General features: G+C 71.4%; 329 protein-coding genes, 2 tRNA genes and 6 pseudogenes (2 of these 337 running past the window's edge). 163 read left to right on the forward strand and 174 right to left on the reverse strand.

Features of this window, described 5'->3' with window-relative positions; genetic code table 11:
* Positions 1 to 317, reverse strand: partial view of a hypothetical protein gene (locus tag WME82_RS22405; protein ID WP_438044455.1) — the 5' portion only. 499 nt of this gene lie to the left of the window's left edge; 317 of the gene's 816 nt are visible here — the first part of the coding sequence; it begins with the start codon at positions 315 to 317; the stop codon falls past the left edge of the window.
* Between the two features lie 259 nt (positions 318 to 576).
* Between WME82_RS22405 and WME82_RS22410 the strand changes: the two genes are divergently transcribed.
* The gene (locus WME82_RS22410) at positions 577 to 963 is read left to right on the forward strand and encodes a PAAR domain-containing protein (protein ID WP_438044456.1); all 387 of its coding nucleotides are present in this window, start codon (positions 577 to 579) and stop codon (positions 961 to 963) included.
* 30 nt (positions 964 to 993) lie between these two features.
* Positions 994 to 2,631: a peptidoglycan-binding protein gene (locus WME82_RS22415; RefSeq protein ID WP_438044457.1), complete on the forward strand. Its 1,638-nt coding sequence runs from the start codon at positions 994 to 996 to the stop codon at positions 2,629 to 2,631.
* A 12-nt stretch (positions 2,632 to 2,643) separates the two neighbouring features.
* Here the strand turns inward: WME82_RS22415 and WME82_RS22420 are convergent, their stop codons facing one another.
* The 6 genes from WME82_RS22420 to WME82_RS22445 all read right to left on the reverse strand — a co-directional run bounded on the left by WME82_RS22420 (position 2,644) and on the right by WME82_RS22445 (position 12,511).
* Positions 2,644 to 4,836 carry a type VI secretion system Vgr family protein gene (locus WME82_RS22420; RefSeq protein ID WP_438044458.1) on the reverse strand — a complete coding sequence of 731 codons (2,193 nt, stop codon included), beginning with the start codon at positions 4,834 to 4,836 and terminating at the stop codon, positions 2,644 to 2,646.
* Between the two features lie 39 nt (positions 4,837 to 4,875).
* Complete coding sequence (locus WME82_RS22425) at positions 4,876 to 6,246, reverse strand: T6SS phospholipase effector Tle1-like catalytic domain-containing protein (RefSeq protein WP_438044459.1); 1,371 nt, start codon at positions 6,244 to 6,246, stop codon at positions 4,876 to 4,878.
* A 15-nt stretch (positions 6,247 to 6,261) separates the two neighbouring features.
* Complete coding sequence (locus WME82_RS22430; protein ID WP_438044460.1) at positions 6,262 to 6,675, reverse strand: hypothetical protein; 414 nt, start codon at positions 6,673 to 6,675, stop codon at positions 6,262 to 6,264.
* On the reverse strand, positions 6,669 to 7,595 hold the full coding sequence (locus tag WME82_RS22435; protein WP_438044461.1) for a DUF4123 domain-containing protein: 927 nt from the start codon (positions 7,593 to 7,595) through the stop codon (positions 6,669 to 6,671). The genes WME82_RS22430 and WME82_RS22435 overlap by 7 nt, the downstream gene beginning before the upstream one ends.
* A gap of 8 nt (positions 7,596 to 7,603) precedes the next feature.
* Positions 7,604 to 9,832: a type VI secretion system Vgr family protein gene (locus WME82_RS22440; protein ID WP_438044462.1), complete on the reverse strand. Its 2,229-nt coding sequence runs from the start codon at positions 9,830 to 9,832 to the stop codon at positions 7,604 to 7,606.
* Between the two features lie 219 nt (positions 9,833 to 10,051).
* Positions 10,052 to 12,511 carry a DUF2169 family type VI secretion system accessory protein gene (locus WME82_RS22445; RefSeq protein WP_438044921.1) on the reverse strand — a complete coding sequence of 820 codons (2,460 nt, stop codon included), beginning with the start codon at positions 12,509 to 12,511 and terminating at the stop codon, positions 10,052 to 10,054.
* 199 nt (positions 12,512 to 12,710) lie between these two features.
* On the opposite strand from WME82_RS22445, the gene WME82_RS22450 reads away from it, so the two are divergent.
* On the forward strand, positions 12,711 to 13,349 hold the full coding sequence (locus WME82_RS22450; protein ID WP_438044463.1) for a winged helix DNA-binding protein: 639 nt from the start codon (positions 12,711 to 12,713) through the stop codon (positions 13,347 to 13,349).
* 92 nt (positions 13,350 to 13,441) lie between these two features.
* Positions 13,442 to 17,098, forward strand: a complete 3,657-nt coding sequence (locus WME82_RS22455) for a hydantoinase B/oxoprolinase family protein (RefSeq protein ID WP_438044464.1) — start codon at positions 13,442 to 13,444, stop codon at positions 17,096 to 17,098.
* Between the two features lie 186 nt (positions 17,099 to 17,284).
* Here the strand turns inward: WME82_RS22455 and uxuA are convergent, their stop codons facing one another.
* Positions 17,285 to 18,358 (reverse strand): mannonate dehydratase, encoded by a 1,074-nt coding sequence (gene uxuA, locus WME82_RS22460; protein ID WP_438044465.1) that lies wholly within the window; start codon positions 18,356 to 18,358, stop codon positions 17,285 to 17,287.
* Between the two features lie 70 nt (positions 18,359 to 18,428).
* Positions 18,429 to 20,015 (reverse strand): pectinesterase family protein, encoded by a 1,587-nt coding sequence (locus WME82_RS22465; protein ID WP_438044466.1) that lies wholly within the window; start codon positions 20,013 to 20,015, stop codon positions 18,429 to 18,431.
* Positions 20,016 to 20,200: 185 nt separating this feature from the next.
* Between WME82_RS22465 and WME82_RS22470 the strand changes: the two genes are divergently transcribed.
* Both WME82_RS22470 and WME82_RS22475 read left to right on the forward strand, forming a co-directional pair.
* Positions 20,201 to 22,945: a bifunctional acetate--CoA ligase family protein/GNAT family N-acetyltransferase gene (locus tag WME82_RS22470; RefSeq protein ID WP_438044467.1), complete on the forward strand. Its 2,745-nt coding sequence runs from the start codon at positions 20,201 to 20,203 to the stop codon at positions 22,943 to 22,945.
* A 128-nt stretch (positions 22,946 to 23,073) separates the two neighbouring features.
* A complete protein-coding gene (locus WME82_RS22475; RefSeq protein ID WP_438044468.1) occupies positions 23,074 to 24,450 on the forward strand; it encodes a DUF5939 domain-containing protein in 1,377 nt (458 codons plus the stop codon).
* A gap of 174 nt (positions 24,451 to 24,624) precedes the next feature.
* On the opposite strand, the gene WME82_RS22480 is transcribed toward WME82_RS22475, so the two are convergent.
* From WME82_RS22480 to WME82_RS22500, 5 genes are all read right to left on the reverse strand, one after another.
* Complete coding sequence (locus WME82_RS22480) at positions 24,625 to 25,053, reverse strand: hypothetical protein (protein WP_438044469.1); 429 nt, start codon at positions 25,051 to 25,053, stop codon at positions 24,625 to 24,627.
* Between the two features lie 22 nt (positions 25,054 to 25,075).
* The gene (locus WME82_RS22485) at positions 25,076 to 26,116 is read right to left on the reverse strand and encodes a DUF4419 domain-containing protein (protein ID WP_438044470.1); all 1,041 of its coding nucleotides are present in this window, start codon (positions 26,114 to 26,116) and stop codon (positions 25,076 to 25,078) included.
* A gap of 132 nt (positions 26,117 to 26,248) precedes the next feature.
* Complete coding sequence (locus WME82_RS22490) at positions 26,249 to 26,779, reverse strand: HD domain-containing protein (protein WP_438044471.1); 531 nt, start codon at positions 26,777 to 26,779, stop codon at positions 26,249 to 26,251.
* A 60-nt stretch (positions 26,780 to 26,839) separates the two neighbouring features.
* Entirely contained in the window at positions 26,840 to 27,376 is a 537-nt protein-coding gene (locus WME82_RS22495; RefSeq protein ID WP_437917063.1) for a hypothetical protein, read from the reverse strand.
* 53 nt (positions 27,377 to 27,429) lie between these two features.
* Positions 27,430 to 27,789, reverse strand: a complete 360-nt coding sequence (locus WME82_RS22500) for an SLOG family protein (RefSeq protein ID WP_438044472.1) — start codon at positions 27,787 to 27,789, stop codon at positions 27,430 to 27,432.
* A gap of 166 nt (positions 27,790 to 27,955) precedes the next feature.
* On the opposite strand from WME82_RS22500, the gene WME82_RS22505 reads away from it, so the two are divergent.
* A complete protein-coding gene (locus tag WME82_RS22505; RefSeq protein WP_438044473.1) occupies positions 27,956 to 28,915 on the forward strand; it encodes a helix-turn-helix domain-containing protein in 960 nt (319 codons plus the stop codon).
* Between the two features lie 54 nt (positions 28,916 to 28,969).
* On the opposite strand, the gene WME82_RS22510 is transcribed toward WME82_RS22505, so the two are convergent.
* Positions 28,970 to 29,953 carry an MBL fold metallo-hydrolase gene (locus tag WME82_RS22510; protein WP_438044474.1) on the reverse strand — a complete coding sequence of 328 codons (984 nt, stop codon included), beginning with the start codon at positions 29,951 to 29,953 and terminating at the stop codon, positions 28,970 to 28,972.
* 493 nt (positions 29,954 to 30,446) lie between these two features.
* Between WME82_RS22510 and WME82_RS22515 the strand changes: the two genes are divergently transcribed.
* From WME82_RS22515 to WME82_RS22525, 3 genes are all read left to right on the forward strand, one after another.
* Positions 30,447 to 30,836, forward strand: a complete 390-nt coding sequence (locus WME82_RS22515; protein ID WP_437747529.1) for a hypothetical protein — start codon at positions 30,447 to 30,449, stop codon at positions 30,834 to 30,836.
* A gap of 257 nt (positions 30,837 to 31,093) precedes the next feature.
* A complete protein-coding gene (locus tag WME82_RS22520) occupies positions 31,094 to 31,558 on the forward strand; it encodes a hypothetical protein (RefSeq protein ID WP_438044475.1) in 465 nt (154 codons plus the stop codon).
* Positions 31,559 to 31,685: 127 nt separating this feature from the next.
* Positions 31,686 to 33,077: an MATE family efflux transporter gene (locus WME82_RS22525; protein ID WP_438044476.1), complete on the forward strand. Its 1,392-nt coding sequence runs from the start codon at positions 31,686 to 31,688 to the stop codon at positions 33,075 to 33,077.
* A gap of 36 nt (positions 33,078 to 33,113) precedes the next feature.
* Here WME82_RS22525 and WME82_RS22530 read toward each other — a convergent pair.
* A pseudogene (locus WME82_RS22530) lies at positions 33,114 to 33,251 on the reverse strand (serpin family protein); the annotation flags it as partial.
* Between the two features lie 98 nt (positions 33,252 to 33,349).
* On the opposite strand from WME82_RS22530, the gene WME82_RS22535 reads away from it, so the two are divergent.
* The gene (locus WME82_RS22535) at positions 33,350 to 33,532 is read left to right on the forward strand and encodes a hypothetical protein (protein WP_438044477.1); all 183 of its coding nucleotides are present in this window, start codon (positions 33,350 to 33,352) and stop codon (positions 33,530 to 33,532) included.
* A gap of 33 nt (positions 33,533 to 33,565) precedes the next feature.
* On the opposite strand, the gene WME82_RS22540 is transcribed toward WME82_RS22535, so the two are convergent.
* From WME82_RS22540 to WME82_RS22555, 4 genes are all read right to left on the reverse strand, one after another.
* The gene (locus WME82_RS22540; RefSeq protein WP_438044478.1) at positions 33,566 to 35,344 is read right to left on the reverse strand and encodes a CotH kinase family protein; all 1,779 of its coding nucleotides are present in this window, start codon (positions 35,342 to 35,344) and stop codon (positions 33,566 to 33,568) included.
* Between the two features lie 383 nt (positions 35,345 to 35,727).
* Complete coding sequence (locus tag WME82_RS22545) at positions 35,728 to 36,135, reverse strand: Kazal-type serine protease inhibitor family protein (protein WP_438044479.1); 408 nt, start codon at positions 36,133 to 36,135, stop codon at positions 35,728 to 35,730.
* A 549-nt stretch (positions 36,136 to 36,684) separates the two neighbouring features.
* Positions 36,685 to 37,455, reverse strand: a complete 771-nt coding sequence (locus WME82_RS22550) for a response regulator transcription factor (protein WP_438044480.1) — start codon at positions 37,453 to 37,455, stop codon at positions 36,685 to 36,687.
* Between the two features lie 410 nt (positions 37,456 to 37,865).
* Positions 37,866 to 38,996 carry an alpha/beta hydrolase family esterase gene (locus WME82_RS22555; protein WP_438044481.1) on the reverse strand — a complete coding sequence of 377 codons (1,131 nt, stop codon included), beginning with the start codon at positions 38,994 to 38,996 and terminating at the stop codon, positions 37,866 to 37,868.
* 367 nt (positions 38,997 to 39,363) lie between these two features.
* On the opposite strand from WME82_RS22555, the gene WME82_RS22560 reads away from it, so the two are divergent.
* Both WME82_RS22560 and WME82_RS22565 read left to right on the forward strand, forming a co-directional pair.
* On the forward strand, positions 39,364 to 40,185 hold the full coding sequence (locus WME82_RS22560; RefSeq protein WP_438044482.1) for a polysaccharide deacetylase family protein: 822 nt from the start codon (positions 39,364 to 39,366) through the stop codon (positions 40,183 to 40,185).
* 531 nt (positions 40,186 to 40,716) lie between these two features.
* Positions 40,717 to 41,763, forward strand: a complete 1,047-nt coding sequence (locus WME82_RS22565; RefSeq protein ID WP_438044483.1) for an ABC transporter substrate-binding protein — start codon at positions 40,717 to 40,719, stop codon at positions 41,761 to 41,763.
* 27 nt (positions 41,764 to 41,790) lie between these two features.
* On the opposite strand, the gene WME82_RS22570 is transcribed toward WME82_RS22565, so the two are convergent.
* Positions 41,791 to 42,867 carry an ABC transporter substrate-binding protein gene (locus WME82_RS22570; RefSeq protein WP_438044484.1) on the reverse strand — a complete coding sequence of 359 codons (1,077 nt, stop codon included), beginning with the start codon at positions 42,865 to 42,867 and terminating at the stop codon, positions 41,791 to 41,793.
* Between the two features lie 200 nt (positions 42,868 to 43,067).
* Between WME82_RS22570 and WME82_RS22575 the strand changes: the two genes are divergently transcribed.
* Positions 43,068 to 44,135, forward strand: a complete 1,068-nt coding sequence (locus WME82_RS22575; RefSeq protein ID WP_438044485.1) for a hypothetical protein — start codon at positions 43,068 to 43,070, stop codon at positions 44,133 to 44,135.
* A gap of 89 nt (positions 44,136 to 44,224) precedes the next feature.
* On the opposite strand, the gene WME82_RS22580 is transcribed toward WME82_RS22575, so the two are convergent.
* The 3 genes from WME82_RS22580 to WME82_RS22590 form a co-directional block, all read right to left on the reverse strand.
* A complete protein-coding gene (locus WME82_RS22580) occupies positions 44,225 to 44,518 on the reverse strand; it encodes a hypothetical protein (protein WP_438044486.1) in 294 nt (97 codons plus the stop codon).
* A gap of 204 nt (positions 44,519 to 44,722) precedes the next feature.
* Positions 44,723 to 45,214: a nucleoside deaminase gene (locus tag WME82_RS22585; RefSeq protein ID WP_438044487.1), complete on the reverse strand. Its 492-nt coding sequence runs from the start codon at positions 45,212 to 45,214 to the stop codon at positions 44,723 to 44,725.
* Positions 45,211 to 46,716 carry a cytochrome P450 gene (locus WME82_RS22590; protein WP_438044488.1) on the reverse strand — a complete coding sequence of 502 codons (1,506 nt, stop codon included), beginning with the start codon at positions 46,714 to 46,716 and terminating at the stop codon, positions 45,211 to 45,213. The genes WME82_RS22585 and WME82_RS22590 overlap by 4 nt, the downstream gene beginning before the upstream one ends.
* Positions 46,717 to 47,213: 497 nt before the next feature.
* On the opposite strand from WME82_RS22590, the gene WME82_RS22595 reads away from it, so the two are divergent.
* Positions 47,214 to 47,696: a hypothetical protein gene (locus tag WME82_RS22595; protein ID WP_438044489.1), complete on the forward strand. Its 483-nt coding sequence runs from the start codon at positions 47,214 to 47,216 to the stop codon at positions 47,694 to 47,696.
* A gap of 501 nt (positions 47,697 to 48,197) precedes the next feature.
* Here WME82_RS22595 and WME82_RS22600 read toward each other — a convergent pair.
* A complete protein-coding gene (locus WME82_RS22600; RefSeq protein ID WP_438044490.1) occupies positions 48,198 to 48,593 on the reverse strand; it encodes a hypothetical protein in 396 nt (131 codons plus the stop codon).
* Between the two features lie 10 nt (positions 48,594 to 48,603).
* Between WME82_RS22600 and WME82_RS22605 the strand changes: the two genes are divergently transcribed.
* Both WME82_RS22605 and WME82_RS22610 read left to right on the forward strand, forming a co-directional pair.
* Positions 48,604 to 48,906, forward strand: coding sequence for a helix-turn-helix domain-containing protein (locus WME82_RS22605; RefSeq protein WP_438044491.1), 303 nt, complete (start codon positions 48,604 to 48,606; stop codon positions 48,904 to 48,906).
* A 369-nt stretch (positions 48,907 to 49,275) separates the two neighbouring features.
* The gene (locus tag WME82_RS22610; RefSeq protein ID WP_437747545.1) at positions 49,276 to 49,560 is read left to right on the forward strand and encodes a Uma2 family endonuclease; all 285 of its coding nucleotides are present in this window, start codon (positions 49,276 to 49,278) and stop codon (positions 49,558 to 49,560) included.
* 125 nt (positions 49,561 to 49,685) lie between these two features.
* On the opposite strand, the gene WME82_RS22615 is transcribed toward WME82_RS22610, so the two are convergent.
* Positions 49,686 to 49,760 (reverse strand) — tRNA-Glu (locus tag WME82_RS22615).
* Positions 49,761 to 50,476: 716 nt separating this feature from the next.
* Between WME82_RS22615 and WME82_RS22620 the strand changes: the two genes are divergently transcribed.
* From WME82_RS22620 to WME82_RS22630, 3 genes are all read left to right on the forward strand, one after another.
* Complete coding sequence (locus WME82_RS22620; RefSeq protein WP_438044492.1) at positions 50,477 to 52,375, forward strand: TonB-dependent receptor plug domain-containing protein; 1,899 nt, start codon at positions 50,477 to 50,479, stop codon at positions 52,373 to 52,375.
* Entirely contained in the window at positions 52,372 to 53,439 is a 1,068-nt protein-coding gene (locus WME82_RS22625) for an HmuY family protein (RefSeq protein ID WP_438044493.1), read from the forward strand. The genes WME82_RS22620 and WME82_RS22625 overlap by 4 nt, the downstream gene beginning before the upstream one ends.
* A 126-nt stretch (positions 53,440 to 53,565) precedes the next feature.
* Positions 53,566 to 55,377: a hypothetical protein gene (locus WME82_RS22630; protein ID WP_438044494.1), complete on the forward strand. Its 1,812-nt coding sequence runs from the start codon at positions 53,566 to 53,568 to the stop codon at positions 55,375 to 55,377.
* Positions 55,378 to 55,400: 23 nt separating this feature from the next.
* Here the strand turns inward: WME82_RS22630 and WME82_RS22635 are convergent, their stop codons facing one another.
* From WME82_RS22635 to WME82_RS22645, 3 genes are all read right to left on the reverse strand, one after another.
* On the reverse strand, positions 55,401 to 56,225 hold the full coding sequence (locus tag WME82_RS22635; RefSeq protein ID WP_437873448.1) for a CBS domain-containing protein: 825 nt from the start codon (positions 56,223 to 56,225) through the stop codon (positions 55,401 to 55,403).
* 476 nt (positions 56,226 to 56,701) lie between these two features.
* Positions 56,702 to 57,154 carry a hypothetical protein gene (locus tag WME82_RS22640; protein ID WP_438044495.1) on the reverse strand — a complete coding sequence of 151 codons (453 nt, stop codon included), beginning with the start codon at positions 57,152 to 57,154 and terminating at the stop codon, positions 56,702 to 56,704.
* 579 nt (positions 57,155 to 57,733) lie between these two features.
* Positions 57,734 to 58,687, reverse strand: coding sequence for an alpha/beta hydrolase (locus WME82_RS22645; RefSeq protein ID WP_438044496.1), 954 nt, complete (start codon positions 58,685 to 58,687; stop codon positions 57,734 to 57,736).
* Between the two features lie 173 nt (positions 58,688 to 58,860).
* On the opposite strand from WME82_RS22645, the gene WME82_RS22650 reads away from it, so the two are divergent.
* From WME82_RS22650 to WME82_RS22660, 3 genes are all read left to right on the forward strand, one after another.
* Positions 58,861 to 60,267 carry an FAD-binding oxidoreductase gene (locus WME82_RS22650; RefSeq protein ID WP_438044497.1) on the forward strand — a complete coding sequence of 469 codons (1,407 nt, stop codon included), beginning with the start codon at positions 58,861 to 58,863 and terminating at the stop codon, positions 60,265 to 60,267.
* Positions 60,268 to 60,399: 132 nt separating this feature from the next.
* A complete protein-coding gene (locus tag WME82_RS22655) occupies positions 60,400 to 61,272 on the forward strand; it encodes an alpha/beta fold hydrolase (RefSeq protein WP_437917090.1) in 873 nt (290 codons plus the stop codon).
* Between the two features lie 128 nt (positions 61,273 to 61,400).
* Complete coding sequence (locus tag WME82_RS22660) at positions 61,401 to 62,636, forward strand: MFS transporter (protein ID WP_438044498.1); 1,236 nt, start codon at positions 61,401 to 61,403, stop codon at positions 62,634 to 62,636.
* A 111-nt stretch (positions 62,637 to 62,747) separates the two neighbouring features.
* On the opposite strand, the gene WME82_RS22665 is transcribed toward WME82_RS22660, so the two are convergent.
* Both WME82_RS22665 and serA read right to left on the reverse strand, forming a co-directional pair.
* The gene (locus WME82_RS22665; RefSeq protein WP_437747555.1) at positions 62,748 to 63,773 is read right to left on the reverse strand and encodes a LacI family DNA-binding transcriptional regulator; all 1,026 of its coding nucleotides are present in this window, start codon (positions 63,771 to 63,773) and stop codon (positions 62,748 to 62,750) included.
* A 66-nt stretch (positions 63,774 to 63,839) separates the two neighbouring features.
* Positions 63,840 to 65,099: a phosphoglycerate dehydrogenase gene (gene serA, locus WME82_RS22670; protein WP_437747556.1), complete on the reverse strand. Its 1,260-nt coding sequence runs from the start codon at positions 65,097 to 65,099 to the stop codon at positions 63,840 to 63,842.
* A gap of 242 nt (positions 65,100 to 65,341) precedes the next feature.
* Here serA and WME82_RS22675 point away from each other — a divergent pair, with 242 nt between their 5' ends.
* Complete coding sequence (locus tag WME82_RS22675; RefSeq protein WP_438044499.1) at positions 65,342 to 66,508, forward strand: S1C family serine protease; 1,167 nt, start codon at positions 65,342 to 65,344, stop codon at positions 66,506 to 66,508.
* Positions 66,509 to 66,583: 75 nt separating this feature from the next.
* Here WME82_RS22675 and WME82_RS22680 read toward each other — a convergent pair whose 3' ends face one another.
* Both WME82_RS22680 and WME82_RS22685 read right to left on the reverse strand, forming a co-directional pair.
* A complete protein-coding gene (locus tag WME82_RS22680; RefSeq protein ID WP_438044500.1) occupies positions 66,584 to 67,960 on the reverse strand; it encodes a DUF1552 domain-containing protein in 1,377 nt (458 codons plus the stop codon).
* The gene (locus WME82_RS22685; protein ID WP_438044501.1) at positions 67,957 to 69,657 is read right to left on the reverse strand and encodes a DUF1592 domain-containing protein; all 1,701 of its coding nucleotides are present in this window, start codon (positions 69,655 to 69,657) and stop codon (positions 67,957 to 67,959) included. Before WME82_RS22685 ends, WME82_RS22680 begins: the two co-directional genes overlap by 4 nt.
* 537 nt (positions 69,658 to 70,194) lie before the next feature.
* Between WME82_RS22685 and WME82_RS22690 the strand changes: the two genes are divergently transcribed.
* Positions 70,195 to 71,007 (forward strand): alpha/beta hydrolase, encoded by an 813-nt coding sequence (locus WME82_RS22690; RefSeq protein WP_438044502.1) that lies wholly within the window; start codon positions 70,195 to 70,197, stop codon positions 71,005 to 71,007.
* 367 nt (positions 71,008 to 71,374) lie between these two features.
* Here the strand turns inward: WME82_RS22690 and WME82_RS22695 are convergent, their stop codons facing one another.
* The 6 genes and pseudogenes from WME82_RS22695 to WME82_RS22720 all read right to left on the reverse strand — a co-directional run.
* Positions 71,375 to 72,466 (reverse strand): hypothetical protein, encoded by a 1,092-nt coding sequence (locus WME82_RS22695; RefSeq protein WP_438044503.1) that lies wholly within the window; start codon positions 72,464 to 72,466, stop codon positions 71,375 to 71,377.
* 199 nt (positions 72,467 to 72,665) lie between these two features.
* Positions 72,666 to 73,400: a hypothetical protein gene (locus WME82_RS22700; protein ID WP_438044504.1), complete on the reverse strand. Its 735-nt coding sequence runs from the start codon at positions 73,398 to 73,400 to the stop codon at positions 72,666 to 72,668.
* A 4-nt stretch (positions 73,401 to 73,404) separates the two neighbouring features.
* On the reverse strand, positions 73,405 to 75,195 hold the full coding sequence (locus WME82_RS22705) for a hypothetical protein (protein WP_438044505.1): 1,791 nt from the start codon (positions 75,193 to 75,195) through the stop codon (positions 73,405 to 73,407).
* Positions 75,196 to 75,222: 27 nt separating this feature from the next.
* On the reverse strand, positions 75,223 to 76,479 hold the full coding sequence (locus WME82_RS22710; RefSeq protein WP_438044506.1) for a hypothetical protein: 1,257 nt from the start codon (positions 76,477 to 76,479) through the stop codon (positions 75,223 to 75,225).
* A gap of 120 nt (positions 76,480 to 76,599) precedes the next feature.
* Positions 76,600 to 78,174 carry a polysaccharide deacetylase family protein gene (locus WME82_RS22715; protein ID WP_438044507.1) on the reverse strand — a complete coding sequence of 525 codons (1,575 nt, stop codon included), beginning with the start codon at positions 78,172 to 78,174 and terminating at the stop codon, positions 76,600 to 76,602.
* Positions 78,175 to 79,198: 1,024 nt separating this feature from the next.
* Positions 79,199 to 79,336: pseudogene (locus tag WME82_RS22720) on the reverse strand (IS5/IS1182 family transposase); the annotation flags it as partial.
* Positions 79,337 to 80,318: 982 nt separating this feature from the next.
* Between WME82_RS22720 and WME82_RS22725 the strand changes: the two are divergent.
* A complete protein-coding gene (locus WME82_RS22725) occupies positions 80,319 to 82,106 on the forward strand; it encodes a hypothetical protein (RefSeq protein WP_438044508.1) in 1,788 nt (595 codons plus the stop codon).
* A gap of 157 nt (positions 82,107 to 82,263) precedes the next feature.
* Here the strand turns inward: WME82_RS22725 and WME82_RS22730 are convergent, their stop codons facing one another.
* The 3 genes from WME82_RS22730 to WME82_RS22740 all read right to left on the reverse strand — a co-directional run bounded on the left by WME82_RS22730 (position 82,264) and on the right by WME82_RS22740 (position 84,992).
* Complete coding sequence (locus WME82_RS22730; protein ID WP_438037969.1) at positions 82,264 to 83,649, reverse strand: IS4 family transposase; 1,386 nt, start codon at positions 83,647 to 83,649, stop codon at positions 82,264 to 82,266.
* Positions 83,650 to 83,771: 122 nt separating this feature from the next.
* Positions 83,772 to 84,431 (reverse strand): hypothetical protein, encoded by a 660-nt coding sequence (locus WME82_RS22735; protein ID WP_438044509.1) that lies wholly within the window; start codon positions 84,429 to 84,431, stop codon positions 83,772 to 83,774.
* A 78-nt stretch (positions 84,432 to 84,509) separates the two neighbouring features.
* Positions 84,510 to 84,992, reverse strand: a complete 483-nt coding sequence (locus tag WME82_RS22740) for a hypothetical protein (protein ID WP_438044510.1) — start codon at positions 84,990 to 84,992, stop codon at positions 84,510 to 84,512.
* A gap of 291 nt (positions 84,993 to 85,283) precedes the next feature.
* On the opposite strand from WME82_RS22740, the gene WME82_RS22745 reads away from it, so the two are divergent.
* Positions 85,284 to 86,654, forward strand: a complete 1,371-nt coding sequence (locus WME82_RS22745) for a sigma 54-interacting transcriptional regulator (protein ID WP_437873469.1) — start codon at positions 85,284 to 85,286, stop codon at positions 86,652 to 86,654.
* Between the two features lie 93 nt (positions 86,655 to 86,747).
* Entirely contained in the window at positions 86,748 to 87,980 is a 1,233-nt protein-coding gene (locus WME82_RS22750) for a GNAT family N-acetyltransferase (protein WP_438044511.1), read from the forward strand.
* A gap of 99 nt (positions 87,981 to 88,079) precedes the next feature.
* On the opposite strand, the gene WME82_RS22755 is transcribed toward WME82_RS22750, so the two are convergent.
* Positions 88,080 to 88,943 (reverse strand): LysR family transcriptional regulator, encoded by an 864-nt coding sequence (locus WME82_RS22755; RefSeq protein WP_437873471.1) that lies wholly within the window; start codon positions 88,941 to 88,943, stop codon positions 88,080 to 88,082.
* A 329-nt stretch (positions 88,944 to 89,272) separates the two neighbouring features.
* On the opposite strand from WME82_RS22755, the gene WME82_RS22760 reads away from it, so the two are divergent.
* Both WME82_RS22760 and WME82_RS22765 read left to right on the forward strand, forming a co-directional pair.
* Positions 89,273 to 89,749 (forward strand): SRPBCC family protein, encoded by a 477-nt coding sequence (locus WME82_RS22760; protein WP_437747572.1) that lies wholly within the window; start codon positions 89,273 to 89,275, stop codon positions 89,747 to 89,749.
* A 210-nt stretch (positions 89,750 to 89,959) separates the two neighbouring features.
* Positions 89,960 to 91,177: an acyl-CoA dehydrogenase family protein gene (locus tag WME82_RS22765; protein ID WP_438044512.1), complete on the forward strand. Its 1,218-nt coding sequence runs from the start codon at positions 89,960 to 89,962 to the stop codon at positions 91,175 to 91,177.
* A gap of 81 nt (positions 91,178 to 91,258) precedes the next feature.
* Here the strand turns inward: WME82_RS22765 and WME82_RS22770 are convergent, their stop codons facing one another.
* Complete coding sequence (locus WME82_RS22770) at positions 91,259 to 91,936, reverse strand: hypothetical protein (RefSeq protein WP_438044513.1); 678 nt, start codon at positions 91,934 to 91,936, stop codon at positions 91,259 to 91,261.
* Between the two features lie 44 nt (positions 91,937 to 91,980).
* On the opposite strand from WME82_RS22770, the gene WME82_RS22775 reads away from it, so the two are divergent.
* The 3 genes from WME82_RS22775 (at position 91,981) to WME82_RS22785 (ending at position 93,983) form a co-directional block, all read left to right on the forward strand.
* Positions 91,981 to 92,262, forward strand: coding sequence for a hypothetical protein (locus tag WME82_RS22775; protein WP_438044514.1), 282 nt, complete (start codon positions 91,981 to 91,983; stop codon positions 92,260 to 92,262).
* 59 nt (positions 92,263 to 92,321) lie between these two features.
* A complete protein-coding gene (locus WME82_RS22780; protein WP_437873474.1) occupies positions 92,322 to 92,900 on the forward strand; it encodes a superoxide dismutase in 579 nt (192 codons plus the stop codon).
* Positions 92,901 to 93,170: 270 nt separating this feature from the next.
* The gene (locus WME82_RS22785) at positions 93,171 to 93,983 is read left to right on the forward strand and encodes a phytanoyl-CoA dioxygenase family protein (protein ID WP_438044515.1); all 813 of its coding nucleotides are present in this window, start codon (positions 93,171 to 93,173) and stop codon (positions 93,981 to 93,983) included.
* 33 nt (positions 93,984 to 94,016) lie between these two features.
* Here the strand turns inward: WME82_RS22785 and WME82_RS22790 are convergent, their stop codons facing one another.
* From WME82_RS22790 to WME82_RS22800, 3 genes are all read right to left on the reverse strand, one after another.
* Positions 94,017 to 94,514 carry an SRPBCC family protein gene (locus tag WME82_RS22790; RefSeq protein ID WP_438044516.1) on the reverse strand — a complete coding sequence of 166 codons (498 nt, stop codon included), beginning with the start codon at positions 94,512 to 94,514 and terminating at the stop codon, positions 94,017 to 94,019.
* Positions 94,511 to 94,876, reverse strand: coding sequence for an ArsR/SmtB family transcription factor (locus tag WME82_RS22795; protein WP_438044517.1), 366 nt, complete (start codon positions 94,874 to 94,876; stop codon positions 94,511 to 94,513). Before WME82_RS22795 ends, WME82_RS22790 begins: the two co-directional genes overlap by 4 nt.
* A 167-nt stretch (positions 94,877 to 95,043) precedes the next feature.
* A complete protein-coding gene (locus WME82_RS22800) occupies positions 95,044 to 96,342 on the reverse strand; it encodes a hypothetical protein (RefSeq protein WP_438044518.1) in 1,299 nt (432 codons plus the stop codon).
* Between the two features lie 219 nt (positions 96,343 to 96,561).
* Between WME82_RS22800 and WME82_RS22805 the strand changes: the two genes are divergently transcribed.
* The 3 genes from WME82_RS22805 (at position 96,562) to WME82_RS22815 (ending at position 97,943) form a co-directional block, all read left to right on the forward strand.
* Positions 96,562 to 96,690 (forward strand): hypothetical protein, encoded by a 129-nt coding sequence (locus WME82_RS22805; RefSeq protein WP_438044922.1) that lies wholly within the window; start codon positions 96,562 to 96,564, stop codon positions 96,688 to 96,690.
* A gap of 128 nt (positions 96,691 to 96,818) precedes the next feature.
* On the forward strand, positions 96,819 to 97,484 hold the full coding sequence (locus WME82_RS22810; RefSeq protein ID WP_438044519.1) for a dihydrofolate reductase family protein: 666 nt from the start codon (positions 96,819 to 96,821) through the stop codon (positions 97,482 to 97,484).
* A 24-nt stretch (positions 97,485 to 97,508) separates the two neighbouring features.
* Entirely contained in the window at positions 97,509 to 97,943 is a 435-nt protein-coding gene (locus WME82_RS22815; RefSeq protein ID WP_438044520.1) for a YciI family protein, read from the forward strand.
* Positions 97,944 to 97,947: 4 nt separating this feature from the next.
* On the opposite strand, the gene WME82_RS22820 is transcribed toward WME82_RS22815, so the two are convergent.
* From WME82_RS22820 to WME82_RS22830, 3 genes are all read right to left on the reverse strand, one after another.
* Positions 97,948 to 99,327, reverse strand: coding sequence for a serine/threonine-protein kinase (locus WME82_RS22820; RefSeq protein WP_438044521.1), 1,380 nt, complete (start codon positions 99,325 to 99,327; stop codon positions 97,948 to 97,950).
* A gap of 116 nt (positions 99,328 to 99,443) precedes the next feature.
* The gene (locus tag WME82_RS22825; protein ID WP_438044522.1) at positions 99,444 to 100,778 is read right to left on the reverse strand and encodes a hypothetical protein; all 1,335 of its coding nucleotides are present in this window, start codon (positions 100,776 to 100,778) and stop codon (positions 99,444 to 99,446) included.
* A gap of 248 nt (positions 100,779 to 101,026) precedes the next feature.
* Complete coding sequence (locus WME82_RS22830; RefSeq protein ID WP_438044523.1) at positions 101,027 to 105,154, reverse strand: protein kinase domain-containing protein; 4,128 nt, start codon at positions 105,152 to 105,154, stop codon at positions 101,027 to 101,029.
* Positions 105,155 to 105,362: 208 nt separating this feature from the next.
* On the opposite strand from WME82_RS22830, the gene rph reads away from it, so the two are divergent.
* The 5 genes from rph to WME82_RS22855 all read left to right on the forward strand — a co-directional run bounded on the left by rph (position 105,363) and on the right by WME82_RS22855 (position 114,140).
* A complete protein-coding gene (rph, locus tag WME82_RS22835) occupies positions 105,363 to 107,975 on the forward strand; it encodes a rifamycin-inactivating phosphotransferase (RefSeq protein ID WP_438044524.1) in 2,613 nt (870 codons plus the stop codon).
* A gap of 261 nt (positions 107,976 to 108,236) precedes the next feature.
* The gene (locus tag WME82_RS22840; protein ID WP_438044525.1) at positions 108,237 to 108,809 is read left to right on the forward strand and encodes an RNA polymerase sigma factor; all 573 of its coding nucleotides are present in this window, start codon (positions 108,237 to 108,239) and stop codon (positions 108,807 to 108,809) included.
* Positions 108,806 to 109,801, forward strand: a complete 996-nt coding sequence (locus WME82_RS22845; RefSeq protein ID WP_438044526.1) for a hypothetical protein — start codon at positions 108,806 to 108,808, stop codon at positions 109,799 to 109,801. Before WME82_RS22840 ends, WME82_RS22845 begins: the two co-directional genes overlap by 4 nt.
* A 59-nt stretch (positions 109,802 to 109,860) precedes the next feature.
* Entirely contained in the window at positions 109,861 to 111,648 is a 1,788-nt protein-coding gene (locus WME82_RS22850; RefSeq protein WP_438044527.1) for a hypothetical protein, read from the forward strand.
* A gap of 1,415 nt (positions 111,649 to 113,063) precedes the next feature.
* Positions 113,064 to 114,140, forward strand: a complete 1,077-nt coding sequence (locus tag WME82_RS22855; RefSeq protein ID WP_438044528.1) for an alpha/beta hydrolase — start codon at positions 113,064 to 113,066, stop codon at positions 114,138 to 114,140.
* Positions 114,141 to 114,908: 768 nt separating this feature from the next.
* On the opposite strand, the pseudogene WME82_RS22860 reads toward WME82_RS22855, so the two are convergent.
* Positions 114,909 to 115,787, reverse strand: a pseudogene (locus WME82_RS22860) (transposase); the annotation flags it as partial.
* A 431-nt stretch (positions 115,788 to 116,218) separates the two neighbouring features.
* On the opposite strand from WME82_RS22860, the gene WME82_RS22865 reads away from it, so the two are divergent.
* On the forward strand, positions 116,219 to 116,698 hold the full coding sequence (locus tag WME82_RS22865) for a hypothetical protein (RefSeq protein WP_438044529.1): 480 nt from the start codon (positions 116,219 to 116,221) through the stop codon (positions 116,696 to 116,698).
* A gap of 382 nt (positions 116,699 to 117,080) precedes the next feature.
* Here the strand turns inward: WME82_RS22865 and WME82_RS22870 are convergent, their stop codons facing one another.
* The 3 genes and pseudogenes from WME82_RS22870 to WME82_RS22880 all read right to left on the reverse strand — a co-directional run bounded on the left by WME82_RS22870 (position 117,081) and on the right by WME82_RS22880 (position 120,480).
* On the reverse strand, positions 117,081 to 118,670 hold the full coding sequence (locus tag WME82_RS22870) for an IS1182 family transposase (protein WP_438044530.1): 1,590 nt from the start codon (positions 118,668 to 118,670) through the stop codon (positions 117,081 to 117,083).
* 582 nt (positions 118,671 to 119,252) lie between these two features.
* Positions 119,253 to 119,489, reverse strand: a pseudogene (locus WME82_RS22875) (ATP-binding protein); the annotation flags it as partial.
* Between the two features lie 127 nt (positions 119,490 to 119,616).
* On the reverse strand, positions 119,617 to 120,480 hold the full coding sequence (locus WME82_RS22880; RefSeq protein ID WP_438044531.1) for a transposase: 864 nt from the start codon (positions 120,478 to 120,480) through the stop codon (positions 119,617 to 119,619).
* A gap of 106 nt (positions 120,481 to 120,586) precedes the next feature.
* On the opposite strand from WME82_RS22880, the gene WME82_RS22885 reads away from it, so the two are divergent.
* The 3 genes from WME82_RS22885 (at position 120,587) to WME82_RS22895 (ending at position 124,515) form a co-directional block, all read left to right on the forward strand.
* Complete coding sequence (locus WME82_RS22885) at positions 120,587 to 120,760, forward strand: hypothetical protein (RefSeq protein WP_438044532.1); 174 nt, start codon at positions 120,587 to 120,589, stop codon at positions 120,758 to 120,760.
* 376 nt (positions 120,761 to 121,136) lie between these two features.
* Positions 121,137 to 122,927 (forward strand): trypsin-like serine peptidase, encoded by a 1,791-nt coding sequence (locus WME82_RS22890; protein ID WP_438044533.1) that lies wholly within the window; start codon positions 121,137 to 121,139, stop codon positions 122,925 to 122,927.
* 448 nt (positions 122,928 to 123,375) lie between these two features.
* Positions 123,376 to 124,515, forward strand: a complete 1,140-nt coding sequence (locus tag WME82_RS22895) for a hypothetical protein (RefSeq protein ID WP_438044534.1) — start codon at positions 123,376 to 123,378, stop codon at positions 124,513 to 124,515.
* A 117-nt stretch (positions 124,516 to 124,632) separates the two neighbouring features.
* On the opposite strand, the gene WME82_RS22900 is transcribed toward WME82_RS22895, so the two are convergent.
* The 3 genes from WME82_RS22900 to WME82_RS22910 are packed head-to-tail and all read right to left on the reverse strand — an operon-like array spanning position 124,633 to position 127,899.
* On the reverse strand, positions 124,633 to 125,424 hold the full coding sequence (locus tag WME82_RS22900; protein WP_438044535.1) for a hypothetical protein: 792 nt from the start codon (positions 125,422 to 125,424) through the stop codon (positions 124,633 to 124,635).
* Positions 125,424 to 126,416 (reverse strand): hypothetical protein, encoded by a 993-nt coding sequence (locus WME82_RS22905; RefSeq protein ID WP_438044536.1) that lies wholly within the window; start codon positions 126,414 to 126,416, stop codon positions 125,424 to 125,426. Before WME82_RS22905 ends, WME82_RS22900 begins: the two co-directional genes overlap by 1 nt.
* Positions 126,406 to 127,899, reverse strand: coding sequence for a protein kinase domain-containing protein (locus WME82_RS22910; RefSeq protein ID WP_438044537.1), 1,494 nt, complete (start codon positions 127,897 to 127,899; stop codon positions 126,406 to 126,408). Before WME82_RS22910 ends, WME82_RS22905 begins: the two co-directional genes overlap by 11 nt.
* Before the next feature lie 474 nt (positions 127,900 to 128,373).
* Between WME82_RS22910 and WME82_RS22915 the strand changes: the two genes are divergently transcribed.
* On the forward strand, positions 128,374 to 129,696 hold the full coding sequence (locus tag WME82_RS22915) for an extracellular catalytic domain type 1 short-chain-length polyhydroxyalkanoate depolymerase (protein WP_438044538.1): 1,323 nt from the start codon (positions 128,374 to 128,376) through the stop codon (positions 129,694 to 129,696).
* 183 nt (positions 129,697 to 129,879) lie between these two features.
* On the opposite strand, the gene WME82_RS22920 is transcribed toward WME82_RS22915, so the two are convergent.
* The gene (locus tag WME82_RS22920) at positions 129,880 to 130,224 is read right to left on the reverse strand and encodes a hypothetical protein (protein WP_438044539.1); all 345 of its coding nucleotides are present in this window, start codon (positions 130,222 to 130,224) and stop codon (positions 129,880 to 129,882) included.
* A 145-nt stretch (positions 130,225 to 130,369) separates the two neighbouring features.
* Here WME82_RS22920 and WME82_RS22925 point away from each other — a divergent pair, with 145 nt between their 5' ends.
* Positions 130,370 to 131,134 (forward strand): CAP domain-containing protein, encoded by a 765-nt coding sequence (locus tag WME82_RS22925; protein ID WP_437917114.1) that lies wholly within the window; start codon positions 130,370 to 130,372, stop codon positions 131,132 to 131,134.
* A gap of 35 nt (positions 131,135 to 131,169) precedes the next feature.
* Here the strand turns inward: WME82_RS22925 and WME82_RS22930 are convergent, their stop codons facing one another.
* Positions 131,170 to 131,730 carry a hypothetical protein gene (locus WME82_RS22930; RefSeq protein WP_438044540.1) on the reverse strand — a complete coding sequence of 187 codons (561 nt, stop codon included), beginning with the start codon at positions 131,728 to 131,730 and terminating at the stop codon, positions 131,170 to 131,172.
* Positions 131,731 to 132,005: 275 nt separating this feature from the next.
* Between WME82_RS22930 and WME82_RS22935 the strand changes: the two genes are divergently transcribed.
* The gene (locus WME82_RS22935; RefSeq protein WP_438044541.1) at positions 132,006 to 133,025 is read left to right on the forward strand and encodes a lactonase family protein; all 1,020 of its coding nucleotides are present in this window, start codon (positions 132,006 to 132,008) and stop codon (positions 133,023 to 133,025) included.
* Between the two features lie 254 nt (positions 133,026 to 133,279).
* Positions 133,280 to 133,834, forward strand: coding sequence for a hypothetical protein (locus WME82_RS22940; protein WP_438044542.1), 555 nt, complete (start codon positions 133,280 to 133,282; stop codon positions 133,832 to 133,834).
* A gap of 118 nt (positions 133,835 to 133,952) precedes the next feature.
* Here WME82_RS22940 and WME82_RS22945 read toward each other — a convergent pair whose 3' ends face one another.
* Both WME82_RS22945 and WME82_RS22950 read right to left on the reverse strand, forming a co-directional pair.
* Positions 133,953 to 137,960: a chemotaxis protein CheB gene (locus WME82_RS22945; protein ID WP_438044543.1), complete on the reverse strand. Its 4,008-nt coding sequence runs from the start codon at positions 137,958 to 137,960 to the stop codon at positions 133,953 to 133,955.
* Between the two features lie 240 nt (positions 137,961 to 138,200).
* Positions 138,201 to 139,373 carry a lysylphosphatidylglycerol synthase domain-containing protein gene (locus tag WME82_RS22950; RefSeq protein ID WP_438044544.1) on the reverse strand — a complete coding sequence of 391 codons (1,173 nt, stop codon included), beginning with the start codon at positions 139,371 to 139,373 and terminating at the stop codon, positions 138,201 to 138,203.
* 319 nt (positions 139,374 to 139,692) lie between these two features.
* Between WME82_RS22950 and WME82_RS22955 the strand changes: the two genes are divergently transcribed.
* The gene (locus WME82_RS22955) at positions 139,693 to 140,982 is read left to right on the forward strand and encodes a PAS domain S-box protein (protein ID WP_438044545.1); all 1,290 of its coding nucleotides are present in this window, start codon (positions 139,693 to 139,695) and stop codon (positions 140,980 to 140,982) included.
* Between the two features lie 53 nt (positions 140,983 to 141,035).
* Here the strand turns inward: WME82_RS22955 and WME82_RS22960 are convergent, their stop codons facing one another.
* From WME82_RS22960 to WME82_RS22975, 4 genes are all read right to left on the reverse strand, one after another.
* Entirely contained in the window at positions 141,036 to 141,980 is a 945-nt protein-coding gene (locus tag WME82_RS22960) for a hypothetical protein (RefSeq protein ID WP_438044546.1), read from the reverse strand.
* 156 nt (positions 141,981 to 142,136) lie between these two features.
* Positions 142,137 to 142,955 carry a HugZ family protein gene (locus tag WME82_RS22965; protein WP_438044547.1) on the reverse strand — a complete coding sequence of 273 codons (819 nt, stop codon included), beginning with the start codon at positions 142,953 to 142,955 and terminating at the stop codon, positions 142,137 to 142,139.
* A gap of 59 nt (positions 142,956 to 143,014) precedes the next feature.
* Positions 143,015 to 144,844, reverse strand: a complete 1,830-nt coding sequence (locus tag WME82_RS22970; protein WP_438044548.1) for a radical SAM protein — start codon at positions 144,842 to 144,844, stop codon at positions 143,015 to 143,017.
* 26 nt (positions 144,845 to 144,870) lie between these two features.
* The gene (locus WME82_RS22975; RefSeq protein ID WP_438044549.1) at positions 144,871 to 146,154 is read right to left on the reverse strand and encodes a glycoside hydrolase family 1 protein; all 1,284 of its coding nucleotides are present in this window, start codon (positions 146,152 to 146,154) and stop codon (positions 144,871 to 144,873) included.
* A gap of 58 nt (positions 146,155 to 146,212) precedes the next feature.
* Between WME82_RS22975 and WME82_RS22980 the strand changes: the two genes are divergently transcribed.
* Positions 146,213 to 146,977: a tetratricopeptide repeat protein gene (locus WME82_RS22980; protein WP_438044550.1), complete on the forward strand. Its 765-nt coding sequence runs from the start codon at positions 146,213 to 146,215 to the stop codon at positions 146,975 to 146,977.
* 418 nt (positions 146,978 to 147,395) lie between these two features.
* Entirely contained in the window at positions 147,396 to 148,646 is a 1,251-nt protein-coding gene (locus tag WME82_RS22985) for a zinc-dependent alcohol dehydrogenase (protein ID WP_437554912.1), read from the forward strand.
* A gap of 53 nt (positions 148,647 to 148,699) precedes the next feature.
* Here WME82_RS22985 and WME82_RS22990 read toward each other — a convergent pair whose 3' ends face one another.
* From WME82_RS22990 to WME82_RS23000, 3 genes are all read right to left on the reverse strand, one after another.
* Complete coding sequence (locus tag WME82_RS22990) at positions 148,700 to 154,393, reverse strand: sensor histidine kinase (RefSeq protein ID WP_438044551.1); 5,694 nt, start codon at positions 154,391 to 154,393, stop codon at positions 148,700 to 148,702.
* Between the two features lie 308 nt (positions 154,394 to 154,701).
* The gene (locus WME82_RS22995; protein WP_438044552.1) at positions 154,702 to 155,601 is read right to left on the reverse strand and encodes an STAS domain-containing protein; all 900 of its coding nucleotides are present in this window, start codon (positions 155,599 to 155,601) and stop codon (positions 154,702 to 154,704) included.
* 28 nt (positions 155,602 to 155,629) lie between these two features.
* Entirely contained in the window at positions 155,630 to 156,139 is a 510-nt protein-coding gene (locus WME82_RS23000) for a hypothetical protein (protein WP_438044553.1), read from the reverse strand.
* Positions 156,140 to 156,637: 498 nt separating this feature from the next.
* On the opposite strand from WME82_RS23000, the gene WME82_RS23005 reads away from it, so the two are divergent.
* On the forward strand, positions 156,638 to 157,657 hold the full coding sequence (locus WME82_RS23005) for a cation diffusion facilitator family transporter (RefSeq protein WP_438044554.1): 1,020 nt from the start codon (positions 156,638 to 156,640) through the stop codon (positions 157,655 to 157,657).
* Positions 157,658 to 157,676: 19 nt separating this feature from the next.
* On the opposite strand, the gene WME82_RS23010 is transcribed toward WME82_RS23005, so the two are convergent.
* The 5 genes from WME82_RS23010 to WME82_RS23030 all read right to left on the reverse strand — a co-directional run bounded on the left by WME82_RS23010 (position 157,677) and on the right by WME82_RS23030 (position 178,621).
* Positions 157,677 to 163,379: a sensor histidine kinase gene (locus WME82_RS23010; protein ID WP_438044555.1), complete on the reverse strand. Its 5,703-nt coding sequence runs from the start codon at positions 163,377 to 163,379 to the stop codon at positions 157,677 to 157,679.
* Positions 163,380 to 163,621: 242 nt separating this feature from the next.
* Positions 163,622 to 169,324: a sensor histidine kinase gene (locus WME82_RS23015; protein ID WP_438044556.1), complete on the reverse strand. Its 5,703-nt coding sequence runs from the start codon at positions 169,322 to 169,324 to the stop codon at positions 163,622 to 163,624.
* Between the two features lie 460 nt (positions 169,325 to 169,784).
* Positions 169,785 to 175,478: a sensor histidine kinase gene (locus WME82_RS23020; protein WP_438044557.1), complete on the reverse strand. Its 5,694-nt coding sequence runs from the start codon at positions 175,476 to 175,478 to the stop codon at positions 169,785 to 169,787.
* 353 nt (positions 175,479 to 175,831) lie between these two features.
* Entirely contained in the window at positions 175,832 to 177,721 is a 1,890-nt protein-coding gene (locus WME82_RS23025) for a phosphoenolpyruvate carboxykinase (GTP) (RefSeq protein WP_437748015.1), read from the reverse strand.
* Between the two features lie 345 nt (positions 177,722 to 178,066).
* Complete coding sequence (locus WME82_RS23030; protein WP_438044558.1) at positions 178,067 to 178,621, reverse strand: hypothetical protein; 555 nt, start codon at positions 178,619 to 178,621, stop codon at positions 178,067 to 178,069.
* Positions 178,622 to 179,000: 379 nt separating this feature from the next.
* On the opposite strand from WME82_RS23030, the gene WME82_RS23035 reads away from it, so the two are divergent.
* On the forward strand, positions 179,001 to 181,733 hold the full coding sequence (locus WME82_RS23035; protein WP_438044559.1) for a protein kinase domain-containing protein: 2,733 nt from the start codon (positions 179,001 to 179,003) through the stop codon (positions 181,731 to 181,733).
* A gap of 162 nt (positions 181,734 to 181,895) precedes the next feature.
* On the opposite strand, the gene WME82_RS23040 is transcribed toward WME82_RS23035, so the two are convergent.
* Positions 181,896 to 183,866, reverse strand: a complete 1,971-nt coding sequence (locus WME82_RS23040; protein WP_438044560.1) for a DUF6345 domain-containing protein — start codon at positions 183,864 to 183,866, stop codon at positions 181,896 to 181,898.
* Between the two features lie 221 nt (positions 183,867 to 184,087).
* Between WME82_RS23040 and WME82_RS23045 the strand changes: the two genes are divergently transcribed.
* The 6 genes from WME82_RS23045 to WME82_RS23070 all read left to right on the forward strand — a co-directional run bounded on the left by WME82_RS23045 (position 184,088) and on the right by WME82_RS23070 (position 193,874).
* Entirely contained in the window at positions 184,088 to 185,200 is a 1,113-nt protein-coding gene (locus WME82_RS23045) for a polyprenyl synthetase family protein (protein ID WP_438044561.1), read from the forward strand.
* The gene (gene mvk / locus WME82_RS23050; protein WP_438044562.1) at positions 185,197 to 186,207 is read left to right on the forward strand and encodes a mevalonate kinase; all 1,011 of its coding nucleotides are present in this window, start codon (positions 185,197 to 185,199) and stop codon (positions 186,205 to 186,207) included. Before WME82_RS23045 ends, mvk begins: the two co-directional genes overlap by 4 nt.
* The gene (mvaD, locus tag WME82_RS23055) at positions 186,204 to 187,211 is read left to right on the forward strand and encodes a diphosphomevalonate decarboxylase (RefSeq protein ID WP_437873546.1); all 1,008 of its coding nucleotides are present in this window, start codon (positions 186,204 to 186,206) and stop codon (positions 187,209 to 187,211) included. The genes mvk and mvaD overlap by 4 nt, the downstream gene beginning before the upstream one ends.
* Positions 187,208 to 188,200 carry a hypothetical protein gene (locus tag WME82_RS23060; protein ID WP_438044563.1) on the forward strand — a complete coding sequence of 331 codons (993 nt, stop codon included), beginning with the start codon at positions 187,208 to 187,210 and terminating at the stop codon, positions 188,198 to 188,200. The genes mvaD and WME82_RS23060 overlap by 4 nt, the downstream gene beginning before the upstream one ends.
* 512 nt (positions 188,201 to 188,712) lie before the next feature.
* On the forward strand, positions 188,713 to 189,618 hold the full coding sequence (locus WME82_RS23065) for a hypothetical protein (protein WP_438044564.1): 906 nt from the start codon (positions 188,713 to 188,715) through the stop codon (positions 189,616 to 189,618).
* 104 nt (positions 189,619 to 189,722) lie between these two features.
* A complete protein-coding gene (locus WME82_RS23070) occupies positions 189,723 to 193,874 on the forward strand; it encodes a PAAR-like domain-containing protein (protein ID WP_438044565.1) in 4,152 nt (1,383 codons plus the stop codon).
* Between the two features lie 15 nt (positions 193,875 to 193,889).
* On the opposite strand, the gene WME82_RS23075 is transcribed toward WME82_RS23070, so the two are convergent.
* Positions 193,890 to 194,828, reverse strand: coding sequence for a hypothetical protein (locus tag WME82_RS23075; protein ID WP_438044566.1), 939 nt, complete (start codon positions 194,826 to 194,828; stop codon positions 193,890 to 193,892).
* A gap of 289 nt (positions 194,829 to 195,117) precedes the next feature.
* Between WME82_RS23075 and hisC the strand changes: the two genes are divergently transcribed.
* Together hisC and WME82_RS23085 are read left to right on the forward strand one after the other, a co-directional pair.
* A complete protein-coding gene (gene hisC / locus WME82_RS23080) occupies positions 195,118 to 196,209 on the forward strand; it encodes a histidinol-phosphate transaminase (protein ID WP_438044567.1) in 1,092 nt (363 codons plus the stop codon).
* The gene (locus WME82_RS23085) at positions 196,200 to 197,417 is read left to right on the forward strand and encodes a tetratricopeptide repeat protein (RefSeq protein WP_438044568.1); all 1,218 of its coding nucleotides are present in this window, start codon (positions 196,200 to 196,202) and stop codon (positions 197,415 to 197,417) included. Before hisC ends, WME82_RS23085 begins: the two co-directional genes overlap by 10 nt.
* A gap of 36 nt (positions 197,418 to 197,453) precedes the next feature.
* Here the strand turns inward: WME82_RS23085 and WME82_RS23090 are convergent, their stop codons facing one another.
* The 8 genes from WME82_RS23090 to nuoE form a co-directional block, all read right to left on the reverse strand.
* Entirely contained in the window at positions 197,454 to 198,422 is a 969-nt protein-coding gene (locus WME82_RS23090) for a hypothetical protein (RefSeq protein ID WP_438044569.1), read from the reverse strand.
* A gap of 300 nt (positions 198,423 to 198,722) precedes the next feature.
* The gene (locus tag WME82_RS23095) at positions 198,723 to 200,249 is read right to left on the reverse strand and encodes an NADH-quinone oxidoreductase subunit N (protein WP_437747644.1); all 1,527 of its coding nucleotides are present in this window, start codon (positions 200,247 to 200,249) and stop codon (positions 198,723 to 198,725) included.
* Complete coding sequence (locus WME82_RS23100; protein ID WP_438044570.1) at positions 200,246 to 202,237, reverse strand: complex I subunit 4 family protein; 1,992 nt, start codon at positions 202,235 to 202,237, stop codon at positions 200,246 to 200,248. The genes WME82_RS23095 and WME82_RS23100 overlap by 4 nt, the downstream gene beginning before the upstream one ends.
* Positions 202,234 to 204,798, reverse strand: a complete 2,565-nt coding sequence (nuoL, locus tag WME82_RS23105; protein WP_438044571.1) for an NADH-quinone oxidoreductase subunit L — start codon at positions 204,796 to 204,798, stop codon at positions 202,234 to 202,236. Before nuoL ends, WME82_RS23100 begins: the two co-directional genes overlap by 4 nt.
* A 1-nt stretch (position 204,799) precedes the next feature.
* Complete coding sequence (nuoK, locus tag WME82_RS23110; protein ID WP_272093012.1) at positions 204,800 to 205,111, reverse strand: NADH-quinone oxidoreductase subunit NuoK; 312 nt, start codon at positions 205,109 to 205,111, stop codon at positions 204,800 to 204,802.
* Positions 205,108 to 205,749: an NADH-quinone oxidoreductase subunit J family protein gene (locus tag WME82_RS23115; protein ID WP_438044572.1), complete on the reverse strand. Its 642-nt coding sequence runs from the start codon at positions 205,747 to 205,749 to the stop codon at positions 205,108 to 205,110. The genes nuoK and WME82_RS23115 overlap by 4 nt, the downstream gene beginning before the upstream one ends.
* Positions 205,746 to 207,098, reverse strand: a complete 1,353-nt coding sequence (gene nuoF / locus WME82_RS23120) for an NADH-quinone oxidoreductase subunit NuoF (protein WP_437747648.1) — start codon at positions 207,096 to 207,098, stop codon at positions 205,746 to 205,748. The genes WME82_RS23115 and nuoF overlap by 4 nt, the downstream gene beginning before the upstream one ends.
* 4 nt (positions 207,099 to 207,102) lie before the next feature.
* Positions 207,103 to 207,585: an NADH-quinone oxidoreductase subunit NuoE gene (nuoE, locus tag WME82_RS23125; RefSeq protein ID WP_044965469.1), complete on the reverse strand. Its 483-nt coding sequence runs from the start codon at positions 207,583 to 207,585 to the stop codon at positions 207,103 to 207,105.
* Between the two features lie 602 nt (positions 207,586 to 208,187).
* Here nuoE and WME82_RS23130 point away from each other — a divergent pair.
* A complete protein-coding gene (locus WME82_RS23130; protein ID WP_438044573.1) occupies positions 208,188 to 209,624 on the forward strand; it encodes a zinc ribbon domain-containing protein in 1,437 nt (478 codons plus the stop codon).
* Between the two features lie 123 nt (positions 209,625 to 209,747).
* Positions 209,748 to 210,101 (forward strand): DUF2752 domain-containing protein, encoded by a 354-nt coding sequence (locus WME82_RS23135; protein ID WP_438044574.1) that lies wholly within the window; start codon positions 209,748 to 209,750, stop codon positions 210,099 to 210,101.
* Between the two features lie 148 nt (positions 210,102 to 210,249).
* On the opposite strand, the gene WME82_RS23140 is transcribed toward WME82_RS23135, so the two are convergent.
* Entirely contained in the window at positions 210,250 to 210,816 is a 567-nt protein-coding gene (locus tag WME82_RS23140) for a hemerythrin domain-containing protein (protein WP_438044575.1), read from the reverse strand.
* Positions 210,817 to 210,969: 153 nt separating this feature from the next.
* Entirely contained in the window at positions 210,970 to 212,037 is a 1,068-nt protein-coding gene (locus WME82_RS23145; protein ID WP_438044576.1) for a serine/threonine-protein kinase, read from the reverse strand.
* A gap of 308 nt (positions 212,038 to 212,345) precedes the next feature.
* Between WME82_RS23145 and WME82_RS23150 the strand changes: the two genes are divergently transcribed.
* Positions 212,346 to 212,900 (forward strand): 3'-5' exonuclease, encoded by a 555-nt coding sequence (locus tag WME82_RS23150; RefSeq protein ID WP_012236862.1) that lies wholly within the window; start codon positions 212,346 to 212,348, stop codon positions 212,898 to 212,900.
* Positions 212,901 to 212,919: 19 nt separating this feature from the next.
* Here the strand turns inward: WME82_RS23150 and WME82_RS23155 are convergent, their stop codons facing one another.
* Positions 212,920 to 215,394 (reverse strand): hypothetical protein, encoded by a 2,475-nt coding sequence (locus WME82_RS23155; RefSeq protein WP_438044577.1) that lies wholly within the window; start codon positions 215,392 to 215,394, stop codon positions 212,920 to 212,922.
* A 33-nt stretch (positions 215,395 to 215,427) separates the two neighbouring features.
* Positions 215,428 to 217,371 carry a hypothetical protein gene (locus tag WME82_RS23160; protein WP_438044578.1) on the reverse strand — a complete coding sequence of 648 codons (1,944 nt, stop codon included), beginning with the start codon at positions 217,369 to 217,371 and terminating at the stop codon, positions 215,428 to 215,430.
* A 136-nt stretch (positions 217,372 to 217,507) separates the two neighbouring features.
* On the opposite strand from WME82_RS23160, the gene WME82_RS23165 reads away from it, so the two are divergent.
* Entirely contained in the window at positions 217,508 to 218,200 is a 693-nt protein-coding gene (locus WME82_RS23165; protein WP_438044579.1) for an HAD family hydrolase, read from the forward strand.
* 16 nt (positions 218,201 to 218,216) lie between these two features.
* Here WME82_RS23165 and WME82_RS23170 read toward each other — a convergent pair whose 3' ends face one another.
* Together WME82_RS23170 and WME82_RS23175 are read right to left on the reverse strand one after the other, a co-directional pair.
* A complete protein-coding gene (locus tag WME82_RS23170; protein WP_438044580.1) occupies positions 218,217 to 219,479 on the reverse strand; it encodes an AAA family ATPase in 1,263 nt (420 codons plus the stop codon).
* Between the two features lie 261 nt (positions 219,480 to 219,740).
* Positions 219,741 to 220,589 carry a helix-turn-helix domain-containing protein gene (locus WME82_RS23175; RefSeq protein WP_438044581.1) on the reverse strand — a complete coding sequence of 283 codons (849 nt, stop codon included), beginning with the start codon at positions 220,587 to 220,589 and terminating at the stop codon, positions 219,741 to 219,743.
* Positions 220,590 to 220,722: 133 nt separating this feature from the next.
* Between WME82_RS23175 and WME82_RS23180 the strand changes: the two genes are divergently transcribed.
* Positions 220,723 to 221,808, forward strand: coding sequence for an aldo/keto reductase (locus WME82_RS23180; protein WP_438044582.1), 1,086 nt, complete (start codon positions 220,723 to 220,725; stop codon positions 221,806 to 221,808).
* A 69-nt stretch (positions 221,809 to 221,877) separates the two neighbouring features.
* Here the strand turns inward: WME82_RS23180 and ileS are convergent, their stop codons facing one another.
* On the reverse strand, positions 221,878 to 225,741 hold the full coding sequence (ileS, locus tag WME82_RS23185) for an isoleucine--tRNA ligase (protein WP_438044583.1): 3,864 nt from the start codon (positions 225,739 to 225,741) through the stop codon (positions 221,878 to 221,880).
* 98 nt (positions 225,742 to 225,839) lie between these two features.
* Here ileS and WME82_RS23190 point away from each other — a divergent pair, with 98 nt between their 5' ends.
* Positions 225,840 to 226,433: a Uma2 family endonuclease gene (locus WME82_RS23190; RefSeq protein WP_438044584.1), complete on the forward strand. Its 594-nt coding sequence runs from the start codon at positions 225,840 to 225,842 to the stop codon at positions 226,431 to 226,433.
* A 34-nt stretch (positions 226,434 to 226,467) separates the two neighbouring features.
* Here WME82_RS23190 and WME82_RS23195 read toward each other — a convergent pair whose 3' ends face one another.
* The 5 genes from WME82_RS23195 to WME82_RS23215 all read right to left on the reverse strand — a co-directional run bounded on the left by WME82_RS23195 (position 226,468) and on the right by WME82_RS23215 (position 231,423).
* Positions 226,468 to 227,085, reverse strand: a complete 618-nt coding sequence (locus WME82_RS23195; RefSeq protein ID WP_438044585.1) for a thiamine phosphate synthase — start codon at positions 227,083 to 227,085, stop codon at positions 226,468 to 226,470.
* A gap of 31 nt (positions 227,086 to 227,116) precedes the next feature.
* Entirely contained in the window at positions 227,117 to 227,434 is a 318-nt protein-coding gene (locus WME82_RS23200; protein ID WP_438044586.1) for a tetratricopeptide repeat protein, read from the reverse strand.
* Positions 227,435 to 227,540: 106 nt separating this feature from the next.
* Positions 227,541 to 228,812, reverse strand: coding sequence for a glycosyltransferase family 4 protein (locus WME82_RS23205; RefSeq protein ID WP_438044587.1), 1,272 nt, complete (start codon positions 228,810 to 228,812; stop codon positions 227,541 to 227,543).
* Positions 228,813 to 229,074: 262 nt separating this feature from the next.
* A complete protein-coding gene (locus tag WME82_RS23210) occupies positions 229,075 to 230,340 on the reverse strand; it encodes a glycosyltransferase (protein WP_438044588.1) in 1,266 nt (421 codons plus the stop codon).
* Positions 230,341 to 230,640: 300 nt separating this feature from the next.
* Positions 230,641 to 231,423, reverse strand: a complete 783-nt coding sequence (locus WME82_RS23215) for a thiazole synthase (RefSeq protein WP_437747667.1) — start codon at positions 231,421 to 231,423, stop codon at positions 230,641 to 230,643.
* Between the two features lie 123 nt (positions 231,424 to 231,546).
* On the opposite strand from WME82_RS23215, the gene WME82_RS23220 reads away from it, so the two are divergent.
* The 4 genes from WME82_RS23220 (at position 231,547) to WME82_RS23235 (ending at position 236,376) form a co-directional block, all read left to right on the forward strand.
* Complete coding sequence (locus tag WME82_RS23220; RefSeq protein ID WP_438044589.1) at positions 231,547 to 232,245, forward strand: hypothetical protein; 699 nt, start codon at positions 231,547 to 231,549, stop codon at positions 232,243 to 232,245.
* The gene (locus WME82_RS23225) at positions 232,232 to 233,227 is read left to right on the forward strand and encodes a matrixin family metalloprotease (RefSeq protein ID WP_438044590.1); all 996 of its coding nucleotides are present in this window, start codon (positions 232,232 to 232,234) and stop codon (positions 233,225 to 233,227) included. The genes WME82_RS23220 and WME82_RS23225 overlap by 14 nt, the downstream gene beginning before the upstream one ends.
* 17 nt (positions 233,228 to 233,244) lie before the next feature.
* Complete coding sequence (locus WME82_RS23230) at positions 233,245 to 234,435, forward strand: HRDC domain-containing protein (protein ID WP_438044923.1); 1,191 nt, start codon at positions 233,245 to 233,247, stop codon at positions 234,433 to 234,435.
* A gap of 183 nt (positions 234,436 to 234,618) precedes the next feature.
* Positions 234,619 to 236,376, forward strand: a complete 1,758-nt coding sequence (locus tag WME82_RS23235) for a mechanosensitive ion channel family protein (RefSeq protein WP_438044591.1) — start codon at positions 234,619 to 234,621, stop codon at positions 236,374 to 236,376.
* On the opposite strand, the gene bioB is transcribed toward WME82_RS23235, so the two are convergent.
* The 8 genes from bioB to WME82_RS23275 form a co-directional block, all read right to left on the reverse strand.
* On the reverse strand, positions 236,318 to 237,367 hold the full coding sequence (gene bioB / locus WME82_RS23240; protein ID WP_437747671.1) for a biotin synthase BioB: 1,050 nt from the start codon (positions 237,365 to 237,367) through the stop codon (positions 236,318 to 236,320). The genes WME82_RS23235 and bioB overlap by 59 nt on opposite strands.
* A 134-nt stretch (positions 237,368 to 237,501) precedes the next feature.
* Positions 237,502 to 238,554, reverse strand: coding sequence for a type IV pilus twitching motility protein PilT (locus WME82_RS23245; protein ID WP_438044592.1), 1,053 nt, complete (start codon positions 238,552 to 238,554; stop codon positions 237,502 to 237,504).
* 121 nt (positions 238,555 to 238,675) lie between these two features.
* A complete protein-coding gene (locus WME82_RS23250; RefSeq protein WP_438044593.1) occupies positions 238,676 to 239,365 on the reverse strand; it encodes a thiamine biosynthesis protein in 690 nt (229 codons plus the stop codon).
* A complete protein-coding gene (thiC, locus tag WME82_RS23255) occupies positions 239,362 to 240,747 on the reverse strand; it encodes a phosphomethylpyrimidine synthase ThiC (protein ID WP_437301596.1) in 1,386 nt (461 codons plus the stop codon). Before thiC ends, WME82_RS23250 begins: the two co-directional genes overlap by 4 nt.
* Positions 240,748 to 240,921: 174 nt before the next feature.
* The gene (locus WME82_RS23260; RefSeq protein ID WP_437873578.1) at positions 240,922 to 241,368 is read right to left on the reverse strand and encodes an ExbD/TolR family protein; all 447 of its coding nucleotides are present in this window, start codon (positions 241,366 to 241,368) and stop codon (positions 240,922 to 240,924) included.
* A 5-nt stretch (positions 241,369 to 241,373) separates the two neighbouring features.
* Positions 241,374 to 241,790, reverse strand: a complete 417-nt coding sequence (locus WME82_RS23265; RefSeq protein ID WP_438044594.1) for an ExbD/TolR family protein — start codon at positions 241,788 to 241,790, stop codon at positions 241,374 to 241,376.
* 111 nt (positions 241,791 to 241,901) lie between these two features.
* Positions 241,902 to 242,618, reverse strand: coding sequence for a MotA/TolQ/ExbB proton channel family protein (locus tag WME82_RS23270; protein WP_437747677.1), 717 nt, complete (start codon positions 242,616 to 242,618; stop codon positions 241,902 to 241,904).
* A 168-nt stretch (positions 242,619 to 242,786) separates the two neighbouring features.
* Entirely contained in the window at positions 242,787 to 243,578 is a 792-nt protein-coding gene (locus WME82_RS23275; protein ID WP_438044595.1) for an energy transducer TonB, read from the reverse strand.
* 266 nt (positions 243,579 to 243,844) lie between these two features.
* Here WME82_RS23275 and WME82_RS23280 point away from each other — a divergent pair, with 266 nt between their 5' ends.
* Positions 243,845 to 247,039, forward strand: coding sequence for a TonB-dependent receptor (locus tag WME82_RS23280; RefSeq protein WP_438044596.1), 3,195 nt, complete (start codon positions 243,845 to 243,847; stop codon positions 247,037 to 247,039).
* A gap of 30 nt (positions 247,040 to 247,069) precedes the next feature.
* A complete protein-coding gene (locus WME82_RS23285; RefSeq protein ID WP_438044597.1) occupies positions 247,070 to 248,074 on the forward strand; it encodes a hypothetical protein in 1,005 nt (334 codons plus the stop codon).
* 255 nt (positions 248,075 to 248,329) lie between these two features.
* On the opposite strand, the gene WME82_RS23290 is transcribed toward WME82_RS23285, so the two are convergent.
* The 3 genes from WME82_RS23290 to WME82_RS23300 all read right to left on the reverse strand — a co-directional run bounded on the left by WME82_RS23290 (position 248,330) and on the right by WME82_RS23300 (position 251,357).
* Complete coding sequence (locus tag WME82_RS23290; protein ID WP_438044598.1) at positions 248,330 to 249,631, reverse strand: hypothetical protein; 1,302 nt, start codon at positions 249,629 to 249,631, stop codon at positions 248,330 to 248,332.
* A gap of 86 nt (positions 249,632 to 249,717) precedes the next feature.
* Positions 249,718 to 250,383, reverse strand: a complete 666-nt coding sequence (locus WME82_RS23295; RefSeq protein ID WP_438044599.1) for a class I SAM-dependent DNA methyltransferase — start codon at positions 250,381 to 250,383, stop codon at positions 249,718 to 249,720.
* A gap of 8 nt (positions 250,384 to 250,391) precedes the next feature.
* Positions 250,392 to 251,357, reverse strand: coding sequence for an NAD-dependent epimerase/dehydratase family protein (locus WME82_RS23300; protein WP_012236892.1), 966 nt, complete (start codon positions 251,355 to 251,357; stop codon positions 250,392 to 250,394).
* 99 nt (positions 251,358 to 251,456) lie between these two features.
* Here WME82_RS23300 and WME82_RS23305 point away from each other — a divergent pair, with 99 nt between their 5' ends.
* Positions 251,457 to 252,383 carry a lysophospholipid acyltransferase family protein gene (locus tag WME82_RS23305; RefSeq protein WP_012236893.1) on the forward strand — a complete coding sequence of 309 codons (927 nt, stop codon included), beginning with the start codon at positions 251,457 to 251,459 and terminating at the stop codon, positions 252,381 to 252,383.
* Positions 252,384 to 252,403: 20 nt separating this feature from the next.
* Here the strand turns inward: WME82_RS23305 and WME82_RS23310 are convergent, their stop codons facing one another.
* From WME82_RS23310 to WME82_RS23350, 9 genes are all read right to left on the reverse strand, one after another.
* A complete protein-coding gene (locus WME82_RS23310) occupies positions 252,404 to 253,390 on the reverse strand; it encodes a S66 peptidase family protein (protein WP_438044600.1) in 987 nt (328 codons plus the stop codon).
* The gene (locus tag WME82_RS23315) at positions 253,380 to 258,758 is read right to left on the reverse strand and encodes a hypothetical protein (RefSeq protein ID WP_438044601.1); all 5,379 of its coding nucleotides are present in this window, start codon (positions 258,756 to 258,758) and stop codon (positions 253,380 to 253,382) included. Before WME82_RS23315 ends, WME82_RS23310 begins: the two co-directional genes overlap by 11 nt.
* A gap of 178 nt (positions 258,759 to 258,936) precedes the next feature.
* Positions 258,937 to 260,592, reverse strand: a complete 1,656-nt coding sequence (locus WME82_RS23320) for a serine/threonine-protein kinase (RefSeq protein WP_438044602.1) — start codon at positions 260,590 to 260,592, stop codon at positions 258,937 to 258,939.
* Between the two features lie 93 nt (positions 260,593 to 260,685).
* Positions 260,686 to 261,702 carry a hypothetical protein gene (locus tag WME82_RS23325; RefSeq protein WP_438044603.1) on the reverse strand — a complete coding sequence of 339 codons (1,017 nt, stop codon included), beginning with the start codon at positions 261,700 to 261,702 and terminating at the stop codon, positions 260,686 to 260,688.
* The gene (locus WME82_RS23330) at positions 261,702 to 262,763 is read right to left on the reverse strand and encodes a tetratricopeptide repeat protein (protein ID WP_438044604.1); all 1,062 of its coding nucleotides are present in this window, start codon (positions 262,761 to 262,763) and stop codon (positions 261,702 to 261,704) included. Before WME82_RS23330 ends, WME82_RS23325 begins: the two co-directional genes overlap by 1 nt.
* Positions 262,764 to 262,841: 78 nt before the next feature.
* Entirely contained in the window at positions 262,842 to 263,150 is a 309-nt protein-coding gene (locus WME82_RS23335) for a hypothetical protein (protein ID WP_437747689.1), read from the reverse strand.
* Positions 263,151 to 263,206: 56 nt separating this feature from the next.
* The gene (locus tag WME82_RS23340; protein ID WP_438044605.1) at positions 263,207 to 264,283 is read right to left on the reverse strand and encodes a DUF4190 domain-containing protein; all 1,077 of its coding nucleotides are present in this window, start codon (positions 264,281 to 264,283) and stop codon (positions 263,207 to 263,209) included.
* Positions 264,284 to 264,349: 66 nt separating this feature from the next.
* Positions 264,350 to 265,528, reverse strand: a complete 1,179-nt coding sequence (locus WME82_RS23345) for a hypothetical protein (RefSeq protein WP_438044606.1) — start codon at positions 265,526 to 265,528, stop codon at positions 264,350 to 264,352.
* A gap of 200 nt (positions 265,529 to 265,728) precedes the next feature.
* Positions 265,729 to 265,815, reverse strand: a tRNA-Leu gene (locus WME82_RS23350).
* Positions 265,816 to 266,131: 316 nt separating this feature from the next.
* Between WME82_RS23350 and WME82_RS23355 the strand changes: the two genes are divergently transcribed.
* The 9 genes from WME82_RS23355 (at position 266,132) to WME82_RS23395 (ending at position 274,803) form a co-directional block, all read left to right on the forward strand.
* Positions 266,132 to 267,463 carry a dihydroorotase gene (locus WME82_RS23355; RefSeq protein WP_437873590.1) on the forward strand — a complete coding sequence of 444 codons (1,332 nt, stop codon included), beginning with the start codon at positions 266,132 to 266,134 and terminating at the stop codon, positions 267,461 to 267,463.
* The gene (gene rimO, locus WME82_RS23360) at positions 267,460 to 268,926 is read left to right on the forward strand and encodes a 30S ribosomal protein S12 methylthiotransferase RimO (RefSeq protein WP_438044607.1); all 1,467 of its coding nucleotides are present in this window, start codon (positions 267,460 to 267,462) and stop codon (positions 268,924 to 268,926) included. Before WME82_RS23355 ends, rimO begins: the two co-directional genes overlap by 4 nt.
* 108 nt (positions 268,927 to 269,034) lie before the next feature.
* The gene (locus tag WME82_RS23365; RefSeq protein ID WP_437873885.1) at positions 269,035 to 269,427 is read left to right on the forward strand and encodes a hypothetical protein; all 393 of its coding nucleotides are present in this window, start codon (positions 269,035 to 269,037) and stop codon (positions 269,425 to 269,427) included.
* Between the two features lie 145 nt (positions 269,428 to 269,572).
* Positions 269,573 to 271,054, forward strand: coding sequence for a sigma-54-dependent transcriptional regulator (locus WME82_RS23370; RefSeq protein ID WP_438044924.1), 1,482 nt, complete (start codon positions 269,573 to 269,575; stop codon positions 271,052 to 271,054).
* 85 nt (positions 271,055 to 271,139) lie between these two features.
* Positions 271,140 to 271,796 carry a type IV pilin protein gene (locus tag WME82_RS23375; protein WP_438044608.1) on the forward strand — a complete coding sequence of 219 codons (657 nt, stop codon included), beginning with the start codon at positions 271,140 to 271,142 and terminating at the stop codon, positions 271,794 to 271,796.
* Between the two features lie 149 nt (positions 271,797 to 271,945).
* The gene (locus WME82_RS23380; RefSeq protein WP_438044609.1) at positions 271,946 to 272,560 is read left to right on the forward strand and encodes a type IV pilin protein; all 615 of its coding nucleotides are present in this window, start codon (positions 271,946 to 271,948) and stop codon (positions 272,558 to 272,560) included.
* Between the two features lie 78 nt (positions 272,561 to 272,638).
* Positions 272,639 to 273,250 (forward strand): type IV pilin protein, encoded by a 612-nt coding sequence (locus WME82_RS23385; RefSeq protein WP_438044610.1) that lies wholly within the window; start codon positions 272,639 to 272,641, stop codon positions 273,248 to 273,250.
* Between the two features lie 60 nt (positions 273,251 to 273,310).
* On the forward strand, positions 273,311 to 273,808 hold the full coding sequence (locus WME82_RS23390) for a hypothetical protein (protein ID WP_437917175.1): 498 nt from the start codon (positions 273,311 to 273,313) through the stop codon (positions 273,806 to 273,808).
* Positions 273,808 to 274,803, forward strand: a complete 996-nt coding sequence (locus tag WME82_RS23395; protein WP_438044611.1) for a hypothetical protein — start codon at positions 273,808 to 273,810, stop codon at positions 274,801 to 274,803. Before WME82_RS23390 ends, WME82_RS23395 begins: the two co-directional genes overlap by 1 nt.
* Positions 274,804 to 274,856: 53 nt before the next feature.
* On the opposite strand, the gene WME82_RS23400 is transcribed toward WME82_RS23395, so the two are convergent.
* Together WME82_RS23400 and WME82_RS23405 are read right to left on the reverse strand one after the other, a co-directional pair.
* Entirely contained in the window at positions 274,857 to 277,226 is a 2,370-nt protein-coding gene (locus tag WME82_RS23400; RefSeq protein ID WP_438044612.1) for a PEGA domain-containing protein, read from the reverse strand.
* Positions 277,227 to 277,546: 320 nt separating this feature from the next.
* Entirely contained in the window at positions 277,547 to 280,357 is a 2,811-nt protein-coding gene (locus WME82_RS23405; protein WP_438044613.1) for a hypothetical protein, read from the reverse strand.
* Positions 280,358 to 280,517: 160 nt separating this feature from the next.
* Here WME82_RS23405 and gatC point away from each other — a divergent pair, with 160 nt between their 5' ends.
* From gatC to WME82_RS23440, 7 genes are all read left to right on the forward strand, one after another.
* Entirely contained in the window at positions 280,518 to 280,829 is a 312-nt protein-coding gene (gatC, locus tag WME82_RS23410; RefSeq protein WP_012236913.1) for an Asp-tRNA(Asn)/Glu-tRNA(Gln) amidotransferase subunit GatC, read from the forward strand.
* Positions 280,830 to 280,834: 5 nt separating this feature from the next.
* Complete coding sequence (gene gatA / locus WME82_RS23415; RefSeq protein WP_438044614.1) at positions 280,835 to 282,388, forward strand: Asp-tRNA(Asn)/Glu-tRNA(Gln) amidotransferase subunit GatA; 1,554 nt, start codon at positions 280,835 to 280,837, stop codon at positions 282,386 to 282,388.
* A 16-nt stretch (positions 282,389 to 282,404) separates the two neighbouring features.
* The gene (locus WME82_RS23420) at positions 282,405 to 283,001 is read left to right on the forward strand and encodes a GNAT family N-acetyltransferase (RefSeq protein ID WP_437747702.1); all 597 of its coding nucleotides are present in this window, start codon (positions 282,405 to 282,407) and stop codon (positions 282,999 to 283,001) included.
* A gap of 78 nt (positions 283,002 to 283,079) precedes the next feature.
* Entirely contained in the window at positions 283,080 to 284,249 is a 1,170-nt protein-coding gene (locus tag WME82_RS23425; protein WP_438044615.1) for an NAD-dependent epimerase/dehydratase family protein, read from the forward strand.
* A gap of 20 nt (positions 284,250 to 284,269) precedes the next feature.
* A complete protein-coding gene (locus tag WME82_RS23430) occupies positions 284,270 to 285,535 on the forward strand; it encodes a lysophospholipid acyltransferase family protein (protein WP_438044616.1) in 1,266 nt (421 codons plus the stop codon).
* Between the two features lie 29 nt (positions 285,536 to 285,564).
* Positions 285,565 to 286,683, forward strand: a complete 1,119-nt coding sequence (locus tag WME82_RS23435; RefSeq protein ID WP_438044617.1) for a tRNA pseudouridine synthase B — start codon at positions 285,565 to 285,567, stop codon at positions 286,681 to 286,683.
* A 164-nt stretch (positions 286,684 to 286,847) separates the two neighbouring features.
* Positions 286,848 to 288,191 (forward strand): hemolysin family protein, encoded by a 1,344-nt coding sequence (locus WME82_RS23440; RefSeq protein WP_437873603.1) that lies wholly within the window; start codon positions 286,848 to 286,850, stop codon positions 288,189 to 288,191.
* Between the two features lie 239 nt (positions 288,192 to 288,430).
* On the opposite strand, the gene WME82_RS23445 is transcribed toward WME82_RS23440, so the two are convergent.
* The gene (locus WME82_RS23445) at positions 288,431 to 289,480 is read right to left on the reverse strand and encodes a formin (RefSeq protein WP_438044618.1); all 1,050 of its coding nucleotides are present in this window, start codon (positions 289,478 to 289,480) and stop codon (positions 288,431 to 288,433) included.
* Between the two features lie 817 nt (positions 289,481 to 290,297).
* Here WME82_RS23445 and WME82_RS23450 point away from each other — a divergent pair.
* Entirely contained in the window at positions 290,298 to 291,173 is an 876-nt protein-coding gene (locus tag WME82_RS23450) for an alpha/beta fold hydrolase (protein ID WP_438044619.1), read from the forward strand.
* Positions 291,174 to 291,211: 38 nt separating this feature from the next.
* Here the strand turns inward: WME82_RS23450 and WME82_RS23455 are convergent, their stop codons facing one another.
* From WME82_RS23455 to WME82_RS23475, 5 genes are all read right to left on the reverse strand, one after another.
* Positions 291,212 to 293,578 carry a Tex family protein gene (locus WME82_RS23455; protein ID WP_437747708.1) on the reverse strand — a complete coding sequence of 789 codons (2,367 nt, stop codon included), beginning with the start codon at positions 293,576 to 293,578 and terminating at the stop codon, positions 291,212 to 291,214.
* A 55-nt stretch (positions 293,579 to 293,633) separates the two neighbouring features.
* The gene (gene hutI, locus WME82_RS23460; RefSeq protein WP_438044620.1) at positions 293,634 to 294,917 is read right to left on the reverse strand and encodes an imidazolonepropionase; all 1,284 of its coding nucleotides are present in this window, start codon (positions 294,915 to 294,917) and stop codon (positions 293,634 to 293,636) included.
* Entirely contained in the window at positions 294,914 to 296,020 is a 1,107-nt protein-coding gene (gene nagZ, locus WME82_RS23465; protein ID WP_438044621.1) for a beta-N-acetylhexosaminidase, read from the reverse strand. Before nagZ ends, hutI begins: the two co-directional genes overlap by 4 nt.
* 164 nt (positions 296,021 to 296,184) lie before the next feature.
* Positions 296,185 to 297,198, reverse strand: a complete 1,014-nt coding sequence (locus tag WME82_RS23470; RefSeq protein ID WP_438044622.1) for a zinc-dependent alcohol dehydrogenase family protein — start codon at positions 297,196 to 297,198, stop codon at positions 296,185 to 296,187.
* A 51-nt stretch (positions 297,199 to 297,249) separates the two neighbouring features.
* Entirely contained in the window at positions 297,250 to 298,245 is a 996-nt protein-coding gene (locus tag WME82_RS23475) for a DMT family transporter (protein ID WP_437747712.1), read from the reverse strand.
* Positions 298,246 to 298,391: 146 nt separating this feature from the next.
* Between WME82_RS23475 and WME82_RS23480 the strand changes: the two genes are divergently transcribed.
* Both WME82_RS23480 and WME82_RS23485 read left to right on the forward strand, forming a co-directional pair.
* Positions 298,392 to 299,465, forward strand: coding sequence for a CAP domain-containing protein (locus WME82_RS23480; RefSeq protein WP_437747713.1), 1,074 nt, complete (start codon positions 298,392 to 298,394; stop codon positions 299,463 to 299,465).
* The gene (locus WME82_RS23485) at positions 299,462 to 300,646 is read left to right on the forward strand and encodes a GspE/PulE family protein (protein WP_438044623.1); all 1,185 of its coding nucleotides are present in this window, start codon (positions 299,462 to 299,464) and stop codon (positions 300,644 to 300,646) included. The genes WME82_RS23480 and WME82_RS23485 overlap by 4 nt, the downstream gene beginning before the upstream one ends.
* Positions 300,647 to 300,730: 84 nt before the next feature.
* On the opposite strand, the gene WME82_RS23490 is transcribed toward WME82_RS23485, so the two are convergent.
* From WME82_RS23490 to WME82_RS23520, 7 genes are all read right to left on the reverse strand, one after another.
* Positions 300,731 to 302,122, reverse strand: coding sequence for a GH1 family beta-glucosidase (locus tag WME82_RS23490; protein ID WP_437873610.1), 1,392 nt, complete (start codon positions 302,120 to 302,122; stop codon positions 300,731 to 300,733).
* An 18-nt stretch (positions 302,123 to 302,140) separates the two neighbouring features.
* Positions 302,141 to 303,199: an ABC transporter ATP-binding protein gene (locus WME82_RS23495; RefSeq protein WP_437747716.1), complete on the reverse strand. Its 1,059-nt coding sequence runs from the start codon at positions 303,197 to 303,199 to the stop codon at positions 302,141 to 302,143.
* A gap of 2 nt (positions 303,200 to 303,201) precedes the next feature.
* Positions 303,202 to 304,161, reverse strand: a complete 960-nt coding sequence (locus WME82_RS23500) for an ABC transporter ATP-binding protein (RefSeq protein ID WP_437747717.1) — start codon at positions 304,159 to 304,161, stop codon at positions 303,202 to 303,204.
* On the reverse strand, positions 304,151 to 305,107 hold the full coding sequence (locus tag WME82_RS23505) for an ABC transporter permease (RefSeq protein ID WP_437873613.1): 957 nt from the start codon (positions 305,105 to 305,107) through the stop codon (positions 304,151 to 304,153). The genes WME82_RS23500 and WME82_RS23505 overlap by 11 nt, the downstream gene beginning before the upstream one ends.
* 21 nt (positions 305,108 to 305,128) lie before the next feature.
* Positions 305,129 to 306,106, reverse strand: coding sequence for an ABC transporter permease (locus WME82_RS23510; protein ID WP_437873614.1), 978 nt, complete (start codon positions 306,104 to 306,106; stop codon positions 305,129 to 305,131).
* A gap of 48 nt (positions 306,107 to 306,154) precedes the next feature.
* On the reverse strand, positions 306,155 to 307,876 hold the full coding sequence (locus WME82_RS23515; RefSeq protein ID WP_438044624.1) for an ABC transporter substrate-binding protein: 1,722 nt from the start codon (positions 307,874 to 307,876) through the stop codon (positions 306,155 to 306,157).
* Between the two features lie 749 nt (positions 307,877 to 308,625).
* Positions 308,626 to 311,034: a right-handed parallel beta-helix repeat-containing protein gene (locus WME82_RS23520; RefSeq protein ID WP_438044625.1), complete on the reverse strand. Its 2,409-nt coding sequence runs from the start codon at positions 311,032 to 311,034 to the stop codon at positions 308,626 to 308,628.
* A 1,091-nt stretch (positions 311,035 to 312,125) separates the two neighbouring features.
* Here WME82_RS23520 and WME82_RS23525 point away from each other — a divergent pair.
* A complete protein-coding gene (locus WME82_RS23525) occupies positions 312,126 to 313,013 on the forward strand; it encodes a hypothetical protein (protein ID WP_438044626.1) in 888 nt (295 codons plus the stop codon).
* Between the two features lie 213 nt (positions 313,014 to 313,226).
* Positions 313,227 to 314,768, forward strand: coding sequence for a Glu/Leu/Phe/Val family dehydrogenase (locus WME82_RS23530; protein WP_438044627.1), 1,542 nt, complete (start codon positions 313,227 to 313,229; stop codon positions 314,766 to 314,768).
* Positions 314,769 to 314,844: 76 nt separating this feature from the next.
* On the opposite strand, the gene WME82_RS23535 is transcribed toward WME82_RS23530, so the two are convergent.
* Positions 314,845 to 316,833, reverse strand: coding sequence for a sigma 54-interacting transcriptional regulator (locus WME82_RS23535; RefSeq protein WP_437917192.1), 1,989 nt, complete (start codon positions 316,831 to 316,833; stop codon positions 314,845 to 314,847).
* Positions 316,834 to 316,962: 129 nt separating this feature from the next.
* Between WME82_RS23535 and WME82_RS23540 the strand changes: the two genes are divergently transcribed.
* Together WME82_RS23540 and WME82_RS23545 are read left to right on the forward strand one after the other, a co-directional pair.
* Entirely contained in the window at positions 316,963 to 317,277 is a 315-nt protein-coding gene (locus WME82_RS23540) for an Mpo1-like protein (RefSeq protein WP_012236939.1), read from the forward strand.
* Positions 317,278 to 317,620: 343 nt separating this feature from the next.
* On the forward strand, positions 317,621 to 318,439 hold the full coding sequence (locus WME82_RS23545) for an SDR family NAD(P)-dependent oxidoreductase (RefSeq protein ID WP_437873619.1): 819 nt from the start codon (positions 317,621 to 317,623) through the stop codon (positions 318,437 to 318,439).
* Between the two features lie 18 nt (positions 318,440 to 318,457).
* Here WME82_RS23545 and WME82_RS23550 read toward each other — a convergent pair whose 3' ends face one another.
* Positions 318,458 to 320,317 (reverse strand): response regulator, encoded by a 1,860-nt coding sequence (locus WME82_RS23550; RefSeq protein WP_438044628.1) that lies wholly within the window; start codon positions 320,315 to 320,317, stop codon positions 318,458 to 318,460.
* 202 nt (positions 320,318 to 320,519) lie between these two features.
* Positions 320,520 to 321,446 carry a ferritin-like domain-containing protein gene (locus WME82_RS23555; protein ID WP_438044629.1) on the reverse strand — a complete coding sequence of 309 codons (927 nt, stop codon included), beginning with the start codon at positions 321,444 to 321,446 and terminating at the stop codon, positions 320,520 to 320,522.
* A gap of 370 nt (positions 321,447 to 321,816) precedes the next feature.
* Between WME82_RS23555 and WME82_RS23560 the strand changes: the two genes are divergently transcribed.
* Both WME82_RS23560 and WME82_RS23565 read left to right on the forward strand, forming a co-directional pair.
* Positions 321,817 to 323,376 carry an HAD-IG family 5'-nucleotidase gene (locus tag WME82_RS23560; protein WP_437330962.1) on the forward strand — a complete coding sequence of 520 codons (1,560 nt, stop codon included), beginning with the start codon at positions 321,817 to 321,819 and terminating at the stop codon, positions 323,374 to 323,376.
* A 49-nt stretch (positions 323,377 to 323,425) separates the two neighbouring features.
* A complete protein-coding gene (locus WME82_RS23565) occupies positions 323,426 to 323,752 on the forward strand; it encodes a hypothetical protein (protein ID WP_437747729.1) in 327 nt (108 codons plus the stop codon).
* 43 nt (positions 323,753 to 323,795) lie between these two features.
* On the opposite strand, the gene WME82_RS23570 is transcribed toward WME82_RS23565, so the two are convergent.
* Positions 323,796 to 324,650, reverse strand: coding sequence for a formylglycine-generating enzyme family protein (locus WME82_RS23570; RefSeq protein ID WP_438044630.1), 855 nt, complete (start codon positions 324,648 to 324,650; stop codon positions 323,796 to 323,798).
* An 85-nt stretch (positions 324,651 to 324,735) separates the two neighbouring features.
* Here WME82_RS23570 and truD point away from each other — a divergent pair, with 85 nt between their 5' ends.
* From truD to WME82_RS23610, 8 genes are all read left to right on the forward strand, one after another.
* Positions 324,736 to 325,998 carry a tRNA pseudouridine(13) synthase TruD gene (gene truD / locus WME82_RS23575; protein ID WP_438044631.1) on the forward strand — a complete coding sequence of 421 codons (1,263 nt, stop codon included), beginning with the start codon at positions 324,736 to 324,738 and terminating at the stop codon, positions 325,996 to 325,998.
* A gap of 58 nt (positions 325,999 to 326,056) precedes the next feature.
* On the forward strand, positions 326,057 to 326,824 hold the full coding sequence (locus WME82_RS23580) for a MotA/TolQ/ExbB proton channel family protein (RefSeq protein WP_438044632.1): 768 nt from the start codon (positions 326,057 to 326,059) through the stop codon (positions 326,822 to 326,824).
* Entirely contained in the window at positions 326,824 to 327,327 is a 504-nt protein-coding gene (locus tag WME82_RS23585) for an ExbD/TolR family protein (RefSeq protein ID WP_437747733.1), read from the forward strand. The genes WME82_RS23580 and WME82_RS23585 overlap by 1 nt, the downstream gene beginning before the upstream one ends.
* Positions 327,328 to 327,346: 19 nt before the next feature.
* Positions 327,347 to 328,363, forward strand: a complete 1,017-nt coding sequence (locus WME82_RS23590; RefSeq protein ID WP_437747734.1) for an energy transducer TonB — start codon at positions 327,347 to 327,349, stop codon at positions 328,361 to 328,363.
* A 68-nt stretch (positions 328,364 to 328,431) separates the two neighbouring features.
* Positions 328,432 to 328,905, forward strand: a complete 474-nt coding sequence (locus tag WME82_RS23595) for a cyclic nucleotide-binding domain-containing protein (protein ID WP_012236950.1) — start codon at positions 328,432 to 328,434, stop codon at positions 328,903 to 328,905.
* 117 nt (positions 328,906 to 329,022) lie between these two features.
* Positions 329,023 to 329,709, forward strand: a complete 687-nt coding sequence (locus WME82_RS23600; protein ID WP_438044633.1) for a hypothetical protein — start codon at positions 329,023 to 329,025, stop codon at positions 329,707 to 329,709.
* Between the two features lie 257 nt (positions 329,710 to 329,966).
* Positions 329,967 to 331,406, forward strand: a complete 1,440-nt coding sequence (gene purF, locus WME82_RS23605; protein WP_438044634.1) for an amidophosphoribosyltransferase — start codon at positions 329,967 to 329,969, stop codon at positions 331,404 to 331,406.
* A gap of 32 nt (positions 331,407 to 331,438) precedes the next feature.
* A complete protein-coding gene (locus tag WME82_RS23610; RefSeq protein WP_437747737.1) occupies positions 331,439 to 332,425 on the forward strand; it encodes a hydroxymethylglutaryl-CoA lyase in 987 nt (328 codons plus the stop codon).
* 84 nt (positions 332,426 to 332,509) lie between these two features.
* On the opposite strand, the gene WME82_RS23615 is transcribed toward WME82_RS23610, so the two are convergent.
* Together WME82_RS23615 and WME82_RS23620 are read right to left on the reverse strand one after the other, a co-directional pair.
* Positions 332,510 to 334,177 carry a putative metal-binding motif-containing protein gene (locus WME82_RS23615; protein WP_438044635.1) on the reverse strand — a complete coding sequence of 556 codons (1,668 nt, stop codon included), beginning with the start codon at positions 334,175 to 334,177 and terminating at the stop codon, positions 332,510 to 332,512.
* Positions 334,168 to 334,716 carry a hypothetical protein gene (locus WME82_RS23620; RefSeq protein ID WP_438044636.1) on the reverse strand — a complete coding sequence of 183 codons (549 nt, stop codon included), beginning with the start codon at positions 334,714 to 334,716 and terminating at the stop codon, positions 334,168 to 334,170. The genes WME82_RS23615 and WME82_RS23620 overlap by 10 nt, the downstream gene beginning before the upstream one ends.
* Positions 334,717 to 334,861: 145 nt before the next feature.
* Between WME82_RS23620 and WME82_RS23625 the strand changes: the two genes are divergently transcribed.
* A complete protein-coding gene (locus tag WME82_RS23625) occupies positions 334,862 to 335,842 on the forward strand; it encodes a lamin tail domain-containing protein (RefSeq protein ID WP_438044637.1) in 981 nt (326 codons plus the stop codon).
* Between the two features lie 76 nt (positions 335,843 to 335,918).
* Here WME82_RS23625 and WME82_RS23630 read toward each other — a convergent pair whose 3' ends face one another.
* Positions 335,919 to 336,716: a peptidylprolyl isomerase gene (locus WME82_RS23630; protein ID WP_437873631.1), complete on the reverse strand. Its 798-nt coding sequence runs from the start codon at positions 336,714 to 336,716 to the stop codon at positions 335,919 to 335,921.
* A 66-nt stretch (positions 336,717 to 336,782) separates the two neighbouring features.
* Between WME82_RS23630 and WME82_RS23635 the strand changes: the two genes are divergently transcribed.
* Entirely contained in the window at positions 336,783 to 337,502 is a 720-nt protein-coding gene (locus WME82_RS23635; protein WP_438044638.1) for a DUF192 domain-containing protein, read from the forward strand.
* Between the two features lie 39 nt (positions 337,503 to 337,541).
* Here the strand turns inward: WME82_RS23635 and WME82_RS23640 are convergent, their stop codons facing one another.
* Positions 337,542 to 338,393 (reverse strand): MBL fold metallo-hydrolase, encoded by an 852-nt coding sequence (locus WME82_RS23640; protein WP_438044639.1) that lies wholly within the window; start codon positions 338,391 to 338,393, stop codon positions 337,542 to 337,544.
* Between the two features lie 130 nt (positions 338,394 to 338,523).
* Between WME82_RS23640 and WME82_RS23645 the strand changes: the two genes are divergently transcribed.
* The 6 genes from WME82_RS23645 (at position 338,524) to WME82_RS23670 (ending at position 345,974) form a co-directional block, all read left to right on the forward strand.
* Positions 338,524 to 339,912 carry a hypothetical protein gene (locus tag WME82_RS23645; RefSeq protein ID WP_438044640.1) on the forward strand — a complete coding sequence of 463 codons (1,389 nt, stop codon included), beginning with the start codon at positions 338,524 to 338,526 and terminating at the stop codon, positions 339,910 to 339,912.
* A 381-nt stretch (positions 339,913 to 340,293) separates the two neighbouring features.
* Positions 340,294 to 341,142 carry a formylglycine-generating enzyme family protein gene (locus WME82_RS23650; protein ID WP_438044641.1) on the forward strand — a complete coding sequence of 283 codons (849 nt, stop codon included), beginning with the start codon at positions 340,294 to 340,296 and terminating at the stop codon, positions 341,140 to 341,142.
* Positions 341,143 to 341,380: 238 nt separating this feature from the next.
* Positions 341,381 to 342,238, forward strand: coding sequence for a 1-acyl-sn-glycerol-3-phosphate acyltransferase (locus WME82_RS23655; RefSeq protein ID WP_438044642.1), 858 nt, complete (start codon positions 341,381 to 341,383; stop codon positions 342,236 to 342,238).
* 240 nt (positions 342,239 to 342,478) lie between these two features.
* Positions 342,479 to 343,909 (forward strand): serine/threonine-protein kinase, encoded by a 1,431-nt coding sequence (locus tag WME82_RS23660; RefSeq protein ID WP_438044643.1) that lies wholly within the window; start codon positions 342,479 to 342,481, stop codon positions 343,907 to 343,909.
* Entirely contained in the window at positions 343,906 to 344,937 is a 1,032-nt protein-coding gene (locus WME82_RS23665) for a hypothetical protein (protein WP_438044644.1), read from the forward strand. The genes WME82_RS23660 and WME82_RS23665 overlap by 4 nt, the downstream gene beginning before the upstream one ends.
* Positions 344,937 to 345,974 (forward strand): hypothetical protein, encoded by a 1,038-nt coding sequence (locus tag WME82_RS23670; RefSeq protein WP_438044645.1) that lies wholly within the window; start codon positions 344,937 to 344,939, stop codon positions 345,972 to 345,974. Before WME82_RS23665 ends, WME82_RS23670 begins: the two co-directional genes overlap by 1 nt.
* Before the next feature lie 55 nt (positions 345,975 to 346,029).
* On the opposite strand, the gene WME82_RS23675 is transcribed toward WME82_RS23670, so the two are convergent.
* The 4 genes from WME82_RS23675 to WME82_RS23690 form a co-directional block, all read right to left on the reverse strand.
* Positions 346,030 to 346,818 (reverse strand): hypothetical protein, encoded by a 789-nt coding sequence (locus tag WME82_RS23675; RefSeq protein ID WP_437873886.1) that lies wholly within the window; start codon positions 346,816 to 346,818, stop codon positions 346,030 to 346,032.
* Positions 346,819 to 346,836: 18 nt separating this feature from the next.
* Positions 346,837 to 347,559 carry a DUF2914 domain-containing protein gene (locus WME82_RS23680; RefSeq protein ID WP_438044646.1) on the reverse strand — a complete coding sequence of 241 codons (723 nt, stop codon included), beginning with the start codon at positions 347,557 to 347,559 and terminating at the stop codon, positions 346,837 to 346,839.
* An 803-nt stretch (positions 347,560 to 348,362) separates the two neighbouring features.
* Positions 348,363 to 348,596 carry a hypothetical protein gene (locus WME82_RS23685; protein WP_437555038.1) on the reverse strand — a complete coding sequence of 78 codons (234 nt, stop codon included), beginning with the start codon at positions 348,594 to 348,596 and terminating at the stop codon, positions 348,363 to 348,365.
* Positions 348,597 to 348,668: 72 nt separating this feature from the next.
* Positions 348,669 to 349,262 carry a hypothetical protein gene (locus WME82_RS23690; RefSeq protein WP_438044647.1) on the reverse strand — a complete coding sequence of 198 codons (594 nt, stop codon included), beginning with the start codon at positions 349,260 to 349,262 and terminating at the stop codon, positions 348,669 to 348,671.
* Between the two features lie 228 nt (positions 349,263 to 349,490).
* On the opposite strand from WME82_RS23690, the gene WME82_RS23695 reads away from it, so the two are divergent.
* Positions 349,491 to 350,789 (forward strand): serine/threonine protein kinase, encoded by a 1,299-nt coding sequence (locus tag WME82_RS23695; RefSeq protein WP_438044648.1) that lies wholly within the window; start codon positions 349,491 to 349,493, stop codon positions 350,787 to 350,789.
* On the forward strand, positions 350,786 to 354,019 hold the full coding sequence (locus WME82_RS23700) for a serine/threonine protein kinase (protein WP_438044649.1): 3,234 nt from the start codon (positions 350,786 to 350,788) through the stop codon (positions 354,017 to 354,019). Before WME82_RS23695 ends, WME82_RS23700 begins: the two co-directional genes overlap by 4 nt.
* A gap of 180 nt (positions 354,020 to 354,199) precedes the next feature.
* On the opposite strand, the gene WME82_RS23705 is transcribed toward WME82_RS23700, so the two are convergent.
* The gene (locus tag WME82_RS23705; RefSeq protein ID WP_438044650.1) at positions 354,200 to 355,039 is read right to left on the reverse strand and encodes a hypothetical protein; all 840 of its coding nucleotides are present in this window, start codon (positions 355,037 to 355,039) and stop codon (positions 354,200 to 354,202) included.
* A gap of 513 nt (positions 355,040 to 355,552) precedes the next feature.
* Here WME82_RS23705 and WME82_RS23710 point away from each other — a divergent pair.
* From WME82_RS23710 to WME82_RS23750, 9 genes are all read left to right on the forward strand, one after another.
* Positions 355,553 to 357,850, forward strand: coding sequence for a cyclic nucleotide-binding domain-containing protein (locus WME82_RS23710; RefSeq protein WP_438044651.1), 2,298 nt, complete (start codon positions 355,553 to 355,555; stop codon positions 357,848 to 357,850).
* A 304-nt stretch (positions 357,851 to 358,154) separates the two neighbouring features.
* Positions 358,155 to 361,226 (forward strand): vWA domain-containing protein, encoded by a 3,072-nt coding sequence (locus tag WME82_RS23715; protein WP_438044652.1) that lies wholly within the window; start codon positions 358,155 to 358,157, stop codon positions 361,224 to 361,226.
* Positions 361,223 to 362,944 carry a DUF4215 domain-containing protein gene (locus WME82_RS23720; RefSeq protein WP_438044653.1) on the forward strand — a complete coding sequence of 574 codons (1,722 nt, stop codon included), beginning with the start codon at positions 361,223 to 361,225 and terminating at the stop codon, positions 362,942 to 362,944. The genes WME82_RS23715 and WME82_RS23720 overlap by 4 nt, the downstream gene beginning before the upstream one ends.
* Positions 362,928 to 365,456, forward strand: coding sequence for an NAD(P)-binding domain-containing protein (locus WME82_RS23725; protein ID WP_438044654.1), 2,529 nt, complete (start codon positions 362,928 to 362,930; stop codon positions 365,454 to 365,456). The genes WME82_RS23720 and WME82_RS23725 overlap by 17 nt, the downstream gene beginning before the upstream one ends.
* A gap of 45 nt (positions 365,457 to 365,501) precedes the next feature.
* Positions 365,502 to 367,079, forward strand: a complete 1,578-nt coding sequence (locus WME82_RS23730; protein ID WP_438044655.1) for a vWA domain-containing protein — start codon at positions 365,502 to 365,504, stop codon at positions 367,077 to 367,079.
* A gap of 106 nt (positions 367,080 to 367,185) precedes the next feature.
* Positions 367,186 to 368,454, forward strand: a complete 1,269-nt coding sequence (gene mltG, locus WME82_RS23735) for an endolytic transglycosylase MltG (protein WP_438044656.1) — start codon at positions 367,186 to 367,188, stop codon at positions 368,452 to 368,454.
* Between the two features lie 211 nt (positions 368,455 to 368,665).
* A complete protein-coding gene (locus WME82_RS23740) occupies positions 368,666 to 369,646 on the forward strand; it encodes a quinone oxidoreductase family protein (protein ID WP_438044657.1) in 981 nt (326 codons plus the stop codon).
* A 57-nt stretch (positions 369,647 to 369,703) separates the two neighbouring features.
* Positions 369,704 to 370,609 (forward strand): TauD/TfdA dioxygenase family protein, encoded by a 906-nt coding sequence (locus WME82_RS23745; RefSeq protein WP_438044658.1) that lies wholly within the window; start codon positions 369,704 to 369,706, stop codon positions 370,607 to 370,609.
* 117 nt (positions 370,610 to 370,726) lie between these two features.
* Positions 370,727 to 371,377, forward strand: a complete 651-nt coding sequence (locus tag WME82_RS23750; protein WP_438044659.1) for a hypothetical protein — start codon at positions 370,727 to 370,729, stop codon at positions 371,375 to 371,377.
* Positions 371,378 to 371,389: 12 nt separating this feature from the next.
* On the opposite strand, the gene WME82_RS23755 is transcribed toward WME82_RS23750, so the two are convergent.
* From WME82_RS23755 to WME82_RS23765, 3 genes are read right to left on the reverse strand one after another with little or no spacing between them, the layout of a single operon-like run.
* Positions 371,390 to 372,853 carry a cation:proton antiporter gene (locus tag WME82_RS23755; protein WP_438044660.1) on the reverse strand — a complete coding sequence of 488 codons (1,464 nt, stop codon included), beginning with the start codon at positions 372,851 to 372,853 and terminating at the stop codon, positions 371,390 to 371,392.
* A complete protein-coding gene (locus WME82_RS23760) occupies positions 372,850 to 374,178 on the reverse strand; it encodes a cation:proton antiporter (RefSeq protein ID WP_438044661.1) in 1,329 nt (442 codons plus the stop codon). Before WME82_RS23760 ends, WME82_RS23755 begins: the two co-directional genes overlap by 4 nt.
* Entirely contained in the window at positions 374,175 to 376,232 is a 2,058-nt protein-coding gene (locus WME82_RS23765; RefSeq protein WP_438044662.1) for a mechanosensitive ion channel domain-containing protein, read from the reverse strand. The genes WME82_RS23760 and WME82_RS23765 overlap by 4 nt, the downstream gene beginning before the upstream one ends.
* A 220-nt stretch (positions 376,233 to 376,452) precedes the next feature.
* Here WME82_RS23765 and WME82_RS23770 point away from each other — a divergent pair, with 220 nt between their 5' ends.
* Together WME82_RS23770 and thrS are read left to right on the forward strand one after the other, a co-directional pair.
* Positions 376,453 to 377,475 carry a glucokinase gene (locus WME82_RS23770; RefSeq protein WP_438044663.1) on the forward strand — a complete coding sequence of 341 codons (1,023 nt, stop codon included), beginning with the start codon at positions 376,453 to 376,455 and terminating at the stop codon, positions 377,473 to 377,475.
* A gap of 346 nt (positions 377,476 to 377,821) precedes the next feature.
* The gene (gene thrS / locus WME82_RS23775; RefSeq protein ID WP_438044664.1) at positions 377,822 to 380,086 is read left to right on the forward strand and encodes a threonine--tRNA ligase; all 2,265 of its coding nucleotides are present in this window, start codon (positions 377,822 to 377,824) and stop codon (positions 380,084 to 380,086) included.
* A 3-nt stretch (positions 380,087 to 380,089) separates the two neighbouring features.
* Here the strand turns inward: thrS and pgl are convergent, their stop codons facing one another.
* Genes pgl through zwf form a run of 3 tightly spaced genes read right to left on the reverse strand, consistent with a single transcriptional unit; the run spans position 380,090 to position 383,501 of the window.
* The gene (gene pgl, locus WME82_RS23780; RefSeq protein WP_438044665.1) at positions 380,090 to 380,815 is read right to left on the reverse strand and encodes a 6-phosphogluconolactonase; all 726 of its coding nucleotides are present in this window, start codon (positions 380,813 to 380,815) and stop codon (positions 380,090 to 380,092) included.
* Positions 380,816 to 380,838: 23 nt separating this feature from the next.
* The gene (locus WME82_RS23785) at positions 380,839 to 381,906 is read right to left on the reverse strand and encodes a glucose-6-phosphate dehydrogenase assembly protein OpcA (protein ID WP_438044666.1); all 1,068 of its coding nucleotides are present in this window, start codon (positions 381,904 to 381,906) and stop codon (positions 380,839 to 380,841) included.
* On the reverse strand, positions 381,903 to 383,501 hold the full coding sequence (gene zwf / locus WME82_RS23790; RefSeq protein ID WP_438044667.1) for a glucose-6-phosphate dehydrogenase: 1,599 nt from the start codon (positions 383,499 to 383,501) through the stop codon (positions 381,903 to 381,905). The genes WME82_RS23785 and zwf overlap by 4 nt, the downstream gene beginning before the upstream one ends.
* A gap of 213 nt (positions 383,502 to 383,714) precedes the next feature.
* Between zwf and WME82_RS23795 the strand changes: the two genes are divergently transcribed.
* From WME82_RS23795 to WME82_RS23835, 9 genes and pseudogenes are all read left to right on the forward strand, one after another.
* On the forward strand, positions 383,715 to 384,152 hold the full coding sequence (locus WME82_RS23795; protein WP_438044668.1) for a DUF433 domain-containing protein: 438 nt from the start codon (positions 383,715 to 383,717) through the stop codon (positions 384,150 to 384,152).
* Between the two features lie 373 nt (positions 384,153 to 384,525).
* A complete protein-coding gene (locus WME82_RS23800; RefSeq protein ID WP_437917233.1) occupies positions 384,526 to 385,824 on the forward strand; it encodes a hypothetical protein in 1,299 nt (432 codons plus the stop codon).
* A 338-nt stretch (positions 385,825 to 386,162) separates the two neighbouring features.
* A complete protein-coding gene (locus tag WME82_RS23805; RefSeq protein WP_438044669.1) occupies positions 386,163 to 389,960 on the forward strand; it encodes a serine/threonine-protein kinase in 3,798 nt (1,265 codons plus the stop codon).
* On the forward strand, positions 389,957 to 390,859 hold the full coding sequence (locus WME82_RS23810; RefSeq protein WP_438044670.1) for a lysophospholipid acyltransferase family protein: 903 nt from the start codon (positions 389,957 to 389,959) through the stop codon (positions 390,857 to 390,859). The genes WME82_RS23805 and WME82_RS23810 overlap by 4 nt, the downstream gene beginning before the upstream one ends.
* Positions 390,860 to 390,973: 114 nt before the next feature.
* On the forward strand, positions 390,974 to 391,486 hold the full coding sequence (locus WME82_RS23815; RefSeq protein ID WP_438044671.1) for a sensor histidine kinase: 513 nt from the start codon (positions 390,974 to 390,976) through the stop codon (positions 391,484 to 391,486).
* An 86-nt stretch (positions 391,487 to 391,572) separates the two neighbouring features.
* Entirely contained in the window at positions 391,573 to 391,941 is a 369-nt protein-coding gene (locus WME82_RS23820) for a response regulator (protein WP_438044672.1), read from the forward strand.
* 158 nt (positions 391,942 to 392,099) lie between these two features.
* A complete protein-coding gene (locus WME82_RS23825) occupies positions 392,100 to 392,408 on the forward strand; it encodes a chemotaxis protein CheB (protein ID WP_438044673.1) in 309 nt (102 codons plus the stop codon).
* On the forward strand, positions 392,357 to 392,749 hold the full coding sequence (locus WME82_RS23830; protein ID WP_438044674.1) for a hypothetical protein: 393 nt from the start codon (positions 392,357 to 392,359) through the stop codon (positions 392,747 to 392,749). Before WME82_RS23825 ends, WME82_RS23830 begins: the two co-directional genes overlap by 52 nt.
* Before the next feature lie 100 nt (positions 392,750 to 392,849).
* Positions 392,850 to 393,524: pseudogene (locus tag WME82_RS23835) on the forward strand (DNA alkylation repair protein); the annotation flags it as partial.
* A 172-nt stretch (positions 393,525 to 393,696) separates the two neighbouring features.
* Here the strand turns inward: WME82_RS23835 and WME82_RS23840 are convergent.
* The 3 genes from WME82_RS23840 to WME82_RS23850 form a co-directional block, all read right to left on the reverse strand.
* Entirely contained in the window at positions 393,697 to 394,242 is a 546-nt protein-coding gene (locus tag WME82_RS23840) for a DUF892 family protein (protein WP_437747792.1), read from the reverse strand.
* Positions 394,243 to 394,337: 95 nt separating this feature from the next.
* Entirely contained in the window at positions 394,338 to 396,662 is a 2,325-nt protein-coding gene (locus WME82_RS23845) for an alpha/beta fold hydrolase (protein WP_438044675.1), read from the reverse strand.
* Positions 396,663 to 396,957: 295 nt separating this feature from the next.
* Positions 396,958 to 399,537 carry a DEAD/DEAH box helicase gene (locus WME82_RS23850; protein ID WP_438044676.1) on the reverse strand — a complete coding sequence of 860 codons (2,580 nt, stop codon included), beginning with the start codon at positions 399,535 to 399,537 and terminating at the stop codon, positions 396,958 to 396,960.
* A gap of 372 nt (positions 399,538 to 399,909) precedes the next feature.
* Between WME82_RS23850 and WME82_RS23855 the strand changes: the two genes are divergently transcribed.
* A complete protein-coding gene (locus WME82_RS23855) occupies positions 399,910 to 402,786 on the forward strand; it encodes a PAS domain S-box protein (protein WP_438044677.1) in 2,877 nt (958 codons plus the stop codon).
* A gap of 99 nt (positions 402,787 to 402,885) precedes the next feature.
* Positions 402,886 to 403,194, forward strand: coding sequence for a rhodanese-like domain-containing protein (locus WME82_RS23860; protein ID WP_231865002.1), 309 nt, complete (start codon positions 402,886 to 402,888; stop codon positions 403,192 to 403,194).
* A gap of 16 nt (positions 403,195 to 403,210) precedes the next feature.
* Here the strand turns inward: WME82_RS23860 and WME82_RS23865 are convergent, their stop codons facing one another.
* From WME82_RS23865 to WME82_RS23880, 4 genes are all read right to left on the reverse strand, one after another.
* Entirely contained in the window at positions 403,211 to 403,534 is a 324-nt protein-coding gene (locus WME82_RS23865; RefSeq protein WP_012236999.1) for a hypothetical protein, read from the reverse strand.
* A gap of 64 nt (positions 403,535 to 403,598) precedes the next feature.
* On the reverse strand, positions 403,599 to 405,917 hold the full coding sequence (locus WME82_RS23870; RefSeq protein WP_438044678.1) for a protein kinase domain-containing protein: 2,319 nt from the start codon (positions 405,915 to 405,917) through the stop codon (positions 403,599 to 403,601).
* 361 nt (positions 405,918 to 406,278) lie between these two features.
* Positions 406,279 to 406,896, reverse strand: a complete 618-nt coding sequence (locus tag WME82_RS23875) for a nucleotidyl transferase AbiEii/AbiGii toxin family protein (RefSeq protein WP_438044679.1) — start codon at positions 406,894 to 406,896, stop codon at positions 406,279 to 406,281.
* Complete coding sequence (locus tag WME82_RS23880; protein WP_438044680.1) at positions 406,896 to 407,114, reverse strand: hypothetical protein; 219 nt, start codon at positions 407,112 to 407,114, stop codon at positions 406,896 to 406,898. The genes WME82_RS23875 and WME82_RS23880 overlap by 1 nt, the downstream gene beginning before the upstream one ends.
* Positions 407,115 to 407,339: 225 nt before the next feature.
* Between WME82_RS23880 and WME82_RS23885 the strand changes: the two genes are divergently transcribed.
* From WME82_RS23885 to nudC, 3 genes and pseudogenes are all read left to right on the forward strand, one after another.
* Positions 407,340 to 410,045 (forward strand): helicase HerA-like domain-containing protein, encoded by a 2,706-nt coding sequence (locus WME82_RS23885; protein WP_438044681.1) that lies wholly within the window; start codon positions 407,340 to 407,342, stop codon positions 410,043 to 410,045.
* Between the two features lie 43 nt (positions 410,046 to 410,088).
* Positions 410,089 to 410,259: pseudogene (locus WME82_RS23890) on the forward strand (hypothetical protein); the annotation flags it as partial.
* A 174-nt stretch (positions 410,260 to 410,433) separates the two neighbouring features.
* On the forward strand, positions 410,434 to 411,270 hold the full coding sequence (nudC, locus tag WME82_RS23895) for an NAD(+) diphosphatase (protein WP_438044682.1): 837 nt from the start codon (positions 410,434 to 410,436) through the stop codon (positions 411,268 to 411,270).
* Between the two features lie 7 nt (positions 411,271 to 411,277).
* Here nudC and WME82_RS23900 read toward each other — a convergent pair whose 3' ends face one another.
* The 4 genes from WME82_RS23900 to WME82_RS23915 form a co-directional block, all read right to left on the reverse strand.
* Positions 411,278 to 412,738 carry an MATE family efflux transporter gene (locus tag WME82_RS23900; RefSeq protein ID WP_438044683.1) on the reverse strand — a complete coding sequence of 487 codons (1,461 nt, stop codon included), beginning with the start codon at positions 412,736 to 412,738 and terminating at the stop codon, positions 411,278 to 411,280.
* Positions 412,739 to 412,973: 235 nt separating this feature from the next.
* Entirely contained in the window at positions 412,974 to 413,243 is a 270-nt protein-coding gene (locus WME82_RS23905) for a hypothetical protein (RefSeq protein WP_437747803.1), read from the reverse strand.
* Between the two features lie 198 nt (positions 413,244 to 413,441).
* Positions 413,442 to 413,813, reverse strand: a complete 372-nt coding sequence (locus WME82_RS23910) for a hypothetical protein (RefSeq protein WP_437747804.1) — start codon at positions 413,811 to 413,813, stop codon at positions 413,442 to 413,444.
* A 132-nt stretch (positions 413,814 to 413,945) separates the two neighbouring features.
* Positions 413,946 to 415,043: a Nif3-like dinuclear metal center hexameric protein gene (locus WME82_RS23915; RefSeq protein ID WP_438044684.1), complete on the reverse strand. Its 1,098-nt coding sequence runs from the start codon at positions 415,041 to 415,043 to the stop codon at positions 413,946 to 413,948.
* On the opposite strand from WME82_RS23915, the gene WME82_RS23920 reads away from it, so the two are divergent.
* From WME82_RS23920 to WME82_RS23930, 3 genes are all read left to right on the forward strand, one after another.
* Complete coding sequence (locus WME82_RS23920; protein WP_438044685.1) at positions 415,042 to 415,563, forward strand: hypothetical protein; 522 nt, start codon at positions 415,042 to 415,044, stop codon at positions 415,561 to 415,563. The genes WME82_RS23915 and WME82_RS23920 overlap by 2 nt on opposite strands.
* A 126-nt stretch (positions 415,564 to 415,689) precedes the next feature.
* A complete protein-coding gene (locus WME82_RS23925) occupies positions 415,690 to 416,154 on the forward strand; it encodes a DUF3565 domain-containing protein (protein WP_438044686.1) in 465 nt (154 codons plus the stop codon).
* 46 nt (positions 416,155 to 416,200) lie between these two features.
* Positions 416,201 to 416,950 (forward strand): hypothetical protein, encoded by a 750-nt coding sequence (locus tag WME82_RS23930; RefSeq protein ID WP_438044687.1) that lies wholly within the window; start codon positions 416,201 to 416,203, stop codon positions 416,948 to 416,950.
* Between the two features lie 159 nt (positions 416,951 to 417,109).
* Here WME82_RS23930 and lspA read toward each other — a convergent pair whose 3' ends face one another.
* The 5 genes from lspA to WME82_RS23955 form a co-directional block, all read right to left on the reverse strand.
* Entirely contained in the window at positions 417,110 to 417,586 is a 477-nt protein-coding gene (gene lspA / locus WME82_RS23935; protein WP_438044688.1) for a signal peptidase II, read from the reverse strand.
* Positions 417,587 to 417,691: 105 nt separating this feature from the next.
* A complete protein-coding gene (locus tag WME82_RS23940) occupies positions 417,692 to 419,077 on the reverse strand; it encodes a DUF1552 domain-containing protein (RefSeq protein ID WP_437873680.1) in 1,386 nt (461 codons plus the stop codon).
* A gap of 22 nt (positions 419,078 to 419,099) precedes the next feature.
* Positions 419,100 to 420,749: a DUF1588 domain-containing protein gene (locus tag WME82_RS23945; RefSeq protein ID WP_438044689.1), complete on the reverse strand. Its 1,650-nt coding sequence runs from the start codon at positions 420,747 to 420,749 to the stop codon at positions 419,100 to 419,102.
* 397 nt (positions 420,750 to 421,146) lie between these two features.
* Complete coding sequence (locus tag WME82_RS23950; RefSeq protein ID WP_438044690.1) at positions 421,147 to 421,800, reverse strand: Vgb family protein; 654 nt, start codon at positions 421,798 to 421,800, stop codon at positions 421,147 to 421,149.
* Positions 421,801 to 421,827: 27 nt separating this feature from the next.
* Positions 421,828 to 423,141: a helix-turn-helix domain-containing protein gene (locus WME82_RS23955; protein ID WP_438044691.1), complete on the reverse strand. Its 1,314-nt coding sequence runs from the start codon at positions 423,139 to 423,141 to the stop codon at positions 421,828 to 421,830.
* 99 nt (positions 423,142 to 423,240) lie between these two features.
* On the opposite strand from WME82_RS23955, the gene WME82_RS23960 reads away from it, so the two are divergent.
* The 6 genes from WME82_RS23960 to clpA all read left to right on the forward strand — a co-directional run bounded on the left by WME82_RS23960 (position 423,241) and on the right by clpA (position 430,395).
* Positions 423,241 to 423,393, forward strand: coding sequence for a hypothetical protein (locus tag WME82_RS23960; protein ID WP_437331036.1), 153 nt, complete (start codon positions 423,241 to 423,243; stop codon positions 423,391 to 423,393).
* Entirely contained in the window at positions 423,390 to 424,172 is a 783-nt protein-coding gene (locus WME82_RS23965) for a DUF899 domain-containing protein (protein ID WP_438044692.1), read from the forward strand. The genes WME82_RS23960 and WME82_RS23965 overlap by 4 nt, the downstream gene beginning before the upstream one ends.
* A gap of 118 nt (positions 424,173 to 424,290) precedes the next feature.
* Positions 424,291 to 424,605: a hypothetical protein gene (locus WME82_RS23970; RefSeq protein WP_437555088.1), complete on the forward strand. Its 315-nt coding sequence runs from the start codon at positions 424,291 to 424,293 to the stop codon at positions 424,603 to 424,605.
* Between the two features lie 305 nt (positions 424,606 to 424,910).
* The gene (locus WME82_RS23975; protein WP_438044693.1) at positions 424,911 to 427,487 is read left to right on the forward strand and encodes a glycogen/starch/alpha-glucan phosphorylase; all 2,577 of its coding nucleotides are present in this window, start codon (positions 424,911 to 424,913) and stop codon (positions 427,485 to 427,487) included.
* Between the two features lie 272 nt (positions 427,488 to 427,759).
* Positions 427,760 to 428,083 (forward strand): ATP-dependent Clp protease adapter ClpS, encoded by a 324-nt coding sequence (gene clpS, locus WME82_RS23980; RefSeq protein WP_272093285.1) that lies wholly within the window; start codon positions 427,760 to 427,762, stop codon positions 428,081 to 428,083.
* The gene (clpA, locus tag WME82_RS23985; protein WP_438044694.1) at positions 428,080 to 430,395 is read left to right on the forward strand and encodes an ATP-dependent Clp protease ATP-binding subunit ClpA; all 2,316 of its coding nucleotides are present in this window, start codon (positions 428,080 to 428,082) and stop codon (positions 430,393 to 430,395) included. Before clpS ends, clpA begins: the two co-directional genes overlap by 4 nt.
* A 244-nt stretch (positions 430,396 to 430,639) precedes the next feature.
* Here clpA and apaG read toward each other — a convergent pair whose 3' ends face one another.
* Complete coding sequence (gene apaG / locus WME82_RS23990) at positions 430,640 to 431,023, reverse strand: Co2+/Mg2+ efflux protein ApaG (RefSeq protein WP_044965505.1); 384 nt, start codon at positions 431,021 to 431,023, stop codon at positions 430,640 to 430,642.
* Positions 431,024 to 431,251: 228 nt separating this feature from the next.
* Between apaG and WME82_RS23995 the strand changes: the two genes are divergently transcribed.
* On the forward strand, positions 431,252 to 432,304 hold the full coding sequence (locus tag WME82_RS23995) for a rhomboid family intramembrane serine protease (RefSeq protein ID WP_437873688.1): 1,053 nt from the start codon (positions 431,252 to 431,254) through the stop codon (positions 432,302 to 432,304).
* A gap of 63 nt (positions 432,305 to 432,367) precedes the next feature.
* Here the strand turns inward: WME82_RS23995 and WME82_RS24000 are convergent, their stop codons facing one another.
* Entirely contained in the window at positions 432,368 to 433,579 is a 1,212-nt protein-coding gene (locus WME82_RS24000; RefSeq protein ID WP_438044695.1) for a hypothetical protein, read from the reverse strand.
* A gap of 158 nt (positions 433,580 to 433,737) precedes the next feature.
* Between WME82_RS24000 and WME82_RS24005 the strand changes: the two genes are divergently transcribed.
* Positions 433,738 to 434,370, forward strand: a complete 633-nt coding sequence (locus tag WME82_RS24005; RefSeq protein WP_438044696.1) for a hypothetical protein — start codon at positions 433,738 to 433,740, stop codon at positions 434,368 to 434,370.
* A 36-nt stretch (positions 434,371 to 434,406) separates the two neighbouring features.
* Here the strand turns inward: WME82_RS24005 and WME82_RS24010 are convergent, their stop codons facing one another.
* Positions 434,407 to 435,573, reverse strand: a complete 1,167-nt coding sequence (locus tag WME82_RS24010; RefSeq protein ID WP_438044697.1) for a 1-aminocyclopropane-1-carboxylate deaminase/D-cysteine desulfhydrase — start codon at positions 435,571 to 435,573, stop codon at positions 434,407 to 434,409.
* 14 nt (positions 435,574 to 435,587) lie between these two features.
* Entirely contained in the window at positions 435,588 to 436,574 is a 987-nt protein-coding gene (locus tag WME82_RS24015) for a ferritin-like domain-containing protein (protein WP_438044698.1), read from the reverse strand.
* A gap of 193 nt (positions 436,575 to 436,767) precedes the next feature.
* Between WME82_RS24015 and serC the strand changes: the two genes are divergently transcribed.
* On the forward strand, positions 436,768 to 437,853 hold the full coding sequence (gene serC / locus WME82_RS24020; RefSeq protein ID WP_438044699.1) for a 3-phosphoserine/phosphohydroxythreonine transaminase: 1,086 nt from the start codon (positions 436,768 to 436,770) through the stop codon (positions 437,851 to 437,853).
* A gap of 546 nt (positions 437,854 to 438,399) precedes the next feature.
* Positions 438,400 to 438,720 (forward strand): KGG domain-containing protein, encoded by a 321-nt coding sequence (locus WME82_RS24025; protein WP_044965509.1) that lies wholly within the window; start codon positions 438,400 to 438,402, stop codon positions 438,718 to 438,720.
* A 242-nt stretch (positions 438,721 to 438,962) separates the two neighbouring features.
* On the opposite strand, the gene WME82_RS24030 is transcribed toward WME82_RS24025, so the two are convergent.
* Positions 438,963 to 439,907: a fatty acid desaturase family protein gene (locus WME82_RS24030; RefSeq protein ID WP_437747825.1), complete on the reverse strand. Its 945-nt coding sequence runs from the start codon at positions 439,905 to 439,907 to the stop codon at positions 438,963 to 438,965.
* Between the two features lie 469 nt (positions 439,908 to 440,376).
* On the opposite strand from WME82_RS24030, the gene WME82_RS24035 reads away from it, so the two are divergent.
* Entirely contained in the window at positions 440,377 to 441,429 is a 1,053-nt protein-coding gene (locus WME82_RS24035; RefSeq protein WP_438044700.1) for an agmatinase family protein, read from the forward strand.
* Between the two features lie 190 nt (positions 441,430 to 441,619).
* Here the strand turns inward: WME82_RS24035 and WME82_RS24040 are convergent, their stop codons facing one another.
* Positions 441,620 to 442,912 (reverse strand): M18 family aminopeptidase, encoded by a 1,293-nt coding sequence (locus WME82_RS24040; protein ID WP_438044925.1) that lies wholly within the window; start codon positions 442,910 to 442,912, stop codon positions 441,620 to 441,622.
* A 285-nt stretch (positions 442,913 to 443,197) separates the two neighbouring features.
* On the opposite strand from WME82_RS24040, the gene WME82_RS24045 reads away from it, so the two are divergent.
* From WME82_RS24045 to WME82_RS24055, 3 genes are all read left to right on the forward strand, one after another.
* Positions 443,198 to 444,334 (forward strand): quinone-dependent dihydroorotate dehydrogenase, encoded by a 1,137-nt coding sequence (locus WME82_RS24045; protein ID WP_437747827.1) that lies wholly within the window; start codon positions 443,198 to 443,200, stop codon positions 444,332 to 444,334.
* Positions 444,324 to 445,472, forward strand: coding sequence for a GNAT family N-acetyltransferase (locus WME82_RS24050; protein WP_437917274.1), 1,149 nt, complete (start codon positions 444,324 to 444,326; stop codon positions 445,470 to 445,472). The genes WME82_RS24045 and WME82_RS24050 overlap by 11 nt, the downstream gene beginning before the upstream one ends.
* Before the next feature lie 68 nt (positions 445,473 to 445,540).
* Positions 445,541 to 446,224, forward strand: coding sequence for a hypothetical protein (locus tag WME82_RS24055; RefSeq protein ID WP_438044701.1), 684 nt, complete (start codon positions 445,541 to 445,543; stop codon positions 446,222 to 446,224).
* 48 nt (positions 446,225 to 446,272) lie between these two features.
* On the opposite strand, the gene WME82_RS24060 is transcribed toward WME82_RS24055, so the two are convergent.
* Positions 446,273 to 447,574, reverse strand: a complete 1,302-nt coding sequence (locus tag WME82_RS24060) for a sigma 54-interacting transcriptional regulator (protein WP_437747830.1) — start codon at positions 447,572 to 447,574, stop codon at positions 446,273 to 446,275.
* A 448-nt stretch (positions 447,575 to 448,022) separates the two neighbouring features.
* On the opposite strand from WME82_RS24060, the gene WME82_RS24065 reads away from it, so the two are divergent.
* Positions 448,023 to 450,365, forward strand: a complete 2,343-nt coding sequence (locus tag WME82_RS24065; RefSeq protein WP_438044702.1) for a DUF1588 domain-containing protein — start codon at positions 448,023 to 448,025, stop codon at positions 450,363 to 450,365.
* An 8-nt stretch (positions 450,366 to 450,373) separates the two neighbouring features.
* Positions 450,374 to 451,648 carry a DUF1501 domain-containing protein gene (locus tag WME82_RS24070; RefSeq protein ID WP_438044703.1) on the forward strand — a complete coding sequence of 425 codons (1,275 nt, stop codon included), beginning with the start codon at positions 450,374 to 450,376 and terminating at the stop codon, positions 451,646 to 451,648.
* Positions 451,649 to 451,758: 110 nt separating this feature from the next.
* On the opposite strand, the gene pbpC is transcribed toward WME82_RS24070, so the two are convergent.
* Both pbpC and WME82_RS24080 read right to left on the reverse strand, forming a co-directional pair.
* Complete coding sequence (gene pbpC / locus WME82_RS24075) at positions 451,759 to 454,341, reverse strand: penicillin-binding protein 1C (protein ID WP_438044704.1); 2,583 nt, start codon at positions 454,339 to 454,341, stop codon at positions 451,759 to 451,761.
* Between the two features lie 3 nt (positions 454,342 to 454,344).
* Positions 454,345 to 460,101 (reverse strand): MG2 domain-containing protein, encoded by a 5,757-nt coding sequence (locus WME82_RS24080; RefSeq protein ID WP_438044705.1) that lies wholly within the window; start codon positions 460,099 to 460,101, stop codon positions 454,345 to 454,347.
* 925 nt (positions 460,102 to 461,026) lie between these two features.
* Here WME82_RS24080 and WME82_RS24085 point away from each other — a divergent pair.
* A protein-coding gene (locus tag WME82_RS24085; protein ID WP_438044706.1) for an ATP-binding protein crosses the window boundary here: on the forward strand, positions 461,027 to 461,373 show its start. It continues 1,870 nt past the right edge of the window; only the first 347 of its 2,217 coding nucleotides appear in the window; the start codon lies at positions 461,027 to 461,029; its stop codon lies off the right edge, out of view.

Here is a 461,373-nt window from a genome sequence, read left to right on the forward strand (position 1 = left end):
TTCGCCGGCACGAGCGCTTGGCCTTCCGTGCCGAGCTCGCTCAGAAACGCGTTCAGCACCGGCGAGCGTGTCGGCGCGGCGTTCACGTACTCCCGCGCGCCGCCCGCCTTCGACGGGCCACCCGGCGGGTGCGGGCCAGCGGCGGGCTTCGCACGCGGACTGGGTTGCGCCGGCCGCCCCCGCCGTGCCCGCTCGAAGTGCCGCTCCGCCCTCCCCGCGCGCTCGTTCTCCGCGGCAGCGTCCGTCGCGCCGAGCAGCGCGGCCAGGCCTGCCGCCTGGGCGGCGGTGACGTGCGGAGGAGGTTGCTTGCTGGACATTCGAGCAGATCCTCTCGTTCGAGAGCTGCTCGAGCGCTTATCACGCCGCACGAACGGTTGTACAGCGCTGAACGCCGGTTCCGGACGGACGCACGCGGCCATGGGGCCGCGGCGAGGCAGCAGGCCGCGCGGGGCCGCGGGGGCCGCGGCGCAGCGGGCCACCGCGACCGGCGACGCGCACGAATGGATCCGTACTAGTATCGCCCCGGACGGACGCGCGACGAGGACGCCGCGCCGGACGCGACGGAGACGAGACGCCATGCCCCCTGCCGCGCGCATCACCGACATGCACACCTGTCCCAAGGTCGAACCGGGCCCCGTGCCGCACGTCGGCGGTCCCGTCCTGCTCGGGGAGCCGACGGTCCTGATCGGGTTTCAGCCGGCGGCCCGCGAGGGCGACACGCTCACCTGCGTCGGGCCGCCGGACTCCGTGAAGCAGGGGGAGAGCACGGTGCTCATCGGCAACAAGCCCGCCGCGCGCATGGGGGATCCGACCGGCCACGGGGGGGTGATCGTGGCGGGGTGTCCGACCGTGATGATCGGGTCGTCGGCCCAGGCCGAGACCCTGAAGACCGATGAGCCGTTCTGCGAAGAGTGCGAGCGCAAGCGCAAGGAGCGCGAGGCGCGGCAGCAGCGGCGAGGATGACGAGAGAGCGCGAGGACCCCCGGGAGCGCCATGCCCAGCCACACCGTACATCAGGGAGAGTGCCTGTCCTCGATCGCGAAGCGATACGGCTTCTCCGATCCCATGGTCATCTGGACCGACGCGGCCAACAAGGAGCTCCGCGACAGGCGCGACGGCGACGCCAACGTGCTCTACCCGGGTGATGTGCTCTTCATCCCCGAAGGCGGGGCAAGGCCGGTGAAGAAGCGCGGCCTCCCGCTCGCGGCGGAGGCCGCCGCGCCGGCGAGGAAGCTCCACCTCCTCCTGCGCGATCCGCGGGGTCAGCCGCTCGCGGAGCAGGCGTTCACCCTGGAGGTCGGGGGCGAGACGCTCACGGGGACCACCGACGCCGCGGGCGCGATCGTCCGAGAGATCCCGGTCGAGGCCGCGAAGGCGAGGCTCGACGTCGGCAGGTACCGCTGGCACCTCGACATCGCTCACCTGAACCCGATCGCGAGCACGCCGGACGAGGGAACCTCGGGCATCGTCGAGCGGCTCAGGAACCTCGGCTACGCGGTCGAGGCGGCGGCCGGGTTGCCGCTGGAAGCCGCGGTGCGCGCGCTCAGGCGGTTCCAGCAGGACTTCGGCCTCCCGGCGACCGGCCACGCCGACGAGGAGACGACGAGGCGGCTCGAGGCCGCGCACAAGGGCGAGGCCGCGCCGGTCAGGGAGGCGCCTTCCCAGGCCGAGGGCGCCCGCGCGGTCAGGCTCGTGGAGGCGCTCCCCGCGACGCCCGCGCTCTGCGCCACGCTCGCCAGGAAGGAGGGGCGGACCCGCGCGAACGCCGTCTCCCCGGCGACCCCCAACGTGCTCAGGCCCCCGCGCAAAGGGACATGCGCCCTGTGCGCGCAGCACGAGGACTGCCTCGACAACGACCACAACTTCCTCCTCGCCACGAGCGAGATGGCCCGCCGCCTCGGCGGCGACGCGGGGGCGTTCGTGGGCGTCATCCACCTCGTGACGGGCCACACCTGCTCTCCCGGCGTCAAGGATCCCGGCTCGAACGCCGTGGGCCTCCTGCAGATCGCGCCGGGCACGGCCGCCGAGCTCGGCACGTCCACCGCGTCGCTCGCGGGCATGTGCCGGATAGCGCAGCTCGAGGTCGCCGAGGCCTATTTCGAGGCGCGGAAGCAGGCCTGTCCCGCGGCCGATTTCAGCGAGATCCGGGACGTCGCGCTCGCCGTCCTGGAGCCGGACGGCCTGGATCCGGCCCACGACATCCTCGGTGTCTCCGCCTCGATCTGCCGCGGCCCGTTCTTCGACGATCCGGGCGCGGGACGCGTCGAGATCTCCGACGACATCACGGCCTATCACAAGGCACACCGGAGGGAGGCAGGCGGACGCAGCGTCATCTCTCAGGACGGCGAGATCCTCGGCGTCGACGAGAAGGCGACGTATTACACCGCGACGAAGGACGGCCAGGAGCTCCGCGTCACGAGGCGCCAGCGCGCCGTCTACAAGCGCAGCTCGGGCCTGGACAGGGACGGCGACGGGTTCGTGACGCGCGACGACTACCGGGCTGTCGTGGAGGACCTCCTCGCCGGCTGCGCGAAGGAGGCCTGTGAGAGGGCGCGCGCGCTGCAGGCGGCGCCCCCGGGCGAGTACGAGATCACGGCGCCGGGCGCGGCCGGCGCTGCGAAGGAGCCCTGACGCGCGCGCGCCCTACCCTACCCCGGGCGGCACCGGCACCACGGCCTCCACGGCTTCCTCCGGCGCCTCGGCCTTCGGGCCCTCGCCCTTGCCGGCCGACCCGCCCGCGTTGATCTTCACCAGCGTCCCCTTGATGGTCACCCCGGCGCTGTCGATCTGCAGGAACCCCCCGGGCCCCTTCACCGTCACGGCCTTGTCGCCCTCGCCGACCAGGTCCTCGCCCGCGACCAGAGAGACCGCCTTCCCCGCCGCCAGCGCGTGGGTGCCGGCGACCTTCTCGTGCCGATCCTCGAGGACCGTGAGCGATTGCGTCCCGTCGATCTGCTGCCGGCGATCCTTCTTCACGCGGGTGTGCAGCGCCTCCTCCACCCGCTCCCGCCGCTTCCCCTTCACGACCTCGTCCAGGTCCTTGCCGACGAGCCGCGCGTGGAGCCCCTCGATCCGCTCGGTCGACGTCTTCCGCACGCGCTGCGCCCGCCTGGCGCCGACCACGAGCGCCCGGTCGGCTCCGGTCACCTCGACGCGATTCAGCCCCGTCACCTCGGTCCGGTTCACCCCCGTGGTGTCGGTCTCGCTCGCCATCACCTGCTTCTTGCGATCTCGGCCCACCGTGATCGTCTCATCGTTCTTGACGAGCGATCGCAGGTTCTTCTCCGCCTGGAGAGTGAACAGCTCCTCACCGCCCGCGTCGTCGAGCTTGATCTCGTTGAATCCTCCCCCGCCCGGCGAGGACTCGCTCTTCCACGCGCTGATCGCCTTGCTCCCCGGCAAACCGTAGGGCGCGGGCTCGATCGCGTTGTGCGCCCGGCCCAGGACGACCGGCTGATCCGGGTCCCCCTCCAGGAACGTGACGAGCACCTCCTGGCCGACGCGCGGCAGCGCGAGCAAACCATGGCCGGCCCCGGCCCAGCCGTGGCTCACGCGGATCCACATCGAGGCCTCGGGGTCGCGCGTCCCCGCGCGATCCCACGGGAAATGCACCCGCACCCGGCCGAGCTCGTCGGTATGGATCTCCTGCCCCGGCGGGCCGACCACCCGCGCGCTCTGCACGCCGTGGATCCTCGGCTTCGGCGCCCGGAGCGGCGGCGCATAGGGCGCCTCGGCCAGCACCGCCCGGCCGGTCGTCTGCCAGACCTCGTCGTGCGTCCCCTCCAGGGAGAGCGCGGTCACGAGCAGCCGCGGCGCGCCGGCGAGGTCCGGGTGCGGGTGACCGCTCATCGAGAACACCGTGCCCGGCCGCAGATCCGCCGCGTTCGTCGAGAAGCCGATCGCGCGCCGGCCCGCGCGCTCGCCCTCGAGCGCACGCGCGGCGCGGCCCTGCGCATACGCGGCGTCGCCGCGCGCGACCCCCTTCGCGTCGGCCACCGGCGTCCCCCCGGGCCGGCCCGTCTCCGCCAGCGCGCCGCCCGGCTGGTAGCGGTACACCTCGTACCTGTCCTCCGGCGCGCTCGCCCGCGGCGCCTCCCCCGTGACCGCGACGGCGGGGCTCCTGAAATCGACGTCCCGCAGCGTGTACGCCCCCGGGCGCACCTCGTGGGCCAGCGAGGCGCGCGTCACGCGCTCCACCTCTCCTTCTGGCTCTGGCACGCTCAGGCTGCTCGCGTATGGGATCGGCGCCTGCCGCGCCGCCTGCTCGGTCAGCCGATCGCTCAGGAGCAGCCGCGAGCCGCCGCCGTCCTCCGGGAACACATAAGCGACGCCCGCCTCCTCGAGCAGCCGGCTGAAGAAATCGAAGTCGGTCTCTCCATACTGCACCTTGTACTCGAGCCTCGGATAGCGCCCGCGGTCGATCTCCCACGCGTGCTCAAGCCCCCACTCGCTTAGCAGCGCGCCGAGGATGTCGGGGATCGCGAGGTGCTGGAAGACGCGGTTGTTCCTGCGCTGCGTGAGCAGCCAGAGCGCGGGGACCAGGTGGATCTCGTAGAGCGACAGCCCCCTCGGCTCGACCTCCGCGAGCTCCATGTGGCGCACCAGGCCCGAGAAGCGCCGCGCCCCGCCCTCGCTCGAGAGCGCGTGATCAGGGTCCACCGCAAACGCGGCAAACGTCGCGGGCGCGCCCACGAGCGCCGACAGGTCGAGCGACGGGTCGGGGCTCCGCGCCCAGACGGTCACGCTGAAGAGCGTCGATATCGCCTCCCGGACGGCGAAGCGGCGCACCGAGAGCGACGGGTCGAGGCGTTCGAACGTGAGCTCGAGGACGGGCATCAGCGGGTCTCCCTGGTGGTTCGGGGGCGGCGCGCAACGTCACTTGCTGCGGGAGGCATTGAAGTACACGCTCCGCTGGCGCACGGGAGGCCTCGGCCTGTCCTTGTACCAGTCGACGAGGTTGTCGATCGGGTTGTTCAGCCAGTCGTTCACCTTGCTGAGCTTGTCGGAAGGCCAGTCGAGGAACGTCGTCGGCCCGAACTCGTCGAGCTGATCGTGGATGTACTTCGTCTTGAGGTAACTCCACGACTTCATCATGGCCCGCGCCACCGAGATCTCCTTGTACTCGTCGTTGTCGAGCGCCTGGAGGTACCGCTGGCCGAGCAGGGGCGCGCGGTCGGCGCGGTACCTGTTGTACGCGACCAGCAGATCGCCCGGGATGACGTGGAACTCCGCGGGCAGGCTCGTGAGCGGCAAGAGCGGGACCTTCTTCTGCTTGCTCCGAGCGTGCATGTCCCTGAGCGGGATATGCGCGAGGTGGACCAGCCTGCCCTGCTCCCCCGGCTTGTAACCGCCGCCGACGTCCGCGTGCGCCCCCGGATACGGCGTCTCCTCCATGTTCGCCGGCAGCGGCTCCTCGCCTCCTACGCTGTTGAAGAGCCGCCGCCACGCGCTCTTGCCGTGGATCGACTGGAGCGAGAAGAAGCTCCGCCGCTCGTCCTCGGCGATGTAGTGCGTCGTCCACGCGACCCAGTCCGCGTCGACGTTGAAGTCGTACTCGACGTCCAGGTCCTTGCCCGCCACCGTGAAGGAGCCGACCGAGTCGAAGACGCCGAGGAAAGCCACCTTGAGCCCGCCGAGCGGCGGATAGACCTTCACGGGCACGCGCGTGACGACCCCCATCGTGGCGCCCACCACCACGTAATCGGTGCGGGGCGTCGCGTGCGTGTTGTCCACACGGAACTTCTTGATATTGTTTACAAAATCACGCGCCAGCGCGGCCCCGCGGCTGAAGCCGTAGACGTCGATGATCTTCTCGACGGCGAGGTGGTTCTTGCCGCGGTTGAAGAACTCGTTGAGCTGCTCTCGGCCCCAGTCGATGCGCTTGCGGCCGCCGAGGCCGGCGGCGCCGCCGAGGATGTCCTCCACCTTCTGGCCGGCGCCGCTCGACATCACCTGGGAGCCGACGCCGATGTGGTACGCGGACGTCTGCACCGTGCCCTCGCGCTTGTAGAGCTTGAAGAGCTTGGCGACGTTCGACGGGTTCTTCCTGGCCCAGTCCACGAACATGTTGTTGCCCGTGCCGTCGAAGAACACGCCGATCCGGATGCGCCCCGCGGGGCAGCGCTCGGTGCCGGACGGCGGCTCGTTCGGGAGCGCGCTCGCCGACTGCTGGTTGAAGCTCGCCTTGACGTGCGCCGGGGTGCCGCCGTCGAGCGGCTCGTTGGCGTCGATGCTCTTGCCCTTCATGCGACCTCCAGAAGCTCAGACTCGCCCTTCGCCGTCTTCTTCCTCCGCGTGGACGCGCGCCCAGTACGCGGCGGGATCACCCATGCGCGCGGCCTCCTCCCACTCGTCCTCGCTGAGATGCGCAAGGAGGGCCTCGACCCGCTCGTCCGCCGGGATCGCCTCGTCCGCGAGCACGCGCGCCGCGGCCGGGTGCTCGTCGAACGCCGGGCAGATCTCGATCATGTGCGCCACGAAGACCGTGAGGCTCGACTCCCACGTGAGCCCGTGGGCGCGCCCGCGCTCGATCCCGTGCCGGATGCGGAAGCGCAGCTCGTCGTCCGACAGGGCCGCCGTCGCGTCCCCGTGAAACCGCCGGAAGTGCGCCGCCGTCCGGTCCACGAACGCGGGATCGCCGGCCTGGCTCCGCTGGTGGCGCTTCACCCTCAGCATGGCCTCCCCCTCGGGCGCGCGTAGCGGAGGACGTCGAGATCCTCGCTCTCCATGTACATCTCCCGGATCTCGCCGAAGAGATCGCCCTTCTGGAGCGGCGTGCACGTGGGCACGAACGCGCGGAGGACGCCGGGGTCGTAGAAGCGGAAATAGAGGCGCTCCCCGGTCTCGTCCTCCTCGACCATCAGGAAGCGGCGCAGGTGGCGCCGCACGTCGCGGAACGGCAGCGGACAGGTTAGGAATATCCCCCACCGCTTGCCCCAGCCCTCGTCCACCAGCCGCTCGAGGAGGCCCCCGCCGTCGCCATCGCCGCCGTCGCCAGCGTCGATCGACAGCCGGACGAGGTACGGCGCCACGTCCGCGAGCGCCTCGCCCTCGATGCCCTCGTACAGCGACCGGTACGGAGCCACGGACTCGCGCAGGAGCACCAGGATCCGCGGGCTCCTCGCCGCGTCGAGCACCGCGTACAGGGGGGCGGGCGCGCGGCGCAGCCGGTCCTTCGCGACCCGCCGGCAGTACGCGCGGCGCTCCGCGGCCATCGCCGCGAGCCGCCGCCGGAACGGCGCGTCCGGCGCGTCCGGGTCGATCCCGTCGTCGCCCTCGTCGTCCGGCGGCGTCGCCGCCTCGAGGTACACCATGAAATCGGTCTCGCCCGCCCGGATCCAGGCGCCGTTCGCCAGCTCCGCCTCGGTCACCGGCTCCCCGCCGACCAGCGTCCCGCGGGCGCTGCCGAGATCCCGGACACGGCACCTCGCGCCGTCCCAGCGCACCTCGAAGTGGAGCGCGGACATCTGCGCATCCCCCGGGATCGCGAGATCGGCCCGGTCGACGCGGCCGACGCGCAGGCGGCCGCCCGGCGCGATCGCGGTCTTCTGCCCCTTCATGGGCCCGTGAGGCACCTCGACGATCGCGCGCTGCACGGGCGCGCTCACTGCCCGAGCCCCGTGAGCGCCACGTTCTCCGGCTCGGGCTTCACCGGCTCGATCACCTCTGCCTCCTTCGCCTCCTCCGGCGCCTCGGGCTCCGCCCCCACGCCGGACCCCGCCGATCCGCCGCTGTTGATCTTCACCAGATCCCCCTGGATCGTCACCCCCTGGGCGTCGATCCGGATGAAGCCGCCCGGCCCCTTGAGCGTGAGATCCTTCACCGCCTCGATCACGAGCGCCGTGCCGGCCTTGAGGTGGATCTGCTTGCCGGCCTCGAGCGCGTGGCTCTTCGCGATCTTCTCGTGCCGGTCTTTCCCGACGGTCAGCGACTCCTTGCCGTCGATCTGCTCGTTCCGCTTGCCCTTCACGCGCAGGTGGGCGTCGCCCTCGACGCGCTCGCGCTTCACCTGCCGCACCACGAGGTCCTGATCCTCCCCGACGAAGAGCGCGACGCCGCCGTCCGTCCGCTCGCTCTCGTCGCCGATCACCAGCTTGCCGTGCGCCCCGCCGACCACGGTGAGCCGGTTCGCGCCCGTGATCTCGGTGCGGTTCACGCCGGTGACCTCGGTGAGGTTGCCGCCGGTGGTCTCGAGCTCGTTGCGCACGACGAGCTTCTGCCGGTCGTGGCCCACCGTGATCGCCTCGTCGTTCTTGACGAGCTTGCGCAGGTCCCGCTGGGCCTGCAGATAGACGAGCTCCTTGCCCTTCAGGTCCTCGAACATGATCTCGTTGGAGCCGTTCGAGCCAGGCGAGGAGTCGCTCTTCCAGGTGCTCCTGGTCTTGTGATCGGGCAGCTTGTACGGCACCTTCTGCGCGGCGTTGAAGACGCGGCCGACGATGACGGGCTGGTCGGGATCGCCGTCGAGGAACGCGACGAGGACCTCCTGGCCGACGCGCGGGATCACGATCATGCCGTATCCGGTGCCCGCCCAGCCCTGGCTGACGCGGACCCAGGAAGAGCTGTTGTCGTCGAGGCGGCCCTCGCGGTCCCACGGGAACTGGACGCGGACGCGGCCGAGCTCGTCGACGTGGATCTCCTGGCCCGCGGGGCCCACCACGGTCGCGCTCTGGACGCCCTCCACGCGCGGCTTCGGCGTCCGCTGCGGGGGGTGATAGGGCACGTCGGTGAACACGGCCTCCGCCGACGTCCTCCACTCGACCGTGGGAGAGCCCTCCACCGTGCACGCGCTGACGAGCAGGCTCGCCGCCTCGCCGAGCTCGGCGTGCGGGTGGTGCTCGATCGAGCAGATCGACCCCGGCATGAGGTCCATCGCGTTCGTCTCGAACGACACGAGCCGCTTGCCGGCGCGGGCGCCCGAGAGGAGCCGCTCGGCGCGCGCCTTGCCGTAGGCCTCGTCGTACCGCGCGACCCCCTTGTCGTCCGCGACCGGGGTGCCGCCGCCCTTGCCCGTCTCGACGAGGAACGCCCCGGGCTCGTACAGGTACTGCTCCAGCCTGTCTTCAGGCTCGGGCGCCCTCGGGGCCTCGCCGAAGAGCGGATAGGCGGGGTTGCGATGGTCGTAGTCGCGGATCGTGAAGGCGCCGGGCCGGACCTCGTGGGCGAGGCGCACGCGGGCGACGAACTCCGTCTCGCCGACCTGGTTCGCGCTGTTCACGAAGCGCAGCGGGCCGCCTGTGCGCGGCTCCCCGGCGTGGGGCCGGTCGACGAGCGTGAGCGCGGAGCCGCCCGCCTCGTCGTTCGCGAACACGAACGCGATGCCCGCCTCCTCGAGCAGGCGGCTCAGGAACGCGTAGTCGGTCTCGCCGTACTGCGCCTTGTACTCGAGCTTCGGGTACTGGCCCCGGTTGATCTTCCAGACGGGCGCGATGGACCACTCGCCGAGGAGCCTGTCGACGATGTCGGGTATCGCGAGGTGCTGGTAGATACGGTAGTTGCGGCGCTGGCCGAGCAGCCAGAGCGTGGGCACGATGCGCAGGTGATAGGTCGACACCTCGAGGGCGCTCGGGGACGTCTCGACGGCCTCGACCTGCTCGATGTTGCTGACGATGCCCGCCCAGAGGCGCGCGCCGTCGCCGCGCACGGCGCGGACGCCGCTCGCGGCGCGCAGCGACGCGGGCAGCCCGACGATGGCCTGGAGATCGATCGAGCTGCTCTCCGACCGGGCGACGACCGAGACGGTGAACGGCGTCGATATCGCCTCGTGGACGCTGAAGTGATGGACGGAGAGCGAGGCCTCTCCGCATTCGAACGAAAGCTCCAGGTGCGGCATGCGCGGATCCTCAGGTGCCCTCTACGCGCGGAGTCGGGCGCTCACCGAGCGAGGGCCGGAGAGCCACGACTATCCGAGGCACGTCGACATGGGAAGAGACAGCACGGGGAGAGTCATCACAGGAAGAGGTCATAAGGAAGAGACGATGAGGGAAGAGGCGATGAAGGTCGTTCACGTTCACACAGGTCACACCTCGCGCGCGCGTCTCCGTCAGAGGCGTCAGCGGCGCGCGGGGAGCGGCGCCACGCGGGCCAGCGCGAGGACGCGCAGCGCGACGGCGTGCGACTCGCTCTGGTCGACCTGGAGGTGCAGCTCGGCGACGAGCCGTGACCGGAAGCGCTGGTACAGGGGGAGCTGCTGCGCGAGGGCCTCGGGGAGGTAGGCCGGGATCTGCTGCGACGAGCCCGAGGGCTGGAGCAGCGCGCGCAGGTGGGGGCCGCCGAGGACCGGGCGCTTCTGGTAGTGCCGCTGGTCGAGCAGCACGCGCTCGGTCTGCGCCTTGAGGTAGCCCGGCGGGGCGCCTCGCTTGCCGTCGAGCGCCTCCTTGATGCGCGTCGTCAGGCCCTCGGCGACCGACGGGGCGCAGCGGAGGTCCGGCAGCTTCAGGAAGTCCTGCGCGGCCGCGACCGCCGCCTTGAGCTGCTCGTCGTTGCCAGCGAGCGGCGCCGCCGCGGTGACCGTCGCCTTCAGGGTCTCCAGCTCGTCGAAGTGGAAGATCAGCTCGCCTGCGAGGAGGCAGACCGGCGGGACGAACTTGCCGCCCTCGCGCACGGCGTCGACGACGGCTTCCTGCGTGCCCTCGGCGTCCGTCGCGCTGGCGCGGGTGATGATCTCGAAGACCTCGCGGTGATCCTCGACCGCCATCGGATCCTTCGCGAGCGCCGGCCCGTCCGCCTCGCGGTCGATCGGCCGCTCGTCGAGCTCCTCGAGCAGCGGACGGAAGGCGGGCTGGCGGCGGACACGCGGGACGCTCTCCGGGTCGTACCAGAGGAGGTGGACGATCTCGGGGGCGCTCGAGCGGGCTCCGGCCGGCGCCTTCGCGGAGGACGGCCGGGCCGGGGCCGGCGCGCCGTCGGGTCGCGGCGGGACGACCGACGGCGCAGGAGAGGCCTGGGCCTGGACCGCGGCGGAGCCGACCGTGGGCGCGGGCGCGCCGTGGGCGCGCGAGGCGCCAGCCGCCCAGGGGCTCTCGGCGGCCGACGGGACCACGGCGGCCGGCGGGACGACCGCGGGCGGGGTGATCGCAGCCGGGGCGACCACAGCCGGAGCCGACGTTGGCGCGACCGCAGGCAGGGCGACCGCCCCCGGGGTGACCGACGTTGGCGCGACCGCGGGCGGGGCGACCGACGCTGGAGCGATCGCCAGCGAGGCCGCCGCAGCGGAGGCGACCGACGTTGGCGCGCCCGACGCTGGCGCGACCGGGGGCGGGGCGACCGCTGGCGAAGCGACGAACGGCATGCCGGCGAAGCGCTGGAACGCGGACTTCGCCGCCGGCGACGGCTGCGGGGCGCCGGCGGGCGTGACGAACGGGAGCGCCACACCCCCTGCCCCGGTGGTCGGCACCGTCTCGCCGAGCGAGCTCGCGGCGAGCTCCACGCGCACCGCCCCGCGCGCGGCCCGCGCGCCAGGGTCGCTCGATCGTGGCGAAGAAGGCACCTCGCGCGCCTCGCCCGGCTCGCTCTCGCGCCGCGCGGACGAGATCGGCGCGCTCGCCGGCGCGCTCACCAGGCCGATCCGCACCACGCCCGCGTCGTGCGGGTGCGCGAGCGGGATCTGCCCGCGCCACGTCATCGCGCACACGGCGCGATCCGTGTGGATCCACAGCAGATCCGCGCGCATCGCGACCGGCTGAGGGGCCTGGCCCGGGCGCTCCACGAAGGCCTGAGGGCGCTCGCCCGCGAGGCGCGTGGCGAGGTGCGGGTGCTCCGGGTGCAGGTTCTCGAGCACGAGGCGCTCGTCCCCGCGGAGCGCGGCGAGCTGCTGATCGGGCGGGGCCGCGTTGAAATACGACGCGTCGATGTCGGCCGGTAGCGGGCTCCGCTGCCACTCGCCCGACGCGAAGGCCGCGGCGTGGCGCCCGAGCTTGCTCCGGCGCGCGGGCCAGGACGGGGCGACGGGGCCGAAGCCGATCGGCTCGACGACGTCATCGGGGCCCGAGACGACCGTGCCCGGCGGCACGAGGTTCGGGAGGCGGCGCCCGCCGTACGCGTCGCGCGCGCCGGCCGCGACGCCGACCGCGTTCACCGTGTCCGCGCCCCCGGCGGCGCGCTCCCACAGGAGCGGCATCCGCGCGAAGGGCTGCCCCCCGCGCGGCGCGCCGTCCTTCATGAAGGTCCTGTCGCACACGACCTCGATCGACTTGTCGATCTCGGCGATGGCGAGCCGGGCGACCAGCGAGCGGACCGGCGCCTGGCCCGGCGCGAAGGCGTGGCCCACGAGCACGACGTCCACGCGCGGGCGGATCGGGACGATGTCCGTCGAGGCGAAGAGGCTGAACGCCGGATCGTCGCGCCAGTGCGCGTCGGCCTCGAGCAGCGCCTCCTGCTCCGGCGCGAGCGGCGACTCGCCGGGCCGCAGCGCGAACGTGGCCTTGCAGACGAACGTGAACATCCACGCGCCCGGACGCGGTTGCCAGAGGAGCGAGGCCACGGGGAGCGGGCCGACGGCAAGGACCTCCATCAAGCCGAGATATCACTTTTACGTCCAGGACAGCAATTCCCGGAACCCTGCGAGCTTGCAGTGGCATGGGCGACGGCCGCCTCTCTGGGGGATCTGACGTCGCCACGCGCAGGGGTGGCGCCGGTCTGCGCGATCAATACACAAACAAATTGTCGACATTTTGTTTGTAAATTATTTATACCAACCTCATACTTCAGACATGGAGAAACCCCGAGGGCGCGCCTCGAAGCGCCGCGGCGCCGCGTCGCAGGGCCCGGCGCAGCACCTGGAGCAGACGCCTCAGCCGGGGAGCGACGCGCGCGATCGCTCCGATCCGGAGGCCCCGGAGGGCCAGGCGGCGGCGCCGCACATCGTGTCGTCGGCGCACCTCGTCTCGCCGCGCAGCCCGGAGCTGAGCGAGCTCGAGTTCGGCCTGATCGTCGCGAACAGCGCGTTCTCGCGCTGGATGGTCCACTGCATGGCCGCGGCCGGGCTGCCCGATCTGACGCCGCTCGACGTGCGGGTGCTGCACCACGTGAACCACCGCGAGCGCGACAAGCGGCTGTCGGACATCTGCTTCGTCATGAACGAGGACACGCACGTCATCAGCTACGCGCTGAAGAAGCTGCAGGCCCTCGGCGTGGTGGAGGCGAGCCGCAAGGGCAAGGACGTGACCTACGCGACCTCCGCGCAGGGCCGCGAGCACGTGCGGCGCTATACCGAGCACCGCGAGGCGTTCCTCGTCGCCGCGCTCGATCCGGACGAGGCGCAGAACCAGAAGCTCGGCGAGCTCGCGCGGCTCCTGCGCAGGCTGTCCGGCGTCTACGACCAGGCGGCCCGCGCCGCCGCCTCGCTGTGAGCCGAAGGGCGCGGCCGCCCGCGATGCCGTGACCCGTGACGCGCCCGCCCCTCCCGCGACCCGTGAAGAGACCTCAACAAGGAGTGGAGTCCATGACCTCGACCTCGCACAAGTGGCAGTTCTGGATCGATCGCGGAGGCACGTTCACGGACGTCGTGGCCCGGCGGCCCGACGGCTCGCTCACCACCGCCAAGCTCCTGTCGGAGAACCCCGAGCAGTACGCCGACGCGGCGGTCGAGGGGATCCGCCGCCTGCTCGGCCTCGCGCCCGGTCAGGTCATCTCTGCCGCCGAGGTCGAGTGCGTGAAGATGGGCACCACGGTCGCCACGAACGCGCTGCTCGAGCGCAAGGGGGACCGCACCGTGCTGGTCACCACGCGCGGCTTCCGCGACGCGCTGCGCATCGGCTACCAGAACCGCCCTCGCCTGTTCGATCGCCATATCGCGCTGCACGATCTGCTCTACGAGCGCGTGGTCGAGGCCCGCGAGCGCGTCGGCGCGCGCGGCGAGGTGGCCGAGCCGCTCGACGGCGAGGCGCTGCGCGGCCCGCTCTCGGAGGCGTTCGAGGCCGGGATCCGCGCCTGCGCGATCGTCTTCATGCACGGCTACCGGTTCACCGCGCACGAGCGGCGGGCGGCCGAGATCGCGCGCGAGGTCGGGTTCACCCAGGTCTCCGCGTCACACGAGGTGAGCCCGCTGATGAAGCTCGTCTCGCGCGGCGACACCACGGTGGTCGACGCGTACCTGTCGCCCATCCTGCGCCGCTACGTCGAGCAGGTGGCCAGCCAGATGCCCGGCGTGCCGCTCTACTTCATGCAGTCGAGCGGCGGGCTGACGCTGGCCGGCCGCTTCCAGGGCAAGGACGCGATCCTGAGCGGCCCGGCAGGCGGCATCGTCGGCATGGTGCGCACCGCGCTCGCGGGCGGGCACGAGAAGGTGATCGGCTTCGACATGGGCGGCACCTCGACCGACGTGTCGCACTACGCGGGCGAGCTCGAGCGCGCCTTCGAGACGCAGGTGGCCGGCGTCCGGATGCGCGCGCCGATGATGAGCATCCACACCGTGGCCGCGGGGGGCGGCTCGCTCCTCGGCTTCGACGGCGCGCGGCTGCGCGTGGGGCCGGAGTCGGCCGGCGCGAACCCGGGGCCGGCGTGCTACCGCCGCGGCGGGCGGCTGGCCGTCACCGACGCGAACGTGATGCTCGGCAAGATCCAGCCGGAGTTCTTCCCGCACGTGTTCGGCCCGGGCGCCGACGCGCCCCTCGACCGCGAGGTCGTCGAGCAGCGCTTCCGGGCCATGGCGGCCGACGTGCAGCGCGACACGTCGCGCCCGATCACGCCCGAGCAGCTGGCCGAGGGCTTCCTGCAGATCGCCGTCGCGAACATGGCCAACGCGGTGAAGAAGATCTCGGTGGCCCGCGGGCACGACGTCACCCAGTACACCCTGCAATGCTTCGGCGGCGCCGGCGGCCAGCACGCGTGCGCGGTGGCCGACGCGCTCGGCATGCGCCGCGTCTTCGTCCACCCGCTCGCGGGGGTCCTGTCGGCCTACGGCATGGGCCTCTCGGACCAGAGCGCGATCCGCGAGGCGGCCGTGGAGCGGCGCCTCGACGAGGCGGGGCTCTGCGCGGCGCGCGAGGCGCTCGCGCGCATCGGCGGCGACGCGGAGGCCGAGCTCGTGGCGCAAGGGTTCTCGCCGGAGCGGGTGCGGCTCGTCCGGCGCGTCCACGTGCGCTACGAGGGCACCGACACCGCCCTCGTCGTGCCCGACGGCAGCGCGGAGGCGATCCGCGCCGCCTTCGACGCGGCCTACCGCAGGCGGTTCGCGTTCCTGATGCCGGACAAGGCGCTCGTCCTGGAGAGCGTCTCCGTGGAGGCGATCGGGCCGGGCGAGGCCGCCGAGGAGCGGCCCGCGGAGGCGCGCTCGCACCGCCCCGAGGCCGACGCCCGGGTGCGGATGTACGCCGAGGGGGCGTTCCACGACGCGGCGCTGTACCGGCGCGAGCGGCTCGGGCGCGGCGCGGTGATCGACGGGCCGGCCATCGTGGCCGAGGCCAACGCGACGACCGTTGTCGAGCCGGGCTGGCGTGCCGAGATCACCGCGCTCGGTCACATGGTGCTCACCCGGGTGGCGCCGCGCCCGGAGCGGCGCGCGGTGGGCACCGAGGTCGACCCGGTGATGCTCGAGGTGTTCAACAACCTGTTCATGAACATCGCCGAGCAGATGGGCCTGCGGCTCCAGAACACCGCCCACTCGGTCAACATCAAGGAGCGGCTCGATTTCTCGTGCGCGCTGTTCGACGCGGAGGGCAGCCTGATCGCGAACGCGCCGCACATGCCGGTGCACCTCGGCTCGATGGGTGAGTCGATCAAGACCGTGATCGCGCGGAACCCGGGGATGAAGCCGGGGGACGTCTACGCGCTCAACGATCCGTACCGCGGCGGCACCCACCTGCCGGACGTGACGGTGGTCACGCCGGTGTGGGACGAGGCGGGCGCTCGCGTGCTGTTCTACGTGGCGTCGCGCGGCCATCACGCGGACATCGGCGGCATCACGCCGGGCTCGATGCCGCCGTTCTCCAGGACGATCGAGGAGGAGGGCGTCCTCCTCGACAACGTGAAGCTGGTCGAGGCCGGGCGGCTCCGCGAGGCGGAGATCCTTGCGTTGCTCGGCGCGGGGCCGTACCCGGCGCGCAACCCGCAGCAGAACCTGGCCGACCTGCGCGCGCAGATCGCGGCGAACGAGAAGGGCGCGCAGGAGCTCGCCGCGATGGTGGCGCAGTTCGGCCTCCCGACGGTGCAGGCCTACATGAAGCACGTGCAGGACAACGCCGAGGAGAGCGTGCGCCTCGCGATCGCGCGGCTCGACCCGGCGCTCCTCCACGACGGGCGCTTCTCGCTGCCGCTCGACAACGGCGCGACGATCGAGGTGGCCATCCGGATCGACCGGGAGCGCCGCGCCGCGGTCGTGGACTTCACCGGCACGTCCGGGCAGATGGAGAACAACTTCAACGCGCCCCGCGCTGTGACGATGGCCGCGGTGCTCTACGTCTTCCGCACGCTCGTGGACGACGACATCCCGCTCAACGCGGGCTGCCTGAAGCCCATCGAGGTCGTCATCCCCGAGGGCTCGATGCTGAGCCCGCGCCCGCCGGCCGCGGTGGTGGCGGGCAACGTCGAGGTGTCGACCTGCGTCACGAACGCGCTGTACGGGGCGCTCGGCGTGCTGGCGAGCAGCCAGCCGACGATGAACAACTTCACGTTCGGCAACGAGCGGCTCCAGTACTACGAGACGATCTCGGGCGGCTCGGGGGCGGGCGTCGAGATCGGCGCGAGCGGAGCGGGGGCTGAGCGCGGCTTCGCGGGCACGAGCGTCGTGCAGACCCACATGACGAACTCGCGCCTGACGGATCCGGAGGTGCTGGAGCACCGGTTCCCGGTGAGGCTGGATCGCTACGAGATCCGCGAGGGCTCGGGCGGGGCCGGGCGCTTTCCGGGCGGGAACGGCGGCACGCGCGCCGTGCGCTTCCTGGAGCCGATGACGGCGTCGATCCTGTCGAACGGGCGCTCGACGGCCGCGTTCGGCCTGGCGGGCGGGCGGGCGGGCGCGCCCGGGCGCAACCTGGTGGTGCGCGCGGACGGCTCGGTCGAGGTGCTGGAGCACATCGGATCGGTCGAGATGGGGAGCGGCGACGTGTTCGTGATCGAGACGCCGGGGGGCGGCGGGTACGGAGCGCCGGTGCCCGCGTGAGGGCGCGTTCCTGAAGCATTCCCTCGAATTTTTCGGGAAGATTCACAGGGAGGCGGGGAGACGGGGAGTAAAACCCCACATCTTCCCGTGAATCTTCCCAGTTAAAAATGCCAATAGAATGAGGGGAGTTGTCAGGCGCATTCCGCTGATAAAGCAGGCGTCCTGCTCCCCTACCCGCTCGCCCGCTCATCCAGGAGTCGGCGCCTTGGCAGCGGGTCCGGGCGAGAGCTTGCACGTGGCCTCCCACAGACCGTTGAGGTACACGAGGCCCAGCGCGCGGTCGTACAGGCCATATCCAGGCTTGCCCGTCTCACCCCAGATCATGCGGCCGTGATCCGGGCGCACGTAGCCGTCGAACCCGACGTCATGGTACGCCTTCACGATGGCGGCCATGTCGAGCGACCCTTCACAGGACAGATGGGCGGATTCGAAGAAGGTGCCGTCCTCCTGGACCGCCACGTTGCGCAGGTGACCGAAGGGAATGCGGCCCATGCCGCCGAACTCGCGCACGAGCGATACGATGTTGTTGCACAGATCGGCGCCCAGCGAGCCGGAGCACAGCGTGATGCCGTTGGCCGGAGAATCGACTGTCTTCACGAGGCGCATCAGGTCGTCGCGGTTCTTGACGATGCGCGGCAGGCCGAAGATCGGCCGGGGCGGGTCGTCCGGGTGCATGGCCATGCGGACGCCGACCTCCTCGGCGACCGGGATGATGCGCCGGAGGAAGTGTTCCAGGTGCTCCCATAGCGCCTCTTCGCCTACGCTCTTGTACTCGTCGAGGACGGCGCGCAGCTGCTCCGGCTTGTAGCTCGAGTCCCAGCCGGGCAGCGAGATGCCCTGTTCCGGGTCGATCTCGGCCACCGCCTCGGCGTCGAAGGCCAGGGTCAGCGAGCCGTCGGGCAGCTCTCTGGCCATCTCGGTGCGGGTCCAGTCGAAGACCGGCATGAAGTTGTAGCAGATCACCTTCACGCCGGCGGCCGCGCAGTTGCGGATGTTCTGGCAGAAATTGTCGATCAGCCGCTCGCGGGCCGGCTTGCCGAGCTTGATGTCCTCGTGCACCGGCACGCTCTCCACCACCTCGAACCGGAGGCCGACGCCCTCGATGCGCGCCCTGAGCGCCTGCAGCCGCTCGACCGGCCACACCTCGCCCACCGGCACATCGTAAATAGCCGAGACGATGCCGTAGATGCCCGGGATCTGACGGATGTACTCGAGCTTCACAGGGTCGTTCTCGCCGTACCAGCGAAAGGTCATCTTCATCGTTTCGGTCCTTCCAGCGTCACGGGTCATCCCGTGCAGAGCTCAGGGTTCGAGGCGCCGCGCGGCCGCCTCAGCGCGGAGGGGCCCAGCCGCCGAGCACGATCGCCGGATCGCGCATCATCGCCGCTTGCTCGGCGGAGATCTGCGTCGATCCGGCGGCACGCCCGCTGGTGTCGATGAGGCGTCCATCCGCGTCCCGGCTCTGGTACTCCCAGAAGCGGAGGGAGCGCGGAGGAGACCCGCCCGTGATCGTCCACCCCGCCCGCGAGATGTGGTTGCCGAGCGTGCAGTTGACGTACGCGACGTGGCTCGCCGGATACTGGCTCACGTCGATCCTCGCCAGGGTGTTCCCCGTGATGCCCGCGTCGCTGGTGATGCGCGAGTCGACGAAGACATAGCCGTAGCCAGAATCGCCGTTTCGCGCCTGCACGATGTAGCCGGATCGACCGACCGTCTTGATCTCGCACCGGTTGAAATACGCCGCGCCCGTGCCCCAGACGAAGTCCACGTTCCCCGCGATCGTGCAGTTGTCCGCGTAGAGGCGCCCGGACCAGAGCAGCGTGTCCTGGAGGCTCAGGATGTCGGCGTCGCGCACGACGCACCTGTCGCAGTCCTGGAGCCGCAGCGCCTCCGCCTGGGAGCCGCCCTGCGGCGTGAGGTTGTGGATGGTGAGGTTCTCGATGATCAGGTCGCTCACCTTATCGGCGCCGACGAGCGCGCGCCCCCTGGTGCTCGGGTTCAGGTTGTTGTTGTTCGTACCCGAGAGGACCGTGCCTTTGCGATCGGCCCCGCGCAGCGTGATGTTGTGCTTGTTCTCGAAGTAGACGACCCCGTGGTGGACGCCGCGCTGAACGGTGATGACCACGCTGTCCCGGTTGTTCGCGGGGACCGCGTCGAGCGCGCCTTGCACGGAGCAGAAGTCGCCGGAGCCGTCGAGCGCCACATCGAGCGACGAGACGCTCGATGGGCCTGCGCCCGCCGTGTCGAAGCGCCACGCCGTCGCGTCCGCGATCGCGAACGAGCCGCCCCCCGGGGGGACGATGGCGCCGGGGTCGACCGTGACGTAATAGGACTGGCCGTAGTCGAGCGCGCGCGACGGCAAGGACACGACAGCATCGTTGCCGTCCACGTACACCGGGCGAGGTACGTTGAACGTCCTGCCGCCGATCGTGGCGCTCACGGTCATCGAGGCCATGTCGACCGTCGCGACCGCCGCGCCCGGCCGGGCGGCGTTGTACACGCGAACGGCGCCCGCGCTGCCCAGCGTCGGAGCGCCGGGGAACGTGATGCGGAGCGGCGGATCCGGGCACAGCCCCCGGGCGCCCGGCGCGGGGAACAGCGCGCTCACGCCGGCAGGGAGGTCGACCGGATCCGCGCCGCCGTCGCCTTGGCTCGCGCCCGTGCCCTCACCGCCGCCGGCCGCACCTGCACCGCCCGCTCCCGCGCCGCCCGATGCGGCGCTGCTGGTCGACCCGCCGCCGCCCGACGCCGCGCTGCTGGTCGACCCGCCGCCGGTCGATCCGCCGCTCGTCGAGGCGCCGGCGGTCGAGGCGCCGCTGGACGCCTCGGCGCTCGTGTCGTCCGCCGTCCCGGCGCCCTCGCAGGCGATCGAACACAGACCGAGGAGCCCGAAGAGAAAAAGTCGAGAGCGGATCATGGCGCCGGCGCAGGGTATCAAGGCGCTGCGCGGCCTGGCAATCTGCGCTCAGGGCACGGAACGTGCTTGTGCTCTGATTCCAGAGACGCCCCATGCTCCCGGCCCGTTCGCGTGGCACGACGGCCATCGTCGTTCCCGCGCAACGGCCCCTGGTGCGTTCGCCCCATCCCCCCTCGAGGAGCTTCATGGCTGACTCCGTACCCATGACCGACCGTGCCCACGACGTCCTTCGTCAGGAGCCTCAGAGCCTCGACCCCATCTTCAGGCCGCGGAACGTGGCGGTCATCGGCGCGACCGAGAACACCGGCGCCGTCGGCCGCACGCTCCTCTGGAACCTGATCAGCAACCCGTTCGGCGGCACCGTCTTTCCGGTGAACCCGAAGCGGCAGAGCGTCCTCGGCATCAAGGCCTATCCGAGCATCGCGGCCGTGCCGGCGAAGGTGGATCTCGCGGTCCTCGTCACGCCCGCCGCGAGCGTGCCGGGCCTCATCGGCGAGTGCGTGGACGCCGGCGTCCCCGGCGCGATCATCATCTCGGCGGGATTCAAGGAGATGGGGCCCCCTGGCGTCCAGCTCGAGCGGCAGATCATGGAGCGCGCCCGCGGGAAGATGCGCATCATCGGCCCGAACTGCCTGGGCGTCATGAACCCGATCGGCGGACTCAACGCGACGTTCGCGAAGGGGCAGGCGCGGCCGGGCAAGGTCGCGTTCATCAGCCAGTCCGGCGCGCTCTGCACGGCGGTGCTCGACTGGAGCCTCAAGGAGCAGGTCGGCTTCAGCGCGTTCGTCAGCGTCGGCTCGATGCTCGACGTCGGCTGGGGCGACCTGATCGACCACCTCGGCAACGACCCCAAGACGAGCAGCATCCTCATCTACATGGAGTCGATCGGCGACCCGCGCGACGCGCGATCGTTCCTGTCGGCCGCCCGCGAGGTGGCGCTCACCAAGCCGATCATCGTGATCAAGCCAGGCCGCAGCGAGGCGGCGGCGAAGGCGGCCGCCTCGCACACCGGCTCGCTCACCGGCTCGGACGAGGTGCTCGACGCGGCGTTCCGGCGCGTGGGCGTGCTGCGCGTGAACGACATCGCGGACCTGTTCTCCATGGCCGAGACGCTGGCCAAGCAGCCCCGGCCCCGCGGCAACCGGCTGTGCATCGTCACCAACGCCGGCGGCCCGGGCGTGCTGGCGGCGGACGCGCTCGTCGCGAACGGCGGCGAGCTGGCGCCGCTCTCGCCGGAGATCCTTGGCGAGCTGAGCGGCTTCCTCCCCGCCGCGTGGAGCCGCAACAACCCGGTCGACGTGCTCGGCGACGCCGGCGAAGGCCGCTACGCGAAGGCCCTGGAGATCTGCGCGAAGGACCCGAACAACGACGGCGTGCTCGTCATCCTCACGCCGCAGGACATGACCGAGCCGACCCAGACCGCCGAGGCGCTGCGCAAGCACGCGCACGTCGAGGGCAAGCCGGTCCTCGCCAGCTGGATGGGCGGCGTGGAGGTGGAGGCGGGCAAAGCCATCTTGAACCGCGCCGGGGTCCCGACGTTCGAGTACCCCGACACCGCCGCTCGCGCGTTCTGCTCGATGTTCCGTTACGCGTACGCCCTCCGCGCCCTGTACGAGACGCCGAGCACGGACGAGCGGGCGTTGAACGTCGATCGCGAGAGGGCCAGGGAGCTCATCGCCGGCGTGCGCGCGTCGGGGCGGACGCTCCTGGATGAGGTGGAGTCGAAGCAGCTCATGGCGGCGTACGGCATCCCGACGGTGCCGACCGCCGTCGCGAGGAGCGCGGACGAGGCCGTGGCCACGGCCGGGGAGATGGGATATCCGGCCGTCCTCAAGCTGTACAGCGCGACGATCACCCACAAGACCGACGTGGGCGGCGTGAAGCTCGACCTGCGCGACGACGACGCCGTGCGCAGGGCGTTCGAGGAGATCCAGGAGAGCGTCTCTCGGCGGGCCGGCGCGCAGCACTTCCAGGGCGTGACGGTCCAGCCGATGATCTCGCTGAAGGACGCCTACGAGATCATCCTCGGCAGCTCGATCGATCCGCAGTTCGGCCCGGTGCTCCTGTTCGGGGCCGGCGGGCAGCTCGTCGAGATCTTCAAGGACCGCTCGCTCGGCCTGCCGCCGCTCAACGCGACGCTGGCGCGGCGCATGATGGAGCAGACGAGGATCTACCGCGCGCTCAAGGGCGTGCGCGGCCGCAAGCCGGTGGACCTCACGATGCTCGAGCACCTGCTCGTGAGGTTCTCGCAGCTCGTGATCGAGCAGCGATGGATAAGCGAGATCGACATCAACCCGCTCTCCGTGAGCGCGGAGGGGGCCATCGCCCTCGACGCCCGCGTCGTCCTGCACCCGCCGGACACGCCGGAGTCCGCGCTCCCCAGGTCGGCGATCCGCGAGTATCCCACGCAGTATGTGACGGAGCTCGAGAGCAAGGACGGGCAGGCGTTCACGATCCGGCCCATCCGCCCCGAGGACGAGCCGCAGATGGTCGAGTTTCACCAGAAGCTGTCCGAGCGGACCGTGCGGCTCCGGTATTTCTACCCGATGCAGCTCGATCTGCGCACCGCGCACGAGCGGCTGACGCGCGTCTGCTTCGCGGACTACGACCGCGAGATGGCGCTCGTCGTCGAGAAGCCGCCCGCGGGCGGCGCGCAGAGGAAGATCATCGGCGTCGGCCGGCTGAGCAAGCTGCCAGGCACGCGCGACGCGGAGTTCGCCCTGCTGATCAGCGACGAGCACCAGAGGCAGGGGCTCGGTTCCCGGCTGCTCGGCCTCCTCGTCCAGATCGGCCGCGACGAGGGGCTCTCCCGCATCAGCGCGGACATCCTGGCCGAGAACGTGGAGATGCAACGCGTGGCGCAGAAGCTCGGCTTCCGGGTGACGCGCGAGATCGGGGACTCGACCGCGAGGGCGGAGCTGACGCTGTAGGCGCGATAGGTCCTGTGCGACAGCCGCGCTGCTGGAGCACCCGTGGGAACGTTGGGGGGCGGCGCGGCCGGGCACGCACGTGGCGCTTCCCGCCGCCTGCGAGACATGCGCATGCTCGGGGAGCAGCCATGGATATCCACCGTCTGAAGACCCTGTTCGAGCGGCTCAGGCAGCAGCACCCCGCGAACGCAGGCGAGATCGATGCGGTCGAGCGATGGCTCCACGACGCGCCGCTCATCCGTCGCTACCGTATCAACCCCCACGTGGTCGCGGCGGACACCGCGCTCGACGCGCACGCGGTCATCCGCGTCCTGCTGCACGGCACCCAGACTGGCCTCTTCGACATGCACTGGGACGTCCACTGCGGCCATTGCAACATGCTGGCCGAGGCGATCGATGACCTCGCCACGGCCGCCGCCGTCTCGTTCTGCCCGATGTGCGAGTACTCCTTCGACGTCGACATCTCGGCGCGCGTCGAGGTGACGTTCTCGCTCGGCCGGTCCATCGAGGACCTCGGCTTCCCTCCGGTTTGCCAGCCGCCGTCGGCGCTCCACCCCCGCTATGGCATGACCGCCGCGCTCGGCGAGACCGCGGCGGCGACCGAGGTGCTCACCGCGGGCCGCTACCGCTACTTCTGCCCGTTGACCCGCGCCAAGGGCATCCTTCGCGTCGAGGGTGAGCCCACGGACGAGGTGCAAGCCGCCGCGATCTCGCAGCTCGCGGGACCCCACTACGACGTGACGGAGCTCGTGGTGCGGCCCGGCCCGATCAAGATCGCGCTCACCAACGTCGGCTGGCCGCAGTGCGGCTTCATCGTTCATCGCGATGACCTGAGGGACGAGCTCGATCCGGCCAGCCTGCCGCGGCGGCTCAGCGGGCTCGAGCTGCTCCACGTGCCGGAGTACCGGCGCTACTTCGGCGGCATGGTGCTGTCGGCGCGGGAGCGGCTGACGGTCCGATCGGTCCTCGTCGTCTTCACCGATCTGTGCGGCTCCACGCGGCTGTACGAGCGGATCGGCGACGCCCCCGCGTACAACCTGGTGCGCGATCACTTCGACATCGTGATTGGCGCCGTCGAAGCTCAGGGCGGCGCGGTGGTCAAGACGATCGGCGACGCGGTCATGGCCACTTTCCTGGACGAGCGGTCCGCGGTGACGGCGCTGAGCGCAGCCATGCGCGGCATGCTCGGCCGCAACGCCGGCCGGCCCGAGGGCGAGCGCCTCGTGCTCCGGGCGGGCATGCACCGCGGCCCGGCGTTGCTCGTCAACCTGAACCAGCGACTCGACTACTTCGGTCGCACCGTGAACACGGCGGCGCGCCTGCTCGGCGTCTCGTCAGGCGGCGAGCTCACCGTCTCTGCGCCGCTCGCCGCCGACGCCGAGCTCGTCGGCCTGCTCACCGATGAGGGCTGGACGCCGCCGCGCGCCTCGCACGTCGATCTGAAGGGGATCGAGGGGACCCGCACCGTGCATTCGGCGGGCTTTCCCGGCATGGCTGCGCGCTGACGCGCGCGCCTCTCCGACGCACCGGATCCGCTGACGAGCGCACGGCCAGCGGCGCGCTCCGCGCATCCCGCCGATCGCGTCAGCGAACCACGCACGCCTTGCGCGGCGTCGCACATCTTGCACGTGATGAGGGCAAACCGCTCCGCCCACCAGTTGGGCGGTCAACGAACGAAGTCATTCCGCCGGTTCTCCCGGCGCAAGCATTGTCGATCCGTCTTCGAACGTGACACGCACCGTGCCGTCCTGGAGGATGCTCTCGGCTACCCACCGCGGCCGATGTCCCCGAAGAGCATCGCAGATGCGCTCATGCAGCACGTCGAAGGACGTCGAGAGGTACTCCCGTGCGGACAGGACGAGCAGAGGGTCGCGGTAGCGCTGGCCGTCTTTCGGGGAGTCCTGACGGACGACGACGAGCGCGCGGATACCGCTGTGTACGCTGGATGCGAACTCGGGCAGAAAATCGTACGGGTCGGCGCCGCCCGGAGCGACAGGGCCGCAATGCTCAGGAACGGCTTGCCCATAAACATCGATCCAACCGCATCCGGCATGAGCGTCACCGTGGCGAGGGAACCGCAGGATCCAGCGTGTGATGTAGATGCTCATGGTGCCAGGCCATCACCCATCGTCATCGCTCGCCGATCGCCCAGCCGATCGCCGGCCTGACGGCCCCCGTGGTCGCGTCCTGCGAGACGCCCGTGAAGCCGCCCATGAAGACCATGGGAATCTTGGCTCCCAGGTATTCCCACGTGAAAGGGGCGGAAGATAGCCCCTTCGGAAAGTCGTGCATGGCCGGGCCACCGCCGAACTCGGCGCTCAGACCATCTTCCCAGCGCATGGCATACAGGTTCGGAGACGGTTCGCGCCTATTTGTCACAGCACCCTGCCCCTCGACATAGGGGAAGAGAACGTTGATCCAGCCGTTCACATAGGGTCCACCAGACTGGTTTTTTTGCTTGTAGAAGGACTGCCAGAAGGCGCGATCCACGTCGCCGCGCGCGGTCCGCACGATCCGGTCCAGCACGGGCAACAGCGTCGCCGTCCAGCCGGTCAGATCGAACTCGCTGAACATGTCGGCTCTTCTCCGGATCGACAGCCAGTCGTCCACCGTCCCGAGGAGCGTGATCTCTGGGATGCCGCTGAGCGAGACGAGCAAGTAATCGAAATACCGCTGCATGGCGTCGAAGAGCACGACCTCGGACGCGGCTCGTTCGATGGCACCGGTCGTCGAGAAGTCGGCCACGACGAGATCCCTCTTCTTGCCGACATGCTCCCCGATGCGACCAGACAGCTCGGAGAACATTGCCGGCCAGTCATTCGAGGGAGAGCCCTTGACGAAATCGTCGCGACGTACGGAGATGGTGAGCCTGTCGTCGTGGCTCACGAACCGGCGGCGCAGCGCCTCGGCGTGGAGCTTGACATGCGTCGCGAATCCCTGCGCGAGACAGAGCCAGACATCGTCCGGCGACAAGACGAGCGGGTAGTGCCAGTAGAAGGCCAGGTAAACTGCCTCGACGAACCCGTGAGCTCTCGACTGAATCAGACCGGGCAGGTTGCACGCGGCGGCTTCGAAACCCCGCTCCGACCGGACCTGAAGCGACTCTTCGAGCGTGATGGAGGGTCGTCCGCTTTCGCAACGCTTTACGTCCGAGACAGCAAATGTGATCATGACGTCATCCTTCTTCCTCCTGAATCGCCAGCGGCATCTCTGATGTCTGCCGTCATGGTCGCCCCAGGTCGCGGTGCCCTCCGAACGCTTGGCTGAGCCGCGGCGAGAGGCGCCGGCGGATCTATCCTGGAGTTAGCGCGTGTGTCGACTACGTTCCAGTCGCACGTGCCCTCGTTCAGCGATCCTCTCGAAGCAAGAGTCGAAGGGGATGAACAGGCCCCAGCGATCACGGCCGCCGCGCGCCGCGGCGTCCAGAAGCGCTCGCTCCTCCAGGTCCGGCGCGCGCACTCCCTTCCAGAGCTTGTCGGCCAGGGCGATGATGAGCTCCTCCAGTGTAGAGGCCATCTGCAGCCAGCGCGCGTGCGACAGGCACACTCTCGCGAGCGCCGGCGTGACCGAAGCCGCGAGGAGCATTCGCTCGCCTGCGGCTTCGTGCTCGTTGCCCGGCCCCGTGAGCTCTCGAGGGTGCTCGATCTTGCCGGCGTCATGGAGCACCACGCCAACCCGGACAAAGTCCTCGTCGATCGGAATGCCCTGCTCGCGGAAGAGGACGATGAGCAGATCGGCCGCTTCCCCGACGAGCTCGACGTGCCGCAGCAAGTGAGGCGGAGCGCCCAGGGTAGCGAGCAGCGATCTGGCGTCATCGCGGGAGGCGGGAAACATGAGACATCTTGCCCTTCACGCGTCTGGATGACCTCTCGCGATGGCCATTCATCCAATGGTTCACTTCCAGAATTGCCACCACTTTTTGCCCGGAGACGGCTGTTCCGTTTGCTCGCCCGGCCCCTCGTCCTCTCTGAAGTCCTTGTGCTGGACCACCTGGACACCGCCACAGGCACCGCAGAAGGCGCTGAACGCGTCCATGGTTGCGCCAGCAGGAATATTCGGGAAGACTTTCGAGATCAGCTGGGAAGGCGCGTCGAACAGCTCGTCCAGGCCGCACTTGCTACACGGGCCAATGGTCCAGTCTGCGCGCTCTCGCAGGTACTGCTCGCGGACCTGCAGCAGGTTCTCGCCGCCGGTCGGCGCGATGAACCGAACCTCTGCGCCTTCGCTGACGGTCTTCAACTGGTGCGGTTGGTTCAGGACCCGGGCGGTGAAGACATCGCCGTGGCATGCGGTGACGCGCACCCAGACGAGCTCCGGACGGCGATCGGTGAGCCGCGGCCCACCGTCGTGAACCAGGACTTGCAGGTCGTCCGGGTGGTCGACGTGGAAGCGGCCCTCGAGCCTCGGGTGCTGGCGCCAAGCTGCCGTCATGTCCCATAACCTCGCGTCAGTTGCGCTCGTGCCATGCGCGCCTTCCGTGCCCCTCACTCCACGAACACGCTCACCTCGACACCAGCCGCCTTTGCCAGCCCGGCGAGGTGTCCCGACCCGCGGCTCTTTTCGAACGCCGGATGAAACACCAGCACCCGCGCTACCCCGCTCGCCAGCATCCGCTCGTTGAGCCCCTTCCAGGCACCACGCTTGTACTTGGCATAGTCCGCCTTGTTCTTCGCCATCGGCTCCACCTCGAGCCCGAGCTCGGCTGCGACGCGCCCGGCGAGTGCGTCCGCGCCCGGCGAGTCGCCGTGGATCACGGTCGCCCCCGCCGGAAGCTTCGCCAGCTCGCGCCGGATCGCGCCCACGTCGGTCCACGCCACAGCGCCGGCGACGATCACGCGCGTCATTCCGCCATCCTACCCTCGAAGCGCGCGGAGCGGGAACATCCGGACGTACACACACCCCGCCTGTCCCTCCCGGCGCAGCACCCGCCCGCCGAACCATCCCGCTCTGTGGGGCGACCGCCTCGTCGAGCGTCCTCGCGGCGAATTTCGCCCTATCATCTCGGCGAGCATGGGACCGAGGAGTGCGACCCGCCGTGCCGAGGGGCTGGCCGCGCGCCGGGTGAGCGCGACGCCCCCTCCGGCCGGGAGCGTCTTGAAGGCGTCCGCCCCGCTCCTCGCCGGCTCGCCTGCGCCGGAAGCGTCGCGCGCGCAGGTCGACGTCGATGCGGTCGACCTGCCCGCGTTCGGCCTCGCCGACGATGTGCTGCCGTTCAGCGGCGACGTGCACGCGCACCGCAAGCACCAGCTGCTCTACGCGAGCGCGGGTGTCCTGCACCTCGAGGTCGGCAGCGCCCACTGGATCCTGCCGCCGCAGCGCGCGGCGTTCATCGCCGCCCACGTCATGCACCGCGCGCACGCCGCGGGGCCTGTCGCGCTGCGGACGGTGTACCTGTCGCCGCGGCTCACCCAGGTGCCGCTGCCTTCCGGCGACCCGCCAGGCGAGGAGCGCGTCGACTGCCGCGTCTTCGCGGTGACGCCGCTCGCGCGAGAGATGGTCCTCCACGCCATGCGCTGGGGGCCAGACCACGGCGGGCGCGATGCGACCGCCTCGCTCTTCTTCAAGACGCTCGGCGCGCTGTGCCGGGAATGGGTCGCCGAGCCGCTCCCGTTCAAGCTGCCGGTCGCTCGCTCGCCCGAGCTCGCCCGGGCGATGCGGTTCGCGCGCGAGCACCTCGGCGAGCGCCCGACCCTCGACGACGCTGCGCGCGCGGCGCGCACCTCGACGCGCACGCTGTCGCGGCGGTTCGTGGAGGAGGCGCGGACGACGTGGACCGAGTACCTGAGCACCGCCCGGATGCTGCGCGCGATGGATCTGCTGGCCGTGAGCGGCGCCCGCGTCACCGACGTCGCGATCGCGGTCGGGTTCGACAGCCTGGGGGCGTTCACCCGCGCGTTCGCCGCCTTCACGGGCGAGCGGCCGAAAGATTTCCGGGCCCGCGCGCAGGCGAACGAAGCGCCCACCGGGTGAAGCGGCGCGGCGCGCGCGAGCGAGCAGCGCGCCGGGGCGGCCGCGCCGAGGCCCTCACTTGCTCGCGATCGCGTTCACCAGCCCGTAGACGCCGTACTCGATCATGTAGGCGAGAGCGTAGTCAGGGAACTCGGCGCTCGCGAGGGCCGCAATCTTCTTGTGGTGGCTCGACGCCTCGGCCCCCGAGAGCTCGCTCTTCTTCGCGCCGAGCGAGGCAACGTAGCGCTCGACGAGGGACTCCATCCCGGTGAGGTACGCCTTCTGCTCATCCACCGCGGCGCGCACCGGGGCGGTCTGCCCCCGGCCGCCGTAAACCGTTAGCCCGTCGAACTCCAGCAGCTCGTCGAGCGCCGCGCGCCACGAGGCGAGGTCCGGCGACGGCTTGCCGTTGCGGATGCCGCCCTCGAGCCACGCGTGCGCCTTGTGGTGCACGAGATCGCCGACGACGAGCGCCCTGGCCGAGGGGACGATCGCGACGGTCTGCGTCGTCGAGATGCCGGCGTGCTCGAGCTCGCGCAGCTCGACCGCGCCGGCCTGCAGCGGGAGCGAGGTCGTGCCCTCGAACGTCACGTCGACGACGGCCTTCGGCGGGTACGTCTCCTCGGTGAACATGCCTGCGCCGATGAAGTACGCCTTTTTATAGGCGTGGACCTCGTCGATCGCGCCCGCGGTGGCGCGGCTCGCGACGACCTTCGCGCCGATCTTCTGGAACTCGGAGGTGCCGTTGAACTTGTCCGGATTCGGGTGCGTCACCACGACGTACGTGATCGGGCTCTGCGTCTCCCGGCGGATCTGCTCGATGGCGCTCCGGGCGTGCGCTCCGGTGAACTGGGCGTCGAACACGACGACCTCGCGCCCGGTGTCGTAGTAATACGAGCGCGTATCGAAGCCGGCGGCGTCCGACGTGAACGCGGCGAGCCGCGCGGCCGGCGCGCCGGTGGGGCCCTCCGCGGGCGCGCCCGGGCCCGCGGCCTCCGAGGCGCAGGCGGCGAGGGCGGTGAACGAGGCGAAAGCGGCGGCGCGGATGAGCTTCGACATGGGGGGTTCCTCTCTCGATGGCATCGCGGGGCGTCCTGCCCCGGAGACGGGGGAGAAGATGCGGAGATCGGCGCTGGCGCGCTTCCTTCCAGAAGCCAATGTTTTGCTCCTGCGCGCCAGCGTCGATCAGACCGTCGTACGCAGCCGCTATAGGCCGCCTCGGCGCCAGTCGGACCGGCCTCGGCTGCGCCCGGCCGACACGAAGATCGCCCTTACAGAAGTCGCATCGCCCTGTAGTATCGTCCACATGGGGGCAGCTCATGGGGCTGGGGCGCGGCGCGCGGGCGGCGCACTCGACAGCCCAGCGGCGACGGCGCTGGACGGGGCCACCCTGAACGCCATTTCATTGGGCGACGGGCTCATGTCTCTCCACGGCCCGAGACCCACCGCACACATCTCCATCGGAATCTCAACGACCTCGTCACCGAGGCTCTCCCTGGCCCCGTACCGCCTGAACGTCGAGGGGGAGCCCTCTCCCAGGAAGGGAACGTTGATGGCAGACTCGTTCAACCCGTACCAGGATTTTGCCGCCTGCCACCCGAACCTGCGGAAAGCGGTGTCTGAGGTCGTCGCCGACTGGGAGCCCGATTCGGCGCCCGCGACGGTCGTCTTCGGCCACATCGGTCGTGCGCTTGTCCAGCTTGAGTCCGACCTCGATGACACCACGCTTGATGAGGTTTCGCGGCTCGTGGAGCGTTCGCTGTCAGGAAGTGGCCCAGAGGCAGATGCGGTCGCGACGGGGCTCCTGGAGGCCATCTGCGCCCGCAGCGTTGCTGCCCCTGCCGCCGTTGCGCGCGTCGTCTCTCATCTGGGACCCGATGCGCGCGCATACATTCGGGCCTGGGATGCATTCACTGGAACGACGACTCCGGGCGTCACCTAATCGTGCTGGTGGCCATGAATGGCGGGGCACCGCGCTGCGCCGCCAGCGTCACCGCTTCACACCACGAGCTCGCCTGTCGACGGCGGTCGTGGTAACGCTGCTCCGCATGGCGAAGGCCGCGCGAACGGCGACGAAGAGCGGCACGCGATCCCCGCAGGGGCGCCGTTGCGTCCGCGTCTACACGGCGTGGCACCCGGTGCACGGTGCCGGCGGCCGCTCGCGAGGGCGACCATCTGCTGTACACTGTGACGCCTGGGATGGTCGCCGACCCCGGCGGGATCCCGGCGCTCTCCCCGGCGGAGATCGCGGTGTTCTGGGCGCTCCTCGAGCATGTCGAGCAGCTTCGACGTCCGCTCCCGGGGCGGAGGAAGCGGCACATGAAGGACGAAAAGCGGGTGGTCGAGGGCTTCGAGAAGGTGCTCACGCGCCTCGTCGCGCGGGTGCCGCCCAAGCAGCGGCTCGCCGGGCTCGCCCCAGAGCAGCGGCTCGCCGGGCTCGCCCCAGAGCAGCGGCTCGCCGGGCTCGCCCCAGAGCAGCGGCTTGCTGGGCTCACCGAGGCGCAGGCGGTGCTCGCCCTGCCGGACGCGATGCTCCGCGCGTTGTCCGCGGAGTACATCGCGACGCTGCCTCGCGAGACGCAGGCGGCGATCCGGAAGCGCCTCGGGGCGGCCTCGCGGCGGCGGCCGGCGCGTCGGCGAAAGGCGCGCAGCCCTTCGAGATGACACCTCGAAGCCGGAATCGGCGACGGCCGAGACGTGATTCGTTCTTTCCGACCGGGCGCCGAACGAGCCCATTCTGCCGCCCTGGCCGCGTGGAGTCGATGCGGCCGGATCAACGGACACCTGTGCCATGAGCGATAGAGACGCCCACAAGCAGTTCATCCTCGAAGGCGACCTGAAGGCCGTGATGTGGCGGCTCTCGTGGCCGGCCGTGCTGGCCATGGTCCTGTACGGGCTCAACTCGTTCCTGGACGCCGTGTTCGTGGGCCAGCTGATGAACGAGAGCGCCCTGGCCGGCGTGGGGCTCGCCTATCCCCTGTCGCAGATCACGCTGGGGCTGGGCAGCCTGATCGGGACCGGCGCCGGCACGGCGCTGAGCATCTACCTGGGCGCGGACGACCGGGGCAAGCTCCACGGCCTCCTGGGGAGCGTGAACGGTCTGTCGCTCCTCGTCAGCTTGCCGTACACCGTGCTCGCTTATTGGTTCGCAGAGCCGCTCGTGCGCGCGATGGGCGGCAGCGGGGAGATCCTCGCGCACGGCACCGCGTACTTCCAGGCGACGGCCCTCGGCGCGCTGTTCTGGGTGCACGGCCTCGCGGTGAACATGACCGTTCGCGGCGAAGGCAAGATGAAGACGGCGGCCTGGATGATCTCCCTCGGATTGGGGGTGGACGTCGCCTTGAAGCCGCTGTTCATCCACACGTTCGGCTGGGGCGTGCAGGGCGCGGCCTGGGCCACCAACGCGGCCATGTTGGTCTACTCGGCCATCGGGCTCCTGTACTACGCGAGGGGCCGCGCCTCGTTCGACACCGCCTGGCGCACGATCCGCATCGACCCGTCGATCCGGCGGCAGATCGTGTCTCTGGGCATGCCGGCGATGATCGTTTGCATCATGGGCGTCGTCCAGAACCTCGTGGTCTACGGGGCGGTGTCGACCCATGGCACGGAGCAGGACGTCGCCTTCTTCGCCGCCTGCAACCGCATCTCCATGTTCATGATGACGCCGCTGTTCGGCCTGATGCGGGCCTTGCAGCCCGTGGAGGGGCTCAGCTACGGGGCGGGGCGCTACGGAAGGGTGAAGCAGGCCTTCAGCCAGTTCTCGATCGCCGGGCTCGTGCTGCTCCTGCCGTTCTGGTTCTCGATGATGCTGGCCCCGGAGGCCGTCCTCGGCTCCATGCTGCCGGGGTTCGACTTCGCCGCGCAGCAGCTGCTCGACTTCCGGATCTCCGTCCTCGCCTTGCCCGTCATGCCGTGGGTCTTCATGGCGCTGGCGTTCTTCCCCTCCGTGGAGCGGGCAAAGCTCGCGAGCGCGCTCGCCCTTCTGAGACAGCTGGTGTTCTATCTCCCCCTGATGTGGCTCTTGCCCAAGATCGCCGGGGTGAGCGGGGTGTTCTGGGCGAACGCCGCGATCGACATCGCGATCTTCGTGCTCGTGATCCCCCTGGTCGGCCGGGAGTTCCGGAGGCTCGACGGGCGCGGCGAGGAGGCGGGCGCCCCGCTGCGCGAGGCGACCGCCGGCTGAGCCGCGCCCGCGCGCCGGACGCACGGCCTCGCGGCGCTACGCCGACGGGTCGGCCACGCGGCCCACGAACAGGATCGCGCTCGTCGCGTTGTCCCGGATGAAGAAGAAGAACGGGCGATCGAAGCGGATGGCCGCGGGCTCGGGCGGCCCGCTCTCGTCGAAGATCACCGCCGTCGCCGCGGCGGCCTACGTGCCCACCTCGTCCACGGAGACGAACGCCTTGTGGACAACGCCGGAGATGAACAGGCCGCCCTGCCCGTCGATCCCCGAGGATGGCGTCCTGTCCCGGCCCGAACCGCTCCGCGGGCGGTGGCAGCTCGTCCGGCGCAACGGTCGACTATCGCTGGGACGCTGGCGGCCAGGCGAGTTATTTCCTTGGCTTCAGCGAGCTCAGGGGCGCGACCGCCACATCGCCAGGGACCGTCGTCCTGCACGTCAAGGCGGTCGCGGAGTGACGTCGATCCTCGTGTGAGGTGACGGCTCGACCCTCACTGCTCGAGGTAGAGGGCCACCTCCGCTGTCCGTCCCTTGGCGTGGGCGATCAGCGTGGCGAGTCCGTTGTCGAAGTCCTCGGGCGTCGTGAGGTGCGTGTGCCCCTCGATCTCGCCCTCCGGCCCGACGACGTACGGCGCGATCAGGTCGTGCGCCGCCTTGAACCACGCCTCGGAAGCGGCCGCCTCGTACTCCTTGGCGGCGGCCTGCGCCACGTAGCCGCGGTAGACCTCGAGATAGACCGGATCGTCGAGCAGGAACCGGACGAGCGGCCATTGCTCGGTCACGTCGGCCATCGAGAGGGGCAGCGCCGTCAGCCCGATGTTCACGCCCGCGTCGGCGTCCGAGAAAGCGAAGGTGTGATCCCAGGGGATCCACGTGAACTGCCCGCCCTTGTTCGGGTCCGCGTAGAGATAGTAGTTGTGCGGCAGGCGGCCGTACACGTCCCAGTCCTCGACCACCGCGTTCAGCGCGAACCAGTGCAGGAAGCCGTCGACGTCGAGGCGCGCCTCGAGCCCCGCGCGCCAGGCGGCGGCGTCGGTCCGATCGGCGTGCAGCGCGTCGAACAGCGCCCGCGCGTCCGAGAGATCGGTGTCGTCCTCGTTGTTCTCCTTGACGATGGTGTCGGGGTCCCACGTCTCCCACCGCGCGCCGGTGCCATCGGGCTTGTAGAGGTTGCCCTTGTGGCCGCCGAAATGGGTGTCGAGGAACGACTCGTCCGACGGGAGCTCGATGCCGGTGTACAGCCCGAAATAGACGGGCCCTTCCCCGTGATCGATGAAGACCCGGTAGAACGCGGTCGCCGGCGCGGGGATCCCCGCCTTGGCGAAGATGTCGGTGCCGATCTTCTCGCGCAGGAGCGAGGGATCCAGGTACCCGCTCGCGAACGACATCGAGTCGAACCCGTAGAAGCGCTGATTCTTGGTCTCGGGATACTCGTCCTCGTATCGGTCGAAGTTGAGGCGCAGCGGCAGCTTCCAGTTGCCCGCGTTCCAGGGCAAGAGCAGGCTCGAGTTGCCCTTGAAGCGGATGCCGACGTGCTTCCACTGCCGATCCTCGGTGGCGACGTCGCACTCGACGTAGACAGGCGTGCGCGGGAGCAGCTCGACGCTGCTGATGAGCCCCGGATCGCCGCCCCCAGGGCCGGGCGGCATGCAGGCCAGCTCGCCCTCGACGTCGGTGCACGTCCCCTCGGTCTCGGTTCCGAAGATGTCGATCGTGCAGTCGGCGTCCGCCGCGAGCCCCTCGCAGGCGTCGATCCAGTCCTGCGGCGGCGTGAATTCATCGGGGTCCTGCGGGTTCGGCTGGCAGGTCAGGCCGCCGGGGAGCTCCGTGCACGTCCCCGCGGCGTCGGTCCCGAAGAGGTCGATGGTGCAGGCGTCGCCGGCCACGAGAGCATCGCAGGCCGCGACCCACTCCGGAGGCGGCGCGAATGGACCGGCCTGCGAGCCGAACTCGCCGGCCATGTCCGTCATGTCGTCCACCATCTGCTGCCACTGCTCGGGCGTGATGGTGATGTCGACGCGCGGAACCCGGTCCTGCGGGAACGCGGCGGCGTAATCCGGTGGCTCCGTGGGGACGCCGCCCGCCTCGCCGTCGCCGCCTGCGCCGTCGCCGCCTGCGCCGTCTCCGCCCGCGCCCTGCCCTCCGGTGCTGCTGCTCGCGCCGGGGCCCGCCCCGGTCGCGCCGGGGTCGTCGGACGAGCCGCAGCCCACGAGAGGCGCGGCCGCCAGCGTGGCGAAAGGCAACAGGCAACGCAGAATTCTTAAGTTCATCGATCGCTCCTCAGCTCGCGTTTCGGGGCAATCTTATGTCAATTGTGCATCGATTGCGTGACGAAACCACGCGCCAGAAGCGTGCGGCGTGCCGTCATCGGCCAGATCGGCCCGAGGCGCAGGGCCGGGGTGTGGTGGAATTTTCCACATCAATCACAGAAGAATTTTCCACTGATGAGGCCGTGGAGATCAGGAGGCAGTGGAGATCTCCACATGGAAGGAGGGCGGCGCAGGCGCGCCGCGCGCCCTCCCGCGACGACCGCGCATGCCTCTCCGCTCCCCGAGGAGAGCAAGGCAGGTCGACATCGACGCGGGAGGGCGGCGAGAGCTATCGAGTCGACGCCGCGGGGGACGCGGGGCAGCGGGCCCCCCGCGGCGCGCGCTCACGAGGGCGCGCCGCACTTGCCGCGCGACGCGACCGACACGCCCGCCGCGTTCGCGGCGCATGCATTGCTGTACGTCCTGCCGTCGCAGCCGCAAACGGGATCGTACACCTGGGTGCACGCCTGCGGGATGGGCGCGCAGACGCCCGTCTGATCGGCCGCGCCGCACTGCGCCTTGATGTCGTAGTCACAGAAGAAGCCGCGCTCGCACGCGATCCCGGCGAGGCCGCCACAGACGCTACCCTGCTGCCCGCCGCCTCCCCTCACCTCACTCGACTCGGAGACGATCGATTCGGGCGCATCGTCGGCCACCTCCACCTGACAGCCCGCGGCGAGCGGGGCCATGGCGAGCGCGAGCCAGACGACGGATGCCATGCGACTGCCCTTGAACCAAGCCTGAACGTTCATGATGTTTCCTCCAATGTCGCCTCGCCGCTCCCGGCAAAGCGATGACCGTGCGTGAGCCCCTCTCCTGGCGAGAAAGGGCACCTTGCGCCGGGCGCGAGCGCGGCGCGTGATCCATGTCATCCCCCTGCCGATCGGTCGGCGAGCATGAGAGCCAACTCGACGCGACCTACGTGCGATGAGACCTCGATCCGACGGTCGCAGCGCCGCGGGGGCACGGTCTCCTTGGCAGGAGTCAGGCCACGCGTCGCGCGGCGCGGTTTCCACGGCGTGCGCGCCCGGCTGCGGCGTCAGAACCGCCCGGATCGGGCGAAAGCTGCGCAACGTGAGCGCGGGCCTGCGCAACCGGCCCCCGCAGCGTGGCCTGCGCGGCCCTCTCACGATCACCGACGGCGAGGCGAGCCACGAGCCAATCCAGCGCTGACGGAGAGCGCGTCCATCGCCGATGTGACCGTCGCGCCGCCGTATGCCAGGCGACCGTGAGGCTCGCGCTCTCCCGGCGAGCGCTCGTCGCTCTGCGGGCCGGCCAGCGGCGCGCGCTCGCGTCGCCCCTCAGCCCAGGAGCCCCCGCTCGCCCAGCCACAGCGTCGCGCCGGCGCGGCTATAGATGCCGAGCTTGTCGTAGGCGTGGGCGATGTGATGCTGCACGGTCTTCTGGGAGATGTGAAGGACGACCGCGATCTCGCGGTTGGTCTTGCCGACCCCGACGAGCCGCAGCACCTCCAGCTCGCGCGCCGTGAGCGCCCTTCGTGTCCGGACGAGCCGAGCGCACCCGCCGCTTCCGCGCTCTCCGCTCGGAGGAGCGCTCGGAACGGGATCGGTGGCGAGCAGATAGTTGTACGTCGTCCCGCGCCCCCCGGCGAGGCGATGGGTCCAGATCGGGTTGGCGCAATAGAGCTCCAGCATCTCCTTCGTGTACCCGATCACGAAGTGCTCGAAATACGGGTGCCAGGCCGGGAGGTCGTGAACTCGAAATTCGACGCCGGCGTCCCGCAGCGCCGCTTCGGAGCGGCTGTCGGTCTCGGAAAAATAACGATGCCAGAGGGTGGGAATGGCCGTGACCAGCGAGGACATCCCCGGATCTCGGACGAAGCGCTTCAGCGGGCCATCGACGAGCGCCCAGCGCGCCGACTCGGCCCCGAGCTCGAAGAGGGCGTCCTTGCGGTCCGGATAGAAGCGCCGAACGAGCTCGTCGTGGAACGTGAGGAACTCGGGCAGCGGAACCAGGCTGCTGGCCGTGATCGGCTGCCTGAACCACGGGTGGCTCAGCGCCATGTCTCGAAAGAGGCCGCGCCACGCTTCCGAGCCGAATCTCCGGCTCACCAAGGTTTTCCGCGTCAGAATTGTGGTTCCGCTGACCTTCATGGGAAGCTCGTTGAAGCCTCCCGCGGGACGACGAAGCCGCTCGGGAGGCAGGCTCCCAAAGTATCACTCGCCACGTCGAACGATCAAGGCGTCGGCCACCAACGCGCGAGTTCGCGTGTCACGCCGCAGCTACGATCACGCGGTATTCACACACCAACAGCAGATTCTTCTGATGGCGCTGCAGGCCGACAGACCGCGCTGTGGATGCATAGCGTCATTGCATCCCACGGCGGGTCGTATCTCGATGTCAGCGGAGTCGCTCGAACGTGGAGGCGGGTGTGGGCAGGACGGCGAGGATCGAGGGACGCCGTGCACGGGAATGGTGGGACGCGCCGCGTCGAGCGCGCAGAGGGCGCGTCAGGAAGAGGCTACGGCAGGGTGTGCCGCTTCAGGACCGGCCAGCCGACCGCGGCGTTGCCGTAGTCGTGACCCCCTCCCTGCTTCGTGCAGAGGGCCACTTCGACGCCGCCCTCGCAGTTCGAGAAGGTCGAGCAGCCCTTGCTGTCTTCAGCCGATGGCGCGCCCGTGCACTTGTTGATCTGGCCCCACTTCTCGAGGGTCGATTTCGCCCCGAGGAACGTGATGGGCATGCCGCTCACCACCGCGGAGTATCCACCGGCGTAAGGCACGATCGGATCCCCGGTGCTGCGGAACGAGATCACGGTGATCGGGCGCGACGGCTTGCAATCGGCGATGTTCTCCTGCAGGAGATCGAAGGCGGCGGGCGCCACGGCGGCGAACGTATCGGCCGCGTGGCAAGCGAGGTAGTGGGACATGCCGCCTCCCATCGAGAAGCCGACCGCGTAGATGCGCTTCGTGTCGATGCAGGCGGTCTCCTGGATCTCGGCCACCATCGCCTTGACGAACGCCACGTCGTCGGTGTTCTTCACGCAGCAGGGCCCCACGTTCCAGGCGCCGCCCGACGGGCCGGCCAGCCCTGACGGGAAGGCCATGATGACCCCCTCCGGGTCGGTCTGCGCCGGATACGGCGAGCCCGATCGCTCCGACGGGCCAGAGCCGCCGAGGGGGTGGAGGTCCACCACGAGAGGCACCGGCTTGCTGCCGTCGTACGCCGCGGGGACATGCAAGACATAGCTGCGGTTCGAGGAGCCGATCGTGATCGTCTTGTTCGTGTCGCCGGCCCTCAGCGCGGGCGACGGGCAGGTGATGGGCTCGCCGCCCCCGGCGCCGCTCGTGCTGGCGCCGCCACCCGCGCCGCTCGTGCTGGCGCCGCCACCCGCGCCGCTCGTGCTGGCGCCGCCACCCGCGCCGCTCGCGCTGGCGTCGCCACCCGCGCCGCTCGTGCTGGCGCCATCGCTGCCGGTGCTGGTGCCGCTGGCCGAGCCCGTCGTGCCCGCCGACACGCTCCCGCTGCCGCTGCCCGAGGTGCTGCTCGTGCTGGCGCCGGCGGCGGGGCCGCCGCCGTCGCCGCCGGCGCTGGTGGTCCCATCGCTGTCACCACCGCAGCCCCAGAGGGAGATGCCGAGCGCTCCCAGCACCAGAATCAGCTTCGGTAAACTCGTTCGTCCGTACGTCATTGGTCAGCACCTCTGTCCGGTGGGTTCAAGACCGCCATCCGGTGCTCGGGCCACGTCCTCGGAAGCGCGAGACAGCGCCGCCCCTCGTCTTCCCGGCTCGCCGTCCGTCGTCCCATCACCCGATGCACGTGGCTGTCATATCCGAGGTCGCTGGCTCGAGGCATGGGCATACTGGCCTATGCCTCGACGCCGCAGCCGCTCGCCGCCGCTCGCGGTCCCGGGAGCATCTCCAGGCGTTCCTGGAAGGCGCAGAGCGCGCTGGTCTTCCCGGAAGGGCGCCGGAGGCCCGGGCACGGTCGATGATACGGCGGCGTGTTCCGTGGAGATCGTGCCCACGGAGAGGGGCTGTGCGCGGCGCCCCGCGACGCGCGGACAGCAGGCGGCGCTGGCGTTCGTCGTGGCGTGCCTCGCCGCCGTCCTCCTCTCCCCGGTCCACGTGACTCGGCGTGACCCGGGCGCCCTTGTCGTGTCCATCGAATTCGACGACACGCTGGCGGATCAGCTCTCCGTGCGCTCCATCCTCGCCGAGCACGGGATGCATGCCACGTTCTTCGTGAACAGCGGTGTACTCGACCGCCCCGGCTACCTGACGGTCGCAGAGCTCCGCGCGCTCGCGTCCGACGGCCATGAGGTCGGCGGCCACACCGTCAATCACGTGCGGCTGCCCGGGCTCAGCGCCAGCGAGCAGCGCCGGCAGATCTGCGATGATCGCCGCGCCCTCCTCGCGCTGGGCTTCGCCGTGAGCGACTTCGCCTACCCCTGGGGCGCTCACGACAGCGTCAGCACCGCGCTGGTGCGCGCCTGCGGTTACGACAGCGGAAGGCGCGCGGGCGGGCTCGCGTTCGCCTCATGCATCTCGTGCCCATGGACGGAGTCCATCCCTCCGCGCGACCCCACCGCCACCCGCGCGCCCGGCTCCCTCACCCGCAGCCAAGGCGTCCCCACGATCCAGGCTCTCATCCGCCGCGCGCAGCGGGACGGCGGATGGATCCAGCTCATCTTCCACCACGTCTGTGACGCCTGCGGCAAGTACAGCATCTCCAGACAGGACTTCTCCACCCTCCTCGACTGGCTCGCGGAGGAGCGCGACGCGGGCCGCGTCGTCGTCCTGACCGTGCGGCAGGTGATCCGCGGCGAGGTGCCTCGCTAGGCGGCCTGTGCGCGTTCCGCCATCCCGCCCGCGCGCGCCGCCGCGAGGCAGGCCGGTTGCCGCCATCGCGCGCGGGAAGGTAAGGAAAGCGCCATGAGGCGGAGAGCCGCGTGTCGGGCTCAACCTGGAGCGGCTTGCATGACGTGCTCGCGCGGCAAAGAGGGAGGTTGTGGCGGGAGTTCCTGGATCGACAGGACAGGAGGCGGCTTGTCCGGGCATGGTCGTGAGAGCAATCCAGGTGCCGCGACGCGGATCGCCTGTCTTCCGCCGTGGAGCGTGGTCCTGGGGCCGCTGGAGCGGCCTTCTTTTGTCGCGCCGCTGCACGGATTCGAGCAGCTCTTCACCCCCCTGTTGCTCCAGCAGCAGCTCCTCCGCAGCTCGAGCAGCAGATCGTCGCCCCCGGCCATCACGCTCCCCAGATCAGAGCGTCATCGCGCAATCCCCGCTTTCGCTCGGCCAGCTCATCCGTTATAGTGGACACATCGTCCGTTCGATAGTTCGCGACGGACGCCCAACGGAAGGAAGCTTTGCATGAAACAGCTGTTCAAGCTGCTCGCCCTGGTGCTCGCGCCGCTCGCCATCGCGCTGAGCGCCCAGGCGGCAGAAAAACCGAGCGAGATCCGCGTCGCCAACCCGGGCGTGGGCGTCGGCAATCGCCCGGTGGTGGGGGGCTCGGCCTGGTCGCTGCTCAACCTGAACAGCGCGCTCGAGAGCGAATTCAAGAGCGATGGCGTGCCGGTGCGCTGGAACTTCCTGCGCGGCGCCGGGCCGGCCGTGAACGAGACGTACGCCAACGGGCTGACCGATTTCTCTCTGCTCGGCGATCTGCCGTCGATCATCGGCCGCGCCGGCGGCCTGAAGACGCGCATCCTCGCGAGCGGGCCGAAGAGCAACCTGTACATCGCCGTGCCCGCGGACTCGCCGATCCAGAGCATCAAGGATCTCAAGGGCAAGCGCTTCGCCGTGTTCAAGGGCACCTGCTTGCAGCTCTCGGCGGCGCGCATCCTGGAGGCCAACGGGCTCAGCGAGCGCGACACGCGCGCCATCAACATGGACAACGCGACCACCAAGGCAGCGCTGGCGACCAAGGACGTCGACGCGGCCATCGGCGGCCCTGACCTGCTCGCCCAGCGCGATCAAGGCATCGTGCGCATCATCTATTCGACCAAGGGCGACCCCCGCTACACCTGCAACAGCACCATCATCGGCTCGGACGACTTCATCCGAAAGTACCCCGACATCACGAAGCGCGTGGTGCGGCAGTACGTCCTGGCAGCGAAGTGGCTCGCGGATCAGGAGAAGGACCTGAGCGCGGCATACCGCGTCTGGTCGCGCTCCGGCGTCCCGTTCGCGGCCTTCAAGGAGGACTGGGCCGGCGAGTCGGTGCGCGACAGGGACAGCCCGCTCGTGGACGCGTACGTGGTCGCTCGTTACAAGACGAGCATCGCCGACGCCAGGCGCCTGGGCCTGATCCGCACGACGTTCGACTTCGAGCCCTGGGTCGATCGCAGCTTCCTCGATCAAGTCCTGAGAGAGGAGAAGCTTGAAGGTTTCTGGAAGCCCCGCACGCTGCCCTGACGCATCGAGGGGGGCGACCGACCCCGACTACTTCGCGGCCTGGTCGTTCGCGTAGGGGTTGAGCTCGTTCGTGTAGACGCGGCTCAGGGCGATCTCGCCCGGCTTGAGCTCGCCGCTCTTGACCATCCAGTCGATCCAGACCTGGAAATCGCGCTCCGCGATCAGGCCGCCCTTGCCGGCGACGCCGTAGCTGCGCCAGAACTTGATGGCCGAGTCCTCCTCGTTCCGGCCGCGCTTCTTCATCAGCGCGATGCAGCGCGCCACCACCGTCTCGCGCGGCGTGTCCCGGGCCCACTCGATGGCCTTGGCCGTCGCCTCGACGAAGCGCCGCGCGGTCTTGGGGTTTTGCTTGATGAAGCTCGTCTTCATCACGTAGCTGCCGGCGGTGAACTTGCCGTAGAGCTCGTAGTCCGAGAACAGCGAACGAATGCCGCCGCGCTCGAGCGCGCGATCGCGGTAGATGTCGCCGAGCGTCGCCACGTCGACCTGCTTCTCGCGGAGCAGCTGCTCGCCGTTCACCGGGGGAACGACGAGCAGCGTGACGCGCCGGGCCTCCTCCGGCGCGAGCTGGCCTCGCGACAGAAACTCCTTGACCATGAACTCGCTGTGGGCGCCGAGCGTGTTCATGGAGATCGTCTTGTCCAGCAGATCGCGCGCGGTGCGCAGCGGGCTGTCGTTCAGCACGTAGAAGCCGCTCTGGCGTTGCTCGTCGACACCGTAGTAGCCCGCGACGGCGATGATGGGCGCCTTGGCCGCGATCAGCTTGACGATGGCGCCGTTGAAGGCGCCGCCGAAGTCGGTGTCGCCGGTGACCACGGCCTGTACGCTCTGGGGGCCGCTCACCGTGCTGCCGATGAAATTCAGGCGGATCGGCGCGAGGTAACCGAGATCTTCCGCGAGCTCGATCGGCGACACCGTGCCGTTGTTGCCCTGATAGCGGAGCTCGAGCGTCTCGAACTCGCCCTCCGCTCCGGCGGCGGAGGCACGCGAAGCGTCGTCGCGCGAGCAGGCCGCCGCGCCGCACGACACCAGCAGGGCGAAAAGGAGGACGGCACGCAGCGCGGCGCGGAGCAGCTGAGCAGGGATGGGACGCGGAGCAGTCATATCCGTTATATTAGACGATCATCCGCTAAAGTACAAGCCTCTCCATCTTGCCGAAGAACTCGCGCATGCGTCAGAACGCGTGGCCCTCGACGTGCCTGGCACAGGTTTTTCTTGAACGCCTGTCTTGCATCAAACCGCGCGTCTTTCTCGGGATTTTTCCACGCGCGGCCCTGGCACTCTTTGGCACAGGAGCGAATCCAATGACAGACCTTCGACCTACCTGGCTTCATTTCGGCCCCGTGTTCTCGCTCGCGCTCGCCCTTTCCGGCGCGCTCGCGGGCTGCGGACCGCTCGGCTCGACGACCTGTGAGTACGACGGCGTCGACTACAGCCCCGGCGACGAATTTCGTGACAAGGACGGGTGCAACAGCTGCTCCTGCACGGAGGACGGGAACGTCGCCTGCACCGATATGGCGTGCACCTCCGACTGCACGTGGGGAGGGGTCACGCACGCGCCCGGCGAGTCGTTCCCTGCCGGGGACGGGTGCAACAGCTGCTTCTGCATGGAGGACGGGGACGTCGCCTGCACGCTGATCGAGTGCACCGACGGCTGCATCTACGAGGGGCTCGCCTACCCGCCCGGTGAGTCCTTCCCGGCGTCCGACGGGTGCAACACCTGCACCTGCGATCCCTCGGGCTCCGGGAACGTCGGCTGTACCAAGATCGCGTGTCACGGCTGTGAGCGAGACGGCATCGGTTACGCGGCGGGGGCGCCGGTCCCACCGGGCGACGGCTGCAACAGCTGCACGTGCAACGCGGACGGCGAAATCGTGTGCACGGACGTGGCTTGCCCGGAGGGCTGCACGTATGGAGGCGTGGAGTACAGGCCGGGCGACAGCTTCCCTGCCCTCGACGGCTGCAACACCTGCTCGTGCGGCGAGGATGGCAGCGTCGCATGCACGGAGAAGGGCTGTCTGGAGGCCTGCACCTACGGAGGTGTGGGATACGGGCAGGGCGACAGCTTCCCCTCCCTCGACGGCTGCAACACCTGCACCTGCACCGCCGGCGGGGGCGTGGCCTGCACCGAGCGTTACTGCGGATGCGACGCGTCGAGCGAGTGGTGGCGCCAGTACGTGAGCACCAGCCCGGAGGAGTGCGCGCTCATCGACTTCGCCTGCACCGGAGGCCTGACCTACGTCTCCAACGAGTGCGGCTGCGGCTGCGAGCAGGACCCGAGCTGCTCGCCCTCGTTCAACTGCATGCCACCTCAGGCGTGCGATGTGGACGAGATCAAGAAGCGCTGCCCGTACTCCGCGATCGTATTCTGAGCGGATACGTCGCGCTCACCCCGCGAGGACCCGCGCGCCGCGTGACGGCCGAGCCGGCGGGGGCCGCCGTGAACGAGCCGCGGCGCGGCTCATGGCGCGAGGCCGAGCGCGCGGCGGCCGAGATCGTGCGCGCCCTGCGTCGCCGCCAGCGCCTCGGCGCCCGCGAGCTCCGCGAAGGCGCGCGCGTGGAAGCGCTCCTCGGGCAGGATGCGCTCGAACACCGCGCGCACGTCGGGGGGCGCCGCCGGGTCGGCGGCGATGACCTCGATGCGCTCGAGGCGCATGCGCTCGGAGTGCGCGCCCACCGCGCGCCCGGTCTCGAGATCGCGGACGACATCGAGGGTCTCCTTGCAGTAGCGCTCGCGCTTCGAGCTCCGCCTCACCGAACGCGGCCTGCGCGTGGCCGCGCACGCCCGCCACGCGGTCGCGCGGGCCGAGGCGTTCGCGCGGGATCTGCGCGGCGAGCCGCGGCGCGAGTCGGTCACGCTCGCCGGTGGCGAGGCTGCCTTCCTCTACCTGCTCGGCCCGGCCCTGGCGCGCTTCTCCGCCGAGGAGGCGAGCCTCCGCCTTGTCGGGCGCGGAGCGGGCTACGACCGCTCCACGGCGCTCCGCAGCAGCGCCACGGCAGCCTCTCGCAGGATCGGCCCGTCCACGCGCACGGCGGGCGAGGCGTTCGCCAGCACCTCGTGGCAGCGCACCGGCAGAGCTCGCCCGCCGAGCACCGCGATGATGTCCGGCGTGCTGGCAGCGTAGACGATGCGGCTCACCCCCGCCCAGAACAACGCCCCCGAGCACATGGCGCAAGGCTCCCCGCTGGCGTACACGGTACCGCCCGCGAGCGCTTCCGGGCCGTGCGCCGCCGTCGCTGCGCGGATCAACACCACCTCGGCGTGAGCGGTGCAGTCGCCCTGCCCTGCGTTGGCCGTTCGCCGCTGGTTGCCGCTCACCTGGAGCACCTGGCCGCCTTGCACGAGCACGGCGCCGAACGGCATGTTGCCGGCGCGCAGGGCGTCGCTCGAGGCGTCCACGGCGAGCTGCATGAAGCCAGCGTCCAGGGGGTCGTCTACTTGATGGGTCATGGTAAACCGACCTCGCCGTTCACCGAGCTCGCGCGCGAGATCACGCCTGCGGGCGCGCGGCGCGCAGGCGTCACACGGAGACGGAGCTGACCGACCGGGCGTGCCATGCCGCCCATCATGAGGTCGAGCCACGCGCGCGGCCGGCGAAGCACCTCGATCCGGAAGTCGCGCAGGAGCACGGTGAGCGCAATTCCCAACATCGTGTAGGCGAGCGTCCGGCCAGGGCAGAGGTGATGGCCGAGCCCGAACGCGCCAAACCGCCGCTCCTTGACTGCCGGGCTCTGGAAGGCGTCCGTCTTCATGTCGCAATACCGATCGGGCTCGTAGCGAGACGGATCGTGGTAGAACGACGAATCGCCGTTGACGAGCCCCATCGACATCCCGATGAGGCTGCCGGCCGGGATCAGGTGGCCGCCCAGCTCCACCGGCCTCCGCGAGAGCCGCCAGAGGCCACCGTTGCCATGGAGGCGCAGCGACTCGTTGATCGAGCGGAGCAACACCGGCATGCGGCAGAGCGCGCCGAGATCGAGGGCTTGCCCATCCTGGAGGACGCGAGCTTGCTCCTCGAGCACCGCGGCGAGCGCCCGCGGGTGCTCCAGCAGCTCCGACAGGCTCGCGGCGAGGCTCATGGCCGTGTTCGTGTGCGCGCCGAGGACCGCGCCCATCACGGCGAGCGCAGCATTGCGGAGCTGCTCGGGCGTCGCGGCCGTGGGCTCGTCCCCGAGGGAACTCTTGATCACCGCATGGAGATAACCTTCCGGGTCGGCGCTGCCCTCGGCCGCCACGCGCCGCACCTCGCTCATGAAGATCGAGATGATGCGCTCCCGCGCCTGCTTGCGGCGCTTCGCCGAGGGCGTCTCGATGGGCAGGAAGAAGCCCGTGAGGTTCAGCTCGCTCTCGAGGATGTGAAACTGGCGCGCGAGCTCGTCGCACAGCGGCTCGGAGATGGTGTCGCCGCACACGAACCGGCAAGCCATGTGCAGCACGAGGTCGTTGGCGAGCGCGAGCGCGTCGATCTCGCCGCCGGCGAGCCGCGCGCGCAGGAACCGCGCCGTGAAATCCGCGAGAGGGCCGCTCTGGCGACGCACGGACGCGCCGGAGAGCGCGCGGAGCACGTGGGGCTGGACCTCGACGAAGAGGTCTTCGCCGAGCATCCTGCCGGCGAGCCGCCGGTACGCGTCCACGAGGTTCAGCTCTTCACCCGCGTCGATGAAGCGCTGTGTGGCGTCCTTGCCGCCGACGAACGTGAGCGGCAGCCCGAACAGCGATAGGGTAAATACATCACCAAGCGCCTCGTGGCCTGCGCGCTGGAGCTCGGTCGGGTCGGCCAGCAGCGCGATCGCCGTACCGATGCCGGGCACGATCGCCCCAAGCCGCGGCGGCCCCGCCCCGTTGGACCGGGACTCGGCACGGACGAGCGCCCGCACGATCTTCCGCCGCGTGCTGCCGGTGTTCGGCTGGGGAGCGCTGCTATCCACCTGCGATCGAGATGTATTTTGCATGGGCTGGTGACTCCAACGCTCGCACAGGAGAGAGCGTTACGACCGCTGTCAAGGGAAGAGCCGAATGCCACGCTCACCGACGGGCACCATCTGTGTGCTGCCCCTTGGTGGTCCTCCACCATGTCGTGCCGCCCGCCCCCGCACGGCACCGCGTCTGTCTTCTTCCGATTTATCCGCCGTCAACGTTCGAGCAGGGCGAGACGGTGAGGCAGCGACTGGGCTTGTGTGATGCCTCATGGTCGCTGCTTCAGCTCATCCTCCCGCACTGCGCATGCGGTGTCAACGGCAGAGGTCGATCGCCTGCGGCGTCCTGCAGGGTAGCTCCCTGACCGCGCCAGACGCCGGTGTCGCGCCACGAGCCCCCACGGCGACGCTCAAGGCTCTGTCATTGCCCAGACAACCCGCGATCCGCGCCGACGAGCCCTAACCAACGTGCTACCTGCCAGCACTCAACTTCTGAGCGAGCTCGGCCGGGCGGTTATGATAAGAGGCGATCCATGAGATTGCTCGAAACGGCGCTGCTTGCCTCGAGTGCCTTCTTGCTGTTCACCATCACCCCCGCGAGCGGATCGCCTTCGGCCGGCGGCAGGTCTGCCGAGGACGGACGGAGCGATGCCAGCGGGGTTCGCGACGGCGCTACCCGGACGCGCGAACCGAGCTTCACCGATTGCCGTGGGGCAAACACCTATACGTTCAACACAGCATTGTCGGACACGCGCTGCGCGGGCCCGGGGCTCGTGATCTTCGCGGACTCGGAAGTGGAGGCGCTGGGATGCGCCGCCGCGAGGGCCGCGCTCCAGGGGATTCAGCTCGCCCCGGCGGGGGTGGCGCGAACGCACGCGATATGCGTCACCAGTCCCTTCGGGAGGTCGACCCAGCACGTCGTGGCGTACTCTCAGGATGACGCCAAGACGTGCGCGCGCTCCTATGTGTGCGCGGCACTCGGCAACTGCACCGCCGCCCCGAACGCGTGTCAGTGACGTCGCCTCGCTGGATCGCCGCAGCGGGGAGCGAGCCTCCGGGGGAGAAGACACCAGGTCCGCTGAACGGCGGCCGAGGCGAAGAGGCGCATCGGTGGCCTGCGCTCGATGCTGACCGCCACCCCGAGGATGCCCGGAAGGCCCTCCCCGCTCCCTTCGCCTGCATGGCGTGAGCGGGCGTCGGGAGGCGCGCGGCAGCGGCATTCGACCGGACGCTTGTTCCCACGCGCCTGGCGAGTCCGCTCGGCGGGGCCTGACCCGAGAGCGCGCTCGACGTTGCCGAAGACATGCCGGCGCGGCGTGCGCGGATGGTCTTCGGGATCCGGCTCCTCGCGCATGTAGTCGACGCCACCCGGTTGCCCGGACCGGCCCAGCTTGCTTGCAAGCTCTCGACTGTCGGAGCGTTCGTGCTACTACGGCGCTCCCCATGAACGCCTCGGACGCGATCAAGGAGCGGGTGGACCGCTTTGTAAAGGACATCCTGAGCCTGGTCGAACGAGTTCAGGACGAGCACCGCGCCGCAGCGCACCGGACTGTGACGACGATGCTGGCCGATCTGGGACGGCCAGCGGCGAACGCCTCCTCGGAGCGCCGTCCGAAGCCCCGGAAGGGGCCCGCGCACGCCCAAAGGAGCGTGGCGAGGCCTACGAGGAGCGGGAAGCAGGGCGCGCTCTCGGGAGCGTCAAGCTCCACGAGGACCGCACCGTCCACGAGGACCGCACCGTCCACGAGGACCGCACCGTCCACGAGGACCGCACCGTCCACGAGGACCGCACCGTCCACGAGGACCACACCGTCCACGAGGACCGCACCGTCCACGAGGACCGCACCGTCCACGAGGACCGCACCGTCCACGAGGAGGACCTCGGCTCCGGCATCCGGCGCGGACCGAACCACGGCTGGCACGATGACCGCGACGGGAGCCTCCACGAGCGATCGGGAGGCTGTGGTGCTCGAAACCGTTCGATCCCTCGTGCGAGGAACGGCGACGGAGATCGCCGCGCGCAGCGGGCTACCGAACGGGAGCGTGTACGTCACGCTTCGCGCGCTCGTGGCTCGCGGCCGCGTGGCGAGAGCCGGGACAGCGAGGGGCGCCGAGTACAGCCTCGTCTCGTCCGGCGGGATCCGGCCCTTCAAGCGCGTGAAAGCTGCGAGGCCCACCAGCCCTGCGGAGATGGAACGGACCGCCGACGCCGCGCTCGCGAAGTAGAAGATTCCACTCACGCACGAGATCGTCGCGGCGCGTTGAATCGAGCCCGGAACCTCTTCCTGTCGAGGCAGAGGGGGCATACTCGCCTGCATCGACGGGATGAGGGCGAAAGTTCCGTGGGTGCTGTCGCTCCTTCGGCAGGCCTGACGGAATGCCGTTTCTCCGCGCCCCGCATCACCGAGCCTGTTCCGCTCGTGTACGAGCGCGCATCGCAAGAGAAAAAATAGCGCCCATCCGACGGCGGGGGGAAGCCGTCACGGGCGCTCTGACCTGTATGCCTGGAATATCGATCAGGTTGAGAGCCAGAGAGAATCAACATGAAGGCGGGAAGGCGGGAAGAGAAGCCCACAAATTCTTCCTAACCTCCTCATGCCCTTTGGTCCGGAGGCGCACCGCGTTTTCAGCTCGGCGCCCGTGGACGCGCGACGCGACCGTGTCGAGAAGCTCCACGAGTACGCGTCTTTCGGGGTGCGGTGGTATTGGATCATCGACCCGCAGGAAAGGACGCTCGAGCTCCTCGAGCTAGGAACCGACCGCCGCTACGTGCACGCGCGCTCGGCGGCCGACGGGATCGTCGGCAGTATTCCCCGGCCTGGAGGGACCCTCGCTCGATCTCGACGCGCTCTGGAGCGAGGTAGAGCTGCTCGGTCCTGAATCCGGAGAAGGAGCGCTCGGAGACCCGGAGGCCCAGTAGCGTTGCCGCACTTCGTGCGGCATCTACCTGAACCTCCAGCCGACGCTCAGCGCGTCGCCAAGCTCTTGAAATTATGAATGAATTGCGTCCCCAGCGGGATTCGAACCCGCGTAGCAGCCTTGAAAGGGCTGAGTCCTGGGCCGGGCTAGACGATGGGGACCGGCGATTCGGCGCGGGACCCTACCGTCCGTCGTCGAGCAATGCAAGCCCAACTCGCGTCGCTCGTTGGGGTTTCCGCCGTCGGGCCCGCTCCCGCCCCGCGACCGCGGCCGCGGCGCTCCGACCGCGCGGCCTCTCGTGGCGCGCCGCAGGCCACCCGCCGAGGCGTCGGTCGCTCGGCGTCGGCGCTAGCCGCTCCCCCGCCACGGACCTCCGTCCCGACGCGAGCTCCCCCCTGTTCCCGCTCCGCTGCACGCCATCTACCCCGCCCACGGCGCCCGCCGCCCCCGAACCGCTGGACGACCGCCCTGAATCGGGCGACCATCCCCCACCCCACCTCACCCCATCGACCGAACGCCGCACAGGCCGAGCTCTCCCCATGCCGCCGTCCCCGCGCCTCGAGCCTGCCGTTCCGATGTCCCAGGGAGGACCGTGCCCCGGCGTCGGCGCCTGACGCGCGCCGCGTTGCTCGCCTTCTGCCCGCTCCCGGCGCTCGTCCCAGCCGCGTTCTCGCGCCCTGCGCTCGCGCAGCTCCCTTCCGCACGGCCCTCCGCCGCGCCTCCTTCCCCTTCGCCTCTTCCCGCTCCCGCTTCTTCGCCTTCCTCTCTCGCTTCGCCTCCTCCCTCTCCAGCGCCTCCCCCCTCGCCCGCCGCGCCGCCTCCCCTCGAGGTCGTCGTCACCGGCACCCGCACCCCCGAGAGCAGCCAGCGCGCCACGGTGCGCACGCGCGTCGTCACCCGCGACGAGGCCGAGCGCCGCGGCGCCACCAACGTCGGTGAGGCGCTCGACGGCGAGCTCGGCGTCCAGGTCAACCCGAGCGCCTACGGCGCGCTCGGCAACCCGAGCGCCATCCAGATCCAGGGCTTCGACCTCGACCGCGTCCTCGTCCTCGAGGACGGCGAGCGCGTCATCGGCGACGCCGGCGGCGCCATCGACCTCTCGTCCCTCCCGCTCGGCGACGTCTCCCGCATCGAGCTCGTCACCGGGCCGACGAGCTCGCTCTACGGCACCAGCGCCATCGGCGGCGTCGTCAACGTGCTCTCCGCGCCCCCCGAGCACCCGGGCTTCAGCGGCCGCGCCCGCCTCGAAGGCCGGAGCCGCGCCGGGCTCCTCTTCCATGGATCGGGCGCCTACCGAGGCGAGCGCGCCTGGGTCAGCGCCGACGCCTCGTTCCAGCGGGAGGACAGCCTCTCCCTCGTCGAGCCCGCCGAGAACCTCGCCCATCCCGAGGCCGGCGCCGACGCCCCCACCGCCCTGCCCGAGCGCTCCCAGACCCTCCTCGGCCTGCGCGCCGGCGCCGCGCTCGGCAGGGGCATCGATCTGCGGCTCCGCGCGCGCTGGATCCACGACGAGCAGGACGGCGTCGAGCAGAAGGAGCGGCCCGTCCTGGGGGTCTACCTCTACGACCTCCCCGAGGTGACCGACCGCATCACCCTGCACCTCGCCGAGACGCTCGACCTCGGCGGCGGCTCCAGCCTGCGCCTCGCCGCAGGCCAACAATGGGCGTTCCGGTCGAGCGGCCGCGACCAGCGCGGCTCGCCCTACGAGGAGCTGCGCGAGCGCGCGGGCACGCTCCAGAGCTACGAGGCGATCGCCACCGTCGCCGACGGGCAGCGCACCTGGGTCGCCGGGGCGCGCGCCGAGGTGGAGACGCTCGACCAGGTGCTCAAGATCACGACCGTGACCACCTCCGGCACCGAGGAGATCCCGCCGAACGACGAGGTGCCCAGCACCCGGCTCGGCAGCGCCGCGCTCTACGGCCAGCTCGGATGGAAGCTCACCGACGAGCTCACCCTCATGCCCGGCATTCGCGGCGAGCTCCGCGTCCGCTACGGCGGCGTCGTCGCCCCACGCCTCGCCCTCGCGTACCGGCCCTCGCCGTCGCTCACGCTGCGCGTCTCCGGCGGGCGCGGATTCCGCGCCCCCAGCGCGAAGGAGCTCGGCTTCTCGTTCGACCACTCGAGCCTCGGCTACATCCTCGAGGGCAACCCGGAGCTCGCCCCCGAGACGTCCTGGGGCGTGAACGGCGATGTCACATGGATCCCCCGAGAGGGGATCACGGCGCGGGCGGGCGCCTTCTCGAACTGGGTCGACAACCTGATCGACGTCGACCCGAAGCCCGTCAGCTCCTCCGACGGCGTCGATACGTACACCTACACGAACATCGCCGAGGCCCGCACCGCTGGCATCGATCTCTCGGCCACGCTCCAGGCCACACCGTGGCTCCGCGTCGAGGCCGGCTACGCCTACCTCTGGACACGCGACGACACCGCCGATCCCGGACAGCCGCTCTCCGGCAAACCGCCGCACACGGCGCAGGCGTCGCTCCGCGCCGATCTGCCGCTCCGGATCGAGCTCGTCACCCGCCTCCGGACCCTCAGCGGCGCGTTCGTCGAGAGAGACCCGCGCGCCGAGGAAGACGTGTACGCCCCCGGGTTCACGACGCTCGACGCGCGGCTCGCGCGGCCGCTCTGGCCTTCATCGCAAGCGTACCTCGGCGTCAGGAACCTGCTTGGCGCGCAAAAGGACCCCGATCGCCGCGGCGATCACCGGCCCCTCGAGGGGCGCACCTTTTACGTCGGCGTCCGCGCCGATCTACCGTGGGAGGACTCATGACAAGAGGATCGGTTGCGGCAGCGCTTCTCCTGATCACCCCGGCCTGCGGTGACGACCCCGGGAGGACCACGGACGACGGCGCGCTCCTCGAGGTCGACGTGCCGGCCACCGGCCGCGTCTTCCTCCGCCTCGCCACGCCGGAGATCGCGCTCGTGGAAGGCGACGGCGCGGCGTCCACCGACTGGGATCTCGCGCTTTCCGGCTACGACGTCTTCACCAACAGCGGCCTCAGCGGTCCCGGCGAAGGCGGGGCGCTGCCGATCGGCCTCGAGGACTACAGGGCGGGTGAGCTGCCGAGCACCCCCTTCCTGCTCACGGACGACTCCGGCGGCGCCTTCTCGCGCTGGTACGCCTACGACGGCGAGGAGCACGTCGCCTTCAGCCGCTACCACGTCCACGCGATCGAGCACGAGGGCAGGTACTGGAAGCTCCAGATCTTCTCCTTTTACGGGGAAGTGGACGGGGCGCCGGTCACGGCGCTCTATCAGCTCCGCTACGCCGAGGTGCTCCCCGACGGCTCCGGCCCGACCGTCGACATCCAGGATCTCGACGCGACCGCGGGCGGCATCGACGCGCTCGAGACCGAGCCGAGCGCTTGCCTCGACCTCGCGGGCAACCGGCAGCTGATGCTCACGCCCGAAGAGGCGCGCGCGTCGACGGATTGGAACCTCTGCTTCCGAAGGTCGCTCGTCAGCGTCAACGGCGAGCTCGGCGGCCCCGGGACCACGCGCGCCGTCGACCTCCAGGCAGATGCGTCGGACTCCGAGGAGCTCGCCGAGGTCAAGGCGCGCACCGCCGCGTCGGAGCAGGCGCGGTTCGACGCGGCCGACCACGCGGCCCTCTCCGATCCCGCCCTCCCGTACCGTGGCGACCACATCGCGACCGCCTTCACGGGGCGGTGGCTCGAGCCCGGCGCGACGCCCCCCGCGCCGGCCAAGGACGCCGCGTGGCTCGTCCAGGGCGCGGACGGCGTATCGCGCTTCGTGATCGTCATCGAGCGCTTCGAGGGCGCGACGGAAGCATCTCCAGGTCGGGTGAGAATGCGCGTCAAGCAAGTGGAATGAGCGCCGCTCACGCCATCGCACACCCCGCCGAGGTCACGAGCGTGCGCAGCGCGTGACACCGCGCGAGGGCCCGCGCATACTGCGCGCGCGGTGAGGGAGGGCCCTTACCGACGCAGGAGCATGCTTATGTCAACGTCGCTTGCACCGGCATCGAGCGCCATCGATCCGTCTCGCGTGGACGGGAAGCCGGGCGGTGAGCGCCGGGCAACGCAGGTTCGCGGAGGCGCTCTCCTCGCCGCGGGCGCGCTCGCGGCCCTCGTCGCGGGCGCCTGCGGCGGCAGGGTGGTGGTCGACGGGTTCGAGCCGCCGCCCGACGGCTCCGGCAGCTCCGGCGGCTCCTGGAGCTCCGGAGACACCGCGAGCTCCGTGCCGCAAGGCTCCTCCGGGGCCGGTGAAGGCGGGAGCATCGGCGAGGGGGGGGCGCCACCGATTCCGCCCCTCGTCAAGGAAGAGCACGACGACGTCGGCATCGACGGGGCCATCCCGGTGACCGTCCAGCCGGGCACCCTGGGCTTCACGGCCGTCGCCGAGATCATGGCGTCATCGCCGAGCTTCGATCCGATCGGGATCGAGAGCATCCTCGGCCCCGACGGCAGGCTGCTGGCGGCCGACTACACCATCCCAGGCACGATGGCCGCCTTCTTCAACCAGGGCATCGGCGCGGCGGCCGTCCCCCAGACTGGCGCGGACGCATCCGCGCCGCTCGCGCCGGGCGTCTACTGGATCAAGCTCGGCAACGGCGGAGTCGGCCCCCTGGAAGAGCCGGTGCGCCTCTCGGTGTGGCACCGCCGGACGCTCGACGGGCGCTTTCACGGCGGGAAGATCGACATCAATGCCTTCATCGCCGGCGACGCGGTCTCCGAGCAGTACATGCGGCGCGCGCTGCTCTCTGCGTACGAGGGGTACGTGGGCCTCGGCGTGGGCAGCATCAATGTCCACCACATCGGCTCGGAGTGGGAGTTCGTCGACGAAGAGGTCCTCCCCGGCGTGCTCGAGCAGACGGCCGGCGCGCCCGGCCGTCCGGCCCTCAACGTGATCGCGGTGACGGCGTTCGGGGGGAGCATTGCGCAGGCGTCCGGCGTGACGCCCGCCGTGCCCTCGGTCGCGGTCGAGCACGGCACCCACCTGAGCGGCATCGTGGTCACGCTCTACGAGGAGCCTTCGGTGGACACCGTCATCCTGCGCCATGAGCTCGGCCACCTGGCCGGGCTGTTCCACACCACCGAGTTCGACGCTGACTTCGGCGACCCGCTGGACGACACCTCGCAGTGCGGCGACGTGAACTCGCTGATGGAGCGCTGCCCGGATTTCGGGAATCTCATGTTCCCGACGGGGGGCGACTTCTCGGGCGCGATGACGCCGCAACAGGCGGCGATCGTGCGGGCGAGCGCGCTCTACCGCGGGATCGTCGAGCAGGGCGGCGGGGCGGCCGTCCCGCTCCCGGCCGACGCGGACACGCCGGCGAGCGGAGCGCCCATCGCGCCGCCGGCTCCGGGCGAGGGGGCTCGCTCGTTTGCGCCGGACCGCCTCGCCTCCACCGCCGCGCTCCCGCCGCACGCAGCGGCGCTGCTCGCGGGGCACTTCTGCGGCCAGAGCGCGGCCCGAGGCGCGGATTTCGACGAGCTGCTCCGCGCGGCGGGCGCCGACGTCGATCGGCTGCTCGCGGTCGGCCGCGATCCCGGCGCGCCGGCGTACGTGAGGGCGCGCGCCCTCACCGCGGCGGGCCGCGCCGCCACGCGTTCCTCCGCCTCGGCGCGCGTGATCGCGGAGCTCCAGGCCCTCGCCGCGGACCCGCGCCTCCCGCGCCGCGCGCGGCTCGGCGCTGTCGAGGGGGTCGCGTCCGCCTCGCCCGCCGCCGCCCGCGCGCTCGCCGCGCGCCTGACCGCCGACGCCGACGGGGTCGTCGAGCGGATGGCGGCCCGCGCCGCCGCGCGGTGAGGCCGCGTTCGCCGCGGCCGGCGTTATCCCGCCCTGGACCTCGCGGCCATGGAGATCACGCCCGTCCCTGCGACGGCGCGCGCGAAGTCCAGCCCCGTCAGCACGCCGCGGAGCCGCCGCCCGTGCACCACGAGCACGCGCCGCGCCTGCGCCGCGTGCGCGGCGGCCGCGGCGCGGTGGAGCGGCGTCCGGACGTCGAGGCAGACCATGGCCGGGCTCATCACGTCCTCGACCGGTGAATCGGACAGCACGCCGTGCGCGAGCAGCGCCTCGGTCTGGGTGAACATTCCCACCGGCCACCCGCCGGGATCCACCACCACGAGCCCGCTCACCTGCGCCGTCGTCAGCCGGTCGGCGGCGAGCGCGAGCGGCGCGTCGAGCGGGATCGTGTACGCGGGCGCCGACATGAGCCCGGCGATCGGCGTCGGGTCCCGCGCCTCGACCAGGGAGAGCAGGAGATCCTTGGTGCTGAACACGCCGGTCAAGGCTTCGTCCTCGCGGACGAACACGCGATGGATACGGTGCTTCAGCAGCACGCTCGCCGCCTGCACGACCAGCGTCGCGCGCCCGACGGTGATGATGCCCGGGCGCAGCACGGCCCGCGCAGGGACATCGGGCAAGGTGAGCAGCATTCCTCGGCTGTTCGTCTTCGTCTCGAACCTGCCGAGCCGGAGCAGGTCGGTGCGCGACAGCACGCCGATCGCGCGCGACGCCGCATCCAGGATCGGAACGCAGGAGATCGCGCGCTCGCCCAGCGTGCGGTGCACCTCTGGCAGCGGCGTCATGTCGGACGCCGCGATGACTTCACAGGTCATGTAACGCGAGACGGGTGTCGCAAAAGACATCATGGCGAGCATTCCTCGAGGACGCCGGCGCATCGGCGCGCTCCGGAGGGAGCAAGAAGCGATCCGCCATGGGACGAGGGCTGCCGGGCCTGGCGCAAGCGCAGGCACCGCGCCTCGGCGCGCGATCTGCGCCGAGGTGTGTAACGGGCTGGGCAGCGGCTGAGCCGCCAGACCCAGGTGCGCCTGCCAGGCGGCGATGTCCTAAAATGCGACAGGTGGGGGGCCCCAGAACGTGGCCGTCAGCTGCACGGCCGTCGCCGATCCGGAGCCCCCCGGGGCGCCGGGCCTCCAGGAGCTTCGCGCTTGCCGCGAGCTCCGGAGGCCAGGGTCCCGGTGACTCTCCCCGGGCGACCCGTCAGACGACCCTCGGCTCGGGCGCCGGGCGCGCAGGGGGTTCCTCGTGTTCCGAGGGCCTGTCGCGCGCCGGTCCAGGGCCCGCGCTCGCTGTCGTCGCCGCGGATGGACTCCGGGCCAGCGGGCTAGAACCTGCCGCAGCCGCCGCCCCAGCCGGAGCCGCCGCACGGCGGCTTCCAGCCGCCCCAAGGGTTCCCGCCGCAAGGCCTGAAGTTCCCGACGTTGTTCCAGCCGGGAGAGCCGAAGTTGCCCCAGTTGTTCCAGCCCTGGTTGCCCCAGGGGCTCCAGCCGCCGCCTGTGAAGCCCCCGTTGCCGCAGTTCGGGACGCCGAAGTTCGCGCCGCCCCAGTTCAAGCCGCCCCAGCCCGGGCTCCCCCCCGTGAAGCCCCCGGGGACCCCGCCGCAGCTCCGCCAGCCGGCGTTGCCGCACAGCGCCTGGGAGGCCTCTTCCACCATCACGGCCTCGTCCGCATCGCTCTCGTCGACGTCCGCCTCGCCCGCGCCCACCGCGCACCCGGTGGTCAGCGCCGCCATTGCCATCGCGACGCACATCAACCTGGTATTCAACAGCTCAACCATTTCTCCTCCTTGCCCGGCCCGCGACGTCTGCAAGACCGTCGCGCCAGTCGGGTTGCGGAGAGAGCAGCGCTCATGCCCGAGAGCTGGTGTGCAGAGCCTGCCGCCCGAGGGCGCGCGCTGCGGGCGCGAGGCAGCGACAAACCGACATTCCTAAACAGCGCACGACCCCGCGGTGATCCTGCGCGTCCCTCGGCGCCGGATCACTGCGCAGAGAAGGCGCTTCCAGGCGCGCTCGGCGCCCGCCGGGAGCGCCTCGCGCAACGCGGCGGCTCCGGCAATAACCCGCCTTTCGCGCGCTGCGGATTTCTCGGCGCAGCGCGCGTCGACGAGGCGTCTCCGACGATGTCGAGCCTCCGCGCCGACAACGTGAGACAAGGAGCGATAACACCGCAGATGCATTCGCCGTCCTCAGGCGATCAGCGCCGCCCCGCTCGGCGCGCTCAGCCCATCTCCTCTGCGCTCGTGTACGCAAGGGTGCTCAAAAAGGACGCTCCGGGCATCCCGCGTTGCGAGCGTCAGGGGTCCTGTCGAGTCGGCCCCATCCGCCGCCGGGCGAGCGCGGCGGCGGCGCGGGGCCGCTCAGGGCGCGGCGATCCAGGTCTCCCAGGCTCGAGAGAAGTCGTCGGCGTGGATCTCGTGGCCGCGCCCCGGGTGCACCACGAGCTCGTGCTCCCAGCCGTGCTGGGTCAGCACGTCGGCGAGGTTCTCGGCGCTCGCGATGGTGGAGGCGAGCTCGAGCTCGCCGACGGCGATGAAGATCGGCGGCCTCTCCTCGGAGAACAGGTGCTCCTCGATGACCATGCGCCCCGCGCCGACGAGCGCCGCGCCGTCGACGGCGACGAGGCCTTCGAGCGCCACGTAGCTCGCGAAATAACCGCCGTTGGAGAAGCCCATGACATAACGCCCGCCGAACGTCCCGCCGAGGATCCGCGCCATCAGCGCCTCTGCGCGCATCCACTCTTCGAGCAGGGCGGGCGCCGCGGCGTCGACGGTCTCGCGGCGCGTCGGCCAGCAGGAGTAGGTCTCCACGGACGGATCCCAGGTGCAGAGTCCTGGTCTCCCGCGCGGGAACACGGCGACGGCGCCGAGCGCCTCGGCGGCCTCCGCGGCGGTGGCCTGGAGGTCCACGGGCAGCGAGTCGGGCGCCATGGCCCCGTGCAGCACATAAAGGATCGGCGCGCCTCGCTGCGCAGTCTCCGGCACACGGAAGCAGGTGTGTTCGTCCAGGCCGATCCACCCTGCCGAGCACCAGTCCGTCTCGACCGGCTCCCAGCTCAGCGCGCCGCTCGCGCCGCCGCCGCCGCCGCCCTGCCCGCCCGCGTTCCCTTGCTCGCTCGCGCCCGACGCGCCGCTGCTCGCCGCGAGCGGATCCGGGGCGGCGCCGCCCCCGCCGCCCTCGGCCGCGCCGACCTCGCCGCCCTCGGCGGCGCCCGCGGAGCCGGCGCCACGCGGCGCCTCGCTGGCGCGCTCGCACGCGGCCAGCGCCAGCGCCGCCATGCTCGCCACGATTGCCGCGCGATCCGCCCTGTCCATGCGCGCTCCTCGATCAAGATGCCCTGTCGGTCGTGGCGCCGCAACGCCCGCGCGGCGCTGCGCCGCGAGGACTCCCGCTGGCGAAGCGACCCGCTCGGCGCGCCGGCCTCGGGGTGGGGTGCGAAGACCGCCTGCCCTTGCCCTCGCCACCGCTCCGCAGTACCGAGCCGAACATGAGCCCACTTACCGGCCTCCCCGGCCCCTTCCTCGAGGCCGTCCAGCGCGAGTTCCCCGCGGATTTCCTCTCGACGGACACCGCCGATCTCGCGACGTTCGGCCGCGACTGGACCAAGGTCCACGAGCCCAGGCCCTCGGCCCTCGCGCTGCCGCGGTCGACCGACGAGGTCTCGCGGCTGCTCCGCCTCTGCTCCGAGCACCGCGTCCCGATCGTGCCCTCCGGCGGCCGCACGGGGCTCGCCGCCGGCGCCGTGGCGGCCAGGGGCGAGCTCGTCGTGTCGCTGGATCGGATGCGCAAGATGGGCCCGGTCGACGTCCTCGGCGCGACCGTGCGGGTCGAGGCGGGCGCGGTCACCGAGGCGGTGCACCAGCACGTCGCGCCGCACGGCCTCACCTGGCCTGTCGACTTCGCCTCGAAGGGGTCGAGCCAGGTCGGCGGCAACATCGCGACGAACGCCGGCGGCGTGAAGGTCATCCGCTATGGCCTGACGCGCCAGTGGGTCCTCGGGCTCACCGTCGTCACCGCGAGCGGCGCCGTGCTCGAGCTGAACGGCGCGCTCGAGAAGAACAACACGGGGATCGACCTGCGCCAGCTGTTCATCGGCAGCGAGGGCACGCTCGGCATCATCACCGAGGCGACGCTCAAGCTCACGCGGGTGCCCGAGGCGCTCAACGTGTTCCTGTTCGCGGTGCCCGACCTCGCCGGCGTGCTCGCGCTGTTCCGCGAGGCCCGGACGGGGCCGTTCGTGGTGATGGCCTACGAGTTCTTCACCGAGAAGTGCCAGGCGCGCCTGCGCCGCCACCGGAACGTGCGTGTGCCGCTCTCCGCGCCGTCGGACTACTACGTGCTCATCGAGGTCGAGCGCGGCGAGCCCGAGGCGCTCGAGGCGTGGATCACCTCGCTGTTCGAGCGCGGGCTGGTCACCGACGGCACGCTCGCGCAGCACGGCGCGCAGGCCGCCGAGCTCTGGGCGCTCCGCGAAGGGATCAGCGAGAGCCTGTCGGCGACCGGGCTGCCGCACAAGAACGACGTGTCCCTCCCCATCCAGGAGCTCGAGGGCTTCTGCTCCGAGCTCGAGAGCCTCTTCGAGGCCCGCTATCCAGGGTGGGAGATCGCGCTCTTCGGCCACATCGGCGACGGCAACCTCCACATCAACGTGATGAAGCCCGACGACCTCACGCGCGAGGAGTTCCTGAAGCGCACCCACGAGGCGGATCACGCCATCTTCTCGCTCGTGAAGAAGTACCACGGCAGCATCTCCGCCGAGCACGGCATCGGCCTGCTCAAGAAGGATTACCTGCCCTACTCGCGCACGGCCGAGGAGCTCGCGATCATGCGGTCGATCAAGCGGGTGCTCGATCCGCTGAACCTCATGAACCCGGGCAAGATCATCGACGTTTGAGCGCCTTCCGCGCGCCCCCTCGCTTCGCTCGCCGCGCCCCCGGACCACCATGTAGCAACCAGCGATTCACCCCGTGACCGCACGGCAGAGCGCCGGCGGCCGTTCGACGGAATCAGCGCAAAAGGAGAGACGATGACCCTCGACGAATCCAAGCTCTCGCACCGGTTCACCGAGCACGGCGGCGTGCGCCTCCACTACGTCGAGGCGGGCGACGGGCCGCTCGTCGTGCTCCTCCACGGCTTTCCCGAGATCTGGTACTCGTGGCGCCACCAGATACCCGCGCTGGTCGAGGCGGGTTACCGCGTGATCGCGCCCGACATGCGCGGCTACAACCTCTCGGACAAGCCCGAGGGCGTCGCCGCGTACGCGATCGCCGAGCTCACCGCGGACGTGGCCGCGCTGATCCAGGCTTCTGGGGCGGAGCGCGCCGCCGCGGTGGTCGGCCACGACTGGGGCGGCGGCGTCGCCTGGGGGTTCGCGGCGCGGTATCCGGCGCTCCTCGAGCGGCTGGTCGTCCTCAACTGCCCGCACCCCGAGCGGCTGTTCGCCGGGTTCCGCACCGCGCGGCAGCTCCGCAGGAGCTGGTACATGTTCTTCTTCCAGCTCCCGAAGCTCCCGGAGCTCGCCGCGCGGAAGGACGATTTTGCGTGGCTCCGCGCGTCGGTGAAGGACGACCCGCGGCGCCCGGGCGCGGTGAGCGACGAGGATCTCGCCCATTACATCCAGGCGTGGTCGCAGCCGGGCGCGCTCACGGCGATGATCAACTACTACCGGGCCCTCTTCCGCCCGGGCAGCCTTGGCGAGCTCGGCAGGCCGCCCCGCATCGACCTCCCGGTGCAGGTGATCTGGGGCGAGCACGATCGCTATCTCGGCTCCGAGCTCGCCGCGCCGGATCCGGCGCTGGTCCCGAACGCCCGAGTCGCCCGCATCCCCGACGCGAGCCACTTCGTGCATTACGACAGGCCGGAGAAGGTCAATCAGCTCCTCCTCGAGTTCCTGCGCTGACGCCCTCGCTGCAGCGCGGCCGCGCGGCGCTCGCGGGCGTGCGCGGCGCGACGGCCGGCGAGGCGCGTTTCCTGACGCACGTACCCGTTTGACACGGCGGAGCGACCGATCGAACCTGGCGGGCGCTTATGCTCCGCCGCATCCCTGATCGCAACATCTGGCTCGTCTTTGGCGCGATCTTCCTCCTCGGTCTCGCGTACGGCATCGCCATCTCGCTCACGGCGGTCTTCCTCGATGCGCGCGGGTTCACCAAGACCGACATCGGCCTGCTCGCGTCGTGCTTCGCGCTCGGCATCGTCCTGCTCTCGCTGCCGATGGACACGCTCATCCGCCGGTTCTCGGCGAAGGCCACGCTGGTGCTCGCGCTGGTCGGGTACGCGGCGGCGGTCGGCGCCTTCCCCTTCCTGCCGAGCTTCGCCGCCATCGCCGCGGTGCGTTTCCTCGACGGGGCCTGCTCGGTCGGCATCTGGGTGAGCTGCGAGACGATCCTGCTCGCCCGGTCGGACAAGGACAACAAGGCGTTCGTCACGAGCCTCTACGCCGTCTCGATGGCGCTCGGCTACGTCCTCGGGCCGCTCTGCGCGCCGCACATCGTCGCGCTCTCCTCGATGCCCGCGGCGTTCCTCCTCTCGTGCGTGATCTCGCTGCTCTCGGCTGTCCTCGTGCTCGCGCGCCTCGACCGCCACCTGCCGGGCATGTCCGAGGCCCACGGGAAGGCCGGCGCGGCGAGCGGGGCGGAGCCCTCGGCGTCCTCCGCCTCGATCCTCTCGCGCATCAAGACCGCGTGCTTCGCGACCTTCGCCTACGGCTATTTCCAGGCGTCGGTCGTGCTGTTCCTCCCGCTCTACCTGATGGCGGAAAAGGGGGTCACGCGCGATCAGACGATCCAGATCCCCGCCTACTTCGCGGTGGGCATGCTCCTCTTCACCAACGTCTTTGGCCGGATCGGCGACCGCCGCGGCCACCTCCTGCTCATGCGCGCGCTCGGCACGGTCGGCACGCTGATGATCCTCGGCTTCGTGTACCTCGATCGTTACGACGCGATGTGCGTGGCCGTGTTCGTCGCGGGGGCGACGCTCGCGTCGATATCGCCGCTCAGCCTGGCGCTCCAGGGCGTCGTCACCGCGCCGCGCGACTACAGCCGCGCGAACTCGCTCTACAACGTCTTCTACGCCGCCGGGATGCTCCTCGGCCCTCCGGCGTCGAGCGCCATTTACCAGGCCGCGGGCGGCGTCGCGATGATCTACCACCTCGCGGCGCTGTGGGCCGCGTTCGTCGTGTTCACCGTCGTCTTCGCGGGCGACGACCCGGCCGCGCGGCGCAGCGCCGGAGAGCGCGTCAGCGTCCCGGTCTGGAATGAATAGCGCTCTCCCCGTCGCGCGACGATCGACGTAGAAACAGCCCCGCTCGCCGCGCAGACTCGCCAGCTCGCGGCGGCATACGACGAGGCGCGAGATCGCGGATCCTCGCCGGGTTCAGAGATCGCAGCCGCACGACCGCCGGACGATCAGCTCCGTCGGCAGCTCGATCCTCCGCTCGGCCTTGCCCGTCTGGATGAGGTCCACCAGCGCCTGCACGGCGCGGTAGCCCACCCCGTCCGTCGGCGCGCGCACCGTCGTGAGCGCGGGCTCGAGGTGGCGCGCCGACGGCGCGTCGTCGAAGCCGACGACGGAGACCTCCACGGGCACGCGCTTGCCCGCGGCGCGCAGCGCCTCCATCGCGCCCGCCGCGGCGTGGTCGCACCACGCGAAGATCGCGTCGAAGTCGGCCCCCTCGCGCACCCACGCGAGCGTCGCGGCCCGCGCCTCCCGCGCATCGAAGCCGCGGCGCATCAGGCGCGGATCCACGGCGATGCCGTGCTCGGCCAGCGCCTCCCGGTACCCCTCCGCGCGCGTCGTCGAGTCCTCGCTCTCGGAGACACCGTGGAGGAAGGCGATCCGGCGCCGGGCGTGCGCCTCGATCAGGTGCCCCACGATGGCGCGCGCGCCGGAGGCGTTCTTGATGATCACGCTGGGCAGCGGGACGTCCGCGGGCGACGACTGGTACATGAGCACCGCCGGGCACTTCTGGTGGACCAGCTGCTGGAGATCGGCCTCGTGGACGTAGTGGCCGAAGATCAGCACCCCGTCCGTGTTGTGCCGCCCGACGAGGCGCCGCGCCGGCGCCTCCGGCCTCACGGAGAGCAGCACGTCGTAGCCGGCCTCGGCCGCCGAGGCGGCGATGGCCCGCACGAGGCTGGAGATGAACTCGGTGCTGATGTTCGGCAGGAGCAGGCCGAGGACGCCCGTCTTCCCCTGCGCGAGGCTCCTGGCGGCGGTGTTCGGCACGTAGCCGAGCTCGTCGATCACGGCCAGCACGCGCTCCCGGGTCTCCGCGCTGTACTTGCCCCTGCCGTTCACCACGCGGCTGACGGTCGCGGGCGAGACGCGAGCGCGCTTGGCGACCTCCTCGATCCGGATCTGCGGCCGCGGCCCCGGCTGGATCGTGAACGGTGGCGACAAGGCGGGGCACCTCTCGGGGCCGGGGACTCGGGCCGGGGCGCGGCGGCGCCCCGGCCCGACGCACGTTCAGTAGAGCACGCGGGTGCGGAGGCTCGTCTCCAGCGCCCCGATGCGCCGGCTCACCTCGGCGGACACGTCCTGCGACAGGTCCATGATCAGGTAACCGATGTTGGCGTCCGTCGACAGGACCTGGCTGTCGATGTTGGCGTTCACGTCCGAAACGATGCGGTTCACGTCGCGGAGCACGCCAGGCACGTTGCGGTGGACGTTGAGGATGCGGTGCGTGGCCTTGAGCGGCGGGAGCTCGACGTTCGGGAAGTTCACCGCGCCCGTCGTCGCCCCGGTGGTCACGAGCTGCGTCAGCGCGCGCGACACCTCGCGGCCGATCGCCTCCTGCGCCTCCTCGGTCGAGCCGCCGATGTGCGGCGTCAGGATCACGTTCGGGAGCTTCTGCAGCTCGGTCAGGAAGCCGTCAGAGTTCGACTCCGGCTCCTCCGGGTAGACGTCGATCGCCGCACCCGCGAGGTGGCCGCTCTTCAGCGCCTCGGCCAGCGCCGGGATCACGACGACCGAGCCGCGGCTCGCGTTGAGCAGGTACGCGCCCTTGCGCATGTGCGCGAGCTCGGCGGCGCCGATCATGTTGTGCGTCTCCGGCGTGGCCGGCACGTGGAGCGAGACGAAATCCGACTCGGCGAGCAGCGCCTCCAGCGTCGGCAGCGCGCGGTTGTTGCCCATCGGGAGCTTCTGGGCGATGTCGTAGTAGACCACGCGCATCCCCATCGCCTCGGCGAGCACGCCGAGCTGCTGGCCGATGTGGCCGTAGCCGATGAGGCCGATGGTCTTGCCGCGGATCTCGTAGCAGGCCTTCGAGACCTTCTTCCAGGTGCCGGCGTGCACCTCGCGCGACCTGTCCCCGAGCTGCCGGGCCAGCATGATGGACTCGCCGATGATCATCTCGGCGACGCTGCGCGTGTTGCTGAACGGCGCGTTGAACACCGGCACCCCGCGCCGGTTCGCCGCATCGAGGTCGACCTGGTTCGTGCCGATGCAGAAGCACCCGATGGAGAGCAGCTTGTCCGCCTTCTCCAGCACGCGCGCGGTGACGTGCGTCTTGCTCCGGATGCCGAGCATGTCCACGCCCGCGAGCGCGGCGATGAGCTCGTCTTCCTTCAGCGCGGAGCTCCGCGTCTCGATCTCGAACGATCGCGACCGGAACAGCTCGTGCGCGCTCTGGTGGATGTTCTCGAGCAGGAGCACCTTGACGGGCTCCTTCGCGACAGGGGGGGTCGTCTGAAATTTCGTTGCTGAGGGCGTCATGGGCTTCATCCGTCAAGGCCACCTCTACCGCAACTTCGCCCTTTTGCATCCCAGGATCCGATCCGACGCCGACGTGCGCCGATGCCGGAGCGCGACCGTCCTGCGCATCGGTTCCGCGCGTCGGTTCGCGCGTCGGTTCCGCGCATCGGTTCCGCGCATTCGTTGCGCGCGGCAGACTGCCGCGCCGCCGCGCAGGCCGACGGCGCGCCGCAGGGGAGACGCCTTGCCGATAGCAAGCTAGATTGCGCCGCATGCGCCACCGCAGACACGCTCGACTCCCTGCCGTCCTCGTCGTCGCCGCGCTCGCCGCCTCCGCCGGATGCAAGGGGAAGTCCGGCCCCAGCGGCCCGTCGCCCGACGCGACCAAGGTCCCCGACGCGCCGGCAACGTCGGCGACGATCGACACGACGCCGCCGCCCGTCCCGCCCTCGAAGGGCGCGCTCATCGAGGACGAGCGCAATTCGATCGCCGTGTTCCGCGACGTCGCGCCCTCGACGGTGTTCGTGACGCAGCAGCGGCTCGTGGTGGACCGCTTCTGGGGGACGGCCGTCGAGGTGCCCGCGGGCTCGGGCTCGGGCTTCGTCTGGGACGCCGACGGGCACGTCGTCACGAACTACCACGTCGTGGCCGGCGCGCAGTCGCTCGTCGTCCGGCTCCAGGGCGAGAAGACGTTCCCGGCGAAGCTCGTCGGGTCCGAGCCGCGCAAGGACATCGCGGTCATCAAGATCGACGCCCCCAAGGAGATGCTGAAGCCGATCCAGGTCGCGCCGCTGCGCGAGCCGCTCGAGGTCGGGCAGAAGGCGATCGCGATCGGCAACCCGTTCGGCCTCGATCACACGCTGACGACCGGCATCATCAGCGCGCTCGGCCGCCAGGTCCAGGGCGTGGGCGAGGTGACCATCCGCGACATGATCCAGACGGACGCCGCGATCAACCCCGGCAACTCCGGCGGCCCGCTGCTCGACTCGAGCGGGCACCTCATCGGGATGAACACGATGATCTTCTCGAAGAGCGGCAGCTCCGCCGGCATCGGCTTCGCCGTGCCGTCGACGACGATCGCGCGGATCGTCCCGCAGATCATCCGGACCGGGAAGGCCGAGCAGGTCGGCCTCGGCATCCAGCTCGATCAGTCCCGCCGCCTCGAGCGGCGCAACGGCATCCGCGGCCTCATCATCATGACCGTCGTCCCGGGCGGCCCCGCCGACAAGGCGGGCATGCGCGGCCTCTCCGAGGGCGACCGCGGGCTCGTCCTGGGCGACGTGATCGTCGGGATCGACGGCACGCCCGTCACGGACTACGACGGGCTGTACCAGGCGCTCGACGGCAAGAAGCCGGGCGACAAGGTGAAGGTCGACGTGCTCCGCGGCCCCAACGGAGAGAAGGCCACCATCGAGGTCGCGGTCGAGCTCCTCGGCTGACCCGCCCCGTCTCCGCGCCCCGACCCGACACCCCGAGCGTTGGCGGAGCTCGCCCGCAGCGGGCGAGCTCCTCTCTCAGGCCACGATCGTATCCATCAGCCCGCCTTCGAGGCTCTCGTCGCCGAAGTCGTCGAGCGGGCCGCCCTGGCCGTTGGTGCAGCCGACGGCCGCGCCGATCGTGTTGAGCAGCTTGTTGTTGGTGACCCGCTGGTCGATGAACTGGCCGGTCTTCAGGTAACCCGCGGCGCCGCCGGCGAGGATGTACGGGACCCTGGAGTAGGAGTGGTACTTGTCGGCATTGTCGTTGAGCCACACGGCCACGCCGCGGTCGAGGAGCGTCCCCGAGCCGATCTCGTACGACGCGAGCCTGTCGAGCAGGTGCTTGAAGATCCGCGCGTGGATGCGGTCGATCTGGTGGTGCAGCTCCTGCGCGCCCTCGATCGGCGGGCCGACCTCGCCGTCGCCGTCGATGCGGTGAGAGATCTTGTGGTAGCTCTTCTGCCGCACGCCGTGGATCGTGTACTCGGTCCCGTCGTTGCCGTCGCCGACCTGCAGGGTCGCCGCGCGCGTCGCGCCGCACGCCATCGCGAGCGCGATGATGTCCATCTGCATGCGGGCGACGGTCTCCACGTTGTCGTAGCTGCCGACGTCCGGGGAGATCGCCTCCATCTCCGCGACCCGCTCCGGCGGGAGCGCGCAGGCGAGCCCGACCTCGAGATCGCGGATGCTGTCGAAGTGGAGCTCCAGCCGCTCGCGATCGCCCTGGCTGAGGTCCTTCCGGCGCATGAGCGCCTGCATCTGCTCCCGGACCAGGTCGTTCACGCTGGCGCGGCGCGCGGCCAGCGCCTTCGCGGCAGCGGCGTCCACCTCGGCGAGCCCGAAGAGCTTCTGGTACGCCTTGTACGGGTCGCGCTCGGCGGCGCGCAGCTGCTTCGGCCCGCGGTACGAGAGCACCTCGTTGATGTAACCGGCCTTCCTGCCCGCGTAGAGCGTCAGCGGCTCGACGCCCGCCGGGTTGAGCTCGGTCGCGATGCGGTTGTCGATCGACTCGCCCATCGCCAGCGACTCGTTGCCCGCCGGATCCTCCGACACCTGCGCGGCCGTCAGGCACTGGTTGCCGCCGCCGGAGTGGCCGCACCCGTTGCCCGGGAACGCGAAGCGGACGCCGCGCACCAGGATCAGCTGGCTCGCGTAGTCCTTGAGCTCGCTGACCGCCCGATCGGCGTCCGCGGCCATCGACTCGGCGGTCAGCGGGCCCGGCGCGCTGGGCCAGAACATCTCCGGCTCATCGCCTACCTGCTGCGCGACGCCGTTGGCCTGGCGCATGAAGATCGCGAAGGGCGGCACGTCCCCCGTGCCGGCCGCGGCGCGGCGCGGCGCGAACGTCTCCAGGAACGGGAGCGCCACCGTGACGCCGAACAGGCCTCGAAGCACACGTCGTCGGGTGATCATGGCGCCTCCGCGGGAACGCGAGCGAGGAAGGGAGTGGAGGAGACGATCCGGACGATGAGCTCCTTGGTCGAGGCGCCGCCGCGCGACGCTTCGCCGAGCTCCTCGACGAGCGCCCGGTCCTCCGCGCGCGCGCCGCGGCCGTGGGTGAACTCGAGCCAGCGCTCCGCGTAGCACCCGTGCGCCTCGCTGCTCTCGGCGAGGAGCTGGCTGAACTCGACCGCATCCGCGTAGCTCCTCGGCTGGCCGCCGAACGTGTAGGCGTCCGCGGAGTTGACGGGCGCGCCGTTGTCGGTCGCGCGGTACTTGCCGATCGCGTCGTAGTGCTCGAAGGCGAACCCGGCGGGGTTGATGAGCAGCCCGTGGCACGACGCGCCGCACGTCCCCTTGCCCGTGTGCGCCTCGACGCGCTCGCGGTTGGTCGCGAGCTCGCCCGGCGGCAGCGAGGTCGCGTCGTCGGGCGGCGGCGGCAGCGTGGCGCAGAGGATCCTGAGGTTCACGAAGACGCCGCGGTGGATCGAGTCCGGCTGCCGCGCCGTCGCCTTCGCCGCGAGGAAGCCGAGGCGCGTGAGCAGCCCCGAGCGCTCCCCTTCGTCGAGCTCCACCCGCTTGAACTCGCCCGAGAAGTCACCCTCGACGCCGTAGACCGCGGCGAGGTGATCGTTCACGAACGCGGTGCGCGCGGTGAGCAGGTCGGTGAGCCCGCCCTCCTCGTCGAAGACGACGTGATCCACGAAGAGCTCCGCCTCGCGCTGCATGTCGTCGCCCATCTCGGGGACGAACTCGGGGTAGAGCGCCTGATCCTTGTTGAGGTCGTGGTACTGCTCGTAATCGTAGAGCTGCCGGTGGAACGCGCCGACGACCTCGCGGGCGCGCAGGTCGTCGAGCATCCCCCCGGCGTAGGCGCGGACGGCCTCGCGGGTCGAGAGCTCGCCCGCCTTCGCCGCCTCGAGGAGCGCGTCGGAGGGCATCGTGTTCCACAGGGTATAGGCGAGCCTGGTCGCGATCTCGTGTCCGCCGAGCGGGATGAGCCCGCCCTCCGCCGGCCCGGCGCCGATCTCGACGCGGTAGATGAAATGAGGGGACTGCAGAAACGCCTCGAGCGCCGCGCGGACGCCCGCGGCGAACGGGTCTTCGCCCTCGAAGAGCTCCTCGCCGCGGTGGAACAGCGCGACGTATGCGTCCCGCTCCTCGTCCGTGAGCGGGCGCCGGAACGCCCGCTCGCCGAACCGCTCGACGAACGCCTGCGCCCGCGCCTCCGGCGCGTCCGGCAGGTCCGCGGGCGCGATCCGACCGAGCTTGCCCTGGTCGGCGGTCACCATCGCCGCGAGCTCCTCGGCGGCGCGCTGGTAATCGCCCCAGAGGCCCGGCGTCACCAGCAGCGCAGCCTCGTTGTTGTCGAACACGCCGCCGAGCGGGTCGCTCGTGAACGACGCCGAGAGGCCAGGGCGGTCGTCGAGGCGCAGGAGGTCGCGCACCGTGTTCTCCCACTGCGCGTGGGTCAGCCGCGGAAACATGCTGCGCTCGGCGACCTCTGGCCCAGTCGGCCCGCCGGGAATGACACCATCCCCGTCTCCCCCTCCCGGATCGCCCGCGGTGCCCGTACACCCCGAGATCAGGAGCGCGGCGACGCTCAGCTGCGCGCCGAGCAGCCGCCGCCATCGCGAGGAGGTAGTCAATCGATAGGCCGGTGAGATCATCGAGCTCTCCTGACAAGCAGATCGACTGTGTATACAGGAGACACACCTTGGCCGCCGCCACCGCGAGGAGGTGGTCAATCGATAAGCCAGTGAGGTGGCCGAGCTCTCCTGAAGCAAGGCTCCGAACCAATCCGGACCTCGCCAGGCAGCCGAGGGTGGGCGCAGCGACAGGTGCGACGAGGCGCCCTGCGGAAGCAGGGCGACACGGAGCAACGACGCGACGCGCCGACCATCGGCTGCCTGGCGACAAGAGGTTTCGTCGCTCTAAGCCAAGCAGCTAGATCCAGTTATGTAGGAAATACACTTTACTAACAACCCAAAAAAATCTTGGTCGGTGGGCAGACGCGCGGCGATCGTCCTGGAGCAGACAAATACAACGGCACCCAAACCCTCGCTCTCGTGTGTGTGATCTCCCATGCATGCCGGCCATGGCAGGAGATCTCGACGGCTGGCCACTCCTGACGAGGCGGTGCGGTGTCGCCGCCGCGGGAAGTTCGCTGTTGCCGCCGAGCAGCGGGTTCAGCAAGCATCTGCTCGATGCGCCCCTCTCGCCTCCGCCGCTGCCACGCCTGGTCTGCGCTGGCGCTCGCGTCGCTCGTCTCGCTCGCCGCGTGCGAGCGACGGGCAGCCCCGCCCGGGGGCGGCGCTGCGGGCACCGAGCAGCAGGCGCCTCCCGCCGCGCCAGCCGCGAGCGCGGCGGTCCCCGCCGCCGCGGTCGAGTACCGCGAAGAGATCACGGGCGGCGCGGACCGGAACGAGGCGCTCCCCCTCGTCGTCGCGATTCACGGGCTCGGCGACAGGCCCGAGTCGTTCGCGGGTCTGCTGTCGGGCGCCGACGTCAAGGTGCGCCTCATCGTGCCGCGCGGGCTCACGCCGTACGGGGGCGGCTACTCGTGGTTTCCGCTCCAGCAGGCGCTCGCGAGCGAGGAGGTGGGACATGGCATCTTGCGCGCGGCCGCCGCGCTCGCGGCGACGATCGAGCGGATCGCCGCCGAGCGGCCGACGCGGGGAAAGGCCATCGTGACCGGCTTTTCCCAGGGCGGCGCGCTCACGTTTGCGCTCGCTCTTCACCACCCGCGCGTTGTCGGCGCCGCCTTCCCCATGGGCGGCTGGGTCCCCCCGGCGGTGCTGCACGGCGCAGGCGCGGCGGCTCCGGCGCTCGTCGCGCTGCACGGCGAGGACGACCGGCGCGTCCCGATCGGCCCGACGCGCGACGCGATCGCGGCGCTCGAGGGGCGCGGCGTCAAGGTGAGGCTGGCGAGCTACCCTGGCGTCGGCCACACGGTGAGCGGCGAGATGCGGCGCGACCTCCTGCAGCTCATCCGCGGCGCCACCGCCGAGGTGCGCTGACGAGCGTCCGGACACAGCCGCGGACCTCGCCCTCGCCCGCCCGGGTGCGCTGTTCTCCAGGGGCGGGTGTGCTGCCCGCACCGGCAGGAGCGCGGCCGTACCGCCGGCCGCGAGGAGCGGGGCTCCAGGAGTTGCCGCGCCGAGCCGAGCCGGCTCGGCGACTGGGAGTGCAAGAGCGGCGAGAGGATGGAGGGCAGGAATCTGTCTTGACGCTACGTTCCAGAGACGGAAGTCCAAACGTTTCGGAGACGTCAACCCCCAGCTGCGGGACCTTCCCTGGGTCGACAGAACATTGTTCAATGCGATCCGGCCTTCCGGAAAAACGACGCAACAACAACACCTCTTCCATGCATCGAAGAGGCCGCCTTCACTCCACAGCCTGCGGACGGTCCTCGGTGTAAGTCGAGAGCGCCTCTATCAGCGCGCGTAGAAACACGCGCTCGGCATCCACCGACAGCTGCTGGAGTGCGAGCGTGTCGCGGGTGTGCGCGATGCCTCGAGCGTCCGAGCTCTCGAGGACGCTCCGCACCTTCACGATGAAAGAAATCTCGCGCTCGACGGCTTCAACTTCGTTGCGCGCCTGCTCGATCGCCGCGCGGGTCTGATCACGGAACCGCCGCAGTCGCTGGTTGACCTCGTAGGAGGCATGCTGCAGCTCTTCGGCCCTCGACCCGAGGTGCCGGTCCTCGTGAATGGATTGCGCGATCCCGCCGATATTGAAGCTCACCTCCGCGAGCCCATACCAGTCAGACCTGGGGAACGGTATGACTCCACTGACGACGCGGACGCGCCACGCGTCGAGCGACCGAACGTACGACGCTTCCCGTGCGACTCGGTTGGCGCTCCGTACGTAGGCCGCCGCCTGCGCGCTGAGCGATCCGCGCGGCTTGCCGAGCCTCTGCGCGGCAAGCTGAGCCACTTCGCCGCGCACGTGAGCCAGCTTGCGCTCGAGCGCGTCAGCGTGATTCCGCACCTCATTGAGATCGATGAGCGTGATGACTCGCTCGGAGAACCGCTCCTCGGCCTTCTTCATGAGCGCGCGCCACTCCTGACCGTGTGCGTCCAGATAGGCCTCTTGCTCGCGCAGCGCGACGAGGCGGGCGGCGTCAGCCCCGTGATCGAGGGTCTCCTCAATGCTCATCGACGATTCGTGCAGGTCGCACTCCGCGTCGCCGAGGCGCATCACGCGTAGCCCCTTGTAGAAATCGAGCGGAGAGAACGACAACGCCGTCCGCACCTGGTAGCCGTCTCCTGCCGTCGCGCCGATCTCGATCGCGTTGCTCGAGGGATGTCGGATCCCTTGAACAACAACCTGGGGTGCCATCAGCAAGGCCGCATCGCTCGCAGCCAGCGCGTGCACTTTACGGCAGTAGGCCGGCTGCTCTGCCAATGCGTCGGCTCGCCCAAGCAACAGGAAGGCAGCAACGGCGGTCACAGGGACACGGATCAATTGTCGCATTGCAGGTTGCCTCATATACCATCCATGGTTTGTTACCAAAACGTGTTCCCGACCCAGCGCTCTGCTGGGGCTCGATATCTCCGACAAGGCTCCGTCATGGGCATGCGCGCGCTCCGTCCGCGTGCGACGCGGCGCACGGTAAATCACGCAGTCCGGCAACCCCGCCGGACACGGAGAGGTCTTCAAGACACGCCTGCCATCAGGGCTTCTGATCCGGCAAGACTGGACGCGACGCTCGCAGCTCGACCTCGAGGCTCGCATTGTCAGCCCGAATCCCAGCCGGCCCCCTTAGCTTCAGTGCCGATTCTGGCAATTTCCCTATCCATACGACCGCATGGTCTACTTCCACATGAAGTGTGTTCGCGTCGAGATCGAGCCGAGCGAGCAACGTATGGCTCGTACCGGCGCGGATCACAGGGATATCCGCGCGCGACCAGGTCGGCAAAAGCCTCGTATAGCCTCGGTCACGGCACTGCGCATGCGCATTCTGTCCAGGATTCACCTTCAAAGAGACCTGGATTCCATCGTCGGGCTCGATGTGCCACATCACGTAGAGCACGTTGCATGTGTCCTGGGCAAGGAGCTTTATGCCGACCTGCCGTCGCATTTCGCCCGAAGCGAGCGGCGCACTGTAAAGCGTGGGGCCGAGATAGGCGAAGTTCATCTGGACCGTGGACCGAAAATCACCACCGATGAGCGCGCGCAGCGCGGGTGAGCGCAGCGCCGAGTGAGAGCTGTCAAGGGCTTCGATCGTGCCGCTCGTAGCTCGCAGTTGAGCCACGCTGATCGACTCGAGTGAAGCACTGTCCATCCAATCACCATAGATCGGCGTGCTGCCTTGCCCCCTACGACCGGCAGCCACCACAGTCACCATACCGAGCGATAGGGAGGCGGCTGCCAAGATCAACACCGAGGCGCTGGCTCTGGCTTTCACGAGCCTATCCCCGCTCCGCGTCCTGATGACGGTCTCGACGGATCAAAACCGGGTCGAGGTTGGTACCAAACTGAAAAAAGCCCGGCTTCTTGCCCGTGGTCCAGCCCTCGTAACCGTTGGGAGTCCAGGGAGTCTCTCGCCACCCGAACCAGAATGCCCCAAACGGGACATCTCCACGAAGGATCGCACGCAACGAGAGTTGCAAGGCACGCCGGACACGGAACAGCAGGGCTATGCGCGACGAGCCGCCACGGACGAGCGTCGACTCCGGCGCAAACCCGGTGACATTGCCGAACAACAACACATCGTGGACCGCCCCCACGAACGAGGAAACGAAAGCGAAGACGAACGCATGCAACGGAGAAAACGGAATTGCCAGCAACAATCTCCAGTAACGAAGATCACCATTGATAATGAGAGCAAAGGCGATAAGAAGACTATTGAGGACGATCTGACATGTACAAAGTCCGATGACGAAGATCGTCAGCCCACTCGGGTTGAAGAAAGATGCCGGGAGATACAGGTAGAACAACCCGGTCAAGAACCAATATCTGAATCGCAAGAACAGAATTACAATCGCGGGGAGGCCCAAGGTCCAGTAAAACGGCAACGCGCGCCAGAATCGCCCCGTCACCTCGATGCGTGCGGTGTTCCACCGGCGGCGCTGCCGGAACAGGCTCTTGATCGTGGTCGGCGAAGAGGTATACACGCGAGCCTCGGGCTCATACTTCAATGCCCGGTCGATCCACAGAGCGCGAAGCATGGCCCACAAGGCATGAAGCGGTGTTCTAGGGGGCTCGAAGTGAAACCGGCCGTTCTTGAACGTCGCAAGGATGGCCATGAACGCCATCACCGTATCATCGGTGTCGCCGGCGATCAGCTCTGGAATCTCGGACACCGTGCTCGCGGAGAAGCTTGGGAGCGGGAAGCCGAGCCACCAGAGGACCCAATGCCGCAATCGCAACGTGCGGATGTACGCCAGAAACTTCGGAGCGGCTGCGAAAATGTCATACCATGTGCAGTAGAAGACCCCCGGCACGCCGCAGAGTGGAATCGGCCGCAGGTTGTGTCGTGCCACGTTGGCGATCATGTACTCGCGCGCAATCTGAATCGTGAGCTGGCCCTCGACCGTGAAAAAGTGCCTCCATCCTTGCCAGAAGCGATTGCCACGAAGGTAAAAATTGCCAGCCACAGCACGAGCAGGCCAGCCGGTCAAAGGATGCCGTCTCACCAAACGCTGGACCAGCTTCCGGAGAGCGTCGGGGCCAAGATCAGCATCGGCATCAGTGCTGATGTAGACCTCGGGAAAGCGCGGGTGGTACCCCTTCGAGACCCTTTCGCGCAAAAACTTCACCCCATGCTCGATCGCCATTGGCTTTCCGCGCCTCCCGGGGGTTCCGGTCACATACAACCAGATGCCGGGTCGGCGCTCTCGGGATTCTGCCCAGCTGCGAAGCTCGGCGTAAAGCTCGGGTGCATCATCATAGCCATCGATGCTGATCACGATGAACAATTCGGACGGATAACTGTTCATCAGCGCGCTCTCGACGGTGCAGAGCATGCTGGCGAGCTCGTCCCATTTGCGGAGCAACGACGGGATCACGAGGACCGCGGAAGGAAGCGTGTCCTGTTGTTCGCAGCGATCCATCCGGCCAAACGCCAGAGTCCACATGTGGCGGGGTAGAAGGTAGAAGTGATCCCAGGCGAATATCGAGAACAGAAAGAGACAGTGCACGAGCGGCGCGGATAGGAGGAGCCCGTCCCACGCGTGGAGGCTCCACAGCAGTGATTCCATAACTGAACCTCCCTTGGTCCGGATCGTTCAATTGTTCGACCGGGAGTGGTCTTCCAGGTGCGCTGCCGGCATCGCAGGCTCGTCCTGGCTTGCCTCCACTTGTAGCGAGGCGGGTGGCGTCTCGTCTCCGGAGGCGACATCCGGCGGCTGCGTGTCCGTCGCATTGTAATGCTGGCCGCGGCCAACGTTGCCTTCAAGACGAACTCGCAAGCTCTTCGCCTTGGCAGAATCACGGTCCCGCAGGTTGAGCACTGCGTATTGCCCACGCGCCTGATGTCCCCAGGGGTCCGGGAGCGTGACCTCACCAGGGACGATCTCGGCGACCGTGCCCACCGCCTCGCAGAAGAACAGGCCCCAGACGCACGAGTAAATTTGCGCGCCTCGCTCGACCCCCTCGATTTGGGTATAGGGAACGAACGCTACGTCCAGACTCTGCTCGGTTGCCCGAAACGTCGGCCGGTTCCGCAGATCTGCTGCGATCTGGTCGATGTTCGCGACACGTTCGGTAAGGGCGCGCTCGTATGCCTGCTTGGCGCGCTTCTCGGACTCGAGCCGCAGCAGCTCCATTTCGATACGGGCCAATTGCTCATCGCGGAGGATGGCCTCGGGCGTGGCCGGCGCTCCATCGTGCCCCGAGAGCGCCTTCTGCACCAGAAGCTTCTCGTACATCAGGCCGTCGCTCTGTATCCTCTCGCGCTCGTTCCCGAAGAGCGCGAGGTTCATCTGATTGAGGGTCTGCATTTCTTTTGCATAGTCTGTCCGCGAGATGATGCCGGCTTCCATGTCGGCCTTTGCCTTGCCTGTAAGCGCCGTTTGCTTTTCTATCATCGCGGCGAGGAAGCGCTTCTGGTTTTGCAGTGTCTTGATCTCGCCTTCAACCATCTGTGCTTGGCGGGAATTCAGCTTGGTAATCCAATCGCGCCCGCTGGCTACGGTCGGTCGGAGTTGCTCCAGGCGTTCGATCGCTGCCTCAGCGGCCAGGAGGTCCTCGCCGCAGCTCTCGAGCTCAGCGACCGCACGGGTGCGCTCGACATGCAGCTCGTTCATCTTGAGCTTGTTGGCGAGGACGATGTCATTATCGGGCGACAAGATGAGCGGCGCAATAACCGAATCGCGCGCTGCTTGGTAGACAGCGTGACCGATCGATCCAATGCCTCCCACGACGCCGCACAGCGTGATAAACGCAAAGATACGCGTGTGGACGCCTGACTTCGACTTGCATGGACCAGCGTTGGGCTCCGGAGCGGCACCTGCGTCCAGCTCGGGCTTCTTTTGCGCGCTCATACCATGAACCATGACGCTCCTCCGAGTATTCCGAGTAGGCATAGAACGAAGCAACCAATGGGAGTCGTGCGGCTAATACACTCAGTCGCGACAACGATCATTCTTGTGATGAGATAGCTTCTAGTGCCCGACGGCGGCAAAATCATCCACCGTGAGCGAGCCAATGGACTCAAGCGCCAAGCCGAAGCTCAAGCGACGGGCTGCCGCCGGCGCTACCGGTGTCGTGAACGAAGCCTGCGTCCAGGTGGAGGTTGCAGCGAGCGCAGAGCCCTCGGTCCAGTAGTTCCACTCACCCGCCGTATCCTGATAAAACACCACCATGCGGGCTGTACCCGAACCCTTGTACCAACCTGAAACGGTGTAGGTGCGCCCCGGTTGCGCCGGAGGAGCGCAAGGGCCCGAGTCTTGCCTCGTGACCAGCTTGCGGTCGCCGTTCTTGTAGCGCGAGATGGTTACGTTCTCGGCGCTTGCCCCCGTATGGGCGTCGCTCGTGCGCGCCCATGTAGCGGTGTTTGCGCCATAGCGCCCGCGCTCCCAGCAGTCCGCCACGCCGTTCTCAGGGTTAACATCATCCTCCAGTGAGGCATTGGAGATAGGAATAGAATCCGTGGGCGGCGTGCTCCCGCCCCCGTCTCCGCCATTGCCACCGTCTCCGCCGCCGCCACCGTCTCCGCCGCCGTCACCGCCGCCGCCCCCGTCTCCGCCACCTCCCCCATCTCCGCCACCGCCGCCCCCGTCTCCGCCACCTCCCCCATCTCCGCCACCGCCGCCCCCGTCTCCGCCACCTCCCCCATCTCCGCCACCGCCGCCGCCACCGCCGCCGCCGCCGCCACCGCCGCCGCCGCCGCCACCGCCACCGCCACCGTCTCCGCCACCGCCCCCGTTGATGACTTGATCGACCGTCTTGACTTGAATGTTCATGGTCGATCTATTGCGCTGAATCCAGTTCAGAACGGCGTCAAAGTCGGCGACCGCGAAGCCGTATTGTTCATTGCAATCCGTACAGATGTGATGAAAAATCAACGGCACCCACCCGCCACCGTTGCGGTGCGCATTTTCGATCCAGCCCGTAACCGCGCCCACCGACGTCGTTGACTGGATAGAGCCATAGCCGCGAATCAGCTGAGCGTTCTGCGGAGGAATCGTCTCGGCGGCATTCGTCGAGCAGCTTCCACAAAGACCACTGACACCGCGCGCGCTGGTGAAGCCGCAGTCGCGGGAGATGCCCTGAAGCGCGACGTTCGACTCTCCGAATGGGTAGGCGAACGATGTCACCGAGAATCCGGGATTCTCCGGAGCAAATAGATCCATCAACGCCCTGCGGTCGTCGCACATCTGCCGCACCTGCTCGCTTTCGCTGAGCGTAGTGAGGTGCGGATGGGTCAGCGTGTGGCTGGCAATCTCATTACCATCATTCAGCAGATCTTGGATCTGCTGCTGGGTCATGTAACCACTCCGGCCGATGCGTGGACTGTTGAGGTAGAAGGTACCGTGCATGCCGTACTCTTTGAGAATGTCGCGGGCCACATACTGATCCGCAATGGTATCGTCGAACGTCAACGACACCACGACCGATCCAGGATCCCCAATCGCAGCAATGGATTTCCCGACATTCTCTCGACTCTCCGACGATCTTTCGTCCTCCTCGCCCGACTCAGCGCTGCATCTGGACTGAAAGACCAGAACCAAGGCCATTCCGAGCACATAGGACGTGGTCCTTATCGAAGCAGCGCCCACCTGTTTCTTATCAAAGACTCGACAAGAGAGCATGTTTCACCTGTAGTTTGGAGCGAGACACGAGGTAATGGATTGCGCTCCTAACGCGCATGTCACGCATTCGAAAATCATTTACCTTGGACCTCTTCCGCGTGGCTTGCAGGCCATGGAAGGGGTATCGCCTTTGGACTCAAGGGATTGGCGACCTTCGGCTGCCCCCGGCAAAACCGCTGGCTTTGATGTCACCCAGGTTCCGCCGTTACTCCAACAGAACGGACGTTCGAGGTGCAAGAGCTTCAGCTATCGAAGGCGACCGGGGGGGGGATTGTCGCTACAATCGGATCTACGATATCGCATCGCGATAGTCTAGAGAATAGTAGCGCCGCTGCAATCCGATGCATATCGGGATGCGAGTACAACGCTGGCAGATGTCCCCGTCGCTCGGGGCTCAGCTACCATGCTGTCCGAAGCCAGTCTGCCCTAGGCGGCCATGGCACCTGCGCAAAGCCGCCTCCGGAGCGAGCATCTCGGAGCTTCCTCGCAACACCCCTCTTGGCTACGGAGCTCGTCCGCGCCGATGCGCGGGAGTCCTGCGGCAGAGGAGGATGGCGTTGGCGCCGCGGGACGTTGACGACGGTGTTCTCCCGCTGGACGAACCCTGCATGCCCCGCACACCTCGATCTCACAGTCGGCTCCGAGCCGCGTTGACGATGGTGCTCACCGTCGTCAACGTGCTCGTTGACCGCGACTCGCTCCGCCAGCTTTGTGGCATCGTACATCGCGAGCCCAGCTCGTCGCCGTGAACGCCCTGCGCGGGTAGGAATCGCAAACGCCATCCGAAGATCATGGGAAGGAAGTCGGAGCGTTTAAGAGACGTCAAGCCCCGACTGCGGGACCTGTTCTGGGTTGACAGAACGTAGGCGTTCACCGCCCGGATCTGCGATGGACGCCGTCCTACCCCCCGTGTCAGAGAGGTTGTCGCGCTGGCTGATCCGCTTGGAGCCTATCCCAACAGGCCAGCCGCGCGCCAGGTGATGATCCCGCAAGCGAAGTGCAGAAGGGTGAGGTAGGTGTCGGCGCGCTTCGATCAGCGGACGAGGTTCCCCCGAAATCGAGTCATCCAGCGGTGGTTCCACCTCTGCCCAGATGGCGTCGGGGATCCTCCAGCCGTCGTCCTCGTGCTGCTTCATCTGCCGGCGGCTGCCGCGTCACACGCCGATGTCAAATGTGCTCACCGAAGCCGGTCCCCTGTGGAAAGGTCTCGCCAAATAGGAGAAACCATGTTCAAGAGCGCGAATCTCTTCACTTGCTCTCCATTTCCGGATTTTGTCTTTCTGCCAAGTCCGTAGTCCGATGTCGCACGTCTCGAGGGCCGCCGGCCCATGACCATCGTTCCTCTGGCGAATCGCAGAGCTCTCCGTCAGCGGGCGGCGGGACGGCAAGCAGTCGCCCGCGAAGCCCAGCGCGGCTCAAGAAAATGCACCGGTTCACACGGAGACATGTCCCGAGCCCGAGCGTGGTGCCCCGGGCGGAGCCCCCGGCGCCAGCGCGGGCAAGGCGGTGTGTCACAGGCGAACTTGTCCAGTTCACATGGGCAGACACGCTATCTCCCGCGACGTGGGCCAGAGGGATAGGACGGACCGGAGCGCCGGTTCTTGACCGGCAGGTGCTGACCGGCACGCGCCCCCGCCGCCCCCCCGACCCGTCCTCATCGCCCTCGCGCCGGTGGTGACGCCGTCAAACAGGAGTTGGGACGGGCTGACCCATGATTCCGAGCCTCATTGGGTCGGTTCGAGTTTGGCCGGAACATCGGCAGAGACGCGCGCTCGATCTATCGCGCTCGCCGCGAGCGCAGCGTGGATGTCACCGACCTGCGCGATCTGAACGTCTTGCGCGCGTAGCGGATAGAGCACGTGTCCGGGTCACCCCGCGCTCCTCGGCGACAGGGCTCGAACAGCGCAACTCCCCGGGAGACCTCGCCAATCGCACAAACGTGATCAATGTCACATTTTTCCCGCGGCCCATGCCCCAGAGCGGAGTGAGCCGCAGGTAGGGCGGCGCCGCGCGAGGCGCACCGGTCCATCTACACGGCGCGCGCGAGCTACCCTACGTTGTGGTCACGAATGAAACCGGATCCTTTTGATCGCTTCGCGCGGTGGCTCAACCACCCTCGCTTCGTCCAGGCCGTCTCGCTGCTCGCGCTCGCCCTGGCGCTGCCCACGGTGGCGATCGCCTTTTATGCCGATGACTACATCCTGTTCTGCTACCTCGCGAAGCTGATCCCTGGCTCGCCTCCCTGGTACGATCTCTACAACTTCTTCCCCGGCGTTCCGGAGGAGACACGGGCTGCCGTCTCCATCTCCGGGCTGCCGTGGTGGACCGATCCGGAGCTCAGGATCCACCTTGTCCGCCCCCTGGCGAGCGCGCTGTTCACGCTGGAGCGCGCGGTCTTCGGCGACACCTCGCTCGGGTACCACCTTGTCTCGATCGCGCTCTATGTCGCCCTGGTCGCGGCCGCCGGCAGGCTGTTCCTGCGGGTTCTCCCGGGCGCGACCGCGGCGCTCGCGCTGCTGATCTTCGCGGTCAGCGGGAACCACGTTCACCCGGTCGGGTGGATCGCGTGCCAGCACATGCTGCTCGCGGCGCTCCCGGTGGTGCTCGGGCTCGTTGGATACCTCCGCTACCGCGAGGATGGGTGGCGCCCCGGGCGGTACCTGGGCCCGCTCGGGCTCGGGATCGGGCTCCTCGGCGGCGAGGCGGCGCTCGGCGGGGCTGCGTACTGGATCGCCTATCAGCTCGCCGGTCCCGTGCCGCCGGGCCGCGCGGACGGCTGGCGCGCGCGGGCGGCCGGCGTGCTCCCGGTGCTCGGCCTCCTCGGGTACTTCGCCGCGTACAAGGCGTTCGGCGGCGGCGCCGCGCACACCGGCGGGTATATCGACCCGCTCAACAGCCCGCTCGCCTTCGTGGCCGCCGCGGCGGAGCGGCTGCCCATCCTGATCGGCGGCGCCCTCGTGGCCGTGCCCGCGGATCTCTCCGTCCCGCTCCCCAAGCTCCCCTTCATCGCGGTCGGGCTCGCGGCGGCCGCCGGCGTCGCCCTCCTCTACCGCGCTTGCCTCCCCGCGGTCCCCGAGCGCGAGCGGGCCGCCTTGCGCTGGCTCGTCCCCGGGGCGCTCCTCGCGTTCTTCACGAGCCTCGGGGGCTTCCCCGGCTCGCGCCTGCTGCTGATGCCGGGCCTCGGGATCGCGCCGCTCCTCGCCGTCGTCGTGCTGCGCGGGCTGCGCCGCGCCCCCTCGCCTGGGGTCGCGTCATGGCCCCGCCGCGCCGGCGCCGGGTTCCTCGCCGCCGTGCACCTCGGGATCGCACCGCTCCTTTTCCTCGCCGCCACCGCATCGAGCATCGATATCGCGCGCAAGCTCGAGGACATCGCCCGCACCGCGGAGATCGACGCGCCGCCCCGCAAGCGGGTCTTCATCGCGGCCGCCTCGGATCCCATGGCAGCCATGTACCCTCAGGCGATCCGCGCCCTGGAGTCGCCCGATTCGTTCTCCTGCTGGTCGATCCTCTCGATGAACAAGGGCACGCACCGCCTCACGCGCACAGGCCCGTCCTCGTTCTCCCTGGGGCGCATCGGCGGGACGATGCTGACCGGGGCGTTCGAGACCCTCTATCGCGCGCCGTCCTCGCCGATCGCGGCGGGCTACGAGGTCGGCCAGTGCGGCGCCACGATCCGGGTCGCCGAGGTCGCGGACGGGAGGCCCGTGCGGCTCGAGGTCGACCTGGGCGCGCCGCTCGAGGATCCGGGGCTCGTCATCCTGGCGTGGCGCGACGGGAGGCTCCGCCGCGTCGCGCCGCCCGCGGTCGGCGAGGCGGTGGAGTTCCCGTGGTCGCCGGGGCCGATCGGGTTCTTCTGAGCTCTTCCGGGGGCCGCCAAGGACGCCAAGAACAGCAGTCTCCGCCCCCCTCTGCACCACCCAGAGCAGAGCCGCAGCAGAGCGGCGGTCACCCGCACAGGAGACGGGCCCAGATCGGCGTTTTCGGCGCGCAAGCGCACTCCGGTCTCAGGATTGATCATATTTTCCCCACCTCCCTCGCGGCGCTCCAGCCTTGGACGAGGGTGAGGAGTTGCTCGTAGCCACGGCCCAAGGTCTGCCAGCCGGGCTCGCCGTTTCGCCGGAGGTGTCCGCCGAGCCCGGCGATTGCCAGGAAGGCATCGCGGGCCGTGGCGTTCTCGGGCAGGGGCTTGCGCGCGAAGACCCGCAGCACCTCGATCTGGGTGGGCGTGAGCACGGCGGTCGCGGGCTGCTCCGGAGCGCGCCGAGCCTCGCTGCGCAGCAGCAATAGCTGCCAGGCGATGGGCGCGAAGAGCGCCAGCACGTTGCGCAAGCCGTGCAGGTCCTCGATCTGGCGCTTCTCGTAGGCGCATCCGGTCTTCAGGGCCTTGAAGAACTCCTCCACCATCCAGCGCGCCCGGTACCAGTCGACCAGCTGCGTCAGCTGCTCGACGGACTCGACCGGCTCGCTCGTGAGCAGCACCCACTCGACCGGCGCTTCGCCCGGCGGCGGCTCGATCTCCCAGACGCGTACGACCCACAGCGACAGCGTCGCAGGCAGCTCGCGCGGCTGGGATCTCGGTCGCCGCAGGGTCACGCGCGTGCTTCCAAGGGCGAGCTTGGCCAAGCGTCCTGCGCGCGGAGGATGCAGCCGTTTCTGTTGAGGGCTGCGATTGCCCGCCGGCCGCGGCGAAAGCTCTACCTCGCGTACGGCCACCGCTTGAACATGCGCGAGCGCCTGCTCGAGCTTGGCCTGCTCTCCGAGGGCGTCAGCCTCGACGAGGCGATTGTGCGCGAGCCGAATCACGAACCGATGCCCTGCGCTCAAAAGCTGCGCGAACAGGCCGTAGTCGTCGCCTTCGCGGTCCATGACGTGCACCACGTCGTGCGCAGTAGCGCCCAAGGCCGCGACTCGCTCCACCTGCTCTCCCCAGCGGTCGTGCTCGTTGTCCGTCCTGCCGTCGTCGCGCACGTGCGTGCTCAGATCGAGCACGCCGAGCGGGCGGCGCGTTCCATCGCCGCTGACCGCCAGCGTGAAGTGGGCGAAGAACGTCTGCCCCGAGGAGCGCAGCCGTCCGAGCCCCTGCCGCTGGCCGTCCGAGCGGAAGGACAGGGTCGTGGTGTCATGGATGGCGAGCACGACCGGCTCGGCCTCCATGCGCGCGAGGGTGGCGCGCACATGCGGAGCCAGAATCGCCGCGGGCGTGACGGCGTCGTTGCCGAAGAAACGGTACGCCGCCTCCAGCTCGCTGTCGGACAGCAGCGAGGGGAAGCTCTTGTCCGGCGCCTGCGCCAGCTTCTGCACCAGCTTGCTCTGGCGCTTCGAAAGCCGCGCATCGCCGAAGTGCGCGTCGCTCATCTCCTCGGCGAGCGCCGCTGCGTGCTCTGCTGCAGGTGAACCCATCCGCAGCTTTGATCACGTCGCTCAGCACACATCAAGCGAGATGTGTAGGATCCTGAGACTCCGGTGCGCTGAGCACCGAAAACGCCGAGGTGGGCCCGTATCCGAAGCGGGTGACCGCCGCTCTAGAGGGACATCGGCAGCGGCGCGCCTTCGCGACCGACGTAGGCCACGGTCACGAGCTCGCCTTCCCGTGGGTCGTTGACAGGCAGGGTGAAGAATCCTCCTCTCCAGAGCGTCTCCTGCGGGCTCATGAAGGCGCTCCGGACGAACTGCTCGTATTGCTCGAAGTCCTGGTGCACCGTCTCGACACGGCACATCGAGCTCCGGCACTCGATCGAGCGGAGCGACGAGGTGTCCGGGAGCGCCGCGCTCAGCTTTTCCCGGGCCGCCTCGCGCGCCTCGGCGCTCCACCGGGTGTCGGTCCCCTGCTGCGTGAACGTGTCCTCCAGGCGCTCGCGCACCGCGGCCAGCGCGGCCGCGCGCTGCTCGACCGTCGGGGCGCTCTCGCTCGCGTCGCCCGGGGGCTCCGGCGCGGGTGCCGCGGGCGCTTCCGCCGGCGGAGCCACGGGGGCCGGCGCGGCGGCCTCGATCCGCCGCTCGGGCCGGGGCGCGGCGCCGGCGAGGGCCGGGCCGCTCTTCGTCGCCTCGATGGCGCGCGAGAGCGCGCCCATGTCCTCGCGCATGCGCGCCATCTCCGCCTCGTCCCGCCGCCGGTCGACGGCGAGCGTCGCGACCGCGCCGGCCGCCGCGAGCACGATCAGAACCTGCCAGATCCTCTTCATGACTCCCTCCGTCGAATGGCGCGCCGGGCCGGAGCCGTGAGAGCGCGCGCCGCGCTCCCACGGCGGCCGCGGCCCCTCTCAGTAAACGAGCTGGACCACCTGCGCGCCCGGACCGACCGCGCAGGCGGCAAACGGCGAGGTGTCGGGATAATAAGGGGTGTCCGGCAGCTTGATGTTCTCGAACCACCCCGTCGTCGCAAGGTCGACCCCGCCGCCGGACCAGCCGCCCCCCGTGGCCTTGTCGAAGACGAACGTGGCGCAGTTCATCGTGGTGGTCCAAGTCGGCTTCTTCGCGGTCACGGTGACCCTCGCCCAGTTGTTGAAGGGGCCGGGATCCATCACGAGGGGGAGGATGATGACCGAGTCGCCGCAGCGGTGCCCGCCGACGAAGCCGTCGTTGATGAGGCTCCCGAAGCTCTCGCTGAAGCAGCTGGCCTCGGCGGCGTCCCTGGTGCGGCCGATGAATGCGGCGGTGTTCCTGGCCGAGGCGTCCGGCGCCACGCCGACCGTCGCGAGGGCGGAGGCGACGGCGAGCATCGAGAGCTTGAGGATGGGCTTCATGGGATTCTCCATTCGGGCGCTTGTTGGTAGACGCGCTGCCGGCGATGCGCCCCATCGCCGTGCGTTCGAGGTGTTGTCGTCCATGGACCGTTGACCGTTGACCGTTGTCTGCGGACCGCTGGTCCGCTGACGTTTCACCGTTGAGCATCGAGCGTGCCAGCCGCGTCCCGCGCGGATCGCCCGGTGGCGGAGCGCCCTTGTCGCGCGCCCGTCGCACTCCCCTGCGCCGGCGTGGCCTGGGCGGCGACAGCGCCACCGCGGGGCGCGACGCCGCCGTGGTATCGTGGCGCCATGGCGAGCGGACCCCCGAAGAGAGCAGCCCAGAGCGGCGGCGATACGCTGACCCACCCGGGCGCCCGCCCGGACGACAGCGCGGGCATGGTCCGCCGGTTCCGCATCGAGCTCGTGGAGGGCCCGGCCAAGGGTGCTGTCTGGGACTCCTCCGCCGATCGGTGCTCGATCGGGTCGAGCGAGGGCAACGACCTCGTGGTCGCCGACGCCACGGTCTCCCGGTTTCACTGCGAGATCCGCATCGACGACGCCGGGGCGCGCGTCCGCGATCTCCGCAGCCACAACGGCACGGTCGTCGACGGGGTGCACGTGATCGAGGCGTTGCTGCGCACCGGCAGCCTCATCCGGCTCGGGAAGACTGTCGCCCGCTTCGAGTTCGGCACGGAGCACAACCGCCTGCCGCTCTGGGAGGAGGCGCGGTTCGGCGCGCTCTCGGGCGCGTCGGCGGCGATGCGGGCGGTGTTCGCGCTCCTCTCGCGGTCCGCCGAGCGCGATGTCACCGTGCTGCTCGAGGGCGAGACCGGCACCGGCAAGAGCCAGGCGGCCCGCTCGATCCACGAGCGGAGCGCGCGGCGGGACAGGCCGTTCGTGGTCGTCGACTGCGGCGCGATCCATGGGAACCTCATCGAGAGCGAGCTCTTCGGCCACGCGAAGGGCGCGTTCACCGGCGCGGGCGAGCAGCGGATCGGCGCCTTCGAGGAGGCGTCGGGCGGGACCATCTTCCTCGACGAGATCGGCGAGCTGCCGCTCGACCTCCAGCCGAAGCTCCTGCGGGCGCTCGAGGCGCGCGAGATCCGCCGCCTCGGGACGAACACGCCGAGGTCGGTCGACGTGCGCGTCATCGCGGCCACGCACCGGGACCTGCGCGCCGAGGTGAACGCGGGCCGCTTCCGCGCCGATCTCTATTTCCGGATCGCGGTCGTGCGGATCCCGATGCCGCCCCTCCGGCAGCGCCCCGAGGACATCCCGGCGCTGCTCGACGATCTCCTCGCCTCGCTCCACGCGACGCCGGACGAGGCGGCGACGCTGCGGGACCCGAGGGTGATCGCCCGCATGACGCGCGCCGCGTGGCCGGGCAACGTGCGCGAGCTCAGGAACTACGTGGAGCAGTACCTCGTGTTCCGCGCGCCGCCGCCCGTGAGCGAGCTCGCGCCGGTGAGCGCGCCGCCGCCGGTCGACGCGAGCGTGCCGTACGCCGAGGCGCGCGACCGGGTCCTCTCGGACTTCGAGCGCCGCTACTTCGAGGCGCTGCTCCGCGCCCACGACGGCAAGGTCTCGCGGGCCGCGGCCGCCGCGGGGCTGGATCGGCGGTACCTGTACCGCCTGCTCCACCGGCACGGGCTGGGGCCGGAGCGCGAGCCGGAGGGGTAGCGCCGCGGCGTCAGAAACTTGGACAGGGTTGGCGGGGTCCGGATACGAGGGACGCATGCTCGATCCCACGCCGTGGGCGAACCGCTCCTACCGATGGCGGGTACGCTCCTGAAGACTCCGTCCCTCACCGTCCGCTCCCCCGCTCCGGTCGCCGACGCGACGGCGGTGATCGAGATCGCGGCGCGCACCTTTGGCAGTTACGCGAGCTTCCGCGCCGACTGCGCCGCCTGGTACGTGAACCACAGCCACTACGACTGGGACGCCTCGGTCATCGGATTCCTCGGTGATGCGATGGTCACCCACTGGGGCGTGTGGGGTTACCGGATGCGGATCGGTCGGGCGGAGGTGCGCTGCGGCGGCATCGGCGCTGTGGCCACCGAGGCGGCCCACCGCGGGAAAGGGCTCATGGCCCGCACGGCTCCGCACAGCCTCGACCGCATGCGCGCCCGCGGCTATCACCTCTCGATCCTGTTCGGCATCGACGACTTCTACCACCGGTTCGGCTATGTGCCGGCCTGGCCCGAGTCGCGGTGGCGCGTGAAGCTCGCCGACCTCCCGGCCACGCTGCCTCGGCTGCGCGGCCTGCGCCGGATCCCGGCGGCGCCCACGCAGGCGCTGGTGCGGCTGCACAACCGGTGGAACGCCGGCCTCACCGGCACGGCGGTGCGGCCGACCTTTCTGCGCTCGTGGAGCGGCATGCGCAAGGACGTCGAGGCCTGGTGCTGGGGCGCCGATCGAGAGCGCCCGGAAGGGCATGTCGTCATCCAGGCGAGCGGCATCCGGCTCGTGTGCGCCGAGGCGACCGGCGCACCGGACGCGGCGCTCTCGGCGCTCGGGGCCCTCTGCCGGAGGAAGGCGCTCCCCGGGCTCCGCTTCGACACGCTCCCCTACCGCTCGGCGCTCGCCGCGCGGCTCCGGACGCTGAACAGCCGCTACGAGCAGCGGTATGCCGCCAACGGCGCCGCGATGGTCCGGGTCGTCGACCTCCCGGGATGCCTCGCGGCGATGGCGCCGGAGCTCTCGGCCCGGCTCGCCGCGTCCGAGCTCGCGGGCTACCGCGGCGCGCTCACCCTCGCCAGCCCCGAGGAGACGGCGACGCTCCGCCTCGATCGCGGCCGCGTCGAGGTCGTCCGCGGGCGGAGCGCCGCGGGGGCGCGCAGCGCGGTCGGCGGCGGCTGGGCGGTGGCGCGGCTCCTCCTCGGCTCGGACGCGCCGCTGGAGGTGTGCGACGCGGGGAAGCTCCGGCTTGCCGGAGACGCCGCCCGGCTCGTCCCGGTGCTCTTCCCGGCGCAGCACCCGCAGCTCACGCTGGCAGATAGGTTCTGAGGCCGCCGGCTCGCTCATCTTCACCCCGCCTGATACAAGGCCGGTGTACCGACATCGCATGTCGCAGCAGAGGGGGATTCCACGCGCGCCCGGGCAGGGTCACGACGGCGCGGCGTCGACCTCGATGGGTCGGCTGGCCAGGAGGTCGTCGAGCAAGGTGCGCAGCGCCACCGATTGGCTGGCGGCGCGGGTGTACAGCGCGGTCGCTTGAATCACCGGCAGCTCGACGTCGGGGAGCAGGCGTACCAGCGTTCCTCGTTCCAGGTCACGCAACACAAGGAATTCGGGCACGAAAGCGATGCCCAGCCCGGCCCTCGCGGCGTCCCGCGTGACGATCATGTTGCCGGTGCTCATGCGCCAGGGGACGCGCACGGTCTCCCCGCCGACCCTCCACTGGACGATATCGGGCCGCGTGACGACGGCGTCATGCTGGGCGAGCTCGGCGGGCCTTTGGGGCATACCGTGCTGCTCCAGCCAGGCCGGCGAGGCGACGATGACCATGCTGACGTCGGCCAGCTTGTGGCTGATCAGCTCGCTGTCCTCGATCGCCCCCATCCGGATGGCCAGGTCGTAGCCGCCGTTGACCAGGTTGACGCGCCCGTCATGGAGGTGCAGGTCGATGCGAACCGCCGGATAACGCCTCATGAACGAGAGCAAGCGGGGCGCGATCGCCGCGTGGCCATAGGCGACGGGCGCGGTGATGCGCAGCAGCCCGGAGGGAGCCGCGTGGAGGCTCTTGACCTCGGCGGTCGCCTGCTGCGCCTCTCGGACGATGGGCTGGACCTTGTCGAAGAAGCGCCTGCCCGTATCCGTCAGGCTGAGCGCGCGCGTGGAGCGGATCAGCAGCGGCGCGCCGAGCCGCTGCTCCAGCAGCGCGAGGTTGCGGCTGAGGGTCGCCTTGGGCAGGCCGAGCGCACGGCCGGCCGCGCTGAGCGAGCCTTCCTCGACGATGCGCACGAACATCGACAGACCGGTCAGATCATCGGGCTCCCTCAACGTTCCACTCCTCGAACGCGGCCGTTCCAGGGCGCCCTCTGGCGCCGTCCCGGGCATCTTCGCATACTCCGGACGTGATCCTAAGCGTGGCGGCGCCGGCGCGGCGTCCCGCCTCGCGGCGATCCGCGCCGAGGCGCGGCCGCCACCGGCGATGCCGGTCTCCCCGAGGCCCCTGAAGGCGCAGCGCACGCCATCGGCCCCGCCGCACCTCGGACCAAGCGCGGCTGTAGTAGTACAGAGGTGCCTCGCGGCCCCCGGCGCATGGCCACCTGGGGGAAGATCGATCAGGAGACAGCATGATCTACGTGTTCAGAGAGGTCGCCGTGAACCTGGATCTCGCCCCGACCCAGCCGACGCTCAGCAGAGGCGAAATCTGGAGAGGCCTCGTCATGAAGGCCGAGAACGCCTTGCCCTTCGTCCCCGGCCTGGCGAAGTGTGAGGTCGTCGAGCGCTCGCCCGGGAGCCTTGTTCGCGATATCGTCTTCCGAGGCGAGGAGGCGAGAGAGAAGGTCACCTTCCACCCGGAGGAGAAGGTCGTGTTCGTTCGCCTGTCGGGAAATATGGATGGCTTCATCGTCAACGAGATCCTCGGCGAAGACGGCGACCTGCGCCTGCGGTTCAGCTTCGCTCTGCAGCTCCTGGGCGCGCCGTCCGACAGCGCCAGGGAGCGGGAATTCCGTGAGGTGGTGGAGCGGGATTATGTGAAGGCGGTGGATGCCACGCTGGACGCCATCCGGAAGATGGTGTCGAGCGAGCAGCGGTCCGCGCGGTAGGGAGCAGCAGGCAGCCATCCCTGCAGCCGCTTGCGTGGCTGCAGGGACAAGGTCGTCAGCGCGCTTCGCAGTCGCTTCCATGTCGGCGCAATTCGCTGGACCGACGCGCGTACCGCCGGCCGCGCCGATCGGGTCGCGCCAGCCAGCGAATTTTCGCCACGCGAGGGATGGTCTATGAGTCTCGAACGTTCGTCGATCAGAACTGTGGTCATGAAGGCCCCCGGTCGGATCAGCCCCGCCGCCGACGCGCCGTCGCTCGAGAGTCTGGTCTCCACTGCGCGCGAGCTCATCCCTCGCCTCCGCGAGCAAGCCCAGCAAACGGAGATCGAGCGCCGCGTCTCGGAGGAAACGAACCAGCTCTTCCATCGCGCCGGCTTCTTCCGGCTGATGCAGCCGGGCCGCTACGGCGGCTACGAGTACGGCTTCACCGCGCTCCTCGACGTGATCAGCGAGATCGGGCGAGGCTGCACCTCATCCGCCTGGGCATGCTCGCTCGGGGCGATTCACCAGTGGCTGCTCGGATTGTTCCCGGCGCAGGCGCAGGACGACGTGTGGAGGGAAAATCCCCGGGCCATCATGTGCGGCTCCTACTCGCCCATCACCGCAGCGCATGCGGTGGATGGCGGGTACCTGATCCAGGGCAAGTGGCGCTTCGCGTCCAACGTCGACAACTCGCAATGGGCCGTGCTGGGCGTCCAGTTTCCGAAGGAGAACGACGCCACCTCCAACGCTGGCTTCTTGCTCGTGCCCCGCTCCGACTGGTCGATCGAGGACGACTGGCACGTCGCGGGCCAAGCTGGCACCGGGTCCAAGACCGTGGTGCTCAACAAGCCGACCTTCGTCCCGGGTCACCGGAAGCTCACCTTCGCGGAGGCCGCGTCCGGTGCGCCTCCCGGGGCCACGGTGAACCCCAACCGCATCTACAGCATCTCCTTCCTCTCGGCGATCCCCGTCTGCCTCGTGGCCCCGCTCCTGGGCACCGCCCAGGGCGCCATCGATGCCTTCCTCGATCTCTGTGAGAGCCGCGTCACGCGCGGCGGCATCGGCGGCGCGGGAGCGCGCCTCTGCCAGTTCGCTCACGTCCAGTCGCGCCTGGCCGACGCGGCGGCCGCCGTGGACGCGGCGAGGCTCGTCCTCGACCGCGACATCACCGAGGTGGAGCTGACAGCAGCCCAGGGGAGGTCCGTGAGCGTCGAGAAGCGCATCCGCAACCGGCGAGGCCACGCCTACGCGGCGAAGCTGTCGCACTCCGCCATCGAGGCGCTGTTCTCGTGCGTCGGTGGCAGCAGCTTGGCGCTCGGTCAACCCATCCAGCGCATGTGGCGGGACGGCAACGCGATCGCCCAGCACATCACCCTCAACTGGGACGCCGTGTCCACCATGGTAGGCCAGCACATGCTGGGCCTCGAGCCGAAGGGGGCCTACTGAGCAAGGACCGCGAGAGAGCGCCGTTTTCGCCTCGCGCGGCCAGCGCGGGGAGAGCGCGGCGCGCGACGCCCGCGCTCGCTCCTACAAGCGCTCGATGATGAAGCTTCGGATCTTGTTGTCGAAGTTGAGGGGAGCGAGGTTCGCGTCTGCCGTGAGGACGCGCGTCGTCGTGGGATACCCGATCCACCCGTCGGAGACCGTCACCTTGAAGCCGGGGGGGACGCGGACGGAGCTGATCCGCAAGTCCCATGCGGTCCAGGGGCTGGCGAACAAGAGGGCGGCGCCGACACCGTATGCGAACGAGTCGCCCGAGAAGCTGGCGTTCTCGTAGAAGGTGACGGCGTCCAGCTGCGGGTCCGAGGCGTGCGCGACGACGAGGCTCGAGATGGTGTCGTCGAAGCCCGCGGCCACGAGGTCCGTGTCCGAGGTGAAGACGCGCACATCCCACCCGAAGTTGTCTCCGAAGAAGGCCGTCGCCCGGAGCCCGGCGGGGACCCTGATCGCGCTCGCGCTGTTGTCGCCGATGATCGCCATGTCCGCGAGCGTGTAGCGGCCGATCCCGAACCCCTGCGAGACGCCGGAGAAGTTCGAGCTATCGTAGAGCACCACCTCGTTGACGATGAGCTCGGACGACGCCGACCCGAGCTCCTCGAGCGGCTCGTCCGACACATCGGCGCCCGAGCACGCCGTGGAGAGGCCGAGCGCGGCGCCGGCGCAGACCACGAGACCCAGCGTATGACCAAGTTCTTTCTTCTTCATCCTGTCCCCACATCGTCCTTCTGCTCAAGGATCACGTCCAAAGTATGCGGCGTTACCCGGAGCGGGACCAGACGGCGATCTGGAACGGCGGCGTTCGAGGCATGGAACAAGGCGCCATCCGTCGGCTCGGCAGATTTTTTGAACCGCTGGCCGGGAGGCCGTCTCTCCAAATGGATGGAAAACTGCCAACTCATTGGCAAGGCGCCACGCGCGCGCACCGAGTCTGCTACGCTGCCGCCGGACCCGGCGACGTGGAGCGGCTGTCTGGCCGCGAAGCGCGGACGTTCGATCCGTGGCTCGAGCGCCATCCGAAGGTCTTCGCCTAGCTACTCACAACGGGCTGCGACGAGCGCGTAGCCGTCGACGCAACACGAGGAACAGAACCATGACCTTCACTCTTCCCGAGCTCCCCTACTCCAGAGACGCGCTGGTCCCCCACATCTCGGCCGAGACGCTCGACTTCCACCACGGCAAGCACCACAACGCGTACGTCACGAAGCTGAACGAGCTCGTGGCAGCGGACGCGGCGCTCGCGGGCAAGAGCCTCGAGGATCTCGTCCGCACGACGTCCGGCGCGGTCTTCAACCAGGCAGCTCAGGTGTGGAATCACACGTTCTACTGGCACAGCATGAAGCCGCAGGGCGGCGGTGAGCCTCCCGCCGCGCTCCGTGCGGCGATCGACGAGGCGTTCGGAAGCGTGTCGTCGTTCAAGGAGAAGTTCAGCGCCGCGGCCATCGGTCAGTTCGGCTCGGGCTGGGCTTGGCTGGTGAAGAATGGCTCAGGCAAGCTGGAAATCGTGCAGACGGGCAACGCCGGGAGCCCGCTCACGGAGGGCAAGACGCCGCTGCTCACGTGCGACGTGTGGGAGCACGCGTATTACATCGACTACCGCAATGCCCGGGCGAAGTACGTCGAGGCATGGTGGAACCTGGTGAACTGGGACCACGCCGCCTCGAAGCTGTGACCCGCGCGCTCCCGCGAAGGCGGCGTCGAGGCCGCTCTGTGTCCGGCAGGAGAGCGACCAGCCTGAGCTGATGCAGAGCGGGGCCGCGCGGGCGTCGGCCTCGTGAGGCTGAGATCACTTGCCCGTCCCGCGCGCGTGGGCCGGGCGCCTGGAGCGCCGCATTCTCCTCCGACGACGGTGATTCCGGCAGTGGTGGGATGGGGATGAACCGGCGGAGAGCGAGCGCTGAGCTTGACGACTCCGCTCGATCCACCAAGCTCGGCCCGAGCCATGAGCCACGCCCGCCACACCAGCGCCGAGATGGATGAGCTTGCCCGCGCAGCGCAGCGCGATGGGTTCTGCCTGATAAAGAACCTCATTCCGAAGAGCCTGCTGCGCTCGTGGCGTGAGGCCTTCGCGCCGCTCCTCGACGCCCACATCGCGCGTGAGGGGCACCTCAAGAACCGGGGGCCGGGTCGTTATTACGTGACGCTCCCGTTCAAGGCCCCCTTCGCGGAGCCGCGCATCTACGAGGACGAGACGATCCTGGGCGTGGTGGAGCGCCTCGTCGGGGCCGACATGACCATGGTCCAGCTCGCGACCGATACCCCGCTCCTCGGGTCCGACTACCAGGACGTCCACCGCGACACGCCGCCGCTCTTCCCCGAGACCGGGAGAGAGACACCCGCGTTCCAGCTCGCCGTCAACTTCCCCCTGGTCGACGTCACCGCCGAGAACGGCCCGATCGAGATCGCCCGCGGCACGCACATGCTCTCCAAGGCCGAGGGGATGCGGCGCCTCGAGCAGGGCGAGGTCGCGCTCGAGCCGATCGCCATGGAGCTCGGCGACGTCATGGTCCGCGACGTTCGCGGCCTCCACCGCGGGACCCCGAACCGCTCGCGCGAGCCGCGGCCCATGGTCGTCATCGGCTACAGCCGCCGCTGGCTCTTCCGCCCGGAGGTCTCGATCCGGGTGCCCCGCGAGGGCCTTTCCCACCTGTCGGAGCGAGCGAAGCGCATGCTCCGCTTCAATCCCGTCGTCGAATCGCTCGACGCGCGCGAGGCGACGGAGGAGACCGAGGTCTACCAGGCCTTCGCCTACTGACGCGCGACGCCGCTCGCCCAGGCGCGGCAGCCCTCACCCCGCCCCGAACTTCTCGTCCAGCTTGCTGAGCTGGCTGGTGAAGCCTTCCTTCTGCATCTCGGTGAACTCGGGGCTATGCAGGGTGTCGAGCAGCACCACCATCTTCACGCGGTCGCCGAGCTCCGTGAGCTCGACCTCGATGTCGTTCTCGTAGGGCGGCACGCCGGGCAGGAAGTCGATCACATTGCGGAGCACGAGCCGTGTCATGGGCGTGAGCTCGGCAAAGGTGGAGGTGACGCCGTGCGAGGGTGGCCGGCCGACCTCCGCCATGGCGCGGACCATCTCGGGCGTGGCGGCGATCATCTCGTAACGCAGGGCGCCGCCCGGCCTCGCGTCGAGCTCCGCCACGGCGGCCCGGAAGTTTCGCGGCCCCCACCAGGACTCGAATCCCTCTCGCGTGGTCCAGAGGTCCCAGACCTCCTGCAACGTGGCGCGATAGGTGCGCTCGACTCTGACCTTGGATCGGGCCTGGGCTTTGACTGCGGTGTTCATGATCGCTTCCTCGTGGTTGGGCCGCCTTGAACGGCCGGGTTGTTCTGAGCTAACGCGCGCTTCTTCTCGAGCGCGGCACCGAACCGATCGAGGCGCTCCTCCCAGAGCTGCCGGTAGCGGCCGAGCCAGTCCTCGAGCTCGCGGAAAGGCTCGGAACGAAGGGAGTAGAGGCGCCGCTGCCCATCGGGTCGCATCGAGACGAAACCTGACTCCGAGAGGATGCGCAGGTGCCGCGACACGCCCGACTGGTGGATACCGGCCTTCTCCACGACCTCGGCCACCTGTTGCTCGCCAGAAAGGAGAGCCTCGACGATGCGGCGGCGCGTGGGATCGGCCAGGACCTCGAAGACGTCCAGTTGCATGGATATGCATATACACCACGGTGCATACGTCGGTCAAGCGCTACGGCACGCGGGGCTGCACGCCCGGCCGGATCTTGCCGGCCCGCGTGGAGCGCGGCTGAGCACGGCGCAGCTCCGCGGCGGCTCACCTGTGTGTCAGGCGCGGGGGCTCGCGCAGGGCGCCCCGGTCAGGGCACGAGGCCTCCCTCGACCCGCGCTTCGCGCGGCGCCCGCAGCATGCGCTTCAGGCGCGCCCGCGCGGTCCGCTCGGCGCGGCGCCGCAGGGGCTTCTGCTCGTCGACAGGCACCGCTCCGTGGCGAGCCGCCGGCACGATCGGCAGCCCCAGAACATCCGTGAGCGGGGCGGCTGCCGCATCGAGCTCCGGCTCCGCCAGCGCAGCGTCGAGCGCGGCGCGGACGCGCGCGGGGTCGAGCGTCAGGCACCACGCGACGATGCTCCAGGCGAGCGCGGCATGCCGCGCTTCATCCTTCGCGATGCGCGCGAGCGCCCGCGCGACGGCCGGATCGGTCGCGTGGCGCTGCGCTCGTCGCGCGAGCGCCGCGGCGAACGTCTCGCCGACGCAGCCGTCCGTGAAGCTCAGGTACGCGACGGCGGCGGCGTCGCCCGAGAGCGCGGTGGCCGGCAACGGCAACGTGCCCGGCCCGAGCGGGAGCCCCGCGTACGTGCTCGCGAGACCGAACGAGAGGCGTGTGTGTTCGATCTCGTCCTGCGCCGCCTGCTGGCAAGCCGCGAGCAGGTCTGCGGGTGCGCCGAGCGCCAGGAGCTCCAGCGCGAGCGCGGCGAACGTCGCGATCGAGGCGTGCTCGGCGAGCGCGGCCTCGAGCCACAGGGCGGCGAGCTCTTCGCGCTCCCGGGGCGAAAGGTGAGCGACCAGCGCGGGGTCGCTGATGTCCGCCCAGCCGCTCGCTTCGCGCGCCGCGGCCGTGATGGGGCCCTGTTCGTCTCGCAGCGGCCGGCCGAACGAGTTGAAGACCCTGCCGCTGTAGATCGGAATCTTGAGGGTCAGGACCCACGACACTTCGACGCCGTGAGCCGGGAGGCCGTGATCGGCGCCGCTCATCGGGATCGTCACGCGCAGCCCCGTTCCCAGCACGGCGGCCGAGGCGAAGACGCCCGTGTGCAATGCGAACGTCGACGTGTGGAGATTGCTGCGGGTCAGACCCGCGATGCCGAGCTCTCCACCGACGACGTTTCCGAGCTGAAACCCGAACGCCAGGCGCGCATAGTCGCCGGCATAGGTCTGCGCCTGGAAGAAACCACCGTAACCGATCGAGCCCGGGTCTCCCTTCGGGAAAACCATGCCGCTGATCTCCGTGCCGACCCCCACCGGGCATTCGCCGCTGCCGGCGGACAGCAAGAAGCCGGGGTTGAACGACCCCTCGGACCGCGCCAGGGCCTGCGCCGGCACCAGGAACGCGACCGCACCGACGACCTCGATCGCCACGAGCTTGTTCCTGCGTCTCATGTGCGTTGAACCTAGCAGAACGAGAGCCAGGGGGAGTTTGTCACGAGCTTGATCGAAGCATCGAGCGGTACGAAGCCGTCGCATCCCCTCCCCCACCGGAGAGCTCGATCCGTGCGTTGCTAGGGCTCCAACGGCTGGGGCGAGGTCGGCAACAGCGCGTTCAGCGGCGAGCCGGCGCCGACCCCCACGCTCGTCAGCGGGATCGACCATCCGCTGCAGATCGCGGCCGGCCAGCAGTTCTCCTGTGCCCTGCTCCAGAGCCGTCGCGTCGCGTGCCGGAGCGACAATCGGAACGGTCAGCTCGGCGACGGATCCGCCCGCCCGGAACCTCCTAAATCATTGAATTGACAGCGCTTGCATGTGACAACCGGCCAGCAAAAAAAAGTTCGGCGGCGTGTCGATCCGGCCCCGGCTCGTTCGTCGTCACTTCAGAAGAACGGTCGCAGGCGATGCCTGCGCCGGAAGGAGTTCCGCTCATGTCGAGGCTTCGGGTAAACGCATTTGGGATCTCGATCGACGGTCATGGCGCCGGTCCCGGCCAAGATCTGGCCAATCCGATGGGCGTCGGAGGGATGGCGCTGCACCAGTGGGTCCTCGGCACGAAGACGTTCCAGAAAATGTCGGCCGACTACGCTGCCTCGCTGATCGGAGACACGGTCGGCCGAGCGGGCGTCGACGACGACTTCGCCGCGCGCGGCTTCGAGAACCTCGGCGCCTGGATCATGGGCCGCAACATGTTCGGGCCGCAGCGGGGCCCCTGGCCCGACGACGGCTGGCAGGGATGGTGGGGCAAGAACCCGCCCTACCACGTGCCCGTCTTCGTGCTCACGCACCACGCTCGTGAGTCCTTCACCATGGAGGGCGGAACGACCTTCCACTTCGTGACCGACGGCATCCATGCCGCGCTGGAGCGCGCGAAGGAGGCGGCCCAGGGCAAGGATATCCGGCTCGGCGGCGGCGTCGCCGCCGTTCGGCAGTACCTCACCGCGGGGCTCATCGACGAGCTCCACCTCGTGATCTCCCCCGTGCTCCTCGGCCGGGGCGAGCACCTCCTCGCCGGCATCGATACGGTGAGCCTCGGCTACCGATGCACGGAGCACGCCTCCACGGGCCACGCCACCCATGTCGTCCTGACGAAGTAGCTCGATACCAGGGAGAAGAGCTCCGTGAAAGTCATGGTGTTCGTCAAGGCCACGAAGGAGTCCGAGGCGGGGATGATGCCGGACGAGAAGGTCATCGCCGAGATGGGCAGGTTCAAAGAGGAGCTCGTCAAAGCCGGCGTCATGCTCGGCGGAGAGGGGCTGCACCCGAGCAGCAAAGGCAAGCGCCTGCGCATCTCGGACGGCAAGACGACGCTCATCGACGGCCCCTTCGCCGAAGCCAAGGAGCTCGTCGGCGGATACTGGCTCTGGCAGGTGAGGTCGCTGGACGACGCGGTAGCGTGGGCCAGGCGCTGCGCCGACTACATGCCCAGCGGGGAATGGGAGCTCGAGGTTCGACCGCTCTTCGATGCGGAGGACTTCGGCGAGGAGTTCACGCCGGCGCTGCGGGAGCAGGACGAACGCCTGCGCGCCGAGATCGAGCGGCAGCGGAGATCCTGAACGGCTAGCCCTCGTCGATCCCCGCGCGCGCCGCGGGCGTGATCACGAGGCCGCCCCGGGAATGCCCCGTCGTCCACTCGTCGAGGCGCAGGAGCGCGCCGCCCGCGAACCGCTGCTGGCCCGGCGCGCCCTCGACCCGCGCGGGCGCGGCGTGCAGCACCAGCACGACCTGGACCGCGGGGCTCGGCCCCGGCCTCGCCGCGATCGTCGTCTCCAGCCCGCGCACGACGTCGACAAGCCGGGCCCGGGCGGCGCGGCTGCCCTCCGGATCGGCCGGGAGCGCCGTCGCCCCGACCAGCACCCCGCCGCCGTCGACGACCGTGACGAGCCCCGCCTCCGCGGCGGCTCGCCGGACCGTCGCGAGGACCTCCTCGGCGTCGTCGAACGCCGCCTCGTCGATCTCGCCCTCCCCCTCGATCTGCACGCTGGCGTGCAGCGCCGCCGCCGGGCGGACGCGCGCCTCGTCCCTCGACGCGAGCGGCGCCGCGCGGAGATCCGCGAGCAGCTCGGAGACGCTCGGGTAGCGCGCGTCCGGCGACTTCTCGAGGCAGCGCGCGATCGCGGCGTCGAAGGCCGGCGGCACGGCCACGAGATCGCCCGCCCGCGGCGGCGGCGCGAAGAGCTGGAGCTCCTCGAGCTCGACGAGGTTGTCGGCGTGGAACGCGGGCTGCCCCGTGAGCAGCTCGTACAGGAGCAGGCCGAGCGCGTACACGTCGGTGCGCGCGTCGACGGGGCGGCCGGCGATCTGCTCGGGCGCCATGCTGCCCGGCGTCCCGAGCACGCTGGCCTGCGTGAAGATGGGCCCGCGGCCGAGCCGCTCGGGCTCGAGCAGCTTGGCGATCCCGAAGTCGAGCAGGCGCGTCGTGAACCACCCGCCACGCGGGATCGCCATGATGTTCTGCGCCTTGACGTCGCGGTGGACGATCCCGAGCGCGTGCGCGGCAGAGAGCGCGCCGCCGACCTCCTCGACGACGGCGAGCGCCTCCGCGGCCGAGAGCGCGCCGCGGGCGCGGAGCTCTTGCCGGAGCGTCCGGCCCTCGATCCACTCCATGACGAGGTAGGGCCGGCCGTCGGGCAGGTCCCCCGCGCCGAGGATCTCGACGATGTGCGGGTGGGCGAGGCGCCGGAGGGCCGCGGCCTCTTGCTGGAATCTCTCGAGGATCCGCGTACTTGCAGCCAGCCGGCGCCGGAGGACCTTGAGCGCCGCCGCGCGCCCCGTCCCGAGCTGCGTGGCCAGGTAGACCACGGCGAAGCCGCCGTGGCTGCGCGCCTCCTCGATCAGGTACTCCCCGGCCAGGGTGCCGGGGGCGAGGTCGTCGGCGGCGTCCAGCGCGTCGTCGACCAGGGTGCCAGTCGGGTCGTGAGGCCTCGTGGTCGCCGCCATGATGCAGTGAGATCGCCCGAGCGGGCGCCGGAATGCAAGCGCGCCATGGAGCGGGCGGGCCCCGCGATCCGGCGCCTCGATCGCTTCAGCCCCGGGCAGGCGCCGGGCCAGGCCGGTTAGAAGGAACCGGGGGCAGACGAGACGTCGGCGGTGATCGGCTGCGTGAACGGGGAGAGCTTCGAGAACGGCCTGTTCACGATCGAGCACGACGCCGGAAAGAGGGCGCATTGGTCCTGGCTGGACAGGCCAGAGAGGGGCAGGTCCCCCACCTCCGGGACCCAATCTTCCACGTACTCACAGGCGGCCGGGGTGAGCACGCACTCCTCCGCCAGGAACACGGTGATGGGGTTCTCCCAGATGCGGCCGCCAGCGAAGCAGTAGTCGTAGACCGGCCGGCCCGTCACAGGGTTGCTCGTCTCCGGCCCGCACAAGTACGACGCCCCCATGAGGGCTTCCTCGCCCCGCGCGTATCCACGGCACGCGCCGACGTGCTGGGCCAGGCAGCCGCTCACGGTCGTGCCCTTGGGCGGGACACAGACGCGGTCGCTCGCCAGAAGGGCGGACAGCACGGAGCGTTCTTCGGGGTGGCAGACAAAGGCGCTCTCGTAGATCAGCTCCCCTTCGCCGAGCGACGGCCGCACGATCGAGAACGCAGACTTGCTCTTCTTGAGAACCACCTCCGCCAGCTCATTCAGCGCATCGGGGTCCAGCAGGTTGCCGAAGAACGCCCCCTCCCGCACCGGAAAGCGCTCGACGTCGGCCAGCGCCGCCGACAGCGCCTCCGGGCTCAACGCGGCGGCGTCCGAGGGCTCAGCCGGCGTGAGGTCCCCCCATTCCATCGAGATGTCGACGGTCACGCCGAACGCGTTGTTCCTCGCGAACAGGCAGGCAGAGACGAGCTCCTGGCACGCCGCGGACGGCGCGCCGGTGTGCCAGTCGGGGCAGAGCCCCGCGCGCCCGTGCCACACGGAGACGTCCTTGCTCGGCTTGACCAACCCCTCGATCGGCGTCCACGAGAATCCGTCCTTGAAGACCGCCGAGGCGCCGCTTCCGCCGGCGAGGGCCGCGCGCTCCTCCGGCGTCGGAGTCCACGAGACGCTCTGGTCGCTCGCGAGCGCGCACTCCACCAGGGCCTGCATCACCTCCTGCGCGTTCGGATCGAGCAGCGCCTCGTGGAGCGTGCCGTACGCGAACGCCTTGGTCGACAGCGGGCTCGTGGTGAGCGCCCTGAGGCTCTCCCGGTTCGTGGTGAGCAGGTTGCTGCCCAGGACCTCGAGCTGAAAGTGGTTGCCGATCACGATGGTCCGCCGCGTCGCCGGGCTGCTCACGAGCGACCCACCGGCGAGGCCGAGGTCGGAGGCGCTGGCGTCGTAGCCCGCGTTCGCGAGGCTCGCCGCGAGGGACAGGGCGGAGAAGGCGGAGAGGGCGAGACCAGCAGTTCGTCGGTTCATGATGGGCCTTTCACAAGGAGGAGCTGGGGGCGGTGCACGCGTCCCGGAGTTGGCGGTCGGCAGTTGGCCGTCGGTGCTTGGCTGCTGGCGGTGAGTTGCACGCGTCGCGCCAGCCTCATCCGGCCGCGATCGCGCGCCATCCCGCGCCATCCCGGGCCCCGCCGCGGCGCGCTGTCACCTCGGCGGCGACAGCGGGAGGGGCGCTGTCGCTCCGGAGACCTCAAGACGCCCGGCCCACGGCGCGGCGCTCAGGGCGGCGCGGCGTCGACCTGCGCCGAGAGGTGGGCGAGGCGGCACTTCCAGAAGCGCTTGCCCCAGGGGATCTGCGCCGCCTCGGCGAGCCACCGGCGGGCCTCCTCGCGCCTGCCTCGCTGGAGCGCGTCGGCCGCCGCGAAGCAGAGGATCTCGATGAGCTCGCTGTTCAGCGCCGCGCTCCGCGCCCCGGCGACGAGCGCCTCCCACGCCTCGCCCTCCGCTCCCCCGCCCTGCGTCAGCTGCGCGCAGAGCCGGAGCAGCACCCGCGTGACCGGCGGCGCCGCGCCGAGATCGCACTGCGCCCGCGCCCAGCCGAGGTGGCGCGCGGCCTCCGCGAGGTCGCCGCGGGCGGCGTGGATCCGCGCCACGAGCAGCGCGTAGTCGGGCACCGGGGTCGCCTGGAAGAACCGCCGCTGGAGCTCGAAGGCGCGGACCGCGAGGGGCAGCGCCTCGGAGAGCTCGCCGCTCCAGTAGAGCATCTCGGCCAGGTTGTGGGCCGGACCGCGCTCCAGGTAGGCGTTGCCGACCTCGCGGGCCAGGGCGACGGCGGTCCGCAGGTCGCTCTGCGCGCCCTCCGGATCCTCGCGCGCCAGGCCGAGCGTCACGCGGTTCATGAGGGCGATGCCGAGGTGCAGCCGGTCGCCCACGCGCTCGCAGCGCGAGACGACCTCGTGGAACCGCGCCTCCGCCTCGTCGAGGCGGCCGGCGTAGACCAGCGCGGGGGCGAGCAGGAGCAGGGCGATGACGTGGCCCTCGTGATCCCCCAGCGCGCCGGCGTCCCGGGCCGCGGGCCCGAGGCGCGCGATGGCGTCCTCGAGCCGCTGGCAACGGAAGTGCGCGCGCCCCACCGCGACCTCGCAGCGCGCCCGCTGCGCGGCGTCCCCGAGCCGCTCCACGAGCGGCGCCGCCCGGTCGACGAGCGTCTGCGAGCCCGCGTAGTCGTCGCACCAGTCGAGGACCGTGGCCTCCTCGAGGAGCAGGTCCGCGACGGCCGGGAGATCCCCCTCCGCCTCGGCGATCGCCCGCGCAGCCCGGAGGTCGGCGGCGGCGTCGTCGAAGCGCTGGATCCGGTAGCGGACCTTGCCGCGGCCCGCCAGCACGGCGCGGCGGCTCACCGCGATGCCCGTCGCGGGGGCCGCCGCCGCGGGCGCAGCCGCCGCGAGCGCCGCAAGCGCCGCGGAGTAGTGCCGCTCCGCATCGACGTAGAGGTGCCGCCGCCGCGCCTCCTCCGCGAGCTCGAAGCAGGCCGCGGCCGCCTCGGCGTGCGCGCCCGCCGCGGCCGCGTGGCGCGCGATCCGCCCGAGGTGGGCGCCCCGCTCCGCGGGCGCCGCGAGCAGGCGGCGGAGCTCGATCCCGTGCAGCCGCCGCAGCAGCGCCGGCGGCGCCTCCGCCTCGATCGCCGCGCGAAGGAGCGGGTGCGCGAACGCGAGGCGGCCCGCGCCGGCGGCGTCCACGACGCGCAGCAGGCCCCGGCGCACGAGGCGCGACAGGCCGACGCCGGGATCCAGGTCCCGGCACGCGCTGACGGCCTGCGCGCGCGCCGCCTCGTCGAGCAGGCTGCCGAGGTCGTCGATCGCGAGCTCGTCGCCCGCCACGGCGCACACCTGCGCGAGCTCGGCGAGCGGCGGCGGCAGGCCGGCGAGGGCGCGGCGCGCGAGCCGGTCCATGACCTGTGCCGCCTCGCCCCGCGCGCTCTCGTCGGCGGCGAGGTACCACCCTGGCCCGCCGCGGACCTTCCGGATGGCGCCCGCCTGCCAGAGCGCGGCCGCGAGCTCGACAAGGAAGAGCGGGACCCCCTGCGCCGCCTCGAGCAGGCCCGCGACGACCGGCTCGGGCACGAACTCGACCGGGCGCAGCCGATCGAGGAGCGCCGCGCGCGCGGCGCCCGGGTCGAGCGGCGGGAGCGCCCGCTGGGCGGAGCGCGCCGCCCGCTCGCCGTGGAGCGGGCGCACCGCGGCCAGCGTGGGGTGCGCCGCCACGAGGATGGCGAGCGGCGCGCGGGCCCCCGAGAGGGTCGCGCTCTCGATCGCGTCGAGGCCGGCCTGATCGCCCCACTGCGCGTCGTCGACGACCAGCGCGAGCGGGCGTCCCTCCAGCGCGCACGCGCGCCGGAGCGCCTCTCCGGCGGCCCGGGCCAGCGTCTGGCGGAGCGCGCCGGGCGCGGCGAGCACCGCGGCGACCGCGGGCTCGGTCTCCGGCAGGGCGTCGAGCGCGAACGCGACCGCCGGCCACGACGCGAGGCCGAGCTCGGGGCCGAGCCGGGCGACGCACGCCGCGCGGATCGCGTCGGCGCGCGCGCCGTCGCCGAGGGCCAGGGCGGCGCGGAGCAGCGCGCGGACGAGCCCGGCCGGCTCTGCGACGTCGGGCGGCCTCGCCGCGAGCGCGATCACCCGCGCGCCGGGCTCGGCCGAGAGCGCCGCGGCGACCGCCTCCCAGAGGCGCGTCTTGCCGTACCCCACCTCGCCGAGCAGCGTGAGCAGGAGCGGCGTGCTGTCGCGCCACGCGGCGCGCACCTGCGCGACGATCTCGCCGAGCAGCTCGTCTCGCCCGCGGAGCGGCAGCTCGGACGACGGGGCCGCCGCCGGGGCGGCGCCTGCGCTCGCGCCGTCATCGCCTGCCGGTCCGCTCGGCTCCTCGATGAGCGCGGCCGGTCCGGTCGGCTCCTCGAGGAAGGCAGCCGCCTCCGGGGTGATCGCGACCGGCGCGGGCGCGCCGGGGCGCCAGAAGCTCGCGGGCTGCGCGAGCGCGGGCCCTGCGAAGGCCATCCCGGCGGCGCCCTCGCGCACCTGGAGCTCGGCGACGTGCACCGCCGCCGAGGTGGCGTGCCCCGGCGCGCGCACGAGCCGCCGGGCCGCCTGGAGGGCCGCGCGAGCGCCCTGGCGGGCCGCGCCGGGAAAGGCGATGACGTAGAGCCCGTCCTGCACCCTGGCGAGCCGCCCGCCGAGCGAGGCCGCGATGCCGGCGACCTGGTCCACCGGCGCGCCGCCGCGGACCGCGAGGAGCGCCACGGGGCTTCGCCGGGGCGGGCCCGGCGCGGCGTCCAGGGTCGACCGGCCGGCCAACGGGGGCACCTGGCCGGCCCGCTGAGACGGTTCGCCGGCCGCCTTGGCTGGTTCGCCAGTTACCCTGGATGGCCTATCGCGCAATTGATGTGATTCAGTGACATCGTGGGCTGGTTCATCGCCTTGGAGCGCCGCCCGCAGCGCCTCGGAGAAGGCGCGCGCTGATCCGAATCGCTCCTCCCGCGCCTTGGCCAGGGCGCGGAGCAGGACCTCGTCCGCGCCGCGGGGGACCGGCGCGATCTCCGACGGCCGCGGAGGGCGCCGGGAGACGTGCGCGCGGACGACGGCCGAGGGCTCTCCGACGAAGGGTGGCCGCCCGGTGAGCAGCTCGAAGGCGACGACCCCGAGCGCATACAGGTCCGCGCGGCCGTCGACGTCGCGCGCGTCGAGGCACTGCTCCGGGGCCATGTACAGCGCGCTGCCGAGCCGGAGCCCCGTGTGCGTGACCTCGCTCCCCTCCTCCGCCACGCCGCTCCCCTCCCCCGGCCGCGCGAGCCCGAGATCGAGGAGGGCGACCTCCGGCGCCGGGCCCCCCATCCGCCGCAGCATCACGTTCTCCGGCTTCAGATCCCGATGCACGACGCCGGCCGCGTGCACCCTGTCGACCGCGGCGCCGATCGCATCGACGAGCCGCATGGCTTCCGCCGGCGCCGCGGCGCCCGCCCCGGGGAGCGCCTCCATCCATCGCGCCAGCGTCTCGCCGTCGAGGAGCTCGAGGACGAGGTAAGGAAAGCGTCCTTCCATCTCGCCCTCGCCGAGCAGCCGTGGCACCGCGGGCGGACCGATCCGGCGAAGCGCCGCCGCCTCGCGCGAGAACCGCCGATCGCCTCGGTGGCGCGCGATCTTGAGCGCCACCGCGAGGCCGTCCTCGCGCCGCGAGGCCGCGAACACGCGGGCGAAGCCGCCCTCGTCGAGGAGGCGGAGCCCGTCGAACCCTGGGACCCGGGGCGCGACCTCCACCGCCCCGGCCTCTTCCTTCGCGGCGCTCGCGGCCGTGCCGCCGTGCAGCGGGCAACCCGTGACGACACCGATCCTGCGGTGACAGAGGGTGCAGCGCATCTGCGGGGCTCGCCTCCGGGGCGATGCTACTGCGCGCGTCGAGCCACCGGAAGCGTGGATGCCTTCCGTCGGCCTGATGAGGTCGCCATGCTCGGATTTCGCTCGGTAGAGCCCCTCCTGGTTCGCGTTATAGTGGCGCCCTTCGACGAGGGGGCGTGACGATCCGTCGACGCGAACGAGCTGCCGACGCCCTGATGGAGGTGAACGGATGCGGACCTATGTGCTTGCGCTCCAGGAGGTCGATCGAACGAAGGCCAACGTGGTCGGGGGGAAGGGCGCGAACCTGGGGGAGCTCTCCAGGATCGATGGGATCCGCGTGCCCGCTGGCTTCTGCGTCACGACCGAGGCCTTCCAGCGGATCATGGGAGAAGCGCCGTCGATCGGCGGGTTGCTCGATCGGTTGTCGTTGCTCGCGGTGGAGGACCGGGACGGGATCCGGGAGCTCAGCGCCGAGCTGCGCCGGATCATCGAAGGGACGGCCATCCCCGAGGACGTACAAGGGGCGCTCACCCAGGTTCTTTCCAGGCTTGGCGCGGGCGACGCCTACGCCGTACGGTCCAGCGCGACGGCGGAGGATCTGCCGGGGGCTTCCTTCGCTGGCCAGCAGGATACGTACCTGAACGTCCTCGGGACGCAGGTGATCCTGCAGCACGTCCGCCGGTGCTGGGCATCGCTCTTCACCGAGCGGGCGGTGACCTACCGGATCGAGCACAGCTTCGATCACCGCAAGGTCCACATGGCGGTGGTGGTGCAGAAGATGGTCTTCCCGCAGGCCGCCGGGATCGTCTTCACGGCCGATCCCGTCACGTCGAACCGGAAGGTGTCGTCGATCGAGGCTGGCTTCGGCCTGGGGGAGGCCCTTGTCGCCGGCCTGGCGAGCGCCGATCGCTACAAGGTGCGGAACGGCCAGGTCGTCGAGAAGGTGATCGCCAGAAAGACGCTGGCCACGCGTGCCCTGACGGAGGGCGGCACCGAAGAGCGGGCGATCGAGCCTGAGCGACAGGACGAGCCGGCGCTGACGGATGCGCAGATCCTGCGGCTCGAGCGCCTGGGCCGGCAGATCGAAGGGCATTTCGGCCACCCCCAGGACATCGAATGGTGCCTGGTCGGGGAGGAGCTCCACGTCGTCCAGAGCCGGCCGATCACGACCCTGTACCCCATCCCCGAAGCCGGTGATCGAGGCAACCACGTCTACATCTCCGTCGGCCATCAACAGATGATGACCGACGCGATGAAGCCCCTTGGGCTGTCGTTGTTCCAGCTGACCTCTGGCGGCCGCATGGTCGCGGCGGGCGGCAGGTTGTTCGTCGATCCCACGAAGCAGCTGGCCTCACCGGCCAGCCGGGACGCCCTCCTGGAACTCCTTGGGCGCTCCCATCCGCTCTTCAAGGACGCCCTCTCGACGATCATCGAGCGGGGAGACTTCATCGAGCCGTTGCCCGACGATCCGACGGCCCCGCGCCCCGGCCAGGGCAAGCAGGCGCCCGGGCGCTTCGACGCGCAGGTCGAGGACGACCCGGCGATCGTCGCGGAGCTGATCGAGCGCACCCAGGCCTCGCTCGCGGAGCTGAAGCGCGACATCCGGACCAGGACCGGAACGGCGTTGCTCGACTTCATTCAGGAGGACATCCAGGGACTGAGCAAGTCCATGTTCAGTCCGCGCAGCATGGGCGTGATCATGGCGGGCATGAACGCCTCATCGTGGATCAACGAGAAGATGATGGCGTGGCTCGGCGAGAGGAGCGTCGCGGATACGCTCTCCCAGTCCGTGTCGAACAACATCACGTCGGAGATGGGCCTGGAGCTGCTGGACGTCGCCGACGTGATCCGTCCTTATCCGGACGTGGTCGCTTATTTGCAGAGCGTGAAGCACGATGGCTTCCTGGATGAGCTTGTCGCGCTCGACGGTGGCAAGGAAGCCCGGGACGCCATCCGGGCTTACCTCGACAAATACGGTATGCGATGTGCGGGGGAGATCGACATCACGAGGGCCCGCTGGAGCGAGAAGCCAGCGACCCTGGTCCCCTTGATCCTGAGCAACATCAAGAACTTCGAGCCTCGCGCCGGAGAGCGGAGGTTCGAGCAGGGGCGGCAGGAGGCCTCGCAGCGGGCGCGAGCGCTGCTCGACCGGTTGAGGCAGCTGCCGGACGGGGAGCAGAAGGCCAGCGAGGCCCAGCGGATGATCGACCGGCTCCGGAGCTTCATCGGCTATCGCGAGTATCCGAAGTACGGCCTCGTCAATCGCTACTTCGTTTACAAGCAGGCCTTGCTGCGGGAAGCCGAGCGGCTCGTGCAGGCCGGCGTGATCCACGACGCCGAAGACATCTACTACCTCACGTTCGACGAGCTTCGCGAGGTCGTGCGCACCCATCGGCTGGACGACCGGATCGTCCGCCAGCGGAGAGCGGAGCACGAGCTCCACAAGAAGCTGTCGCCGCCGCTCGTCATCACGTCCGACGGGGAAATCGTGGCAGGCGCGCACAGACGAGCCGATCTCCCCGCCGGAGCCCTCGTCGGCCTGGCGGTCTCTTCCGGCGTTGTCGAGGGACGAGCCCGCGTCCTCCTGGACATGGCCGACGCGGAGCTGGAGGCGGGGGACATCCTGGTCACCACCTTCACCGATCCCAGCTGGACGCCCTTGTTCGTGTCCATCAAGGGCCTTGTGACCGAGGTGGGGGGCCTGATGACCCATGGCGCGGTGATCGCCCGGGAATACGGCTTGCCGGCGGTCGTCGGCGTGGACAACGCGACAAGGCGGATCCGGGATGGGCAACGCATCCGCGTGCATGGAACGGACGGGTATGTCGAGATCCTGACCTGAGATCCGCGGCGCTCGCGCTCCTCGTCGGGGCCGCGCTGGGCACCGCTTCGTGGGGCCGCTGTCTCGGGGCCGTCGGGCTCGGGCTCGCGGTGCCGGACCGTGCAAGACGTCCATTTTTACACCGACGCGGCAGCGGCGCGGCACGGTACCTTCCAGGGGTCGCCGGTATCGGCGATCCTGGACCTCGGCCTCGCGCTGCCGTGACAGGGCCGCGTCGATTCTTTCAAAACGCGTCCGCCGCGCGTCCACTCACCCCAGCGCATGTCCCTGCTCGCCACCGCGCCCGAAGGCCGGCCGCGCGCGATCTCCGCGCCGGGAGGCCCGGTCCCGTCCTTCGAGCAGCTCTTCTTCGAACACGCGCCGTTCGTCTGGCGCGCGCTGCGGCGGCTCGGCGTCCATGAAGCCGACGCGGAGGACGTCTGCCAGGAGGTCTTCATGATCGTCCACCGGCGCCTCGCGGGCTTCGAGGGGCGATCCTCGGTCCAGACCTGGATCTACGGCATCTGCATCCGGGTCGCGGCCGACTACCGCAAGCGCGCCCACCGGCGCCGCGAGTCCACGCGCGCCGAGCTGCCCGACCAGGAAGCGCACGAGGACCAGCACGGGGCGCTCGAGGACCGTCAGGCGCGCGCGCTCCTCGACGCGTGCGTCCAGACGCTGGACGACGACAAACGCGCGGTGTTCGTGCTTTTCGAGCTGGAGGAGCTGCCGATGACGGAGGTCGCCGAGGCGGTGGGCTGCCCGCTCCAGACGGCGTACGCGCGGCTCTACGCGGCGCGCCGTGCGGTCGAGGCCGCCCTGCGGCGCGCCACGGCCGGGAGGAGGATGCCTTGAGCAAACCGAAGGATCCGCCGCGGCTCTTCGATGCGTCCTCGGACACGACCGACGCCGTGCGCGCCGTCCTGCGCGCGGGTCGGCGCGAGCTCCCCGGGCCTTCCGACCTCGCCCGCCTCGCCGCGCGCCTGCCGCTCGGGCCGCTCCCGCCCTCGGGGGCCTCGCCGCCGGCCGGGGCGCCCCAGGTCGCGTCGCCCCCGGCCGGGACGCCCCAGGTCGCCTCGCCCCCGGCCGGGACGCCCCAGGTCGCGTCGCCGCCCCCGTCGCCTCCACCCGCGCCTGGGCACCTCACCGCGGCCGCCGCAGGGCCTTCCGTGGCCGCCAGCGCGCTCCTCGGCGCGGTCCTCGGCCTCGGCGTCGTGGGCGGCGTGTGGTGGCGCGACGCCGCCACGGCGCCGCGCGACGCCGCGCCCAGGTCGCGCGACGCCGCGCCCAGCGCCATCGCGAGCGCCTCTGGGCCGAGCGCCGCCGCGCCCACGAAAGCCCCCCCGCGGCCCGCGGAGCCCGGCGTCGACGGCGCCGGACACGCCGGATCGGAGGCCGCTCGCGGCGCGGCGCGTGAGCCCTCGAGCGCGACCGCGCCGCACGACGAGCTCCTCCCGCGCGCGCGCCCCGCCGCGCCGCGGGCCGACGAGGCGGCGATCCCCTCGCCGGGCGCGCCGAGCGGCGGGGCCCCCCCGAGCGCGAGCCCTCCATCCGCCGGCGCCGCCGAGGGGGCCGAGACCGAGGTCCAGCTGCTCCATCGAGCGCAGGACGCGCTCGCCACCGACGCTGCTTCGTCCCTCGCGCTCACGGTCGAGCACGCGCGGCGCTTCCCCACCGGCGCGCTCGGTCAAGAGCGCGAGATCATCGCCATCCGCGCCCTGCTCGCCCTCGGCCGCGCGGCCGAGGCGCGCGCCCGCGCCGCGAGTCTGCTCGAGCGGTTCCCCGGCTCGGCGTACCGGGGCAGGCTCGAATCGCTCGGTCTCGAGGGATCCTTTCCAAAAAACTGAGCCGATCGCTCCACGCACCAGGTGACCGCACGATGCGGTCCTTTCGGCGGAGAACACCCATGTCGAATCGCTTTTCCTCGCGCGCCTCGTTCCCGCGGCGCGCCGCGAACCTCTTCCTTCTCGCTTCGCTTGCGGCGACCTCGCCGCTCCTCGGCGGCTGCGGGATCGAGCTCCAGATTGGCGAAGAGCCCAGAGACGGTGATGGTCCCGGCACCGCGACGGGCACGGGCGGGTCCCCGCCGGGTACCGCCGCCGCGACGGGCGCGGGCGGCGGGGCCACCACCGCGACAGGCACCGGCGGCGGAGTCACCACCGCGACAGGCACCGGCGGCGGAGTCACCACCGCGACGGGCGCGGGCGGAGCTGGCGCCAACGATGGAGGCGGCGGTATGCCGCCCACCGGCGGCGGTGGCGCAGGAGGCGCAGGAGATAGCCTCCCAGGCAAGCCGACCGACCCGGAGTGCGCGGACTCCGTCGCCCATCTCGCTCCGATCCAGGTGAAGACCCAGGCGCAGCTCGACGCGCTGCCGCTCATTCACAGCGCGGGCAACGTCGCGCTCGCCGGCAGCGTCGAGGACCTCCAGCACCTCAAGTGCCTGACCGGGGCGGACATCGTCGAAATCACGAGCGACGCGCTCGAGGATCTGAGCGGGCTCGAACGGCTGGAGGTGGTCACGAACGACCTCACCGTCATGAACACCGGCGCCTTGCGCTCCCTTTCAGGCCTCGAAGGGCTTCGTCACGTGGGCCGCTACTTCAGCATCCTCGACAACGTCGCCCTGCTCGATCTCCACGGCCTCGAGCTCTACGTCGAGAGATCGAACTACCTCGACATCAACGGGAATCTGAGCCTGGAGAGCCTGGACGGCCTTGGTATCACGGACGCGGAGCACCTCTCCGTCAGCCACAACCCGGCGCTCGAACGTCTCGACGGTCTCCGGGTGGAGCGAGTCGAAAACTTCCTGATCGCCAGCAATGACTCGCTCACGAACCTCGACGCCCTGTCGTCGCTGACCGAGGTCCGCGATCAGCTCTACGTCGGCCAAAATCGCGAGCTGCTGAGCATCGCCGGCCTCCACGGCCTCACTCGCGGATTGCAGGTGGTCATCGACAACAACGACAAGCTCCGCGATCTCGCCGGCCTGCACAACATGAGCGAGATAAGCCATCTTCACGTGAACGAGAACGACGCGCTCGAGAACATCGACGCGCTCGCGGGCGTCGAGCTCGGTGAGCTCCGTTTGGAGGGGAACGCCGCGCTCACGAACATCGATGGCCTACAGGGCCTCACGCGCATCGGATCCATCATGTTCTTCCGCGCGCCGGGCATCACGTCCCTCCGAGCCCTGAGCAATTTGACGCGTGCAGACCTCGTCGCGATCCATGCGACGGGCGTGACGAACCTCGAGGGCCTCGAGAACGCCAAGATCGACGAGGATCTCTCCGTCGCCGACAACGCCGATCTCGAGAGCCTCACCGGCCTCAACCCCGACAATCACGTCCTCAGGGCCCTGTGGGTCGCCGGAAACCGGAGGCTGAGCGACCTCACCGGGCTCGAGATGCTCGAAGCCGCGACCAGCTACATCTACATCCTCGACAACGATCGACTCGTCTCCCTTTCTGGGCTCGACAACCTGACCTCGGTCCCCTCGCTCCTGATCAGGCAAAACCCGAGGCTCACGAACATCGCTGCGCTCGGCTCACTCGAGACCGTGGTGCAAGAGCTCTCGATCAGGGACAATGAGTCGCTTCCGACTTGCCAGGCCCAGGCCATCGCCGATCAGATCGAACCCGGCACGCCCACCATCGAGGTGACCGGCAACTACGCGGGCGGCACCTGCGACTGATCCATTCCAGACTGCAAACGTCAGCCCAGAATCCAACCCTGTCGGGTCCTCAGAGGACGGTTGGGTCAAGGCGTTTCCCGAGGGAATGGGAGGCGAGCGGCGGCCGGTCAGCCGTCAGGGGCAGGCCATGCCCTTGGGCCAGCAAAAGGCGCCGCAATGACAGTCTTTCGATGCCGCGCAGGGTCCACAGCTCTTGACGACGAGCGGAACACACTGTCCGTAGGACCCGCCATAAGGGCCAACCTGGCAGCGTTCGTTGCTCTGACACGGACCAGCGTCGCTTCGCTCCGAGGGCGATCACGATGCGCGATCGCGGTGATCACGATGGCGTGATCTGCGTAATCACGATGGGCGGTCTCCGCAGTTACACCTCTCAGCTGTGCGTCGGGAACCCGGAGCTGCGCTCCGCGAGCTCGAGTCGCCCCCAGTGCAAGACCGAGATCAGGGTCGGCTCAACTCGCACCGTGGGGTCGGCATGCACGAGCGACCTCGCTGAGAGCGCCGGAGGAGCGCACGGCGACGCGGGCAGAGGCGCGTGCCCCGCGCACGGCTCAGACTTCGCGGCGCGGGCCGGTGGTTTTACGCCCATCGGGCAGGAGCTCGATTCGATCGAGTGCGAGGGCCGGGCGGGTGCAGTACCGCACGAGCCTCTCGCGCCCCTGATCATCATCCGCTGCGATGCGCACCGCGCAATGACGGCGTGCTCGCGCCTCACGCCGAGTGGCGCAGCGCGGTGGTGCCCAAGCCGCCGGGCGTCGTGCACGCTCACGACCTTCCGGCGAGCGGGAGCGGGACTGTGAAGCGCGATGCGGCAACGCCAGCCTCGATGCAGCCGCTGACGCCGAAGCGCGCCTCGCCTGGCCCCGCGCCACCTCGCGCGGAGCGGACCTCCGCGCCGGGGGGCGCCGCCGCACCCTTCGGCCCGCAAACGTTCTCCTCACCGCCGCTCGCAGCAGCACCTGCCGGGCCCGCCGTGATGCCCGCGGCTTGCTGCGCGGTGGCCGCTGCTGCCGGCGGCGTCGCGATCACGGACTTCGGCATCTCCGTCCGAGCCACGTCCGCCGTACGGCCCGGAGCGCCGCTGCATCTCACGAGGCCGGCCGCCGCTGCGCACCCATCGGATCATCGAGGATCGCCGCGCGGCGGTTTTTGATTGACGCCGGCAATGTGAACGTTCACATTATCTTTCTGGATACTCTTCCGCTTTACCCTGGATAGACCGTCATGCGCATCGGGCCCTTCTTCTTCATGCGCGTTGACCCTGACGGTCGGCTCTCACTCGAGATGAGCAGCATGCAGGGGAGCGTTGCAACGGTTCCAAGGCGGAACGCCTGGCAACCACCTGTCTGCCAACTTCGTCATCGTCGGCCTGAAGCAGGCGCTTGACGCTGGCGTGACGTAACCAGAGAGGCCTCATGTACAACAAAAAGAAAGCCGTCAGGCGCTTCAATGTCTTCTGCTTGCTCTCGAGCGTCGCGCTGCTGGCGTGCGGCGAAGACAACGGCGGCGCGGCACAAGCTGCCGGTGCGGGCAGTTCGAGCGTGTCAGCCACCACCAGCGGGGCGTCGACCGGCGGAACCGCTGGGTCGGGTGGCGCGGCCAGTAGCGGTGCCGACACCAGCGCCGGTGGAATGGGCGGAGCAGGCGCGGGCGCGGGCGGAGCAGGTGACGGCGGCGCAGGAGCCGGCGCGGGCGCGGGCGGAGCAGGTGACGGCGGCGCAGGAGCCGGCGGAGCCGGTGGTTCGGCGCTCCCGCCCATCACGGATTACTCTGCCGAGGGTCCGTTCGCGACGACCGTGGAGCGGAACGTGGGACCGAACGGAGCCTATACGGTGTTTAGGCCCGAACCCTTGGGTGTGGACGGCTTCTTGCATGCTCCGATCGTTTTCGGCCCCGGCATCGGCCAGCAGGTGGCGGTGCACACGACCATGCTGACGAACTTTGCTTCTCACGGTTTCGTGGTCGTCGGGTGCCCCGTCCTCAGTGGCGGCCCCGGCGACGCAGGCAATCTCAGGAAGATGGAGGATGGTCTCAATTGGATCCTGGAGCAGAACGACGCGCCAGGCAAATACCAGGGCAAGCTCTACGTCGATCACGCGGTCTCGATGGGCTTCTCGGTCGGCGGCACCTCGGCCGTGCAACTCGGCGGTCACGAGGCGGTGGCCACTGTCGTCTCGATCCACGGCCACAGGGCCTCGGCCGACCTCCACGGCACGATGCTGCAGACGACTGGCACCCGGGATACTGTCGGCATGCCCCTCCAGCAGGACACCTACGACATGTCCGAAGTGCCCACATTCCTGGCAACGCTGACGGGCGCGCCTCATGCATACATCGAGAGCGACGGCGGCGGCGAAGAGCGGCCCGCGATCGTCGCATGGATGCGCTACTGGATCTACAACGACATGGGCGCGCGGGACCATTTCTTCGGCGATGATTGCGTGTTGTGCAAGGCGCCTTGGGAGAATCCCCAGCGCAAGAACTGGGAATAACCTCGCGTCGAGGGTGCTGGAGCGCCCGCTCCCGCTCCCCTCCGCGCTCCCGACCCCCTCCCGGTCCGACCTTCAATCTGGGCTGCGACCTCGCTCACGCTGGCGCTGGCAACGTCGGCTCCGCCAACACCCGAGGGCATCAAGCGTCCGCTGCCCGCGTGCTCACTCTGGAGGCGCGTACAGTAGAGCGGTAACCGCTGAGCCCAACGGGACACGCTTACCCGCTAAAATTACTAGGGTATTCTGGATGGCACGACCACGTCGTGGTTGTGCGATGATGTCAACCGAACGTTGGGGCGAGTGGGCACTTGCCTTCGCAAACGCGTTTGGACCCCCTACCCACCAACCTGGCCTCCAGTGGTCAGCTGCCTCGCGGCGCACTCGTCGGATTGCTCGTGGCAGGGCTCGGCGCGCTGGTCCGCCGCCGTCGCCGATCTGCCGCGTAAGCGGGGGTTGCCTCTACGGGGCGCCAACACGCCATGAGGTGAGCGTGGGCACCCTGCTGCTGCTCCGCATCGCCACCACCAGGTCCCCCGCGCCAATTGGGGCTTGACGTCTCCGAGACGTTTGGATTTCCTTTCTCCACCATGAAGACGGCTTTCCCTCGCTTTCGACTCGTCGCATCGACGGCGCTCCTCGTCGCGGCCGCCGCGGCCTGCAGCAGCGAAGATGCCGATCCTGGCACGCCAGGTTCGTCGGGCGGCTCGCCGCCAGCCGGCGGATCGGGAGGGACGGGGCGGATAGGAAACCATAGAACTCTCGCCCGTATCAAGCCCCGCGGGAACGGCGCCGGGCAAGCCGTCTTTCGCGCATCAGACACCCGCTCGCCCCGTCGCAGGGCCCGCGCGCCGTGCATTGGGTGCAGCTCTGGCTCGACGACCGCGACGTGCGTTCGCCATGACGGGCTCGGGCCGGGTGCCCACCTGCGCCGCGTCGAACCCGAACGCCATCGGTTCCCACGTTGGATCGCGCGCGGGTGCTGCCGTTCGGGGCTGCGAGGGCAAGTTCAGATGATCGAGGATGCGGCGCTCCACCGCTGAGTCGGTGATCGTGGAAAGCACGCGCATCCTCCGTTCGCATCTCGGGCATCGGAGCGCATCGAACCCGAAACGAGCGCTTCATGAGCACGGCCCACTCGACGTAGCGCGACGTAGCGAACAACTCCCCTTCGAGCAGTCGCCCCCAGTGCAAGACCGAGATCAGGGTCGGCTCAACTCGCACCGTGGGGTCGGCATGCACGAGCGACCTCGCTGAGAGCGCCGGGGGAGCGCACGGCGACGCGGGCGCGGGCGACGCGGGCACAGGCGCGTGCCCCGCGCACGGCTCAGACTTCGCGGCGCGGGCCGGTGGTTTGGGTGTCACGAGAGAGCGCCACGACGAGCGAGGCGCGAACACGCCATGGTATCTCACAAGCGGGATCTTCGGCGGAGGAATCAAAGCCGCGAGCCGGGCCCTGAACTCCAGTGGATTCATGACGCGGTGAGTGCGTCCCCGCCGAGGTATCTTCATCAAGTACGCTATACGCCCATCGGGCAGGAGCTCGATTCGATCGAGTGCGAAGGCCGGGCGGGTGCAGTACCGCACGAGCCTCTCGCGCCCCTGATCATCATCCGCTGCGATGCGCACCGCGCAATGCACGTCGAACCCGTCGCACGCCGCGGAGAAGCGTCGCTCTCGACGCTCGAAAGCCGCGTCGGGACTGTCCTTGTCTACACCACGCTGGTGGGATGGGGGAGAACGTGCTGGTGGCGAAGCTTTTCGCCGTGAGGACGAGCGCCGCTCGCCGCCTGCGGCGAACGCAGCCGCGTGCGACCGTCGCGCCCTTTTCTGTCGCGCGTGCGCCCTGACGGGTGCTCACCCGTCGCGGACACGCCACGCACGCAGATTGAACCCCATGCCCATGAATCGCTCCCCGCCTGACTTGATCGGGTAGGACCCAGCGGCTATACCCCCTCCACATAGCACGGTGAGGGAGCACGCGATATCGCGTGCGCACCGGAGGACCGGCCATCTCGGCGGAGCTATGAAAACGCCCGTCGAACGGCGGGCGACAGTGCCGTGCAGGAAAGGAGAATGCGATGAAGACGTTTCTCGGGCGCAAGCCTGCCCATCTCGTGTCCGCGTTGGTGATAGCGGCGGCCGCGTGCATCACAGTGACGGGGATCGGCGCGCAGAGCGCACAAGCGCGTGACCAGAAGGTGACACTCACCCGGACCAATCGAGACTGCAACGGCGACATCGTACCTCCGTCGCTGCCCACGCCTTTCGGCTTCGCGATCATCCACCCGACCGGCTCGCGCAAGCTGATCGCGAACGTGGTGCTCCAGGGCGGAACGGCCAACGCCACCTACAACATCCGGCTGATCCAGACGCAGAACGGGGCGGCAATCGTCCCCGAGTGCACCGAGATCGACGCCACGCTCACCACCGACGCCGCCGGAAACGGGAGCACGAACGTGCAGGAAGCGCTACTGTCCGGCGCGAACGACGCCTTCGTGGTCCTAAACAACCAGGCCAATCTCTTCGACTTCTTCACGACCGAGGAGGTCTTCTTCTGACTTCCCTCTCCCACCCACGCCGGAATTGATAGGCGGTCTCTCAGGAGGCGCCTAACACCACTGCATCACGCAGATCTGCAAGCGCTCAAAATGACTCGGATTTCCGAATCCGTGACGCAGTAAGAATCTTGAATGATTCCCCTCTGGCGATGCGGACACCGCGATATCATCGAGCGGCGCGTTGTTGCCGAGTTGATGCTCTTCTTTCTTCAATTGAGGTGCCAAGGGAAGTGCATCCTTGTTTATGCGCTAATTCATTCCGCCTGAATCTTGCGGCTCGCAGCAGTCGTGTCACGCATCGCGCTGTGCGCGAGATCGCGAGTGCTCGTCCAAGTCACCGCTAGAACGCCGAACATGTTGAAAATCGTCTAATTTCGATATGTTATGCAGCCTCCTGGATCAGCCGCTGGGCCGCCTCAAGATTCTGGATGGCTGCGGTGCGCCGGAGGTCGAACAGATTTCTCCTGGCGCCGATGTAGCGCGCGCAGTGTCCTTTCCGCGCCGCGATATGGGCGAGCGCATGCTCCACAGCTGTCCGCTGCCGGAGCACGGCGCGTCCTGCTCCGGTCTGCTGCAACTTCCGGAACTTGCCCTGCAGAGCTTCATCCTCGGCGATGGACACGGTCCGCCCTCGCCCCGAGGCAGCTTGCGTGCACTTGGCTCGGAGGGGGCACGCGCCACACTCCTCAGGATCAAACTCGACCGTATCGCCCGGTTCGAACACCTCGATCTGCCCCGCTGGACACGTGATTGTCTTGGCGCGCAGGTTGATCTTGAAGTCGCGCTTGCTGAATAGCTCCGGGCTGCGAGCCCGCTGCCCCCAAGGCTTCGAGAACACCTGGCCGCCCGCTCGGATCACGTCATCGACGACGGGACTGTTCACGTAGGCTCGATCGATGTGCAGCTCACCCAGGCGCAGCCCCTGATGCTGGATGTCCTTGGCGATCGGCGCGGCCCCCTCCTCTTCGGGCCGATTCGCCGGCGTGATCGCGCAGGCGACGATGACCGGAAGGTCAAAGTCGCGCGCGATATGTTCCTTGTAGCCGTCGAAGCGCTTCGAGCGGCTCTTGCGACCGTGGCGCATCTCGGCGTCTTCAATGGAGACACGGCGGTCAGGCGCAACGCCTTGCCGGATGCGAACGGTCCCATCCTCGGCTGTTTCCAGGTCCTGGTCTCGAACCTGTGTGACCGCGTCCAGATAGGTGCGAAGCGGCTGCTCGACGACGTCGTCCAGGTGGCGGTCGACCCACTGCTGCAGCGACGAGACCTGCCGCTCCAGGATCTGAATCGCTGCCGCCTTCTGTTTCGGGTCGCTCCAGTCCAGGTCGAGCCCGGCCTTGATACTGGGAGCCAGAAGCAGCGGGATGCCCGCCTTGCGGCAGATCTCCTCGGGCGGACGCTCCGTGATCTTCGACACGACGCGGACGATGCTGCGTGCAGCGTGGCCGAGCAGGTTGATCGTGTCCTCAACCCGCCCGGCCCCCGCTAAAGGGCGGCTATCGATGGCCACGCGCAGCGCCTTGGACACCGCACGCCTCTCGCCCTCCGTCATCGCGCCGGACCGAACAAGCGCTACGGTCCGCTCCAGCAGCATCCGGTCCATCTCGTGCGCGACCATCCGCTCTCGGAACGCCTGCAGCGCGCCCTGCGAGAACGGCGGCGTCGCCGCACCCAGGCAGCCGAGCACCATCTGCCAGCGCAGGTCGACAACGCACAACTCCACCGCCTCGGCATCCGATGCGCCGACGTAGCCTTGAAGCAGCGTGACCATGCACATCAGCGCCGGTGGATGCGGCGCCTCGCCTGCCCCCGTCGTCCGGTACATGCCCTCCAGCTGCTCCTGGAACGTCTCATCGAACAGCTCGTGCCGGTGCTGCCTGAGAAAGCCGAACAGTGCTCTCACGCGCGTCAGCCGCTTCATCAGCGCCTGCTCCTGCCGCGACAGCTCCACCGGCGGCGACCATCGTTCCATCCGTGCACCTCCGGACGCGGACGAGATCATGGCCCGACGAGACCGTCGAGCCTTGCATCGAAGCGACCAGAATTATCGCAAAATCAACCTGATCGGTCCTCTAGAGCTTGCGGGATACTGCGACCGCCAGTCCAGCGAGCGCCGGTGATGCTGTGACGAGAAATTAGATTCCGAGGAAAGCTCGGATGTCGTCGATCTCGCGCCAGAAGCTCGCCACCCGTCGAAGGCACGTACCGACGGATGCCACGTCGCAGGGTCATGGGGCCACCCCGTCGCAGGGTCATGGGACCAGGGGGAGACGACGTGATCGGTCTCGACCATGCCCGAGACCGCGGAGCGTGTCGAGGCCCCCGGAGCCGGGCGCGCAGCGACCGACGACGTCTCTCTTTTCGCAGGGTCATGGGGCCACCCAGGCCCCGGGTAGATCCCAAGCAGGGGCCGCGACGTTCAGGAGTAGGAGGGTCCACCCCGCCCCCCCGGCGACACCCGCGGTCCCGTCGACGAGGGGGCAAGGCACACCGATCGGAGCGAGGGGTCAGAGGCGCGGCCCCGGGCTCGACGTCCTCGCCGGGGCCGCAGCGGTCATCGCCGCCTGCCGCGTGGGTGGGTGGGCGGCTTGCTGCGCGCGGGCACCGGCGCGGCGGTGTTGCTCTCGTCGAGCTTCGGCTTGAGCCGCGGTCTGTACGACTCCCCCTCGATGATGAAGTCGAACGCCGCGTTCTTGAACCGATCGACGGCGCTCTGCGCGAGCAGCACGTCGTCGAACATCGCGAGCCACTCGGCCGTGTCGCGATTGCTCGTGACGATCATCGAAGCGTTGCCTGTGCGTTCGAGGAAGAGCTAGTACACGTCGCGGCTCTCCTCCTTGTTCATCGCCTCGAGGGCGAAGTCGTCGAGGATCAGCACGGAGAATGCCAACGGGTTTGAGACAGGCCGGACGAGAATCCTATGAGGGGATGGCGCTGAGGGGCGCGTTCCGGCTCTGGGCCCCAACCGGTCGAGATCGGGGTGGCCGCGGCACGGCCGTGGGCGCAGCGATGGGCTCGGGCGCGGCGCTGGTCGTGTCCGTGTGCGGCGGCGCCGCGTCCTCGCATGCGGCGGCGTCGACGGACAGCGGGTTGATCACTACCGAAGCGGGCGGCCTGCGCACGACGGGCGGACCGTTCGGGAAGCGTTCAGGATGCGCGGCGTAGGCCGTGCCGAGGGCGACCTGGCGCCGAGCCGCGATATCTTCGACGCGGCCATAGAATACATCAGCAGGTGTGAAGAGCGCAAGGCCAGAATGCTGATGAAGGTCGTTATACCAGCTGAAGAACTCCTGGCACCACGCTCGTGCATGAGCCAGCGAGGCAAAGCGTTCCGGATAGTCGGGCTGGTATTTGAGCGTCTTGAACTGCGACTCGGAGAAGGCGTTGTCCTCACTGACGTGAGGCCGGCTGAAGCTACGAACAACGCCGAGCGAGCCGAAGAGCTGAGCGAGCCCCTCCGACCTCATCGCGGAGCCGCGGTCGGCGTGCACCGTGAGCGAGCCGGGCTCGACGCTGTGGCGGGCGACGGTCTCTGCGAACAGGTGCTCGGCGAGCTCTGCGCTCTCGCGCTCGGCGAGCAGCCAGCCGACGGTCATGCGACTGAACAGGTCGAGGACGACGTACAGGCAGTAGAAGACGCCGGGCAGCGGCCCGCGCAGCTTGGTGATGTCACACGTCCAGATCTGGTTGGGGGCCGTGGCGGTGAGCGTCGCGGGGAATTCAGCGAGACAAAAGCCGGCGGGACCTGGCGGCGCCATGGCGGAGAGGTAGGGCGCGACCACGACCGCTGCTGCGGCGAGCGGCGGCTCTCAGCCCGGCAAGAGGCGGCTCTCGGATGTCTGATCCCATGATGCGCGACCAGGCACCGCCCAACACAGGCAAAACCCGATGCTCACGAACGTCGCTGCGCTCGGCTCACTCGAGACCGTGGTGCAAGAGCGCTCGATCAGGGACAATGAGTCGCTTCCGACTTGCCAGGCCCAGGCCATCGCCGCTCAAATCGAACCCGGCACGCCCACCGTCGAGGTGACCGGTAACTACGCGGGCGCCATCTGCGATTGATCTGTTTCAACCTGCAAACGTCGGGCTCTGCCGCCCGAGCGCAGGCCTGGGTAGCCGCGTCGCTGGGCTCCGGCGGCTCGCGCCGGTTCGGCACCGCAAGCGCGTCCTCGGCGACGCGGCACGAGGACCCTGCGACCGCCAACGGACGTCGAGACGGGGCGCCGCCGCCCTGTGGTCGCGCAGGCCACACCCGCGCGGCGCGGTGCGACGGCCGCGCGACAAACTCGCCGACAGCAACGCGGACTCCACGGTTCGCTGACGGCATATCGGTTGCTTGGCCGGGCGTCGAACGCACAGCGATCCAGGCGCGTCGCTGCGTGTCAGCCAGCCAGCGCCGCGGCGCCGCGCGAGCGCGCAGGAGCCCACGGAGACGACCATGTCGAAGCACTTCTTCCGCACCGCACCGTTCCTCGGAATCCTTGTCACCACCGGCTGCGCCGCGACGGCCGGCGTCGATGAGCTCGACGACGAGCCGGTCGGAGAGGCCGAGAGCGCGCTCGCCGCCGAGATGACGCTCAGCCCGAACCAGCGGATCGTCAACGCCGCCAGCCTTTACTATGCGAACCCGGACGTCGCGGTGAGCCAGTTCGCCGAGGCGTCGCTGGGCGGCTACTGCAACGGCGTGATGATCGGGCCGAACGTCTTCTTCAGCGCGGCCCACTGCGGGGGCGGGCCGACGACCATCACCTTCCGCACGTACCGGAACGGCAGCACGGCCGCGTCGGACACGGAGGCCTTCACGTGCGACGCGATGGAGCAGACGTTCAACGACACGGACGGCGTGCTCTTCTTCTGCTGGCCGAACGCCGCCGGCGAGAACCCGGGCGACAAGTACGGCTACGTCGATTTCGACGTGTCGCCGCCCGTCGTCGGACAGCAGATCTACAGCATCTCGGCGAACAACCAGCAGAACGGCAGCCTCCCCTTCGACACGCGCATGTACGCGAACGGCCAGGTCACGAGCGTCACCGGCGCGGGGCACTGGTTCACCCCGGCCTCGGCGCCGAACACCGGCGTCGAGATGAACGTCTGGGGGGAAGGTGGCATGAGCGGCTCGCCCCATTTCAACGCGGCGAACGGCAAGATGATCATCGCCCCGCTGTCCACGGCGTGCTCCGGCGGGTGCTGGGGCCGCAACGCCCTCTCGATGCGCGATCTGCTCTTCTGGGGTTACGTCAACCCGAGCTTCGACCCCGCGGCCCAGGGCCCCACGGTCAACGTCTCGCTCGTCACGAGCCTCGGCCTCACCCCGGCCAACTACTACGGCTGGGCGGACAAGGAGCTCGACTGGGAGTTCGACATCCAGCGCGACCTCGAGCGGCTGCGCGGCGAGGCGCGGCGCGACTGGTACAACCTCGGCTTCGACAGCGTGCGCCGCAACGCGCTCTGGGACCTCACCGCGCTCGCGACCCTCGACGTGACGAACCGGTGGGCGCGCATCAACCGCACGACCGGCGCGGGCTACGCCGACGCGCTCTCGCACGGCAAGCTGAACCTGGCCGCGGGCAGCTACCGGATCACGCTCATGACCAACACGCAGGCGAGCCAGTACACGAGCTCGCTGTGGGTGGGGCTGAAGAGCGGCACGACATGGCTCGGGGGCGAATACGTGGCGAACACCGTGGGATCGGGCTGGCAGATGCACACGTTCGAGGTGAACGCCCCGTCCGACGGGCTCACGCTCGGGCTCGGCGTATTCGGGACCGCGGACATCCTCGTGTCCGCGCCGAGCGTCGTGAAGAGCACCGCCGTCATGAACTTCGACACCTTCGACAAGCGCACGAACTGGCGCAACGACGTCGACGGGAGCCGGGCGCAGGTGGTCCCGGACGGGCGGGTGACGGGCACGCCCAACTGGGCGGTCCGCGTGACGCAGAGCGCGACGGGCTACCCGGTGCGCAACCGCCAGCTCGCGCTGGCCGCGGGGCGGCCGTACCAGATCTGCTTCGACGCGCGCAGGACCACCGCGAGCGGGTCTTCCCAGGCCGAGCTCCGCGTCGTGAGCGGCGGCGCCCAGGTGATGTGGACGAGCTTCTCGCCCTCGAGCGCGTGGAGCACCACCTGCTCGGCGACGTTCACCCCGCCGTCGGACGACAACAACCTGCAGATCCGCGCCTCGACCGGCGATCCGGTCCTCGTCGACAACATCGCGATCACCGCGATGTGAGCCGGCGCCGTCGCGCCGCCCGCCTGCACCTCCTCGGCGCGCGTTTCCCGGGGCGAGCCGCCGGCACGATGGGCGGCCCCTGGACGTCCGCGAGCGGGGCGGGCCCGTCGAGCTCCGGCGCTGCCAGCGCAGCGCCGAGCGCGGCGCGGACGCGCACGCGGTCGGGCTTCAGGCACCACGGCGCCCTCTCGAGCGTTCGATATCGTGACATGTCATGTGACATGTCACGTGACATGTCACGGATCCGGCAGGCGCTCTCGATGCGCACGGATGCCAGAGCCGCGAACGCGAGGACGATGCGCTAGCGGCCCGTCGGGAGGCCCCCTTCGTGCTTGGATGTCGAGAGAGGCTCGCTTCTCTGGCATGCAGCTTGCCAATGCCCCGTGTCGACGGGGCGGCGCTCCGTCTGGCTTTCTTGCACCGTGATGCAATGGGAGGTTGACGGGTCATGCTCAGAGGAATTCGGTTCACGATGGCGGCGGCCGTCTTGCTGGTGGGCTCCGAGGCGATGGCGTGGTCCACGGGGCCGATCCCCGGCACCAGCGCGGTCGGACACACGGCGCAGGGCTATGCGTGGAAAGACTGGGGAGGGGGCGCCTGGAGCAAGTGGCACAGCGTCGCCTACAGCGATACCACCGGCGACGTCGTCATGGTCGCCCGCCGGGAGGCCAACGTCGGCTTCCCCTTCGGATGGATGCCCTGGGTGATAGAGACGGTCGATGAATCCGTGAACTTCCTCAACGGCCTCTCGATGGCCATCGGCAAGGAGGACGGCACCGAGTTCATCGCGTACGTCGACGTCGACACGTATCGTCTGAAGGTCGCAAGGCGGGTCGGCGGAAACGCCGGCAACTGCGGCGTCCTCAGCCAGTGGGACTGCGAGACGGTCGACTCCGTCGATGTGGTTCGTACCCCCTCGATCGAGGTCAGGTACGACTCGGGGATCCAGGATTACATCGTCTATGTCGTCTACACCACGGAGACGAGCGCTGGCGTCCGGAGCCTGAAACACGCGCGGAAGACCGGCGGAAATCCGTGGTTCACCGGGACGATCAAGGCGAACACGAACCAGATCAGGCTGGCCTCCGACGCGATCGCCCTCGATGGCGGGACGCCGCTCGTCGCCTTCGCCGAGAGCTCGGTCGGGGTGCAGGTGAGCCGGTTCGTCGGGCCCTCTCTCGGCACCTGGACGACCACCCTGATCGACGCGAACGGCGGGGGCTACGCGTCGATGGACGCCAGGTCGCTCCGTCGCGAGATCGTGTACACGAGCAACAATGATTTGAAGTCCGCCTCGTGGAGCTTCTTGACCGGGAACTGGACGGTGAGCACCGTCGACACGGCGGTTCAGGGGTCCTATCTATCCCTGGTGATCGATGACGCCTTCAACCCGCAGATCGCCTACAGAAAGGGCTCAGCGCCCTGGCTGGCCAGGCGGGGGACGAGCGGGTGGAGCACCACGGGCACGGTCACGCCCACCGCCGCGGGCTATAACCCGTCCCTTCAACTGGACACCCATCCCGCGACCGACACCGCCATCCTCATCCACATGAACAGCAACCGCGTCATGCACGTCACCGACGAATAGGCAGCCGCCTGCTCGAGGGCATCGGGGTTCACCAAGCTCGTTCGGTCGCGCTCAGACCACGCCCACCACCATGGCTCACGAACGTGGTCGTGACCGATGGTGGGGGGGCGGGCTTCGTCACGGGACGAACGCGATGTCGTCCACGAGCATGTCGAACACGGTCGACTTCGCCGTGTGGAACTCGATCGAGTAAGCGTGCGCAGCGTCGAACGCCGGGGGCGCAGGCACGCCCCAGCCGTCCGTGCTGAGGATATCGAACATGACCGTGTACTGCGCCCACTCGGTCGTGATGTCGATCCCCTCGCCGAAGTGATCGCCGCAGCCGGAGCCTTCACACACGCCGCCCTCGCGATCGGTGTTGCGGTCGGGGAAGTTCACGTAGATGTGCGTCGGCGCCGCCGCCTTGGCCCAGAAGGTCAGGCCCGAGTAGGCAGACGCGTCGTGGGTGAGCTTCGCGCCCCCTGGGGCGAAGTTCAGGTCGAACCCCATGCCGGCCCCCCTCGAGAGGAAGCCGCTCCCCGCGACGTGAGCGGCGTACTCGCTCGGATCGTGCCCGGGCGAGACCGGTACGAACGGGCGGCCGGGCAGAGGGGTCTGCGCGCCGCCCCGGGTGCCGTCGTTGTACGTGTACCAGCTGCCGACACGGTCCTTGCACCGGAGGATCGCGCCGTCGCCGTCCTCCAGATCGTCGAGGAGCGCGGTGCAGGCAGGGAGCTCGGGCTCCGCGTCCGAGCCGCCCGATCCGCCGGCGCCGCCCGCCCCCTCGTCCGAGCCGCCGGCTCCCCCGGCGCCGTCATCGATGCCGAACGGATCCGGGTCGTATTCGCCGGGCGAGATGCCAAGGACGAGGCCGCATCCGCTCAGCGACACCGACGCGCAGAGGGCGACCGTGAGCACCTGGAAGCGCATCAGAAGCTGCCTTGCACGAGCGCGCCGCCCAGCGCGGGCGAAAGCCCGAGCGACGCGCCCTGGGTCGAGCCCTTCGCGGTGAGCCACAGCACGCCGCCGCCGGCGATGGCCGCGAGGCCGACGCCGAAGACCACGGTCGCGACGTTCGCGCGCGCCACGGCGCTGCCGCGGATGTCCATGCCGCGCCGATCGCAGCGGTCGCCGTTGCAGAACGGGCGCGACTCGTCGAACCTCGACTTCGCCGCGAAGCCGAGCCCCGCCCCGACGCCGACGGCGACGACCCCCGCGCCTGCCGTGACGAGCGCGATCGTGCGGCGCCCATCCCCCGCGCCGCCCGCGTCGCTCGACGCGGGATCGTCCTCCAGCGCGCGCACGACGAGGGTCGAGGTCACGCCGCCCGGCTTCACCTCGACCTGCGCCGTCCACGCCCGCTTGCCCGGCGCGCTCGCCTGGATCACGTGGGTCCCCGCGTCGACCGGCATGGGCACGCCCCACTGGCCGGGGCCGACCGGCGTGCCGTCGCGCTTCACCTCGAGGCCCGGCGTGCTCGCGGCCTCGACGACCACCGAGAGGCGCGAGACCTTCGGCTGGACGGCCGCCGCGCGCTCGCGCGCCTTCGCCTCCTTCTCCCGGTCGCCGCTCGCGTGCACCCGCGCGGCGACCTCGAGGAAGTGCGCCCACGCGGAGGCCATCTTGCCGATGCGCTCGTAGCAATCGGCGAGGAAATAGCGGGTGTTGACGCTGTCGTAGAGGCGCAGGCTCTCCTCGTACTTGGGGCAGGCGCGCGACGCCTGGCCAGCGTCGACGAGCGCTCCCGCCTCCCGGAACAGCGCCACGGCGCCCGCCTTGTCCTCGGCCCTCGCCGCGCGCCCGCCAGCGATCGCCGCGGCCAGGCCGATGCCGATCGCGCAGAGGCGCGCGGCGCACCCGCGCTTCGGTCGGCCTTTCGTCTGCGGCGGCGTCATCGTGTCGGCGAAGGTATCAGAAGACATCGCGCGAGAACGGGTCGGCGCTGGAGGGCCGCTTCCCCTGCGGCGCGCCGCGCTTCGCCGGCTGCGCCGAGCCGCCCGGCCTCGCGGGCCTCTGCGCGGCGGGGGCGCCGGGGGCGGCGGCGCGCGCCTCGGGCGGCGGCCCCTCGGCCGACGCGCCGGGAGCGGCGCTGGGCGGCGGCACGGCGCTGGCGGCCGGCTCGACGGCCGCGTCCGGCCCGGCGCTCGGCTGCGCGGGGACCGGCTCCGGCCCGGCGCTCGGCTGCGCGGGGCGCGGCTCCGGGACCGCGCCCTGAGGGCCCGCCGACGACGCCGTCTCGCGCTCGATGTCGCGCGGGGCCCGGTCCGACATGCGCCAGAAGAGCAGGCCGCCGCTCACGAGCGCAAGGCCGAGCCCGATCGCGGCGGCGCGCTTCTCGCGCGACGCTGGCCTGCGGTTCGTCGTACCGAGCGGCGCGATGGTGAGCGCTCCCCCGCCGAGGGGCACGGTCGACGCGGGGAGCGTCGCCCCGGCCGCAGTGACCGCCGTGGCGGTGCGAGCAGCGCCGGGCGGCAGGGCCCCGGCCGGGAGCGCGCCGCGCAGCGCGCCGAAGAGGCGCTCGGCCGCCGCGCGCGCGTGCGGCGGAGCGAACGGCACCAGCGCGAGCGCGAGATCCGCGACGGTCGGGAACCGGCGATCGCGATCGCGCGCGATCGCCGCGAGGATCACGTGCTCCAGCGGCTCCGGGAGGTCCGGGCGGAGGGCGCGCGGCCGCTGCGGCTCCCCCTGCGTGACCAGGTAGACCAGCTGCGCGAGCTCGTGCGCGAAGAACGGCGTTCGCCCCGTGAGCAGCTCGAAGAGGACGACGCCCAGCGAATAGATGTCCGCGCGGCCGTCGACGTCGCTCGAGGAGCGGAGCTGCTCGGGGGACATGTAGAGGGGCGAGCCGAGCACTCCCCCCACCCGCGTCAACGCGTGGTCCTCCGCGTGCGTCATCTTGGAGATCCCGAAGTCGAGCACCTTGACGCACGGCGAGCCGTCCGCGTTCCGCGTGACGAACAGGTTGCTCGGCTTCACGTCCCGGTGAACGATGCCTTGCGCGTGCGCCTCCGCGAGCGCCTCGCAGACCTGGAGCACCAGCTCGACGGCCACGGGCACCGCGAGGCGCCCGCTCTCCGCGAGCACGGCGGCGAGGTCCCTCCCCTCGAGGTGATCCATCACCATGTACGGCGCGCCGCTCTCGAGCGTGCCGACGTCGGCGACGCGCACGACGTGCTGGCTGCGGACGCGCACGGCGGCGCGCCCCTCCCTCAGGAAGCGCTGGAGGATCTCCGGATCCCGCACGTACTTCGGCAACAGCACCTTGATCGCGACGCGCTCGTCGAGGGCCAGGTGGCGCGCGGCGACGACGAGCCCCATGGCGCCCCGCCCGAGGACGCTCTCCACGCGATACTTGCCGAGGAGGACATCCCCAGGGGCAATCGTGGTCTCGTCGGGGCTCGACATGGCAGGCCAGGGCGGAAGAAGGGCATCCACTATGCCACGTCACGGTCAGAGGCTCATGCAATTTTCCACCGGGCCGGCCTCAGCCGGGCAGCGCTGCCATGGATTGGCCTCTCCTGTCCTGTCGCGGCCGCTCCACCCTGACTCGTCGCAACCCGCCGGGACCAGAGCGACGACGACCCAATCTTCAGCGATGGCCGCGGCGCTGACGGGCCCTTCCATTCCTTTCACCGATTGTTACGAAACGACACACCGACGGATCGTTACGAAACGACACACCTCCTCGCCCAGCGATCGGGATTGCCTCGACTACGCGCCTCGGCTTGCCTGCAAAAATATGATACAAATGCTCTCACACATGGAAGCCGCATCGCGGCAATTCACATCAAGATCAGAAGCGACCGATGGGACGTCGGCGAGTCGCGATTTCTGTTCTACTCGTCGACTGTTATTGATATAGCGATAGCGAGGTAGCCAATGACCACCACCCTTCGATTCGTCGCGCCCGCCGCCGCTTCCCTCGCAACCGTGTTGCTCGCGATCTCGCCGTCATTGGCGGCTTCGTGGCAGACCCGGGTCAACTACGGCGGGAACACGCCCATGGACCTCTACGTCCCGGACAAGGTCGACGCTTCGCCGGGGGTCGTGGTCTCGCTGCACTACTGCAGCGGGAACGCCGGAAACGCTCACGGCTGGTTCCAGAGTCTGGCGGATCAGCACGGCTTCCTCATCATCACTCCGCAAGCAGGCGGCAACTGCTTTGACGCGACGCCCGCGCGCAGCGGTGAGCGAGAGGCCATCACCAAGATGGTCCAGTACGCCATCACACAGCACCACGCCGATCCGACCCGAGTCTTCGCTGCGGGGGCCTCCTCCGGCGCTTGCATGACGAATGCGCTCCTCGCTGCCTACCCCGACGTGTTCGCCGGGGGTTCGGTGCTGGCTGGTGTTCCCGCCGGCGCCTGGACGGGAGGCAACGCCTATGGCTGGACGACCCCTGCCAACAGGACCGCTGCCCAGTGGGGTGACATCGTGCGCAAGGCGAGCCCGAACTTCACCGGCGCACGGCCTCGGCTTCAGCTCTGGCACGGAACGGGTGACACCACGCTCAACTACGACCCGAACTTTCCTGCCGAGATCGCGCAGTGGACGAACGTCCTGGGTCTGAATCAGTCCGACGGCAAGACGAGCAGCTTCAGGGGTTCCTCGGATACCTGGAATCGGTCCTCTTACACGAATGCTGCGGGGAAGCTCGTCCTGGAGACGAACTCCGCGCAAGGCGCCCCGCACGATCTCTCGGGGCGAGGCTTGTGGGGCGACGCCGTGCGCTTCTTCGGGCTGGATATGGACCCTCCGTCCACCGGCGAAGGCGCGGGCGGCGGTGATGGAACCGGAGGCAGCGACGCATCGGGCGGAGGTGGCGCCGCAAACGGCAGCGCTTCAGGCGCAGGCGGCAGCGCGACCAGCGGCGCTGGCGGCGAAGGTGGCAGCGTGACCAGCGGCGCTGGCGGCGAAGGTGGCAGCGCGACCAGCGGCGCCGGTAACGGAGCGACCACCGGAGGCGCGGCGGAAGGCGCCGGCGGAGCCACCACGGGCGGGTCGACGGGCAACGGGGGTGGAAGCACCTCTTCCGGAGACAGCGATCCGGCCACGACAGGCGGCGACGGCACGTCGGACGACGCGGGTGGGTGCAGCTTCAACGTGGCCTCCAGGGGTCAGCTGCCTCGCGGCGCGCTCGTCGGATTGCTCGTGGCAGGGCTCGGCGCGGTGGTCCGCCGCCGTCGCCGCTCTGCTGCGTGAGCGTGCAGCGCCGGCGAGGAGCTCGGTCCAAGGTGCCAGCGGCAGCCAGAGCTGGCGGTAGTCGTTATCCCCCCCGCAGTACACCTTTCGATCCATCTTCAGCCCGCAGTTGAAGCTGGCACTCACGCTGATCGCGGCGAAGGTGCCCTCGGGATCCGTAGATTTTCCGAATTCGAGCTTCCCTTAGCAATTTACCGTGCCATCCGTGCTCAGTCCGCAGGTGTGATCCGTGCCTGCGCCGATCTGGAGGAACGTGCCTTCGGGGCTTGACGTTTCCGAGACGTTTGGATTTCCTTCCATCATGAAGACGGCTTTCCCTCGCTTTCGACTCGTCGCATCGGCGGCGCTCCTCGTCGCGGCCGCCGCGTCCTGCAGCAGCGAAGATGCCGATCCTGGCACGTCAGGTTCGTCGGGCGGCTCACCGCCGGCCTCCGGGTCGGGCGGGACGGGTGGAACAGCCGCGAGCAGCGGCGGTGCGGGTTCAGGCTCGGGCGCCTCGAGCACCGGAGGATCCGGCGGCAGCTCCACGGGAGGTTCGTCCGCGGTCGGCACAGGAGCAGGCGGCGGCGGCTCGGCAGGCACGGCATCGGGGGGTTCGGGAGGGTCGACACCCGAGACGGGCGATCGCTCGCCGGAAGGCACCTGCGCGCGCTTCAACGCCGACACCGCCGACATGAGCGAAGGCACGTGGAGCGGCTCGCTGGATCCCGAGTGCGACCCGGGAGACATCTCTGCCGACGGTCGAGCGAACGCGCTCCGGCTCTTCAACCTGTACCGCTGGCTGGCGGACTTGCCCCCGGTCGTGACCGAGCCCACCCGCGACGTGCAGGCCCAGGCCTGCGCGCTCATGATGGACGCGAACAATGACCTCTCGCACGAGCCGCCGGAGAGCTGGAAGTGCTACTCGAAAGCAGGCGCGGACGGCGCGAGGACGAGCAACATCTCGAGTGGCCCCGGCGTCGCGAGCGTTCAGGGCTATTTGATCGACCCCGGGAACGAGACGACCTTCGGCCACCGGCGCATCATCCTTGCGAACGATCTCGGCCCGATCGGCCTCGGCTCGACCGGCAAGAACGGCGCCTCCTGCATGCAGAACATCGGAGGGACGGGGCGCGCCGGCAAGGAGTGGACGGCCTGGCCTCCGCCCGGGGTGTTCCCGATGCAGGCGTACGGCGACCGCTGGAGCTCACTCAGCGACACCGGCTGGTCGATTCAGAGCGAGGACATCGAGCTCGAGAACGCCGAGGTCACGATCACGAGCGGCGGAGCCCCGCTGGCCGTCGACGTGGAGCCGCTCCAGGGGCGCTACGGCTCCACGAACGCCATCCGCATCGTGCCGAACGGCTGGGACCCTGAAGCCGGCAACACCTACTCCGTGAGCGTCTCCGGAATCTCGGCGAGCATCGCCTACGATGTCGTGTTCGTCGACTGCGAATAGAGGATTCTCGTTCCCCTTCAGCTCCGGCAAGAACATCATTTCGGGACCTTGACGTCGAGCTTGCCGAGGCGCGCGAGCAGCGGCCCCCGATCCTCCATGGCCACGCCGACGAGCCTCCGCGCAGACGCGTCGTCGAGCTTCGGGACGGATTGCGCTGCGAATCGCGCCTCGTCCGCGGCGGGGACCTGGAAGATCAGGTGGTAGACGCCGCTGTTCGAGATCGCGAGCACGCGCTGCGTCTCCCCCAGGCCGAGCAATCGACAGAGCGCCGCGGCAAGGAATCCCGCGGCGGCGCGAGCGAGAGCGCCGCCGCGAAGCGAGAGCGAGACGTGGTGCTCTCGTCCGGTCTCGCCGGCCTCGGCGACGGTATACACCACGGCGATGTCGGCGGACGTGATGAACGCATTGCCCTCGGCGAACGGGTCCGCGGGCGGGCCCCCTCCGGGGCGCTTGAGCGCGGTGTCCTTGGCGCGGCCGAGCCCGCGCGAGAGCTCGATCAGGTGGTCCGGCGAGAACAGCCGATCGTAACGCGGCCGCTTCATCGCGAACCGGTAGACCAGGAACACAACGAGCCCGACGAGCAGCCATTTCAGCATCGGACCTTGCACCTCCGCGCCCATGCGCCGAGACAGACCATCACGCCCGCGGGGAGCGGCTCATCGCCGCAGCATGCGCCTTCTTTCGTCCCATGGCGAGGCATCGTGCAGGTCCTCGCGCGATTCGTCCATGGTGTTTCCGCTGTGAGGTCGGGGGCCTGCCCGATGGCGCGCGTTGCCGCGACGCCGGGAGGTGCGCCGCCCGTCGCGGGATCTGTGGCGCGAGGCCGGCCGGATGGTGGATACTGGCGCTGGCCTCCAGCCTCTTCGCCGCGATGATCCAAGCCGCCACCTACGTCTACGTCTCCAACGCCGAGAGCTGCGAGATCTCGGTGCTGCGCCTGGACCCCGCCGACGGGTCGCTGGCGCTGGTACAGGCCGTCGGCATCGAAGGCCAGGCCGGCCCGCTGGCGGTGTCGCCGGACCGACGCTTCCTCTACGTCGCGCTGCGCACCGAGCCCCACGCGGTGCAGAGCTTCGCGCTCGACGCGGCGAGCGGGCGGCTCGCGCCGCTGTCGGCGGCGCCGCTGCCCGACAGGATGTCGCACCTCATCACCGATCGCAGCGGGCGCCATCTCTTCGGCGCCTCCTACGGCGGCCACAAGACCAGCATCAGCCCGATCGGCAGCGACGGCACGGTGGGCGAGCCTGCCGCGGTGTTGCTCACCGGCCGCCATGCGCATGCCACGCTGGTGGATCCGTCGAACCGCTACGTCTTCGTCAGCGCCCTCGGCTCGGATGTGGTGGTGCAGTGGCGCTTCGACGCGGCCACTGGCCAGCTCACACCGAACGATCCGCCGGCGCTGCCTGTGCGTCCGCAGGCCGGCCCGCGCCACCTCGCGTTCGCTCCCGACGGGCGCTTCGTCTACCTGCTCAACGAGCTGGACGCGCGCGTCGACGTCCTGGCCTTCGACGCCGAGCGCGGGACGCTGGCGCCGGTGCAGAGCCTCTCCACGCTGCCCGAGGGCTTCTCCGGCAAGCCCTGGGCGGCGGACCTGCACCTCACGCCCGACGGCCGCTTCCTCTACACGTCGGAGCGCACCTCCAGCACGCTGGCCGGGTTCAGCGTCGATGCGCAGACCGGCCGTCTGAGCCTGGTCTCACACGCGGCCACGGAACAGCAGCCGCGCGGCTTCCAGATCGACCCCGGCGGCCGCTGGCTCGTCGCCGCCGGGCAGCTCTCGCATGCGGTGCGTGTGCACGCGATCGACCGCGAGAGCGGCCGGCTCACCTCCTCGACGTCGTACCCGGTGGGCCGAGGTCCGCACTGGGTGGAGATCCTGAGCTTCCCCTGATCTGAACGCCGCGCGCGCGATGACCCCGAGCTGGCGAAACTGGCGGCGCGGGTGGCGGCCGCCAGGTCCCGGAGCGCGGAGAGGGTCAAAAGATCCGGCAAAAAGGCGCGGCACACCGCTCGCACTACGTGCCCACCAGAACGCCGTGAGGTCCGACCTCGCGCTGGTCCCCGCCGTTGCGGGACAGCGCGAAGCCCGGAAGCGGCGTGCTGGCCCGAGCCGGCGCCACGCGCCGCGCTCGGATGGAGGCACCCATGTCGGTTCGTCATGCCATGTCCATGCTTCTCCCTGTCCTCGCGCTCGCCTGCTCCACCGCGCAAGGCGCCACCCCGGAGCCACCGGAGAGCCCCCCTCCGCAGCACGACGACGCAGCGGCGCCGGCCGGCTCGACGAGCGCGAAGAGCTTCGTCGACGCCGCGTCGTACTTCACCAGCTCGGAGGAGATCGACGCCTGGTACGGGCTGCTTCGCGAGCTGAACGACGACTTCGACGTCGTGTGCGGCGACACCTTCTGCGAGGGCGATTTCAGCAACTACGAGCCGCTTCGATTCCGTTGCTCCGTCGAGGAGCACGCCGGGACGATAGGCCGCTGTGTGTGGGTCCTCGCCGCGAGCAACGAGGAGATCGTGCCTTCCACGGGCGATGTCGAGGTCGACGCGAGGATCTTCCTCTGCGAGATGCCCATCGCCCCGGACACGGCCGTGACCGACCTCGTCGAGGCGCTCTCGGCGGCGGCAGGTCGGGCGATCGACGCGGAGCTCCCCGGAACGGACCGCTCGCTCTACGACGGCCTCGTCGAATGCCTCTGACGGCCCGCCGGCGCCGGCCAGCTCGGTCGTCGAGCCGCGCCGGCGCCGCCTGACGCCCAGCGCAGACCGAAGCGCGCAGACGAAACGAGCTGGTTCGCTGGGCGAGGAGGCGTGACGCTCAGGAAGGGCCCGTCGGGCGAGCGCTTCCGGCGCCGCTCTCGCCCGTCACCGGCTCGCCTTCGGCGAGCAGCCGCTTGAGCGTGGCGAGATCGACGGGCTTCACGAGGTGCTCGTTAAACCCGGCTTCACGCGCCCTCTCGCGGTCGCCCTGCTGCCCGTAGCCGGTGAGCGCGATCAGATAGACGCTCTTGTGCTGGGGTTTCTCTCGGACGCGGCGCGCGAACTCGAGGCCGTCGATCCCCGGCAGCCCGATGTCCACGATGGCCACGTGCGGGAGCACCTCGTCCATGAGCTCGATCCCCGAGATCCCGTGTGACGCCGAATGACACTCGAACCCGGCGCGCGCCAGGAGCGCGCAGAGCGCCTCGCGGCCGTCGTTGTTGTCCTCCACGACGACGATCCGCGATCTCCTGGGGAACTCCGCGAGGAGCGAGCCGCGCGTCGCCTCCTGCTCGGATGACGGCTCGGAGATCGGCAGCTGCACCTCGAACTCGCACCCTTTGCCCTCCCCGTCGCTCCGCGCGCTCACGGTGCCGCCGTGCTTTTCGACGAGGCCCCGGACGAGGGTGAGCCCCACGCCGAGCCCTCCCGCCGATCGGTCCAGGGTGCGGCTCGATTGCACGAAGAGCTCGAACACCGTGTCGAGCATCTCCTTCGGGATCCCGACGCCGTCGTCCTTCACGCGGACCACCGCGTGTCCGTCCAGGCGCTTGGCCTCCAGGGTGACATGCCCCCCTCGCGACGTGTACTTCGCGGCGTTGTTGAGCAGGTTCACGTGAACCTGCTGGAGCCGCGCAGGGTCGCCCTCGACCCAGATCGGCTCTGGATCGACCACGACCGAGAAGTCGACGCCGCGCGTGTCCATGAGGTTCCTGACCGCGTCGGCGGCGTCCTTCACCACCGAGCCGAGGTCGAGCACGCGCTTTCGAAGCTCGATCTTGTTCTGCGTGACGCGGCTCGCCTCCAGCAGATCGTCGAGCAGGCGCGCCATCTGCGCGGACTGACGCTCGAGGATCTGGACGACCTTCTCGTCGAGCCCGTACGCGCCGTCCGACGCGGAGCAGTCTTCCTTGAGCAGCGCCGTGGCGTGGACGATCGCGCCGAGAGGGTTGCGGAGCTCGTGCGACAGCATGGCGAGGAACTCGTCGCGCCTGCGCACGGCGTCCTTGATCTGCTCCTCCGATCGCTTTTGCGCGGTGACGCTCCGGAAGATGCCGATGATACCCACGATGTGGCGCGCAGCATCGATGAGCGGGAGCCGCGTGACGAGGTCCCACTCCACGACGCCATCCTGCAGCACGCGCTTCTCCAGCTTGTAATGCTGCGCCTCGCCGGTCCGCAGCACCACCTCGTCCTGCCGGTGAACGGCGAGCGCCGCCTCGTACCCGGGCAGCTCGAAGCCGGTCTTGCCCGCCGCTTCGCCTGGATCGGAGAGGCCGAGGCGCTCCGCCATGGCGTGGTTCGTGCGAATGAACCGGCCGCGCGCGTCCTTGAAGTAGATCGCGTCGGGCACGCTGCGGAGCAGGCTATTCAGGAGATAGCGCTCGTGGAAGAGCGCGTCCTCCGCCGCCTTCAGGCCGCTCACGTCGATGAGCGTGAGCACGACCCCCGCGATGGTGCCCTTGGCACGGTAGGGGAGGATGCGAAGAAAGAACGAGCGGCCATGCCGGTCGCGCAGCTCGCGCTCCACGCGCTCCCCCGTCGCGAGCACGCGCTTGAGATCCGCGGTGAGCTCCGGGTGGTCGACCGCATACGTGAACGTCTCGATCGGCCTGCCGACGTCCTGCAAGAGCAGGTTGAAGCTCTCCGCGATCTGCGGCGTGAATTTCCTGATCTTGAGCTCCCTGTCGAGGAAGATCGTGCCAATGTCCGTGCTCGACAGGAGGTTCTCCATGTCGTTTCCGAGCTCGGTGAGATCGGCGATCTTCCGCTGGTACTCCGCGTTCACCGAGTAGAGCTCCTCGTTGACGCTCTGGAGCTCCTCGTTCGTGCTCTGCAGCTCCTCGTTGGAAGCGAGGAGCTCTTCGTTCGCCGCCTGCAGCTCCTCGTTGCTCGCCTCGAGCTGCTCGGTCATCGCCTGCAAGGTCTGCTTCGTGTAACCGAGCTCCGCCTCGAGCGCGCCGAGCTGCTCGCGCGATACGTCGTCGAGGTCAATCTCCATCTCCGGCATCGCCGCCCGCCGCGGCGCCCCGTCGATCGCGTCGAAGGTGATGAGGACGTGGGGCAAGGTCCCTCGTCGGCTCTCGACGCGGCGCATCGTGATCTTGTAGATGCCGCCCTCCGCTTGCACCCCCTTGAACACGATCGCCGTGCGCTCCTTGATGACGCGCTGCAGGCCCCCCATCAGCACCATCTTGAGGTCGCAGTCCAGCATCTCGAAGGCGTCGAGCCCCTGTCTGCCATCCTTGACCTTCAGGAATCGGCTCGCGCCGCCGAACGCGTGGACGAGCTCCCCTGTGTCATTGACGAGGAGGCTCGGAGGCATGAACTCGTCGAGCAGCGCGTCGTAGGTCCCGAGCAAGTGCGACGCCGGGTGGCGCGCGACGGGCGCGGTGATGCCCGAGCGCGGGGCGCTCTGGCCCTTCGGCGACGCCGGCTGAAAGCGGGGCTCGACCTGCATCCGCCGGTCGCTGTACTTCCGGTAGATCCGCCATTGCTTGTCGACGATCTCGAAGTCGTGCGCGAGGTGCCCCGGGGTCTCGCTGGGCCCGAGGAGCACCACGCCCCCGCGTTTGAGCGCGAAGTGAAAGAGGCTCAGGACCTTCTGCTGCACCGCCGGCTGGAGGTAGATGAGCATGTTGCGGCAGCTGATGAAGTCGACGCGCGTGAACGGCGCGTCCTTGATCACGTTGTGGTGCGCGAAGACGACCGCCTGGCGGAGATCGGGGACAATCTGGTAGCTGCGTCCGCGCCGGATGAAATGCCGCTCGAGACGCTGGGGCGAGACGTTCACCACCGCCTCTTCCTCGTAGATCCCGCGCGTCGCGACCTCGAGCGATCCGTGGTGCACGTCGGTCGCGAAGATCTTGAACGGGCGGTGGCCGCCCCCGGACGTGAGCTCGTGGAGGAGGATGGCGAGCGAATAGACCTCTTCGCCCGTCGCGCAGCCGGCGACCCACACGCGGAACGGGGCGTCGCGCGGTCCCGCTCGCAGGAGCTCGGGGAGCACCGAGCGCTCGAGGATGCCGAACGCTTCCTCGTTCCGGAAGAAGCGCGTCACGCCGATGAGGAGGTCACGGTAGAGCACGTCGAGCTCGCTCGACTTGCTCTTCAAGCGCTCGACGTACTGTTCGATATCGTCCGTATGCGCGAGCTGGATCCGTCGCTCGATGCGCCGGGTGACCGTGCTCGGTTTGTAGTGCGTGAAGTCGATGCCGAACTGCTCCTCGAGCATCCTGTAGACCACGCTCATTCCCTGATCGACGCTGGCCGCGTCCCGCTCCGGCCGGCGCCCCTGGGACCTCACGTGCTCGAGGAGGACGCGCGGCATGTCCTGGGGAGGCAGGACGCAGTCGGCCACACCGGCGTCTCGCGCGGTCTTCGGCATCCCATCGAACTGCGCGCTGTCGACGTCCTGCACGACGACCAGCCCGCCGGCCTCGTGGACCGCGCGGATCCCCCGTGAGCCATCGCTCCCACCCCCGGAGAGGATCACGGCGATCGCCCGCGGGCCGCAGTCCTGCGCGAGGGATCGAAAGAACACGTCGATGGGCAGCGTGAGCTCCTGGTCGCGGTCTCGCTCGCTGAGGAGGAGGCGGTCGCCGGAGATGATCATCTCCTTCTTCGGCGGGATCAGATAGATGTGGTCGGGCTCGACCGGCATGCCGTTCTCGACGAGGTGAATGGGCAGCTCGGTGCGGCGCCCGAGGATCTCGTCCATCAGGCTCTTGAAGTCCGGCGACAGGTGCTGGACCACGACGAAGGCCATCCCGCTCTCCTTCGGGATGTTCGCGAAGAAGTGCTCGAGCGCCTCGAGCCCCCCCGCCGAAGCGCCGATTCCTACCACGTAGGGCGCCACCTCTGGCCGGACTGTGCGTGTTCTTGTCTTTGTGGCATCGCGCACCTCGCGCTCGGTCGACATGACCGACCTCGACGGCAGCAAGCGTGCCCAGGCTGTGGCCGCTGGCGAGCGCCTTCACCTGGGCCAAAATCCCCGGAATTCACGCGGAGGGCGGACGTCGGACGTGTGACAAATTGCCTCGCTGCGCGCCACATGTGGTGGTCTTGCGGCGGCGCGACGGCCTCGTCATCTCGTCACCACACCGTCTCGTCCTCTCGTCGCCTCGCTTCCCGCCGTGGGTGCGGGCGCCGGGCGGAAGGCCGCCCGGCCGCCGAAGAACACGAGCAGGCCGAGCGCTATCCACACGAGCTCCTTGGCGCGCTTGATGAGGACGAAGGCGGCGCCCACCGTGGCGGCGGCGGGCACGCCGAGCGCGGTCAGGAAGGCGACATAGCCGGCGTCCTGCACGCCGAGCCCGGCAGGCACCATGAAGGCGGCGGCGCGGAGGAGCGCGAGGACGACCTCGAACGAGAGGACCTCGGAGAGCGAGACGTCGACCCCGAGCAGCCGGAGGAAGAAGTACGTCTCCGCCCCCTCGGCGAGCCACATCCCGAGCAGCAGCAGCTCCGCCGCGGCGAGCGCAGCGCGACGCTCCCCGAGCGCGGCCGCGTGCCTGTCGGTCGCGGAGAAGGCCGCGGCCCTCGCGTCGATATAGGCCTTCACGCGCTGGCCGGGCAGGCGCTTCAGCCACGCGAAGACCCGCGACGCGACCGTGCCCGAGAGGAGCGCGCCCCCGAGCGCGAGCGCCACGGCGAGCAGGCCGAGCCCCGAGAGGACCACGAGCCACGGGAGCCACGGCCCGCCGATCAGGGGGCGCGAGGCGCGCTCCAGGTGGTTGAAGCCGAGCGCGAGGGCGATCGCCACGTACGCCGCGTTCGCGAGGACGATCAGCGCCCTGCGCGCCGCGATGCCGGCGACGCCCTGCGGTCCCGGGATCCCGCACCACCGGCGCAGCAGATAGAACGTGACCGACTCGGAGAGGGCAGCGCCGGCGGGGACGCTCATGGTGAGCGCCTCGGTCGACAGCGTGAGCGCGAGATACCGGGAGAACGGCGCGTGGCGGCCGGACGCGGGGTTGCGCGTGCGCGTGTCGAAGATGCGCCGGCTCGCTTCGGCCTGGAAGAGCCGCGCGACGAGGTTGGGGACGAGGGCGAGCGCCATCATCGGCGCTCCCACCGAGGCGATGAGCGCCGCGACGCTCGGGAGATCCGCGCCGCGCAGCGTGCTCCAGAGCGCCGCCCCCGCGACGGCGACCCCGAGCCACCTCAGCGCGACGGCGCCCGCGCCCGGGCGGGATCGCGCCCCGCGGAGAGGCTCATCGTGGGCGTCACGGGCAGCGTCAGGGGCAAGGAGAGTCATCGCACGTTCGCGCTCCGGCGCCGGCCGAGGGCCTGAGGTCGAGGGCGAGCGCTCGTATCGCGCAGGCGCGTCGCGCGCTGATGTCATGGGCGCAACGCCGCGGCGACACGCCGCGGCACGCCGCGGCACGCCGCGACAAGCGCGGCGGTGCGCCGAGCTCGTCCGCTCCGGTCGAGCGCGCCTGACGCGCCCGGGCAGCCGACGAGCGCGCGGCTTGACGCCGGGATCGGCTATCTTCCTTGTTCGTTTGAGACGCGCGGGAGGGGCGAGCGGCTCCTCGGTGGGAGGGGCGGCCGGAAGGATGGAAGGAAGAGCGAACGTGGAGACAGATCAGGAAAGCATCGAGCGGCTCCGGGTGGAGAACGCTGGATTGCGCAAGGAGATCGACAGGCTCCATGAGCAGCTGGGGCGCCGGGAGGAGCGGACGCGGCTGATCCTGCAGGCGGCCGGCGAGGGGTTCCACGTCGTCGGGATGAACGGCGAGATCCTCGACTGCAATCCATCCTTCGCCGGCATCGTGGGTTACGACCGGAGCGAGCTCCTGACGATGAACATCGGCCAGATCGACCCGCGGCCGCCGCGCGAGGTCGCCATGGTCATCGAGGAGATCAAGGCCAGGGGGTCGCTCCGCTTCCTCGCGAGGCACCGCCACAAGGACGGCCACCTGATCGACGTCGAGGTGAGCTCTCACCTCGTCCAGAGCGGTGACGAGCAGTTCTTCTCGGCCTTCTCGCGCCCCCTCACGGAGCAGCTGAAGCGCGAGCAGGCGCTGCGCGAGAGCGAGCAGAAGTTCCGGGCGATCTTCGACGAGACCTCGATGTTCATCGGCCTGCTCACCCCGCACGGGGACCTGATCGAGTGCAACCGGACGATGGCCGATTTCACCGGGGCGCGGCCGGGCGAAGCGCGCGGCGGGCCGCTCTGGCAGGCGCCGTTCTGGGTCGGCGGAGCGAGCGCAGGGGAGCGGATCAGGGAGTGCGTCCGCCGGGCGGCGGCGGGCGAGCCGTCGTCGTGCGAGGTGAAGCTCCACGGGCCCGGCGGGCGCGTGGCGACGCTCGACCTCAAGATGAAGCCGATCCTCGACACGCTGGGCCAGAGCGTCCTCCTGATCGCCGAGGGCTACGACGTGACCGAGCTCCGGCGGGCCGAGGCGGAGCGCGCGGCGCTTCAAGCGCAGATGATCGACGCGCAGGAGGCGACCATCCGGGAGCTCTCGACGCCGCTCATCCCGCTCGACGCGGGGATCCTGGTGATGCCCCTCGTCGGGCGGCTCGACCGGGTGCGCATCGAGCAGCTGCTGGAGCGCTTGCTGGAGGGGGTGGTGGCGCAGCGCGCGGCCACGGTCATCCTCGACGTCACCGGCGTGCCGGTGGTGGACGCCGAGATCGCGGACTCGCTGATCAGAGCGGCCCAGGCGGTCAAGCTGCTCGGCGCGGAGGTCATCCTCACCGGCGTCGGCCCCGAGGTGGCGCAGACGATGGTGGGTATCGGCATCGACCTCCGGGAGATCGTCACGCTGAGCTCGCTCCAGAGCGGGCTCCACCACGCGCTGGGGCGCTCGCGCCGCGGCGGGAGGAGGTCGGGCAGCCCGCGGCGCCGCGACGGGTGACGGGCTGCGGAGCTCCTGCCCGGCGGGGCGTCGCCGCCAGGAGCGCGCTCGGGTCAGCGGCGGATCGGCTCGGCGAGCCAGCGGACCAGCGCATCGGTGTCGAGATCGAGCAGGGCGTCCTCGACCTCGCCCGGCCCGATGGCCTCTGCGCGCTCGAGGATCGAGCGCTCCTCCTCGGCGGTCGGCTGGCGCCCGACTCGCCGCGCGAAGAGGCGGCCGAGGAGCTCGGCGATGGCCTTCTGCGCCCCCGCCTGCGCGGCCTCCTGCGCGCCCTCCTGTTCGGCCTCGGCGAGCATTTCTTCGATGATCGGTATGGTCCGGAGCAGCTTCTTCTCCGTCTCCCTGTCCTCCATCAGCATGACGAGCTCCTTCCGCAAGTTGTGCCCCCATGGGTCGATGGCGGCCATGACCAGGAGCGCTGTATATAGCTCGATCCGTTCCTCGACGGTCGCCGCCCGCGCGGAGATCTCCGCGACGACCTCACGCATCGCCGCGGCGGTGGCGTCCCTGGTAAGCGGGGCGAACACGAGCCAGAACACGCTGCCTCGCGCCCGGAGCTCGGCCATCGTGCGCTGGTAGACCGCGTCGACACGAAAGTGCGTGCCGCTGAACCGCCGCCCCCGCCAGGACGTACGGCGCTTCCCTGTCGCGGGCAAACGCCGCCTGCGACCCGAGAGGACCACGGCGACGCTCTCGATCGGCGGTACCGGCGCTCCGGGAGCCTCGCGCCGGAGCGCGGAGAAGAGGAAGCCGAGGTACTCGAACATCTGGTCGGGCACGTCGTCGCGCAACGCGAAGCAGAACTCGACGTGCAGCACGCGCAGCTCGGCGCCGATGCGCAGGCGCAGCGCCTTGTCGAGGCGTCGCTCGAGCTTCGTGACCTGGGTGTCGATCCAGCCGAGGACCTCGACCGACCTGTGCTCGGGGACAAAGACGCACGCCAGGTCGTCAGGAAACCGTCGGGCGATGTGGCGCAAGGTGATGTCGGCGTCTCCCATGCGGCGCGATCTCGGCAGAGCGCGTGCCATGGGCCGGAGCGCCGGAATCAGCGTCGTGTTGGCAGAGAGGAGCGCGCTTCGGGGCTGGCGCCGCCATGGCGGACGGCGGCCTCACCTGCGCCGGCGGCGGCAGGAGGGCGCCCGCGCGGCGCGCCGCTAGGCGGTGCGGCCGCGGGCCTCGCGCACCAGCGCCACCATCGCCTTCCGCACCTCGTCCGTCCTCGATACGGGCGCGTCGAACGGGAGGCGTGCCGCCTTCGGCCCCGCCGGCGTGATGATATCCAGCTCGAAGCCGTAACGATCGACCGAGGTCATCGTGGCGCCGGTGGCGTCCTTGATGCCGGCGAGGACCTTCGCGTACGCGAGGACGGCGTCGGCGTGATCGGTGTTCATGTGCTCGAGGATGCCCGCGGCGTCGGCGGCAAGCGGATCGGGCTCGGCGGCCGCGTACGCGTCGGCCTCGACCCAGGACATGCGGCCGAAGCCGCCGACGTAGCGGATCGACACCGGGTCGAGCCGGTAGAAAGAAAAGTCCGTGAAATCCACGTAGTACGACGCACGCGGGTGCGTCGCGAGGAAGCTCGTCCGGGCGGCGGCCGCCTCCGCGCCTTCGAGGGGGCGGCACGGGCCGATCAGGGTCATCCGGCCGAGCGCGAGCGGGTCGGCCAGGCCCTCGGCGGGCTCGGCGAGGAGCAGCGACGCCTCGGCGCGAACCTTGAGGTTGCCTGTGTGCTCGGCGAGCGCCGAGAGCAGCAGCAGCGGGCGCCCGTGCGCGTCCACGGTGACGGCGACGAGTGAGCCGTACGGATAACCGGCGGGATCCCGCGCGAGCGTGCACAGCGTGGCGGCGCGGGCCCGCTGCGCCAGCGTACGGCAGCGCTCGGCGTGGCTCGGCGCCTTCGCGCCCTGGAGAGGTGGATCCGCCGCCGGCTCCGGGCCGGCGCCGGGGCGGCCGTGGTCTGTGCTCGTCGACATGGAAGGGCGGGTAGCACGCCGGGAGGGCCGGAGGAACCGGGGCGCCGCGCCGCCCGGCGCTACGACGGCAGCACCCGGAGCCGCCCGCGCTGCGCCGCTGCGTCGCGGCCGGCGGCCTCGGCCGGAAGCACAGGCGCGGGCCGCGCCACGGCCTGCGGCCACACGGCGAAGTCCTCCGGGAGCGGCCCGGGGAGCGCCGGCTGCGCCGTCCGCTCCAGGAGCTGGAAGTCGCAGCGCGCGACGAGATCGAGCGGGAGCCCCTTGCCCGGCCCGCCCTTCGCGAACCACGCGCGCGCCGCCTGCACGTTGCGGATGAGCACCGCGTGCTGCGGGTCGCGCTTCGCGGCCGCCGTGAAGTGATCCTGCATCGCCTGCCAGTCGCGCCGGCCCGCCGCGACGCACGCGAGCGCGTTGAGCGCGAGCCCCGGCAGCGGATGGCCGAGCTCCAGCGCGCGCGCGGCGTGCCGCTCCGCGAGGTCGAGCTGCCCGGCGTCGAGGTAGGCGACGCCGAGCTCCAGGTGCGCCGCGTGGTGATCGCCGAGAAGCTCGAGGATCGCCAGGCGCTCCCCCACCCCCTCGCGGTAGACCTCGCGCAGCCCCTTGTTCCGCTCGAACCAGGCGCTCATCAGCGCCGTGTCCTCCTCCGAGGCGTCGAACGGCGTCTTGAGCTCCTGGAAGTCGCCGCGGAAATAGACGTCGCGCTGAAGCCAGCCGGCCGCCTCCGCGTCGTCGAAGTCGCGCGTGCCGGGGTAGATGGACAGGCACGAGAAGATGTACTGGTGCGGCCTCGCCGCCTCCAGGAACGCGAGCGTCTCCCGGAACGTCTCCGCCGTCTCGCCGCGGTTGCCCAGCATCATGTAGTAGCGGACCTGGATCCCGTACTTCTTCGCGAGCTCCGTCGACTCGATGATCTTCTTGACCGTGATCTTCTTGTCGATGTTCTTCAGGATGGACGGCGAGCCCGACTCGACGCCGAGGCTCAGGCGCTGGCAGCCGGCGAGGCGCATCTCGCGGAGCAGCTCCTCGCCGAGCACGTCGACGCGCGTGTCACAGCTCCACAGGAAAGAGATCTTCCGATCGCGGATGCCGCGGCAGATCTCGATGACGCGCTTGCGGTTCGTCGTGAAGGTGTCGTCCTTGATCTGGACCATCTTCACCGGCAGCTTCGCCACGGCGGCCTCGATGGAGTCGAGCACGTAGGGCACCGACTGGCCCCGGAAGCCGCGGCCCCAGGTCGCCTCGGCCCCGCAGAACGTGCACGCCCAGGCGCAGCCGCGCGAGGTCATCACGATGTGCGTGGCGAAGTGGTCGTGCGGCGACGCGAGCGCGTCGAGCTCCTCGATCGCGGGCCGGGGCGGGCCGAGCTCGACCCGGCCGTCGACGCGGTACGCCGTGCCGGCGACGCCGAGCGCGGGCCGGCCGGCCTCGAGGCGCTCGAGGAGCTCGAGGAACGAGTGCTCGCTCTCGCCGAGCGTCACCGTGTCGATCTCGGGGTGGTGCCGCAGCATCTCGGCCGCGAGCGGGGTCGCGTGCGGCCCGCCGACGACGATGTGCGCCCCGGGGTGGAGCCGCCGGATGCACCGGGCGGTGAGCGCCACGCCGCGCCGGTTGGCGGTCCAGCACGACAGGCCGAACACATCCGCGCCGAGCTCGCGCACGACCCGCTCGACCTGCGAGAACGGGTACGACGAGAGGTTCAGCACCTTCACCTGGTGGCCCGCGCGGAGGGCCTGCGCGCCCAGCGAGAAGAGCCCGTACGGGGTCTGGTGGAAGTCCGGGTCGAGGTCGCCCTCGCGGTACTCGGCCGGCGGGCCGTCGCCGCTCGTGTCGGGCGCCTCCCCGGGCGCGGGGATCTTCCAGGGCGGTGGGTAGAGCAGCGCGATGCGCATCGATCCTGCCTTTCCGGTGCCGTCCGTCACGCGGGCGCGGCGCCGCGCTCGCTCCGCGCGCCGCCCGGGCCGTCTGCCTCGATGCGGCGCGCGCGCGCGATCCGGGCGTAGAGCTCGGCGCTCGGCCGCGGGCTGCGCTCCTGGGTCACGCGGTCGACCTCGACCAGCCCGAAGCGCGGGGCGTACCCCTCGGCCCACTCGAAGCCGTCGAGCAGCGACCAGTGCATGTACCCGCGCACGTCGACGCCGCGCTCGATGGCCCGCGCGACCTCCGCGAGGTGCCGCACGAGGAACCGCGGGCGCTGGTCGTCGTCGGCGTCGGCGATGCCGTTCTCCGTGATGTAGATCGGGACCCGGGCGCGGGGCCACCAGGCGTCGAGCACGTAGCCGAGCCCCTCCGGGTAGATCTCCCAGCCGAGATCGCTGACCTCCGCCCCCTCGGGGACGAGCCGCCGGAGGAACCCCGCGCGCGCGTGCGCCGCCGAGAAGCGGACCAGGTCGCGGCTGTAGTAGTTCACGCCGAAGAAGTCGTGCAGGCCGCTGTCGCAGACGGCGCGCGCGAACGCGTCGTTGAACAGCCGCTCGAAGAGGGCCGCCCACATGCGGTCGGCGAGCCGCCCGAACCGCTCCGGCTCGATGACGCGCAGGTGGTGCGCGACGCCGACCGAGATGGAATGCCCGCGCCGGCCCGCGGCCTCGTGCATGGCGCGGTACATGGCGGCGTGGGCGCGGAAGAGGTTCTGGTGGGCGCGCACCGCCTCGACGGGCGAGCTCCGCGCCGGCGGCCAGACGCCGAGCAGGTGGGCCTGCAGGGCGAGCATGTTGGGCTCGTTGATGGTGACCCAGAGCTGGCACAGGTCGCCGAGCGCCTCGACGGCGCGCTCGGCGAAGCGCGAGAGGAGCGCCGGCAGATCCTGCGAGAGCAGGCCGCCCCGCTGCGCGACCCAGCGCGGCAGGGTGACGTGATGGACGGTGACCATCGGGGTGATCCCGGCGTCCCGGTGCGCGCCGAGCACGTCCCGGTAGTGGTCCCACGTGGCCGGATCGAACTCGCCCGGCTCCCGCTCGACGCGGGCCCACTCGATGGAGAGCCGGTGCGCCCCCATACAGAGCCGCGCCTGGAGCGCGACGTCCTCGCGGAAGCGGTGCAGCTGGTCGCACGCGTCGTCCGGCGTGTCGCCGCCGCGGACGCGCCCCGGCTCGCGCGCGAACGCGGCCCAGTCGCTCTGCGCGCAGTGCCCCTCGACCTGTGTGGCGGAGGCGGCAGTGCCGAACAGGAACCCGTCCGGGAAGCGCAGATCCTCACCCATGAGCGCGCATCCTACGCGAACTCGCGCCGGGCGGCTGCCTTCCGGAGCAGCCGTCCAATTGCTCCAGGGGCCGGGCGCCGGTACGCTCGGCCCGGTGTGCGCGGCGCGGTGCGTAGATGCGGGGGGCGCGCGGCGGCGAGCGCGCGCCCTCGCCGCCGCCTCGCTCGCCGCGGCGCTGCTGCACGGGGCCGCGCCGGCCGGGGCGGACGGGGTCGGCTGGGCGACGGCCCAGGCCGCCGAGATGACGCGCCAGGCCGAGGCCCGCGCCGCGGCCGGCGAGGCCGATGTGGCGCTGCAGCGGTACCTGGAGGCGGTCCGCTTCGACGCGACCTACGGCCCGGCGTACCTCGGGCTGGGCGCGCTGTACGAGCGGGCGGGCGATCCGCGCGAGGCGGAGCGCGCGTACACCGTGGGGCTGGACCACGTGAGCGGCTTCGTCGAGGGCCACCGCGCCCGGGCGGCGCTGCGGTCGCGCGAGGGGCGGCGCGAGGAGGCGATCGCCGACCTGGAAGCGGCGGCGGCGCTCCGCGGCGACGACGGCAGGCTGCTCCAGGAGCTCGCGGCCGCGTACGTGGCGGCGGGCGCGCTGCCGGCCGCGCTCGGCGTCGCGCGGCGGCTCTCGGCGCTCGCCGCGCGGAACGGCGATCGCGCCCTCGCGGCCACGGCGACGACGCAGGCGCGCGCGCTGTCGGTGCTGGTCGGCGAGGCCGATCCCGTGCGCGCCGGCGGCGCCGATCGCGGCCCGGTCCGGCGCGCGCTCGCGCGGCACGCCGCGGCGCCTGCGCGGGGGAGCGCGGCGGATCGGCGGCGCGAAGGGCGGTGATGCCACGACGCCGGCCCGGCGGCCGTATCGGGCCGCGGGCGCGACCAGCGGCGCGGCTCGCTTGACCTCCTGCCCGGTGAGCCGCCTACGGCTGAGGCCCTGTATCCAGGCCGGAGAGCCCGGATAACCGGGCTCCCCTGCGGCGGGCGGCCCCGGACGGGGCAGATTGTCACGATCGCCCCGCCGCCCGAGGAGCAGCGCGCCGCGGATGCGAGCAGCGCGCCGGGGCCGGATCTCCCGGCGATGTCCCGCTGGCACCTCGGTTGCTCCACCCTCCGCGCCGCGGTTGCACGCGCAGGCTGGCACGGGATCGGCACGGACACGCGGCGTCCAGGACCTCGGCCATCTCTGCAGAGCGCGGCGGCCTGTGCCTCTCGGCCGGCCGGCGCGCCGCCCCCGAGGGAGAAAGCGAGAACCCATGAAGGCGGTAGTGTTTCACGGCGTCGGCGACATCCGGATGGACGACGTCAAGGAGCCGAAGATCAAGGAGCCGACCGACGCGATCCTCCGGATCACGGCGAGCGCCATCTGCGGGACCGATCTCCACTTCGTCCGCGGCACGATGCCGGGGATGGTGCCGGGCACGGTCCTCGGTCACGAGGCGGTCGGCGTCGTCGAGGAGCTCGGCGCCGACGTGCGGAACCTGAAGAAGGGCGATCGCGTCGTCGTGCCCTCGACGATCGCGTGCGGCTACTGCTCGTACTGTCGCGCCGCGTACTACGCGCAGTGCGACAACGCGAACCCGAACGGCAAGCACGCGGGCACGGCGTTCTTCGGCGGCCCCGCCATGTCGGGCCCGTTCGACGGGCTGCAGGCCGAGCTCGCGCGCATCCCCTTCGCGGGCGTCGGCCTCGTCAAGCTGCCGAACGGCGTCAGCGACGACCAGGCCATCCTGCTCTCCGACATCTTCCCGACGGCGTACTTCGGCGCCGAGCTCGCCGAGATCAAGCCCGGCGACACGGTCGCGATCTTCGGCTGCGGCCCCGTCGGCCTGTTCACGATCGCGAGCGCCAAGCTCATGGGCGCGGGGCGCATCCTCGCCGTCGATCGCGTGCCCGACCGGCTCGAGATGGCGCGCGAGCAGGGCGCCGAGACCGTCGACTTCTCCGCCGAGGACCCGATCGAGGCCATCCTGCGCCTCACCGGCGGCATCGGCGTGGACCGGGCGATCGACGCCGTGGGCGTCGACGCCGAGCGCCCGCACGAAGGCCCCGCCCACAAGGAGGCGAAGCAGCAGGCCAAGGCGTTCGACCTCGAGGTCAAGCAGATCGCCCCCAACGCGCGGACCACGGGCGACGCCTTCCGCGCCGGCGACGGGCCGTCGCAGGTGCTGCAGTGGGCCGTCCGGTGCGTGGCCAAGGCGGGGACCATCGCGGTCATCGGCGTCTATCCGCAGACGTCGCGCACGTTCCCCATCGGAGAGGCCATGAACAAGAACCTCACCCTCCAGATGGGCAACTGCAATCACAGGAAGTACATCCCGAAGCTCGTGGACCTCGTGCAGACCGGCCAGGTGGATCCCACCACGATCCTCACCAAGAAAGCGCCCCTGGAGTCGGCGATCGACGCCTACAAGGCCTTCGATCGGCGAGACGCCGGGTGGGTGAAGGTCGAGCTCCGCCCGTCGCGGGCGGGGGCGCCTGCCCACCTGGACCGCGCCGTCGCATAGCGCTGCGCCGCCTGCTCGAGGCGACGCAGCGCCCACCCCCCTGAAAGCGGCGCTCAGCTCGGCAGAGCGCTCGGATCGACGGTGCGCGGCGGCCCGGCGCGCGGCAGCTCGACGATGAACGTGGCGCCGGCGCCGGGCGCGCTCTGGACGCGGATCGAGCCGCCGTGCGCCTCCGCGATCCTGCGGCTGATGTACAGGCCGAGCCCCAGCCCGCCGTAGTGCCGGTTGGACACGGCGCGCTCGAAGCGCTCGAAGATCCACTCCTGGCGCGCCGGATCGACGCCGATCCCGTGATCCCTGACCGAGAGCCACGCGATCCCGGCCTCCTCGCCGAGGACGACCTCGATGGGCTTGCCCGCGCCGAACTTGATCGCATTGGCGAGGAGGTTCGTCACGATCTGATCGACGCGAGAGCGATCCCAGCGGCCCACGATCCGGCCGCCGTCCCGGAGCGAGACCGAGCACCCGGCGCGCTCCAGATCGTGCCTGAATCGCGCGACCACGTCGTGGGCGACCTCCCTGAGGTCGACCTCGGCGACGCTGAGCCTCAGCCGAGCCGCGTCGATCTGCGAGACATCGAGGAGCTCGCTGTTCAGGCGGGTCAGGCGCGCTCCCTGCCGCAGCGCGCGGTCGACCTGCCTGCCCATGGCCTGCGGGTCCCAGATCCGACCCGACCGGATGGCCCGATCCATCGCCTCGAGCGTGAGCGTGAGCGACGTCATCGGCGTGTTGAGCTCGTGCGTCGCGACGGTCAGGAACTCGTCCCGCATCCGGACGGCCTCCTGAGCAGCACGGTAGAGCCGCGAATTGTCGATCGCCATCGCCGCCCGGCGCGCCACTTCCTGCACGAACTCGAGATCGGCGTCCCCGTAGCGGCGCCCCGGCACGCACGAGACGACGTTCAGCGCCCCGAGCGGTTGTCCCCGCGTCACGAGCGGCACGGTGATGGAGCTCTGTGTCCCGAGCTCGCGGAGGAGCCTCGCGTGCCCGTCGTCCTCGGCGTATCGCCGGAGGACCTCGTCCGAGATCTCGGGGAGCAGGAGCGGCTCACAGTCCCTGACGGCGCGGGCCGCCGGGTGGGGCGAATCCCGGCCAGGAGGGTATCGCCGTCGTAGCTCGGCGAGCAAAGGCTGCTTCGCAGGATCTCTGTGGGCCGAGGCCGCGGGTCGGGTCTCTCCACCATCGACGACATCGATGATGCACCAGTCGCAGAACGATCGCACGGACTGCCGCGCGAGCCGCGACAGCGTCTCCCCGTAATCGAGCGATCCGGAGAGGATCGCCCCGGCCTCGGCCAGGAAGGCCGCGCGCCGCTCGGCCGTCTCTGCGGCGGTCCGCGCGGACTGCTCCTTGGCGAGGAGCCGCGCGTTCTCCAGGGAGATCGCCGCCTGCGAGGCGAGGAGCGAGAGCGCGGTGAGCCGATCCCGCGTGAACGCGCCGGCGAGGAGGCTGTTCTCGAGGAAGAGCATGCCCACCACCTCGGCCCGCCTCAGGATGGGCATGCAGAGGAGCGATTTGGGCCGACTCCGCGCGAAGTAGCCGTCGCCGGAGAATGTGCCCGCATCGGCGGCCGCGTCGTGCAGGATGACGCGCTCCCCGGTCCGCCACACGTAGTCGACGAGCGACGAGGGGAGGCGCTGCGAGGAATCCACCGGCGCCGACTCGAGGGTGCTCACCACCGCCCCTCCTTCCTTGAGCGCGGCCTCCGCTTCGATCGAGAGCTTGCCGTCCTGACTCAGGAGGATGCAGGCCCTCTGCGCGCCGCCCTGCTCGAGCACGACCTCGAGCAGCGTGCGCAGGAGCCTGTCGAGGATGATCTCGCCCGAGATGGCCTGCGAGGCCTTGGTCACCGAGAGCAGGTCGAACTGCTCGGGCCGAGCCGCGAAGGTGGCGGTGAACGGGGTGGGCCTCGGCTCGCGGAGGCGCGGATTCTGCCTGTCGATCTGCGCCACCTTGCCGTCAGCGCCCCAGCGGGCGTAGCAGGTCCGCGCGTCGCCGAGGTAGGTGTCGGCGAACCTGTCGAGCCCCCGCGCTCGGTAGAACCGAGACGCGACCTCGCAAGCGACCGCCTCGTTGTGGACGAAGCCGCCATCGTGGGCCGAGCGGATGGCTTCTTCGTAGAGGCGCTCGGCGTCGAGATACCGGCCTTCGATGCGCGCGATCTCGGCGGCGACCAGCGCCGCGCGGTTCCCGAAGTTCTCGGGACAGTTCGTCGCCCATACCTCGAGCTGCTTGTGGTGGGCGACGATGGCATCCAGGTGCCGGGGCCGCTCGTCGGCGGTCGCCGCGTCGTGGTGCGCTGCCCGCGCGAGCGCGCCGTAGAAATGGTACTCCGCCGCCTCGAAGAACGACGCCGACGACCCGAGGAGCGGCGCTGCCTTCGACGCCGCCTCGATGGCGGACGCGTAGTCGCCCGCGAAGAAGCGCCCTTGCAGCTTGCGGATCCAGTACCAGCAGGCGGCGACCGTCAGGGTGGGATCGCTCATGACGTGCTGCTCGAACCGGCCCTCGTCGAACTCCGCGTCGTTGAAGGTGGAGAAGTCCGGCGAGAGGCCCCGGAGTGTCCGGATGAGCCGGCGGTTTCCGGTGAAGAGGTCGACGATGAGATCGAACCTCGCCCTCCGCGCGAACTCGAGCTCTCTCTTGGCCTCGCGCTGCACTTCATCGAGCACATCGCCGTCCGAGAGCAGGAGCGAGACCAGGGAGCTGCCGGCATAGGCAACATACGCGAGATCGCCGGTCTCCTGCGCCGCGTCGCGGGCGCGTCGCATGAGCTCGACGCTGGCGCGCAGGTGCCTCGTCCAGGGCAGGACCATGAACGCGAAGGTCGAGTAGACGCGGGCCTTGAAGCGGAGCAGCCCGTGCTTCTCCACCAGATCGAAGCCCAGCTTGCCGAAGCGGTACGCCGCCTGGTAGTCGCCGAAGCGCGGGCCGAGGCACGTGCTGAGGTAGGCGTAGGCGCAGCACGAGGCGTCGCTGTTGCCCTGCGTGATGCTGAGGTTCACGGCGCGACCCAGGATGAGGGCGAGCAGGTTGGCATCGGTGAAGTGCGCTGGCGCTATGGTCGACGTGAGGACGTCCACGGTCGCCCGCGAGACCGGATCGGTCATCGGGGGCAGGTTGATGAGCTCCTCGATCGAGCGGCTCCCGAGCCGCTCCCATACCCCCTCGTATTCCCGCTGGACCTCCTCGTCCGTCGGGTGCGGCGACCACGAGACGCCGACGCGCCGGAGGTATTCAAGGCAGGCCCCGACGGCGCGGTCGCTCCAGGTGAGGGTCGTGAAGAGCTCGACGCGCGTGCGCGCGACGGAGGCCGCCTCGACGAGGTCCCGCGCGCGGCGCCAGAGCGAGGAGAGCCGCTCCTCCGCCGCCGGGGCGCCGGTGACGATCTCGCACTCGGCCAGGTGGAGCTCGATCGCGAAGGCGAGCTCGTACCGCGTGTCCCAGCTCTCCCCGCCCAGGAGCTCGGCGCCGACCGTGAGATAGCTCAGCGCCGAGGCGTAGGCCGTGGCTCTCCTGGCGCGCTCGCCCGCGACGAGGTTGAGCTCGGCCACACGCTCGCGCTCCTCTCGCGCCGTGATCAGCGCGGCGCCGCGGTTGAGCTGGCTCACGATCTCGAAGATCTTTTCCTCGAGCTCCTCGGGCGGCGTCCGCGACGAGAGCAGGCGGCCGATCTCGAGGTGCATCGCCGCCCGCTCGCCCTCGGGGATGAGCGAATAGGCCGCCTCCTGGATGCGGTCATGGAGAAACCTGTACGTGCCATCCGTGCGGAGGACGAGCCCTGCGCGGACGGCCTCCCAGAGGACCGCGTGCAACGCCCCCTCCGAGCGGCCATGAACCATCGCCAGGGGCGCGATCTCGGCGGTGTTTCCCAGACAAGCGAGCTGCTTCAATGCGTCCTGGGTGCTGGCAGGGAGCCGCATGAGCTTCCCGACCATCAGGGCCACCACGTTGTCGGTGAAGCCCTTGGCACGGATCTTCGTGAGGTCCCACCGCCAGACCTCTGCGTAGACGTCGAACTCGATCAGGCGCTCCTCGTGGAGCGCCATGAAAAACTGGATCGCGAAGAAGGGATTGCCAGCCGTCTTCTCGTGGACGAGGTCCGAGAGCGGCGCGGCGTCCTCGCGGCGGCAGTGGAGCGTGTCGCTGACGAGCTCCCTGAGGTGCTCGCGAGAGAGCGGGCCGAGCACGATCTCCGAGACGCTCGCGCCCCCCTTCCGCATCTGATCGAGCGCCAGCATCAGCGGGTGGGAACGGGTCACCTCGTTGTCGCGGTACGCGCCGATGACGAGCAGACAGCGCGTCTCGGGATCCGTCATCAGATCCTCGAGGAGCCCGAGGCTCGCCGGATCGGCCCACTGGAGATCGTCGAGAAAGAGCGCGAGGGGGCGCGCCTTCCGGGTGAACACCCCGATGAAACGCCGGAACACGACGCGGAACCGGCTCTGCGCCTCGGCCAGCGGCAGCGCGGCGACCGGCGGTTGCCGCCCGATGACGAGCTCGACCTGCGGGATCACGTCCACGATGAGCTGTCCGTTGATCCCGAGGGCGGCGCGCAGCCGATCCCGGACGGCCGCGAGCCGCTCCTCGCTCTCGGCGAGGAGCTCGAGCACCAGCTCCCGGAAGGCCTGGACGATCGTCGAGTACGGGATATCGCGCTTGCGCTGGTCGAACTTCCCCGAGATGAAGAATCCCCGCTCGCGGACGATCGGCTTGTGCAGCTCGCTCACCAGCGCAGACTTGCCGATCCCGGAATAGCCCGAGACGAGGACGGTCTCGGGGGATCCCGTGCCGACCACGCGCTCGAAGGCGGAGAGCAGCGCGACGACCTCGTCCTCGCGACCATAGAGCTTCTGAGGGATCTGGAAGCGGCCCGAGACATCGTGCGCCGCCAGGGGGAACGGCTCGAGCTTGCCGGTGGCCCGGAGCTCGACCAGGCACCGCTCCAGGTCGTGCTGGAGGCTGCTGGCGGTCTGGTAGCGATCCTCCGCCATCTTGGCGAGGAGCTTCAGGACGATCGCGGAGAGGATCTCGGGCAGCTCCGGGACGTGCGCGGAGGGCGGATGCGGGGCGCGGGCGACATGGCAGTGCACCCACTCGGGTGGATCCCGCGCCTCGAAGGGCAGGCGCCCGGTGAGCATCTCGTAGAAGGTGACGCCAAGGGCGTAGAGATCGGCGCGGCTGTCGATCGCCCGGTTCATTCGCCCTGTCTGCTCCGGGGACAGGTACGGCAAGGAGCCCTCGATGAGCCGCGCAGGCCCCGCCGGCGCCTGCTCGCGGGAGAGGCAGGACGCCAGGCCGAAGTCGGTGAGCTTGACCTGGCCGGTGGCCGCGTTGACGAGGATGTTCTGCGGTTTGAGATCCTTGTGAAGGATGCCCCGCTCGTGGAGCGCCGCCACGCCGGCCACGATGCGGACCGCGAGGTCGAGGAACCGCTCGGTTTGCATCGGCGCGCCGATGAAGTGATCGAGCGACTCGCCGCCGAAATCCTCCAGGACGAGCGCCGGCACCCCCTCGTACGTCTCGAGGGCCAGCGGCTTCACGATGGCCTCGTGGTTCAGCATCTTGCCGATCGCGTACTCGTTCTTCAGGTGCTCGACGTCCTGCGGGCGGCTGCGCCTCGGGTCGATGATCTTCAAGATCACCGAGCGGCCATCGGCGCTCCGGACCGCTCGGAGCAGGCGGGTCCTCAGGCCCTCGTGGAGGGTCTCGACGATCGTGTAGGGGGAGGCTGCGCTCATCCCCATGGGAAAGGCACTCCGTGGAGCGCTGGCGCCCGGCGGCCTGGCGGCCCCTGGGGGCCGCCGTCGGCGCCGGAGCGCTCGAGTCCGCGCGCCTCGCCGAGGCGACGCAGCCACACGACCGGCGTGAGCGCATGGCGCCCGCCGGGGACCGCATTCTCTGCCACGGCCTCCCACGATCGTGTCACCCCAGCACCCCCTCTATCGATAGGGACCACGGGTCAGGCCCGACAGTTCTGCGGTGCACGTCGCGGGCCCCGACGAGCAGGGACCTCCATGCTGACCGCTGCCTTCGCGAGCGCTTGCCGCGGCGATCAGGCGGGCTTCGCTGCGCGTCGCGCTGCGGCCGGGGCACGCTGCCGGACGGCGATCGCGGCCCTCAGGCCCGCCCGCAGGTCCCGGAAGGTCTCCACGCCCGACCAGTCGAGCCCGAGCCGCGTGAGCGCCTGCGCCATGGCCGGCGAGATGCCCACGAACGAGCACGCCGCGCCGAGCAGCCGCGCCGCCCGGACGGCCTTGAGCAGGTAGCCCGAGACGACCTCGTCCGCGACCGACACGCCCGTCACGTCGAGGATCACGCGGTCCGACGAGGTCTCCACGACGCTGCCGAGCAGGCTCTCCAGGATGAGCGACGATCGCCGGTGGTCGATGGTGCCGACGAGCGGCAGGACGAGCACGCCTTCCCAGACCTGGATCACCGGCGTGGAGAGCTCGAGCAGCGCCCGCTCCTGCTCCTCGACGAGGCGCATCTTCCTCCGCAGCTCCTCGGTGCGCACGAGGACCGCGCCCTCGGCCTGCCGCTTGCTCTCGAGGAGCGCCCGCTCGGCCTGCTTCTCTCGCGTCACATCGCGCAGCTCGACGAGGATCAGCTCCTCGCCCGCGGCGCTCACCTTGCGCGCGAGCACCTCGAGGTCGACCGCGCGGCCGTCCTCGCGCGCGGCGCGGCAGGTGAACCGCTTGCGCGCGCCGCCGAGCACGTCGGGCCACGCCCGCCCGAGCGGCTCGAGCGGGTGCCCGCTCGCCAGCGCCCCCTCGCGCATCGCCAGCGCCTCCCGCCCGGCGAGGCCGTCCCCGAGCAGCTCCCGGATCCGGGCGTTCGCGAACGCGACATCGCCCGTTCCGCTGTAGACGAGGACGCCATCGCGGATCGCGTCGAGCACGCCCCGCAAGACCTCGATCGCCGCGCCTTCCCGCTGCGTGTCGCGCTCGGTCATGCCGGCGCCTCGCGCGCGGGCTCCGCGCTCACGCCGCCCCCGGGGGGTGGGCCCTGCGCAGCCAGGCCAGCGCCTCCTCCTCGGAGAAGAACGCGGCGATGTGCGCATCGTCCTCCGCGAACCGGCTGGCGGCGAACTCGTGGTTCTCGACGACCTGCTCCGCGCCTTCCGCGGCCTCCCTGGGCAGGAGCGTCGCGACCCGCTTCAGCCCGGCCGCGTAGGCCTTCGGCATGATCTCGCCTCGCTGCCAGTCGTTGATGCCGTCCCAGCTCGCCTTGCAGTCGCGTATGTCGATGAGGCACAGCGGGCCCCCGCACTCCAGGAAGACATCGTAGAAATGACCGCCGATGATCTCCTTCATCTCCTCGTCGAGCGGCGTGCCATACCAGCGCGCCACGAAGACCCCGGGGATGCGGCCAGGCTTCTCGATGCGGTGGATGCGCTCGCCAACGACGTTGAACGTCTCCACGACGTCGCCGTTCTGCACGACGCGGATGCCGGTCCGGGTCTCGATGGGTCTCTTGAGTGTCTTGGTCATCGGATCTCCCCCACCCCCCTGCCGCCCAGATCCCCCGGAGCGCCGCAGGGGCGTCTCGATATACCTATCGAGAGCGACCTCTCCGTCGCAAGCGCCTTCGGGCGCCGGGCGCGCGCGGGCTGCCGGTGTCTTGTGAGACAGCGCATGAACGAGGCAGCCGATGAGCTCGTTCAGCAGCTTGTACTCCGCCATCTCGGCCAGGGCCCTCCCGTGGTGGATCGGAGACCCGCAGTTCGCCGGGGGACGCAATGGGAGCTCCACGATGAACGCTTCCTCTGCACTCCGGATTTCCTGATCTCGGACGGTAATCCATGCCGAGGTGGCCTGCCTGCGCGCGCCCGCGTGAAGGAGCGGACGCATGCGGCCGCCGAGAGCTGCGGGGCCATGCGTTCGACGATCTCGCGGTCGGGGGCGTGCGACGTGGCAGCGCACCCGCTCGGGTGATCCTGACCACCACGCGCATGACGGGCAAGGGCGTCGCGGGGTAGCCTCCCGGCCATGAGCGGACCACGTCCTGCCGCCCGCCTCGGCGCCCGCCCCGACCCCGCCGCCCGCCTTGCCCCCGGCGTTGCGCCCGCCGCCCGCGCGGTCGACCCCGGCGCCGCTCCCTCCGCCGAGCGCCGCCTCGACCCTGCCGACCGCGCCCGCGCCGCGCTGCGCGCCGGGCGCATCGCGGCGCTGACCGCCGGCGGCCTCGCCCTCGGCAAGCTCATCGCCGGCCAGCTCGGACAGTCGATGGCCGTGACCGCGAGCGCCGTCGACTCGCTCACGGACCTCTTCGCCTCCTCGGCGAACGCGCTCGCCATCCAGCTGGCCCACGCCGCCCCCGACCGCTCGCACCCGTTCGGCCACGCGAAGATCGAGACGCTCGCGACCGCCGGTCAGGGCCTGCTCATCGGCGGCTCGGGGGTCTACCTGCTCATCGAGGGGATCCGGCGGCTGCTCTCGCCCGAGCCGCTCCGCCTCGCCGCCGTCACGCTCGGCGCGATGGCCGCCGCCGCGCTCGTCACCGCGGCGCTCGTGGCCTACCTCGGCCGCGTCGCCGCGCGCACCGGATCGAGCGCGATCCAGGCCGACGCCGTCCACTACCGCACCGACATCGCCGCGAACCTCGCGGTCCTCGCCGGCGTCGCCCTCACGTACGCGACGGGCTTCTCCCGCATCGACGGCGCCCTCTCGGTCGCGGTCGCCGTCTATATCCTCACGTCCGCGGGGACCCTCCTCCGGCTCGGCGTGCGCGACCTCATCGACACGAGCGCCCCGGAGGAGCGCGTCGGCGCCATCGCGGCCGCGCTCGACGCCATGCGCGCGCGCGGCGAGCTCCTCGGCCACCACAGGCTGCGCACGCGGATCGCCGGGCGCACGCTGTTCGTCGAGGTGCACATCGAGCTCCCGGGCGACCTCCCCCTCGCGCGCGCGCACGCGACCGGCGACCGCGCGCGCGACGCCATCCTCGCCATCGAGCCCGACGCGGAGGTGCTCGTGCACATCGACCCGGAGCGCGACGAGCCGGCGTGACGACGCCGGGCAGCGCCGCTCAGCCCGGCAGGGCGCGCGGCTCGGCCGTGCGCGGCGGTCCGGCACGCGGGAGCTCGACGATGAACGTGGCGCCGGCGCCGGGCGCGCTCTGCACACGGATCGAGCCGCCGTGAGCCTCCGCGATCCTGCGGCTGATATATAGGCCGAGCCCCAGCCCGCCGTAGTGCCTGTTGGACACCGCGCGCTCGAAGCGATCGAAGATCCGCTCCTGGCGCGCCGGGTCGATCCCGATCCCGTGATCCCGGACGGCCAGCCGCGCCGTCCCGGCCTCCTCGCCGACGGAGATCTCCACGGGCTTGCCCGCCCCGAACTTGATCGCGTTCGCGAGCAGGTTCGAGACGATCTGGTCCACGCGGGAACCATCCCAGAGGCCCACGACCCGGCCGCGCTCCCGCAGCGAGACCGAGCACCCGGCGCGCGCCAGATCCAGCTTGAACCGCGGGAGCACCTCGCGCACGACCTCCCCGAGGTCGATCTCCGCCACATCGAGCCTCAGCCGAGCCGCGTTGATCCGCGAGACGTCCAGCAGCTCGCTGTTCAGGCGGGTCAGGCGCGCCGCCTGCCGCAGCGCGCGGTCGACCTGCCTGTCCGTGGTCTGAGGGTCATAGGACCGACCTGATTGGCGCGCCCGATGCATGGCCTCGAGCGTCAGGGTGAGCGAGGTCATCGGCGTGTTGAGCTCGTGCGTCGCCAATGTGAGGAACTCGTCCCGCGCACGGATGGCCTCCTGGGCAGTGTGGTAGAGCCGCGCATTGTCGATCGCGATCGCGGCCCGGCGCGCCACTTCCTGGATGAGCTCGAGATCGGCATCCCCGTAGCGGCGCTCCGGCACGGACGAGACAATGCCCAGCGCCCCGATCGGTTGTCCCCGCGCCACGAGCGGCACGGTGATGGAACTATAGGTCCCGAGCTCTCGGAGGAGCCTCACGTGCTCGTCGTCCTCGCAGTATTCCCGGAGGACTGCCTCGGAGACTTCGGGGACCAGGAGTGGCTCGCCGCTCCGCAGGACCCTAGCCGCCGGGCGGGGCGAATCCGGGCGAGGAGGATACCGCCGCTCTAGCTCCTCGAACAACGACTCCTTCGCGGGATCTCTATGGGCCCATGAGATTCGCCGGATCTCTCCGTCTGCCACCAGGTCGATCATGCACCAGTCGCAGAGCGATCGCACCGATAGCCGTGTGAGGCGCGAGAGCGTCTCGGCGTAATCGAGCGACCCGGAGAGGATCTCCCCGGCCTCGGCCAGGAAGGCCGCGCGCCGCTCCGCCGCCTCGGCCGCGGTCCGCGCTGACTGCTCCTTGGAGAGCAGCCGCGCGTTCTCCAGGGAGATCGCTGCTTGCGTGGCGAGGAGCGAGAGGGCGGTGAGCCGCTCCGGCGTGAACGCGCCCTCGAGGAGGTTGTTCTCGAGGTAGAGCAGGCCCACCACCTCGCCCTGCCTCAGGATGGGCACGCAGAGGAGCGACTTGGGCCTATACCGCGCGAGGTAGTCATCGCCGGAGAACTTGCCCGCATCAGCCGCGGCATCGCTCAGGATGACACGCTCCTTCGTCCGCTGCACGTAGCGGAGGAGCGACATGGGGACGCGCCGCGAAAGCTCCTCCGCCTTCGGCGGGAGGATGGTCGTCGCCGACCCTTTCTCTTCGAGGGTGGCCTCCGCTTCGATGGAGAAGCGTTCGTCCTGGTACAGGAGGATGCAAGCCCTCTGCGCGCCGCCCTGCTCGAGGACGACCGTGAGCAGCGTGCGGAGCAGCTTGTCGAGGACGATCTCGCTCGACACGGTCTGCGATGCCTTGGTCACCGAGAGCAGGTCGAGCTGCTCGGACCGCGCCGCGAAGGAAGCGGTTGGAGCGAGCGGCCTCTTATCCCAGAGGTGCGGATGCTGCTGGTCGATCTGCTTGACCTTGCCATCCGCCCCCCAGCAGGCGTAACACGTGCGTGCCTCGCGGAGGTACGTGGCGGCGATCAGGCCGAACCCTCGCGTCCGGTAAAACCTCGACGCGAGCTCGTAGGCGAGCGCCTCGTTGTGGACAAAGCCGCTTTCGCGCGCGGAGCGGATGGCCTGCTCGTACAGATGCTCCGCTTTGTCCCATTTGCCGCCGATGCGGGCAATCTCGGCGCCGACCAGCGCCGCGCGATTGCGGAAGTTTTCCGGGCAGCTCGAAGCCCAGACCTCGAGTTGCTGGTGGTGGGTGACGAGCGCCGTGAGGTGCTGCGACCGCTCGTCGGCGGATGGAGGTGCCGCGTCGTGGCGCGCCGCCCGCGCGAGCGCACTATAGAAATGGTATTCGGTGAGTCCGAGGAACACCGGCGACGTCTGGAGGAGCCGCTGCGCCTTCGCCCCGGCCTCGACGGCAGAGGCGTAATCACCCGCGTAGCAACGCGCTTGCAGCTTGTGGAGCCAGTACCAGCCCGCGGCGATTGAGAGGCGCGGATCGCCCTCGAGGCGCCGCTCGAACCGGCCCTCATCGAAGTAGTCATCGTTGAAGGAGCCGAAATCCGGCAAGAGCCCCCGGAGCGTCCGGATGAACCTGAGCTGTCCGGTGACGAGGTCGACGAGGACGCCGAACTTCGCCTTCCGCGTGAACTCGAGGGCCCCCTCGGCCTCTCGCTGCACCTCGTCGAGCGGATCTCCCTCCATGAGGAGGAGCGTCACCAAGACGGCGGACAGATAGGACGAATACGTGAGATCGCCGATCGCCTGCGCCGCATGAAGGCCGCGTCGTAATGGATCGATGCTGGTGCGCACGTGCTGCGTCCAGGGATTGATGGTGTACCAGAAGACAAAATAGACGCGGGCCTTGAAGCGGAGTATCGCGCGCTTCTCCATCAGATCGAGGCCGAGCTTGCCGAAGCGAAACCCCGCCCGGTAATCGCCGAAGTGCGATCCGAGGAGCGAGCCGAGCCGGACGTAGGCGAGGCATGATGCGTCGCTGTTGCCATGCTCGAGGCTGAGGTTCACCATGCGAGCGACCAGGAGGCTCAGCAGGTTCTTGTCGGAGAACAAGGCCGGCACATCGCACGACGAGAGGACGTCCATGGTCGCGCGGCAGTCCGGGTCGGTCATCGTGGGCAAGTCGAGGAGCTCCTCGAGCGGGCGGCTCCCGACCTTTCGCCACATCCGCTCGTATTCCTGATGGACATCCGCGTCCGTCGGGTGCGGCGGCCACTCGACGCCGACGCGCCGGAGGTACTCGAGGCACGCCTCCACGCTGCGGTCGCTCTGATCCAGGGTCGTGTACAGGGCCATGCGCACGCACGTGACGGCGGCGAAGTCGACGACGTTCCGGGCGCGGCGCGAGAGCATGGCTAACCGCTCCTCCGCTGTCGACAGCTCGCCGGTCAGGTACTCACACTCGGCCCGGTGGAGCTCGAGCGCGAAGGTGAGCTCGTAACGAAGCGACCAGCTGTCCTCGGTGAGGAGCGCCGCGCCGGCGGCGAGGTACGCCAGCGCCGAGGCGTAGGCGGTCGACCCCTTGGCGCGCTTGCCCGCGACGAGGTTGAGCTCCGCGACCCGTTCTCGCTCGCCCCGCGACGTCATGAGCCCGGCGCCGCGGTTGAGCTGGTTCACGATCTCGAAGATCTTCTCCTTGAGCTCTTCGGGCGGCGTATGCGACACGAGCAGCCGGCCGATCCGGAGATGCACTGCCGCCCGCTCGCCTTCAGGGATGAGCGAATAGGCCGCCTCCTGGACGCAGTCGTGGAGGAACTTGTACGTGCCGTTCAAGCGAAGAACGAGCCCCTCATGAACTGCGTCCCAAAGATCCGCGTGCACGTCCTCCTCCGAGCCGCCCTGAACGATCGTCAGGAGGGTGACCTCCACGGTGTCTCCCAGACAGGCGAGCTGCGTCAGCGCTCCCTGGGTGCGCCGAGGGAGCCGCGCGAGTTTGCCGACCATCAGGTCGACCACGTTGTCGGTGAACCCCTTTTCGCGGATCTTCGCCACGTCCCACCGAAAGGCATAGGCACGCTCGTCGAACTCGATCAGCCGCTCTTGGTGCAGCGCGGAGAGGAACTGGATCGCGAAGAAGGGGTTGCCCGCCGTCTTCTCGTGGACGAGATCCGAGAGCGGCGCGGCGTCTTCGCGGCGACAGCGGAGCGCGTCGCTGACGAGCGCGGCGAGGTGCTCTCGGGAAAGCGGGCCGAGCACGATGTCCGTGACGCGCGCCCCCTCCTTCCGCGCCTGGTCGAGCATCAGCACGAGCGGATGCGAGGGCGGCACCTCGTTGTCGCGGTACGCGCCTATGACGAGGAGATATCGCGTTTCGGGGTGCGTCACGAGATCATGAAGGAGCCCGAGGCTCGCCGAATCGGTCCACTGGAGATCGTCGAGGAAGAGCGCGAGGGGGTGCTCCTTCCGGGCGAACACCCCGATGAAGTGCCGGAATACGATGCGGAACCGGTTCTGCGCCTCGGTCGGCGGGAGCTCAGGAACCGGCGGTTGCCGGCCGATGACGAGCTCGAGCTGAGGGATGACCTCCACGATGAGCTGTCCGTTGATCCCGAGGGCGCCGAGCAGCCGCTGCCGGAAGGCCGCGATCCGGTCCTCGTCCTCGGTGAGGATCTCCTGCACGAGCTCCCTGAAGGCCTGGACGAGCGTGAAGTAAGGGATGTCGCGCTTGTATTGATCGAACTTCCCCGACAGAAAGCACGCTCGCTCCCGGACAATCGGCCTGTACAGCTCGTGGACCAGCGCCGACTTGCCGATGCCCGAATAGCCGGAGACCAGGACGAGCTCGGGGACTCCCGTGCCCATCACGCGCTCGAACGCGCGCAGCAGCGCGACCACCTCCTCCTCGCGGCCATAGAGCTTCTGAGGGATCTCGAAGCGGCCGGAGACGTCGTGCTCGGCCAAGGGGAATGGCTCGATCCGGCCGGTGGCTCGCCACGCCGAAAGGCACCGCTCGAGGTCGTGCTTGAGGCCGCGGGCGGTCTGGTAGCGATCCTCCGCCATCTTGGCCAGGAGCTTCAGGACGAGGGCGGAGAGGACCTCGGGCAGCTCCGGGGCCAGCGCGGAGGGCGGCGGCGGGACGCGGGCGACGTGACAGTGCACCCACTCGAGCGGGTCCCGAGCCTCGAACGGCAGCCGCCCGGTGAGCATCTCGTAGAACGTGACCCCGAGCGCATAGAGATCGGTGCGGCTGTCGATCGCCCGGTTCATCCGCCCCGTCTGCTCCGGAGCCAGGTACGGCAAGGAGCCCTCGATGAGCCGGGGAGGCCCTGCCGGCGACTGCTCGCGGGAGAGGCGGGACGCGAGGCCGAGGTCGGTGAGCTTGACCTGCCCAGTAGCTGCGTTGACGAGGATGTTCTGGGGCTTGAGATCCTTGTGGATGATGTCCCGCTGGTGGAGCTCCGCCACGGCGGCCACGATACGAACCGCGAGGTCGAGGAACCGCTCGATGTTCATGGGCGCGTCCATGAAGTGGTCGAGCGACTCGCCGCCGAAATCCTCCATGACGAGCGCCGGCAGCCCCTCGTACGTCTCGAGGGCGAGCGGCGCCACGATGGCCTCGTGGCTCAGCGCCTTGCCGATCGCATACTCGTGCTTCAGGCGCTCGACGTCCTTCGGGCAGCTGCGCCTCGGGTCGAGGACCTTCAAGATCACCGGGCAGCCATCGGCGCTCCGGATCGCGCGAAGCAGGCTGGTCTGCTGGCCCTCGTGGAGGGTCTCTGTGATCGTGTAGAGGGGGGCCGTGCTCGTCTCCATGGGAATACGCTCCGTGACGCGTCGGCGTCCGGCGGCTTGGCGGGACATGTGGGCTGTCATCGACGCCGGAGCGGTCGAGTCCGCGCACCTCTCCGACACGGCCCAACCACACGACCGGACTGAGCGCCTGGCTCCCGCCCGGCAGCACGCTTCCAGCCAGGTTCTCCCGCAGTCGTACCTCCCTCTCTATCGGACTATATTATGAAGGATGCCCGGCCAACGCGAGCCCCTGGCTGCGCCGTTCAGCCCGCCAGGGAGCCCGGCTCGGCCCCGCGCGGCGGTCCGATCCGCGGCAGCTCGACGATGAACGTCGCCCCGGCGCCGAGCGCGCTCTCGACGCGGATCGAGCCGCCGTGCGCCTCCGCGAGGCTGCGGCTGATGTACAGGCCGAGCCCCAGCCCGCCGTAGTGCCTGTTGGACACCGCGCGCTCGAACCGCTCGAAGATCTGCCCCTGGCGCGCCGGGTCGATCCCGATCCCGTGATCCCGGACCGAGAGCCGCGCAATGCCAGCCTCCTCGCCGACGGAGATCTCCACGGGCTTGCCCGCCCCGAACTTGATCGCGTTGGCGAGCAGGTTCGAGACGATCTGGTCCACGCGAGAACCATCCCAGAGGCCCACGATCCGGCCGTGCTCCTGCAAGGCGACCGAGCACCCAGCGCGCGCCAGATCCAGCTTGAACCGCGCGAGCACGTCGCGGACGACCTCCCCGAGGTCGACCTCCGCCACATCGAGCCTCAGCCGGGCCGCGTTGATCCGAGAGACGTCGAGCAGCTCGCCGTTCAGGCGGATCACGCGCGTCGCCTGCCGCAGCGCGCGGTCGACCTGCCGGCCCACGGCCTGTCGGTCCCAGGGCCGATCCGAGCGGACACCCCGATCCATGGACTCGAGCGTGAGAAGGAGCGACGTCATCGGCGTGTTGAGCTCGTGCGTCGCCACGGTGAGGAACTCGTCCCGCGCGCGGATGGCCTCCTGGGCAGCGCGGTAGAGCCGCGCATTGTCGATCGCTATCGCGGCCAGGCGCGCCACCTCCTGCACGAGCTCGATGTCGGCGTCCCCGTACCGGCGCGCCGACACCGACGAGCCGATGCTCAGCGCCCCGATCGGCTGTCCCCGCGCCACGAGCGGCACCGTGATGGCGCTGTAGGTCCCGAGCTCGCGGATGAGCCTCGCGTACCCGTCGTCCTCGCAATGTTCCCGGAGGACGGCTTCGGCGATCTCGGGGAGCAGGAGCGGCTCACCGCTCCGCAGGACCCTGGCCGCGGGGTGGGGCGAGTCCCGGCGAGAAGGATACCGCCGCTCCAGCTCCTCGAACAACGGCTCCTTCGCGGGGTCTCTATGTGCCCACGAAATTCGCCGGGGCTCTCCACCTTCCACGACTTCGATGACACACCAGTCGCATAGCGATCGCACCGAGAGCCGCGCGAGGCGAGAGAGCGTCTCCGCGTAATCGAGCGACCCGGCGAGGATCTCCCCCGCCTCGGCCAGGAAGGCCGCGCGCCGCCCCGCCGCCTCGGCCGCGGTCCGCGCGGCCTGCTCCTTGGAGAGCAGCCGCGCGTTCTCCAGAGAGATCGCCGCCTGCGTGGCGAGGAGCGACAGGGCGGTGAGCCGATCCTGCGTGAACGCGCCGGCGAGGAGGTTGTTCTCGAGGTAGAGCAGGCCCACCACCTCGCCCTGCCTCAGGATGGGCACGCAGAGGAGCGACTTGGGCCTAGCCTGCGTGAAGTACTCGTCGCCGGAGAACTTGCCCGCACCAGCGGCGGCGTCGCTCAAGATGACGCGCTCCTTCGTCCGCTGCACGTAGCGGACGAGCGACAAGGGGACGCGCCGCGAAAGCTCCTCCGCCTTCGGCAGGAGGATGGTCGTCGCCGCCGCTTTCTCTTCGACGGTGGCCTCCGCCTCGATGGAGAGGCGCTCGTTCTGGTACAGGAGGATGCAAGCCCTCTGCGCCCCGCCCTGCTCGAGGACGACCGTGAGCAGCGTGCGCAGCAGCTCGCCGACGACGATCTCGCTCGACAGGGTCTGCGATGCCTTGGTCACCGAGAGCAGGTCGAGCTGCTCGGACCGCGCCGCGAAGGTGGCGGTTGGAGCGAGCGGTCTCACGTCCCAGAGACCGGAATTTTGCTGGTCGATCTGCTCGACCTTGCCGTCCGCCCCCCAGCGAGCGTAGCAGGCGCGGGCCTCGCGGAGGTACGTGGCGGCAATCAGGTCGAACCCCCGCGCCCGGTAAAACCTCGATGCGATCTCGTAGGCCAGCGCCTCGTTGTGGACGAAGCCGCTCTTGCGCGCGGAGCGGATGGCCTGCTCGTACAGCTGCGCCGCCTTGTCCCATTCGCCGTCGACGCGCGCGATCTCGGCGCCGACCAGCACCGCACGGTCGCCGAAGCTCTCGGGGGAGCTCGAAGCCCAGACCTCGATCTGCTTGTGATGTGCGACGAGCTCCGTGAAATGCGGGGGCCGCTCGTCTGCAGGTGCTGCGTCGCAGCAGGCCGCACGCGCGAGCGCGCTGTAGAAATGGTACTCGGCGACATCGAGGAACGACGGCAACATCCAGAGAAGCCTCTGCGCTCTTGCTGCGGCCTCGATGGCAGAAGCGTAATCGCCTGCGTAAAAGTGCGCTTGGAGCTTCCGGATCCAATACCAGCACTTGGCGAACGAGAGGCGCGGATCGTCCTCAAGGCGCCGCTCGAATCGGCGCTCGTCGAAGTGGTCGTCGTTGAAGCAGCCCAGAGCCGGCGTCAGGCCCCTGAGCGTCCGGATGAGCCCTATCAGTCCGGTGATGCAGTCGACCATGAGGCCGAACTCCAGCTTCCGCGCGAATTCGAGCGCGCCCTCGGCCTCTCGCTGCACCTTGCCGAGCGGATCTCCAGCGGCGAGGAGGAGCGAGATCAAGCCGGCGAGGGTATAGGACGCATACGTAAGATCGCCGGTCTCCTGCGCCGCGTGAAAGGCGCGTCGCAAGGGCTCGAGGCTGGTGCGCACGTGCCGCGTCCAGGGGTTGATTGTGTGCCAGAAGGCCAAATCGACGCGGGCCTTGAAGCGGCGCATCGCTCGCTTCTCCACCAGATCGAGGCCGACCTTGCCGAAGCGAAACCCCGCGCGGTAGTCGCCGAAGCGCGCCCCGAGGATCGTCCCGACCCGGACGTAGGCGAGGCACGATCCGTCGCTGTTGCCATGCTCGAGGCTGAGGTTCGCCACGCGGGCGACCAGGAGGCAGTCCAGGTTCTCGTCGGTGAACAACGTCGACGCCTCGCCCGACGTGAGGACGTCGATGGTCGCGCGGCAGTCCGGATCGGTCATCGGGGGCAGATCGAAGAGCGCCTCGATCGGGCGCCTCCCTAGCGTTCGCCACATCCGCTCGTATTCCTGCCGGACCTCCTCGTCCGTCGGGTGCGGCGACCAGTCCACGCCGATGCGCCGCAGGTACTCGAGGCAAATCTCGATGGCGAGATCGCTTCGATCCAGGGTCGTGTAGAGATCCACGCGCGCGCACGTGACCGCGGCGACGTCGACGAGGTTTTCGGCGCGGCGCGAGAGCCTTGAGAGCCGCTCCTCCGCCGCCGCGCGCTCGCCGGTCAGAAACTCACATGAGGCCCGGTGGAGCTCGAGCGCGAAGATGAGCTCGTACCGAAGGGACCAGCTGTCGTCTTCCAGTTCCAGGAACGCCGCGCCGGCGGCGAGGTACTTCAGCGCTGAAGCGTAGGCCGTCGACACCTTGGCGCGCTTGCCGGCGATGAGATTGAGCTCAGCCGCCCGCTCTCGCTCCTCGCGCGACGTGATCAGCCCGGCCCCCCGGTCGAGCTGATTCACGATCTCGAAGATCTTCTCCTCGAGCTCCTCAGGCGGCGTCCACGACGCGAGCAGCCGGCCGATCTCGAGGTGCACCGCCGCCCGCTCGCCTTCAGGGATGAGCGAATAGGCCGCCTCCTGGACGCGGTCGTGGAGAAACTTGTATGTGTTTTCCACGCGGTAGACGAGCCCCTCATGAGCTGCGTCCCGGAAACCCGCGTGCACCTCTTCCTCCGACCCGCCGTGAACCATCGTCAGGAGGGCGACCTCCGCCGTGTTTCCCAGACAGGCGAGCTGCTTCAGCGCTTCCTGGGCGCGCCGAGGGAGCCGCACGAGCTTGCCGACCATCAGGTCGACCACATTGTCGGTGAAACCCTTCTCACGGATCTTCGCCACGTCCCACCGAAAGGCCTCGGCACGCTCGTCGAACTCGATGAGCCGCTCTTCGTGCAGCGCCGTGAGGAACTGGATCGCGAAGAAGGGATTGCCGGCCGTCTTCTCGTGGACGAGGTTCGAGAGCGGCGCGGCATCTTCGCGGGAGCGGTGGAGCGCGTCGCTGACGAGCGCGGCGAGGTCGTCTCGGGAAAGCGGGCCGAGCGCGATGTCCGAGATGCGCGCGTCCTCTTCCCGCGCCTTGTCGAGCGTTCGCATGAGCGGATGCGAGGGGGTCACCTCGTTGTCGCGGTACGCGCCGATGACGAGCAGATGGCGGGTCTCGGGGTGCGTCACCAGATCGTGAAGGAGGCCGAGGCTCGCCGAATCGGTCCACTGGAGGTCGTCGAGGAAGAGCGCGAGGGGGTGCTCCTTCCGGGCGAACACCCCGATGAAGTGCCGGAACACGACGCGGAACCGGTTCTGCTCCTCGGTCGGCGGAAGCTCCGGAACCGGCGGTTGCCGGCCGATGATGAGCTCGACCTGAGGGATGACCTCCACGATGAGCTGCCCGTTGCTCCCGAGCGCGCCGAGCACCCGCTGTCTCCAGGCCGCGATCCGGTCCTCATTCTCGGCGAGGATCTCGAGCACGAGCTCCCGTAAGGCCTGGACGAGCGTGGAGAAAGGGATATCGCGCTTGTACTGGTCGAACTTCCCCGAGAGAAAGAGGGCCCGCTCCCGGACGATCGGCTTGTGGAGCTCGTAGACCAGCGCCGACTTGCCGATGCCGGAATAGCCGGAGACCAAGACGAGCTCGGGGGCTCCCGTGTCCCTCACGCGCTCGAAGGCGCGCAGCAGCGCGGCTACCTCCTCCTCGCGGCCATAGAGCTTCTGAGGGATCTCGAAGCGATCGGAGACGTCGTGCTCGGCCAGGGGAAACGGCTCGATCCTGCCGGTGGCTCGCCACGCCGAAAGGCACCGCTCGAGGTCGTGCTTGAGGCCGCGCGCGGTCTGGTAACGATCCTCCGCCATCTTGGCCAGGAGCTTCAGGACGAGCGCCGAGACGACCTCGGGCAGCTCAGGGACCCGCGCGGAGGGCGGCGGCGGGACGCGGGCGACGTGGCAGTGCACCCACTCGAGCGGGTCCCGGGCCTCGAAGGGCAGCCGCCCTGTGAGCATCTCGTAGAACGTGACCCCGAGCGCATAGAGATCAGCGCGGCTGTCGATCCCCCGGTTCATCCGCCCCGTCTGCTCCGGAGCCAGGTACGGCAACGAGCCCTCGATGAGCCGGGGCGGCCCCGCCGGCGGCTGCTGGCGGGTGTGGCAGGACGCGAGGCCGAGACCGGCGAGCTTCACCTGGCCGGTGGCTGCATTGACGAGGATGTTCTGGGGCTTGAGATCCCTGTGGATGATGTCCCGCTGGTGGAGCTCCGCCACGGCGGCCACGATACGCACCGCAAGGTCGAGGAACCGCTCGGTTCTCATGGGCGCATCGAGGAGGTGGTCGAGCGACTCGCCGCCGAAGTCCTCCATGACGAGCGCCGGCAATCCCTCGTACGTCTCGAGGGCGAGCGGCGCCACGATGGCCTCGTGGCTCAGCTTCATGCCCATCGCGTACTCATGCTTCAGGCGCTCGATGTCCTCCGGGCGGCTGCGCCTCGGGTCGAGGACCTTCAAGATCACCGGGCGGCCATCGGTGCTCCGGATCGCGCGGAACAGGCTGGTCTTCTGGCCCTCGTGGAGGATCGCGGTGATCGCATAGGAGGAGGCCGGGCTCACCTCCATGGGGAGCATCCCCCTGGGGAGCACACGCCACGGAGCGCTGGCGCCCGGCAGCTCCGTGGGACATGAGAGCTGTCGACGCCCGAACGGTCGAGTCCGCGCGCCTCGCCGGAGCGACACGGCCACACGACCGACGCGAGCGCACGGCTTCCGCCGGACACCTCATCTCGCGTCACGGCCTCCCACAGTCGCGCCACCCCGGGATCCCCCTTCGGTCGATGGATACCACGGGGGAGAATCCATCGCTCGCTCCCCCGACGACGCGCCCATCACCGCCCGGCGAGGCGCGTCCCGCCCCGCACGCGCATGGCGAACGCGAGTCCGCAGGGTCGCCTCGCTGCGATGCGCGGATCGCCTCCCGCTCGGCCAATCGAGGGCGGTCACCGCGAGCGCCGTCGATGCGCGCACGGACCTCTTCGCCTCCTCTGCGAACGTCCTCGCCATCCAGCGCGCGCCGCGCCGCTCAGCCCGGCAGGGCGCGCGGCTCGGCTGTGCGCGGCGGCCCGGCCCGCGGCAGCTCGACGACGAACGTCGCCCCGGCGCCGAGCGCGCTCTCGACGCGGATCGAGCCGCCGTGCGCCTCCGCGAGGCTGCGGCTGATGTACAGGCCGAGCCCCAGCCCGCCGTAGTGCCTGTTGGACACCGCGCGCTCGAACCGCTCGAAGATCTGCCCCTGGCGCGCCGGGTCGATCCCGATCCCGTGATCCCGGACCGAGAGCCGCGCCGTCCCCGCCTCCTCGCCGACGGAGATCTCCACGGGCTTGCCCGCCCCGAACTTGATCGCGTTGGCGAGAAGGTTCGAGACGATCTGGTCCACGCGAGAACCATCCCAGAGGCCCACGATCCGGCCGTGCTCCTGCAAGGCGACCGAGCACCCGGCGCGCGCCAGATCCAGCTTGAACCGCGCGAGCACGTCGCGGACGACCTCCCCGAGGTCGACCTCCGCGACATCGAGCTTCAACCGAGCCGCGTTGATCCGCGAGACGTCCAGCAGCTCGCTGTTCAGGCGGATCACGCGCGTCGCCTGCCGCAGCGCGCGGTCGACCTGCCGGCCCACGGCCTGTCGGTCCCAGGGCCGATCCGAGCGGACGCCCCGATCCATGGCCTCGAGCGTGAGCAGGAGCGACGTCATCGGCGTGTTGAGCTCGTGCGTCGCGACCGTCAGGAACTCGTCGCGCATCCGCACCGCCTCGTTCGCAGCGCTGTAGAGCCGCGAATTGTCGATCGCTGTCGCGGCCAGGCGCGCCACCTCCTGGACGAAATCGAGGTCGGCGTCGCCGTAGCGGCGCCCCGGCGCGGACGAGACGACGCTCAGCACCCCGATCGGCTGTCCGCGCGCCATGAGCGGCACGATGATGGCGCTGCGCGTCCCGATCTCGCGGAGGAGCCTCTCGTGACCGCCGTCCTCGCAGTGCTGTCGGAGGAACTCTTCGGAGATCTCGGGGAGAAGGAGCGGCTCGCCGGTCCGGAGGACCCTGAGCGCCGGGCGACGCGATTCCCAGCGAGTGGGATACCGCCGCTCCAGCTCCTCGATCAACGGCTCCTTCGCCGGGTCCCTGTGCGCCCATGACAGCCGCCGGATCCCTCCACCTTCCACGATGTCGATCATGCACCAGTCGCAGAGCGTCAACACCGACAGCCGCACGACGCGCGACAGCGTCTCTCCGTAATCGAGAGAGGCAGAGAGGATCTCCCCTGCCTCGGCCAGGAAGGCCGCGCGCCGCTCCGCCGACTCGGCCGAGGTCCGCGCGGCCCGCTCCTGGGAGAGGAGCCGCGCGTTCTCCAGGGAGATCGCCGCCTGCGAAGCGAGGAGCGAGAGCGCGGTGAGCCGGTCCGACGTGAAGGCGCCGGCAAGGAGGTTGTTCTCGAGATAAAGCAAGCCCGCGACCCCGGCCTGCCTCAGGATGGGCACGCACAGGACCGATCTGGACCGATACCGCGTGAAGTAGTCGTCTCCGGAGAACTTGCCCGCATCCGCGGCCGCGTCGTGCAGGATGACGCGCTCCTTCGTCCGCTGCACATAATGGACGAGCGAGCCGGGGACTCGCTGCCACGAAGAGTCGTCCAGCGAGGGCGCGAGGAGGATCGTCGCCGCGCCTCTCCCTTCGAGGGTCGCCTCCGCCTCCATGGTGAGGCGCTCGTCCTGACACACGAAGAGGCAAGCCCGCTGCGCGCCGCCCTGCTCGAGGACGACCGTGAGCAGCGTCCGCAGGAGCTGGTTGAGGACGATCTCGCTCGAGATGGTCTGCGACGCCTTGATCACCGACAGCAGCTCGAGCTCGTCGGAGCGCGCCGCGAACGACGCGCTCGGGGCGAGCGGCCTCCGGTCCGAGAGCCGCGGGTTCTGCTGGTCGATCTGCCTGACCTTCCCGTCCGCGCCCCAGCGAGCGTAACAGGCGCGGGCCTCGCGGAGATAGGTGTCCGCGATCAGATCGAACCCTCGTGTCCGGTAGAACCTCGACGCGATCTCGTACGCCAGCGCCTCGATGTGGACGAAGCCGCTCTCGCGCGCGGAGCGGATCGCCTGCTCGTACAGCTGCGCCGCCTCGTCCCATTCGCCGCCGATGCGCGCGATCTCGGCGTCGACCAGCGCGGCGCGGGCGCCGAAGTTTTCGGGGCAGTTCTCGGCCCCGACCTCGAGTTGCTCGCGGTGGGCGGCGAGCTCCACGAGGTGCGGGGGCCGCTCATCGGCAGGCGCCGCGTCGTGGCAGGCCGCCCGCGCGAGCGCACCAAAGAAATGGTACTCGGCGACCACGGGATACGACCGCGATGTCCAGAGGAACCGCTGCGCTCTCGCTGCGGCCTCGATGGCAGAAGCGTGATCGCCCGCAAAGAGGCGCGCTTTTAGCTTGCCTATCCAATACCAGCACGTCGCCACCGCGCGGCGCCTGTCGCCCTCGAGGTGCCGCTCGAACCGCCCCTCGTCCAGATGGTCATCGTCGGAGGCGAGCGCCGGCATCGAGCCCCGGAGCGTCCGGATGAACATCAGCTGTCCGGTGATGAGGTCGACGATGAGACCGAACTTCGCCTTCCGCGCGAATTCGAGCGAGCTCTCGGCTTCTCGATTCACTTCGCCGAGCGGAGCTCCCCCGGCGAGCAGGAGCGAGAGCAAGCCGTTGAGGACATAGGAAGCAAAGATGAGATCGCCGGTCTCCTGCGCCACGTGGAAGGCGCGCCGCAGCGGATCGACGCTGGTGCGCATGTGCCTGATCCAGGGGTTGATGATGAACCAGAAGACCAGGGCGATGCGGGCCTTGAAGCGGAGCGGCCCGCGCTTCTCGGCCAGCTCCAGGCCGAGCTTGCCGAAGCGGAACCCCGCGCGGTAGTCGCCGAAGTACATACCAAGGGCCATCCCGACCCAGACGTAGGCCATGCATGCTCCGTCGCTGTTGCCATGCTCGAGGCTGAGGTTCGCCATGCGACCGATCATGAGGCAGAACAGATTCTCGTCCGTGAGAGACGCCGGCGGCTCGCTCGAGATGAGAACGTCGATGAGCGTGCGGCAGTCCGGATCCGTCATCGGTGGCAAGTCGACGAGCGCCTCGATCGGGCGCCTCCCGAGCGTTCGCCACATCCGCTCGTACTCCTGCCGGACCTCCTCGTCCGTCGGGTGCGGCGACCACGCGATGCCGACGCGCCGCAGGGACTCGAGGCAGATCTCGATGGCGAGCTCGCTTCGATCCAGCATCGTGTAGAGCTCGACGCGGACACACGTGACGGCGGCGATGTCGACGAAGCTGCTGGCGCGGCGCGCGAGCTCCGAGAGCCGCTCCTCTGCCGCGCTGAGCTCGCCGGTCAGGAACTCGCACTCGGCCCGGTGCAGCTCGAGCGCGAAGGCGAGATCGTACCGCCGCTCCCAGCGGTCTTCCTCCAGGAACGCCGAGCCTAACGCGAGGTAGGTGAGCGCCGAGGCGAACGCCACCGACCCCCTGGCACGCTTGCCCGCGATGAGGTTGAGCTCAGCCGCCCGCTCGCGCTCCTCCCGCGCCGTGATCAGCGCGGCTCCCCGGTTGAGCTGGTTGACGATCTCGAAGATCTTCTCCTCGAGCTCCTCCGGCGCCGTGCGCTTCGCGAGCAGCCTGCCTATCTCGAGGTGCGCCGCCGCGCGCTCGCTTTCGGGGATCAGAGAATAGGCCGCTTCCTGGACCCGGTCGTGAAGGAACTTGTACGCACCGTCCAGGCGGAAGACGAGCCCCTCGCGCGCTGCGTCCCGGAGATCCGCGTGCATGTCCTCCTCCGAGCCGCCCTGGACCATCGCCAGGAGGGCGACTTCCGCGCTGTTTCCCAGGCAGGCGAGCTGCTTCAGCGCACTCTGGGTGCTCGGAGGGAGCCGCGCGAGCTTGCCGACCATCAGGTCGACCACGTTGTCGGTGAAGCCCTTCTCGCGGATCTTCGTGACGTCCCACCTCCAGGCCTCCGCGTAGACGTCGAACTCGATCAGGCGCTCCTCGTGGAGCGCCATGAGAAACTGGATCGCAAAGAAGGGATTGCCGGCCGTCTTCTCGTGGACGAGATCCGAGAGCGGCGCGGCGTCCTCGCGGCGGCAGTGGAGCGTGTCGCTGACGAGCGCGGCGAGGTGCTCGCGGGAGAGCGGGCCGAGCACGATGTCCGAGACGCGCGCGCCTTCCTTCCGCGCCTGGTCGAGCGCCAACAGGAGCGGGTGCGAGGGGCTCACCTCATTGTCTCGGTACGCGCCAATGACGAGGAGATGGCGCGTCTCCGGGTGCGTCACCAGCTCACAGAGCAGGCCCAGGCTCGCCGAGTCGGCCCACTGGAGATCGTCGACGAAGAGCGCGAGGGGGTGCTCTTTCCGGGCGAACACCCCGATGAAGTGCCGGAACACGACCCGAAACCGGTGCTGCGCCTCGATCGGCGGAAGCTCGGGGACAGGCGGTTGCCGGCCGATGATGAGCTCGACGTGGGGAATCACGTCCGCGATGAGCTGCCCGTTGACCCCGAGCGCGCCGAGCAACCGCTGCCGGAATGCCGCGATCCGGTCCTCGCTCTCCGCGAGGATCTCGAGCACGAGCTCCCGGAACGCCTGCACGAGCGTGGAATAGGGGATGTCGCGCTTGTACTGGTCGAACTTCCCCGAAAGAAACAGGGCTCGTTCCCGGACGATCGGCCTGTAGAGCTCGTGGACCAGCGCCGACTTGCCGATGCCGGAATAGCCGGAGACCAGGACGAGCTCGGGAGAGCCCGTGGCCACCACGCGGTCGAACGCGCAGAGCAGCGCAGCCACCTCGTCCTCGCGGCCATAGAGCTTCTGAGGGATCTGGAGGCGGCCGGAGACGTCGCGCTCGGCCAGGGGAAACGGCTCGATCCTGCCGGTGGCCCGGACCTGCGAGAGGCACCGCTCCAGGTCGTGCTTGAGGCCGCGGGCGGTCTGGTAGCGATCCTCGGGCATCTTGGCCAGGAGCTTCAGGACCAGCGCCGAGAGCACCTCGGGCAGCTCGGGCACCAGCGCCGAGGGCGCCGGCGGGAGGCGCGCGACGTGGCAATGCACCCACTCCAGCGGATCCTGCGCCTCGAACGGCAGCCGCCCGGTGAGCATCTCGTAGAACGTCACGCCGAGCGCATAGAGATCGGCGCGGCCGTCGATCCCCCGGTTCATTCGCCCCGTCTGCTCCGGAGACAGGTACGGCAACGACCCCTCGATGAGCCGCGGAGGCCCTGCCGGCGGCTGCTCGCGGGAGAAGCGGGACGCGAGGCCGAAGTCGGCGAGCTTCACCTGCCCGGTGGCCGTGTTGACGAGGATGTTCTGCGGCTTGAGATCCTTGTGGAGGATGTCCCGCTCATGGATCACCGCCACGCAGGCCGCGATGCGGACCGCGAGCTCGAGGAACCTCTCGGCATCCATGGGCGCGCCGATGATGTGGTCGAGCGACGCGCCGCCGAAGTCCTCCAGGACGAGCGCCGGCAGCCCCTCGTGCGTCTCGAGGGCGAGCGGCGCCACGATGGCGTCGTGGTCGAGCAGCTTGCCAATCGCGTATTCGTTCTTCAGCCGCTCGATGTCCTGCGGGCGGCTGCGCCTCGGGTCGAGGACCTTCAAGACCACCGGGCGGCCATCGGCGCTCCGGACCGCGCGCAGCAGGCTGACCCGCTGGCCCTCGTGAAGCGTCTCGGTGACCAGGTAAGAGGGAGCGCTCACGTCCATGGGGAACCCCATGCGGAAGACGCGCCACGAAGCGCTGGAGTCTGGCTGTCCGGCAGGACATGGGAGCAGCCGTCGACTCGGACGCGGTCGAGTCCGCGCGCCTCGCCGAGACGACCCAACCCTACCGCCGGCGTGAGCCCGTGGCGCCCGCCGGGCGCCGCGTTCCCGGTCATCGTCCCCGACGGTCGCGCCACCCCACGCCCCTCTGTCGATAGCCTACCACGGGGGAGGCCCGTCAATTCCGGGGCACGCCTCTCGGTGAGCGGCCGCCAGCCTCGTGCTCGTTCGGCGCCGTCGCGGAGGAGCGCCCGCGCCATGTGCCGCACGGGCGCTCTCATCTGGAAAGAAGGCCTCTACGCGCCGGGCTCGTCGACGTCGTCGTCTTCGTGCTCCTCGAGGTAGCGTTCGGGCGCGAGCTCCCACCGCTCCGGCGAGCGCCAGAGCTGCGACAGGAGCAGCTCGCGCATCAGCAGGATCTCCTTGGGCAGCCGGTCGTAGAGCCGCTCGAAGAGCTCCCCGTGCGAGCCGAACTCGACCTTCCACGCCTCGCGGTCGACCGCCATCAGCTGGTAGAACTGCTCCTTCGAGAAGCGGTCCATGCCCCGCCACTCGATGTCTTCGTAGCGCGGCATCCAGCCGAGCGGGCTCTCCTCCGCGAAGCCGCGGCCGTGCACGCGGTCGACGATCCACTTGAGGACGCGCATGTTCTCCCCGAAGCCCGGCCAGAGGAAGTTGCCCTGGTCGTCCTTGCGGAACCAGTTCACCGAGAAGATGCGGGGCGGATTGACGATCTGGCGCCCCATCTGCAGCCAGTGATTGAAGTAATCGCCCATGTGGTAGCCGCAGAAGGGCAGCATCGCCATCGGGTCGCGGCGCACCTGGCCGATGTTGCCGGCGGCCGCCGCCGTCATCTCCGAGCCGATCGTCGCGGCCGTGTAGACGCCGAAGCTCCAGTTGAACGACTGGACCACGAGGGGCACCGTCGTCGCGCGCCGCCCGCCGAAGACGATCGCGCTGATGGGCACCCCGTTCGGGTCGTCCCAGCGCGGATCGATCGATGGACACTGCGACGCAGGCGTCGTGAAGCGCGCGTTCGGGTGGGCCGCCTTGCGGCCGCAGTCCGGGGTCCAGTGCTTCCCCTGCCAGTCGATGAGCTCCGGCGGCGGCTCGTCGGTCATCCCTTCCCACCAGACGTCGCCGTCGGGCGTGAGCCCCACGTTGGTGAAGATCGTCCCCTTCCGGATGGTCGCCATCGCGTTCGCGTTCGACTTGTCCGACGTCCCCGGGGCCACGCCGAAATAGCCCGCCTCGGGGTTGATCGCATAGAGCTGCCCGTCCCGCCCGGGCTTCATCCAGGCGATGTCGTCGCCCACCGTCGTGATCTTCCAGCCCGCGAACGCCTTCGGCGGGATGAGCATGGCGAAGTTCGTCTTGCCGCACGCGCTCGGGAAGGCCGCGGCCACGTACGTCTTCTCGCCCTTCGGCGACTCGACCCCCAGGATCAGCATGTGCTCCGCGAGCCACCCCTGCTCCCTGCCGAGGACCGAGGCGATGCGCAGCGCGAAGCACTTCTTGCCGAGCAGCGCATTGCCGCCATAGCCGCTCCCGTAGGACCAGATCAGCCGCTCTCCCGGGAAGTGGACGATGTACTTGTGCTCGGCGTTGCACGGCCACGGCACGTCGGCCTGTCCCGGGGCGAGGGGCATGCCGACCGAGTGCAGGCAGGGGACGAAATCGCCGTCTCCGAGCGCCTCGAGCACCTTGCGCCCCATGCGCGTCATGATGCGCATGCTCGCGGCGACGTACGGCGAGTCGCTGAGCTCCACGCCGATGTGCGAGTAAGGCGAGCCGATCGGGCCCATGCTGAACGGGATGACGTAGAGCGTGCGGCCCCGCATCGACCCGGCGAAGAGCCGGCGCAGCGTGGCCTTCATCTCCTGCGGCTCGGCCCAGTTGTTGGTGGGGCCGGCGTCCTGCTTTCGCCGGCTACAGATGAACGTGCGGTCTTCGACCCGCGCGACGTCGCTCGGGTCCGAGCGCGCGAGGTAGCTGTCCGGGCGCTTCTCCGGGTTCAGACGGATGAGCGTGCCCGCCTTGACCATCTGGTCGCACAGCGCGTCGTACTCCTCCTTCGAGCCGTCGCACACGTGCACGTTGTCCGGCTGGCACAACGCGACGACCTCGGCGATCCATTGCCTGAGCTTCTCGTTCGCGATCTTCGCCCGCAGGCCGGGGATCGACACCGGCGGCGGCGGCTCCGAGTGGAACGAGCTCTGGCTGTTCTGGCTGGCTGCTACGGACACTTGCGTACCCTCCTGGCTCTCTGGGTCGAACGCGCTCTGCAAAGCGCAGGCCCTGCCCGCCCTCGACGCCAATTCTGGCCGAAATGCGGCCGGAAGGCTGCCCTGATTCTTCCTGAGCCCGATCGCTACAGCAGGGCTGCGGGCACCAGGTGCGCCCGGGGGGCGAGCCCTGCGCCGCGCGCTGGGTCGTCGATCCGCCCGAAACCCGCCCGGAGGTTGGTCCCGAGGGCTGCCTCGCGGGCAACCGCGCCGCCCGCCGATGCCCCCGGTACCTGCGCGCGGTGCTCACCATGGCCACGCCACGTACAGCGGTTCCCGCGCGAACGCCTCCCGGGCGCGACGCCCCTTCTCCGAGAGGAACAGCATCATCCTGAGCTCCTTGTATTCGGCGTGGCGCTCCGGCGTGCCGATGCGCGTGATCGCGCCGGGCGGCGCTTCCCAGCCGCATCCGGCGTAGAAGCGCTCGAGGTTGGGATTGCAGAACAGCGCGGCGACATCGGCGTCGCTGTCCTGGAGGAAGCGCGTCGCCATCTCCACGACCTGCCTCCCGTGGCCTTCGCCCCGGTAGGGCGGGAATGTGAAGACGTTGCCCAGGCCATAGACGACGTGGTCCTCCCCCGCGTGCGGCAGCGAGAGGCGCATCACCGAAGCGTAGCTGAGCAGCACCTCCTCCTCGCTGATCGTGAAGTGGACCGTGCCCATGTCGGGCGGATACGTGTGCTTGAGCAGCCGGAGTGGACCGGTGAATATCGACGGCCACGCCACCCGCATGAACGACACGGCCTGCCACCGGAAGGAGTCGGGGAGCTCGTCTCGATGGTAAATATGCTTTTCCTGCATGGGTCTCTGGGCCCTGCTCGCTCCACCGCGCTCCGGCGAGCGCGGTCCGTCCACGCGCTTCGTCCATGCGTCCCATGGACGAGGCGCGCTGTACCTCGGGCGCATTCGTGAATAGGTGAAGGAGCTGAAGGAGCTCCGAGATATATCTCGGTGGCGGCGCGCCGTCACGCTGGACGCTGCCCGCGAACGCCGTCGCGCGGCCGCGGCTCCCGCTTGGCTGCGCCCGCGCTTTCCGACGGAGCGACGTGCGACGTGCAGCGTACAAGACGCCGGCGGCCTGCCGTGGCTCCGCCCGCGGGGACGTTGACAAGGGTAACCGGCTTTGCTCCTATACCCAGTCCGCTCGGAGCATCGCGCGCCCCTGAGGACGGCCGGTAACATGGTGGGCACGGGTCAAGACACCTCGGACGCGGAGCCGACCCAGGCGGCGATCATGGGCAAGTACCGCCTGATCGCGAAGCTCGGCCGGGGCGGGATGGGCGACGTGTTCCTGGCGATCGCGCGCGGGCCGGGGTCATTCAACAAGCTCGTCGTTGTCAAGCGCCATCGCGGCGTGGGCGGAGCGGGCGGAGACGGCGAGAAGGTCGTCGCCATGTTCCTGGACGAGGCGAAGCTGTCCGCCCGCCTCAACCATCCCAACATCGTCCAGACCTACGAGGTCGATCACGACGACGCCGGCTACTTCACCGTGATGGAGTACCTGGAGGGCCAGCCGCTCAGCGCGATCATGAGGGCGGTGGCCGAGGGGGTGCCGGGCGGGGCGGGCTTCACGCGCGGCGTCTGGGTCAGGATCGTGGCCGACCTCTTGAGCGGCCTCCACTACGCGCACGAGCTCCGCGATTACGACGGCGCGCCGCTCGGCATCGTCCACCGCGACGTCTCCCCGCACAACATCTTCGTCACGTACGACGGCGCGGTGAAGCTGCTCGATTTCGGCATCGCCAAGGCGTCCATCAACACCGACCTCACCGAGACCGGGAAGCTGAAGGGCAAGACGTCGTACATGGCGCCGGAGCAGGCCGTCGGCAGCGGGTCGACCGATCGGCGGGCCGACATCTTCGTCGCGGGGATCGTGCTCTGGGAGCTCCTCACGCGGGAGCGGCTCTTCGGGGGCGACGCCGTGAGCGCGCTCTGGAAGCTGGCGGCCGTGGACGAGATCCCGCGGCCCTCGCTCCTCCGGCCGGACGTCCCCCCGGCCCTCGACGCCATCGTCGCGCGGGCGCTCGACCGCGATCCGGCGAAGCGGTTCGCGACCGCGCAGGAGATGCGCGCGGCGCTCGAGGACTACCTGCGCGCGGCGGGCGAGGACGTCGGGTCCGACGAGATCGGCGCGAGCATGCTGGGGGTGTTCGCGGAGCGCCGGGCGAGCATGCAGCGGCAGGTCCAGGCGTACCTCGAGCAGAGCGCGCAGGGCGTGGACCGCCCGAGCGTGCCCGTCGAGCCCCGCCTCTCTCGCGTGAGCCATTTCGAGGGCGCAGAAGGGAGGCGCATTCAGCCCGTGATCGCCCTCGACGAGGAGCGCGGGCAGAGGACCTCGGGGACGCCGGGCCCCGGGCGCTCCGCCTCGGACTCGACGAGCCTGAAGTCGAACCTCCGCACGGCCGCCGGGCCTCAGCAGCGCAGCTACTGGATCGGGGCGCTCGGCGCGGCCGTGCTGGTCGCGGCGGCGGCGTTCTCGACGCGCCGCCATGGTGGGCAGGCGCCCGCTGCCGGCTCCGCCGCGGCCGTTCTCGTCGAGCCGGACGCCGGCGCTCGCTGCACCGGGGTGCTCCGCGTCCGGATCACGACGGGCGACACGGGGACGGCCACCGACATCTCGCCGCCCTACAACTACGGGGTCTACGACTACCTGCGTCACCTCAACGACAGTCAGGGAGGGCTCCGGGGCTGTCCCATCGACGTCGACATGAAGGACGCGCAGTACGACCCCGCCAAGACGGAGGAGGTCATCGAGGCGTGGCGGCGGCAGCCCGGGTGGAGCGAGGTCTCCACGCTGTTCGTGTTCGGCACCGGGCCGACGACCCGTGTGGCCCCGAGGCTCACGGAGGAGAAGAAGCTCATCATTCCCGGCTCGTACGCCGGCTCGCTCGCCACGCCGGTGCCGATCTCGGCGGACGTGTCCCATGCCGAGTTCAACGCCCTGGGCCAGAGCGCCTCCGCGACAGAGCACAAGACGAGCCCTGGATATCCCTACATCTTCTTTCCGGCCACGGACTACTCGACAGCGATCCGCATCGGCATCAAGGCCGCCTGGAAGATCGCGCCCGGGCGCATCGCGATGGTGCACGACACGATAGACAAGTGTCTTTACTGCGTCGATCCGCTCGCCGCGGGCAAAGCGTACGTGGAGGAGCTGCCCGGGATGCTGCTCGGCGAGGATCTGATCGTCCCGCAGACGTCGTCCCTCGAGGATGAGGGGCGCATCGTCGACGCGGTGATCGGCTATGTGAAGCGGGAGATCGAGAAGAAGCGAGCGGACCCGTCGTATGTGCCGACGAGCTGGTTCTGGGCCGGCAACAGCGTCCTCTCCTCGTCCTTCGTCGGGAAGGGCGCGGCCGCGGCGCAGAAGCTCATCCAGCAGGCGTTCCCGGGGCCGGAGAAGAACCGCTGGCAGCTGCGCGTGATGGCGAACAACTGGGGCATCGGCGAGAGGACCTTGGCGATCTGCGGGGCCGGCTGCGCGGGGATCTTCTATGGGCTGTTCCCGGTGCCCGTCTACGGCGACACCCAGCACTCGAGCGGGATGGCGGAGATGCTGCGGATCCACAGGGCCTACCGGGAGAAGGACGGCCACCCGCTGGAGCTGTACCAGGACCAGCCGTACGTCCAGGGCCACGCCGCGGCGCTCATGTGGCGCGAGGCCGTCGAGCGGGCCGTCGACGCCGGCCGCACGCACCCGACCGGAGAGGACCTGAAGGCCGCGCTCGAGGGCTTCCAGAACGTGGTGCTCGACGGGATGACGGCGGGGCCGATCTCGTTCAGCGCGACCGACCATCGGCCGCAGGCCAACGAGTCGGTGTACACGATCGGGGCCGCGGACGGGGGTGGGGTCGGGTTTCGGTTCGTCGATCACTGCTCGATCGAGCTCGACGCGAAGTGGCTCGGGTACTGAGGGGAGCCGGCGCCGGCTTGCCGGGGAATTCCCTCACGCTGCCGGGCCGGAATGATGGAGCCGCCAAGACACCATAAGACACCACGATTCTTCTCTGTTTCTTGGCGTCTTATGGTGTCTTGGCGGTTCCTCTCTTTCCGCGACGAGCCTTCCGCGACAGGGCTAAGTGGGCCCGGAGATCCGCCAGAACCCGATCCTCGCGGCCCCCGCCAGATCCGGCCCAACCGGCCCCTTCCCCCAGAAATGATCATCGTAGTTGGGCACCGTCCACCCCTGCCCGTACGCCCCCATCACCGCGTAGATCACCTCGTCGTCCGGCTGGACCTCGATCGCCGTCGTCACCCACGCCTGCCGCACCGGCGCCGGACTCGCGTCGTCGAGCAGGTAGCGCGCGAACATCGATCCCTCGGTCGTGTCGTCGAACGACTCCGTCGCATAGCCGAGCAAGAGGTGCAGCCCATCGAACGCGCCCGCCCACCGGTAGCGCCACGCGCCACCGTCGTCCTGGAGCGGGCCGCAGGCGGCCACCACCATCCACTCCAGGTTGGCATTCCCCCAGCGGGCGTCGCTGAAATGGAGGACCCGGTCGTTCATCGCGCTGCAGAACATGAACCCGACGCCGTTCGCGTGCCCCGTGTAGAACGTGAGATCCACCGAATCCGCGAACGAAGCGTCCTGGCCGCCCAGGGCCGGATCCTTGAAATCGACCTCCCACGCGCGCTGGTCGCCCCAGTTGAAGCGAGACTCGATTCCCCCCTCCCGGAAGCTCTTCAGCAGCCCATCGACGTTCGCCGCCGAGTGATCCAGGCCGCCGCAGAGCCCGACCCACTCGGCGCCGACCACCGCGCGCCCATCGTCGACCGGCGGCGGGAGCGGCGGGCGCGCCGCGCCGAGCCCCGCCGACGCGCGGACGAACGAGAGCCGCTGCGCCGCCGTCGCGACAAGACCGTCGGCGTCCGTGACATAGAGCGAGAGCGTCTCCGTCTCCCCGCGAAGGCCAGAGACGCCAGACACCTTCACCCGCGCGCCGCCTTCGCGCCCTTCGCGCCCTTCGTCGACCAAGTCGAGCCCGTCGAGCGAGCGCGCCGACGATACCCACCTGTACGTGTATGGAGCAGTACCTCCGGTGACGCTCGCCTCCGCGAGCGCGATCGCGCCGTCCACACGCACCGAGATCTCGGCCCTCGGAGCGTCTATGACGGCCGGCACGATCCTCTTGCGGACGTCCACCACCTCCCCGCCGACCGTCCGCCGTGCGCCGCACACATAATGGGGCAGGATCCGCCGTACCTCGCGGGAGAGCGGCGGCGCGTAATAAACGAGCTCCGGCTCGGCCGCGATCACCGCGCCGCCGCCCAGCGCGCCGGCGCACAGCGCGGGGGCCTCGGAGGCGGGGACGATCGCGACGTCCTCCCCGCGCTCGAGCTCGCGCCGCGCGTAGATCAGGTGGGTCACGGCGCCCTCGCCGTCGAACGTCACCCGGACCTTGGCCCCGGGGCCGATCAGCCGGATCCCCTCGAGCTCGTCGCGAAAGCTCACCTGCGTGTCGAGCTCGGCCCGCGCCACGGTTCGCCCCTCCGCGTCGACCGCCTCGAGCAGCGAGTGGCCGACGGCGATGTCGCTCCCGGCCGGCAGGCCCGCGGCGTCCAGCGCGGCCCACGCCCGCGCCGCCGCGTCCGGCTCCGGCAGGACGCGCAGCGCCGCGAGCGCCTCGAAATCCAGGGCGTCATCGCCCGCCGACGTGGCGAAGCCGCGCTCGTCGCGGAACCCAGGCGCGGGCGGCGCGTCGGCCTTCCTCGTGGGCAAGCGCTGGAATCGCGCGCTGTCGAGGTAGCGAATCGCGCCGTCGGCCACGAGCGCGGCGGCGCCTCCGCGCGCGGGATCCTCCGCGAACCCGAGCGCGCCGGCGAGCGCCGATGCCCGCGCGACGTCGGCGCCGCCGCCGATCACGCGGTATGCGGGCAGGAATCGCGTCTCCCTGCCAGGCGACCCCGCGGCAGGCGACGCCGCGCGGAACACGCCGCGATCGGGGCTCTCCGGGAGATCCTCGCGGGCGTCGCGGCCGCTGCACCCGGCGACGCCGAGGGTCACGAGGAGAAAGACGCCCAGCACCCCATCCGGTGATCTCTTCATCAAAGTCCCCCTTTCCCTGCGGCCACGGCGAGGCTCGGCGCGCAACTCCGCACGAGCGATCTCGCAGGGAGCCTCCGCGCGGCGCTCGCGGCCCCGCGACGCGAGCACCACGCATTGCACGACCCAAGCCACCTCGGCCGCGCCGCTCCGCGGCGCGACTCCCCGCGCTCTCGGCCGAGATTGACCGCCTCGCGTCCGGCTCCTAGGCTGCCGCGCATTCCATGACAGCGCACACGAAGGACGGAGAGAGCGCGCCCGGCGCCGGCGATCGGACGCTCGAAGGGACAGCGGATCCCGGCGCGCGCCTGTTCCTCGACTTTCTCTCCTCGATCCGCCCCCGCGTCGACGCCGCGCTCGATCAGCGCTGGCGCGACAAGGCGGCCTCCGTGCAGCGCTACGGCCGCGAGGTCGAGGCCATGGTCTCCGAGGCGAGGAGCCTCACCCTGCGCGGCGGCAAGCGGTTCCGCGCGGGGCTGCTCGTCGCCGCCTACCAGGGCGTCGCGCCGGACGCGCCGCTCGGCCCCGCGATCGACGCCGGCGTCGCGCTCGAGCTGCTCCAGACGTACCTGCTCATCCAGGACGACTGGATCGACGGCGACACCGTCCGGCGCGGAGACCGCACCGTCCACGTCGCGCTGACCGAGACGCTCGGCGATCCGCACCTCGGGGCGTCATCCGCGATCCTCGCGGGCGACCTCACCTGGAGCTTCGCGCTGAGCACGCTCGCGGGCGCGGACGCGCCGCCGGCGACGACGCTCGCGGCCGTCCGGCTGTTCTGCAAGATGCACGAGGACGTCGTGATCGGGCAGCACCTTGACGTCGTCGGCCGGGCCGAGGACGTCGAGCAGATGCACGCGCTCAAGACCGGCAGCTACACGGTGCGCGGCCCGCTCGCGCTCGGCGCCACGCTGGCCGGCGCGCCGGCCGAGACCGTGGCGGCGCTCGAGCGGTTCGCGGCGCCCGTGGGCGTCGCCTTCCAGCTGCGCGACGACCTCCTCGGCACCTTCGGGAGCGCCGCCGCGACCGGCAAGCCGGTCGGCAACGACCTGCGCGCCGGCAAGCGCACCGCCGTGCTGGCCGCGGCCGAGGGGCGCCTCGACGCCGCCGGCCGGAGCGCCGTCGAGCGCGCGCTCGGCCGCAAGGACGCGAGCGACGACGCCGTGGCGGCCGCGACGCTCGCGCTCGAGGCGTGCGGCGCGCGGCGCGCGGTCGAGGAGCGGCTCTCCGCCCTGTGCGGCGAGGCCGAGGTCCTCGCGCGCTCGCTGCCCGTGAGCGCGTCGGCGCGGCAGATCCTGTGCGGGGCCGCGGGCGCGCTCCGGTGGACCGGCGCATGACCGAGGCGCTCGGCGAGGCGTCCGGCAAGGTCATCCTGCTCGGCGAGCACGCCGTCGTGTACGGGGCGCCCGCGCTCGCCGCCGGCATCGAGCGCGGCGCCCGCGCGCGGGCAACCCGCTGCTCCGGCGCGAGCGCTCTCCGGCTGGGCGGGCGCGAGCTGCGCGCGGCGCCGGCCGAGGAGGACGTCGCGCGGGCGTTCGCGGCGCTCCTCGGGGCGCTGCCCGACGTCGGCCCGGTGCGCGTCGAGGCCGAGAGCGATCTGCCGCCCGGCGGCGGCCTGGGCAGCTCGGCGGCGCTCGGGGTCGCGATCGCCCGGTCGGTGGCCGCGCTCGCACGCACGCCCGCGTCCGAAAGCGCAACCGCCGTGCACACCGCGGCCGACGCCGCCGCCGTGACCGACGCCGCCGCCGCCTGGGAGCGCGTGTTCCACGGCAACCCGTCGGGCATCGACACGACGGCCGCGGCCCGCGGCGGCTGCTTCCGCTTCACCCGGGCGCACGGCGCCACCTCCGTCGCCCCGCGCGACGACCTGTGGCTCTGCGTGGGCTCGACCGGGGTGTCGTCGTCCACGCGCAGCATGGTCGAGCTCGTGGCGAGGCTCTTCGAGCGCAAGCCCACGCTGGCCGCGACGTCCATCGCGGGCATCACCGCGCTCGTCGAGAACGCGGCCCTCGCGATCGAGGCGGGCGACGCGGTCGCGCTCGGCCGGCTGATGGACCTGAACCAGATGCTCCTCGCCGGCATGTTCGTCTCGACCGAGGCGATCGAGGCCCTGTGCAAGCTCGCGCGCGAGGCCGGCGCGCTCGGCGCCAAGCTCACCGGCGCCGGCGGCGGCGGCTCGGTCATCGCGCTGCTCCCGCCGCCTCCACCGGGCGACGGCGGGGCGGAGGTGTCGAATGGCGCCGCGGACCGCGTGCTCGCCGCCTGGCGCGACGCGGGGTACAGCGGCTTCGTCACCCGGGTGAAGGCGGGCGTGACGAGGATGGAGTCACAGGAGCAAGCATGAGCGTCGTGAGCCGGGCGACCGCGATCGCCCATCCGAACATCGCCCTCGCGAAGTACTGGGGCAAGCGGGCCGATGGCCACAACCTGCCTGCCGTCCCGAGCCTCTCGGTGACGCTCGCCGGGATGGCGACGACGACCGAGGTCGCCTTCGACGCGTCGCTCGACCGCGACGAGCTCCACCTCGGCGGCGCGGCCTTGCCGCCGGACGCGGAGCCGACGCGCCGGGTCGCAGGGCTCCTCGACCGGGTCCGCGCCGCCTCGGGGCGGCGCGAGCGCGCCCGCGTGGTCAGCCGGAACGACTTCCCCACCGCGGCGGGCCTCGCCTCGAGCGCGTCGGCGTTCGCCGCGCTCGCGCTCGCCGCGAGCGCCGCCGCGGGCCTGCCCACCGCGCCCGCGCTGGTGAGCGATCTCGCGAGGAAGACCTCGGTCTCGGCCGCGCGGTCGGCGTTCGGCGGCTTCGTCGAGCTCCGCGCCGGCCGCCCCGGGGACGAGGCGCTCGCCGCGACGCCGCTCGCGCCCGAGGACCACTGGCCGCTCGCGGTCGTGATCGCGGTGACGCGCGAGGGCCCGAAGGACGTGGGCTCCAGCGACGGCATGCGGCACACCGCGATGACGAGCCCGTACTTCCCCGCGTGGGTGGACGCGGCGCCGTCGCTCTTCGACGCGGTCCGCGCCGCGGTCCTCGCGCGCGACCTCGCCGCGCTCGGCGCCGCGGCCGAGGCGAGCGCCCTGTGCATGCACGCCTCGAGCATCGCCGCCTCGCCGGGCCTGCTCTACTGGACCGGCGCCACCGTCGAGGTGATCGCCGCGGTGCGGAGGCTCCGCGCCCAGGGGACGCCGGCGTTCTTCACCATCGACGCCGGCCCGCACGTGAAGGTCTTCACGACGCCCGAGGCGCAGGCCGCCGTGGGCGCGGCGCTGCTCGCCGTGCCCGGCGTCCTCCGCACCATCACGGCGATCCCCGGCGGCGGAGCCCGCCTCGCGCCCTCGTCCGGGGGCGCGTGATCGTCCGGGCGCCTGGCAAGCTGGTCCTCTCGGGCGCCTACGCCGTGCTCGAGGGCGCGCCCGCGCTGGTGGCCGCCGTCGATCGGTACGTCCTCGCCGACCCGGCGCGGCCCGCCGCGCTCGTCACCGAGGAGGTCCAGGCCGCGATCGACGCGGGCGCGCTCGACGTGGCGGCGTGGTTCGACGCGTCCGCGCTCCGCTCGGCGGAGCCGGAGCCGCCTCTGGCCTCGCCGGGCGCGCCGCCCCGCGAGGCGAGCCGCAAGCTGGGCCTCGGATCGAGCGCCGCTATCCTCGTCGCGACGCTCGCCGCGCGCGCCGCGGCGGCCTCGGAAGCGCGGGTGGCGCCGGCCGGCCAGCGCGCGCCCGCGTGGGACCCCCGCGCGCTCTTCCTCGACGCGCTCGCGGCGCACCGGCGCGCGCAGGGCGGCGGCAGCGGCGTGGACGTCGCGGCGAGCGTCTACGGCGGCGTGCTCTGCTGCCGGCTCGGGCCGGGCGGCGAGCTCGACGTGGCGCCGCACGCCCTGCCGGGCGGCCTCGTGATCGAGGTCTTCGCCAGCGACGCCTCGGCGCGCACGAGCGCCATGCTCGAGCGCGTGCGCGCGCTCGCCGCCCGCGAGCCGGAGGCGCACCGCGCGCTGCTCGGCGCGGCCGCCGAGGGGGCGCGCGCCGCGGCCTTGGCCGCGGACGCCCGCGCGCTCGTGGCCGCGCTGGATCGGCAGGTCGACGCGCTCGCCGAGCTCGGCGACCGTTCGGGCGCGCCGATCGTCACCCCCGCGCTCAGGCGCCTCCGCCCCGCCGCGGCCGCCGAGGGAGCAGCGATCGCGCCGAGCGGCGCGGGCGGAGGTGACGTCTCCCTCTTCGTCGGCGGCGCGCCGCCCTCGACGGCATGGCTTGCCGCGGCGCGTGAAGCCGGCCTCGAGCGCGTGCCGATGTCGCTCGGCGCCCCCGGCGTCCACGTGCTGGACGCAGCCCGTCCGCTCCCCGCCTGAGCGCGTCCCCTCGCCGATCGTGCGCCGCGCGGTGCCGGAGCGCTTGGCACGGAGCCCGCTCTGCTCGCTCCCGGATCGACCGCGGCGCTGCGCTCGGGCGACGCACCGCGGTCCTTCATGAGGCCTTCGGGACGCGAACAGCAGGGAAAGCATGGACTTCGTGGAGCCGGCGATGCTGCAGCGCCGCCGTGAAAGCTTGAGTTTTCATGGTGATACCGCCTGGACGGCCGATGAGCGCGGTGGGCGCCCGGTCCTCCAAGGCGGGCTCCGCGGGCACGAGGCTGCCGGCGCGGGCTCGGCGGGCGTGACCTGCGTTCACAGCGCGCTGAGACGCATCGGCGCGGGGGCGCGCGCAGGCGCGCCGGACCGCCGACCGTCGGTCGCGGTCCGGCCGCGGGGGGTGGTGAACGGGGTGAGGTGGCACGAGGACCACAGGACCAGGTGAGGAGGGGGGCTCCATGACGACGTGCGATCGAGAGCTTTGCCGATTGGAGGATGTGCTTGGCGCCAGCATGGCCGAGTCGAGGGCCATGCTGGCAGCGTTCGGCGTCCAGGTCGCACCGCTGCGGAGGCGCACCGCGAGCACGTACCTGGGGCGGGTGCTGGTCCACCCGTACAACCTGCTCGTCGTGGGGAGCGCGCTCCTCCTGAGCTTCATCGGCTGGAGCCCGCTGCTCCTGCTGCTCGGGCTCGGGGCGGAGCTCGTGATCCTGTGCGTCGTCCCCTGGCGCGGCTTCTTCCGGCGCAGCATCGACGCGCAGCTCGACGAGGTGGATCGGGCGGCCTGGTCGAGGGCGCGCGAGTCGTTGATCCGGCAGATGGACATCCGGCACCAGCAGGAGCTCGCACGCCTCGACCGGCTGATCGATCGCACCCGCGAGAACATCCGGCGCCGCGGCGGATCGATCCCGCCCCTGCTCGACGAGGGCTTCGGCCTGAGCCGCCTCATCATGAGCTACATCCGCCTCGCGATCGCGCACAAGGCCGGCCAGGAGTCGCTCGCGATGACCAACCACGGCGAGCTCATGGACACGATCCGGTCGCTCGAGGCGGTCCGGAGCACGTCCGCGGGGCGGACCCGCGGGCTGTCCGAGCGGCGCCTCTCGATCGCCTACCGGCGCGCCGAGTGCTGGAGCCAGACCCGCGACGGGCTGGAGGTCGTGTCGCAGAAGCTCGCCACCATCCTGGAGCTCATCCAGCTCATGCACGAGCAGTCGATGACGCCCGTGGATTCGCCCGCGACGTGCGTGGAGATCGACCGGTTCATGCGCGAGCTCGACGATCTCGACAACGGCGAGAGCACGCAGCGCGAGCTCGCGGAGCTCGACATGGACATGGACAGGGCGTTCGAGCTCGAGGAGCTCGAGACCGAGCACATCCAGCACAGCCGCCCCCCGATGCGCCTCGTGGCGCGTTGATCCCGCGCGTGACGCCTGGATCCCGCCGTCGCGCCCCGTGGCGCGCTGAGGACGTGCTCGCCGTTGCGGATCCCTTCTGGGGCATGAGAGCATCCTTACCCACCATGGGTAAGGTCACCGCCCTCCACATGGACACCATCACCGAGAAATCCGGTCACCAGATGACCGGTATGGCGGTGAGCGTGTGTCTGACCCCGGCCGCGCCCAGCCCGTTGCCGATCCCCTACCCCACGATGGGCACGGTCTCGGAGGGGATCATCGACCCGTGCATGCGCACGAAGATCGAGGGCGCGAAGATCCTCACGGTCGGCGGCTGCATGAAGGCGTGCCACGGCAACGAGCCTGGCACGCTCAAGGAGGTCGTCAGCCTCAACACCGGCGGGCCTTGCTTCCCGTGGCTCGGCGCGCCGAACGTCATCATCGAGCTCGGCATGGCCGGCATCACCGGCAGCATGGGCCAGATGAACAAGAGCATCACCGTCGGCGCCGGCGCCACCGCGAGCGGCGCAGGCGGCGGCGGCGGCGGCGGAGGGGGCGGCGGCGGTGGCGCCGGGGGCCCGCCCGGGGGCAGCCCGCAAGGCGGCGGCAACGGCGGCGGAGGCGGCGGCGGGAGCAACAGCGGCGCCGCGCCGCCGAGCCCCCCGGCGCCGCCGGGCGCCGAGGGCCAGGCGGCCGCGGGCCATCCGATCGACGTCGTGACCGGGACGCTGTTCACGATCCCGGCGGCCGACTTCACGCTCACCGGGTTCCTCTGGGTCCAGTGGATCCGCACCTACAGCACCTCGGCCGTGCGCCACCGCTGCGGCCTCGGGTGGGGCTGGTCGCACAGCCTCGCCTGGCGCGCCGAGCGCAACGGCGATCACCTCGTCCTCGTCGACGACCAGCAGCGCCGCACCGAGATGCGGCTGCCCGCGGCGGGTGAAGCGCTGCTCCTCCCCCACGGCCGGAAGGTGCACCTCGACGGGGACGCGATCGTCGTCGACCTCGGCGACGACCTCGTGCGGGTCCTCCGGCCCACCGCGGATCCGCGGGCGTACGCGATCGCCGAGCTGCGCGACGCCTTCGGCAACGCGGCCACGATCGAGTGGGATCAGGACGAGGTCGTTGCGATCACCGACTCGGTCGGCCGCCGCGCGGAGGTCTCCCGCGACGGGAACCTGCGCATCTGGTCCGTCACCGTCGCGGATGAGGGCGGCAAGGAGCACCGCCGGCGCCTCGTGACCTACGAGCTCGACGGGCGCGGAGACCTCGTCCGGGTCATCGACGTGGGCGGCGCGGAGACCCGGTTCAGCTACGACGACGAGCACTACCTGCGCTCGGAGACGCGCCCCGACGGCGTTGTCTTCCATTTCGTGTACCAGGACGCGGGCGGCGAGCGGCGCTGCGTGGAGACCTGGGGTGAGCTGCCCGGCGGCGACCTCCTCGCCGCGCTCGGCGCCCCCGAGGCGCACGTGGCCGGCGGTCCCCGCGGCATCTTCCACACGCGCGTCGCGTACGGGCCCGAGCCTCACCAGACGACGGTGACGGACGCGCTCGGCCATGTGCATCGCTACCAGGGCAACGCGCTCGGCCTCGTCGAGCGCTACGTCGACCCGCGCGGCTACGCCATGCTGTTCACGTACGACGGGGTCGGGCGCCTCATCGCCGTCACCGACGGCGCCGGGGCCACGCAGCGACGCCGCCACGATCTCGCCGGGCGGCTGATCTCCATCAGCGACGGCGGCGGCACGGTCCGGTACCAGACGGACGAGGAGCGGCAGGGCGTCACCACCATCGCCCCGAACGGCCACCGCTCCACCGAGCGGCGCAGCCGGGGGCGCGTCGTCGAGATCGAGGACGCGCGCGGCAAGACGACGGCCGAGTACGACGCGCGCGGCAAGAACACGAAGATCACGTACCCGAGCGGCCTCGTCGACACGCTCGAGTACGACGCGCACGGCAACCTCGTCCGCTACGCCCAGGGGGAGCGCGTGTGGACCTACGTGTACGATCTCCTCGGCATGCCCGTGCGCATCGAGTCGCCCGGCGGCGCGGCGACCACGCTCGAGGTCGACTCCTCGGGCAACATCGTCAGCGCCGTGGGGCCGAGCGGGCAGCGCACCGAGCGCGCCTTCGACGGGCTCGGGCTGTGCACGGCGACCTCGTACCCCGGCGGCGGCCGCGCGCATTACCGCTACGTGGCAAGCGCGCTCGTCGAGCAGGTGCTGCCGGACGGCTCGCGCTGGACCATGGGCTACGACGCGCTCCTCCGGCTGAGCTGGATGCAGAACGCCGCGGGCGAGCGGCGCTCGTTCGAGTACGACGCGGTCGGCAACCTCGTCCGCGAGACGACGTTCACGGGGCTCCAGTACCGCTACGAGTACGACGGCGCGGACCGGCTCGTGTCGATCCTCCGCCCCGACGAGTCGATCGTGCGGCTCTCGCGCGACGGCGCGGGCAACGTCGTCTCGCGGGAGTACTCGTCGGGCCTCATCGAGCGCTTCGAGTACGACGCCCTGGGGCGCGTCGCGCGCGCGACGAACGGCGCCTGCACGACGGAGCTCGCGTACGACGAGCGCGGCGCGATCCTGCGGGACACCCAGACGTGCGGCGGCTTCAAGTTCGTCACGAGCTACGACTACGACGAGGGCGGCCAGCTCGTGGCGCGCCGGTACTCGTCCGGCTGGCGCGTGGCGCTGGAGCACGACGCGTACGGGCGGGTCGCCGCGATGGGCGTCGGCCATCCGGACGCCGCCGAGCGCTTCGTCTTCGAGCGCGACGAGCAGGACGGCGAGCGCGCCCGCCGGCGCGACGGTGGCGTCGGCGCCATCCTGACCCGGCGCAACGCCGAGGGCTTCCCCGTGGAGATCCAGGTGGAGGGCGCGTCGGGCGACGTCGTCCGCTCCCGCGCCTACCGCTGGCACCCGGTCGGGGCGCTGGCCGCCGTGATCGACAGCGAGCGCGGCGAGCGCCGCTACGAGCTCGACGCGCACGGGCGGCCCGTGGACGTCCGCGGGCTCAGCGCGACCGAGGCCTTCTCCTACTCGCCGCACGGCACGGCGATCGCGCGGGGTGAAGCGTCGGTCGGCGCTGGCGGAAGGCCGCGCGCGGCGGGCGATCAGGTCCTGACCTGGGACCGGCTTGGCCGGCTCTCGGGCCGGGACGCGCCCGATCCACAGCGCACGTGGCGGTATGCCTTCGACGAGAACGATCGGCTGACCGAGGCCGTGCGCGGCGACGGGCTGAAGATCCAGTACATCTACGACGCGCTCGGCCGCCGCGTGGCCGAGATCGTCGGCCAGGGGAGCACGTGGTTCGGCTGGGACGGCGACAGCATCGTCGAGGAGCGCTCCTCGGGCGGGCAGGTCACGCGCCGTGTCTTCGACGCGTCAGGTCACATGCCGCTGCTCGAGTCGCAGGGCGGCGCGGGCTTCCGCCTCGTGGCGACCGACGCCGCGGGGACGCCGTGGCTCACCCTCGACGCGGCCGGCGAGATCACCGAGATCGATCTCACCACCTGGGGCGAGGTCGCCCACAAGCGCGGCGAGCCGGGCGCGCTCCGCTTCGCCGGGCAGCGCGCCGACGAGCTCACCGGCCTCCACTACAACCGGTACCGCTACTACGCGCCCGACCTGCGGGTGTTCATCTCGCCGGATCCCATCGGCCTCTCGGGCTCGCTGCAGGAGATCGGCTTCGTCCCGAACCCGACGCTCTTCATCGATCCGCTCGGGCTGCTCACGATCATCACGGCCTCGAACGATCCCAAGCTCCACAACGCGTACTACTCGCAGTACGCGGCGAAGTACCCGGGCGCGACGATCCTCAAGCCGAACCAGGTCGTGCCTGGCAGCCTCAAGGGCGAGACGGATGTCGTCGTCGACACCCACGGCTGGCCGGGCAGCGTCGAGTGGGCGGGGAAGAAGATCTCGGGGGCGCAGCTCGCGGACAAGCTGAACGCCGCCGGGTTCAACGGGAAAATGCCCGGAGCGCGCGTGGACGTCGTCACGTGCAACGGCGGGACGAAGCCGAACTTCATGGGCCGCAGCGTCGCCCAGGCGGTCGCGGACCGGACCGGCGCGACCACGTCCGGCGCGACCGCGAAGGGCGTCCCCGGCGTGGCCTCCGCCGGGGCGATGGGCAACGCGGGCGCCTCCGGCCTGGTCAGCGGAATGCCCACCGGCCTCGGATCTGGCAACGCCCCGGGCAACCTGCACGTCAACGGCGGCGGTCACCTGATCAAGGACATCAAACCGCGCTGGTACACGTTCGGGCAGTGACGGGCGGCCCGCCGCTCAGGATGCGTCGGCGATTGCGCCCTCCAGCGCCTCCGGTGCCGCGATCCAGGCGGCGAGCCGCACCTCGTCCTGCGGCGGCGCGCCCAGGACGACAACGAGGAACGGGCCGTTGCAGACGAAGGAGCGCTCGTACGCATCGCCGCGCCCGAGGGTGATCGGCCCGGGCTCGCTCGGCGGGAGCGCGTCCCAGCCGAGGCGGAAGCGGACGGCATGGCGGGCGTCGCCGATCGGGGAACCGTCCCCGCCTGCGAGCGGCTTGCCGATGAGCTCCTCCTGGACACGGATTGCGCACAGGTCGAGCGGGGGAATCCTTAGCGCACAGCTCCGGTCGAACGGCTTCGCGCCGAACCATCGGCCGCGCCAGCTCCGCGACCTCCGCACAGACGCGACGACCTCCGCGACGGCGGCCCCGAGCGTCTCACGGCGCGGGCACCGGGCGACCACGACACGTTCATCGCCCTTGGCCTCGATCTCGATCATGAAGTCATCCACGTCCCGGTAGCGATGGTTCCGGAGCTGCGCCGCGGCCCTCGACCACGTCACATCGTCGACGTCCTTCCAGAGCCCGAAGACCGGCACGACACGCTCGCCGAAGAAGACACCCTCACGCTGGCTGGCGAAGGGCGATACGAACGACGGACGCACGAACGAGAACGCGTACGCGCCGAGGACGTCCCCGGGCGCGCGCTCCGGCAGCGCGCCGTCAGGGACGGGGCCGAACCGGCGCGAGATCTCCTGCGCTACATCCCGGAGCGCTTCATCTGCTCTGCCAACCCGCGCGACCGACCACGGCGCCTCGGCGGCGTGCGGCACGGCGACCGCCTTGCCCCCTCGCTCCTCCAGAGGGAAGTCCGGGGAGAAGATCAGGTTCAGGCCTTCAGGGATGGGAGAGGACAGCGACGGCACGAGCACGGTCGCAGGGCTCACCACGGGCATGGGGTCACCTCGTCCTGATAACGCGTGAGATCCATCGGCGGTGCTGCCCCGCTTTCGTGCACATCTCCGGAGCGCGCTGAGCTGAGATGGACGCTCTATACCTGCGGCGCCACCGACGGCAAAGATGACCTCGTGCCCACCGCCACGTCGCCGGAGCGCTCGACGGACCGCGACCGCAGCGCCGCCCCGGAAAGGCGCACGTCGAGGTGTTCCCGGTCCGGCGCGGATAGTATACCGCTCCCCTCCGCCTCCCCTCATCCCCGCGCCCGCGACGACCATGGACCGAGCCATGCCGCTGCCCGATTTCCTCCCTGCGCTGCTTCGTCCGGAGCTCGCCGAGCTCCACGCCTACACCCCGGTCGCGGGGCATTTCCCTGTGCGCCTCGACGCCAACGAGAGCCCGCCGCTGCTCTCGGCCGAGGCGCGGGCGGCCCTCGCGCGGGCCGCGGCGCCCGAGGACTGGGGCCGCTACCCCGACGCGCGCGCCCTCGATCTCCGCGAGGCCATCGCCGCCCACTGCGGCGCCGAGCCCGACGAGATCGTGGCCGGCGTCGGCTCCGACGAGGTGATCTCGATCGTGCTCACCGCGCTCAGCCGCCCGCGGCAGGGCGCGGACGCGGCGAGCGTCGTCACGGTCAGCCCCACCTTCGTCATGTACAAGCTGAGCGCGCGCGCGCGCGGGATGCGCGTCGTCGAGGTCCCGCTCGACGCGGGCTGGGATCTCGACGTGGCGAACCTCGCGCGCGCCGTCGATTTCGCGCGCCCCAACGTCGTCTTCATCGCCTCGCCCAACAACCCGACGGGCGCGCTCATGTCGGAGGACCGCCTCGAGGCGGTCGTCGCCGCGGCGAGGGACGCCCTCGTGATCGTCGACGAGGCGTACATCGACTTTGCCCCGCGCGACCAGCTCGCCCTCCTGCGCAAGCACCCGAACGTCGCCGTGCTGAGGACGCTCTCGAAGATCGGCCTCGCGTCGCTGCGGATCGGCTGGCTCATCGGCGCCCGGGAGCTCGTGGCCGAGCTCGACAAGGTCCGCCAGCCCTACAACCTGCCCACCCCGTCGCAGCGCGCGGCCGCCTTCGCCCTGCGGGAGCTCGGCGGCGAGCTCCGCCGCGCCGCCGCCGCCGTGACGGCCGAGCGCGAGCGCCTCGCGGCCGGGCTCGCCGAGCTCGGCCTCTCGGTCGCGCCGAGCCACGCCAATTTCCTCTGGATCGGCACGCGCCGCCCTGCCGGCGAGGTCTTCGAGGCGCTCGCGGCGCGCGGCGTCCTCGTGCGCAGCTTCCACGCGGCGGGCGGGCGCCTCGCGCACCGGCTCCGCATCACCGTCGGCCTCCCGGAGGAGAACGATCGCCTCCTCGCCGAGATCGCCGCGTGCGCGTAGCCGTGCCGCTCTCCGCCGCGCGGCGCCCGCCGCGCGTGTTCCTCGCGACGTTCGCGGAGATCGCGGCGCCCGCGGTGCGGACGGCGTTGACGGTGTTGGCGGCGTTGGCGGCGTCAACGTCCGTTGCCGGCTGCGCCGCGCCCCGGGTCGCGCGCTCGATCGACGGCCAGATCATCGAGGGTCGTTACATCGCGGCGCACGCCTATGCGCTGTATGCGATCGGCGCCGAGGCCGAGGCGCGCGGCGATCTCGCGACGGCGCTGGAGGCGTACGAGCTGGCGGAGGACGGAGACCCCGACAGCGCGGACATCTGGACTCGTATCGGGTCCGTGCGCTGCCGGCTCGGGCGCGGGGAGGCGGCGGGCGCCGCCTTCGAGCGCGCCCGCGCGATCGAGCCCGACTACGAGCCGGCCTACCGCGAGCAGGCGCGCTGCGATCTCTCGGCGGGGCGGCTCGAGGCGGCGCTCGGGCGGATCGATCGGGCGATCCTGCTCGATCCGGATCGTGACGACGGCGCCCTGCTCCGGGCCGAGATCCTGCGGCGGCTGGGCCGCGCGGACGACGCGCGCCTCGCCTTGCGGGCGCTCGTGGTACGGCGCCCCTGGTCGAGGGAGGCGTGGCGCGCGCTGCACGCGGCGGCCGTCGAGGCGGGCGATCGCGCGGTGGCCGAGCAGGCTGCGCGGCGCCTGCGGGAGCTGGCTGCGCCGGGGGCAGCCGTCCTGGGGCGGCGGATGCCGCCAGGGGGGCAGCTGGCCGAGGTCGACGAGGCGCTCGTCCTGGGCCAGCTCCGCCGCGCCCGCCGCCTGGCGCGCGACGCGGATCTGACGCCCGCCGAGGTCGCGGTGCGCGCGGCCGCGCTGGGCCGCCTCGGCGAGGCCCGCGAGCAGGCCGAGCTCGTCTCGGCGGCCGATCCGGCGAGCGCCGAGGCGCTCGTGGCGCTCGCGGTGGCGGCCGATCTGAGCGGCGATCTCGACGCGCTGACCCGGGCCTGCGACGCCCTCGACCTGTCCGCGGCGGCGGGCGGCCCCACGGTGGCCCCCTCGCGGCTCGCCCGGCTCCTCTTTGCCGAGCTGCTCTTCCGTCGCGTCGGCCGCGACGCCGCGCTCACCTGGCTCGGCCCGCCGCCCCCCGCGCCCGTCGCCAGGGATGCGCTGTCCCAGGAGGTCGAGCGGCGCGTCCACCGGGAACTCGCGGGCGCCGCGCCTTGATCGGCGCGGCGCGGGCGCGTGCCCCCGCCCTGTAGCTCAAGGTGAGGGCTTGGTGTGCGGCTTCTCGTTGTACTTCTTGAGGTCGAAGTTGAGCTCGAAATCGAGCGTGTTCTCGCCCTCCTTGATCTCGATCTCCCTCTTCACGTCCTGCTCGGTGGCCGGCAGCAGGGCGGCGGTGAGCACCTTGCCCACGGGGATGCCCTTGATCTCGTACTTGCCGTCGAGCCCGGTCACGTCGTGTGTCGCGAACTTGAGCACGAAGACCTCGGCCTTGAGGAACGGCTTCGGCAGCTTGTCTACGAGGTGGTAGTAGCCTGGCTGCGGCGGGTAGAACTTCACCGGGTCGCCCTGCGGCACGGCGACGAGGACCGCCATGAAGGGGGCGCCCTCGAGGTTCGGCATGTACGGCTCCAGCGGATCGAGGTTCGCGACCTCGAGCCGCTGACCATAGGACATGACCACGGTCCGCTTCGAGAACGCGCACCCGTGGATGGTCACCTTCTCCGCCTCTTCGCGTTCCGGCACGTAGCCGCTGTAGTTGACGACGGTGACGAGCGCGTCGGCGACCCCGTTCTGCTGTCCGACGCGAAACAGCCGCCCGTAGGTCGCGGCGGCCTCACCGCACTTGCCGATCGGGAAGCTGAGCCCTGTATCGGGCGGCGGGTCGCCCTTGATGGTGACGCGTCCTCGCAGCGTCCCCGTGGGCCCGCTGTACGGCGCCTGTCGCTTCGGGTTCATCACCTTCGCGACGTCCTCGGAGGTCAGCGAGAGCGCGTGCGCCTCGCCCGCCCCGGCCTGCGCGCTCGCCGCAGCGCCGGCGCTCGCGCTCCCCGCGGCCGCCGCGGTCCCCGGCGCAGCGCTCGCGCTCCCCGCCGCCGCCGCGGCCCCTGCGGCCACCGGCGCCGCGCTCCCCGCCGGTGTCGCGCTCCCCGCGGTCGCGCCGCTGCTCGCGTTCCCTCCCTGACACCCGAGCGCTCCGAGCAGCGCGACGCACGCCGCTCGCATCCTTCCATCCCCCGCTCTTCTCTGCAGCTTCTCGCCGGTTCGCATCGGCGCCGACTCTAGCAACTCGCGCGCCCCGCGCAGCACCGTGTATTCGCTGCCGAACGAAGCGCGAGCGCCGGCGCCCCGTTGCCATACGAGTTGGCGGCGCTCTTCCAGGCCAGCACCCGCGTTGCCGAGCGGGGGTTCACCCGCACAGGAGACGGGCCCAGATCGGCGTTTTCGGCGCGCAGGCGTACTCCGGTACGCCGAGCACCGAAAACGTCGAGGTGGGCCCGTATCCGAAGCGGGTGGACCCCCGCTCTAGCGTGACGCCAGGACCGCGCGGACGGCGATCCCGAGCGAGGTCGTCGGCCAGATGCCGAGGACCATCACGAGCACCGCGGACACCACCAGGGCCGCGTTGACGTAGCCCGAGCGCATCGGCCGCGCGATCGGAGCGCCGGGGGCCGGCTCGCGCATGTACATGTACACGAGCACCCGCAGGTAATAGTAGGCCGACAGCACGCTGTTGAGGAGCAGCGCCACCGACAGCGTGTACAGCTCCGCGCCCATCGCCGCCTTGACGATGTAGAGCTTGCCGAAGAAGCCCGCGGTCGGCGGCACGCCGGCCAGCGACAGCAGGAAGAGCGAGAACGCGAGCGCCGCCACCGGGTGCCGCTTGCCGATGCCGGAGAGGTCCTCGTAGCTCACCGCCTCGGCCCCACGGCTGCCGCAGAGGATGAGCGTCCCGAAGGCGCCGACCGTCGAGACCGTGTAGGCGAGCAGGTAGAACATCACGCTCGCCTGCGCGTCCTCGCTCGCCCGCACCGTCGCCGCCACACCCACGAGCAGGTACCCGGCGTGCGCGATGCTCGAGTACGCGAGCATCCGCTTCACCGACTCCTGCCGGCCCGCGATGAGGTTCGCGACCGTCATCGTGAGCAGCGCCATCACCGCCACGGCCGGCGGCCAGCCCGCGGCCCACGACGAGAGCGCCGGGCTACCGAACGCCCCGAGCAGCACCCGCAGGAGCGTCGCGAACGCCGCGCCCTTCACCGCGACCGCCATGAACGTCGTGGCCGGCGTCGGGGCGCCCTCGTACGCGTCCGGCGTCCACATGTGGAACGGCACCGCGCTCACCTTGAACGCGAGCCCGACGAGCACCAGCGTCGCCCCGATGAGCAGCAGCGCCGGGTTCGGCGCCGCCGCCCCCTTCGCGCCCGCGATGACCTCGCCGATCCCCGCGAGGTCGGTGTGCCCCGTCGCCCCGTAGATCAGCGCGCCGCCGTACAGCAGCAGCGCCGCCGCGAACGAGCCGAGCAGGAAGTACTTGATCGCCGCCTCGGTGCTCCGCGGCGACGTCCGGCGGAAGCCGGTCAGCGCGTACGCGCCGAGCGACATCGTCTCCAGGCCGAGGAAGAGCGTCAGCAGATCCCCCGCGCCGGCGAGGATGATCGCCCCGACCGTCGAGAAGGTCAGCAGCGGATAGAACTCCCCGCGGTCGAGCCGGTGCTCCGGGAGGTACCCCCCGGCGAGCAGCGCCGCCAGCGCGCCGCCCAGGCAGAGCACGAAGGAGAAGAACAGCGTGAACCGGTCCATGACCAGGTACGGGGCGAGCGAGTCGAACCCCTCCAGCGTCTCGGGGCCGACGAACCCGACCGCGCCCGAGAACACCGCCCCGGCGAGGAGCGTGATCGCCGTCCCGAGCGCCATGTCGGACGAGGGGCCGGAGCGGCGATCGTGCGACTCCTCGCGGCGGTGCGAGAACGCCTCCGCGAGCATCAGCAGCGCGCCGCCGAGGGAGACGACGATGAGCGGCGATACCGCGATGTACGGTCCGAGGATCATCGCGCCGCCTCCCCCGCCCGCGCCGCGAGCGCGCCGCCCGCAGCCCGATCGCGCCGAGCCTGCTCGTCGTCACCCGCCCCCGCCGCGCCCGCACCGGATCCCAGCGAGGGCGCCCCCTTCAGGAAGGCGGGGGAGAACGTGTCCTCGGGCAGGAGCTTCGCGTTCCGTTCGTCCGCGAAGAGGATCGCCTGCCCGGAGACGACCTTGAACTGGTTGTAAGTAGACAGGACCGACTCCTTCATCCGATCGAGGAAGATCGCAGGGAACAGGCCGATCACGAAGATCATGAGGATCAGGGGCGCGAGCGCGAGGCCCTCGCGGGGCGTCACGTCGGGCAGGTGCTTGTTCTTCGGGTTCGTGAGCGGCCCGAAGAACATCTTCTGCACCACGCTCAGCATGTAGACGGCGGCGAGGATGACGCCCGCCGCGGCGCCGATCGTGTGGATCCCGCTGAACGTCCCGAGGCGCTCGGAGGCGTAGGTCCCCATGATGATCATGAACTCGCCGATGAACCCGTTCGTGCCGGGCACGCCGACGGAGGCGAACGTCACGATCAGGAAGAGCGTCGCGTAGACCGGCATCACCTTCGCCAGGCCGCCGAACTCCGAGACCTCCCGGGTGTGCCGGCGGTCGTAGATCACGCCGACGAGGAGGAAGAGCGCGCCGGTGGAGACGCCGTGGTTCACCATCTGGATCACCGCGCCCTGGATCCCGCTCGGCGTGACGCCGAAGAGCCCGAGCATCACGTAGCCCAGGTGGGCGACCGACGAGTACGCCACGAGGCGCTTCACGTCGGACTGCTTCCAGGCAACGAGCGCGCCGTAGATCACCCCGCCGAGGATCGCGATGCCCGCCAGGTTGGCCGCGAGGCTGGAGGCCGGGCCGGGGAAGAGGCCCATCGAGAAGCGCAGGTACGCGTACGTCCCGATCTTCAGCATCACCGCGGCCAGGATCACCGAGCCGCCGGTCGGCGCCTGCACGTGGGCGTCCGGCAGCCACGTGTGCACCGGCCACATCGGCACCTTGATGAAGAACGCGATCGAGAACGCCCAGAAGCAGAGCATCTGCGCGCCCCGGGGCAGCACGACGCGCGACAGCGCGAGGTAGTCGAACGTGTAGGCGCCCGTGAGCTTCTGGTTCGCCCACACGAGGTACACGATGCCCGCGAGCATCAGCATCGAGCCCGCCATCGTGTAGACGAAGAGCTTGATCGCCGCCTTGATCTTCTCGACGCCGCCCCAGATGCCGATCATCACGAACATCGGCACCAGCATCAGCTCCCAGAAGACGAAGAACAGGAACAGGTCGAGCGCGACGAACGCGCCGAGCATCGCCCCCTGAAGGAACAGGAGGCAGAAGCAGAGCTCCTTGATCCGGCTCTTGATCGAGCCGAACGACGCGTACGCCGCGATGGGCGCGATGAACGTCGTCAGCAGGACGAGCCAGAGGCTGATGCCGTCGATGGCGACGTGCCACCGGATGCCCAGCGCCGGGATCCACTCCTTGATCGACTGGAAGTGCCAGCCCACGGTCATCGGCACGGTGAGCAGCCACAGCGAGGCGAGGAAGCCCGCGCCGAGCACGGCCAGCGTGACGCCCCGGAGCAGCGAGAGCAGCTGCCGCGGCACGAACAGCACCGCGGCGGCGCCCACGAAGGGCAGCCCGATGAGCACGTTGAGCAGCGACGGCCACTCGTCTGTCGCTCCCGCCGCCTCCGCCGCGGCGCCGGACGGCCAGAGCCACTGCACGAAGAGCACCGTGAGCGCCGCGATGAGCCCGAGGCCGGCCCGCTGCCACGGGGTGTACCCCGGGGCGGCGTGGGCCTCGCCGTGCTCGTCGCCGTGGTGGTCGTCGCCGTGGCCGCCGTGGTGATCGTCGCCGGCGTGGGCGCCGTCGGCGCCCTGCGCGTCGCCCGGCGGGAGGATCGCTCCCACGACGCCGGCGGCGAGCGCCGGCCAGTACTGCGTTACGAGGTCGAGCGCGCTCATTGCAGGCCTCTCGGCTGGATCAGGTCATGGATCTGCTCCACCGGGGTCGCCCCCGGGGGCAGCGCGGGCACGTCCGAGCCCAGCATGGTGGTCGGGCCCGCGGGGGTCTTGCGGCTCGCCGGCCTGGAGAACGAGAAGGTCTCGGTCGCCTCGCGGTCGAACGCGTTGCGCACGCGGAGGACGACGTCCTTGGTCTCGCCGGGATCGAGCTTCACCGTGACGTCGGCCGCCTCGGAGAAGTCGCGCGCCGGCAGGCCGGGCGCCTCCCAGCGGTACCGGTAGCCGAGCCCCGGCGCGGCCGAGAGCCTCACCTCGCCGGACCGGCGCAGCTCCGCGTCATCGACGTTTGCGTCCGCGTGCGGCTTGACAAGGAACCAGCCGACGCCGGCGAGGCCGACGACCATCGACGCGGCGTAGACCTGCACGCGGCCCGTCTGGAGCGCGCGCAGCACCGTGCCGAAGAACCCGACCAGCGCGGCCGAGAGCTTCGCGATGATGCCGTCGATGATCCACTTGTCGGCCATCGTGAAGATGTCGGCGATCGCGTCGACCATGCCCACCACCGTGGCGTTGTAGAGCTCGTCGATCCGCCACTTGTCGTAGATGAGCCGGTAGAGCCCCGGGAAGCTCTCGGCGAAGCGCCGCTCGGGCTCGCCGCGCTTGTTCCAGTACACGAGCATCGCCAGGCCGATGCCGGTGAAGCAGGCCGCGACGCCGGGCAGCATCATCGGGAAGAGCAGCCCCTCCACCCCCTCGCGCGCCTTCACCGCCCGCTCCGTCAGCGAGAAGACCGGCTCGAGCAGGTGCGCGAGCGGCGCGAACGCGTGGTTGTGGGTGAGGTGCACGAGCGGCTCCGCCATGAGGAAGCCGGCGAAGACCGACAGCGCCCCGAGCACGATCAGCGGGATCGTCATCGGCAGCGGCGACTCGTGCGGCTCCGGGCCCTCGAGCTTCTCGCCGTGCGCGTGCCCGTGGTGGTCGTCGTGGTGGCCGTGCGGGTGCGGGTCCTTCCAGCCGCGCACGATCGTCCAGCCGCGGAACTCGCCGTGGAACGTCTGGAAGTACGCGCGGAACATGTAGAACGCGGTCATCGTCGCGGCCAGGATGCCAAGCCAGTAGATCGCCGGGCCGAGCCAGTCGGGCCACTGCCACACCGGCTGCCCGCGCGTCGAGACGGACTCGATCCGGCCGGAGAAGGCGCGCCACAGGATCTCGTCCTTCGACCAGAACCCGGCGAACCCGGGGAAGCCCGCGATCGAGAGGCACGCGAGGAGGAAGGTCCAGCGCGTCAGCGGCATGTAGTTCTTGAGGCCGCCCATGTTGCGCATGTCCTGGGACTGGTCGGTGTCGTGGATGCGGGCGTGCATCGCGTGGATCACCGAGCCGGCCCCGAGGAAGAGGCAGGCCTTGAAGAAGGCGTGCGTGAGCACGTGGAAGAAGCCGGCGGCGAACGCGCCGACGCCCACGCCGATGAACATGAACCCGAGCTGGCTCACCGTGGAGTAGGCGAGCACCTTCTTCAGGTCGTTCTGGAAGAGCCCGATCGAGGCCGCGAACAGCGCCGTGGCCACGCCGGTCACCGCGACGACGGCCATCGCGAACGGCGACAGCACGAACACCGCCGAGAGCCGGGCCACGAGGTAGACGCCCGCGGTCACCATCGTCGCGGCGTGGATCAGGGCGGAGACCGGCGTCGGGCCGGCCATCGCGTCGGGCAGCCAGACATAGAGCGGGATCTGCGCGCTCTTGCCGGCGCAGCCGAGGAACAGCGCGAGCGCGGCCAGCGTCCCCGCGTACACGAGCACCGGCTGCGACGGGACGAGGAAGCTCAGGAAGCCGGGCACGGTGTCGACCGACATGTTGCCGATCGGCCAGATCTTCACCGCGGCGAGCAGGTTGCCCGCGTTCGCCGCGATGCCGTCGAAGTTCAGCGTGCCCGTGTAGTAGGCGAGCATCGCCATCGCCACGAGGAGGCCGAAGTCGCCGATGCGGTTCACGACGAACGCCTTCTTGCCGGCGCTCGCGTTCTTGTCATCCTTGAACCAGAACCCGATCAGCAGGTAGCTGCACATGCCGACGCCCTCCCATCCCACGAAGAGGACGGCGAGGTTGTCGCCCATGATCAGCACGAGCATCGAGAAGATGAACAGGTTCAGGTACGCGAAGAACCGGTAGTACCCCGGGTCCTCGCGCATGTACGCGGACGAGTAGAGGTGGATGAGGAAGCCGACGCCGGTGACGACGAGGATCATCGTCCCGCTCAGGCCGTCGACGCTGAAGGCGACGTCGATCGGGATCGACTGGCCCATCCGGCCGGTGATCGAGAACCAGCGCCAGGCGTTCCAGGTGAGCTTGCCGCCCTCGTGGGGCAGCATCAGGAACGTCGTGACGGCCGCCAGGAAGGCGCCGCCGAGCGCGGCGAGCGCCATCAGCCGGACCGCGTCCTTGCCGAGCCGCTTACCGAAGAGGCCGTTCACGAACGCGCCGAGCGCCGGCAGGCCGAGGATGACCGCGAGCAGCGCGAACTCGGACGCGGGGAATAAGACTCTCAGGGCTTCCACGCTAACTCCTCAGGAGATCGGCGTCGTCCGAGCGCATCGTCTTCCGGATGCGGTAGAACGCGAGCACGATCGCGAGACCGACTGCGGCTTCCGCCGCCGCGATGGCGATGACGAAGAAGGTGAAGATCTGCCCGGCGTGATCGTGCGGGTGCACCCGGTTGTACGCGACGAGCGTGAGGTTCACGGCGTTGAGCATCAGCTCGATGCTCATCAGGAGGACCAGGAGGTTCCTGCGCAGCAGGAAGCCGATCGACCCGATCACGAACAGCACCGCCGCGACGACGAGGTAGTACTCGATGGGGACGGAGATCATGAGTGCGGCTCCTTCGCCGACAGGGTGGTGTGCCCCGCGAGGGCGCCCGGCTGCGCGGCCCCCTGATCGCCCGGCTCCGGCGACGCGGTGTTCGGGCCTTCGCCGACGGGCAGCAGCGTCGGGTCGACCTGCTTGCCGCGGGCGACCGCGACGGCGCCGATGACGGCGACGAGGAGCAGCGCGCCCGAGAGCTCGAACGGCACGATCCCCTTCGTGAAGAGCTCGTGCCCGAGCGCCTCGATGGTCCCGAGCGCCTCGGGGGCGGCCGGGACGGCCACGACCCCGGGCTTCGACGCGCTCGCGACCAGGGCGAGCGCGCCGATGCTGCTCGCCCCGAGGACGCCGGCGCCCACGTAGCGCGGCACCGCGGTGCGGGCGTCGCGCGGCGACGTCGCCGACGGGCCGAGGAGCATGATCACGAAGAGGAAGAGGATGACGATCGCGCCCGCGTACACGAGGATCTGGATCGCGGCGAGGAACTCCGCCGAGAGCATCAGGTAGAGCCCCGCGATGCCGACGATCGACGTGAGCAGGCCCATCGCGCCGCGGATCGGGTTCCTGGCCGCGACCGTGGCCAGGCCGCCGAGCAGGACGAGCAGCGACGCCAGCCCGAAGAAGGCGAACTCGAAGATTTTCACGGCGTAAGCACCCCTGTCGACGAGCGGCCCTTGGTCTGGATGTACGCCTCGAACTCCTTGCGGAACTTCCGGAGGAAGCCGAGCGCGGGCATCGCCGTGCCCTCGCCGAAGGCGCAGATGGTGTTGCCCATGATGTTGTCGGCGATCTCGTGCAGCCGATCGAGCTCCTCGATCGTCCCCTCGCCGTGCACGATGCGATCGAGGATCCGGTGGATCCAGGCGCTGCCCTCGCGGCACGGCGTGCACTGGCCGCACGACTCGTGGCGGTAGAAGCGCATCAGGTTGTGCATCGCGAGGACGGGGCACGCCTTGTCGCTGAGCACGATGGCGCAGCAGGTCCCGAGCATCGTCCCGAGCGCGCGGAACGTGTCCACGCCGAGCGGCACGTCGAGCACGCTCTGGCCGTGCCACGGGTGGAGCGGCGACTTGTCGCTCGGCGCGTTGACGACCTCGTCGGCGCGCAGGATCGGGCACGACGAGCCGCCCGGGATGACCGCGAGGAGCTTCCCGTGCTTCACGCCGCCGCCGTACTCGTAGATGAGGTCGCGGAGCGTGACCCCGACGGCCGCCTCGAAGATCCCGGGGTTGTTCACGTGGCCGCTCACGCCGAAGAGCCGGCAGCCGCCGTCCTTCAGGTGGTGCAGCGAGGAGAGCTTCGAGAAGTTCTCGCCCCCGAGCTCGAGCGCCGTGGGCACGGCCGCGATCGTCTCCAGGTTGTTCACGGTCGTCGGCATCCCGAACGCGCCGAACTGGGCGGGGAACGGCGGCTTGAGCCGCGGCTCGCCGCGCTTGCCCTCGAGCGAGTTGAGGAGCGACGTCTCCTCGCCGCAGATGTACGCGCCGGCGCCGGTGTGGACGTAGACCTCGACGGGGTAGTCGATCCCGAACGGGCGCTTGCCGAGGTAGCCCTTCGCGCGCGCCTCCTCGATCGCCCCCCAGAGCCGCGCCTTCGAGAGGTGCAGCTCGTCGCGCACGTAGATGTACGCGGCGTGGGCGCCGATCCCGAAGCACCCGATGATGCACCCCTCGACGACGGCGTGAGGGTTCTTCTCCATCAGGGTGCGGTCCTTGAAGGTGCCGGGCTCGCCCTCGTCCGCGTTGATGACGAGGTAGTGCGGCCGCTCGGGCTTCGGGGGCCACGGCATGAAGCTCCACTTCACGCCCATCGCGAAGCCGGCGCCGCCGCGGCCGCGGATGTTCGCCGCCTTCATCTCCTCGACGAGCGCCTCGCGCGTCATCCCGAGGGCGCGCTTCGCCTGCTGGTAGCCGCCGCCCTTCTCGTAGACGGACAGCTTGTGGCCGTCGGGCGTGTCGTAGTTCTTGGTCAGATAGCGCGTCAGCCGGAGCATCTCGTCACCTCGTCAACCGATCGAGGATCGCGTCCACCTTCTCGAGCGTGAGGCCCTCGTGGTAGTCGCGATCGACCTGCATCATCGGGGCGGTGCCGCACGAGGCGAGGCACTCTGCGGTGCGCAGCGTGATCTTCCCGTCCTTCGTGGTCTCGCCGGCGTGGATCCCGAGCCGCTTCTCGCAGTGGTGGAGCACCTGGTCCGCGCCGTTCAGCGCGCAGCTCAGCGTCCGGCAGACCCAGACCTGATGCTTGCCGACGGGCTCCTTGTTGAAGAGCGTGTAGAAGGTCGCGACCCCCTGGACGTGCGCCGCCGAGAGGCCGAGCTGCTCGGCGACCCAGCGGAGCACCCGCTCGGAGACCCACCCCTCCTGTTCCTGGCAGAGGTGGAGCACGGGGATGCACGCGGCCTGGCGGTTCGGGTAGCGCGCGAGGATCTTCTCGAACTCGGTTCGCCGCTCGGCGGTCAGAGCAAATTGTTCGGTCATGTCGGCTGTTGGCACGGTCCGCTGGCTCCCTGGGCGCGCCGCGCTCGCGGCGTGCCCGCTTCCACATGCAGTCGGGACCCCGCAACGCGGGTCCCTTTCAACGAGGGTCCGCCCGGCAGACCGGGCGCTACCTCGTGCGCCTCCATCTGGAGGCGCGTGCCGGAGGCGGACAGCCCCGCGCACCGGCGGCCGGGCATTCGGTTGTCCGTCGTACGGAGCCGTCCCGAGGCGCGGGCACGCTAGTGAGCGACGGTGGTCACTGTCAAGGCGCGCCGGGGGGAAACATAAAGCGGACCACACAAAGCCTGCCGCTGCCCAGAAACCGGACGGCTCCCCCCCGAGGTGGCCGTGCCCGCGCACGTGCTCGTGGTCGTGGTCGTAGACGCGCCGCCCCCCGCCTGGACCCGCCCCCCGCCTGGAGCACGTGGCCACGCGGTACTCCCTGGGTTTTCTGACGAAGACCGCGTAGCCTGCCGAGAAGTCCGCAGCGTTCTTCGTCTTTCACTTGAGAACCGGAACGCGCTTCAACTACCCTCGGCGCCCATTACGACGCGCAGGGGCGCGGACATCCGTAACAGCGAATCCCCCGCCGGAGGTGGTGCGTGTTCTGTCCGAATTGTGGGACGCAAAACTCGGAAACGGCGTCCACGTGCACGAAGTGCGGCTACAACCTGAAGAGCGCAGCCGCGCCGAAGTTCAAGGGCACCATGCTGATGAGTCAGCCGTCCTCCGGGGCGGGCGCGGCGGGTCCGCGCGCGCCGGGGGCGCCTCCGCCTCCGGCGCCTCCTGCCGGAGCGCCGCCGGGCATGGCCGCGATCCCGAGCCCGCCGCAGGGCCTCGCCGGCACGGTGGTCGGCGTCCCGCCGGCGGGGCTCGGCGCTTCGGCGGGGCCTCCGCCTGCCCCGCCGCCTCCCGGGATGGGCTACGGCTCGCCGTCCCCCGGCGGACAGCAGCCGTCTGGCCCGGCCTTCGGCGGCGCGGCCGCGAGCCCGTCGGGCGGCTATGCGCCGTTCGGCCAGCAGCCCCAGGGCGTGAACCCGCTCGGCGGCACCATGGCGATCGACCAGCTGCCCGGGTACGGCGCCCCGGGCCAGCCGCCCGGCGGCATGGGCGGGGCCGCGAGCGCGCCGCCCGGCGCGTTTCCTCCGCCCGGCGGCTACGGCCAGCCCCCTCAGGGAGGCTACGGCCAGCCCCCTCAGGGAGGCTACGGCCAGCCCCCTCAGGGCGGTCCGGGCGGGAATCCTTTCGGGCCACCCCCGGGCCAGGACCCGATGGGCGGCCTCGGCGGCGCGCCTCCCGGCTACGGGCAGCCGCCCGGTTACGGGCAGCCGCCTGGTTACGGGCAGCCGCCCGGCTACGGGCAGCCGCCTGGCGGCGCGCCTCCCGGCTACGGGCAGCCTCCGCAGCACGGCGCCAGCGGGTACGGGCCGCCTCCGGGCCAGGACCCGATGGGCGGCGGCTACGGCAGCCCCCCGGGCGGCAGCTACGGCAGCCCTCCGGGCGGCGGCTACGGCGGCTCGCCGGCTGGCGGCTATGGCAGCCCTCCGGGCGGCGGCTACGGCGGCTCGCCCGGCGGCAGCTACGGCAGCCCTCCGGGCGTGAGCGATCCCGGCTACGGCGGGTCGCCCGGCGGCGCTCAGATGTCGGCGCCCGGCCAGTTCGGCCAGGCGGCCAGCAACCTGGGCGTGTACGGCGGCGGCGGCTCGATGGCCCCGGGCGCGAAGGGTGAGATCCGCAATCCGGTCACGGTGTGCGTGATCGGGATGGTCTGCTTCCTCTACGCCCTCTGGCAGATGTGGGCGATGCTGAACGAGCTCCAGCAGGCGACGAAGGACCCCGAGTTCAAGCCCTGGTACCTCTTCATCCCGTTCCTCAACTACTACTTCCTCTGGGTGAAGGTGCCGGAGCAGGTGACTCGGGCCAAGCAGATGGCCGGCTCGCGCAACCAGCAGGCCGAGGGCATCGTGCTCTACGTCTTCCTCCCGCTCTACGCCCTCGCGAAGGACCTCAACGAGGTCTGGGACCCGAACGCGGCCTGACCCGCGCCGCGGTCCTCCGCCGTGTCGCCGTCCAGCTCGACCGAAGCCCGTTCCCCCGCTCCGTCGGCCCTGTCCCGATGGAGCGCGGCGCACGCGCGCGGCCGCGCTGCGCGCCTCGGTACCGTGGCGGCGGTTCTCGGGCTCCTCGTCGCGTGCGGCGCCCCGCTCTGCCCGTTCGCGATCGTCACCCGCCACCCCTGTCCCGGCTGCGGCCTCACGCGCGCGACGCTCGCCCTCGCGCAGGGCCACGTGGCCGACGCGCTGCGCCTCCACCCTCTCTCTCCGGTCATGGCGCCGCTCGTGATCGCCGCGCTCGCGTACAACGCGGCGATCTACGTGAAGGACGGCCGCATCGCGGCCGCCGAGGGGATGCAGGGCGCGTGGGTCACGCGGCTCGGCATCGCGCTGGCGGCCCTGATGCTCGCCGTCTGGATCGCGCGCTTCCTCGGCGCGTTCGGCGGCCCCGTCCCCGTCTAGAGCGTCGCCTCCATGCAACACAGAGCGACGGTCACCCGCACAGGAGACGGGCCCAGATCGGCGTTTTCGGCGCGGAAGCGCACTCCGGTGCGCTGAGCACCGAAAACGTCGAGATGGGCCCGTATCCGAAGCGGGTGACCGTCGCTCTCTAGCAGCCGCGAACGCGGAGCGCTTCGCCCCGGCGCCGTGAGACGGGCCGCAGGGAGCGCACGGCGTGGGCGCCGCGCCGGGGCCAGCCGCGCTCCGAGCGCGCGAGCGGGGCGCCCGCGGGCACGCCGACGCGCAGCAGCACCTCGTAAGCGCGCTCCAGATCGCTGCCGATCACGTCGAGCTGCTCGTCCGTCAGGCCCCGCTTCGCCTTGGGGAACAGGATGTCCTCCTCCTCGTCGGCGTGGTGGGCGAAAATGTCCCGCAGGAGCCGGAGGCGCGCCTCGAAGCGCACATCGGTCACGCGCGTGCGCAGCAGGTTGTCCGCCGCGAAGCGCGCGAGGCCGTGCTTCTCGTACGCGTCGTGGAGCGGCTTCCTGTCGCCGGCCATCCGCTCGGCACACACCGGGTAGAGGTACGTCTCCTCGATGCGTACGTGCGCGTCGATCATCCGGGAGAGCTGCGCGACCATCGCCGTCCGGAGGCCCGGGCTGGGCTCGGCGGCGATGCGCGCCATCAGGGCGCTGACTTCGAGATGCTGCTGCTCCAAGAGATCGAGTGCGTCCATGGGGTTCCCCTCGCGTGAAGCTCACCGCCCCGCGCCGCCGCGCTTGAGCAGCGCGTGCACAGCCCCGGATCGCGGTGCCGGGCGGCGCGGTGCAGGCGGCACCGTCGTGGCAAGGAGCGGGCCGGCGCCGGGGCGCGCGGAGCGCTGCCTTGGCTACACCGGCACGTCGGCGAGGGCGTCGCGCATCGCCGAGGCGCTGGGGAAGCGGTGGTCGGGGTGCTTGGACAGGGCCCGCGAGAGCACCTCGTCGAGCACGCGCGGGACATCACGGCGCTCCCGCCGGAGGGGCACGGGCGCGGACCGCACGATCGCGACGAGCACGTCGAGATCGCCCCGGCCCCGGAAGGGGAGCTTGCCCGAGAGGGCGTAGTAGACGAGCAGCGCGGCCGCGAACAGGTCGCTCCGCTCGGTGATCGCGCGGCTCCGCATCGCCTGCTCCGGCGACATGAAGCGCAGCGTGCCGACGAGCGACCCGGGGCTGTCCGGCGTCACGCCGTCGCCCGTGTCGACGCCGGGCTCGTGCGCGAAGCCGAGATCGATGAGCTTGACCGTCGTCGCGCCCTCCCCTGCCCCGGCGCCCCGCGCCCCGGGGACGAGCAGGATGTTGCCGGGCTGGAGGTCGCGGTGGACGACCTTCGCCGCGTGCATCGCCGCGAGGCCGGCGAGGATCTGGTCCGCGAGGGCGAGCGCGCGGCCGATCGGCAAGGGGCCGCGCTGCCGGACCTCCTCGCTCAGCGTCACGCCGTCGAAGAGCGGCATCACGAAGAACGGCCGCCCGTCCTCGAGGCGCCCCTCGCCGAGCACGGGGCAGACGTTCGGGTGGTCGATGCGGCGGGCGAGCCGCACCTCGCGGGCGAACCGGCTCTCGATCCCGGAGTCCCCCGCGTGCACGCGCCGGAGCGCCTTGAGGGCGACCGGCTCTCCCGTCGCGGCGCGGCGGGCCGCGTACACCGCGCCCATCCCCCCCTCGGCGATGAGCCGCTCGATGTGCAGTCCGTGCTCTGTACGACCGACGAGCGGATCGACGGCCAGCCGCCCACACGCCGGGGCCCCCGTGGTGATCCCGCCTACCGCCCCGGCGCCACGCCCCGGCGGGAGCCCCTTCGGCGCCCCCCGCTCGCGGCCCGCGTGGCGGACGATCCCGGAACGAGGCGGCAGCCGTCGCTCCTCGGCTGGGCCGAGGCCCGGGTCGGCAGGGTCAGGCAGCGCCTCAGCGATCACGGACCTCTCCCTGGCCGAACCGGAGGAGCAACGCAGTTGGGAGCCAGGATCCACGTAGAGAACCTCGTCAGAAATTACCTGACGAGTGTCCATGGACCAGGCCCGCCAAGCAAGCGGATTGGGTGCCTAAACGACCAATGACGTGTGGGTGCACCTCCGGCTTATGTCCCGTTTCTACTCGGTTTTTGCCCGGACGAAGCGAACCGCCCAAGGCGTTTCCGGACGGTCGGGAAAATCCTGAAGGAAATTGTGTCCCGATCCCCGTTACCTTCGCAGCGTACTCCTCACTACATGCCGAGGGCGACGACGTGGCGAAGCGTCTTGATCTCATTCTCGTGATCGACGTGGAAGCGACCTGCTGGGACGGCGACCCGCCGCCGGGCGAAGAGAACGAGATCATCGAGATCGGCGTGTGCCCGCTGGAGGTCGCCTCGTGCCGGCGCCGGGAGCGGCGCTCGATCCTGGTGCGCCCTGAGCGCTCGCGCGTGAGCCCGTTCTGTACGGCGCTCACGACGCTGACGCAGGCGGACGTCGACGCGGGCGTGTCGTTCAGGGAGGCGTGCGCGACGCTCCGGAGCGAGCTCAAGGCGCAGGATCGCCTCTGGGCGAGCTACGGCGACTACGACCGGCGCATGTTCGAGCGGCAGTGCCAGTCGCGCGGCGTGCCGCTCCCGTTCGGGCCGAGCCACCTCAACGTGAAGAGCCTCTTCGCGGTGACGCACGCGCTGTCGCGGGAGGTGGGGATGGCCGAGGCCCTGGAGCGCGCCGGCCTGCCGCTCGCGGGCACGCACCACCGCGGCGTCGACGACGCCCACAACATCGCGGGCCTGCTCGCGCACCTCCTGCTGGCCGCGCGGCGGTGACGCCGGCGGCGCCGGGCGCTCAGGCGATCGGCGCCGCCTCGAGGGCCTCGGGCTGCACCCCTGCGGCGTCCCGGGACGGTGGTTCGCTTGCGGCGGCGCCTCCGGACGACGCCGCTCGCTCGTCGTCTCTTGCGGCGGTCGCCCCGGCCGCGGCGGGCGGCACGGTCGCCGCGGCGAGGAGGTAAGCGAGGCCCGCGCCGAGCAGCAGGGCGCTGTAGCCGAGGTTCAGCGCGCACAGGGCGCCGAGGGCCATCGCGGTCGCGCCCGCGAAGGCGCAGAGCGCCCAGCACCACGGCAGCAGCGCCGACGAGACCGAGTCCACGATCTTGACCCCGAGCGGCACGAGCGAGCCCGCGAGCACGCCGAACGGCACGAGGAGCGCGATGGCGAGGAGCGCGCGCGGGAAGGCCCCGAGCCCGAGGCCCCACCGCGCGAGCGGCACGAGGCCCACCGCCGAGAGCGCCGCGGCCACGGCGAGCGCCTCCGCCACCCTCGCGGAGACCGCCGTCGCGTCGCCCGGGGCCACCCGGGCCGTCAGGTAGCCGCCCACGCCGGCCGAGACAAGGAGGATCACGAGCACGGCCGGGAGCTCGTGCGCGGGCAGGTCGAGCAGGAGGAGACCGTGCCGGAACACGGCGAGCTCGACGAGCGCGAACCCCGCGCCGATCGCGGCGAAGAACGCGAGCGCTCGGGCGGACGGCGTCGACGACGCGGTCGACGCGCGCGCCGTCTGCGCGGGCGCGTCCTGCGGCGCGAGGTGCCCGCGCCGACGGCGCGCGGCGAGCACCGGGAGCAGCACGCCGAGCGCGGAGAGGACCGCGCCGACGGCGAGCAGCAGCGCGAGCGCGAAGAGGGCCGTGTGCCCGGCGCGGAGGGCCCCGACGTCGCCGAGCACCGCGGGCAGGCGGCGCGCCGGGACGGTGTACGCGAAGAACGGCCTGTCGTCGGTGGGCGGCGTCAGATCGGCCTCCGCGGCCGCGCCGTCGGCGACGCGCGCGGCCGCCGCGGGCGCGGCCGCCGCGACGAGCAGGCTGCGGACCGGGGTCGCCGGGCGGTCGGGGGCGAGGACCTCCGAGAACCTGTGCTTGCGGCAGTGGCGGCGGAGCGCGTCGACGTCCTCGCGCGCGAGCGGCGTGCGCCGGGCGAGCAGCGCGGTCTTCTGCGCGGCGCTGCACGCGAAGAGGTGGTCCTTCGGCGCGGCCACGCCCGCGCGGCGCAGCGCCGCGGTCACGAGCGAGAGCAGCCGATCGAAATCCGCGTCCGCGCGGGCCAGGACGAGCGTGCCTTCGGGCAGGAGGCGCGAAAGGAAGTCCCCGACGCCCTCCAGCGTGTGGAGGCGGCTCTCCGAGAGCGCGAGCGCGCCGGTCGTCGACGCTTCGACCGTGTCGGCCGACGGGATCACGATGTTCCTGAAGAGCAGCGGCGTGCGCCTGGCGAAGCTCCGCCCGTCGCCCACCACGAGGTGGACCTCGGGCTTGTCGAACAGGTTGCCGCTGAAAGCGGCGTACCTCCCGCGCATCACCTCGAGGACGCCGCGGTCGCCCTCGACGGCGACAACGTCCTTCTGCCCGGCCTTGAGCGCGGCGCGCACGTCGCGCCCGCCCCCGGCGCCGACGACGAGCGCGGGGCCCTGGTCCTTGTGCAGCGCGTACGCCATGTCCTCGGGCTGCGGCGGGGGCGTCGCCTTCGCGTCGAGGATCGGGCTCGCCGCGGCGCCGCCGAGCCGCATCAGCGCCGCGCCGGCCTTCGGTCGATCGACGGAGATCAGCGAGCGCTCGGTCCAGGCCTCGTGCTCGGTCCGGTCGGGCGACGCCCGGCGGATGCCGGCGAGCCGGAGCCACGGGGCGCCGACGTCGCCGGCGAGCAGCACGAAGGAGCCGAGCACGAACGTGGCGACGAGGCCGCCGGGCGCCCGCTCCTCGCCCTCGCAGCAGCGCGACCCGAGGTAGAAGAAGATGCCCGCCACTGCGAAGAAGATCGCCGCCGCGAGCGCGGCGCGGGGCGCGCCCGCGCGGAGCGCGCCGGCCGCGGCGAGCCCGCCGAGCGCGCCGCCGACGAGATCGAGCAGGTAGAGCCGGGGCATCTCCGGCGCCGCGTGCCGGATCGCGGCCGCGAGCGCGAGGCCCGCGAGCGCGAACGGGACCGTGGAGGCCGCGTAACACAGCGCGAGCCACGGGAGCGACCCCGGCGCGGGGACGGACAGGGGCTCGCGGTGCGCGAGCAGGATGACCGCGGCGAGGGTCGCGCCCGACGCGAGCGCGGCGAGGGTCGCCATGCGGGCGAAGAGCGCCGGCGGGCGGGCGAGCGACGGCACGACGTAGAGCAGCGCGCCGCCCACGCCCGCGCCGACGAGCGACAGCGAGAGCGCGAGGAACGCGTGGATCTCGCCGAACAGCGCCGCGTAGATCCGCGCGAGCGAGATCTCGAGCAGGACCGAGGCGCACGCGAGGGCTGCGACGCCGCTGAAGAGGCCGCTCCGCTGGGGGACCCGCATGGGCCCGCTCCTACCACAGCGCGAAGCGGCGTTTCACCTCTCTCGACCGAGCGGGGCGAGCGGCCACGGCGCGAGCAGCGGCACAGGGCCGCTCGGCCGGAACCCGGGCGCGCCGCCCTGCGCCCCCGCCTCGGCCCCCGCCGGAGCGCCCTTCGCGCCGCGCGGCGGGTGCCCGCCCAGGCGCGGCGCCGCCGCGCCGCTCTGTTGGCCCAGGCGCGGCGCCGCCGCGCCGCTTTGTCTGATCGCGCGCGCGCACTCGTCGACGGTGATGCGGCGCGGCCCGTACGCGGAGGCGTTGGCCGCGTCGGCGTCCATCAGCCGGGTCGGCGTGTCGATCCCGAAATCGTCCGGGTGCCCCGGCTCGTCGAGCAGCACGTGGCCGAGCTCGTGCGACAGCGCGAACGACGCGCGATCCGCGCGCAGGCCGGCGCGATCCTCGATGATCGTGTTCCGGATCGCCCCGCCGTCGGCGAAGATGAACGACTCGCCGATCCGCCCGCCGCCCGCGAAGCTCGGGACCATCACGACGTCGACGGTCGAGGGATCGCCGTCGTCGAACGCCTTGAGCAGCGCCCGCTCCTCGACCGTGCCGGCGATCGCGTCCGTGTCGCTGAAGTGCTGGAGGCCGTCGTCGAGGTCCACGGCGCCGATGCACGCCGTGAGCGTCGCGTCGGTGCTCAGCGCGCCCGCCGCCGGCGGCTCGATGGTCGCGAGCGCGCCGCCCGGCCGCCGCACGAGCACGTCGGTGGTCCCGTAGGCGCCCGCGCCGATGGCCGGGTTGTCGGAGAGGCGCACCGAGAACCCCGCCGCGCCGATCGCCGCGGCGACGGCCCGGGCCGCCGCGTCGGGGCGCGCGCGGGGCGCGATCGCCGCGGTGACCTCGTGGCCGTCGACGCGCACCCGGATCGCGCCGCCGCTGGCCGGCAGGCCGTGGTCGCAGCCGATCGCGAGCAGGTGCGGGCGCGGCGGATCGACGAAGGTGACGTCGAGCGCCTCGGGCGGGCCGAAGCTCACGCCGCACGCGCCCCAGAGGGCGTTCGCCCGCTCGACCTCCGCGCGCGCGATGGCGAGCGCGCCCGCGTCGTCGCCGCCCATCGGCGGCGGGCCGCCGGCGCGGGGGCGCACCATGACGATCCGGAGGCGCGCGCGCGTGCGCCCGAGCGGCCCGAGCGGCGAGGCGCGCGGGCCGGCGACGCGGATCATCTGGATCTTCGGCCCGCCGGGCAGGGCGACGACGAGCGCCCCGCCGACCTCGCCCTTCACGGAGCGATCGACGATCATCGGGTGGTTGCGATCGATGTCGTCCGCGACCACCCGGAGGGGGCGCGTCGATCCGCACACGAGGCCCGGCGGCACGTCCTCCGGGCACCGCACGTGGCCGAGCGGCACGTCGGGGAGGCGATCGATCGCCCCGCCGGACGGCGCCGCGGAGTGGATGTCCAGCGTGAGCGGCAGATCCTCCGGCGCGCCGATGACGAGCAGCCGGATCGCGTCGGGATCGTCGAGGTTCGCGAACGGATCGTCGCCGAGCCGGTCCGGGGGCGTGCGCTGCAGCGAGGCGTGGGAGCGCGCCATGTCGATGCGCCGCCCGGCCCCGTCGATCGCGCGGACCTCGAACGCGCTGATCGTCCGCGCCTCGCCGAAGAGCGCGATCTCGCTGCGCCCGGCGCGGACCGCCTGGATCTCGACGCGGCGGGCGCCCGCGGGGATCGCCGCGCCGGGCTTGACCGGGCTGCCGTCGACGAGGAGCCGCAGGCCGGCGGGGATCGCCGCGGGCGCCTGGCTCGCGCCGCGCGGCGCGCGCAGCGCCAGGAGCTCCGGGGCGGGCGGCGCGCGAGGCTGCTCGCCGTCCGGCACGCCGTCGGCGTCGTCGTCGTCCAGATCGACCGCGATCAGCGCGGGCTCGGCCGCTGCGGCGCCGGCCGGGCCGAGCAGCCCGCCGAGGAGGACCGCGAGTGCAGACAGCCGCCTGTTCATGTCGTCATCGCCCTGCCCGCTCGACCTCCCCGGCCAGTCTATCGCGACTCCGGCCGAGCGCAGCCGGCGCGGCGCGGAGGGGCCGTCGGGAGCCCTCCGATGGCGGTGCGTCCCGCCCTGCGCCACGTGTCGCGCCATGGTCAGCGTCAGCGCCGTCATTTTCGGTGTCGACGGCACGATCCTCGACACCGTCGATCTGCACGCGGCCGCCTGGCAGCAGGCCTTCCGGCGGTTCGGCCGCGAGGTCCCGCGGGAGAAGCTGCGCAGCCAGGTCGGCAAGGGCGCGGACCAGCTGCTGCAGACGTTCCTCTCGCCCGAGGAGCTCGGCTGGATCGGCGCCGGGATTTCCTCGCTGCGCGACCAGATCTACGGGCGCGAGCTCCTCCCGGGCGCCCGGGCGTTCCCCTGCGTGCGCGAGCTGTTCCAGCGCGTCGTGCGCGACGGGCGCCGGATCGTGCTCGCCTCGCCGACGCCGCGCGGCGAGCTCGACGCCAGCGTCGAGCTCGCCCGGGTGGGCGATCTGGTCTCGTGGACGGTATCGGCCGACGACGCCGACAGGTCGAAGCCACGCCCCGACGTCCTCGAGGCGGCGCTCGACCGGCTCGGCAGCGTCGATCCTCGCGAGGTCGTGCTCGTCGGCGACGCGCCGTCCGACGCCGAGGCCGCGGCGAAGCTCGGCCTCCTCTCGGTGGGGTTCCTCTGCGGAGGCTTCCCTGAAATGGAGCTCCTCGAGGCCGGGTGCGCGGCGATCTACCTCGATCCGGAGGATCTCCTCGCGCGCTACGGCGCGTCGCCGCTCGCGCCGCCGGGGGAGCGGCTCGCGTCGTAGCGGCGCTCGGGCGGGCTCAGGAGGCACCGGGCGGGCGCCCGGCGCGCGCCGCGCGCGCGGCCACCGAGCGCTGGCTCTCCGGGGCGCCGAGCCGCTCCCGGAGCGCCCTCCGCTGCGCCTCGTCGATGGACGACGCGGCGGTCGCGCCGTCGCGGCGCTCCACCGAGTAGACGGCGTCGGGCGGCAGGAGATCGAGGAGCGCGGGGCTCTCGGTCGTGAGCAGGAGCTGGCGCTGGGCGGACGCGCCGCGCAGGTACTCGAGGAGCGCCGGGAGCGCGGCGCGATCGACGCCCGCGTCGGGGTGCTCGAAGCCGGCGAGCACGAGCGGGGGCTCCTGCGAGAGCGCCGTGACCATGGCGGCGAGCCGCAGCGTGGCGTCCGGCTCGTCCGCGGCGGCCCGCCAGCGCTCGCGCCCGTCGCCGTCGACGCCGTGGCGCAGCTCCGGGACGAGGAACCCGCCGGACGAGGACGCGCGGGCGCCGTCGACGTCGCCGATCACCTGGGACAGCCCGGCGAGGAACTCGTCCTGCCATCGCTCCTTCGCGAGCGCGCGGAGGACCGAGCCCCAGTTGTCGCCGCTCGCCTTGAGGCGCCGGGAAGCGCTGAGCTTCTGGGGCGAGCGCAGCGTGCGCGGCGCGAGGGAGTAGAGGACCGCCCGGCGCAGCTCGTCGAGCATCGGGGTGAGCGGTCCATCGGAGAGCAGCGGCAGGACGAGCTTCGTGCCGCTCACGGCGATGGGGGCGACGCCGCGGTACGCGAGCGTGCCGCTGCGCCCCTTGTCCTTGCGCGAGAACCCCTTCGGGCTGCCTTTCAGCCGGTCGAAGGAGACCTCGGGCGCGTCGCTGCCGGCGTCGAAGACCTCGCGCAGGCCCGGCTTGACGAGCCGCGTGAGCGCGCTGCGCTGCCACCACGCGGCCGTCTCGCTCTTGACGCGCGCCTCGCCCTCCCGCTCTCCCGGCGCGAGCTGCACGAGCCAGAACCCGTGGCCCTCGGTCCTGGAGACCGCGACCCCGAGCGTGGTGAGCGCGCCGTCGCCGCGCGCGCCCTCCAGCGCGCCGGCGCCGCGCCGGTTCGCCGCCGCCAGATCGAACGCCCCGTTGGCGCACTCGGCGAGGAACCGCACCGCGTCGAGCAGGCAGCCCTTGCCCGAGCCCGGCGGACCGACGAGCGCGGTCAGCGACCCGAGCGTGAGCTCGAGCCCAGCGCCGACGCTGCCGTAGTTGCTGACGTAGACGTGGGTGATCATCGCGGCGCGGAGCCTCGCTTCGAGGACGTCCACCGGGCAGGCCATCGCCCGTCACGGGCCGGCGATGCGCGGCCCTCGGTCTCGGTACCGTCCTGAAAATCTCCGATGCGCCCCACCCGACGAGGATCATCGAACGCCTCGCCAGCGATGTCCGCAACAAGATCCTTGCCGAAGGAGCGCCGCCCCGCGATGCGAGGCGGTCACACCCGCAGGATCGTAAGGCCCGGCACGTAATCGCGCCGGAGCCCCGCGACCCACGCGCTCTCTTCGAACGCCCTGGAGCCCCTGGAGCGTTCACCCACGGCTTCCGCCGGAGCCGCTGATCTCGCCGGTCGAGCGTCGCTTCATGAACGCCACCGGCGAGAGCCCCGCGAGCTCACGGAACTCCCTGACCAGGTGCGGCTGATCGCAGTACCCGCTCGCGAGGGCGATCTCCGACCACGACCCGCGGGCGATCTGCGCGTTCGAGACGACGCGCTGGAAGCGGGCGATGCGCGCGTACTGCTTCGGCGAGACGCCGACGGTCGCAACGAAGGCGCGCCGCAGGTTCCGCGGGCTGACGTGGAGCGCGCTCGCCGTCTCTTCCACGGTGATCCCTCCGAGCGAGAGCCTCCGGAGCGCGGCGCGCGCGACGGCCGCCGAAGCGGGCTCGAACACGTCGGGACCGAGCATGCGGCCTTCGAGGGCGCGTTCGATCACCTCCAGGCGAGCTCGCGCGGGGTCCCGCGTGACGCCGGTCCCGACCGCCACCAGCTGCTCGAGCAGGGCGTCGGCGCGTCGGCCCCAGAGATCGCGCGCTGGGACGATGCGATCGGCGAGCTCGTCCATCGGCACACCGAAGAAGGGGTACGCGCCGCCGGGTCGAAAGACCACCTGCACCGCGAGCAGGAAGCGCGGCACGCGCTTGTACACGGCGCGCGTCTTGGGCCCGAGGACGACGATGTCGGCGCGGTCCGCGTCGAGCAGGCGGAAGACCAGCGACGTCGTGCCGTCGGGCAGCAGGTCGAGGTTCGTGATCGGCGGCGCGCTGGCGCGGACGGCGACGACGAAATTGCGGAGCACACGCGACGCCGGCGCGCCGGCCTCCGGATGCGGGGCGCGCCGCGCGATGGCCTGTTCGATCGATCCCACCACGTTCGCCATCGTGGGCTCGCCTCGGACTGCCATCAACCCACCCGGCCCCGTCCCGGCCGTTTCCTCCAAGATTGCACGCCGGCACGGGCGCACGGTGCGGTCCAGCGAGGGCTCTTCAGCCCGAACCCCCAGGAGGACCACGATGAACCTCGACCACTACGTCACCCTCGGCCGCTCCGGCCTGCGCGTCAGCCCGCTGTGCCTCGGCGCCATGACCTTTGGCGAAGATCACGGCTTCGGATCCAGCGTCAAGGAGTCCGAGGCGATCCTCGATCGCTTCATCGAGCGCGGCGGCAACTTCATCGACACCGCCAACGCCTACACCAGGGGCCACTCCGAGAAGATCATCGGCGACCACATGGGTCGCCACCCGAGCAAGCGCGACCGGGCGGTGATCGCCACCAAGTTCACCGCGAACCTCTACCTCGGCGACCCCAACGGCGGAGGCGCCGGGAGGAAGGCCATCTTCGCGCAGTGCGAGCAGTCGCTGCGCCGCTTGCAGACCGACTACATCGACCTTTACTGGATGCACGTCTGGGACAGGAACACGCCCATCGAGGAGACCGTGCGGGCCCTCGACGATCTGGTGGCGGCCGGCAAGGTCCGCTACGTCGGCGTCTCCGACACGCCGGCGTGGAAGGTGGCGCAGGCGCACGGCCTGGCGGGCTTCCGCGGGTGGGCGCAGTTCATCGCGCTGCAGATCGAGCACTCGCTCCTCGAGCGCACGGTGGAGGGGGAGCTCCTCCCCATGGCGCGCGAGCTGGGCCTCGGCGTCACGCCCTGGTCGCCCCTCAAGAGCGGGGTGCTCACCGGCAAGTACACGCGGGAGAACGCCGGCAAGCACAAGGCCGATCGTGGCCCGTTCGTGCTCTCCGCGCTCACCGACAAGGCGTACGCCGTCGTCGACAAGCTCGTCGAGATCGCCCGGGATCTCGACACAACGCCGGCGCGCGTGGCGCTCGCCTGGGTGGTGGCCCGGCCGGGCGTCACCTCCACCATCATCGGCGCGCGCACGCTGGCGCAGCTCGACGACAACCTCGCCTCCCTGGAGGTGAAGCTCGCGCCCGATCAGGTGGCCGCGCTCGACGCGCTCTCGGCGCCGACGCTCGACTTCCCCGCCGGCTTCCTGCGCCTGGCCGGCGCGTTCATGAACGGCGGCACGACGATCAACGGCGAGAGCGGGCCGGCGTGGCCGATGGCGCCGAAGAACGACGGCGAGCGGTACTGAGCACGCGCCGAGCGCCCGGGCGGGGGCGCTCGTCCGAGTCTCCGTCGCGGCAGCGCCCCCCCGGCGCCCTCACGCCGTCCGCGCGAGCGTTATCGCGAGCGGCTCGCCGTCGACGTTGACCTCGCGCCGCTCGGCCTGCCCCCACGCCGCGGGCGCCGCGCCCAGCACGAGCTCGGCGGCGAGCGCCTCCTGCATGAGCATCTCGCGCGCCGCCTCGGCGACCTTGCGGGCCCGCTCGCCCCCGTCGAGCGCGAGCCGGATCCGCTCGGTGAAGCCGAGGTCGAGCTCCTTGCGCAGCCCCTGCACCCGCGAGAGGATCTCCCGGCCGAGCCCCTCGTCGCGGAGCGCGTCCGTGAGCGCCGTGTGCAGCACGACGACCCCCGCGCGGCCGCCGGCCGCCGCGAAGCCCTCGCCCGCCTCGACCGCGACGTCGATCTCCTCGGGGCCGAGCTCGACCTGCTCGCCGTCGAGCGCGATCGCGATCTTGCCCTCGGTCGCGAGCGCCGCGCGGAGCGCCGCCGCGTCGGCCTTCGCCAGGACCTGCTTCGCGAGCTGCACCTTCTTGCCGAGCTTCGGCCCGAGCGCGCGGAAGTTCGGCTTGAGCACGTAGCGGACCGCGCTCCCCTCCTCGCCGGGCTTCAGGAAGCGCACCTCGTGGACGTTGAGCTCCTCGGCGATGAGCGGCACGTGCTCGGCGAGCGCCGCCGCGAGCCCCTGCTGCGACAGCACGACGTCGGCCCGCGAGAGCGGCTGCCGCACCTTGAGCTTGTTCGCCGTGCGCACCTGCAGGCCGAGCGAGACGAGCTCGCGCACCGCGCGCATCTCGATCGCGAGCGGCTCGTCCACCGCGGCGGCGTCCGCCTCGGGGAACGCCACGAGGTGCACGCTCTCCGGCTGCGACGCGGGCCACGGCCGCCGCACGAGGTTCTGGTACATGGCCTCGGCGAGGAACGGCGTGAACGGCGCGCTCAGCTTGGCGAGCGCGACGAGCACCTCGTACAGCGTGAAGTACGCGTCGCGCTTGTCCTGGGCCGCCCGCACCGCGCCCGGGGCGATCTCCAGGGCGTCTCCGATCGAAGGGGCCCAGAAGCGCGCGCGGCTCCGGCGGACGTACCAGTTCGAGAGCGCGTCCACGAGATCGACCAGCCGCTGCGCCGCCTCGTACAGCCGGTACTCGTCGAGGTGCGCCGTCACCTCCCGCGTCGAGAGCGCGAGCTCCGACAGGATCCACCGGTCGAGGAGCGACCGCTCCCGCGCCGGCCGGTAGCCGGCGCTCGCCGCGAGCGCCGCGGGCGACGTGTCCGTCGCGCCCGGGTTCCCCTCCGCGGGCGAGAAGCCGTCGATGTTCGCGTAGATGGTGAAGAACGAGTAGACGTTCCGGAGCTTGACCGCGAACTCCTTCTGGTACGCGCGCACGTTCGTGAGCGAGTGGCGCGTGTTCGTCCACGGCGGGGAGGACACGTAGAAGAACCAGCGGAACGCGTCGGCCCCGGGCGCGGGCGTCGCCGGGTCCTCGATGAAGACGCGCTGGTCCTGCGGCAGCCTGGGCACGTCGTTGGGCATCACCGAGAGCGCCTTGTCGGCCGGCGAGAGGCCCAGGCGGTCGAGGTCTCCGCGGGAGAGCGCGACGATGCGGCGCGGGAGGCGCTTGTTGCCCGTCGTGGGCCTGAGCTCCAGCGTCATCGCCGCGCCCTCGCGATCGGCGCGGTAGACCCGCACCTTCGCCGAGTCGCCCGTGAGATCGAGCCCCTCGTAGTCCTCGCGCGCGATGATCGCGACGCCGTCCTTCGCCGCGCCGAGCCCGGCGTCGGCGCCGTCGGCCGCCGCGAACTCCATCCGGACGCGCTCGAGGATGACCTCGGGCGGCGTGTAGTTGCCCTTCGACTTGCTCTCCTTCTTGCCCTCGCGGTCGCCGACGTGCCCGAGCACGACGCACGTCTGGTACGGGTGCGGGTAGCTCCGGACCCGCGACAGCCCGAGCTTCTCCTGCGTCGCCTCGTCGAAGACCAGCGTCGAGACCATCAGCAGCGAGTAGAACCAGCCCCGCGTCTGATCGATCGCCTCGCTGATGAAGTCCGCCGGGAACGCGCGATCGAACAGCTCCTTCGAGCCCTCCGCGTGCGGGTAGCCCCACTGCGCGAACGGCATGCTCCCGCTGTCGAACCAGGCGTCGATGACCTCGGTCACGCGGCGCATCTCGCCGCCGCAGCTCGGACACGGGAACGTCACCTTGTCGATCCACGGCTTGTGGACGATGAGGTGCTCGTTCAGGCCGGGGTCGGCCTTCTTGGCGTCGCGGAAGTGGTCGAACGCGCGCGGGTTCAGCGCCTCGATCTCGGCGACCGAGGCCGGGGCGAGCTGGTGCTCCTCGTCGTTCGCGCAGACCCAGACGTTGAGCGGCGTCCCCCAGTACCGCTCGCGCGAGAGCGCCCAGTCCACGTTGTTGGCGAGGAAGTCGCCGAAGCGGCCCTCCTGGATGTGCGACGGGTGCCAGTGGACCGCGCGGTTGTTGGCGATCGCCTTGTCGATGTTGTCCCGGGTCCTGATGTACCAGGCCGGCCGCGCGAGCTGGATCAGCGGATCGTCGTCCGCGCGCCAGCAGAACGGGTAGTCGTGGCGGTACTTCTCCTCGTGGACGAGCAGCCCGCGGGCCGCGAGATCCTTGATGATCAGCGGATCGGCGTCCTTCACCCAGAGGCCCGAGAACGCCGTGAGCCCCGGCTCGAACGTGCCGTCCGGCCGCACCGCGCAGAGCATCGGGACGTCGACGCCCGGCTCGGCGAGCTCCGCGATCCGCCGCCGGTGCGCGTTGAAGTCGTCCTCGCCGAAGGCGGGCGCGACGTGGACGACGCCGGTGCCGGAGTCGAGCGTGACGAAATCCGCGCCGAGGACGACCCAGTAGAGCGGCTCTGCCTCGCCGTCCTTCCTGCGCAGGGAGGCGCCTTCGAGCGACCTCGCGAAGGCGTCGAACGGCGGGCGGTAGCGCTTGCCGACGAGCTCGCTCCCCTTGAGCTCGCGGAGGACGGGCAGGTCCCGCTTGAACTTCTTGGCGAGCTCCTCGCGCAGCGCCGCGGCCACGATGAGCTTGCCGGCCACGGGCGCCGCGCCCCCCGCGGGCGCGCCCGCGTCCACGACGACGTAATCGAACTCGGGCCGGACCGCGGCGTAGCCGTTCGAGGGCAAGGTCCACGGGGTCGTCGTCCAGGCGCAGAGCGCGGTGTCCGGCTCGTCGACGAGCGGGAACGCGACGAACACGCTGGGGTCGTCGACCGTCTTGTAGTTCGAGCCGACCTCGGCCGCGCTGAGCGCCGTCCCGCCCTGGGGCCACCACCAGCAGACGCGGTGGCCGCGGTAGAGCAGCCCCTTCCTGTGCAGCTGGGAGAGCGCCCACCAGACGCTCTCGACGTAGCTCCGGTGGTAAGTGACGTAGGCGCTGTCGAGGTCGACCCAGAAGCCGATCTTGTCGGTCAGGTTCTCCCACGCCTCGGTGTACCGGAAGACGGAGTCGACGCAGCGCGAGATGAACGGCTCGACGCCGTACCGCTCGATGTCGGCCTTGCCGTGGATGCGCAGCTCCTTCTCGACCTCGACCTCGACCGGCAGCCCGTGCGTGTCCCAGCCGGCCTTCCGCGGCACGTCGTAGCCGCGCATGGTCTTGTACCGGGGGAAGATGTCCTTCACGGCGCGCGTGAGCACGTGGCCGTTGTGCGGCATGCCGTTGGCGGTCGGCGGGCCCTCGTAGAAGACGAACGTGCCCCGCGAGGGGCCGGTGGCGCGGGTCTCGGCGCGGAGCGTCTTCTCGAAGATGCGGCGCTGCTTCCAGAAGGCGAGGATCTTCGCCTCGTCGGCGGGGAAGTTCAGCTCGGTCGCCACCCTGTCGAACAGGGGCTCGGGCGGGCCGTCGGTCGGTTTCTTCGAGGACGCTTCGGACATGGCCCGGCCTAGTAGCAAGGCCTATTGCCAGCGTCGAGGGAAGCGCTGGGCCGGCGCGGAGCGCGCGCGATGAACGGCAGGGGTGCTAGGATCTGCCGATGAGCGCGCAGCACCCGCTATTTCCAGGCAACGCGCCCGAGGTGGAGGCCGCGTTCCAGGCCGTGCCGGACGAGATGGTCGCCGAGATCCTCGACGGGGAGCTGTACACGTTCCCGCGGCCAGCGCGGCCGCACACGCGGACGGCGTCGCTCCTAGGCTCAAGTCTCACGGGCCCCTTCGATCGCGGTAGAGGCGGACCTGGCGGCTGGGTCATCCTCGACGAGCCCGAGCTCCACCTGGGAGCGCGGCCCGACAAGATCGTCCCCGATCTCGCCGGCTGGCGTCGCGAGCGCATGCCCGACCCGCTCGGCCCGGAGGACGCGCCTGCGCACTACGACGTCGCGCCCGACTGGGTCTGCGAGGTGATCTCCCCGCGCACCGAGCGCGTCGACCGGGGCAAGAAGATGCGGATCTACCGGCGCGAAGGGGTCCGCCACGCCTGGCTGATCAACCCGGTCGCGCAGACGCTCGAGGCCTACCGGCTCGACGACGGCCGGTGGTCCTTGCTCGACACGTACGAAGGCGACGAGCTCGTGCGGCCCGAGCCGTTCGACGCGATCGAGCTGCCGCTCGCCGACCTCTGGGCGCGGTGATCGCCGGCCGGGCCGGGCGGCGCGGAGCCGCAGCTCACCCCGCGCGCGGCGCCGGCAGCGCGCCGCCGAAGTCGGCGCGGATGGCGGCCACCCCGTCCGCGCCCGCCGCGAGGCAGGCCGGCGCCGAGGCCGCGTCGATGCCGCCGAGGGCGAGGACCGCGACGTTGCGCGAGGCCGCGGCAAGGCGCGCCCGCGCCTCGCGCAGGGCCGCGAGGCCGAGCGGCGGACCCTTGCCGGGCGTCGCGAAGATCGGCGAGAGCACCGCGGCGTCCGCGCCGGCCTCGGCCGCCCGGAGAACGTCGTCGACGCCGTGGCACGCGACGGAGACGAAGGCGCCCGCCCCGAGCAACGCGCGCGCGTCGGCCACCGCGACCGAGCGGCGGCCGAGGTGGACGCCGTCCGCGCCGAGGAGGAGCGCGAGATCCAGGCGATCGTTGACGAGGAACGAGGCGCCGAGCGCGGCGGTGGCGTCGCGCAGGCGCCTGCCGAGCGCGTGGAGCGCCGCGCCGGAGAGCTCGGGATCGCGGAGCTGCACCGCCACGCGGGCGCGGGCCTCGGGGGGCAGGGCGCCGAACGCCGAGAGCCGCGCGAGCAAGACCGGCTCCGGGACGTCCGCCGCCTGGGTGATCAGGGTCAACCTCGGGGTGAGCATGGGCGTCCTCCAGCGCGCCAGCGGCGGCGCGTCATCGCGCTCCGTCGCCCGGGGGGCGCTCCGCCGGGGCGCCCGCCTCGCCGAGCGCCTCGAGATCCTGCCGGGCCATCCGGGCGAACCGGCTGGCAGGATACCGCTCGACCAGGAAGCGCAAGGTGTCGACCTGGGCGCGGCGATCGCCGCTCGCCTTGAAGCGCTCGGCCAGCGCATACAGGGCCTCGCTCGGGTCCTCGTACACGCGACGATCCGGGTCGACCTCGCTCGCGCACTGGTAAGGCGCCTGCGCGACGGCGGCGAAGATCGCGATCGAGCCGAAGGCCGCGCGGAAGCCGGTGAACACGAGCGGCATTCGCCGATGAACGAGCGCGAGCGTCAAGAGGACGCCGCGGCCCCGGCGACGCCGCTCCTCCGGCCGAGCCGCGCGGGCCCGCTCGGCCGGGCGGCCGGTGACGGGGCTAGTTCAGGGAGGCGCCCGTCCGGGCGGCGCCGTTCTCGAACCCGCCCTTCGAGGCCGGGGCGCCGAAGGGCGCGTCGCCTGCGTCCTGACCGCCGGTGCTCGACAGGGGCTCGCCGCGGGCGCGCAGGAGCGACTCGTGGAGGGCGCGCGCGCTGTCGTCCCAGTCGCGCCTGCCGGCGAGCTCCGCGATCCGCGCCGGGTCGTAGTCGGCCCGGGCGGCGCGGAGCAGCGCCTCCATCAGCACGCCCGGGTTCCCCGGCGGGATGAGCTCGCCGAGCTCGGCGCTGCGCAGGACGTCGGGGATGCCCCCCACGCTCGTCGCGACAACGCGGCGCCCCGAGGCGAGCGCCTCGAGCAGGACGTTGGGCGTCCCCTCGTGCTTGCTCGGGAGCGCGAGGGCGTCGCACGCGCCGAGCCACAGCGACACCTGATCGTGCGGCAAGTAGCCGGTCACCGTCAGCCGGCCGCCCAGACGGGCGGCGGCGGCCCTGCACGCCTGCTCCTCGGCGCCGCTGCCCACGAGCGCCAGCTCGATGTCCGGGTGGACCGGCGCGAGCCGCTCGAACGCCTCGATCAGATCGAGCACGCCCTTGTCGCGGCTCAGGTGACCGACGAAGACGATCAGCCGCGAGCTCGGCGACTTGCCGAGCGCGGCGCGCGCCTCGGCGCGGTTGCGAGGCTGGAACGTCTTCACGTCGACGCCGTTCATGACGATGTCGATGCGATCGCGCGGCACGCCGAGCGCCGCGACCCCGTCCGCGAGCTTGCGGCTGACCGTGACCACCCGGGCGGCGCGCGTGAGCCCCCAGCCGAGCGGCCGCCGCATCCGCCGGTCGCGCGGGATCACGTCGATGTCCGAGCCGTGCGTCTTGATCACGGCCGGCACCCCGAGCAACCGCCCCAGACAGACCGCGGCAAAGCCGTCCGGGTAGGCGAAGGCCCCGACGATGACGTCGGGCAACGGACCGCGCCCGATGAGCTCCGGGAGCATCGACGCCGCATACAGCGGGCCGTTCAGGACGGGCGCGATCCTCGGCACGTACAGGTACCGCGGGTGCCTGACCGGCAGCCCGTCGATGACCTCCTCGCGCGGCGCACTGGCGCCGATAGGCCACTTCGAGAGGCGCTCTATCCCGGGGAACCACGGGATCGTCGCGAGCACCCGGACGTCGCAGTAGCGCGACAGCGCGGCGAACTGCCGCCGATTGTACGGCGCCTCGTCCGGGTGAACCGCGTTCGGAAAGATCTTCGTGATCAGCAAAACGCGCATCCGCCGCAAGGGCTCCTCCTCTCGAGCGAGCCGAGTCGGCGAGCGCCTCGAAAGAGGACGTCGTTCGCGCTCGGTCTCGTATTCGGTCTAGCCAGTCTCGCTCAGTCTCGTCAATCCCGCCAATCTACGCTCAGTCTCGCTCAGCCTAGCTCAGCGCCCCATTTTGCCTCGCTCAGCATCGTTCGATGTCCCATTTTGCCTCGCTCAGCATCGTATTCGCCGTGGTCAGGTTCGATTCGGTCTCACCTGGTATCGTATGTCGTTACACGTCCAGACCGACCCGCTGACCAACCCGTCCGTTGCCGTCGTCCCGTCCAGCGGCCGGCCCGGAGGCCCCCGCGGGGGTCGACCACGCGCGCGCCCGGGACGGGGCGTCGCCCCCGCGCCGCCTGGCGATGAGCTCGTCGAACAGGCGCACGTGCGCGTCGACCATCGCTTCCAGGCTGAACTGCTCGGTGAACTTCGCGGGGCCGCGCGCGCGCGCTCGCTCGCGGAGCTCCCCGTCGCGGGCGACCCGCGAGAGGTGCTCGACCAGCGCGCCAGGGTCCTTCGACGGGACGAGGAACCCGTCGACGCCGTGCTCGACGATCTCGGGGACGCCGCCGACGCGGCTCGCCACGATCGGCTTGCCGAGCGCGAGCGCCTCGAGCAGCGCGAGCGGCAGCCCCTCCCAGAGCGACGGGAGCACGTAGGCGTCGAACGCGGAGACGAGCTCCGGCACGTCCGAGCGATACCCGGGGAAGATCACCCGGTCGCCGAGCCCCGCGTCCCTGGCTCGCTGCTCGAGCTCCGGCCGGAGCGGGCCATCGCCGGCAATGACGAAGCGCGCCTGCGGCGCGCGCCGCAGCACCTCGGGCGCCGCCTCGAGGAGGTAACGGAGCCCCTTCTGCTCGATGTGCACCACGGCGCACCCGAACACGAACTCCCGCTCGCCGATGCCGAGCTCCGCGCGGATGCGCGCGCCCGCGCCGCCCTCGCGGGCGCGGGCGAAGCGCGTCCCGTCGATGCCGTTGTGGATGACACGGACCGGCGCGCGGACCTTCACGTCGTCGACAAGGATGCGCCTGAGGTCGTGCGACACGGCGACCATCTCGTCGGCGAGGTAAGCGTAGTAGCCGAACTTGCGCCGATCGAAGCCCTTCGCCCGGTTGATCTGGTTGTGCTCCGAGTAGACGACCAGCGGCCGATTCCGGAGCAGGCGCGCCGCGAAGCCAGCGAAGATGAGCGGAGCACGGTTGTGGACGTGGACGATATCGACCGAGCGCTGGTGAAAGAAGCGCCGGATCCAGAGCAGCGCCTCTGGATCGCTCTTGAGGCCCGGCAGCACCGGCCGGAGGTCCTTCGTGATCACGAGGCACTTCGAGCGCGGGAGCTTCACCTCCGAGAACAGCCGTCCCTCACCGTCAAGGCAGATCAGCGAGAGGTCGAAGCCGTGATCGCCGAGGCGATCGAGGAGGCTCAGCACCACCTTCTCGAGCCCGCCGACCTCGAGGTTGTTCACGACCATGCAGACGTTGGGCTTGCTCATATTCTCCTGAGCGGACCGTCAGGTCGCCGCGGTCGTCGTCGGAGCGCCGTGACGCGCCACCACAGCGTGTCGACCGTGCGATGAGCGTTCCGTGTCATTTTGGCTCAGGTAGGTGAGCGTATCATGACATGCGGATGCTGTTCGCTTGACTTGGCGGCGTCGCAGCAGCGCCGTGCTGGACGTCGGAGTTGCTCGTTCATCATCCCTCATCGCGCCCGCGAGCGCCTCCGCATCGGTGAGATACGCCGGGAACGCGAGCGCGCGGAGAGCGAGGTGCGGGGCCACACCCGCAGCGCCGCGCTACAGCGCGGCGATCTTGCCCTGCTCCGGCGATGACGCCGTCGCATAGAGCTTCTTCGGCATCCGCCCCGCGAGGTACGCCATCCGACCGGCCCTCACCGCGTCCTTCATCGCCTGCGCCATCAAGATCGGGTCCCGCGCGCCCGCGATGGCCGTGTTCATCAATACCCCATCACACCCGAGCTCCATCGCCACCGCGGCATCGCTCGCTGTCCCGACTCCCGCGTCCACGATCACCGGCACCTTCGCAGTCTCTCGGATGATCATCAGGTTGTACGGGTTGCGGATGCCGAGCCCGCTGCCGATCGGCGCCGCCAGGGGCATCACGGCCGCGCACCCGATGTCTTCCAGCTTACGACAGACGATCGGATCATCCATGCAGTAGGGCAGCACCGTGAAGCCCTCCTTCACCAGGATCCGCGCCGCCTCGAGCGTCGCCTCGTTGTCCGGGAACAGCGTCCGTTCGTCGCCGATGACTTCGAGCTTCACGAGATCGGACAGACCGAGCTCGCGCGCGAGCCGGCAGGTGCGGACCGCGTCCTCGACGGTGGCGCAACCGGCCGTGTTCGGCAGGATCGTGACGCGTCCCTGCTGGAGCAGCGACATCATCGACCCCTCGCCCCGCTCCTTCAAATTGACGCGGCGGAGGGCCACCGTGACGACCTCCGCGCCGGACGCTTCGAGCGCGCGACGGGTCTCATCCAGGTCCTTGTACTTGCCCGTCCCCACGAAGAGGCGGGAAGTGAACGTGTATCTGCCGATCGTCAACGCGTCGCTCGTCATCGCAGGCTCCTCGGGTCTCGACCCAGACGATCTGCTAGTCGGACCGGGACACAGGGTCCAGCGCGTCGACGAAACCCGGCGCTTCCGGCGCGCCTCGCCCGGCAGCATGGTATCTTTGCGCCAATGTCTCCCAGAGCTCTTGGCATAGCCCTCCTCGTCGCGTTGCCCCCAGCGCTCACGCTCACGCCCCTCCCGACAGCGGACAGCCGCGCGCGGGCCAGCCAGGATCGCGCCGAGGCGAGCCCCGGCGCGCTGCTGTCCGGTCCGCGCGCGGCGCAGGCGGCCGTGGCCATTCAGCTCTCGCTGGACGAGCTCGTCGCCGCGGCCTCGTACGTCGTGGTCGCGACCGCGATCGAGCAGCGCAGCCAGTGGGAAGAGCTCGGCGGGGCCAGGAGGATCGTCACCTATACCCGCCTGTCGATCGACCGGACCGTGGCCGGACAGCCCGACGGCGAGGTCTGGGTCAGGACGCTCGGGGGCGTGGTCGGGGACGTCGGACAGCACGTGTCGGGCGACGCGCAGATCGCGGTCGGCGCGCAGGCGATGGTCTTCGTCTCCAAGGTGGGCTCGGCCCTGGTCGTCTCCGGGATGGCCCAGGGCCACTACCCCGTCGTCGACGGCGAGGAGAAGCCGAGGGTCGCAGGCGGGGCCGGCGCGCGGCGCATCGCCGTGCGGCGGCTGGCCGCGAGCCCCGACAGCGGGACCGTCCTGCCCCGGCCGGGCCCCGCGATCTCGGCCCGCGAGCAGCTCATCGGCGCGGCGCTCGACACGGCGATCGACGCGGTGAACCAGGCATGGAAGGCGAAGCATGCGCAGAAGTGACCTCGCGCCGCGCCCCGCTGGCGCGCGCCGCCCCGCGCGCGCCCACGCCATCGCCGCGGCCTGCAGCGCGCTCGTCGCCGCGGCGCTCGCCTACCCCGGGGACGCCCTGGCCTTCTGCCGCACGAGCGTCTGTCCGCCGGAGAAGACGGCGTCGGGGGAGGCGGAGACCGCGGCGGTCTGCACCCCGCCGCAGGGCAACGACTGCGGCACCCCGCTCGCCTGGCCTTCGCCGTGCGTGAGCTACTCCCTCCAGGAGGACGCCTCCGCCCAGGTGTCGCTCCAGGAGGCGGAGGCGATCTTCGAGCAGGCGTTCGCCGCGTGGACAGGGGCCGACTGCGGCGACGGGCAGACCCCGCGCATGGAGGTCACCTACCTGGGCCCGGTCGCGTGCGACGCGCACGAGTACAACAAGCGCAAGGCGAACGCGAACATCGTCATGTTCCGGGACGACGGGTGGCCGTACGTCGACAGCGGGAACACCCTCGCGCTCACGACCGTCACCTACCACCTCAAGACCGGCGAGATCTACGACGCGGACATGGAGGTCAACTCGTTCGACGTGGCGCTCTCGCAAGGCGACGACAACGGCTCGTTCGACCTCCTGAGCATCGCCACCCACGAGGCCGGCCATTTTCTCGGGCTCTCGCACTCGAGCGAGCCCAGCGCGACCATGGTCGCGGGCTACCGGCCGGGGCTCCGCGACCTCTCCCAGGACGACCGCGACGGGATCTGCGCGGTGTACCCGCCCGGGGAGCCGATCGACGGCTGCAACCCCACGCCGCGCCACGGCTTCTCTGCCCTGTGCGCCGCGGATCAGCCCGAGGTGAAGGAGTCGGACGGCTGCGCCGCGGCCCCGCGCGGCAATGCTGGCCAGCGCGGGCGCGGCGGAGGGCTCGTCCTCGCGGCGCTCGCGCTGGTCGGCGTGGCCGTGCGGGCGCGGCGCGGCGCGGCCGCGCGGGCGGGCCGGGAGGAGGCCTGCTGAGCCAGAGCCCTCCCGTCCTGGTCGAGCGCGAAGGCGAGCTCGCCCGTCTGGTCGAGCGCGCCGCCCGCGCCGACGCGCTCGCGGTCGACGTGGAGGCCAACGGGCTGTTCGCGTACCGGGCGCGGCTCTGCACCGTCCAGCTCGCCTTCCGCGAGGGGGACGGCATCGCGATAGGGGTCGTCGACGCGCTCCGCGTGCCTGTCGCGCCGCTCGCGCGGCTCCTCGGGGCCGCGGGCCCGCCCAAGGTGCTGCACGACCTCACCTTCGACGCGCGCATGCTCGCCGAGGCGGGCGCGCCGCTCGCTGGCGCGCACGACACCTCGGTCGCCGCGCGCATGCTGGGGTGCGCGGCGACGGGGCTCGCCGCGCTGCTCCTGTCGGAGCTCGACGTGAAGGTCGACAAGCAGCTCCAGCAGCACGACTGGGGGCGCAGGCCGATCGAGGACGCCGAGCTGCGCTACCTGGCCGACGACGTGCGCCACCTGCTCCCGCTGCGCGCGCGGCTCGCGGAGCGCAGCCGCGCCCTCGGGATCGACGAGGAGATCGAGGAGGAGTGCACCTACAAGCTCGCGACCGCCCTCGGGCCGCCGCGCGATCCGCGGCCCGCCTACGCGCGCATCAAGGGGGCCCAGGCGCTCGATCCGCAGGGCCGGGCGATCCTGCGGCGGCTCGTGGCGGCGCGCGAGGCCGCCGCCGAGGGGGCCGACGTGCCCTCTTTCAAGATCGTCGCCAGCGACGTGCTGCTCGAGCTCGCGCAGCGGAGGCCTGCCAGCGCAGACGACGTGCGCGCCATCCGCGGGGCCGCGGCGGGCCGGGCGGCCGCGTGCGTCGCGGCGTGGCTCCGCGCCATCGAGCAGGGGCGCAGCGACGGCGACGTGCCCGAGGACGAGCGCGCCCTCTTCCAGCAAGCCCGCCCGCCCAGGAAGGAGCTCGCCACGCGGCGCGCGGTGGAGACCCGGATCGCGGCGTGGCGCAGGGCCGAGGCGAAGGCGCGGAAGGTGGACGAGCAGGTCGTGCTGCCCGGTCACTGCGCGCAGGATCTCGCGGAGATCGCGCTGGCGGAGGGCCACGCCGGAGACGAGGCGATCGCCGCCGCGATCGCGCGCATCCCGGGGCTCGGCGCGGCACGGCTCGCGCGTTACGGCCGCGCGCTCGCGGCGCTCGTGGCCGCGGCGCAGCCGGGCGAGCCGCCTGCCGCCGCGAGGTAGCGCCGCGCGTCGGCTCCGCGTGTTGGTTCCGCGTGTCGGTTCCGCATGTCGGTTCCGCGTGTCGGTTCCGCGCGTCCGCGATCCCCTGCGGGATCTCCGACACGTGGAGCCCGCTGCGAGCGAGCGCACGTGGCGCGCGCCGCCCGGTCGACAGAGCCGCCGGGCGATGGAATAGCAGGGCCCATGCCCTCGACCGATCATCCCAAGGCGCCGAGGCGGCTCCGCCTCTGGCCGCCGGCGATGTGGCTCCGCGCCGCGTTCGCCTTCGCGCTCGTGTTCGGGTGCGCCCTTCTGGGAGCGAGCGCCGGCGAGCTGTCCGCTCCGCCGCCCCCGCCGTCGCCGCCGCCCGCGGCGAACGCCGAGGTCGGCCCGGAGCCGGAGGCGACCCCCGTCGCGCCCGACTCGCCTCGAGCCTCCATGCGCAGCTTCGTCGAGCTGTGCCGCGCGGGCGACTACGCCGAGGCCGCGCGCTACCTGGACGTGCCGCCACGGGCGAACGGCGCGGCGCTCGCGCAGAAGCTCAAGGCGGTGCTCGATCGGCACCTCTGGCTGGAAGTGGAGACGCTCTCGCCGCAGCCGCAGGGGGACACGCAGGACAACCTCGGGGCCGGCGTGGAGCAGCTCGGCAAGATCCCGACGCGGACGGGGTCCCAGCCGGTGCGCCTCGTGCGGCGCACGACGCCCGACGGCGTGCGCTGGATCTTCTCGCGCGCCACGGTGGAGCGCGTCGACGAGTGGTACGCGCGGCTCGAAGATCGCTGGCTCCGCGATCACCTGCCGCCGGCGCTGCTGCGCCCCGGCCCGCGCGAGCTGCTCTGGTGGCAGTGGCTCGCGCTGCCGGTCCTCGCGCTGGCCGGCTGGCTCGTCGGCGCGGTGCTGAGCTACCTCATCCGCGCCGGGCTCCGCCGCGTGATCACCCGTACGGAGTCCACGCTCGACGACTTGCTCCACGGGGGGGCGCGCGGCCCGCTCACGTTCGCGACGGCGCTCCTCGCGATCGCGGCCGCGCTCCCGTGGCTCGGGCTCTACCTGCCGGCCGAGGAGTTCCTCGACAAGGTGCTGCGCGCCGGCGTCTTCGTCGCTGTCTTCTGGTTCGCCCTGCGCGCGATCGACATCGGCGGCGGCCGCCTGCTCGCCGACCCCGCGACGCGCGACAACCCCGCGGCGCGCTCGCTCGTGCCGCTCATGGGGCGGATCGCGAAGGTCTCGATCGTGATCATCGGCGTGATCGCCGTGCTCTCGGAGCTCGGCTACCCGGTGGCGAGCCTCATCGCCGGCCTCGGCATCGGCGGCGTCGCGCTGGCCCTCGCCGCGCAGAAGACGGTGGAGAACCTCTTCGGCTCGGTCGCGATCGGCATCGACCGGCCGTTCCAGGTCGGCGACTTCGTGAAGGTCGACGCGCTCCTCGGCACGGTCGAGAGCATCGGGCTCCGCTCGACCCGGATCCGCACGCTCGACCGGACCGTCGTCACGATCCCGAACGGCAAGCTGGCCGATCTCCAGATCGAGTCGTTCACGGCGCGCGACAGGATCCGCCTCGCCTGCGTGCTGGGGCTCGATCGCGACACGTCGCCCGAGCAGCTCCGCGCCATCGTGGAAGAGTGCGAGCGCGCGCTGCGGGAGCACCCGAAGATCTGGACCGAGGACGTCGTTGTGCGCTTCATCGGCGTCGGCCCCTCGTCGCTCGACGTCGAGGTGATGGCCTGGTTCCAGACGAGCGACTTCGCGGAGTTCCGGGACGTCCGGCAGGCGATGCTGATCACCTTCCTGCAGATCATCGACATGGCCGGGTCGAGGCTCGCGTACCCGACGCACACGCTGCACGTCGCGCAGCGCGGAGGGGAGCTCCCGCAGCCGGAGGGGGCCGCGGCGGGAGGTCCGGCTAACGGGCAGCGCGCGCCGCGGCGGGCGCCATCGGCTGAAGCCCCGCCTTCTCGATGAGCGCGCGGTCCTCGTCCTGGCCGGGGTTCGGCGTTGTGAGCAGCCTGTCTCCGTAGAAGATCGAGTTCGCCCCCGCGTACATGCAGAGCAGCTGCGTCTCGCGCGAGAGCTCCGTCCGCCCCGCGGACAGGCGCACCATCGCGCGCGGCATCATGACCCGCGCGACCGCGATCATCCGGACGAACTCGATCGGATCGACCGGGGGGAGGCTCTCGAGGGGCGTCCCCGGCGATCGCACGAGGGCGTTGATCGGCACGCTCTCCGGGTGGGGGTCGAGGCGCGCGAGCTCGACGAGCATCTCGCAGCGGTCGGCGATCGACTCGCCCATGCCGATGATGCCGCCCGAGCAGACGGTGATGCCCGCCCGCCGGACGTTGCGCAGGGTGACGAGCCGCTCGTCGTACGTGCGCGTCGAGATGATGGATTTGTAGGCCTTCCGCGAGGTGTCGAGGTTGTGGTTGTAGGCGTCGAGGCCGGCCTCCTTCAGGCGGCGCGCCTGGTCGTCGGTGAGCATGCCGAGCGTGCAGCACGCCTCGAGGCCGAGGGCTTTCACGCCGCGCACCATGTCGAGGACGCGCTCGAAGGCGGGGCCGTCCTTCACCTCGCGCCACGCGGCGCCCATGCAGAACCGCGTCGAGCCGCCGTCGCGGGCGCGCTCCGCGGCGGCGAGGACCGCGCCGACGTCGAGCATGCGCTCCGGCCCGACCTCGGTCTCGTAGTGGCTCGACTGCGGGCAGTAGGCGCAGTCCTCGGGGCAGCCGCCCGTCTTGACGCTGAGCAGGGTGCAGAGCTGGACCTCGTGCTCGCCGTGGAACGCGCGGTGGACCGCGCGGGCGCGGTCGATCAGCTCGAAGAGCGGGAGGTCGTGCAGGGCGACCGCCTGCTGGACGGTCCAGTCGTGGCGGGGCGCGCCCGCCGACGGGGCGTGCCCGGCCGGGCCGCTGCATCCATTCCTGTGCTCCGCCGCTTCTCGTTCGATCCCTTCGAGCATGGGCTCGCTCATAGCCGGGCTTGAGGCGCCGCCGCAAGCAAGGCGCGATTGGGAAGGGAGCTCCTGGCGTCCTCGGCGTCCTCGACGGTTCGAAATTCTGCTCTGTTCTGGCGGTCTTGGCCCGATTGCCGCCTCTAGAGCGCCGTCACCGCCTTCGCCGTCTCCTTGGCGATCGCCCCCTGGGCGACGAGCTGCCTGAGGTGCGCGTCGAAGGTCTGCATGCCGTACGGCGTGACCCCCTTCTCCATCAGCTCGCGCAGCGACGGGCTCCCCTCCGGCCGGCGGATCGCCTCGCGCACCGCGGCCGTCCCGACGAGCACCTCGGCGGCGAGGACCTCCCCCGCGCCGTCGCGGCGAGGGAGCAGGCGCTGCGCGACGATGCCCTGGAGACAGTCGGCCAGCCGGTCGCGCACCTCGCTCGGGCTCTTGCCGAGCGCGATCAGCCGCCCGAGCGCGCGCGTGACGTCCGCGGAGCTGGCCGCCGCGAGCACGAGGTGCCCGGTCTCCGCGGCGTGAAGCGCGAGATCCAGCGACTCGCCGTCGCGGAGCGCGCTGATGAGCACGACGTCCGGGTCCTGCCGCAGCGCGGAGCGCAGCGCGGTCGGGAAATCCGCGGTGTCGACGCCGATCTCGCGCTGGCTCACGCTGGAGCGGTTGTCCTCGTGCACGTGCTCGATCGGATCCTCCAGGGTCACGATGTGGCGCGGCACGGTCGCGTTGATGTGCCCGACGAACGCGGCGAGGGTCGTGCTCTTGCCGCTGCCGGCCGTGCCCGCGACGAGGACGAGGCCGTGATCGTGCTCCACCATCGCCCGGACCGCCGAGGGCACGCCCAGCTCCTCGAACGTCGGGATCTTGAGCGGGATGCTCCGCAGGATGATCGCGAGCGAGCCGCGCTGGCGATAGATGTTCACGCGAAACCGGCCGAGGCCCGGGACGACGTACGCGGCGTCGAGCTCCTGGAGCGTGGCGAGCAGCTCGCGCGAAGGGCGCCCGGCGAGCAGCACCCGCGCGGCGGCCTCGCTGTCCTCGGGCCGGATCCTGTCGACGCGGAAGTAGACCATGTCGCCGCGCACCCGCGCGCCCGGCGGCTGACCGACCTTGAGGTGGATGTCGCTGGCGTGGGCGGCAAGCGCCTTGCCGAGGAGCTGATGGAGGAAGGCCTCGGAGGTGTACGGCGTCGTCACGGGGGGCAAGGTACCAAATTGGAACCCGACCGGCCCAAAGCGCGGCTGCACGAACCGAAAGCCCATCTGGAACGGCGCGGCCGCGCGGGACGGCCGCGCGCCCGCGCCGCCGCGCGGGACGTCAGGGCCGCGGCGCCGCCGGGCCTCCCGCGGCGCCCACGACGGAGCCCTCGGGATCCAGATCTGCCGGAATACGGAGAGGATCGACGAGCCCCCGCTCGGCGAGCGCGCGCGCCGCCGAGATGGCGAGCGCGCGCTGGTCCGAGGGGAGGTCGCGCCGGCCCGCCAGCTCGACCAGGGCCGCGGCCGCGCCGCGCGCCCCGTCCGGGTCGAGCGGCTCGCGCGGGCGCGGCGGCCGCCCGGCGATCCCGAGGAGCGCCTCGAGCAGCGGCGGGAGCGACGGCCCGGGCGCCGCGCGGGCGCGCTCGGCGAGCGGCCCGAGCGCCAGGTCGGCGTCATCGGCGTACGGCAGCGCGCGCAGGGCCGTGAGCGTGATGTCGCCGCCGTCGTCGAGCGCGGCGAGGAGGCCGGAGCCGCCCTCGGCCTCGGCCAGCCGGGCGCAGTCCAGCGGGTCGTCCCCCGCGGCGAGGCGCCAGCGCGGATCGGTGAGGCGAGGGCTCGGCGGGCGCGGCGCCAGGGAGGGCGAGGCAGCAGCCGAGGCGGGCGACGCCGCGGCGCGAGGGGCGCTCCCCTGCTCGCGGCGACAGCCGAGGGGCGCGAGCAGGACGAGCGCGACGAACGCGAGGCGCGCCGCGACAAGCGCCCTCCGCCGCGCGCGGCGGACGCCCTCGCGGCCCCTCCCCTGCCTCACGGCTGATCGAGGATCGAGAGCGACCGCTTCGTGGGCGCGTTCTCGGGCTCTTGCCGCGCGTTGTACTCGTCGACCACCCGGTTGATGTGCATCGAGCAGAACTTCGGCCCGCACATCGAGCAGAACTCCGAGGTCTTGAAGTACTCCTGAGGGAGCGTCTCGTCGTGCATCGCCTGGGCCGTCTCCGGATCGAGCGAGAGCGCGAACTGCTGCTTCCAGTCGAAGGCGTAGCGGGCGCGGCTCAGCGCGTCGTCGCGATCCCGCGCGCCCGGGCGCTTCCGCGCCACGTCCGCGGCGTGGGCCGCGATCTTGTAGGCGATGAGGCCCTGCTTGACGTCCTCGGGGTTCGGCAGGCCGAGGTGCTCCTTCGGCGTCACGTAGCAGAGCATCGCGGCGCCCGCGAAGCCGGCCATCGTGGCGCCGATGCAGCTCGTGATGTGGTCATAGCCAGGCGCGAAGTCGGTGACGAGCGGGCCGAGCACGTAGAACGGCGCCTCGTGACAGAGCTCCATCTCCTTCTGCACGTTCATCGCGATCTGATCGAACGGCACGTGCCCGGGGCCCTCGATCATCACCTGCACGTCCTTCTCCCAGGCGCGCTTCGTGAGCTCGCCGAGCGTCTTCAGCTCGGCGAACTGGGCCGCGTCGCTGGCGTCGTGGAGGCAGCCGGGGCGGAGCCCGTCGCCCGCCGAGATCGTGACGTCGTACTTGGCGCAGACCTCGAGCACCTTGTCCCAGTGGGTGTAGAACGGGTTCTGCTTGTGGTGCTCGATCATCCACTGCGCCATGATCGAGCCGCCGCGCGAGACGATGCCGGTGATCCGGCCCTTCACGAGCGGCAGGTGCTCGAGCAGCACGCCCGCGTGGATCGTGAAGTAATCGACCCCCTGCTTCGCCTGGTGCTCGAGCATGTCGATGAGGTCCGCGGCCGTCATCTTGGCGGTGCCCTTGCACGCCTCGAGCGCCTGGTAGATCGGCACCGTCCCGATCGGCACAGGGGAGTCCGCGATGATCGCGCGGCGGATGCCGTCGATGTCGCCCCCGGTCGACAGGTCCATCACGGTGTCTGCGCCGTACTTGATGGCGTAGCGCAGCTTCTCGAGCTCGCCGCTCACGTCGCTCGTGGTCTGGCTGTTGCCGATGTTCGCGTTCACCTTGCAGAGCGACGCGATGCCGATGCACATCGGCTCGAGGTTCAGGTGGTTCTTGTTCGCGGGGATGATCATCCGGCCGCGCGCGACCTCGCTGCGGATGAGCTCGGGCGCGAGCTTCTCACGGCGGGCGACGTACTCCATCTCCTCCGTGACGACGCCCTTCCTCGCGAAGTGCATCTGGCTCTGGTTCGGGCTCCCGGCGCGCTTGCTCACCCATTCGGACCGCAACATCGACGACCTCGCTTTCGAGGTGGGCGGTTTAGGTCGCGACCGCGCGCGACGCAAGCGCCGCGTCGCGCCTGGCCGCCCGACCTCAAGGCGGCGAGAAAGCGCGCCGCTACCCAGCGCTCGCCCACCAGCGCTCGCCGCGCGAGCGCGCCGCTGTCCACGCGCGCGCCGCTGTCAGGGCGGCGGCGCTTCGGGGAGCTCGGTCATCATGCCGAGCGTCTGGGCGCCGGCGGCCTTCGCGCCGTCGAGCACCTCCACGACGGTGCCGTAGACGGCGCCGTCGTCGGCGACGACGAAGACGATCCTGTCCTGGGGCCTGCTGTAGCGCTCGATCAGCGGCCGGAGCGTGCCCACGAGCTCGGCGCGCTCGACCCGCTCGTCGTTCACCCGCAGCTCACCTTGCGCGCTCACCCGAACGACGAGCTGGTCGGGCGGCGGGGGGGTGTCCTGCTTGACCTGCTCGGTGTCCGGCACGCGCACGCCGATGTCCTTCTCGAGCAGCGGCGTCACGACCATGAAGATGATGAGCAGCACCAGCACGACGTCGACGAGCGGCGTCACGTTGATGTCGGAGTTCAGGGGCACCGCCGGCTTGATGACGAACTTCCTCTTCGCGCTCATTGCCGCTACCTCCCCTTGAGCTCCTCGACCGCCAGCGAGACGCTCTTCGCGCCCGACTTGCGCGCCGTCTCCATCACCCTGCGGACGTCGCCGAACGAGAGGCGCTGGTCCCCCTTGACCAGCACCTTGCGCCCCGGCTGCGCCGCGAACTCGCGCGAGAGCCGCTCGGCCAGCCCGGCGTCATCGTATCTGTCGTTCTCGACCCACACCGTCTTCTCCAGCGTCACGGAGAGGATCAGCGGGTCCACCTCCTTCTTCTCCTCGTCCACCTTCGCGGCATGCGGCAGCTTCACGTCCTTGCCGCGCTGGAGCATCGGCGTGACCACCATGAAGATGATGAGCAGGACGAGGACGACGTCGACGAGCGGCGTGACGTTGATCTCGCTCTTGGGGCCCCTCTGCGGGCCGACACCCATGCCCATTGGAACGCTCGCTTCCCTGCTGGGCGCGTCACCGCCCGCCGCGCCGCAGGCGCGAGGCGCCGGGCGCCGCGCTCCGCGGAGAGGCGCGCGGGGTGGCGCGCGGGTCCCCTGTCAAGCGGCCTCTTCGGCGGCCGGCGCGAGGCGCCCGTCGAGCCGCTTCGCCACGACGTCGAGGAGCTCGTTCGACGACTCCGAGATGTCGATCGCCCGGGCTTCGATCCAACCCTGGAGATAGTTGTAGCCCATGACGGCCGGGATCGCGACGATCAGCCCGAAGGCGGTCGTGATGAGCGCCTCCGCGATACCCGCCGAGACGGTGCCGAGGCCGCCGGAGCCAGCGGCCGCCATCTGCTGGAACGCCGTCACGATGCCCATGACCGTCCCGAGCAGCCCGACGAACGGCGCCGTGGATCCGACCGTGGCGAGCAGTCCATAACCTCGCTTCAGGCTGAGCACCTCGCGCTGCGCCTGCCGCTCGAGCGCCCGCGAGACCGACTCGAACACGCCGTCGCGCTCGTGCCCCTGCGCCGGCAGCCGCGACGGCGTGCTCGAGGCATAAGCGGCGAGCCCGGCGCCGATGACGCGCCCGAGATAGCCGAGCTCGCCGCCCGGCCTGGCGGCGGTCCAGGCGCCCTCGAGCTCGCCCCGGGCGAGCATGGGTCCCACCCGCGCCGCGAACGCGCGGGAGGCGGCGCGCGACAGGAACGACACGACGATGCGCTCGCCCAGGACGATCAGCGACGCAACGGACATGATGGCCAGCGCGAAGACAATCAGCTTCGCGAAGAGCCCCATGTGGCCCCACAGCTCGATCAACGTGAATTGCATCGTCTCGCGCCTCCTGGCGCCCCATGTGGCGTGATGGTTTTTACTACGCTGAAACAGCGACTCTGGACGCTGGAGCGGACTCGACAGTACGACAGCGCGGACCTACCACGCACCCTTCTCTACTACGTGCTCCGCCCTCTCAACAATACCCGTCCCGTCTGAACGCCTTCATGGCATCTTCAGCCTGATGGGAATGGTGTAGTCGACGGAGACGGGGCGTCCCTGGTAGATCACGGGCGTATACCGGCAGGTCGTCGTCAGCGTGTTCAGGATCGCCTCATTCATGTGCGGCAGGCCTTTGGCGATCCTGCAGCTGGTGAGCTTGCCCGTAGGAGTGATGACGCACTTGACAAGCGCGAGGCCTTCGACCCTGGCGGCGAGCGCTTCGCGCGTGAAGCTGGGCCTGCAACCTGAGACCTCTTTCGGACGCTCCATTCCAAGGCCGAACGCCAGCACCACGTTCTGCGGCGGCGCCGTGCTGCCCACCTGGCCGCCGACTTTGCCGCCCAGCTGACCGCCCATCTGACCGCCGACCTCGCCGCCGACGGTGCCCCCCCGAACGCCGCCCTGGACTCCCCCCTCGACGCCGCCCGGCTGCTCCGGCGCATCCTCCTTGACCGGCTCCGGCTCCGGCTTTGGCTCTGGCGCCTTGGCCTTGGGCTTCTCCGGCATGTCGTAGATGGTGTCAGGCGTCTTGACGGGCTTCGGCTGCTCGATGCGCTCCACCTTCGGCGGGCGCTTCGCGCCGCCGCCCGGAGGTGGCGGTGGCGGAGGAGGAGGAGGAGGAGGCGCCGGGGCGAAAAATGTGACCTCGACGTCCTTCGGCTTCTCGGTTCGAGGGCGCGTGGCCTGCCAGAGGATGGCGCCCGCGATCGCCACGTGGGCGACGATGGAGAGCGCTGTCCCCGTCCCTAGCCGCCCCTGGGTGGCGGTAGCGCGACCGAGTACCGAGTCGAACATGAGGGGTCGTAACTCCTAGGACTCGAGCCGATCGAGGTAGAGAAGCCGCGACGTATGGAAGCGTGCGGCGCCTACCCGGAGTGCACAAGCGCGCGAGTCCTACAAAAAAGTCTATTGTCTGGCGCGATTCCTGTCTAGGGTAAGGAAGGACTCGAGGGGCATACACTTCTGGAGGGAATTCCGTGAAGTTTCTCGAAAAGAGGCTGGAACACGGAGGGCGCTCACATGCGCCGTTGGGGCCGTGGGCGGCGTTGCTGCTGCTCGCGATGACTTTGTTGACCGCGTACCCTGCGTTCGCGCAGACGGGCAGCGGCGTGCTCCTCGGGCGGGTAGTCGACGCGTCGAACAGGGCGCCGGCCGCCGATGTGGTCGTGACGGCGACATCGCCAGCGCTGCAAGGGGAGCAGCTGGTCGTCACGGACGGCACTGGCCAGTACCGTATCCCGAACCTGCCGCCGGGCGACTACACACTGCGCTTCGAAAAGGACGCGTTCAAGCCGTACGCGCGCGGCGGGATCGCGGTCCGCGCCGCGACGACCATCCGCGTCAACGTCGAGCTGCTCCCGGAGGCGCTCAAGGCGGCGGAGATCGTCGTCGTCGGCCGCGCGCCGACGGTCGACGTCGGCTCGAGCAGCGTGAGCCAGAGCATCACCCAGGACTTCACCCGGCGCATCGCCGTCTCGCCCCCCACGGGGAAGGGCGCCACGACCCGCTCCTTCGAGTCGGTCGCCGCGACCACGCCCGGGGCGCAGGCCGACGAGTTCGGCACGTCCATCGCCGGCACCTCCTCCCCCGAGAACCAGTACGTGATCGACGGCCTGTCGGTGAACGACCCGGCCTACGGGATCGTCGGCACGCCGCTCACCATGGAGTTCATCAAGGAGGTCAACGTGGTGGCCGGCGGGTACATGCCCGAGTTCGGCCGCGCGACCGGGGGCGTCCTCGATGTCGTCACGAAGAGCGGCGGCAACGCGTTCCAGGGCTCGGTCTTCTTCAACATCACGCCAGGCATCCTCGAGGGCGCGCCCAAGGCGGTCCGTCGCCAGGGCGAGACCATCCAGACGGACGAGGCCCTGTCGTCCATCCGCGACTACGGGTTCGAGGTCGGCGGCCCCATCCTGAAGGACAAGCTCTGGTTCTACGCGGGCGCCGATCTCGCGTTCAAGAGCAGCTCGATGGAGCGCAACCTGTTCGCCACGCGCTACGACCCCACCACGTTCGAGCCGGTGACGGATCGCGCGACCGGGCTCAACATCGTCGACCGGCTGCCGGGAACGCAGCGCTTCTACCGCGCCGAGGAGCAGACGCTGCAGTACCTCGGGAAGCTGACCTACCAGATCGATCCGGACCACAGCGTGGCGCTCTCCGTCTACGGCTCGCCCTCCACCTCGGGCGGCAACGGCACGTTCGGGTTCGACCCGCAGCAGGGCGTGACCGAGCTCTCCAACATCATCGGCCAGTATGGCGCGATGGCGCACGAGTACGTGGCGTCGTCCACCGACGTCGCGCTGAAGTGGTCGTCTGCGTTCAAGAACAAGACCCTGCTCCTCGACGCGACGCTCGGCTGGCACGGCCAGCGGAACGCGCGGCTGCCCCCGGACGGCTCGGAGCTCGGGACGCGCGAGGGCCTGGCGGGCGTGCCCCTCATGGTCTGGCAGCGGTACTCCCCGAACCCGTACTCGATCTACGATTTCGAGACCCTCTCCCCCGAAGCCCGGGCCATGTGCGAGCCGCTGGAAACGGAGACCGGCGAGGTCGCCGCGGTGCCCTGCGCGGTGCGCCAGTACTGGCAAGGCGGCCCCGACTTCATCGACGACGCCTCGCTCAACCGCTTCCAGCTGAAGGCGATGGTGACGAGCATCTTCGAGGGGCTCGGACACCACGTGGTCAAGGCCGGCATCGACGGCGAGATCACGACGTACAAGCACATCAAGGCGTACGCGGGCGGCACCACCTACGTGGAGGAGGGGGACAGGGACATGTCCCACGACGAGCGACAGCTCGGCTTCCTGACCGGTCCGGACGGCCTGGCGACCGGCCCCGGCGCCAGGGACTATGTGATCCAGGACAAGCTCACGGTGTCGTCGCTCGGCGCGACGATCGGCGCCTTCGCGCAGGACAGCTGGAGCATCCTCGACCGGGTGACGTTGAACATCGGCGTGCGCTACGACGCGCAGTACCTGTACGCGAGCGACGGCAAGCTCGGGCTGGCGCTCGCGAACCAGTGGTCTCCGCGCGTGGGCGTCGTCTACGACATCACGCAGGAGGGTCGGTCGAAGGTGTTCGCGAACTACGCGCGGTATTACGAGAGCGTCCCCCTCGACATCATGGATCGCACGTTCGGCGACGAGCGGTACACCCGCTCCTACCACCGGGGCGGCGCCAGCGGCTGTAACCCTGGGAACCCCGAGGACGCGACGGGTTATGGCGAAGGGCAGTGCCGGAACGACGACAGCCGGGTCCCGATCGACGAGGCCTTCGAAGCTCCAGGGGTCTTGAACCATGATCCGAACAAGAACTGGTTCACGTTCGGCGGCGGCAAGGCCCCGGTGGATCCGGATCTCGAGCCGCAGTCGTCCGACGAGATCGTGATCGGCGGCGAGTACGAGGTCATCCCGAACGGGCGTGTCGGCGCGCTGTACACGAAGCGCTGGATGAACAACGTCATCGAGGACATGAGCCGGGACGAGGCGAACACCTACTTCATCGGCAACCCCGGGAAGGGGATGGCCAAGGACTTCACGGAGGCGAGGCGCGATTACGACGCGCTGACCCTCTATTTCAACAAGATCTTCTCCGACCTGTGGCTCGCCCAGGTGAGCTATACGCTGTCGTACCTGCGAGGCAACTACCCGGGCCTCTTCAAGCCCGAGACCGACCAGATCGATCCGAACATGAACACGGAGTTCGATCTGGCGTCGCTCCTCGTCAACCGCGATGGGGCCCTGCCCGGCGACAACACGCACGAGATCAAGGTCTACGGCGCGAAGGCGATCGAGCTCCCGAAGGGCATGGTCCTCGACCTCGGCCTCACGTACAGGTCCCGCTCAGGCGCCCCCATCGACTACTGGGGAGCGCACTACCTGTATGGCTCCGACGAAACGTTCATCCTGCCTCGAGGCGAGGGCGGCCGCCTCCCCTGGATCCACAACATCGACGGTCACATCGGCTATTCGGTCAAGCTCGCGAAGGACAGCGAGCTCACCGTCACCATGGATGTCTTCAACATCTTCAACTTCCAGGAGACCGTCCAGGTGGACCAGCGCTACACGACGGCGTACGTCGACCCCTGCGTCGGTGGAACGAAGGAAGATCTGAATCCGAGCAGCGGCCCGACATGCGTGAAGGACCACAACACCGGCGAGCCGCTCGATCCCAAGGCCGTGAACCCGAACTACGGTGAGCCGACGCAGTTCCAGACACCGCGGCAGTTCCGGTTCGGCGCGCGGGTGACGTTCTAGGCGCGTCGCGCGCGGGAAAGGATGCAAGCGATGAAGAAGCGATGGCTTGTTTGGATGGCAGGGCTCGCGGCGCTCTCACCGCTCGCGGCGATGTCTCCGGGCTGCTCGCAGCCCAAGCCCGAGTGCACGGTCGGCGGCGCCCTCGGGTCCGCGTTCGCAACGAAGTTCACCCGGATCGACGGGGATGCCGAGGGCCCGTGTGCTCGGAAGGACGGGACTGTCGAGCTGGTCGGGATGCAGGTGTACAATCCGGACGAGAATGGCGACAAGCTCCCCGACAGCGAGAAGCTCGTCGCGATCCAGACCCTGGAATTCGGCACTTGGTACCGCGGCGGCGCCGCGGTCGACCCGAATCCGGATCTGAACCCGTTCGCGATCGGTGCCTTCGCGGCGCGCGAACCGGATGACAACGAGATCTGCACGGTGCCGGCGTTCGATCCCGCCGAGGTGGTGTTGCTGCCCGGCGGCGAGGGCGGCGCCGGCGGCGAGGGCGGCGAGGGCGGCGCCGGCGGCGAAGGCGGCGCCGGCGGCGAAGGCGGCGAAGGCGGTGCCGGTGGCGCCGGGGAAGGCGGAGCCGGTGGTGCCGGAGAAGGCGGCGCCGGCGGCTCTGGCGGTGCCGGTGGCGCCGGGGAAGGCGGCGCTGGCGGTGCCGGTGGTACCGGCGACGGCGGTGCGGGCGAGGGCGGCGGTGGGGAAGGCGGCGTACCGCCGGTGGCGCCGGGATCGCACAAGCTCGAGTGGCGCAACATGCGCGTGTACGTGACAGCCGCCAACCTCGGCAATCAATTCGAGGCAGAAGTCACCTACTCGGAGGAGAGCTGCTCGGCGACGTACAAGGTCGTCGGAGTTTGGCCCGCCATCGATTGTCGGGTCTACGCCCCGAATCCCGAGCCCGGGGGCGCTCCGATCCCCACCGACAAGGGCGATGATGCCCTCTGCGTAAATCCTCGCATCTCCCCGGAGCTCAAGGTGAAGTGCGACGCCGGCGCGGGCCTGTGCGTGCTCGACGCGGACTCCATCCCCGCCCTGAAATAGGCAACCTGGCGGGCGGGGCGCCCATCGTCCCGCCCGCGCTCCTCCGGCCCCTCTCCCCTCACCTCCCGTAAAACGTCATCGCCCAGGCGCATCCCTGGTCGTCCGAAGGCGGCGGGCTCGAAGAGCCCCTGTTTGCCGCGCAGCGCCGGCGATGGTCGATGATTGAGCGAGAGGTGATGAGCGTCCGCGACGACGCGCTCGACCGGCGGCCCCGAGGTCAGCGCAGCTCACGTCGCGATCGCTCGGACCGCCGGCTCACGGCGCGGGTTTGACGGCCAGCCTCGCCAGCGCCGCGCAGCCGGCCCCGCTCGCGATCTCGAGCTTCGCCGTGAGCGCGCACAGGCGCGACGCCCGCTCGAGCGCCCCCGGATCGCCCGATACGATGGCCCGCTTGGACTCGTATCCGGTCCGGACCGCGAGCATCGTCTGCGCGCGGGGGGGCAGCTCCGCGCGCCGCGCCACGAGCAAATCGCCGAGCTTCGGGCCGGGATCGGCGGCCGGCGCCCACGTCCAGACCGACGCGACCAGGGCGTCCACGAAGGCGGCGCGCAGCTCGTCGCCGCCGCGCGCGCCCTCGCACGGCAGCGCGGGACCGGCCGGTCCGACGTCGGTGGCGAGGAGCCTCCGCCCCGCGATCCGCCGGAGCAGATCCTTCTCCACGCCGGCGATCTTGCCGTCGTCGTCCGAGAACGCCCCCGCCTTGAACCGCACGGCGAGCGCGGCGCACTTCTCGTCGCGCTCCGCGCGCAGCCGCTGCTCCTCGCGGGCCCTCTCCTCGGCGCGCAGCCGCTCCTCACGCTCGCGCGCCTCGCGGGCCTCCACCGCGGCGCACTGCTCGAGCCGCGCGGCCACGCGCCGCTGCTGCTCGCTCGCCGCGCGGCCGAGATCGTCCTCCGCGATGTCGCGGACCGCGCACACCTCCGGGCGCCCCAGGACCGCATCGACGCGCGCGCGGGCGGCGCGGAGCCGCACGATCACCGACAGCGCCGCGACGATCACGAGCGCCGACACCACGATCGACGCGATCCTGCGGAGCCTCCGCCGGCGATACGCCCTGGCGAGCGCGCCGCCGCCGCTCTCGTCGAGCAGCTTGCGGCAGCGGCCGATCATCACCTGCCATTGCGCGATGTCCTCGGCGAGCACCTGGAGCGGCTCCGCGAAGGGGCGATCGCGCCGGACCTTGTTCGCCAGCCGCTCGAGCCACATGCCGGCGTCGGGGGCCCGACCGTGGTCGGTCACCTCGGCGACGCCCTCGAGCAGCCCGCCGATGCGCCCGGCGTAGACATCCCAGGCGACGAGTGCCTCGGACTGGCTGTCGCCGAGCCGCTCGATGGCCTCGCGCACGTCGGCCATCGGGAGGAGGCGCTCGACGTCCTCCCGGCGCACGCCCGCGAGCTTCGCGGCTTGATCGACGCCGCGCTGGAAGCCTCCGAGGAGCCCCTCCGGCGCCAGCTCGCGGAGCCCCTCCGGCACCCGGCTCGCCTGCATGCACGCGCCGGCGTGGTGCAGCGGCCCCATCGCGCAGGTCAGGAAGGTGCCGCCGAGCTTCACTTCCATCGAACCGTGGCTCTCCTCTCCACGACTCTCCACGAGATACCCTGGACAGCGCGGCGCGGAAAGGCTCGCCGCGCTGTCCAGGGTGATCACCGGCCGCCGCGTGAGACCTCGAGGTCCCAGAGCGCGTAGAGCACGTCGACGTCGTACTCCGTGTGTCGCCAGCCGGGGTGGAGCCGGTAGCTGCGCGGGAGCAGGCCAGAACCCAGGATGGCGTCCGTCTGCTCGGCGAAGGTGTAAAGATACATTTTCACGCCGGTCAGCTCGGCGTCGGAGAGCGGGCGCGCGTGGCGCTCGTGGAGCCGGACGTTCGGCCTCCGCTCGACGATGCTCACCAGCAGGCGGCCGCCGGGGCGCATCGCGCCGGCCAGGTTCTTGAGCACGAGCGGGAGATCGTCGCAGAACTCGAGGGTGCCGAGCGCGAGGGCGACGTCGAACCGCCCCCAGGAGCGGGGGATCGGGAGGTGGTAGTCGTGCCGGTGATAGGCGCCGTGGGGCCGCTTCTCGCGCGCGATCTCGAGCATCCCCTCGGCGATGTCGAAGCCCACGACCTCGACGGACGGCGGGAGATCGCGCGTGAGGTGGCCCGGGCCACAGCCCGCGTCGAGCACGCGGGCGTCGTCGGCGACCGCCTCGCGCAGGAACGCGCGCACGGGCTTCTCGTAGTGCTGGATGTCTTTCCAGGTGGAGACGTAGTCGGGCGCGAAGTCCTCGTAGTAGTCGACGAGCCGCTCGATCCGGGTCGCTCGCTTCATGACGCCTTTCAGGTGATGTCGTCGACCGCCTGCACGGTCTCCTGGATGTCGTGCTCGTGCGTGTAGCCGAGGATGTCGCGCGCCCGCCGATCGTCGACCATGCACACGTACCGGATGTGATCGAGCTCGGGGGCCGGGAACGAGGTCGCCCTGAACCGCCAGAGCCGCGGGATGATCGTCTGCATGACGAAGTGGGGGATCGCCGCGCGCGCCCGGCCGGTCATCTCGATGACGCGCGAGAGCGGCAGCGGCGCGGGCCCCGCGAGGTTGAAGATCCCGCGCACGCCGGGGCGGAGCGCCGCGAGGATCGCGGAGACCACGTCGTCCTGGTGAATGACCTGCACCATCGGGTCGAAGCCGAGGAGGGTCGGGATCACGTTGAGCCGGAGGTAGTTCGACGGCGCGTTCCGCACGGAGCCGAGGATGTGGACCGGCCTGAGGATGACCGTCTCGGTCTGGGGGTGCTTCCAGAAGAACGATTGCGCCAGCATGTCGACCTCGATGAGGTCGCGGATCTCGCTGAACGACGCGCCGCCGAGCAGCGGGGCGTCCTCGGTGATGAACTGCGGGTTGTCGGGGCGCGGCCCGTAGGCGTTCGCGCTCGACAGCACGATGAGCTTGGGCACGTCGTACTGCGCGACGAACTCGAGCAGCCGCTGGAACCCAGCGAGGTTCCAGCTGTGGTGCTCCATCTGGCTCACCCGCGGATCGTGCATGACCCCGAGGTGGACCACCGCGGCGAGCTGCTCCTGGCGGAAGATGTCCTGGGTCTTCTTGCGGCGGATGTCGATCTGGTGATGCTCGATGTCCTTGGGGCGCCCCTCGAAGCTGCGCCGGTCGACGCCGATCACGCGCCGCTCGCGGTGGAGGCGCCGCGCCAGGCGCCGCCCGAGGCGACCACAGATGCCGGTGATGAGGATCGACCGGAGGGACGGATCGGTGTCCGCGGCGGGACGGCGGCCTCGACCGAGCATTCGTTCGCTCATCGGAGCGACGGTCGCTTCGAGGAGGCCGATGGTCAAGCCCTTCGTGCCGGTGCAGGCCCACGCGAGTTTTGCTATCGTCCGCCGCCCATGGCCAGCAGAACGACGCTCGCCAGGCTGAGCCACTTCGTCACGCACAGCGCGCTGCCGCTCGCGCGCGTCGGGGTCGACAGCCTGCGCGGCACGATCGACGACGCGACAATCCGGCTGCTCGGTCAGGATTTCGAGGACCGTCTGCGCCGGGTCGCGCTGCCTCACGCGGCGGACGGGGTCGACCCGTTCGGGCTCGACCGGGAGTGGGCGAAGTACGCGGTCGGGGTCGCCGCGTTCTTTCATCGCTTCTATTTCCGGACCGAGGTGTTCGGCATCGAGCGTGTCCCGGCCGGCCGTGTGCTCCTCATCGCGAACCACTCGGGCCAGCTCCCGTTCGACGGCATGCTCATCGCGGCCTCGCTGTTCCTGGACGCGGAGCCGCCGCGCGTGATGCGGAGCATGGTCGAGAAGTGGACGCAGACGCTGCCGTTCGTGGCGACCTTCTTCTCGCGCGTGGGCCAGGTGGTCGGCGTCCCCGAGAACGCGCGCCGGCTGCTCGACATGGGCGCGGCGATCCTGGTGTTCCCGGAGGGGACGAAGGGGATCTCGAAGGGGTTCTCCAGCCGCTATCAGCTGCTCGACTTCGGGCTCGGGTTCATGCGGCTCGCGCTCGAGACCGACACGCCGATCGTGCCCATCGCGGTCATCGGGGGCGAGGAACAGTACATCTCGCTCGGCAACCTCGAGTCGGTCTCGAAGGCGCTCGGCATGCCGACGTTCCCGATCATCCCACAGCTCCTGCTCCCCGGCGGCCAGCTGCCGCTGCCGACCCGATACCGGATCTACTTCGGCGAGCCGATGACGTTCCACGGCGACCCCGACGACGACGACGCGGTGATCCAGGAGAAGGTGGCGCTCGTGAAGGGTCGGATCCAGTCGATGCTGAACCGCGGCCTGAAGGAGCGGAAGAGCGTCTTCTGGTGATCGCGTGACCGCGCGGGCGCTCAGGCGCCCGCCAGCGTGACCGCGGCGTCGGGGCCGTGAGCGAGGACGCGCGCGTGGCCGCCGAGGATGGCGGGCTCGTTGCGATGGCCGTGGCCGATCGGCAGCCCGGCGACGACGGGGATGCCCAGCGGGAGCAGCCTGTCGCGGAGGACCTCGTCCACCGTGATGCCGTCGGGGCCTGGGGCGCACTGATCGAAGTCGCCGAGGACCACCGCCGCGGCCGGGGCGAGGTGGCCGCCGACCTCCAGCGTCGCGAGCATGCGATCGATGCGGTAGGGCCGCTCGGTGACGTCCTCGAGCAGGAGGATGCACCCCTCCGGGACCCGGAGCCGCCCCGCGGCGGCGCAGGCGTGGAGCAGGGCCAGGTTGCCGCCGAAGAGCGGCCCCTCGGCCACGCCGGCGCGCAGCGTGGTGAGGCCGTCGAAGCGGCGCTCACCCCGCGGATCTTCGAGGGCGCGGATCAGCGCGGCGCGGGCGCGGGCGTCGCCGCGCCCGAGCGCGGTGACATGGACGCCGTGAAGCGACGCCACGCCCGCGCGCGCTGCCTCGACGTGGAGGGCCGTGACGTCGGAGAAGCCGACGATCCAGCGGGGGTGCGCTGCGAGGGCGCTCCAGTCGAGCCGGTGGACGAACCGGTTCGCGCCGTAGCCGCCGCGGGCCGCGAAGATGGCCCTGACGTCGGGGTGCGAGAGCGCGCGGGCGAGCTCGTCGCTGCGCCGGGCGTCGCTGCCGGCCAGGTACCCGGCCCGCGCGAACAGCCCGTGATGGGAGGGCGCCGACAACGATGGCGGCCCGCCTCGCCGGCCGTCGCCGTCGAACGGAGGCCCCTCGCCCGCGTCGAAGAGGACGCGGTAGCGCTGGGCGAGCCAGCCGATGCCGACCCGCGCGAGGACGTGCTCGAACGGGCTGGAAGGGGCGATCACCGCGACGGTATCGCCCGGCCGTAGCGCCGGGGGCAGGATCGGCGGGGGAGAGCTAGCGAGCACCTGGGTCGTCGTCGATCAACTCCACGTCTTCCGCATCCGTGTCGACGTCGATCGCGTCGGAGCCAGGTAAGGGCGGCACGACAGGCGCCATGGGGGCGGCGGGCGCGACGGGCAGCGCAGGGGCCGAGAGGGGCGCCTCATCGTGCGCTCGATAGGCCTCGCCGTTATCGACGTCGCCGAGCGTCTGCGGCCCTGCGTGAGCGTCGAACTCCGACCACTGCGCGGGAGCGGCTGGCGCATCGGAATACGCAGCCGGAGCAACGTGGATGACCTGGGTGGCGCTATCCAGAGGGAGCCTCTGTCCCTCGCGCAGAACCACATCGACATCGGCAGCGCCGCTGCCCGCGTCGGCCGCGTCGGCGTGCGCAGCGACGCCGTAGGCCCAGACCTGCTGCTCCGGCTCGACCGGCAGCGCTTGCGAGGCGGCGGCGTCCGCCGGCTGCGCCTGGGGAGCCGACAGCGCCTCCGCCGCCGGGTACGCCTCCACAGCCGGGTACGCCTCCGCCGCCGGGTACGCCTCCGCCGCCGGGTACGCCTCCGCCGCCGGGTACGCCTCCGCCGCCGGGTACGCCTCCGCCGCCGGGTACGCCTCCGCCGCCGGGTACGCCTCCACCGCCGGGTAGGCCTCCGCCGCCGGGTACGCCTCAACCGGCTGCGCCTCCGCAACCGGCTGCGCCTCCGCGGCCGGCTGCGCCTCGACGCCCTCGTGCGCCTCGGAGCCCGCGTAACCGTTGCTCACCGCCGCCACCGCGCCGGCCTCGAGGCCGAGCGTCTCGAGCGCCGGCGCCCGGGGCGCGAGCGGCGGCTCGGTCAGCGGCGGGCCCGGCGCGCGCGTCGGCAGCGAAGGAGGCGGCGGGGTGCGCTTGAGCTTGCCGGTCTTGGCCCGCTCGAGGCCCGCGGTCGCGTCCGGATCACCCGCCTTCATGCGGAGGACGCGGCGCCAGGCGTCCGCCGCCTCGCGCGCTTCGCCGAGCTCCTCCTCCCAGAGGCGCGCCACCTTGCGCGCGAGCTCCGCCCGCTGCGCCGGATCGCGGCCGCGGAGGATCTGGTCCTCGTAGAGCTGGATCATGCCGCGGTGATCGCCGAGCTCCAGCAGGAGACCCGACAGGTCGTTCACCACGTCCTGATCCGAGGGCGACAGATCGTGAAGCTTCTTCAGATCCGCCGCGGCGCCCTGCCGGTCGCCGAGCACGTCGCGCCGCAGCCTGGCGCGACGCTGCAGGAGCTTGCGCACGAGCGGGCCGTCAAAGACCTCGTCCAGCGCGCGGTCCAGCGTCGCGCCGACGCGGGGCAGGTCGCCCACGTCGCGCCCGAGGGCCTCGAGCGCGTCGAGCGAAGCGTCGTCGACCTGCGTGAGCACGGCGCCGCCCAGCCAGCCGAAGGCGCGGTCGACGTCGCCGAGATCCTGGTAGGCGATCGTGGCCGCGCGCCGCAGGAGCGCCGCCCGGGTGCGGCCGCCGTCGCGCGAGCCCTGGCCGCCGGCCGCGAGCGCCTCGGCGAGGACCGTGCGCAGCGCCGTCGACCGCGACCGCTCGTCGTCGTCCCGCGCCACCTGCTCGAGCGTGGCGATCGTCTCCTCCTGGACGCCGCCGCCGAGGGCCAGCTCGAAGAAGCTCCTCGCCCGGTCGATGGCGCCACGCCCGCAGGCGATCTGGGCGGCGCGGACGAGCGCCGCGAGGCGATCGGCCGGCGTGCGGCACCGGCTGACCTGGCGCTCGAAGAGATCGATGATGAGGCCCGGGGCCTCGGCCAGCGCCGCGAGCCGCTGGAGCAGCGGCTCGACCTCGGCGGTCGGCACGCTCGCGAGCGCGCCCTCGCCGTGGTGGATCGACTCCAGCGGATCGGCGCCCACGGAGACCCGGACCTCGGCCTGCCGCACGAGCTCGGCCGCCCGGGCCGCGCCCGAGAGATCCCTCGCGAGGAGCTCGTGCGCGACGGTGAGGGCCTCGCGATCCTGGAGCTCCACCGCGATCGCCTCGAGCTTCTCCGCGAGGCCGGCGTCGGCGGTGCGGGAGCGCGCGAGCTCCATCGCCACGCGCGCGGCGTCCTTCTGGCGACCGACCTCCACGAAACGCTCGAAGGCCCCGCGCAGGGCGACCTCGCGCCCCGCGCGCGCGATCGACTCGTTCCAGGCGACCAGCTTGGTCGCGACGATCCCCTTCCACCCGTGCCGATCGCCGAGCGCGACGTACGCCTCTCGGCACGGCTCGTCGCCCTGATCGGCGAGCCGCTCCAGGAGCGCCAGCGCCTCGTCGCTCTTGCCCAGCTGCTGGTCGAGGATCTCGGCGAGGCGCCGGGTCATCTGCGACGCCTCGTCGTCGTCGCCCTCCACCTCGATCAGGATCGCCATCAGGCGCGCGACCTTCGGCCAGTCGTTCAGCCGCTCGGCGAGCCGCAGGAGCCGGGCGACCGCGTCGAGGTCGTCCGGCTCGACGGCGTGAACGATCTCGAGCGCCCGGACGGCGCCGCGCGGATCGTCGAGCGGGCCCTCGTACAGCGCCGCGAGCCGCTGCGCGATCTCGACCTGGTCGTGGCCGTACACGAGCACGAGCTCACGCTCGAGCGCGCCCGCGACGCCCCTCGGGTTGCCGCGCCGCTCCTCCAGATCGGCGATCCCCTGCAGCGCGATCCGGTTCTGCGGATCGAGCGTCGCCACGACCGCCTCGTAGCGCGCGATCGCGGCCTCGAGGTCGCCGGGGCCCTCCGCGAGCATGCGCGCCTCGCGCAGGGCGAGCGAGATCTTGCCGGGCTCGCTGTCCGTCAGATCGCCGAGCTTGCGGAGGAGCTCCGCGCCCTGCTGGTGATCGCCACGCTCGCCTGCGTCCTGGGCCAGCCGCTCGATGGCCTCGGCGTCATCGCCGTCGGCGAGCAGGAGCGTGAGCGTCGCGCGCTCCCCGTCGCGATCGCCGAGCTCGCGCTGCAGGGCCGCCGCGGCCCGCCGCGCCGCGACGCGCTCCGCCCTGTCACCGAGCACCTCGGCCCGGCTCAGGAGGAACCGCACGAGCTCGGGCCACCGATGGGCGCGCCGGTAGAGATCCTCGATCGCGGGGGCGGCGTCGGTCGCCGGATCGATCTCGATGGCGCGCTCGACGCGGTCGAGCGCGCCGTCGATGTCCCCGGCGCTGAGGAGCAGCTCGGCGGCCTGGACGAGGAGCGCCGGGCGCGCCTTGCGGTCCGCGAGCAGCGCGCGCTCGCAGAGCGCCCTCGCCGCCTCGGCGAGCCGCCCCGCCGCGACGTAGGCCTTCTGCGCGAGCTCCCACAGCCTCGGTTGGCGCAGCAGCTCGGCGGCCTGACCGTAGGCGTCGCCGGCGGCGCCCGGCTCATCGAGCCGCATCCGGAGCTCGCCGAGCTTCTGAAGGAGCGGTCCGTGGTTCAGCTTCCCCTGGAACCAGGAGGTCGCGTCGGAGAGGACCCGCGCAGCGAGATCGAAGCGCTCGCCGCGCTCGAAGAGCTTGACGGCGGACAGGAGCGCCGCGCCGTCGTCAGGCGTGAGGCCCGCGATCCGCACCCACGCCTCCGCGGCCGCGATGGGGTCGCGGCGCTTTTGCTCATGGAGCGCGACGAGCGCCTTCTCGATCTCGACCCTCTGCGCGACGTCGGCCGTCGCCGCGGCGTCGTGCTCGAGCAGCGCGGCGAGGTCGTCCCACCGCGAGCTCCGCTCGAGCAGCCGCCTTAGCTCGGCCTGCGCCTGCGCGTCGCCGGGATCGAGCTCGGAGAGCAGCTTCCAGGCCTGGACCGCCGAGTCGACGTCGCGCAGCTGCGCCTCGCAAAGCCCGGCGACGTCGCGCAGCTGCGCCTTCCTGCGCTCGATGGGCGCCTCGGGGACGCGCGCCGCCGCGAGCAGGACGTCCCGCAGCTCGACGAACATCCGCTTCTGGCGCAGCTGCTCCTCGACCTGCGCGAGCACGTCCGGGTTGGCCGGCTCGCCCTTGAGCACCTCGCGGAGCTTGGCGAGCGTCAGCGGCTTGCGGAGCTCGGCCGGCTCCTCCCTCGGCGGCTGCAGCGCCTCCGAGGGAGCCGAGCCGCCGAAGGCATCAGGCGCCGGCGCGGCGCCGGCCAGGCCGTACGCCCCCCCGGAGGCCGGCGCCGCGGCATCCGCGGGCGAAGCCAGCGTGTCCGGCGCCGTCGACCCCGGCGCGGGAGCGAACGAAGACGCCGGCGCGAACGCGGCCACCCCCGGCTCGACCAGCCCAGCGGCAACCGGCGACGAGAGGACGCCCGAGGGTGGCACGGACACGTACGCATGGGCGGCTCCCGCGCTGGGCGGCACCGACGACCGGTGCGCAGGCGCGGCAGCCACACCCAGGGGCGGCGGCGGCGCCGACGGCAGCCGCGGGGGGGGCGGCACGGACGCCCGCTTGCGCGCCTCGGGGGCCATGAACCCGTTCGGGTTGACCTGGAGGTAGGCGAGGTAGCGCGGGCGGAGCTCCGCGATGCGGCCCAGCTGCTTCCCGTAATGGTCGGCGAGCTGCATCGCGCGATCGTGCCCCGGCGCCGCGCGGAGGGCGTAGACCGAGTACGAGTAGCCGTACTCCCCGTCGTACGTCTCCGCGAGCGCCACGAAGAGCTCCGCGGCCTCGTCGCGCTCTGGCTGCGGCACCGGCTCGCCCGCCTCGATGCGGTCGACGATGGCGACGCCGAGCGCCTGGATGAGCCCCATGTCGTGCGGCACGAACGCGCGCGCGTTCCGCAGCGCCACGGCGGAGCCCGCGAGATCGCCGGCGCGGCGCCGGATGTCGGCCTCGTCGCGCAGCAGGGCGAGCCGCCGATCCGGATCGTCGACGAGCGCCTGCTCCATCGCGAAGTACGGGATCGCCTCGGCGTACTGCTGCTGGGCCTTCAGCATCTCGCGGGCGGCGTAGATGGCGTAGACGTTGTGCGGATCGAGCTCCGCCAGGCGGCGCCAGTTCTCGAGGGCGCGCTCCGGCCGCGAGAGCGGCGGCTCGCTCCACAGCCGGCCGAGCTCCTCGTGCAGGGTCGAGACCTGCGCGCGCACCTCGGGCCGCTCGAAGAGCAGCGGCGTGAGCGCCTTGACGAGCCGCTCCAGGAGCGCGACGAGCGCCTTCTGATCGCCCTTGTCGCGGTAGAGCTGCGCCAGCCGCTCCGCCGCGGTCCGCTGCGTCGGATCCTTGTCGATGGCGATCATGAGCGTCCGCGCGGCGTGGTGCGCGTCGCCGATCGTGGTCGACCACACGTTCGCGGCCTCGCTCAGCCAGTGCGCCGCGTACGATGGATCTGCGGTGGAGCTGCCGACGCGCTCGAGCAGCATGGCGTACGAGCGCGGGTCCTGCTCCCCGGCTCGGTGAGCATACGCCAGGGCTTCCCCGTCATGCGGATTCGTGACGAGCCGCTGGACGAGCGTTTCCATCTCCCGGGGATCCATCGGTGCGCGGCGAAGTTACACGTTAGCCTCCGGCTCGTACAGCGACTCTCGGCGTCCTTCGCGATTGGACGCCGCTGTCTCTCGCGCGACGGGACTCCATGGAAGAGCGGGCCTTCGGGGGCCCACGTCGGCCTTGCGCAGCGGTCCCGCGCGCGTGCCGTCATCAGTCGAATTTCACATACGGCTTGCGCGGCTGCGCTGGCTTTCGCCTCGGTGTCGACGCCGAGGGTACGCCCGTGGGCGCGGGCGCCGCGCTGGCGGCCCCCGCGGGCGGCGCGGCGGGCGGCAGCGCCGGCGCCGTCGGCGCGGCAGGCGGCAGCGCCGGCGCCGTCGGCGCGGCAGGCGGCAGCGCCGGCGCCGTCGGCGCGGCGGCGGGCGGCGGGTCGGCGCGCGAGATCGCGCTCGCGAGTGCCCTCGCTTCCAGCGCTACCCCTTTCTGAAGGCTGCGCGCGCTGTCGTCCGCAGGCCGGCGGAGCTCGCGCACGGCGAGCGCCATCACGATCAGGGTCAAGGCGACGGCGCCGACGGCCACGCGCGGGGTGCGCCTCCGTTGCGCACGACGCAGCGTGCTCGGCGCCTGCGCGGCGCCTTCGCCGTCGCCTACGACCGCGAGCAGCTCGCTCGTGGCGCCGGCCTCGGCGGGCTGAGCCGGGCCGAGGCGCTCGCGGTCGAGGCTCGGCCTGGCCTCGTCCATCGCACGATCGAGCTCGGCGATGAACTCCTGGGCGCTCCGCGGCCGATCCTCGGGCCGCTTGGCCAGGGCGCGCTGCAGGAGATGCGAGAGCGACGGCGGTATCCTGGCGTCCGGCGCGGCCTCGCTCGCCGGCACGGGCGACGACTTGATGTGCCTCGCCATCACGACGACCGCATCGTCGTCGATGAACGGCGGCCTCCCGACCAGCATCTGGTAGAGCAGGACGCCGAGCGAGTAGAGGTCGCTCCGCGCGTCGAGCGGCCTGCCCTGCGCCTGTTCCGGCGACATGTACCGCGGCGTCCCGAAGACGGTGCCTGCCTGGGTCTCGAGGGCGTCGACCGGCCGCTCTGTCCCGGTCATCACCTTCGCGATGCCGAAATCGAGCACCTTGCCGATCTCCTCGTGCTCGCCCGCGGGGGGCCTCGCAAGGAACAGGTTGTCCGGCTTGAGGTCCCTGTGGATGATCCCCTTGTCGTGCGCCTCGGCCAGCGACAGGAGCGCGTGCCGCGCGAAGCGGGCGGCGTCACCCAGGCGCAGCCGCCGCAGGCGCTTGAGCCGCTGACCGAGCGACTCGCCCTCGAGCAGCTCCATCGCGAGGTAGAGGGAGCCGCTGCTCGACGTCGTCCCCTCCACGGGCGAGCTCTGCTCTGCGGAGCGACCGCGGCCGAAGGCCGCGTCCGTCGCGTCGTCCACGATCTCGCCGAAATCGAACACGGTGACCGTGTGCGGCGACCGGAGGAGGCTCATCGCGCGCGCTTCGCGGGTGAAGCGCGCCTTCGCCTGCGCGTCGAAGGCCCTGTCCGACCGCAGTATCTTGATGGCCACGTCGCGGCCCATCGCCTCCTGGCGCGCGCGGTACACCGTGCCCATCGAGCCGGCGCCGAGCTTGCCCACGATCACGAACCGATCCGCGATCGTGATCCCCAGGAACGGATCTCCGTCGGCCTCGCCGAGCACCTCGCGGCTCACGAGGGCCAGCCCGTCGTGGGGGCAACGAGGCAGCCTCGCGCTCTGGCCGTCCTGGGAACCGCGCTCGCCCGTGGGAGACGGAAGCTGGCTGGACGAGCTCCTCCCCTCCAGCGCGACGGCACCGAGGTGGTGACAGCGCGGGCAAATCAGCGCCATGGCCCTGCTGGGCTCGCCGGGCGACCCGGGGGCGCTGGCTGGGAACTGGCCGTCAGCTGCACGAACTACCACCGCGATGGGGGGGATCGTCCGTTACTTGGGCTCGCATCGCAAGGCCCACGACTCGCCTGTCGCTCGCGGGTGGCAGCCGAAGAACGCGGCGTCGCCGCAGGACGCATCGCTGCAGCAGACGTCGCTACAGAATCGCTGCGTTTGTTCAGGATCCTTGATGCACATACCACTCCGACAGTCCTCGGGCGTGGAGCACGGAGCGCCGGTGGCCGCGAGGCTGTCCCCGGACAGCAGCGTGATGCACGCGCGGACGGTCGAGCGTCCGTCGATCGCGAGCTCAGCGCAGCCGACGCGCTGCCTCACCTCGCCGGGCGTGTCCGGGCACATCTCCGAGCCACAGCACGGGATGGTGCAGCGGCCGCTCCCTTCAACCTGCGCGCAAAGCCCGGACGCGCAGTCCTCGTCCCGAGCGCACGGCTCGAAGTAGCCTCCATCGCCCAAGGCGGCGGCCTGGCACGCCCAGGCCGGACCGGACGCGACGAGGCCCGTCGTGAGCCGGCACGCCGCCCCGTTCGTGGCGCAGCTGGTGTCGGAACAGCAGGCGTCGACGCAGGCGCCGTCGTTGCAGATGCCAGATCGGCAGTCGCCGGGCGCGGCGCAAGGCGCGCCGGAGAGCCGCGCGCCCACGTCGGGCCGGCCGACCTCCCGGCCGATGCGACAGAGGCCGCTCCCTCCGCCGTCGGGGATCCAGCAGACCGCATCCCGGGCAGGATCGCAGTCGCTCGAGCTGCAGCAGGCGCGCGAGCAACCGCGCGGCCCCTCGACGTCGAACAGCGCGGGATCGAGGCAGAAATCGAGCGCTCCGCAGTCCTCGTGCCGCGCGCAGCGCGCGCCCAGCGCGCGCTCCAGCTGCTGCTCGGCGCAGGCGCCGTCCCTGCAAACGGCGCCCTCGGGGCACGCCGGCGGGCCGAGCGCGCCCTCGTCCGTGCAGCGCACCGGGCCCAGCGTGCCGTCGACGAGGACCTCGCACCCGGCGCCGAGCGACACGAGCGCGGCGAGCGCGCGGAGCAGCCTGCGCCGCGCGGCGCTGGGGCGCATCAGAACTGCACCCGGAGCCGGGCTCCCTCGGCGCCCAGCGACAGGCGGATCCCCTGCGCCCCTGCACCGGCGTCGCGCGGGAGACGGCGATCCTGCCCCGGCGTCAGCGCACGCGCGCCGACGGCCGAGGCCCCGCGAGCGGCCGGGCTCGCCGCGGGGGCCCCGGGAGACAGGTACAGGTAGAGCGCCGCTGCCCCGGAGAGCCCGGCGATCAGCAAGGCGACATCCGCGGCGACGGCGCACCGGTGGGCGGCGCTCGCGTCGGCCTGCAGGTCGGTGATGGAGACGCCGGCCCCGGTGCGCTCGCCGGCGCCGGGATCCCGCGCCAAGGCGAGCGCGGCGAAGACGCCGCCGACCACGAGCGACCCCGCGGCGATGCCCCCGCTGACGCCGAGCCAGGTCGCGCGCGGCATCGCGCTGCCGACCGCGACGGGATGGCGCGGCGAGCGCGGCAAATACGGCAGCGCCGTGGAGACCGAGGCGGCCTTCGCGGGCGCGGACGGCGGCGGCTTCGCGCTGGCGAGCTCCCGCTTCGCGCCCTTGAGCCGCTTGAGGACCGCGTGCACCTCCTCACGCGCCTTCGGGAGCGCCTCCATGTCGAGGTAGCGGCGGTAGTAGCGCTCGGCCTCGTCGATCTCGCCCAGCCGCTCGTGGATCATCGCCAGGTTGTAGATGAGCTCTTTGCCCTCGGGATCGAGCGCAACGGCGGCCTCCAGCTTCGCGATGGCCGCGCGGTACTCGCCGTGCTGGTAGCGCCGCTGCGCCTCGTCGTGCAGCGCCGTCGCTCGCTCGATGCGGAGCCGCTTCTCCTCCTCGTCTCGCGAGAGCGGCGGCGGGGCGGGAGGGCTCGGCCCGCCGCCCTGCGGCGGCTGCGCGGGCGGGGCGGCGGGCGCGACCACAGGCGCGCGGAGCGGCTCCGGCGGGGGCACCTGCGCCGCCAGCGCCGACGGCGCGCTGTGGGCGACCGCCGCGGCGGCGACGACCGCGGAGGCGAAGCACACGACGATGCGCCCGGCCTCGAAGCCGATCGAGCGAAGCAAGCGCGCTGTGTGGCTCGTCACGGCCGCCCACCATAGCGTAACTTCCGCGCGGATAACGGCGTCTTGCGGCGGGCGGGGTGAAGGCCGCCGCCGCGGCGATCACCTGAGCTTGCAGCTGTACTCGCCGGCGAACACGAGCGCCCGCTCGCACCTGACGTCCACGGTGCGCTTCGCCGTGGTGAACTCGAAGGTCTGGCCGAACGGCGTCCGTTCCAGCCGCGTCATCTGGGCTCTGCAGCCCTCGCTCGCGCGGCGCGGCTCCGGCGCGCTCGCGGCGCCGTCCTCGCCGCACGCGACGAGCGCCGCCCTCCGTTCGACGTCGGCGTTGTCGGAGACGACGTTGTAGACCGCCGAGACGCTGAACGCGACGCAGAGGGCGAAGAGGGCGAGCTGGCCGAAGCGCTTCACAGCCCGAGCTTACCCTGTCCGGCGCGCGAGGGGCTCGTCACCGCGCGCGACCCGGCTCAGAGCCGCATGCCCGAGCCGGGCAGCGGGTTCCACGGCTGCCGGCGGGTCGTGTACTGGCCCCGCACGAACGCCCCCAGCACGGGCGCGATGTTGCGCGCGATGTCGTCGTCCCACTCGCCGCCGTTGATCCCGTCCTGCGGGGAAAGATCCGGCGAGAGCAGGAAGAAGCCCGGATACAGCCGCCGCGGCACCTTGATCTGATCGAGATCTTCCTTGAAGAGATCGATGTCCACGCGCACGAGCCGCACGCTCCGGAGGGCCGTCTGCATCAGCGGATCGCCGAGCGAGCGGTCGACCCCGCGGCACGGCTCGCAGGGATCGCTCGTCGTCATCACGAGGACCTTCTCGCCCTGGGCGTATGCCTCTGCGCGCTGCTTGGCGAGCTCCTCGCTGAGCACGGACACGTCGACGCCGATATCGACGATGGAGACCCCGCCGATGCGCCGGTGGGTCGTGTGCTGAGGGACGCTGCCGCTCGGCTGCACCGCCGGAGGAGGCGCCTCCGGCAGCGGCATCGACGGCGACGCCGTGCTCGCCGGCTCCGGCGAGGCCTCCCCCTCCGGGAGGGCGGAGGCCGTCTCTCCGCTGTGATGGGTGCTCCACATCCACACGCCGAAGCCGATCGCGGAGCTCCAGCAGAGCGTGAGCAGGACGCCGAGCGCGAGCCCGACGCTGGCGAGCGCGTACCCCCTGCGCACGGCCGGGGCCTGCTCGATCTCGCGGCGAGCCGCCCAGCCGAAGGCGATCGCGGCGATCGCCCCGAGCGGCCCGAACAGCGCCGCGACGAGCGAGCTCACGGCCAGCGTGGAGAGCTGCCGTCGCTCCGGCGGAGGCGGCGGCGTGAGGTAGGGATCCTGGATGATCAGCCGCGCCGCCTGCGCGCGGCTCGGCTGCGCTGCTGCCGGCGCGAGCGCGACGCGCCCGCGGGCCGCGACCGTGTCGCAGGGCGGCACTCCGGTAGGCGGCACGCTTTCGCAGGGCAGGGCGCCCATCTGCACGTCCCTGAGCGCTGCAGGCGGCTCGTTCGCATCGCGGTTCGGCGGTGGCTGAGTCGGGCCGAATGCGTGGCTCACGCTCTTCATCCTAGCGCCGGAGGCCGTGTTACGCCCGCCGCACGGGCCCTCTCGTGGCGTGAGCGCTCAGGGGATGCAGGTGCGCTCGAGCACACGCAAGACTGCGCGCTTCGTGCTCACACCGGTGCTCATGGGCTCCGTCCATGCGACGCCCACCCGCTCACCGGCGAGCGCCACGCTGGGAGAATCCTTTACGGGAAACACCCCATCCGACACCCGGATCCCTCGAGCAGAGGGCGCTCCGTCGGCGGCCAGCTTCACGAGGAGGGCTTGCCCCTCCACCTTGCCATCGTGGCCGACCCACGCCACGAGGGCCCCGTCGCCGCTCGGCGCGAGCGCGCGCCACTTGCCCTTGCCAACGACCCAGGGCGCCCCGCGCGGCCGCGCCTCGGGGTCCAGCGCGCGGGCGATCAAGGTGGCTCCCTCGCTCCAGACCAGCAGCGCTCCGGCGCTGCCCGTGGCCACAAGGCCGAGCCGCTGATCCCTGTCCGGTGTCTCCTGAGCGGCGCCAGCCGGTCGGTCGCCGCCCTGTCGCTTCGCAACGACGTGGGCATTCCCTTCCCTGCCCGCGGCGTCGAACCGCGAGGCCCGGATGCTCCCGTCCTCCTCGTCCTGCCAGGCGACGAGGTAGCCACCGGACGCGTCGGCAGCGACCGTCGGCCAGCGCGGCTTCTTGGCGCTTCGCGTGACCCCGACCGCCTTGAGCTGCGGCTGCGCAGGGTCCACAGGCGCGAACTGGAACACCCCCAGGCGCTGGCGGTCCGGTCCGAAGGGCGCCGCTGCTACCAGGGCGCCACCTGGAGCGGGCGCGAGGGCGACATCGGCGCTGACCTCCCTCCCGATCGCGCCGACGCGCTGGATCTCGACCGGCGGGTTCGTCTCCCAGCGAGGCCGCGCGTACGCGAGCCCCTCCGCGTCGAACCACGTGACCGCCCATTCGTCTCCCGCGGAGAAGATCCGGAGCCCTGCGTCTCGCGTGCTCGAGATCGCCCTCGCGCGAGCGACCTGCCGGGCCTCGCCATCGAAGCCGGCGAACGCGATCTGCGCGTCCCCTCCCTTGAGGTCCACGAGCCACACGGCCCCGAACGAGCCGTCGGCGCGACCGGCGATCCCCATCCCCTCGCGCAGGATGTAGGTCGCGATATCACCCGACTTCGCCTTGCACCCTTCGAGGGAGCCGACGGGCACGAACTCCTGGACGCCGGTCCCGCGCGGCAGCTCGGGCTCGGCCGGCGCAGTGGCCACGGCGGGCTCGGTCGGGGCGCTCGACGCAGCGGCGGCCGCGAGGACCGCGCCCGAGGCGCTCGGACCAGGGGCTGCACTCGCGGCTCCTCCCGCCGAGGGGGAGGAGCGGCGATCACAGGAACTGCTGGAGACGGCGAGCAGGGACAGAGCCACGACTTTGGCAAGAGTCGTGGCTAGGGAAGCAGGATAAGAAGAGCGCTTGGTGCGAAGCAGAGGACTTGAACCTCCACGGGAGTTACCCCACTGGAACCTGAATCCAGCGCGTCTGCCAATTCCGCCAGCTTCGCGAGCGGGGACGGCATCACTACCTCACCCCCTCGCGTTCCGTCAAGCGCTGTGTCACGCCCCGAGCGTTTTTCTTCCGTCGACTGTTCCGTCCGTTGCGTCCGTTACGCCTGTTGCATCCGTCACCTCCATCATCTCCATCACCTCCATCACCTCCGTTGCGCCCGTCGCGTTCCCGTCCTTCGCCTCGCCCGGGTCTCCTGGTTGCCTTCAGCTGCCAGCTGACCCCGGCGCGCGGCCTCCTTGCCGGGTTGGTTGCCCCGCTGACGCTGCACCGGTGCACGGCGAGGAGCGCCTGTGCTAGGGGAGCGCGCTCCCATGGCGGCCATCGGCTCACCTCCTCCCCTCCTTCTCTTCGTCGGCGTGCGCGCCGTCGACCCGACCCAACAGCTCGACGACGTGATCGACGTCGTCGTGGAAGACGGCGTCATCACCCGGGCGGGACGCGGCGCAGCGACCGACGAGCTGCGCCGCGCCGACCGAGCCGAGATCATCCAGGGCGATGGGCTCCTGCTCCTCCCCGCGTTCGTCGATCTCCACGCCCACCTCCGCGAGCCCGGGCAGGAGTACAAGGAAGACATCGCCTCCGGGCTGGCCGCCGCGGCGGCCGGCGGCTTCGCCCACGTGTGCGCGATGCCGAACACGCGGCCGGTCAACGACACCCGCTCCATCACCGAGGCCATGATCGCGCGAGCCCGCGCGATCGGGGGGCCCGCGCTCCACCCCATCGGCGCGATCACGATGGGCCAGAAGGGCACGGAGCTCACCGAGATGGCCGATCTCAAGGACGCCGGCGCCGTGGCGGTCTCCGACGACGGCCGCTGCGTGACGTCGAGCTCCGTCATGCGCCGCGCGCTCGAGTACGCGAAGACCTTCGATCTCACGATCATCCAGCACGCCGAGGACCACGCGCTCACCGACGGGGCGCAGATGCACGAGGGGGCGATCTCGACGCGGCTCGGTCTCCGGGGCTGGCCGCGCGTGGCCGAGGACATCATCGTCGCGCGCGACGTGCTGCTCGCCGAGGCCACCGGCGCGCGCTACCACGTCGCGCACATCTCGTCGCTCGGGGCGGTCCGCATCCTCCGCGAGGCGAAGGCCCGCGGCATCGCCGTGACCGCCGAGGTGACGCCGCACCACCTGACGCTCACCGACGCCGCCGTGCTCGGCTACGACACGGCGTGCAAGGTCAACCCGCCCCTCCGTGAGCAAGCGGACGTCGACGCGCTCCGCGAGGCGCTCGCGGACGGCACCATCGACGCGGTCGCGACCGACCACGCGCCCCACTCCACGCTCGAGAAGGACTGCGAGTTCGCCGAGGCGTCGCCCGGCCTCATCGGCCTCGAGCTCGTCGTCCCGGTCCTGCTCGACCTCGTCCGGCAGGGCGCCCTCCCCCTCGGGCGGCTCGTCGACGCCCTCACCCGCGCCCCCGCCCGCATCGCGCGGCTCGAGGCGCCCACGATCAAGGCCGGCGCCCGCGCCGAGCTCTGCCTCGTGGATCCGAACCTGAGCTTCGTGCTCGATCCGGCGCGCCTCCGCTCGAAGAGCAAGAACACGCCGTTCCTCGGCCGGCAGCTCACGGGCCGCGTCAAGATGACGCTCGCCTCGGGGCGGGTCGTCTTCGTCGACGGCGAGGGAGCGGCGACATGAGCTCACGCAAGGTCCATTTCGTCAGCCTCGGGTGCCCCAAGAACCGCGTCGACTCCGAGGTGATGCTCGGCGTCGCCCGCGCGGCCGGCTACGCGCACGTCGACGACGCCGCCGAGGCCGAGGTGATCGTCGTCAACACCTGCGGCTTCATCGGCGAGGCGAAGAAGGAGTCGATCGACGCCATCTTCGAGATGGCGCAGCACAAGGAGCACGGCAGCTGCAAGCGCCTGGTCGTGGCCGGCTGCCTGTCGCAGCGCCACCCCGAGGAGCTCGCCCGCGAGATGCCCGAGGTCGATCACTTCCTCGGGTCGAGCGACATGCTCAAGCTCGGCCGGGTGCTCGCGGGCGACGCGGAGCGGATGCTCGTCGGCAACCCCGCCGAGTGGCTGATCCAGGCCGGCGATCCGCGCACCCTCTCGACCCCCGGCGGCAGCGCTTACGTCAAGATCGCCGAGGGCTGCAACCGCACCTGCTCGTTCTGCGTGATCCCGGACCTGCGCGGCGCGCAGCGCTCCCGGCCCATCCCGGACGTGGTGCGCGAGGTGGAGCAGCTCGCGGCGGCGGGCGTCCGCGAGATCAACCTCATCTCGCAGGACACGATCGCCTACGGCCGCGACGCGGCGGGCCGCGCCGAGGACGGCGCGCGCGCGACGCTCGCGCAGCTCGTCGAGCGGGTCGCCGACGTGCCCGGCGTGCGCTGGGTGCGGCTGTTCTACCTGTACCCCGAGACGATGACCGACGACCTCGTCGAGCTGCTCGCCGGCCACCCGCGGGTCGTGCCCTACGTCGACATGCCGCTCCAGCACGCCGCCGACGCGATGCTGCGGCGGATGCGGCGCGGCCACGGCGGCGATCGCCTCCGCCGGGTCGTCTCCACGCTGCGCGAGCGCGTCCCCGACCTCACGTTCCGCACCGCGTTCATCGTCGGCCACCCCGGCGAGACCGACGCCGAGTTCGAGGAGCTCTGCGACTTCGTGCGCTGGGCCGAGTTCGAGCGCGTCGGCGTGTTCCGCTACTCCGACGAGGAGGCGAGCCGCAGCTACGAGCTCGAGGGCAAGGTCCCCGCGCGCACGGCCGCGAGCCGCTACCGCCGCCTCATGACGCTGCAGCGCCGCATCGCGCACAAGAAGAGCGCCGCCATGATCGGCCGCGAGCTCGAGGTGCTCGTCGAGGGGACGAGCGACGAGCACGAGTACGTGCTCATGGGCCGCCACGCCGGTCAGGCGCCCGAGATCGACGGACAGGTCTACCTCTCCGGCGGCGAGGTCCGCCCCGGCGAGATGTGCCGCGTCCGGATCACACAGGCGAGCGACTACGATCTCGTCGGCGAGCTGCTCGACGACGAGGAGAGCGGGCGCGGCGCCGGGCTCCCCCCGGCCGCGGATCTCGGCGCCGTCACGGCGAAGCGGCGCGTCGCCCTGCGCGTGCTGCAAACCGATGGACGCGAGCGCCAACAGAATTGACGGTCCGGCGATCGGGTCGCGGCGCGATCGCTGAAAATCCCGCTACATCAGGCGCTCCGCGGCGGAGGGGGCGCGGCACACGGTGTGCTATGACGCCGTGCCGTGCCGATGCTCCGCCGCGCTGCGCTTCACCTCGCCGTCGCCCTCGCGATCTCGCTGCTCGCCGGTGCGGCGTGCCTGAGCCCGACGCTGCCGCTCCCCCCGCCCGAGCCAGCCGACACGATGCGGCCCGCCGCAGATCGCGAGGGGGTGTGGCAGATCGCGGGCAACTGCAGCCCTGGCGCGCGCGTCAGCCTCTTCAACGAGCGGACGCAGCGGGGCGTGATCGAGGACGACACCGACGGGAACGGCCGTTACCTCCTCGAGATCGAGGCTCAGCTCTGCGACACCCTGCTCGTGTGGCAGGAGCTGGAGGGCAACGGAGGCGAGGAGAGCGAGGCGCAATCGTTTGTCGTCGAGGAGCGCACACCGCTCGGCGTCGTGAACGACGCCTGCCCCTGAGTGCGCGACGAAGCCCCATGCGCCGAAGTGGGATAGTCACGACGCGGCGACGTGACGACGCGGTGACGTGACGACGACGCGGCGCGCCGCGCCCGATGGCCGCTCTCGACGCGTGAGCGGAGCATCGTGATAGGGTGTTGGCGTGATGGCGTCGATCCCGCCGAGCATCCCGCAGAACGCCACCCGGGTGCTGGTCGTCGATGACGAGCCGGGCCTCCGCCAGGTGCTCCACATTGCCTTCCACCGCCAGGGCTACGAGGTCGTGGTCGCGCCCGGAGCGCGCGCCGCCATCGAGGCCATCCGCCAGAACCCGCAGCCGTTCCCGCTCGTCCTCACCGACCTCGTGATGCCCGACGGCTCGGGGATCGAGGTGCTCACGGCCGCGAAGGCGCGGAGCAACGCGACCGAGGTGATCGTGATGACCGCGCACTCCACGGTGGAGAGCGCGCTCGACGCGATGCGCCACGGCGCGTACGACTTCGTGACCAAGCCGTTCTCGCCCGCTGAGCTCACCGCGCTCGCGGCGAAGGCGCTCGAGAAGAGCTCGATCGTCGCGGAGAACCAGCGCCTGCGCGCGCAGCTCGAGCGGCTCGATCTCCCGTCGCGCGAGCCGCTCGGCACGAGCGCCGCGATGCAGCGGATCTCCGAGCTGATCGCCAAGATCGCGCCGACGCGCACCACCGTGCTGCTCACGGGTGAGAGCGGGACCGGCAAGGAGCGGGTCGCCCGCGCGATCCACGACCAGAGCGATCGCGCGGCCAGGCCGTTCATGGTCGTCAACTGCGGGGCGCTCCCGGAGGCGCTCATGGAGAGCGAGCTGTTCGGCCACGAGAAGGGCTCGTTCACGGGCGCCGGCGCGCGCTCGATGGGCCTGTTCCGGGAGGCGGACGGCGGGACGCTGCTCCTCGACGAGATCGGGGAGCTGCCGGCCACGCTTCAGGTGAAGCTCCTCCGCGTGCTCCAGGAGCGGAAGGTCCGCCCGGTCGGCGCCGCCGCGGAGATCTCGGTGGACGTCCGGGTCCTGGCCGCGACCAACCGAGACGTGGAGGCCGAGGTCCGCCAGGGCCGGTTCCGGCAGGATCTCTATTATCGGCTGAACGTCATCCGCATCGAGCTGCCGCCGCTGCGCGAGCGCCCCGGGGACATCTCGCGGCTCGCCGAGCGCTTCCTGCGCCGCTTCGCCGCCGAGCTCGGCAAGGACGTCCGCGGCCTGACGACGGACGCGGTGCGCGCGCTCGACGCCTACGGCTTCCCGGGCAATGTGCGCGAGCTCGAGAACATGATGGAGCGCGCGGTGGCGCTCGCCGGAGGGCCCACGATCGGCCTCGGCGACCTCCCGAGCGCCGTCGCCGGCCTCAGCGCGAGCCCGGCGCCGCTGCTCGCGCAGCTCCCGCCCGAGGGGTGCGCGCTCGACGAGGTGATCGGCGAGCTCGAGCGCCGGCTCATCCTCCAGGCGCTCGAGCGCACCGGCGGCGTCCGCAAGGCGGCCGCGAAGCTGCTCGGCGTCTCGTTCCGGTCGCTGCGCTACCGCCTCGCCAAGCACGCCCTTGCCGCCGATGGGGAGGGCGACGACGACCCGGAGGGAGGATCCCGACGAGAATCGTCACCGCCGGGCGCCCTGCAGTGACGGTTTTCGTCACCGCCGCAAAAGAACACAGCCCCACACCTCCGGCACCCTGCCCTCGTCACCTCAAGGAAAACCGAGGCAACTCATGAGCTTCTCGCGCAACTCGAAGACGACGCCGCGCCGCGCTCTCCTTGGCACGTCACCTGCTGGAGCGTCAGGGCGCATGCGGAGCAGGCGGCGACAGCGAAGCGCAGCGAGCCGAGCGTTCACGCTCGTCGAGCTCCTCGTCGTCGTCGCGATGGTGGGTGTCCTCGCGGCGATCGCCATGGTCGGCTACCGCAGGTACATGAACGCGGCGGGCATCGCCGAGCCGAAGGCGGTCATTCAAGGCATCCGCGGTGCGCAGGAGTCCTACAAGGCCGAGATGCTCGTGTACCTCGACGTCTCGAGCACGCTCGAATCATGGTATCCTGCAGGGACTCTCAACGATCGGAAGCGCGGGTGGGGCGGCGCGGGTGACGGCCAAGCCAACTGGCGTCTGCTCAACGTTTCGACGGACGGCGCGGTCCGCTTCGGGTACGCGACGAAGGCCGGTGTCGGCAACGCCTTCACGGTGACGCCGAACGCGGGCTTCACCTGGGCGGGAATCCCCGGGAACCCGCTGGCGAATGCGAACTATCTGCCCAACGGGCCCTGGTATGTCGTCCAGGCGGCCGGCGATCGGGACGGGGATGGAACGCTGGCATTGCTCCTGACGGCATCCACGATGGCCGAGATCTACTGGGAGAACGACGCGGAGTAGAGGAAGGTTCACCTCGGCGCGGCGCGGAGAGCGCCTGTCCGTGGGAGAGGTTTTCGCGCTGCGGGCCGGCCGAGCCCGCACCAGGCGACATCATGGTCAGTCTCGGCAAAGCATCCAATTAAAGAAAGCATCACGGAGGATCGACACTCATGCGTGCAATCAAGCGATATGACAGGAGAGGCTTCACGCTCGTCGAGCTCATGATCGTCGTTGCCATCATCGGCGTCCTCGCCGCGCTGGCGATCTACGGCGTGCGCCGGTACCTCGCGACCGCGAAGACCTCGGAGGCCAAGAACACGGTCGGCGCGATCACCCGCGGCGCCGCCGCCGCCTACGAGCGGGAGAACGCCGCCGCGGCCATCTTGGGCGGCGGCGCCACCTCGACGGCCGCGAGCCACGAGCTCTGCGCCGACGCAAACCCGGTTCCGGGGTTCATCCCACAGGGCACGAAGTACCAGCCGAACTCGCTCGTGACGGCCGACTTCAACCAAGGCACCGCGACGGCGGGCTGGCCGTGCCTCAAGTTCACGATATCGCAGCCGATCTACTATCAGTACCACTATCTCCGGGGTGCGAACAACAGCCACGCCGCCCTCTTGGGCGCGCCCGCGGTCGGCACCGGGATGGACGGCTTCGAGGCGAGCGCCATCGGCGACATCGACGGCGACGCCTCCGCGTTCAGCGGCTTCGCCCGCGGCGGCACCATCACCAACGGCGAGCTGGCGCTGGCCACGCAGGTCTTCGTCAACAACGAGTTCGAATGAGACCTCCCGGCTGCCCGGCTCACATGAGCCGGGCAGCCCCGGTCCATCGGCGTCGTCTGCGAGCGGAGAGGGCGTGTTATGTCGAGCACGACAGCGGTCCGTGGACGAGCCTTCACCCTCATCGAGGTCATGATCGTTGTAGCGATCGCCGGCGTGCTCGCCGCGCTGGCGATCGTCGGCGTGCGCAGCTACCTCGTCACGGCGAAGACGGCTGAAGCGAAGCAGGTCGTCGGCGCCATCACCCGCACCGCCATCGCCCAGTACGAGCGCGAGCGCGACGTCTCGCAGATCCTGGCGGCCACGGGCGTCGCCTCGGCGAACACGCACCTCCTCTGCACCTCGGCGACGCCGGTCCCGCTCCTCTTCGCGTCCGTCGAGGGGAAGAAGTACCAGCCGAACGATGCGCCGGGCCTCGACTTCAACTCGGGCTCGACGCTCGAGGGCTGGCAGTGCCTCGGCTTCTCGATCAGCCAGCCCATCTACTTCCAGTACTCGTACCAGGTCGGCGGAAGCTACGTCAGCCAGGGCCTGCTTGGCGCTCCCATCCCCGGACCGGACGGCTTCGAGGTGGGCGCGGTCGGGGACCTGAAGGGCGACGGGCAGAGGTACACGATCGCCCGCACCGGGGAGGTGCGCGACGGCGAGATCGCGACCAGCACCGCGATCTACACGAACATCGACTCCGACTGATGCGAACCGTGCCTCCCTCGCGCTTGTTCGATCGTGGAGGGGTGAGGTAGAGAGGAGCCCATGACCTGGCGCTCCTGGAGCGCGCTGGAGCTCAGCGCGGCCTTCGCGGTCGGCGGCAGCGTCCTCGCCGTCGCCGTCCCCGCGTTCTTCCGAAACCTCAGCGCGTCCAAGCTGAGCGAGCCCATCGAGGGGCTCGACCGGCTGGTGACGAGCGCGGTCGCCTACGCCGAGTCGCGCCCGCAGGAGATCAGCTTCCCCCCGGCCGCCCCGCTGACCCCGGCGCAGGTGCCGCGCGGCGTGCGCGCGGTCGATCCGCCGGAGTCGTGGGAGCACCTCACCTGGCGGTCGCTCGATTTCCGCTTCGAGGGGCCCCACGCGTTCTCCTTCCAGTTCACGAGCGAGGCCGACGCGTCGAAGGCCATGCGCTTCACCGCGACCGCGCACGGCGACCTCGACGGCGACGGCGTGCTGTCCACGTTCGAGGTGCGCGGCGAGCGGATCCCCGGGGAGCCGGCCCGCGTGCTGCCGGGCATGTTCGTGGACCGCGAGGTGGAATGATGGGGGACCCTCCCGCGCCCGGAGCGGGGCCTCCTCCGCCTCCTCCGGCAGCCCGCTCGCTCCTCGCCCGCCTCGCAGGCGCGCGCGAGGCGCTCGTCGCCGTCGCGCTCTCCGCCGCCGCCGCCGTCGCCATCGGGAGCGTGCGCGCGCCGGCCGCGGACCTGGAGCAGCGGGTCGCCGAGAGCTCCGACGTGTACGTGCTGCCGCCGACGGACGAGGTGGTCCGCCTGTCGCTCGGCTACCGCGCCGCGCTGGCCGATCTGCTCTGGTCGCACGTGCTCGTCTCGCAGGGCCTGCACACCATGGAGCGGCGCCGGTTCGAGAACCTCACCCTGCTGCTCGACGCCATCAACGCGCTCGACCCGACCTTCCGCGACCCCTACCTGTTCGCGGACGCGCTCATCACGTTCCAGATGAGCACGACGCCGCGCCACGAGGTCGTCAAGGCGCGTGAGATCATGGAGCGCGGGGTCCAGAACCGCCCCCTCGACGGCGAGATCTGGCTCGCGCTCGGCCAGTTCGTCGCCTTCATCGCGCCGGCCACGTACCTGACCGATCCCGAGGAGAAGGCGCAGTGGCGCCTCGATGGGGCCCGGATGCTCGCGCGCGCCGCGGAGCTCGGCGGCGGCGACGCGAACATCAGCTGGCAGGCGCTCGGCGGCGCGGGCATCCTGGGGCGCGCCGGCGAGCGAGAGGCGCAGATCCGGTTCCTCCAGCGCACGCTCGCCGTCACCGACGACGAGGAGCTCAAGCAGAAGATCCGCGCGCAGCTCGACAAGCTCCTCGACGCACGCGACGCAGAGAAGTACCGCCGGCGCCTCGACGGGTTCCGCGATCTCTGGCGGCGCGATCTGCCGTTCGTCAGCAACACCGCGATCCTCGTGCTGGGCCCCCCGCGCGACCCGGCGTACTGCGCCGGCGGCGCGCACGCGGACGAGCCGCGCTGCGCGACCACCTGGCGCGCCTGGGCAGAGCGGGTCGACGGCGAGCGGTGAGCTGCCTCGGGCCCTGAAGCGGCGCGCGCCAGGCATCCCTGGCGGCTAGGTGTTCATTCGAACTTGACGGCCGCGGTCTTGGTCTCGCCTGCCTTCAGCGTGACGGTGACCGACTTCTTCCCGAGATCCGGATGGATGAACATCACCGTGTGCGACCCCGCAGGGACGCTGACGCCCACCTTGGGCGTGCTCCCCAGCGGCCGCCCGTCGAGGACCACCTTCGAGACCGGGATCGAGTTGATGTTCAGCGTCGCACCGCCAGCAGCGGCCGCGGGCTCCGGCGCTTCCGCCGGCGCTTCCGCCTTCGGCGCGGCGGCCACGGGCTCCGACCTCGGTGCGGCCGGCTCCGGAGCAGGCGCGGGCGCAGGCGCTGGCGCTGGCGCGGCGGCGGCCGGCTCGGACTTGCGCGCCCCGTCGAGCGCGATCCGGATCGTCTTCTCGGCCTGCCCGTCCTCGAACGAGATCGCCTGAGAGAAGTCCTGGTGCCCCTTCTTCGTCGCCACGATCTTCCAGCGCTCGGACGCGGTGACATCCACCTTGACCGGCGGCTTCTTCCAGGCCGAATCGGGAAGCTTCTTCTCCGTGCCCTTGGCGCTCACCAGCTTGACCGAGGCGCCCGACGTGGCGAGCTCCAGCGTCACCTGCCCCTTCAGCACCTTGAGCGCGACCGCGCCGAGGTCCTTCATCTGGCCCTGGCCGACGTCCACCGTCTGCTCCAGAGGCTCGAAGCGCTCGCCGCCGTCGAAGCGGATCTTGTGCTCCCCCGGCGGCACGCTGACCTCGACGGGGAGCGCGCCCTTCTCCTCGCCGTCGATGAAGACCTTCACGCCGGGCGCGCCCGACGCCTTCACGCCGGTCGTGGTCGACGCGCTGGTGGAAGACCGCTCGGCGCCGGCCGCGTCGAGCGTGATCACGACGACCTTCTCCTTGCCGCCCTCGACGATCTCGACGGCGTCGCGCGGCGGGAAGTCGGGGGCGAGGATCTTGACCACCTTGGAGCCGGGCTCGAGATCGCGCACGACGCAAGGCACGGTGTCGCAGCGCTTCTGGCCGTCGAGGAAGATCTCGGCCCGGTCGACGGCGCCGCCGCCCGGGGTCTTCAGGTCGATCGTGAGCGCGCCCTTCTTCGGCACCAGCATGACCACCGCCAGGATGAGCACGGCGACCAGCGCGAGCCCGCCGAGGAGCACGCCCACCTTGCCGGCGCCCTGCTGCACCACGTGGCGCGGGCGGATCTCCGTCGGCTCGTCCTTGCGCGACAGCGCGCGGAGCCCGAGGTCCGGCGGCATCGCCGGCGCGGGCGGGGCGCTCGGGATCGGCGGCGGCGCCGGGACGGGGGTGCGCACCCGCGAGGCCGACGCCGCGCCGCCAGAGCTCGCGACCAGCGCCGCGGTCGCCTTCGGGATCGCCGGCGAGCCCGCCGCCGGCAGCGCGCTCGAGCGCCCTGGATTGTAGTCGTTCCCCTGCTTGTCGTAGACGTGGGTCGACTCCTCGTCGTCGTCCCAGTTCATGTCGACCGCGGTGCCCTTGACCGAGCGAGGCTTCGCGTCGTCACCCGCCTTCAGCGGCGGCTTCACCGACGGCAGGCGCACCGGCGGAGGGACCACCGGAGGCAGCGAGCCCGAGCCCCCGCTGACCGGCGCCGGCGGCAGCGGGCTCTTCGACGGCAGGGCCGGGGCGCTGATCGCGGGCAGGGACGGCTGGCGCGACCGAGGCGGCACCACGGGCGGCAGGGAGCCCGACTTGACCGAAGGAGGCATCGGCGGCGGGAGCGACCCCGGGCTCGTCCCCTTCGCCGACAGGGGCGGCGGAAGCGACGCCAGACCGGTCCCCTTCTGCGTCACGGCCGGCGGCGGGAGCGACGGCGGCGGGAGCGACGGCGGCGGGAGCGACGGCGGCGGGAGCGACACCGGACCGGTCCCCTTCAACGGCACGGGCGGCGGAAGCGACCCCGGGCTCGTCCCCTTCGACGGCACGGGCGGCGGGAGCGACGACGGGCCGGCCCCCTTCTGCGTCACGGGCGGCGGAAGCGGAGACGGCACGCCGCTGGGGAGCGTCGCCGCATGGTTCGGCGGCGGCGGCACCGCCGCGCCGACGAGGGTGCGCGACCGAGCAGGCGGCGAGGGAGGTACGAGGGCGGTGCTCGTCGCGGGCGACTTCTTCTTCGCGAGCCCCTCGAATACGTCCAGATCGCTGCCGCCCTTGTTGTCCGCCATGTTCGAGAACTCCTCAGGATATGCGGCGCCGTTCACCGCGGCGTCCCGGAAACGGAAACGAAAACGGAAACGGAAACGATCGCGCATGCTCCGCGCGACGAGCGTGAGCTCGATGTACAAGCGCTCGTCGCGGGCGAGCTCGGAGCGCGCTAGAATCCCCTGATCCGCTGCAGCGTACCGCTGGTCCGGTGACTTCGCGAGCGCCATCGGGAGGATCTCGGCGGCAGCGAGGCGCCGCGCGCGCCGCGATCTCGCGCGGATCCAGCGCTCCACCGCCGGCGATGCGGCGCGCGACGTCCGCGGCGCGCGCGACGTCCGCTGCGCTCCGCAATGCGACGCTGCGCGCGATCCACCACCCGCACCTCGCGCGCGCGCCCCCGCCCGGCGAGCCCACGCAGATCCGCGCCGAGATGTCGCAAGCTCCGAAGGATCGCAATCGATGCACCGGCCGACGTGTATTAGTCCGTCGGGCCGCCAGCGCACAAGCGCCTACTGCACGTCAGGGAAGGGCCAAGGCGCCGTCACGCTCAGTGATCGCCGCCTGCCGTTTCCTCTTTCTTCGGCTTTTTGAAGTACCGAACGCGCTTCTGCTGCAGCGGGTACCAGACGCTGTGCGGAACGATCGGTGTGGATTCGAACATCCGGCCAGCGCCAGGCGCCTCGGCGCGCGTGAGCCGGACGGCGCGCGGGCCTGACGGCGGATGGACGGCGGCGCCGGAGAGATCGGTATCGCCGCCGAGGGCCACCGAGAGCGGCCGGGGCAGGTAGAGCCGCGAGGAGCAGCCGAGCCCCGCCAGGAAATCCTGGAGCAGCTTGGCGTCGCGCGGGTCGGCGGGCGCCGGAGGCGGCGCCGATGCGTCCGGCGCCAGCGCGGCGTCCGGGGCGCTGGACGGCCCGGTCGCGGCCCGCTCGACGTAGATCAGCATCCCATCCTCGTCGTTGACGCCCAGCGCGGCCACGGCCCTCGCGCTGCCGAGCGCCCCCGTCGCGATCCGGACCGCGCCGCGCACCGGGGAGGCCGGCGAGGCGGAGAAGGACCCGGCCGAGTGCCAGATGCTCGACCCCTCGCCCTGCCCCGCGCCGGGCGTCGCGGCGCCGTCGCTGAAGACCGCCACGGTCGCTCCCGCCCCGGCCGGCGGGGACGCCCCGGGCTCGCCCAGCGGCGCGGCCGTGACGGTCCGCGGGTCCACCTTGAGCACCCGCAGCCGGACATCGGGCCGCGCGGGATCGGGGCGGATCTCGGTGACCGCGAGCGCATAGGGGAAGCCGTGCTGCGGGAGCCCCTGGGTGCGCCAGGCGCCCTCCCCCGCCTCGGCCGGCGCCGCGCGGGGTGCCAAGGGCGGCCCCGGCAACAGGTGCCGCAGCGTCATGTAGAAGAAATCGCGCGCCTCCCGCCGGATATAGCGGGGGAAGTTCATCAGGCCCATGCCGCGGATGAGCCGGCGGCCGCGGAACCGGTAGCCCGAGAGCCCCGAGACATCGCCCTCGGTCTCCCATTCCCCCTGGAGCGGGCGCCCCAGCGGCGGCAGCTCGCCGCTCGGCGCCACACGATAGAACTCGAGCCCGCTGTGGCCCGCGTTCATGTCGAGCGCGATCCCGTAGGAGCAGCGGGCCTGGATCATCGCCTGGGCCAGGGCCTCCGGGCTCACGTCGGCGCCATAGAAATAGGCGACGAAGCGCTCGCGGGTCAGGCAGATGCCGGTCCTGACCGTGTGCGTCTTGTCGGCCCACCCGGGCGGCGTGCCTCCCCACCACGTCCGGCCGAAGGGATTCCACTTCTCGTCCTCGACCATGACCGTCATGTTCTGGCGGAACGACAGCATCCATTCGGGGACGTTCTCGTCCTCCGACCAGCTCCCGAAGACGGTGCTGCCGTCGCGCCGGACGGCCACCGTCGCGGCGTAGGGCTTCGGCGGCAGGTACATCACCCCGTCGGCCATCATGCCGAACTCGCCGTGCATCGCCTGGAAGCCGGCGTTCGACGCGGCGACCACGCGCTTCATGACCTCGGGCGTGCGCGGGATGAGCCCCGGCCCGGCCTCGCCCGTCGCGCCCTTGGGCTCCACCGTGCCCGCCATCATGTGGAGCTCCACCTGGCGCGGGTCCCAGAGCGCGATGTAGACGCGCGTCGCCTTGCGCGAGCGGTCCGTCCGGAGGAACGTGGTCATGAACGCCGGCGGGAGCCCGTCGAGCTGGCGCACGAAGGCGCCGCCCCCCTGGGGGTTCCACTGCCCCTCGCCCGGCAGCGGCGGCGTCACCCAGGGCTCGAGCGGCGCCGGCGGCCAGCCGATCTCGGGATCGATCGGGATCTGGCGGACGGGCGGATCCAGCTCGCTCTGGCCGAGGTCCGCGGCGATGTCCTCCGCGCCGGTGTCGCCCGTCACCGCCTCCTTGTTGCGGAGGACGAAATCCAGCGCCGTGAACGCCACGGCCTTGACCGTCTGCATCGCGGCGTCGCCGATCACGAGGCGCACCCGGTCGACCGCCCAGGTGACGAGGTTCCCCGGCCGCGCGACCTCGGACGCCTCGGCGCGGATCCACGCGGGCAGCGCCGCGTCGTCCACGCCGCGCGCCGGCAGACGGGCCTCGCGGCCGCCCGCGCGGACGACGACCGCGCTGTCGTCCTCCAGCGCGACGGCGACGTCGCCCGCGTCCGGGGCGCGGCGGCTCCGCGGCTCCTCGGCGCGCGGCTCTTCGGCGCCCGGCTCCTCGGGGTGCGGCTCCTCGGCGCCGTTCTCCTCGCTCCGGGCGAGGTCGATCGCGAAGGTCCGCCGGCCGATCCCGCGCAGCCGGCCTGTCGCCTGCCAGCTCGTGACGGCGTGCTGGAGCCGCTCGACGAGGGACCAGTCCGCGCCGCCCGAGAGCCCTTGCCCGTCCAGCTCGAGCACGTGCACCGTGGGCGACGCGGCCTCGATCAGCGGGCGCGAGACGTAGGCGAGGGCCTCGCCGCGGAGCACGGGCTTCGACTCGTCCGCGCCGCTCGTCTCGGTGAGGTTGTGGATCGCCGAGACGTCGAGCAGGACGCCCTCCGGCGAGAGCCTCGCGTCGACGAGGTACAGGTCGGTGGGCTCCCCGCGCTCGCCGCCGGCGCGCACGCCGCGCGCGACCGCGCGCGCGGCGACGCCGAACGGGCGGAGGCCGCCGCGCGGCGGATCCACCCACACCACCTCGCCGGCCGCCGCGGCGATGCCCCGCGCCGCGAGCTCCGCGGCGAGCGCGGTCGAGCGGTCGCGAGCGCCTCCGCCGACGTCGGGCGACATCGCTACGGCCGCGGACGCGCAGAGGACGAGGATGCCGATGCGCTGGCGGCGCAGGGAGGGCGTTTTCGGGGACTGCATTCGCGGACAACGCGCGGAGGGGCGGGGCTCTTGCCCGGGCGGTCGAGGACGACCGGACGCGCGCGCGGCAGCCGTTATCATCGTTTTTGTACCGCGGCCAGGTTCGGGGGCGCGCGGCGCTAGCGTCCGCCGAACCGGCGGTGCTACATCGGGCGCGCCCATGTCGAACGCTGACTCGCCCCCTCTCCGCCGCGACGAGGCGCTGACGATAGCGCGCCTCGCTCACCTCGACCTCTCCGCCGAGGAAATCGAGCGCCTCACCGGTGATCTCGGCAACATCCTCAGCTACGTCCGGCAGCTCGAGGAGCTCGACGTCTCGGCGGTGCCGCCGACGGCGCACGTGCAGATCGAGCGGCTGCCGCTCCGCGCCGACGAGGAGGCGCCGAGCCTGCCGCGCGAGGTGGCCCTGCGGGAGGCGCCGCGGGTCGAGGACGACGGGTTCGCCGTTCCGGCGTTCGTGGACGAGGGGTGACGCCGATGGACACAGCGATCCTCGATCGATCCATCCCGGAGCTCGCGGCGCTCGTGCAGCGCGGCGAGGTGAGCGCCGAGGAGGTGGCCAGGGCCGCGCTCTCGCGCATCGAGCAGCGCGACGGCGCGCTGGGCGCCTTCCTCACCGTGCAGGGGGAGCAGGCCGTCGCGGCGGCGCGCGCGCTCGACGCGCGGCGCGCGCGGGGCGAGGCGCTCGGCCCGCTCGCCGGCGTGCCGATCGGCCTCAAGGACGCGCTCTGCACCGAGGGCGCCCCGACGACCGCCGGCTCGAAGATCCTCACGCGGGCGGCGGCGGGCGGGGACGGCGCGCCTACGACGCCCGACCCGGCGCGCGGGTTCCGCCCGCAGTTCGACGCGACGGTCGTCGCCCGCCTGCGCGAGGCCGGCGCGATCCTGCCGGGCAAGTGCAACATGGACGAGTTCGCGATGGGCTCGTCGAACGAGAACAGCGCCTTCGGCCCGGTGAAGAACCCGTGGGACCCGTCGCGCATCCCCGGCGGCTCGTCCGGCGGCAGCGCGGTCGCGGTGGCGGCGGGGATGACGCCCGGCTCGCTCGGGTCGGACACGGGGGGATCCATCCGCCAGCCGGCGAGCCTCACCGGCGTCGTCGGCATCAAGCCGACGTACGGCCGCGTCTCTCGCTACGGCCTCATCGCGTTCGCCTCGAGCCTCGACCAGATCGGGCCGTTCGCGCAGGACGTGAAGGGCGCGGCGCGCCTGCTCGAGGTGATCTCGGGCCGCGATCCGCGCGACGCGACGAGCCTCGACGCCCCGGTGGGCGCCTGCGAGGCCGCGTGCGGCCGCGACGTCGCGGGGCTGCGCATCGGGGTGCCCGAGGAGTACTTCGCGAAGGGCATCGACGCGCGGGTCGAGGCGAAGGTGCGGGAGGCCATCGAGGGACTGCGCGGCCTCGGCTGCGAGATCAAGCCCGTGCGCCTGCCGCACACGCGGTACGCCGTGGCGGCCTACTACATCGTCGCGACGGCGGAGGCGTCGTCCAACCTGGCGCGCTTCGACGGCGTGCGCTTCGGGCTGCGCGTCGAGGGCGACCGCGGCGGCAAGGCGGACCTCCAGGGCCTCTACGGCCGGACGCGCGGCGAGGGGTTCGGCCGGGAGGTGAAGCGCCGGATCCTGCTCGGCACGTACGTGCTGTCCGCGGGCTACTACGACGCGTATTACCTGCGCGCGCAGAAGGTGAGGACGCTGATCCGGCGCGATTTCGACGAGGCCTTCCGCGAGGTGGACCTCATCGCGGCGCCGGTCTCGCCGACGGTCGCGTTCCGGCTGGGGGAGCGGGTGGACGATCCGCTGTCGATGTACCTGGCCGACGTCTACACGCTGCCCGCCAGCATGGCCGGGCTACCCGCGATCAGCGTCCCGTGCGCGACAGCGCAGGCGCCGGACGGCGGGCCTCCGCTGCCCGTCGGCCTGCAGCTCATCGGCCCTGCGCTGGAGGAGGCGCGGCTCTGCCAGGCGGCCTACGCGTGGGAGCAGATCTCGCCGGTGCGCGGGCTGCGCGCGCGCGTGTCGAACGCGTGACGAGCGGAGCGCGCCGATGAGCTCCGCGATCACCGTGGCGGCGGCCGGCCCCGAGCACCTCCCGGGGCTCGAGGCGCTCTTCGAGGCCGCCGGCACGCCCTGCTACTGCCGGTACTACCACTTCGGCGGCACCAACAACGAGTGGCTCGCGCGGTGCTCGGACGGCCAGGGCGAGAACCGCCGGGAGTTCGCCGAGGCGCTCGCCTCGGGCAGCGACGAGGCGCGGGGCGTCGTGGCGCTCGCGCCGGAGGCGCCGCACGTCGTCGGGTGGCTCAAGGTCGCGCCCGCGGCGGCCGTGGCGAAGGCGTACGAGCGACGCCTGTACCGCGGGCTGCCGTGCTTCGCGGGCGATCGCGCCGGCGTCTTCCTGATCGGCTGCGCCGTCGTGCACCCGGGCCACCGGCGGCGAGGCGTCGCGACCGCGCTCGTCGCGGGCGCGGTGGAGCTCGCGCCCTCCTGGGGCGCGCGCGCCCTCGAGGCCCTGCCGCGCCGGCCGAAGGAGCCGGTGAGCGACGAGGAGCTGTGGACCGGCCCGGTCTCCGCGTTCACGCGGAACGGATTCGCCGAGGTGCACGCGTTCGAGCCGTATCCGGTCCTGCGCCGGGCGTTGTGACAGCGCCGCGGCGAGGCCCGGCCGGGGTCGCGCTTCGCTTGCGCGCGCCGGCCGACCAGGTAGTGTCGCGCCCGGCGCATGGCTCCCACCTCCGAGCACCCTGAAGCCGCGGCCCACGACGCCGCCGAGCGGAGCTCCGCCGGCGCAGATCACGCCGCGCCTGGCTCCGCCGCGGGCACGGCCACGGCCGGCGCGAGCGAGCCCCCGGCGTCCGCAGCGGCGGAGGCGTCGCCGACCAGCCGGCGCGCGTCGTCCGGCCCGAGGGGCCGGGTCATCGCGCTCACCGGCGCCGCGTCCTTCCTCGGGCGCAACCTGATCGGGATCCTCGAGGAGGACCCGCGCATCGCGCGCGTGGTGGCCATCGACATCAAGCGGCCGGACACGGGCGGCTCCAAGCTGCGCATGCACACGGTCGACCTGACGGAGCCCGCGTCCGAGGAGCGCGTCGCCGAGGTGCTCGCGGCCGAGCAGGTGGACACGCTCGTCCACCTCTGCTTCCTGTCGTCGCCCACCCCGGCGACCGCCTGGGCCCACGAGCTCGAGTCGGTCGGCACGATGCACCTGCTCCACGGGGCGCGCCAGGCGAGCCTGCGCAAGCTGATCCTCTGGAGCCAGACGATCCTCTACGGCGCGCACCCGACCAACCCCAATTTCCTCACGGAGAAGCACCCGCTCCGGGCGGATCCGGACGAGCGCTTCTTCGCGGACAAGATGGCCGCCGAGCGGGAGCTCAACGCCTTCGGCGCGAAGGCCAAGGGCACGACCGTCACCATCCTGCGGACCGCGCCGATCCTGGGCCCGACCGTCCAGAACTACGTCACCCGGTTCCTGGCGCGGCGCCTGGTCATGACGATGCTCGGCTTCGATCCGCTGTGGCAGTTCATCCACGAGGTCGACGCGATCGCCGCCTTCAAGCTGGCCATCGACAGCGATTTCCCCGGGACCTTCAACATCGTGGGCGACGGCGTGCTGCCGCTCTCCACGATCGTGCGCCTCGCGGGCCGGACGGCCGTCCCGGTGCTGCACAGCGCCGCCGGGGCGATCGCCTCGGCGCTCTGGGCTGCGCACGCGGCGATCGCCCCGCCCAGCTTCCTGCGGTACCTGCGCTATCTCTGCGTGGCGGACGGCGAGAAGGCGGCGCAGGTGATGGGGTTCCGGCCGGTCTACACGACGCGCGAGGCGTTGCTCGATTACACGAGCGCGCAGCGGCTGCGGGACGTGCGCCTGCTGCAAGAGACGCCCGCGTGATGCGGTTCGGGGGGTGAGCGATGGGCACGGAGCACGATCGAGAGCTCGAGGAAGCAGGGACAGGGAATGGATCGCCGCCGTCGACGCGCGGGCGCCCCGATCGGACGGGGCCCAGGCAGGTCGTGCCGAGCGTCGACGTCGAGGACGACGAGGCCCGGTACCTGGCGCCGATCGGCCCGACGGAGCCCTCGGACGGGCGGAAGACGCAGTCGTCCGAGGTGCACGCCCCGGTCGTGCCGGTGACGGCCGAGGAGCTCCAGCGCCAGATCAGGGAGCTCGAGGCGCGGCTGAAGCGGATGCTCGCCGGGGGGCCATCGCCCGACGCGAGCGGCGCGGTGGGAGGCGTGCCCGAGACCGAGCGGAGCCCGCGCCTGGGCGGAGCGCCCGCCGCGTCGGCCGGCTTCGCCAGCGAGCCGCCGCTGTCCGAGCCCGGGACGGCGCGCGACGTCCTGTCGACCGACTTCTACCTGCGGCAGTGGGGCCGCGCCGGCCTGCGCCGCCGCTCGGAGGAGGTCGACGAGTTCGGCTTCGATCCCAAGTACGAGGCCCGGTACAGGTCGCTCTTCGACTTCCTGCACAGGGTTTATTTCAGGATAGATATCGAAGGCATCGAGCGTATCCCCGCCGAGGGGCGGTGCCTCGTGGTGTCCAACCATTCGGGCGGGCCCATCCCCTACGACGGGCTCATGCTGCGGGCCGCGGTGCGGCGGGAGCACCCGGCGCGGCGGGAGCTCCGCTGGCTGGCCGACGATTTCGTGTACTACCTGCCGTTCGCCGGCACGATCATGAACCGGCTCGGGGCCGTGCGGGCCTGCCAGGAGAACGCCGAGCGGCTGCTCGCGGGCGAGCGGCTCATCGCGGTCTTCCCGGAGGGCGTCAAGGGCAGCGGGAAGCTCTACAAGGACCGGTACCAGCTCCAGCGGTTCGGTCGCGGCGGCTTCATCCGGCTCTGCCTGCGCACGCGCACGCCGCTCGTCCCGTGCGCCATCGTGGGGGCCGAGGAGACGAACCCGCTGTTCTATCGGGTCGAGCACCTCACACGCGCGCTCGGCATCCCGTACCTGCCCATCACACCGACCTTCCCCGCGCTCGGGCCGCTGGGCCTCGTTCCGGCGCCCACCAAGTGGAAGATCCGCCTGGCCGATCCGGTGCGGTTCGACGCGTACGGCCCGGAGGCGGCGGACGATCAGATCCTGGTGCGGCGCCTCGCGGAGCGCGTGCGCGCGACGATCCAGGGGCTCATCGACGAGACCCTGGCCACCCGGAAGTCGATCTGGTTCGGATGAAGCGATCTGCCGAGGCGAATCCCCACTCCATGCCCGAAGATACAAACGAAGGCGATCCGCCCGCCGAGCCCGAGCGAGCGACGACCAGGGGCGCGCGGCCGGAGGGCGTGCTGGTGATCGACAAGCCGCGCGGGCCGACGAGCCACGACGTCGTGGCCCGCCTGCGCCGCGCCCTCGGCGTGAAGCGCATCGGGCACGCGGGGACGCTCGACCCGATGGCGTCCGGCGTCCTCGTGGTGCTCGTCGGCGAGGCCACCAAGCTCGCCCCGTACCTGACCGCGCAGGACAAGCGCTACACGGCGCGCGTCGTCCTCGGCGTGGGGACGGACACCCTCGACGCGGACGGGCAGATCACCGCGACGCAGCCCCTTCCGCCGTGGCTCGACGCGGAGCTCGGCGCCCTCGCCGGGGCCGGCGGGCCTCCCGGCGGTGAGGCGCTCGCGCGCGCGGCGCCGCGCATCGCCGCCGCGATCGACGCGGAGCGGGCGCGGCGGGAGCAGGCGCCGCCGGCCTACTCGGCCATCAAGGTCGCCGGGCAGCGCAGCTACGCCCTGGCGCGCGCCGGCCAGGCGGTGGAGCTGTCGGCGCGGGCCGTCGAGGTCCGGTCGCTCGAGGTGACCGGCGCCTCGCGCGGCGTGTTTGGTGCACCTGCCGCGGGCGCTGCGCCGGCCACCCTCGATCTCGATCTCGGGGTGAGCAAGGGCTATTACGTGCGCTCGCTGGCGCGCGACCTGGGCGCGCACCTCGACGTCCCCGCGCACCTGTCCGCGCTCCGGCGCACGGCGAGCGGCAGCTTCACCGTGGAGCAGGCCGTGTCCCTCGACGCCGGCGCCGAGGCGCTGCGCGCATCGCTGCGCCCGCTCGCCGACGCAGCCGCCGCGAGCCTCCCGGTCGCCCGCCTGACCGAGCACGGCGCCCGGCGCGCGCGCATGGGACAAGCGCTCACCGAATCCGACTTCTCCATGGCTCCTGCGCACCCTGGCGCCGCTGTATGGCTCGATCCGGACGGGGTTGTCGTGGCGCTCGGCGCCTCGGAGGTCGCCGATGCGAACGCCGGTGAAGGCCTTCCAGCGCCATCGCCGACTCGGTTTTCCGTCCTGCGCGGTTTTTCTGAAGCGCCCGACATGCGTGGGAATGCTGCTAGATAAGAGAAACCCACAGCACACGGCAATTCCCTGGACTTCGGCAGATCTACGGCGCATGTCACTGGCATCGCTCGGCAGAATCGGTCGAGCTGGGGAGTCCGCCTTCGGGCGAGAGCGGCAAGAACGCGTGGTTCCGTCATCTCCTGAGATTTCGCGTCCCGGTCCGGTTGCGCTCCCCTCGCCTGTTCCGTTACGATTCGTCCGTTAGGAGCCTCTGTTTGAGTCCCGATTTCGTTCCATTGCCAGCGCTCGGCGCTGCAGTTCTCTCCGCTGTACTTGGCTCGCTGTTCGTCGGCGCCGACACCGCACTGACGACGTTGAGCGCGACGAGGCTCGGCGCGCTGATAGAGCAGGCGACGGGCCCCACGAAGGCCGCTTACGAGCGGATTCGTCAGGAAGACGCCAAGCTCCGTTCCCGCTACCTGCTCGGCTGGGTCGTATCGACCAGCCTGACGGCCGCCTGCTTCGACCTCTTCTTCCGGCGGATTGCCCCAGGCGCTGCGCTCTATCTCGGGCTGGCGACCACCATCGTCCTCAGCGGAGCCCTTTACGAGGTCAGCTCCACGCTGGGCCGCAAACACGCCGATCGGGCCGCATCGATGGCGGTCCGCTTCTTGCGCCCTCTCGAAATCGCGATGCTGCCGCTCGCCGTACCGCTCGGCTGGATCGGCTCCAAGCTGGGGCCGCGGGATGGTGAGCAGCCGTCGGATCCGAGGGTTGCCGAGGCGGAGGTCGAGATCCTCGTCGATGAGGTCGAGCGTTCTGGTCTCTTCGGGCGAGAGCCGGCGGAGATGATCCGGAATGTGCTCGAGTTCGCCGATCTCACGGCGCGGGACGTGATGGTGCCGCGATCCAAGGTCGAGGCCATCGAGATCTCCACTCCGCTGGAGAAGGTGCTGGAGATCGTCACCGAGAGCGGGCACTCGCGGTATCCGGTCTACAAGGATCAGACCGACAACATCGCTGGTCTCCTCTACGCGAAGGACCTGTTCAAGGTCCTCGAGGAGCGCCGGCTCAAGAACACGACGCTCCGGGAGATCACGCGGAGCCCGGCAAATTTCGTCGCCGAGTCGCAGCCCCTCTCTTCGCTGCTCCGGGAGATGAAGAGCCGGAGACAGCACCTCGCCATCGTGGTCGACGAGTTTGGCGGGATGTCGGGGATTGTCACCCTGGAGGACGTGCTCGAGGAGATCGTCGGAGACATCCGGGACGAGCACGACGAGACGGACGACGGCGCTGCCATCCAGGATCTGGGCGACGGCCGCCTGGTCGCCGACGCGGCCGTATCGATGAGCGATCTCTCGGCCTATCTTGGCGCCGAGCTCGACCGTGAGGGAAAGTACGAATCTCTCGGCGGGATGCTCACGCAGCACGTGGGCAAGGTGCCCGAGGTCGGCACGGCCGTGAGCAAGTTCGGCCTGCGCTTCATCGTGCGCGACAGCGACGAGCGTCACATCGGAAAGGTCGAGATCGTCCGCCCCCGCGCCATGGGCGCCGGCGGCGCCGCCTGAAGCCCCCCGCGCCGACCCACCGCGCAGGAGGGGGCCATCGTCGCCCCCTCCCCTAGACCACGAAACCAGGTACGCCCCGCCTCGCGCGCCGCGGTGCTTCAGATCTGCGCCGGCCGAGCGGCGCGCGCCCGCACAGGAGACGGGCCCAGATCGGCGTTTTCGGCGCGCAGGCGTACTCCCCGTACGCCGAGCACCGAAAACGTCGAGATGGGCCCGTATCCGAAGCGGGCGCGTGCCGCTCAGCGGGCGAGGGAGAGTTTGCGGAGCTCGTTCGCGAGATCGTCGCCCTCCTTGATGAGGCCGGGCGTCTCTTCGACGGGGTTGTCCTTGTTGCCCTCGAGCAGCTTGCGGATGTCCGCCATCGCGCTGGCGAGCCTGAAGACCATCTGCTCGCTCGTGAGGCCAGCGACGGACTGCGGATCGACCGGGAGGGCCTGCAGATCGCCGCCGGCGATGTCGCCCTTCGTCCAGCGGGTGGCCTCCTTGTCGGCGGGCCTCAAGCCCTGCTGCGTGCGCTCGAGGCGGCTCACCGTGTACTTCGCCGGCCAGTCCTTGCCGAACGGGAACGGCGCCTTGTTGGGAACGAGCTCGGCCAGCGTCTTGTCGCCGTCCCGGCGGAAGACCACCGAGAAGTTCACGACCGGCTCCTCCTGCTCCTTCCACGATTTCTCGACGGGAGCCTGCGCGGCCGAGAGGACGTTCTTGAGGCTGTCCTTGGTCTTGTTGAGATCCTGGACCGCCGTGGTGTAGGCGAGGACCTGGCGCATCACCCGCCCCGGGAGGCCGCCGATCTGCTTGCCCTCCAGGTTGGTGGCATCGAACGGGACGTTGATGCCGCCCAGCTCGGCCACGAGCTGCGCGGGGAACTTCTTCCCCTCGAGCGCCGTCCGGCCCGCATCGAGCTTGTCCTTCAGCTCCACCATCTTCTCGTTCGCGGCCTTCACGTCCTTCGCGAGCGCCGCGGCGCCGTCGACCGCGAGCTTGCCGCGATCGCCGCGCTCCTTCGCGCCGCCGATGGCGAAGCCCACGCCGATGCCGACGATCGCCGCGAGGCCGGCGTAAAGCGCCGTCTTCTTGGAGGCCTTCCGCCGCTCCTGCTCGACCTCCTCGCCGACCTCGACCTTGATGGTCTGCGCGGCGGCCGTCGGCTTGGGCGGAGGCGTCTGGATCACAGGACGCGGCGCCGGTGCGAACGGAGGCAGCGGGATGCCTGGCGAGATCCCGGGCGGGGGCGCGATGCCCCCCACGGAGGGCATCGGCGGCCGCGCGCTCGGATGCGGCGAGGGCATGCCGACCGGGCCCGCGTTCATGTCGGGAGGCGGCCCCGATCCGGGCTGCGAACCAGGCACGGGAAGGGGGACGGCCGCTCCTGGCGCCCCGCCTATCGCCGTTTTGCCAAGCCGAGCCTTCAGATCGATTTTGCTCTTCTTCTTTTCTTCAGCCATCGGCTCCTCGAGGACGGGATCGCTGCACCACTTCGCGCTGAAAACTCCAGCCCGCCCGAGGGAATCGACCCACCACGGCCCGAACCGGAGCTGCCCCTGCGCGAGCGGCAACAGAAGACGACACGGGCCGGCCTCCAACAGACCGACATGGGAGCGGGGAGGGAAAGATCAGCAACACGACGGGAGCGCCGGGCGAGCGGACAACCCGCCGGGCACGTTAGCGGCGCGCCGCCTGGAATGTCAACGCGATGGCGATCGCAGCGCAGGATGTGTTTCGACAGGCGATCGCCAGGCCACACAGGCCACCCGGCCACACGGGCCACCCGGCCCCACGGCAGCCCCCGCCGGCCCGCAGCTGCGCCCTCGCCGGGTCTGCGCCGGCGTCCCCCGCCCATCCTGCGGGCGACCGCCGGCAGCTGGCCCTCCGCGAAGGGACCGGGTAGGAAGCAGGGGGTTCATGGTCTCGTTCAAGTTCGGCGGGGGTCGGCCGCCGCGGCTCCGCTCTCCTTCCGGCAGCGGACCGGAGGCGCCGCCAGCTTTATCCACCGGCAACAGACCGCAGGCGCCGCCCGCGGCTTCGTCTGGCGACGGGCGGCAGGCGCCCCCCCCGCCTTCCAGCGGGGGCAGGCGGGGGCCGCCCTCGCGGCGGTCATCGCTCCGGATGGAGACCCGGCGGGTCACGAGCTTCGATGGAACCGACATCACCTACCGCGTGACGCCGCCGCCGTTCGAGGGGGCGAAGACGGTGGTCCTGGTCAACGGGCTGGGCGGGCCGTACCTCGCCTGGCGGGCGCAGGTCGAGTACCTCTCCGACCAGTACCGGTTCATCACGTGGGATTACCGCGGGATGTACGCGTCGAAGCGCCCGTCACCGGACGTTCCGGGCGCCTATGCGGTCGCGAACCATGTCCGTGACCTGGAGGCGATCCTCGCCGTCGAAGGGATCCGGCACGGCGCGCTGATGGGATGGAGCGTGGGCGTCCAGGTGGCGCTGGAGGCGTTCCGCAGGCTCCCGGGGTTCGCCGCGAACCTGGTCCTGCTGAACGGCACTTACCGCCGGCCGCTCGAGACGATGGGGCCGCTGCCGGGGCTCGGGCGGCTGTTTCCGCCGTTCGTGGCGTTCGCGGCGCGCGCTCACACGCTGGCGGCCAGGGTGACGCGCAGCACCTTCGGCCCGCCGGACGCGGTGCTCTGGCTGAAGCGAATGGGGCTGCTCGGCAAGACGCTCGACAGCGAGGCGTTCGCCGAGCTCGTGCAGCCGTTCGGCCAGCTCGACATGGACGCGCTCTGCCGCAACCTCCGCGCGCTGGACGCCCACGACGCCGAGCACGTGCTCGAGCAGATCGACGTCCCGACGCTGCTCATCACCGGCGACCGCGATGCGTTCACCCCGCGGGCGCTGGCGCAGTCGATGGCGCGCCGCATACCGATGGCGGAGATCCTCGTGGTCCGCGGCGGGACCCACACCACCGCGGTCGAGTTCCCCGAGCTCGTGTCGCTCCGGATCGAGCGCTTCTTCGCCGACCACGGGTTCTAGCGCGGCCCGCCTGGCCCTGGGCCAGGCGGGCGCGCCGCTCACTTCCGGAGCAGATCGGCGAACGGGTTGTTGCGGAAGCCGCCCGACGAGCTCCCCTGCCCCTTCCCTTGCTGCCCCTGGGCCGGCCGGCGGCCGTCGCCGCGATCGTTGCGGCCGCGCGCGTCGCCGCCTGCAGAGGGGCCGCCCGCCTGGGGACGCGCGCCAGCGGGAGCGCCGCCCTTCTTCGCGGTGAGCGAGATGCGCTTGCGCACGAGATCGACCTCGAGCACCCGCACCTTGATCTTGTCGCCCACCTTCGCGACCTCGTTCGGGTCCTTCACGAACCTGTCCGCCAGCTGCGAGACGTGCACGAGGCCGTCCTGGTGGACGCCGATGTCGACGAAGGCGCCGAACGCCGTGACGTTGGTCACCACGCCCTCGAGCTCCATGCCCGGCTTGAGATCCTCCATGGTCCGCACGTCGTCGCGGAACTTCGGCGGCTCGAACGTGGCGCGCGGGTCGCGGCCCGGCTTCTTCAGCTCGCTCAGGATGTCGTTCAGCGTGAACGAGCCGACGTCGCCGGCCTCGTACTTCTTCGGATCGATCCGCGCGATCGCCGCCGTGTCGCCGATGAGCGACCCGACCGGCACGCCGAGATCCGCCGCGATGCGCTCGACGAGCCCGTAGCGCTCCGGGTGCACGGCGCTCGCGTCGAGCGGGTGCTCCCCGCCCCGGACCCGCACGAAGCCCGCCGCCTGCTCGAACGTCCGCGGGCCGACGCCGGGCACGTCGAGCAGCGCCTTGCGGCTCTTGAACGCGCCGTTCAGGTCGCGGTGCGCGACGATCTTCTTCGCGAGGCTCGGGCCGATGCCGGCGACGCGGGCGAGCAGCGGGGCGCTCGCGGTGTTGAGCTCGACGCCGACCCGGTTCACGCAGCTCTCGACCACCTCGTCGAGCTTCCGCGCGAGCAGCCCCTGGTAGACGTCGTGCTGGTACTGGCCGACGCCGATGCTCTTCGGGTCGACCTTCACGAGCTCCGCGAGCGGGTCCTGCAGCCTGCGGGCGATGCTGATCGCGCCGCGCACCGTGAGATCGAGCTCGGGGAACTCCTCGCGCGCGACGTCGCTCGCCGAGTAGACGCTCGCGCCAGCCTCGCTCACCGGGACGCAGAACAGCTCCGTCAGCGCCTCCGACGCGAGCACGTCCTTCACGAACGCCTCGGTCTCGCGGCCGTGCGTGCCGTTGCCCACGGCGACCGCGCGGAGCGGGTACTTGCGGCAGATGCGGCGCAGGTCCTGGCGGGCGCGCTCGAGCGAGTCGCCGCTCCCGACCAGGTAGATCGTCGTGTGCTCGAGGAGCTTGCCCGTCTCGTCGACGACGGCGCACTTGCAGCCGGTGCGCTGGCCGGGGTCGATGCCGAGCACCGCCTTCGTGCCGAAGGGCGCGGCGAGGAGGAGCTCGCGGAGGTTCTGGGCGAAGACATCGACCGCGGCGCGATCGGCCTGCATCTTGAGGTCGACACGCACGTCGCTCTGGACCGCGGGGAGCAGGAGCCGCTTCACGGCGTCGTCGGCGGCCTTCGTGAGCTCGCCGGCCCACGGCGATTTCGGCTTCAGCCCCACCGCGGCGTGGATCGGCGGGACGAGCGGCTCGGGCGCGAGCTCGATCGCGGCGCGGAGGACGCCCTCGGCCTCGCCGCGGCGGATCGCGAGGTAGCGGTGCGACGGGATGTTCGCGACGGGCTCCTCGAAGCTCCCGTACATGTCGAACTTCGTCTGCTTGGCCGCGTGCTCCTCGTTCTTCTGGACCTTGATGACGCCTTCCTTCGCGTAGGCCTCGCGGACGAGCTTGCGCACGTCGGCGTGCTCGGCGATGCGCTCGGCGCAGATGTCGCGCGCGCCGGCGAGGGCGGCCGCCGCGTCGGGGACCTCCTTCTCGGCGCTGACGAACGCGCGGGCCTCCTCCTCGGGGCTGCCGTCGCCCGGCTGCGACCACATGCGATCCGCGAGCGGCTCGAGGCCCCGCTCCTTCGCGATGATGGCCCGCGTGCGGCGCTTCGGCTTGAAGGGGAGGTAGAGATCCTCGAGCTCCGCCTTGGTGCCGCAGGCGCGGATCTTCGAGGCGAGCGCGTCGGTGAGCTTGCCCTGCTTCTGGATCTCCGTGAGCACCGTGGCGCGGCGCTCCTCGAGCTCGATGAGGTACGCGCGGCGCTCCTCGATGGCGCGGATCTGCACCTCGTCGAGCCCGCCGGTCGCTTCCTTGCGGTAGCGAGCGATGAACGGGACCGTCGCCCCCTCGGCGAGCAGCTTGGCCACCGCCGAGACCCCCTGGCGCGGGAGGCTCAGCTCCTCGGCCAGGAGCGGGACCGGATCGAACGAGCTGTCCGCGCGGCTCGGGACAGCGACAGGGCTCTGCGTCTCAGTCATGGGCGCGGCATACGCGCAGGGTGCACGCGCGTCCAGGCTTGACTTGATGTCTGCCTCAGCCCGCCGCCGCGATGACCTCGCCGTCGCGCAGCACGGCCCGCGCGCGCGGCGCGCCCCAGGGCTGCACGATCGCGTTCTCGTGGGGCAGGTCCCAGAGGGCGAGATCGGCGCGCAGCCCCGGACGGACGGCGCCGCACACGCCGCCCAGGCCGAGCGCGGCCGCCGCCTCGCGCGTCGCGCCCAGGATCGCCTCGGCGACCGTGAGCCCGTAGAGCCGCACCGCGAGCGCGAGCGCGAGCGGAAGGCTCTCGGTCGGCGCCGTGCCGGGGTTCGCGTCGCTGCCCACGAGGAGCGGGACGCCTGCGGCCCGGAGCGCGGCGACGGGCGGCGGCTCCTGCCGCAGCGTGAAGCTCGCCACGGGCAGCAGCGCGGCGGCGACGCCCGCCTGGGCGAGCGCCGCGATGCCCGCCGGCGCGACGTGCTCGAGGTGGTCGGCCGACGCGGCGCCGAGCGCGGCCGCGAGCTCGGCGCCGCCCACGTCCGCGAACTGCCCGACGTGCACGCGCACGCCGAGCCCCAGCGCGCGCGCCCGCTCGAGCACCGGCCGCGCCTCGTCCACCGAGAACGCGCTCCGGTCGATGTACGCGTCGACGTAGCGCGCGAGGCCGGCCGCGGCGATCGCGGGCAGCCAGGAGCGCGCGACGGTCCCCGCGTAGGCCGCGCGGTCGCCGCCGGCCTCCGGGGGCAACGCGTGCAGCGCGAGGTACGTCGGAACGACGCGGGGCAGGCGCGCGTCCCTCCCCGCCTCGGCGACCGCCTCGAGCTGCTTGCGCTCCGTCGCCTCGTCGAGGCCGTAGCCGCTCTTGGCCTCGACGGCGGTCACGCCGAGCGCGGCCATCCGGCGGAGGCGGGCGCGGAGCGTGTCCGCGAGCTCGCCGGCGGTCGCGGCGCGCGCCGCGCGCATGCTCGCGACGATGCCTCCGCCGGCCGCGGCGATCGCCTCGTAGTCGCCGCCGGCCATGCGGATCGCGTACTCGGCGTCCCGCGAGCCGATCCAGGGCGCGTGCGTGTGGCAGTCGACGAGCCCGGGCGTGACGACGCCCGCGGCCTCGATCGCGATCGGCACGCCGGCCCCGGGCCGCAGGACCTCGCGCCGCGGGCCGACCGCATCGATCGCGCCGCCTCGCACCACGATCGCGGCGTCCTCGATGACGCCGAGGGGATCACCGGCCGAGGCGCGGGACGCGTCGCAGGTGACCAGCCGGCGCGCGGTGATGGCGAACGGGCGCTCGGGGTGCTGCGCGGCCTCCGCTCGCGCGGCACCCGGCGGCGCCGTCACGTCGCCGCCCCCGCGGCGCGCGCCCGCTCGATGTCCTCGATCACCGCCCGGGACGCGGGCCCACCGACGATCTCGGCGAACGCCGCCGGCGAGGAGGCCGGCCGCGGCGGGCACCGCCGGCGCAGGCCCAGGCACCGCGCGGCCGCCTCGACGCAGCGCTCGCGGAAGCGGGGCTCGCGCTCGGCCTTGCGCACGAGCGCCTCGTGCACGCGGTCCTGCAGGTCCTCGCGGTGGCAGACGAGCAGCGCGTCGCAGCCCGCCCAGACGGCCGCGGCGGCGGCCTCCTCGACGGCGTGGTGCGCCGCGATCGCGGCCATCTCGAGATCGTCCGAGAAGAGCACCCCCTCGAAGCCGATCTCGCCGCGCAGGAGGTCGGTGCAGATGGCGCGCGACAGCGTCGCCGGGACGCTGGGATCCAGCGCCTCGACGACGATGTGCGCCGTCATGAGCGACGCGACCCCGGCGCCGCAGGCGGCGCGGAACGGCGGCAGCTCGATCTCGTCGAGGCGGCCGCGCGCGTGCATGAGGGTCGGGAGCGCGAGGTGGCTGTCGAGCGCCGTGTCGCCGTGCCCCGGGAAGTGCTTGCCGCAGGCGAGCACGCCCTCCTCCTGGAGACCCTCCAGGAATGCAACGGCGCTCCGCGCGACCGCGCCAGGGTCGCGACCGAACGCGCGATCGCCGATGATCGGGTTCGCCGGGTTCGAGTCGACGTCGAGCACCGGGGCGAAGTTCAGGTTGATGCCGACGGCCCGGAGCTCGGACGCGACGGCGCGCGCCGCGCGTCGCAGCAACGGGAGGTCCGCGAGCTCGCCGAGCGAGCGCATCGACGGCAGCGTCAGGAACGGCGCGGGCAAGCGGGTCACGCGGCCCCCCTCCTGATCGATGCCGATGAAGGGAGGCCGATCTGGGCCGCCCGCCGCGGCGAGCGCCTGGCAGAGCCGCGCCGTGGCGGCCACGTCAGGGACGTTGCGCCGGAACAGGATCGCGCCGCCCCGCCGCCCCTCGGCGAGGGCCTTCAGGTACCGGGCCGGCGGCTCCGCGCCGTCGAAGCCGCCCACGATGAGCTGACCACACAGGACCTCGAGCTCCAGATCGAGCCGCATCGTCCACCACCTCTCGCGCGGCGCAGGCGAGTGGCCGGCCGCGGAATCCGTTCGTAGACGACTCGTAAACGACTTGGGCCGACGAGGCCACTTCCGAGGGATGCCGGTGCGCCGGAGGGGACGCCGCGGCGCCGGAGGGACGCATCGTGTCGCGGTCGGCCCGCTCAGAACCGGATCGCGATCTTCCCGAAGTGTGCGCCGCTCGCCATGGACTCGATCGCCTGGCGCACCTCGGCGAAGGGGACCACGCGATCGACGACCGGCCGGAGCCCGCTCGCCGCGATCGCGCGGTTCATGTCCTCGAACATCGCCCGCGACCCGACGAAGATGCCCTGCGCGGTGATCTGCTTCATCAGGATGGGGAACAGGCCGACATCCCCCAGCGCGCCGCCCGTGAGCACGCCGATGAGGCTCACGCGGCCGCCGAACCGGACCGCGCGGAGCGAACGGGCGAGCGTGCCCGCGCCGCCCACCTCGATCACGTGATCCACCCCCGCGCCGCCGGTGAGCGAGCGCGCGGGCGCGTCCCAGTCGGGGTTCGCGCGGTAGTTGATGGTCTCCGACGCTCCGAGCGACCTCGCGCGCTCGAGCTTCTCGTCGCTGCTCGAGGTGACGATGACGCGGGCGCCCGCGAGCCGGGCGAACTGCAGCGCGAAGATCGAGACGCCGCCCGTGCCCTGCACGAGGACCGTGTCGCCCGCCTTGATGTGGCTCGCCACGAAGAGCGCGTTCCATGCGGTCACCGCGGCGCACGGCAGCGACGCGGCCTCCTCGTCCGTGAGGTGCTGCGGGACCGCGACGACCCCCTCTGCATCGAGCAGCACCCGCTCCGCGGCCACGCCCGGCAGCTCCCCGCCGAGGGCCCCCCGCGCCTTGTTCGCGGAGAGCTCCCCGTCGATCCATCGCTGGTGGAAGATCGGGCTCACGCGATCGCCGACCTTCACCCGCGTCACCCCGTCCCCCACGGCGACGACCTCCCCGACCCCGTCGGAGAGCGGGACGAGCGGCAGCGAGAACTTCGGGTTGTAGAGCCCCTTCGCCACGAGCAGGTCGCGGAAGTTGAGCGACGCCGCCCTCATCTGGAGGACGATCTGCCCAGGCCCCGGCTCAGGATCCGGAAGATCGATCGGGCGGAGCGCGTCGAGGCCGAACGAACCCTGGAGAGCGAACGCTTTCATGCAGATCCTCCTTGAGCGGAGATCCGCTATCCCACGCGGGGTGGAGGCCGGTCAACGCGCCGCTCGACGCCCTGGCCGCCGCGCGTCGCGCAGCGCCTGGGCAGCGAGCCACAGGCCGGCCGCCGTCACGAGCGCCGCCCCGAGCAGCTGATCCGCCGACGGGCTCTCGCCGAGCCAAGCGGCGGCGAGCACGTGCGACAGGACGACCCCGACGTAACCGATCGCGCCGACGCGCGCCGCGCTGTCGAGCGCGTAGGCGCGCGTCATCGCGAGCTGCGCGAGGCCGCCGGCGAGCCCCGTCCCGATCAGCAGGAGGGCGCCGAGGGCGTCGGGCGTCCGCCAGACCGGGATCGAGAGCGCGACCATCGCGGCGCTCGCCACGAGCGAGAAGTGCAGCGCGATCGCCTCGGGGCTCGCGCGCTCCCCGCCTGCGCCGATCCTGCGCAGCCAGATCATGGCGAACGCCGAGAAGACGGCGCCGAGCGTGGCGATGAGCGCGATCTCGCCCGCGATCGCGAGCCTCGGCGCGGCGACCAGCCCGACGCCGGCGAAGGCGAGAAGGGTCGCGAGCCAGAGGCGCGGGCTCGTCCGCTCGCCGAGCAGCCGCGGCGCGAGGAGCGCGACGAAGATCGGGCTCGTCGCGCCGAGCGTGACCGCGTCGCCGAGCGCGATCTGCGGCGTGCCGAGCGTGTAGAAGCCGCAGAGCATCGCCCCGGTACCGCAGAGCGAGCGCGCCCACGCGAGCCGCCGGTCGCCCCGACCCACGGAGAGCGGCGCACGGCGGACGAGCGCGACGCCGAGCGCGGTGGCCGCGCCCACCAGCGTTCGCGACGCCGCCACCTCGGGCCACGGGGCGTGCTCCGAAGAGAGCCGCGCGAGGACGTTCATCGCGGCGAAGAGCGATTGGGCCAGGAGCATCCACAGGACGCCCGCGGTCGGGTGCGCCGCGCGCCCCTCGCGCTCCGCGGCGAGGACGATCGCGGAGGCCCCGGGCGGGTGCGCGGCGACCGCGCCCTGCGACGATGACGACGTGCTCACGTAGCGCATCGATTACCACCTCGACCTCGCCGCCGTACACGCCGCCGTGCGCCCGAAGGCGTCGGCGCTCCCGGGTGCGCGCGCGACATCGAAGCGCTACGGTCGCAACGATGCGCGCGATCATCGGAGTCACAAGGAGAAGCAGGACAGGAGCGATGGATGGTCAGCGGGAGCGCCGGTCCGGGGCGCTCTGGCTCGGGCTCGTCGCCGCGGGCGCGCACGCGCTCGGGTGCGGCGCGAGCGCCGCGAAGGAGCCGGCGGAGGAGCCGTCCGGCGGCAAGGCCAGAGGCGGGGCGGCGGAGGAGGAGAGCGCGCGCCCCTCGGAGGGCAAGGCCGCCGGCGTGGAGGCCGGCGGCGAGGCCCAGGGCGCCCAGGCCCCGCCCGCGCCGGGCCAGCAGATGACCCGCGCGGAGGCAGCGCGGTACGTGCTCGGCCTCGTGAACCGCGATCGCGCGGCGCACAAGCTGCCGCCCGTCCGGTGGGACGAGACCGCGGCGCGCGCAGGACGGCGGCACGCCGAGGACATGGTCCGGATCGGCTTCACCGGCCACTGGGGCAGCGACGGCTCGGTCCCGGAGGAGCGCTACACGGCCGCGGGCGGCGACGGGTTCCCGATGGAGAACGCCGGCTGCTTCGCCGACGCGATCCCCCGCGAGCTCGATCCGGATCCGCGCTTCTCCGCGGAGAGCCTCGAGCGCGTGCACCAGGCCTTCATGAACGAGAAGCCCCCGGCCGACGGGCACCGGCGCAACGTGCTCACAGCGTCGCACACGTCGCTCGGGGTCGGGCTGGCCAAGGCGAAGGGGTTCGACATCGCCTGCGTGGCGCAGGAGTTCGTCGACGACTACGGGACGTACCAGCCGCTGCCCAGGCGGACGACGATCGGCGAGCGGATCCGGGTGAGCGGCGAGATCGCCGCGCCGGCGAAGATCGCGGGCGTCGGGATCTCGCGGGTCGAGCCGGGGAAGCCGATCAAGCCGGAGAAGCTGCTCAAGATGGGCGGATACCCGATCCCGCCCCCCTACGCGACTTTCTTCCCGAAGGGCTTCAAGACGCCTATTCCTCTCCAGGTGACCGGCAATCGATTCGACATCCAGGTCCCGCTGGACGACCGCGGGCGACCCGGGCTCTACGGCGTCAGCGTCTGGGCGACATTCCCCCCCTCGGGCGAGCTGAAGATGGTCTCGCTCCGCACGATCGACGTCGTCGGCAAGGGAGGCGCGCGATGAGCCAGAGCCGCCCCCCCACGGCGTCCGAGGAGCTCGACGCGGTCAAGGTGCTCGATCACCTGGTCCGCCGCGCGGTCTCGATGGGCGCGAGCGACATCCACGTCGAGCCGAAGCGCGACGGCATCCGCGTGCGCTACCGCGTCGACGGCGTGATGGTGGCGCAAGGGCAGATCCCGATCGAGATCGCGCCGTCGCTCACCTCGCGCGTGAAGGTGCTCGCGCGGATGGACATGACCGAGCGGCGCCTGCCGCAGGACGGCCAGTTCAGCCTGGAGCTCCACGGCCACCCGCTCATCCACCTGCGCGCCTCGACGTTCCCCGCGATCCACGGCGAGACGCTCGTGCTGCGCGTGCTGCTGAGCCACCAGCTGATCGCCCTCGACAAGCTCGGGCTCGCCGAGGGGGACCTGCCGCGGCTCGAGCGGCTCGCCGACCGGCCTTCGGGGCTGATCGTCGTGTGTGGGCCGACCGGATCCGGCAAGACCTCGACGCTCTACTCGCTGATCAAGGTCATGAAGACGAGCGAGCTGAGCATCGTCACGCTGGAAGATCCGATCGAGGTCGAGTTCGCCGACATCACGCAGGGGCAGACCAACCCGAGGCAGGGCTTCACGTTCGCGACGGGCCTGCGCGCGATCCTGCGGCAGGACCCGGACGTGATCATGGTGGGCGAGATGCGCGATCCCGAGACGGCGCAGATCGCGCTGCAGGCGAGCCTCACGGGGCACCTCGTGCTGTCGACGCTGCACACCTCCGACGCGGTGGACACGGTCGCGCGCCTCGTGGACCTCGGCGCGGAGTCGTGGATCGTGGCGAACGCCCTGCTCGCCGTGGTCGCGCAGCGGCTCGTCCGCAAGCTCTGCGAGGAGTGCGCGGAGACGTACGAGCTCGAGACCGACGTGACGGGCGAAGAGGACAAGGTCCTCATCGAGAAGGGCGCCGAGCTGAAGCGCAGCGTCGGGTGCCAGACATGCCACTTGACGGGCTACCGGGGGCGCATGGGCCTGTTCGAGATGCTGGAGCTCGACGACGACCTGCGGGATCTCGTGAAGGCGCGGGCGGGGAAGCGCGCATACCGGGACGCCGCGCGCAAGGTAGGGCTCGTGCCGCTGCGCGAGGCCGGGCTCGCCAAGGTGAAGGAGGGGCTCACCTCCCTGGACGAGGTGCTCCGCGTGACGTGACGCTCCCCGCTCTGGAGGAGGTCTTGCCGAGCGCGTCGGCCAGGCGCGCCGCGGTTCGCCGTGCGATCCGCGGCGCGTCGCCGGTCAGGTCGCCTGCGAGGAGCCGTCGTCGACCGCGTTGGCGGCGATGACGCCCTTGTACCAGAGCGCGCTGTCCTTCGGGATGCGCCGCTGCGTCTCGTAGTCCACCCAGACGATGCCGAACCGCTGCGAATAGCCGCGATCCCACTCGTAGTTGTCCATGAGCGACCACACGAAGTACCCCGCGAGCGGCGCCCCCGCGTCCATCGCGCGCCGCGCGGCGACGAAGTGATCGCGCAGGAACTGAAGCCGCCGCGTGTCCGGGATGCGGCCGTCCTTGTCCGGCTCGGTCGAGTAGGCCGCGCCGTTCTCCGTCACGTAGAGCTTCGGCACGCCGTACTCCACGTGCAGCCGGAGGAGCAGCCGCCGCAGCCCTTCCGGGTAGACCTCCCAGCTCATCTCCGTCTGCTCGGAGGGGGGCGCGACGTGCACCGTCCTCGGCAGGTTCTGCTCCTCGGGCACCTTGCTGCTCCGCAGGACCGCCCGCGAGTAGTAGTTGAGGCCGAGGAAGTCGCACTGCGTGGCGATGATCTCGAGATCGCCCGGCTTGCACACGGTCAGCCCCTCCGGCGGGAGGTAGCCCAGCGCGATGTAGTCCTCGATCATGTCCGCCGGATAACGCCGGCCGTACAGCGGATCGAGGAACCAGCGGTTGAAATACCCGTCGTAGTGGCGGCACGCGTCGTAGTCGGCGGCGCTGGGGGACGCGGGCATCGCGTAGTTCATGTTGAGCGTGATGCCCACCTCGGCGCCGGGACAGTTCTGGCGCACCACGGGCACCGCGAGGCCGTGGGAGAGCAAGAGGTGGTGGCTCACCGCCAGCGCCTTCTTGAAATCGCGCATGCCCGGCGCGTGGATCCCCTTCTCGTAGCTGAGGAACGCCGTGCACCACGGCTCGTTGTGCGTGATCCACTTCTTCACGCGATCGCCGAGCTTGCGCGAGATGACGTCGGTGAACTCCACGAACGCGTCCGCCGTCGAGCGGTGCTGCCAGCCACCGACCTGGTCCTGGAGCACCTGCGGCAGGTCCCAGTGGAAGAGCGTCGCGTACGGCTCGATCCCGGCCGCGAGGAGGCCGTCCACGAGCCGGCTGTAGAAGTCGAGCCCCTTCTGGTTCACCGCGCCCCGGCCGTTCGGGAGGATGCGCGGCCACGCGATCGAGAACCTGTAGGCCATCATGCCCAGGCTCTTCATCAGCGCGATGTCCTCAGGCCACCGGTGGTAGTGGTCGCACGCGATGTCGCCGTTGGTCCCGTCGACGATCTGACCGGGCGTCTTCGCGAAGCGATCCCAGATGGACTCGCTGCGGCCGTCCTCGTTCGTAGCCCCCTCGATCTGATAGGAGGACGTCGCGGTCCCCCAGACGAAATTGTCGGGAAATCTCAGAGACGGCATGTCGGTTCGTGGTTCTCCCTAGAGAGGTCCGGCCTCGGCGGAGGCGGGCACCGTGCGATCGTAGAGCGCGGAGGGCGCGATGACGGAGCCGGGCGCGTAGAGATGGCAGCGGACCCAGTGCCCCGACCCGACGTCGATGGCCCCCGGCATCTGCTCCCGGCACGTGTTCATCACGCTCGGGCAGCGGTCCGCGAAGGGGCAGCCCGGCGGCGGGTTGATGAGCTTCGGCGCCCCGGAGCGCGCCGGGAGATCGCCGCGGATCGAGCCGTTCGGATCCGGAACCGCCGAGAGCAGGAGCTTCGTGTACGGGTGCGCCGGCTGCTGCATCAGCTCCTCGCTCGGCGCGCCCTCCACGATGTGGCCTGCGTACATCACCATCGTGCGATCCGCGACGTAGCGCGCGCTCGCGATGTCGTGCGTGATGTAGAGGTAGGAGATGCCGCGCTCCTCCTTGAGCTTCTCCATCAGGTTCAGGACGCCCATGCGGATCGAGACGTCGAGCATCGAGATCGGCTCGTCCGCGAGGATCACGCTGGGATCCACCGCGAGGGCGCGGGCGATCGCCACGCGTTGCCGCTGACCGCCCGACAGCTGGTACGGGAACTTGAGCGCGACCTCCGCGGGCGGGTTCAGATCGACCGTCTTGAGGAGCGCGTGCACCTTCTCCCGGAGGATCGCCGCGGTGGGCGCCTTGTTGTGGAGCAGGAGCGGCCGCTCGAGGTGGTAGCCGATGGTGTGCACCGGGTTGAGCGAGCCGAACGGATCCTGGAAGATCATCTGCACCTGCCCGCGGTAAGCGAGCGAGGCGCGGGTCGGCTCCTCCTTCAGCACGTCGCGACCCTTGAACACGATCTGCCCGCTGCTCGGCGGCATCAGCCGCGCGAGGAGCCGTGCGATCGTGCTCTTGCCGCTGCCCGACTCGCCGACCAGCGCGATGACCTCACGCTCTGCCAGCGAGAACGATGCGTCGTGCAGCGCCCGGAGCTGCTGCGATCGCAGCCCGCCGCCGACAGGGAAGTACTTCCCCAGGCGCACCACGTCGAGGACAGGCGAGACAGAAGGTTGCGTCATCGTCATCGTCAGTAGAGGTGGCAGGCGCCGCGGTGCTCGGGCGCGATTTCACGAAGGGCGGGCAGCTCGTTCTGGCAGGTCGCGAAGGCCTGCGGACACCGGGGATGGAAGCGGCAGCCGGCGGGTGGGTTGCGCATGTCGGGCGGCGAGCCCGGGATGCCCTGCAGCCTGCGGCGCGGCCCACGGACCGAGGGGAACGACCCGAGGAGCCCCTGCGTGTACGGGTGCTTCGGATCGCTGAAGAGGTCCTTGGCGCGGGCGGTCTCCGCGAGCTTGCCGGCGTAGAGGATGGCGATGCGCGTGGAGAACTCGGCGATGAGCGAGAGGTCGTGCGTGATGAAGAGGATCGAGAAGCCGAGGCGCTCCTTGAGCTCGGCGATCTGCTGCAGGATCTCCCGCTGCACGACCACGTCGAGCGCCGTCGTCGGCTCATCCATGATGAGGAACGGCGGCTTGAGCGCCATCGCGATGGCGATCACCACGCGCTGGCGCATGCCGCCCGACAGCTGGTGCGGGTAGCTGTTCAGGCGCGACGAGTCGATGTTCACGAGCTTGAGCAGCGCGGCCGCGCGCTCCATCGCCTGAGCGGGCGTCACGCCGTCGTGCGCGATGATCGGATCGGCGATCTGCTCGCCGATCGTCAGCACCGGGTTGAGCGCGGTCATCGCGCTCTGGAACACCAGCGCCATCTTCCGCCAGCGGAAGGCGCGGAGCTGCTCCTCGTTCATCGCCAGGACGTCCTGCCCGGCGAAGTACACGTGCCCGCCCGTGATGACCGCCGGCGGGCGGAGCAGCCGCATGATGGCCATCGCCACCGTCGACTTGCCGCTCCCCGACTCGCCCGCGAGGCCGAGCACCTCGCCCGGGGCGATGTCGAAGGAGACGTTGTCGACCGCGCACACCGGACCCGTCGGGGTGATGAACTCGACCCGGAGATCCTGAACCGAGAGAAGCGGACTAGGCGCCATGAGTCCTCACCACCGGCGTAGACGGACCCGCCGTGACCTTGCGGCTCCTGAGGAGACGCGACCAGGCGCCCTCCGCGCGGAGCCGCGGATTCGAGATCTCGTCGATCGCGTAATTGATGAGCGTGAGCGCGAACCCGACAAGCGCGACGCACACGCCGGTGGGCACGATGGTCCACCAGGCGCCCGTGAGGAGCGCGGCGTTGTTGCTCGCCCAGTAGAGATTCGTGCCCCAGGTGACGGCGCTCAGGTCGCCCAGCCCGAGGAACTCGAGGCCGACCTGGGCGCCGATCGCGTAGACCGTCGCGCCGATGAAGCCGGACATGAGGAGCGACGTCATGTTCGGCAGGATCTCCACGAAGATGATGCGCGCGCTCCCCTCGCCGCTCACGAGGGCCGCGGACACGAAGTCCTTGTCGCGCAGCGCGAGCACCTGCGAGCGGAGCACACGCGCGTTCCACGCCCAGCCCGTGAGGACGAGGACGAACAGGATCGTCAGCGGCCCGGCCGGCAGGTAGGCCGCGATGACAACGGCCATCGGCAGGCCGGGGATGATCAGGAACACGTTCGTGAGCAGCGAGAGAACGCTGTCGATCCAGCCGCCGAAGTAGCCTCCGGCCATGCCGATCGCCGCGCCGATCGCGATCACGGCGAAGCCCGTGGCGAAGCCGACGGCCAGCGAGGTCCGCGCGCCGACGATCGTCTGCGCGAGCACGTCCTGCCCCTGGCCGTTCGTGCCGAACAGGTGCTCGGCGGAGGGAGCCTCGTGCGGCATGCCCACGAACGCGTGCGGGTCCTGGCCCACGAGCGAGGGGCCGAGCAGCGAGAGGAGCAGGAAGAAGAGCACGATGAGCGTGCCCACCATCGCCTTGCGATTCGAGAGGAGCAGGCGGAGCCATCCCGCCGCACGGGAGGCGCCGCCCCCGCTGTTGCCTTGTTGCGCAGCCATCGCTTCTCCTGGACCCAGCCGTCAGCGCCCGCGGGCGCGGGGATCAAGAAACACGTAGATCACGTCGACCAGGAAGTTCGCCCCCAGCACGGCGAACGTGATGGTGAGGAAGATCCCCTGCATGAGCGGGTAATCCTGATTTCGAACCGCCTGGATGAGCAGATAACCTTGCCCCGGATACGAGAAGACGATCTCGGTGAGCAGCGAGCCGGCGAGCACGAAGCCAAGCGCCATGCCGAAGCCCGTGACGTTGGGCAGGAGCGCGTTCCTCGCGGCGTAGGTGAACATGACCCGCCACTGCGAGAGCCCCTTGGCCTGGGCCATCGTGATGTACTCCTCGGACAGCACGGTGACCATCGCGCTGCGCATGCCGAGCATCCAGCCGCCGATGGTGGCGACGACGATCGACAGGGCGGGCAGGACCATGTGCGAGAGCACGCTCCCGATGAACTCCAGGCTCCAATCGGGCGAGAGCGTGTCGCTGTAGGCGTGGCGCAGCGGGAAGGCCCCGAGCACGAACCCGAGGACGTAGAGCGACACCATCGCGAGCCAGAAGTAGGGGAACGCGCCGAGGAACATCAGGACCGGCGGCATGACCGAGTCGAGCCAGCCGCCCCGCTTCCACGTCGCGACGATCCCGAGCACCGTCCCCAGCCCGAAGCTGACGATCACGGCGGCGCCCGACAGGAGCAGCGTCCAGCCGAGCCCCGTCGCGATGACCTCCGTCACCTTCGCCGGGAAGTGCGCCACCGAGGTGCCGAGATCGCCGGCCAGCGTGTGGCTCAGGTAGGTGATGTATTGCTTGTAGAGCGGCTCACCCGTGAACCCGAACGCCTTCCGCAGCGCCTCGATCGCCTCCGGCTGCAGCTGCCCCCGGAAGCGCACGAACATGGCCGAGGCTGGATCGCCCGGCATGGCGCGCGGAATGAGGAAGTTCAGGGTGAGCGAAGCCCACGCCGCGATGAAGTACAAGCCCAGCTGTCGCAGAAGGTAACGCACAGAAGCTCTCTCTTTTAACCTGCTCTCCGGATCAGGTCACGCCCAACTTCACTTCGGCTTGAGCTCGGTGAGGACCAGCAGGTACTCGGGCGGGTTGTTGGGCGACAGCTTCGCGTACGGGTTCTCCTTGCTGGGGAACCCGGTGAAGCGGCGTGTGTTGTACTCGCCCCAGGACGGCCCGGGGAAGAGCGGGATCGAGGGCGCCGTCTCGGAGAAGATCTCCTGGAGCTGCTCGATGATCTTCTTCTGCTCCGCCGGCTCGGTCGCGGCCTCGAACACCTCGAAGAGGCCGTCGGCCTGCTTGGCGCCGAAGCGGTGCCAGTTGCGCGCCGACGTCTCGCCGACCGGCTTCGCGGTCGCGGTGCCGAGGAGGTCCCGGTAGAAGTTGTATGGGGTCGGCTCCTCGTTCGACCAGCCCATCGACAGGTCGAACGTGCCCTTCTGGAGCGCCTCGAAGAACGCGCTGAAGTCGTACGTCTTCAGCGTGGCCTCGACGCCGATCTGCTTGACCTGCTGCGTGACGATCTGCGCCGCGCGCACCCAGTCGGACCAGCCCGTGACGACGTTGAGATCGAAGCGCAGCGGCTTCCCGTCCTTCACGCGGATGCCGTCGGCCCCCTTGGCATAACCCGCCTCGTCGAGGATCTGGTTCGCCTTGGCCACGTTGAACTTGACCCAGTCGCCCGCCTCGACCGTCTTCTGGCTGCGCCAGCGCTCGTGCGCGTCGCTCAGCGCCGTCGCGTCCGCCGGCCGCGTGTAGTTGTTCATGGCGACCTTGACGATCTGCTCGCGGTCGAGCGACATGCTGATCGCCTTGCGCACCCGCGCGTCGTCGAGGGGCTTCTTCGCCGTGTTCGTGTAGACGAACACCGTGCTGCCGACGAGCGGGAACCAGTAATGGTGATTCGTGGGGTCCTTGCCGACGTAGACCTTCTCGATCTCCGGGACGAAGTTGCCGGCCCAGTCGACCTCGCCGTTCAAGAGCGCCAGGTTCGCCTGGTCGTTGCCCGGGTACGCCGGGAAGCGGAGCCCCTTGATCGCCGGCTTGCCCTGCTGCCAGTAGTTCGGGTTCCGGCCGAGCTCGTAGATCTGGTTCTGGAAGGTCTTCACCTCGGTGAAGGGCCCCGTCGCGACCGGGTTCTCGTTCGTGTACGTGACCGGATCCGCCACGTCCTTCCACTTGTGCTCCGGCACGATCGGCTGGTGGCCGAGGAAGACGAGCCCGGGGACGTACGGCCGCGTGAGCGTGAACTCGACCGTGGAGTCGCTCTTGGCCTCGACCGAGGTCAGCCACTTCCAGACGCCTTGCAGGTCGAGGGCGACGTGCTTCTTCAGGAGCCCGAAGGTGAAGGCCACGTCCTTCGCCGTGAACGGTTGGCCATCGGACCACTTGACGCCGGGCCGCGTCGTGACGGTGAGCGTCTTGTTCCCGTTACCCCACTCGTACTTCGATGCGAGCCAGGGGGTGAACTCGCCCTTCATCGTGTTGTAAACGAGGAGCGGCTCGTAGATGCCAGCGACGGTTGGCCAGCGAACGTTGCCTGGTGCGAGCAGAGGATTGAAGTTCCGCACCCATGACGCTTGCTGCTCGATCGAGACGGTCAGGAAGGTGTCGGCGGCCGGAGAGGGTTTGCCCGGACCCGGCGCGGTGCTCGCGCCGCCCGCGGACTCCTTGGTCGGTTCGGTCTTCCCGCACCCCGCTGTGACACCGACCGAAAGAAGCAACGTCGACAACACGAACGTCCGACGCGGCAACAACCAGTTCCTCATGAGAATGCTCCTCGCGGGGCCCTCGTGGATACGCCCGAGCGCCCACCGTCCCTCTCCCACTCCTCAATCTCCCTGGAAGCCACCACGCGGCAGAGCGGCTCGCCGGAATTCGACACCGCGACGCAGTGCGCCATACCAGCATCCAGGCGTCGGCACTGTAGCCGTTTTCGCACAGCAGTGTCAACGGGGATTCGAGGTCGCTGTCAAGTTCTCGCGCCGCTTACTCAGGCGCGTTTTCAAGGGAGATGTCGTGGTGCGTCATGTCTCGCAGCAGCAACTCCGTCTCATGTGGTGCTCATGGTGTCATCACGCGTCATGAGGAATGATGGCTTAAGCACTTGCACTGTTATTTTCTTTGACCGTAGTAAGAAAGTAAGCCGTCACAGACTGCGTCGGTTCAGGCACCTGAGGTGCGCCGCGGTCCACGCGCGTCCGGGGCAGGTCTATACAGACGTCCGCGGGCGATTACAAGACCAGAAATTTCCAACTTCGCGCCGGTGGACAGGGGGCGCGCTCCCAGGGCGAGCGCGGGCACCTCCTGGGCGGGCAGAGAGGGAAGGCCGCGTCAGGGGCGGACGCGGGCGGAGCGTCGGGTGCGGTCAGCGTTGTAGTGCGGGCCGCTGTTCGACGCCTGATGGGCTGGTCTTCTCCGCCGTGGCCGTGAGTACCACGTATCAGGAAAGGCTCCCTTCGATGTCATCAATGTTTCGCGCGCAGGCGCGGGCCAGGCGGGCGGCCGCGAGCGCGCCTCATGGGAGCGGGGGAGCGGACGCTGGCACGCGGAGCTCGCCGCCGAAGAGCTCGTCGGCGGTGCAGTTGTCGAGGAACGCGCTCTCCTTACCCAGCTTCAGCTGAGGCTCGGGCGAGCCCTGCACGACCAGCCCGAAGCGGTTGTCCAGGGCGCGAACCCGGGAGAGGCGACCCGTGCTCCGGTCGTACAGGATGCCGGCGCGCGCACAGCCTTCCACCCGCACGTCATCGAGCGCGACGGTGGAGCCGGCGAGCGCGAGGACGCCGTCGGCGACGAGCTCGTCGCGCCGGCTGCCCTGTGCGGCGCGGGGATCACCCGTCACCCCGTCGACGACCGTCTGCGAGATCTCCGCCTCGGAGGCGAACAGCACCACGCCGGCCGTGCGGCTCCCGCGGACGAGGGACGAAGCGATCCGGATCTCGTACCCCGCGGCGGCGACGCCGATGCCCGTGCTGTCGTCGTCGTCGTCGTCGTCATCGTCGTCATCGTCGTCATCGTCGTCTGATTCGCCGCCCGCGGTGCCGTCGATCAGGTTCCCGATGATCTCGACCCTGCTGCCGAGGATCTCCGTGCCGGCGAAGACGCCGACGGAGCGGTTGCCGCTCACGACATTGCCCGCGAGCACCGCGGTGGCGCCCCGGTAGATGACGATCCCCTGCCCCACCGGCGCGCGGCGGTCCGGCGCGACATGCCCCTCGACGAGGTTGCCTGTCACGGTCGCCTCGGACCCGTCATATCCCACGAGCAGGCCGGTGCCCTCGTTGCTGCGAATGGCATTCGACACGAGCGTCACCCGGCCCTCCGCCACGGTCAGCCCGGCGCCGTCCCCCCAGCCGCCCTCGGCGATGGTGCCTTCGATGAGGTTGCCGCCGGCGATCAGCTCGGCGGAAGAGTCGCCGACGTGTACCCCGGTGCCGCGGTTCCGGACGACCGCGCTGTCGTGGAGGCGCATCGCCGCGCCGCGGGTGACGGCGACGCCGAATCCGCCGAGCAACGACCCGGTCGGGGCCGCCACCGTGCCCTGCACCAGGCTCCGCGTCATCGTCGCCGCGCTGCCCTCGCCGATGACGGCGACGCCGATCTCGGTGTTGCCGAGGACCACGCTCGAGTCGATCGCGACGCGCGCTTGCCTCGCCGCATACACGCCGACGCCGTAAGGCGGGTCGGAGCTCCCGGGGCTCGTCCCCTCGACGAGGACGCCGGAGAGGGTCGCCGACGCGCTGGCCGCCACGAGGATCCCGGACAGCTGGTTTCCAACGACAGCCGTGCTCTCGATCGACGCCTCGGCGCCGTCCTGCACGACGATCCCCTGGCCGTCCGCCGGGTAGCGCCCCGACGACAAGGTCCCCTCGACGAGGCTGCCCACCACGGACGCCGTGGCGCCCGCCTGGAGCGCCGCCACGCCCGCCGCGCGGTTGCCCGTCACGGCGCTCTCCTTCACGAGGAGCGCGCCGCCGGCTTCCGCAAGGGCGCCGATGCCGGTTCCTGCGCTGCCGTCGCGCGTCCCCTCGATCCAGCTCTGCGCCACCGAGAGGCGGGCGCCGTCGCCCGACTGGACGCCGGCATGCATGGCGTCCTTGATGTGAACGCGCTCGAGCGTCACGGCGCTCGCGCCGGTCGCCACGACGCCGGCGCCGTCTCCGCCGATCTCGATCCCCCGGAGCGTCACCTCCCCTGCGTCGAGCACGGCCACGATCGCCGGAGGACTCACGGCCGAGCTGACCCCGCGGATCCGCACGCGTGAGGCGCACGGGCCGGCGATCTCGAGCGGCTTCGTGATGACGACCGGCTCGTCGTAGGTCCCCGCCGCGAGCGCGATCGTCCCGCCGTCGGCGACGAGCCCCAGCGCCGCCTCGATCGTCGTGACCGGCCTCGCCTCGGATCCGTCGCCGTCCGCGCCGGAGTAGCTCGGATCCACATAGACGTTCCCGGACACGCGCGGGACGCTCCCCCACGGCCCGCGCCCGCAGCCGACGGGGCCGTCGACCGGCACACACCCCGCTTCCGGCGTCGCGAACGTGCCTGTCGGGCACCTCGCCATGGCCGGCCTGCAGAGCCCGTCGTCGCCCGCGAGCTCCGGAGCGCAGCGGGGGATGCCAGCGGGAATACAGCCCTCATCGAACTTCGGGATCGTCCCCGCAGGGCATTTCGCCATCGATGGATGGCAGAGTCCGTCGTCCTCCACGAACAGCTCGGCGCACCCCTGGATGCCCACCGGCATGCACGCCTCCGCGGGGCCGAGGACGTGCCCAGACGCGCAGCTAGGCGCGCGCGGCGCGACGCCCTCGCATGCGAGCGGGGCGCCGGAGCTCCCCGATGCGTCGCTGCACGCCGCGACGAGCGGCAAGAGGGCCGCGATGCAGGCGGCCAGGCAAGATGAACCCGCGCGCGTCGCGCAGAAGCGCATGCAATCCCCTCCTTGGAAAGCGCTGCCTCGCGCGCCGCGGGCTCCCGCTCCTCGGGCGAACAGCTCTCCAGAGCTCCCGCAGCAGCGCGGAGACCGCGCGTAGCCTCCATGAACAGGCGCCCCGAGCGCCCGAGATCGTCGAGGAGCCCGCGCCAGGGTGACGAGAACGCCGGCTGTGCGCCTTTGCGCCCGTGCGGCGCCGCGCGGGCTCCTTTAGCGTAATGAATCCTACAACGGGAGATGCGCTCCTGCCAGGCAAAGGAGCCGTGATCGCGCCGACTTTCCCTTCGCTGCAGCGCCACGGACGGCTGCGCCGCGCCGGGTCTCCCGGGCGTGGGCGCGCGCGAACCTCGCTGACACCGAGGCTCGCGCGCGGCCGAGCGTGTGGGTCAGACGTCTTCTGTCAACCACGTTGAACCGGGCGAACGCGGCGCGGAGACGCCCCGCGAGGGCGGCCGCTCCCGCTTCATCGCCGGCCCGCCGTCCGCGGCTGAAGGCGGCGACCGCGCCGTCGTTCCGGACGACGGGGTGACGCGCGGCGCGGCGCAGAGCGCGGCACACCCGCGCGACGACGGCGAGGTCGCCGCAGGAGGAGCGCCGCGCAGGGCCCTTGTCGGCCGAAGTGGGCTGCGCACGGCGTGACCAGATGGCAGCAAGCGATGAGAACATCCCCGCCGACGAGCGCAGATGTCGAGTCGCTGCAGCCCCTGATTGCAGGGATCCACCAGGTCTTCGGAAATGCGGCTTGCCGAGCGCGATAAAGCCGCAAGTCGGGTCGTCCTCCCCCCGTTTCATGCCGTCCCGCCGCGCGCGGCGCGCGGCGCGCCCTGCGATGGACGTCGACATTTGCCTTTCTCCAGCGCTCGAAAGGCGCCCACATCGGCGCTGCGAGGCGGCGCCGACGCGGCGGCTCCCCGGCGCGATGAAACGGGGCAGAACGCTCACCCGGCGCGGATTCAGACAATGCACTTTCGCCGTCGCCGACGCGGCAGGCTCTGCACACGAAGAGTCAGGCACGCAGCCTGCTCTCCACGCCGTTCAACATGCCGGCGCGGGCCCGAGGGCCGTAGCAGGGCATGGAAGGAGGACGGATGGTTCGCTCAATCGATATGAAGATGGCGCACGCGGCGATGCTCTTTTCTGTGTTGATGACCGGGTGCGCAGTCGACGCGGTGGCTCCGCAAGAGGCCGACTTGGACCAGGCTGACGTCGACGTGGCGTCGAGTGAGCAGGCGTTGGAGGACGAGGAAGCGACGGACGAGGAGACGCGGGGCGGCGGCCTGATCGGCGCGCCCGGGGTGCCGGGCAAGACCGATATCGGCCAGGCCCCCATCAAGGGCGGCCTCGGCGGCCCCGGTGGCCCGCTCCAGGGCCCCGGCGGCATCGGACAGGGACCCTTCAAGGGCGGCCTTGGCGGCGTCGGGCAGGGCCCCGGCGACATCGGACAGGGACCGTTCAAGGGCGGCCCCGGCGGCCCCGGTGGCCCGCTTCAGGGCCCCGGCGACATCGGACAGGGACCCTTCAAGGGCGGCCCCGGCGGCCCCGGTGGCCCGCTTCAGGGCCCCGGCGACATCGGACAGGGACCCTTCAAGGGCGGCGGCCCGCTCCAGGGCCCCGGCGGCGTCGGACAGGGCCCCATCAAGGGCGGCCTTGGCGGCGTCGGGCAGGGCCCCGGTGGCCCGCTCCAGGGCCCCGGCGACATCGGACAGGGCCCCATCAAGGGCGGCGGCCCGCTCCAGGGCCCCGGCGGCCCCGTCGGCCAGGTCGGGCAGATGCCCGGCGGCCCCGTCGGGCAGATGGGCGGGATCCCCGGCCTCGGCGGCCTCCCGGGCATGGGCGGCTTCGGGTGGCCGCTCGGCATGGGCGGCTATCCGTACGGCGGCTTCGGCTTCCCCGGCGGCTTCGGCGCGCCGCTCGGCGGCTTCGGCGGCGCTGGGTGCTGCGGCGGAGGTGGTTTCCCTGGATCGCTCTTTCCCTGACGTCGTTCCCTGGGCGCGACGGCCACGCTGCCGCCGCGAGCCGCGGTGAATCGATACGAGGGTCCGCCCGAACCTGCGGGGAGAGTCACACAAGCTCCCCGCGAGGCGGGCGGCCCGTCCGTCGACCTGCCTCTGGAGAGCGGGCGCCCTCCATCGAGCGCGGGGCCCGCGAAACGTTGGACCCCCGCCGCGCGGTCGGGGCAGCATACGGCGATGGAAGACGCCCCCCTCCTAGAGCGCGAACCGGAGACCAACATCTTCGGCGAATCCATGGTGGTGTTTCACACCGCCGCGGACCTCATCGGCCTGGCTCCCCGCATCCGGCTGGAGCTCGAGCAGCCCGACTACGAGCACATCTTCTACATCACCACGCAGCTCCAGGACCGCCTCGTCCCCTTCCGCGGAGAGGCGGCCGCGGCCTACGAGCGGCTCCCTGCGTCGGTGATCCCGAACCGGGCAGCGATCACCCCGCTCTTCAACGGCAAGCTCATCCTCCGCCCCGAGGCGCTCCGCAGCGGCTCGATCCACGTGCAGGACGGAACGATCCGCCTCGCCGATCAGGGCCTTTACCGCATCCAGCCCGGCGCGTTCGTGCGCTTCAAGGCCTATCGGGTCCAGCACAACCAGGCGCGAGGGCCTTACAAGGGCGGGCTGCGCTTCCACAAGGCCGTGTCGCTCGACCTGTTCAACGCGCTCGCCGCCGAGATGACCTGGAAGACGGCCATCGCCGATGTCCCGTTCGGCGGCGCCAAGGGGGGCATTCGCATGGATCCGCGCGAGCACAGCAAGGAGGAGCTCGAGGCGATCTCGCTCCGGTACATGTACCGGCTGAAGCAGCTCATCGGGCCCAACGTGGACATCCCCGCGCCGGACGTGGGCACGAACGCCGAGGTGATGGCGTGGCTCCTGCGCCAGTACAGCGACGGCGAGCGCGAGCGGGTGAACCACCGCGGCGTCGTCACGGGCAAGGACGTGCGCATCGGCGGCTCCGAGGGGCGCGTCAAGGCGACCGGGCAGGGGCTCGCGTACTGCATCGAGGAGTGGTACGCGCAGCGCGGCGCCACCCTCGCGGGGGCGCGCTTCATCGTGCAGGGCTTCGGCAACGTCGGCTCCGCCGCCGCCGAGATCCTGTGCCGGATGGGCGCGCGGTGCGTGGCCGTGCAGGACGCCGACGGCGCGATCCACGACCCGAACGGCATCGACGTGGGCGCGCTGATGGCGCACGTCAACGAGAACCCGCAGAACCTCCGGCGGTCGGTCGCCGGCTACAGCGACGCCCAGGCGATCGCGCGGGACGATTTCTGGAGCGTGGACGCGGACATCTGCATCCCGGCCGCGCTCGGCGACGCCATCACCGGCGAGGTGGCCGAGCGGCTGAAGGCGAAGCTCGTGGCCGAGGGCGCCAACCGCCCGACCACGACCGAGGGCGACAAGGTGCTCGCGGAGCGCGGCATCAGCGTCATCCCCGACATCATCGGCAACGCGGGGGGCGTGACCGTCTCATATTACGAGTGGATCCAGAACAAGCGCATGGAGCACTGGACCGAGGGCGAGGTGAACGCGCGGCTGGAGCGCGCCATCAAGAGCAACTACCGCCTGATCTGCGACATCGCGGAGGACCGGCCGCGCCGCTCGGAAGATCACGACTCGACCGGGCTCGTCCTGGGCAAGCGCCTGCCGATGCGGCTCGCCGCGATGGTGCTCGCGCTCAAGCGGATCGAGGCGCACTACATGCTGGAAGGGTTCTCTCAGTGATCTCGGCAAAACGACGAGAGCGGCGCCGGAGTCCGGCCATCCCGCTGGCCGGGCTCCGGGCGGGCGGCGGGCGGACCTAGCGAGCGACGCCGTACCCGAGCTTCTTGATGCCGTAGACCTTGATCTTGTGCTGGAGCGTCCGCAGCGGCAGCTCGAGGCGACGCGCCGCCTCCGTCTGGTTCCAGTCGGACGCGCGCAGCGCCTCGAGCAGGAGCTCGGCCTCGATCTGCTCCAGGCGCGTCTTGAGGCCGACCGCGGGGGCCGCCGCCTGCCCCGGATCGGACGCGCGCGGGGGGAGCGGCTCGGACGGGCGCGAGGGAAGCGGATCGGACGCGCGCTGGGAGAGGGCCGGCGCGACGCCGGGCTCGGACGAGCGCGAGACGTCCACGGCGCGAGAGGGCGTGGGCGGCGAGCTGGGAGAGGTCACCGCCAGGCGGATGCGCTCCGGGAGATCGCGCGCCATGATCGCGTCGCCCTCCGCGATCACCACCGCCCGCTCGATCGCGTTCCGGAGCTCACGCACGTTGCCGGGCCACGAGTAGCACTTCAGGAGCGCCAGCGCCTCGGGCGCGAGCGACTGGACCCTGCTGATGTTCGCCGAGTTCGCCTGCGCCAGGAAGCCCGCCGCGAGCGTCGCGATGTCGTCGCGGCGCGCGCGGAGCGGCGGGATGTTCAGCGTCATCGCGTTCAGCCGGTAGAGCAGATCGAGCCGGAACGTGCCCGCGTCGCACATGGCGTCGAGGTCGCGGTGCGTCGCCGCGATCACGCGGACGTCGACCTCCAGCTCCTTGGTCGCGCCGACGCGCGTCACCCGCTTGGTCTCGAGCACGCGCAGGAGCGCCGCCTGCGCTGCCGCGGGCAGCTCGCCGATCTCGTCGAGCAGGACCGTGCCGCCGGCGGCCGCCTCGAAGACGCCCTTGTGCTGCTGGCTCGCCCCGGTGAAGGCGCCGCGCTCGTGGCCGAAGAGGGTGCTCTCGACGAGCAGCGCCGGGATCGCGCCGCAATTCACGCAGATGAGCGGCTCGCCGCGGCGCGGGCTGCCGTCGTGGATGAACCTCGCGAGCACCTCCTTGCCCGTCCCGGTCTCGCCGCGCAGGAGCACGGGGATCGAGGAGCGCGCGGCCCGCAGCGCCACCTCGACGAGCGATCGCATGAGCGGGCTCTTGGTCGCGAGGAGGTGGCCGTCGGCCTCCCACTGGCTCTCCGGCGGCGCGCCCGGCGGGCCCGCCTCGTCGGGCGGCCGGGTGCTGTCGACCTTCGGCGTGACGTAGACCAGCGCGCCCTCCGGGGGCGCGAGGCGCACGGGCTCGGCGGGGGTGGCGCTCCGCGACGCCTCGTGGCTGACCTCGATGAGCTTGTCGATGGACGTCGCGGCGTCGGGGGACACGGCGACCCCCGCGACCAGCACGGGCTCGCCCTCGCGGCGCGCGACGATCGCCTTCGCGAGCTCCTCGGCGAGCTCGGGGGTGACCTCGGGGAGGAGGATCTCGAGGGTGTCGGCGCTGTAGAACGCGACGCGATCGACGGGCCTCAGCGCCTCGCGCACGCGGAGCCCCCAGTGACGGAGGTGGCTCGCCTGCGCGCCGAGCGAGCGGACCACGACGAGCGCGAAACTGCGGCCGAAGAACCTGGACCGCACGATCTCGGCCTGGAGCGCGAAGCGGAGCGCGTCGGAGCCCTCCAGGCCGAACGGGGGCATCTCGCCCCCGGAGAGCACATGGACCGACGCGACGATGCCGCCGAGCAGCACCTCGTCCCCGGCCTTGACCACGCCGCTCTCGACCCGTTGCCCTGAAATGCGCGTCCCGTTGCGCGAGCCGAGGTCCTCCACCACGACCTCGCCGCCCACGAGCGTGAAGCGCGCGTGCCGCCGCGAGATGCTCCTGTCCCGGATCACCACGTCGGCCGGGGCCTCCCTGCCGACGACGACGCCGACGCCGGGGCTCATCGGGGCCATCTCGACGCCGTCATGATGATAGACGAGCAGGAGCACACGCCGCTTCTCCGAGCGCGCGCCCTGGAGGAGCTCCCCTGTCTTGATGGACAGCGGCGCGGTCGTCGCCATGGGGCCGGTCCTGTAACCGCTCACACTGCCCAACTACGCCTCATTCCTCCCAACGGCAACCGGGAAGCGGCGGCGCCCCCGGTCTTCGACGAAAGCGCGCGCGGGGCGTCCGCATGGTAAGGAGGTTGGATGCTGCGTCTCAACGCCGAATGGACACAGGTGCTCCGCCGGTACAAGGAAGACCACCAGGATCCACGCAACCAGGCGTGTCACCAGGTCGGCATACCGCTCATCGTCGCGAGCTTCCCCGTGGGCGCGACGCTCATCGGCCTCCCGCTCGCGGCCGCGATGTTCGCGACCGGCTGGGGCTTCCAGCTCGCGGGCCACTGCTTCGAGGGGAAGAAGCCGTCGTTCGTGGACGACAAGCGGAGCTTGATCATCGGCGTGCTCTGGTGTCTCGAGAAGTACGGCCTGCGCGTCTTCGAGGAGACGCCCGCCCCCTGACGCTCCTCGCCGGGCGCTTCCCGGGCGCCGTCCACGTGCACGGCTGTGACGCGGACAGATCGGCTTCCTGCACCAGAAAACCTGGAACATGGTTTTCTCTGCCACTGTGCTGCATTGCGCAAAGCTTTCTTGACGTGATGCACGCACGGTCGTACCTGTGACGCGGGCGGGGGCGACGACTCTTCCTGTTTGGGGTTCTCGGTAGGCACCGCGCCCGCCGGCGCATCGACGTCCGTCCGCCCGTGCCTCTGTCCCGACGAGCTCCCGGAGCGTCGGGACCGGCTCGCCGCAGGCGATGAGATGGACGAGGACGAGGAGACGGGGGATGGGGAGTGCGGGGAGCATGAGGGGGAAAGTCGCCGTGATCACCGGGGGCACCTCGGGGATCGGGCTCGCGACGGCATCCGCGCTGGCGCGGCAGGGCGCCCGGGTGACCGTGCTCTGTCGCCGGACCGGCTCCGACGGCGCGAGGAAGCTCGCCGCGCTGAAGGTGCTCGGCGAGGTCAACCTCGTCGAGTGTGACCTCGGCCGGCTCGCGTCCGTGCGCGCGGCGGCCCGCCAGGTGGCCGACCGGTGCGGGGTCGTTCACCTGCTCGTGAACAACGCGGGCGTGTTCCTGCGCGAACGCGCGGAGTCGGCCGACGGCCTCGAGATGACGTTCCAGGTGAACTACCTGTCGCATTTCCTGCTGTCGAACCTGCTGCTCGACCGGCTCAAGGCCGCGCGCGACGCGCGCGTGGTCAACATGGTCGCGCCGGTGGACAGCATCCGGCTCGACTTCGATGATCTCATGTCGAAGCGCTCTTATTCGTTCCTCTCCGCCTCCGCGCGGTCGAAGCTCGCGCTCGTGCTCGCGGCGCGCCGCCTCGCGGAGAGGCTCTCGGGCACAGGAGCCCAGGTGCTCTGCTACTACCCTGGCCTCGTGCGCTCAGGGCTGTTCGAGGGGACCTCGCGCGTCCTCAAGGCGCTGATCGACGTCGTGGGCGCGACACCGGCGCAGGCGGCCGCGAACCTCCTCGCGATCCTGGCCGACACGGCGCCCACCGGGAGCCCAGCCTTCTTCGAGCGGACCACGGCGAGGCCTCTCAAGGGAATGGCGACCGACGCAGAGGCGGCCTCGCGGCTCTGGGAGATGAGCTCGAGGCTCGTCGGCTTCACCTGAACGGAAGGGCCCCCCGGCTCACCGGAACCCCCGCTTCTTGAGCTCCGCAGCGAGCGACGACTGCACGCGCTCGACCTCCCGGCCGATGGCCCGCACCGCCTCCGTCGCGCTCTCGAGCGTCCCCGCGCGCGCCTCCCGATCGAGCCGCGCGCAGAGCTCCTTCAGGCTGGAGGCCGCGAGCGCGTCGGCGCTCTCGTAGAGCGCCCAGGCGAGCCGCTCGAGCTCCCCGAGCGCGCCCTGCGCCGCCGCCTCGCGCATCGAGGCCACCCGGGTCGGGGCCTCCGTGAGGAAGAGCTCGATCACCTCGGTGACGACGTCGGGCTCGACGGCGCGCAGCCCGCCCCGCGGCCGCGAGGAGGCGGGCTGGCCGCGCTTCGACGTCGGCGGGGGCGAGGGCGTGACCAGGGTCGGCGGAGCGAGCTCCACGCTCGGCGGCGCGCCGTCGGGGTGGGCGGCCTCGTACGCGCCGGATCGCGACGCCGCGCCGGGAGGCCGCCGCCCGCGGTCGGCCTCGTCCTGCCTCGGCGGCTTCGATGAGGCCGTCGCTCGCGGCGACCTCGGCGGGTGCGCGCGCGCCCCGGCGGACACGTGCTCCGGCGGCAGCCCTGCGAGCAGCCGCAGGCTCGAGTGCAGCTGCGCGCGCCGGATCGGCTTGATGAGCACGGAGGCGACCTCGGCGCGGCTGGGCGCCTCCCTGCCGGCGTAGGTCATGAGGCCGACGCGAACGGGCGCGATCGCGGGGTCCGCCTTGATGCGCTGGAGCAGCATCAGGCCGTCGAGATCGGCCAGCTCGAGGTCGATCAGCACCATGTCGTAAGCGGCGCCGGCGTCCGCCGCCTCGCGCAGCGCGGCCAGGGCGGCGGCGCCGCTGCCCGAGGTGCGGCAAGCGAGCCCGAGCTCCTCGCTCAGCTTTCGTACCACCTGACGCACCGAGCCGCTGTCGTCGACCACGAGCACCCGCTTCCCGGGCAGGTCGATGCGCGGGATGAGCGCGCGCTCCGCGCCGCGCGCGCGCCGCTCGAACGGCAGCGCGAACGAGATCCCATGCCGGCGCGCGTCGATGTCCGCGGGCTCGCAGAGATCGCCGCCCATCGCGACGACCAGGCGCTTCGCGACGGCCATGCCGGACGCCACGCCGAGGTCCCGCCCGGACGCAGGCCGCGCTCCCCCGCCCGGCGCGCCCGCTGCCCCCGGCGCCTCCGCGCCGTCCGCGCGCCCTGCGCCGCCCGCGAGGCGCACATCGAAGCGCACCCGCGCGCGCGCTCGCTCGGGCGCACCGTCGAGCCTGCCTTTCGCCTCGTCGTTGCGGGCCGCGTCGAGCGCGGCGCGCACCAGCACCTCACCTCGGGGCGCCGCGCCGATCGCGGTCGCCACGACGTTCAGCAGGATCTGCCGCAGCCGCGCGGCGTCGCCGCGCACCGCCGCCGGCACGTCCGGCTCGACGTCGAGCACGAGCTCGGTCCCCTCGTCATGCGCGCGATCGCCGAGCAGCTCTGCCGCGTCCTCGATCGCCCGCCGCAGATCGAAGTCGGCGTGATCGACGTGCGGCCCGCTGCCGTCCGGCTGGCCGAGCGAGATGAGATCGTCGACCATCGAGAGCACCGCGTCGCCGCTGCTCCGGATGCGCCGCGCCCAGGCGCGCTGCTCCGGGTCGAGCTCGCTGTCGAGCAAGAGGCTGCTGAATCCGACGATCCCGCTGAGCAACGTCCGGATCTCGTGCCGCATCTGCGTGACCGCGCTCGCCTCACCCTCCTCATGGGCGAGCGCCCATGGCCGCGCGGCCGGCCCCTGGGGCGCGAGCGCGCGCTCCGCGGACTCGCTGCTCCTCGTGCCGGGGCTGCCCTCTGGACCGCTCCGGCGCTGCTCTTTGCCTGCCATCGACGCCCCGCCACGCCGTGGTCGCCCGCCCCACGCGGACCCCACGACGCCGGAGCTTCGAGTGTACTGCTTACAATGCCCCGGAGAGAAGCTCGCCGTGCGCGCCGCGACGACCGCTCCGCGCCGTGCGCGCGCCAAGCACGCGCGATTTACACGCCATTTACGCGTTTTTACGCCTCTTTTACGCGCCATTAACGCAATGTCAGCGTCCGTCAGCTCCCGCGCCCCGCGCCACGGCGGGGGTGCTCGGCGGCGTCTCCCACGGTTCGCGAGGCGCATGGGGGGGACGCGCGTCCCCGAGCGCCGTCACGACGACGCGCTCACGATCGACCGCCGCTTCCGCCGAGAGCACGCTGACGGCCGACGGGTCCTCGGACGACGCGAGCGCGCGCCGGCTGTGCCCGAACAGGCGCAGGAGCAGCTCCGGCGGGGCGAAGTCGAGGTCGCTCTCGTGGACGAAGAGCCGCCCGAGGTGCTCGGCGTAGGCGCTGGCGAGCACCTGGAAAGGGATCCTGTCGAAGGCGAGCGCGCGCCGGCGGCTCGCTGCCGCCGACCCGAGCAGCGCCGCGAAGAGGGTCGTGTAGATGGCGCGGAGCCTGATCCGCATCGAGGCCGGGCTGCGCTTCAGGGCCTCGCGCAGGAAGTGGACGTTGAGCGGGACGTGGAACGACTCGTCGCGCGTCAGGATCGTCAGCATCTGGCGCACCGCCGGGTACCGGGCTTCCCGCAGCGCGAGGCGGTAGGTGGTCGAGCCGATGGTCTCGAACATGAGGTTCGTGAGCACGATCGTCTCCACCCGCTTCGCGCGGCCGTACAGGCGATAGAAGGTGCCGGTGACGCGGCCCATGGGCCGTACCTCGCCGCCGATGTGCGCGAGGAACTTCGTGAGCAGCTCGCGGTGCCACCCCTCCTCGTCGCCGTAGAGCCGCAGGCACTCGCCGAGCTCGGGGTCCCAGCCGCTCACCTCGTCGGCCAGCGCATGCGCCTGCATGAGGCCGGACTCCTCGGCGCGGAACGCGGCGTTGAAGAAGGCTATCGCAGCCTGGCGCTCTCCCTCGCTCTCCCACGGGATCGGCCGGGAGAGGTCGAGCTCTTCGTCGTACATCCGCTCCGCGCGGCGGCGCAGCATGCTGAGCCACCACGAGGTGGCGCGCTGGACGGGGGGCTTGCGGGAGATCGGCTGGGACGCTGCAAAAAGCATCAGGCAAGGACCCCGTCGGTGACGGATGAGGAGCCGCCTCCTCGATCGCGCACGACGGGACGGGACGGGCGGCACCATAGCGCAAGTTGTTCGGCGCGGCGCACCCGGGAGCGCCGCGCGCCCGAGCGCGCGCCGAGGGCGGAAGGCTGCTCGGGGGCGACGGATCCCTGCGCGCTCGCCTGCGCGCTCGATCGACGGGCCGACGGGGGGCGACGGGCGGACGACCCGGGGGGGCATCGTTCGTCGCCGTGGCGCGCTTTGTACGCCCCTCCGGGTGGGATACCATAGTCGACCCACTGTGTTCTTCGAGCAGCTCGAGCTCCCCCTCGGAGGGCTCTATCCCCAGACCGAGCCCACGCGCATCCCACGGACCCGGCGCGTCTTCGTCAACCGCAACCTCAAGCTGGCGGGGATCGACTGGGTCGGCTTCGACATGGACTACACCCTGGCGATCTACAACCAGACCGAGATGGACAACCTCTCGATCCAGGGGACCGTCACGAAGCTCGCCGCGCGAGGCTACCCCGAGGAGCTCCTGCGGCGCCTCCGCTATCCGATCCACTTCCCGATCCGCGGCTTGCTGATCGACAAGCGCTTCGGCCACGTGCTCAAGATGGACCGGTTCAAGGTGGTCCAGCGCGGGTACCACGGCCTCCGGGAGCTCACGAAGGACGAGCTCCGGTCGCTCTACCAGCACCGCAAGATCCGGCCGAACACCGCCCGCTACCACTGGATCGACACGCTCTACGCGCTGAGCGAGGCCACGCTCTACGCCGGCATCGTCGACGCCCTCGAGGAGCGCGGCGTCGCGCTCGACTACGCGCGGCTGTTCACCGACATCCGCGAGTGCATCGACGAGGCGCACCGGGACGGCACCATCCTCGACGTCGTCCTGTCCGACCTGCCGCGCTTCGTCGAGCGCGACCCGAACCTGGCGCAGACGCTCCACAAGTTCCGCTCGGCGGGCAAGAAGCTCTTCTTGCTCACGAACTCGCGCTGGCCGTTCACCGAGAAGATGATGACGTACCTGCTCGGGGACGCGATGCCGGAGTACCCGAGCTTCCGGCACTACTTCGACGTCATCGTCGTCGCCGCGCAGAAGCCGGCGTTCTTCCAGGAGCGCCGCCCGCTCCTCATCCGCGACGGCGCCGAGCCCCGCCCCGCCACGGCCCCGCTCGAGCGCGGCGCCATCTACGAGGGCGGCAACCTCAACGACTTCGAGAAGTTCCTGAACATCTCCGGCGACCGGGTCCTCTACGTCGGCGATCACATCTACGGCGACATCCTCCGCTCCAAGAAGGAGAGCGCGTGGCGCACGGCGATGATCATCCAGGAGATGGAGGCGGAGGTCGCCGCCCACGAGTCGTGCCGCCGCGAGCACATGGAGAGCGCCCTGCTCGAGGGGCGCCGCGAGGAGCTCGAGGACCAGCTGCGCTTCTACCAGCAGCGCTACAAGGACCTCACCCGCAAGATCGAAGAGGAGCAGCAGAAGAGGAACGGCGCGACCAACGGGGGCGGAGCGCCGCTGCTCGCGGAGGCGAACGGCGAGCACGTCCAGATCGACTACGCGACGTCGTTCTACGAGGCCGAGCGGGGCCGCACCAAGCGCGCGGTCGAGCGCATCCGCGGCCAGCTCCGGGCCGTCGACGCGGAGGTCGGCAAGCTGGAGCGCGAGATCGCCCGCCGCTTCCACCCCTACTGGGGCTCGCTGCTCAAGGAGGCGAACGAGACGTCCAGCTTCGGCGATCAGGTCGAGGAGTACGCCTGCATCTACACGTCCCGCGTCTCGAACCTGCTCGCCTACTCGCCCCTGCAGTACTTCCGGAGCCCGCGCGACCTGATGCCGCACGAGCTCTGATCGCCGAGGCCTCCGCGCCGGTGCGCGGGCGCCGCATGAGGAGATCGCCATGAGCATCGCCCGCCCCCGCCCGCTGTTCGTCGCGCTCGTCGCCCCCGCCCTCTTCGTCGCCGGCTCCGCCGGCTGCGGCAAGCGGGCCTGCTTTCACTGGACCGCGCTCGAAGGGGCGTGCCCGTCGAGCGACGAGGCGCGCGTGTTCTTCGAGAACCCAGGCTGCGTGAGCGCCATCGAGTCCATCGACAGCGAGGCGGATTTCGACGGCGAGCTCTGCTGCTACGACGTCACCACGGTCGACACCGGCGACGAGGAGTGCACGACGGTGCAGGGGCCGATGTCCGGCAGCGCCGGCGGCGGACGCCCCCCCATCCCCAAGTAGCCTGGAGGCGCAGCGCGCGGCCTGCGTGCGCGCCTGCGCCGCGTCACTTGCAGCAGCGGAAGCCGGTCGAGTAGTCGTGGTACCCGCGCGAGTGCGCGGTGGTCTTGTACTCGCAGCCGTCGCCGTGCTTGGCGCTGTCGAGGTAGTAGCCGCCGCGGAAGGTCCCGCGCGGCGCGCTCGTCCACTCGTGCAGGTTGCCCACCATGTCGTGGACGCCGAAGCTGCTCTTGCAGCGGCGGAACGCGCCCGAGGACGCCAGCGTGCCCGGGAGCTGGTTCAGGCGGGCGTCGTTCATGTTGGCCCACGTGAACGCCGACTGCGGGGCCTCGCCCCCCTGGCCGAAGTAGCGGTTGAACGACGAGACGCCGCTGTCGTTACAGGCGCCGCGCTCCCGCTCGCGTCCGTAAGGGAACACCGTGGCGCGCTTGCCCCTGCACGCGGTGACCCACTCGTCGTCCGTGCAGAGCCGCTTGCCGGCGTTCTGGCAGGCCGCCTCGGCCTGATCCCGGCTGACGTACGCCTGCGGCTTCACGCCGCGCCGGCTCACCGCCTTCACCTTCAGCTTGCCGACCGGTTCGAACGGCGAGTGCCGGCGCTTTCCTCCGCCGGAGAGCAGCTCGACGGTGCTCGCCTCGAAGCGGTCGATGCAGAACGTCCCACGCACCGAGGCCATTCCCGCGGGGCACGCGGCGCGCGCGGCGGCGGCCGTCCGGGGGCTCGGTAGCCCGAGGACGGCGAGGCCGAGCGCCGCGACGCCCGCGGCGAAGGCCGGCGAGCGCGCGAGCGACAGGACGGGCCGGCGCGCGAGGGGGTGAGGCGGGAGAGGCGGTCGCATCGCGGAGAGGCCCAGGCCCGGGGCGAGCTCCTGGCCATAGCCGATCCCCGGCGCGGCGGGCAAATCGCCGCAGCTGGCGGAGGCGGGCCCGGACGCGCGCGCTGCTGGCGCTGGACGAGCGGGCGATTTCGGTCACGCTGGCGCTCCCATGACAGCCACCGCCCCGCCCGCCGCCGGCGCCACGGCCGCGGGCTCGCGCGGCGACCTCCCCGCGCCCGCGGGCTCGCCCGGCGATCATCCCACGGCCCTGCTCCGGAGCTCCCCCGCCGACTTCATCGTCGAGGAGCTCCCCGCCTACGCGCCTAGCGGCCGCGGCGAGCACGTGTTCGTGACCTTCCGCAAGACGGGGCGCACCACGCTCGACGCGGTCCGGGCCATCGCGCTCGCGCTCGGGGCCGACCCGGGCAGCGCCGGCTTCGCCGGCATGAAGGACCGGCACGCGATCACCACGCAGACCGCATCGTTCCAGCTCCCCCTCGCGCAGGATCCGGCGCCCCTGCTCGAGAAGGCCGAGCTGCCCGGAATCGAGGTCCTCGCGGTCGCCCGGCACGACAACAAGCTCAAGCCGGGGCACCTCCTCGGCAACCGCTTCCGGATCGCGCTCCGGGGCATCGCTCCCGCGGCGCTCCCGCTCGCCGAGCGCCGCCTCGCCGAGATCGGCCGCGCCGGCGTGCCGAACGCGTTCGGGCCCCAGCGGTTCGGACGGAACGGCGACAACCCCGAGCGCGCGCTCGCGTGGATCGCGGGCCGGGAGCGCGGGCCCCGCGACAAGCGCGAGCAGCGGCTGCTCTTCTCGGCGCTCCAGTCGCTCTGGTTCAACGAGGTGCTCGCGCACCGCGAGGCGGACGGCACCTGGAGCGCCGTGCTCCCCGGCGATCTCGCCAAGAAGCGCGACAGCGGCGGGCTGTTCCTCGTGCCGCTCGAGGGCCCGGAGCTCGCGGACGCCGAGGCGCGCGCCGCCGCGCTCGCGATCTCGGCGACGGGCCCGATGTTCGGCCGGAAGATGCGCTGGCCCGAGGGCGCCCCGGGCGCGCTGGAGCGCGAGGTGCTCGCGGCGGCGATCGGCGACCCTCGCAGGCTCGACGCGTTCGCCCACGCCGGAGAAGGCACGCGGCGCCCGCTGCGCCTGGAGGTGGACAGCCTGGAGGTATCCACCTTGGAGGCGGCCGCCGGGGAGGCGGCGGTGAGCGCCACGACGCCAGGAGCAGCGGACGATCCGGATGTACGGCACGGAATCGTCGTCTCGTTTGTGCTACCGAAGGGCGGCTACGCGACGACCGTCCTTGGGCGAGTCTTCCGGCTCGTCGACGCCTCCGCCCCCCGGCCCTCCATCGGCAGGCCGGGGGCGGGCAGCGCCCCTCCTCCGGAGGAGGACGAAGTCGAGGAAGGGCAGCCCGCCGTCGACCCGTAGATGATCTTCGAAGCGCGGCTCCCCCCCACCCCCCATCGGAAAGGCACCAAGGAACAAGATGAACCTCGTCGAGTGGCTGCAGCGCATCATGGTCGGATTCGGGGCCGCCTGGGTCATGTGGTTGATGATCGCCCTCAGCGTCGTCTCGGTCGCCATCATCCTGGAGCGCGCCTGGTTCTTCTGGTCGCTCCGCGACGATCTCACCGTCCTCGCGCGGGACCTCAAGACGTCCCTCGACGACTCGATCGAGGCGGCGCGGCGGCGGATGGACGCCTCGCCCTCGGCCGAGGCGGCGGTCGTCGCGGCCGGCCTCACGGTGGCGCACCAGGGGCCCGAGGCGGCCGAGGAGGCCATGGCCGGCGCCGCGGCGCTCCAGCGCATGAAGCTCGAGCGGCGCCTCGCCTACCTGGGCACGCTCGGCAACAACGCGCCGTTCATCGGGCTGTTCGGCACCGTCATCGGCGTCGTCGGCGCCTTCGACGCGCTCGGCCAGGCGGCGAAGACGCCGGTGGCGCAGGCCACGTCGCAGGCCATGGCGCCGCAGGCGGTCATGTCGAGCATCGCCGAGGCGCTCGTCGCGACCGCGGTCGGCCTCGCGGTCGCCATCCCGGCGGTCGCCGCGAACAACTTCTTCCAGCGCATGATCAAGTCGACGCTCGCCAACACCGAGGCGCTGACGCGCGTCCTGCTCGCGCACCTCAAGATCGATCCGGCGTTCGCCGGGGCCGCGCCCGCCGCCGCCGTCGAGCAGCCGCGCGGCAAGGCCGCGAGGGCGTCGCGGCAGGACGAGCACAAGAAGGGCGGCGCGGGCGAGGAGGAGCGCTGATGGCCGCCACGAGCCGCAACGACGATGACGAGATGATCAGCGGCATCAACGTCACGCCGCTCGTCGACATCACCCTCGTCCTCCTCATCATCTTCATGGTGACGGCGAAGATCATCGTCTCGCAGTCGCTCCCCCTCGACCTGCCGAAGGCGGCGCAGGGGCAGGAGGTGCAGCTCATCTTCGGGCTCGAGCTGCACGCGAACGGCGACACGCTCGCCGACGGCAAGAGGCTCGCGAACGAGGACGCCATCCTGCCGATCGCGCGCGAGGCCCAGGCGAAGAACCCGGAGCTCCGCGCCGTGATCCGCGCCGACACGACGGTCCCGCACGGCCGGGTGATCCGCGCGCTCGATCTGCTGAAGCAGGCCGGCGTCTCCAAGATCGCGTTCGGCGTGACGCCGATCGCGCCCGAGGCCGGCGCGGCCCCGGGTACGGCGCCGGGCTCCCCCGCCGCGCCTCCCCCGGCAGCCCCCGCGCCCGCAACCCCGAGCCCCGCGCCGTGAGCGCGCCGAGCGAGACCTTATGAGCCAGGTCACGAGCGATCGCGCGGGGGCGGTCCACGACGGGCGCCGCCGGGGCAAGCGCAGCGGCGCTGAGCCCGGGGGCGCCCTCGATCCCTCGACCCCCCTCGCCTCGCCGGCGCCTGCCCGCGCCGGCGATCGTCGACGCGGCGCGGATCCGCTCGCCGCGGTGCTCGCCCTCGGCGACCGCGCGTCGCGCGTGGGCGCCTTCCTCGGGGTCACGCTGGCGGTCACGAGCCACGGCGCGGCCTCGGCCCGGGCCATCGTCTCGGGCTCGCTGCGCGACATGCGGCACGTGGTCGAGGAGATGCGCACCGGCATCCACGACTACCTCTGGGCGATCTACGAGGTCGACATCCCGCCGCCGAAGGTCGAGGCGCCCAAGCCGCCGGAGCCCGAGCCGCCGCCGCCGGCGCCTGAGCCCGAGCCCGTCCCCAAGGTCGCGCCGCCTCCCCAGGCGAACACCCCGCCGCCCAAGGACGACCCGTACGAGCCGCCCCCGGCCGCCGCCGAGGCCTCGAAGGTCCTGACGAAAGAGCCGGATCCGGACGAGGTCCTCGACATGACCGATCAGGGGATCGCGAGCGGCGAGGGGCAGGGCGTCGGCTACGGCCAGGTGGCCGGCGCGGGCACGGCGAAGACCCCCACGTTCAACCCGAACGCGAAGGTCGGAGGCGTCGTCGGCGGCAAGGGCACGGGCGACCCGGTCCCGCCCCCGCCCCCCGCCGGGCCGGACCGCTCCGCGCCGCCCGGGCTGATCGGCAGCAGCAACTGGAACTGTCCTTTCCCTCCGGAGGCCGACGTCGACCAGATCGACCAGGCGAAGGTCGTCCTCATGGTCACGGTGCGCCCCGACGGCAGCCCGCTCTCGGTCAAGGTCGTCAGTGATCCCGGACACGGCTTCGGTCGCTCCGCGCGCATGTGCGCGCTCGGCCGTCGCTACAACCCCGGCAAAGATCGCTCGGGCGCTTCGATCGCCGCCACGACGCCGCCCATCACGGTGACGTTCACGCGCTAGCCGCTCGCCGCGAGCTCCCTTTAAATTCGCTCCGCGCCCTTCGCCTCGGTTATCCTCGTCGACGGCTTGTGATCGTCCCCGAACGGATCGAGCAGCTCTCGAAGGTCCCTCTCTTCAAGGGCCTCACCCCGGCCGCGCTGGAGCTCATCTCGCGCGTCGCGAGCGAAGAGACGCACGCCCTCGGCACCAAGATCTTTCAGCACGGGGATCCCGGCGACAAGCTCTACATCCTGCTCGAGGGCAAGGTCCGGATCAGCCGAGAGATCGCCGGGATCGGCGAGGAGGCGCTCGCGGTGCTCGGCCCGGGCGCCGTGTTCGGCGAGATGGCGCTGCTCGACGAGGCCCCCCGCTCCGCCGACGCGCGCGTCCACGAGCGCTGCCGGTTGCTCACCGTGTCGAAGGACGCGTTCGAGGACCTGCTCTTCCTGCACAAGGAGCTCGCGTACGAGGTCCTCTGGAACGTCGTCCGGATGCTCGTCCAGCGGCTCCGCGAGACGAACAACAAGCTCACGTTCCTCTCCGTCTCAGGCAAATTCGAGTAGAGTGCCGGCCAGATCGCCCGGCGACCGTGGGAGCGCGCCAGCGCGGCGCGGCCTGCCGCACGGGGGGCGCCCGTTCGGCTCGAACTCAACGTTCCTTGGAGGACTATGGCAGCCAGAATGAAGCACGCAGCGCTCGCCCTCGCGCTCTGGATGGGCGCCTTCGCAGGAGCCTGTGGCTCCAGCACGCCGCCGCCCGAGACGGCGGCCGACAAGAACGACTTCGACGGCGAGTCGAGCCCGGACGAGGGCAAGGCGACCGCCGACGCCGAGGGCGCGAAGCCTGCGAAGCCGGAGAAGGCGGCGGAGGCGCACGAGCACGAGGAGGAGCACGAGGCTCCCGCCAAGTCGACGCCGATCCAGGCGACCAAGTTCGAGGCGGATCTGAAGAAGATCGGGATCAACCTCAAGAAGATCCCCGAGCTCGAGAAGCTCCCGGCGGGGCAGAAGAAGAAGGTGATGCCGCTGCTCCAGAAGGCGCTCGGCTACGACACCTGCGAGGGCTGCCACGTCGAGGGTGACTTCAAGAAAGAGACGCGGGACATGAAGATCGCCCGCGAGATGTGGCGCAACTTCGTGGTGCCGCTCCGCAGCGAGAGCGGCGGAACCCTCTTCTGCGACAGCTGCCACGCCGGGAACGAGCACGTCCTGAACCGCAAGGACAAGAAGGCCCTGCAGGCGTTCATGGAGGAGGAGTACGAACACAAGCTTTCTCGGGCGAACAAGGAGGACATGGAGTGCGGCACGTGTCACGGCGACGCCATGGAAACCAAGATCATCGAGAAACTCTGGAACATCCCGAAATGACGGGAGCCGCCTGGACGACGCGCAAGGCGCCGGTCCAGCTGCGGGGCACGACGGAATCCGGCGAAGCCTCATCGCCGTGCCCGTCGGACGTTCGTTAGCCGCCTTACTTTTCAGCAGGAGCGGCCTCGAGGCCTGCCTGCGCTCCGATCTCGTACCAGCGTCCACTTCCATCCTGCGCCGGCGCTCGGCCGCCTCATCATCGACGACAGATCGCCATGACGGTGGGTCATGCACCGTTTTCGTACTAGATAGGCGGCATGTGCGGTGTGTTCGGAATCTTTGGCCACCCCGAGGCGGCCAACATGGCCTACCTCGGGTTGCACGCGCTCCAGCATCGAGGGCAGGAATCCGCGGGTATCGTCAGCAGCGACGGGGAGCGCCTCTTCGGCCACCGCGCCATGGGGCGGGTGCAGTCCGGCTTCTCTCCGACCGATCTCGCGACGCTGCCCGGCGATCGCGCCATCGGCCACGTCCGCTACTCCACCGCGGGCGGCTCGCACCTCAAGAATGCGCAGCCGCTCGGGGTCGACTACGCGCGCGGCTCGCTGGCGGTCGCGCACAACGGCAACCTCACGAACCATGAGGCCCTGCGCGATCGGCTCGAGGCGCGCGGCTCGATCTACCAGACCGCGAGCGACACCGAGTCGATCGTCCACCTCATCGCGATGAGCAAGAAGGAAGAGCTGCGCGACCGCATCGCGGAGGCGCTCACGCAGGTGGAGGGCGCGTACTCCCTGCTCTTCCTGACCGAGCGCGAGCTCATCGCCGTGCGCGATCCGCGCGCGATCCGGCCCCTCTGCCTGGGCGAGATGGCGAGCGGGAGCGGCGTCGCCCACGTGGTCGCGAGCGAGTCGACGGCGTTCGACCTCATCGGCGCGCGCAAGGTGCGCGACATCGCGCCGGGCGAGATGCTGATCGTCAGCGCCGACGGCGTGCGCTCCGAGTTCCCCTTCGCGCAGGAGCAGCGCAAGCTCTGCATCTTCGAGCACGTCTACTTCGCCCGGCCGGACTCGACCATCCAGGGCGTGAGCGTCTACGAGGTCCGCAAGGCGTTCGGCCGGCGCCTCGCCGCCGAGCAGCCGATCGAGCCCGGCGACGATCTCGTCGTGATCCCCGTGCCCGACTCGGGCGTGCCGGCGGCGATCGGCTTCGCCGACCGCGCGCGCGCCCCCTTCGAGATGGGGCTCATCCGCAGCCACTACGTCGGCCGCACGTTCATCGAGCCGCAGCAGTCGATCCGGCACTTCGGCGTCCGGCTCAAGCTCAACCCGAACCGGGCGGTGATCGAGGGCAAGCGGGTCGTCGTCATCGACGACTCGATCGTCCGCGGGACGACGAGCCGGAAGATCGTCAAGATGATCCGCGACGCCGGCGCGCGCGAGGTGCACGTCCGCATCTCGAGCCCGCCCACGCGATGGCCCTGCTACTACGGGATCGACACGCCTACGCGGTCGGAGCTCATCGCCTCGAGCCACTCGGTGGACGAGATCTCCAGCTACCTGACGGCCGACAGCGTCGGGTACCTCTCGCTGGAGGGCCTGGTCGAGAGCGTGCGGTCTCTCGAGGCGCGCGCCGGGGACGCCGCGGGCGCGCGGCCGTCGGCGGAGAGCTACTGCCACGCGTGCTTCTCCGGTAACTACCCGATCGCCTTCACGCCGGCCGCGCCGAACCGGCAGCTACGGATGGTGAGCGGTTGACGCTGCCCCGCTCCGGCGCCGAGGGTCCTCCGATGACCGAGGGGACCGCCGATCACGAGAGCGCGGATCGCGCCGCCGCCTCGGCGCCGCTCTTCGCCCGCGTCGCGGACGAGGTCTCGATCTACGAGGTGAGCCCGCGGGACGGGCTCCAGAACGAGGCGGCGATGATCCCGATCGAGGGCAAGCGGCGGCTCATCGCGGCGCTCGTCGGCGCCGGTCTCCGCAGGATCGAGATCACGAGCTTCGTCTCGCCGAAGTGGGTGCCGCAGCTCGCCGACGCCGAGGAGCTCGCGCGGACGCTCCCGGCGGAGCGGGGCGTGACCTTCAGCGCCCTGTGCCCGAACGCGCGCGGCCTCGAGCGCGCGCTGGCGGTGGGCCTGCGCGAGATCGCCGTCTTCCTGAGCGCGAGCGAGGCGCACAACCGCGCCAACATCAACAAGTCGATCGACGACACCCTCTCGGTGTTCTCGGAGATCGTCCCTCCGGCGCGCGAGGCGGGCCTCGCGGTGCGCGCCTACGTCTCGACCGTGTGGGGCTGCCCGTACGAGGGCGACGTCGACCCTGCCCGGGTCGTGCGCATCGCGGAGCGGCTCATCGACCTCGGCTGCTACCAGGTCTCCCTCGGCGACACGATCGGCGTCGGCACCCCGCGGCAGACGCACGACATCGTCCGCCGCTTCCTCGACGCGATGCCGCCCGAGCGGTTCGCGCTGCACCTGCACGACACGCGCGGCACGGCGCTCGCGAACATCCTGGTCGGCCTGGAGCTCGGGGTGCGCGACTTCGACGCGTCGGTGGCGGGCGTCGGCGGCTGTCCCTACGCGCCGGGCGCGGCGGGCAACATGGCGACGGAGGACCTCGTGTTCATGCTCCACGGGATGGGCGTCCGGACCGGCGTCGATCTCGACAAGGTGATCGAGGCGGGGAACGTCGCCGAGCAGGTCATCGGCCGCCCGCTCCCGGGCAAGGTCCACCGCGCCGGCCCGTTCCGGCTGCGCCGCCAGCCGACCCGGGACTGAGCGCGGCCCAGCGGGGCGCCGGGCCGGCGTCGACCGACGCGGCGCGCCCGGCCGACGCGCCGCGCCCGGCCCGCGAGGCCGCCGTCAATCGCCCGCGATGCACCCGAGGCGCGTGAAGAAGACGTGGTGCTCGCCGCCCTCGCGATCGTCGCGGAAGAGGATGCCCACGTCGCCCTCCGGCCCGAACGTCGCGACCGGGCTGATGCTGTCGCGGGGCGCGAAGGTGAGCCGCTGCTCCGCGCTGATCGGCGCGAGATCCGCGTTGACCGTGACCGCGTAGAGCTCGTAGCCGTCGTTCTGATCGCGGTCGTCCGAGTAGATCGCGAGCAGCCGATCGCCGAGCGGGCGCAGGAACGGGTACCTGGAGCGGAAGGGCCCAGGGTCCGAGATGGGCGTGGGCGGCGTGAGGAGCTCGCCGTCCTCCGAGACCGCCGCCGCGTAGATGGCCTTGAGGCTCGCCGACTTGTCGAACCACGCGATGACGTAGCGATCGCGGTTCCAGACCACCGTCGGATAGACCGCGTCGGTCTCGCCGGTCGTCAGCGTGACGATCTCCGAGCGCGGATCGAGCTCGGCGGTGAACGTCCGGAACTGGATGAAGTGCGTGGCCGCGTCGCCCGTGGACCACGCGACCCCGATGCCGCCCTGGCCGGCCGCCGCGGAGGGCGCCTCGTTGCCGAAGCCGTTCGACGCCTCCGTGAGCTGGACGTTGTCGCCGATCGGGTTGCCGTCGATGTCGACGCGCTGCGCGAACAGATCGAAGAGGCCGTTGCGCTCGTCCTGCCAGACGGGGATGAACTCCGCGTCGTTCCAGGTGAGCGTCACGTTGACGGAGAAGCCGGGCGCCTTCGAGAGCCGCCGATCCCCGCCCTCCACCTTCTGGCCGTCCTCGTCGAGGAGGGAGAAGTACACCTCGTAGTCGCCGTCGCGCCGGTCCTGCCAGGCGGCGCCGTACCGATCGCCGACCCACACGATCGGCCCGCCGGAGGCGTCGCCGTTCTTCGGCGTGATGATCTCCTCGCCCGGCGCGAGCGGCTGCCCGTCGACGCTGATCATCGAGCGGTACACGTTGAAGCCCTGCGTGGTCCCGGTGTAGAGCGACGCGTACGACGCCCCGCTCCAGGCGAGCCCGCCAGAGCCGGCCGGCGCGATGTCGCCCGAGATGCGGGTCGCGTCGGTGTCGAGCGGCACGAAGCGCGCCCCGTTGTCGACCGTGCCGTCGCAGTCGTTGTCGACGCCGTCGCAGATCTCGATCCCCCCAGGGAAGGCCGCGGCGCTCGCGTCGTCGCAGTCGTCGCCGCACGCGAGCGGCTCGCCAGGGATCGTGCCGGGCAGCGCCGCGCGGAAGCCGTCGCCGTCGATGTCGAGCGTCGACGGCCCGTAGACGCACGCTCCGGTCGCGCTCTCGCACGTGTCCTTGGTGCAGGGATCGCTGTCGTCACACTCCACCGGCTCCAGCGCGACGCACTCCCCGCCGCGCCGCGGGGCCGCGCCCTCGGACGAGGGCGCCGCGCCGCCGTCGGGCTGCCCCGCCTCGAAGAGCTGGCAGAACACAGGCTTGCAGAGGTCCTCGATGCCGGGACAGTCGGCGTCCACCTCGCACTCCGGCGCGGGCGGCGGGATGTTCAGCCCCGTCCGCGCCCCGCACCCTCCTGAGAGCGACCCGCCGCCAAGAACCGTCCCGAGAAGGGCCGCCGCCAGCGCCGCCTTCCGGCGCGCGCGCCGACCCAGGGCGTACGTCGTCACAGACATCCGCCCATCCCCGCGACGTCGATCGGCTCGCACACGAACCCCGGATCGCAGTTGTCGTCGCCGCTGAGCGCGCAGAGCTCGACGCACTGGGTGCCCGAGCCGGTCACCACGCAGGCGAAACCGGCGCCGCACTGGCTGCCGCCGCTGCACGGATCGCCCTGTCCGCCTGGACCGGCCGGCGCGCAGTAAGCGCCGTAAATCTCCTGCCCGCACGGCTCGTCCGGATACTGCACGTAGATGAAGCACCCCTCTCCCGGGGCGCAAAAGTCGCTCGACTGATCGTACGGATCGCACGCGAAATCGGTGACCGGCGGCCCGGTGTCAGGACAGCCGGGGTCTTCGTACTCTTCGAGCGGATCCTTCCCCGGGTCCGAGCCGCCCCCGCCGTCCGCAGACGGCGGAGCGCCGGCTTCGCCGCCGCCGCCGCCGTCTGCGGACGGATCGTCCACGATGACTGTCTGGCCGCAACCGACAGCGAGACCGAGCCCAGGGAGCAGAACGCAGAGGAGTGTCAGGAGGAGCGAGGAGCACCGTCGCATGTCGCCATGCTATCGATTCCTCGCGCGCCCGCCATGCATTTGGCAGCGATGGCAGTGTCCTGACGCCACGACGAGCGGTGGATCGTTTCCCCCAGGCTGCAATCCCACTTGCCTGTTGGCCGGCGCTCTGATGTATCTCTCAACAATGCACACGCGCAACCTGCTCACCATCGCACTCCTCGCAGCTCCCCCTCTGGCGCTCGCCCCCCTCATGGCGTGCGGCGGCGATGACGAGACGGGAGGAGGTGGAGCGAGCTCCTCCAGCACCACCTCGAGCAGCTCCGGCGAAGGCGGCGGCGGCGGTGAGGCCGGCGGGGGCGGTGAAGGCGGCGCTGGCGGCGCTGGCGGCGCTGGCGGCGGAGACGGCGGCGGCGGCGGCGTGGTCCCCGGTGAGCCCGCCGGCCACCTGCTGATCTCGGAGGTCGCCGTCAGACCTGGAGCGGGCGAGTTCATCGAGATCTGGAACCCGACCGAGGCCGAGATCGACCTCACCAACTACTACCTTTCGGACAATAGCGTTTATTATGCCATCACCACGGGTACCGCCTTCGCGCCGACAGGCAGCGCAGGGACGGACTTCCTCGTCCAGTTCCCCCCCGGGACCATGATCGCGGCGGGCGCCCGCCTCGTGCTGGCGAGCGATGACGGCTTCGAGCTCGCGTACCAGCGGTGCGCCGACTTCGCCCTGGACGAGACGCCCATCCCCTGCGAGGGGGCGGACGTGCCGCCCATGATCGCGCCCACGAACGGCGCCCTCGGTGCGCAATCCGGCGCGCTGCTCACCGACGGCGGAGAGATGGTGATTCTCTTCGAGTGGGACGGCACGGAGCGCAGCCCGCTCAAGGACGTCGATTACGTCATCTGGGGCGAGGAGCTGGGGAACTCGGCGATGGTGTACAAGACAGGCAAGACCGGTTATGCCGATGACACCGCGCGCGGCAGCCAGCGGCCGGCCGCGGCCGCCGGCAGCGGGGCGAGCATGGTCCGCTGTAGCGATCTCGAGTCCGGCGAGCTCTTGACCGAAGGCAACGGCATCAGCGGGCACGACGAGACGAGCGAGTGGCTCGACATCAGCTTCACCGTGGCGTCCACGCCGACGCCCGGCGAAGAGAACGACTGCCCGTGAGCGCGCCCGCTCCGAGCTCGGCTCCTCGCCGCGGGGCGGCGGGAGCCCGGGCTCGGCGCGGGGCGCCTCGGACCGATCACTGCCGGGTGATCGTCACCTTCTTGATGACCGGCGGGGTGACCGGGCGTTCGCCCTTGACCTCGACGCCGGCCAGCTTGTGGACGAGCTCCTCGGGCCCGCACTCACCGAAGATGGTGTAGCCGTTGTCGAGGTGGAACGCCGCCGCGTCGGTGATGAAGAACTGCGCGGAGTTCGTGTTCTTGCCGCGGTTCGCCATGCACAGGAGCCCTGCGCGATCGTGGCTGCCGTCCTCCCAGACCTCGTCGGGGATGACGTAACCGGCCTCGCCGGTGCCGTTCTTCTTCGCGTCGCCGCCCTGGATCATGAATCCCTTGATGATGCGGTGGAAGATGGTGCCGTCGTAAGCGGGCTTCTTGTCCCACGTCCCCTCCGGCGTCTTCCAGGGCCTGATCCCTCGCGCCAGGCCGACGAAATTGGCGACGGTGATCGGGGCCTTGTCGTCCAGCAGCTTGCAGGACAGCGTGCCGAGATCGGTCTCGATCGACGCGGTCAACGTCTTGCCCGGCGGGAGCCCCTTGGTGGCGTCGTCGAGCGTCCACTTGCCCTTGACCGGGTCGTCCTCGCTGGGCTTGACCTCGGCGACCGGCTTCGCGGTGACCTTGCGCTTCTGCGGCTGAGGGCGCTCCTTCTCTGCCGTCTCCGCCTTGCCTCCGGCCAGCCCCGTCGACGCAGGCGTGGTCTTCGGCTTCGGCGCTTCTTCGGCCGTGGGCTCGGGGGTCTTCGAACATCCCGCGAGGGCCGAGAGCGTGGCGAGGGTGGCGAGGGACTGAATGGCGAGGGTTCGAGCGTTCATCGTGCGACGATTTCCCGCGTCGCGGTCCAGCGGTCAAGGACGAGCGTCGCCGTGGTAGGAAGCGGCATGAGCTCGCGCTGCGCCCTCGCGACCCGTCCGTTCACGTCCACCACGTCCGCCTCGCTGGCCATTCCCGCCGCGCTCGCCTCGCTCGTTCCCGCCCTGGGCGCGCTGCTGCTCGGGATCGCCCTTGGCGCGTGCGAGCGCCGCGTCGACGAGCCGCTCCCGCTCACGCCCAGCAGCAACGTGGGCGACGTTGCGCCGCCCGCCTCGACCGGGACGCCGCCCGCCTCGACCGGGGAGCGGGACGCCGGCCGCTGCATCCAGCCGACGCCGTCGACGCCGGAGCGGCCGTCTCCAAAGCTCACCGGCCCGGATCCGGCGTGCCCCGAGGACCCGACCGGCCCGTTCCAGCTCGCGACCGGCAAGGTGACCTTCCTCGAGGCCAAGGCCCCCGATGTCACCGTCGAGATCGCCAGGAGAGAGCAAGAGCGCTCCCGCGGCCTCATGTACAGGACGAGCATGGCGGAGAACCGCGGGATGATCTTCGTCTTCCAGCAGCGGAACAATCACTCGTTCTGGATGCACAACACGTGCATCCCGCTCGACATGCTGTTCATCGACAGCGACGGTACGATCGTCGGTATCGAGGAGAACACCCCGACGCTCAACGACTCGACCTTCGACGTCGGATGTCCGTCGACGTACGTCCTCGAGCTGAACGCCGGCTGGGCGCGGCGCCACGGCGTCGTCGCGGGCCAGAAGGTGCGGCTCGAGGGGATCTGACGCGCGCCCGAGCGGCGGCGCCTCGGCCGGAGCGTCGTTTCATATCCCCGTGAACAGACCGAGCTGGCGCGGGGGAGCCGGCGGCCCGAGCGACGAGCGCGCCGCGCCGGACGGAGGGGCCGGCGGCGCCGCCGCGTCGAGGACGAGCGGCCCCCGAGGCGGCGCGGCGACGAGGCGCGTGCGCCGGCCGACGAGCGCGTCACGGGCGGCGTCGAGCGCGAGCTCCGGGCGGTTGTTGGCCTCGGAGAGGTGCATCAGCGCGACCGTGTGCGTGCCGCCGGGCAGCGCCGCGAGCAGCTCGCACGCCTGCGCGTTCGACAGGTGGCCCCGCGACGAGCGGATCCTGCGCTTGAGGTGCTGCGGGTACGGGCCGGCCTCGAGCAACCCCGCGTCGTAGTTCGACTCGAGCATCACCACATCGCAGCCGGCGACGTGCTCCAGGAGCCCCGGAGGGACCTCGCCGAGATCCGTCACGAGCGCGGCCCGCCGCGCGCCGTCGTCGACGACGAGCGCGACCTGCGCCGCGTCGTGCGGCAGCGGCCTCGGCGAGAAGGTGAGCGCGCCAACCGCGAACGGCTCGCGCGACGAGAAGGCCCGGACGCGCTCTGGATCGCCGAGCTCCGCCGCGCGCGCAGTCGCCTCCGAGGCGTAGATCGGGATCTTGTGCTTCTTGTTGTACCTGGCGGCCACGCCGACGTGGTCGGCGTGCGCGTGTGTGATGACGATCGCGTCGGGCAGCAGCCTGCCGTCCGCGCCGCCCGCGGCCGCCGCCGAGAGGCACTGCTCGAGCACCCGCGGCCCGACGCCCGCGTCCACGAGGACCCGCGTGCCGCGGGAAGCGAACAGCGTGGCGTTGCCTCCGCTCCCGCTCGCGATGATGGTGATCTTCATACCGGGCTCCGGGACCGGACTACAGGCGGCTCTGTGACCCGTAGCGCAGGCGAGGGCTCGGCTGCAAGCGCGCCGAGCCGCGCGAAGCGCTCGCGACGGCGCTCGAACGACGCTACAGGGATCCCACTTCGTGGCGCCCTCCCCTCGCCCCGCTTCTGCCTCTTCCCCCGACACCGACGCGGAGGCGCCGCTCGCCGCGCCGCGCGCCCCCGGCGAGAGCGGCGGCGCGCCGCCAGGCGAGCGCGGCAAGCGGCGCCGCCGCGCCCTGATCGCGGCGCTCGTGGTCGTCGCCGTCGTCGCGGCCGCCGTCGCCGCGCTCGTCGTGCTCGGTCCTCCCGCGCTCCGCCGGCGCATCATCGCCGAGGCCCGCGCGCGCGGCGTCGCGCTCGATCCCGGGAAGATCGACGTCGATCTCGGCTCGATCCGCCTGCGCGACGGCCGCTTCTCTCTCCTCGGGGTGCGCGGGATCTCGGGCACGGTCGCGCGCGCCACAATCGAGCTGCGCGGTCTCTCGCCCGCGCGGATCGCGACGGAGGGCGTCGAGCTCACCCTCGTGGGGACCGACGCCCTGGAGGATCTGCCTGCGTGGGTCGCGCAGTACGGCCCGCGCGCGGCGGCGCTGCCGCTCACCACGGGCCGCGTCCGCCTGGGTCTCCGGGATCACGAAGGCGGACCGGAGGTGCTCGCGCTGGCCGACGGCGCCCTCGAGCGGCGCGCGGCCGCCCCGGTCGAGGGCGCCGCCGCGCCGCCCGGCGCGCCGCGGCCGGAGCTCGGCGTCCTGAAGCAGGCTCGCGTGCTCGTCGCCGGCAAGGAGATCGCGCGCACCGACATCGCCTGGTCCATCGGCGCAGCGTCGATCACCCTGGGCCTCGGCGGCGAGGACCTCGTCTCGGCGCCGCTCAGGGCCGAGCTCCGGCCGCGCCCCTCGCCGAGCGCCTCGATCGAGCTCGCGCCGACGCCGCTCTCCACCGTGGGCGCGCTCCTCGGCGTCGACGTCGGCGCCTCGACGATGGTCGTCGCCGGAACGCTCGAGCTGCGGCTCGCGGATGGGGCGGACCGGACCGCCCTGTCCAAAGCGCCGCTCGAAGGGCCGATCGCGCTCACGGTCAAGGGCTTCACCCTGCCCCACCCCAAGGAGCTCGACGGGCTCCTCTTCGGCAACACCACGACCGTCAAGGCGGACGCGCGCCTCTCTGCGGATCGCCAGCGCGTCGCGCTGAGCGGCGTGGAGGTCGCCGCCGGCGCGCTGAAGCTCAAAGGAACGGGCACCGTCGAGCGCAACGGCGCGGACGCCGCGATCGGGATGGATCTATCTGGATCCATCCCATGCTCGCTCCTGGCTGGCTCTGCCGCGATGTCGCACCTGACCGGCGCCGTAGGGCTGCTCGCGCGCGACCTGGTGGGCCGCGCGCTCGCGGGCTCGGTGGCGGTCCAGGTCCGCGTCGACGCGCGCGCGAGCCGGCTGACCGCCGCGCGTGTCACACCGAGCGCGATCCTCCGATGTAAGCTCCGCTTCTAGCGCGTCGCTCGGCCGCGCCGGGTCCCGCGACCCGGAACCGAGAACCCGAATCCTTGGAGGAGAGATCGGTACGGCACCAACGAAGCGAACAAGCCGTGGAATTTTCTCTTCCTGGCGTTCAAGGTAGCCCGGTCGCGGCTCGACGGTTGAACTGCTTTTTCCCGGCGCTGTCGCGTCCGAGCACCGCTGTCGCGCGTTGCCGCCCTCTGCGGGTGAACTCCGTCCGAGCGCCACGAGGATCGATGAGGGAGGAAGGCGGAGGACGAATGTCGATGTCGAGGACGATCTGACGCGATGAACCATGGCGCGGAGCACGGGAAGCGCGGCGCACGCTCGACGCGCGACGGCCGCTCTGACACGTTGTCCGATGAGGAGCCCGCAATGCGCTCTGGAGCTCTCCCCCTCGCCGCTCGGCTCACCTCGCTGCTAGGGCTCGTGGCGTTCTTCAGCGCTGCCTGCGACGGCGGTCTCGGCGCCGGCATGGACGACGCACCGGGCGGCGGGGGCGCGGCGGCGGCGTCGTCCTCCTCGTCGGCGTCCGTGACATCGGGCGGAGGCAGCGGCGCGGGAGACGGCGGGGGCCCCGGAGAAGGCGGCGGCGGGGGAGGCAGCGGCGGAACCGACGAGCAGGACTTCCCTCTCGACACGACGCCCCCGGCACCCTGCCCGCCCGACATGGCCGAGGTCCAGGGATACTGCATCGATCGCTTCGAGGCGCCGAACGTGGAAGGCGCCCTGCCGCTCGTCATGGAGAGCGCCGTCTCGGCGCGCGCCTGGTGCGAGGAGCGCGGAAAGCGCCTCTGCACCGAGGACGAGTGGGACACGGCGTGCCAGGGCCCCGAGGCGTTCGTCTATCCGTACGGGAACACCCACGAAGCGGAGCGCTGCAACGACAACAAGACGTGGAGAGCGCCCGACGAGGGCGCGCTCGGCTCCTGGCCTTCCGACGAGGCGCTGGCCGAGGTCCAGGCGCTGTACCAGGCCGAGCCGAGCGGCTCGCGACCCGGGTGCGCGAGCCCGTTCGGCGTCCACGACATGACGGGGAACGTCGAGGAGTGGGTGGTGCGCACCCGATACCACGTCAACGAGTATCCTCACGTCCTCAAGGGCTGTTACTGGTCCGGCTGCTTCGGCGGCGCGAAGCCGCGGTGCGGCTCCACGAACCCGGCGCACGGGGACGGGTTCCGCTACTACGAGACCGGCTTCCGGTGCTGCCGTGACGTCGAGTGAGCGAGCCGGCGGCGACGATCCGGCCCTCCGGCCCACACGCGCGCGGCTCGAGGGCGCCGCGCGCAGCGGGCGTTCGGCGCGACCGCAGGCGGCGCGGCGCGGGTGACGGACGCGAACCCGCGCCGAGGCCTCGCGGCAGGTGTCCTGAACGAACCGCTTCCCCTCGGTTCGGCCGCACGCTAGGGCACCGTGAACGGTGCTGACCTTACCGAGAGAGCCTCGCCCCAGCCTTGACCTCGTGAAGGACGCGATCGCGGCGTTCGCGCTCAAGGGCCGCGGGCGCGCCCGCCCGGACGATCTCGACGCGCGCGACCCGGCGTTCATCGCCCGGGTGCTCCCGCTGCTCGGCTTCCTCTACGACGACTACTTCCGCTGCGAGACAGAGATCGAAGAGCAGCTGCCCGACGGCCCCTTCCTCGCCGTGAGCAACCACAACGCGATGACGGGAATGCCCGATATGTACTGCCACATGACGGCGTTCTGGCGCCTTTATGGGCCCTCGCGGCTGTCCTACGGGCTGATGCACGATCTCCCGTTCAACGTCCCGAAGGCCGGCGCCTGGCTCAACGCCTGCGGCGCCATCGCCGCGAGCCCGGAGAACGGGCGGCGAGCGCTCTCCCGGGGCGCGGCGGTCCTGGTCTTCCCCGGCGGCGATCTCGACGCGTGCAAGCCCACCTCGGCGCAGTACACGATCCGCTTCGGCCGGCGCCGCGGCTTCGTCCGGCTCGCCATCCGCGAGGGCGTGCCGATCGTGCCGATCGTGAGCGTGGGGGCGCACCAGTCCCTCTACATCGCCACGGATGGGAGCAGGCTGGCCAGGTGGCTCCGCCTCCCCGAGCTCGCGCGCTCGAACGTCGCGCCGCTCGGCCTCGCCTTGCCGTGGGGGCTCATCGCCGGCATCCCGATCCCCCATGTGCCCCTGCCGGTGAAGATCCACACGAGGGTGCTCCGCCCGCTGCACCTGGGGCTCCCGAGAGAGGCCGCGAGCGACCCGGACGAGGTCGAGCGCGCATTCGCGCGGATCGTCGAGCGCATGGAGGCCGGGCTGGACGAGCTCCGCGCGGCGGGCAGGCACGGTCTCTTCCCGCGTGGTTGATGGGCCGCGTGGTTGATGGGCCGCGTGGTTGATGGGCCGCGTGGTTGATGGGCCGCGTGGTTGACAGGCGAACCGCAGGAGAATGGCGGCGCCGTGGCGTGCAGTGACGTCCGGAGCGCGCCCATGGCCCGAGCGGGCGGCGCGCGGCGCTCCAAAACCAGCGGGCGCGCGACAAAGGGCGCTGGGCCTCGCGCGGCGCTCGGAAAACCGAGTCCGTTCATGTAGGCTTGAACGCCAGCCGTGACCCCCGACCGCACCGCGCAGCTCCTCGCACCGCTGGCCCAGCCGGGAGAGCTCATCGCAGCCAAGTACCGCGTCGAGCGGGTCGTGGCCATCGGCGGAATGGGCGTCGTGCTGGCGGCGCGCAACGAGGATCTCGACCAGAAGGTCGCCATCAAGATCCTGCGCCAGGACGCCCTCGCGAACCAGGAGGCCGTCACGCGCTTCCTGCGGGAGGCGCGGACGGCGGCGCGCCTGTCGGGCGAGCACGTCGCGCGCGTGTTCGACGTCGGCACCACCGAGACCGGCGTGCCCTTCATGGTGATGGAGTTCTTGACCGGGCTCGATCTCCAGCAGGTCATCGATACCCACGGTCCGCTGTCCATCCAGGACGCTGTCGATTACGTACTGCAGGCGCTCGAGGCCGTGGCCGAGGCGCACGCGGCCGGCGTCGTCCACCGGGACATCAAGCCTTCGAATCTGTTCCTCGCCGAGCACGCGGACGGCACACGGCACATCAAGGTCCTCGATTTCGGCATCTCGAAGGGGCAAGGCCTCGACTCGCCCGCGGAGCCGGGGCTCACGTCGACGAAGCAGGTGATGGGCTCGCCCGGGTACATGTCGCCCGAGCAGATGATGGCGCCGAGGACCGTCGACGGGCGCGCCGACGTCTGGTCGTTCGGTGTGCTGCTCTACACGCTGGTGACGGGCGAGCCGCCATTCCAGGGCGAGACGGTCGCCGCGGTGATGGCGAACATCCTGCACCAGCCGGTGCCGCGGCTCCGCGACAAGCGCAGCGACGCGCCGGCCACGCTGGAGCGGATCGTCTCGCGCTGCCTGGAGCGCGACGTGAGCGAGCGGTACGCCAACGTCGGCAAGCTCGCGCAGGCCCTCGAGCCGCTCGGGTCGAGCTTCGCGAAGCTCTCGACCTCGCGCATCCAGAGCGCGATCGGCGCGGCGTCGCCGGCCGGACAGACATTGCTCAACTCGAGGGCGGCCGAGGACAGCGACAGGCTGTCCGGCGCGTCATGGTCGCACACGAGCAACCGGCGCCGCTCGCGGCGCAGGCTGCTCGTCGCCGCCGGCGTGGCCGCGTTGCTGACCAGCGCGGCCGGGGCGGGCGTGTGGCTGGTCGCGAGCGTGCGCGTGGCGTCGCAGGCGCCGAGCGCCGCCGTGTCACAACAGCCCGAGCGCGCCGCGGTCGACGCGCTCGGGCCCGAGTCCCCCGCTGCAGCGCCGGGCGCTCCGGCCGCGACCGCCAGCGCCACGACCGAGGCGTCGAGCCCGGCGGCGCCGCCGGTCCCTGCGCCGAGCGCGGCTCCCACGGGCAGCGCTGCGGCCGACGCGCGCCCGAAGGCGACCGCCTCCGGAGCGCCGCTCAAGCCGGGCCACCCGCCAAGACCGCCGAGGTCGTCGACCAGCGAGGACGAGATGCTGAGGAGCCGCCATTGAGATCGTTACGAGCGCGACACGCGGGCGCATGGCTCGCGCTGCTCTGTGGGACCAGCCTGACCTCACCGCTCCTGGCGCAGCCGACCGCGGCGGACAAGGCGCTCGCCGAGGGGCTGTTCCAGGACGGCAAGAAGCTCATGGACGAGGGCAAGCTCCAGGAGGCCTGCCCGAAGCTCGCAGAGAGCCAGCGCGTGGATCCCACGGTCGGGACGCTGCTGAACCTGGCGGTCTGCCACGAGAAGGAGGGCAAGACGGCCAGCGCATGGGCCGAGTTCACGGAGGCGTCCTCGCTCGCGGCGAGCGCCGGACAGCAGGATCGCTCCCAGTTCGCGGCCAAGCGCGCATCCGAGCTGGAGGCCATGCTGACGCGTCTCGTCCTGGACGCGGCGCAGGCGACGCAGGCGGCTCCTGCGATGACGATCACGCTGAACGGCAAGGAGCTGAGCGCCACCGCGGCCACGGGCTCGGGCATCCCCGTGGATCCGGGCACGGCGACGGTCGAGGCCAAGGCGCCGGGCAAGCAGCCCTGGTCGCAGCGGGTGACGCTCGACCCCGGGCCCAGCACGACGCGGGTGACCATCCCGCCGCTCGCGGACGTCGCCGTTCAGGAGGCGAAGGCGGCTCCCGCTGCCCCGCCGCCTGCCCGTCCGGAGGCCGCGAAGCCCGAGGCGACCGGCAACCCGATGCGCGCGCTCGGCTTCGTCGCTGGCGGCGTCGGGATCGCCGGGATCGGCGTGGGGGCGGTGTTCGGGGTGCTGACGATACAGAAAGCGGGGGATGTCGAGGAGGGGTGCAGCGGCAGCTTCCGCTGCAGCCACGCGGACGTCGAGGCGAACGAGAGCGCCCGGACGACCGCGATGGTCTCGAACATCGCGGTCGGCGCCGGGCTTGTGTGCCTCGGGGCCGGCCTTGCGATGGTGCTGATGTCCCCTCGTTCGCCGGAGCAGGCTGCCACGGTCGAGCGCGTGTGGGTCGCGCCCAGCGTCGCTTCGGACGGGGGGCGCGTGGTGCTCGGAGGCCATTGGTGATGCGAAGCTCGAAGTGCTCTGCCGTGACGCTGGCGCTCGCCGCGCTCGCGCCGGGCCTCAACGGCTGCGCCGAGATCGCGGGGCTCGAGGATCGCCAGGTGATCCAGCTGATGACGATCGCCGAAAACCAGGCGGACCCTCGCGCCATCGCGCTCGACGAGGAGGCGATCTACTGGATCAACAGGGGGAGTGACGGGAGTCAGGGGAGCTTCGCGGGCGGCGCGCTCCGGAGGCAGATCAAGGATGACTGGGCGGTCATCGATCTGCTCGGGCCTTCCAACGAGGTGCCCGACGCGATCGCGCTGGACGCGACTCACGTCTACTGGTCGAGCACCGACGCCGCCTTCCAAGGCGACTGCGACCCCAACGCGGGGGATACCCGAGACAAGCTGCTGAAGCTACCGAAAGCAGCACCGATTCCCGCCGCTGGCGGGGAGATGCTGTGGGGTAGCTGCGGCGCCGCAAGCGCGATCGCGCTGAGCGCCGACAACGTCTACAGCGCTCGGCCGAACGCCAACCGCATCACCTCGGTGTCCAAGCAAGGCGGCAGTCGAACGAATCTGACGGAGGGCGGCGAGCCGCTCCACGTCGTGATCGACGGCTCCCTCGTCTACTGGACCGATCCCAAGAACAAGACGCTCTCGGTCATCGATATCAGCGGTGATGCCCCCAAGAAGGAGCTCTTCTCGGAGCTCGAACCGCCGGGGCTGCTCGTGCTGGATGAGGCCAACCTCTACTGGCTCCACGGGAACAACGTCATGCGGTTTCCGCGGAGCGGAGCGGACGGAGACGCCGCAGTGCTCCTCCTCGACAAAGAGCTGCCGAGCCCTCCCGCCGGGATCGCGACGTATGGGGACTACCTTTACATCACCGTCCAGGAGGCGAAGAGCGTCTACCGGCTCCGCAAGGACGGCGCCGGCGGTCCGCAAGAGATCGCGGCGAATCAAGAGGGCCCGACGGGCATCGCCGCGGACGGGACGGGCGTCTACTGGACGAACTCCGGTTCGGGACAGATCGTCCGCTTCAACGACGAGTGACGCGCAGCCGCCAGCCTGGCGGTCGCCTTGCGCGGACCGCTGGGTCCTCCTGGGCTCAATCGATCTGCAGGTGGTAGTGGGGCGGCCGCGACTCCTCGAGCGCGAACACGCCCCCGACCTCGTCGACCCCCTCGAGGAAGGCGCGCTTCTCCGCGGGTGTCATGTCCCGGTTCCGGATGTCGACGGCGCCCTCCCGGAGGTGCGCCGAGATGAACACGCCGCGATCGATCTGGGCGCGGATCACCCGCTCGAGGGCGGCGATCATGGCCTCCGGCGGGTGCTCGGCCGAGCGCCCCTCCTCGTAGGCGCTCTTGATCTCGCGCGCCGCCGTCTTGTCCTTGTAGAGGCCGAGGACATCGGCGCCGTGCCGGAAGAGCTCGTGCATCGCCTCGGCCTGCCGCGCGGGATCCCGCGTGCCGCTCGTGACCACGAGCTCCTTTCCGGTCCGCCGGAAGTAGGCGGACGCGATCTCCGCGACCTTCTGCTCCACGGCGGGCGCGAGCTCGACGCCAGGCAGGACCACGTAGCGGCGCTCCTCGTCGGCCTCCGCCGGCGTCGTGCCGGGCGCCGGAGTGCGCGCGGGCGGCTCGGCGTCGGGGGGCTCGTCCTCGTCGCTCTCCTGGACGTGCAGCGAGAGCACCCTGGCGGCGGGACCGTCGGGGACCCAGAAGCCGAACCACCCTACCTGCGCGCCGGGGGCGGGGGCGGTCGCCGGCGGGCGTGGCGTCCCGACAGGCTCGGGCGCCGGCGCGGCCCGGGAGACGCAGCCTCCCGCAGCGAGCGCGAGGGCGATGACGGCGGCGCGGCGAGCGCCCTGGAGAGCGGAGGAGCGCGAGCACAACATGCGAGCCACGGGCGCCTCCTACTTCGTGATCGTGAACGAGGCGCGCGCGAGCTCCTTGCCCGCCGCGTCGCTGACCGTCACCGACCAGAGCCCCGCCGCGCGCGCCTTCCGCGTGGCAGCCCACGTACGGAAGCGCCGCTGCGCGCCGACCGCGAGGGGGATGCGCAGCGGCGCGCTGGCATCGGGCGGCGTGAAGGCGACGCTGATCTCCGAGGTGGCCTGGTCCTTGTTCGAGAGCTCGACGAACGCGTAGAGGCGGTCGATCTCCGCGCTCGCGAACGAGGTCGCCGGCTCGATCGGCTCGCGGCCGGCGATGCCCTTCGAGACGACGAGCCGCATCACCTGGAGCTCGGGCGCCCGAGCGGCGCCCTCTCCCACGCCGCCCTGCGCCGCGCCCGCGGCGGTGCGCGCCTCCTGAGCCGACCCCGACCTGCGGCGACGCTCCCGCGCCGGGCCGCGGGCGGGCGACGCGTCCGCCGCGTCGAGGCGGTCGGCGTCGCTGCGGCCCTCGTCCGCGGCAGCGCCGCTCGCGGCGGCCCGGATCGGCACCGCCGCGTCCGATCGCGCCTCGCCCGCCGCCGCCGCGCTCGCCTGCCCCTCGGACCCGCCGCCCGGCCTCCCCTCCGCCGCGCGGCTCAGCGCGGGAAGCTCTTCCCGGGAGATCCGCGCGATCGCCTCGCTCGGATCGGTGCAACCGAGCCCCGCCCCGCCGAGAGCGGCGGCGACGAGCGCCAGGACCATGGTTTTCCGTGTCGTTCCCCGGGTGTCCACACCGACGAGGTGCCACGATTCAGCGGAGGGGGCGAAAAAACGGCAACCCGACGGCCAGCGACCCAGCGGCGCGCGCCAGGCTCACGAGGGCTCGTCACCGCACGCTGGACGTGGGGTCCGGGACGCAGCCATCCCGAGGCTCCGAGCTCTCATCAGGAAATCCCTGAGGTGTGGCAGCACCGCGTCGCGATGTGCCGGCGCTCCGATGGGAGCGCACGTCCGCAAGGCGCCTCGCGGCGCTCCGGGTCAGTGCTTCGGACGGGACCGGCGCGGACCGCTGGTCGACTCGCCCTCTGGCGTCGTAGCGAAGCTGGTGATCGCGCTGTCTTCGATCATCAGGATGAGCAGGCCCCCGCTCGCGCCTCGTGCCGTCCTCGCCCGGGATCCCTGGCTTGTCTCCCGCGACGGGTGGTCCGAGCTCTCCGCTGAGATCCGCTTCATCTCCAACTCCTTCAAGACTTCAGTCCTGCTGTCAACGCCCCGGCCGGCTGACCTGCGTGGACTTCCGTGCACCGCGTCTGGGGCGAAAACTGAACCGGGCGCGAGAACGCCAATGTTCGCAGAATAGTCACGGATCCGACTGAAAATCACCTGGAAAGCGCCACGCCCGGCGAGTTCTTTCCGGCAGAGGCTCAGGCGTCGGTTTTCGTTTCGCTTCGTTTCGCTTCGTTTCGCTTCGTTTCGCTTCGTTTCGCTTCGTTTCGTTTCAACTGGGATCTATTGGGATTTCATCGGGATTTCCACGGGAGGTCACGCGGCAGCGCGACAGGGATTCAGCGGCGGCCGAAGCCGGACAGCTGGCGGGTTGCGGCCACCACCTCGTCGCAATCGATACAGCGCATGAGCCCGTCGACGAGTTCCATGCTACCGAGGCTGCCGCACTCCGGGCAGCGGTTGGCGAGCTGGTGCTTGCTCTCCTCGCAGAGCCGGCTCTGCTCCGCCTCGGCCTCCGCCTCGACACGGAAGATCTCGGCCGGCGTGCGCGCCTCTCGCTTTCGGTCGTCCATGGCGCGCAACGTATCATGTGCTCGGCGCGCGCCGCGAGCGCCGCGCTCGCAGCGGCTCGGCCTCTCGCTCGCTCACCGCGCGGACTCGATCATGCCCCGGAACGCCGACCGCGCCGACTGCACGGTCTCGTCAGGCCCGACGATCCTGAAGAACCAGTTTCCGCGATCCGGCGTCCTCACCGCCGCGCCGACGAGCCGGTAGTTGTCCTTCACCATCTCCACGGGCGATCGCTTGCGAGCGCCGGACTGCGGCCCGAGTGCGATCTTGTAGGTGCCGGCCACCTCGACCAGCTCGACCGGCATGCCGCGCACCTCGAGCGACGCGCGCCTGGCCTTCGCCCCGACGTCGCCATCGAACTGCGCGAACCACTCGTTGAAGCGCGCGTCGACGTCTCCCTTGCTCCCCGGACCGAACGAGAGGACCTGCACCTCGGCGTCCTCCTTGTCGTTCGCCGCCCTCGGCACCTTGTAGAGGGCCTTGCGCGGTCCGGCGCGCGGCAGGTCGAGCGCAGCCCAGCTCCCCGGAACGTCCCACGCGAGCCGCGCGGCGGATGGCGCGCTGGAGACGGCCGGCGGCGGCTCCGGCTCCGCCGGGGTCCTCGAGCAGGCCGAGACCGCGAGCGCCATCACCGCCGCTCGAGCGAACGACACCCGGCGCGGAAGCATGGAGGCGGTTCTACCACTGCGCCCTCCATCGAGGCGCAGGATTTCGATACCCCGCGCGGCAGGGAACCGCGATCCTCTCCTCCGGCGACGAGCCGCCCGAGCGGGGGAGGTCGCGCTCGCTGGAGGGGCCCGGCCGCGATCCGGGCGCGGGCTCGGGTGTAAGCCATCGGCCCTGCTCGCACGTAGAAGAGACGCCCCGGTCAGGGAGAGGGAGAGGAGACGGCGCGCATGGATCAGATCGGCGAGTACCTCGTTCGACGCCTCGTCGGCGAGGGCGGGATGGGCAAGGTCTACGAGGGCGAGGAGCGCCTGTCGCGCCGGCGCGTCGCGCTGAAGGTGCTCCGCCCCGAGCTCGCCCGGAGCGAGCAGGGACGCCGGCTCTTCCTGAACGAGATGCAGATCCTCGCGCACCTCGAGCACCCGAACATCGTCCGGAGCCTCGCCAGCATCGAGGCCTCCGGCGAGCTCGTGATGGTGCTCGAGTACCTGGACGGCCAGACGCTGCGGTCCGTCCTTGGCGCCGCCGGCCGCCTTCCCTGGCCGGAAGCGGTGCGGATCACGGCCAGCGTGGCGAGCGCCCTCGCGGCGGCCCACGGGCAGCAGCCGCCCGTGATCCACCGCGATCTCAAGCCCGAGAACATCATGGTGCAGCGGGATGGCGGCGTGAAGGTGATGGACTTCGGCATCGCCAAGGTCGTGGAGGCGATGAACCAGACCAACACGCAGAGCGTCGGCACCCTGCAGTACATGAGCCCGGAGCAGATCGACGCGCGATCCATCGATCACCGCTCGGATCTCTACTGCCTGGGGCTCATCCTGTACGAGGCGCTCTCCGGCAGCCCGCCGTTCCAGTCGGCGTCGCCGCGGGAGCTGCTCAACCTGCAATGCACGGCAGAGCCGCCGCCGCTCAGCGACGACGTGCGGAGCGGGCTGCCCCGCGGCGTCGAGCAGCTGCTCTTCCAGCTGCTCGAGAAGGCGCCCGAGGATCGGCCGTACCTCGCTCAGGACATCGTGGATCGGCTGGAGCCGTTCCAGACCGCGGTGAGCGCGCCGCTCCGCGCCGGTGACCGCGTCCGCGCGAGCGCGCCGCTCCGCGCCGGCGATCACGACCGCGAGAGCGCGCCGCTCCGCGCTGGCGACCGAGACCGCGAGAGCGCGCCGCTCCGCACCGGTGACCGAGACCGAGACCGAGACCGAGACCGAGACCGAGACCGAGCGAGCTCGCCTCACCGCACCGGCGATCGCGGCCGCGCCAGCGTGCCGCACCGCGCCGACGACCACGACCGCGCGAGCTCGCCGGGCGCCGCGCGCGTCACCGGCCGAGCGGACGCGCCTCGCGCCGACACGATCGCGCTCGTCGAGCAGATCGACCGGCCGCGCGACGTCCCGACCAGGCTCGCGATCGCGATCATCGCGACGCTGTCGGCGCTCGCGGGCCTCGGGACCTGCGCGCTGCGCTCGACGAACGGCGCGCCGGAGCCGCCCGCCAGCACCGCGACGCCGGCCGCCCCGGAGGGGGCGCGGTGAGGCGAGCGTCGCCGGAGCAGGCAGGCTACACGGAAGGCGCGCCCCTCCCGGCCGTGGGATGCGCCGCGCGATGGCGCTGCGGCGCGGGCGCAGGAGAAGAGCTGTGGCGGCTCGGCGCGGCGGACCAGGACGCTCCGGCAGGGCCCGAGCCCCAGGCCGTCGCGATGCGCCTCCTGTCGCTCGGGAGCGCCGGCGTCGGCGGCTTCATCGACGGCGGCGTCGCCTCGCCGGCCGAGGGCGAGCGCGCCGCCGCGGCGAGCCCGGACGGCGCGCGCGTCTGGCTCGCGCGGCGGCTCGCGGGCGCGCCCCTCTCGGACTTGATGCGCGCGCGGCGCGGGCCCATCCCCTTCCAGGAGGCGCTCGGGCTCGCCATCCAGGTCGCCCGCGCGCTCGCCGCGTGCGAGCGCGCCAGCCTGTTCCCCGGTCCGCTCTCGCCCGACGCGGTCCTCGTGGACGGCGCGGGCCGCGTGACGCTGCCCGCGAGCGCGCTCGTCGCCGCCCTCGTCGGCGGGTCGGCGATCCGCGGCGCCGCCACGGCGCCCCGCGCCGAGGGCGCGCGGGTGTCCTCGGAGATCCCGCCGCTCTGGACGCCGCCCGCGCAGGCCGACGGCGCGATCTGGGACAGCGCCGCGAACCGGTACGCGCTCGGGCTCGTGCTCTACCGCCTGCTCGCGGGAGAGCACCCGTTCGCGGGCGCTGGCCTGCGGCACGCGCTCGGCGAGGCCGCCCGCGCGGAGCCGCCGCCGTTCATCGAGGGCGTCGCGACCTCGCTCCCCGCGGGCCTGCAGGGCTACGTGCTGCGGCTGCTCCATCCGGATCCGTCGGAGCGGCCGCCGCGCGCCGAGGAGATCGCCGATGCGCTGAGCGGGTTCCTCGAAGAGCGCCCGCCGGCGCTTCCGGTGCGCGCCGCCCGGACCTCCCGTCGCGCTGGCGCGGCCACCTCGGCGAGGACCGGCCCCGCGCCTCGCGAGCGCGCGCGCCTGGGCGACGCGAGCGACGCGGGCGACGCAGGCGACCACCGCCCGCCGCGCGGCCCAGCCGGCGCCGCGGCGCGGCTGTGGCGGATCGCGCCGCTCGGCGCCGGCGCGCTGATCGCGTCGGCCGCGCTCGCGCTCTCGCGGGGTGAGCCCGGTCCAGCGGCGCCGCGCGCGGTCGCCGTCGCGCCGGTCGCGCCGCTCGCGCAGGCGCGGACGGCGGCGGAGGACTGCGCGGCGTGCCACGGCCGCCAGGCCGCGGAGTGGCGCCGCTCGGTGATGGCGCACTCGGTGAAGAGCCCGCTCTTCAACGCGCTGGAGAGCCTCATCGAGGAGCAGGTCGGGCGCACCGCCGACTGCCCGAACGGCGCGGGCATCCTGCGCAAGGCCGATCCCGCGCGCGCCTGCCGCGACGGGCGGAGCGGCGTCGCCGTCACCGGCTCGGGCGGCGAGCACTGGTGCGTGAACTGCCACAGCCCGGCGGAGAACCTCGACGCCGCGATGCCCGCGTGGGACGGCCGCGCCGGCGGCGATCCCCGCACGCGCCTCCCCGTGCGCGACCTGCTCACCCGGCGCGGCCTGGAGGGGATCTCCTGCAGCTTCTGCCATCAGGTGCACGGCCCGGTCGGCCCGCGCGGGCGCCCCGGATACCAGGGCAACCCGACGTGGACATCCTTCGTGACAGGCGCCGTCTTCCCTGCGCGTCCCGAGGACGGCCGCGGCCTGTTCGGGATCGCGAACAGCGGCTACGACCTCCGCCCCGAGGAGCTGCTGCTCCCTTCGGGTCAGGGCGCGGCCGCGCGCGCCGGGCTCCAGCCGACGGGATCGGCGGGCGCGGTCGAGCCCGTGGTGCACGGTCGCCCGTCGGCGAGCGCGAGGGCGTACCTGCGCTCCAGCGAGTTCTGCGGGGCTTGCCACGACGTGCGCCTCTTCGGCAGCGACAGCCTCGCCGCGGCGCGGGGCGAGCACTTCAAGCGGCTGCGCAACGCCTACACCGAGTGGTCGGACTGGGCGAGGTCCGAGGAGCGCGCGGGCCGCCCGGCGGCGACCTGCCAGGACTGCCACATGAGCACCTACCCGGGCATCTGCGAGGCGGCCCCGGCGGCGGGCGCCGCGCAGGCGTCGCCGGGAGATCCCGAGTGCCCGCCCGGCACGCGCTTCGCCCCGCGGAGGCCTGGCGCGCGCCCGCGGGGCCGGATCGCGGATCACTCCACCGCTCCGGCGGACGTCGCGACCCATTACTTCTCCGGCGTGGATGTGCCGCTGTCGGACGAGTTCCCCGACGCGCTCATCGATGAGCCGTCGCTCGACGTGCACGGCATTCCGGCGGGCGCGCGCCGCCGCCGCGATCTCTTGCTCCGCCACACGTTCCGCTTCGAGCTCGGCGCCGCGCGCCGCGCCGGCGCGACCGGGGATCGCGTCGAGATCCCGGTCGAGATCGAGAACACCGGCGCCGGGCACAAGGTGCCGGCCGGCTTCAGCCAGGAGCGCGAGTTCTGGGTTCACCTCGTGGTGAGGGATGGAGAGGGGCGGGTGGTCTACGAGGTCGGCCGGATCGACCGCGCCGACGAGGATCTGAGAGACAAGGTGTTCGCCCGGGTGACCACCGATCCCGACGCGAACAGCCCCTTCGCGCCGGCGGGCGCTCCAGGCGGGCTGTTCGGCGCGGACGTGCGCGACGGGCCTGATGTCCCCCTCTGGACCCCACCCCCACGGCTCGGCGGCACCTCGTTCCGGGGGCGGGGGCTCATCAACTTTCAGAACGGCTTTCTGCGCTGTGTCCGATGCATCGGCGTCGTGGCCGCAGACGGCACCTGCCAGGCCGGGCCCGGCCAGGGGCTGCACCACGCCGACCGGCTCACGGACGGCGATTACGACCTGGACACCGGCGCTTGCGGCTCGAACCTGTCGGGGCAGAACGCCTTTCTCGAGACGTATTTTCCGGTCGGCGCGCTGGACGCGAGCCGGGGCGTCGTCAAAGGGCCGGACGCGATCATCGATACGCGCTCCGTGCCGCCCGGCGTGCCGATCCGGTACACCTACGACCTCCGCACCGGCCAGCGGCGCGGCCCGCTCCGGGCCGAGGCGAGGCTGCTCTTCCGGGCGTTCCCCCCGTTCCTGATCCGCGCCTTCGCCGCGTACGAGCGGGAGCAGGCGCGGCGCGGCCTGCGGCCGACCGGCCCGCTGGTCACCGACGCGATGCTCGAACGCCTCGAGATCGTCGAGCTCGCGCGGGCCGAGGCGGAGATCCCATAACGCCCGAGGTCTCCGCGACGGATCGGCGGGGCGCGCGGTGGTCCGGCCGGCGAACCAGGGGACTCGACATGACGGCCGACAAAAAGGGCGAGCCCCTACCCCGGCCTGCGGGGTAAGGGCTTCGCTGTTCGGGAGCTGGGTAGCTCAGCTCGCCACGCTCAGAAAGAACGTGTCAGGAGATCAGGGAGGGGGCGGCGGCGGCTCGGTCGGGAGCGGCGCAGGCAACTTGAACAACCTGCCAATCCGGTACGGCCGCTTCGAGGGCGCGTAGTAGCTCGTCGTCGACGACGTGACGCTCCACGTGTAGCCCAGCATGACGCCCGTCAGCGAGTCGGTGTACACGCGGATGAAGCCCGTCCCGGCGCCCGCCGTCATGTAGCCGTTGTCGCACGTGCCGGTCCAGCGGCTGTCCGGGTACGCCGGGTTGCAGCCGTGCGACGAGTTGGTCGAGTCCACGATCGGCACCGCATACTGCGTTGTCCCCGAGTAGCGCGGCATGACCTGCGGGACGATCACCGTCGGCGCGCCCGTGATCATCATCGTGTGGCCGGCGTAGACCACCTTATCATCTTCCTCACTATTCGGATCATCGCCAGGGTCGATCACGGCGCCGACGGCGAAGATGTCGCCCTTCTGGATGTCAATCGCCCTGTTGACGCGGCGGAAGTACGTCTCGCCCACGGGAGGGGCTGCGCCGACCGGCGGGCTCGTGTTGATCAGGTCGAAATAGTGATTCGACGTAGGGCTCTTCATCCCCCACATGGCGAGGAAATCCTGGTCCGTGTATCCCTGCGCCTTCCCCAGCGTCAGCGTGAAGAAGCACGCGGCCTTGACCTTGCCCGTCACGTTGGTCCAGTCGATCTGGCAGGGGTCGGAGCCCCACACGTCGCTGGTCGCGCGATCGACGTACTCGAGGGCCCAGTCCGTGTGGTCCTTGGCGCTCGCGGACGCCGAACCAAGCGTGATGAACGATGCCGCGGCCAGGGATGCAACAGCCAAACTCGTCGTGCGCCTGCTCATATTACCTCGTAGATTTCGAATGACCTTGCATGTGCACTCAGGAACAGATGCTAGTCATTTCTTGCTGAACCACGAAACGAACCCTGGCGCTCAAGATGCCGAGTCTAGCAGGATGGATATTCCCTATAATCGGGTTAGGTGTCAAGGTTTTTTCGGGCGCTCCAGCGTTTCTTTGGCGTGTTATGGCGTTGTTTGGCGTGGCTTGGCGTGGCTTGGCGTGGCTTGGCGTATTGTGGCGTTTTTTTAACCATGAAGTAAGTCCATGTCGTCCCTCGAGACCGCGGATGCGAGGTGGTATGGAGCGACGATGTCCTGTGCTATGACCCAGGGGCCTCCCGCCGCGCCTGCTACGCTGGCGACGCGGGCCGGCGCAGACCTCGAAATCGGCGCGGCGGCCGCGGCGCGGCTGGCCTTGCGCGGCGACCGGGAGCGCTGCTGATGCCCTCATCGGACCACACGCACGGCAGCGCGCGCGGCGCAGAATTTCAACAAAGCCATACATGGCCACCAGGAGTGTTCGACGCCCCTTTGCTGCGGGGGCTCGACGAGCGCGCCCGACGCGAGCTCGCCGAGGCGGGAAGGCTCCTCACACTTGCCCCTGACGAGGTCGTCTATCGCGCGGGCGACGCGGGAGACGCCTTCTTTGTCGTGGCCTCCGGGCGCATCGGCCTCCACGCGAGACGCCGCGGAGACGACCGCGACACCGAGGTACGCGCCGCCGCCCAGGGCGAACTCCTCGGCGAGGAGGCGGTCGTGGGCACGCCGCGCCGGACCACAGCGGTTGCGCTCGCGCCCAGCGTGGTCGCCGAGATCCCGGTCCACCTGTTCCGCCGCGCCACGGGCCGCTCCGGCGGGGCCGAGGTCGCCCAGAGGCTCGAGCGCGCCCTGCGGAGAAGCGCGACGCGCGACCTCCTCGGCACCCTCGCCTTCACGGGCGACCTCGATCCGGAAGACATCGAGATCCTCCTCGACGCCGTGAGCCACCGGCGCTTCGAGCGCGGGCAAGCCGTCTATCGCGCCGGGGATCCGGCGACCGAGCTGTGGCTCATCGCCGAGGGGATGGTGCAGATCCAGACCGAGGACGGCGACAGGATCCATGTGCGCGCTTACCTCACCCGGGGCGATTTCTTCGGCGATGTCGAGCTCGACGAGGGCCGCTGCCGCGCTGCGAGCGCCGTGGCGAGCGGCCCGGCCACGCTCTTGTCCGTCCCTTCGAAGGCGTTCGCGGCCCTCGCGCGCAAGCGCCCGGACCTGATCCCTCGGCTCCGCCGCATCGCGGGCGAGCAGCACGCGGCCCAGGAAGCGGTCGTCGCCGGCCACGCGCGCCATGTCACCGCGCATGTCTTCCGGGACCTCTACCGGCTACAGGTCGCGCGGTCGCTGCTGGTCATCGACCTGGAGACGTGCGCCCGCTGCGGCCACTGCGCGTGGTCGTGCGCCGACGTCCACGGGGTGTCGCGGCTCGTCCGCCGTGGGGACAAGGTGCTCGCGCGCGTCGCGGAGGGCAGCGGGCAGGCCGTTCGGCCGGAGGCGCCGCAGAGCCTGCTCCTGCCGAACTCCTGCCAGCATTGCGAGAGCCCGGCCTGCATGATCGATTGCCCGACAGGCGCGATCGGCAAGGACACGGGGGGTGAGGTGTTCATCCGCGACGCGCTCTGCACGGGCTGCGGGGCCTGCGCGAAGGCGTGCCCGTGGGAGAACATCGCTATCGCGCCGCGCCCGGCGTCCGCGCCGCGCCCGGGCGGCGCCGGATTCCCGGACATCGCCGTCAAGTGCGATCTCTGCCGCGATCATGACGGCCCCGCGTGCGTGAAGGCCTGTCCGACGGGGTCGATCTTCCGCATCAACCCGGCGGAGGAGATCGCCGACGTGCGCGACCTGCTCGGCGGGGCGCGGCGCGAGCAGGAGCGCGCTGCCGCCGCGCCGCGAAGCGATGCGGCGCTGCTCGCCGGAAGCGCGCTCGCCGCGGTCGGGATCGGGGCGGCGGGGCTCCTCGCGCAGGCGGACGGCGGGGCCCGCCCGGGGGAGGGCCCCGCCTGGGCGGCCGGCGTCGCCGCGGCCGCGGGCATGGCGCTGCTGCTCCTGTACGCCGTTCCGAAGCGCGCGGCGCGATGGCTGTGGGTGCGCCGCGCGCCCGCGGACGCCGGCCGCCGCGCGCCCGCGGAGGCCGGCGACGCCGCGCCGGTGCGGAGCCGGCTGCGGCCGCACCTGTCCGGGCACCTCGCGATCGGCCTCGTCACGGCCGGCCTCGCGCTCGCGCACGCGCCGTGGCCGCGGTCCGGCCGGCCGACGCTCGGCGCCGCGCTGCACCTCGTCTTCTGGGCGGCCGCGGCGGCCGGCGGCTTCACGGCGACCGCCTACCGGCTCGCACCGCGGCGCCTCGCGCGCATCGAGCGCACCGCGGCGCTCCCCGAGGACTTCGACGCCGCCCGCCGCGAGCTCCTCGACCGCTTCTACCACGCGGTGAGCGGGCGCAGCGACCTCGTGAAGAAGCTCGTCGAGAAGATCCTGCTGCCCTACCTGCGAACCCCCCTCGGCCCGCTCGCGCTCCTCGCCTCGGGGCGCGGGCTGGCCGAGGAGGAGCGCGCGCTGCGCGCCCGCATCGACGCGGTCCTCGAGGGGCGCGGCGCAGAGCGGCTCGCCGGCTTGTCCGAGCTCACCCGCATCGCAGTGGAGCTGCGCGCGCTCCCGGCCCAGCGCTGGCTCCTCCGCGCGCTCCGCGCAGGCCTGCCGGTGCACATCGTCACCTTCGGCGTCGCCGCCACGCTGCTCGTGCTCCACGCGATCGCAGCGACGAGCGTGCCCCGATGAGCGACGAACGCGCGGCGCGCGCCGGCCGGGCGCACACACGGCGCTCCACACACCCACAGCCGCGGCGCGCGCTGAATCACCGGCCGCCGGCCGCACTCGCTATGAAACAGTTGCGAGGCGCAGCATTTCTTTGTGCGTCGCCGGCGGCTACGCCCGTCGCCCGGCGCGCTCGCGGAAACCGCGCGCCGCGCGTTGCTACCGCGTTTCACGCGTCCCGCCGCGCGCGGGCGAGAGGCCTGGACTTTGCCTTCTGCGCCCAGGTACAATTTTCCCCACAGCATCCTAGTGGAAGGTGAAGAAGCCGATGGCTGGTCCCTCGACCAAGTGGATGGGAGCGCTCTCCCGATCAGGCTCCGCCGAGGTGTGGGCGCCGAGAGCGCTGCTGCTCGTCACGCTGTTTGCGGCCTCGGCACTCATCGCCGCTGCCTGCAGCGAAAATGGGATGGGCCCGCCGGGGCCGCAGGACGGGACGAGCGGGCCCGACGCCGGGCCGGGGACGGGCGACCCGTGCACCGACGGCGACGAGGTGGAGTGTCACATCACCGTCGGCGAGCACGAGGGCGTGCTGACGTGCATGGATGGGATCCGGCGGTGTGTGGACGGGCACTTCGGCGCCTGCGACGGCACGATCACCATGAAGCGATCGCCGTTCGGGGCGGCGCCCGGCGGGAGCGGCGAGAGCGGTGGTTGGCGCCCCCTCGCCAACTCGGTGGCTTCCGATGGCGGCCTGTGCGCGACCAACCCGTGCGACCCGACGTGCCAGTCGTTCGAGGAGACGCCGGACGGCGGCCCCATCGACCTCTCGTCGACCGGCGTCACGTATTCATGGTCGGTCGGCGACATCAACGAGCTCCCCGAGTCCGTGGCGCGGCAGGGGACGCACCTGCCCTGCACGACCGGCGAAGACTGCCAGTTCGACCAGTACTGTGATAACCCCGCGAGCGGCGCGTGCTCTCACGATGTCTGCGCGACCGGCGTGTCGCTGCTATCGACTTGCAGCGGCTGCGTCACGAAGGTCTGCCAAGCGCAGTCGAGCTGCTGCACCCAGACGCTCGTGCCGAGCAACTGCGCGCACGACGCCTGCCAGTCGACCGGCAGCTCCGTGGCCGCGACGGGCATGTACCCCACCTGCGGGGACCCGTGCATCGCGAGCATCTGCGCGGCGAACCCGCTCTGCTGCGAGATCACGTGCCCCCCGGCGGATTGCGAGGCGCTCATCGGGCCGGGCAGCGTGTGTCTGTCCGGCGGCAGGTGCAGCCGGACCACCTCCCTCACTTGCGCCCCGGGAACCACCTGGACTGGCATCCGATGCCAGGGGGTCTGGGGCCCGGCGTGCGCCGCCCTCGTCCCCACCCTGTGCCCCGGCAAGACGTGCGGCGGACCGCCCCCGATCTGGGACGCGAGCTGCGTGGGCCTCGCCGAGTCGATCTGCGGCGCGAACTGCGACACCGATGTGGGGTGCGCGCACGACAAGTGTTACACGGGCCCGAGGCTGAGCGCGAGCTGCAACACGTGCGTCCAGAGTGTCTGCGCGGTGCGGCCGAGCTGCTGCCTGACCGAGTGGACCGAGAGCTGCGTCGACCTCGTGGAGAGCGTTTGCGGGGAGGACTGCCCCCAGCAAGGCCTCTGCAAATCCTACCTACCGGACCAGACGGACCCCGCCTGCAGCGACCCGGACCTCACGATAGGCGTGCCCTGCGGCGGAACGGTCCCCGTCTGCAACCGCGGCAACACGGCTGCCCCCGCGGGCATCGAGATCTACGGGTACCCCGCGGGCGCGGGCCAGCTCCCCTCCTCGGCGCCGAGCCGGGTCGGGACGTGCAATCCGACCGGAGGCACCCTCGCGTGCACGACGGCGCAGCCGATCACGCCGGGCGAGTGCATCAGCGTGGCCGGCTGCACCGGCCTCACGGACGGGATGGAGCTCTTCGTCAACCCGCCGGGCGCCGGGCAGATCACCGAGTGCCAGTGCGCCAACAACGGGAGCATCTATCAATCGGCCATGTGTGAGTCCCCTGGCTGCATCGCGACCGCCAGCGTCTCGACGGTCAGGCCGGTCACCCTGTTCGTGGCGCTCGACCGGTCCGGCTCGATGGTCGTGACGGGGACGGGTGTCGATGTCTCCAACGACCGGTGGATACCGGCGACCAACGCCCTCAAGGCGTTCTTCCAGGATCCGGCGTCGGCCGGGCTCGGCATCGCGTTCAGGTTCTGGCCGTACGACAACCCGGGCCCCTGCAGCGACACTCTGGGCGTCTGCCAGTCCTCCGGCTGCGCCCTGCCGATCGTTCCGTTCGACGGCAGCATGGCGCGGCGGTTGACCGCCGACCCGGCGCCGTTCGATCAGCAGGAGCTCGCGCTGATCAGCGTGATCAACTCCACGACCGCCGCCGGCAACACGCCGATGTACCCGGCGCTGAACGGCGCCACGACCTGGGCGATCAACTACAAGAACGCCCATCCCGAGGAGGAGGTCGGGGTCGTGTTCATCACCGACGGCATCCCCTCTGTCCCCTCTCCCTGCATCACGGCCCCCAACAGCATCGCGAACCTGGCGGGAAACGCCTTTCAGAACCACGGCGTCCGCGTACACGCGGTCGGCTTCGGCGACTCGAGCTCGCAGATCATCAGCCTCATCGCGGATCGGGGCGGCGGGCTGGCCTACAACCTCAGCACCGGCGCGGCGTTGCAGACCGGCCTCCGCGACGCGCTCTCCTCGATCCGCGGCGACGCGCTGCCCTGCGACGTCACGGTCCCCGTCGCCGGGGCCGCGGATCCCACCCAGGTGTCTGTCGTCCACGTGGACAGCGCCGGCACGCAGACCACCCTGCCCCACGTGGCCGAGGCCAGCACGTGCGGCAACGGCTGGTACTTCGCCGACGCGGCGAACACGCGCGTGAAGCTGTGCCCGCAAACCTGCGACACCGTCCGCGAGAACCCGGGCGGCAAGGTCCGGGCGATCGTGCCGTGCGAGTCCACGGGCCTCACGCCCATGACGACGAGCTGGGAACGGTACCAGGGCGTCTGCCCGCCGGGAACGAAGGTCCAGTGGGGCTTCCTCCGGTACAGCACGGTGACCCCGGGCGACTCGAGCGTCGAGTTCTACGTGCGCGCGGCCGACACGCCCGCCGACCTCGGCTCGGCGACCGTGCGGCTCGCCGCCACGGCCCACGCCACGCCGACCGACACCCAGGTGTGCGACGAGACCTCGGCTCCGACATGCGCGATCGATCTCTTCGACGTGCTCGGGGAGCTGCCGGACGCGCGGCAGGATTACCTGGAGGTCCGGATGACGCTCAATCCGACGAGCACCGGCGGGGGAGGCGTTCAAGTGCAGGACTGGGAGATCACCTATTCATGTCCAGATACCGAATGAGACGCCGCGTCGCGGCGGTCACCCTGCTCTGCGCCGCCGTGGGCGTCGCCGGGGCGTGCGGCGGAGACGATGACGGGCGGGCGCCGCGGCCCTCGGCGTCCACGGGCGCCTCGGGCACGGCCTCCGGCGGCGCCGGCGCGGGCGCCGGCGGTGACGAAGGCGGCGGAGGCGGCGCCCCCGGCGACTGCGGGAACGGCGTCGCCGAGGTGGGCGAGCTGTGCGACGGCTCCGATCTGCGGGGCGCCGACTGCGGAAGCCTCGGGTTCGACAGCGGCGAGCTCCGGTGCAGCCCCGCCTGCAGAATGGATACCTCGCGCTGCTCCGGCGTCGAGGTCTGCCAGGACGGCCGGGACAACGACGGCAATCTCAGCGTCGACTGCGACGATGCGGCGTGTGATGCGGCGTGCGCGGACCTGTGCGCCGCGCCCGTGGCCCTCCCGGACCCCGCGTTCGTCGCCGGCGACACGACCGGCCACGCGGTCGTCGAGAGCGATTGCACGCTGGGAGCCCCCGGGGTCGCCTATACGTTCACAGCGACGACGACCGGGTTCCTCGACGTCGTGCTCACCCCGCGCACCGACGCCGCCCTCGTCGCCGTGCTGCGAGGCACCTGCGGCGACGCCGCGACGGAGCGCGCGTGCGGCCCCGTGAGCGCCGGCACGGGAATCGATCACCGGCTCACGGTGCCCGTCCGTGCGGGCGACGCGTTCACCGTCGTGGTCACCGGGACCGACGAGGGGCAGACCGGCGCGTTCAACCTCGCCGTGAGGAGCCGCGGGACCGTCTGCGGCGACGGAATCCAGGACCCGACGGAAGAGTGCGACAACGCGCTCGGCCAGCCGGACGACGGCTGCACCGACGAGTGCCGGCTCGACGCGACCGAGGTCGAGCCGAACGACACCCTCGCCACGGCGAACCCCCACGCCGTGCCGTTCTACGCCGCCATCGATCCGGTCGACGACGAGGACATCGTGCTGGTCACGGTGCCGGACGGCCCCGTGGACCTCGTCGCAGAGACGGCCGACATCACGGGCTCCGACTGCCTCGATCGCCGCCTCGACAGCGCCATCGAGATCCTGGACCACAGCGGCGCGCGCCTCGTCCTCAGCGAGAACGGGGGGACCGGCCTCTGCGCCCGAGCCGTGGCGCCCGGGCTCGCGGCGGGCGACTACTATATCCGCGTGCAGGCGGGGAGCGGCGCGGCGGTGCCGACCTTCCCGTACCGGCTCGACGTGACGCTCGTCCCCGTGGTCTGCGGGGACGGGGACCGCACCGCCGGCGAGCAGTGCGACGACGGCAACACGGCGCCCGGCGACGGGTGCAGCGCCGCCTGCCGCTTCGAGCTCGGCGAGACGGAGCCCAACAACACCTCCGCGCAGGCCAATCCCTATACCGCGCCATGGTTCGCGGAGATCGCTCCGGCGGGCGACGTCGACGTGGTCGCCGTGAGCGTGCCAGGGCCGCGCTCGACCCTGGCCGTGAACATCGACGACGGCGACACCGGGGCGTGCACGAACGGGCAACTCGACACGTTCGCGCAGATCCTGGGCGGCGACGGGTCCACCGTGCTTGCCTCCGACGACGACTCGGGGGTCGGCTACTGCTCTTTCGCCTCGGTCAGCGACCTCGCCGCGGGCACGGTCTACGTGAAAATCAGGGCCGCGGACATCGTGCCCGACGCGACCTTCTTCTATCGACTGAATGTCACGCTCCTCTAGCCCGTCGGGCGGGAAGAGCCGGAACGATGCGCCGTCCGGCGGCGCCGCGGAGGAGGCGGCGCGCGCTCCCGACGCCTCGAGGACGCTGTACCGCGCCGACCTGTCCGATCCGCGCCAGCGCGCCGCGCAGCCGCGCGAGGTCGTGCGGGGGCGGGCCGCGCGCCGCGCCGAGTCGACGTCCGACGTCACCCGCTTCCGCGGCGTCCTGCCGGCCACGCTGGCGGGCGCGGTCGCGACCGGGGCGGCGGCGCTGCTCTTCCCGCCGGCGGGGGGGCACGCGGCGCCGGGGCCGCTCTCGCTGCCCCACGCGCGCGCGGGGCTCGCGTGCGCATCCTGCCACGCCGAGCAGGCGTCCTCGGCGCCGCGGGAGGCCGCCACAGCGCGGGATGCCGCGCCCTCGCGCGGCGCCGCTGCCGGCGCCCGCCTCGCTCAGGCCTGCGTGGGGTGCCACGGCGCCCACGGCTCCACCCGCAGGAGCCACGGGCAGCTGCTCGCGAGCGGCGCGCTGAGCTGCGCCACCTGCCACCCCATCCACCGCGGAGATCAGGGCGTCGTGTTCGATCCGGCGAGGCCGCCGGTGCGCTTCGCGCCGGGCGCCGAGGTGGAGCTCGCGAGCTCCGCCTTCCGCCCGAGCCAGCTGGCCACCGTCCCGATCGTGACCGCCGGGAGCTGCGCGCCGTGCCACGATCTCGGCGCGCCGCGCGACCCGATCGCGCGCTGCCTCGTCGCGGCGCAGGCGCCGCTCGGCGACGCCCGGCCGATCACCTGCTTCGACGAGCACCGCCCGGCGCTCCCCGAGGGCTCCGCGCAAGGCGCCGGCAGCGGCGGCGTCGGCGCCGGCCGCGGCGGCATCGACGGCATCGGCCGCCGCGCAGGCACGGGCGCGGGCAGCGGCCCCGGCACGGGCGCCGTCCGCGGAGGCGCCTGCAGCGGCCAGCACACGGAGGATCGCGCCCTCGCGTGGGACGCAGCGCGCGACGCGGCCGCGGCCATGCCGATCGTGACGGGCGCGGCCGCGGGCGGCGCCGCGACACCGGCGCGCACGCTGCTCTGGCTCGGCGCGGGGCTCGCGGCCGGCGCGCTGGCGTTCGCGGGCTCCCGCGGCCGCCGCGCGCTGCGCGACCAGCGCGCGCGGGGCGCGGGGCGCGACGCCGCGGCAGCCGAGGCGATGCTCCGCCCCGCGGCGCGCGTGCGCCTGCCCCGGATCGACACGACCACCTGCCTCGGCTGCTACGCGTGCGTCGACGCGTGCCCGTACGACGTGCTCGCCATCGAGAAGTACGTCGCGATCGTCGCCCGCCCCGAGGCGTGCTGCGGCCTCACCCTGTGCGAGCAGCGCTGCCCCAACGGGTCGCTCACCATCGAGGGGGGCGCGCCGATCGCCGATCGCCCGCGCCTCGGCGACGACCTCGGCAGCCTCGACGTGCCGGGCCTGCACCTCGCCGGCGACGTCACCGGGCTCCCGCTCATCAAGAACGCCATCCACCAGGGCGCGCACGCCGCGACGCGCATCGCGGAGGACCTGCGGCAGGCCGGCCCGCGCGGCGCGAGCCGTCAGGAGCTCGATCTGATCATCGTGGGCGCGGGGCCCGCCGGGATCAGCGCCGCGCTGCGCGCCAAGGAGCTCGGCCTCTCGTTCGAGGTGATCGAGCAGGGCAGCGTGGCGCAGAGCATCCAGAGCTTCCCTCGCGGCAAGCTGGTCTTCGATCAGCCGCTCGACCTGCCGATGACCGGGAAGCTGTGGCTGAAGGAGTCGACCAAGGAGGAGCTGCTCTCCCACTGGCTCCGCATCGTGCGCAAGGAGCGGCTGCCGATCCTGCAGGACACCCGCATGGTGTCGGTCGCCCGCGCGGCCTCTGCCGGCGCGCCCGCCGTCGGCGTGACGGCCGGCAGAGGCGCGCCCGCCGAGGCGCAGGCCACGGCCGGCTTCGTCGTCGTCACCGAGCCGCGCGAGGGCGGACCGCGCACCGAGCGCCGGGCGCGGCGCGTGCTGCTCGCCATCGGCCAGCGCGGCTCGCCGCGCCGGCTTCCGTTCGAGTTACCCGCCGAGGTGGAAGGTCGGGTGTACTACCACCTCGCCGACGCCCGGAGCCTCGCCGGCGCCCGCGTGCTGATCGTCGGGCTCGGCGACGTCGCCATGGAGGCCGCGATCGCGCTGTCGCGCCAGCCGGCCACCGACGTCACCGTCGTCTACCGGGGCGCCGGGTTCCGCCGCGGGAAGACCAGAAACATCGAGGAGTTACGCAGACTTGCGGCGGCGCCTCGCCTCTCGCTCCTGTTCGAGACCGACGTCTCCGCCCTCGCCGCAGATCCGGGCGGCGCGCTCGTGGCGACCCTCGCGTCGCCTTCGGGGGCCCGGGCGCACCCCTGCGACGCCGTGCTCGTCCTGATCGGGAGCATCCCGCCGTGGAGCGCCCTCCGCGCCGCCGGCGTCCGGCCGACCGCGGAGCCGTCAGATCGTTCCGAGCTCGGCGACGTACAAGGGACCACGCCCGCGGTCCCCGCGCCGTGAGTCCATCGTAAGCTCGGGGGGCCCAGGCCGTTCTCTGGAGGAGCCATGAAGCCGACCCACGTCGCCCTGTTCTCCGCCCTCGGCATGATGTTCACGAGCCTCTCCGTCTACTCCCTGGCCCCGTCCGGGGGCGGGAGCTCCGTCACGGCGGTCCCGGAGGTGATCACCGAGCCGCCCCGCCAGGTCCCCGAGGTGACGGGCGGCGCCGTCGCGGCGGTCGATCCGAGCCGCTTCACCACCGGATCGAGGCTGATGCTGGAGGGGCGCGTCGGTCACGCGCGCCTGCCTCGCTCGGCGCAGGAGACGTTCCTGATGTTCGAGGTCCGCGGCGACGGGTCGCCCGCGAGGTCGCAGGCGCAGGCGAACCTCTCGCTCGTCATCGATCGCTCCGGCTCGATGAAGGGCACCCGCCTCACCAACGCCGTGCAGGCGGCGACGACCGCCGTGAGCCGCTTGAACGACGGCGACGTCGTGTCGGTGGTCACCTTCGACACGAGGACCAGCGTGGTCGTGCCGCCCACCACCGTCGGGCCGGAGACGCGCGGCCGCATCCTCGCGAGCGTCCGCGGCATCTCGCTCGGCGGCGACACGTGCATCTCGTGCGGCATCGAGGAGGGCCTCTCGCTGCTCGGTCAGACGAGCGCCGGCGTGAGCCGGATGCTCGTCCTCAGCGACGGCGACGCCAACCACGGGGTCCGCGACGTCCCCGGCTTCCGCGCGATGGCGCAGCGGGCGCGCGATCGCGGCGTCGCCATCACGACCATCGGGGTCGACGTCGATTACAACGAGAAGATCCTGTCGGCGATCGCGCTCGACTCGAACGGCCGGCACTACTTCGTCGAGAACGACGCCGCGCTCGCGCGCATCTTCGAGGCGGAGGCCGAGCAGCTCACGACGTCGGTCGCGAGCGGCGCGGAGCTCGCGATCGACCTCGCGCCCGGCGTGGAGCTCGACCGGGTCTTCGATCGCTCGTTCCGGCGGGCCGGCGGTCAGGTCATCGTGCCGCTCGGCGCGTTCGCGGCGGGGGAGGTGAAGACGGTCCTGCTCAAGGTGCGCCTCGGCGGCCTCGGCGGCCCCGGCGGCGACGTGCGCGGCGACTCCCCCATCGCCGACGTGGGCCTCACCTACCGGGACCTCGTCGCCAGGACCGACGCCCGGTGCGTGGGCAAGCTCGGCGTCGCGATCGCGGAGAGCGACGCCGACGCGAGCGAGCTCGACGCGCTCGTCGCGGGGCGCGCGCAGCGCAGCGAGACGGCGGCGGCGCTGAAGCAGGCCAACTTCCTGTTCGAGCAGGGGCGGCTCGACGAGGCGCGCAGCAAGCTCGACGCGCAGCAGCAGTCGCTCAAGAAGGCGGCCGACAAGGCGAAGCGCAGCGCCCCGGCGAACCGCGCGAAGGACGTGGCGTCCGATTTCGAGGGCCAGCTCGCCGCGCTGGAGCGGGCGGGCACGGACTTCGCCACACCGCCGGCGTTCGCCACGCCGCCGCCGGCCGCCGGCGCGGGGCCGGGCGGCTTCGCGCAGGCCCCGGCGGCGGCGCCGCCGCGGCCCGCCCCGGCGCAGTCCCGCCAGGGCAAGAGCGCCGTCCGCCGCAACGAGGCGGAGGCCTTCGATCTGGCGCGCTGACGCGCGGAGCCCGGCGCGGGCGACGCGGACGGCGCGCTCCGGCCCCTGCCCCGCGGCGACGCGGGGCGTTGACACGCGTCGGGCTTTCGGGTTTTGACTCCCGGCGGTGGGCGTTCGACCTAGGGCGAGCCGGCCGGGAAACCGCCGGACGGGTGGCGACGGCGCGCAGGGCTCGCCGCCGCGCGAGCCGCCGTCGACCCGGAAGGCGACCCCCGCGCGGCGCTCGCGCGGCGCGGGGCAGCGCTCACCTGCGTCGCGGCGCCCTGTCCAGCCCCGGGCCGGGCGCGGGCGCGCGCTGCTCCTCGGGCTCGCGGGCGTGGTCATGGCGGCGTGCGCCGCGCTCCTCGCGCTGGTGTTCGGCTTCGGGCGCGCGAGGGCGCCGGACCGGGGGCGCGTCGTGGAGATCAACTGGCCGGAAGGGCTCGACGCGGGCGAGGCCGCCGCGCTCCTCGCGGCCGAGGGGCTCGTCGAGAGCGAGCGCGCCATGGCGCTCTACCTCGGCGCGACCGGCGGCACCGAGGCGTTCGTGCCGGGCCCTCACCTGCTCTTCGAGGGCGCGACGCCGCGGGAGCTGCGGCAGCTGCTCTCGCGCGCGGAGGGGCGCCCCACGGCGAAGCTCACGATCCCCGAGGGCTTCAGCCGCTTCGACATCGCCGCCCGGCTGGAGAAGCTGCGCATCGCCGGCCGGAAGACGTTCCTCGCGGCCACCACCGACGGCGCGTTCCTCGACGCGCTCGGCATCGAGCGCGGCGGCGCCGTGGGCGCGGAGAGCGCGGAGGGATACCTCTTCCCGGCGACGTACGAGCTCGCGCTGGACTCCGACGCGCGCGACGTGGCGCGGCGCCTCGTCGCCGAGTCCGACCGGCGGTGGAGCGCGCTCGCGGCGCAGAGCAAGGACGGGCTCGCGGCGCTCCAGGCGACGCTCGGCTGGGGTCGCCGCGAGGTGCTCACGCTGGCCTCCATCATCGAGAAGGAGGCGGTCGTCGAGGAGGAGCGGCCGCTCATCGCGAGCGTGTTCCTGAACCGGCTCCTCGATCCGAGCTTCCGCTCTCGCAAGCTGCAGTCCGACGCGACGGCGCTCTACGGCTGCGTCGCCTGGCCCGAGGAGGCGCCGTCGTGCGCCGAGTGGGGCGGCAAGCCCACGCCCGCCGTGGTGCGGGATCCGAAGAACCGCTACAGCACCTACGCGCACCCGGGGCTGCCGCCCGGGCCGATCGCCAACCCTGGGGCGCCGTCGATCGCGGCCGTGCTGGCGCCCGCGGCGACGAAGTACCTCTATTTCGTGGCCGCGGGCGGCGGTCGCCATCGGTTCAGCGAGAGCCTGGACGACCACAACGACGCCGTGCAAAAGCGCCGCGACGCGACGGCGCCCTAGGCGCGGGCGGCGCGACACGGCAGCTCTCCTGCGCGAGGCGGCGCCCTCGGGCACCGACGCGGAGCCGTCCAGAGCGAGCCGTCGAACGAGACGAGCCCGTCCAAGGGATAGCGCAGCTGCGCCCTCGGACGGGCTCATCCACGCGGTGCCCTTGCGTTCCGAGCCGCCGGGGACGAGAGAGCGCTGCGGCGCGGAATGGGGGGGACGTTTCATGGGACAGGCAGTCCGATTCCACGAGACCGGCAGACCGGAAGTCCTGCGCTGCGAAGACGCCGTCGTCGGCAGCCCGGGCCCCGGCCAAGCGCGGGTCCGGCACGTCGCGGTGGGGCTCAACTTCGCCGATACCTACTTTCGCGCCGGGATCTATCCCGTCCCGCTTCCCAGCGGCATCGGGGTCGAGGCCTCCGGCGTGGTCGAGGCCGTCGGCGAGGGCGTCACGAACGTCGCGCCGGGCGACCGGGTGACGTACACCGGCTTCCTGGACACGCTCGGGGCGTACTGCACCGAGCGGATCGTCCTCGCGTCGCCGCTGATCCGGCTGCCAGAGGGCATCGGCCACGAGACGGCCGCTGCGATGACCATGCGGGGCCTCACGTCGGCGTACCTGATGCGCCGCATCTGGCCCTTGAAGGCCGGCGACAGCATCCTGCTGCACGCGGCGGCGGGCGGCGTGGGCCTGATCGTCTCGCAGTGGGCAAAGCTCCTCGGGCTCACGGTGATCGGCGCGGTGTCGACCGATGCCAAGGGGGAGATCGCCCGCGCCCACGGCGCCGACCACGTCCTCATTTATGGCCGCGGCGACGTGGCCAGGCGCGTGCGCGATCTGACGGGCGGGGCCGGCGTGACGGTCGCCTATGACGGCGTCGGCAAGGACACGTTCGCCGGGTCGCTCGGCTCGCTGAAGCGGCGCGGCCTGCTCGTGTGCCTGGGCGCGGCCTCGGGCCCGGTGCCGCCGCTCGACATGGCGCTGCTGGGGGCCAAAGGATCGGTGTTCGTCACCCGCCCGGCGCTCGCCGACTACATCGCCGATCCCGAGGAGAAGAGAGCGCTCGCAGGCGAGCTGTTCGACCACGTCGCCGCGGGGCGGATCCGGATCGAGATCAACCAGCGCTACAGGCTGGAGGACGCGGCGCAGGCGCACCGGGATCTCGAGTCGCGCAAGACGACGGGCTCGTCGATCTTCGTCGTGTAGCGCGTGTTGGGGCCGCAGATCGCCGCGCCGACGCCAACGCGTCCAGGAGGACCGGACATGACAAGCTCAGCAACCGCCGGCTCGGGCGCCGTCCGCGCGGTGACGCGCGGCTCCATCCAGGTCGAGCCGCTCACCTGCACCATCGGCGCCGAGCTCCGCGGCGTGAGCCTGGCCGACGCCGCGCGCGACGACGCGCTCTTCGCCGAGATCAAGGCGCTGCTGTTGAAGCACCGGGTCCTGTTCCTGCGCGATCAGGACATCACCCGCGCCGACCACGTCGCGTTCGCGAGGCGCTTCGGCGAGCTCGAGGACCACCCCGTCACCGGCAGCGATCCCGATCATCCGGGGCTGGTTCGCATCTACAAGGACCTGAACAGCCCGCCGGAGCACTACGAGAACTCCTACCATTGCGACGCTACATGGCGCGAAGCGCCGCCGATGGGCTGCGTCCTGCGCTGCGTCGAGACACCGGACGTCGGCGGCGACACCATCTGGGTCAACATGGTCGAGGCGTACCGACGGCTGCCCGAGCACATCAAGCGGCAGATCGCCGGGCTGCGCGCCAGGCACAGCATGGAGGCCACCTTCGGCGCCGCCCTGCCGATGGCGAAGCGCCGCGCGCTCAAGGCCAGCTATCCCGACGCGGAGCATCCGGTGGTGCGCACCCACCCGGAGACCGGCGAAAAAGTCCTGTTCGTCAACAGCTTCACGACGCATTTCGTCAACTTCCACACGCCGGACAACGTCCGCGTCGGCCAGGACTTCGCGCCCGGGGCGAGCTATTTGCTGAGCTACCTGATCAGCCAGGCGGCGATCCCCGAGGTTCAGGTCCGCTTCCGCTGGAGGAAGAACAGCGTCGCGCTCTGGGACAACCGCTGCACCCAGCACTACGCGGTCCAGGATTACTGGCCTGCGGTGCGCAAGATGGAGCGCGCCGGGATCGTCGGCGACCAGCCCTACTGATCCGCCCTCGGATCCACGAGAGATCAGGGCGTCGTTCCTCTCCTCGCCTCGGTCCTGGTCGCGCCGCGCCCCGCTTCCTGGATCTGCGCGCGCCGCGGTGTAGATTCGCGCGCCATCATGCGCCGTCCCGCTCCGTTCCTCCTCACGCTCTCCGCTCCCCTCGCCTTCGCCGCCGCTACCGCCGGCTGCTCGCCCCGCACCGCGCCCCCGGCCGAAGTGACGCAGGCCGCCTCCGCGACCGCCGCTCCGTCCGCTCCCCCCGACCCCGCCGCCTCGGCCTCGAGCGCTGCTCCCACCGCCAGCGCCGCGCCCGCCGCCAGCGCCGCGCCTGCCGCCAGCGCCGCGCCTGCCGCCAGCGCCGCGCCCGCCGCCAGCGCCGCGCCCGCCGCCAGCGCCGCGCCCGATGCGGCGGCGCCGGCCGACGCCGGGCCGCTCCCGAAGGTCAAGGTCGCCAACATCGGCATGCACATCGGCGGCGGCCCGCACGACGACTTCACCAAGGAGCCGATCAAGCGCTCGGTCGCGCCCCACTTCGACGAGCTCCGCCGCTGCTTCGCGCTCGCCGAGGACCCGACCAAGGGCGGCGACTTCGGCATCGATCTCCGCATCGAGAAGGACGGCGGCAAGGCCGAGGTGCGCAAGCCGCGGACGGCGCTCAAGGGCCAGGCGTTCACGAAGTGCGTGGTCGGCGTCTTCGAGCAGATCGACTTCCTGAAGCCGAGGCGAGGCCCCACCGTGGTGAGCTACTCGCTCCGGTTCACCCCGTGACAGGGCCGCAGCTCACCCGTGGCGCCCGAGGTTCGGCAGCGACCCGCGCGAGGCCTCGACCGCCGTCTCGCCGGCGCGGTCGAGCGCGTACTTGAAGAGGATCGGGCCGAACACCTCGTTCAGCGCCACGCACCCGACGACGAGCGCGCGGAAGCCGGCGCCGAGGCTCGGGAACGCGCGCTCGATGGTCAGGCTGATCCCGAGCGTCAGCCCGGCCTGCGAGACCAGCCCGCACCACGACCACCGCCGCAAGAGCGGCGGATCGTCCGCCAGCCGGTTGCCGATGCGGTTCGCGACCCACGTCACCAGGGCGCGCGAGACGCCGAAGAGCAGCGCGACAGGCCACATCTGCCGCAAGAGGGGCAGGTCGAGGTGCGCGCCGGCCGTCGCGAAGAACAGCACGAACACCACGCTCGCGGCGTCCTCGACCGCGTGCACCAGCTTCTCGCCCTGCTTCGACAGGTTCGCGACGACGAAGCCGGCCACCACGAACACGAGCAGCGCGTCGAAGCGGAGGTACCGCAGCACCTCCGTCGCGCCGAAGCCGAGCGCCACGAACACGAGGATGAGCTGGCGGCCGATGAGCCGCATGTAGGCCGCGAGCGCGAGGCCGAGCGTCGTGCCGATCGAGATGCTCCCCAGGATCTCGCGGCCGAGCAGCTCGATCTCGTGCATCGACATCGTCGCGCCCGGCTCGATGAGCGGCCGCACCGTGGAGAGCGCGACCGCCGTCACGACGATGACGATGATGTCCGACGTCATCACGAAGGCGAGCGTGTGCATCGCGACGGGGCCGGTCGCGCGCGTCTGGGAGAGGATCCCGAGCACGGCCGAGGGGCTGCGGGTCACCGCGATGACGCCCCACAGGACGGCCACGCCGAACGCCGCCGTGGTCGAGAGCTCGGCCGCGAACGGCACCAGCGAGCGCGCCGCGTAGAAGACGCCCGTCATCACCACGAAGACGAGCGCCGTCTGGACGAGGTTGTGCAGGAGGATGCTCTTCAGGCTCTTCTTGACGATGTCGATCCGCAGCTCGGCGCCGCCCGCGAGCGCGATGAGCGCCAGCGCCAGCGCGTTGACCCGCGAGATCTCCTCCACGGCGTGGTGGTCGACGAGCTTCAAGACGTGCGGGCCGGCGACGATGCCCGCGAAGATGTAGCCCGAGATGTGCGGCAGGCGGAGCGGCTCGACGAGCTCGCTCGCGAGCGTGCCCGCGAGCAGGAGGAAGCCGATCGAAGCGACCGCCCCCGCGGGCCCGTGCTCGTGAGGGACCGCGCGCGTCGTGGCGTAGAGCAGCCCGAACAGGATCACGAGCGCGACGGCGTGCGTGAGGTGGTTCAGCGGCCCCTTGGGGGCCGACCCGTGGTGGCGCGCGGAGGGCGCGCCCTGCTGCTCGACGGGCGCGACCGGATCGGCCGGCGCGGCCGGGCCGGCGGGCGAGGCGGGCTCGACGTCAGGGAGTGCTGCGGCGCTCACGGTGACACCTCTTCATTCCTCATCCCTCCCCCACGCTGCGCCGCGGGCGACGGCGGGCCGCCTCCCTCGCCCGGCGCGGCGCCGCGCCCGGCGCGGGCCAGGCCGCGGCCGAAGAAGAGCGACTCCCGCTCGGGCGCGGCGAGCTCGCCGGCCTTGCGGAGCGTCGCGCGAAGCGCCTGCGGCCCGACGAGCTCGCCGAACACGGCCGCGGCCGCCGCGGCGAAGAGGACGGTGTGCCCGACCGGGCCCGGAAAGCGCAGCGCGAAGGCGAGGCCGACGCTCATCGCCACCGCGCCGGACGAGAGCAGCCCGAGGCCGAGCCACGGCGACGTCTCGCGCGCGTCGGGCGACACGACGCGGAAGACGAGCCCGGTCGCGAGCTTGCCCACGAGCCTCGCCCCGAGCGCGATCGCCACGATCCACGGCAGGAACGGCGCCGCCTTCGGGTTCACGTGCGCGCCCGCGAGCAGGAGCGCCGGCAGGATGACCGGCCGCTCGGTCGGCGCGACCATGGCGACGATCTCGTCGCGGTGCCGCGACAAGGCGGCGATCGTCACGCCCATCGCGAACGCCGCGAACAGCGGCGACAGGCCGACCCGGGCGCTCGTGCCCATCGTCAGCAGCGAGGCCCCGAGCAGCACGCCCCAGCTCTGGATCAGGCGGAAATCGCTCCCGAGGAGCACGACCGCGATGAGCCCGAGCACCACGCCGATGAGCGCCGTCACGACCGTCCACCCCCAGAATGGGATCGGCCACTGGGCCGTCGCCTGCGGGACGAGCGCGAACGCGCCGCCCACCATGAGCAGCGGGCCGAGATCGTCGCAGTCGGCGATGTCGGCGATGAGGTCCGAGAGCTTGCCGCTCGCGCTGTAGCGCTGCGTGACCCACAGCACGGCGTGCCGCGTCGTCTCGGCGGAGACGGCGCCCACGCCCGCCGCGAGCAGCGCGCGGTCGCCGCGATCGAGCGAGGGAGCGCCGTGGGCCGCCGCGAACCAGACCGCGGCGGCCACCGCGCCGCCCGTCAGGAGGCTCATGAGAACGCAGAGCGCCATGCGGGACGGCCGGACGCGGCGGCTGCCGACGAAGCCGAAGTCGAGGCCGACGACCAGCGCGAGCCAGCCGAGCGCGACGCCCGCCACGGGCTCGAACGCGGCGAGCGACGAGGGCTCGAGCAGCCCGAGCGCCGAGGGCCCGAGCACGAAGCCGAGCACGACGTACTCGGCGCCGGAAGGGAGGCCGATGCCCCGGAGCACGCGGCCGCTGACGAGCGAGCTGCCGAGGTACGACAGCACGAGGAGCCCCATCAGGAGCCAGACGGCGTTCACGAGGCGGCGCTCCGGTCGACCGGCGCGGGCGCGGGCGCGGCGCGCCGCGCGCCGCCGGAGGACGTCGGCGCGCGCCCGAGCGGGATGTCCGCGGCGACGAGGGCCTGCGCGACCGCGGTGAGCCATCGGCTGCGCACGTCGTCGCCGTCGCAGGCCATCGTGGCCCGGAAATGAGCGCCCCCCTCGTCGATCGCGACGAGCGCGGCGCGGGCGCGGCTGCCGAGGCCCGAGCCCGTCTTCAGGAGCAGCTCGCGCACCCGATCGAGATCGGCGGCGGGGTCGACGCTGATCTCGACGGCCACGACCGGAGGGCGGCCGCGGATGCGCGTCGGGTGGAACAGGCTGAGCAGGTGCGGCACGCGCACGACGCAGCCGTCCTCGTCCTCGAGGCGCGCCTCGAACAGCGTCAGCTCGCGGACCCGCCCGGCGCGGCCGCCCACGTCGGCGATGTCGCCGACGCGCAGGCGCCGCCCGTAGATGACCGAGAGGCCGACGGCCGCCGACGCGATGAGCGGCGTGCTGGCGAGCCCGGCCGCCGCGAGCACGACGAAGCCGATCCGCGTGAACGCCCCCTCGTCGGTGCCGGTGATGAGCGGGGCCGCGAGGAGCAGCGCGGCCACGAGGATGCCGAAGCGGACAAGGACGCCGGTGGCGACCGCGAGATCGGACGGGAGCCACCCCAGCGACGTCTCACCCCGGCCCACGCTCCCGAAGAACAGCCCCACGAAGCGGATGAGGACGATGACCGCGAGCGTCGCGAGGATCGCGAGCACGAGCACCGGGACGCTCCGCGCGATGCGCCCCATGAGCTCCGACATGGGCGCGAGCACGAAGCCGGTGAGCTTCTCGCTGGTGCCGCGCGTGGAGGCGAACAAGGAGAGGGCGAAGAGGATCCAGATGTAGGCGATGCCCAGCCGGACGAGGACGCCGGCGGCGCCGAGCGCGACCGAGAGCGCGCCCTGGGACGCGGCGGGCCGGAGCATCTCGATGCCGCGGACGTGCAGCGCCGGGAGCCGCTCCGGGTGCTCGGCGACCCAGGCGCGCCCTCGCTCGACGAGCTCGCCGACCTTGCGGAGCAGGAGCAGCGCGATCAGCCCCGAGAAGACGAGCAGCGAGAACGAGAAGACGCTCGTCGCGAGGCGGCTCCTGCTGTGCTCCTTGGCGAGGACGTCGCGCACCGTGCCGGCGACCGCGGCGGCGTGGGCCGCGACCGTGGTGTGGCCTGCCGCCGCCGCGTCCTCGGGGCCGAGGTGGACGAGCGGGCGGTCGCCGACGTAGACGACCGCCACGCCGTCCTGCTCGTCGACGCGGACCTCGGGGACCGCCTTCTCCTGGGCGGCGCGCTCCAGCACGCGCGCCGCCTCACGGGCGCGCTCCGGAGGAGAGAGGCTGCCCCGGTGCACGCGGAGGGCGAAGACCGTCCTGCCGAGCAGCTCGACGCGCGCCTCGGGCTGCTCGACCACGGGAGGCGAAGGCTGGGGGTCGGGAGCCGCCGGCTCGCCCTGGTCAGGGGCGGGGGCCGGCGGCCCGACCGACGCGGACGCCGGCGCGACCGGCGCAGGCCGCGGCGCGGGAGGCCGCGCGACCGGGGCGGGCGCCAGCACGACCTGCGCAGACGCCGGAGGGGCCTCCGCGGGCGGTGGCAAGACCTGTACGAGCGGCGGCTGGACCGAAGAATCCGGCGGGGGCGCGAGCTGCGAGGGCACGGGCGCGGCCTGCGACGGCGCGGACGCGGCCTGCGCCGCCGCGGACGCAGCCTGCGACGGCGCGGACGCGGCCTGCGCCGACGCGGACGCGGCCTGCGCCGACGCGGCCCGCGACGGCGCGGACGCGGCCCGCGACGGCGAGGACGCGGCCTGCGCCGCCGCGGACGCGGCCTGCGCCGACGCGGACGCGGCCTGCGCCGACGCGGCCCGCGACGGAGCGGACGCGGCCTGCGAGGGCGCGGACGCGGCCTGCGACGGCGCGGCCTGCGCCGGCCCGGCGAAAACAGCGCCAGCGGGAGCGAGGAGGCCGGCAAGCGCGACCAGGAGCGCGGGGAACAGCCGCTGCACGCAGGCACTCTCGGCCGGAGGCAGGCCGCCGGTCAAGCGGCGCAGGACGTGAAACGGCCTCGGCAGGCAGCCCGCGAGCCACGTGTCGTCGCTTCCAGGCGATCACGCGCGCTCGAGTCCGCCCGGAATCCTCGATCCCCGCGCTCGCTCGACGATCGATCGCCTTGCCGCCGAGGCACGGCGCTGGCAGGGCGCCCGCGTGGCAAGGACCAACAGATCGGTGGCCCCGTCGCTGCTCGTCGGCGACATCGGAGGCACCAACACCCGGCTCGCGCTCTACGGCGGCTCCGGCGGCCGCCCCCTCTCCGAGGCCGTCTTCCGCAGCCGCGACCACGCGAGCTTCGAGGAGATCGCCCTCCCGTTCCTCGTGCGCAGCGACGCCCCTCACCCCGCCGTCGCCGTGCTCGGCGTCGCGGGGCCCATCAAGGACCAGGTCGCCACCGTCACGAACCTGCCCTGGCGCCTCGCGGAGCGCGAGCTGTCGCGCCGGCTCAAGATCGCGCGCGTGCTCCTGGTGAACGACCTCGTCGTCGGCGCCACGGGCTGCCTGCACGTCGCCCGCGCGTCCATCGAGCCGCTCACGGAGCGCAGGCCGCGGCCGAAGGGGAACAACGTGGCCGTCATCGCCGCCGGCACGGGGCTCGGCGAGGCCCGGCTCCTCTGGAATGGCGCCCGCCACGTCACGCTCCCGACCGAGGGAGGTCACGCCGACTTTGCCGCGCGCTCCGCGGTCGAGGCCGAGCTGTGGCAGTTCCTCGCCGAGCGCCACCCGGACCACGTGAGCTACGAGCGGGTCCTCTCGGGCGACGGGCTCGGCGCCCTCTTCGACTTCTTCGCCCGCGCCGCCCGCGTGCCGCGCGCGATCGAGCGCCGCCTCGCCGAGGGCGACCGCAACGCGGCGATCGCCGAGCTCGGGCTCGCCCGCGCGTTCCGGCCCGCCGCGCGCGCGGTCGACCTGTTCGTCGAGATCTACGGCGCCGAGGCCGGCAACCTCGCCCTGCGCGAGCTCGCGCTCGGCGGGGTCTTCGTCCTCGGGAACATCGCGAGGAACCTCGTCCCCCAGAGGCGCGAGCTGTTCATGAAGTCCTTCGTGAAGAAGGGGCGCCTCACGCCGCTCCTCGAGGAGGTGCCCGTCGCGGTGGTCACCGATCCCCTGGTCGGCGTGCGGGGCGCGCTCGCCGTCGCCAGAGAGCTCGCCGCCGCGGAGCAGCCCCGGGCCCGCCCGGCGGCCCGGAGGTCCTGACGCCCCGTGCCCTCGTGCCCACGACGGAGGGTTGGAGTCGCGCGCGACTCCATGCCTCCTATCGAGTCGGCGCCGGCGGTCCATGGCGGATGAGCGCCAGTTCGCCCCGAGGTGACGAGAGGCCATATCGCGCGGCGCCGCCTCGTGGCAGGCAGGCTCCGAGCAGGAGCGGACGAGCTCCTCGCGCTCGGCCTCACGCTTGGCCCCAGGCTTGGCCTCTGGCTTGAAGCTTGAATCGAGCGGCCGCGCGCGGCCTCGCGGCGTTGACACGTTGGTGCCATGGTGCTTTAAGACCGACACACCTGACGCTCGTACAGTCGGGGGAAAGAGAAAAGAAGGTCACGTCATGGCAACTTCGGTCGTTCTACCTGATGGGAAGGTCCTCGCGCTCGAGGATGGCAACACGGCGTTCGACGCCGCCCGGGCCATCTCGCCGAGGCTCGCCGAGGTCGTCGTCGTCGCGCGCGTCGACGGGGAGATCCAGGACCTCCGCGTGCCCCTCCGGGACGGCGCGAAGCTGGAGTTGCTGAAGGCCGATACGCCCGAGGGCAGGGACACGATCAACCACTCGGCCGAGCACCTCATGGCGACGGCCGTGCTGCGGCTGTTCCCGGGCGCCAAGGTCACGATGGGCCCGAAGAGCCATGGTGACGAGTTCTATTACGACTTCGACGTTGCCGGCCGGACCTTCACCCCTTCCGACCTCGAGCTGATCGAGGCCGAGGTGAAGAAGCTCATCGCGGAGAAGATCAAGTTCGAGTGGCAGCTCGTCGCCAAGAACAACGCGCTGGACGTCTTCGAGGGGTACGGGCAGAAGAACGAATACAAGACGGAGATCCTGTCCTGGATCCCCGATGACAGCGTGTCGATCTACCGCTGCGGCGAGTTCGTGGATATCTGCCGCGGCCCGCACCTGCCCCACGCGGGGTTCATCAAGGGGTTCAAGATCACGTCGTCCTCGGCGGCCTACTGGCGCGCCGACGCCACGAAGCAGTCGCTCCAGCGCGTGCGCGGCGTGGCCTTCCCCAACAAGGACGACCTCGACAAGTACGTGCGCCGCCTGGAGGAGGCGAAGAAGCGCGACCACAGGACGCTCGGGCGGGATCTCGAGCTCTACCTCGTCTCCGAGCGCTACGACACCCACGCGTACTCCGAGAAGGACGAGATCGACCTCTACGTCGGCGTGGACGCGGAGGCGCCCCTCGACCGCGCGCTCGTGGAGCACACCCTCGGCGCCGCGGCCTCGGCGTTCCCCGGGCGGACCCTCCGGCGAACGGTGAAGTTCGGCGAGGCGCCGAAGGCGCCTCCGGGCGGCGCGGGCGGCGGCGACGAGGCGCGCCCGCGCCTGCAGGTCCGGCTCCGCGGCGCGGCGGCGCAGGAGTCGAAGAGCGCCTTCAGGGCCGCGGTGAGCGCCCGGAAGGACGCCGACGTCGAGGTGCACTTCGAGCCGCACTTCGTCGAGGAGATCGGGGCCGGCCTCGTCATGTGGCTCCCGAAGGGCGGGCTCCTGCGCACCATCATCGAGGACCAGTGGCGCAAGATGCACCTCGAGGAGGGCTACGACATCGTCTACTCGCCGCACATCGCCAAGGCGGACCTGTGGAAGACCTCGGGCCACTGGGACTTCTACCGGGAGGGGATGTTCTCCCCCATGTCGGTCGACGGCCACGATTACTGCTGCAAGCCGATGAATTGCCCGTTTCACATCCTCATGGTCAAGAGCCGGACGCGGAGCTACCGCGAGTTCCCGATGCGCCTCGCGGAGCTCGGGACCGTGTACCGGTACGAGGCCGCGGGCGTCATGCACGGCCTGATGCGCGTGCGGGGGTTCACCCAGGACGACGCGCACCTGTTCTGCCGCGCGGACCAGGTCGAGCAGGAGATCCACCGCGTGCTCCGCTTCATCCTGAAGATGCTCCGCACGTTCGGGTTCGAGCAGTTCGACATCAACCTCTCGACACGACCGGAGAAGTACGTCGGCGGGCTGGAGGACTGGGCCAAGGCCGAAAGCACCCTCGCGGGGGCCCTAAAGGCCCTCGGCCTCGAGTACACGGTGGACCCGGGCGGCGGAGCGTTCTACGGGCCGAAGATCGATATCAAGCTGGTCGATGCGCTCGACCGCAGGTGGCAGTGCTCGACGCTCCAGTACGACTTCAACAACCCCGAGCGCTTCACCCTCGGGTTCGTGAACGCCAAGGGAGAGCTCGAGCAGCCGATCATGCTCCACCGGGCGCTCCTCGGCTCGATCGAGCGGTTCATCGGCGTGCTCCTGGAGCACCACGCGGGCGCCCTGCCGGCGTGGCTCTCACCGGAGCAGGCGCGCGTCGTCACGGTGTCGGACAAGCACAACGACCACGCCGAGCAGGTCACCCAGGCGCTGCGCGCTCACGGCATCCGGGCGAGCTTCGTCCGGAGCTCGGAGAAGCTCGGCGCGAAGATCCGCGAAGCGCAGGTCGAGAAGATCCCGCATATGCTCGTCATCGGGGACAAGGAGGTCGAGGCGAAGGGCGCCACCGTCCGGCTGCGTGACGGGAGCGACCGCGGCTTCATGAAGACCGAGGCGCTCGCCGAGTTCTTGCGCGAGCAGTGCGCGATCCCCGTCGTGACGTGACGTTCACCCGGCCTGCGCGGCGGCGGCGTCGAGCAGCCAGACGAGCTGCCCGGGCCCGCCGCGCACGACCCGCGCCGGCACCTCGTCGGCCGGGCCGGGCCGCTTCGCCTGCGCCACGACCCCGCGCTTGCCCGCCCCGCGGGCGAGGAGCAGCTTCAGCCGCGCCTCCTGGATCACCGGCGCCGTCAGCGTGAGCCGCGGCTCCAGCCCCTTGTCCGGCTGCGCCGGGATCGCGGCGACCAGGCGGTCCTCGATGCCCGCCGCCCCCTTCCCGGGGAACAGCGAGGCCGTGTGCGCGTCGTCGCCGATCCCGAGCGTCATCACGTCGAAGGAGACCGCCGACGCGACCCCGAACCGCGCCCGCAGGAGCCGCTCGTACCGCGCCGCGGCCCCGGCGAGGTCCGGCGACTCGCCCTCCATGCGGAAGAAGCGCTCCTCCGGGATGGGGGCCGCCGCCAGATCCCGGCGCGCTGCGCCGTAGTTCGAGCGGGGGTGATCGGGCGCGACCGCGCGCTCGTCCACCCAGAACCACTCGGTCTGCGCCCACGGGAGCGAGAGCGCCGCGAGCCGCTGGTACGCCTCCGAGGGCGTGCTCCCGCCCGACAGCGCGACGCGCGCGACGCCGCGCGCGTCGACCGCCGCCGCGATGGCGCGCGCGATGAGCTCCGCCCCGAGCCGCGAGAGCTCCGCCGCGTCCGCCGCGACGAGGGTCTCCTCACCACCGTTCATCTCGGTCCTCCTGTCGGCCCCCGTCAAAGGGCGCTCCACTTCGCCGCGGCGAGCACCGCCTCGCGCAGCAGCCGATCGCCCTCCAGCGAGTCGATCGTCTTCGCCAGCACCCATGTCTCGTCCCGGTAGCCGAGCGGGTGCAGGTGCTCTGCCGACCGCGCCCCCTCCAGGGTCCACCGCACCGTGCCGGGCACCTTGTCGAGCCGCACGCAGCCGAGCGTCAGCGGCTCGCCGCGCAGCGACGTCCACAGGCGCACGCCGTCGAGCCGCCGCCACGCCTGCGCGTCCGCCGGCGGCCCGTCGATGAGCGCGATCTCGATCGGCGCCCCGTCCGCGCCGCGGGCGCGGCCGACCACGCCGCCGCCGGGCTGCGTGGGCCCCCGCGACTCGAACGTCCAGCCGAGCCGCGAGCCCATCCAGCCGAGGAACAGCGCCGCCGGATCCGGCTTCGCCCCCGCGCTGCGCGCGATCTCCACCCGCCGGATCGCCCGGCACGCCTCCGGCATGTCGTCGAAGAACCGGGCCACGAGCTCGCGGAACGAGAACGTCCGCACGAACGCCCGGTCCGCGAGCGGCGCCCTCGTCCCGCGCGCGACCTCCGCGATGCGCTCGATGCACGTCTCGGCCGAGTCGAACACCAGCCGATCGCAGATCGGCGCGAGCGCGTCGCCGAGCACGTTCGGCGCGCCAGGCGCGAGCTCGACGATCACGGCCACGTCAGAGATCGTGAGCGCGCTCACGACCGAAGCGACGCGCTCGGCCGCGGCCACCCCGAACGTGAGCTCCACGCGGTCGTAGCAGATCGGCACCTCGCCGGCGCGGCGGCACGTGGCCGACCAGTCGGCCTGGACGCTCAGCGGGTCGAGCCGGTCGTCGAGCGTGATGAGCAGGGTGCGCCCCGCGTGGGTCTCGGCGAGATCCTCGGCCTGCTCCTTCAGGCGCTCGACCTCGGCGCGGCTGCCCACCGCGACGAAGTTCATCGTCGACGCGCGCGTCTTCGGGGCCGGCTCCGCCCGCGACTCGTCCGGCGCCGACCAGAACTCGGCGAGCTCCGACTCGACCCGCTTGATGATCTCGGCGACCGCGCTCACGGCCGCCTCCACGCCCGCTCCGGGGCCTTCCCCCCGTCGCCCGCCCCGCACACCGCGCGCACGTGCGCATCGTCAGAAGACGACGGCTCGACGAGGGCGTCGGCCTCCGGCGGGCCCCAGCTGCCCGCGGCGTAGCGCGCGATCGGCGCGCTCTGCGTCCGCCACCCCTCGAAGATCGGATCGACGAAGCCCCACTGCGCCTCGACCTCGTCGGCGCGCGTGAAGAGCGTGGCGTCGCCGCGCAACGCGTCGAGCAGGAGCCGCTCGTACGCCTCGGGCGTGCTGGAGCCGAACGCGGCGCCGTACCGGAAATCCATCGTGACGCCGCGGATCGCGATGCCGCCGCCCGGGATCTTCGCCGCGAAGCGGAGCGAGATGCCCTCGTCGGGCTGGAGGCGCATCACGAGCGCGTTCGGCTCCTCGGTCGCGCCGGGGGCGCCCTTGAACAGGCCGTGCGGGAGCGGCTTGAAGTGCAGCACCACCTCGGCCACCCGCTTCGCCAGCCGCTTGCCGGCGCGCAGGTAGAACGGCACCCCGCCCCAGCGCCAGCTGTCCAGGTGGAGCTTCATCGCGACGTAGGTCTCCGTCGTCGAGTCCTTCGCGACGTCCGGCTCCTCCGTGTAGCCGGGCACCTTCTCGCCGCGCACCATGCCGGGCGCATACTGCCCGCGCACCGTCGACGACAGCGCGTCCGGGCCCGCGATCGGCCGGAGCGTGCGGAGCACCTTCACCTTCTCGTCGCGCACCGCGTCCGCGTCCCACGACGACGGCGGCTCCATCGCGACCAGCGTGAGCAGCTGGAGCGCGTGGTTCTGCACGATGTCCCGCGTGATGCCGACCTTCTCGTAGAACTTGCCGCGTCCCTCGACGCCGATCTCCTCGGCCACGGTGATCTGCACGTGATCGACGTGCTGGCGCGACCAGAGCGGCTCGAAGATCGTGTTGCCGAACCGCAGGACGAGGAGGTTCTGGACGGTCTCCTTCCCGAGGTAGTGGTCGATCCGGTAGATCTGCGACTCCGCGAGGTGGGCGAGCAGGTCGCGGTTGAGGGCGCGGGCGCTCTCCAGGTCCTCGCCGAACGGCTTCTCGACGACGACGTGCTGGAACGGCGCGTCCTTCTCGTGCGACGGCGGCGCGACGAGGTTCGCCGCGCGCAGGCCGCGCACGATGGGCGCGAACTGGTCGGGGGCGACGGCCAGGTAGAAAACCCGGTTCTTTCGGGTGCCGCGCTCGGCGTCGAGCCGCTCGAGCTCCGCGGCGAGCCGGGTGTACGTCTCGGCCTCGTCGAACGCCCCCTGGACGTAGCTGATGCCCTTCTCGAGCTCGCTCCAGGTCGCCTCCTCGAGCGGGCGCCGCGAGTACTTCCCGACGGCCTCGCGCATCTCCTTCGCGAAATCCGGCTTCGGGCGCCGCGCCACGCCGACGACGGCGAAGCCGCCGGTGAGGAGCCGGCTGAGCGTCAGGTTGTAGACCGCGGGCAGCAGCTTGCGCCGCGTCAGGTCGCCCGAGGCGCCAAAGATGACGAGCGCGGCCGGCGAGGCGGTGCGCTCCTCGGGCATCCCTTCGCGAAGCGGGTTCTTCTCGGCTTGGGTCATGGTGGGTGAGCTCCGGTCGGTGACGACGACGGGCACGATGCTCGCGCGCCTCCGCGGCGTAGGGTAGTCCGGATCGCACGCGCGGGCGCGGAACGATGCGAGAACGATGCCGGAGGTCGCGCGACGAGCGCGACGACCGCGACGAGCGCGACGAGCGCGACGACCGCGACGACGACCTCGCGCGGGCGTGCCGGCGGAGCGCGCCCGCCGAGTGTGCCCGCACAGCCCGGCGCCCGCGCCGAGCGTGCTCGCCGGCTCGCGGCGCCCTTCCATCCGATCGCGACCGGTACTAGGCTGCTCCGCGCGATGGCCGCGCCGGTGCTCCCGCGAATCCGCGTCCCCCACCCCCACGTGCGAAGCGATAGCCAGGTGCTCGCCGGGAGCCCCCACGTCCTCGGGTCGCGCGTCCCGGTCCGGCGGCTCTGGGCGTGGCACCGCGGCGGCGCGTCGGTGGAGACGCTGCTCAAGCGGTACCCGAACCTCGGGCCCGCGCGCGTTCTCGACGCGCTCGCGTTCGCGTACGACAACCAGGACCTCATCGAGGCCGACATCGCGCGCGAGCAGCTGCTCTTCAAGAAGCAGGGCGGGCCCACGGTGGGCGCGCGCCCGCTCGCTCAGCTGAACCTCCCCTTCGACGAGGACGACGAGTGAGCGGCGCCCGAGAGGGCGCGGCGGGCGAGGGACGGGGCGCTCGAAGCGCGGCGCGCCGCGCGTGAGACGCCGCGGGCGAGATGCCGCGCGCGCCATGGGAAGCCCCTCGGGCGAGATATATATGTGAAACGCCTCGCGCCACCTGCGATGCAGACCGCCGTCCCCGCGCGATGAGCTCAGCTTGATTCTTTACAGCCATCCTGACTTGGGGCAATGAGGGCCGTCCGTCGCTGGAGCCCGCGGTGCGGGGCTGCTCGCCATTACGAGTGACCGTCGCGCAAGATCGCGGCTGTCCCAGCTTTCAAGGTCGCGGCTGCTGGTGTAGGGTCCGCGCTCCATGGGGTACCGATCGAGGTGCCGGAGGGATTCTGAGATGAGCGTCAATCGATGGAAGTTGTTTGCGATGCCCGTGGCCCTTCTCGGCCTGGCTTCGCCTCTCCTCGTGAACTGCGGCGGTAAGGGGATCCCTGGCGCGGACAGCCTTCCCGGCCCCGCCGGTGACCTGGCGTCGGCCGCTGGCGGCTGCGACGAGATGAAGAACGGCGGCATCGCGAACCTGAAGTTCGACGGCGGTGCCGAGGTCGAGGGCAAGATCAAGGGCTTCCTCGAGGCGGCTGCGTCGCTCGACAAGCTCACCGTCGCCATGGAGGCGGACCTCATCGCCTCGTGCGGCAAGCTCGGCAAGGACCTCGGCATGAGCGAGGCGGAGCTCAAGGCCGACGCAGGCGGCGGCAAGGGCGCCGAGAAGGTCTGCGGCGCGGTCTCGGCCAAGGTGAACGCCGCGGTGAAGGCGAACGCCGAGGCGAAGATCACCGTCCAGATCGATCCGCCGAAGTGCTACGCCGACATCACCGCGATGCAGAAGTGCCTCGGCGACTGCGGGTCGCCGGTGCAGCCCGGCAAGCTCGAGGCGAGCTGTGAGGGCGGCGAGATCAGCGGCAAGTGCGACGCCGAGTGCAAGGGCAAGTGCAGCGTCGAGGCCGGCGCGGCGTGCACCGGCACCTGCAACGCGAGCTGCTCGGGCAAGTGCGACGTCGGCTTCAAGGGCACCTGCGGCGGCAAGTGCGACGGCAAGTGCGACGGCAAGGACTCGAAGGGCGCGGCGTGCGCCGGCACCTGCGAGGGCAAGTGCGACGCCAAGGCCGAGGGCTCCTGCTCGGGCACCTGCGAGGGCAGCTGCTCCGGCTCCTGCGAGGTCAAGGCCGCGGCGAAGTGCTCGGGCTCCTGCTCGGGCGGCTGCAGCGCCGAGATCAAGGAGCCGAAGTGCTCGGGCGAGTTCAAGCCCCCGAGCGTCGACCCGAGCTGCCAGATGCAGTGCACGGCGAAGACCGCGGGCGAGGCGAAGTGCGATGCGCCGAACGTCCGCATCGTGGCGAGCGGCAAGGTGAACGCCGACGCGCAGAAGCTCGTCGCCGCGCTCCGGACGTCGCTCCCGGCGATCGCCAAGGTGCAGCTCGGCTCCGGCAAGAAGCTGGCGGCGGCCGTGTCCGGCGTCGGCAAGGCGGGCGTCGAGGTGAAGGACGTGGCGCTCAAGGCCGGCGGCAAGGCGGTCGCCTGCGTCGCGGCCGCGGTCGACGCGTCGGCCAGCGCGACGGCCTCGATCGACGTCAACATCAAGGCGAGCGCGAGCGTCAGCGGCTCGGCGAGCGGTTCGGCCAGCGGCGGGACCTGATCCCCGGCGCGGCCTGAGCGCGGACGCGGCGGCGGTCCCCTCCCGGGGGCTGCCGCCGTCGTCATTTCAGGCGCCGAATCCGGGCTCGCGGCGCAGATCTGGATGCGAGCTCACCTTTCCGGTCGCGCGGCGCGCGGCGCGCGATGGTCGAGATCGGCGCCGGATGCGCCGCCCAACGTTGCAGGCAGGTTTCTTGGCCAGACAGCCGCGATGCGGCAAGCCGTCAAAGCGGCGTGCCTCCGGGAGGCGGCCAGGCCATTGCGCGCTGTCGCGGCGCTCGTCCGGAGTATCATGGTGCGTCGGCGAACGATGACGGGGTACTCGGAAGGGCAGGAGCGATGGTCGGCGATCCCTTGATCGAGCGAGGCGCCAGGATCGGCGAGTACACGATCGACGATCGCCTCGGCGAGGGCGGCTTCGGCGCCGTGTTCCGCGGCCGCGACGGGGCCGGCAACGACGCCGCCATCAAGATCTTCAAGGACGTGAGCGCCCAGAACGCCGGGCAGCTCTTCGCACAGCAGAACGAGATCGAGGCGCTGCTCCGCCTGCGCCACCCCTCGCTCGTCAAGCTCTCCTCGTACGGCGTCCTGGACGGCGTGGGCCTCTACCTCGCGATGGAGCTCGTGCAGGGCGAGACGCTCGACCGGTACCTCGCACGGATGGGCTCGCTCGACACGATCGAGGCCCTGCGCATCGCGCGCCGCGTGGCCGAGGCGCTCGCGCACTGCCACGCGCTCAACGTCCTCCACCTCGACCTCAAGCCGAGCAACATCGTCCTCACCGATCCGTACGAGCCCCGGCTCAAGATCCTCGATTTCGGCCTGGCGACGCTCACCGTGAGCTTCCAGCCCGAGCACGCCCGCGTCAACGCGGGCACCATCGCGTACCTGGCGCCCGAGTGCCTGAAGCGGGGCGCGCTCGGGCGCCCGAGCCCCCGGATGGACCTCTACGCGGTCGGCGTCATGCTCTACGAGCTGCTCGCCGGCCGACTCCCGTTCTCGGACGGCACCGTCAACAGCGTCATCAACCAGAAGGTCTACGGCACGCTCGTGCCGCTCGCCCACGCGGCGCCCGAGACGCCGGCGCCGGTCGTCGCGCTCGTCGAGGAGCTCCTGGAGCGCGACCCGGCGCGGCGCTTCTCCAGCGCGGCCCGGCTCTGCGCTCGTCTCAAGGAGCTCTACTACGTCACGCTCCACGGCACCTCGCAGCCCCCGGCCGGGGCCGAGGACGAAGCGCACGGGCGCGACGCCGCCGCGCCGGAGACCTTCGACGACGCGCACGACGCGCCCTTCGTCGGCCGCGAGCAGGAGCTCGGGCGGCTCATCGAGCTCGTCCAGGGCGCGGTGCGCGGCGAGCCGCGGCCGGCCGTGGTGGTCGGCGACACGGGCGTCGGCAAGAGCCGCCTCGTCGCCGAGCTGCTCCGGAGCGCCGAGCAGGCGGGCACGGCCATCGTCGCGTACGGCCGGTGCAGGGAGCTCTCCGGGCTCGTGCCCTACTCCGCGATCCGCGAGGCGCTGACGCAGATCGCGCTCTGGCTGGAGCGGCACGGCGACAGCCGGGCGGCGCGCATCCGCCGGCTGGTGAGCCTCGTGATCGCCGACGACGCCGCCCTCCTCCGGGGGCTCGTGCCGGAGCTGACGCGCGCGGTCGGGCTCGCCGACGAGGGCGGCGCCATCGGCCCGGGCGGAACGCGCTGGATCGCCGAGCTGATCCTGCGGCTGCTCGGCGCGATCTCCGAGGAGATCCCGGTCGTCCTCGCGATCGAGGACGTGCACTGGGCCGACGAGGCGACGCAGGAGGTGCTGCTGCGCCTCTCGGATCAGCTCGGCGAGATGCCGGTGCTGCTGCTCGGCACGGCGCGGCCGCCCTTCGCTCGCGGCTCGTCGCTGCCTCCGCCCGGCTCGTCGCTGCCTCCGCCCGGCTCGTCCGCGCTGCGCGGCCCGGGCTCGTCGCCGATGACGCCGCGCACGGCGGGGTGGCTCGCGTGGAAGGACGTCGAGCGCCTCGACCTCGGCCCGCTCCGGCCCGAGGCGAACCGGGCGCTCCTCTCCGCGCTCGGCCGCGGCGCGGGGGACGACCTCGTCCAGGAGCTCGTGCGCCGCGTCCCGCTGCTCGCCGCGGGCAACCCGCTCTTCAACATCCAGGTCGTCCGCAACATGGAGACCGAGGGCTTCCTGCAGCGCAGCCGGAGCGGCGCGCTCGAGATCTCCCGCGCCGACGCGCACTACCTCGCGCCCGCGTCGGTCTCGGACGTCCTCTCGCGCAGCATCGACGCGCTCGATGCCACGACGGTCCAGGTCCTCGGCGTCGCCGCGCTCATCGGCCGCCAGTTCCTGCGCGACGATCTGGTCGAGCTCGGGCTCTTCGATCCGGCGGAGGTCGACAGCGCCCTGCGCAACGCCGCGGCGCACTACGTCTGCCTCGGTGAGGACGGAGGCCTCGCGTCGTTCTCGCACGACGCGGCGCGCGAGCAGCTCGCCGCCCGCGTGCCGCCCGACGAGCGCCCCGACTACCACGGGCGCATCGCGCGGCGCATCGAGCTGCGCGGCGGCGATCCGGGGACGCTCGCGCACCACGTCGAGCGCGCCGGCGAGCTCGACCGCGCCGCGTCGACGTACCTGCTCGCGGCGAGCGAGGCCGATCGGCTCCAGGATCCGCACGGCGCCAGCCGCCGGCTGAAGCAGGCGCTCGCGCTGCTCGAGCGGCTGCCGCTCGACCCGGCGCGGATCGAGCTCAGGGCCCGCTGCGCGCACGAGCTCGCGCGCGTGGCGTGCCTGCTCGGCAGCACGGCGGAGCCGCTCGATCTGCTGCGCCGCACGCAGGGGGCGCTGCCGGAGACGCCGCTCGTCACGGCGGCCCTCTCCAGCGCGCTGTCGCGCGTGCACTACGTGCGGGGCGAGTTCGCCGACGCGGTGGCGCACAGCCGCAGGGCGCTCGAGGCGATCGGCGCGAGCCCGGAGCTGCGCCCGTACCAGTGCCTGCCGGCGAACATCCTCGGGCGCGCGCTGTGCGCGGCCGGCAAGGTGGGCCCGGCGACCGAGCCGCTCCGCCGCGGGTGCGAGCTCGCGGAGGCGGCGGGCGAGTACGTCGAGCTCTGCCACTCGCGCGGCATCCTCTGCGTCGCGCTGAGCCAGTCCGGCTTCTACGCCGAGGCCGAGCAGAACGCCGCGGACGCCGCGCGCCTCGCCGAGCGCCTGCGCGACCCGGTGCGGCTGCTCGGCACGTGGTTCTACCACGCGGTGCTCGCGGAGGGCCGGTTCGACTGGGATCTCGGGGTCCGGTCGACAGCGCAGCTGCTCTCGTACGCCGAGGAGCACGGCCTGAGCGGGCTCTACCTGTACATGGGGACGATGTACGCGGGCCGGCACCAGTTCCACATGGGCCAGCTCACGCGGGCCCGCGTGCTGATCGCGAACGCGGTCAACCTGAGCGGCGTGCTGGGCATCGGCATGGGGCGCGGCTGGGCGGAGGGGTACCTGGGCGACGTGTACTTCGTGCAGGGCCTGCTGCCGGAGGCGCTCGCCGCCTACGAGCGGGCGATCGAGATCGGCTCGGCGGGGACGGGCGACGCGTACGCCGTGAGCCTCGGCCGGGTCGGCCGGATGCACGCGCGGGCGCTGCTCGCCGACGACGCCGGCCAGGCCGGCGAGCTCGCCGCGTACGGCCGGGAGACGCTCGATCTCATCCGCGTGTCGGGCAACCGGACGCTGCTGGTGACGGCGCTCGAGCGTCACGCCGAGGCGCTCGACGCGCTGGGCGACGGCGGGGCTGCGCGCGGCGTCCGCGCCGAGCGCGCGGCGCTCGTCGAGGAGCTGGGCGTGACGGATCCGACGTTCTGGCCGCGCGTCCCGGCCGAGGCGGCGTTCCAGGGCCCCCCGCGGGTGTACTGGGCCGATCTGCCGCGCGAGGTCCGGAGCACGAACCCGAGCAGCGTCGGCACGACGCAGGTCGTGGGCGCGACGGTGGCGGAGCTCGCGGCGGCGGCGACGATCGCGGTCCCGGAGGAGGACCTCGGCGGGCCGACGATCGTGGCGATCCCGCGCCTCCGCCACGTCACGCTGCTGGAGACGCTGGCCTCGGTGGAGGGCTTCGTCCCGCGCTTCGACGGGCCGGAGGCCCCGCCGGTCGCCAAGTGACGGCGGAGGACGACGGCGCCGAGCGGGCGCCCGGGGACGCCGAGCAAGCGGGGCTGCGCGAGCAGGGGCCGCCGGTCGTCGCGCAGGTGGCCTCGGCTGCAACGTGTGGGCGTGACGCGGGCGCCGCGGTGGCGCCGGCCGGTGCGGTCGAGGTCGTGCGCACGGCGCTCGCCCACGCCTGGGCGATGCTGTTCCTCGTCGTGCTGCTTCCCATCGGCTTGATCTGCTTTCCCTTCGATCCCAGGCAGCGGATGCACGACCGCCTCTCGGTCGTCTGGGCGCGCGGGGCGCTCTGGCTCGTCGGGGTGCGCGTCGAGGCCGAGGGCGTGGCGCACGTGCGGCAGGGCGAGCGCTACGTGATCGCGGCGAACCACCAGAGCACGCTCGACATCCTCGCATTGCTCGTCGTGCTGCAGGGGCGCACGCCGATGCGGTTCCTGGCGAAGCGCGCGCTGTTCCACGTGCCGGTGCTCGGCTGGGGCATGCGCCTGTACGGCCACACGCCGGTCGACCGGCGGCGCGCCCGCGGCGCCGTGGCGGATCTCGGCGAGGCGCGGCGCAACGTGATGCAGCGGTGGTCGACGGTGTTCTTCCCGGAGGGGACGCGGAGCGCGACGGGCCGGCTCCTGCCCTTCCGGCCGGGCGCGTTCCGGACCGCCTCGGCCGCGGGCGCGCGCGTCCTGCCGGTGACCGTCGACGGCGCGGGTGCGCTGCAGCCAAAGGGCCGTTATGCCGCCGCGCCCGGCGTCGTGCGGGTCGTGGTGCACCCGCCGCTCGACCCGCCGGGGCCGTCGCTCGAGGAGCTCCGCGCCGCGATGGAGGCGTGCAGGACCGCCGTGGCGTCGGCGCTGCCGGAAGCGCTCCGGGAGGAGCGCGAGGCGCGGAGCGGAAGCGGGTGAGCCGGGGGAGCCAGGCGGGATAAAGGGGATCGCTGTCCCGCAGAGTCGAGGCGCGACCTGGTGCGCGGGGTCGACGCCGCGCAGGCGCAACAGCGCTCGTTCGAGGAGCGGACCATGAGCCCGCGTGCTCTTCAATTGAATGGCGAGCTCTTCCAGCTCGCGGACGTGGACCTCGTCCCTCTGGTCGCGAGCACCGCCGAGAGCGCCCAGTCGATCGCGGCGACGCCGAAGATCCACGTCGCGCTGCCCCCCGACACCGCAGAGCCGCTCGTGGTGAAGGGCGACGCCGCGCGCCTCGAGCAGGTCCTCATGAACCTGCTCGTCAACGCCTTCAAGCACGCCAACGGCACCCCCCAGGTCGAGGTGCGCTTGCGGCGCGCCGGCGGGGGCGCCGAGCTCGACGTGGAGGACTACGGCCCGGGGATCCCCGCGGCCAGCCTGCCGCACGTGTTCTCGAGCTTCTACCAGGTGGAGAGCGCCGGCCACTCCTCCGGCGGAGGCATGGGCCTCGGGCTCTTTATTTGCAGGGAGATCGTCAGGGCGCACGGCGGCCAGATCTTCGTGCGCAGCACGGAAGGCAAGGGGGCGACCTTCACGGTCAGGCTGCCCCTGATCGAGAACCGATAGGTACGCGATCGATGCGTTGAATCGACGCTGCGCTCCTGCGCTCGCGCACCGCCGGGCGAGCGGTGCTGCGAGGAGGGACCAGGCTCATGAAGGGGACGATCTTGGTGGTGGAAGACGACAGCGATTCGATCGATATGCTCCGGGAGATGCTGCGGATGGCCGACTATGCTGTCGAGTCCGCCGACACGGCCGACCAGGCGATCGCCGCGATGACGGAGCGGCGCTATGACGCCGCGTTGCTCGATCTGACGGTGGCCGGCGCGACGACCGAGGAGCTGATCGAGCGACTGCAGGGGCTGTCGGAGCGGCCGCCCATCGTGATCTTCTCGGCGCGGACGCCCGATGATCTCCGGATAGCGGCCGAGCAGCTCTCGGCGGCGGCGGTGATCCAGAAGCCGGCGAGCATGGGCGTGCTCCTCTCCACGATGGCACGGGTGATCGGCCCATCTCCGTAGGCGGCGCCTGCGAGCGAGGCCGGGTCTTTCTTCTCTCCTCTTCGCCTCTTCCCCTCTTCTCCATGAGGCGCATTGTGCCGGACCACGACATCATCACGATCGGAGCGTCGGCTGGGGGTCCTTTGTTCCGCACCGCGGCGGAGGTGTACGGAGACCGCGTGATCGGCGTGATCCTCTCCGGCATGCGCGACTGCGGAACGGCCGGGCTCCTGGACGTGAAGCGCCGCGGCGGCATCGCCGTGGTCCAGGATCCGAAGGACGCCCTGTTCTCGGAGATGCCGCAGAGCGCGCTCGACAACGTCCCGGTGGACCACTGTGTCCCGCTGGCGCGGCTGCCGCCGCTGCTCATGAATCTGGTGCACCAGAAGGTTGGCGGAGCTCCCGCGGAGGCGCCGGCGGGGGCGGGGGAGCGACGGTGGACGCGATCGAGAGCGATTTCACCTGTCCGCGGTGCGGCGGGAACCTGATCCGGAGCGACGACGGCGCGATGCTCCATTTCAGGTGCAAGGTCGGCCATCGCTACTCTCCGGACGGCCTGGAGGACGAGCAGACTTCGGCGCTCGACGCGGCGCTGTGGATCGCGCTCCGCACGATCGAGGACAGCGCGGCGCTGGCGCGCAGGATGGCGGCGCGCGCGGCGGAGCGGAATCAACCGCAATTGCTGGCCCATTTCGAGGAAAAAGTCCGGGTGGCCGAGGAGCGGGGCGTCCTGGTGCGCCGGGCGCTGCTCGGCATCAGCGAGGGGAACGGGCCGACAGGGAGCGCCCGCCCGAAGCGCCCCGGGACGCGCCTGCCGCCGACGCGGTGAGCGGCCGCTCGTGGAGCGGACCGAGACCGCGGCGCCGCAGAGGGCGCGGCGGCGCGAGCGCGCCATGGCGCACGATGGCCAGAAGGGCTAGGTGTGGCCCATGGATCTCGCCGAGGTGATGAGCGAGCTGGAGCGGCTCGGCACCGAGCAGAACCGCAAGGTGTACCGGCGCCACGGGATGACCGATCCGCTCTTCGGCGTGAGCTTCGCCCACATGAACGCGCTGGAGAAGCGGATCAAGCGCGACCACGAGCTCGCCGAGGCGCTCTGGGCGACGGGCAACGCCGACGCGAGGACGCTGGCGGTGGCGATCGCCGATCCGGAGCGCTTCACCTGGGACAAGCTCGAGGCGTGGCTCGACGGCCTGCGCTCTCCGGTGCTCATCGACCTGCTCATGAAGCGCGTCGCGCTGAAGACCCCGTTCGCTCGGGACGCGATGGCGCGCTGGACCGCGTCGAAGGACGAGTGGCTCGGCCGCGCGGGCTGGACGCTCCTCGGCCTGCTCGCGACCGAGGACCCGTCGCTGCCCGACAGCGTGTTCGAGGAGCGGCTATCGGCGATCGAGGCGTCGATCCACAGGGCCAGGAACCGCGTCCGCGAGGGGATGAACAACGCGCTCATCAGCATCGGCGCGCGGAACGAGCCGCTGCGCGGCATGGCGCTCACGGCAGCGCGGCGCATCGGCAAGGTCGAGATCGACCACGGCGAGACGAGCTGCAAGACGCCCGACGCGACCGCCTACATCGAGAACATCTGGGCCAGAAGGCCGGCGAAGCCGGCCGCCGCTGCGAAGCCCGCCAAGGCTGCCACGAAGCCCGCCAAGGCCGCTGCGAAGCCCGCCAAGGCCGCTGCGAAGCCCGCCAAGGCCGCTGCGAAGCCCGCCAAGGCCGCCGCCGCGAAGCGAGCCTAGCCCGCTGGTTCCGCCACACGCGCCGTCCGGCACTGGATCACGGGTGCGACGTCGTGAACAGCTCGCCTGGCGACCCGAGCAGCTCCTTGCGGGTGAGCCGCTCGACGACCTTGCGCGTGAAGATCAGGTGATCTTCTTCCTCGTGCAGGCGGCGCCGGAACGCCTGCCTCGCCTCGGTGTCGTCCGCCTCGTCGGCGAGCTCGAGCAGCAGCTGCCAGCCGGAGTTGTCGACGAGCTCCGCGGTGAGCAGCGCGTGGAAGAGGTGGGTCGGGTTCATGTCCCCGTCGAGCACGATCTGCTCGATGCCCCGCGACTCGACCGTGACGAGCCGCGACATGTCCGTCTCGGCGTGCGCGTCCCCGCCCAGCGCGCGGATCTGCGCCTCGAGCCACTCCTCGTGCTCCTTCTCCTGGTCCCGGTGCTCCTTGAGCTGACCAAGCCGGGTCATCAGGAGGGGATCGGCCGCGCGGCCGATCTTCTCCACGATGGAGTCGTACAGCTTGACGCCTGCGCGCTCGAAGGTCAGCCGCTCGCTGAGCAGGTCGATGGCCTTGTCCCTGTTCATCTGTGCAAGCTTCTTCATAAAATGCCTCCGACCGGGGCGCATGCGATTCGCAGGCCGCCGCGCGCCGCGCCTGCGAGGCGGGCAGAGCGCCGGCCGGGCGCGGCGCGCAGCGATCAGAGGTGCTCTGTCAGGTACTCGACGATGGCGCGGTTCGCGTAATGGCTCGCGGCCGGCGACCGGTAGCCGTGCCGCTCGCCCGGGAACACGAGGGTGTCGAACCGCTTGTCCGCTCCCATCAGCGCCTCGATCATCTTCGCCGTGTGCGCAAAGTGCACGTTCTCATCCATGAGCCCATGCATGAGGAGCAGCTTGCCGCGCAGGTTGCCCGCGCGCTTCGTGAGATCGGTCGCCTCGTACCGCGCGGCCTCCTTGTCGAGGAGACCCATGTACCGCTCCGTGTAGCCCGTGTCGTAGAGCCGATCGTCGCTCACCGGTGATCCCGCGACGCCCACGTGGAAGCGGTCCGGCGCCATGAGGAGCGCCTCCAGCGCCATCCTGCCGCCGTAGCTGTGGCCGTAGATCCCGACGCGGCCCGCGTCGACGTAAGGCAGCGTCTTCAGGAAATCGAGGCCCGCGATCTGGTCGGCGAGCTCGACCTCGCCGAGGCGCCCGTAAATGGCGGACTCGAACGCGCGCCCGCGGTTCGCCGAGCCGCGGTTGTCGAGCTGAAACACAACCACCCCGCGGTCCGCGAGGTGATTCCAGAGGAGCCACGGAGACCACGAGTTGAAGACCGCCTGGACGCCGGGCCCCCCGTACACGCTCACCACGACCGGATAGCGGCGGCCGGGCTCGATCCTCCGCGGCGCGAGCAGCGCGCCGTAGAGCGTGTCGCCGCTCGCGGCGCGCACCTCGACGATCTCGGGGGCGCGCAGCTCGAGCTCCGCGAGCTCGCGGTCCACGGGCGCCGGCAGCGCGCTGACCTCGGCGTTGTCCGCGCCCCTCACCGCCCCTTTCCACGGGCGATCCAGGGCCGCGTGGAGCTCGACGTACCCCGGCCCCCTCGGATCCACGGTGATCTGGTGCATCCCCGGGTCGGACGTGAGCCGCTTCACCTCGCCGCCCGCGAGCGGCACGGTGTAGAGGTGGCGCTCGGTCGGGCCGTCCTTCGTCGCCACGAAGCGCGCGAGGCCGCGCTCCTCGTCCGGCGGAAGGAGCGAGGTGATGTCCCAGTCGCCCGCGGTGAGCCTCGCGAGCTCGGCGCCCGAGCCGGCGTCCCGCAGCGCGAGGTGGCGGTGGCCGCCCTCGGCGGTCGACCAGAGGAACCTCGGCGAGCGCTCGAGGAGCCGCATGTCGGCGAAGTCCACCCACGTCGGCGAGGTCTCGACGACGACCTCGGCGGCCTCGCCCGAGCGCGGCCTCGCGCGGAGGAGCGAGAGGCGCTTCTGGTCGCGCGAGAGGGTCTGGAACCAGAGCGCCTTGCCGTCTTCCGCCCAGGCGAACCGGCCGAGGTAGCGCTCGTCTTCGCCATCGCCGCCCTTCCACGTGAGCCAGGTCGTCTTCCTGGTGGCGAGATCGAGGATGCCCGCCCTGACGCGGGGGTTCTTGCCGCCGACGCGCGGGTAACGCGCCATCATCAGATCTTCCTTGCCGTCGCGGAAGCCGAGGACTGGCACCTTCTCGACCTCTCGCTCGTCGACCTCCAGGTAAGCCACCCGGTCGCAGCCGGGGGAGATCCAGAAGCCGCTCGGCTCATCGAACTCCTCCTGACCGTTGAAGTCGCTCAGGCCGCGCGAGACCCCCTCGGGCGCCCCCCTGGTCAGCGCCGTCTCGCGGCGCGAGGCGACGTCGATCATGAAGAGCTCGCGCCCGCGGACGAACACCACCCGCTCGCCGCCGTCGCACACCTTCGGATCGATCTCCGGCTCGGGCGTGTCGGTGAGCCGCGCGATCGCCCCTCTCGGGTCGCGCACGTCGCGCAAGAAGAGGTCGCCGCCGAAGGGGATGAGCAGGACCTCTGCCCGCTTCGCCCACGAATAGGCCGTGATCCCCCTGGAGAACATGCGCTGTCGCTCGCGGCGGAGCTCCTCCTCGCGGGACAGCGGCTTCGCGTCCTTCAGCAGGTCGCCCGAGGCGACGAGCTGCCGTGTCTCGCGTGACGCCGTGTCAAAGGCGAAGAGAGACTGCTCCGGCCGGTCCGCCTGCCGCTGGAGGTAGGTGATCAGCTTGCCGCCGGGCGCGTACTGGATCGCCCTGGGCAGCCGCGCTCCGAGCGGCGGTTGCCGGCCGAGGTGGGCGTACGTGATCCGGCTCGCCTCCGGCCCGGCGATGCGCGCCTTGTCCGGCGAGGCGGCCTGCTTCACCGCCGCGGCGGCCCCGGCCGGGGCGGCCTTGGCAGGCGGGGCGGCCCTCGGCGGGGACGAGCCGGTGGGCGAGGCGCAGGCGGCCAGGAGGAGGGGGAGCAACCCCCAGATTGCGGGGCGCGGCGGAGTTCGCATGGCCGCGATTTCGCTCGACGCGGCGGGGGATGTCAAACGCCGGCTGCCGCGGCGAGGCCAGGGGGTGAGAAGAGAGAAAAAAACGCAAAGACGCAAAGACGCAAAGACGCAAAGACGCAAAGACGCAAAGACGCAAAGACGCAAAAGAAAAAAATGAAGACGTCTCAAGACACAAAGGAATCATCGGAGCGGCAGAGAGCGGGCCCCTGCCATGCATCTCTTCTTTTTTGCGTCTTTGCGTCTTTGCGTCTTTGCGTTAAAATTCTCCTTCTACGTCTCGCGCCATGGAGGCCGGTCAGCTCGCGATGCGCCGGAGCACGATGACCGGCCGCCCCGCCTCGCGCGAGCGATCGATATCCACCTTGCAGTCGAGCATCCAGTCGTTGTGGTCCTCCGGATCGGCGATGATCTGCTGGACCCCCCAGGAGCCGCCGTCCTCGGCGGGGTGGATGATCGTGTTGCTCGGGCTCCGGGCCGCCGGATCGGTCCGGATCGCTGCGTGCTCCGCGTAATAGCCCCGGAGCGCCTCGTCCAGCCGCTCCGCCGTCCAGGGCGCCTCCTCCCCCTCCACCATCTCGGCGGCGACCTCGTAGTCGCGGCGGGCCAGCGCGCGCAGGAAGAAGAAGAGCTCGTTCCTCACGAGCACGGTGAACTCCTTGACGTTCCGCGTGACGTCGAACGCAGCCTGCTCCACGGCGCCGCCCGGGGCCGCCGCGCGCGGCTGGAACGACGGGTCGCGCAGCCGCTCCCACTCGTCGAGCAGGCTCGAGTCCACGCCGCGGATGAGCGCCCGGAAATAGGCGATCATGTCGATGGTGTCGCTGTCCTTCGCGTACTCGGGCACCGTCTGGACGAGCGCCTTGTACACCTCGGAGACGTACCTGAGGAGCAGCCCCTCCGCCCGCTCCAGGTTGTACTCCCGGATGTACTCGCCGAACGACAGGTATTGCTCGTACATCTCGCGCGCGACGCCCTTCGGACGGATGTTCTCCTGCCCCACCCAGGGGTGCCGCCGCGCGAAGTCGTTGAAGGTCCCGTAGATGAACTCGCGGTTCGGCCTCGGATAATCGAGCTTCTCGAGCTCCTCCATCCGCTGCTCGTACTCCACGCCCGCCGCCTTCAGCTCCGCGAGCTTCTCGGTCTTCAGCCGATCGAGCTGCTTTTGCAGGATGAGGTCGGGGTTCTCGAGGATCGACTCGACGAGCGTCAAGAGATCGAGCGGATAGGTGCCGCTGTCGGGATCCAGCTTGCCCACCGTCTCGAGCACGTAGAGCGAGAGGGCGTGGTTCAGCGAGAAGTCTTCCTGGAGATCCGCGTTGATGCGGATGCGCTTGCCCGGCCCGTCTTCCCTGGGGACGAACTCGATGATGCGCGCCTCCACGAGCGAGCGGAAGAGGAGCATCGCCGTCCTGCCGTGCTGGCGCCGGACCGCCGGCCGATCGTGGGTGCTGCGGATGAGCCGCTTCAGCGCCAGACAGCCGCCCTCCTCGCGCCCGAGCACGTTGACGAGCATGCCGTGCGTGACCTGGAACCGGGACACGAGCGGCTCGGGCGGCGACTGGATCAGCTTCTCGAACGTCTGCCGGTCCCAGTGCACATAGCCCTTCTCCGGCGGCTTCTTCCTGACGATCTTCCGCCGCTTGGCCGGGTCGTTCCCCGCCTTCGCCTCGAGCCTCATGTTCTCGATGACGTGCTCCGGCGCCTGGGCGACGACGCTCCCCTGGTTGTCGAACCCCTTCCGGCCGGCCCGGCCGCTGATCTGCTGGAAATCACGCACGCTCAGGATGGCCGTCTTCTCGCCGTCGAACTTGCAGAGCTTCGTGAACAGCACCGTGCGGATCGGGATGTTGACGCCGACGCCGAGCGTGTCCGTGCCGCAGATGATCTTGAGGTGCCCCTGCTGGGCCAGCTTCTCGACGAGCAGCCGGTATTTCGGCAGGAGCCCCGCGTGGTGGAGCCCGATCCCGTGCCTGACGAAGCGCTGCACCTCGCGGCCGTAAGGGCTCGAGAACTTGAAGGGGCCCCCGAACGCGGACCCCGGCCCTGCGCCCGCGAGGGCGGCGGTGATCGCCCGCTTCTCGTCCTTGGTGCAGTAGTCCTGGCTCATCAGGTTCTGCGCCTCCTCGGCGCAGCCCCGCTGCGTGAAGCTCACGATGTAGATCGGCGCCTTGCCGCTCTTCACGAGCGTCGCGACGGTCTCGTGGAGCGGCGTCTCGCGGTACTCGAAGTCGAGCGGCACCGGGCGCACGGTCGACTTGATCACGGCGGTCTGCTCGCCCGTCAGGCGCGTGAGCTCCTCCTGGAAGAACTCGGTGCCTCCGAGCGTGGCGCTCATGAGCAAGAACCTCGCCTGCGGCAGCGTGAGCAGCGGGATCTGCCAGGCCGCGCCGCGATCGCGATCCGAGTAGTAGTGGAACTCGTCCATGATCACGTAGTCGCAGAGCGCCTTCTCGCCCTCGCGGAGCGCGATGTTCGCGAGGATCTCCGCGGTGCAGCAGATGATCGGCGCGTCGCGGTTCACGGCCGCGTCGCCCGTCAACATGCCCACGTTCTCGGGGCCGAAGTCGTTGCAGAGCGAGAAGAACTTCTCGCTGACGAGCGCCTTGATCGGGCACGTGTAGTACGACTTCATCCCCTCGGCGAGCGCCTTGAAGTGCATGGCGGCCGCGACGAGCGACTTGCCCGAGCCGGTCGGCGTGTTGAGGATCACGTTCTTGCCGCCGAAGATCTCGAGGATGGCCTCCTCCTGCGCCGGGTAGAGCTCGAGCCCCCGCTCGGCGACGTAGTCGAGGAAGCCGTTCAGGAGGTCGTCGGCCGTGAAGTCGTGAGGCGACGGCGGGAGGCGAGCGAGGAGCGGAGCGGCGGCTTGATCCATGGTGGCTGTCGGGCGCGCGCCCATGGGCGCGGGCACACCATGCAGAAGCCTGGTTTCAGCGAGAATGCAAGCAAACTCCTCCATGTCCAGGCCGGATCGCCTGCGACGCGCGATCGGAGCGGGACCGGCGCGGCAGGCGCAACCGACACCGCTGTCGCGCTGGCGCAACCGACACAGCAGACGGAAGAGGCGGAGCGGACGCAGCAAGCTCCGCCCAGGCAAGCCGGACGAGCAGAGGGCGGTGGCGATCGGGGCACCATGCCGCCCGCAGCGTCACGCGATCGTGATAGCGTGGCCGGACGAAACAGAAGGAGAACGCCATGCACATACGGCCGAGCGGGCGGGTGCATGGAGGATCAGGGCGAGCGGCGGATGGGGGAAACGGCCGGACAGCCAGCCTGGGCGACGCGAGCGCCCAGCAGGGGGACCGCGCGGATCGACGCGACGAGCGGGAGGATCCTGCGCGTCAGCAGCTCGCTTTGCCTGCTGCTGGGCTACTCGGAGGGCGAGCTGCTCCAGAAGAAGCTGTCGGATCTCGCGCTGCCGGAAGACCGCGCGGGCTCGATGGCCGCGTGGCGCTCGCTCCTCGAAGCCGACGAGGAGGAGCTCACCTTCGAGATGAGCTGCCGCTGCAAGGACGGCGGCGTCCGCTGGCTCCACGTGACCGGCGTCTTCGTCCGTGACGTCCGGCAGAGGCCGTATCGCGCGGTGGTGTTCGTCGAGGACATCACCGAGCCGAGGAGCGCGGAGGAGCGGGCGCTCGCCGCGGAGCAGGCGTTGGCGGAGAGCGAGGCCAAGCTGCGGAGCATCTTCCACAGCAACATGGCCCCGATGGCCTTCTGGACGCATGACGGACGCATCGTCGAGGCGAACGACGCCTATCTGAAGCTCGTGGGCCACACGCGGGAAGAGGTCACGGCCGGCCTGGTCCGTTGGGATGCCGACATGTCGCCGGAGGATCGCGCCGCCGGCGACCGCGCCCTGGCGGAGCTGCGGTCGAGCGGGTGGGCGTTCACGCCCTTCGAGAGGACCTATGTGCTGCGCGACGGCACGCGCCTCAGGATGCTGGTGAGCGGCTGTCTGCTGCCCGGTGAGCGGGACAAAGAGGCCGGCTTCGCGATCGTGCTCGACATGACGGCGCTCCGGCAGACGGAGGCGGCGGTCCAGCGGTGCGAGCAGGTCTTCCGCGCCATCGGGGAATCCATCGACTATGGCCTCTGGGTCAGCGACCCGACAGGACAGAACATCTACAGCAGCCACGCGTTCCTCCAGATGGCCGGGATAAAGCAGGAGCAATGCTCGGGTCACGGGTGGATCGAGACGCTGCACCCGGACGACCGGCAGAAGGTCGCGATCTTCGAGGAGTGCGTGCGGCGGGGTGAGCCGTTCGAGGAGGAGCTCCGTTACGTCAGCCCTGACGGCGCCGTCCACCCCGTCCTCAACCGGGGCGTCCCGGTCCGCGACGAGCGAGGCGAGATCACCGCCTGGGTCGGCATCTGTCTCGACGTCAGCCGGCTCAAGCGCACGGAGGAGGCGCTGCGCGAGAGCGAGGGCCGGCTCCTTGCGGCGCTCGACGAGGCGCAGCGGGTCATCGCCGAGCGCGGGCGCCTGGAGGACGAGCTCCGCGCGCGCGAGCGGGAGCTCGCGTCGCTGATGGCGAACTCGCCCGACGTGATCTACCGCCTGGACCTCGGCCTGCGCTGCACCTTCATGTCGCCCACCTCGGGGACGGTGATGGGGTTCCCGCCGGAGCATTACATCGGCAGGACGCCTCGCGAGAACGGGCTCCCGGCCGAGGTGATCGAGGTGAGCGAGGCCGCGTGCCGCGAGGCGCTCGCGACGGCCAGACCGCAGCGGATGGAGTTCAGCCTCGGCGGGCGGCGGTTCCGCGCCCGGATCATCCCCGAGCTCGGGCCCGAGGGCACCGTGGACTCGTTCATGGGGATCACCGAGGACGTCACCGCGGAGCGGCTGGCCGAGGAAGAGCGCCAGAAGCTGCTCGAGAGCGAGCGCGCCGCGCGCGACGAGGCGGAGCGGGTGAGCCGGGTCAAGGACGACTTCGTCGCGACGCTCTCGCACGAGCTGCGCTCGCCCATCAACGCCATCCTCGGCTGGGCGCGCATCCTCCGGGGCCGGGCGCCCGAGGCGCAGACGCTCGCGCGGGGGCTCGAGGTCATCGAGCGCAACGCGCGGCTCCAGGCCGACATGGTGTCCGAGCTGCTCGACATGAGCCGGATCGTCTCGGGGAAGCTGCGGCTCGACGTGCAGCCGGTCGACCTGCCGACGGTCATCCGGAGCGCGCTCGAGGCGATCCAGCTCGCGGCCGAGACCAAGGGGATCGCGGTCGCCTCGAGCATCGACCCCGAGGCGAGCTCCCTGAGGGGGGATCCGGCGCGGATCCACCAGGTCGTCTGGAACCTCCTGTCGAACGCCGTGAAGTTCACGCCCCCGGGCGGGCGGATCGACGTCGCGCTGCGGCGCGCGGGCGCGCACGCCGCGCTGTCGGTGACCGACACCGGGATGGGCATCGCCCCGCAGTTCCTCCCCCACCTGTTCGAGCGCTTCCGGCAGGCGGACGCGTCCTCGACGAGGAAGCACGGCGGGCTCGGCATCGGGCTGTCGATCGTCAAGCACCTGGTCGAGCTGCACGGCGGCACCGTGGAGGTCGCGAGCGAGGGCGAGCATCTGGGCGCGACCTTCACCGTGACGCTGCCGCTCGCCGGCGTCTCGCAGGAGGCGCCCGACGCGGCGGAGCGCCCCAGCGAGGCGTACGCCGAGGCGCTGGCCGACTACCCGGGCGCGTCGCTCGCCGGCATGCGGGTGCTGGTGGTCGACGACCAGCCCGACGCGCGCGAGGTCGCCCAGCGCGTGCTGGAGGAGTGCGAGGCGACGGTCACGACCGCGGGGTCCGCCGCCGAGGCGCTGGCCATCCTTTCGCAGGATCGGCCCGACGTCCTCGTCAGCGACCTCGGGATGCCTGGCGAGGACGGCTTCCAGCTCATCCGCAGGGTGCGGGGCCTCGGCGAGGCGCGCGGCGGGGCGACGCCGGCCGTCGCGCTCAGCGCGCTGGCGCGGGCCGAGGACAAGGCGCGGGCGCTCGGCGCCGGGTACCAGGCGCACGTCGCCAAGCCCCTGGATCCGGCCGAGCTCGTCGGGGTGATCGCGGCGCTGGCCAAGGATCGGGCGAATCTGACGAATCTGACGAATCTGACGAACCAGACGGCTCCGACCGATCGGACGAGCCAATGAGCGGCGGTTGCTCCGGGGGAGCTCCCTGGATTAGGTAGAAGCCTTTACGGCGCCATCCACGGCGGGATGGCGAGCACGGCCATGGTCCAACAGATTTCCGTGAAAGACCTCTTTCTGAAGCTGAAGGCGGGCGAGCCCGTGTACCTCCTCGACGTGCGCACGCCCGGCGAGCACGAGATCGCCGCGCTGCCGGGCAGCACGCTGATCCCGCTGAACGAGCTCGTCGAGCGGGCCGACGAGGTCGCGCCCGGCGAGGGCGCGCTGGTCGTCGCCTACTGCCACCACGGCGTCCGGAGCCTCTCGGCCGCCGCCCTCCTCGAGAAGCTCGGCCACGAGCGCGTCGCCTCGCTCCAGGGCGGCATCGACGCGTGGTCGATCCACATCGACGAGAGCGTCCCGAGGTACTGATCCCCCATCGACGAGCTCAGTTGAGCGAGGCGGCGCCGAGCCGGAAGTAGAGCGATCGGCCTGCGCCGCACGCGCTGCAGGCGACCTTCGCGACGCGGAGGCGGACGCCGTCGAGCGTCTCGGCCGTGTGGTCTTCCACGCGGAAGGCGCCGCGGCAGCGCGGGCACGGGATCGACCGGGCGGCCACCTCGACCTGCGAGGCCGCGTCGAGGGGGATGGCGCGCCCGGGGGTGTGGCCGGGCTCGAGCAGCGCGAGCCGCTCGATGTCGCGGGTGAGCTTCGCCGACGTGCGATCGCCTTCGCGCCGGGCGGCGCGGGCCGAGAGCTTCTTCTTCGCCATGATGCCTGTCCCTGCGGCCCGCCGGCGCGGAGTCGCCGTCCGTGCGGGGAGCGCGAGGCCGGGTCTACCGCTTGTCGCGGATCGTCTCCAGGCCCTCGTACACGTCCTCGGCGCCTCCGCCGTACACGTCGCGCTCTGGCGAGGCGGCGCTCGAGCGCGAGGGCGCGAGGGTGCCGGGCCGCCGCACCTTGGGAGGCCGGACCCCCTGCCGGCGGTGTTCGGGGACCGCTGCGGGGTCGTGCGTCGTGGCGGCAGCGTCGACCGCGGAGGGCGAGTCGGCCCCGGCCGGATCCGCGGGTTGCGAGGGCGCTTCCGGGGCCGGCGCGACGCCGGAGGGCGCGGGCGTGCCGAACGGCGCAGGGCCGGCCGTGCTCGCGAGGGTCATCGGCGCGTCCTGGCCCGCCGGCGACCTGGCAGCCACCGGCGCGCTCGAGCTCGCTGTCCAGCGCGCCGCGCCGAGCGTTACCGCGGCGAGGAGAGTTGCGGCGGCCACGATCCACGCGCCCGCGTTGCGGCGCCAGCGGAACGCGCGGGAGCGCCACCGATCGCGGCGGCGTTCGGTCCCTTCGCGCGGGCTCCAGACGATCTCCTTCCCGTCCGGCTGGGTCAGCGGCACCGCCCGCTTGCCCGCGCCGAGCTGCTGCGGCGGCGCCCCCCGCTTGCGCGCCATCGTCAGCGTGGGGGAGTCGTCGCGCGCCATCGTCAGCGTGGGGCCTTCTTCGCCCACCATCGTCAGCGTGGGGCCTTCCTCGCGCGCCATCGTCAGCGTGGGGCCTTCTTCGCCCACCATCGTCAGCGTGGGGCCCTCCTCGCGCGCCATCGTCAGCGTGGGGCCCTCCTCGGGAGCCGTCTTCAGCGCGATGCCGCTGTCCTGCGCCGTCTTCAGCGCGGCGTCGCTGTCCTGCGCTGTCGCCGGCGCGGGGCCGATGTCCTGCGCCATCTTCAGCGCGGCACCGCCGCCCTGCGCTGTCGCCAGCACGGAACCGCTGCCTTGCGCCATCTTCAGCGCGAGGCCGTCGCTCCGGGGCATCGTCAGCGTGGGGCCGTCCTCGGAGCTCCCCCCGTGCGAGGACCGGTCGTTCCGCACCATCTTCAGCGTGGGCCTGCTGTCCTGCGCCGGGGTCGTGGGGCCGCTGCTCCGCGCCAGCACCAGCGTGGGCCGCTCCGCGACGGCCACGAGGGGGAGCGTGCGACGCTCGCTGGACGGGGCGGCGTCGGCGCTGGCCGAGGTCGCCGCCGCGGCGCCCTGGCTGGGCAGGGTGGTCACGTGGTCGCCGCCGGGCGAGAGCGCCGTCGAGCAGGGACCTGCCCCGGCTCCCGCTCGCTTGTCGGCGTCCGGCAGGGTCGACGACGCGCCCGGGCCGTCGTTGGCCGCGGCGGGGAGCGTGCTCGCGACGCCGTCGCCCGAGGGCCCGAGGGGCCGAGACGACGGAAAGGCCTTGCCCCGGGCGATCGCCTCGATCTGCGCCAGGGCGCGGGCGGAGTGCTCCGAGCCGAACGGCGCGATCTCTCGCGCCAGATCCGCCACGGTCTGGACGCGCAGCTCCGGCTCTTTCTCGAGGCAGCGCAGGATGATGTCCTCGAGCCGGGCTGGCAGATCCATCCGGTGCACCCGCGGCGGCGTGGGCGCCTGCGTGGCGATGGCGACGAAGAGCGCCGAGATCCTGGACACCTCGAAGGGAAACCGCGCCGTCAGGAGCTGGTAGAGGATGACGCCGAGCGACCAGATGTCGGTGCGCGCGTCGACGTCTTTCGAGCACCGCACCTGCTCGGGCGACATGTAGCAGGGGGAGCCGAGCATCATCTCCGACGCCGTGAGCTTGCCGTCGTCCTCGGCGGCGGCCGACTTGGAGAGGCCGAAATCGAGCACCTTGACGATGGGCGCGCCGGTCGCGCCGGTCGTGAGGAAGAGGTTCCCCGGCTTGAGGTCCCGGTGGACGATGCCGCGCGCGTGCGCCTCCGCGATGGCCTCGCAGCCCTGGATCACGTAATCGACCGCCTCGGACACGGGCAAGGGGCCGCGCGCCTCGATCTCCCGCTGGAGATCGCGGCCGCGCAGGTACTCCATGACGAGGTAGGGGACGCCGAGATCGCCCGTGCCGACGTCGATGACGCGGGCGACGTGCTCGCTGCGGATCGCCGCCGCGGCGCGCGCCTCGCGCAGGAAGCGGGCGCTCGCGCCGGGCAGCGTCATCGCGCGGGGAAGGAGGAACTTGACGGCCACGCGCTGGCGCAGCGAGACATGCTCGGCGGCGAAGATGACGCCCATGGCGCCCCGGCCGAGGCTGCGCTCGAGGCGGTATTTCTGCGCGAAGACCTCGCCTATCGCTGGGATGCCCGCCGTTGACGCGGGGGCATCCGGTTCCGATGGCCCGACCTCCATGGGCACACTATAGCCGCGCTCCCGCTTTTTTTGACGCGAAGATGCGGGGCGTCGGGGGTGGGGGCGACCGGATGCGGGGGCAGCGGAACGCGGTCGCGAGGGTCGCCGTAGGCGGGCCGCGCACCTTCCATCACTCCCATGGTGGGCGCCATCGGCCACGCGCGGCTCGCGAGGCCCAGACGTCCTCACGCCCCCCGCGCTCGCCCCTGACAGCTACCGCGGCCCTGGGAGCAGCCCTGCCGCGACCAACAACCGTCGCCCCGCGCGCCGGCGCGGGTGGTCGAGCTGGAGCGGGCGCACCGTCACCCGTGCCACGGCGGACTCCGGGACGAGCGCGCCTCCATCAAGTTCCCGCGACGCATCATCGCTTGCGAGGACGAGTCTTCTTCTTAACCTTCATCGGAGTCCGCTGGCTGAGCAACTTCACCAGATCGGTGACGAGCTCCGGCGAGCCCAGCGCCTCGGCAAACTCACGAACCGTCGAGACAACCCATTTCTCGTCGACATCGGCATGCGCGCTCAGGATGGATTCGATGTCCACCATGTCGCGAGAGCGATGGGCCACAGCCTTCATGACGAGGAGATCCTCGGGCATTGGCAGCGGAACGCGCAAACCGCCTAGATCCGTCGGAACTGCGCGACGAACCGCGTTCTCCTCGAATGGCAGGGCCCCCATCGAGAGGTCGATGGGAACACCGGATCGATCGTGTCGAAGCAGAAAGACGCGGGAATTGAGGGCGAACCCCAGCGCATCTGGGATGCGGGGAACGATTCCATGCCGCTCCCCATCGGCCAGGAAGAGGGACCACTCGTCGTGGTTCGGAAGCCACGCGACGACATCCACGTCTCTCGTCGTGCGCGGCTTACTCAGGATCGACACCGCGACCCCGCCTATGACCAGCATGGGGACGCTGGACGCCTCCGACCACTCGAGGAGCGCGCGAACCGCGTCCTCGAGCTCCGCCAGCGAGCGGCTCATCAGACACCCAGGCGCTCCGCGAGCAGGTTCCAGCGCCGGCGCACCTGCTCCACCTCCTTGTCTGCATCGATCGAGCCACCGAGTCCCCGGGCCACTTCCATGAGCATGGCGAGGTCGCAGAACTTCTTGGCCGGAGACATCGCCTCGAGCTCTTCCTGCTCGACCTCGGCAACCATCTGCCAGCGCTTCTTGTAGGCCCGGATGTCGTCCGCGTTCATCCGTAGATCGTACCACCTGGTGGCACGCTCGACGTCAGATCGTCGCTCTCTCCCCGGATTGACCGTGCGCCCTGACGGCACGCTCCCGTTTCTCCCGACGTCGTAGCGCCGTGTGCCTCATGGATCCGTAGATTCCCCGCCCTGCACGCTCGCCAAGCTTCGCCGCGCGTCCCCGCCCCCTCCAGCATTGCGACAGCCCTCTCGCCATGGCACGAGCCCGCCCTCATGCCGACCCGCCCCTTCACCCTGGGCCGCTCCCGCCCGCTCTCGGGCGATCCCGGCGCCGCCGGCGCGCGCCCGTTCGAGCTCCCGGCGCACCACCTCGTGACCCACGGCGTGGTCGTCGGCATGACCGGCAGCGGCAAGACGGGGCTCGTCATGGTCCTCGTCGAGGAGGCGCTGCGCTCGGGCGTCCCGGTGCTCATGGTCGACGTGAAGGGCGACCTGCCCAACCTGCTCTTCACGTTCCCGGAGCTCTCCGCGGCCGAGTTCGAGCCGTGGATCGACCCCTCGGCGGCCGCGCGCGACGGCCGCTCCACGGCCGACGTCGCCGAGGGGCTCGCGGCGCGCTGGCGCGACGGCCTCGCCTCGTCGGGGCTCGGGTCGGGCGACGTCGCCGCGCTCCGCGCCCGCATGGCCCCGCGCCTGCTGACGCCGGGCACCACGGCGGGCGAGCCGGTCCACGTGCTGTCGGCGCTCGAGACCCCCTCCCCGCTCTGGGACGAGGACGAGGAGGCCGCCCGCGAGGCGCTCTCGGCCTCGCTGTCGCTCCTGCTCCGGCTCGTCGGCCGCGACCCGGATCCGGCCCGGAGCCGCGAGCACGTGCTGCTCGCGCACCTCGCCGAGCGGCGGCTGCGCGCGCGGCGGGCCGCGGGGCTCGAGGAGCTGCTCGCGGACCTGGCCGCTCCGCCGATCGCCGCCGTGGGCGCGCTCGGCGTCGACGAGTTCTTCGCCCCCAAGGAGCGCCAGGCGCTCGCCCGCGAGCTCAACACCCTGCTCGCGTCTCCCACGTTCGCCACCTGGCGCAAGGGCGCGCCGCTCGACGTCGCGTCGTGGCTCGCGCCGCAGGTTGGCAGCGGCAGCGGCGGCGCCAAGACCCCGGCGGTGATCGTCAGCGTCGCGCACCTCGACGACGACGAGCGGCTCCTCGTCCTCGGGCTGCTGTTCGATCAGCTGCTCTCGTGGGTGCGCGGCCTCTCGGGCACGAGCGACCTGCGCGCCCTCGTGGTCTTCGACGAGGTCTTCGGCTTCTTGCCCCCGCACCCGGCGAACCCGCCCACGAAGCGGCCGCTGCTCGCGCTGCTGAAGCAGGCGCGCGCCTTCGGGGTCGGCGTCGTCCTCGCCACGCAGAACCCGATGGACCTCGACTACAAGGCGCTCTCGAACGCCGGCGCGTGGTTCGTGGGCCGGCTCCAGACCGACGCCGACCGCGAGCGCGTCGTCGAGGGGCTCTCGGGCGCGGACGGCGGCGCCGGCGGCGTCGAGGCCGCGGCCCTCTCGGCCACGCTGAAGGCGCTCCCCCCGCGCACGTTCTTCGTGCGCGACGTCCACATGCAGCCGCCGTCGTTCCTCGCCGAGACGCGGTTCAGCCTGTCGTGGCTGCGTGGCCCGGTCACCCGGCGCGAGATCGGCCGCCTCGTCCGGAGCATCTCCCCTCCCCCGCCCGCGCCCGATCCGACACGCGCTTCTCTCGATTCCAGGTCTGCACATCCAGATCCCAGAGCAGATTCTCTCGATTCAAGGTCTGTACATCCAGATCCCAGAGCAGATTCTCTCGATTCAAGGTCTGTACATCCAGATCCCAGAGCAGATTCTCTCGATTCAAGGTCTGTACATCCAGATCCCAGAGCAGATTCTCTCGATCCCAGGCGTGCATCTCCCGATCCGAGGCGCGCTTCGCCCGATCCAGCGAGCCCCGCCCAGCGCGCGCCCGTGGGCCCGGGCGGGACGGTCGTGCTCGACCCGCGCCACACGCCCGCCGCCCCGCAGCCCGCGCGGCGCAGCGGGGCTGCTCGTGTGGACGCCGGCGCCCCCGCGCCGGCACCGCCGCCCCCGGCAGCGCCGGCGCCCCCGCCAGCGCCCGAGGGATGGCGGAGCCTCTACGCGCACGCCCCCGCCGCCGCGCCGGAGGGCTTCCGTTACATCCCCTGGGTTGCTGCCTCCGTGATCGCCCACCTGCGCGACACGAAGCTCGGCGTCGCCCTCAACCGGAGCCAGCTCCTCGCCGCCCCGCTCCTGCCCGACGGCAAGCCGGATCTCTCGCGCGTCTCCCGGCTCGACGCCTCGCTGCTCGCCACATCGCCCGCCGCGGGCGCCCGCTTCGCCGAGCTGCCCGCCCCGCTCGCGAAGCGCGCCACCGCGCAGGCCGCGGCGCGCGCGCTCCGGGAGCACGCGTACCGCACGACCGAGGCCGCCGTGGCCGTCCACAAGGAGCTCGGGCTCGCGCAGGACGACGGCGAGCCCCTCGAGGCGTTCGCCGCCCGCTGCCGCGCCGCCGCGGCCCGGCTCGCCGCCGCCGAGCAGCAGCAGGTCGTCGGCCGGTTCGCGCCCAAGATCGCGCGCCTCGGCGAGCGCATCGCCGCCGCGAAGGCGCGGTACGGCCAGGCCGAGGCCGAGGTGGCCGCGCTCCCCGGCGCGGTGGGCGCCGCGCTCCTCGGGCTCGTCGCCGGCCGGGACACCGCCCGGCGCGCCGGGACCCAGCGCGACAAGGCCGCCGCGAAGCTCGAGCGCGCGCGGCAGGAGTGGACCGAGGCGGACGCCGCGCTCCGCGACCTCCACGCCGCGCAGGCCGCCGAGCTCGCGGCGCTGGAGCAGCTCCCCCTCCGCGCCGGCGAGGGCATCGAGACGAAGCGCCTCGTCCCCAAGAAGAACGACGTCGAGGTCGCGTTCGTGGCGCTCGCCTGGGCCGCGACGCTCGCCGGCCCCGCGTGAGTTCCGAGACGAGCTCACCGCCGCCACAGCTCGTCTCAGCGCGTTCCCTGACGCAGGCATATCTTACGAGGAGAGCGACATCGACGGCATGCGCCGCGTCCTGCTGCCACGAACGAGCTACCACGTGTATTACGTCGTCAACGACACGACCCGGACCGTGACGATCATGGCGGTGTGGCATTCGGCCCGAGGCCATGGGCCTCCGCTTCGCTGAGTCTCTCGTCGCGAGGGCGCTCTGCGCTCACGTTGGGAGCGAGTCGCTACGCTCGCGCGACGTCGCGGTATCCCTCCCTCCATCGAGGCGCTAGGCTCCCCCGCATGCAGCCGATCGGCGCACCTGAGCGACGCCTCGACGGGGAGCCCACGCGGCTCTGCCCCAGGTAACGCCATGCCGTCCTCCCGCTTCCGCGCCGGGCTCGGCCGTCCGAGCTCGGCCCCCGCCGAGATCGCGTGGTTCGCGTTCCACGGCGACGACCTCCTCGTCCGCGCGCCCAGCGACGGCGGCGATCGCTTCGACCTCCCGATCGCGGCCGATCTCGCCGATCTCGGCGTCTCGGTCACGCGCGCGCAGCCGCTCGGCGAGCTGGACGGGCGCGCCTGCCGCTCCGCCGAGCTCGCGCAGGGCGCGCCGGCGCCGGCGGGGTATGCCTACGTCTCGCTGCGGCGCCTCCACGGGCGCATCGATCCGGAGCTGTTCGAGATCGCGGGCACGGCGTACCAGGTGCAGCACTGGGACAAGGCGCACCAGTACTGCGCGGCGTGCGGCGCCGCGCTCGAGACCGGGCAGGACGAGCGCGTCAAGCGCTGCGTCCGCTGCGCGAGCAACTACTTCCCCCGGATCACGCCGGCGACGATCGTGCTCGTCGAGGACGGCCCGCGCGTCCTGATGACGCGCCAGGCGCGGTTCCCTGCGGGCATGTACGGCCTCGTCGCCGGGTTCGTCGAGCCGGGCGAGACCCTGGAGACGTGCGTCGCGCGCGAGGTCCACGAGGAGACGGGCGTCGACGTCGCCGACATCGTCTATTTCGGCAGCCAGCCGTGGCCCTTCCCCCACCAGATCATGGTCGGCTTCACCGCGCGCTACGCCGGCGGCGAGCTCCGCGTCGACACGCGCGAGCTCGAGGACGCGCGCTGGTTCCACCGCGACGCGCTGCCGCTCTTGCCGCCGCCGCTCAGCATCGCCCGGAAGCTTATCGAGGCCTGGCTCGCGCGGCCGGCGCGGTAGCGGCGCCTCAGACGCGCCGCAGCTTCCACGCGCCGCGGCGGAACACGAGCCCGCCCGCGACGGCAAACGTCGAGAACGCCACCGCGATCGCGACGAACACGCCCGCCGGGCCGAGCCCCGCGGCGCCCGAGAGGCCCCAGGCGAGCGGGATCTCCCAGAGCCAGAAGCACGCGAAGTTCAGCAGCGTGGGCGTCCAGGTGTCGCCGGCGCCGTTGAACGCCTGCGTGAACACCAGGCCGAAGCCGTAGAACAGGAACCCGCACGAGAGGATCCGCAGCGTCTGCGTGCCGAACCGGAGCACCTCGGCGTCGTCCGTGAACGCGCCGACGATGGCGCGGGCGCCCACCGCGAAGACGACGCCTAGCGCGCCGAGCATGACGGTGGTCCAGATGCCCGCGCGGTAGACGGCGGCCTCGGCCCGGTCGGGGCGCCCCGCGCCGAGGTTCTGCCCGACCAGGGTCGCGGCGGCGTTCGAGAGCCCGATCGCCGGCAGGATCGCGAACACGATGATGCGCATCCCGATCGTGTAACCGGCGAGCGCCGCGCTCCCGAAGGGCGCGATGATGCGCACAAGGCCGCTCCAGCTCGCCATGCCGATGACGTTTTGCAGCGCGCCGTTCGCGAAGAGCCGCAGCAGCGCCGCGAGCGCCCCCGGGTCGGGGACGAGGTGCCGCGCGCGCACCCTCACCCGGCCGCTGCCGCGCGTGAGGAAGAAGACCTGCAGCGCGACGCCGGTCCCGCGGCCAAGGGTCGTCCCGACCGCCGCGCCGGCCACGCCGAGCTCCGGGAACGGGCCGAGGCCGAAGATGAGGCACGGGCCGAGCGCCATGTTCAGCGCGTTCGAGAGCCAGAGCACCCGCATCGACAGCGCCGCGTCGCCCGCCCCGCGGAAGATCGCGTTGATGACGAACAGCATCAGGATCGTCGCGTTGCCGAGCAGCATGATCGAGGCGAACGGCGCGCCGATCGCGATCACCTCGGGCGTCGCCCCCATCGCCGCGAGCAGCCGCGGGGCGAGCAGCGCGCCGACCGCCGAGATCGGCAGCGAGATGAGCAGGCCGAGCACGATCGCCTGCCCCGCCATGGCGGCCGCCTCCTCGTGGCGCCCCTCGCCGACCCGCCGCGCGACCGTCGCGGACGCGGCGACCGCGAGGCCCATCGCGATGGCGTAGACGAGCGCGAGGAGCGACTCCGTGAGCCCGACGGCGGCGACGGCGTCGGCCCCGAGCCGCGAGACCCAGAAGACGTCGACCACGACGAAGAGCGACTCCATGAGCATCTCCATGACCATCGGGATCGCGAGCAGGGCGATCGCCCGGTCGATGGAGCCGGTGGTGAAGTCGTGCTCGCCGCCGCGGACCGCGTCGCGGAGCGTGGACCAGACGCCCGCGCCGCGGGGCGCGGGCGGCGAGGGTGCAAGAGCGTCCGCGCGCAGGTCGGGGGCGGGTGGCGTGCCGTGGTCGCGCATGAGGGCCGGCAAGCTGATCGCTGCGGGCCGCTTCGTCCAGCGGCGTTGCACACCTTTACAGATGGGAGGGGCTACTACAGATGGGAGGGGCTACTCTCCTGGCGCGCGCGGCGGCGGCGCCATCGACGCCGATCGGCTGTCAACCACCGGGCCGAGTCGCCCGGCGACCCGCCACGCTTCCTCCGCGACCACATCCCGCCTCGGGCGGGAAGCTCTCCTCTCCCTTTGCGACCGCTCAACCTGCGCTCGCGAAGAAGAACCACGCGTCGTCCGGGCCACAGCCCGGATCGAGCGCGAAGCGGAGGCGCTCGAGGAACCCACGGTAGCCAAGCACGACCGGTCCTATCCATCCCGGGGCGATAAGGATGCTGCCCGACACCGTGAGGCTCTCGCCGCGCTCGGCGACGAGCAGGACGTCGAGATCGTGAAGAACGCCGCGGATGCGACCAAGTCGCGTCGACAGGATCATCGTCTGTCCCGTGCCGCCAAGCTGCGCTTGCAGCATGTCGGCGAGGTCGCCTCCGATGATCGACCACGCGGCGCCCGTGTCGAGGAGCGCCTGGCTCTCGAACGGAAGTCGGCGATCCGGCAGCGAACAGCGACTGTCAGCAGCGTCCCTTCGTGCTCGGTCGCGACCGATACCGCGCTGACGAGTCGGCCCACGGCTGCGCGACCCCTTCGAGACGCATCGTGCCTTTGGCCATCAGTCGACCTGCACCACGAACGCACCTTCGATCTGCCCACGCTCCGTCAGCCGCTCGACCAGCGCGCGCAGCGTGACGTCGGTGTCGAGCAGCTTGCCATCGTGGAGCGCCACCCAGCGATCGAGGTAGGCCTGCCGGTTTTCTCGCAACCAGGCGTAGTCTGCCGCAAAGTCACTGCGGGCACGGTCGGGTGAGGCAACGATCCGGGGCGGACGGAGGACCTTCGCCCAGCCTTCCACGCTCGTATCCCCCTGGGCGAGCAACTCCTGGACATAACGGCGCGCCTCCTCGACCCGGTTGGCCTCCACCAGCTTGCGAATGTGCTCAGCAGGGGGGATTGGCGGAGGGAGTGCTTCGTTCGCGGTCCGCATGCAAGGCATCGTAGCACTTCACTGCCGTCCTCGGTCGGTCCCAACCGAGCCAGGGGACCTCGATGAGCGGGGCGCGCCGCCGAGCCCTGGCGTGTTCCGCGCCCCATCCCCCTCCCGGCGCAGCGCCGCGCCTCAGCGGATCGAGAACGGATCCCGGTCGCTCGCGCTGATGGCGACGCGCAGCGACGGCACCGCGGCGCGGAGGCGCTCGGCGAGGCGCTTCAGCGCGGCGCGCTCGCTGTTCGAGTGCAGCGCGCACACCACGGTGACACCCGCGCTCGCCGCGCGGAGCGCGTCGTGGTGGCGCAGCTCGCCCGTCAGGTAGAGCTCCGCCCCCTGCGCGATGGCGTCGTCGAGGAGCGCGCCGCCCGCGCCGGCGCACGTGGCCGCACGGGAGACGGCACGCTGCTCGGGGCCGGCCACGAGCAAGGCGTCGACCCCGAGGCCCTCCTTGATGCGGCCGAGCAGCTCGGAGACCGGCGCCGCGCCGGCGAGCGGCCCGATCCGCCCGATGCCGGCCCTGAGCGGCTCGGCGGCGAGCTCGACGAGATCGAACGCCACCTCCTCGTACGGGTGCGCGGCGCGCATCGCCTGCACGACCGCGGCGGTCCGCTCGCGGGGGAAGACCATCTCCAGCCGCACCTCGGCGACGCGCTCGAGCCGGCCCTTCTCGCCGACCGTGGGGTTCGCGCCCTCCTCCCCGAAGAACGTGCCCGTCCCCAGCGTGCGGAAGCTGCAGCGCGAATACCGGCCGATCTGGCCCGCGCCCGCCTCGGCGAGGGCGTCGGCTACCGCGTCGGCGTGATCCTCCGGGACGAAGACGACCAGCTTGTGCTGCCACGCCTTGGAGGGCGCCCTCCTGAGCGGCGCGCGGTCCGGCGAGATCCCGAGCGCGTCGGCGAGGACATCGTTGGTGCCCCCCTCGGCGACGTCGAGCGCGGTGTGGGGCGAGTACAGCGCGATGCCGTCGCGGATGGCCGCGAAGATCGGGCTCGGCGCGACCACCCGCTTCACGGCCTCGAAGAGCGGCGGATGGTAGGCGACGACGAGATCGCAGCCGAGATCGCGCGCCTCCCGGGCGACCTCGGGGGTGTAATCGATGGCGAGGAACGCCGCCGACGAGGGCCGCGCCGGGTCGCCCGCGAGCAAGCCGACGTTGTCCCAGGACTCCGCGAACCGGAGCGGCGCGATCGACTCGAGCGCTGAAAGGACGTCTCGGAGGAGGGTCATGAGCGCCTCTATACCAGCGGCGAGCGCGGTTCGGCGCAGCGGCGCAGCGGCGACGGCGGAGCCGAGCTCCGCGCGACGGCGGCGCCGAGCGCAGCCGGAGGCGCCGCGTCGCGCCTCGGGCCTGCCCGAGCTCGCGGCGCGCGCCGTCCGCGAGGGCTGCGTCGGCGAGACGCTCGCCGCCGTGCAAGCCAGCGAGCAGCGCTCGCGCGCCACCGACGCCGCGGTCCGGAGCGCCCTTGCCACGATCGCCGAGGACGAGGCCTGGCACGCCGAGCTCGCGTGGCGCTTCGTGGCCTGGGCGCTCCAGACGGGCGGCGAGCCGGTGCGCCGGGCGGTCTCCGAGGCCTTCGAGGCGGCCCTCGCCTCGCCTCCTCCGGCCGCCACGGCGCCGGACGCCGAGGCCGACGCCCTCGCCGCGCACGGGCGCCCTGACGGCGCGGCGCTGGCCACCTCCCACCGCCGCGCGGTCGCGGAGGTCATCGCGCCTGCGATGCGCGCGCTGCTGGGCGCGTGGTCCTAGCGAGGACGCGATCCGACGTGGACCGGAAGGTGGAAGATGGACGATGCGCAGGCGCAGCTCGCTCCGGACACGCTGCGCGCAGATCGAGTGGAAAACCATCCAGAAGACGGTCAGTAGATCGAGACGATGCGTCGAGCGATCACAGGCTACCATCAGGACGATGCGAACGATTGGGTGGCCGAGCTGAGCTGTGGACACGGCCAGCACGTCCGGCACAAGCCGCCGTTCTTCTCGCGCCCCTGGGTCGTCACGTCCGAGGGCCGCGCATCGATGCTCGGCACCGAGCTCGACTGCGTGCGCTGCGATCGGCTCGAGATGCCCGACGGGCTGGTCGCGTACAAGCGCACGGCCGAGTTCGACGAGGTCACGATCCCTTCCGGCCTGCGAAAGAACCATTCCACCAAGGCCGGCGTATGGGGGGTGATCCACGTGATCTCGGGGCGGCTGCGCTACCGGATCGATGGGCTCGGCGGTCGAGAGCTCTCTCTCTATCCAGAGAGCCCAGGGATCGTCGCCCCCGAGGTGCTACACCACGTCGACCCCGACGGCCCGGTGCGGTTCTTCGTGGAGTTTCAACGCAAGGGCGGGTAACCCGGCCCGCCGAATGGGACGGTCGCACCGAGCGTTCTGGGTCCTCATGAGCCGATCCTCCATCGCCCTGCTGGTCGCCGCCGTCATCGGGTGTAGCCCGCCTTCTCCCACCCCGTCGGCGAGCGTCTCCGCGGCTCCTGCAGAACCAGGCCGAGCTCCGGCGCCCGGCGCGACCACGCCCCCGGCCGGCACCTCCGCCGCAGAAAGCCCGGCGCCCGCGGCAGCACCCCAGGCCGCCACGGACACCGCCGGCGGCTCCAAGGCGAGCCTCGACGATCCGCGGATCCAGAAGATCAGGGCCCGGTATCAGGACATCCAGGCCCGCAATGACCTGACGCGAAGCGAGCTCCGCTTCGAGTGCGCCGGCGGCGAGGGACGCGGCGAGCTCCGGTTGTACCAGGCGGACGGCGCGATCCAGAAGGCGGAGATCGCGGCCGCCGACGCGGGGCACGGCGAGTCGACGTACCAGTTCTACTACGACCAGGGCCAGCTGGTCTTCGCGCTGCACGACGATGGATCCTGGGCCTTTGACGGGACGAGGGGTACGCCGGACAAGCCGGCGACGACGAGCAGCGTCACGCAGCGCCGGTACTATGTTCACGAAGGTGAGCCCGTGCTCTGCATCAAGAAGCACGCGAAAGGTCCCACGGAGAAGCTCGGCCCCTTGCTGGAGCAGGCGCCCAACGGGCCTGACGATTGCTCCAGGGCCAAGAAAACGCAGCAGATCGCCTCCGCCGCCCTGGCGGGCGCGAAGCCCAAGACCACGGATGAGCTGAAGAGGCTGCTCTGCAACTGAGCCCAGCGGCGCTACCGGGCGGCCAATCTTCTCGAGAGTTCTCAGACACCGGACCGGAAGACATGCGGCGCGCATGCTCTTCTTCCAGGTCTTTCCGCCGCTGGCCGCGCTGCTCGTGGAGCCGGCGTGCTCGGGCGAGACCGTCTCACGAGGCGAAGCTCAGGACACCTCGCGCGGCTCTTGGCGCGCGCGCCGGAACATCGCGATCCCGAGCAGGATCCCGCCCGCCACGATGGCGATGTCAGCGACGTTGAACACCGGCCAGCGGTGAAGGTGGATGAAGTCGATGACGTAGCCGCGGACGCCGCGATCGATCGCGTTCCCGACCGCGCCGGCGACGATGAGCGCGTACCCGGCCTGCTCGGTGAGCGACGCGCGGCGGCTGCTCCACCAGCCCAGGAGCACCACGCCGAGGACTACCATCGAGCACACCAGGAGGACCGCCACCTTCGCCGGCGACTGGATGCCCCGGAGCAGGCTGAAGGCCATGTCACGGTTCTCGGCGTAGCGGAGATCGAGCACCCCCGGCACGATCGACAGGGGACCTCGCTGCTCGAGCGCGGCCTGCGCGACCGCCTTGGTCGCATGATCGCACCCCACCAGGGCCAGCGTGAACAGAATCAGGACCCAGCCCATCACACGTCGCGCCATGGCCGCCGGAACACGGCGCCCTGGCGGTTTGTTCCCGGTCAGTCGCTCGAGAGAGGACGGTGTGGAGCCAGCGCCGCCCCCGAGCGGGTTTCAGGCGAGGAAGCCCGGCAGCGGTCCGCAGTTCGGCTCGATGCCGATGCCGGTCGCGGCGTGGCCGAGCGCGTTCATCACGGACGTGAGCAGCTTGTTCGAGCTCTGCGCGGTGGTGTTGTTGATGTACTGGCCCACGTTCACGCCCAGGTTCTTCCCGCCGATGACCAGGTACTGCATGTCCCGCGGGTTGTGGCTGTGGTTCGTGCCGCTCTCCACACCCCAGAGCAGGATCGTGTTGTCGAGCATCGTGCCGCTGCCCTCGCGGATGCCCGCGAGCCGCTTCGCCAGGTACGCGATATGGCTCGCCCAGAAGCGATCGAACAGCATGAAGGCCTGGCGCGTGGTCATCGACTCACCACCGACGCTGACGCTGTCGTTCGTGCGGCTGACGTGCGCGACCACGTCGTGCCAGCTCTGGCCGAAGCCGAGGAGGCCCTCATGGTGGCCGCCGGAGAAGCTGAAGTGGTAGTCCGCGACCCGCGTGCGATCGCACGTGAACGCGCTCACGATGATGTCGGCCTGGATCTGCGCCCAGCGCGTGATCGTCGTCGCGTTGTTGGTGCTGCCGTTGTAGCCGGAGGTGTCCGCGCGCTCGCACGCCGCGCCGGCCGGGACCGACGTGCCGCCGCCCATGCCCGCGATGCGCTTCTCGAGCTCGAACAGCGCTTCCACGTGGAGCTCCAGCTTCTGGCGCTCGGCCTGGCCGAGGAAGCCCTGGATGGTCTTGAGCTCGCGCGTGTTGATCTGGAGGATCCGCTGGTCGGCCTTGCGCTTCGCGGCCGCGACGGCGTCCGGCATACCGCCGGGCGTGGGCGTCGGCGCGGCGCCGTCGAAGGTGACGCCGCTGAAGATCGTGCTGAACGCGCGCGCGGGGTCGGCCGTGTGGGTCATGGGCTGGCCGGGGCCGCTGTACGAGATGATATGGCGCTTGTCGGCGCCGCCGCGATCGGCGACGCACAGGTGGATGCTCGCGAGCGGCGTGCCGCCGCGCAGGTCGGAGCTCTTGAGCAGGATCTGATCGAGCGAGGGACCGTTCGCGTGGTGTGAGCTCTCGTCGATGAAGCGCGCGCCCGTGAACAGCTGCGCCATGCCGGCCTCGTGGTGATTCCCGACCGTCCAGGCATGGTCGAGCCGGCGCAAGAACAACATGTCGCTCTCGAGGCCGCGGAAATCGGCGAGCGGCTCCTGGAGCTGGAACGTCGACCCGCTGCCGGTCGGCCACCACTCGGGCGGGTGCGAGTCGGGCGTGAAGATCAGCACCAGCCGCTTGGGCACGACGGTCTGCGCCTCGACCTCGCGGTGGCGTAGCAGCGGCGCCAGGAAGATCGCGCCGGCCGCCGTCTTCAGGATGTCTCGTCTGGATACGTCGAAGGGCCTGGGCATGTTCGATCCTCGATGGCCGTAGCTAATCGCGCACGCGCTCCACCGTGCTCGGCGAAGAGAGGAGCGCCACGAGCAGGTCGCGCAGGAGACCGGTGCGATCCAGCGCCGCCGTGCCCTGCACGACCGGCGGAATACCGCGCGCAGACTCGACCTGGCCGAAATAGAAGCGGAAGGCCTGCCGCGCCAGGCACTCGCGGACCCAGGTGCTGCGCGACAGCGCTTCTCCCAGCCCCGCGGCGCTGTCGTACTCCCCGTCGACGTCGGTGTTCAGCAGCCACCCCACCGCGTCGATCGGCTGCGGCGCGGCCATGGGCGCGGTGAGCGACGGGCTCCTGTACTGCTCGAGCGTCCGATAGCGGCCCGCGCCGTCGAAATTCTCGAGCATGAAGCCGACGCCGTCGATCAGCGCGTGGCAGCTCTCGCAGACCGCCTGCGCGTTGTGCGTCTCGTACAGCTCGCGCGTGGTCTTCGGGGTCATGCGCAGCTCGCTCTCTTCGATCGGCGGCGGGGTGAAGTTCTCGGGCAGCGTGATGTGCTGGCACAGCAGCTGATCGCGGATGAACAGGCCGCGGAGCGTCGGGGACGTGAGGTACTGCTTGGCGGTCTTGGAGAGCACGGAGCCGAGGGAGAGCAGGCCGCTCCGCGCGGTGTCCGTCGCGCCCGAGGCGTCGCTGCGGTAGAACGCGGAGAGCGCTGGATCGACCTCGGGTACAGGCGCCGTGAGCAGGCTCGCGATCGAGCCCTCCATGCCTCCGTTCGCGCGGAGGAAGCGCTGCGTCTCGGCGAACATCGCCCCCTTCACATCGGCGAAGCCGGGGAACACGTCCTCGAACTTCTCCACCTCGGCCTCGAACGTGTGCAACCGCAACCACTGGACGAGGAAGTGACCGAGCTGGTCGGCGGCGCCCGGCGTCGAGAGCAGCTGGTCGATGTGGCCAGGAAGCAGCGCGGGATCGGCCAGCTCGCCGCGATCGGCGGCGGCGATCAGCGTCGCAGAGGGCGGCTCGCCGAGCACGCTGTACGAAAGGAAGGTCGCGATCTCGTGGTCAGTCAGCCGGAACGCCGCTTTCGCCTCATCGCTCGGCGCGCCGATCTCGGTCCGGTACAAGAAATAAGGCGAGTTCAGCACGCCCTTCAGCACCCAGCGGAACGGCAGCGCCGGATCCCCGGACTCGGCGGCGAGATCGAACACTTCGCCATAACTGGTCAGGTCCTCCGCCGTCGCGGGCCGCCGGAACGCCTTGGTGACCGCCGCGCGCACGAAGTCCGTTTTGCACGTCGCGTCGACCTTGCCGCACGGAATCAATGCGCTGAGCTGCCGATCGCCGAGCGCGAGCACCGCGGCCTCGGCCTTGGCCGCGTACTGCTCGGCCAGGGTCACGCGGACGAGCCCGCTGGTGGACATGTTCGGATAGATGCCGTTGTCCGGGACGGGCTCCATGTCCGAAATGTCGATCGACACGCCGAGCAAGCCCTGGACGGAGCGAGCGTACTCCTCCGGGGTGAGCAGCCATGTGCGGGCCCGCAGCGCCGCGGAGGCGGGCGTGGGCGCCGCGTACGGCAAGCTCCCGTCGGCCTGCGGCGGGGGAACGTCGCCGCCGGTCTCGCCGCCAGCCGCGCCCGAGGACGGATCGCCGAGCTGCCCGGTGCAGGCGGGCGCCAGAGAACCCAAAACGAAGATCCAGCCCAAAGAGCGAAAACGCATATCGGATCTCCACATGGGTGCGCGGCGCCGATCGAGACCGCTCCCGTCGAGGAGGCTGGAAGTCCAACGCTGTCCGCAAATCAAACCGCCCGGAGCCACCTACCATCTTACAGCGTCATTGTTACGCTGCAGTGGATGGAGAAGGCCCCGCTGCGCAAGACGACCCATCCAGAGCCGAGCAGAACGGTCCCCTCGAGTGGATCTTGATCCGCGCCTTACGCGCCTTCACATTCCCGAAGGGTTCGGTTCTGATCATCGCCGCGCGCAGCGACCCAGCCCGTTCCCTTCGGCGCAGTGCCACTCATGCTGTAAGTTTGTCTCGAAACCCTGGCCGGCTGCGCCGGCAGGTCGAACCCAGGGTGAATCAGACCGCTTTTCGCGGCTTCTTCACCGCGCGGAGCCTGCCTGTCGCCGGGTCACCGCACCACAGGCGGCCGCTCGCGTCGGCCTCGACGCCGGAGAGGCGCACGCTCTCCGGCAGCGCGAGCCGGTCCAGGACCTCGCCACTCCGGGAATCGACGCGGCGGAGCTCCGACGGCGCGCCCTCCTCCTCGCACATCACGCCGTGCCAGAGATCGCCCTCGGTCCACGTGACGCCGGTGACGAGCCGATCGGAGACGAGCGTGCGGAGGACGGCCCCGCGCTCGGGATCGATCTTGAGGATCTTCCGCTCGCGGTAGATGCCCGCATAGAGCGCGCCGTCGGCCCACGCGAGCCCGCTCACGGGCGTCGCGTCGAAGCCCGGCACCTCGCCGACCGCGGCCCCGCTCGCGGGATCGATCTTCCGGATCCTGCCGCCCCCGACGACCCACAGGTGGCGCCCGTCGAACGCCACCCCGGCGCTCGCGGGCGCCTTCAGGCGACGGAGCACGCGGCCGCTCTCGGGCTCGGCGGACATGAGGTCTCCGCGATCGCCGTGCGCGAACCACACCGCCTGTCCGTCGAACGCGACCCCGTGAATCGACTCCACCCCTTCGAACGTGCGCTCCGCGATGATCTCGGCCTGTCGGGCTTTCACGGTCCACTCCTTCCTCGCCCCGCGCACTCAACCAGGGAGCGCGAGCCCGAGGAGCAACATTTGTGACGCGATCGACAGCGCCGCTCTGGGCCTCGCGTAGCGCCGCGAGGGGCCGCTGCCGGTGACCTCGACAGCGCGCGCGAGCGAGAGCTCCGCGAGCGCGCGCTGCACCGTGCGCGCGCTCTTGCCGAGCGCGGCGCCGATGGCCGAGGCGCTCCACGCGGCGCCGTCCGAGAGGAGCGCGCGGATGGCGCCCGCGTCGCCCGGCTCGAGCGGCGCGAGGACGACCACCGCCACGCCCGCGCCGAGCTCCCAGCGGTACGCGTTCCCGAGCGCGCGCACGACCCCGACGCCGCCGAGCTCGGCGCGCAGGCGCCCCACCTCGACGCGCAGCCGCCGCCGGTGGGACTCGTTGACCGCGCGAACGCCGAACGCCGCGCGCGCGAGGTCGTCGCTCGCGATCGCCGCCGGGTGAGCGCGCGCGAGCGCCTCGAGCAGGGCGAACAGGACCGGCCGGCGCGCGAGGTCGGCCCGCACCTCGCCGCCGTCGAGCACGCGGCGGCGGAGCGCGTCCACGACGACCCGCCCCGCGGGCGCGGCGACCAGGGCCTCGACGTCGGCGAGGCGCACGGGCTCGTCGCGGCCGCCCTGGACGAGGCGCGCCACGGGCTCGTCGTGCGCGCGGAGGAAGCGCTCGGCCTCGGCGATGAGCAGCGGATGTCCGCTCGCCCGCGCCCACGCCGCGGCCTGCTCGGCCGCGCGTCGCGCCGAGGACGCGCGCACGAGCCGCGCGTGCACCTCGGCGCGCACGAGCGCCAGCGCGGCCCTGGTGAACATCGGCGCGTCGCTCGTGACCGTGGCCTCGGCGGCCGCGAGCGCCCGCTCCGCCTCGGCGACGCGGCCTTCGAGCAGCGCGGCCCGCGCCGCGCCCAGGCGAGCCCACGCCGCGTTCGTGAGATCGCCGGCGCGCTCGAGGGCGTCACCCGCCTCGACGAGCCCCTGCCACGCCTCGCCGATCTCCCGCTGCGCGAGCGCGATCTCCGCGAGGGCCGCGCTCGCTCGCGCCCGGGCGCGCTCGGCGCCCGCCGCGGCGAACGCCCGCGCCGCGCGGCCGAGCGCGGCCTTCGCCTCCGGATAGGCGCCCATCTGCGCGAGCGCGATCCCGCGGAGCGCGAGCGCGTGTGGACCTCCGAAGGGGCCGACCACCTTCAGCGCGTCGAGCGCGTCGCCCGCCGCGAGCGAGCGGGCCGCCAGCGCGCCGAGCTCGGCGGGAACCTCGGCCGTCGCATCCATCGCGGCAGCGTCGCACGCCCAGCGGCGCGCGCCAACGGATCGCGACATCGATGTTGCTGTCGCGGCCAGAGGCGCCGTGGTCATTTCCACGGGTCAGCGGCCGGCGCGGCGAGGCGCCGCGCGCGCCGCCCACACGAGGAGATCCCCATGTGCCCTGCGTGCCTCGCGTCCATCGGATGGGTCCTCGCCCAGGCGGCCTCCGCCGGCGCCGTGACCGCGATCGCCGTCAAGAAGCTCCGGAACCGGAACCAGAGCAGGAGCGCCGCCGGCGCCCCCGCGTCGAAGGGAGAGCGCCGATGAGCCGCGCCAAGGTCGTTTCAAGGGAAGAGTGGCTGGCGGCGCGCCTGGCGCTGCTGGAGAGAGAGAAAGAGCACGACCGGCGGCGCGACGCGCTGAGCGCCGCGCGCCGCGAGCTGCCGTGGGTGAGGGTCGACAAGGCCTATGTGTTCGACGCCCCTTCAGGCAAGCTGACGCTGCGCGAGCTCTTCGGCGAGCGCCGGCAGCTCCTCGTCTACCATTTCATGTTCGCGCCGAGCTGGGAGGAGGGCTGCAAGAGCTGCTCGTACGTGGCCGACAACATCCAGGGTGGCCACGTCCACCTGGCCGCCCGCGACACGGCGTATTGCGCCGTCTCCCGCGCGCCGCTCGCCAAGATCGAGGCGTTCAAGGCGCGAATGGGCTGGACGTTCCCGTGGGTCTCCTCGGACGAGACGGACTTCAACTATGACTATCACGTCTCGTTCCGTGAGGAGGAGCGCGCTCGAGGAGATATGGAGTACAACTTCAAGAAGGCGAGCTCCCCCTTCCCCGAGGCCCCTGGGCTGAGCGTCTTCGCCCGCGACGGCGACGAGGTCTTCCACACCTACTCGACCTATGCGCGCGGGCTCGACGTCCTGATCGGCACCTACAACTACCTGGATCTCACGCCCCTCGGCCGGGACGAGGCCGCGCTCCCTTACACGATGGCGTGGGTCCGCCATCACGACAGGTACCCCACGACGTCAGGCACCTCGCGAAGCGAAGCGGCTGGGGAAGGCGGCTCGTGTGGGTGCGCCGCTCCGGCGCGCGGGCCCGGGTGATCCGGACTCCTCACGGATTCCGCGCGGATCACGCCCGTGGGCCGCGGTGTGCGGGGCCCGCCCCCCCGGTTTGTTGGCCGGTCCGGCTGCCTCGACGGACACTGGCGAGACGGTCGCGATGAAGAAGTGGAGCTTCCTGGCCCTGGGGCGCAGCTACGAGATCACGGATTATGGCCCCAGGTTCGGGATCGAGGTCACACGGGACGGCTACACCGTGTGGACCGGCTACCGTGACGGAGCGCGGCTCGTGACAGACACGAGCACCCTGCCGTCGCGCGAGCTCGTGGCGCTCCGCGAGGAGCTCGTCCTGCGGGCGAGCTCCTGGAGCGCCGCCCCGGGGACGGGCGCGGGCCTGCGCGCGCGCCGGCCGCAGCGCGCGGTCGAGCAGCTCGATCTGCTCGGGGCGCCGCTGCTCGGCGGCTGCCCGCGCTGAGACGACGCGAGCGTGTCCCGGCGTCACTGTCGGAGCGGGTCGACGCACCTGGCCGCCCGCGTCAGCGAGCGTGAGCCCGCCGCCGCTCACGCCGCCGCGCCGCGCCCCGCCAGCCGTCGGCTATCCCGCCGCTCTGCCGCAGCACCGGCTGACAGCGCTCGCCCCGTACCAGGTCGCCGGACTGGATTCCGTTGCTACCACAATTTGACCCGGGGATCATCGGCAACCGAGGCCCACACGGAACCTCATCCGAGCACGTCGCGCAGCCAACCAGCGCGGGCCAGATCCGTCTAAAGTGCGCCGCCATGGCCAACCCGATCGACGCCGATCCCAACCGTCAGAGAGAAACCCCCGCCCAGAGAGACGGCAACGCCCAGCAGCGCGACACCCCCGCCGCATTTTTCCGCGGCAACCCGGCGCCGGACGCGCGCACCGGCATGCACCCGATCGCGTTGCGCCGCGCCTTCGCCGATCACCTGCACTACTCGCGCGCCCGGGAGTCCATGTCCGCCACGCCGTTCGACCGGTACGTCGCCCTCGCCCTCTCGGCGCGCGACCGCCTCGTCGACCGGTGGACGAAGACGCAGCACACCTACTACGAGCAGGACGTCAAGCGCGGCTACTACCTCTCCGCAGAGTTCCTCCTCGGCCGGGCGCTCGTCGCCAACCTGCAGGCGCTCGACATCTACGACAGCTACAAGACCGTGCTCGGCGAGCTCGGCCTCGACCTCGATGAGCTCGTCGAGCAGGAGCCCGACGCCGGGCTCGGCAACGGCGGCCTCGGGCGGCTCGCCGCCTGCTTCCTCGACTCCATGGCCACGATCGGCCTGCCCACCTACGGGTACGGCATCCGGTACGAGTTCGGCATCTTCGAGCAGGTCATCCGCGACGGCTACCAGGTCGAGCGCGCGGACGAGTGGCTCCGCTTCGGCAACCCCTGGGAGATCGAGCGCCCCGAGCACGCCGTCCCCGTCTCGTTCGGCGGCTACACCGAGCGCGTCCCCGACAAGCGCGGCGGCTTCCGCGTGGTCTGGCGCCACTCCGAGCAGGTCATCGGCGTCCCGTTCGACACGCCCATCGCGGGCTACCAGTCGAACACCGTCAACACCCTCCGCCTCTGGTCGGCCCGCGCGGGCGAGGAGTTCGACTTCGAGCTCTTCAACGCCGGCGACTACGTGCACGCCGTCCACGAGAAGAACCAGTCGGAGGTCATCTCCAAGGTCCTCTACCCGAACGACAACTTCGACAAGGGCAAGGAGCTGCGCCTCCGGCAGGAGTACTTCTTCGTCGCCTGCTCCATCGCCGACATCGTGAACCGCTACAACCGCGTCCACCCGGACTTCTCGCGCTTCGCCGAGAAGAACGCGATCCAGCTGAACGACACCCACCCCGCCATCGCGATCGCCGAGCTGATGCGCGTCCTCATCGACGACCACCTGCTCGCCTGGGAGGACGCGTGGAAGCAGACGGTCGGGGCCTTCGGGTACACGAACCACACCCTGCTGCCCGAGGCGCTCGAGCGCTGGCCCGTCGCGCTCTTCGAGCGGCTCCTGCCGCGGCACCTCGAGATCATCTACGAGATCAACCGGCGGTTTTTGCGCGAGGTCATGGACGCCCACCCGCAGGACCAGGACCGCGTGGCGCGGATGTCCCTCATCGAGGAAGGCCACGAGCGCCACGTGCGCATGGCCCACCTCGCGGTCGTCGGCTCGCACTCGGTGAACGGCGTGGCCAAGCTCCACTCCGAGCTCGTCAAGCGCGACCTGCTCCGCGACTTCTACGACCTCTGGCCCGAGCGGTTCAACAACAAGACGAACGGCGTCACGTTCAGGCGGTGGCTGCTCGCCTGCAACCCCGCGCTCGCCGCGCTCGTCACAGAGAAGGTCGGCCCGAAGTGGGTGACGGAGTTCGATCGGCTGCGCGAGCTCGAGCGCCACCTCGACGATCCGGAGTTCATCGAGCGGATCGCCGCGGTGAAGCGCGCGAACAAGGTGGCGCTCGCGAAGGTCATCGCGCAGGAGCTCGACATCAACGTCGACCCCTCCTCGATCTTCGACGTCCAGATCAAGCGCCTCCACGAGTACAAGCGCCAGCTGCTCAACGCGCTCCACATCGTCGCGCTCTACCTGCGCCAGAAGCGCGGCGAGCAGATCATGCCGCGGACCTTCATCTTCGGCGCCAAGGCGGCGCCCGGCTACCGGCAGGCGAAGCTCATCATCAAGTTCATCCACGCTGTCGCCTACGTGGTGAACGGCGACCGGCGCCACAGCGGGCTCCGGGTCGCGTTCATGCCGAACTACCGCGTCTCGCTGGCCGAGCGCATCATCCCCGCCGCCGACGTCTCCGAGCAGATCTCGACCGCGGGCATGGAGGCGTCGGGCACCGGGAACATGAAGCTCGCGCTGAACGGCGCGCTCACCGTCGGCACGCTCGACGGCGCGAACATCGAGATCCGCGACGCGGTGGGCCCGGAGAACTTCTTCCTGTTCGGGCTGACCGCCGACGAGGTGATCGCCCGCCGCGGCGAGCACTTCGAGGGGCGCACCGCGGTGGCCGCCGACCCGGAGCTCCGCGAGGTGGTCGAGCTCATCTCGTCGGGCTTCTTCTCCCCGGAGTACCGCGAGCTCTTCCAGCCCCTGCTCGACCGGCTCCTCGGCCGGGACGAGTACATGATGCTCGCCGACTTCAAGGCCTACTCCGCCTGTCAGCGCGAGGTGGAGGCGGCCTACGCCGACCGGCAGAGCTGGCTGCGCAAGTCCGCGCTCAACATCGCGCGCGTGGGCGAGTTCTCCTCGGACCGCACGGTGCGCGAGTACGCGCGCGACATCTGGGGCCTCACGCCCGTCGAGATCGACCTCGGCGCGGCCATGTCGCTCGTGTGACGGCGCCGGCGCGCCCTCCGCCGCGGGCCGCTCGCGCGCCTGCGGCGGGGCGGCGGCGCCCCGCCGGCCGGAGCCAGCCGGACCAAGCCGGCGCCCGCGAACGAACCCAACAGCACCCTCGGCCCGGTTCCATGAGCCGGCGCCACGGCGGACGGAAAATCCAGGCCCGCGCGTGGCGAAGGGCTCCGCGGCGGAGCATGCTTCCGGGGCATGAGCCAGCTTCGTCGGCCGCTCGCCGGGGCGGGGCTCTTGCTATCCTTCCCGACGGATTTATGCCGAACGATCCTGAGGAAAGAGAAGACAAGCAGGGCGACCTCGCGACCGAGCGCGAACGGAAGGTCGAGAAGGCCCGCCGCTACAAGGTCGTGTTCCACAACGACGACTACACGACGATGGAGTTCGTCGTGCTCGTCCTCATGAAGTTCTTCCACCGCACCGAGACGGAGGCCACGCACATCATGCTGAGCGTGCACCATCGCGGCCACGGGGTCGCCGGCGTGTACACGAAGGATGTCGCCGAGACCAAGGTCGCCCAAGTCCAGGACTTCGCCAAGGAGCACGCGATGCCCCTTCGGTTGACCGCCGAGCCGGAATGACCATGCGCATCAGCCCCGAAGTTGAGATCGCCTTTTCGCTCGCCACCCGGGAGGCCTCGCGCCGCCGGCACGAGTTCGTGACCATCGAGCACCTGCTCTACGCGCTGCTCTTCGACGAGGAGACGGCCGAGGTCCTCCGGCACGCGGGGGGCGACACCCCGCTGCTGAAGAAGAAGCTCGAGCGCTTCCTCGACGAGGAGATCGAGGTGTTGCCGGAGGACGCGGACACGAGCCCGACGCTCTCGCTCGGGTTCCAGCGCGTGGTCGGCCGCGCCGCGATGCACGTGCAGTCCTCGGGCAAGAAGGAGCTCAAGGGGGCGAACGTGCTGGTGGCGATGTTCGCCGAGCGCGACTGCCCGGCCGTGACGCTCCTCGGCGAGCAGGGCATCAGCCGCTTCGACGTCGTGAACTACATCTCGCACGGCATCTCGAAGACGGGCCAGGACGACGGCCTCCGGGAGGAGCCGCCGGAGGAGGGCGGCGAGCCCGGCGCCGCGCAGCCGGTCAAGGATCCGCTCGCGGCGTTCACGACGAACCTCAACAAGGAGGCGGCCGAGGGCCGCATCGATCCGCTGGTCGGCCGTGAGAACGAGGTCGCCCGCACGATCCAGGTGCTCGCGCGGCGGCGCAAGAACAACCCCCTGCTCATCGGCGACGCCGGGGTCGGCAAGACGGCGATCGTGGAGGGGCTCGCGCAGCGGATCGAGAAGAAGGACGTGCCCGCGCCGCTCAAGGACGCGACCGTCTACGCGCTCGACATGGGCGCGCTCCTCGCCGGCACGAAGTACCGCGGCGACTTCGAGAACCGCCTCAAGGCGGTGCTGCGCGCGCTCGAGAAGCAGCCGGGCTCGGTCCTCTTCATCGACGAGATCCACACGATCATCGGCGCCGGCGCCGCGAGCGGCGGGACGATGGACGCGTCGAACCTGCTCAAGCCCGCGCTGGCCTCGGGCCGCCTGCGCTGCATCGGCGCGACGACGTTCCAGGAGTACCGCGGCCACCTCGAGCGCGACAGCGCGCTCGCGCGGCGGTTCCAGCGCATCGAGGTGTCGGAGCCCTCGGTCGACGAGACGGCGCAGATCCTGAAGGGCCTGCAGAAGCGCTACGAGGAGTTCCACAAGATCACGTACACGGCCGAGGCGATCGAGGCCGCGGCCAAGCTGTCGGCGCGGTACCTGCAAGATCGAAGGCTTCCCGACAAGGCGATCGATCTGCTCGACGAGGCGGGCGCGGCGGCGCGCCTCCGCCACGGCGACGGGTACAAGGTCGAGGCGGCGGACATCGAGCTCGTCGTCGCGAAGATGGCGCAGATCCCGCCGCGCCAGGTGTCGACGTCGGACAAGGCGCAGCTCAAGGATCTCGAGCAGTCGCTGCGCTCGGTGATCTTCGGCCAGGACGAGGCGGTGAAGCAGCTCGCGTCGGCGATCAAGCTGTCGCGCGCGGGGCTGCGCGCGCCGGAGAAGCCGATCGGCTCGTTCCTCTTCTCGGGCCCGACCGGCGTCGGCAAGACCGAGCTCGCGAAGCAGCTCGCCAAGGCGCTCGGCATCGGGTTCCTGCGGTTCGACATGAGCGAGTACCAGGAGCGCCACACCGTCTCCCGGCTCATCGGCGCGCCGCCCGGCTACGTCGGCTTCGACCGCGGCGGCCTGCTCACGGAGGCGGCGGCGAAGACGCCGCACGCGGTGCTGCTGCTCGACGAGATCGAGAAGGCGCACCCGGACGTGTTCCAGGTCCTGCTCCAGGTGATGGACCACGGCACGCTGACCGACAACAACGGCAAGAAGAGCGACTTCCGCCACATGGTGCTGATCATGACGAGCAACGTGGGCGCGCGGGAGCTAGCGCAGGCGCGCGTCGGCTTCGGCGAGCGAGGGACGGCGGGCGACGACGACAAGGCCTACAAGAACACGTTCAGCCCGGAGTTCAGGAACCGGCTGGACGCGCGCATCATGTTCCGGGCGCTGGATCCGTCGGTGATGGGCAGCATCGTGGACAAGTTCGTCGGCGAGCTCGCGGCGATGCTGGCGGATCGATCGGTGACGGTCGAGGTGACAGACCGGGCTCGGGCCGAGCTCGCGACGCGAGGGTACGATCCGGCGAACGGGGCGCGGCCGCTCGGGCGCGTCATCGAGAACGACATCAAGCGGCGGCTCGGGGACGAGCTGCTCTTCGGGGCCCTCGAGAACGGGGGGAACGTCGCCGTCGATTTCGAAGGCGGGGAGTTCACGTTCAAGTTCTCGGCGGCGAACGGGGGGGGGCCGGAGAAGGCGAAGGCGAACGGGGCGGCTGTCGAGCCGGAGGCCGTCGGCTAGGACGGCAGCGACGAAGCCAGCGGGGAGGGGGTGCCCGTGCGCGCGGGCGGCGGGGGCCCCTCCCACGAACTCGCGCCTTTTGGGAGGCGATTGCCGTGGGTGCGGGAGAGGTGGGTCGGGAGCGATAGGCTGCGATGCGGGCCGGCGCTCGGGTTCGTGGGGCCCTACCCCGCCGCCCGCGCGCACGGGCACCCCCTCCCCGCTGGCTCTTCCAAAGGAGGGTTGGGGGGTGACGGGGGCGGGGTCAGTTCAGGGAGTGCGGCATCGCCAGGGTGAACGACGCGATCTCGGCGTCGAAGACGCGGCCGTCGGGGCGGTGCATCTGGTAGGTGCCGCGCATCGTGCCGCGCGGGGTCTCGAGCACACAACCGCTCGTGTACTCGAAGTGCTCGCCAGGCTTGAGCGAGGGTTGCTGGCCGACGACGCCAGGGCCGCGCACCTCCTCCACCTTCCCGCTGCCGTGCGTGATGATCCAGTGCCGCGTCCTCAGCTGGGCGGGCTCGGTACCTTCGTTCGCGATCCGCACGGTGTAAGCAAAGACGTAGCGGTGCTCCGTCGGGGATGACTGCGTGGGGACGTAGACCGTCGAGACGGTGACCCGGATGCCCTGCGTGATGGCCGTCGACACAACCACGCACTGCCACCGCTGCGGCGCGCGCACAAGGGCCCGGCCGCGCAGCGCGCGCACAAGGGCCCGGCCGCGCAGCACGCGCACAGAGCCGGCAACCGGCAAGGAGCGCCGCGGCTCGGCGTGACGACGAGACGGTCAGGCTCCCGAAGACCCGGCGTTGACAGCTTCCGGGCTCATCCGCACGTTTCGATGAACCTTGGGTCGACGAACCGTGGAGGACCCGCCGTGGGCGAACAGAACCGTGTCTGTGTTCGAGATGCAGTTGGCGAGCCGTTCGTCCCGATCGCGATCCTGCCGCCGGCGCGCGGCGAGAGGGCGGCGATGATCCAGAACGGCGATCCCACCTCCGGAGAGGCGGAAAATCACGGCCTCGGGCTCACGGCCATCGGCCCCGTCATGCCGGAGCGCAAGATCCGCGAGTGGGCCCTCGTCCTCCAGTCGAGCGAGCTTTGGCACGCCGTGCGGTACACGCCGGCGGGCTGGGTGCTCCTCGTGCGCGACGAGGACTACGCCCTCGCCGCGGGCTCGATCGATCGGTACGAAGCGGAGAACCGCAACTGGCCCCCGCTCCGCCCGCGCGAGCGGCTGCGGCACCCTCCGTCCATGGTCGCGGGCGTCGCGTTCGCCGCGCTCGCCCTCTTCTTCTTCCTCGTCACCGGGCCCGCGAGCGGCGGCGGACGCTGGTTCCAGCGCGGCGCGTCCGTCGCCGACCTCGTCGTGGGACCGGAGCCGTGGCGCGCCATCACCGCGCTCACGCTGCACGCCGACTCGGCCCACGTGCTCGGCAACGTCATCTCCGGGACGGTCTTCGCGTCCGCCGTGCAGCGCCGCCTCGGGCCGGGCGGCGCCGCGCTCGCCGTGGTCGCCTCGGGCGCGATCGGGAACTTCGCGAACGCGCTCTGGCACCAGAGCATGGGCCAGCACCACGCCTCGATCGGCGCCTCCACCGCGGTGTTCGGCGCGATCGGGCTGCTCGCCGCCACGCAGCTGATGCTCGACCGCGCGCACGACAAGGAGAGCGGCGAGAAGCGCCACCTCCTCCACCTCGTCGCGCCGCTCGTGGGAGGCCTCGCCCTCCTCGGCGCCCTCGGCGCGAGCCCACGCTCCGATCTCGGCGCGCACGCCTTCGGGCTGCTCAGCGGCGCCGCGATCGGCGTCGTCGCCGGCCTCTCGCTGCGCAACCGGCCCGCGCCGCGGCGCCCCGTCGTCCAGGTCGCCCTGGGCGCGACCGCGGCGGCGCTCGTCCTCGGCGCGTGGCAGATCGCGCTCATCGCCTGAGCGCGCGACCGCGGCGGCGCTCGTCCCCGGCGCGTGGCGCGCGCTCATCACCTGCGCGCGACCTCAGTCGACAGGCCAGATCCCCACGGTGCCGCCGACCCAGGTCAGGTCGCGGTTCTGATCGACGCCGAGCATCCTCCCGCGCGAGAGCCGCACCAGGTTGAGGACGAGCGAGAGCTCGGGCTCGTCCGGCGCGCGCAGGAACATCATCCGCACCTCGGCCTTCACCCCGTTCCCGTCGGGCATCGCGAGCGCCGGCTCGTACGCGACCTTCTCCTGGAGCAGCCAGCCCGAGCGCTCCCCCTCCGGGATCGCGGCGATGTCCTCGGGCGTGACATCCACCTTCACCCCGGAGCCCGCGAAGGAGAACAGCGGCTTGAGCACGTAGCGCTCGAGATCCAGCGGCGCGCCCTCGAGCGCGCTCAGCGTCCGCGCCCGCGGGAGCGCGGGGTGATCGATGTAGGGCAGCGTGTACTTCGACCAGGTCCAGTACCAGTTCGGGTGCGAGCACCACGTGACGTCGAGCGGATCGCCGTACCGGAACGGGAGCTCGACCCGCTTCGACTCGAGCTCGTCGAACACGACGCGGTTGTACAGCCGGCGGACCTGGACGAGCCGCCCGCCGACGCGGCGGAACAGCCGGTCCCCCTCCCGGACGAGCGCCGTCGGACAGACGGCGTCGACACCGACGAGGAGCTTCGTCGCCACGAAGTCGGGGTACGTCTTCTGCTTCTCCGGCGCGAGGTCGAGCAGGACCACCGACTCTTCGGGCTCTCCCGCGAGGATCGCGCGGCGAAGCTGCGCGAGGACGTCGGCGGTGCTCCGGCCCCCGAAGCAGCACGACCAGCGCCGGTCGAGGCCCGGCATCCCGGCGAGCACCTCGGCCATGACCTCGACCTGGACGAGCATGAGCGCGTAGAGCGACGGGAACGCCTGCAGCTCGACCACCTTGCCCGTGAGCTCGCCGTCCGGGCCACGCACGATCGCGAAGTCGACCTGCACGCAGTTGGGGAGCGGATCCATGCCCGGGACGTCGAGGTGCGCAGGGATGGCGCGCTTCATCTGCGCGATGAGCGCGGGGCTCGAGATCTGTCGCACGATCTCCGTCGCGGAGCGCTCGAGGTCGTCGCGCAGCCTGTGGGGCAGGAACAGCGGCGTCTCGGCGACGCGGAACGGGATCGCGCACCCGAGCCGCCGCTCGAGCCGGCCGAGGTAGTCCGCGTAGGTCGACGGCCCGAAGGCAGCGTTGAACGCGCGCCGGAAGGTGGGGTCCATGTATTTGTATTTTGGTGGTATCACGGCAAAGCGCGCGGCTGAACGACCCGCCGGGCGCCTCCGGCAAGAGCGCGCCGGGAGCTCGCCGCGTCCGATCCGGCTTGAGGCCGCGGGCACGGCGACTACAGTCGCCGCGAACCCCGCCGAGGCCTCCCACGATGATCAAGCTCCGCTCCGCCATGGTTTTGCCGCTCGTCGCCGCGCTCGCCGCGGCGTGCTCGAAGACCCCCGAGCCGACAGCCACATCCGCGCCCGAGGCGCCGGCGACCAGCAAGCCCGCCGCGCCTGCCGAGGCGACGCCCGCTCCGAAGCCGGCGCCGGCCAGCGGCCAGCAGGCGGGTGGTGGCGAGCTCGCGTGGGACGCCCCGGCGAGCTTCGAGAGCGCGCCGAACCCCAACGCGATGCGCAAGGCCACGTACAAGATCAAGCGCGCCGCCGGTGACACCGAGGACGCCGAGCTCAGCGTGAGCCAGGCGGGCGGCAGCGTGGACGCGAACATCACGCGCTGGGCCGGCCAGTTCTCCCAGAAGAGCGACGATTCCCCCAAGCGCACCGACCTCAAGGCCGGCGATCTCAAGGTCACCATCGTCGAGGTGAAGGGGACGTTCGCCGGCTCCGGGATGCCCGGCATGCCCGCCTCGGATCCGAAGCCGAACTACGCCCTCCTCGGCGCGATCGCCGAGACGCCGTCCGGCGGGCTCTGGTTCTTCAAGATGACCGGCCCCGAGAAGACGGTCACCGGGGCGCGCGCCGACTTCGACAAGCTCGTCAACAGCCTGCGCCTGAAGTGACGCCACGGCGCGGCGCGTCGACCACGCGCCGCGCCCTCAGTACGCGATCTCCCCGTCGAAGAACCGCGCGAACGCCGGCGGGAGCGCCGCCGCTCCGCCCTCCGCGAGCGGCGGTCGCGCGCTCGAGAGCGTCTGCCAGAGGAGGATCGTCTCCCGCGGGCGCTCCTGCGCGATCCCGCGCAGCGCGGCGAGCGCCTTCGCGCTGTACGTGACCTCCCCCGGCACGCCGATCAGCCGCTCCACCTCGGGGATCGCGGCGATGGACGCGGGGGTCGGCATGCCGTACCCGGGGCCGATCGCGCGGTGATCGATCTCGAAGCGGACCGGCGGGAGCCGACGCCGGGTGAAGCGCGGCGCGCGCCGGGCGAGCAGGCGCTTCATGCTGCCGATCTCGTACCGGACGACGGCGCGGTTCGACGCGATGCGCTCCGTGATGCGAACACCGACGATCGTGGTCGGCCAGCCGAGCACCGCGGCGCCCAGCGTGAGCCCCGCCAGCGTGCCGCCCGTCCCCGAGGGGACGACGATGCGATCGGGCCGGGGGACCTCGCCGCGCTGGACCTGCTCCGCGAGCTCGAGCATCGCGTCGACGTAGCCGAGGCACGGGAGGGCGGACGAGGCGCCTGGCAGGATGAAATACGGCCGGTCGGCCCGGCGCAGCGCCCGGATCGCCCGGACCGCGGTGGTCGCGTAGCCGCCGCCGTGGACGAGCTCGGCGCCGCTGGCCGCGTCGGCGAGGAGCGCGCCGCGGCCGAACCGGGTGATCGGCTGATCGAACAGGACCGCGGTGACGGCGAAGCCGAGCGCGCGGCCGAAGAGGGCCGTGGCGGTGACCTGCGTCGACGCCAGCCCGCCGACGGTGACGAGCGTCCTCGCGCCGCGCCGCTCCGCGTCGGCGAGCAGGAACTCGAAGCGACGCACCTTGTTGCCGCCGTAGAGCGGCGAGATCAGATCGTCGCGCTTCACCCAGACGCCGCCGCGCCCGAGGTACCCCTCGATCGCGGCGCACGGGACGACCGGCGTCGGCGCGTGCGCGAGGGGGCGCCACGGGACCTGCCCCGAGAGCTCGGGCAGCTCGGCGAAGAGCGGAAGCTCCCGCGACGCGGGCAACGCGGGCGAGAGGGCAGGGCGCGCCCCGGGAGGCCCCGCCGCGCCGGTCGCCCCGGCGCGGGTGGCTCGCTCCTCGTCGTCGCCGTCAGCCACGCTCCACCTCGCGTTCAGGCGCGCGCCGCCGCGCCGTGCCCCGCCTGCCTGCCGCCCGGGCCCGCCGGCTCACCGGCGCCGCCGGGGTCGTCTTCCGTGCCAGCTTCCGCGCCAGCTTCCGCGCCAGCGCCGAGGCGGCCGCCGCGCGCGACCAGGGGATCGCTCAGGTAGGTGTCCGTCAGCCGCTTTGGCCCCGCGAGGCCGAGCAGCCGGAGCGGGAAGAGCAGCACCGAGAGCACCCACGACGCGAGGCCGAGCGCGAGCTTGCCCCCGTACGCCTCCGCCACCAGCGCGAGCTTGCGGCCGGACGACATCGACGAGATCGGCGCCTCGGTCAGGCCGATCCGCATGAGCCGGAGCTCCGCGATCCGCACCGTGTGGCGCACCAGATCGGGCAGGCGCTTGAGCGCCGGGTGGTCCATCGGCAGGCGCTTCTTCATGAACGCCTCGAGCCGCGACACGCCCCAGAGCGACACCAGCGCGAGGCCGAGCAGCCGCCTCCGGAGCGCCGGCCTGCCCGCGATGACCTTCCTCGTCTGCTGCTCGCCGAAGTCGACGTGCCGCTCTTCCTGCCGCACGCCGCGCTTCAGGATGGCGACGATCTCCGGCTCATCCACGGTCTCGATCATCGCGTAGAAGGCCTGGAGTACGAGCCCCTCGCCGAGGGCCATCTCGAGGGCGACGTGCTCGGCCCAGTCCCCGCCCATCAGCCCGGTCGCGAGGAAGCGCACGCTCCAGGCGGCCTTGTCCGGCGGCGCGCCCAGGATCTCGAGGATGCGGAGGAAGTTGCCGACGTGCTGGAACTCCTCGACGGCCTGGCGCGCGAGGAAGCGCGCGGACTCCAGGTCGGGGGCGTTGTAGAGCCAGTGCCCAATCTGGACGCCGGTGATCTCCCCGTAGAGGAACTGCTGCACGGCCCAGACGATCACGTCCTTGTCCTTGACGGGATCGAGCCTGGCGCCCTGGAAATCGAACGCCATCTCTTCGCGGGTCACCAGCATCACTCGCCCTCCGGTGCGGTGAATTTAGCCCAGATCGCGGCCGCGGGCAGGTCCGAGGCGAAGGGCCCGGCGCGGCGCGATCCGCCGCGGCGGCGCTCCTGCTCGGCCCGTCCGGCGGAGGCGGCGCCCCCCGTGGTATACGGCCGACACGGCGGCATCAGGAACCGCCGACTTGAACCTCAGGAGAAGCACCATGGCGCGTGTCCACAACTTCAACGCCGGCCCTGCCGGGCTCCCCCTCCCCGCCCTCGAGCGCGCGCAGCGCGAGCTCCTCGATTTCGAGGGGACGGGCATGTCGATCATGGAGCACAGCCACCGCGGCAAAGCGTTCGAGGCGGTGCACAACGAGGCGATCTCGCTGCTCCGGCAGCTGCTCGGCCTGTCGGACGACTACCACGTGCTGTTCATGCAGGGCGGCGCGGCCATGCAGTTCGCGGTCGTGCCGATGAACCTCCTGCCGCCCGGCAGGAGCGCCGACTACATCCTGACCGGCGGCTGGTCGGAGAAGGCCCTGGAGGAGGCGAAGCGCGTCGGGACGGTGCGCGTGGCCGGGAGCACCGCCGTCGACAAGCGGTACACCCGCATCCCCCACCAGGGAGAGCTCTCCCTCGATCCGAACGCCGCCTACGTCCACATGACGACGAACAACACGCTGTTCGGCACGCAGTGGCACTGGCTGCCCGATACGGGCGACGTGCCGCTCGTCGCGGATATGTCGTCCGACATCCTGTGGCGGAAGATGGATATCTCCAGGTTTGCCCTGGTTTACGCCGGTGCCCAGAAGAACATCGGACCGAGCGGGATCACGGTCGTGCTCGCCCGCAAGGATCTCGTTGACAGCGCGCGAAAAGACATTCCCGTCATTTTCCGTTATGCCACTTACGCTGTCAACAACTCGCTCTACAACACACCTCCGACATTCGCAATCTACCTCATGCGCAACGTGCTCGCGTATACGCTTGAGATCGGTGGGCTCGAGGAGGTCGAGCGACGGAATCGCAAGAAGGGTGAGCTGCTGTACGAAACCATCGACGCGCACCCGGACGTCTTCCGGGGGCCGGTCGAGAAGGAGAGCCGCTCGTTCATGAACGTGGTGTTCCGGCTGGCCAGCGAGGAGATGGAAAAACGCTTCGTCGCCGAGGCCGCAAAGGAGGGTATGGTGGGGCTCGCCGGACACAGGTCGACCGGGGGTATCCGGGTTTCGATCTACAACGCAGTACCCGTTGCATCGGTAGAGCGCCTCACGGCGTTCATGCGGGATTTCGCCAAGAGGGCTTGACTCGCGGCGGGAGCACGACGTTCTCGGTATTTCCAGGTTCGCGGCTGTTTCCAAAACACGCTCGGTGAGCCTCCCCCTAATTCGTCGCGTCCCAACCTTCAGCCCGCTTGACGTTGTTCCGCCCGGCACAACAGGCCTTCGCGGAAAGGGTCTGTCGGCCTTTCCGCAGCTGGGAGGGAGGCGGTGAACGCCGCTCCCCGACCAGCACTGGAAGGGGACGGCGAAGGCCGCTCCCCGACCAGCACCGGGAGGGGACGGCGAAGGCTGCTCCCCGACCAACACCGGAAGAGAGCGGCCATCGCCGGTCTCGACCGGCCCGGGAGGGGACGGGGGGAACGCCGTCCTTTACCGGCTCGCAGGCCCCGTTCGGAGACCTGAATCGAGCGAGCCAACCGTAAGGAGAGGATGATGGCGAGCATGGATGATCGTATGATTTCCAGGAGTGAGGAGGGCCAGGAGGAGAGAGGGGCCTCGCCGAGCGAACCCCCGCCTTCGTCAGCGTCGCAGCGGGCTGCCAACGAGCGGCAGCAGCGTGGCTTCGCCGCCATGGACGAGGACCGTCAGCGCAAGATCGCCAGCAAGGGCGGGAAGGCAGCCCATGAGAAGGGCACGGCGCACGAGTTCACGCGCGACGAGGCGCGCGCCGCCGGCAAGAAGGGCGGCGAGGTCGTCAGCCAGAACCGCAAGCACATGGCCGAGATCGGTCGCCGTGGCGGCGAGCGCGTGAGCCAGGACCGGGCCCACATGGCCGAGATCGGCCGCAAAGGCGGCGAGGCCGTGAGCGGCGATCGCCAGCACATGGCCGAGATCGGCCGTCGTGGCGGCGAGTCGCGGGGAGACCAGCCGCGGGAGAATCAGCCGCGCTGACCGGGGGACGCGCAGGGCCCGGCGCCCCCGGCGCCGGGCCAGCCCCCTACCCCCTCGCGACGGCCACGACCCTGGCCTCCCGGTCGTCACCGCGAGGTGCCTCTCGGGAGGTCTCCAGGCGCCACAGGACCGCGCGCGCCGCGCCGGCGTGGCCCCCCCCCCCGCACATCTCGGCCAAGCGCCCGGCGCGCCGCCCCAGGAGGGTGGCGCCGAGCCTCCAGCGCGGGGCAGGAGCCGGCGGGTCAGCCGGGCGCGATCGCGCCCAGCGAGACGTCGCTGGGCGTCTCCTTCGGGCCAGGGATCCATTCCTCGTCGGGCTCCTCCGGCGGGAGCACGACCGGGGCGCCGTCGTAGCGCAGGCGCTTGCCAGGCCAGACGAAGCTGCGGAAGAGGTAGGCGAGGAGCGACGGCTGGTCGAGGCCCGGGTGGATGAAGGGCGCCACGCGCCTCGCGTGCGCCGCCGGCAGGAGGCTCCAGTGGAGGCCGGGCTCCATGTGATGGATGGAGTGGAAGCCGTTGTTGTACGTCCACCAGTTGACCAGCCGGCCGACGAAGTTGCGCGAGTGGTTGTGCTCGCTGTCCTCGTCGCAGCCGTCGTGCTGGAGGTAGTTCATGGTCACGATCCCCCACGCGGCGTACTGGTGGGGGATCAGGACGTAGAGGAGGAACTTCTGCCAGTCGAGCGCGAGCAGGGCCCCCATCGCGCCGAGGAACACCGCCGACTCGAGGAGCATCTGACGGAACCACGGCGGGTTCCGCCGGTACATCGCCTTGAAGTAGCGCATGTCGGCGGGTAGGATGTCCCGGACCACGCGGCTCATGAAAAAGAGGCCGTTCAGCAGGTTCCACCGATAGCGCACCTTCGTCGTCCGCATCACGTCACGCCGGGACTGCGTGTACTTGTGATGGCTGAGGTTGTGGCCCGGGACGTAGGCGCTGACGGGGTGCCCGTAGGTGAGCGTGAGCGCGACCTGGAACGCGCGGTTCAGCCATCGCCGCCGGAACACGGGGCAATGGACCGCGTTGTGGGTCGCGACCGCTCCGAGGAACGAGAACACGCACGTCGTGGCGAGGAGCGGAATCGCGAGCCATAGCGCGCGCGGCGCGTAGACCCATTGCACCGCCACGAGCACGAAATACGTCGCGACGAAGAGGAGTGTCTTGATATCGGCGCGGTACCGGAGCATGGCTGTTCTTCGCGTCTACTACCAGGACCACGCGCCGAACCGACCGGCAGCGCCGAGCAGCGCTGACCGGCCCGGACGGGCGCAGCGGCCCATCTTCTCGGCGCTCTTCCTAGCGCATTTCGTCGCAGCTGGAAGCCCGAAGTTGCATTCCGACGAGCGCTCCGCGCCATCCCCACCCGACATCCGTGTTTCACGCCGATGTCTCACGCTCGGTGCGATCGTCTCTACGCACCTCGCGCCGGTGTGCAGGCGTGGGAGCCGCTGCGCCGGTGTGCCGGTGAGGAAGCCGCTGCGCCGGTGCACCGGTGAGGAAGCCGCTGCGCCGGTGTGCCGGTGAGGAAGCCGCTGCGCCGGTGCTCGGCGGCACGTGCGGCGGCGCACTCCGGCGCGCTCCGGCGCGCTCCGGCGTGCGCTGGGCCGGAGGCGGCTCGCGCTTGACGACCTGGTCGCGAACCGCCAACGTGGCCCCGTGAGCTCATCCCCTCTCGGCTTCGATCCGAACGGTCCCGCCATCGGAAACGGGATTTACGGGCTGCCACACACTGCCGAGGACGCCCGGGTGGTCCTCGTCCCGGTGCCGTGGGAGCCGACGGTGTCCTACCGCCGCGGCGCCGCCAAGGGCCCGGGGGCGATCCTGCGGGCCAGCCGGCAGGTCGACCTCTTCGACCTGCACACGGGCAGACCGTACGAGCAGGGCATCGCGATGCTCGACGTCGATCCGGACATCGTGCGCTGGAACGCGGAGGCGTGCGCCGCGGCCGAGCCGGTGATCGCGGCGCACGGGGAGGTCGCTGGCGACCGGGACCTGGAGGCGCGCCTCGCGGCGGTCAACGCGCTCTCCCGCCGGCTGAACGAGCGCGTCACGGAGATCGCCATGCGATGGATGGAGCGAGGCAAGCTCGTCGGCGTCCTCGGCGGCGATCACTCCTCCCCCTACGGCGCGATCGCGGCGCACGCCGCGCGTTACCCGGGAATGGGGATCCTGCACATCGACGCGCATGCCGATCTCCGCAACGCGTACGAGGGATTCACCGACTCCCACGCTTCGATCATGCACAACGTCGCGACGAACCACCCGAAGATCCCGCGGATCGTCCAGGTCGGGCTGCGTGACATGAGCGAAGACGAGCTCCGGTTCATCCGCGAGTCGAACGGGCGCATCGTCGCCCACATCGACGCCTCGATCGCCGATCGGCTCTTCGAGGGGGAGCCGTTCCACCTGATCGCCGACTCGATCGTGGAGGATCTCCCCGACGACGTCTATGTGAGCTTCGATATCGACGGCCTCGATCCGACGCTGTGTCCGAGCACCGGCACGCCTGTCCCCGGCGGGCTGACGTTCCAGCAAGCCGTCGCCCTGATCGGCCGCATCCAGAAGAGCGGCCGGCGCATCGTCGGCTTCGACCTGAACGAGGTCGCGCCCAAGGACGACAGCGACGACTGGGACGGCAACGTCGGCGCCCGCCTCCTCTACAAGCTCATCGGCTTCACCCTCCTCTCCCACGACACCCGCACCCGTTAACGAAGCGAGCGCGTCAGCCCCCGCAGAAAGCGGCCCTCTTCCGCGCGCACTCTCCCCCCAACGAGGCGATCGCGGCGGGCACCCGCACAGGAGACGGGCCCAGATCGGCGTTTTCGGCGCGGAAGCGTACTCTCGTACGCTGAGCACCGAAGACGCCGATCTGGGCCCGTATCCGCCGCGGGTGCCCGCCTCAAGAAAGCGCGCGGCGGTAGGTTTCGAGCGCGAGGTGGACGTCTAGGGTGCCGGCCATCTCGCGGCAGGAGTGCATGCTGAGCATCGGCGCGCCGACGTCGACCGTGGCGATGCCGAGCGAGGCCGCCGTGATCGGGCCGATCGTGCTGCCGCAGGGGAGATCGCTGCGCACGACGAAGCGCTGGGGGGCGTAGCCCACGTCGTGACAGAGCGCCTCGAGCGCGGCGGCCGTCGCGCCGTCGGTCGCATAGGACTGGTTCACGTTCGACTTGATCACGAGCCCGCGGTTGATCTGCGGGGCGTGGCGCGGCTCGTGCTGATCGGCATAGTTCGGGTGCACCGCGTGGGCCATGTCCGCCGAGACGAGCAGCGACCCGGCCATCGCGCGGGCGAACGCCTGCGGCTCGCGCCCCGGGTAGACGTCGACGATCCGCGCGAGCACGTCGCGGAGCACGCTCCCCGCCGCCCCCACGGCGCTCCGGCTGCCGCACTCCTCGTGGTCGTAGAGCGCGATGACCCGCGTCGCCGCGGAAGGAGCGGCGCCGATCAGCGCGGCCGTCGCGGCGTGACAGCTCGCGAGGTTGTCCAGGCGGGAAGCGAAGATGAACTCGTCGGAGAGGCCGCCGAGCGACGCCTTGAGCGTGTCGTACAGGCAGAGATCGAAGCCGAGGATGGCGTCGCGCGGCGCGTCGACCGCGCGCGCGAGCAGGGCGTTGAGATCGGCCTCCTTGCCCAGGCCGATCACGGGGACGAGGTGCTTCTGCGCGTTCAGCACGAGCCCCTCGGAGTTGACCCCGCGGTTCAGGTGGATCGCGAGGTTCGGGACGCGGGCGACCGGGCGGCCCAGGTCGACGAGGAGGCGCTCGATCCGCCCGTCCCTGCGCACGTGGACGCGGCCGGCCACGCTGAGATCGCGGTCGAGCCAGGTCGAGTACAGGACGCCGCCGTAGACCTCGACCCCGAGCTGCTGGTAGCCGCTCCGCGAGAGCTCGGCGCTCGGCTTCACCCGGAAGTTCGGCGAGTCGGTGTGCGCGCCGATGACGCGAAAGCCGCCGAGCGCCGGGTGCTCGGCCCCGGCCACGAACGCGACGATCGTCGACCCGCCCCGGATGACGAAGCGGCGATCGCCCGGAGCGACCGCCCACGCGTCGCGCTCCCCGAGCTCCGAGAAGCCGGCCGCCACGAGCCGCGAGGCGACCTCGCGCACGGCGTGGTACGGCGTCGGCGAGCGATCGATGAACGCGCAGAGGTCGCGGGCGGCCGCGACGCCGCGCTCGCGCAGCGCCGCCATCTCGTCCGCGCTCCTCGCGAAGCGCTCGCCAAGGTCGGTCAGTGGCCTGGGATCGCCTGTGCGATCGAGGATCTCGGGGGGCGTCATGGAGGGCGCGGAGTCTAGCAGAGCCGCCGAGCCTCGCCCGGCGCGCGCCTCCGTGCGTGCGAACGCGCCTCCGCGCGCTCGCCGATGCCGAGATGGCGGCCCACGCGGCCGGTGCGCCATGGTATCCGCCACCACCGCGCGGCTCGCAGGACCTCCTCCGACGCAGCGCGCCGCAACCCGCAACGGAGACGCGCCCCGATGTACCGCCTCGTCCGACCGCTCCTCTTCGCGCTGCCGCCCAGCCTCGCGCACGAGCTCGGCATGCTCGCGCTCGCCCCGCTCGAGCACGCAGCGCCGCTGCGCGCCCTCGTGCACGCCCGCCTCGCGCCCCGGGATGGGCGCATCGCCGTGCGCACCATGGGGCTCGACTTCCCTTCCCCGCTCGGCGTGGCGGGCGGCTTCGACAAGGACGCCCGCCGGGCCCGCGCGCTCGCCGCCCTCGGGTTCGGCTTCGTCGAGCTCGGCACCGTCACGGCGCAGCCCCAGGCCGCGAACCCGTCGCCGAACCTCTTCCGGCTGCCGGCCGACCGGGCGCTCATCAACCGGCTCGGGTTCCCGAACCAGGGCGCGGCCCGCGTCACGGAGCGCCTGCTCGGCCGCGGCGGCGCGGCGGCCGTGGGCGTGCCGGTGGGCATCTCGATCGGCAAGTCCAGGGTCGCGCCGCTCGATCCCATCGAGCCCGCGATCGACGACTACCTCGCGAGCTTCCGGGAGGCGCGGCGCGCGGCCGACTTCGTCGTGATCAACGTGTCGTCGCCGAACACGAAGGACCTCCGCGCGATGCAGGGCCCGGCGATCGCGCGGGCGCTGCTCTCCGCGATCGCGCGGGAGAACCGCGCCGCCGGGGCGCCGCTGCCGCTGCTCATCAAGGTCGCCCCGGACCTCGGCGACGAGGAGCTCGAGGCGCTGCTCGCCGTGGTCGAGGAGGTCGGCCTCGCCGGCGTCATCGCGACCAACACGACCGTGCGGCGCGACGGGCTCGCGACGAGCCCGGCGGCCGTCGAGGCGATGGGCGCGGGCGGGCTGAGCGGCCCGCCCCTCCGGCAGCGCTCGCTCGCGATGGTGCGGCGCATCCGCGCGCGCCTCGGGAGCGGCGTCACGGTGATCGGCGCAGGAGGCATCGAGTCGGCGGAGCACGCGATGGACCAGCTCCAGGCGGGCGCCGACCTCGTGCAGATCTATACCGGCTTCATCTACGGCGGCCCCCTCCTCCCCGCCGCGATCGCGCGCGGGCTGTCGGACCTCGTGGCCCGCTCCGGCGCGCGGTCGATCCAGGACCTCGTGAGCCGGCCAGGCGGCGCGACGCGCGCTGCTATGATCGGCCATGGAGCTTGAAGCGCACGTCCACGACACCATCCGCGAGATCCCGGAGAGCGAGTGGAACGCGCTGCACGGGGTGAGCGAGGCGCCGTTCCTCACCTGGGCGTGGTTCGACGCGCTCGAGCGGACGGGGTGCGTGGGCGAGGCGGCGGGCTGGCTGCCCCACCACATCACGCTCCGGGCCGAGGGGGCGCTGCTCGCCGCGGCGCCCGCCTACCTCAAGGACAACAGCGAGGGAGAGTTCGTCTTCGACCACGGCTGGGCCTCTGCGTCCCACCAGATCGGCGCGCCGTATTACCCGAAGCTCGTCGTCGCGGTGCCGTTCACCCCCGCGACGACGCCGCGGCTGCTCGTGCGCCGGCCGGAGGACCGCCCGGCGCTGCTGCCCGTCCTCGCCGAGACGCTCCGCAAGCTGGTCGCGCGGAGCCGCATCTCGAGCGCCCACGTCCTGTTCCCGACCGAGGACGAGGCCGCCGCCCTCTCCGACGCCGCCATGGCGCACCGCTGCGGCGTCCAGTTCCAGTTCGAGAACGAGGGGTATCGGACGCTCGACGACTTCCTCGCGCGCTTCAACGCGAAGCGGCGGCACCAGATCCGGCGCGAGATGCGCGAGTCCACGAGGCAGGGGCTGTCGATCGATACGCTGCGCGGCGCGGAGATCACGCCGGAGATCGTCGATGCCATGTTCGGCTTCTACGTCTCCACCGTGGAGAAGTTCGCCTGGGGCCGGCAGTACCTGAACCGCGCCTTCTTCGAGGAGATCGCGGCCCGGCTGCGCGGCGGCGGTGCCCAGGGAGGCGTCGAGATCGTCCTGGCGCGGGAAGGCAAACGCCCCATCGCGGGCGCGCTCAACCTCGCCGGGCCCACGACGCTCTACGGCCGTTACTGGGGCGCGTCGGAGGAGCGCCCGTTCCTGCATTTCAACGTCTGCTATTATCACCCGGTCGAGGATTGCATCGCCCGGGGACTGCGCCGCTTCGAGCCGGGCGCAGGAGGGTCGCACAAGCTCGTTCGCGGCTTCGCACCGAGCGTCACCCACAGCGCGCACCACATCGCGCATCCACGCCTGGACGCCGCGGTGCGCGAGTTCCTCGTGCGCGAGCGCGCGGCCGTCCTCGCGAAGACGGCGGACAGGAGCGTGGCATTCCGCTGAGCGCCTTCCTGGTGCAGCGCGACATGCGGTGTTGACGTGACGCGCGCCGGAGAGGGATGCTGCCAGACATGCGCGCCTTTCTTGCACTCCTCGCCTCCTCCATCGTCTTCGGGCTCGCCGCGAGCGGCGGCTGCTCGAGCAATGAAGCGACCGACACGACATCGACGGCGACGGCGGCCACGGTCGCCGGCGCCGGCGGCTCGCTCGGCTTCGGCTGCTTCGGCGGCAGCCCGGATGGGCGGTGTACGATCCTCGCCCAGGTCCCCGAGAGCTGCAGCTGCCCCGACTGCTCCGACACGGCGAGCTGCCTCGACCGCTGCAACGACGACGGCGCCTGCGACATGCGGCCAGACGCCCCCGACGGCGAGGATTGCACCTGCCAGGACTGCGCGGGCACCGTCGCGGCCTGCAGCCCGAGGCGCGGGTGCAACGACAACGAGGGGTGCAACGCCAACGAGGATTGCACCTGCCCCGACTGCACGAGCACCCCGCGGTGCACGGATCACTGCACGGACAACGGCTCGTGCGCGGAGTACTTCGAGGGGTGCTCCTGCGCGGATTGCAGCGGCGTGGAGCGCTGCGGCGGGGACCCGGCCACGACCACGGCCGCGGCCACGACGAGCAGCGGCGCGGGCGGCGACCCGACCGGCGGCGGCGGCGCGGGCGGCGACCCGGCCGGCAGCGGCGGCGCGGGCGGCGACCCGACCGGCAGCGGCGGCGCTGGCGGCAGCGGCGGCGCTGGCGGCGCCTAGGACACGCTCGGCGCCCTCGCCGCTCCGCGCCCTCGCCGCTCCGGGCCCTCACTGCTTCGCGGTGAGCCCGTGCTTCCTCAAGAACATCCGCACGTGGTGGCGCTCCATGCCCGCGCGGCGCGCCATCTCGCTGACGTTGCCGCTCGTCGCGCGGATCAGCTCGCTGAAGTAACGCTGCTCGAACGCCGCGACGGCGCTCCGCTTCGCCTCGCCGAACGCCGACGTCGGCACGACCACGTCGCCGCCGCCCTCCAGCGGCAGGATCGAGGCGATCGCCTCGGCGCCGGGCGGCAGGCTGGCGGCCACGCTGGTGACGTTCATGAGCTCGCGGACGTTGCCGGGGAAATCGTGCTGGCCGAGCGTCGTGGTGATGAGATTGACCATCTCCACGGCGCGCTCGGGGCACCCCAGGCGCTCGCAGACGCGCTCGACGAGCAGCGGGATGTCCTCCCGCCGCTCGCGGAGCGGCGGCAGCTCGATGCGCATCTGGGCGATCCGGAAGAAGAGATCGCTCCGGAAGCGCCCGGTGTTCATGCTGCGGCCGAGGTCGCGGCGCGTCGCCGCGATGATCCGCACGTCGACGGGCTCGTAGATGCGCGACCCGACGCGCTTCACCTTCTGCTCGGTGAGCGCGCGCAGCAGCTTCGGCTGGAGATCGGGCGGCAGCTCGCCCAGCTCGTCGAGGAAGATCGTCCCGCCGTTCGCCTCGTGAAACGCGCCGCTCCTCCGCTCGTTCGCCCCGGGGAAGGCGCCGCGCTCGTGCCCGAAGAGGAAGCTCTCGGCGAGCGCGCCCGGCAGCGAGGCGCAGTCGACGACGACGAACGGGCCGCCGCGCCGGCTCGAGACGTCATGGATGGCCTGCGCCGCGAGCTCCTTGCCCGTGCCCGTCTCCCCGGTGATCAGCAGCGAGAGCTCCGTCGAGGCCACCTCGCGCAGCAGGCGGAACAGGTGGCGCATCCGCGGCGAGGCGCCGATCAGCGGGCCGAAGCTCTCGTCGAAGCCGACGTCGACGCGCTCCTTGTCGAGCGGCTCGAAGCTCAGCACCGAGCCGCCGACCTGGATGGCGCACGCGGCCGTCAAGATCGCCTCGCGGATGCGGACCGTCGACACGAACGTCCCATTCTTGCTGCCGAGATCGCGGACGAGCACGCCCGGCCCTTCCGCGCGAAGATCGCAATGCGTCGAGCTGACCTCCGGATCGTCGACCACCACACCGCAGCTCGGATCGCGCCCCACCACGATCGGCGCGATGCCGATCTTGACGGGATCCCGGCCCGCCGATCGCAGCGTGCCGCCGCGAACAAACCACTGAACCGCGCGAGCGCGGGTCGCATCCCTCGTCGAGCTCATATCCAACGGTTATTCGATTTCCCTGGTCTTGACCACATCCACGCACGCCCCGCGCGCCCACGGGTGGGAAGCGCCCACCTGGGCGCACCGGGTACGTGGCTTCCGGAGGAGCCGCAGCCTCTCGTCGAAAAACTTCACAATTACTAGAGGAATCGACGCACTGTCGCCACGAACGACGAGAAATTCTGATCAAGCGATGTGCTGAGCGCATAGCGGGAGAGGCCCTCGAGAGGTTAGAGTACGTGGTCTACGCAAGCGATGAAGCGGGCGTTCGTCCGGCTCGCCTCATCGGGTGTCGATGGTCGATGAACGAGGACCCGGCCATCGCGGGGTGGATGCGCCCTGCGATAGGGGCTGTCGGTGTGTGTTCTTTCAACGCGATTCGGGGCTCCGCTCTCCCGGTCCCCTCAACGTGGGAGTCGCACGAGCGCTCCCGGCGAGGATGCTTATGCCGAGAATAGGATGGTTACTCCGGAAGCGCGCCGCGACGGCCCTGGGGCTCCTGGGGCTCTCCGCGGGCGCGAGCGCGCTCGCGTCCGTGTCCACCGGTTGCAGCAGCGAGGCCGACGGCCCGTGCATCTCCGACGAGCAATTCTTCGCCGAGAAGGTGTGGGTCCCCATCCTCTCGACGAAGTGCATCGGCTGCCATAACCCGCAGGGGCAGGCGGCGGAATCCAAGCTGATCCTCGCCGGGAGCAGCGAGGCGGGGTTCCTCGACAAGAACCTCGCGACGTTCAAGTCGCTCGCCGGGCTCGAGCTCGGCGGCGAGTCGTACGTCCTCCTCAAGCCGACGAAGGCCATCGAGCACGGCGGCGGCCAGGTCCTCGCCTCGGACAGCGCCGAGGTCGAGGCGCTCCGGGCGATGGTGGAGCGCACGAAGGAGCCGTCGTCCTGCGAGACGGACGTCAACGCGTCCTTCGCCGGCGTGGTGATGAGCGGGCCCGGGGAGACGCTCCGCACGGCGGGCCTCGAGCTCGCCGGGCGCCTGCCGACCGAGGCCGAGGAGGAGGCCGTCGCGCAGAGCGGCATGACCGCGCTGGATCCGATCCTGGACCAGATGCTCACGGAGGAGACGTTCTATGTGCGGCTGAAGGAGATCTACAACGATCTCTTCCTCACCGACCGTTACCTGAACGGCGAGGAGGCCGTCGATCTGCTCCGGAGCGACGCGTACGATCCGAAGTGGTACAACAGCCTCCCGCAGGATCCGGCGCTGGTCGCGAGATACGGCGCGCGGGACCTGGAGGACGTCGCCAACAAGCTGAAGAGCTGGACGAACCGGGCCGTCGGGAGGGAGCCGCTCGAGCTCATCGCTTACATCGTGCGGAACGACAGGTCCTTCAAGGAGGTCCTCACCGCCGACTACACGGTCGTGAGCCCCTTCTCCGCCAAGGCGTACGGCGTGACGGCCGAGTTCAAGAACGACGCGGATCCGGACGAGTTCGTCCCGGCGAAGCGCGATCCGATCCCGCTCGCCGGCGTGCTCACCTCCCCCGTCTTCCTGTCCAGGCACCCGACGACGAACACCAACAGGAACCGCCACCGCGCGAGGATGGTCTATCAGTTCTTCCTCGGCACCGACATCCTGAAGACGGCCGAGCAGCCGCTCGATCAGACGAAGATCACCGACTTCAACCCGACGATGAACAACGCGGCGTGCACCGTCTGCCACGCCGCCCTGGACCCGCTGTCAGGCGGGTTCCACAGCTTCGACTCCGCGGGCCGGTACAAGGAGGACGACACCTGGTACGAGGACATGCGGCCGCCGGGCTTCGGCGCCGAGTCGGTGCCTTTCAGCGAGTTCCCGACCGCGCTCTCGTGGGTGGCGAAGCGCGTCGCCGACGACCCCCGCTTCGCGCTCTCGGCCGTCTATACGATGTACACCGGCCTCACCGGGCAACAGCCGCTCGCCGCGCCGACCAACGACGATCCGGAGTTCAACGCCAAGTTCAGGGCGTACCTCGCCCAGTACCACGCGTTCAACACGATGGCGCACGACTTCGCCGACAGCGGCTACAACCTGAAGACGGTCGTCAAGGCCATCGTCAAGAGCCCCTATTTCCGGGCGCGCAACGTGGCGCAGGCGTCTCGGGGCGAGGCGCTCACGCAGCTCGGCGGCACGCGGTTCCTCGGGCCCGAGCAGCTGCACCGGAAGATCTGGGCGGTGACGGGGTATCCGTGGCGCCCGCGGGCGTTCGAGGACGACGGCAATCGCTACGACTTCCTGCTCCGGCGCGACGCCTACCGCATGCTGTACGGCGGCATCGACTCGCAGGACGTGATCCAGCGGATCACGGAGCCGAACGGGATCATGGCCAACATCGCCGACCGGATGGCGAACGAGATGGCCTGCATCGCGGTGCCGCGCGACCTCTACCTCCCGCAGGAGGAGCGGCTCCTCTTCCCGTACATCGAGACGACGTTCGAGCCGCGGGACACGAACGATTTCGACGTGCTGCCGGCCGTCGAGGGGATCAAGCAGAACATCCAGTACCTGCACAAGCGGGTGCTCGGCGAGTCGCTCGAGCTCGGTGATCCCGAGATCGAGCGGACATACAAGGTCTTCCTCGAGACGTGGGAGGAGGGCAAGGCGGGCATGGCGAAGCCGGAGGGCGAGGAGGGCCGGCTCTCGAGGTCGCTGCCCGGCCCGTGCCAGGTGCACAACGACTACTGGACTCGAGAGGGGCTCCCCGACGAAGAGAAGCTCACGCGCGACGAGAACTACACGGTCCGCGCGTGGATGAGCGTCGTGACCTATCTCCTTTCGGACTTCAGGTTTCTTTATCAGTAGGAGCAGCCATGGAACGTCGAGATTTCCTCAAACTGGCATCTATGGCGGGCCTCGGCGTCGTCGCAGCGGGCGTGCTGTCGAGGGACGCCGCCGCGGCCGGCCCCTACGCGGGCCCGCTCTGGGTCCACATCCACGCGAGCGGCGGCTGGGACCCGACGAGCCTCTGCGATCCCAAGGGCGCGATGAGCGAAGCGGAGCAGCAGACGCGGGAAGCGATGAATCGCAGCTACCTGCACGAGGCGATCGGGACCGCCGGCAATCTCAAGTACGCGCCGGTCGGCGGCAACGACGCGTTCTTCAAGAAGCACTACAGCAAGCTGCTCGTCATCAACGGCATCGACACCGGGACGAACAGCCACGACGCCGGCGTCCGCAATACGTGGTGCGGCACGCTCCGCGAGGGCAAACCCGCCTTCGCGGCGCTCGTGGCCGGCGTCCACGGCGGCGCGCTGCCGATGGGGTTCATCAGCAACGGCGGCTACGACACGACGGCGAACGTCGTGGCCGTCACCCGCATACCCGACACCGGCCTCCTGCAGCGGCTCGCCTATCCGAACAGGATCGATCCGGGGAACGAAGAGAACCGCGAGCAGTACCACACCGACGCCACGATGACGCGGATCCTGGAGGCGCGGCAGGCGCGGCACGCGGCGAAGCTGGAGCAGCAGCGGCTGCCCCACGTCAAACAGGCGATGAGCACGCTCTTCACGTCGCGCGTCGGGCAGAATGAGCTCAAGCAGCTCATCCAGTACCTGCCCGCGGAGTTCGAGCAGGCCTCGCTGCGGCGGCAAGCGCAGGTCGCGCTCGCGGCCTACCGCGCCGGCATCTGCGTGAGCGCCAACCTGTCAGTGGGCGGGTTCGACACGCACGGCAACCACGACGACAACCACATCCCGCGGCTCGACCAGATCTGCGACGGGATCGACTTCATCCTGACCGCCGCGGAGGAGCAGGGCATCGCGGACCGGATCGTCCTCGTCGTGGGCTCGGACTTCGGGCGGACTCCGGGCTACAACGAGGGCAACGGCAAGGACCACTGGAACATCACCAGCATGATCCTGGCCGGCGCAGGCATCGCGGGGAACCGGGTGATCGGCGCGACGGACGACCGGCACAACCCGCTCGACGTCGATCCGGTCACGCTCGCGCCCAAGGAGGGCGGCGTCCGGCTCAAGCCGGGGCACATCCACAAGGCGCTGCGCAAGCTGGCGGGGATCGCGGACGATCCGCTCGTGGAGCGATTCCCGCTCTCCGAGGAGGAAGACCTGCCCATCTTCGGGTGATGGGGCCCGCGGGCGGCGCGCCGCGCCGCCATCGACATCATCGACTGCGGCGCGGGTGACATCATCGGAGCCGGCGGGCGAGGAGACGGGATTGCCGCCTCGCCCGCCGCTCACTCCACCGAGAACGCGATCTCCTCGCTGGCGGCCGCTCCGTCCGCATCGACGCGGAGCCGGTGCGCGCCGGCGACGAGCGGCCAGTCGAGCGCGAACGGCGGGCCGACCTCGATGGGGCGCCCGTCGAGCACGAAGCGCACGCGAGGCACGCCCGGAGGGACGTCGGCGCGCAGCCGGATCGCCTGCAGCGAGTTGATCGAGGGGTCGAGGACGAACCGGGCGCCGTCGGGCGGGTACGCGACGCGGACGCGCGCGCCGGCGCCGGCCGGAGGAGCGCCGGGCGCCCCGGGAAGCGCGCCGCAGAGGGGCGACGCCGCATCGGGCGCGAGGGGGCGGCCGGCGGCGCGCGCCCACGCGGTGAGCTCCGCGTCGTAGCGCTCGACGACGCGCTCCTCGACCGCCGCATCGGGGCAGGCCCCGGCGCGCAGGCCGTTGCGGCGATCGATGCGCACGGTCTCGTGCATGTCGCACGGCGAGAGCGCCGCGGCGTCGCCGCGCGGGAGGAGCTCGCGGCGGCGGTGCGGGCACGCGGCGGTCGGCCTCATGCCGGACAGGGCGCAGACCTCGACCTCGGCGAGCTGCTCGGGATCGGGCGGATCGAAGGGGCGCGGCGGCCGGACGCGCGCGGCGGCGAGCATGGCGTCGCGGAACAGCGGGCCCGCGCCGGTGATGCCGCTGACGCCGCCCATGGGCGAGCCATCGAAGTTGCCGACCCAGACGGCGACGGTGACGTCGGGCGTGAAGCCGACCGCGATGTTGTCGCGGAAGCCCTTGGACGTGCCCGTCTTCGCGGCCACAGGGAACGGGAGATCGAGCGCGTTGCCCTCGCCGAACGACGCGAGCCGCGCCCGGTCGTCGGCGAGGATGTCGACGATGACCCGGGCGCGCGCGGCGTCGAGGACGCGCGCGCCGCGCTCGGGAAGCACCGCGGACAGCTCGGCGGGCTCGTCTTGACCGCGGCGCGCGGACGACGCGGGAGAGGCCGCTCGTGGTGAGGTCGACGGAGGCGACGAGGGAGCGAACGAGCGCACCGCGCGCACCGGCAGGTAAAGGCCTCCCCGCGCGAGCGTGGCGTAAGCGTTCGCGAGGTCGACAAGGCGGACCTCGCCGTCGCCGAGCGCGATGGCGACGCCGTAGCGCGACGGCTCGCGATCGAGCGAGCGGAGGCCGAGCTCCCGGAGCCGCGCGATGACGCGCTCGGGGCCGAGCGCGGCCGCCGCCCAGACTGCAGGGACGTTGTACGAGTTGGCGAGCGCGTCCCGCAGGCGGACGGGGCCGTGGAACCGGCCGTCGTAGTTCCGCGGCGCATAGTTGCCGTCCGCCGTCGGAAACGAGAGCTCGACGTCGGGAAGGACGGTCGCGGCGGTGAACCCGAGCTGCTCCATGGCGAGCTCGTAGACGAACGGCTTCAGCGCAGAGCCGGGCTGGCGCAGCGCGAGGACGCCGTCGTTGTGGCCGAGCCCGGCGGCGTCGTCGATGTCGTGCGAGCCGACGTACGCGAGGATCTCGCCGGTCGCGTTCTCGATCACCACCACCGCCGCCGCGCCGACGTCGCGATCCGAGAGGCCGCGGACGGTCTGCTGCGCGAGGACCTCGATCTCGCGCTGGAGGCCGCGGTCGATCGTCAGCGTGATCGAGGTCGCCCGGCCGCGGGGCGACGCGGCGCCGGGGCCCTCGGCGGGAAGGCCCGCGCCCGGGCCCAGCGCGCCGCCGAGCACGGCGCGAACGAGGTGCGGCGCGCCGAGGCCGCCCCCCTTCGGGGCGAGGGCGATGGGCTCCGCGCGGGCGCGGGCCACCTCGGCCTCGCCGGCGAGGCCGGCCGCGAGCATGCGATCGAGGACGCGGTTCCTGCGGCGCTCGAGCGGCCCGGTGCCGCGGCGCGGATCGTAGAGCGCCGGGCCGCGGGGCATGCTGGCGAGCGCGGCGGCCTCCGCGAGCGACAGGTCGCGCGTGGGCTTGTCGAAGTAGAAGCGGCTCGCCGCCTCGACCCCGCGCAGGCCCGGGCCGAACGCGACGCGGTTCAGGTACTGCTCGAGGATCTCGCGCTTCGAGAGCGACGCCTCGATGCGCAGCGCGAGCGCCGCCTCGCCGAGCTTGCCGCGCGCGGTGCGGGGGCGCGGGACGAGCGTGCGCGCGAGCTGCTGCGTGATCGTGGACCCGCCCGAGACGACGCGCCGCTCCGCCGCGAGCTGGCCGACGGCGCGCGCGATCGCGATCGGATCGACGCCGGGGTGGCGCGCGAACCGCTTGTCCTCCGCGGCCAGGAGCGCGCGCTGGATGCGATCGCCGGCCTCGGAGAGCGGAAGCCAGCGCGCGCGCGCCCCGTCTCCAGCGCGGAGCTCGCGGAGCACCGTGCCGTGGCGGTCGAGCAGGACCGTGGACACGGCGTGGTCCTCGGGCGACCGGAGCTCCGGCGGAAGCGGCGTGAGCGCCGCGAGGGCGGCCAGCAGGAGCCACGGCGCGACGGCGAGGGCGACCGCGATCTGCGCCGCGCGGCGCAGGATCCGCCGCGCGCGCGGGCCGAGGCGCGCAAGCCACCGCCCTGCGCGGCCAGGCCCTTCCAGGGAGCGCGCGCGCACGGCTCAGCGCGGACGCGGCGCCGCGTCCGGCCCTCGGCTCCCGACCTGGACCGTGACGGCGCCCGTCCGGCCGAAGACCTCGGGGCTGTACATCTCCTCCGCGCGCACGGGCGGGACCACGAACGAGCCGAGCGTCGTGGCGCGCGCGAGGTACCGGTACCGGTACATCCCGGCGGCCATGTGATCGACGAAGAAGAGGACGCGGTCGTCGCGGATCTCGCGGACGAAGCGGCTCGGGTCGTAGACGCGGCCGGTCGCGCGCAGGTCGTCCTGATCGACGTCGGCGTCATCCGCCTCGGCCTGGGCCTCCGCCGCGTCGACGTCGAGCGAGCGCGCGGACGTCGCGAGCCGCGCGTCGACCGCCTCGAGGCCGGCCGGCAGCGGATCGTCGATGACCACGAAGTCGCGCGGAGAGGGCGTCACCACGACGATCTCACCGAGCACGAGATCGCCGCCGGCGAACGCGACCGACGGAGGAGCCGCGCCGGCCGCGCCGCCGACCACGGCCGCGAGGTCCTCGGGCGCGAGCGCGCGGAGCGACTTCTCGACGAAGAAGCCGCGGTCGAGCGCCTCCGTCGGGAGCTGCTTGCGCGCGTAGCGGAGCCGCGCCTCGTAGAACAGGCGGCCGCGCCCGTCGACCGCGAACGCGAGCGGCGCGCCCCCGGCGCTCGCGAGCCTCGCCGCGGGGATCGACGTCTTGACCTGCTCCGTCGTGGGGCCGTGGAACGGCGCGGAGAACAGCTCCGCCTGCCCCAGGAACACCCGCGCGTCGAAGTCCGGCGCCGTCTTCTCCTGCGCCTTCCGGTACTGATCGAGCGCGAGCAGCGCCCAGGCCGTCTCCTGCGTGCTGCGCCACGTGCCGCCGCGGCGATCCGCGAGCAGCCCCGCCGCGAGCCGCGGCGCGAGCGGGTGCGCCGGCCGCGCCGCGAGCAGCGCGCGCAGCACGAGCGCCGAGGTGCGGGCCTCGGAGTCCATGAGCACCGCGTACGCGTCGCCGTGGTTGTGGACGGCCCGCGCGACCGGGCCGTCGAGGCGCAGCGCGCCCTCGAGCTCGCGGACGAGCTGATCCACGGACGCCCTGTCGCTCTTGCCGATCACCATCGCGTGCGCGAGCAGCGCCTTCGAGAAGAGCGGCAGCTTGTCGCGCTCGTCGAACAGCTGGCTCGCGCGCCCGGGGTCGGGGGCGCCGCTCGCCGCGAGGACGTCGACGAGGAACGGCGCCGTCGCCCGGAGGAGCGGGTCGGCGCCGACCCGGTTGAGCTCCTGGCGCAGGTACGACGTCGCGCGCTCCACCGCGTCGGCCGGCACCGCGACCCCGTAGCGCCTGGCCTCGGTGAGGCCCCACAGCGCGTACGCCGTGGTCCACAGGTCCGCGCTGTCCGACTCGGCGAAGAAGCCGAAGCCCCCGTCCCCGCGCTGGTGCGAGAGGATCTCCCGGACCGTCTTGCCGATGACGGCCGTGAGGTCCTTCGGCAGCGCGATCCCGTAAGCCTTCGCGAGGTCGCGCAGCGACAGGAGCGGGACCATCCGGCTCGTCAGCTGCTCGGTGCAGCCGTACGGGTACTCGAGGAGCTGCTCCACGCCGCCGCCGAGGCCGACGAGCGCGGTCGGCGCGAGACTCACGGTGAGCCCGCCCGTGTCGTCGCGGATCGCCGACAGGTCCCCGAGCCGCTCCGCGCTCGCCGTGGTGGTGTCGCCATAGAGCGCGACGGCCTCCGGCGCCATGGGCGCCTTGATCTCGCGGTTCACCTCGACAACGTCCGACGCGCCGCCGCCGGTGGCGCGGAAGCGCAGCGTCGCGGGGCCGGCCCGCGGCGCCGAGAGCGCGAAGCGGACCTCGGCCGACCCGCCCGGCGCGAGCTCGACCGAGCGCTTGGCGCTGCCCGCGAGCGTCAGCCCCGACGCGGTGACCTCCACCTCGACCGTCGCCGCCTTCGCGAGCCCCTTCGAGGTCACGACCACCCCCGCGTCGATCGCGTCGCCCGCGCGGAGGAAGCGGGGCAGCGCGGGCCGGGCCATGAGCGGGCGGCTCGTCGTCACCCGGGACTCGCCGTAGCCGAAGCGATCGTCCTCGGCGGCCACGACCGCCATGACCCGGTACGTCGTGAGCGAGTCCGGCAGCTTGAAGCTCGCGTGCACCTGCCCGGAGGCGTCGGTCACGAGCGCGGGGTTGTAGTAGGCGCTCTGGCGAAAATCGCGGCGCACGCCCGTGCCGCCCTCGGCGCCGCCGCCGCCCGCGCGCCCCTTGTCGGCGCCGAGGTCGGCGAACGGGTTGCGCACGCGGGCGAGCGCCTCGCGCGTCTCGATGGTCGCCACCTTCAAGGGGCGCGGCGCGCCGAACACGGGGATCGGATCCGGCGTCGTGTACCCCGTCAGCGACAGGACGCCCTCGTCCACGGCGTAGAGCGTGACCTCCGCGCGGGCGGGCTGGCCGGCGCGATCGCGGACGTCGACGTCCACGCGGATCGGATCGCCGGGGCGCGCGTCCGCCTTGTCGGCGCGGACGCGCACCGCGAGCCGCTGCGCCTCCGGGTTCACGCGGAGCGGCGCGTAGCCGAGGCGGAACGCCGGCGCCCCGACGTCGGGCCCAGGCGCCCCGCCCTTCCCCGGCGCGGGCTGCGGCTTCGTCCGCCCGCGCAGGAGCAGCACCGAGACGAAGGCGTTCGGCCGGAGGTCCTCCGTGATCGGGACGTCGATCACGGGCATGGCGCCCGACAGCGTCACCTTCCGGTGCGCGGAGATCCCGGCGCGCTCGACCGTGACCAGCGCGTCGGCGGACGCGAACGGCGACTTCACGATGATGCGCGCCGTCTGGCCGATCTCGTAGCTGTCGCGGTCGGGAACGAGGTCGACCTTGAGCTCGTCGCTGTCGCCGAAGCCCCCGCCGCCCTCGCCGAGCGCGTAGACCCCGGCGGCGGCGCCGACGGGGTTGCCGCGGCGGTCCCTGGCCGTCGCGTGCAGGAGGTAATAGCCCCCCGACGGGACCGTGAGCTCGCAGCTCCGCGGCGCCGCCGCCGTCGTGACGCCGCACCGCGCGACGACCTTGTCGACAGGCGCGCTCACGCTGCGGTACGCGCTGCCGCTCTCCTCCCGCGCGAGCGTCCACGTCCGGTGCACGAGCTCGACCCGGACCGCGACCTGCGCGACGCGCGCCCCCTTCGGATCGACCGCGAGGATCTCCGGCCGCAGCACGTCGCCCGCCTTCGCGAAGAGCTCGGGCTCCTTGAGGGCGACGTAGAACTCGGCCGGGTGCACGAGCGCCGTCGAACTCCCGGCGAGCGTCTGCCGCGACACGTCGGTGACCGACGCCTCGCACGTGACGAGCTCGGTGCCGCGCTGCCCGGGCATCGAGAGCGCCGCGCCGATCGCCGCCTGCCCGGCAGCGTCGAGCTTCTCGCGCGCGCTCTGCACCTCGAACCCGCGCGGCGCCTGGTCCCGCAGCGCGTCGGTGAGCTCGTCCTCCCGGACCGTGAACCCCTCGATCCCCGGCGGCGAGAACGACGCCGGCGCGCGCGTCACGGAGAGCGATGCCTCCGCGTTCGTCATCGGCGCCCCGAACAGGTAATCGCCGCGCGCGGTCCAGCGCGCCTTGTCGCCGCGGACGTAGCTCGGCCTGTCGCTCTCGACGCCGACCTTGAACTCGGCGGGGCGGTACTCGGCGACCTCGACGCTGCCCATCACGTCCGGCCACCCCGCCTCGCCGCCCTGGACCGTGGCGGCGAGGCTGTACGTGCCGAGCCGCGCGCTCTCGGGGATCTTCACGTCGGCCGAGAACGTGCCGAAGGCGCCGAGCGTCGGGGAGAGCGAGACGAGCGCCTCGCCGTCGGGCCCCTCGACCTTGAGCGCGACGCTCTTTCCGGCCGGCGTCTTCGCCCCGCGCGCGCCCTCCTCGCGGAAGATCCCCTTCACGCGCACCGTGTCGCCCGGCCGGTAGATGCCGCGATCGGAGAACATCATCCCGAACGGGCGGGCCTCGCTGAAGTCCGACGCCGCGCCGAAGCGCCACCCGTTGAGCGAGTCGGCGACGCTCCGGTACGTCCAGTCGTCGCCCGCGCGCGCGAAGACCACGCTGCGCCCGAGCGTCGTCGTGGCCTCCGGACCGTGCGCCGTCGCGGGGACCATCGCGAACCCCTGGGCGTCGGTGGACACCGCCGCGGGCGCGGGAGCGCCAGCGGCCCGGATCCACACGCGCGCCCCGGGCACCGGCGCGCCCGTCGACAGGCGCGTCACCCACACGAGCGAGCCGCTCGGCGAGACCTTCGCGCTGATCCCGAGGTCGGTCACCTGCGCGATCACCGCCTCGGAGGTGGTGCGCGCGTGCCGCGTCCCGGGCCGGGCGGTGTAGCTGATCCCGATCGCGAGCGGCCCGCGCTTGCCCTCGCCGCCCAGCACCTCGGCGGCGCGCACGAGGTGCGTCGCCGGCGTGTTGGTCGCGGCGGCCGGGCGCAAGACCGTCTGCTTGCCGGAGGGCAGCGCCGCGATCTCGCCCATCTTCGGGCTGCGCCCCGGGCTGTGCGGATCACCCTGGAGCGCGAGGATCATCTCCTCGGTCATCGCGCCGACCGCGAGCGAGAGCTCGCGCACGTTCACGGACACGACCGGGATCTCCCGACGCTGGGCCGGCTCGAACACGCTCCCGACGAGGCCGATCTGCGCCTCGGGCCAGCGATCGTCGAAGGCGATCTCCTCGGTGACGACGCCGGCGAGCGCCTGCCCGTGCACGTCGCGCAGCCCGGCGGCCACGCGCACCCGGTAGCTGCGACCCGGGGCGAAGGCGCCGCCGAGGGGGATGTGGCTCGTGGGCTCGTCGTCCTCGATCCACGACGGCCACAGCAGCTTGACGGCGGGCTCCACCGAGATCGCCCGCTTGGCGTCCGCGAACCTGATGGGGTTCGAGAAGGCGAGCGTGAACCCGCCGTCGGCCGCGCAGCGCCCCTGCGGCGTGTCGCGATCGCACTGGGGGCGCAGCGCCCGGAGCGGCCCGTAGGTGCGGTACGTGAACCGCTGCTCCTCGCCGGCCGGCAGCGGCCCTTCGCGGCCGCGGAGGCCCTCGGCCACGGCGAGCTCGATCTCGCTGTCGCGCGGCAGCGGCGCGCGGGGGACGAGCTCGGCGAGCATCTCGTTCTTCGCGTCGGGGCGCCGCACCTCGAACGCCACCTTGTCTTTTCGATCGCCCACCGTGAGGGACGCGCGCCGCGCGATCTCGGCGGTGTCGACCGGCTGGTTGAACCGCAGCTCGAACCTCGCCTCCGGCTTGAGGTCGTCCTTGCCCGACCAGGGCTCGACGCGCGCGACCGCGGGCAGCTCGGTGCGGAAGGTGAAGGAGTACGGCTCGGCGAGCGCGCTGCCGTCGAGCGCGCGGGTACCCGCGGGGACCTCGACGGTGAACTCCGTGCCGCGCGGCAGGCGTCCTTCGGGGACGAACGTGAGGCCGCTCGTGCCGACCCAGCGCCAGCGTCCAGGCGCGGACGGCTTCAGGACCGCGGGCGCCGCGGCCTCGCTGCCCGCGAGATCGAGCGATCGCATCGGCCGGTTGAAGACGAGGCTGATCTCGGCGGGGCTCGTGGTCTGCCCGCGGGGCGCGCCGAACACCACCGCGAACGGCCCTGCCGCGGCCTTTCCGCCCACATCGAGCGCTCCGGGAGCGAGCGTCCCTCGAGGCGGGACGTTGGGGGCGCGCGCGCCCTGAACGCACGCCAGGCTGAGGGCGATGACCGCGAGAACGGCGGGCGCAGATCGGAGGCGCGGAGCGACGGACATGGCCGCGACTCAGCAATGGGGATGCCGCGGGCGCAAGAGGCGAGTCCGCGGCGGAATCCGGGCGGGTGATGTGGCAGGCGAGACACACCCGAGGACCGCCGGTGACGCGCGGGCCCCGCCCCGGCGTCCTCGACCGTGCCCTTCATCCGGGCTGCGCGGCCAGGCGGCGGCGGACGTCGAGGCGCGCGTTGGTCACCTCGGCGCATGTCGTCTGCGCGCCTCGGTGACCCCTTTGGACATGATGAGAACGCCGATCATTCACACTGTCGCATCGTCGTCCAGGTCGCTCGTTGAGTGCACAGCCAGGCCGTTGACGCTCACCGCCGCCCCATGCTCCGGGGGAGACCTCCCCTGCCCTCGGTGCTTGACGACGTCACGCAGCGAAGCGATGTGCTTTGCGCGTCGCCTGTGAACCATAGAGAAGAGAAAACCCACATCTTCGGCCACCTTGGCCGTCGCAGCTCCGCTCAGATCCTACGAGGACACGGTCGCAGCGGCTGAGCGAGATCATCCACTGCATCGAGCCTATGGCGCAGCGCGTAGCCGCCGCTGGCGCCGCCGGCGCGGGTGATCCGGCTCGGGCGCGCCGCAGATCGCGGCGTGGAGGCAACCCCTCCGATGGACGTACAGGGCGTTGGCATAACGTCGTTTTTCAGGAGGCGAGCGGATCGCGTAAGTGGTCATCAATGGTGGCCGGATTCGAACACGAAGCAGGGATGGCGAGCGATAAGGCATCATCTCGCCCAACACCTTCTGCCTCCGGTTGACCCTCTCGGACAATACGGCCGTTGCCGCGCCCCCTCTTGAAATGGCGCGAACAGCCGTGATAAGTTCATCTCTCTTGTTGCCGATACCAGCGCGACGAAGGGATCGGGAGCGATCTGCGGCTCCGTCAAGGCATCACCGGAATTCTTGTTCGGCGCTCGTGCTCCTGATCGCGACCTTCGCGATCGCCTTCTGCGCGCCCGCGCCGGCGCTGGCGGACAAAGCGCCGGCGCAGGTCCTGGTGTTTCAGTCGGATGACCCGACCGCGCCGGCCATGGCCTCGATCACCGGCGAGCTCCGGGAATCGGTGCGGGTCGGGTGGGACGGGCCGGTCACCTTCAAGCTCGAGTTCCTCGATCTGTCGTGGTTCGACACCCCCGATTACGCGCGCGAGCTCCGCCGCTTCTATCGGACCAAATACAGCAGCTATCACCCCGGCGTGATCGTCGCGCTCCGGCTCGACGTGCTCCGGGTCGTGCTCGATCTGCGGCGCGAGCTGTGGTCCGG

It is taken from the genome of Sorangium sp. So ce128, from assembly GCF_051525245.1.
In the GTDB taxonomy this organism is placed as follows: domain Bacteria; phylum Myxococcota_A; class Polyangia; order Polyangiales; family Polyangiaceae; genus Sorangium; species Sorangium cellulosum_B.

Coding starts and splice junctions, on each gene's coding strand:
- WME82_RS23430 (WP_438044616.1), top strand. CDS start 284,270: ATGGGCACGGAGCACGATCGAGAGCTCGAGGAAGCAGGGACAGGGAAT.
- WME82_RS22960 (WP_438044546.1), bottom strand. CDS start 141,980: ATGGGAGACGCCGACATCACCTTGCGCCACATCGCCCGACGGTTTCCT.
- WME82_RS23620 (WP_438044636.1), bottom strand. CDS start 334,716: ATGCGACGGTGCTCCTCGCTCCTCCTGACACTCCTCTGCGTTCTGCTC.
- WME82_RS23545 (WP_437873619.1), top strand. CDS start 317,621: ATGAGGGGGAAAGTCGCCGTGATCACCGGGGGCACCTCGGGGATCGGG.
- WME82_RS24060 (WP_437747830.1), bottom strand. CDS start 447,574: ATGAGCTCGACGAGGGATGCGACCCGCGCTCGCGCGGTTCAGTGGTTT.
- WME82_RS22745 (WP_437873469.1), top strand. CDS start 85,284: ATGGCGAGCGGACCCCCGAAGAGAGCAGCCCAGAGCGGCGGCGATACG.
- WME82_RS22785 (WP_438044515.1), top strand. CDS start 93,171: ATGAGCCACGCCCGCCACACCAGCGCCGAGATGGATGAGCTTGCCCGC.
- WME82_RS23395 (WP_438044611.1), top strand. CDS start 273,808: ATGGGGGACCCTCCCGCGCCCGGAGCGGGGCCTCCTCCGCCTCCTCCG.
- WME82_RS23615 (WP_438044635.1), bottom strand. CDS start 334,177: ATGTCTGTGACGACGTACGCCCTGGGTCGGCGCGCGCGCCGGAAGGCG.
- clpS (WP_272093285.1), top strand. CDS start 427,760: ATGCCGAACGATCCTGAGGAAAGAGAAGACAAGCAGGGCGACCTCGCG.
- WME82_RS22440 (WP_438044462.1), bottom strand. CDS start 9,832: ATGCCGCACCTGGAGCTTTCGTTCGAATGCGGAGAGGCCTCGCTCTCC.
- WME82_RS23820 (WP_438044672.1), top strand. CDS start 391,573: ATGAAGGGGACGATCTTGGTGGTGGAAGACGACAGCGATTCGATCGAT.
- WME82_RS22495 (WP_437917063.1), bottom strand. CDS start 27,376: ATGACGGCAGCTTGGCGCCAGCACCCGAGGCTCGAGGGCCGCTTCCAC.
- uxuA (WP_438044465.1), bottom strand. CDS start 18,358: ATGAAGATGACCTTTCGCTGGTACGGCGAGAACGACCCTGTGAAGCTC.
- WME82_RS22830 (WP_438044523.1), bottom strand. CDS start 105,154: ATGCGCTGCACCCTCTGTCACCGCAGGATCGGTGTCGTCACGGGTTGC.
- WME82_RS22820 (WP_438044521.1), bottom strand. CDS start 99,327: ATGGCGGCGACCACGAGGCCTCACGACCCGACTGGCACCCTGGTCGAC.
- WME82_RS22825 (WP_438044522.1), bottom strand. CDS start 100,778: ATGAACCGACGAACTGCTGGTCTCGCCCTCTCCGCCTTCTCCGCCCTG.
- WME82_RS22715 (WP_438044507.1), bottom strand. CDS start 78,174: ATGGCCTTGGTTCTGGTCTTTCAGTCCAGATGCAGCGCTGAGTCGGGC.
- WME82_RS24005 (WP_438044696.1), top strand. CDS start 433,738: ATGATCAAGCTCCGCTCCGCCATGGTTTTGCCGCTCGTCGCCGCGCTC.
- WME82_RS22895 (WP_438044534.1), top strand. CDS start 123,376: ATGCTCAGAGGAATTCGGTTCACGATGGCGGCGGCCGTCTTGCTGGTG.
- WME82_RS23955 (WP_438044691.1), bottom strand. CDS start 423,141: ATGTCGCGATCCGTTGGCGCGCGCCGCTGGGCGTGCGACGCTGCCGCG.
- WME82_RS22505 (WP_438044473.1), top strand. CDS start 27,956: ATGGGACCGAGGAGTGCGACCCGCCGTGCCGAGGGGCTGGCCGCGCGC.
- WME82_RS24050 (WP_437917274.1), top strand. CDS start 444,324: ATGGAGCTTGAAGCGCACGTCCACGACACCATCCGCGAGATCCCGGAG.
- WME82_RS23195 (WP_438044585.1), bottom strand. CDS start 227,085: ATGCTCACCCCGAGGTTGACCCTGATCACCCAGGCGGCGGACGTCCCG.
- WME82_RS22750 (WP_438044511.1), top strand. CDS start 86,748: ATGGCGGGTACGCTCCTGAAGACTCCGTCCCTCACCGTCCGCTCCCCC.
- rph (WP_438044524.1), top strand. CDS start 105,363: ATGCGGACCTATGTGCTTGCGCTCCAGGAGGTCGATCGAACGAAGGCC.
- WME82_RS22525 (WP_438044476.1), top strand. CDS start 31,686: ATGAGCGATAGAGACGCCCACAAGCAGTTCATCCTCGAAGGCGACCTG.
- WME82_RS22705 (WP_438044505.1), bottom strand. CDS start 75,195: ATGGAATCACTGCTGTGGAGCCTCCACGCGTGGGACGGGCTCCTCCTA.
- WME82_RS23930 (WP_438044687.1), top strand. CDS start 416,201: ATGAGCCGATCCTCCATCGCCCTGCTGGTCGCCGCCGTCATCGGGTGT.
- WME82_RS23065 (WP_438044564.1), top strand. CDS start 188,713: ATGGCCGAGTCGAGGGCCATGCTGGCAGCGTTCGGCGTCCAGGTCGCA.
- WME82_RS23650 (WP_438044641.1), top strand. CDS start 340,294: ATGCGCTCTGGAGCTCTCCCCCTCGCCGCTCGGCTCACCTCGCTGCTA.
- WME82_RS22605 (WP_438044491.1), top strand. CDS start 48,604: ATGACCGCGACGGGAGCCTCCACGAGCGATCGGGAGGCTGTGGTGCTC.
- WME82_RS23090 (WP_438044569.1), bottom strand. CDS start 198,422: ATGCGAGCGGCGTGCGTCGCGCTGCTCGGAGCGCTCGGGTGTCAGGGA.
- WME82_RS23425 (WP_438044615.1), top strand. CDS start 283,080: ATGGCTCCCACCTCCGAGCACCCTGAAGCCGCGGCCCACGACGCCGCC.
- WME82_RS22930 (WP_438044540.1), bottom strand. CDS start 131,730: ATGCTGAAATGGCTGCTCGTCGGGCTCGTTGTGTTCCTGGTCTACCGG.
- WME82_RS23850 (WP_438044676.1), bottom strand. CDS start 399,537: ATGGATCAAGCCGCCGCTCCGCTCCTCGCTCGCCTCCCGCCGTCGCCT.
- ileS (WP_438044583.1), bottom strand. CDS start 225,741: ATGTCCGAAGCGTCCTCGAAGAAACCGACCGACGGCCCGCCCGAGCCC.
- WME82_RS22900 (WP_438044535.1), bottom strand. CDS start 125,424: ATGCGCTTCCAGGTGCTCACGGTCGCCCTCTGCGCGTCGGTGTCGCTG.
- WME82_RS24025 (WP_044965509.1), top strand. CDS start 438,400: ATGGACGAGGACCGTCAGCGCAAGATCGCCAGCAAGGGCGGGAAGGCA.
- WME82_RS22850 (WP_438044527.1), top strand. CDS start 109,861: ATGTCGAATCGCTTTTCCTCGCGCGCCTCGTTCCCGCGGCGCGCCGCG.
- WME82_RS23520 (WP_438044625.1), bottom strand. CDS start 311,034: ATGCGCTTCTGCGCGACGCGCGCGGGTTCATCTTGCCTGGCCGCCTGC.
- WME82_RS23720 (WP_438044653.1), top strand. CDS start 361,223: ATGAGACGCCGCGTCGCGGCGGTCACCCTGCTCTGCGCCGCCGTGGGC.
- WME82_RS22660 (WP_438044498.1), top strand. CDS start 61,401: ATGCTCCGCCGCATCCCTGATCGCAACATCTGGCTCGTCTTTGGCGCG.
- WME82_RS23485 (WP_438044623.1), top strand. CDS start 299,462: ATGAGCCAGAGCCGCCCCCCCACGGCGTCCGAGGAGCTCGACGCGGTC.
- WME82_RS22540 (WP_438044478.1), bottom strand. CDS start 35,344: ATGAACTTAAGAATTCTGCGTTGCCTGTTGCCTTTCGCCACGCTGGCG.
- WME82_RS23100 (WP_438044570.1), bottom strand. CDS start 202,237: ATGAGCGCGCTCGACCTCGTAACGCAGTACTGGCCGGCGCTCGCCGCC.
- WME82_RS23390 (WP_437917175.1), top strand. CDS start 273,311: ATGACCTGGCGCTCCTGGAGCGCGCTGGAGCTCAGCGCGGCCTTCGCG.
- WME82_RS22675 (WP_438044499.1), top strand. CDS start 65,342: ATGCGCCACCGCAGACACGCTCGACTCCCTGCCGTCCTCGTCGTCGCC.
- WME82_RS23010 (WP_438044555.1), bottom strand. CDS start 163,379: ATGGAGACGAGCACGGCCCCCCTCTACACGATCACAGAGACCCTCCAC.
- hisC (WP_438044567.1), top strand. CDS start 195,118: ATGCCGCTGCCCGATTTCCTCCCTGCGCTGCTTCGTCCGGAGCTCGCC.
- WME82_RS23910 (WP_437747804.1), bottom strand. CDS start 413,813: ATGCGGACCGCGAACGAAGCACTCCCTCCGCCAATCCCCCCTGCTGAG.
- gatA (WP_438044614.1), top strand. CDS start 280,835: ATGGACACAGCGATCCTCGATCGATCCATCCCGGAGCTCGCGGCGCTC.
- WME82_RS23695 (WP_438044648.1), top strand. CDS start 349,491: ATGGATCAGATCGGCGAGTACCTCGTTCGACGCCTCGTCGGCGAGGGC.
- WME82_RS22810 (WP_438044519.1), top strand. CDS start 96,819: ATGTCGAGGCTTCGGGTAAACGCATTTGGGATCTCGATCGACGGTCAT.
- gatC (WP_012236913.1), top strand. CDS start 280,518: ATGTCGAACGCTGACTCGCCCCCTCTCCGCCGCGACGAGGCGCTGACG.
- WME82_RS22655 (WP_437917090.1), top strand. CDS start 60,400: ATGACCCTCGACGAATCCAAGCTCTCGCACCGGTTCACCGAGCACGGC.
- WME82_RS24030 (WP_437747825.1), bottom strand. CDS start 439,907: ATGCTCCGGTACCGCGCCGATATCAAGACACTCCTCTTCGTCGCGACG.
- WME82_RS22450 (WP_438044463.1), top strand. CDS start 12,711: ATGGAGAAACCCCGAGGGCGCGCCTCGAAGCGCCGCGGCGCCGCGTCG.
- WME82_RS23305 (WP_012236893.1), top strand. CDS start 251,457: ATGGCCAGCAGAACGACGCTCGCCAGGCTGAGCCACTTCGTCACGCAC.
- WME82_RS23880 (WP_438044680.1), bottom strand. CDS start 407,114: ATGAACGCGGACGACATCCGGGCCTACAAGAAGCGCTGGCAGATGGTT.
- WME82_RS22640 (WP_438044495.1), bottom strand. CDS start 57,154: ATGGTTGAGCTGTTGAATACCAGGTTGATGTGCGTCGCGATGGCAATG.
- WME82_RS22780 (WP_437873474.1), top strand. CDS start 92,322: ATGACCTTCACTCTTCCCGAGCTCCCCTACTCCAGAGACGCGCTGGTC.
- WME82_RS23515 (WP_438044624.1), bottom strand. CDS start 307,876: ATGAGGAACTGGTTGTTGCCGCGTCGGACGTTCGTGTTGTCGACGTTG.
- WME82_RS22890 (WP_438044533.1), top strand. CDS start 121,137: ATGTCGAAGCACTTCTTCCGCACCGCACCGTTCCTCGGAATCCTTGTC.
- WME82_RS22590 (WP_438044488.1), bottom strand. CDS start 46,716: ATGCAAAATACATCTCGATCGCAGGTGGATAGCAGCGCTCCCCAGCCG.
- WME82_RS23175 (WP_438044581.1), bottom strand. CDS start 220,589: ATGGCGAACGTGGTGGGATCGATCGAACAGGCCATCGCGCGGCGCGCC.
- WME82_RS23840 (WP_437747792.1), bottom strand. CDS start 394,242: ATGAAGAAGCTTGCACAGATGAACAGGGACAAGGCCATCGACCTGCTC.
- WME82_RS22735 (WP_438044509.1), bottom strand. CDS start 84,431: ATGAAGAGGATCTGGCAGGTTCTGATCGTGCTCGCGGCGGCCGGCGCG.
- WME82_RS22915 (WP_438044538.1), top strand. CDS start 128,374: ATGACCACCACCCTTCGATTCGTCGCGCCCGCCGCCGCTTCCCTCGCA.
- lspA (WP_438044688.1), bottom strand. CDS start 417,586: ATGGGCTGGGTCCTGATTCTGTTCACGCTGGCCCTGGTGGGGTGCGAT.
- WME82_RS22490 (WP_438044471.1), bottom strand. CDS start 26,779: ATGTTTCCCGCCTCCCGCGATGACGCCAGATCGCTGCTCGCTACCCTG.
- WME82_RS23730 (WP_438044655.1), top strand. CDS start 365,502: ATGAAGCCGACCCACGTCGCCCTGTTCTCCGCCCTCGGCATGATGTTC.
- WME82_RS23270 (WP_437747677.1), bottom strand. CDS start 242,618: ATGCAATTCACGTTGATCGAGCTGTGGGGCCACATGGGGCTCTTCGCG.
- thrS (WP_438044664.1), top strand. CDS start 377,822: ATGGCAACTTCGGTCGTTCTACCTGATGGGAAGGTCCTCGCGCTCGAG.
- nuoK (WP_272093012.1), bottom strand. CDS start 205,111: ATGATCTCCGTCCCCATCGAGTACTACCTCGTCGTCGCGGCGGTGCTG.
- WME82_RS23320 (WP_438044602.1), bottom strand. CDS start 260,592: ATGGCGCTGATTTGCCCGCGCTGTCACCACCTCGGTGCCGTCGCGCTG.
- WME82_RS23155 (WP_438044577.1), bottom strand. CDS start 215,394: ATGCGGGTCCCCCAGCGGAGCGGCCTCTTCAGCGGCGTCGCAGCCCTC.
- WME82_RS22455 (WP_438044464.1), top strand. CDS start 13,442: ATGACCTCGACCTCGCACAAGTGGCAGTTCTGGATCGATCGCGGAGGC.
- WME82_RS22925 (WP_437917114.1), top strand. CDS start 130,370: ATGAGCGAAGGCACGTGGAGCGGCTCGCTGGATCCCGAGTGCGACCCG.
- WME82_RS23580 (WP_438044632.1), top strand. CDS start 326,057: ATGAACCTCGTCGAGTGGCTGCAGCGCATCATGGTCGGATTCGGGGCC.
- WME82_RS23095 (WP_437747644.1), bottom strand. CDS start 200,249: ATGATCCTCGGACCGTACATCGCGGTATCGCCGCTCATCGTCGTCTCC.
- WME82_RS22885 (WP_438044532.1), top strand. CDS start 120,587: ATGCTCACGAACGTCGCTGCGCTCGGCTCACTCGAGACCGTGGTGCAA.
- WME82_RS22595 (WP_438044489.1), top strand. CDS start 47,214: ATGAGATTGCTCGAAACGGCGCTGCTTGCCTCGAGTGCCTTCTTGCTG.
- WME82_RS22840 (WP_438044525.1), top strand. CDS start 108,237: ATGTCCCTGCTCGCCACCGCGCCCGAAGGCCGGCCGCGCGCGATCTCC.
- nuoF (WP_437747648.1), bottom strand. CDS start 207,098: ATGCTCCGGCTGACGCGCTATCTGACCAAGAACTACGACACGCCCGAC.
- WME82_RS23685 (WP_437555038.1), bottom strand. CDS start 348,596: ATGGACGACCGAAAGCGAGAGGCGCGCACGCCGGCCGAGATCTTCCGT.
- WME82_RS23210 (WP_438044588.1), bottom strand. CDS start 230,340: ATGAGCAAGCCCAACGTCTGCATGGTCGTGAACAACCTCGAGGTCGGC.
- WME82_RS23160 (WP_438044578.1), bottom strand. CDS start 217,371: ATGAACAGGCGGCTGTCTGCACTCGCGGTCCTCCTCGGCGGGCTGCTC.
- WME82_RS22950 (WP_438044544.1), bottom strand. CDS start 139,373: ATGACTCTCCTTGCCCCTGACGCTGCCCGTGACGCCCACGATGAGCCT.
- WME82_RS23925 (WP_438044686.1), top strand. CDS start 415,690: ATGCGTCGAGCGATCACAGGCTACCATCAGGACGATGCGAACGATTGG.
- WME82_RS23445 (WP_438044618.1), bottom strand. CDS start 289,480: ATGCCCTCGCCGCATCCGAGCGCGCGGCCGCCGATGCCCTCCGTGGGG.
- WME82_RS24040 (WP_438044925.1), bottom strand. CDS start 442,912: ATGGCGGCGCTGCGCGAGCGCGGCGTCGCGGCCGCCCGCGACCTCTGC.
- WME82_RS23585 (WP_437747733.1), top strand. CDS start 326,824: ATGGCCGCCACGAGCCGCAACGACGATGACGAGATGATCAGCGGCATC.
- WME82_RS22790 (WP_438044516.1), bottom strand. CDS start 94,514: ATGAACACCGCAGTCAAAGCCCAGGCCCGATCCAAGGTCAGAGTCGAG.
- WME82_RS22420 (WP_438044458.1), bottom strand. CDS start 4,836: ATGCCCGTCCTCGAGCTCACGTTCGAACGCCTCGACCCGTCGCTCTCG.
- WME82_RS23370 (WP_438044924.1), top strand. CDS start 269,573: ATGGCGTCGATCCCGCCGAGCATCCCGCAGAACGCCACCCGGGTGCTG.
- WME82_RS22910 (WP_438044537.1), bottom strand. CDS start 127,899: ATGTCGAGCCCCGACGAGACCACGATTGCCCCTGGGGATGTCCTCCTC.
- WME82_RS22905 (WP_438044536.1), bottom strand. CDS start 126,416: ATGTCTTCTGATACCTTCGCCGACACGATGACGCCGCCGCAGACGAAA.
- truD (WP_438044631.1), top strand. CDS start 324,736: ATGACAGCCACCGCCCCGCCCGCCGCCGGCGCCACGGCCGCGGGCTCG.
- WME82_RS24080 (WP_438044705.1), bottom strand. CDS start 460,101: ATGTCCGTCGCTCCGCGCCTCCGATCTGCGCCCGCCGTTCTCGCGGTC.
- WME82_RS22935 (WP_438044541.1), top strand. CDS start 132,006: ATGATCCAAGCCGCCACCTACGTCTACGTCTCCAACGCCGAGAGCTGC.
- WME82_RS22725 (WP_438044508.1), top strand. CDS start 80,319: ATGAAACCGGATCCTTTTGATCGCTTCGCGCGGTGGCTCAACCACCCT.
- WME82_RS22940 (WP_438044542.1), top strand. CDS start 133,280: ATGTCGGTTCGTCATGCCATGTCCATGCTTCTCCCTGTCCTCGCGCTC.
- mvaD (WP_437873546.1), top strand. CDS start 186,204: ATGAGCGTCGTGAGCCGGGCGACCGCGATCGCCCATCCGAACATCGCC.
- WME82_RS23610 (WP_437747737.1), top strand. CDS start 331,439: ATGACCGAGGGGACCGCCGATCACGAGAGCGCGGATCGCGCCGCCGCC.
- WME82_RS23905 (WP_437747803.1), bottom strand. CDS start 413,243: ATGCTGCAAGCGCAGCTTGGCGGCACGGGACAGACGATGATCCTGTCG.
- WME82_RS22760 (WP_437747572.1), top strand. CDS start 89,273: ATGATCTACGTGTTCAGAGAGGTCGCCGTGAACCTGGATCTCGCCCCG.
- WME82_RS22685 (WP_438044501.1), bottom strand. CDS start 69,657: ATGATCTCACCGGCCTATCGATTGACTACCTCCTCGCGATGGCGGCGG.
- WME82_RS23220 (WP_438044589.1), top strand. CDS start 231,547: ATGTCTCCCAGAGCTCTTGGCATAGCCCTCCTCGTCGCGTTGCCCCCA.
- WME82_RS22410 (WP_438044456.1), top strand. CDS start 577: ATGCCCCCTGCCGCGCGCATCACCGACATGCACACCTGTCCCAAGGTC.
- WME82_RS23745 (WP_438044658.1), top strand. CDS start 369,704: ATGACAAGCTCAGCAACCGCCGGCTCGGGCGCCGTCCGCGCGGTGACG.
- WME82_RS23535 (WP_437917192.1), bottom strand. CDS start 316,833: ATGGCGACGACCGCGCCGCTGTCCATCAAGACAGGGGAGCTCCTCCAG.
- WME82_RS22470 (WP_438044467.1), top strand. CDS start 20,201: ATGGCTGACTCCGTACCCATGACCGACCGTGCCCACGACGTCCTTCGT.
- WME82_RS22970 (WP_438044548.1), bottom strand. CDS start 144,844: ATGCGCATCGCGCTGCTCTACCCACCGCCCTGGAAGATCCCCGCGCCC.
- WME82_RS23040 (WP_438044560.1), bottom strand. CDS start 183,866: ATGAAGAGATCACCGGATGGGGTGCTGGGCGTCTTTCTCCTCGTGACC.
- WME82_RS22565 (WP_438044483.1), top strand. CDS start 40,717: ATGAAACAGCTGTTCAAGCTGCTCGCCCTGGTGCTCGCGCCGCTCGCC.
- WME82_RS23020 (WP_438044557.1), bottom strand. CDS start 175,478: ATGGACGTGAGCGCTCCCTCTTACCTGGTCACCGAGACGCTTCACGAG.
- WME82_RS23600 (WP_438044633.1), top strand. CDS start 329,023: ATGAAGCACGCAGCGCTCGCCCTCGCGCTCTGGATGGGCGCCTTCGCA.
- WME82_RS22610 (WP_437747545.1), top strand. CDS start 49,276: ATGCCCTTTGGTCCGGAGGCGCACCGCGTTTTCAGCTCGGCGCCCGTG.
- WME82_RS22765 (WP_438044512.1), top strand. CDS start 89,960: ATGAAGGCCCCCGGTCGGATCAGCCCCGCCGCCGACGCGCCGTCGCTC.
- WME82_RS23495 (WP_437747716.1), bottom strand. CDS start 303,199: ATGACGATGACGCAACCTTCTGTCTCGCCTGTCCTCGACGTGGTGCGC.
- WME82_RS23505 (WP_437873613.1), bottom strand. CDS start 305,107: ATGGCTGCGCAACAAGGCAACAGCGGGGGCGGCGCCTCCCGTGCGGCG.
- WME82_RS22680 (WP_438044500.1), bottom strand. CDS start 67,960: ATGATCACCCGACGACGTGTGCTTCGAGGCCTGTTCGGCGTCACGGTG.
- WME82_RS24055 (WP_438044701.1), top strand. CDS start 445,541: ATGCGCGCCTTTCTTGCACTCCTCGCCTCCTCCATCGTCTTCGGGCTC.
- WME82_RS23015 (WP_438044556.1), bottom strand. CDS start 169,324: ATGGAGGTGAGCCCGGCCTCCTCCTATGCGATCACCGCGATCCTCCAC.
- WME82_RS23865 (WP_012236999.1), bottom strand. CDS start 403,534: ATGGCGAAGAAGAAGCTCTCGGCCCGCGCCGCCCGGCGCGAAGGCGAT.
- WME82_RS22570 (WP_438044484.1), bottom strand. CDS start 42,867: ATGACTGCTCCGCGTCCCATCCCTGCTCAGCTGCTCCGCGCCGCGCTG.
- WME82_RS23215 (WP_437747667.1), bottom strand. CDS start 231,423: ATGACGAGCGACGCGTTGACGATCGGCAGATACACGTTCACTTCCCGC.
- WME82_RS22430 (WP_438044460.1), bottom strand. CDS start 6,675: ATGCTGAGGGTGAAGCGCCACCAGCGGAGCCAGGCCGGCGATCCCGCG.
- WME82_RS22870 (WP_438044530.1), bottom strand. CDS start 118,670: ATGGAACGATGGTCGCCGCCGGTGGAGCTGTCGCGGCAGGAGCAGGCG.
- WME82_RS23165 (WP_438044579.1), top strand. CDS start 217,508: ATGGTCAGCGTCAGCGCCGTCATTTTCGGTGTCGACGGCACGATCCTC.
- clpA (WP_438044694.1), top strand. CDS start 428,080: ATGACCATGCGCATCAGCCCCGAAGTTGAGATCGCCTTTTCGCTCGCC.
- WME82_RS24045 (WP_437747827.1), top strand. CDS start 443,198: ATGTACCGCCTCGTCCGACCGCTCCTCTTCGCGCTGCCGCCCAGCCTC.
- WME82_RS22520 (WP_438044475.1), top strand. CDS start 31,094: ATGGTCGCCGACCCCGGCGGGATCCCGGCGCTCTCCCCGGCGGAGATC.
- WME82_RS22535 (WP_438044477.1), top strand. CDS start 33,350: ATGGCGTCCTGTCCCGGCCCGAACCGCTCCGCGGGCGGTGGCAGCTCG.
- WME82_RS22510 (WP_438044474.1), bottom strand. CDS start 29,953: ATGTCGAAGCTCATCCGCGCCGCCGCTTTCGCCTCGTTCACCGCCCTC.
- WME82_RS23295 (WP_438044599.1), bottom strand. CDS start 250,383: ATGAAGCGAGCGACCCGGATCGAGCGGCTCGTCGACTACTACGAGGAC.
- WME82_RS22975 (WP_438044549.1), bottom strand. CDS start 146,154: ATGGGTGAGGATCTGCGCTTCCCGGACGGGTTCCTGTTCGGCACTGCC.
- mvk (WP_438044562.1), top strand. CDS start 185,197: ATGACCGAGGCGCTCGGCGAGGCGTCCGGCAAGGTCATCCTGCTCGGC.
- WME82_RS22990 (WP_438044551.1), bottom strand. CDS start 154,393: ATGGGGATGAGCGCAGCCTCCCCCTACACGATCGTCGAGACCCTCCAC.
- WME82_RS22730 (WP_438037969.1), bottom strand. CDS start 83,649: ATGGGTTCACCTGCAGCAGAGCACGCAGCGGCGCTCGCCGAGGAGATG.
- WME82_RS23870 (WP_438044678.1), bottom strand. CDS start 405,917: ATGGAGGTCGGGCCATCGGAACCGGATGCCCCCGCGTCAACGGCGGGC.
- WME82_RS23380 (WP_438044609.1), top strand. CDS start 271,946: ATGCGTGCAATCAAGCGATATGACAGGAGAGGCTTCACGCTCGTCGAG.
- WME82_RS23480 (WP_437747713.1), top strand. CDS start 298,392: ATGGATGGTCAGCGGGAGCGCCGGTCCGGGGCGCTCTGGCTCGGGCTC.
- rimO (WP_438044607.1), top strand. CDS start 267,460: ATGAGCTCACGCAAGGTCCATTTCGTCAGCCTCGGGTGCCCCAAGAAC.
- WME82_RS23365 (WP_437873885.1), top strand. CDS start 269,035: ATGCTCCGCCGCGCTGCGCTTCACCTCGCCGTCGCCCTCGCGATCTCG.
- WME82_RS22650 (WP_438044497.1), top strand. CDS start 58,861: ATGAGCCCACTTACCGGCCTCCCCGGCCCCTTCCTCGAGGCCGTCCAG.
- WME82_RS23205 (WP_438044587.1), bottom strand. CDS start 228,812: ATGCGCGTTTTGCTGATCACGAAGATCTTTCCGAACGCGGTTCACCCG.
- WME82_RS23385 (WP_438044610.1), top strand. CDS start 272,639: ATGTCGAGCACGACAGCGGTCCGTGGACGAGCCTTCACCCTCATCGAG.
- WME82_RS22710 (WP_438044506.1), bottom strand. CDS start 76,479: ATGAGCGCGCAAAAGAAGCCCGAGCTGGACGCAGGTGCCGCTCCGGAG.
- purF (WP_438044634.1), top strand. CDS start 329,967: ATGTGCGGTGTGTTCGGAATCTTTGGCCACCCCGAGGCGGCCAACATG.
- nagZ (WP_438044621.1), bottom strand. CDS start 296,020: ATGCGGCTCGATCTGGAGCTCGAGGTCCTGTGTGGTCAGCTCATCGTG.
- WME82_RS23805 (WP_438044669.1), top strand. CDS start 386,163: ATGGTCGGCGATCCCTTGATCGAGCGAGGCGCCAGGATCGGCGAGTAC.
- WME82_RS22695 (WP_438044503.1), bottom strand. CDS start 72,466: ATGCGACAATTGATCCGTGTCCCTGTGACCGCCGTTGCTGCCTTCCTG.
- WME82_RS23260 (WP_437873578.1), bottom strand. CDS start 241,368: ATGAGCGCGAAGAGGAAGTTCGTCATCAAGCCGGCGGTGCCCCTGAAC.
- WME82_RS22485 (WP_438044470.1), bottom strand. CDS start 26,116: ATGATCACATTTGCTGTCTCGGACGTAAAGCGTTGCGAAAGCGGACGA.
- WME82_RS23315 (WP_438044601.1), bottom strand. CDS start 258,758: ATGGAAACGCTCGTCCAGCGGCTCGTCACGAATCCGCATGACGGGGAA.
- WME82_RS22985 (WP_437554912.1), top strand. CDS start 147,396: ATGAAGGCGGTAGTGTTTCACGGCGTCGGCGACATCCGGATGGACGAC.
- WME82_RS23290 (WP_438044598.1), bottom strand. CDS start 249,631: ATGGAAGTGAAGCTCGGCGGCACCTTCCTGACCTGCGCGATGGGGCCG.
- WME82_RS23590 (WP_437747734.1), top strand. CDS start 327,347: ATGAGCCAGGTCACGAGCGATCGCGCGGGGGCGGTCCACGACGGGCGC.
- WME82_RS23845 (WP_438044675.1), bottom strand. CDS start 396,662: ATGCGAACTCCGCCGCGCCCCGCAATCTGGGGGTTGCTCCCCCTCCTC.
- WME82_RS23005 (WP_438044554.1), top strand. CDS start 156,638: ATGAGCGGACCACGTCCTGCCGCCCGCCTCGGCGCCCGCCCCGACCCC.
- WME82_RS22515 (WP_437747529.1), top strand. CDS start 30,447: ATGGCAGACTCGTTCAACCCGTACCAGGATTTTGCCGCCTGCCACCCG.
- WME82_RS22630 (WP_438044494.1), top strand. CDS start 53,566: ATGTCAACGTCGCTTGCACCGGCATCGAGCGCCATCGATCCGTCTCGC.
- WME82_RS23815 (WP_438044671.1), top strand. CDS start 390,974: ATGAGCCCGCGTGCTCTTCAATTGAATGGCGAGCTCTTCCAGCTCGCG.
- WME82_RS23140 (WP_438044575.1), bottom strand. CDS start 210,816: ATGGACGCACTCGATCTCTTGGAGCAGCAGCATCTCGAAGTCAGCGCC.
- WME82_RS23355 (WP_437873590.1), top strand. CDS start 266,132: ATGGCGGCCATCGGCTCACCTCCTCCCCTCCTTCTCTTCGTCGGCGTG.
- WME82_RS23565 (WP_437747729.1), top strand. CDS start 323,426: ATGAGCATCGCCCGCCCCCGCCCGCTGTTCGTCGCGCTCGTCGCCCCC.
- WME82_RS23960 (WP_437331036.1), top strand. CDS start 423,241: ATGTGCCCTGCGTGCCTCGCGTCCATCGGATGGGTCCTCGCCCAGGCG.
- WME82_RS23275 (WP_438044595.1), bottom strand. CDS start 243,578: ATGTTCGACTCGGTACTCGGTCGCGCTACCGCCACCCAGGGGCGGCTA.
- WME82_RS23470 (WP_438044622.1), bottom strand. CDS start 297,198: ATGAAAGCGTTCGCTCTCCAGGGTTCGTTCGGCCTCGACGCGCTCCGC.
- WME82_RS23855 (WP_438044677.1), top strand. CDS start 399,910: ATGGGGGAAACGGCCGGACAGCCAGCCTGGGCGACGCGAGCGCCCAGC.
- serA (WP_437747556.1), bottom strand. CDS start 65,099: ATGAAGCCCATGACGCCCTCAGCAACGAAATTTCAGACGACCCCCCCT.
- WME82_RS23300 (WP_012236892.1), bottom strand. CDS start 251,357: ATGCTCGGTCGAGGCCGCCGTCCCGCCGCGGACACCGATCCGTCCCTC.
- WME82_RS22545 (WP_438044479.1), bottom strand. CDS start 36,135: ATGAACGTTCAGGCTTGGTTCAAGGGCAGTCGCATGGCATCCGTCGTC.
- serC (WP_438044699.1), top strand. CDS start 436,768: ATGGCGCGTGTCCACAACTTCAACGCCGGCCCTGCCGGGCTCCCCCTC.
- WME82_RS23075 (WP_438044566.1), bottom strand. CDS start 194,828: ATGCCCGTGGTGAGCCCTGCGACCGTGCTCGTGCCGTCGCTGTCCTCT.
- WME82_RS23715 (WP_438044652.1), top strand. CDS start 358,155: ATGGCTGGTCCCTCGACCAAGTGGATGGGAGCGCTCTCCCGATCAGGC.
- WME82_RS23920 (WP_438044685.1), top strand. CDS start 415,042: ATGAGCGCCTCTATACCAGCGGCGAGCGCGGTTCGGCGCAGCGGCGCA.
- WME82_RS23555 (WP_438044629.1), bottom strand. CDS start 321,446: ATGCTGCGCCGCCGCGCGGAGCGGATGTACGACGAAGAGCTCGACCTC.
- WME82_RS23405 (WP_438044613.1), bottom strand. CDS start 280,357: ATGCAGTCCCCGAAAACGCCCTCCCTGCGCCGCCAGCGCATCGGCATC.
- zwf (WP_438044667.1), bottom strand. CDS start 383,501: ATGACCCAAGCCGAGAAGAACCCGCTTCGCGAAGGGATGCCCGAGGAG.
- WME82_RS23285 (WP_438044597.1), top strand. CDS start 247,070: ATGAAGAAGCGATGGCTTGTTTGGATGGCAGGGCTCGCGGCGCTCTCA.
- WME82_RS22575 (WP_438044485.1), top strand. CDS start 43,068: ATGACAGACCTTCGACCTACCTGGCTTCATTTCGGCCCCGTGTTCTCG.
- WME82_RS23675 (WP_437873886.1), bottom strand. CDS start 346,818: ATGTTGTGCTCGCGCTCCTCCGCTCTCCAGGGCGCTCGCCGCGCCGCC.
- WME82_RS22795 (WP_438044517.1), bottom strand. CDS start 94,876: ATGCAACTGGACGTCTTCGAGGTCCTGGCCGATCCCACGCGCCGCCGC.
- WME82_RS24015 (WP_438044698.1), bottom strand. CDS start 436,574: ATGCTGGTGACCCGCGAAGAGATGGCGTTCGATTTCCAGGGCGCCAGG.
- WME82_RS23875 (WP_438044679.1), bottom strand. CDS start 406,896: ATGAGCCGCTCGCTGGCGGAGCTCGAGGACGCGGTTCGCGCGCTCCTC.
- WME82_RS23670 (WP_438044645.1), top strand. CDS start 344,937: ATGCGAAGCTCGAAGTGCTCTGCCGTGACGCTGGCGCTCGCCGCGCTC.
- WME82_RS22635 (WP_437873448.1), bottom strand. CDS start 56,225: ATGATGTCTTTTGCGACACCCGTCTCGCGTTACATGACCTGTGAAGTC.
- WME82_RS22775 (WP_438044514.1), top strand. CDS start 91,981: ATGCGGCGTTACCCGGAGCGGGACCAGACGGCGATCTGGAACGGCGGC.
- WME82_RS22645 (WP_438044496.1), bottom strand. CDS start 58,687: ATGGACAGGGCGGATCGCGCGGCAATCGTGGCGAGCATGGCGGCGCTG.
- pgl (WP_438044665.1), bottom strand. CDS start 380,815: ATGAACGGTGGTGAGGAGACCCTCGTCGCGGCGGACGCGGCGGAGCTC.
- WME82_RS23490 (WP_437873610.1), bottom strand. CDS start 302,122: ATGCCGTCTCTGAGATTTCCCGACAATTTCGTCTGGGGGACCGCGACG.
- WME82_RS23750 (WP_438044659.1), top strand. CDS start 370,727: ATGCGCCGTCCCGCTCCGTTCCTCCTCACGCTCTCCGCTCCCCTCGCC.
- WME82_RS23635 (WP_438044638.1), top strand. CDS start 336,783: ATGAGCTCGCGCTGCGCCCTCGCGACCCGTCCGTTCACGTCCACCACG.
- WME82_RS23435 (WP_438044617.1), top strand. CDS start 285,565: ATGCCCGAAGATACAAACGAAGGCGATCCGCCCGCCGAGCCCGAGCGA.
- WME82_RS23540 (WP_012236939.1), top strand. CDS start 316,963: ATGCTGCGTCTCAACGCCGAATGGACACAGGTGCTCCGCCGGTACAAG.
- WME82_RS23030 (WP_438044558.1), bottom strand. CDS start 178,621: ATGCAGGAAAAGCATATTTACCATCGAGACGAGCTCCCCGACTCCTTC.
- WME82_RS23525 (WP_438044626.1), top strand. CDS start 312,126: ATGGTTCGCTCAATCGATATGAAGATGGCGCACGCGGCGATGCTCTTT.
- WME82_RS22855 (WP_438044528.1), top strand. CDS start 113,064: ATGTACAACAAAAAGAAAGCCGTCAGGCGCTTCAATGTCTTCTGCTTG.
- WME82_RS23640 (WP_438044639.1), bottom strand. CDS start 338,393: ATGAAGATCACCATCATCGCGAGCGGGAGCGGAGGCAACGCCACGCTG.
- WME82_RS23725 (WP_438044654.1), top strand. CDS start 362,928: ATGTCACGCTCCTCTAGCCCGTCGGGCGGGAAGAGCCGGAACGATGCG.
- bioB (WP_437747671.1), bottom strand. CDS start 237,367: ATGCTCGAAGGGATCGAACGAGAAGCGGCGGAGCACAGGAATGGATGC.
- WME82_RS24000 (WP_438044695.1), bottom strand. CDS start 433,579: ATGGACCCCACCTTCCGGCGCGCGTTCAACGCTGCCTTCGGGCCGTCG.
- WME82_RS23940 (WP_437873680.1), bottom strand. CDS start 419,077: ATGCCCAGGCCCTTCGACGTATCCAGACGAGACATCCTGAAGACGGCG.
- WME82_RS23265 (WP_438044594.1), bottom strand. CDS start 241,790: ATGGGCATGGGTGTCGGCCCGCAGAGGGGCCCCAAGAGCGAGATCAAC.
- WME82_RS23705 (WP_438044650.1), bottom strand. CDS start 355,039: ATGAGCAGGCGCACGACGAGTTTGGCTGTTGCATCCCTGGCCGCGGCA.
- WME82_RS23900 (WP_438044683.1), bottom strand. CDS start 412,738: ATGCGCGACCACGGCACGCCACCCGCCCCCGACCTGCGCGCGGACGCT.
- WME82_RS23070 (WP_438044565.1), top strand. CDS start 189,723: ATGGGTAAGGTCACCGCCCTCCACATGGACACCATCACCGAGAAATCC.
- nuoE (WP_044965469.1), bottom strand. CDS start 207,585: ATGACCGAACAATTTGCTCTGACCGCCGAGCGGCGAACCGAGTTCGAG.
- WME82_RS22740 (WP_438044510.1), bottom strand. CDS start 84,992: ATGAAGCCCATCCTCAAGCTCTCGATGCTCGCCGTCGCCTCCGCCCTC.
- WME82_RS23420 (WP_437747702.1), top strand. CDS start 282,405: ATGAGCTCCGCGATCACCGTGGCGGCGGCCGGCCCCGAGCACCTCCCG.
- WME82_RS23630 (WP_437873631.1), bottom strand. CDS start 336,716: ATGAACGCTCGAACCCTCGCCATTCAGTCCCTCGCCACCCTCGCCACG.
- WME82_RS23375 (WP_438044608.1), top strand. CDS start 271,140: ATGAGCTTCTCGCGCAACTCGAAGACGACGCCGCGCCGCGCTCTCCTT.
- nudC (WP_438044682.1), top strand. CDS start 410,434: ATGCCGTCCTCCCGCTTCCGCGCCGGGCTCGGCCGTCCGAGCTCGGCC.
- WME82_RS22865 (WP_438044529.1), top strand. CDS start 116,219: ATGAAGACGTTTCTCGGGCGCAAGCCTGCCCATCTCGTGTCCGCGTTG.
- WME82_RS23975 (WP_438044693.1), top strand. CDS start 424,911: ATGGCCAACCCGATCGACGCCGATCCCAACCGTCAGAGAGAAACCCCC.
- WME82_RS22625 (WP_438044493.1), top strand. CDS start 52,372: ATGACAAGAGGATCGGTTGCGGCAGCGCTTCTCCTGATCACCCCGGCC.
- WME82_RS23045 (WP_438044561.1), top strand. CDS start 184,088: ATGACAGCGCACACGAAGGACGGAGAGAGCGCGCCCGGCGCCGGCGAT.
- WME82_RS23200 (WP_438044586.1), bottom strand. CDS start 227,434: ATGCCGCTCGTGTTCACCGGCTTCCGCGCGGCCTTCGGCTCGATCGCG.
- WME82_RS23530 (WP_438044627.1), top strand. CDS start 313,227: ATGGAAGACGCCCCCCTCCTAGAGCGCGAACCGGAGACCAACATCTTC.
- WME82_RS22425 (WP_438044459.1), bottom strand. CDS start 6,246: ATGAAGGGCAAGAGCATCGACGCCAACGAGCCGCTCGACGGCGGCACC.
- WME82_RS23500 (WP_437747717.1), bottom strand. CDS start 304,161: ATGGCGCCTAGTCCGCTTCTCTCGGTTCAGGATCTCCGGGTCGAGTTC.
- WME82_RS22800 (WP_438044518.1), bottom strand. CDS start 96,342: ATGAGACGCAGGAACAAGCTCGTGGCGATCGAGGTCGTCGGTGCGGTC.
- WME82_RS23035 (WP_438044559.1), top strand. CDS start 179,001: ATGGTGGGCACGGGTCAAGACACCTCGGACGCGGAGCCGACCCAGGCG.
- WME82_RS23190 (WP_438044584.1), top strand. CDS start 225,840: ATGAGCGCGCAGCACCCGCTATTTCCAGGCAACGCGCCCGAGGTGGAG.
- WME82_RS23280 (WP_438044596.1), top strand. CDS start 243,845: ATGACTTTGTTGACCGCGTACCCTGCGTTCGCGCAGACGGGCAGCGGC.
- WME82_RS23970 (WP_437555088.1), top strand. CDS start 424,291: ATGAAGAAGTGGAGCTTCCTGGCCCTGGGGCGCAGCTACGAGATCACG.
- WME82_RS23800 (WP_437917233.1), top strand. CDS start 384,526: ATGAGCGTCAATCGATGGAAGTTGTTTGCGATGCCCGTGGCCCTTCTC.
- WME82_RS23400 (WP_438044612.1), bottom strand. CDS start 277,226: ATGGCGCTCGCGAAGTCACCGGACCAGCGGTACGCTGCAGCGGATCAG.
- WME82_RS24065 (WP_438044702.1), top strand. CDS start 448,023: ATGCCGAGAATAGGATGGTTACTCCGGAAGCGCGCCGCGACGGCCCTG.
- WME82_RS22965 (WP_438044547.1), bottom strand. CDS start 142,955: ATGTCGACGAGCACAGACCACGGCCGCCCCGGCGCCGGCCCGGAGCCG.
- WME82_RS22995 (WP_438044552.1), bottom strand. CDS start 155,601: ATGACCGAGCGCGACACGCAGCGGGAAGGCGCGGCGATCGAGGTCTTG.
- WME82_RS23625 (WP_438044637.1), top strand. CDS start 334,862: ATGCACACGCGCAACCTGCTCACCATCGCACTCCTCGCAGCTCCCCCT.
- WME82_RS22770 (WP_438044513.1), bottom strand. CDS start 91,936: ATGAAGAAGAAAGAACTTGGTCATACGCTGGGTCTCGTGGTCTGCGCC.
- WME82_RS23325 (WP_438044603.1), bottom strand. CDS start 261,702: ATGCGCCCCAGCGCCGCGCGGCGCAGGCTGCTCCGCGCGCTCGCCGCG.
- WME82_RS23235 (WP_438044591.1), top strand. CDS start 234,619: ATGCCCTCGACCGATCATCCCAAGGCGCCGAGGCGGCTCCGCCTCTGG.
- WME82_RS23225 (WP_438044590.1), top strand. CDS start 232,232: ATGCGCAGAAGTGACCTCGCGCCGCGCCCCGCTGGCGCGCGCCGCCCC.
- WME82_RS23740 (WP_438044657.1), top strand. CDS start 368,666: ATGGGACAGGCAGTCCGATTCCACGAGACCGGCAGACCGGAAGTCCTG.
- WME82_RS22480 (WP_438044469.1), bottom strand. CDS start 25,053: ATGAGCATCTACATCACACGCTGGATCCTGCGGTTCCCTCGCCACGGT.
- WME82_RS23450 (WP_438044619.1), top strand. CDS start 290,298: ATGGAGACCCGGCGGGTCACGAGCTTCGATGGAACCGACATCACCTAC.
- WME82_RS24070 (WP_438044703.1), top strand. CDS start 450,374: ATGGAACGTCGAGATTTCCTCAAACTGGCATCTATGGCGGGCCTCGGC.
- WME82_RS23000 (WP_438044553.1), bottom strand. CDS start 156,139: ATGACCAAGACACTCAAGAGACCCATCGAGACCCGGACCGGCATCCGC.
- WME82_RS22585 (WP_438044487.1), bottom strand. CDS start 45,214: ATGACCCATCAAGTAGACGACCCCCTGGACGCTGGCTTCATGCAGCTC.
- WME82_RS23680 (WP_438044646.1), bottom strand. CDS start 347,559: ATGGTCCTGGCGCTCGTCGCCGCCGCTCTCGGCGGGGCGGGGCTCGGT.
- WME82_RS23180 (WP_438044582.1), top strand. CDS start 220,723: ATGAACCTCGACCACTACGTCACCCTCGGCCGCTCCGGCCTGCGCGTC.
- WME82_RS23965 (WP_438044692.1), top strand. CDS start 423,390: ATGAGCCGCGCCAAGGTCGTTTCAAGGGAAGAGTGGCTGGCGGCGCGC.
- WME82_RS23885 (WP_438044681.1), top strand. CDS start 407,340: ATGCCGACCCGCCCCTTCACCCTGGGCCGCTCCCGCCCGCTCTCGGGC.
- WME82_RS22475 (WP_438044468.1), top strand. CDS start 23,074: ATGGATATCCACCGTCTGAAGACCCTGTTCGAGCGGCTCAGGCAGCAG.
- WME82_RS22465 (WP_438044466.1), bottom strand. CDS start 20,015: ATGATCCGCTCTCGACTTTTTCTCTTCGGGCTCCTCGGTCTGTGTTCG.
- WME82_RS22445 (WP_438044921.1), bottom strand. CDS start 12,511: ATGGAGGTCCTTGCCGTCGGCCCGCTCCCCGTGGCCTCGCTCCTCTGG.
- WME82_RS23455 (WP_437747708.1), bottom strand. CDS start 293,578: ATGACTGAGACGCAGAGCCCTGTCGCTGTCCCGAGCCGCGCGGACAGC.
- WME82_RS23915 (WP_438044684.1), bottom strand. CDS start 415,043: ATGACCCTCCTCCGAGACGTCCTTTCAGCGCTCGAGTCGATCGCGCCG.
- WME82_RS22415 (WP_438044457.1), top strand. CDS start 994: ATGCCCAGCCACACCGTACATCAGGGAGAGTGCCTGTCCTCGATCGCG.
- WME82_RS22755 (WP_437873471.1), bottom strand. CDS start 88,943: ATGTTCGTGCGCATCGTCGAGGAAGGCTCGCTCAGCGCGGCCGGCCGT.
- WME82_RS23475 (WP_437747712.1), bottom strand. CDS start 298,245: ATGCGCTACGTGAGCACGTCGTCATCGTCGCAGGGCGCGGTCGCCGCG.
- WME82_RS22690 (WP_438044502.1), top strand. CDS start 70,195: ATGCGCCCCTCTCGCCTCCGCCGCTGCCACGCCTGGTCTGCGCTGGCG.
- WME82_RS22500 (WP_438044472.1), bottom strand. CDS start 27,789: ATGACGCGCGTGATCGTCGCCGGCGCTGTGGCGTGGACCGACGTGGGC.
- WME82_RS23690 (WP_438044647.1), bottom strand. CDS start 349,262: ATGCTTCCGCGCCGGGTGTCGTTCGCTCGAGCGGCGGTGATGGCGCTC.
- WME82_RS23550 (WP_438044628.1), bottom strand. CDS start 320,317: ATGGCAGGCAAAGAGCAGCGCCGGAGCGGTCCAGAGGGCAGCCCCGGC.